Source organism: Streptomyces sp. M41(2017), from assembly GCF_002078175.1.
Taxonomy (GTDB): Bacteria; Actinomycetota; Actinomycetes; order Streptomycetales; family Streptomycetaceae; genus Streptomyces.
Window position 1 is genome coordinate 4,871,899 of sequence record NZ_MWFK01000001.1, and the last position, 461,373, is coordinate 5,333,271.

The 461,373-nt window shown below is 72.3% G+C and carries 401 protein-coding genes, 4 tRNA genes, 3 pseudogenes and 1 riboswitch (2 of these 409 cut by a window edge); of the genes and pseudogenes, 227 read left to right on the plus strand and 181 right to left on the minus strand.

The genetic code is table 11. The features are described 5' to 3' along the window. Window positions 1–540: the 5' end (the start) of a saccharopine dehydrogenase NADP-binding domain-containing protein gene (locus B0675_RS21265; RefSeq protein ID WP_081220395.1), read on the minus strand. Its footprint begins 633 nt before the window's first position; only the first 540 of its 1,173 coding nucleotides appear in the window; it begins with the start codon at window positions 538–540; the stop codon falls past the left edge of the window. A gap of 137 nt (window positions 541–677) precedes the next feature. On the opposite strand from B0675_RS21265, the gene B0675_RS21270 reads away from it, so the two are divergent. The 6 genes from B0675_RS21270 (at window position 678) to B0675_RS21295 (ending at window position 8,168) form a co-directional block, all read left to right on the plus strand. Continuing rightward, entirely contained in the window at window positions 678–1,058 is a 381-nt protein-coding gene (locus B0675_RS21270; protein ID WP_081220396.1) for an MmcQ/YjbR family DNA-binding protein, read from the plus strand. A 283-nt stretch (window positions 1,059–1,341) separates the two neighbouring features. Beyond that, on the plus strand, window positions 1,342–2,478 hold the full coding sequence (locus tag B0675_RS21275; protein WP_081220397.1) for a CaiB/BaiF CoA-transferase family protein: 1,137 nt from the start codon (window positions 1,342–1,344) through the stop codon (window positions 2,476–2,478). After that, entirely contained in the window at window positions 2,478–3,491 is a 1,014-nt protein-coding gene (locus tag B0675_RS21280; protein ID WP_081220398.1) for an LLM class F420-dependent oxidoreductase, read from the plus strand. The genes B0675_RS21275 and B0675_RS21280 overlap by 1 nt, the downstream gene beginning before the upstream one ends. Window positions 3,492–3,558: 67 nt before the next feature. Further along, entirely contained in the window at window positions 3,559–4,701 is a 1,143-nt protein-coding gene (locus B0675_RS21285; RefSeq protein ID WP_081220399.1) for an acyl-CoA dehydrogenase family protein, read from the plus strand. 21 nt (window positions 4,702–4,722) lie between these two features. Further along, the gene (locus B0675_RS21290; protein ID WP_081220400.1) at window positions 4,723–5,937 is read left to right on the plus strand and encodes an acetyl-CoA C-acetyltransferase; all 1,215 of its coding nucleotides are present in this window, start codon (window positions 4,723–4,725) and stop codon (window positions 5,935–5,937) included. Between the two features lie 38 nt (window positions 5,938–5,975). Further along, a complete protein-coding gene (locus B0675_RS21295; protein ID WP_081220401.1) occupies window positions 5,976–8,168 on the plus strand; it encodes a 3-hydroxyacyl-CoA dehydrogenase NAD-binding domain-containing protein in 2,193 nt (730 codons plus the stop codon). A 154-nt stretch (window positions 8,169–8,322) separates the two neighbouring features. Here B0675_RS21295 and B0675_RS21300 read toward each other — a convergent pair whose 3' ends face one another. Beyond that, window positions 8,323–9,021, minus strand: a complete 699-nt coding sequence (locus B0675_RS21300) for a MerR family transcriptional regulator (protein ID WP_081220402.1) — start codon at window positions 9,019–9,021, stop codon at window positions 8,323–8,325. Window positions 9,022–9,557: 536 nt separating this feature from the next. Between B0675_RS21300 and B0675_RS21305 the strand changes: the two genes are divergently transcribed. The 3 genes from B0675_RS21305 (at window position 9,558) to B0675_RS21315 (ending at window position 12,611) form a co-directional block, all read left to right on the plus strand. Then, window positions 9,558–11,024 (plus strand): amino acid permease, encoded by a 1,467-nt coding sequence (locus B0675_RS21305; RefSeq protein ID WP_081220403.1) that lies wholly within the window; start codon window positions 9,558–9,560, stop codon window positions 11,022–11,024. Window positions 11,025–11,078: 54 nt separating this feature from the next. After that, window positions 11,079–11,579 (plus strand): macro domain-containing protein, encoded by a 501-nt coding sequence (locus B0675_RS21310; protein WP_081220404.1) that lies wholly within the window; start codon window positions 11,079–11,081, stop codon window positions 11,577–11,579. A gap of 111 nt (window positions 11,580–11,690) precedes the next feature. Beyond that, window positions 11,691–12,611 carry an adenosine kinase gene (locus B0675_RS21315; protein ID WP_081220405.1) on the plus strand — a complete coding sequence of 307 codons (921 nt, stop codon included), beginning with the start codon at window positions 11,691–11,693 and terminating at the stop codon, window positions 12,609–12,611. Window positions 12,612–12,739: 128 nt separating this feature from the next. Here the strand turns inward: B0675_RS21315 and B0675_RS21320 are convergent, their stop codons facing one another. Continuing rightward, the gene (locus tag B0675_RS21320; RefSeq protein WP_081220406.1) at window positions 12,740–14,260 is read right to left on the minus strand and encodes a M1 family metallopeptidase; all 1,521 of its coding nucleotides are present in this window, start codon (window positions 14,258–14,260) and stop codon (window positions 12,740–12,742) included. Window positions 14,261–14,442: 182 nt separating this feature from the next. Between B0675_RS21320 and B0675_RS21325 the strand changes: the two genes are divergently transcribed. Beyond that, entirely contained in the window at window positions 14,443–16,401 is a 1,959-nt protein-coding gene (locus B0675_RS21325; RefSeq protein ID WP_081220407.1) for a Xaa-Pro dipeptidyl-peptidase, read from the plus strand. A gap of 24 nt (window positions 16,402–16,425) precedes the next feature. On the opposite strand, the gene B0675_RS21330 is transcribed toward B0675_RS21325, so the two are convergent. Further along, entirely contained in the window at window positions 16,426–17,388 is a 963-nt protein-coding gene (locus B0675_RS21330; protein WP_081220408.1) for an FAD-dependent oxidoreductase, read from the minus strand. A gap of 66 nt (window positions 17,389–17,454) precedes the next feature. On the opposite strand from B0675_RS21330, the gene B0675_RS21335 reads away from it, so the two are divergent. Further along, window positions 17,455–18,480, plus strand: a complete 1,026-nt coding sequence (locus tag B0675_RS21335) for an oxidoreductase (protein ID WP_081220409.1) — start codon at window positions 17,455–17,457, stop codon at window positions 18,478–18,480. Window positions 18,481–18,864: 384 nt separating this feature from the next. Next, the gene (locus B0675_RS21340) at window positions 18,865–20,505 is read left to right on the plus strand and encodes an ABC-F family ATP-binding cassette domain-containing protein (RefSeq protein WP_081220410.1); all 1,641 of its coding nucleotides are present in this window, start codon (window positions 18,865–18,867) and stop codon (window positions 20,503–20,505) included. A 167-nt stretch (window positions 20,506–20,672) separates the two neighbouring features. Here the strand turns inward: B0675_RS21340 and B0675_RS21345 are convergent, their stop codons facing one another. From B0675_RS21345 to B0675_RS21350, 3 genes are all read right to left on the minus strand, one after another. Beyond that, the gene (locus B0675_RS21345) at window positions 20,673–23,078 is read right to left on the minus strand and encodes a Tex family protein (protein ID WP_081220411.1); all 2,406 of its coding nucleotides are present in this window, start codon (window positions 23,076–23,078) and stop codon (window positions 20,673–20,675) included. A 127-nt stretch (window positions 23,079–23,205) separates the two neighbouring features. Further along, the gene (locus B0675_RS42440; RefSeq protein ID WP_266617602.1) at window positions 23,206–23,337 is read right to left on the minus strand and encodes an LPFR motif small protein; all 132 of its coding nucleotides are present in this window, start codon (window positions 23,335–23,337) and stop codon (window positions 23,206–23,208) included. 53 nt (window positions 23,338–23,390) lie between these two features. Continuing rightward, window positions 23,391–24,257, minus strand: a complete 867-nt coding sequence (locus tag B0675_RS21350) for a hypothetical protein (protein WP_081220412.1) — start codon at window positions 24,255–24,257, stop codon at window positions 23,391–23,393. 111 nt (window positions 24,258–24,368) lie between these two features. Here B0675_RS21350 and B0675_RS21355 point away from each other — a divergent pair, with 111 nt between their 5' ends. Continuing rightward, the gene (locus B0675_RS21355; protein ID WP_081220413.1) at window positions 24,369–25,322 is read left to right on the plus strand and encodes a GlxA family transcriptional regulator; all 954 of its coding nucleotides are present in this window, start codon (window positions 24,369–24,371) and stop codon (window positions 25,320–25,322) included. A 154-nt stretch (window positions 25,323–25,476) separates the two neighbouring features. Continuing rightward, window positions 25,477–26,112, plus strand: coding sequence for a DJ-1/PfpI family protein (locus B0675_RS21360; protein WP_081220414.1), 636 nt, complete (start codon window positions 25,477–25,479; stop codon window positions 26,110–26,112). A 6-nt stretch (window positions 26,113–26,118) separates the two neighbouring features. Here the strand turns inward: B0675_RS21360 and B0675_RS21365 are convergent, their stop codons facing one another. Beyond that, window positions 26,119–26,862, minus strand: coding sequence for an enoyl-CoA hydratase/isomerase family protein (locus tag B0675_RS21365; RefSeq protein ID WP_081220415.1), 744 nt, complete (start codon window positions 26,860–26,862; stop codon window positions 26,119–26,121). 311 nt (window positions 26,863–27,173) lie between these two features. Here B0675_RS21365 and B0675_RS21370 point away from each other — a divergent pair, with 311 nt between their 5' ends. After that, window positions 27,174–27,677, plus strand: coding sequence for an ATP-binding protein (locus tag B0675_RS21370; protein ID WP_081221925.1), 504 nt, complete (start codon window positions 27,174–27,176; stop codon window positions 27,675–27,677). An 8-nt stretch (window positions 27,678–27,685) separates the two neighbouring features. Here B0675_RS21370 and idi read toward each other — a convergent pair whose 3' ends face one another. The 4 genes and pseudogenes from idi to galE form a co-directional block, all read right to left on the minus strand. Further along, window positions 27,686–28,279: an isopentenyl-diphosphate Delta-isomerase gene (gene idi, locus B0675_RS21375; RefSeq protein WP_081220416.1), complete on the minus strand. Its 594-nt coding sequence runs from the start codon at window positions 28,277–28,279 to the stop codon at window positions 27,686–27,688. A gap of 123 nt (window positions 28,280–28,402) precedes the next feature. Continuing rightward, window positions 28,403–28,887: pseudogene (locus tag B0675_RS21380) on the minus strand (N-acetyltransferase); the annotation flags it as partial. A gap of 255 nt (window positions 28,888–29,142) precedes the next feature. Beyond that, window positions 29,143–30,081 (minus strand): cation diffusion facilitator family transporter, encoded by a 939-nt coding sequence (locus tag B0675_RS21385; protein ID WP_081220417.1) that lies wholly within the window; start codon window positions 30,079–30,081, stop codon window positions 29,143–29,145. A 150-nt stretch (window positions 30,082–30,231) separates the two neighbouring features. Next, entirely contained in the window at window positions 30,232–31,212 is a 981-nt protein-coding gene (gene galE / locus B0675_RS21390; RefSeq protein WP_081220418.1) for a UDP-glucose 4-epimerase GalE, read from the minus strand. A gap of 321 nt (window positions 31,213–31,533) precedes the next feature. Here galE and B0675_RS21395 point away from each other — a divergent pair, with 321 nt between their 5' ends. The 19 genes from B0675_RS21395 (at window position 31,534) to B0675_RS21485 (ending at window position 52,665) form a co-directional block, all read left to right on the plus strand. Beyond that, window positions 31,534–33,330 carry a DUF5941 domain-containing protein gene (locus B0675_RS21395; RefSeq protein ID WP_081221926.1) on the plus strand — a complete coding sequence of 599 codons (1,797 nt, stop codon included), beginning with the start codon at window positions 31,534–31,536 and terminating at the stop codon, window positions 33,328–33,330. Beyond that, window positions 33,327–34,079, plus strand: a complete 753-nt coding sequence (locus tag B0675_RS21400; protein ID WP_081220419.1) for a phosphocholine cytidylyltransferase family protein — start codon at window positions 33,327–33,329, stop codon at window positions 34,077–34,079. Before B0675_RS21395 ends, B0675_RS21400 begins: the two co-directional genes overlap by 4 nt. Next, window positions 34,067–35,128 (plus strand): iron-containing alcohol dehydrogenase family protein, encoded by a 1,062-nt coding sequence (locus B0675_RS21405; protein WP_081220420.1) that lies wholly within the window; start codon window positions 34,067–34,069, stop codon window positions 35,126–35,128. Before B0675_RS21400 ends, B0675_RS21405 begins: the two co-directional genes overlap by 13 nt. Further along, entirely contained in the window at window positions 35,106–35,885 is a 780-nt protein-coding gene (locus B0675_RS21410) for a CDP-alcohol phosphatidyltransferase family protein (protein WP_081221927.1), read from the plus strand. Before B0675_RS21405 ends, B0675_RS21410 begins: the two co-directional genes overlap by 23 nt. Next, window positions 35,882–36,766: a glycosyltransferase gene (locus B0675_RS21415; RefSeq protein WP_081220421.1), complete on the plus strand. Its 885-nt coding sequence runs from the start codon at window positions 35,882–35,884 to the stop codon at window positions 36,764–36,766. The genes B0675_RS21410 and B0675_RS21415 overlap by 4 nt, the downstream gene beginning before the upstream one ends. A gap of 99 nt (window positions 36,767–36,865) precedes the next feature. Continuing rightward, on the plus strand, window positions 36,866–37,795 hold the full coding sequence (locus tag B0675_RS21420; protein WP_081220422.1) for an ABC transporter permease: 930 nt from the start codon (window positions 36,866–36,868) through the stop codon (window positions 37,793–37,795). After that, complete coding sequence (locus B0675_RS21425) at window positions 37,788–38,567, plus strand: ABC transporter ATP-binding protein (RefSeq protein WP_081220423.1); 780 nt, start codon at window positions 37,788–37,790, stop codon at window positions 38,565–38,567. Before B0675_RS21420 ends, B0675_RS21425 begins: the two co-directional genes overlap by 8 nt. A 358-nt stretch (window positions 38,568–38,925) precedes the next feature. Continuing rightward, complete coding sequence (gene hpnC / locus B0675_RS21430; RefSeq protein ID WP_081220424.1) at window positions 38,926–39,828, plus strand: squalene synthase HpnC; 903 nt, start codon at window positions 38,926–38,928, stop codon at window positions 39,826–39,828. Continuing rightward, window positions 39,825–40,775: a presqualene diphosphate synthase HpnD gene (gene hpnD, locus B0675_RS21435; RefSeq protein WP_081220425.1), complete on the plus strand. Its 951-nt coding sequence runs from the start codon at window positions 39,825–39,827 to the stop codon at window positions 40,773–40,775. Before hpnC ends, hpnD begins: the two co-directional genes overlap by 4 nt. Before the next feature lie 136 nt (window positions 40,776–40,911). Then, complete coding sequence (gene hpnE, locus B0675_RS21440) at window positions 40,912–42,318, plus strand: hydroxysqualene dehydroxylase HpnE (protein WP_081220426.1); 1,407 nt, start codon at window positions 40,912–40,914, stop codon at window positions 42,316–42,318. After that, window positions 42,315–43,445 carry a polyprenyl synthetase family protein gene (locus B0675_RS21445; protein ID WP_081220427.1) on the plus strand — a complete coding sequence of 377 codons (1,131 nt, stop codon included), beginning with the start codon at window positions 42,315–42,317 and terminating at the stop codon, window positions 43,443–43,445. Before hpnE ends, B0675_RS21445 begins: the two co-directional genes overlap by 4 nt. 152 nt (window positions 43,446–43,597) lie before the next feature. Then, complete coding sequence (shc, locus tag B0675_RS21450; protein ID WP_081220428.1) at window positions 43,598–45,598, plus strand: squalene--hopene cyclase; 2,001 nt, start codon at window positions 43,598–43,600, stop codon at window positions 45,596–45,598. Then, complete coding sequence (locus B0675_RS21455; protein ID WP_081220429.1) at window positions 45,598–46,239, plus strand: 1-hydroxy-2-methyl-2-butenyl 4-diphosphate reductase; 642 nt, start codon at window positions 45,598–45,600, stop codon at window positions 46,237–46,239. Before shc ends, B0675_RS21455 begins: the two co-directional genes overlap by 1 nt. A 5-nt stretch (window positions 46,240–46,244) precedes the next feature. Further along, a complete protein-coding gene (gene hpnH, locus B0675_RS21460) occupies window positions 46,245–47,267 on the plus strand; it encodes an adenosyl-hopene transferase HpnH (protein ID WP_081220430.1) in 1,023 nt (340 codons plus the stop codon). A gap of 4 nt (window positions 47,268–47,271) precedes the next feature. Continuing rightward, on the plus strand, window positions 47,272–48,429 hold the full coding sequence (ispG, locus tag B0675_RS21465) for a flavodoxin-dependent (E)-4-hydroxy-3-methylbut-2-enyl-diphosphate synthase (protein WP_081220431.1): 1,158 nt from the start codon (window positions 47,272–47,274) through the stop codon (window positions 48,427–48,429). Between the two features lie 28 nt (window positions 48,430–48,457). Then, complete coding sequence (gene dxs / locus B0675_RS21470; RefSeq protein ID WP_081220432.1) at window positions 48,458–50,410, plus strand: 1-deoxy-D-xylulose-5-phosphate synthase; 1,953 nt, start codon at window positions 48,458–48,460, stop codon at window positions 50,408–50,410. Further along, entirely contained in the window at window positions 50,407–51,807 is a 1,401-nt protein-coding gene (locus B0675_RS21475; RefSeq protein ID WP_081220433.1) for an aspartate aminotransferase family protein, read from the plus strand. The genes dxs and B0675_RS21475 overlap by 4 nt, the downstream gene beginning before the upstream one ends. A gap of 61 nt (window positions 51,808–51,868) precedes the next feature. Next, window positions 51,869–52,519 carry an XRE family transcriptional regulator gene (locus B0675_RS21480; protein WP_081220434.1) on the plus strand — a complete coding sequence of 217 codons (651 nt, stop codon included), beginning with the start codon at window positions 51,869–51,871 and terminating at the stop codon, window positions 52,517–52,519. Beyond that, complete coding sequence (locus tag B0675_RS21485) at window positions 52,516–52,665, plus strand: DUF6126 family protein (protein ID WP_239155109.1); 150 nt, start codon at window positions 52,516–52,518, stop codon at window positions 52,663–52,665. The genes B0675_RS21480 and B0675_RS21485 overlap by 4 nt, the downstream gene beginning before the upstream one ends. Window positions 52,666–52,693: 28 nt before the next feature. On the opposite strand, the gene B0675_RS21490 is transcribed toward B0675_RS21485, so the two are convergent. Next, window positions 52,694–53,491, minus strand: coding sequence for a tyrosine-protein phosphatase (locus B0675_RS21490; protein WP_081220435.1), 798 nt, complete (start codon window positions 53,489–53,491; stop codon window positions 52,694–52,696). A 199-nt stretch (window positions 53,492–53,690) separates the two neighbouring features. Between B0675_RS21490 and B0675_RS21495 the strand changes: the two genes are divergently transcribed. The 3 genes from B0675_RS21495 to B0675_RS21505 all read left to right on the plus strand — a co-directional run bounded on the left by B0675_RS21495 (window position 53,691) and on the right by B0675_RS21505 (window position 58,250). Continuing rightward, window positions 53,691–55,763 carry an alpha-galactosidase gene (locus B0675_RS21495; protein ID WP_081220436.1) on the plus strand — a complete coding sequence of 691 codons (2,073 nt, stop codon included), beginning with the start codon at window positions 53,691–53,693 and terminating at the stop codon, window positions 55,761–55,763. A gap of 302 nt (window positions 55,764–56,065) precedes the next feature. Next, a riboswitch (cyclic di-AMP (ydaO/yuaA leader) is annotated at window positions 56,066–56,223 on the plus strand. 4 nt (window positions 56,224–56,227) lie between these two features. After that, window positions 56,228–57,142 (plus strand): LysM peptidoglycan-binding domain-containing M23 family metallopeptidase, encoded by a 915-nt coding sequence (locus B0675_RS21500; protein ID WP_081220437.1) that lies wholly within the window; start codon window positions 56,228–56,230, stop codon window positions 57,140–57,142. A gap of 322 nt (window positions 57,143–57,464) precedes the next feature. Next, the gene (locus B0675_RS21505) at window positions 57,465–58,250 is read left to right on the plus strand and encodes an SGNH/GDSL hydrolase family protein (protein ID WP_081220438.1); all 786 of its coding nucleotides are present in this window, start codon (window positions 57,465–57,467) and stop codon (window positions 58,248–58,250) included. Between the two features lie 15 nt (window positions 58,251–58,265). Here the strand turns inward: B0675_RS21505 and B0675_RS21510 are convergent, their stop codons facing one another. Both B0675_RS21510 and B0675_RS21515 read right to left on the minus strand, forming a co-directional pair. After that, a complete protein-coding gene (locus tag B0675_RS21510) occupies window positions 58,266–58,949 on the minus strand; it encodes a TetR family transcriptional regulator C-terminal domain-containing protein (RefSeq protein WP_241539832.1) in 684 nt (227 codons plus the stop codon). 49 nt (window positions 58,950–58,998) lie between these two features. Continuing rightward, the gene (locus B0675_RS21515; protein WP_081220440.1) at window positions 58,999–60,177 is read right to left on the minus strand and encodes a Glu/Leu/Phe/Val dehydrogenase dimerization domain-containing protein; all 1,179 of its coding nucleotides are present in this window, start codon (window positions 60,175–60,177) and stop codon (window positions 58,999–59,001) included. Window positions 60,178–60,555: 378 nt separating this feature from the next. On the opposite strand from B0675_RS21515, the gene B0675_RS21520 reads away from it, so the two are divergent. From B0675_RS21520 to B0675_RS21580, 13 genes and pseudogenes are all read left to right on the plus strand, one after another. Continuing rightward, window positions 60,556–61,773: an MBL fold metallo-hydrolase gene (locus tag B0675_RS21520; RefSeq protein ID WP_081220441.1), complete on the plus strand. Its 1,218-nt coding sequence runs from the start codon at window positions 60,556–60,558 to the stop codon at window positions 61,771–61,773. Between the two features lie 357 nt (window positions 61,774–62,130). After that, window positions 62,131–63,873, plus strand: a pseudogene (locus B0675_RS21525) (ATP-binding protein); the annotation flags it as partial. A 704-nt stretch (window positions 63,874–64,577) separates the two neighbouring features. After that, window positions 64,578–65,012, plus strand: a complete 435-nt coding sequence (locus B0675_RS21530) for a roadblock/LC7 domain-containing protein (protein WP_081220442.1) — start codon at window positions 64,578–64,580, stop codon at window positions 65,010–65,012. Between the two features lie 2 nt (window positions 65,013–65,014). Further along, window positions 65,015–65,386: a DUF742 domain-containing protein gene (locus B0675_RS21535; protein ID WP_081220443.1), complete on the plus strand. Its 372-nt coding sequence runs from the start codon at window positions 65,015–65,017 to the stop codon at window positions 65,384–65,386. Further along, complete coding sequence (locus B0675_RS21540; protein WP_081220444.1) at window positions 65,364–65,963, plus strand: ATP/GTP-binding protein; 600 nt, start codon at window positions 65,364–65,366, stop codon at window positions 65,961–65,963. Before B0675_RS21535 ends, B0675_RS21540 begins: the two co-directional genes overlap by 23 nt. Then, window positions 65,960–66,547, plus strand: coding sequence for a GAF domain-containing protein (locus B0675_RS21545; protein ID WP_081220445.1), 588 nt, complete (start codon window positions 65,960–65,962; stop codon window positions 66,545–66,547). The genes B0675_RS21540 and B0675_RS21545 overlap by 4 nt, the downstream gene beginning before the upstream one ends. A gap of 315 nt (window positions 66,548–66,862) precedes the next feature. Then, window positions 66,863–67,891, plus strand: a complete 1,029-nt coding sequence (gene tdh, locus B0675_RS21550; RefSeq protein ID WP_081220446.1) for an L-threonine 3-dehydrogenase — start codon at window positions 66,863–66,865, stop codon at window positions 67,889–67,891. Between the two features lie 19 nt (window positions 67,892–67,910). Next, window positions 67,911–69,107 carry a glycine C-acetyltransferase gene (locus B0675_RS21555; RefSeq protein ID WP_081221929.1) on the plus strand — a complete coding sequence of 399 codons (1,197 nt, stop codon included), beginning with the start codon at window positions 67,911–67,913 and terminating at the stop codon, window positions 69,105–69,107. A 142-nt stretch (window positions 69,108–69,249) separates the two neighbouring features. Then, window positions 69,250–70,155, plus strand: coding sequence for a LysR family transcriptional regulator (locus B0675_RS21560; RefSeq protein ID WP_081220447.1), 906 nt, complete (start codon window positions 69,250–69,252; stop codon window positions 70,153–70,155). 34 nt (window positions 70,156–70,189) lie between these two features. Next, window positions 70,190–70,771, plus strand: coding sequence for a helix-turn-helix domain-containing protein (locus B0675_RS21565; protein ID WP_081220448.1), 582 nt, complete (start codon window positions 70,190–70,192; stop codon window positions 70,769–70,771). Between the two features lie 11 nt (window positions 70,772–70,782). Then, a complete protein-coding gene (locus tag B0675_RS21570) occupies window positions 70,783–71,334 on the plus strand; it encodes a GNAT family N-acetyltransferase (protein ID WP_081221930.1) in 552 nt (183 codons plus the stop codon). A 68-nt stretch (window positions 71,335–71,402) separates the two neighbouring features. Beyond that, complete coding sequence (locus B0675_RS21575) at window positions 71,403–71,762, plus strand: MmcQ/YjbR family DNA-binding protein (protein WP_081220449.1); 360 nt, start codon at window positions 71,403–71,405, stop codon at window positions 71,760–71,762. 116 nt (window positions 71,763–71,878) lie between these two features. Then, window positions 71,879–73,375 (plus strand): MFS transporter, encoded by a 1,497-nt coding sequence (locus tag B0675_RS21580; RefSeq protein ID WP_241539833.1) that lies wholly within the window; start codon window positions 71,879–71,881, stop codon window positions 73,373–73,375. 41 nt (window positions 73,376–73,416) lie between these two features. Here the strand turns inward: B0675_RS21580 and B0675_RS21585 are convergent, their stop codons facing one another. Together B0675_RS21585 and B0675_RS21590 are read right to left on the minus strand one after the other, a co-directional pair. Further along, window positions 73,417–74,328 (minus strand): transketolase, encoded by a 912-nt coding sequence (locus B0675_RS21585; protein WP_081220450.1) that lies wholly within the window; start codon window positions 74,326–74,328, stop codon window positions 73,417–73,419. Window positions 74,329–74,406: 78 nt separating this feature from the next. Next, entirely contained in the window at window positions 74,407–75,108 is a 702-nt protein-coding gene (locus tag B0675_RS21590) for a transketolase (RefSeq protein WP_081220451.1), read from the minus strand. A gap of 178 nt (window positions 75,109–75,286) precedes the next feature. On the opposite strand from B0675_RS21590, the gene B0675_RS21595 reads away from it, so the two are divergent. Beyond that, window positions 75,287–75,360 (plus strand) — tRNA-Pro (locus tag B0675_RS21595). Window positions 75,361–75,654: 294 nt separating this feature from the next. Continuing rightward, on the plus strand, window positions 75,655–77,508 hold the full coding sequence (locus tag B0675_RS21600; RefSeq protein ID WP_081220452.1) for an ABC transporter ATP-binding protein: 1,854 nt from the start codon (window positions 75,655–75,657) through the stop codon (window positions 77,506–77,508). Window positions 77,509–77,565: 57 nt separating this feature from the next. Here the strand turns inward: B0675_RS21600 and B0675_RS21605 are convergent, their stop codons facing one another. Further along, window positions 77,566–78,378, minus strand: coding sequence for an SAM-dependent methyltransferase (locus tag B0675_RS21605; RefSeq protein WP_081220453.1), 813 nt, complete (start codon window positions 78,376–78,378; stop codon window positions 77,566–77,568). Between the two features lie 148 nt (window positions 78,379–78,526). After that, a complete protein-coding gene (locus tag B0675_RS21610; RefSeq protein ID WP_081220454.1) occupies window positions 78,527–78,871 on the minus strand; it encodes a DUF3140 domain-containing protein in 345 nt (114 codons plus the stop codon). A 252-nt stretch (window positions 78,872–79,123) separates the two neighbouring features. Between B0675_RS21610 and B0675_RS21615 the strand changes: the two genes are divergently transcribed. The 5 genes from B0675_RS21615 to B0675_RS21635 all read left to right on the plus strand — a co-directional run bounded on the left by B0675_RS21615 (window position 79,124) and on the right by B0675_RS21635 (window position 85,422). After that, entirely contained in the window at window positions 79,124–80,311 is a 1,188-nt protein-coding gene (locus tag B0675_RS21615) for a thiolase family protein (RefSeq protein WP_081220455.1), read from the plus strand. 123 nt (window positions 80,312–80,434) lie between these two features. Beyond that, window positions 80,435–81,943 (plus strand): long-chain fatty acid--CoA ligase, encoded by a 1,509-nt coding sequence (locus B0675_RS21620; RefSeq protein ID WP_081220456.1) that lies wholly within the window; start codon window positions 80,435–80,437, stop codon window positions 81,941–81,943. Between the two features lie 88 nt (window positions 81,944–82,031). Beyond that, window positions 82,032–82,805 (plus strand): sulfite exporter TauE/SafE family protein, encoded by a 774-nt coding sequence (locus B0675_RS21625; protein ID WP_081220457.1) that lies wholly within the window; start codon window positions 82,032–82,034, stop codon window positions 82,803–82,805. A gap of 201 nt (window positions 82,806–83,006) precedes the next feature. Continuing rightward, entirely contained in the window at window positions 83,007–84,590 is a 1,584-nt protein-coding gene (locus tag B0675_RS21630; protein ID WP_081220458.1) for an alpha-amylase family glycosyl hydrolase, read from the plus strand. A gap of 85 nt (window positions 84,591–84,675) precedes the next feature. Further along, window positions 84,676–85,422 carry a cobalt-precorrin-6A reductase gene (locus B0675_RS21635; protein ID WP_081220459.1) on the plus strand — a complete coding sequence of 249 codons (747 nt, stop codon included), beginning with the start codon at window positions 84,676–84,678 and terminating at the stop codon, window positions 85,420–85,422. A gap of 56 nt (window positions 85,423–85,478) precedes the next feature. Here the strand turns inward: B0675_RS21635 and B0675_RS21640 are convergent, their stop codons facing one another. From B0675_RS21640 to B0675_RS21650, 3 genes are all read right to left on the minus strand, one after another. Continuing rightward, a complete protein-coding gene (locus B0675_RS21640) occupies window positions 85,479–87,563 on the minus strand; it encodes an MDR family MFS transporter (RefSeq protein WP_081220460.1) in 2,085 nt (694 codons plus the stop codon). A gap of 96 nt (window positions 87,564–87,659) precedes the next feature. Next, window positions 87,660–88,430, minus strand: coding sequence for a precorrin-6A synthase (deacetylating) (gene cobF / locus B0675_RS21645; RefSeq protein WP_081221932.1), 771 nt, complete (start codon window positions 88,428–88,430; stop codon window positions 87,660–87,662). Between the two features lie 54 nt (window positions 88,431–88,484). Next, a complete protein-coding gene (locus tag B0675_RS21650) occupies window positions 88,485–89,018 on the minus strand; it encodes a DUF309 domain-containing protein (protein ID WP_081220461.1) in 534 nt (177 codons plus the stop codon). A 99-nt stretch (window positions 89,019–89,117) separates the two neighbouring features. Here B0675_RS21650 and B0675_RS21655 point away from each other — a divergent pair. Next, window positions 89,118–89,194 (plus strand) — tRNA-Pro (locus B0675_RS21655). A 92-nt stretch (window positions 89,195–89,286) separates the two neighbouring features. On the opposite strand, the gene B0675_RS21660 is transcribed toward B0675_RS21655, so the two are convergent. Beyond that, window positions 89,287–89,823 carry an NUDIX hydrolase family protein gene (locus tag B0675_RS21660; protein ID WP_107482698.1) on the minus strand — a complete coding sequence of 179 codons (537 nt, stop codon included), beginning with the start codon at window positions 89,821–89,823 and terminating at the stop codon, window positions 89,287–89,289. Between the two features lie 244 nt (window positions 89,824–90,067). Here B0675_RS21660 and B0675_RS21665 point away from each other — a divergent pair, with 244 nt between their 5' ends. The 4 genes from B0675_RS21665 to B0675_RS21680 all read left to right on the plus strand — a co-directional run bounded on the left by B0675_RS21665 (window position 90,068) and on the right by B0675_RS21680 (window position 93,324). Further along, window positions 90,068–91,003 (plus strand): dioxygenase, encoded by a 936-nt coding sequence (locus tag B0675_RS21665; RefSeq protein ID WP_081220463.1) that lies wholly within the window; start codon window positions 90,068–90,070, stop codon window positions 91,001–91,003. Beyond that, window positions 91,000–92,094 carry a maleylacetate reductase gene (locus B0675_RS21670; RefSeq protein ID WP_081220464.1) on the plus strand — a complete coding sequence of 365 codons (1,095 nt, stop codon included), beginning with the start codon at window positions 91,000–91,002 and terminating at the stop codon, window positions 92,092–92,094. The genes B0675_RS21665 and B0675_RS21670 overlap by 4 nt, the downstream gene beginning before the upstream one ends. 272 nt (window positions 92,095–92,366) lie before the next feature. Further along, entirely contained in the window at window positions 92,367–93,134 is a 768-nt protein-coding gene (locus B0675_RS21675) for an NPP1 family protein (RefSeq protein WP_081220465.1), read from the plus strand. A 116-nt stretch (window positions 93,135–93,250) separates the two neighbouring features. Beyond that, window positions 93,251–93,324, plus strand: a tRNA-Pro gene (locus tag B0675_RS21680). Window positions 93,325–93,414: 90 nt separating this feature from the next. Here B0675_RS21680 and B0675_RS21685 read toward each other — a convergent pair. Continuing rightward, window positions 93,415–95,136: an FAD-dependent monooxygenase gene (locus B0675_RS21685; protein ID WP_081220466.1), complete on the minus strand. Its 1,722-nt coding sequence runs from the start codon at window positions 95,134–95,136 to the stop codon at window positions 93,415–93,417. A gap of 235 nt (window positions 95,137–95,371) precedes the next feature. Between B0675_RS21685 and B0675_RS21690 the strand changes: the two genes are divergently transcribed. The 7 genes from B0675_RS21690 (at window position 95,372) to B0675_RS21720 (ending at window position 100,686) form a co-directional block, all read left to right on the plus strand. After that, the gene (locus B0675_RS21690) at window positions 95,372–96,496 is read left to right on the plus strand and encodes a SchA/CurD-like domain-containing protein (protein WP_081220467.1); all 1,125 of its coding nucleotides are present in this window, start codon (window positions 95,372–95,374) and stop codon (window positions 96,494–96,496) included. 67 nt (window positions 96,497–96,563) lie between these two features. Then, a complete protein-coding gene (locus tag B0675_RS21695; RefSeq protein ID WP_081220468.1) occupies window positions 96,564–97,046 on the plus strand; it encodes a cupin domain-containing protein in 483 nt (160 codons plus the stop codon). Further along, window positions 97,043–98,311: a beta-ketoacyl-[acyl-carrier-protein] synthase family protein gene (locus tag B0675_RS21700; RefSeq protein ID WP_081220469.1), complete on the plus strand. Its 1,269-nt coding sequence runs from the start codon at window positions 97,043–97,045 to the stop codon at window positions 98,309–98,311. The genes B0675_RS21695 and B0675_RS21700 overlap by 4 nt, the downstream gene beginning before the upstream one ends. Further along, a complete protein-coding gene (locus B0675_RS21705) occupies window positions 98,308–99,561 on the plus strand; it encodes a ketosynthase chain-length factor (protein WP_081220470.1) in 1,254 nt (417 codons plus the stop codon). Before B0675_RS21700 ends, B0675_RS21705 begins: the two co-directional genes overlap by 4 nt. A 29-nt stretch (window positions 99,562–99,590) precedes the next feature. After that, window positions 99,591–99,851: an acyl carrier protein gene (locus B0675_RS21710; RefSeq protein WP_081220471.1), complete on the plus strand. Its 261-nt coding sequence runs from the start codon at window positions 99,591–99,593 to the stop codon at window positions 99,849–99,851. Between the two features lies 1 nt (window position 99,852). Next, on the plus strand, window positions 99,853–100,326 hold the full coding sequence (locus tag B0675_RS21715; RefSeq protein ID WP_081220472.1) for an SRPBCC family protein: 474 nt from the start codon (window positions 99,853–99,855) through the stop codon (window positions 100,324–100,326). Between the two features lie 27 nt (window positions 100,327–100,353). Further along, window positions 100,354–100,686 (plus strand): TcmI family type II polyketide cyclase, encoded by a 333-nt coding sequence (locus B0675_RS21720; RefSeq protein ID WP_081220473.1) that lies wholly within the window; start codon window positions 100,354–100,356, stop codon window positions 100,684–100,686. 110 nt (window positions 100,687–100,796) lie between these two features. Here the strand turns inward: B0675_RS21720 and B0675_RS21725 are convergent, their stop codons facing one another. Together B0675_RS21725 and B0675_RS21730 are read right to left on the minus strand one after the other, a co-directional pair. Beyond that, entirely contained in the window at window positions 100,797–101,834 is a 1,038-nt protein-coding gene (locus tag B0675_RS21725; protein WP_081220474.1) for a methyltransferase, read from the minus strand. 68 nt (window positions 101,835–101,902) lie between these two features. Then, window positions 101,903–102,967: a right-handed parallel beta-helix repeat-containing protein gene (locus B0675_RS21730; protein ID WP_081220475.1), complete on the minus strand. Its 1,065-nt coding sequence runs from the start codon at window positions 102,965–102,967 to the stop codon at window positions 101,903–101,905. A 445-nt stretch (window positions 102,968–103,412) separates the two neighbouring features. Between B0675_RS21730 and B0675_RS21735 the strand changes: the two genes are divergently transcribed. Then, window positions 103,413–105,086, plus strand: a complete 1,674-nt coding sequence (locus B0675_RS21735) for an FAD-dependent monooxygenase (protein WP_081220476.1) — start codon at window positions 103,413–103,415, stop codon at window positions 105,084–105,086. Window positions 105,087–105,261: 175 nt separating this feature from the next. On the opposite strand, the gene B0675_RS21740 is transcribed toward B0675_RS21735, so the two are convergent. From B0675_RS21740 to B0675_RS21755, 4 genes are all read right to left on the minus strand, one after another. Beyond that, the gene (locus B0675_RS21740) at window positions 105,262–107,481 is read right to left on the minus strand and encodes an NADP-dependent isocitrate dehydrogenase (protein WP_081220477.1); all 2,220 of its coding nucleotides are present in this window, start codon (window positions 107,479–107,481) and stop codon (window positions 105,262–105,264) included. Between the two features lie 225 nt (window positions 107,482–107,706). Beyond that, window positions 107,707–108,792, minus strand: coding sequence for a mechanosensitive ion channel family protein (locus B0675_RS21745; RefSeq protein ID WP_081220478.1), 1,086 nt, complete (start codon window positions 108,790–108,792; stop codon window positions 107,707–107,709). A gap of 376 nt (window positions 108,793–109,168) precedes the next feature. Beyond that, window positions 109,169–109,933 carry a crotonase/enoyl-CoA hydratase family protein gene (locus B0675_RS21750; RefSeq protein ID WP_081220479.1) on the minus strand — a complete coding sequence of 255 codons (765 nt, stop codon included), beginning with the start codon at window positions 109,931–109,933 and terminating at the stop codon, window positions 109,169–109,171. Window positions 109,934–110,037: 104 nt separating this feature from the next. Then, window positions 110,038–110,967: a lysylphosphatidylglycerol synthase domain-containing protein gene (locus B0675_RS21755; protein ID WP_241539971.1), complete on the minus strand. Its 930-nt coding sequence runs from the start codon at window positions 110,965–110,967 to the stop codon at window positions 110,038–110,040. 246 nt (window positions 110,968–111,213) lie between these two features. Here B0675_RS21755 and B0675_RS21760 point away from each other — a divergent pair, with 246 nt between their 5' ends. Then, complete coding sequence (locus B0675_RS21760; RefSeq protein WP_179165419.1) at window positions 111,214–113,106, plus strand: ABC transporter ATP-binding protein; 1,893 nt, start codon at window positions 111,214–111,216, stop codon at window positions 113,104–113,106. An 88-nt stretch (window positions 113,107–113,194) separates the two neighbouring features. Here B0675_RS21760 and B0675_RS21765 read toward each other — a convergent pair whose 3' ends face one another. The 12 genes from B0675_RS21765 to epsC all read right to left on the minus strand — a co-directional run bounded on the left by B0675_RS21765 (window position 113,195) and on the right by epsC (window position 127,794). Then, window positions 113,195–116,395: an alpha-L-rhamnosidase gene (locus B0675_RS21765; protein ID WP_081220482.1), complete on the minus strand. Its 3,201-nt coding sequence runs from the start codon at window positions 116,393–116,395 to the stop codon at window positions 113,195–113,197. A gap of 255 nt (window positions 116,396–116,650) precedes the next feature. Further along, window positions 116,651–117,109, minus strand: a complete 459-nt coding sequence (locus B0675_RS21770) for a MarR family winged helix-turn-helix transcriptional regulator (RefSeq protein ID WP_081220483.1) — start codon at window positions 117,107–117,109, stop codon at window positions 116,651–116,653. A gap of 129 nt (window positions 117,110–117,238) precedes the next feature. After that, window positions 117,239–117,766, minus strand: coding sequence for a flavin reductase family protein (locus B0675_RS21775; RefSeq protein WP_241539834.1), 528 nt, complete (start codon window positions 117,764–117,766; stop codon window positions 117,239–117,241). Further along, complete coding sequence (locus B0675_RS21780) at window positions 117,763–119,166, minus strand: dihydroorotase family protein (protein WP_081220484.1); 1,404 nt, start codon at window positions 119,164–119,166, stop codon at window positions 117,763–117,765. The genes B0675_RS21775 and B0675_RS21780 overlap by 4 nt, the downstream gene beginning before the upstream one ends. Next, a complete protein-coding gene (locus B0675_RS21785; protein ID WP_081220485.1) occupies window positions 119,154–120,329 on the minus strand; it encodes an acyl-CoA dehydrogenase family protein in 1,176 nt (391 codons plus the stop codon). Before B0675_RS21785 ends, B0675_RS21780 begins: the two co-directional genes overlap by 13 nt. Beyond that, on the minus strand, window positions 120,308–121,342 hold the full coding sequence (locus B0675_RS21790) for a PrpF domain-containing protein (protein ID WP_081220486.1): 1,035 nt from the start codon (window positions 121,340–121,342) through the stop codon (window positions 120,308–120,310). Before B0675_RS21790 ends, B0675_RS21785 begins: the two co-directional genes overlap by 22 nt. After that, window positions 121,339–123,216 (minus strand): asparagine synthase (glutamine-hydrolyzing), encoded by a 1,878-nt coding sequence (asnB, locus tag B0675_RS21795; RefSeq protein ID WP_081220487.1) that lies wholly within the window; start codon window positions 123,214–123,216, stop codon window positions 121,339–121,341. Before asnB ends, B0675_RS21790 begins: the two co-directional genes overlap by 4 nt. A 7-nt stretch (window positions 123,217–123,223) precedes the next feature. Beyond that, a complete protein-coding gene (locus tag B0675_RS21800; RefSeq protein WP_081220488.1) occupies window positions 123,224–124,051 on the minus strand; it encodes a cupin domain-containing protein in 828 nt (275 codons plus the stop codon). A gap of 590 nt (window positions 124,052–124,641) precedes the next feature. Beyond that, window positions 124,642–125,613, minus strand: a complete 972-nt coding sequence (locus B0675_RS21805) for a DMT family transporter (protein ID WP_081220489.1) — start codon at window positions 125,611–125,613, stop codon at window positions 124,642–124,644. A 70-nt stretch (window positions 125,614–125,683) separates the two neighbouring features. Beyond that, on the minus strand, window positions 125,684–126,151 hold the full coding sequence (locus B0675_RS21810) for a cupin domain-containing protein (RefSeq protein ID WP_081220490.1): 468 nt from the start codon (window positions 126,149–126,151) through the stop codon (window positions 125,684–125,686). Beyond that, window positions 126,148–127,125, minus strand: coding sequence for a cysteine synthase family protein (locus B0675_RS21815; protein ID WP_081220491.1), 978 nt, complete (start codon window positions 127,123–127,125; stop codon window positions 126,148–126,150). The genes B0675_RS21810 and B0675_RS21815 overlap by 4 nt, the downstream gene beginning before the upstream one ends. A 99-nt stretch (window positions 127,126–127,224) precedes the next feature. Next, entirely contained in the window at window positions 127,225–127,794 is a 570-nt protein-coding gene (epsC, locus tag B0675_RS21820; protein WP_179165420.1) for a serine O-acetyltransferase EpsC, read from the minus strand. A 556-nt stretch (window positions 127,795–128,350) separates the two neighbouring features. Here epsC and B0675_RS21825 point away from each other — a divergent pair. Next, window positions 128,351–129,544, plus strand: coding sequence for a hypothetical protein (locus B0675_RS21825; RefSeq protein ID WP_081220492.1), 1,194 nt, complete (start codon window positions 128,351–128,353; stop codon window positions 129,542–129,544). 258 nt (window positions 129,545–129,802) lie between these two features. Next, window positions 129,803–130,495: a hypothetical protein gene (locus B0675_RS21830; protein ID WP_081220493.1), complete on the plus strand. Its 693-nt coding sequence runs from the start codon at window positions 129,803–129,805 to the stop codon at window positions 130,493–130,495. Between the two features lie 170 nt (window positions 130,496–130,665). On the opposite strand, the gene B0675_RS21835 is transcribed toward B0675_RS21830, so the two are convergent. From B0675_RS21835 to B0675_RS21865, 7 genes are all read right to left on the minus strand, one after another. Continuing rightward, the gene (locus B0675_RS21835; protein WP_081220494.1) at window positions 130,666–133,698 is read right to left on the minus strand and encodes a BTAD domain-containing putative transcriptional regulator; all 3,033 of its coding nucleotides are present in this window, start codon (window positions 133,696–133,698) and stop codon (window positions 130,666–130,668) included. Between the two features lie 780 nt (window positions 133,699–134,478). Further along, a complete protein-coding gene (locus B0675_RS21840; protein ID WP_107482699.1) occupies window positions 134,479–134,730 on the minus strand; it encodes a 4-oxalocrotonate tautomerase family protein in 252 nt (83 codons plus the stop codon). A 10-nt stretch (window positions 134,731–134,740) separates the two neighbouring features. Then, on the minus strand, window positions 134,741–135,202 hold the full coding sequence (locus B0675_RS21845) for a cupin domain-containing protein (RefSeq protein ID WP_179165339.1): 462 nt from the start codon (window positions 135,200–135,202) through the stop codon (window positions 134,741–134,743). An 11-nt stretch (window positions 135,203–135,213) separates the two neighbouring features. After that, complete coding sequence (locus B0675_RS21850) at window positions 135,214–136,668, minus strand: MFS transporter (RefSeq protein ID WP_107482700.1); 1,455 nt, start codon at window positions 136,666–136,668, stop codon at window positions 135,214–135,216. Then, window positions 136,665–137,381 carry an HAD family hydrolase gene (locus tag B0675_RS21855; protein ID WP_081220496.1) on the minus strand — a complete coding sequence of 239 codons (717 nt, stop codon included), beginning with the start codon at window positions 137,379–137,381 and terminating at the stop codon, window positions 136,665–136,667. Before B0675_RS21855 ends, B0675_RS21850 begins: the two co-directional genes overlap by 4 nt. Then, window positions 137,378–138,316, minus strand: coding sequence for a pseudouridine-5'-phosphate glycosidase (locus B0675_RS21860; RefSeq protein WP_081220497.1), 939 nt, complete (start codon window positions 138,314–138,316; stop codon window positions 137,378–137,380). Before B0675_RS21860 ends, B0675_RS21855 begins: the two co-directional genes overlap by 4 nt. A gap of 226 nt (window positions 138,317–138,542) precedes the next feature. Continuing rightward, window positions 138,543–138,959, minus strand: a complete 417-nt coding sequence (locus tag B0675_RS21865; protein ID WP_081220498.1) for a hypothetical protein — start codon at window positions 138,957–138,959, stop codon at window positions 138,543–138,545. Window positions 138,960–139,783: 824 nt separating this feature from the next. Between B0675_RS21865 and B0675_RS21870 the strand changes: the two genes are divergently transcribed. Further along, on the plus strand, window positions 139,784–140,548 hold the full coding sequence (locus tag B0675_RS21870) for an AfsR/SARP family transcriptional regulator (protein ID WP_081220499.1): 765 nt from the start codon (window positions 139,784–139,786) through the stop codon (window positions 140,546–140,548). A gap of 104 nt (window positions 140,549–140,652) precedes the next feature. Here B0675_RS21870 and B0675_RS21875 read toward each other — a convergent pair whose 3' ends face one another. Beyond that, complete coding sequence (locus tag B0675_RS21875; RefSeq protein ID WP_081220500.1) at window positions 140,653–141,651, minus strand: DUF2156 domain-containing protein; 999 nt, start codon at window positions 141,649–141,651, stop codon at window positions 140,653–140,655. A gap of 219 nt (window positions 141,652–141,870) precedes the next feature. Between B0675_RS21875 and B0675_RS21880 the strand changes: the two genes are divergently transcribed. The 12 genes from B0675_RS21880 (at window position 141,871) to B0675_RS21935 (ending at window position 152,907) form a co-directional block, all read left to right on the plus strand. Continuing rightward, a complete protein-coding gene (locus B0675_RS21880) occupies window positions 141,871–143,574 on the plus strand; it encodes an aldehyde dehydrogenase (protein WP_081221936.1) in 1,704 nt (567 codons plus the stop codon). A 121-nt stretch (window positions 143,575–143,695) separates the two neighbouring features. Then, window positions 143,696–144,832 carry an acyl-CoA dehydrogenase family protein gene (locus B0675_RS21885; RefSeq protein WP_081220501.1) on the plus strand — a complete coding sequence of 379 codons (1,137 nt, stop codon included), beginning with the start codon at window positions 143,696–143,698 and terminating at the stop codon, window positions 144,830–144,832. A gap of 9 nt (window positions 144,833–144,841) precedes the next feature. Then, entirely contained in the window at window positions 144,842–146,128 is a 1,287-nt protein-coding gene (locus B0675_RS21890; protein WP_241539835.1) for an aminotransferase class III-fold pyridoxal phosphate-dependent enzyme, read from the plus strand. Between the two features lie 2 nt (window positions 146,129–146,130). Then, window positions 146,131–146,691 carry an SRPBCC family protein gene (locus B0675_RS21895; protein ID WP_081220502.1) on the plus strand — a complete coding sequence of 187 codons (561 nt, stop codon included), beginning with the start codon at window positions 146,131–146,133 and terminating at the stop codon, window positions 146,689–146,691. Beyond that, entirely contained in the window at window positions 146,691–147,185 is a 495-nt protein-coding gene (locus tag B0675_RS21900; protein WP_081220503.1) for a hypothetical protein, read from the plus strand. The genes B0675_RS21895 and B0675_RS21900 overlap by 1 nt, the downstream gene beginning before the upstream one ends. Then, a complete protein-coding gene (locus B0675_RS21905) occupies window positions 147,182–147,805 on the plus strand; it encodes a flavin reductase family protein (protein WP_081220504.1) in 624 nt (207 codons plus the stop codon). The genes B0675_RS21900 and B0675_RS21905 overlap by 4 nt, the downstream gene beginning before the upstream one ends. Before the next feature lie 2 nt (window positions 147,806–147,807). After that, a complete protein-coding gene (locus tag B0675_RS21910) occupies window positions 147,808–148,791 on the plus strand; it encodes a VlmB-like protein (RefSeq protein WP_081220505.1) in 984 nt (327 codons plus the stop codon). After that, window positions 148,788–149,843 carry an acyl-CoA desaturase gene (locus B0675_RS21915; protein WP_081220506.1) on the plus strand — a complete coding sequence of 352 codons (1,056 nt, stop codon included), beginning with the start codon at window positions 148,788–148,790 and terminating at the stop codon, window positions 149,841–149,843. Before B0675_RS21910 ends, B0675_RS21915 begins: the two co-directional genes overlap by 4 nt. Next, a complete protein-coding gene (locus tag B0675_RS21920) occupies window positions 149,840–150,865 on the plus strand; it encodes a beta-ketoacyl-ACP synthase III (RefSeq protein WP_081220507.1) in 1,026 nt (341 codons plus the stop codon). The genes B0675_RS21915 and B0675_RS21920 overlap by 4 nt, the downstream gene beginning before the upstream one ends. Window positions 150,866–150,927: 62 nt before the next feature. Continuing rightward, a complete protein-coding gene (locus B0675_RS21925; RefSeq protein ID WP_081220508.1) occupies window positions 150,928–151,167 on the plus strand; it encodes a phosphopantetheine-binding protein in 240 nt (79 codons plus the stop codon). Beyond that, window positions 151,167–152,402: a beta-ketoacyl-[acyl-carrier-protein] synthase family protein gene (locus B0675_RS21930; RefSeq protein WP_081220509.1), complete on the plus strand. Its 1,236-nt coding sequence runs from the start codon at window positions 151,167–151,169 to the stop codon at window positions 152,400–152,402. The genes B0675_RS21925 and B0675_RS21930 overlap by 1 nt, the downstream gene beginning before the upstream one ends. Window positions 152,403–152,424: 22 nt before the next feature. Next, window positions 152,425–152,907, plus strand: a complete 483-nt coding sequence (locus B0675_RS21935; RefSeq protein ID WP_081220510.1) for an SRPBCC family protein — start codon at window positions 152,425–152,427, stop codon at window positions 152,905–152,907. A gap of 89 nt (window positions 152,908–152,996) precedes the next feature. On the opposite strand, the gene B0675_RS21940 is transcribed toward B0675_RS21935, so the two are convergent. From B0675_RS21940 to B0675_RS21950, 3 genes are all read right to left on the minus strand, one after another. Further along, entirely contained in the window at window positions 152,997–153,590 is a 594-nt protein-coding gene (locus tag B0675_RS21940; protein ID WP_081220511.1) for a GDSL-type esterase/lipase family protein, read from the minus strand. A 291-nt stretch (window positions 153,591–153,881) separates the two neighbouring features. Then, entirely contained in the window at window positions 153,882–156,098 is a 2,217-nt protein-coding gene (locus B0675_RS21945) for an MmgE/PrpD family protein (RefSeq protein ID WP_206602722.1), read from the minus strand. A 65-nt stretch (window positions 156,099–156,163) separates the two neighbouring features. Beyond that, window positions 156,164–157,762 (minus strand): MFS transporter, encoded by a 1,599-nt coding sequence (locus B0675_RS21950; protein WP_081220513.1) that lies wholly within the window; start codon window positions 157,760–157,762, stop codon window positions 156,164–156,166. 197 nt (window positions 157,763–157,959) lie between these two features. Between B0675_RS21950 and B0675_RS21955 the strand changes: the two genes are divergently transcribed. From B0675_RS21955 to B0675_RS21980, 7 genes are all read left to right on the plus strand, one after another. Then, window positions 157,960–158,595, plus strand: coding sequence for a TetR/AcrR family transcriptional regulator (locus B0675_RS21955; RefSeq protein ID WP_081220514.1), 636 nt, complete (start codon window positions 157,960–157,962; stop codon window positions 158,593–158,595). Between the two features lie 193 nt (window positions 158,596–158,788). Next, a tRNA-Arg gene (locus B0675_RS41410) sits at window positions 158,789–158,875 on the plus strand. Window positions 158,876–158,953: 78 nt separating this feature from the next. Further along, on the plus strand, window positions 158,954–159,895 hold the full coding sequence (locus B0675_RS21960; protein WP_081220515.1) for a diacylglycerol kinase family protein: 942 nt from the start codon (window positions 158,954–158,956) through the stop codon (window positions 159,893–159,895). 151 nt (window positions 159,896–160,046) lie between these two features. Then, window positions 160,047–160,622, plus strand: coding sequence for a hypothetical protein (locus B0675_RS21965; protein WP_081220516.1), 576 nt, complete (start codon window positions 160,047–160,049; stop codon window positions 160,620–160,622). A 207-nt stretch (window positions 160,623–160,829) separates the two neighbouring features. Beyond that, window positions 160,830–161,249 carry an aspartate 1-decarboxylase gene (gene panD, locus B0675_RS21970; RefSeq protein ID WP_081220517.1) on the plus strand — a complete coding sequence of 140 codons (420 nt, stop codon included), beginning with the start codon at window positions 160,830–160,832 and terminating at the stop codon, window positions 161,247–161,249. A 64-nt stretch (window positions 161,250–161,313) separates the two neighbouring features. Beyond that, on the plus strand, window positions 161,314–161,658 hold the full coding sequence (locus tag B0675_RS21975; protein ID WP_081221938.1) for a GNAT family N-acetyltransferase: 345 nt from the start codon (window positions 161,314–161,316) through the stop codon (window positions 161,656–161,658). Then, window positions 161,658–162,410: an aspartate/glutamate racemase family protein gene (locus tag B0675_RS21980; RefSeq protein ID WP_081220518.1), complete on the plus strand. Its 753-nt coding sequence runs from the start codon at window positions 161,658–161,660 to the stop codon at window positions 162,408–162,410. The genes B0675_RS21975 and B0675_RS21980 overlap by 1 nt, the downstream gene beginning before the upstream one ends. Window positions 162,411–163,256: 846 nt before the next feature. Here the strand turns inward: B0675_RS21980 and gndA are convergent. Continuing rightward, on the minus strand, window positions 163,257–164,696 hold the full coding sequence (gene gndA / locus B0675_RS21990) for an NADP-dependent phosphogluconate dehydrogenase (RefSeq protein ID WP_081220520.1): 1,440 nt from the start codon (window positions 164,694–164,696) through the stop codon (window positions 163,257–163,259). Window positions 164,697–165,298: 602 nt separating this feature from the next. On the opposite strand from gndA, the gene B0675_RS21995 reads away from it, so the two are divergent. After that, window positions 165,299–166,507, plus strand: a complete 1,209-nt coding sequence (locus B0675_RS21995) for a transglycosylase family protein (protein ID WP_081220521.1) — start codon at window positions 165,299–165,301, stop codon at window positions 166,505–166,507. Here B0675_RS21995 and B0675_RS22000 read toward each other — a convergent pair. Beyond that, window positions 166,497–167,855 (minus strand): DMT family transporter, encoded by a 1,359-nt coding sequence (locus B0675_RS22000; protein WP_081220522.1) that lies wholly within the window; start codon window positions 167,853–167,855, stop codon window positions 166,497–166,499. The genes B0675_RS21995 and B0675_RS22000 overlap by 11 nt on opposite strands. Window positions 167,856–168,080: 225 nt before the next feature. Here B0675_RS22000 and B0675_RS22005 point away from each other — a divergent pair, with 225 nt between their 5' ends. The 6 genes from B0675_RS22005 (at window position 168,081) to B0675_RS22030 (ending at window position 177,145) form a co-directional block, all read left to right on the plus strand. Further along, window positions 168,081–168,812, plus strand: a complete 732-nt coding sequence (locus B0675_RS22005; RefSeq protein WP_081221939.1) for a (2Fe-2S)-binding protein — start codon at window positions 168,081–168,083, stop codon at window positions 168,810–168,812. Window positions 168,813–168,940: 128 nt separating this feature from the next. Continuing rightward, window positions 168,941–170,092, plus strand: a complete 1,152-nt coding sequence (gene glgA, locus B0675_RS22010) for a glycogen synthase (protein WP_081220523.1) — start codon at window positions 168,941–168,943, stop codon at window positions 170,090–170,092. 82 nt (window positions 170,093–170,174) lie between these two features. Beyond that, complete coding sequence (glgC, locus tag B0675_RS22015) at window positions 170,175–171,395, plus strand: glucose-1-phosphate adenylyltransferase (protein ID WP_081220524.1); 1,221 nt, start codon at window positions 170,175–170,177, stop codon at window positions 171,393–171,395. Between the two features lie 316 nt (window positions 171,396–171,711). After that, window positions 171,712–174,045, plus strand: coding sequence for a GH92 family glycosyl hydrolase (locus tag B0675_RS22020; RefSeq protein ID WP_081220525.1), 2,334 nt, complete (start codon window positions 171,712–171,714; stop codon window positions 174,043–174,045). Between the two features lie 155 nt (window positions 174,046–174,200). Further along, window positions 174,201–175,529, plus strand: coding sequence for a wax ester/triacylglycerol synthase family O-acyltransferase (locus B0675_RS22025; protein WP_081220526.1), 1,329 nt, complete (start codon window positions 174,201–174,203; stop codon window positions 175,527–175,529). A gap of 101 nt (window positions 175,530–175,630) precedes the next feature. Continuing rightward, window positions 175,631–177,145 (plus strand): SDR family NAD(P)-dependent oxidoreductase, encoded by a 1,515-nt coding sequence (locus B0675_RS22030; protein WP_081220527.1) that lies wholly within the window; start codon window positions 175,631–175,633, stop codon window positions 177,143–177,145. A 276-nt stretch (window positions 177,146–177,421) separates the two neighbouring features. On the opposite strand, the gene B0675_RS22035 is transcribed toward B0675_RS22030, so the two are convergent. Beyond that, window positions 177,422–177,982 (minus strand): HD domain-containing protein, encoded by a 561-nt coding sequence (locus B0675_RS22035; RefSeq protein WP_081220528.1) that lies wholly within the window; start codon window positions 177,980–177,982, stop codon window positions 177,422–177,424. 530 nt (window positions 177,983–178,512) lie between these two features. Here B0675_RS22035 and B0675_RS41415 point away from each other — a divergent pair. Next, window positions 178,513–178,686 (plus strand): hypothetical protein, encoded by a 174-nt coding sequence (locus B0675_RS41415; RefSeq protein ID WP_179165341.1) that lies wholly within the window; start codon window positions 178,513–178,515, stop codon window positions 178,684–178,686. A 178-nt stretch (window positions 178,687–178,864) separates the two neighbouring features. Here B0675_RS41415 and B0675_RS22040 read toward each other — a convergent pair whose 3' ends face one another. Then, window positions 178,865–180,205 carry an amidase family protein gene (locus B0675_RS22040; protein ID WP_081220529.1) on the minus strand — a complete coding sequence of 447 codons (1,341 nt, stop codon included), beginning with the start codon at window positions 180,203–180,205 and terminating at the stop codon, window positions 178,865–178,867. A gap of 287 nt (window positions 180,206–180,492) precedes the next feature. Further along, window positions 180,493–181,542, minus strand: coding sequence for a LacI family DNA-binding transcriptional regulator (locus tag B0675_RS22045; RefSeq protein WP_081220530.1), 1,050 nt, complete (start codon window positions 181,540–181,542; stop codon window positions 180,493–180,495). 220 nt (window positions 181,543–181,762) lie between these two features. Between B0675_RS22045 and B0675_RS22050 the strand changes: the two genes are divergently transcribed. From B0675_RS22050 to B0675_RS22075, 6 genes are all read left to right on the plus strand, one after another. Then, a complete protein-coding gene (locus B0675_RS22050; protein WP_081220531.1) occupies window positions 181,763–183,049 on the plus strand; it encodes a sugar ABC transporter substrate-binding protein in 1,287 nt (428 codons plus the stop codon). Window positions 183,050–183,055: 6 nt separating this feature from the next. Further along, window positions 183,056–184,027 carry a sugar ABC transporter permease gene (locus tag B0675_RS22055; protein ID WP_241539836.1) on the plus strand — a complete coding sequence of 324 codons (972 nt, stop codon included), beginning with the start codon at window positions 183,056–183,058 and terminating at the stop codon, window positions 184,025–184,027. Next, window positions 184,024–184,938, plus strand: coding sequence for a carbohydrate ABC transporter permease (locus tag B0675_RS22060; RefSeq protein ID WP_081220532.1), 915 nt, complete (start codon window positions 184,024–184,026; stop codon window positions 184,936–184,938). Before B0675_RS22055 ends, B0675_RS22060 begins: the two co-directional genes overlap by 4 nt. Window positions 184,939–185,083: 145 nt before the next feature. Continuing rightward, entirely contained in the window at window positions 185,084–186,316 is a 1,233-nt protein-coding gene (locus tag B0675_RS22065; protein WP_081220533.1) for a glycosyl hydrolase, read from the plus strand. 43 nt (window positions 186,317–186,359) lie between these two features. Further along, window positions 186,360–188,360, plus strand: coding sequence for an endo-beta-N-acetylglucosaminidase (locus B0675_RS22070; protein ID WP_081220534.1), 2,001 nt, complete (start codon window positions 186,360–186,362; stop codon window positions 188,358–188,360). 33 nt (window positions 188,361–188,393) lie between these two features. Continuing rightward, window positions 188,394–191,417 carry a glycoside hydrolase family 38 C-terminal domain-containing protein gene (locus tag B0675_RS22075; RefSeq protein ID WP_081220535.1) on the plus strand — a complete coding sequence of 1,008 codons (3,024 nt, stop codon included), beginning with the start codon at window positions 188,394–188,396 and terminating at the stop codon, window positions 191,415–191,417. Between the two features lie 298 nt (window positions 191,418–191,715). Here the strand turns inward: B0675_RS22075 and B0675_RS22080 are convergent, their stop codons facing one another. Next, window positions 191,716–192,450, minus strand: coding sequence for a FadR/GntR family transcriptional regulator (locus B0675_RS22080; protein ID WP_081220536.1), 735 nt, complete (start codon window positions 192,448–192,450; stop codon window positions 191,716–191,718). A 194-nt stretch (window positions 192,451–192,644) separates the two neighbouring features. Here B0675_RS22080 and B0675_RS22085 point away from each other — a divergent pair, with 194 nt between their 5' ends. The 8 genes from B0675_RS22085 to B0675_RS22120 all read left to right on the plus strand — a co-directional run bounded on the left by B0675_RS22085 (window position 192,645) and on the right by B0675_RS22120 (window position 200,621). Then, complete coding sequence (locus tag B0675_RS22085; protein ID WP_081220537.1) at window positions 192,645–193,721, plus strand: sugar ABC transporter substrate-binding protein; 1,077 nt, start codon at window positions 192,645–192,647, stop codon at window positions 193,719–193,721. Then, window positions 193,718–195,274, plus strand: coding sequence for a sugar ABC transporter ATP-binding protein (locus B0675_RS22090; protein ID WP_081220538.1), 1,557 nt, complete (start codon window positions 193,718–193,720; stop codon window positions 195,272–195,274). Before B0675_RS22085 ends, B0675_RS22090 begins: the two co-directional genes overlap by 4 nt. Next, window positions 195,267–196,292, plus strand: a complete 1,026-nt coding sequence (locus B0675_RS22095) for an ABC transporter permease (protein WP_081220539.1) — start codon at window positions 195,267–195,269, stop codon at window positions 196,290–196,292. The genes B0675_RS22090 and B0675_RS22095 overlap by 8 nt, the downstream gene beginning before the upstream one ends. A 73-nt stretch (window positions 196,293–196,365) precedes the next feature. Then, the gene (locus tag B0675_RS22100) at window positions 196,366–197,721 is read left to right on the plus strand and encodes an L-fuconate dehydratase (RefSeq protein WP_081220540.1); all 1,356 of its coding nucleotides are present in this window, start codon (window positions 196,366–196,368) and stop codon (window positions 197,719–197,721) included. Then, window positions 197,718–198,491, plus strand: coding sequence for an SDR family oxidoreductase (locus B0675_RS22105; RefSeq protein ID WP_081220541.1), 774 nt, complete (start codon window positions 197,718–197,720; stop codon window positions 198,489–198,491). Before B0675_RS22100 ends, B0675_RS22105 begins: the two co-directional genes overlap by 4 nt. After that, complete coding sequence (locus B0675_RS22110; protein ID WP_081220542.1) at window positions 198,488–199,474, plus strand: aldo/keto reductase; 987 nt, start codon at window positions 198,488–198,490, stop codon at window positions 199,472–199,474. The genes B0675_RS22105 and B0675_RS22110 overlap by 4 nt, the downstream gene beginning before the upstream one ends. Then, window positions 199,471–199,785 carry an L-rhamnose mutarotase gene (locus B0675_RS22115; protein ID WP_081220543.1) on the plus strand — a complete coding sequence of 105 codons (315 nt, stop codon included), beginning with the start codon at window positions 199,471–199,473 and terminating at the stop codon, window positions 199,783–199,785. The genes B0675_RS22110 and B0675_RS22115 overlap by 4 nt, the downstream gene beginning before the upstream one ends. Next, window positions 199,782–200,621 carry an amidohydrolase family protein gene (locus B0675_RS22120; RefSeq protein ID WP_081220544.1) on the plus strand — a complete coding sequence of 280 codons (840 nt, stop codon included), beginning with the start codon at window positions 199,782–199,784 and terminating at the stop codon, window positions 200,619–200,621. Before B0675_RS22115 ends, B0675_RS22120 begins: the two co-directional genes overlap by 4 nt. A 28-nt stretch (window positions 200,622–200,649) precedes the next feature. Here the strand turns inward: B0675_RS22120 and B0675_RS22125 are convergent, their stop codons facing one another. Beyond that, the gene (locus B0675_RS22125) at window positions 200,650–202,077 is read right to left on the minus strand and encodes a lipase maturation factor family protein (RefSeq protein WP_081220545.1); all 1,428 of its coding nucleotides are present in this window, start codon (window positions 202,075–202,077) and stop codon (window positions 200,650–200,652) included. A 117-nt stretch (window positions 202,078–202,194) separates the two neighbouring features. Between B0675_RS22125 and B0675_RS41420 the strand changes: the two genes are divergently transcribed. The 3 genes from B0675_RS41420 to B0675_RS22140 all read left to right on the plus strand — a co-directional run bounded on the left by B0675_RS41420 (window position 202,195) and on the right by B0675_RS22140 (window position 206,646). Then, entirely contained in the window at window positions 202,195–203,535 is a 1,341-nt protein-coding gene (locus B0675_RS41420) for a DUF6777 domain-containing protein (RefSeq protein ID WP_081221941.1), read from the plus strand. Window positions 203,536–203,637: 102 nt separating this feature from the next. After that, complete coding sequence (locus B0675_RS22135) at window positions 203,638–205,713, plus strand: SpoIIE family protein phosphatase (RefSeq protein ID WP_081220546.1); 2,076 nt, start codon at window positions 203,638–203,640, stop codon at window positions 205,711–205,713. A 72-nt stretch (window positions 205,714–205,785) separates the two neighbouring features. Continuing rightward, entirely contained in the window at window positions 205,786–206,646 is an 861-nt protein-coding gene (locus B0675_RS22140) for a DNA-formamidopyrimidine glycosylase family protein (RefSeq protein ID WP_081220547.1), read from the plus strand. Window positions 206,647–206,665: 19 nt separating this feature from the next. Here the strand turns inward: B0675_RS22140 and B0675_RS22145 are convergent, their stop codons facing one another. The 3 genes from B0675_RS22145 to B0675_RS22155 form a co-directional block, all read right to left on the minus strand. After that, the gene (locus B0675_RS22145) at window positions 206,666–207,346 is read right to left on the minus strand and encodes a zf-HC2 domain-containing protein (protein ID WP_081220548.1); all 681 of its coding nucleotides are present in this window, start codon (window positions 207,344–207,346) and stop codon (window positions 206,666–206,668) included. A 200-nt stretch (window positions 207,347–207,546) separates the two neighbouring features. Beyond that, window positions 207,547–208,062: a hypothetical protein gene (locus B0675_RS22150; protein ID WP_081220549.1), complete on the minus strand. Its 516-nt coding sequence runs from the start codon at window positions 208,060–208,062 to the stop codon at window positions 207,547–207,549. Window positions 208,063–208,197: 135 nt separating this feature from the next. Then, window positions 208,198–208,746, minus strand: coding sequence for a sigma-70 family RNA polymerase sigma factor (locus B0675_RS22155; RefSeq protein WP_081220550.1), 549 nt, complete (start codon window positions 208,744–208,746; stop codon window positions 208,198–208,200). Between the two features lie 280 nt (window positions 208,747–209,026). Between B0675_RS22155 and B0675_RS22160 the strand changes: the two genes are divergently transcribed. Then, window positions 209,027–210,181, plus strand: coding sequence for a CapA family protein (locus B0675_RS22160; protein ID WP_081221942.1), 1,155 nt, complete (start codon window positions 209,027–209,029; stop codon window positions 210,179–210,181). A gap of 41 nt (window positions 210,182–210,222) precedes the next feature. Here B0675_RS22160 and B0675_RS22165 read toward each other — a convergent pair whose 3' ends face one another. Further along, window positions 210,223–210,687 (minus strand): universal stress protein, encoded by a 465-nt coding sequence (locus B0675_RS22165; RefSeq protein ID WP_081220551.1) that lies wholly within the window; start codon window positions 210,685–210,687, stop codon window positions 210,223–210,225. A gap of 101 nt (window positions 210,688–210,788) precedes the next feature. Between B0675_RS22165 and lysX the strand changes: the two genes are divergently transcribed. Together lysX and B0675_RS22175 are read left to right on the plus strand one after the other, a co-directional pair. Beyond that, on the plus strand, window positions 210,789–214,067 hold the full coding sequence (gene lysX, locus B0675_RS22170; RefSeq protein WP_081220552.1) for a bifunctional lysylphosphatidylglycerol synthetase/lysine--tRNA ligase LysX: 3,279 nt from the start codon (window positions 210,789–210,791) through the stop codon (window positions 214,065–214,067). Window positions 214,068–214,148: 81 nt separating this feature from the next. Continuing rightward, entirely contained in the window at window positions 214,149–214,991 is an 843-nt protein-coding gene (locus tag B0675_RS22175) for a polysaccharide deacetylase family protein (protein ID WP_081220553.1), read from the plus strand. A 78-nt stretch (window positions 214,992–215,069) separates the two neighbouring features. Here B0675_RS22175 and B0675_RS22180 read toward each other — a convergent pair whose 3' ends face one another. Beyond that, the gene (locus tag B0675_RS22180; protein WP_081220554.1) at window positions 215,070–215,732 is read right to left on the minus strand and encodes a class F sortase; all 663 of its coding nucleotides are present in this window, start codon (window positions 215,730–215,732) and stop codon (window positions 215,070–215,072) included. A gap of 332 nt (window positions 215,733–216,064) precedes the next feature. On the opposite strand from B0675_RS22180, the gene B0675_RS22185 reads away from it, so the two are divergent. Beyond that, window positions 216,065–216,556, plus strand: a complete 492-nt coding sequence (locus B0675_RS22185) for a hypothetical protein (protein ID WP_081220555.1) — start codon at window positions 216,065–216,067, stop codon at window positions 216,554–216,556. 149 nt (window positions 216,557–216,705) lie between these two features. Here B0675_RS22185 and B0675_RS22190 read toward each other — a convergent pair whose 3' ends face one another. The 3 genes from B0675_RS22190 to B0675_RS42030 all read right to left on the minus strand — a co-directional run bounded on the left by B0675_RS22190 (window position 216,706) and on the right by B0675_RS42030 (window position 218,464). Next, on the minus strand, window positions 216,706–217,236 hold the full coding sequence (locus B0675_RS22190; protein ID WP_081220556.1) for a hypothetical protein: 531 nt from the start codon (window positions 217,234–217,236) through the stop codon (window positions 216,706–216,708). 226 nt (window positions 217,237–217,462) lie between these two features. Next, on the minus strand, window positions 217,463–218,227 hold the full coding sequence (locus B0675_RS22195) for a DUF4239 domain-containing protein (protein WP_081220557.1): 765 nt from the start codon (window positions 218,225–218,227) through the stop codon (window positions 217,463–217,465). A gap of 15 nt (window positions 218,228–218,242) precedes the next feature. Continuing rightward, a complete protein-coding gene (locus B0675_RS42030) occupies window positions 218,243–218,464 on the minus strand; it encodes a hypothetical protein (RefSeq protein WP_241539837.1) in 222 nt (73 codons plus the stop codon). Between the two features lie 693 nt (window positions 218,465–219,157). Between B0675_RS42030 and B0675_RS22205 the strand changes: the two genes are divergently transcribed. From B0675_RS22205 to B0675_RS22220, 4 genes are all read left to right on the plus strand, one after another. Then, window positions 219,158–220,093 carry an SCO0930 family lipoprotein gene (locus B0675_RS22205; RefSeq protein WP_081220559.1) on the plus strand — a complete coding sequence of 312 codons (936 nt, stop codon included), beginning with the start codon at window positions 219,158–219,160 and terminating at the stop codon, window positions 220,091–220,093. 471 nt (window positions 220,094–220,564) lie between these two features. Then, window positions 220,565–221,377 (plus strand): SAM-dependent methyltransferase, encoded by an 813-nt coding sequence (locus tag B0675_RS22210; protein ID WP_081220560.1) that lies wholly within the window; start codon window positions 220,565–220,567, stop codon window positions 221,375–221,377. Continuing rightward, window positions 221,374–223,509, plus strand: a complete 2,136-nt coding sequence (locus B0675_RS22215; protein ID WP_081220561.1) for an EAL domain-containing protein — start codon at window positions 221,374–221,376, stop codon at window positions 223,507–223,509. The genes B0675_RS22210 and B0675_RS22215 overlap by 4 nt, the downstream gene beginning before the upstream one ends. A 98-nt stretch (window positions 223,510–223,607) precedes the next feature. Next, window positions 223,608–224,387: an oxidoreductase gene (locus tag B0675_RS22220; RefSeq protein ID WP_081220562.1), complete on the plus strand. Its 780-nt coding sequence runs from the start codon at window positions 223,608–223,610 to the stop codon at window positions 224,385–224,387. Between the two features lie 303 nt (window positions 224,388–224,690). Here B0675_RS22220 and B0675_RS22225 read toward each other — a convergent pair whose 3' ends face one another. Continuing rightward, window positions 224,691–225,581: a LysR substrate-binding domain-containing protein gene (locus B0675_RS22225; protein WP_081220563.1), complete on the minus strand. Its 891-nt coding sequence runs from the start codon at window positions 225,579–225,581 to the stop codon at window positions 224,691–224,693. A gap of 120 nt (window positions 225,582–225,701) precedes the next feature. Between B0675_RS22225 and B0675_RS22230 the strand changes: the two genes are divergently transcribed. The 5 genes from B0675_RS22230 to B0675_RS22250 all read left to right on the plus strand — a co-directional run bounded on the left by B0675_RS22230 (window position 225,702) and on the right by B0675_RS22250 (window position 231,236). Next, window positions 225,702–226,367 (plus strand): succinate dehydrogenase, encoded by a 666-nt coding sequence (locus tag B0675_RS22230; protein ID WP_081220564.1) that lies wholly within the window; start codon window positions 225,702–225,704, stop codon window positions 226,365–226,367. Window position 226,368: 1 nt separating this feature from the next. After that, window positions 226,369–228,318, plus strand: coding sequence for a fumarate reductase/succinate dehydrogenase flavoprotein subunit (locus B0675_RS22235; RefSeq protein ID WP_081220565.1), 1,950 nt, complete (start codon window positions 226,369–226,371; stop codon window positions 228,316–228,318). Next, entirely contained in the window at window positions 228,315–229,064 is a 750-nt protein-coding gene (locus B0675_RS22240) for a succinate dehydrogenase/fumarate reductase iron-sulfur subunit (protein WP_081220566.1), read from the plus strand. The genes B0675_RS22235 and B0675_RS22240 overlap by 4 nt, the downstream gene beginning before the upstream one ends. Before the next feature lie 286 nt (window positions 229,065–229,350). Continuing rightward, window positions 229,351–230,121, plus strand: coding sequence for a GNAT family N-acyltransferase (locus B0675_RS22245; RefSeq protein ID WP_081220567.1), 771 nt, complete (start codon window positions 229,351–229,353; stop codon window positions 230,119–230,121). A 311-nt stretch (window positions 230,122–230,432) separates the two neighbouring features. Beyond that, the gene (locus B0675_RS22250) at window positions 230,433–231,236 is read left to right on the plus strand and encodes a lysophospholipid acyltransferase family protein (RefSeq protein WP_241539972.1); all 804 of its coding nucleotides are present in this window, start codon (window positions 230,433–230,435) and stop codon (window positions 231,234–231,236) included. 93 nt (window positions 231,237–231,329) lie between these two features. Here the strand turns inward: B0675_RS22250 and B0675_RS22255 are convergent, their stop codons facing one another. The 3 genes from B0675_RS22255 to B0675_RS22265 form a co-directional block, all read right to left on the minus strand. After that, entirely contained in the window at window positions 231,330–233,705 is a 2,376-nt protein-coding gene (locus B0675_RS22255; protein ID WP_081220569.1) for an excinuclease ABC subunit UvrA, read from the minus strand. Window positions 233,706–233,795: 90 nt separating this feature from the next. Further along, window positions 233,796–234,845 (minus strand): LLM class flavin-dependent oxidoreductase, encoded by a 1,050-nt coding sequence (locus tag B0675_RS22260; RefSeq protein ID WP_081220570.1) that lies wholly within the window; start codon window positions 234,843–234,845, stop codon window positions 233,796–233,798. Between the two features lie 114 nt (window positions 234,846–234,959). Continuing rightward, on the minus strand, window positions 234,960–235,460 hold the full coding sequence (locus B0675_RS22265; protein WP_081220571.1) for a methylated-DNA--[protein]-cysteine S-methyltransferase: 501 nt from the start codon (window positions 235,458–235,460) through the stop codon (window positions 234,960–234,962). Between the two features lie 277 nt (window positions 235,461–235,737). Here B0675_RS22265 and B0675_RS22270 point away from each other — a divergent pair, with 277 nt between their 5' ends. From B0675_RS22270 to B0675_RS22280, 3 genes are all read left to right on the plus strand, one after another. Next, a complete protein-coding gene (locus tag B0675_RS22270; protein ID WP_081220572.1) occupies window positions 235,738–236,511 on the plus strand; it encodes a nuclear transport factor 2 family protein in 774 nt (257 codons plus the stop codon). 78 nt (window positions 236,512–236,589) lie between these two features. Further along, window positions 236,590–237,558, plus strand: coding sequence for an aldo/keto reductase (locus B0675_RS22275; RefSeq protein ID WP_081220573.1), 969 nt, complete (start codon window positions 236,590–236,592; stop codon window positions 237,556–237,558). Between the two features lie 416 nt (window positions 237,559–237,974). Continuing rightward, window positions 237,975–239,894, plus strand: a complete 1,920-nt coding sequence (locus tag B0675_RS22280) for a ricin-type beta-trefoil lectin domain protein (RefSeq protein ID WP_241539838.1) — start codon at window positions 237,975–237,977, stop codon at window positions 239,892–239,894. 51 nt (window positions 239,895–239,945) lie between these two features. Here the strand turns inward: B0675_RS22280 and B0675_RS22285 are convergent, their stop codons facing one another. Continuing rightward, complete coding sequence (locus tag B0675_RS22285; protein ID WP_081220574.1) at window positions 239,946–240,698, minus strand: DUF4232 domain-containing protein; 753 nt, start codon at window positions 240,696–240,698, stop codon at window positions 239,946–239,948. A gap of 158 nt (window positions 240,699–240,856) precedes the next feature. Further along, window positions 240,857–242,248 carry a serine/threonine-protein kinase gene (locus B0675_RS22290; protein WP_081220575.1) on the minus strand — a complete coding sequence of 464 codons (1,392 nt, stop codon included), beginning with the start codon at window positions 242,246–242,248 and terminating at the stop codon, window positions 240,857–240,859. Window positions 242,249–242,295: 47 nt separating this feature from the next. Here B0675_RS22290 and B0675_RS22295 point away from each other — a divergent pair, with 47 nt between their 5' ends. Beyond that, window positions 242,296–242,847, plus strand: a complete 552-nt coding sequence (locus B0675_RS22295) for an RNA polymerase sigma factor (RefSeq protein WP_081220576.1) — start codon at window positions 242,296–242,298, stop codon at window positions 242,845–242,847. 67 nt (window positions 242,848–242,914) lie between these two features. Further along, window positions 242,915–243,418: an HAD family acid phosphatase gene (locus B0675_RS22300; RefSeq protein ID WP_179165421.1), complete on the plus strand. Its 504-nt coding sequence runs from the start codon at window positions 242,915–242,917 to the stop codon at window positions 243,416–243,418. A 29-nt stretch (window positions 243,419–243,447) separates the two neighbouring features. On the opposite strand, the gene B0675_RS22305 is transcribed toward B0675_RS22300, so the two are convergent. Further along, window positions 243,448–243,663: a dodecin gene (locus B0675_RS22305; RefSeq protein WP_081220578.1), complete on the minus strand. Its 216-nt coding sequence runs from the start codon at window positions 243,661–243,663 to the stop codon at window positions 243,448–243,450. A gap of 220 nt (window positions 243,664–243,883) precedes the next feature. Between B0675_RS22305 and B0675_RS22310 the strand changes: the two genes are divergently transcribed. Continuing rightward, window positions 243,884–245,146 carry an extracellular solute-binding protein gene (locus B0675_RS22310; RefSeq protein WP_081220579.1) on the plus strand — a complete coding sequence of 421 codons (1,263 nt, stop codon included), beginning with the start codon at window positions 243,884–243,886 and terminating at the stop codon, window positions 245,144–245,146. A 182-nt stretch (window positions 245,147–245,328) separates the two neighbouring features. On the opposite strand, the gene egtD is transcribed toward B0675_RS22310, so the two are convergent. Genes egtD through egtA form a run of 4 tightly spaced genes read right to left on the minus strand, consistent with a single transcriptional unit; the run spans window position 245,329 to window position 249,777 of the window. Next, a complete protein-coding gene (gene egtD / locus B0675_RS22315) occupies window positions 245,329–246,291 on the minus strand; it encodes an L-histidine N(alpha)-methyltransferase (protein WP_081220580.1) in 963 nt (320 codons plus the stop codon). Continuing rightward, complete coding sequence (gene egtC, locus B0675_RS22320; protein ID WP_081220581.1) at window positions 246,288–247,079, minus strand: ergothioneine biosynthesis protein EgtC; 792 nt, start codon at window positions 247,077–247,079, stop codon at window positions 246,288–246,290. The genes egtD and egtC overlap by 4 nt, the downstream gene beginning before the upstream one ends. After that, a complete protein-coding gene (gene egtB, locus B0675_RS22325) occupies window positions 247,079–248,407 on the minus strand; it encodes an ergothioneine biosynthesis protein EgtB (protein ID WP_081220582.1) in 1,329 nt (442 codons plus the stop codon). Before egtB ends, egtC begins: the two co-directional genes overlap by 1 nt. Further along, window positions 248,404–249,777 (minus strand): ergothioneine biosynthesis glutamate--cysteine ligase EgtA, encoded by a 1,374-nt coding sequence (gene egtA, locus B0675_RS22330; protein ID WP_081220583.1) that lies wholly within the window; start codon window positions 249,775–249,777, stop codon window positions 248,404–248,406. Before egtA ends, egtB begins: the two co-directional genes overlap by 4 nt. A gap of 257 nt (window positions 249,778–250,034) precedes the next feature. Between egtA and B0675_RS22335 the strand changes: the two genes are divergently transcribed. Beyond that, window positions 250,035–250,868, plus strand: coding sequence for a TIGR02452 family protein (locus B0675_RS22335; protein ID WP_081220584.1), 834 nt, complete (start codon window positions 250,035–250,037; stop codon window positions 250,866–250,868). 48 nt (window positions 250,869–250,916) lie between these two features. Here the strand turns inward: B0675_RS22335 and B0675_RS22340 are convergent, their stop codons facing one another. From B0675_RS22340 to B0675_RS22355, 4 genes are all read right to left on the minus strand, one after another. After that, window positions 250,917–251,363: a type II toxin-antitoxin system PemK/MazF family toxin gene (locus B0675_RS22340; RefSeq protein WP_081221943.1), complete on the minus strand. Its 447-nt coding sequence runs from the start codon at window positions 251,361–251,363 to the stop codon at window positions 250,917–250,919. Between the two features lie 173 nt (window positions 251,364–251,536). Continuing rightward, complete coding sequence (locus B0675_RS22345; protein WP_081220585.1) at window positions 251,537–253,042, minus strand: flotillin family protein; 1,506 nt, start codon at window positions 253,040–253,042, stop codon at window positions 251,537–251,539. A gap of 171 nt (window positions 253,043–253,213) precedes the next feature. Next, window positions 253,214–253,432 carry a hypothetical protein gene (locus B0675_RS22350; RefSeq protein WP_081220586.1) on the minus strand — a complete coding sequence of 73 codons (219 nt, stop codon included), beginning with the start codon at window positions 253,430–253,432 and terminating at the stop codon, window positions 253,214–253,216. Window positions 253,433–253,458: 26 nt separating this feature from the next. Then, window positions 253,459–254,883 (minus strand): amidase, encoded by a 1,425-nt coding sequence (locus B0675_RS22355; RefSeq protein WP_081220587.1) that lies wholly within the window; start codon window positions 254,881–254,883, stop codon window positions 253,459–253,461. A gap of 168 nt (window positions 254,884–255,051) precedes the next feature. Here B0675_RS22355 and B0675_RS22360 point away from each other — a divergent pair, with 168 nt between their 5' ends. The 3 genes from B0675_RS22360 to B0675_RS22370 all read left to right on the plus strand — a co-directional run bounded on the left by B0675_RS22360 (window position 255,052) and on the right by B0675_RS22370 (window position 259,112). After that, window positions 255,052–256,086 (plus strand): LacI family DNA-binding transcriptional regulator, encoded by a 1,035-nt coding sequence (locus B0675_RS22360; RefSeq protein WP_081220588.1) that lies wholly within the window; start codon window positions 255,052–255,054, stop codon window positions 256,084–256,086. 97 nt (window positions 256,087–256,183) lie between these two features. Next, a complete protein-coding gene (locus tag B0675_RS22365) occupies window positions 256,184–257,362 on the plus strand; it encodes a 4-hydroxybenzoate 3-monooxygenase (protein ID WP_081220589.1) in 1,179 nt (392 codons plus the stop codon). 313 nt (window positions 257,363–257,675) lie between these two features. Next, window positions 257,676–259,112: a benzaldehyde dehydrogenase gene (locus tag B0675_RS22370; RefSeq protein WP_081220590.1), complete on the plus strand. Its 1,437-nt coding sequence runs from the start codon at window positions 257,676–257,678 to the stop codon at window positions 259,110–259,112. A 141-nt stretch (window positions 259,113–259,253) separates the two neighbouring features. On the opposite strand, the gene trxA is transcribed toward B0675_RS22370, so the two are convergent. Continuing rightward, a complete protein-coding gene (trxA, locus tag B0675_RS22375; RefSeq protein WP_081220591.1) occupies window positions 259,254–259,655 on the minus strand; it encodes a thioredoxin in 402 nt (133 codons plus the stop codon). A gap of 120 nt (window positions 259,656–259,775) precedes the next feature. Here trxA and B0675_RS22380 point away from each other — a divergent pair, with 120 nt between their 5' ends. Further along, a complete protein-coding gene (locus tag B0675_RS22380) occupies window positions 259,776–261,209 on the plus strand; it encodes an NAD(P)/FAD-dependent oxidoreductase (RefSeq protein ID WP_081220592.1) in 1,434 nt (477 codons plus the stop codon). A gap of 158 nt (window positions 261,210–261,367) precedes the next feature. Here B0675_RS22380 and B0675_RS22385 read toward each other — a convergent pair whose 3' ends face one another. The 4 genes from B0675_RS22385 to B0675_RS22400 all read right to left on the minus strand — a co-directional run bounded on the left by B0675_RS22385 (window position 261,368) and on the right by B0675_RS22400 (window position 263,661). Further along, window positions 261,368–262,024 (minus strand): peptide deformylase, encoded by a 657-nt coding sequence (locus tag B0675_RS22385; RefSeq protein WP_081220593.1) that lies wholly within the window; start codon window positions 262,022–262,024, stop codon window positions 261,368–261,370. A 244-nt stretch (window positions 262,025–262,268) separates the two neighbouring features. Beyond that, window positions 262,269–262,616 (minus strand): tetratricopeptide repeat protein, encoded by a 348-nt coding sequence (locus tag B0675_RS22390; RefSeq protein WP_081220594.1) that lies wholly within the window; start codon window positions 262,614–262,616, stop codon window positions 262,269–262,271. Window positions 262,617–262,690: 74 nt separating this feature from the next. Beyond that, window positions 262,691–263,149, minus strand: coding sequence for a MarR family transcriptional regulator (locus B0675_RS22395; protein ID WP_081220595.1), 459 nt, complete (start codon window positions 263,147–263,149; stop codon window positions 262,691–262,693). Continuing rightward, window positions 263,146–263,661, minus strand: a complete 516-nt coding sequence (locus B0675_RS22400; protein WP_081220596.1) for a MarR family transcriptional regulator — start codon at window positions 263,659–263,661, stop codon at window positions 263,146–263,148. Before B0675_RS22400 ends, B0675_RS22395 begins: the two co-directional genes overlap by 4 nt. A gap of 267 nt (window positions 263,662–263,928) precedes the next feature. On the opposite strand from B0675_RS22400, the gene B0675_RS22405 reads away from it, so the two are divergent. Continuing rightward, a complete protein-coding gene (locus B0675_RS22405; RefSeq protein WP_081220597.1) occupies window positions 263,929–264,894 on the plus strand; it encodes a pirin family protein in 966 nt (321 codons plus the stop codon). Window positions 264,895–265,095: 201 nt separating this feature from the next. Here the strand turns inward: B0675_RS22405 and B0675_RS22410 are convergent, their stop codons facing one another. After that, entirely contained in the window at window positions 265,096–266,412 is a 1,317-nt protein-coding gene (locus tag B0675_RS22410) for an ABC transporter permease (protein WP_081220598.1), read from the minus strand. 3 nt (window positions 266,413–266,415) lie between these two features. Further along, complete coding sequence (locus B0675_RS22415; RefSeq protein ID WP_081220599.1) at window positions 266,416–267,204, minus strand: ABC transporter ATP-binding protein; 789 nt, start codon at window positions 267,202–267,204, stop codon at window positions 266,416–266,418. Between the two features lie 180 nt (window positions 267,205–267,384). Between B0675_RS22415 and B0675_RS22420 the strand changes: the two genes are divergently transcribed. Genes B0675_RS22420 through B0675_RS22435 form a run of 4 tightly spaced genes read left to right on the plus strand, consistent with a single transcriptional unit; the run spans window position 267,385 to window position 270,352 of the window. After that, the gene (locus tag B0675_RS22420; protein ID WP_081220600.1) at window positions 267,385–268,065 is read left to right on the plus strand and encodes an ABC transporter permease; all 681 of its coding nucleotides are present in this window, start codon (window positions 267,385–267,387) and stop codon (window positions 268,063–268,065) included. Beyond that, window positions 268,062–268,733: an ABC transporter permease gene (locus tag B0675_RS22425; protein WP_081221944.1), complete on the plus strand. Its 672-nt coding sequence runs from the start codon at window positions 268,062–268,064 to the stop codon at window positions 268,731–268,733. Before B0675_RS22420 ends, B0675_RS22425 begins: the two co-directional genes overlap by 4 nt. Before the next feature lie 23 nt (window positions 268,734–268,756). Continuing rightward, on the plus strand, window positions 268,757–269,683 hold the full coding sequence (locus B0675_RS22430; protein WP_081221945.1) for an ABC transporter substrate-binding protein: 927 nt from the start codon (window positions 268,757–268,759) through the stop codon (window positions 269,681–269,683). A 51-nt stretch (window positions 269,684–269,734) separates the two neighbouring features. Further along, window positions 269,735–270,352 carry a hypothetical protein gene (locus B0675_RS22435; protein WP_081220601.1) on the plus strand — a complete coding sequence of 206 codons (618 nt, stop codon included), beginning with the start codon at window positions 269,735–269,737 and terminating at the stop codon, window positions 270,350–270,352. Between the two features lie 11 nt (window positions 270,353–270,363). Here the strand turns inward: B0675_RS22435 and B0675_RS22440 are convergent, their stop codons facing one another. The 7 genes from B0675_RS22440 to rhaI all read right to left on the minus strand — a co-directional run bounded on the left by B0675_RS22440 (window position 270,364) and on the right by rhaI (window position 279,538). Continuing rightward, the gene (locus B0675_RS22440) at window positions 270,364–271,518 is read right to left on the minus strand and encodes a betaine/proline/choline family ABC transporter ATP-binding protein (RefSeq protein ID WP_081220602.1); all 1,155 of its coding nucleotides are present in this window, start codon (window positions 271,516–271,518) and stop codon (window positions 270,364–270,366) included. Window positions 271,519–271,567: 49 nt separating this feature from the next. After that, complete coding sequence (locus B0675_RS22445) at window positions 271,568–272,218, minus strand: LUD domain-containing protein (protein ID WP_081220603.1); 651 nt, start codon at window positions 272,216–272,218, stop codon at window positions 271,568–271,570. Further along, window positions 272,215–273,708 carry a LutB/LldF family L-lactate oxidation iron-sulfur protein gene (locus B0675_RS22450; protein ID WP_081220604.1) on the minus strand — a complete coding sequence of 498 codons (1,494 nt, stop codon included), beginning with the start codon at window positions 273,706–273,708 and terminating at the stop codon, window positions 272,215–272,217. Before B0675_RS22450 ends, B0675_RS22445 begins: the two co-directional genes overlap by 4 nt. After that, window positions 273,705–274,460, minus strand: coding sequence for a (Fe-S)-binding protein (locus tag B0675_RS22455; RefSeq protein WP_081220605.1), 756 nt, complete (start codon window positions 274,458–274,460; stop codon window positions 273,705–273,707). Before B0675_RS22455 ends, B0675_RS22450 begins: the two co-directional genes overlap by 4 nt. A 94-nt stretch (window positions 274,461–274,554) precedes the next feature. Then, entirely contained in the window at window positions 274,555–276,000 is a 1,446-nt protein-coding gene (locus B0675_RS22460) for a rhamnulokinase family protein (protein WP_081220606.1), read from the minus strand. Window positions 276,001–276,005: 5 nt separating this feature from the next. Continuing rightward, a complete protein-coding gene (locus B0675_RS22465) occupies window positions 276,006–278,045 on the minus strand; it encodes a bifunctional rhamnulose-1-phosphate aldolase/short-chain dehydrogenase (RefSeq protein WP_081220607.1) in 2,040 nt (679 codons plus the stop codon). Between the two features lie 332 nt (window positions 278,046–278,377). Then, on the minus strand, window positions 278,378–279,538 hold the full coding sequence (rhaI, locus tag B0675_RS22470; RefSeq protein WP_081220608.1) for an L-rhamnose isomerase: 1,161 nt from the start codon (window positions 279,536–279,538) through the stop codon (window positions 278,378–278,380). A 364-nt stretch (window positions 279,539–279,902) separates the two neighbouring features. Here rhaI and B0675_RS22475 point away from each other — a divergent pair, with 364 nt between their 5' ends. From B0675_RS22475 to sigJ, 9 genes are all read left to right on the plus strand, one after another. Beyond that, window positions 279,903–281,420, plus strand: coding sequence for a sugar ABC transporter ATP-binding protein (locus B0675_RS22475; RefSeq protein WP_081220609.1), 1,518 nt, complete (start codon window positions 279,903–279,905; stop codon window positions 281,418–281,420). Next, window positions 281,417–282,457 carry an ABC transporter permease gene (locus tag B0675_RS22480; RefSeq protein ID WP_081220610.1) on the plus strand — a complete coding sequence of 347 codons (1,041 nt, stop codon included), beginning with the start codon at window positions 281,417–281,419 and terminating at the stop codon, window positions 282,455–282,457. Before B0675_RS22475 ends, B0675_RS22480 begins: the two co-directional genes overlap by 4 nt. Then, the gene (locus B0675_RS22485) at window positions 282,450–283,442 is read left to right on the plus strand and encodes an ABC transporter permease (protein WP_081220611.1); all 993 of its coding nucleotides are present in this window, start codon (window positions 282,450–282,452) and stop codon (window positions 283,440–283,442) included. The genes B0675_RS22480 and B0675_RS22485 overlap by 8 nt, the downstream gene beginning before the upstream one ends. A gap of 34 nt (window positions 283,443–283,476) precedes the next feature. Continuing rightward, a complete protein-coding gene (gene rhaS, locus B0675_RS22490; RefSeq protein WP_081220612.1) occupies window positions 283,477–284,565 on the plus strand; it encodes a rhamnose ABC transporter substrate-binding protein in 1,089 nt (362 codons plus the stop codon). Window positions 284,566–284,604: 39 nt separating this feature from the next. After that, window positions 284,605–284,928 (plus strand): L-rhamnose mutarotase, encoded by a 324-nt coding sequence (locus B0675_RS22495; protein WP_081220613.1) that lies wholly within the window; start codon window positions 284,605–284,607, stop codon window positions 284,926–284,928. Window positions 284,929–285,124: 196 nt separating this feature from the next. Next, complete coding sequence (locus tag B0675_RS22500; protein WP_081220614.1) at window positions 285,125–286,150, plus strand: LacI family DNA-binding transcriptional regulator; 1,026 nt, start codon at window positions 285,125–285,127, stop codon at window positions 286,148–286,150. Window positions 286,151–286,282: 132 nt separating this feature from the next. Further along, on the plus strand, window positions 286,283–287,584 hold the full coding sequence (locus tag B0675_RS22505) for an alpha/beta fold hydrolase (protein WP_081220615.1): 1,302 nt from the start codon (window positions 286,283–286,285) through the stop codon (window positions 287,582–287,584). Window positions 287,585–287,689: 105 nt separating this feature from the next. Next, window positions 287,690–288,523: an enoyl-CoA hydratase/isomerase family protein gene (locus B0675_RS22510; protein WP_081220616.1), complete on the plus strand. Its 834-nt coding sequence runs from the start codon at window positions 287,690–287,692 to the stop codon at window positions 288,521–288,523. 50 nt (window positions 288,524–288,573) lie between these two features. Next, on the plus strand, window positions 288,574–289,473 hold the full coding sequence (gene sigJ / locus B0675_RS22515; RefSeq protein WP_081220617.1) for an RNA polymerase sigma factor SigJ: 900 nt from the start codon (window positions 288,574–288,576) through the stop codon (window positions 289,471–289,473). A 3-nt stretch (window positions 289,474–289,476) separates the two neighbouring features. Here sigJ and B0675_RS22520 read toward each other — a convergent pair whose 3' ends face one another. Next, window positions 289,477–290,382, minus strand: coding sequence for an SDR family oxidoreductase (locus B0675_RS22520; RefSeq protein WP_081220618.1), 906 nt, complete (start codon window positions 290,380–290,382; stop codon window positions 289,477–289,479). Between the two features lie 127 nt (window positions 290,383–290,509). Between B0675_RS22520 and B0675_RS22525 the strand changes: the two genes are divergently transcribed. After that, complete coding sequence (locus B0675_RS22525; RefSeq protein ID WP_081220619.1) at window positions 290,510–291,349, plus strand: pentapeptide repeat-containing protein; 840 nt, start codon at window positions 290,510–290,512, stop codon at window positions 291,347–291,349. A gap of 284 nt (window positions 291,350–291,633) precedes the next feature. Here the strand turns inward: B0675_RS22525 and B0675_RS22530 are convergent, their stop codons facing one another. Then, complete coding sequence (locus B0675_RS22530) at window positions 291,634–293,127, minus strand: cytochrome P450 (RefSeq protein ID WP_081220620.1); 1,494 nt, start codon at window positions 293,125–293,127, stop codon at window positions 291,634–291,636. A gap of 109 nt (window positions 293,128–293,236) precedes the next feature. On the opposite strand from B0675_RS22530, the gene B0675_RS22535 reads away from it, so the two are divergent. The 3 genes from B0675_RS22535 (at window position 293,237) to B0675_RS22545 (ending at window position 295,212) form a co-directional block, all read left to right on the plus strand. Next, complete coding sequence (locus B0675_RS22535; RefSeq protein WP_081220621.1) at window positions 293,237–293,845, plus strand: TetR/AcrR family transcriptional regulator; 609 nt, start codon at window positions 293,237–293,239, stop codon at window positions 293,843–293,845. 192 nt (window positions 293,846–294,037) lie between these two features. After that, window positions 294,038–294,400 (plus strand): hypothetical protein, encoded by a 363-nt coding sequence (locus tag B0675_RS22540; protein ID WP_081220622.1) that lies wholly within the window; start codon window positions 294,038–294,040, stop codon window positions 294,398–294,400. A gap of 86 nt (window positions 294,401–294,486) precedes the next feature. Then, window positions 294,487–295,212 (plus strand): DUF2470 domain-containing protein, encoded by a 726-nt coding sequence (locus B0675_RS22545; RefSeq protein ID WP_081220623.1) that lies wholly within the window; start codon window positions 294,487–294,489, stop codon window positions 295,210–295,212. Here B0675_RS22545 and B0675_RS22550 read toward each other — a convergent pair. The 3 genes from B0675_RS22550 to B0675_RS22560 all read right to left on the minus strand — a co-directional run bounded on the left by B0675_RS22550 (window position 295,180) and on the right by B0675_RS22560 (window position 298,938). Further along, window positions 295,180–296,403, minus strand: a complete 1,224-nt coding sequence (locus tag B0675_RS22550; protein WP_179165343.1) for a lactonase family protein — start codon at window positions 296,401–296,403, stop codon at window positions 295,180–295,182. The genes B0675_RS22545 and B0675_RS22550 overlap by 33 nt on opposite strands. Before the next feature lie 115 nt (window positions 296,404–296,518). Next, window positions 296,519–297,580 (minus strand): hypothetical protein, encoded by a 1,062-nt coding sequence (locus B0675_RS22555; protein WP_081220624.1) that lies wholly within the window; start codon window positions 297,578–297,580, stop codon window positions 296,519–296,521. Window positions 297,581–297,675: 95 nt separating this feature from the next. Then, window positions 297,676–298,938, minus strand: a complete 1,263-nt coding sequence (locus B0675_RS22560) for an aromatic acid exporter family protein (protein ID WP_081220625.1) — start codon at window positions 298,936–298,938, stop codon at window positions 297,676–297,678. 119 nt (window positions 298,939–299,057) lie between these two features. Here B0675_RS22560 and B0675_RS22565 point away from each other — a divergent pair, with 119 nt between their 5' ends. Further along, window positions 299,058–299,654 carry a TIGR03086 family metal-binding protein gene (locus tag B0675_RS22565; protein ID WP_081220626.1) on the plus strand — a complete coding sequence of 199 codons (597 nt, stop codon included), beginning with the start codon at window positions 299,058–299,060 and terminating at the stop codon, window positions 299,652–299,654. Window positions 299,655–299,833: 179 nt separating this feature from the next. After that, window positions 299,834–300,835 (plus strand): DUF3626 domain-containing protein, encoded by a 1,002-nt coding sequence (locus B0675_RS22570; RefSeq protein ID WP_081220627.1) that lies wholly within the window; start codon window positions 299,834–299,836, stop codon window positions 300,833–300,835. A 59-nt stretch (window positions 300,836–300,894) separates the two neighbouring features. Here the strand turns inward: B0675_RS22570 and B0675_RS22575 are convergent, their stop codons facing one another. The 4 genes from B0675_RS22575 to B0675_RS22590 are packed head-to-tail and all read right to left on the minus strand — an operon-like array spanning window position 300,895 to window position 305,483. Then, window positions 300,895–302,253, minus strand: a complete 1,359-nt coding sequence (locus B0675_RS22575) for a GH1 family beta-glucosidase (RefSeq protein WP_081220628.1) — start codon at window positions 302,251–302,253, stop codon at window positions 300,895–300,897. Window positions 302,254–302,282: 29 nt separating this feature from the next. Beyond that, window positions 302,283–303,158, minus strand: a complete 876-nt coding sequence (locus B0675_RS22580; protein WP_081220629.1) for a carbohydrate ABC transporter permease — start codon at window positions 303,156–303,158, stop codon at window positions 302,283–302,285. Beyond that, window positions 303,151–304,152: a sugar ABC transporter permease gene (locus B0675_RS22585; RefSeq protein ID WP_081220630.1), complete on the minus strand. Its 1,002-nt coding sequence runs from the start codon at window positions 304,150–304,152 to the stop codon at window positions 303,151–303,153. The genes B0675_RS22580 and B0675_RS22585 overlap by 8 nt, the downstream gene beginning before the upstream one ends. A gap of 14 nt (window positions 304,153–304,166) precedes the next feature. Next, on the minus strand, window positions 304,167–305,483 hold the full coding sequence (locus B0675_RS22590; RefSeq protein ID WP_081220631.1) for a sugar ABC transporter substrate-binding protein: 1,317 nt from the start codon (window positions 305,481–305,483) through the stop codon (window positions 304,167–304,169). Window positions 305,484–305,650: 167 nt separating this feature from the next. On the opposite strand from B0675_RS22590, the gene B0675_RS22595 reads away from it, so the two are divergent. Together B0675_RS22595 and B0675_RS22600 are read left to right on the plus strand one after the other, a co-directional pair. Continuing rightward, entirely contained in the window at window positions 305,651–306,967 is a 1,317-nt protein-coding gene (locus tag B0675_RS22595) for an ROK family transcriptional regulator (RefSeq protein WP_081220632.1), read from the plus strand. A gap of 150 nt (window positions 306,968–307,117) precedes the next feature. Further along, entirely contained in the window at window positions 307,118–307,369 is a 252-nt protein-coding gene (locus B0675_RS22600) for a hypothetical protein (protein WP_081220633.1), read from the plus strand. Window positions 307,370–307,514: 145 nt separating this feature from the next. Here B0675_RS22600 and B0675_RS22605 read toward each other — a convergent pair whose 3' ends face one another. Next, on the minus strand, window positions 307,515–308,474 hold the full coding sequence (locus B0675_RS22605; protein WP_081220634.1) for an SDR family NAD(P)-dependent oxidoreductase: 960 nt from the start codon (window positions 308,472–308,474) through the stop codon (window positions 307,515–307,517). Window positions 308,475–308,791: 317 nt separating this feature from the next. Further along, window positions 308,792–309,820 (minus strand): PHP domain-containing protein, encoded by a 1,029-nt coding sequence (locus B0675_RS22610; RefSeq protein WP_081221947.1) that lies wholly within the window; start codon window positions 309,818–309,820, stop codon window positions 308,792–308,794. Between the two features lie 232 nt (window positions 309,821–310,052). Between B0675_RS22610 and B0675_RS22615 the strand changes: the two genes are divergently transcribed. Then, window positions 310,053–310,289: a hypothetical protein gene (locus tag B0675_RS22615; RefSeq protein ID WP_081220635.1), complete on the plus strand. Its 237-nt coding sequence runs from the start codon at window positions 310,053–310,055 to the stop codon at window positions 310,287–310,289. 73 nt (window positions 310,290–310,362) lie between these two features. Beyond that, a complete protein-coding gene (locus tag B0675_RS22620) occupies window positions 310,363–310,959 on the plus strand; it encodes an MBL fold metallo-hydrolase (RefSeq protein WP_081220636.1) in 597 nt (198 codons plus the stop codon). Window positions 310,960–311,160: 201 nt separating this feature from the next. Here the strand turns inward: B0675_RS22620 and B0675_RS22625 are convergent, their stop codons facing one another. The 3 genes from B0675_RS22625 to B0675_RS22635 all read right to left on the minus strand — a co-directional run bounded on the left by B0675_RS22625 (window position 311,161) and on the right by B0675_RS22635 (window position 314,103). Next, entirely contained in the window at window positions 311,161–312,408 is a 1,248-nt protein-coding gene (locus B0675_RS22625; protein WP_081220637.1) for a family 16 glycosylhydrolase, read from the minus strand. 136 nt (window positions 312,409–312,544) lie between these two features. After that, on the minus strand, window positions 312,545–313,000 hold the full coding sequence (locus B0675_RS22630) for a VanZ family protein (protein ID WP_107482705.1): 456 nt from the start codon (window positions 312,998–313,000) through the stop codon (window positions 312,545–312,547). 452 nt (window positions 313,001–313,452) lie between these two features. Beyond that, complete coding sequence (locus B0675_RS22635) at window positions 313,453–314,103, minus strand: DUF4230 domain-containing protein (protein ID WP_081220639.1); 651 nt, start codon at window positions 314,101–314,103, stop codon at window positions 313,453–313,455. A gap of 264 nt (window positions 314,104–314,367) precedes the next feature. Between B0675_RS22635 and B0675_RS22640 the strand changes: the two genes are divergently transcribed. Continuing rightward, window positions 314,368–315,321 carry a ribose-phosphate pyrophosphokinase gene (locus B0675_RS22640; protein ID WP_081220640.1) on the plus strand — a complete coding sequence of 318 codons (954 nt, stop codon included), beginning with the start codon at window positions 314,368–314,370 and terminating at the stop codon, window positions 315,319–315,321. 321 nt (window positions 315,322–315,642) lie between these two features. Here B0675_RS22640 and B0675_RS22645 read toward each other — a convergent pair whose 3' ends face one another. Further along, window positions 315,643–316,593 (minus strand): NADP-dependent oxidoreductase, encoded by a 951-nt coding sequence (locus tag B0675_RS22645; protein ID WP_081220641.1) that lies wholly within the window; start codon window positions 316,591–316,593, stop codon window positions 315,643–315,645. Window positions 316,594–316,682: 89 nt separating this feature from the next. Between B0675_RS22645 and B0675_RS22650 the strand changes: the two genes are divergently transcribed. Both B0675_RS22650 and B0675_RS22655 read left to right on the plus strand, forming a co-directional pair. Continuing rightward, on the plus strand, window positions 316,683–317,675 hold the full coding sequence (locus tag B0675_RS22650) for a helix-turn-helix domain-containing protein (protein WP_206602734.1): 993 nt from the start codon (window positions 316,683–316,685) through the stop codon (window positions 317,673–317,675). Between the two features lie 96 nt (window positions 317,676–317,771). Then, complete coding sequence (locus B0675_RS22655; RefSeq protein ID WP_081220642.1) at window positions 317,772–318,626, plus strand: hypothetical protein; 855 nt, start codon at window positions 317,772–317,774, stop codon at window positions 318,624–318,626. Between the two features lie 29 nt (window positions 318,627–318,655). Here the strand turns inward: B0675_RS22655 and B0675_RS22660 are convergent, their stop codons facing one another. From B0675_RS22660 to B0675_RS22675, 4 genes are all read right to left on the minus strand, one after another. Then, window positions 318,656–319,210: a TetR/AcrR family transcriptional regulator gene (locus tag B0675_RS22660; RefSeq protein ID WP_081220643.1), complete on the minus strand. Its 555-nt coding sequence runs from the start codon at window positions 319,208–319,210 to the stop codon at window positions 318,656–318,658. Then, complete coding sequence (locus B0675_RS22665) at window positions 319,207–319,569, minus strand: DUF1304 domain-containing protein (RefSeq protein WP_081220644.1); 363 nt, start codon at window positions 319,567–319,569, stop codon at window positions 319,207–319,209. The genes B0675_RS22660 and B0675_RS22665 overlap by 4 nt, the downstream gene beginning before the upstream one ends. Before the next feature lie 87 nt (window positions 319,570–319,656). Continuing rightward, window positions 319,657–321,288, minus strand: coding sequence for an amidohydrolase (locus B0675_RS22670; RefSeq protein WP_081220645.1), 1,632 nt, complete (start codon window positions 321,286–321,288; stop codon window positions 319,657–319,659). Between the two features lie 13 nt (window positions 321,289–321,301). After that, entirely contained in the window at window positions 321,302–322,795 is a 1,494-nt protein-coding gene (locus tag B0675_RS22675) for an APC family permease (protein ID WP_081220646.1), read from the minus strand. Window positions 322,796–322,914: 119 nt separating this feature from the next. Between B0675_RS22675 and B0675_RS22680 the strand changes: the two genes are divergently transcribed. The 3 genes from B0675_RS22680 (at window position 322,915) to B0675_RS22690 (ending at window position 324,706) form a co-directional block, all read left to right on the plus strand. Beyond that, window positions 322,915–323,679 carry a TetR/AcrR family transcriptional regulator gene (locus B0675_RS22680; protein WP_081220647.1) on the plus strand — a complete coding sequence of 255 codons (765 nt, stop codon included), beginning with the start codon at window positions 322,915–322,917 and terminating at the stop codon, window positions 323,677–323,679. A gap of 90 nt (window positions 323,680–323,769) precedes the next feature. Beyond that, the gene (locus B0675_RS22685) at window positions 323,770–324,231 is read left to right on the plus strand and encodes a pyridoxamine 5'-phosphate oxidase family protein (RefSeq protein WP_081220648.1); all 462 of its coding nucleotides are present in this window, start codon (window positions 323,770–323,772) and stop codon (window positions 324,229–324,231) included. An 82-nt stretch (window positions 324,232–324,313) separates the two neighbouring features. After that, a complete protein-coding gene (locus B0675_RS22690) occupies window positions 324,314–324,706 on the plus strand; it encodes a VOC family protein (protein ID WP_081220649.1) in 393 nt (130 codons plus the stop codon). 57 nt (window positions 324,707–324,763) lie between these two features. Here the strand turns inward: B0675_RS22690 and B0675_RS22695 are convergent, their stop codons facing one another. After that, complete coding sequence (locus B0675_RS22695) at window positions 324,764–325,072, minus strand: DUF4235 domain-containing protein (RefSeq protein WP_081220650.1); 309 nt, start codon at window positions 325,070–325,072, stop codon at window positions 324,764–324,766. Window positions 325,073–325,327: 255 nt separating this feature from the next. On the opposite strand from B0675_RS22695, the gene B0675_RS22700 reads away from it, so the two are divergent. Then, window positions 325,328–326,302, plus strand: a complete 975-nt coding sequence (locus B0675_RS22700; protein WP_081221949.1) for a cation diffusion facilitator family transporter — start codon at window positions 325,328–325,330, stop codon at window positions 326,300–326,302. A 137-nt stretch (window positions 326,303–326,439) separates the two neighbouring features. On the opposite strand, the gene B0675_RS22705 is transcribed toward B0675_RS22700, so the two are convergent. The 3 genes from B0675_RS22705 to B0675_RS22715 all read right to left on the minus strand — a co-directional run bounded on the left by B0675_RS22705 (window position 326,440) and on the right by B0675_RS22715 (window position 328,236). After that, complete coding sequence (locus B0675_RS22705; RefSeq protein ID WP_081220651.1) at window positions 326,440–326,883, minus strand: nitroreductase family deazaflavin-dependent oxidoreductase; 444 nt, start codon at window positions 326,881–326,883, stop codon at window positions 326,440–326,442. Between the two features lie 171 nt (window positions 326,884–327,054). Beyond that, on the minus strand, window positions 327,055–327,516 hold the full coding sequence (locus B0675_RS22710) for a carboxymuconolactone decarboxylase family protein (protein ID WP_081220652.1): 462 nt from the start codon (window positions 327,514–327,516) through the stop codon (window positions 327,055–327,057). A gap of 90 nt (window positions 327,517–327,606) precedes the next feature. Continuing rightward, window positions 327,607–328,236, minus strand: a complete 630-nt coding sequence (locus B0675_RS22715) for a LysE family transporter (RefSeq protein ID WP_081220653.1) — start codon at window positions 328,234–328,236, stop codon at window positions 327,607–327,609. Window positions 328,237–328,595: 359 nt separating this feature from the next. Between B0675_RS22715 and B0675_RS22720 the strand changes: the two genes are divergently transcribed. From B0675_RS22720 to B0675_RS22730, 3 genes are all read left to right on the plus strand, one after another. Beyond that, window positions 328,596–329,840: a cytochrome P450 gene (locus tag B0675_RS22720; RefSeq protein WP_081220654.1), complete on the plus strand. Its 1,245-nt coding sequence runs from the start codon at window positions 328,596–328,598 to the stop codon at window positions 329,838–329,840. Window positions 329,841–329,851: 11 nt separating this feature from the next. After that, a complete protein-coding gene (locus B0675_RS22725; protein WP_081220655.1) occupies window positions 329,852–330,052 on the plus strand; it encodes a ferredoxin in 201 nt (66 codons plus the stop codon). Window positions 330,053–330,271: 219 nt separating this feature from the next. Further along, a complete protein-coding gene (locus B0675_RS22730; protein WP_081220656.1) occupies window positions 330,272–330,823 on the plus strand; it encodes a flavoprotein in 552 nt (183 codons plus the stop codon). A 3-nt stretch (window positions 330,824–330,826) separates the two neighbouring features. On the opposite strand, the gene B0675_RS42035 is transcribed toward B0675_RS22730, so the two are convergent. The 4 genes from B0675_RS42035 to B0675_RS22755 form a co-directional block, all read right to left on the minus strand. Then, window positions 330,827–332,584: a phospholipid carrier-dependent glycosyltransferase gene (locus B0675_RS42035; RefSeq protein WP_241539973.1), complete on the minus strand. Its 1,758-nt coding sequence runs from the start codon at window positions 332,582–332,584 to the stop codon at window positions 330,827–330,829. 237 nt (window positions 332,585–332,821) lie between these two features. Continuing rightward, window positions 332,822–333,484 (minus strand): DUF308 domain-containing protein, encoded by a 663-nt coding sequence (locus B0675_RS22745; protein WP_081220657.1) that lies wholly within the window; start codon window positions 333,482–333,484, stop codon window positions 332,822–332,824. Window positions 333,485–333,610: 126 nt separating this feature from the next. Beyond that, complete coding sequence (locus tag B0675_RS22750) at window positions 333,611–333,808, minus strand: hypothetical protein (RefSeq protein WP_081220658.1); 198 nt, start codon at window positions 333,806–333,808, stop codon at window positions 333,611–333,613. Between the two features lie 115 nt (window positions 333,809–333,923). Further along, window positions 333,924–335,591: an MFS transporter gene (locus B0675_RS22755; RefSeq protein ID WP_081220659.1), complete on the minus strand. Its 1,668-nt coding sequence runs from the start codon at window positions 335,589–335,591 to the stop codon at window positions 333,924–333,926. A 298-nt stretch (window positions 335,592–335,889) separates the two neighbouring features. On the opposite strand from B0675_RS22755, the gene B0675_RS22760 reads away from it, so the two are divergent. Next, the gene (locus tag B0675_RS22760) at window positions 335,890–338,544 is read left to right on the plus strand and encodes a LuxR C-terminal-related transcriptional regulator (protein ID WP_081220660.1); all 2,655 of its coding nucleotides are present in this window, start codon (window positions 335,890–335,892) and stop codon (window positions 338,542–338,544) included. Window positions 338,545–338,620: 76 nt separating this feature from the next. Here the strand turns inward: B0675_RS22760 and B0675_RS22765 are convergent, their stop codons facing one another. The 10 genes from B0675_RS22765 to B0675_RS22815 all read right to left on the minus strand — a co-directional run bounded on the left by B0675_RS22765 (window position 338,621) and on the right by B0675_RS22815 (window position 351,293). Continuing rightward, complete coding sequence (locus tag B0675_RS22765; protein WP_081220661.1) at window positions 338,621–339,940, minus strand: alpha-glucosidase/alpha-galactosidase; 1,320 nt, start codon at window positions 339,938–339,940, stop codon at window positions 338,621–338,623. Further along, complete coding sequence (locus tag B0675_RS22770; protein ID WP_081220662.1) at window positions 339,937–340,950, minus strand: carbohydrate kinase family protein; 1,014 nt, start codon at window positions 340,948–340,950, stop codon at window positions 339,937–339,939. The genes B0675_RS22765 and B0675_RS22770 overlap by 4 nt, the downstream gene beginning before the upstream one ends. A gap of 3 nt (window positions 340,951–340,953) precedes the next feature. Continuing rightward, complete coding sequence (locus B0675_RS22775; RefSeq protein ID WP_081220663.1) at window positions 340,954–341,784, minus strand: carbohydrate ABC transporter permease; 831 nt, start codon at window positions 341,782–341,784, stop codon at window positions 340,954–340,956. After that, the gene (locus B0675_RS22780) at window positions 341,781–342,743 is read right to left on the minus strand and encodes a sugar ABC transporter permease (RefSeq protein ID WP_081220664.1); all 963 of its coding nucleotides are present in this window, start codon (window positions 342,741–342,743) and stop codon (window positions 341,781–341,783) included. The genes B0675_RS22775 and B0675_RS22780 overlap by 4 nt, the downstream gene beginning before the upstream one ends. Window positions 342,744–342,791: 48 nt before the next feature. Beyond that, a complete protein-coding gene (locus tag B0675_RS22785; RefSeq protein WP_081220665.1) occupies window positions 342,792–344,081 on the minus strand; it encodes an ABC transporter substrate-binding protein in 1,290 nt (429 codons plus the stop codon). Window positions 344,082–344,093: 12 nt separating this feature from the next. Then, the gene (locus B0675_RS22790) at window positions 344,094–345,062 is read right to left on the minus strand and encodes an endo alpha-1,4 polygalactosaminidase (RefSeq protein ID WP_081220666.1); all 969 of its coding nucleotides are present in this window, start codon (window positions 345,060–345,062) and stop codon (window positions 344,094–344,096) included. Window positions 345,063–345,355: 293 nt separating this feature from the next. Beyond that, complete coding sequence (locus tag B0675_RS22795) at window positions 345,356–345,898, minus strand: universal stress protein (protein WP_081221950.1); 543 nt, start codon at window positions 345,896–345,898, stop codon at window positions 345,356–345,358. Window positions 345,899–345,903: 5 nt separating this feature from the next. Further along, entirely contained in the window at window positions 345,904–347,274 is a 1,371-nt protein-coding gene (locus B0675_RS22800) for an arsenic transporter (protein WP_081220667.1), read from the minus strand. A gap of 89 nt (window positions 347,275–347,363) precedes the next feature. Further along, the gene (locus tag B0675_RS22805) at window positions 347,364–349,739 is read right to left on the minus strand and encodes a SpoIIE family protein phosphatase (RefSeq protein WP_081220668.1); all 2,376 of its coding nucleotides are present in this window, start codon (window positions 349,737–349,739) and stop codon (window positions 347,364–347,366) included. A gap of 579 nt (window positions 349,740–350,318) precedes the next feature. Then, window positions 350,319–351,293, minus strand: a complete 975-nt coding sequence (locus B0675_RS22815) for a sigma-70 family RNA polymerase sigma factor (RefSeq protein WP_081220669.1) — start codon at window positions 351,291–351,293, stop codon at window positions 350,319–350,321. A 186-nt stretch (window positions 351,294–351,479) separates the two neighbouring features. Here B0675_RS22815 and B0675_RS22820 point away from each other — a divergent pair, with 186 nt between their 5' ends. From B0675_RS22820 to B0675_RS22835, 4 genes are all read left to right on the plus strand, one after another. Continuing rightward, the gene (locus tag B0675_RS22820; RefSeq protein WP_081220670.1) at window positions 351,480–353,102 is read left to right on the plus strand and encodes a DHA2 family efflux MFS transporter permease subunit; all 1,623 of its coding nucleotides are present in this window, start codon (window positions 351,480–351,482) and stop codon (window positions 353,100–353,102) included. After that, on the plus strand, window positions 353,099–353,707 hold the full coding sequence (locus B0675_RS22825) for a hemerythrin domain-containing protein (RefSeq protein ID WP_081220671.1): 609 nt from the start codon (window positions 353,099–353,101) through the stop codon (window positions 353,705–353,707). Before B0675_RS22820 ends, B0675_RS22825 begins: the two co-directional genes overlap by 4 nt. Window positions 353,708–353,912: 205 nt before the next feature. Further along, entirely contained in the window at window positions 353,913–354,485 is a 573-nt protein-coding gene (locus B0675_RS22830; protein WP_081220672.1) for a TIGR03086 family metal-binding protein, read from the plus strand. 553 nt (window positions 354,486–355,038) lie between these two features. Then, window positions 355,039–357,141: a ricin-type beta-trefoil lectin domain protein gene (locus tag B0675_RS22835; RefSeq protein ID WP_081220673.1), complete on the plus strand. Its 2,103-nt coding sequence runs from the start codon at window positions 355,039–355,041 to the stop codon at window positions 357,139–357,141. A 128-nt stretch (window positions 357,142–357,269) separates the two neighbouring features. Here B0675_RS22835 and B0675_RS22840 read toward each other — a convergent pair whose 3' ends face one another. Next, entirely contained in the window at window positions 357,270–358,244 is a 975-nt protein-coding gene (locus tag B0675_RS22840) for an NAD(P)-dependent oxidoreductase (protein WP_081220674.1), read from the minus strand. Then, window positions 358,241–359,410, minus strand: a complete 1,170-nt coding sequence (locus tag B0675_RS22845; RefSeq protein WP_081220675.1) for a lactate 2-monooxygenase — start codon at window positions 359,408–359,410, stop codon at window positions 358,241–358,243. Before B0675_RS22845 ends, B0675_RS22840 begins: the two co-directional genes overlap by 4 nt. 113 nt (window positions 359,411–359,523) lie before the next feature. Between B0675_RS22845 and B0675_RS22850 the strand changes: the two genes are divergently transcribed. Next, the gene (locus B0675_RS22850) at window positions 359,524–360,699 is read left to right on the plus strand and encodes a PucR family transcriptional regulator (RefSeq protein ID WP_081220676.1); all 1,176 of its coding nucleotides are present in this window, start codon (window positions 359,524–359,526) and stop codon (window positions 360,697–360,699) included. 92 nt (window positions 360,700–360,791) lie between these two features. On the opposite strand, the gene B0675_RS22855 is transcribed toward B0675_RS22850, so the two are convergent. The 3 genes from B0675_RS22855 to B0675_RS22865 form a co-directional block, all read right to left on the minus strand. Then, the gene (locus B0675_RS22855) at window positions 360,792–361,217 is read right to left on the minus strand and encodes a TIGR03668 family PPOX class F420-dependent oxidoreductase (RefSeq protein ID WP_081221951.1); all 426 of its coding nucleotides are present in this window, start codon (window positions 361,215–361,217) and stop codon (window positions 360,792–360,794) included. A gap of 46 nt (window positions 361,218–361,263) precedes the next feature. After that, window positions 361,264–362,091 carry an LLM class F420-dependent oxidoreductase gene (locus B0675_RS22860; RefSeq protein WP_081220677.1) on the minus strand — a complete coding sequence of 276 codons (828 nt, stop codon included), beginning with the start codon at window positions 362,089–362,091 and terminating at the stop codon, window positions 361,264–361,266. Between the two features lie 84 nt (window positions 362,092–362,175). Then, window positions 362,176–362,727: a hypothetical protein gene (locus B0675_RS22865; protein ID WP_081220678.1), complete on the minus strand. Its 552-nt coding sequence runs from the start codon at window positions 362,725–362,727 to the stop codon at window positions 362,176–362,178. A gap of 354 nt (window positions 362,728–363,081) precedes the next feature. Here B0675_RS22865 and B0675_RS22870 point away from each other — a divergent pair, with 354 nt between their 5' ends. After that, the gene (locus B0675_RS22870) at window positions 363,082–363,516 is read left to right on the plus strand and encodes a protease inhibitor (RefSeq protein ID WP_081220679.1); all 435 of its coding nucleotides are present in this window, start codon (window positions 363,082–363,084) and stop codon (window positions 363,514–363,516) included. Window positions 363,517–363,860: 344 nt separating this feature from the next. After that, the gene (locus B0675_RS22875) at window positions 363,861–365,438 is read left to right on the plus strand and encodes a bifunctional phosphatase PAP2/diacylglycerol kinase family protein (RefSeq protein WP_081220680.1); all 1,578 of its coding nucleotides are present in this window, start codon (window positions 363,861–363,863) and stop codon (window positions 365,436–365,438) included. 22 nt (window positions 365,439–365,460) lie between these two features. On the opposite strand, the gene B0675_RS22880 is transcribed toward B0675_RS22875, so the two are convergent. Then, the gene (locus B0675_RS22880; RefSeq protein WP_081220681.1) at window positions 365,461–366,963 is read right to left on the minus strand and encodes an MFS transporter; all 1,503 of its coding nucleotides are present in this window, start codon (window positions 366,961–366,963) and stop codon (window positions 365,461–365,463) included. A 187-nt stretch (window positions 366,964–367,150) separates the two neighbouring features. Between B0675_RS22880 and B0675_RS22885 the strand changes: the two genes are divergently transcribed. Beyond that, window positions 367,151–367,603, plus strand: a complete 453-nt coding sequence (locus B0675_RS22885) for a metalloregulator ArsR/SmtB family transcription factor (protein WP_241539840.1) — start codon at window positions 367,151–367,153, stop codon at window positions 367,601–367,603. Between the two features lie 6 nt (window positions 367,604–367,609). Next, the gene (locus B0675_RS22890; RefSeq protein WP_081220682.1) at window positions 367,610–368,146 is read left to right on the plus strand and encodes an SRPBCC family protein; all 537 of its coding nucleotides are present in this window, start codon (window positions 367,610–367,612) and stop codon (window positions 368,144–368,146) included. A 4-nt stretch (window positions 368,147–368,150) separates the two neighbouring features. Here B0675_RS22890 and B0675_RS22895 read toward each other — a convergent pair whose 3' ends face one another. From B0675_RS22895 to B0675_RS22910, 4 genes are all read right to left on the minus strand, one after another. Continuing rightward, the gene (locus B0675_RS22895; protein WP_081220683.1) at window positions 368,151–370,979 is read right to left on the minus strand and encodes an NHLP bacteriocin export ABC transporter permease/ATPase subunit; all 2,829 of its coding nucleotides are present in this window, start codon (window positions 370,977–370,979) and stop codon (window positions 368,151–368,153) included. A 1-nt stretch (window position 370,980) separates the two neighbouring features. Next, on the minus strand, window positions 370,981–373,200 hold the full coding sequence (locus B0675_RS22900) for an NHLP family bacteriocin export ABC transporter peptidase/permease/ATPase subunit (protein ID WP_277625222.1): 2,220 nt from the start codon (window positions 373,198–373,200) through the stop codon (window positions 370,981–370,983). Further along, entirely contained in the window at window positions 373,197–374,006 is an 810-nt protein-coding gene (locus B0675_RS22905) for an HlyD family efflux transporter periplasmic adaptor subunit (RefSeq protein ID WP_081220684.1), read from the minus strand. The genes B0675_RS22900 and B0675_RS22905 overlap by 4 nt, the downstream gene beginning before the upstream one ends. A 103-nt stretch (window positions 374,007–374,109) precedes the next feature. Continuing rightward, the gene (locus tag B0675_RS22910; protein ID WP_081220685.1) at window positions 374,110–374,325 is read right to left on the minus strand and encodes a hypothetical protein; all 216 of its coding nucleotides are present in this window, start codon (window positions 374,323–374,325) and stop codon (window positions 374,110–374,112) included. Between the two features lie 680 nt (window positions 374,326–375,005). Here B0675_RS22910 and B0675_RS22915 point away from each other — a divergent pair. The 4 genes from B0675_RS22915 (at window position 375,006) to B0675_RS22930 (ending at window position 381,780) form a co-directional block, all read left to right on the plus strand. Then, window positions 375,006–376,358 carry a S1 family peptidase gene (locus B0675_RS22915; RefSeq protein ID WP_179165347.1) on the plus strand — a complete coding sequence of 451 codons (1,353 nt, stop codon included), beginning with the start codon at window positions 375,006–375,008 and terminating at the stop codon, window positions 376,356–376,358. 266 nt (window positions 376,359–376,624) lie between these two features. Beyond that, the gene (locus B0675_RS22920; RefSeq protein WP_081220686.1) at window positions 376,625–379,057 is read left to right on the plus strand and encodes a SpoIIE family protein phosphatase; all 2,433 of its coding nucleotides are present in this window, start codon (window positions 376,625–376,627) and stop codon (window positions 379,055–379,057) included. 24 nt (window positions 379,058–379,081) lie between these two features. Beyond that, the gene (locus B0675_RS22925; RefSeq protein WP_081220687.1) at window positions 379,082–379,591 is read left to right on the plus strand and encodes a metallophosphoesterase; all 510 of its coding nucleotides are present in this window, start codon (window positions 379,082–379,084) and stop codon (window positions 379,589–379,591) included. Window positions 379,592–379,794: 203 nt separating this feature from the next. Then, entirely contained in the window at window positions 379,795–381,780 is a 1,986-nt protein-coding gene (locus B0675_RS22930) for a TetM/TetW/TetO/TetS family tetracycline resistance ribosomal protection protein (RefSeq protein WP_081220688.1), read from the plus strand. 57 nt (window positions 381,781–381,837) lie between these two features. Here B0675_RS22930 and B0675_RS22935 read toward each other — a convergent pair whose 3' ends face one another. Continuing rightward, window positions 381,838–383,070, minus strand: coding sequence for a glycosyltransferase (locus B0675_RS22935; RefSeq protein ID WP_081220689.1), 1,233 nt, complete (start codon window positions 383,068–383,070; stop codon window positions 381,838–381,840). A gap of 245 nt (window positions 383,071–383,315) precedes the next feature. On the opposite strand from B0675_RS22935, the gene B0675_RS22940 reads away from it, so the two are divergent. After that, window positions 383,316–384,317, plus strand: coding sequence for a polyprenyl synthetase family protein (locus tag B0675_RS22940; RefSeq protein ID WP_179165422.1), 1,002 nt, complete (start codon window positions 383,316–383,318; stop codon window positions 384,315–384,317). 7 nt (window positions 384,318–384,324) lie between these two features. Here the strand turns inward: B0675_RS22940 and B0675_RS22945 are convergent, their stop codons facing one another. Together B0675_RS22945 and ctaD are read right to left on the minus strand one after the other, a co-directional pair. Further along, window positions 384,325–384,669, minus strand: a complete 345-nt coding sequence (locus B0675_RS22945; RefSeq protein ID WP_107482707.1) for a hypothetical protein — start codon at window positions 384,667–384,669, stop codon at window positions 384,325–384,327. A gap of 5 nt (window positions 384,670–384,674) precedes the next feature. Then, window positions 384,675–386,363: a cytochrome c oxidase subunit I gene (gene ctaD / locus B0675_RS22950; protein ID WP_081220692.1), complete on the minus strand. Its 1,689-nt coding sequence runs from the start codon at window positions 386,361–386,363 to the stop codon at window positions 384,675–384,677. 106 nt (window positions 386,364–386,469) lie between these two features. Here ctaD and B0675_RS22955 point away from each other — a divergent pair, with 106 nt between their 5' ends. Together B0675_RS22955 and B0675_RS22960 are read left to right on the plus strand one after the other, a co-directional pair. Then, the gene (locus tag B0675_RS22955; RefSeq protein WP_081220693.1) at window positions 386,470–387,033 is read left to right on the plus strand and encodes a sigma-70 family RNA polymerase sigma factor; all 564 of its coding nucleotides are present in this window, start codon (window positions 386,470–386,472) and stop codon (window positions 387,031–387,033) included. Continuing rightward, window positions 387,026–388,057, plus strand: coding sequence for a CU044_5270 family protein (locus tag B0675_RS22960; RefSeq protein WP_081220694.1), 1,032 nt, complete (start codon window positions 387,026–387,028; stop codon window positions 388,055–388,057). The genes B0675_RS22955 and B0675_RS22960 overlap by 8 nt, the downstream gene beginning before the upstream one ends. Window positions 388,058–388,195: 138 nt before the next feature. Here the strand turns inward: B0675_RS22960 and B0675_RS41020 are convergent, their stop codons facing one another. Then, window positions 388,196–388,435 carry a hypothetical protein gene (locus B0675_RS41020; RefSeq protein ID WP_143661081.1) on the minus strand — a complete coding sequence of 80 codons (240 nt, stop codon included), beginning with the start codon at window positions 388,433–388,435 and terminating at the stop codon, window positions 388,196–388,198. Beyond that, window positions 388,423–388,788 (minus strand): nuclear transport factor 2 family protein, encoded by a 366-nt coding sequence (locus B0675_RS22965; protein ID WP_081220695.1) that lies wholly within the window; start codon window positions 388,786–388,788, stop codon window positions 388,423–388,425. The genes B0675_RS41020 and B0675_RS22965 overlap by 13 nt, the downstream gene beginning before the upstream one ends. Window positions 388,789–388,960: 172 nt before the next feature. On the opposite strand from B0675_RS22965, the gene B0675_RS22970 reads away from it, so the two are divergent. After that, window positions 388,961–389,257 (plus strand): hypothetical protein, encoded by a 297-nt coding sequence (locus tag B0675_RS22970; protein WP_081220696.1) that lies wholly within the window; start codon window positions 388,961–388,963, stop codon window positions 389,255–389,257. 151 nt (window positions 389,258–389,408) lie between these two features. On the opposite strand, the gene B0675_RS22975 is transcribed toward B0675_RS22970, so the two are convergent. Both B0675_RS22975 and B0675_RS22985 read right to left on the minus strand, forming a co-directional pair. Next, entirely contained in the window at window positions 389,409–390,317 is a 909-nt protein-coding gene (locus tag B0675_RS22975; RefSeq protein ID WP_081220697.1) for an AraC family transcriptional regulator, read from the minus strand. 605 nt (window positions 390,318–390,922) lie between these two features. Continuing rightward, window positions 390,923–392,677: an ABC transporter ATP-binding protein gene (locus B0675_RS22985; protein ID WP_081220699.1), complete on the minus strand. Its 1,755-nt coding sequence runs from the start codon at window positions 392,675–392,677 to the stop codon at window positions 390,923–390,925. Window positions 392,678–392,822: 145 nt separating this feature from the next. Between B0675_RS22985 and B0675_RS22990 the strand changes: the two genes are divergently transcribed. The 4 genes from B0675_RS22990 to B0675_RS23005 all read left to right on the plus strand — a co-directional run bounded on the left by B0675_RS22990 (window position 392,823) and on the right by B0675_RS23005 (window position 396,572). Then, window positions 392,823–393,908 (plus strand): S-(hydroxymethyl)mycothiol dehydrogenase, encoded by a 1,086-nt coding sequence (locus tag B0675_RS22990; protein ID WP_081220700.1) that lies wholly within the window; start codon window positions 392,823–392,825, stop codon window positions 393,906–393,908. Next, window positions 393,908–394,537 (plus strand): MBL fold metallo-hydrolase, encoded by a 630-nt coding sequence (locus B0675_RS22995; protein WP_081220701.1) that lies wholly within the window; start codon window positions 393,908–393,910, stop codon window positions 394,535–394,537. The genes B0675_RS22990 and B0675_RS22995 overlap by 1 nt, the downstream gene beginning before the upstream one ends. Before the next feature lie 184 nt (window positions 394,538–394,721). Beyond that, window positions 394,722–395,648, plus strand: coding sequence for an SDR family oxidoreductase (locus B0675_RS23000; RefSeq protein WP_081220702.1), 927 nt, complete (start codon window positions 394,722–394,724; stop codon window positions 395,646–395,648). A 114-nt stretch (window positions 395,649–395,762) separates the two neighbouring features. Further along, the gene (locus B0675_RS23005) at window positions 395,763–396,572 is read left to right on the plus strand and encodes an SDR family NAD(P)-dependent oxidoreductase (protein WP_081220703.1); all 810 of its coding nucleotides are present in this window, start codon (window positions 395,763–395,765) and stop codon (window positions 396,570–396,572) included. A gap of 6 nt (window positions 396,573–396,578) precedes the next feature. On the opposite strand, the gene B0675_RS23010 is transcribed toward B0675_RS23005, so the two are convergent. After that, entirely contained in the window at window positions 396,579–397,976 is a 1,398-nt protein-coding gene (locus B0675_RS23010) for a pyridoxal-dependent decarboxylase (protein ID WP_081220704.1), read from the minus strand. A 191-nt stretch (window positions 397,977–398,167) separates the two neighbouring features. Between B0675_RS23010 and B0675_RS23015 the strand changes: the two genes are divergently transcribed. Further along, on the plus strand, window positions 398,168–398,863 hold the full coding sequence (locus tag B0675_RS23015; protein WP_081220705.1) for a L,D-transpeptidase family protein: 696 nt from the start codon (window positions 398,168–398,170) through the stop codon (window positions 398,861–398,863). A gap of 71 nt (window positions 398,864–398,934) precedes the next feature. Continuing rightward, complete coding sequence (locus B0675_RS23020; RefSeq protein ID WP_081220706.1) at window positions 398,935–399,123, plus strand: hypothetical protein; 189 nt, start codon at window positions 398,935–398,937, stop codon at window positions 399,121–399,123. 1 nt (window position 399,124) lies between these two features. Here the strand turns inward: B0675_RS23020 and B0675_RS23025 are convergent, their stop codons facing one another. Beyond that, window positions 399,125–400,519, minus strand: coding sequence for a S1 family peptidase (locus B0675_RS23025; protein ID WP_081220707.1), 1,395 nt, complete (start codon window positions 400,517–400,519; stop codon window positions 399,125–399,127). Between the two features lie 153 nt (window positions 400,520–400,672). Next, window positions 400,673–402,025: an NAD(P)/FAD-dependent oxidoreductase gene (locus tag B0675_RS23030; RefSeq protein ID WP_081220708.1), complete on the minus strand. Its 1,353-nt coding sequence runs from the start codon at window positions 402,023–402,025 to the stop codon at window positions 400,673–400,675. Between the two features lie 259 nt (window positions 402,026–402,284). Between B0675_RS23030 and B0675_RS23035 the strand changes: the two genes are divergently transcribed. Together B0675_RS23035 and B0675_RS23040 are read left to right on the plus strand one after the other, a co-directional pair. Next, a complete protein-coding gene (locus B0675_RS23035; protein WP_081220709.1) occupies window positions 402,285–402,926 on the plus strand; it encodes an HAD family acid phosphatase in 642 nt (213 codons plus the stop codon). Between the two features lie 53 nt (window positions 402,927–402,979). After that, window positions 402,980–403,366 (plus strand): PPOX class F420-dependent oxidoreductase, encoded by a 387-nt coding sequence (locus tag B0675_RS23040; protein ID WP_081220710.1) that lies wholly within the window; start codon window positions 402,980–402,982, stop codon window positions 403,364–403,366. A gap of 67 nt (window positions 403,367–403,433) precedes the next feature. On the opposite strand, the gene B0675_RS23045 is transcribed toward B0675_RS23040, so the two are convergent. The 4 genes from B0675_RS23045 to B0675_RS23060 form a co-directional block, all read right to left on the minus strand. Next, entirely contained in the window at window positions 403,434–403,799 is a 366-nt protein-coding gene (locus tag B0675_RS23045) for a hypothetical protein (RefSeq protein WP_241539974.1), read from the minus strand. Window positions 403,800–403,978: 179 nt separating this feature from the next. Beyond that, window positions 403,979–404,650, minus strand: a complete 672-nt coding sequence (locus B0675_RS23050) for a TetR family transcriptional regulator (RefSeq protein ID WP_081220712.1) — start codon at window positions 404,648–404,650, stop codon at window positions 403,979–403,981. A gap of 133 nt (window positions 404,651–404,783) precedes the next feature. Then, window positions 404,784–405,143 carry a luciferase family protein gene (locus tag B0675_RS23055; RefSeq protein WP_081220713.1) on the minus strand — a complete coding sequence of 120 codons (360 nt, stop codon included), beginning with the start codon at window positions 405,141–405,143 and terminating at the stop codon, window positions 404,784–404,786. Window positions 405,144–405,340: 197 nt separating this feature from the next. After that, the gene (locus B0675_RS23060; protein ID WP_081220714.1) at window positions 405,341–406,021 is read right to left on the minus strand and encodes a DUF6445 family protein; all 681 of its coding nucleotides are present in this window, start codon (window positions 406,019–406,021) and stop codon (window positions 405,341–405,343) included. Between the two features lie 290 nt (window positions 406,022–406,311). Between B0675_RS23060 and B0675_RS23065 the strand changes: the two genes are divergently transcribed. From B0675_RS23065 to B0675_RS23090, 6 genes and pseudogenes are all read left to right on the plus strand, one after another. Beyond that, complete coding sequence (locus B0675_RS23065) at window positions 406,312–407,403, plus strand: substrate-binding domain-containing protein (protein ID WP_081220715.1); 1,092 nt, start codon at window positions 406,312–406,314, stop codon at window positions 407,401–407,403. Window positions 407,404–407,518: 115 nt separating this feature from the next. Next, window positions 407,519–408,823, plus strand: a complete 1,305-nt coding sequence (locus tag B0675_RS23070; RefSeq protein WP_081220716.1) for a sugar ABC transporter substrate-binding protein — start codon at window positions 407,519–407,521, stop codon at window positions 408,821–408,823. A 100-nt stretch (window positions 408,824–408,923) separates the two neighbouring features. Beyond that, entirely contained in the window at window positions 408,924–409,886 is a 963-nt protein-coding gene (locus B0675_RS23075; RefSeq protein WP_179165348.1) for a sugar ABC transporter permease, read from the plus strand. Beyond that, window positions 409,883–410,809: a carbohydrate ABC transporter permease gene (locus tag B0675_RS23080; protein ID WP_081220717.1), complete on the plus strand. Its 927-nt coding sequence runs from the start codon at window positions 409,883–409,885 to the stop codon at window positions 410,807–410,809. The genes B0675_RS23075 and B0675_RS23080 overlap by 4 nt, the downstream gene beginning before the upstream one ends. A gap of 2 nt (window positions 410,810–410,811) precedes the next feature. Then, complete coding sequence (locus B0675_RS23085; protein WP_241539841.1) at window positions 410,812–411,867, plus strand: hydroxyacid dehydrogenase; 1,056 nt, start codon at window positions 410,812–410,814, stop codon at window positions 411,865–411,867. A 53-nt stretch (window positions 411,868–411,920) separates the two neighbouring features. Continuing rightward, window positions 411,921–412,751, plus strand: a pseudogene (locus B0675_RS23090) (alkaline phosphatase family protein); the annotation flags it as partial. Between the two features lie 152 nt (window positions 412,752–412,903). On the opposite strand, the gene B0675_RS23095 reads toward B0675_RS23090, so the two are convergent. After that, window positions 412,904–415,369 carry a polysaccharide lyase 8 family protein gene (locus B0675_RS23095; protein ID WP_081220719.1) on the minus strand — a complete coding sequence of 822 codons (2,466 nt, stop codon included), beginning with the start codon at window positions 415,367–415,369 and terminating at the stop codon, window positions 412,904–412,906. 170 nt (window positions 415,370–415,539) lie between these two features. On the opposite strand from B0675_RS23095, the gene B0675_RS23100 reads away from it, so the two are divergent. After that, complete coding sequence (locus B0675_RS23100; protein ID WP_081220720.1) at window positions 415,540–416,205, plus strand: peptidoglycan-binding domain-containing protein; 666 nt, start codon at window positions 415,540–415,542, stop codon at window positions 416,203–416,205. A gap of 43 nt (window positions 416,206–416,248) precedes the next feature. Here the strand turns inward: B0675_RS23100 and B0675_RS23105 are convergent, their stop codons facing one another. Further along, entirely contained in the window at window positions 416,249–416,947 is a 699-nt protein-coding gene (locus tag B0675_RS23105; protein ID WP_081220721.1) for a nucleoside/nucleotide kinase family protein, read from the minus strand. A gap of 103 nt (window positions 416,948–417,050) precedes the next feature. Here B0675_RS23105 and B0675_RS23110 point away from each other — a divergent pair, with 103 nt between their 5' ends. From B0675_RS23110 to B0675_RS23120, 3 genes are all read left to right on the plus strand, one after another. Beyond that, window positions 417,051–417,452 (plus strand): SgcJ/EcaC family oxidoreductase, encoded by a 402-nt coding sequence (locus B0675_RS23110; RefSeq protein ID WP_081220722.1) that lies wholly within the window; start codon window positions 417,051–417,053, stop codon window positions 417,450–417,452. An 88-nt stretch (window positions 417,453–417,540) separates the two neighbouring features. After that, entirely contained in the window at window positions 417,541–418,281 is a 741-nt protein-coding gene (locus B0675_RS23115; protein WP_081220723.1) for a beta-phosphoglucomutase family hydrolase, read from the plus strand. Continuing rightward, the gene (locus B0675_RS23120) at window positions 418,278–420,665 is read left to right on the plus strand and encodes a glycosyl hydrolase family 65 protein (RefSeq protein ID WP_081220724.1); all 2,388 of its coding nucleotides are present in this window, start codon (window positions 418,278–418,280) and stop codon (window positions 420,663–420,665) included. The genes B0675_RS23115 and B0675_RS23120 overlap by 4 nt, the downstream gene beginning before the upstream one ends. Here B0675_RS23120 and B0675_RS23125 read toward each other — a convergent pair. The 5 genes from B0675_RS23125 to B0675_RS23145 form a co-directional block, all read right to left on the minus strand. After that, entirely contained in the window at window positions 420,652–421,914 is a 1,263-nt protein-coding gene (locus B0675_RS23125) for a serine hydrolase domain-containing protein (protein ID WP_081220725.1), read from the minus strand. The two genes, B0675_RS23120 and B0675_RS23125, sit on opposite strands and share 14 nt — an antisense overlap. Before the next feature lie 260 nt (window positions 421,915–422,174). Beyond that, window positions 422,175–423,590 (minus strand): CAP domain-containing protein, encoded by a 1,416-nt coding sequence (locus B0675_RS23130; RefSeq protein WP_081220726.1) that lies wholly within the window; start codon window positions 423,588–423,590, stop codon window positions 422,175–422,177. Between the two features lie 69 nt (window positions 423,591–423,659). Further along, complete coding sequence (locus B0675_RS23135; RefSeq protein WP_081220727.1) at window positions 423,660–423,977, minus strand: YkvA family protein; 318 nt, start codon at window positions 423,975–423,977, stop codon at window positions 423,660–423,662. Between the two features lie 114 nt (window positions 423,978–424,091). Beyond that, complete coding sequence (locus B0675_RS23140) at window positions 424,092–424,475, minus strand: hypothetical protein (RefSeq protein WP_081220728.1); 384 nt, start codon at window positions 424,473–424,475, stop codon at window positions 424,092–424,094. A gap of 309 nt (window positions 424,476–424,784) precedes the next feature. Next, a complete protein-coding gene (locus B0675_RS23145) occupies window positions 424,785–425,708 on the minus strand; it encodes a MurR/RpiR family transcriptional regulator (RefSeq protein WP_081220729.1) in 924 nt (307 codons plus the stop codon). A 391-nt stretch (window positions 425,709–426,099) separates the two neighbouring features. Here B0675_RS23145 and B0675_RS23150 point away from each other — a divergent pair, with 391 nt between their 5' ends. Then, on the plus strand, window positions 426,100–426,933 hold the full coding sequence (locus B0675_RS23150; protein ID WP_081220730.1) for a DUF1206 domain-containing protein: 834 nt from the start codon (window positions 426,100–426,102) through the stop codon (window positions 426,931–426,933). Window positions 426,934–427,192: 259 nt separating this feature from the next. Beyond that, the gene (locus B0675_RS23155; RefSeq protein ID WP_081220731.1) at window positions 427,193–428,338 is read left to right on the plus strand and encodes a glycoside hydrolase family 88 protein; all 1,146 of its coding nucleotides are present in this window, start codon (window positions 427,193–427,195) and stop codon (window positions 428,336–428,338) included. A gap of 62 nt (window positions 428,339–428,400) precedes the next feature. Here the strand turns inward: B0675_RS23155 and B0675_RS23160 are convergent, their stop codons facing one another. The 3 genes from B0675_RS23160 to B0675_RS23170 are packed head-to-tail and all read right to left on the minus strand — an operon-like array spanning window position 428,401 to window position 433,370. Next, a complete protein-coding gene (locus tag B0675_RS23160; RefSeq protein WP_081220732.1) occupies window positions 428,401–429,693 on the minus strand; it encodes a ThuA domain-containing protein in 1,293 nt (430 codons plus the stop codon). Window positions 429,694–429,715: 22 nt separating this feature from the next. Beyond that, complete coding sequence (locus B0675_RS23165) at window positions 429,716–431,956, minus strand: RICIN domain-containing protein (RefSeq protein WP_081220733.1); 2,241 nt, start codon at window positions 431,954–431,956, stop codon at window positions 429,716–429,718. 37 nt (window positions 431,957–431,993) lie between these two features. Next, on the minus strand, window positions 431,994–433,370 hold the full coding sequence (locus tag B0675_RS23170) for an RICIN domain-containing protein (protein WP_081220734.1): 1,377 nt from the start codon (window positions 433,368–433,370) through the stop codon (window positions 431,994–431,996). Between the two features lie 490 nt (window positions 433,371–433,860). Between B0675_RS23170 and B0675_RS23175 the strand changes: the two genes are divergently transcribed. The 6 genes from B0675_RS23175 (at window position 433,861) to B0675_RS23200 (ending at window position 441,106) form a co-directional block, all read left to right on the plus strand. Further along, a complete protein-coding gene (locus B0675_RS23175) occupies window positions 433,861–434,700 on the plus strand; it encodes an SDR family oxidoreductase (protein WP_081220735.1) in 840 nt (279 codons plus the stop codon). Between the two features lie 48 nt (window positions 434,701–434,748). Further along, window positions 434,749–436,227, plus strand: coding sequence for a cytochrome ubiquinol oxidase subunit I (locus tag B0675_RS23180; protein WP_081220736.1), 1,479 nt, complete (start codon window positions 434,749–434,751; stop codon window positions 436,225–436,227). After that, a complete protein-coding gene (locus B0675_RS23185) occupies window positions 436,224–437,267 on the plus strand; it encodes a cytochrome d ubiquinol oxidase subunit II (RefSeq protein ID WP_081220737.1) in 1,044 nt (347 codons plus the stop codon). The genes B0675_RS23180 and B0675_RS23185 overlap by 4 nt, the downstream gene beginning before the upstream one ends. A gap of 57 nt (window positions 437,268–437,324) precedes the next feature. After that, the gene (locus B0675_RS23190) at window positions 437,325–439,103 is read left to right on the plus strand and encodes a cation:proton antiporter (protein WP_081220738.1); all 1,779 of its coding nucleotides are present in this window, start codon (window positions 437,325–437,327) and stop codon (window positions 439,101–439,103) included. Continuing rightward, entirely contained in the window at window positions 439,094–440,050 is a 957-nt protein-coding gene (locus B0675_RS23195) for a DUF389 domain-containing protein (RefSeq protein ID WP_081220739.1), read from the plus strand. The genes B0675_RS23190 and B0675_RS23195 overlap by 10 nt, the downstream gene beginning before the upstream one ends. Window positions 440,051–440,122: 72 nt before the next feature. After that, window positions 440,123–441,106, plus strand: a complete 984-nt coding sequence (locus B0675_RS23200) for an aldo/keto reductase (RefSeq protein ID WP_081220740.1) — start codon at window positions 440,123–440,125, stop codon at window positions 441,104–441,106. A gap of 28 nt (window positions 441,107–441,134) precedes the next feature. Here B0675_RS23200 and B0675_RS23205 read toward each other — a convergent pair whose 3' ends face one another. After that, the gene (locus tag B0675_RS23205; RefSeq protein WP_081220741.1) at window positions 441,135–441,833 is read right to left on the minus strand and encodes a DUF2238 domain-containing protein; all 699 of its coding nucleotides are present in this window, start codon (window positions 441,831–441,833) and stop codon (window positions 441,135–441,137) included. Window positions 441,834–442,014: 181 nt separating this feature from the next. Between B0675_RS23205 and B0675_RS23210 the strand changes: the two genes are divergently transcribed. Together B0675_RS23210 and B0675_RS23215 are read left to right on the plus strand one after the other, a co-directional pair. Next, complete coding sequence (locus B0675_RS23210) at window positions 442,015–442,749, plus strand: TetR/AcrR family transcriptional regulator (RefSeq protein WP_081220742.1); 735 nt, start codon at window positions 442,015–442,017, stop codon at window positions 442,747–442,749. A gap of 73 nt (window positions 442,750–442,822) precedes the next feature. Next, entirely contained in the window at window positions 442,823–443,977 is a 1,155-nt protein-coding gene (locus B0675_RS23215) for an NAD(P)/FAD-dependent oxidoreductase (protein ID WP_081220743.1), read from the plus strand. A gap of 150 nt (window positions 443,978–444,127) precedes the next feature. Here B0675_RS23215 and B0675_RS23220 read toward each other — a convergent pair whose 3' ends face one another. Then, window positions 444,128–445,144, minus strand: a complete 1,017-nt coding sequence (locus tag B0675_RS23220) for a hypothetical protein (protein ID WP_081221956.1) — start codon at window positions 445,142–445,144, stop codon at window positions 444,128–444,130. Window positions 445,145–445,408: 264 nt separating this feature from the next. Between B0675_RS23220 and tgmA the strand changes: the two genes are divergently transcribed. Both tgmA and tgmB read left to right on the plus strand, forming a co-directional pair. Next, complete coding sequence (gene tgmA / locus B0675_RS23225; protein ID WP_081220744.1) at window positions 445,409–445,600, plus strand: putative ATP-grasp-modified RiPP; 192 nt, start codon at window positions 445,409–445,411, stop codon at window positions 445,598–445,600. A 13-nt stretch (window positions 445,601–445,613) separates the two neighbouring features. Then, window positions 445,614–446,570 carry an ATP-grasp ribosomal peptide maturase gene (gene tgmB / locus B0675_RS23230; protein WP_081220745.1) on the plus strand — a complete coding sequence of 319 codons (957 nt, stop codon included), beginning with the start codon at window positions 445,614–445,616 and terminating at the stop codon, window positions 446,568–446,570. Between the two features lie 22 nt (window positions 446,571–446,592). Here tgmB and B0675_RS23235 read toward each other — a convergent pair whose 3' ends face one another. After that, the gene (locus B0675_RS23235; protein WP_347109430.1) at window positions 446,593–448,269 is read right to left on the minus strand and encodes a serine/threonine protein kinase; all 1,677 of its coding nucleotides are present in this window, start codon (window positions 448,267–448,269) and stop codon (window positions 446,593–446,595) included. Window positions 448,270–448,609: 340 nt separating this feature from the next. On the opposite strand from B0675_RS23235, the gene B0675_RS23240 reads away from it, so the two are divergent. Further along, complete coding sequence (locus B0675_RS23240; protein ID WP_081220747.1) at window positions 448,610–450,058, plus strand: serine hydrolase domain-containing protein; 1,449 nt, start codon at window positions 448,610–448,612, stop codon at window positions 450,056–450,058. A 157-nt stretch (window positions 450,059–450,215) separates the two neighbouring features. Next, on the plus strand, window positions 450,216–450,701 hold the full coding sequence (locus B0675_RS23245) for a hypothetical protein (protein WP_081220748.1): 486 nt from the start codon (window positions 450,216–450,218) through the stop codon (window positions 450,699–450,701). On the opposite strand, the gene B0675_RS23250 is transcribed toward B0675_RS23245, so the two are convergent. The 9 genes from B0675_RS23250 to B0675_RS23290 form a co-directional block, all read right to left on the minus strand. Beyond that, window positions 450,686–450,901: a hypothetical protein gene (locus B0675_RS23250; RefSeq protein WP_081220749.1), complete on the minus strand. Its 216-nt coding sequence runs from the start codon at window positions 450,899–450,901 to the stop codon at window positions 450,686–450,688. The two genes, B0675_RS23245 and B0675_RS23250, sit on opposite strands and share 16 nt — an antisense overlap. Window positions 450,902–450,963: 62 nt before the next feature. After that, window positions 450,964–451,314: a UBP-type zinc finger domain-containing protein gene (locus B0675_RS23255; protein ID WP_081220750.1), complete on the minus strand. Its 351-nt coding sequence runs from the start codon at window positions 451,312–451,314 to the stop codon at window positions 450,964–450,966. Beyond that, window positions 451,311–452,771 carry an ATP-binding protein gene (locus B0675_RS23260; protein WP_081220751.1) on the minus strand — a complete coding sequence of 487 codons (1,461 nt, stop codon included), beginning with the start codon at window positions 452,769–452,771 and terminating at the stop codon, window positions 451,311–451,313. Before B0675_RS23260 ends, B0675_RS23255 begins: the two co-directional genes overlap by 4 nt. Further along, window positions 452,768–454,444, minus strand: a complete 1,677-nt coding sequence (locus tag B0675_RS23265; RefSeq protein WP_081220752.1) for an FAD-dependent oxidoreductase — start codon at window positions 454,442–454,444, stop codon at window positions 452,768–452,770. Before B0675_RS23265 ends, B0675_RS23260 begins: the two co-directional genes overlap by 4 nt. Window positions 454,445–454,538: 94 nt before the next feature. Next, window positions 454,539–455,840 carry a DUF4032 domain-containing protein gene (locus B0675_RS23270; RefSeq protein ID WP_081220753.1) on the minus strand — a complete coding sequence of 434 codons (1,302 nt, stop codon included), beginning with the start codon at window positions 455,838–455,840 and terminating at the stop codon, window positions 454,539–454,541. Window positions 455,841–456,037: 197 nt separating this feature from the next. Further along, window positions 456,038–456,853 (minus strand): N-formylglutamate amidohydrolase, encoded by an 816-nt coding sequence (locus B0675_RS23275; protein WP_081220754.1) that lies wholly within the window; start codon window positions 456,851–456,853, stop codon window positions 456,038–456,040. A gap of 116 nt (window positions 456,854–456,969) precedes the next feature. Further along, entirely contained in the window at window positions 456,970–457,422 is a 453-nt protein-coding gene (locus tag B0675_RS23280; RefSeq protein ID WP_081220755.1) for a cyclic nucleotide-binding domain-containing protein, read from the minus strand. 195 nt (window positions 457,423–457,617) lie between these two features. Then, the gene (locus B0675_RS23285) at window positions 457,618–458,427 is read right to left on the minus strand and encodes a VOC family protein (protein WP_081220756.1); all 810 of its coding nucleotides are present in this window, start codon (window positions 458,425–458,427) and stop codon (window positions 457,618–457,620) included. 191 nt (window positions 458,428–458,618) lie between these two features. After that, complete coding sequence (locus B0675_RS23290) at window positions 458,619–458,834, minus strand: DUF4177 domain-containing protein (protein WP_081220757.1); 216 nt, start codon at window positions 458,832–458,834, stop codon at window positions 458,619–458,621. A gap of 168 nt (window positions 458,835–459,002) precedes the next feature. Here B0675_RS23290 and B0675_RS23295 point away from each other — a divergent pair, with 168 nt between their 5' ends. Continuing rightward, the gene (locus B0675_RS23295) at window positions 459,003–460,511 is read left to right on the plus strand and encodes an aminotransferase class V-fold PLP-dependent enzyme (RefSeq protein ID WP_081220758.1); all 1,509 of its coding nucleotides are present in this window, start codon (window positions 459,003–459,005) and stop codon (window positions 460,509–460,511) included. Between the two features lie 132 nt (window positions 460,512–460,643). Here the strand turns inward: B0675_RS23295 and B0675_RS23300 are convergent, their stop codons facing one another. Continuing rightward, window positions 460,644–461,373, minus strand: partial view of an ATP-binding cassette domain-containing protein gene (locus B0675_RS23300; RefSeq protein WP_081220759.1) — the 3' end only. It continues 980 nt past the right edge of the window; 730 of the gene's 1,710 nt are visible here — the last part of the coding sequence; the start codon falls outside the window, past its right edge; its stop codon occupies window positions 460,644–460,646.

A 461,373-nucleotide genomic window follows, 5' to 3' on the forward strand; every position in this document is an offset into this window, starting at 1 on the left:
GCCGCCCGAGAACATCGCCTGGGAGCGGACGAATCCGTCCACCCTCAGCGGCACATCCTCGGGAAGCTGCCGCACGGTGAAGTACGCGCCGAGGTCGTGCGGGACCGAGTCGAAACCGCAGGCGTGCACGAGCCGCGCGCCCGTCTCCCGCGCGCGTGCGTCGTGCCGCACGTACATCAGGTCCACGAACTCGGGCTCGCCGGTGAGGTCCAGGTAGTCGGTCCCGGCGTCCGCGCAGGCGGCGACCAGGTCCTCCCCGTACGTCACGTACGGCCCCACCGTGCTGGCCACCACGCGCGCGTGCCGGGCGAGTTCGCGGATTGAGTCCGGGTCCGTCACGTCCGCCCGCAGCACGCCGGGCGCGCCGCCGAGCCGCTCCCGCAGGCGTTCCAGTCTCTCCTCGCTGCGTCCGGCGATCGCCCACCGGAGGCCCTCGGGCGCATGCGCGGCGAGGTACTCCGCGGTGAGCTCTCCGACGAACCCCGTGGCTCCGAAGAGCACGACGTCGTACGCGCGGTCCGTCCCGTTCAGCCTGCTCATGACACCTTCCCCACTGTGGCCTGCGCTCGACCGTGCGGTGGCCCCACGTCGTTGCGAAGCGCCGTTGTCGGTGGCTGAGGCTAGCGTGAGGGACGAGCAGCCGGACGACGAGGTCGCCGAACAGGCCGGAGGTAGCCGTGGCCGTGCCGAAAAACGCGCTGAAAAAGTGGCAGAAGGTGCGCGAGTTCGCGCTGGGGCTGCCCGGCGCCACGGAGGAGTTCCCCTGGGGCGAGACCGTGGCCAAGGCCAACAAGAAGGTCTTCGTCTTCCTCGGCGTCGACGACGGCAGCCACCCGTTGGCCGTCACGGTGAAGCTGACGGACGAGGAGGCGCACGCCCACGCGCTCACCTCCCCGGGCGCGGAGCCCGCCGGCTACGGCCTGGGCCGGGCCGGCTGGGTGCGCATACCCCTGGAGGAGCCGGGGTCTCCCCGGGCGGAGCTGCTGTGCGACTGGGTCGAGGAGAGCTATCGGGTCGTCGCCCCCAAGCGGCTGATCGCGGAGCTGGACCAGGCCTGAGTGTGCGCCGGTTCCTGCTCCGCGTCGGGTGCGGACCGCCCTCAGGACGGCGCCGGACCTGCACCGATCGCGAAGGCGGGCCGGTTCCGGCCGATCCTGCGCCTGCCTCACCGTCGGCCCGACGCGTCCCTTTAGGGGCCCTCCGGTACGTTCCGGACCCCTTCGGTCCCCTCCACCCACCGGAATTTAACTAAGCGCTTGCTCGTCAGGGGCTTGCCGGGAGTGGAACACGTTCTTAACATCGCTGATGTCGCATCAGTGGTGTCACAGTGCTGGGAGCTTGATGGCAGTGACAGGAACGCCGGGCCACGGCCCCCTCGCCGGGGTGCGTGTCGTCGAACTGGCGGGCATCGGACCCGGACCGTTCGCCGCCATGCTCCTGGCCGACCTGGGAGCGGACGTCGTGCGGGTGGACCGCCCCGACGGCCCCGGCCTCGCGATCGATCCGGCCCACGACGTCACCAACCGCAACAAGCGATCCGTGATCATCGACCTCAAGGCCGAGAGCGGCCCGTCCCGGGTCCTCGACCTGGCCGAACGGGCCGACATCCTGATCGAGGGCTACCGGCCCGGCGTCGCGGAACGCCTCGGCGTCGGCCCCGAGGCCTGTCACGCCCGCAACCCGGGACTCGTCTACGGCCGGATGACGGGCTGGGGCCAGGACGGCCCGCTCGCCCACCGCGCAGGGCACGACGTCGCCTACATCGCGCTCACCGGCACCCTCGGCATGATCGGCAGGCCCGACGAGGCCCCCGCCGTCCCCGCGAACCTCCTCGGCGACTACGCGGGCGGCTCGCTCTACCTCGTCGTCGGCGTCCTCGCCGCCCTCCACCACGCACGCGAGAGCGGCGCCGGACAGGTCGTGGACGCGGCCATCGTCGACGGCACCGCCCACCTGTCCACGATGATCCACGGCATGATGGCCGCCGGCGGCTGGCAGGACCGGCGCGGCGCCAACCTCCTCGACGGCGGCTGCCCGTACTACGGCACCTACGAGACGGCCGACGGCGGCCACATGGCCGTGGGCCCCCTGGAGGGCCGGTTCTACGACACGTTCGTCGACCTGCTCGGCGTCCCGGAACTGCGCCCCGCCCGAAAGGACCTCGCCCGCTGGCCGGAACTGCGCGAGACGGTCGCCGCCCGCTTCAAGACCCGTACCCGCGACGAGTGGACCGCGGTGTTCGACGGATCCGACGCCTGCGTGGCGCCCGTTCTCTCCCTGCGCGAGGCACCCACCCATCCGCACCTCGCGGCCCGCGGCACCTTCGTGGACCACGGCGGCATCACCCAGCCGGCCCCCGCGCCGCGCTTCTCCACCACCCCCACCTCCGTGCGCGGCGGCCCCGCCCTGCCGGGGGCCGACACCGCGGACGTGGCCCGTGACTGGGACGTACCCCGGCTGACCGAGGACGACGACTGATGGAACTCTCCCTCCCGCTCGACTACGCGGGCGACGCGCGAGCGGCCGCCGACGAGGTCGCCGCCCTGGAGGCCGCCGGGCTGGACGCCGTCTGGGTCGCCGAGGCCTACGGCTTCGACTCGCCCACGGTCATGGGCTACCTCGCCGCGCGCACCGAGCGGATGAGGATCGGCGCCGCGATCCTGAACGTCTACTCACGCACCCCCGCCCTGATCGCCCAGACGGCGGCAGGGCTCGACGCGGTCTCCGGAGGCCGCGCGATCATCGGGCTCGGTGCCTCCGGTCCGCAGGTCGTCGAGGGCTGGCACGGGAAGGCGTACGACAGGCCGCTCGGCCGGACCCGCGAGACCATCGAGCTGACCCGCCGCATCCTGCGCCGCGAGGTCATCGACCACCACGGCATCACCGACATGCCCCGCCCCGGCGGCCTGGGCAAACCGCTGAAGATCCTCACCAGGCCCGTCCGCCCCGAAGTGCCTCTGTACGTCGCCTCGCTGGGCCCGGCCAACGTACGGATGACCGCGGAGATCGCCGACGGCTGGCTCCCCACGCTGTTCATCCCCGAGAAGGCCCACCAGGTGTGGGGCACCCCGCTGGCCGAGGGCGGGGCGCTGCGCGACCCGTCGCTCGGCCCCCTCCAGGTCGTCGCCGGCGGCCCGCTCGCGATCGGCGAGGACGCGGCGGCCCTGCGCGACCTCGTGCGCCCCCGCATCGCGCTCTACGTCGGCGGCATGGGCGCCCCGGGCAAGAACTTCTACAACGACCTCGCGGTGGCCTACGGCTACGAGAAGGAGGCCCGGCTCATCCAGGAGCTGTACCTCTCCGGACGCAAGGCCGAGGCGGAGGCGGCCGTGCCGGACGAGTTCTGCGAACTGATGTCGCTGTGCGGCCCCGAGGCCTACGTGCGCGACCGCGTCGCCGCCTTCGAGGAGGCCGGGGTGACGATGCTCAACGTGACGCCCGTGGGCCCCGATCCGGCCCGGCTCGTCGAGACCGTGAAGAACTGGCTCTGAGCGGCCGCCCGGCCGACCCGCGCCCGACCGTGGACCACCGCCCGCACACCAGGAAGGCCGTTCCCGCATGAAGCGGCAGATCTTCACCGCCGAGCACGACGCGTTCCGCGAGACCGTCCGCACCTTCCTCGCCAAGGAGGTGCTGCCCCACTACGAACAGTGGGAGAAGGACGGCATCGTCTCGCGCGAGGCCTGGCGGGCCGCCGGCCGGCAGGGCCTGCTCGGGCTCGCCGTACCCGAGGAGTACGGGGGCGGCGGCAACGCGGACTTCCGCTACAGCGCCGTCCTCGCCGAGGAGTTCACCCGCGCGGGAGCCGCCGGTCTCGCCGTCGGCCTGCACAACGACATCATCGGCCCCTATCTCACCGGCCTCGCCACCGAGGACCAGAAGCGGCGCTGGCTGCCCGGCTTCTGCGACGGCTCGCTCGTCACCGCGATCGCCATGACCGAACCCGGCGCCGGATCCGACCTCCAGGGCATCACGACCCACGCCGAGGACAGGGGCGACCACTTCCTGCTCAACGGCTCCAAGACGTTCATCTCCAACGGCATCCTCGCCGACCTGGTGATCGTCGTCGCCCGGACCACCCCCGAGGGCGGCGCGCACGGACTGTCCCTGCTCGTCGTGGAGCGCGGCGCCGAGGGCTTCGAGCGGGGCCGCAACCTCGACAAGATCGGCCAGAAGTCCCAGGACACCGCCGAGTTGTTCTTCCACGACGTGCGCGTGCCCAAGGAGAACCTCCTCGGCGAGCCGAACGGCGCGTTCGTCCACCTGATGACGAACCTCGCGCAGGAACGCATGGGGATCGCCGTCGCCGCCATCGCGGGCGCCGAACACCTGCTGGAGATCACCACCGAGTACGTGAAGGAGCGCGAGGCGTTCGGCCGGCCGCTCGCCAAGCTCCAGCACATCCGCTTCGAGATAGCCGAGATGGCCACCGAGTGCGCCGTCACCCGCACCTTCCTCGACCGCTGCATCGTCGACCACTCCGACGGCGAACTCGACGCGGTGCACGCCTCGATGGCCAAGTGGTGGGCCACCGAACTCCAGAAGCGGGTCGCCGACCGCTGCCTGCAACTGCACGGCGGCTACGGCTACATGACGGAATACCGGGTCGCCCGGGCCTTCACCGACGGACGCATCCAGACCATCTACGGCGGGACCACCGAGATCATGAAGGAGATCATCGGCCGTTCCCTGCTCGGCTAACCCTCCCCGAAAGGCTTACCAGTGAGCACCGAAGCGTACGTGTACGACGCGATCCGCACCCCGCGCGGCCGCGGCAAGCAGAACGGCGCCCTGCACGGCACCAAGCCCATCGACCTGGTCGTCGGGCTCATCCACGAGGTGCAGCGCCGCTTCCCGGACCTCGACCCGGCCGCCATCGACGACATCGTCCTCGGTGTCGTCGGCCCGGTCGGCGACCAGGGCTCCGACATCGCCCGTATCTCCGCGATCGCGGCGGGCCTGCCCGACACCGTGGCCGGCGTCCAGGAGAACCGCTTCTGCGCCTCGGGCCTGGAAGCCGTCAACCTCGCGGCGATGAAGATCCGTTCGGGCTGGGAGGACCTGGTCCTCGCGGGCGGCGTCGAGTCGATGTCGCGGGTGCCCATGGCCTCGGACGGCGGCGCCTGGTTCGCCGACCCGATGACCAACCTGGCCACCAACTTCGTGCCGCAGGGCATCGGCGCCGACCTCATCGCCACCATCGAGGGCTTCTCCCGCCGCGACGTCGACGAGTACGCGGCCCTCTCGCAGGAGCGTGCCGCCGCCGCCGTGAAGGACGGCCGGTTCGAGCGGTCCGTCGTCCCGGTCAAGGACCGCGCCGGCCTCACCGTCCTCGACCACGACGAGTTCCTGCGGCCCGGCACCACCGCCGACTCCCTCGCCAAGCTGAAGCCGTCGTTCGCCGACATCGGCGACCTGGGCGGATTCGACGCCGTGGCCCTGCAGAAGTACCACTGGGTCGAGGCGATCGACCACGTCCACCACGCGGGCAACTCCTCGGGCATCGTCGACGGCGCCTCGCTCGTCGCCATCGGCTCCCGCGAGGTCGGCGAGCGCTACGGCCTCACCCCCCGCGCGCGGATCGTCTCCGCCGCCGTCTCCGGCTCCGAGCCCACCATCATGCTCACCGGGCCCGCGCCCGCCACCCGCAAGGCGCTCGCCAAGGCCGGCCTGACCATCGACGACATCGACCTCGTCGAGATCAACGAGGCCTTCGCCGCCGTCGTCCTGCGCTTCGTGAAGGACATGGGCCTGTCGCTGGACAAGGTCAACGTCAACGGCGGCGCCATCGCGCTGGGCCACCCCCTCGGCGCCACCGGCGCGATGATCCTCGGCACCCTCGTCGACGAACTGGAACGCCAGGACAAGCGGTACGGCCTCGCCACCCTGTGCGTGGGCGGCGGCATGGGCATCGCCACGATCGTCGAGCGCGTCTGACCTTCCCAACGGATCACGGATCTACGGAGCATCCCCTGATGAGCACTGAGCCCACCACCATCCGCTGGGAACAGGACGAGACCGGCGTCGTCACCCTCGTCCTCGACGACCCCAACCAGTCCGCGAACACGATGAACCAGGCGTTCCGCGCCTCCCTCGCCGCGATCACCGACCGCCTGGAGGCCGAGAAGGACTCGATCCGGGGCGTGATCTTCACCTCCGCCAAGAAGACCTTCTTCGCGGGCGGCGACCTGCGCGACCTCATCCGCGTCACCCCGGCGACCGCCCAGGACCTCTTCGACGGCGGCCTCGCCATCAAGCGGAACCTGCGCCGCATCGAGACCCTGGGCAAGCCGGTCGTCGCCGCGATCAACGGCGCCGCCCTGGGCGGCGGCTTCGAGCTCGCCCTCGCCTGCCACCACCGGGTCGCCGTCGACACCCCCGGCACCAAGATCGGCTGCCCCGAGGTCACCCTGGGCCTGCTCCCCGGAGGCGGCGGAGTCGTGCGCACCGTACGGCTGCTGGGCATCGCCGACGCCCTGCTGAAGGTCCTCCTCCAGGGCACGCAGTACAACGCGACACGCGCCCGGGAGAACGGCCTCGTCCACGAGGTCGCCGCCGACCCCGAGGAACTGGTCGCCAAGGCGCGCGCCTTCATCGACGCCAACCCCGAGTCCCAGCAGCCCTACGACAAGCCGGGCTACCGCATCCCGGGGGGCACCCCGGCCAACCCGAAGTTCGCGGCCAACCTGCCCGCGTTCCCGGCCAACCTGCGCAAGCAGACCAATGGCGCGCCCTACCCGGCCCCGCGCAGCATCCTCGCCGCCGCCGTCGAGGGCTCCCAGGTCGACTTCGAGACGGCCCAGGTCATCGAGGCCCGCTACTTCGTGGAGCTGGCCGCGGGCCAGACCTCGAAGAACATGATCCAGGCGTTCTTCTTCGACCTCCAGGCCGTCAACTCCGGCGCGAACAGGCCCCAGGGCATCGAGTCGCGCCCGGTCCGCAAGGTCGCCGTGCTCGGCGCGGGCATGATGGGCGCGGGCATCGCCTACTCGTGCGCCCGCGCGGGCATCGACGTCGTCCTGAAGGACGTGACGGCGGAGGCCGCGGCCAAGGGTCGGGCGTACTCCGAGAAGCTGTGCGCCAAGGCGGTCTCCCGGGGACGGACGACCCAGGAGAAGGCCGACGCCCTGCTCGCCCGCATCACGCCCACCGCCGACCCGAACGACCTCGCCGGCTGCGACGCCGTCATCGAGGCCGTCTTCGAGGACACCTCGCTCAAGCACAAGGTGTTCCAGGAGATCCAGAGCGTCGTCGAACCCGACGCGCTGCTCTGCTCCAACACCTCCACCCTGCCGATCACCGCGCTCGCGGAGGGCGTCGAGCGGCAGGAGGACTTCATCGGCCTGCACTTCTTCTCGCCCGTCGACAAGATGCCGCTGGTCGAGATCATCAAGGGCGAACGCACCGGTGACGAGGCGCTCGCCCGCGCCTTCGACCTCGTACGGCAGATCAGGAAGACCCCGATCGTCGTCAACGACTCGCGCGGCTTCTTCACCTCCCGTGTCATCGGGCAGTTCATCAACGAGGGTGTGGCGATGGTCGGCGAGGGCATCGAGCCCGCCTCCGTCGAGCAGGCCGCCGCCCAGGCCGGCTATCCCGCCAAGGTCCTCTCGCTGATGGACGAGCTGACACTCACCCTGCCGCGCAAGATCCGCAAGGAGTCGCAGCAGGCCGTCGAGGAGGCGGGCGGCACCTGGGAGACGCATCCGGCGGAGGCCGTCATCGACCGCATGGTCGACGAGTTCGGCCGCCCCGGGCGCAGCGGCGGCGCCGGTTTCTACGAGTACGGGGAGGACGGCAGGCGCGGTCGGCTGTGGCCGGGTCTGCGCGAGCACTTCACCCGGCCCGGGCACGAGATCCCGTTCGAGGACATGAAGGAGCGCATGCTCTTCTCCGAGGCGCTGGACACCGTCCGGCTCCTGGAGGAAGGCGTCCTGACCTCCGTCGCCGACGCCAACATCGGATCCGTCTTCGGCATCGGTTTCCCCGGCTGGACCGGCGGCGTCCTGCAGTACGTCAACGGCTACGAGGGTGCCACCGGCACCGGACCGGCCGGATTCGTGGCCCGCGCACGGCAGTTGGCCGAGCGCTACGGCGACCGGTTCACCCCGCCGGCGCTGCTGGTCGAGAAGGCGGAGAAGGGCGAGCGCTTCACCGACGCCGGCTGACCCGGGCCCGTGCCACGGGGTGACCCGTCACCCCGTGGCACGGGGACGCGCTGCGAGGGGCGGCCCACCGGCCGCCGGTGAACCGGCGGTCCGCCTTTCCGGCCGGGCCCGCACCCTCGCGTCGCCGCGAGGGGGCGTTCCGCGCGGAGCCCGGTCAGGTCTCCTTGAGCCACTCCCGCAGCTCCTCCTTCAGCGACCGCTGGAACGTGGTGAGCAGCGCCTGCACCACCAGCGGCTGCATGTGGGCCGACAGCGATTTCACGGCCGCCACGGACTCGCGGTCGCCCACCGCTTCCCGCAGGAGGGTGGACAGCTCGTGGGCCGCCGCCCGTGAGTGCTCCAGCAGGACGGTCCGGGCGGCGAGGATCGTCTCGTGCGCGAGGGGCACGTCGAGCAACTCGACGCCGAGCCGCAGCAGCCCGGGGTCCAGCCGCACGGTGTCACCGGCCCGCTCGACGACGCCCATCGCGGTGAGCCGTTCCAGGTCCTCGTCGTCGAGGGGACGCCCGGCCCGCCGCTCCAGTTCCGCACGGGTCACCTCCTCCGTCGCGTCGGGCGCCCAGGAGGCGACCACGGCACGGTGGATGGCGAGATCGTGCGCACTGAGGCCGGGCGGCAGCTGCGTGAGGTGGCGCTCGATCGCGGCCAGCGTCATGCCCCGGTGCTGCAACTCCTCGATGAGGGCGAGCCGCGCCAGGTGCTCCTGGCTGTAGTGGCCGACACGGCGAGGTCCGATCACCGGAGGCGGCAGCAGGCCCCGGGCGCTGTAGAAGCGGACCGTGCGGACCGTGACACCCGCCCGTGCGGCCAGCTCGTCGACCGTGAGCGTGGGCTCCCCGGTGTCCGTCGTCATGGCAGGTCCTCGCCTCTCGCGTCGTACCGCGCGCTCCGGCGGACCGGTGACCGCGCGGTGCAACAGTATTGCTGTCCCACCAGTGTTGTGAAAGCGATTGCCCGGGACCGGCGGGAGGGGGATCGCTCAGGACGGGGGAGTGCGCAGGGCGAGGGACCCGCGCCGCGCGCACGGTGACGGATCCGTCATGGAGGGTGACCGAACCGGCCGGGTGGGGTGACCGGACTCGGCCGGACGTGGTGACGGCACCCGGCCGGGCCGCGGCCCGGCCGGGTGACTCGGCCGCGTGACGTGACGGCGGCCCGGCGCGGGCCGCACATGCCTGTCGGCGCGGGCCCACACGCCCGTCACAAACCGTGTGTCCTGTGATCGCCGGGTGAGAAGTTCCCTGATGTGACGCGTGCCACCGCATGGGAGGTGATCCTCCTGGGCAGGCGGCGCCTTGGTCCGCGCACGGTCGGAGACGGCACGGACCCGGCACATCCGGAAACCCGCGCACCCCGTGTGCCGGGGCGCACCAGAAGGTAGATCCACCCGTGAGCAAGGACGCCGTAGACACGGCCGGGGCCGCCTCCCGCACCGGTGCGACCCAGTCGCCCGCCGACGCGGGCGACGCCGGTTACAGCAAGGGCCTCAAGGCCCGCCACGTCAACATGATCGCCATCGGTGGCGCGATCGGCACGGGGCTCTTCCTCGGCGCCGGAGGCCGCCTGCACGACGCGGGTCCCGCCCTCGCCGTCGCCTACCTCGTATGCGGCGCCTTCGCCTTCTTCGTGGTCCGCGCCCTCGGCGAGCTCGTGCTCTACCGGCCCTCCTCCGGGTCCTTCGTCTCGTACGCCCGTGAGTTCCTCGGCGAGAAGGGCGCGTACGTCGCCGGGTGGATGTACTTCCTCAACTGGTCGACGACCGGGATCGCCGACATCACCGCGATCGCGCTCTACACCCACTACTGGAGCTTCTTCACCGACATCCCGCAGTGGGCCCTGGCGCTGATCGCCCTCGCGGTGGTGCTCGCCGTGAACCTGATCTCGGTGAAGATCTTCGGCGAGATGGAGTTCTGGTTCGCGATCATCAAGGTCGCCACCCTCGTCGGCTTCATGCTGATCGGTATCTTCCTGCTCGCCACGCAGCACGAGGTCGGCGGCCACACGCCGGGTCCGGGCCTGGTCACCGACCACGGCGGGCTCCTGCCGCACGGCATGATGCCGGTCGTCCTCGTGATGCAGGGCGTGATCTTCGCGTACGCCGCGCTGGAGCTGGTCGGCGTCGCCGCCGGTGAGACCGAGGAGCCCGAGAAGGTCGTCCCGCGGGCGGTGAACTCGATCATGTGGCGCGTCGGCGTGTTCTACGTCGGATCGGTCGTCCTGCTGGCCCTGCTGCTGCCGGGCTCGGTCTACACGGCCGACCAGAGCCCGTTCGTCACCGTCCTGTCGAAGATCGGCGTGCCGGCGGCCGGTGACGTGATGAACCTCGTCGTCCTCACGGCGGCCATGTCGTCCCTGAACTCCGGCCTGTACTCGACCGGCCGCATCCTGCGCTCCATGGCCATGGCGGGCTCGGCACCCCGGTTCACCGCGAAGATGAACCGCAGCCAGGTCCCGTACGGCGGCATCCTGCTCACCTGCGCGGTGTGCGTGCTCGGTGTCGTCCTGAACTACCTCATGCCGAGCCAGGCCTTCGAGATCGTCCTGAACGTGGCGTCGCTCGGCATCATCAGCACCTGGGTGATCATCATGATCTGCCACCTGGTGTTCGTCCGCCGGGCCAAGGAGGGTCTGGTGACCCGTCCCTCGTTCCGGCTGCGCGGCAGCCCGGTGACCGAGATCGTCACCATCGCCTTCCTGGTGGCCGTCCTCGGCCTGATGTGGAACGACCCCGAGGTCGGCCGCAAGACCCTCCTCCTCGTCCCCGTGATCGCCGTCCTGCTCGTCGCCGGCTGGTTCGGCGTCCGCCGCCGGGTCACGAAGACCCAGGACGAGGAACTGAGCGGCCTGACGAAGTAACGGACGGGAGGCGGGGCCGGGGCCACTGTCAGTGGTCGCCTCTACGGTGGCGTCATGTCGGGGATCAGCTATGTCCGGGGTGATGCCACCGCTCCGTCGGTCAAGGGCGTCAAGGTCATCGCCCATGTCTGCAACGACCTGGGGGGCTGGGGGAAGGGTTTCGTGCTGGCCCTCTCCCAGCGCTGGCCGGAGCCGGAGGCCGCGTACCGCGCGTGGCACCGCGCCCGCGCGGGCAACGACTTCGGCCTGGGCGCCGCCCAGTTCGTGCAGGTCGGACAGGACCTGTGGGTGGCGAACCTGGTCGGCCAGCGGGGGATACGCACCGGCAGCAAGGGTGTCCCCGTGCGCTACGAGGCCATCGACACCGCGCTCGGGCTGCTGGCGGACAAGGCGGTCGGGCTCGGGGCGTCCGTGCACATGCCCCGCATCGGCTGCGGCCTGGCCGGCGGCAGATGGGACCGGGTGGAACCGCTCGTCGTGGCGCGTCTGGTGAGCCGTGGGCTGGCTGTGACGGTGTACGACCACGGGGACCTGCGGGCGGCCGCGCGGGCGTGACGCGGCCGTCAAGCGCCGCACCGCCGCAAGGAGTTGCGGAACCTTGCGCAACTCCTTGCAGGGATCGTCCTGGCCTGCTTGACTCGCTGGTCGCATCCGACAGGGAGAGTCATGAGCCGCGACATCGACGTCCTCGTCCTCGGCGGTGCGGGCGTGGACACCATCGTGCACGTGCCCGAGCTGCCCCTTCCGTACGCCGACAGTCACATGATCCGCCCCGGGATCGAGACACGGGCCGGACAGACCGGGGACTTCGTGGCCCTCGGGCTGCACGAGCTGGGCCTGCGCACGCACCACCTCGACCTGCTCGGTGACGATCCGGAGGGCGACCTCGTCCGGGCCCTGCACCGCGACCGGGGCATCCCGCTCACCACGGTGCCCCAGCCCGCCGGCACCAAGCGGGCGGTCAACCTCGTCGGCCCCGACGGGCGGCGGCTGTCCCTGTACGACGACACCCGCTCACGGGAGGCCGACCGGTTCCCGGAGCCGATGGTGCGGGAGCTGGCCGGGGCGAGCCGGCACGCCCACGTGTCCATCACCCACCCCTGCGCGCACACCCTGCCGGCCCTCCGGGAGGCCGGGGTGACCCTGTCGACCGACCTGCACAACTGGGACGGCGAGAACCCGTACCACGAGCCGTTCGCGTACGCCGCCGACATCGTGTTCGTCTCCACCACCGCGCTCGCCGACCCCGAGCGGACCATGCGGCGCGTCAGGGAGCGGGGCCGGGCCGAGGTGGTCGTCGCCACGGCGGGCGCCGAGGGCGCGTACCTGCTGGCCAGGGACGAACTCGTCCACGTCCCCGCGGTACCGCCCCCGGCGCCCGTCGTCGACTCCAACGGCGCCGGGGACGCGTTCGCCGCCGGATTCCTCTTCGGCCGGCTGACCGGGGAGCCGCTCGGCCGCTGCGCCCTGTACGGCGCGCTGGCAGGCGCCCACGCCTGCACCGTGCCCTCGACCCGGGCCGAGGCCGTCAGCCACGCTGAACTGGTCTCCCGGGCGGCGGAGTGGGAGAAGGCCTACCCGGCGTGACCGCGTGAAGCGGCGGAGCGGCCGGGACTGTGCGGTCGGGTACCGGTTCGCACCGACGACGGAGTGGGCGCCCCGAACCCCTGCGCGGGGCGCCACCGCCGGTCGGTGAGTCCGTCCGGCCGGTCTCCTCAGCGCCCGCGGGCCGTGCCGGCGTGGACCGTGTCGGTCGCCGCGATCTTCTTCCAGGACCTGGGACGGGGCACCGAACCCCGGGCGGCCGTTTCCGCGGACTTGGCGAGACCCGCACCCCGCGCCGCCGGAGCCGCGGGCTTCGACGGCTGGAAGAGCCAGATGTCGAAGAGCGCGGCGAGCGACCGCCCGGAGACGCGTTCGGCGAACGTCCGGAAGTCGTCGACCGACGCGTTCCCGTACGCGTGCTCCTTCGGCCACCCCTTCAGGACGGCGAAGAAGGCGTTGTCCCCGACCTCGTTGCGCAGGGCCTGCACCGCCAGCGCGCCCCGGTCGTAGACCGCCGTGTCGAACTGGTTCTCCGCCCCGGGGTCTCCGGGCGCGACCGTCCAGAACGCGTCGTCCGCCGGGTGGGAGGCGTAGGTGTAGTCCGCGAGTTCCTGCGCGGTGCCCTCGCCCTCGTGCTCCGACCAGAGCCACTGCGCGTACCGCGCGAAGCCCTCGTTGATCCAGATGTCCTTCCAGCCCTTCAGCGACACGTCGTCGCCGTACCACTGGTGCGCCAACTCGTGCACCACCACGGAGGTGTTGGAGCCGTTCGCGAACTGGCGGGGGCTGTAGTACACCCGCGTCTGCGTCTCCAGCGCGTAGCCGGTCGTGGTGTCGGGGACGTATCCGCCCGCGGAGCCGAACGGATACGGCCCGAAGTAGCCGCTCAGCCAGTCGACGAGTTCGCCGGTCCGCTCGACACTGGCGCGCGCCGCGCCGTCGTTGTCCCCGAGGTCCTTGCTGTAGGCGTTGACGACCGGGACGCCGCCGTCGGACGTACCCGTCGTGATGTCGAACCTCCCGACCGCGAGCGTCGTCAGGTACGTCGCCTGCGGCTTGTTCGACCGCCAGTTGTAGCGGGTCCAGCCCAGCCGTGAACTCGACGACTGGAGCGTGCCGTTGGAGATCGCCTGGGTGCCGTCCGGCACCGCCACCGACACGTCGTACGTCGCCTTGTCGAGCGGGTGGTCGTTGCTCGGGTACCACCACCACGCCGACTCGGGCTCGTCCGCGGCGACCGCGCCGTCCGGCGTCCGGTGCCAGGTCGAGAAGCCGTACGCGGACTTCGTGGACGGCACCCCGCTGTACCGGACGACGACCGTCACCGGCGTGCCCTTGGCGAGCGGTTTCGCCGGGGTGATCTCCAGCTCGTGCTCACCCGACGTCTCGAACGAGGCCTTCGCGCCGTTGACCCGGACCTCGCTCACGTCGAGCAGGAAGTCCAGATCGAACCGGGACAGGTCCTGCGTGGTCGTCGCCAGCAGGGTCGCCGTGCCCTCCAGTTCGTCCGTCCGCGGCTGGTACGTGAGCCGCAGGTCGTAGTGGGAGACGTCGTATCCGCCGTTGCCGTAGGCCGGGTAGTAGGGGTCGCCGATGCCCGGTGCTCCGGGTGTGTAACCTGCCGCCGATGCCGGGATCGCCAGCAGCAGGGAGGCGGCCAGGGCGCCCGGGGCGATGAGTCTGCGGTGCACGTGGGGCTCCAAGTCGTGGGGGCATGAAGTCTGTCCGGAGCCTATTGAGTCCCTGTGGCCCCGGTCATGTCCACGGCCACCCCTGTCACACGATCGCCATTCGGCCGACATGTGACGGCCCGCCCCGCCCGTCGCTCATCTCCCCTCTTTTGCACGGGAGTTGACCGGGGTACCTTCCGCGCATGCCGATACCCGTGCGCCGCATGCGCTTCACGACCTGGAGATCGCTCGCGACGGCCGCCGTGGCCGCCCTGATGGCCGCGTTCCTCGCCCCCACCGCCGCACACGGCGCCCCGCGCGAGAGCACCCCGGTCTACTCGTACGAGAACGCGATCCGGGAGTCCGTCTGGGTCGACACCGGGCTCGACGGTGACAGCGACGGAAAGCCCGACCGGGTCGCCGTCGACATCGTCCGCCCCCGCGAACCCGCCCGGCAGGGCCGCAAAGTCCCCGTCATCATGGACGCCAGCCCCTACTACTCGTGCTGCGGGCGCGGCAACGAGAGCCAGTTGAAGACGTACGACGCGAACGGCCACGTCGTCCAGATGCCCCTGTTCTACGACAATTACTTCGTCCCGCGCGGCTACGCCTTCGTCGGGGTCGACCTCGCCGGCACCAACCGGTCCGACGGTTGCGTCGACGTGGGCGGCCGCTCCGACGTGCGGTCGGCCAAGGCGGTCGTGGACTGGCTGAACGGCCGGGCCCGCGGATACACCACCCGCACCGGCGCCGACACCGCCAAGGCGAGCTGGACGGACGGCAGTACGGGCATGATCGGCAAGAGCTGGGACGGCACCATCGCCAACGGGGTCGCCGCCACCGGCGTCAAGGGCCTGAAGACCATCGTGCCGATCAGCGCCATCTCCTCCTGGTACGACTACTACTTCGCCCAGGGCGCCCCGCTCTACGACTCCGGCCCCGACTGGCTCTCCGGCTACGTGGACAGTCCCGACGCGCGCGCCAAGTGCGCCGCGGTCCAGCAGAAGTTGGTGGACGGGGCCCCGCGCACCGGCGACTGGACGCCGCTGTGGACCGAGCGCGACTACGTCAAGGACGCCTCGAAGGTGCGCGCCAGCGTGTTCCTCGTCCACGGCATGCAGGACCTCAACGTCCGCACGAAGAACTTCGGCCAGTGGTGGGACGCCCTCGCCCGGCACGGTGTCGAGCGCAAGATCTGGCTCTCCCAGACCGGCCACGTCGACCCCTTCGACTTCCGCCGTGCCGCCTTCGTCGACACCCTCCACCGCTGGTTCGACCATGAACTCCTCGGCTACGACAACGGCATCGACGACGAGCCGATGGCCGACATCGAACGCCACCCCGACCAGTGGACCACCTCGACGCTCTGGCCGCCCCGCACCACCACGGCGACCACCCTGCGCCCGGGCACGGGCACCCGGGCGGGCGTCGGCACCCTCGCACTCCGGAAGGGGTCGGGGACGGAGACCTTCACCGACGACCCGGCGCTGAACGAGACCGACTGGGCCGCGCACATCGACCGGCCGACCCCGGAGAAGGCGGGCTTCACCACCGGGCCGCTCACCCGCGACCTGCGGCTCTCCGGCTCCTCCCGGGTCACCGTCACCGCGACCCCCACCACCTCGACGGCCCATCTCTCCGCGGTCCTGGTCGACCTCGGACCGGACACCGTCCGCGACTACGCGGGCCCGGGCGAGGGCATCACCACGCTCACCGGCCGCACCTGCTGGGGCGCGAGCACCGCGGGCGACAGCGCCTGCTACCTGGCGACCGAGGCCGCCACGGCGGACGTCGACTTCACCGTCCTGAGCCGTGGCTGGGCCGACCTCGGCCACCGCGCCCCGGGCCACGGCGTCCCGCTCACACCCGGCAAGGCCTACACGACCACTCTCGACCTCGCGGCGACCGACCACGTCGTCCCGAAGGGGCACCGCCTCGCGCTGATCGTCGCGGGCACCGACAAGGACCTCATCGACCCGCCGTCCAGCACACCGACCCTGACCCTCGACCTGACCCGTACGTCCGCGCACGTCCCGCTCGTCGGCGGCGCGGCGGCCTTCGCTCGGGCGACCGCCGGCTCCGCTCCGGCCCCCGCCGCGTCCGTCCTCGACGGCGTACGCGATCCCGGCGCCGCCCTCCGCGTCCCGGGGGAGCGACGCTGACCCACCGCGCCTGAAGGACCGCTCTCAGCGGGAGGCGGCCGCGCCCACGAGCCCGGCCGCCTCCCGCGCGCACCCCCACGCCACGGTGACCCCGGCGCCCCCGTGACCGTAGTTGTGCACCACCACCCGCCCGTCGGGGAGGACTTCACGCTCCAGCCGGACCGCCTCCCGAACCGGGCGCAGGCCCACCCGGTGGTCGAGCACCCGCGCCCCGGCGACCTCGGGCCGCAGCGCCGCGCACCGCTCGACGATCGCCGCCGCCACCTCCGGGTCGGGCTCCCGCGACCAGTCGTCCTCGTCCGTGGTGCCGCCGAGGACGAGCCGGTCCGGCTGCGGGAAGACGTACGTCGTCGTCCCGGCCGCCGGGTCCGTGGAGACGAGCCAGTCGCGTACCCGCGGGTTCTCCACGATGACGAGCTGCCCCCGCACGGGCCGGACGGCGGGGTCCGGGACGAGCGAACGGGCCCCGAGGCCCGTGCAGTTGACGACGATCGCGGCCGGTACCTCGGACAGGTCCCTGACCTCCCGTTCCTCGATCGTGCCGCCGGCCCCGAGGAGCCGGTCCTGGAGCAGACGCAGATGGACGGGCATGTCGATCAGCGGGAGCCGTGCCCACAGAGCCGTCCCCGGGTACTCCTCCGCCGTCGCCGTGCGCAGCCCGGGCACGCGTGCCGCCCAGTCGCCGAGTTCGTCCAGCCGCGTCTCGCCCATCACCCCCTCGACCACGCGTACGCCCGTCTCGGCGGGCCGGACCGCCAACTCCTCGTACACGGTGAGGGACGTGAGCGCCCACGCGCGGGCGCGGGCCTTCGGCTCGATGCGATACGGCCACCACAGCGCTCCGGCGACCGCCGAGGTGGTCCGCTCGGCGGGCTCCCGCGTCCACACCCGGACCCGCCGTCCGGCCTCGGCCAGTACCACGGCCGTCGTCAGACCGACGACCCCGCTGCCGACCACGATCACCTCGTCGTTCCCGGGCTGCTCCATGCGGGGACGCTAGCGGAATGTGTCATGCCGTGCTCGGACCGGTCCCCGTGCGGGAATACTCGGGGCATGTCCGCCGAGTACGCGACCTTCGGCCTGGCACCGGCGATGCGTGCCGGTGAAGTCCTCGCCAACGGTGACTTCCAAGTGCACCGGGACTTCGTCGACTTCGTCGTCGACGGACGCCCGCTGCTGTTCCGGCTCTCCGACCTCGACGCGGTGTCCCCGCTGGCCTCCGACGTCCCGCCCGCCATCTTCACCGCCCAGGTGCGCGGCCTGCTGCTGGAGGCCGACGCCCCGCTGTCCGACGGCCGTCACGTCATCTACGGCTGCCCCGAGTGCGAGGGCATCGAGTGCGGCGCCGTCACCGCCCTGATCGAGAGGGAGGACGACGACTACGTCTGGCGCGACTTCGCCTGGCAGACGGGGGAGCGGCCCGACCTGGAGCGCAACGGCTACCACGGGATGGGGCCGTTCCGCTTCCACGGCACGGAGTACCGCGCCGCACTGAACTCCCTCCTCGACGCCGACGCCGACGCGGGCCACCGCCCCCGCGTCCTGCTGATCGGCCCCCGGGTCGCCCTGCTCGCCAGGCTCGCCGCCGCCCTGCGCGCCATCGGCATCGGCGCCGACATCGCGCGCGACACCACCGGAGTCCCGGCCGGCGAACTGCGCGTCTACGGAGCGGTGGTGTACGGACCGTCCGTCGGCGCGGCGGAACGGGCCGCCGTACGGGAGGCCTTCGACGCCGCGGCCATCGAGGTACCGCACGTCGAGGGGCTCGCGCCCATCGTTCCGCTGCTGGTCGCCCAGGTCGAGCACGCGCTGGACCGTGGCCCCCTGGAGCTGCGCCGCCTCACCCGCCTGGTCGCCGCCGACGGCGAGGCCGGGATCGAGGTCACCTCGACCTGCCGCGTCCGGCTGACCGCGTACCGGCTCGACCGCCTCGGCCGGGGCCACGCCCACGACGTCTTCGACGGCGTCCTGGAAACCGGGCGGCACCGGATCCCGCTGGAGGCCCGGGCGGTGAAAGGCGCGTCGTTCGTCGTGGCCCGGACGTCGGGGGGCGTACTGGTCGAGGCGATGGCCCGCTGACCCCGGCCCGGCCCGGCGCGACGCAGTGCACCAGGAACGCCAAGGGCTTCCCGGAGCGAGGAAGCAGCGATCCGCCCCGGATCTCGGGACCTAGGGATCACGGGATTCCGGGGTCACGGCCGTCCCCACTCGTCGGCGTCCCCGCCCGGGATGCCGGGCCCTCGGGCCATGCCGCCGGGCCGTACCGCCAAGCCGCCGGGAGCCATGCCCCCCGGCCGGAAGGCTGACGGGCCGGGGCCGTGGGGAGGCGCTGGTGAGGCAGCGTGCCGGGGCCCTCGGGCGCCCGGAAACGCCGGTCCTGCGGGGCGGGCCGGCGTGGGCGCGGCGGCCCGTCCCGGTCGGCGGCGCGGGGCGCGACGGACGGCCGTTAAAATCGGCCCCCTGATGACTGCCACCCTCGTCGCCAAGAATCTCACCGCCGGACACGGCGACCGCGCCCTCTTCGCCGGACTCGACCTCGTCGTCGCTCCCGGTGACGTGATCGGGCTCGTCGGCGCCAACGGCGCGGGCAAGTCCACCCTGCTGCGCCTGCTCGCCGGTCTGCTCACCCCGGAGGAGGGGGAGCTGAAGCTCTCCCCGCCGACCGCGACCGTCGGACACCTGCCACAGGAACCGGAACGGCGGGAGGGCGAGACCGTCCGGGACTTCCTCGCGCGCCGCACGGGCGTGGACGAGGCCCAGCGCGTGATGGACGAGGCGACGCAGGCCCTCGTCGACGGAGCGCCCGGCGCGGACGACGCCTACGCGAACAGCCTGGAACGCTGGCTCGACCTCGGAGGCGCCGACCTCGACGAACGCGCCGCCGAGGTCGCCGACACCCTCGGCCTCGGCGTCGGCCTCGACCAGCCGATGACCTCCCTGTCCGGCGGCCAGGCGGCCCGCGCCGGACTCGCCTCGCTGCTCCTGTCCCGCTACGACGTCTTCCTGCTCGACGAGCCGACCAACGACCTCGACCTGGACGGTCTGGAGCGCCTGGAGCGCTTCGTCTCCGGACTGCGCGCGGGCACCGTCGTCGTCAGCCACGACCGCGAGTTCCTCACCCGCACCGTCACCAAGGTCCTCGAACTCGACCTCGTCCAGCAGCAGATCACCCTGTACGGCGGCGGCTACGAGGCGTACCTGGAGGAGCGCGACACCGCGCGCCGGCACGCCCGCGAGGACTTCGAGGAGTACGCCGACAAGCGCTCGGCCCTCGAAGGCCGCGCCCAGATGCAGCGCGGCTGGATGGACAAGGGCGTCAAGAACGCCCGGCGCAAGGCGGGCAACGACAACGACAAGCTCGGCCGCAAGTTCCGCAGCGAGGCCAGCGAGAAGCAGGCCGCCAAGGCCCGGCAGACCCAGCGCATGATCGAGCGTCTCGACGTGGTCGAGGAGCCGCGCAAGGAGTGGGAACTGCGCATGGAGATCGCGGCGGCACCGCGCTCGGGCGCGGTCGTGGCCACCCTGCGGGACGCCGAGGTACGGCGGGGCGGCTTCACCTTCGGGCCGGCGACCCTGCAGATCGACTGGGCGGACCGGGTCGCCGTGACCGGGGCCAACGGCGCGGGCAAGTCGACCCTGCTGGGTGCCCTGCTCGGCCGGGTGCCGCTCGACGCGGGCCACGCCACCCTCGGTTCCGGCGTGGTCGTCGGCGAGGTCGACCAGGCCCGCAAGCTCTTCCACGGCCCCGAGTCGCTGATGGACGCGTTCGGCGCGGCCGTGCCGGACACCGAACCCGCCGAGGTCCGCACCTTGCTGGCCAAGTTCGGGCTCAAGGCCGACCACGTGACGCGTCCGGCGGCGACCCTGTCCCCGGGCGAGCGCACCCGTTCCGCCCTCGCCCTCCTCCAGGGCCGGGGCGTCAACCTGCTGGTCCTGGACGAACCGACCAACCACCTCGACCTCCCGGCGATCGAGCAGCTGGAGTCGGCGATGGACTCGTACGAGGGCACGCTCCTGCTGGTCACCCACGACCGCCGGATGCTCGACGCGGTCCGCACGACCCGCCGCCTGGAAGTGGCGGACGGCAAGGTGACCGAGCGCTGAGCCGGGCGGCACACCGCCGCGCCCGGACAGGGGCGTGGAGCGGGCCGCCACCACACGCCGGAGGGGCGGCCGCCGATCACGGCAGCCGCCCCTCCGCCCGTCCCACCGAGGCCTTCACCCTCCCCGTACCCGGGACCCGGTCGCGGCCCCGGCGCCCGGAGCGCGTGTCAGCCCCGGCCGCCCTTGGGGTCGGTCAGACCCGCGCGCCGCAGGGCGTCCGCCATCGCGCTGTTCGCGGGCGGCGGAGCCTGCCGCGAGCCACCGCCGGTGCCGCCGCCACTTCCGCGGCCGCCCCCGCCCTGTCGCTGGCCACCCTGCCGCTGCCCCCGCTGCTGGGGCGGACGCCCGCCCCGCTGCGGACGGCCGCCGCCCTCGGCGGGAGCCGGTGCCGCCGCCTCGTCGTCCAGCCGCAGGGTCAGCGAGATCCGCTTGCGCGGGATGTCGACGTCCTGGACCTTCACCTTGACGATGTCGCCGGGCTTCACCACGTCACGCGGGTCCTTGACGAACGTCCTCGACATCGCGGAGACGTGCACGAGCCCGTCCTGGTGGACGCCGACGTCGACGAAGGCACCGAACGCGGCCACGTTCGTCACGACGCCCTCCAGGATCATCCCGGGGGCCAGGTCGGAGATCTTCTCGACGCCGTCCTTGAACGTGGCCGTCTTGAAGGCGGGCCGCGGGTCGCGCCCGGGCTTCTCCAGCTCCCTGAGGATGTCCGTCACCGTCGGCAGGCCGAACTTCTCGTCCACGAAGTCGGCGGGCCTCAGCGAGCGCAGCACGCCCGTGTTGCCGACCAGCGAACCGACCTCACCACCGGCCGTCTTCACCATCCGCCGCACCACGGGGTACGCCTCGGGGTGCACGCTGGAGGCGTCCAGCGGGTCATCGCCGCCCCGGATACGCAGGAAGCCGGCGCACTGCTCGTACGCCTTCGGGCCCAGCCGGGCGACGCCCTTGAGGGACGTACGCGAGGTGAAGGGGCCGTTCGCGTCGCGGTGCGCCACGATGTTCTCCGCGAGGCCCGAGGTGATGCCGGAGACGCGGGCCAGCAGCGGGGCGGAGGCGGTGTTCACGTCCACCCCCACGCCGTTGACACAGTCCTCGACCACCGCGTCCAGCGAGCGGGAGAGCTTCACCTCGGACAGGTCGTGCTGGTACTGCCCGACCCCGATCGACTTGGGGTCGATCTTCACCAGCTCGGCCAGCGGGTCCTGGAGGCGCCGTGCGATGGAGACGGCGCCGCGCAGCGACACGTCCATGTCGGGCAGCTCCTGCGAGGCGAACGCGGACGCGGAGTACACCGACGCCCCCGCCTCGGACACCATCACCTTCGTGAGGTTCAGCTCGGGGTGCTTGGTGATCAGCTCCGCGGCGAGCTTGTCGGTCTCGCGGGAGGCCGTGCCGTTGCCGATCGCGATCAGGTCGACCGTGTGCTCCTCGGCGAGCCGGGCGAGCTTGGCGACGGCCTCGTCCCACCGGTTGGCCGGAACGTGCGGGTGGATGACGTCGGTGGCGACGACCTTGCCGGTCGCGTCCACGACGGCGACCTTCACACCCGTACGGAAACCGGGGTCGAGGCCCAGCGTCGCGCGCGTGCCCGCCGGGGCGGCGAGCAGCAGGTCCCGCAGGTTCGCCGCGAAGACGTTCACCGCCTCGTCCTCGGCGGCCGTGCGCAGCCGCAGCCGCACGTCGATGCCGAGGTGCACGAGGATGCGGGTGCGCCAGGCCCAACGGGCCGTGTCCACCAGCCACTTGTCACCGGGCCGGCCGCGGTCGGCGATGCCGAAGCGGTGGGCGACGGTCCCCTCGTACGACGAAGGGCCCTCCGTCGGCTCCTCGGGCTCCAGGACGAGGTCGAGGACGTCCTCCTTCTCGCCGCGCAGCATCGCGAGGACGCGGTGCGAGGGGAGGTCCTTGAAGGGCTCCGCGAAGTCGAAGTAGTCGGCGAACTTGGCGCCCGCCTCCTCCTTGCCCTCCCGGACCTTGGCGGACAGCCGGCCGCGCACCCACATGCGCTCGCGCAGCTCGCCGATGAGGTCCGCGTCCTCCGAGAAGCGCTCGGTGAGGATCGACCGGGCGCCGTCCAGCGCGGCCTGCGCGTCGGCGACGCCCTTGTCCGCGTCGACGAAGGCCGCGGCCGCGGCGAGCGGGTCGACGGACGGGTCGCCGAGCAGGCCGTCGGCCAGCGGTCCGAGGCCCGCCTCACGGGCGATCTGCGCCTTGGTGCGCCGCTTCGGCTTGAACGGGAGGTAGATGTCCTCCAGGCGCGCCTTCGTCTCGGCGCCCCTGATCTGCGCCTCCACCTCGGGGGTGAGCTTGTCCTGCTCGCGCACCGATTCGAGGATCGCGGCGCGCCGCTCCTCCAGTTCCCGCAGATAGCGCAGCCGTTCCTCGAGGGTGCGCAGCTGCGCATCGTCGAGCATCTCGGTCGCTTCCTTGCGGTAGCGGGCGATGAAGGGCACGGTCGAGCCGCCGTCGAGCAAGTCGACGGCGGCCTTGACCTGCCGCTCCCGTACGCCGAGTTCCTCGGCGATCCTGCCTTCGATGGACCCTACGAGGGGTGTCGTCACGATCCCGTACCGCCTTCTCCACTGGGGTTGCGCGGCAATTGTGGCAGGTGACACCGACAACGGTGGATCAGGGCGGCGCACGGAGCGGTCGCGCGCCGCGGGGCGGCGCCGGGGGAGGCGCCGTCCCTCACGCCTTGCGGGTCCGTCCGGAGCCCGAGGCTCCGCCGAACAGCCGGGCCAGAGCCCGGAACGGCAGGGTGACGACGGTGGCGATGGCCCCGCCGATCTGACGCAGAACGTCGGCAATGGCACGCAGCATGGTCTTTCCCCTTTCGTCTTCCGGCACGGAGGAGCCGGTGACGAACGGGTACCTCAGTTCTTGCCGATCATGTCCGCCGGGAACGCCCCGTTGGCGAGCGCCGTCATCAGCAGCCCCTTCGCGAGCTCGGTGAGCCGCTCCACCCCGGCCGCGCCGAGGTGCTCGTAGGGGGCGCGGTCGAGGCGGTCCGTGCGGTCCTCGATGTCCTGCCGCAGGGCCACACCGGCCTCCGTCAACTCGCCCTCGGCGTCGAGCAGCCCGCGCTCGCGCAGCCGTCCGGACGCCGCCTCCCAGTCCTGCCGGTTCCAGCCACGGGTGCCGAGCGCCCACTTGGGGGCCATGCCCTTGCCGGTCGCGGTGTGGCTCACCAGGGCCTCCACCGGATCCAGCTCCGCGTCGAGCAGCGCTGCGAGGTGACCGTCACCGCGGTGTTCGCGGAGCAGGGTCGCCGCGTGCCACAGCGCCAGATGCGGCGGCCCGGGCACCGGGAGGTCCGCATGGGCGGAGTACAGAGGCCGGGCCGTCGCGTCGCAGGCCTCGGCCGCACGCAGCGCGAGCCGGGCGGCCTCGGCCACCTCCTCGGAGGCGACGACGTCCTCGCCGAGCAGCCGTGTCAGCGTCGCGTCCACGGCCCGCAGGCGCGCCGCGAGGACGGTCTCCGGGGAGGCCTTCTCCCACACCTGGGGCACGTGCTCGGCCACCAGCGCGTGCCGGAAGTTGTAGAACGTCGCCGTCACCGTGCCGGCGCCGACCGCGCCCATGGCGGCGGACCGCGCGGCGAAGTACGCGCCGCGGTCGTCCGCGATGCCGACCGCGGCCAGCTCGCGCCCCAGATCGGGGGAGAAGTAGTGCGTCGAGTGCAGCGGGTTGAGGACGTTGTGGCAGCGGCGCCCGGCGCGCTCCGGCAGTGGAGTGGTCATACCCCGCACATTACCGACTGGTCGGTACGTCGTGAACCGTGGTGCCCGTATGGCAGGAAAGGTGGGGTGCACGTCATTGCGGCTATCCCGGCACGGGTCGAGAATCGAGGCATGCGAACGGTCCTGATCGTCCTCTTCGACGGCGTCCAGAGCCTCGACGTCACCGGCCCGCTGGAGGTGTTCGCGGGCGCCGAGGCCCACCGCGCCGACTCGTACCGCATCCGCACCGCCTCCCTGGACGGCGCTCCGGTGCGCTGCTCCAGCGGACTCGTCCTCGTCCCGGACCATCCGCTCGCCGAGGCGCCCCCGCCGCACACGCTTCTGGTGCCCGGAGGCAGGGGCACGCGGAACCCCGACCCCCTCCTCGTCGACTGGTTGCGCGCGCACGGCCCGGGCGCCGAGCGTCTCGTCTCCGTGTGCACCGGCGCGATCCTGCTCGCCGCGGCGGGCCTCCTCGACGGCCGACGGGCGACGACCCACTGGGCGTACTGCGACCGGCTCGCCCGCGACCATCCGGCGGTCGAGGTGGACCCCGATCCGATCTACGTCCGCGACGGCCACGTGGCCACGTCGGCGGGGGTCACCTCCGGCATCGACCTGGCCCTCGCCCTCGTGGAGGACGACCTGGGCCGTGCCGCGGCCCTCACCATCGCCCGCCACCTCGTCGTCTTCCTCCGACGGCCCGGGAACCAGGCCCAGTTCAGCGTCCAGCTCGCCGCGCAGACCGCGCGGCGCGAACCGTTGCGCGAGGTCCAGCAGTGGATCTCCGAACACCCCGGCGGCGATCTGAGTGTCGAGTCGCTCGCCGCCCGGGCCCGCCTCTCGCCCCGTCACTTCGCGCGCGCGTTCCAGGCCGAGACCGGCACCACGCCCGGCCGCTACGTCGAGGGCGTCCGGCTCGAACACGCCCGCCGGCTCCTGGAGGACACCCCCGACGGCGTCGAGGAGATCTCCCGCGCCTGCGGCTACGGCACACCGGAGGCCATGCGCCGCGCCTTCGTGAAGACCCTCGGCTCCGCGCCGGCCGAGTACCGGCGCCGCTTCCGGCCGGCACCGGCCGGCTGACACCGCACCGGGTCCACCCTCGGCACCGATCCACCCGGCCACCGATGGACCCGCCCGGCCGAACAGGCGGATCCGTGCCCCGCCCCGCTCGCACCCGCCCGCCCCGCTCGCACCCGCCCGCCCGCGTGCCTCGCCCACCCTCGAAAGGCCTCCGATGCAGATCGCCATCGTCCTCTACGACCGTTTCACCGCCCTGGACGCCGTCGGCCCCTACGAGACGCTCGGCCGGCTCCCGGACGCCGACACCGTCTTCGTCGCCGAGCGCACCGGGCCCGTCCGCTCCGACACCGGACGCCTCGCGCTGATCGCCGACAAGAGCCTCGCCGAGGTCAGTCATCCCGACGTCGTGGTGGTTCCCGGCGGCCCGGGGCAGGGCGCCCAGATGGACAACGAGGTCCTCCTCGACTGGCTCCGCACCGCGGACGGAACCAGTGCCTGGACGACCTCGGTGTGCACGGGCTCCCTGCTGCTCGCGTCCGCCGGACTCCTCGAAGGCCGCCGGGCCACCTCGCACTGGCTCGCCCTCGACGGGCTCGAGAAGTTCGGGGCCGAGCCGACGGGGGAGCGGGTCGTGTTCGACGGCAAGTACGTGACGGCGGCCGGTGTCTCGTCCGGTATCGACATGGGACTCACCCTGCTCGGCCGGATCGCCGGGGACGAACACGCCCAGGCCGTCCAGCTGTTGACCGAGTACGACCCCCAGCCGCCGTACGACGCGGGCTCACCGGAGAAGGCGCCCGCCCACCTCGTCGACAGGTTCCGCGACGGCAGCCACGTCGTTCTGAGCTAGGCCGTGTCAGGGGGTCCAGGTGAACCGCGGCTGCCTGCGCTCCAGGAAGGCGGCGACACCCTCCGGGGCGTCGCCGCCGCCGCGCGCCTGCTCCGCCCAGTACGCGTCGCGGTCGGTGCGCCCGTTCGCGAACTCCTTCGCCGAGGCCTGCGTCAGCAGTGAGCGTGAGGCGAGGACACGGGTGAACTCCCCGACCCGCTTGTCGAGTTCACCCTCGGGCAGCACCTCGTCCACCAGGCCGGTGCGCAGCGCCCGCTCCGTGTCGATCAACTCGCCGGAGAAGAGAAGGTACTTGGCGGCGGACGGTCCGACCAGGGCCGCCAACCGCCGTGTGGAGGAGGCGGGGTAGACGATCCCGAGCTTCGCCGGGGTCACGCCGAACAGCGCTCCCTCCTGCGCGAACCGCAGATCGCAGGCCGCCGCTAGCTGGGCGCCGCCGCCCACGCAGTAGCCGCGGATCGCGGCGAGCGTCGGCTTGGGGAACGCTGCGAGGGACTCCTCGGCGAGCACGGCCAGGCCCTGGGCCTCGTCCGGGGAACCGCGCAGCGTGGAGATGTCGGCCCCGGCGCAGAAGGTCGTGCCCTCGCCGGTGAGCACCAGGGCGTGGACGTCGGGGCGGCCGGCCAGCTCCGCCAGCAGGGGAGGCAGCGCACGCCACATCTCCGTCGTCATGGCGTTCCGCTTGGCGGGATGGTCGATGACGACGGTGGCGACTCCGTCGCCGACGTGATGCGACAGCTGCGGCTCCATGAGCCGGATGCTATCCGCACCTCGGAGGGCTGCCGGAAGGCGGCCGGGGGGCCGGAGCGGAACGGGGCCGGGCGTGCCGGAGGCGAGGGGCGAGCGCGTCACGTCGGCTCCGGGACAAACCCGTACAACCTGAATACTTTCGGAAGGCGGCACCAGAGGGGCAGGAGCTGTCGTGGAACTGACCGTGTCATACGCAGACGGTCAGAAGGCGTCGATAGTCGCTGACTTCTGTTCAGTTCTCCGGTACGGACCAGCGCATTACCAACACTCGACGTGTGGTGACAATCGAGCGCAAGGGTGGCGACCGGACGATGGAGAACCTCGGGCGGGGGTCCGACCCGAGCCCAGAAGGCGGGGGCGTGACACCCGGCGTCAGATCGCCGGAGCCGCTGCCGTACGAGGGGGTGTGGCGGTTCACCGCGCCCGCCGTCGACGCCTCGGTGCCGCAGGCACGGCACGCCGTCCGTGACCTGCTGGCCCGTCAGGGGGTCCCGGTCTCGGACGACCTCGTCCAGGGACTGCTGCTGATCGTCTCCGAACTGGTCACGAACGCCGTCAAGCACGCGGCACTCCTGTCGCCGATGCTCGCGGTCGAGGTCGCCGTCGGAGCCGAGTGGGTGCGGGTGTCCGTCGAGGACAACCACCCCTACCGCCCGACCGCGCTGGAGGCCGACTACGGCCAGACCGGAGGCCGGGGCCTGCTGCTGGTGCGCGAGGTCACCAGGGAGTTCGGGGGGGTGTGCGACGTCGAGCACACCGCGAGCGGCGGCAAGGTGATCTGGGCCGCCCTGCCGCTCACCCCGGGTGCCGTGTAGCGGAGCCGCTACCAGCCCGCGGACGGGCCCGTCAGCTCACGGACGGCGGGACGGGCCGCGTCCAGAACCGTCATGAACCACGCCGAGAACGGGTCCTTCGCATGCCGCTCGGCCAGCTCGGCCGCGGTCACGAACGCCGTCGAGCCGACCTCCTCGGGATCGGGCCGCAGCGCGGACTGCACCATGCCGACGAAGAGGTGGTTGTACTCCTGCTCCACCAGGCCCGAGTCCGGGTCCGGGTGGTTGTAGCGGACCGTGCCCGCCTCGGCCAGCAGCGTCGGCGACACCCCCAGCTCCTCGTACGTCCGCCGGGCCGCGGCCGCGAAGGGCGCCTCGCCCGGGTACGGGTGGCCGCAGCAGGTGTTGGACCAGACACCGGGGGAGTGGTACTTGCCGAGGGCGCGCTGCTGGAGCAGCAGCCGGCCCTGCTCGTCGAAGAGGAACACCGAGAACGCTCTGTGCAGCTGTCCCGGCGCCTGGTGGGCGGCGAGCTTCTCCGCCGTACCGATCGTGTTGCCGTCCTCGTCGACCAGTTCCAGCAAGATCGCTTCAACGGTGCCGTTCGACGAACTGTGCGTCGCGGTGGCAGGTGTGATCGGCATACCCATCCTTCGCATCGGTCTTCAAGCCCCAAGTCTGCCGTACGAAAGCGGCACTCCCGGCACTTCGCGGCTCCCGCATGTCCCGCCCCGGGGGCCCGGAGCGGGACATGCGGACGGTGTGCGTCACACGCCGAAAGCCGCTGGATACCTGATCGTGCCCGGTGCCACCGGCCAGGAATCGCCGAGGACGAGGGCCATCAGATGTTCGGACGGCACGTCGAATCCGGGCCGGATGCCGTACGCGGCGGCGGGTCCGAAACCGAACCTCGGGTAGTACCCGGGATGCCCGAGTACGAGGACGAGCCGCTCTCCTCGCCCGCGTGCCGCGTCCAGCACCGCGCGTACGACGGCCGAACCGGCACCGCTGCGCTGGAGATCGGGCCGGACCGCCACCGGCGCGGCCGCGGGGGCGCCGTCGACGTGACAACGCGTGATCAGCGCGTACGCCGCCAGGGAGCCGTCCGGCGCCTCGGCGACGTAGGACAGGCCGGGCGCCAGGCCTCCGGGTCGGCGCGCGGCGCGTCCACCAGGTCGGCCTCCTCGGCCCGTCCGAAGGCGGCGGCGGTCAGGGCGTGCACCGCCGTGGCATCGGCGGACGTCTCCCGGCGGATGCGCCAGGCGGAGCCGTCCGGTCGGTCGGGTGCTGTTCTCTGTGCGCACGGTCGCGGTGGAAACCCTTGAACGAGGGCCCGGCCGACGCGTCGCCGAACGGCGGGTCAGCCGCGGGCCCGGGAAACGGGGACGGCGAAATCGCTGCGCGGGGCAGCGCCGGGTACGACCGTCGTCGCCCCACCTCCGGGGACCGCGGCCCCGCCAACAGCGGGCGGTACCGCGCCGCCCCAGGTTCTACGGGAGGACCGCGGTCAGTGGCAGAGCCGCGCCTCGTGCTCGGCGTGGCCGCTCGGCTCCAGCTGGAACGTGCAGTGCTCCACGTCGAAGTGGACACCCAGGCAGCCCTGGAGTTCGTGGAGCACCTTCTCGTGCCCTATGGCGTTCAGCACGTCGGAACTGACGACGACGTGTGCCGAGAGCACCGGCATGCCGGACGTGATGGTCCAGGCGTGCAGGTCGTGGATGTCCTCGACCCCGTCGAGAGCCAGGATGTGGGCGCGTACCTCCGCCATGTCGACGCCCTTGGGCGCCGCCTCCAGCAGCACGTCGAGCGTCTCGTGCAACAGCTTCCAGGTGCGCGGGACGATCATCAGCGCGATGGCGATCGAGGCGATCGGGTCCGCGGCCTGCCAGCCGGTGGTGAGGATGACCACCGCCGCGATGATGACCGCCAGCGAGCCCAGCGCGTCGGCCGCCACCTCCAGGAAGGCCCCCCGCACGTTCAGGCTGTCCTTCTGGCCGCGCATCAGCAGCGTCAGCGACACCGAGTTCGCGACCAGACCGATCGCGCCGAACACGATGGCCAGTCCGCCCTGGGTGTCGGCGGGCGTCACGAAGCGCTGGATCGCCTCGACGAGCACGTAGCCGCCGACGACGAGCAGCAGCAGACAGTTGGCGAGCGCGGCCAGGATCTCGGCCCGGGCCAGCCCGAAGGTGCGGTTGCGGCTCGGTGGCCGCGCCGCGAAATGGATCGCGAGCAGCGCCATGCCGAGCCCCAGCGCGTCGGTCGCCATGTGCGCCGCGTCCGCGACCAGCGCGAGCGAGTCGGCCAGCAGACCGCCGAAGATCTCGACCACCATGACGGTGAGCGTGATGCCCAGGGCGACGCGCAGCCTCCCGCGGTACGCGGCCGCCGCCGTGCCCGTCGGGGGAGCGCCGTGCGCGTGCCCGTGATCGTGCCCAGCCCCCATGGAAAGCCGCCTCCCGTGCATCGGTCCGGAACAACAGGTCCGGACTCACAGTGAACTACGGGCACGGGCCCCTGGGCAACGCGGCACTGAACACCGTTGTCATATGCTCTGACCTGCGGAAACGATCCGCAGGTCAGAGCGTTGACAAGATCATCCGACGGTGGTCCCCGGGTGGTGGAACTGCCAGCCGCGCCAGGCCGACTCGACCATCTCGGCGACCCCGCGCCGCGCGCTCCAGCCGAGCCGCTCGCCGGCCAGGGCGGCCGAGGCCACCGCGCGCGGCGCGTCGCCCGGACGGCGCGGCTCGACGACGGGCTGCCGGCGGTCGCCGGTCACCTCGGAGACGAGGGTCATCAGCTCCCGCACGGAGACGCCCTCGCCCCTGCCGATGTTCACCGTCAGGTCGCCGCTCGCGCCCTCGACCGGCCGCCGGGCCGCCGCGAGATGCGCCTCGGCGAGGTCGGCGACGTGGATGTAGTCCCGGACGGTGGTCCCGTCCGGCGTCGCGTAGTCGTCCCCGAAGATCCGCGGGGCCTCGCCCCGGGTGAGCCGGTCGAAGACCATCGGCACGATGTTGAAGACGCCCGTGTCGGCGAGCTCCGGCGAGGCCGCCCCCGCCACGTTGAAGTAGCGCAGGCACACGGTCGCGATCCCGTGCGCCCGGCCCGTCGCCCGCACCAGCCACTCACCGGCGAGCTTCGTCTCGCCGTACGGGCTCATCGGGGCGCAGGGGGTGTCCTCCGTGATGAGGTCCACATCGGGGTTGCCGTAGACGGCCGCCGACGAGGAGAAGACGAAGCGCTTCACACCCGCCCCGGCGACCGCCTCCAGGACGGTCGCGAGGCCGCCCACGTTCTCCTGGTAGTAGCGCGTCGGCTGGGCCACCGACTCACCGACCTGCTTGCGCGCCGCGAGGTGCACCACACCCGTGATCGCGTGCTCCGACAGCACCCGCTTGAGCAGGTCCCCGTCCAGCGAGGAGCCCTGGACCAGCGGGATGTCCTCCGGAAGCCGGTTCGGCACCCCGGACGAGAGGTCGTCGAGGACGACGAGACGCTCCCCGGCCTCCGCCATCGCCCGCGCCACATGTGCCCCGATGTATCCGGCTCCGCCGGTGATCAGCCATGTCATGGACGCCAACCCTATGCCGGTCGAAACAGGTGTCCGCCCTGCCCCGCTCCGGGGGGTGCGGGAGGGTGTCGGACGGCATGCCGAGAATGCGCCGGTCTGCGAACGCGGGTTTGTGGGCGGGGACCGCGATCCCCGATGATGATCGCGGCGCAGCCAGCGCAGAAGCGGTTGATCGGGCCGTGAACGGGCGGTGAACGCCCGCCTCCGTTCATCCGATAGCCTCTGCCGACACGCCGCCCGGGCCACCTCTGCAGGCCGGGGCTCTTCCCATCACGCACACGCCCGGCGCGAGGCCGCGCCGGCACCCAGGGAGTGAGTTCGCTGTCGACCGCCATCCTCACCGGTCAGCCGGTCCCCGGATCGTCGCTCGAAGGCGATCTGCGGTCGCTCGGCTTCGACGTGCGGCTCGCCTCCGACGCGGGTGAGACCGAGAGCCTGCTCGCCGCCGTGCCGGCGAACGAGCGGGTCGCCGTCGTCGACGCCCGCTTCGTGGGGCACGAGCACGCCCTGCGCCTCGGTCTCACCGACCCCCGCTTCGCGGCCTCCGCGCTGCCCGGCGCGGTGTCCGTGCAGCCCGAGGCCCGGCGGGCGCTGACCCGCGCGCTGGCCCGCGAGAGCTCAGCGAGCGGCGGCCTCGCCGTCGCCACCGAGAACCTCGCCGAACGCCTCACCGCCGCCCTCGACGCGGACGACGTCGCCGTGCACCGCCCGGAACTCGGCGCCCTCGTCGCCGTCGTCCCGACCGACCCGCAGGAACGCAACGAGGCCCGGCAGGCCGTCTCCTCGGTGGACGACGAGGCGATCCGGCTGCGCAGCGCCGTGAAGGCCCGCGACGGCTTCTTCACCACCTACTGCATCAGCCCGTACTCCCGCTACATCGCCCGCTGGTGCGCCCGCCGCGGCCTGACCCCGAACCAGGTCACCACCGCGTCGCTGGTCACCGCGCTGATCGCCGCGGGCTGCGCCGCCACCGGCACCCGCCCCGGCTATGTCGCCGCCGGACTGCTCCTCCTCTTCTCCTTCGTCCTGGACTGCACGGACGGACAGCTCGCCCGCTACTCCTTGCAGTACTCGACCCTCGGCGCCTGGCTGGACGCGACGTTCGACCGGGCCAAGGAGTACGCCTACTACGCGGGCCTCGCGCTCGGCGCGGCCCGCGGCGGCGACGACGTCTGGGCGCTCGCCCTCGGCGCGATGATCCTGCAGACCTGCCGGCACGTCGTGGACTTCTCCTTCAACGAGGCGAACCACGACGCAACGGCCAACACCAGCCCCACCGCCGCCCTGTCGGACAAGCTCGACAGCGTCGGCTGGACGGTGTGGGTGCGCCGGATGATCGTCCTGCCCATCGGTGAGCGCTGGGCGATGATCGCCGTGCTCACCGCGTTCACGACGCCCCGCATCACCTTCTACGCGCTGCTGGCCGGCTGCGCCTTCGCGGCGACCTACACCACGGCGGGCCGGGTGCTGCGCTCGCTCACCCGCAAGGCACACCGCACCGACCGGGCCGCCCAGGCCCTGGTGGACCTCACCGACTCCGGTCCGCTCGCGGAACTGCTGACCCGGGTCGCCCGCGGTGTCCCGCGCCTCGCGCCCGCCGCCGTCGCGTTCGTCGCCGGGGCGATCGTCGTGATCTGCGCCGCACTCGCCCCCTACGGAAGCTGGTGGCCGGTCCTCGGCGCCGCGGTCTACGTCCTGCTCTCGCCGGCCGCCCTGCTCAGGCCCCTGAAGGGCGCCCTGGACTGGCTCGTTCCGCCGTTCTACCGCGCGGCGGAGTACCTCACCGTGCTGGTTCTCGCGGCCGACGCGGACGTGAACGGAGCCCTTCCGGCAGCTTTCGGCCTGGTGGCCGCGGTCGCCTACCATCACTACGACACGGTGTACCGCATCCGCGGAAACGCCGGCGCCCCCCCGCACTGGCTGGTGCGGGCGACCGGCGGGCACGAAGGCAGGACGCTGCTGGTCACCGTCCTGGCCGCGTTGCTCACCGCCGCACAGTTCAAGGTCGCGCTCACGGTGTTCGCCGTGGCCGTGGCGCTTCTGGTGCTCATCGAGAGCATCCGTTTCTGGGTGTCCTCCGGGGCTCCCGCCGTACACGATGAAGGAGAACCCGCATGATCGGCCTCGTGCTGGCGGCCGGCGCCGGACGGCGTCTGCGTCCCTACACCGACACTCTTCCCAAGGCGCTCGTGCCGGTGGGTCCCGAGGGTGCGGAGGACTCGATCACGGTCCTGGACCTCACGCTGGGGAACTTCGCGGAGATCGGCCTGAAGGAGGTCGGCGTCATCGTCGGCTACCGCAAGGAGGCCGTGTACGACCGCAAGGCGGCGCTGGAGGAGAAGTACGGCCTCAAGATCACGCTGATCGACAACGACAAGGCCGAGGAGTGGAACAACGCCTACTCCCTGTGGTGCGGCCGGGACGCGCTGAAGGACGGCGTGATCCTCGCGAACGGTGACACCGTGCACCCGGTCTCCGTCGAGCGGACGCTGCTGGCCGCGCGTGGCGAGGGCAAGAAGATCATTCTCGCGCTCGACACGGTGAAGGAGCTCGCCGACGAGGAGATGAAGGTCGTCGTGGACCCCGACAAGGGTGTCCGCAAGATCACGAAGCTGATGGACCCGGCGGAGGCGACGGGCGAGTACATCGGCGTGACCCTCATCGAGGGCGCCGCGGCCGACGAGCTCGCCGACGCGCTGAAGACGGTCTGGGAGACGGACCCGCAGCAGTTCTACGAGCACGGCTACCAGGAGCTGGTGGACCGCGGTTTCCAGATCGACGTCGCGCCCATCGGCGACGTGGCCTGGGTGGAGATCGACAACCACGACGACCTGGCCAAGGGGCGTGTGATCGCGTGCCAGTACTGACGAGGCTCATCCCCTCGCCGGTCGTGGTCGACATCCGCGCGGGTGCCCTGGACGACCTGGCGAGCGTCCTGTACGACGAGCGGATCTCCCACTCCGGGAAGATCGCCGTCGCGGTCAGCACCGGGTCGGGCGCGAAGCTCCGCGAGCGCCTGACCCCGGCCCTGCCGGGTGCCACCTGGTACGAGGTCGGCGGTGGAACGCTCGACGACGCGATCCGGCTGGCCGACGAGATGCGGTCCGGGCACTACGACGCCGTCGTGGGCCTGGGCGGCGGCAAGATCATCGACTGCGCGAAGTTCGCCGCGGCGCGGGTCGGGCTGCCGCTCGTCGCCGTGCCGACCAACCTCGCGCACGACGGACTGTGCTCGCCCGTCGCCACCCTGGACAACGACGCGGGCCGCGGCTCCTACGGCGTGCCGAACCCCATCGCGGTCGTCATCGACCTCGACGTGATCCGTGAGGCGCCGATCCGGTTCGTCCGGTCCGGCATCGGCGACGCCGTGTCCAACATCAACGCGGTCGCGGACTGGGAGCTCTCCAACCGCGTCAACGGCGAGAAGATCGACGGTCTCGCCGCCGCGATGGCACGCCAGGCGGGCGAGGCCGTCCTGCGCCACCCCGGCGGGGTCGGCGACAACGACTTCCTCCAGGTCCTGGCCGAGGCGCTGGTCCTCACCGGCATCTCGATGTCGATCTCCGGCGACTCCCGGCCCGCCTCGGGCTCCTGCCACGAGATCAACCACGCCTTCGACCTCCTCTTCCCCCAGCGCTCGGCGAGCCACGGCGAGCAGTGCGGTCTGGGAGCGGCCTTCGCGATGTACCTGCGCGGGGCGCACGAGGAGTCGGTGTACCAGGCCGAGGTGCTGCGCCGGCACGGACTGCCGGTGCTGCCCGAGGAGATCGGCTTCACCGTGGACGAGTTCGTCCAGGTCGTCGAGTTCGCTCCGCGGACCCGGCCCGGGCGCTACACGATCCTCGAACACCTCGACCTGAAAACCCACCAGATCAAGGACTTCTACTCCGACTATGCCAAGGCCATCAGTAGCTGAACTCCGCCCGGTCGTTCACCCCGCGGGGGTCAAGGACCGGCGCAGCGGTGAGCACTGGGCGGGACGCCTGTACATGCGAGAGATCTCGCTGCGCTGCGACCGCTACCTGGTGAACACCAGGATCACGCCCAACCAGCTCACGTACCTGATGACTCTGTGCGGCGTGCTCGCGGCCCCGGCCCTGCTGGTGCCGGGGATCGCGGGCGCCGTGCTCGGACTGGTCATGGTCCAGCTCTACCTGCTGCTCGACTGCGTCGACGGCGAGGTCGCCCGCTGGAAGAAGCAGTTCTCGCTCGGCGGGGTCTACCTGGACCGCGTCGGCGCCTATCTGACCGACGCCGCGGTCCTCGTCGGCCTCGGGCTGCGCGCCGCCGACCTGTGGGGCGGCGGCCGGATCGACTGGCTGTGGGCCTTCCTCGGCACCCTGGCCGCCCTCGGCGCCATCCTGATCAAGGCGGAGACCGACCTCGTAGGTGTCGCCCGGCACCAGGGCGGACTGCCCCCGGTCCAGGAGTCCGCCGCCGAACCCCGCTCCTCCGGCATGGCGCTCGCCCGCCGGGCCGCGGCCGCGCTCAAGTTCCACCGGCTGATCCTCGGCATCGAGGCGACCATGCTGATCGTGGTCCTCGCGATCGTCGACCAGATCAGGGGCGACCTGTTCTTCACCCGGCTCGGCACCGCCGTGCTCGCCGGCATCGCCATCGTGCAGACCCTGCTGCACCTCGTGTCCATCCTCGCCTCGAGCAGGCTCAAGTGAGTACGGGCATGAAGGTCGGCGCGGTCGTCATCACCATGGGCAACCGCCCCGAGGAGCTGCGGGCCCTGCTCGACTCGGTCGCCAAGCAGGACGGCGACCGCGTCGAGGTGGTCGTCGTCGGCAACGGCTCGCCCGTGCCCGACGTCCCCGCGGGCGTCCGCACGGTCGAGCTGCCCGAGAACCTCGGCATCCCCGGGGGCCGCAACGTCGGCATCGAGGCCTTCGGCCCGGGCGGCACCGACGTCGACGTCCTTCTCTTCCTGGACGACGACGGACTGCTCGCCCACCACGACACCGCCGAGCTGTGCCGTCGTGCCTTCACCGACGACCCCCGCCTCGGGATCATCAGCTTCCGGATCGCCGACCCCGAGACGGGCGAGACCCAGCGGCGCCACGTGCCCCGGCTGCGTGCCGCCGACCCGATGCGCTCCTCGCGCGTCACCACGTTCCTGGGCGGCGCCAACGCGGTGCGCACGGAGGTCCTCGCCGAGGTGGGCGGTCTTCCGGACGCGTTCTTCTACGCCCACGAGGAGACCGACCTCGCCTGGCGGGCCCTCGACGCCGGCTGGATGATCGACTACCGGTCCGACATGGTCCTGTACCACCCGACGACCGCCCCCTCGCGGCACGCGGTGTACCACCGCATGGTGGCCCGCAACCGCGTGTGGCTCGCCCGCCGCAACCTCCCCGCGCTCCTCGTCCCGGTCTACCTCGGCGTCTGGATGCTCCTGACGCTGCTGCGCCGTCCCTCGCGAGCGGCCCTCAAGGCCTGGTTCGGGGGATTCCGGGAGGGGTGGAGCAGTCCGTGCGGACCCCGCCGTCCCATGAAGTGGCGTACGGTGTGGCGGCTGACTCGACTGGGCCGACCTCCCGTCATCTGACAAGCTCGATTCCGAGAGCGTCGGAGGCCGGCAACGGTCCCCGGCTCTCGCCTCTGCCCGATCCGGCCGTGCGCATCTTGAAGACGAAAGTTTCCACTTGTGAGTGAGACAACACATGACGGTGGAGTCGCGGTGAGCGACCGACCGTCGCCCGACGAAGGGCTCTCCGCGGCCGAGCTGGCCGCCAAGTACGGGCTCGCGGTCAGTGGCGCCCGGCCGGGCCTCGCCCAGTACGTCCGTCAGCTGTGGGGCCGGCGGCACTTCATCCTCGCCTTCTCCCAGGCGAAGCTCACCGCCCAGTACAGCCAGGCCAAGCTCGGCCAGCTCTGGCAGGTGGCGACGCCGCTGCTGAACGCGCTCGTCTACTACCTGATCTTCGGCCTGATCCTGAAGGCCAACAAGGGGCTGTCGCACGACGTCTACATCCCCTTCCTGGTGACGGGCGTCTTCGTCTTCACGTTCACACAGAGCTCGATCATGGCGGGTGTCCGGGCGATCTCCGGCAACCTCGGCCTGGTGCGCGCGCTGCACTTCCCCCGCGCCTCGCTGCCGATCTCCTTCGCCCTGCAGCAGCTCCAGCAGCTCCTGTTCTCGATGATCGTGCTGTTCCTCGTGGTGATCGCCTTCGGCAGCTACCCGGGCCTGTCCTGGCTGATGATCTTCCCCGTGCTGTTCCTGCAGTTCCTCTTCAACACCGGGCTCGCGCTGATCGTGGCGAGGATGGGTTCCAAGACCCCGGACCTCGCCCAGCTCATGCCGTTCATTCTGCGGACCTGGATGTATGCGTCCGGCGTCATGTTCTCCATCAGCGCCATGCTCGCGAGCAGCCCCGAGTGGATCGCCCGCGCGCTCCAGGCCAACCCGGCCGCCGTCTACATGGATCTGATGCGCTTCTCGCTGATCGACGGATACGGCTCCTCCAACCTGCCGCCGCACGTGTGGGCCATCGCCGTCTTCTGGGCCGTGGTCGTCTCCGTCGGCGGGTTCGTGTACTTCTGGAAGGCTGAGGAGAGGTACGGCCGTGGCTGAGCTCGAGAAGAGGTCGCACATCCCGACCGTCATCGCGGACGAGCTGCACATCGTCTACCGCGTGAACGGCGCCAAGACCGGCAAGGGCAGCGCCACCGCCGCCCTGAGCCGCATCGTCAAGCGCGGCGAGGAGCGCGGAGTGCGCAAGGTGCACGCCGTCAAGGGCGTCTCCTTCACCGCGTACCGGGGCGAGGCCATCGGCCTGATCGGTTCGAACGGCTCCGGCAAGTCGACACTGCTGCGCGCCATCGCCGGCCTGCTGCCCGCGGAGAAGGGCAAGGTCTTCACCGACGGCCAGCCCTCGCTGCTCGGCGTGAACGCGGCCCTGATGAACGACCTGACGGGCGAGCGGAACGTCATATTGGGCGGGCTCGCCATGGGGATGTCCCGCGAGCAGATCCGGGAGCGCTACCAGGACATCGTCGACTTCTCGGGGATCAACGAGAAGGGCGACTTCATCACGCTGCCGATGCGGACCTACTCGTCCGGCATGGCGGCCCGGCTGCGCTTCTCCATCGCGGCGGCCAAGGACCACGACGTCCTGATGATCGACGAGGCGCTCGCCACCGGTGACCGCTCCTTCCAGAAGCGCTCCGAGGCCCGCATCCGCGAGCTGCGCAAGAGCGCGGGCTCGGTGTTTCTGGTCAGTCACAACAACAAGTCGATCCGCGACACCTGCGACCGCGTGCTGTGGCTGGAGCGCGGCGAACTGCGCATGGACGGACCCACCGAAGAGGTCCTCAAGGAGTACGAGAAATTCACGGGCAAGTAACCCGTTTCGCCCAGGGCCCCGCCGGAACTCTCCGGCGGGGCCCTGCGTCTGCAAAGGAAAGGCCAACTCCGGTCGGCCGTAGGAATCTTGACGCCAATCGGTGTGTTGTTGTGATGTGCAGGACACCCCGGCGGAGTGTGCCGCGTTGTACAACGTAAGCTGTACCGGTGCTGAATCGCGTCAAGTAGGGCGATAATACGCGACACCCGGCACCGTCGCGCTGTGCGGATCTCCGGGCGGCGTGTCCGAAATGGGCAGGGTTGGGTCGGCAGTGTAGAACGGGAGATGTGACGGCAATGGCTACGGTGACTCTCCAGCTCCGCGATGCGTGTGCCGTCCCCGCGCCGGGCGGCCGGCGGTGACCGAAGCCGATACGGCCCGCACCGGTGACCCGGGGCGCGCCACCCTGGACAAAGCCGCGGACGAGAACTTCCCCGTGGCGCCCTTCTTCCTGCCCAGGGCCTGGCGCGACGACCTGATGGCGGTCTACGGCTTCGCGCGCCTCGTCGACGACATCGGTGACGGCGACCTCGCCCCCGGTGGCGGTGACGCCCGCCTGCTCGGCGTGTCGGCCGCCGAGTCCGAGGACACGTCGGTTCTGCTGGACGCCCTGGAATCCGATCTTCACCGCGTGTTCGACGCGACCCCGCGCCATCCCCTGCTGCTCCGTCTGCAGCCCACCGTCCGCCGCGCGGGCCTGACCCCTGAGCCGTTCCTCGGCCTGATCGCGGCCAACCGTCAGGATCAGCTTGTCAAGCGGTACGAGACCTACGACGACCTGCTCGCCTACTGCGAGCTGTCCGCGAACCCCGTCGGCCGGCTGGTCCTCTCCGTGACCGGGACGTCCACCCCCGAGCGGGTCCGCCACTCCGACGCGGTGTGCACGGCACTCCAGATCGTCGAGCACCTCCAGGACGTCGCCGAGGATCTCGGCCGCGACCGCGTCTATCTTCCCGCCGAGGACATGAAGCGCTTTCATGTCGTCGAAGCGGATCTCGCCGCCCCCACAGCAGGCGCATCGGTGCGAGCACTGGTTGCATACGAAGCAGAACGCGCCTTGAACCTCCTGAATGAAGGCACCCCCCTCGTGGGTAGCGTCCACGGCAGGCTGAAGCTGCTGCTCGCGGGGTTCGTCGCGGGGGGGAAGGCGGCGGTCCACGCGATCGTCGCCGCCGAATACGACGTACTGACAGGCCCGCCCAAGCCCGGCAAGCTCCAGTTGCTGCGCGAGGTGGGAGTGACTCTGCGAGGAAAGGGGTGATCCGGACCGTGGAGTCGGAACAGCACGTGTCCGCACCGGTACTCGCCGCGTACAGCTACTGCGAGGCAGTGACCGGTCAGCAGGCCCGCAATTTCGCGTACGGCATCAGGCTGCTGCCTACGGCCAAGCGCCGTGCGATGTCGGCGCTCTACGCGTTCTCCCGGCGTGTCGACGACATCGGCGACGGCACGCTGGCACCGGACGTGAAGGCGGTACGCCTCGAGGAGACGAAGGCGCTGCTCGCCCGCGTCCGTGCGGGCGCCGTCGACGAGGACGACACCGACCCGGTCGCCGTCGCCCTCACGCACACCGCCGAGTACTTCCCGGTCCCCCTCGGGGGCCTGGACGAACTCATCGACGGCGTGCTCATGGACGTACGCGGCGAGACCTACGAGACGTGGGACGACCTGAAGGTCTACTGCCGGTGCGTGGCCGGGGCGATCGGGCGGCTCTCGCTCGGTGTCTTCGGTACCGAGCCGGGGGCCCGCGGTGCCGAGCGCGCTCCGGAGTACGCCGACACGCTGGGGCTCGCGCTCCAGCTCACGAACATCCTGCGGGACGTCCGCGAGGACGCGGAGGGCGGGCGCACGTACCTGCCGGCCGACGATCTGGCGAAGTTCGGCTGCTCGGCCGGCTTCGACGGACCGACCCCGCCGCCGGGCTCCGACTTCGCGGGTCTGGTGCACTTCGAGGTGCGGCGTGCCCGTGCGCTGTTCGCCGAGGGCTACCGGCTGCTGCCCATGCTCGACCGGCGCAGCGGCGCCTGTGTCGCGGCGATGGCGGGCATCTACCGGCGGCTGCTCGACCGCATCGAGCGCGAGCCCGAGGCGGTACTGCGCGGCCGGGTCTCGCTTCCCGGACGCGAGAAGGCGTTCGTCGCCGTGCGCGGTCTCTCCGGACTCGACGCCCGCCACGTCTCCCGGCGCACCGTCCGGAGGCGCGCCTGATGGACAATAGGGGTCAAGGTGACACGACCGGCGAAAAGCGGCACGCAACCCTCCGGAGCCGGACGGCGTCCCTGACTGCAACGGCCCGCCGTGCGTCGTTCGATCACCATGGCGCGGCCCCAGGGGAGGGTGCACGATGAGCGAGGTCAAGGAGTCCGCGGACGACTCCGCCCGGTCCGCCGTGGTGATCGGCGGCGGACTCGCCGGCATCACCGCGGCGCTCGCGCTCGCCGATGCCGGAGTGCGCGTCACCCTGCTCGAAGGCCGGCCGCGGCTCGGCGGTCTCGCGTTCTCCTTCCAGCGCGGCGACCTCACCGTGGACAACGGCCAGCATGTCTATCTGCGCTGCTGCACCGCCTACCGCTGGTTCCTCGACCGCATCGACGCTGCCTCGCTGGCGCCTCTGCAGGATCGTCTCGACGTGCCCGTTCTCGACGCGGAGGCCGCTCCCGGGCGCAGACTCGGCAGAATCGGCCGCGACGCGCTGCCGGTGCCGTTGCACCTGGCGCGCAGCCTCGCGACCTACCCGCACCTCTCACTCGCCGAGCGCGCCAGAGTCGGCCGTGCCGCGCTCGCGCTCAAAGGACTGGATCTCACCGATCCGTCGCTCGACGCGCAGAACTTCGGCGACTGGCTCGCCGGGCACGGTCAGTCACGACGTGCCGTCGAAGCACTGTGGGACCTCGTGGGGGTCGCCACCCTCAACGCGGTGGCCGGCGACTGCTCGCTCGCCCTCGCCGCGATGGTGTTCAAGACGGGTCTGCTGTCCGACCCGGGCGCGGCCGACATCGGCTGGGCACGCGTCCCGCTGGGCGAACTGCACGACACCATGGCCCGCAAGGCGCTCGACTCCGCGGGCGTACGCACCGAGATCCGTACACGCGTCACCTCCGTCTCCCCTTACGAGAACGGGCGTTGGAGTGTTCAGGTTCCCGGCGAGCGCATCGACGCCGACGCCGTCGTGCTCGCCGTGCCCCAGCGCGAGGCCCACGATCTTCTGCCGGACGGCGCGCTCGACGCCCCGGAGCGGCTGCTGGACATCGGCACCGCGCCGATCCTGAACGTCCACGTCGTCTACGACCGCACCGTCCTCACCGCCCCGTTCTTCGCCGCGCTCGGCTCCCCGGTGCAGTGGGTCTTCGACCGCACCGAGGCGTCCGGGCTCCGCGCGGGCCAGTACCTCGCGCTGTCGCAGTCGGCCGCGCAGGACGAGATCGACGAACCCGTGTCGGCGCTGCGGGAGCGGTACCTCCCCGAGCTGGAGCGACTGCTGCCCGGCGCGCGCGGCGCCGAGGTGAAGGACTTCTTCGTGACCCGGGAGCGCACCGCGACGTTCGCTCCCGACCCGGGTGTCGGGCGGCTGCGCCCCGGTGCCCGGACCAAGGCCCCCGGCCTGTACCTGGCCGGAGCGTGGACCGCCACAGGGTGGCCCGCGACCATGGAGAGTGCGGTCCGCAGCGGCGTCGGCGCGGCGGGTGCCGCGCTGGGCGCGCTGGGACGGTCCCGCGATCATCTCCTCGGACTCTTCGAGGAGGCGGCATGACGCTCGAACAGAGCACGACAGGCCCCCGCACCCCCGGTATCGCAACAAGAGGAGAGACTGTGCCCACTGTGCCCCCGGCCGAAACGGCTGCCGACGCGGTGGACGTGACCGCGCTCCTGGAGCGCGGCCGGACCCTGTCCACACCGGTGCTGAAGGCGGCCGTGGACCGCCTGGCGGCGCCCATGGACACCGTCGCCGCCTACCACTTCGGCTGGATCGACGCCGAGGGCAACCCCGCGGACGGTGACGGCGGCAAGGCGGTCCGCCCGGCGCTCGCCGTGCTCTCCGCGCAGGCCGCGGGCGCCGAGCCCGAGGTCGGCGTCCCCGGCGCGGTCGCGGTCGAGCTGGTGCACAACTTCTCGCTGCTGCACGACGACCTGATGGACGGCGACGAACAGCGCCGGCACCGCGACACCGTCTGGAAGGTGCACGGCCCCGCCCAGGCGATCCTGGTCGGCGACGCGCTGTTCGCGCTGGCCAACGAGGTGCTGCTGGAGCTCGGCAGTGTCGAGGCCGGCCGCGCCACCCGGCGTCTGACCACCGCCACCCGCGCCCTGATCGACGGCCAGGCCCAGGACATCTCCTACGAGCACCGCGACCGGGTCAGCGTCGAGGAGTGCCTGGAGATGGAGGGCAACAAGACCGGCGCCCTGCTCGCCTGCGCCTGCTCCATCGGCGCGGTCCTCGGCGGCGCCGACGACCTGACCGCCGACACCCTGGAGCGGTACGGCTACCACCTCGGCCTGGCGTTCCAGGCCGTCGACGATCTCCTCGGCATCTGGGGCGACCCGGAGTCCACCGGCAAGCAGACCTGGAGCGATCTGCGCCAGCGCAAGAAGTCCCTGCCCGTGGTGGCGGCGCTCGCGGCGGGCGGGCCCGCCTCCGAGCGGCTCGGCGACCTGCTCGCCGAGGACGCCAAGGCCAGCGACTTCGAGAACTTCTCCGAGGAGGAGTTCGCCGCGCGGGCCGCGCTCATCGAGGAGGCGGGCGGCCGCGACTGGACCGCCCAGGAGGCGCGCCGGCAGCACGCCATCGCCATCGAGGCGCTCGACGCCGTCCCGATGCCCGACCGTGTGCGGGCCGAGCTCGTGGCACTCGCCGACTTCGTCGTCGTACGAAAGAGATGATCACTATCGGTCGAATACACCTCGCGTAGTCGCCGGCCGGTGTTTCCCCCGGGCTTCGAACCTCGTTCGAGCACGGGATCACCATCGGGAACGGAAGCACCGGCCGACGGCGGACCCACAGCAGAGTCGTACCACTGCACGAAGGGGAAGCCATGACAGCGACGACCGACGGAAGCACCGGGGCACTTCCTCCCCGCGCTGCCTCGGCCAGCGAAATCCAGCACGACACTCCCGCGGCGGCCGGGACGGTCGAGACCCGAGACGCCGCCACGCGCGCCATGGCGCGTGCCACGGACTTCCTGCTCGCGCTGCAGGACGACCAGGGCTGGTGGAAGGGCGACCTCGAGACGAACGTCACCATGGACGCCGAGGACCTCCTGCTCCGCCAGTTCCTGGGCATCCGCGACGAGCCGACCACGCGCGGCGCCGCCCTGTTCATCCGCGGTGAGCAGCGCGAGGACGGCACCTGGGCGTCGTTCTACGGCGGCCCGGGCGAGCTCTCCACCACGATCGAGGCGTACGTCGCGCTGCGGCTGGCCGGGGACGCCCCGGACGCACCGCACATGGCGCAGGCGTCCGCGTGGATCCGGGAGCGCGGAGGGATCGCCGCGGCCCGGGTCTTCACCCGGATCTGGCTCGCCCTCTTCGGCTGGTGGAAGTGGGACGACCTCCCCGAACTGCCGCCGGAGCTCATCTACTTCCCCAAGTGGATGCCGCTCAACATCTACGACTTCGGCTGCTGGGCGCGGCAGACGATCGTGCCGCTCACCGTGGTGTCGGCGAAGCGACCGGTGCGGCCCGCGCCGTTCCCGCTCGACGAGCTGCACACCGATCCCCGCCACCCCAACCCGGCCAAGCCCCTCGCGCGGGTGGCCAGTTGGGACGGGGCGTTCCAGCGTCTCGACAAGGCCCTGCACCAGTACCGCAAGGTCGCGCCGCGTGCCCTGCGAAGAGCGGCGATGAATACCGCGGGACGCTGGATCATCGAGCGGCAGGAGAACGACGGCTGCTGGGGCGGCATCCAGCCGCCCGCGGTCTACTCGGTCATCGCCCTGCACCTGCTCGGCTACGACCTCGAACACCCCGTGATGCGCGCGGGACTTGCCTCCCTCGACCGGTTCGCCGTCTGGCGCGACGACGGCTCCCGGATGATCGAGGCCTGCCAGTCACCGGTGTGGGACACCTGTCTGGCGACCATCGCGCTCGCCGACGCCGGGGTGCCGGCCGATCACCCGCAGCTCGTCAAGGCCGTGGACTGGATGCTCGGGGAGGAGATCGTCCGGCCCGGCGACTGGTCCGTCAAACGGCCCCAACTGCCTCCGGGCGGATGGGCGTTCGAGTTCCACAACGACAACTACCCGGACATCGACGACACCGCGGAGGTCGTCCTCGCGCTGCGCCGCGTCCGGCACCACGATCCGGCACGCGTCGAGAACGCCATCGGACGCGGGGTCCGCTGGAACCTCGGCATGCAGTCCAAGGACGGCGGCTGGGGCGCGTTCGACGTCGACAACACCAGCCCGTTCCCCAACCGGCTCCCGTTCTGCGACTTCGGCGAGGTGATCGACCCGCCCTCCGCGGACGTCACCGCGCACGTCGTGGAGATGCTGGCGGTCGAGGGTCTCTCGCACGATCCCCGGACCCGCCGGGGCATCGAGTGGCTGCTCGCCAACCAGGAGACCGACGGCTCCTGGTTCGGACGCTGGGGCGTCAACTACGTCTACGGCACGGGATCGGTGGTCCCGGCGCTCGTGGCGGCGGGGCTGCCCGGGTCGCACCCCGCGATCCGGCGGGCCGTGGCCTGGCTGGAGAACGTCCAGAACGAGGACGGCGGCTGGGGCGAGGACCTGCGCTCCTACGACGACGTCCCCGGGTGGAGCGGTCGCGGCGCCTCCACCGCCTCCCAGACCGGCTGGGCGCTGCTCGCCCTGCTGGCCGCGGGGGAGAACGAGTCCAAGACGGTGGAGCGCGGGGTCGGCTGGCTCGCCGAGACCCAGCTGGCCGACGGCTCCTGGGACGAGCCGTACTTCACGGGGACCGGCTTCCCGTGGGACTTCTCCATCAACTACCACCTCTACCGGCAGGTCTTCCCGCTGACCGCGCTCGGCCGCTATGTCAACGGGGAGCCCTTCTCCGCGAAGGAGGGGGGCTGATGACCGGTCGGCCCGCTCCGGCTCCGCTGCTGATCGCCTGCGCGCTCGGCATCGAGCACCTCGCGCTGCGCAGCGGCGACCGGAGCGGCGCCGGCGGACCCGTCACCGTGCTGCGTACGGGGATGGGCCCGAGGGCCGCCGAGCGGTCCGTCACCCGGGTGCTCGACGACCCGGCACTGCGTACGGCGGCCGTGCTGGCCACCGGGTTCTGCGCGGGGCTCGCCCCGGGCATGCACCCCGGTGACCTGGTCGTCGCCGAGGAGACCCGGGCCCCGGACGGCACCACGCCGTGCGTGGGCACCGACCTCCTGGTGAAGGAACTGGTGCGGGCCCTGCCCGGCCGCACCGTGCACACGGGGCCGCTCACCGGCTCCGATCATGTCGTCCGTGGTCCCGAGCGGTCGGATCTGCTCGCGACCGGAGCCATCGCCGTGGACATGGAGTCCGCGGCCACACTTCTGGCCGCGGTCCGCGCGGGCACTCGCCCGGTTGCGGCCGTACGGGTGGTCGTGGACGCTCCAGAACATGAACTCGTCCGTATCGGCACGGTCCGCGGTGGAATATCAGCTTTCCGTGTTCTTCGTGCCGTGCTTCCCGCTTTCTTTGAATGGCACCGTTCTTTGTTGCTCCCTCGGAGGTGAGCCAGATGGCCATGCCGCTCCGGCAGTCCATGAAGGTCGCTGCATACCTGTTTGAACAGAAGCTCAAGAAGCGGGACAAGTTCGCGCTGATCGTCGAGTTGGAACCCCTCTTCGCGTGCAACCTCGCGTGCGAGGGCTGCGGGAAGATCCAGCACCCGGCGGGTGTGCTCAAGCAGCGCATGCCCGTGGCGCAGGCCGTGGGCGCGGTGCTGGAGTCCGGCGCGCCGATGGTGTCCATCGCCGGCGGTGAGCCGCTGATGCACCCTCAGATCGACGAGATCGTGCGGCAGTTGGTGGCCAAGAAGAAGTTCGTCTTCCTGTGCACCAACGCCATGCTGCTGCGCAAGAAGATGGACAAGTTCAAGCCCTCGCCGTACTTCGCCTGGGCCGTGCACATCGACGGGCTGCGTGAGCGGCACGACGAGTCCGTCGCCAAGGAAGGCGTCTTCGACGAGGCGGTCGAGGCCATCAAGGAGGCCAAGCGCCGCGGCTTCCGCGTCACCACCAACTCGACGTTCTTCAACACCGACACCCCGCAGACCATCATCGAGGTCCTCAACTTCCTCAACGACGACCTGAAGGTCGACGAGATGATGCTGTCGCCCGCCTACGCCTACGAGAAGGCTCCGGACCAGGAGCACTTCCTCGGCGTCCAGCAGACCCGGGAACTGTTCAAGAAGGCCTTCGCGGGCGGCAACCGGCGCCGCTGGCGCCTCAATCACAGCCCGCTCTTCCTGGACTTCCTGGAGGGCAAGGTCGACTTCCCGTGCACGGCCTGGGCGATCCCGAGCTACTCGCTCTTCGGCTGGCAGAAACCCTGCTACCTGATGAGCGACGGGTACGTGCAGACGTACCGGCAGCTCCTGGAGGAGACCGACTGGGACTCCTACGGCCGCGGCAAGGACGACCGGTGCGCCAACTGCATGGCGCACTGCGGCTACGAGCCGACCGCCGTCCTCGCCACGCTGGGCTCCCTGAAGGAGTCCATCCGCGCCTCCCGCGAGACCTTCTCGGAAAGCCGCGTGTGACGCCATGACCGCCGTTTCCTTGGGCCTCCCCGAGGTGCCGGTCCGACCGATCGCGGAGCGCCGTGTCGCACGGCAGATCCAGGTCGGACCGGTGGCGGTCGGGGGCGGAGCGCCGGTGTCGGTGCAGTCGATGACCACGACGCGTACGTCGGACATCGGTGCCACCCTGCAGCAGATCGCGGAACTCACCGCGTCCGGCTGCCAGATCGTCCGCGTCGCCTGTCCCACGCAGGACGACGCGGACGCCCTCGCGACCATCGCCAGGAAGTCGCAGATCCCGGTGATCGCGGACATCCACTTCCAGCCGAAGTACGTGTTCGCGGCCATCGACGCCGGCTGCGCCGCGGTGCGCGTGAATCCGGGCAACATCAAGCAGTTCGACGACAAGGTGCGCGAGATCGCCCGGGCCGCGGGCGACGCCGGCATCCCGATCCGGATCGGCGTCAACGCCGGTTCGCTCGACCGGCGGCTGCTGGAGAAATACGGCAGGGCGACGCCGGAGGCGCTCGTCGAGTCGGCGCTGTGGGAGGCGTCCCTCTTCGAGGAGCACGGGTTCCGCGACATCAAGATCTCGGTCAAGCACAACGACCCGGTGATCATGGTCAACGCCTACCGGCAGCTGGCCGCCCAGTGCGACTACCCGCTGCACCTCGGCGTGACCGAGGCCGGTCCGGCGTTCCAGGGCACCATCAAGTCGGCCGTGGCGTTCGGGGCACTGCTCAGCGAGGGCATCGGGGACACCATCCGGGTCTCCCTGAGCGCGCCGCCCGCCGAGGAGTGCAAGGTCGGCATCCAGATCCTGGAGTCCCTCGGGCTGCGGCAGCGGCGTCTGGAGATCGTCTCCTGCCCGTCCTGCGGGCGGGCCCAGGTCGACGTCTACAAGCTGGCCGACGAGGTCAGCGCCGGCCTGGAAGGCATGGAGGTCCCGTTGCGCGTCGCGGTCATGGGCTGCGTCGTCAACGGCCCCGGCGAGGCCCGGGAGGCGGACCTGGGGGTCGCCTCGGGCAACGGCAAGGGGCAGATCTTCGTCAAGGGCGAGGTCATCAGGACCGTACCCGAGTCGAAGATCGTGGAGACCCTCATCGACGAGGCGATGAAGCTCGCCGAGCAGATGGAGAACGACGGCGTCGCCTCCGGCGAACCGGCCGTCACCGTGAGCTGATCGAGCACGGACCGAGAGGGGGCCCGACGTGACGATGCTGGAGAACATCCGGGGACCACGCGACCTGAAGGCGCTGTCCGAGACGGAACTCGGTGAACTGGCCGAGGAGATCAGGGAGTTCCTGGTGCACGCGGTCGCCAGGACCGGCGGACATCTCGGACCCAACCTGGGAGTGGTGGAGCTGTCCATCGCCCTCCACCGGGTCTTCGAGTCGCCCGTCGACCGCATCCTGTGGGACACCGGTCACCAGAGCTATGTGCACAAGCTGCTGACCGGCCGTCAGGACTTCTCGAAACTGCGCGGCAAGGGCGGCCTCTCCGGCTACCCCTCGCGCGAGGAGTCCGAACACGACGTCATCGAGAACAGCCACGCCTCCACGGCGCTCGGCTGGGCCGACGGGCTCGCCAAGGCCCGCCAGGTGCAGGGGGAGAAGGGGCATGTCGTCGCGGTGATCGGCGACGGCGCCCTGACCGGCGGCATGGCCTGGGAGGCGCTGAACAACATCGCCGCCGCCAAGGACCGGCCCCTGATCATCGTCGTCAACGACAACGAACGCTCGTACGCTCCGACCATCGGCGGTCTCGCGAACCACCTCGCGACCCTGCGGACGACCGACAGCTACGAGCAGGTCCTCGCCTGGGGCAAGAAGGTGCTGCTGCGCACGCCCCTGATCGGCAACACCGTCTACGAGTCACTGCACGGCGCGAAGAAGGGCTTCAAGGACGCCTTCGCGCCGCAGGGCATGTTCGAGGACCTCGGGCTCAAGTACGTGGGCCCGATCGACGGCCACGACCTCGGCGCCGTGGAGTCCGCGCTGCGCCGGGCGAAACGCTTCCACGGGCCCGTCCTGATCCACTGCCTGACGGAGAAGGGCCGCGGCTACGAGCCCGCGCTCGCCCACGAGGAGGACCACTTCCACACCGTCGGGGTGATGGACCCGCTCACCTGCGAGCCCCTCGCTCCGTCCAGCGGCCCCTCCTGGACGTCGGTGTTCGGCGAGGAGATCGCGAGGATCGGCGAGGAGCGCGCGGACGTGGTGGCGATCACCGCGGCCATGCTGCATCCGGTCGGGCTCGGGAAGTTCGCCGAGAGGTTCCCCGACCGGGTCTGGGACGTCGGCATCGCCGAGCAGCACGCCACCGTCTCCGCGGCCGGCCTCGCGACCGGCGGCCTCCACCCCGTCGTCGCCGTGTACGCGACCTTCCTCAACCGGGCGTTCGACCAGCTCCTCATGGACGTCGCCCTGCACCGCTGCGGCGTGACCTTCGTCCTCGACCGGGCCGGTGTCACCGGCGTCGACGGCGCCTCGCACAACGGCATGTGGGACATGTCGATCCTCCAGGTCGTGCCCGGCCTGCGGATCGCCGCGCCGCGCGACGCCGACCAACTGCGGGCCCAGCTGCGGGAGGCCGTCGCCGTCGACGACGCGCCCACCCTGGTCCGCTTCCCGAAGGAGTCGGTCGGACCGGCCGTCCCCGCCGTGGACCACGTGGGCGGCCTCGACGTGCTGCACCGCAGCGAACGCCCCGAGGTGCTGCTCGTCGCCGTGGGGGTGATGGCGCCGGTCTGCCTGCAGACCGCGGAGCTGCTCGACGCCCGTGGCATCGGTTGCACCGTCGTCGACCCGCGCTGGGTCAAACCCGTCGACCCGGCCCTTCCCGGGCTCGCCGCCGAGCACGGTCTGGTCGCCGTCGTCGAGGACAACAGCAGGGCGTCCGGCGTCGGCGCGGCCGTCGCGCTGGCCCTCGGAGACGCCGAGGTCGACGTTCCCGTGCGGCGGTTCGGCATTCCGGACCAGTTCCTCGCGCACGCCAAGCGGTCCGAGGTGCTGGCCGACATCGGGCTCACCCCGGTGGAGATCGCCGGGAGGATCAGCGCCGGCCTGGCCGTCAGGGACGAGCGGGCCCGGGCCGCGTACGAGATGTCGAAGGCCGCCGACGCGCCGGCCCGGAACGAGTCGTCCAAGGAGAAGAAGGAATGACCGACCCAGCGGAGAAGGGGGAGTTCGACCTCGGCGCGCTCCTCGCCGAGCGCGGAGCCGAGCGCTACGAGCTGCACACGAAGTACCTGAACCACCAGCTCCCGCGCATGCTGCACACCATCGGCTTCGACAAGGTCTACGAGCGGGCCGAGGGCGCCCACTTCTGGGACGCGGACGGCAACGACTACCTGGACATGCTCGCCGGGTTCGGCGTGATGGGCCTCGGCCGTCACCACCCCGTCGTCCGGCAGGCGCTGCACGACGTCCTCGACGCCTCGCTCGCCGACCTCACCCGCTTCGACTGCCAGCCGCTGCCGGGCCTGCTCGCGGAACGCCTGCTCACCCACAGCCCGCACCTGGACCGGGTGTTCTTCGGCAACAGCGGCACCGAGGCGGTCGAGACCGCGCTGAAGTTCGCCCGGTTCGCCACCGGCAGGCCCCGGATCCTGTACTGCTCCCACGCATTCCACGGTCTGACCACCGGCTCCCTGTCCGTGAACGGCGAGGACGGCTTCCGCGACGGTTTCGCGCCGCTGCTGCCCGACACCGCCGTCCCGCTGGGTGATCTCGACGCCCTGGCGCGGGAGTTGAAGAAGGGCGATGTCGCCGCGCTGATCGTGGAGCCGATCCAGGGCAAGGGCGTCCACGAGGCGCCGCCCGGCTATCTGCGCGCCGCCCAGGAGCTGCTGCACCGGCACAAGGCGCTGCTCATCGCCGACGAGGTGCAGACCGGCCTCGGGCGGACCGGGGACTTCTACGCCTACCAGCACGAGGAGGGCGTCGAACCGGATCTGGTGTGCGTGGCCAAGGCGCTCTCGGGCGGCTACGTGCCGGTCGGCGCGACCCTCGGCAAGGACTGGATCTTCAAGAAGGTCTACTCCTCGATGGACCGGGTCCTCGTCCACTCGGCGAGTTTCGGCTCCAACGCGCAGGCCATGGCGGCGGGGCTCGCGGTGCTCTCCGTCATGGAGAACGAGCAGATCGTCGCGGGCGTCCGCGCCACCGGCGAACTGCTCAAGACCCGGCTGACGGCGCTGATCGACCGGTACGAGCTGCTCAGCGACGTACGCGGCCGGGGTCTGATGATCGGCATCGAGTTCGGGCGGCCCAAGTCGATCAAGCTGCGCAGCCGCTGGACCATGCTCCAGGCCGCGCGCAAGGGCCTGTTCGCGCAGATGGTGGTCGTCCCGCTGCTCCAGCGGCACCGCATCCTCACCCAGGTCTCCGGCGACCACCTCGAGGTGATCAAGCTGATCCCGCCGCTCGTCGTCGACGAGGCGGACGTCGACCGGTTCGTGGAGGCCTTCACCGCGGTGATGGACGACGCGCACAGCGGCGGCGGGCTGATGTGGGACTTCGGGAAGACCCTGGTGAAGCAGGCGGTCGCGAACCGCTGAGCCTTTTTGCCTCTGGGGCAAGAAAATTGCCCCAGAGGCAATCCTCGGGCTCAATGGACCCATGAGCCCTGCCGATCCGGGGACGGCCGACGAACCGTCCGACGAGCCCTCCGTCGAGCTGCACGCCGTGGCGCCCCAGCTCCGCGCACTGCGCCGCCGCGCCTCCCTCACGCTGGAGGCCGCCGCCCGCGCCGCCGGACTCTCCCCGGCGCACCTTTCCCGGCTGGAGACCGGTCAGCGCCAGCCCTCGCTGCCGATGCTGCTCGCCGTGGCCCGTGTCTACGGTACGACGGTCTCCGAGCTGCTCGGCGAGACGGTCGCCGACCGCGACGCCGTCGTGCGCGCCGCCGACATGGAGCCGACCCCCGCCGGCGGCTGGATCTACCGGCAGGCCGGCTCCTCCGGACGCGGTATGCAGGCGCTGCGCGTGCACGTCCCCCACGGCTCGCAGGGCGACATCGTGCGGGTCCACCCGGGCGAGGAGTGGCTGTACGTCCTGGAAGGGCGGCTGCGACTGCGCCTCGGGGACACCGCCCACGTCCTCGAACCCGGGGACAGCGCTCACTTCGACTCGCTGACCCCGCACCGCATCGCCGCCGCCGGGCGCGCCGGAGCCGAGCTCCTCTTCGTCCACACCCTGCTGCAGAGCCCGACCGCCGCGCTGTGCCTCGGCCCGGCGACGGGCCACCCGACCCCGGGAGAGACGCCATGACCGAGCCCACCGAACCGCGCAAGCCGTCCATGGAGGAGAAGTTCCCGCGCGCCCTGTGGGTCCGGCTGATCATCTACGTGGCCGTCGGCCATCTCTTCGCGGCCTTCGTCTACCTGCTCTTCACGCTGGGCGCGCAGAACCAGTAGCCGGCGCCCGGCGGCGCGGGCGCGTGGCTCAGTCCAACAAGCGCTCGCGCAGGCGGTCGCGCAGCTCCGGGGTCAGTCCCAGCCCCTTCTCCAGGTAGGCGTCGACCCCGCCCCAGGTCTCCTCGATCGTCTCGAACGCCGCCGTCAGGTACTCCGCGCGGGCGTCGAAGAGCGGGCTGAGCAGCTCCATGACCTCGGTGGAGTAGGCGGAGGCGGCGGAGCTGGTGCGGCGCACCTTGTAGCGCCGGTGCGTCGCGTTCGACTCCAGGTAGTCGGCGACGATCGCGTCCCGCTCGACGCCGAGTGCGAGCAGGGTGACGGCGATGGACAGTCCCGCCCGGTCCTTGCCCGCCGCGCAGTGCATCAGCGCGGGAACGCCGTCCTCCGCCAGCGAGCGCAGCACCCGGGAGTGCTCCGCCGTGCGCTCCGTGATGATCGTGCGGTACGAGCCGATCATGCGGTCCGCCGCCTTGCCGTCGCCGAGAAGGGCACGCAGCTGGTCCAGGTCGCCGTCACGGACCATCTTCCAGAACTCGCTGCCGTCCGCCGGGTCGGACAGCGGCAGGTTCACGTTCAGCACGCCCGGCAGCTCGACGTCCGGGCCCTCCAGCTTCTGGTCCGCCGCGTTGCGGAAGTCGAAGATCGTGTGCAGGCCCAGGGAGGAGAGGAACGCGGCGTCCTCCTCGGTGGCGTGCGCGAGGTGGCCGCTGCGGAACAGCTGTCCCGGGCGCACACGCCTGCCGTCCGTGGTGGGCAGGCCGCCCACGTCGCGGAAGTTGCGAACTCCGCCGAGCTCGGGCTCGGTCGACGGGACCTGCTGCGTCACGGGGGCTCCTCGTCTTCGGCCGCGGGCCCGCCGGACAGGGCCCGGCCGGCGCCCGTCAGCTGCTGTTCATCGGTCGCGCATTCGACGATACGACATGGGTTCCTGAGGCAATGACTTGTCCACAGGCGTTGCCTCGCGACCGTCACTGCCCTGATGATGTTGATCCCTGATCGCACGTGTTCGCATCTGTGGGGGATTGATGATCGAGATCGGCGCGGACGGCCGGACCTGGCTCCTCACCGGAACGAGCAGCGGCTACGCGCTCCACCTCACGGAACGCGACGAGCTGCTCCACCTGCACTGGGGCCCGCGGATCACGCTCGCCGACGCCGAGGCCCTCGCCGCCCGGCCGGCGCCGCCCTACCGGCCCTTCGACTCCCCGCTCGACGGACGCGAGGAGTACCCCGTCGAGGGCGGCCCCCGCTTCGTCCGCCCCGCCCTCTCCGTACGGACCGACGAGCGGCGCGGCACCGAGTGGCGCTTCGAGGACGCCGCGACCGAGGGGGACGAGCTGAGGCTGCGCTTCTCCGACGCGGGGCTCGGCATCACCCTGCACTACCGGCTGCGCGGCGACGTCGTCGAACGCCGTGTCACGCTCGCCAACGTCGGAGGCGAGGACCTGGAACTGCTGCGCGCGGACTCCGCGACCTGGACCCTTCCCGAGCGGGACGGCTGGCGGCTGTCCCACCTGCACGGCCGGTGGGCCGCCGAGTCCCGGCTGGCGCGTTCACCGCTCACCTACGGCGAGCAGGTCATCGGCAGCCGCCGCGGCCACACCGGACACCAGCACCTGCCCTGGGTCGCCCTCGACGACGGGGCCACCGAGGAGAACGGTGAGGTGTACGGATGCGCGCTCGGCTGGTCCGGCTCCTGGCGGATCGCGGTCGCCCAACTGCCCGACGCGCGCGTGCAGATCACCGGCGGCGCGGGACACGACGACTCGGGCGTGCTGCTCCTCGGACCGGGGGAGACCTTCACGACGCCGGTCTTCGCCGGGCTGTGGAGCGACGCCGGGTTCGGCGGCGCGAGCCGGGCCTGGCACGCGTACCAGCGGACGTACGTCGTCCCGGACGCGGAGCGGGACCGGCCGGTGCTGTTCAACTCCTGGGAGGCCACCACCTTCGACATCTCGGAGGAGCAGCAGCGGGTCCTGGCGCGCCGCGCGGCCGCGATGGGCGTCGAGCTGTTCGTGGTCGACGACGGCTGGTTCGGGGCCCGCACCCACGACCACGCGGGGCTCGGCGACTGGACACCCAACCCCGACCGCTTCCCGGCCGGGCTCAAGCCGCTCGCCGACGACGTGCACGCCCTCGGCATGCAGTTCGGCATCTGGGTCGAGCCCGAGATGGTCAACCCCGACAGCGACCTCTACCGCGCGCATCCCGACTGGGTACAGCACCAAGTGGGACGGACCAGGACGGAATTCCGCAATCAACTCATACTGAACCTCGCCCGGCCGGACGTCCAGGAGTACCTCTGGGAGCGGCTCGACGCCCTGCTCTCCGGCGCTCCGATCGACTACGTGAAATGGGACTTCAACCGCTCCTTCACGGACGCGGGCTGGCCGGGCGAGCGCTATCCGCAAAAGCTCTGGGTGGCCCACGTCGAGGCCTTCTACGCCCTCCTCGACCGGCTGCGCGCGGCGCACCCCGGCGTCGCCTTCGAGTCGTGCTCCGGCGGCGGCGGCCGGATCGACCTCGGCGTCATGGCCCGTACCGACCAGGTGTGGACCTCCGACAACACGGACCCGCTCGACCGGCTCGCCATCCAGCACGGCTTCAGCCAGATCCACCCGGCCCGGATCATGGCCGCCTGGGTCACGGACAGTCCGAACAAGCTGCTCAACGGCCGGGTCAGCTCGTTGCGCTTCCGCTTCGTGAGCTCCATGGCCGGCGTCCTCGGGGTCGGCGGCGACCTCAGCCGGTGGAGCGACGAGGAACTGGCCGAGGCGCGGGACTGGGTCGAGCTCTACAAGGAGATCCGGCCGGTCGTGCAGCAGGGCGACCTCTACCGGCTGCGCCCCCCGGAGGGCGGGCTGAGCGCCGTGCAGTACGTGCTCGGAGGCGAGAGCGTGGTCCTCGCCTGGCTGCAGGCGCAGCACCACGGCGTGCGGCCGCCCCCGCTCAGGCTGCGCGGGCTCGACCCGGCGGGTGTCTACGAACGGGTCGAAACGGGCGAAGTGCACCGCGGTGCGGTGCTGCTGCATCACGGCCTGAGCACCGGACTGAGCGGCGATCTCGATGCGACGGTTATCCGTCTGCGTCGCATCTGACTGTTCTGTCCGAAATAGCGCCTTCATTCCAACTGGCCCTGGAATGAAGCGACGTGCGCCGGGTCGCGTGAGCAGCGTCATATTCGTGACGATGTGTTGCCGTCGGCCTTTCGTGACCGGCCTTTGTTTCCGGGCGAATTGAAAGCGCGGAAAGATCGTCATTCCACGGAGGGTGACGGTGAATTCCGCATGGATCAAGAAAGGCGAGCGCACAGAATCCGCACACAGTTGTCGGCGCGCTCGCATCTCGCTTACGTTCTGCCTCAATCCGGACGGACGCCCAATCCTGCCGCCGCCCGGAATCCGCACACTCACCCGTACACGGCAGGAGCGGGGGACCCACAGGTTCCGTGCCTGGTCCGGTCTCCGGAACAGGCTAGGGGTACAGCCGCGCAGCCGCGCGGCCGGGCATCTCCAGCCCGCACCCGACAGCTCACCTCGCAGGCGCCGGAGAGGAAATCGCCATGCCCGCGAAGGGTAAGCACCGCCGTCCCAAGTCCCTGCGTTTCACCCGCACGATCGCCGTGGCCGGAACCGGTGGCGCCGCACTCGCGCTGCCGCTGCTGGGAGCCACCGGCGCCCACGCCGCGACCCCGGCCGCCGCCGTCGCGCAGCACACCCAGAAGTCCGCGACCGTCGCCCCGGCCGCCGCGAAGGCCGGCACGTCGAAGACGTACGCGGTGAAGGCCGGCGACTATCTCGCCAAGATCGCCGACGAGCAGCACGTCAACGGCGGCTGGAAGAAGATCTACTCGGACAACCGCTCCGCCATCGGCAGCGACCCGTCGCTGATCCACCCCGGTCTCAAGCTGTCCCTCGGCGCGAAGGCCGCCGCCCCGCAGGCCTCGGCCCCGGCGAAGCCCTCGGCCGCGAAGCCCTCGGCCGCGAAGCCCGCGACCGCGAAGCCCGCGACCGCGAAGGCCGGCACGGCGAGCACGGACACCAAGACGGCCGCCGTCGGCAACAGTTCGGGCTACACCCTCCCCGTGGACGGCGCCGTCATCGGCACCAACTACAAGGTGGCGGGCAGCATGTGGTCCAGCGGCTACCACACGGGCACGGACTTCGTCGTCCCGACCGGCACCACCATCAAGTCCATCGCCGCGGGCACCGTCGTCTCCGCCGGCTGGGGCGGCGCCTACGGCAACCAGGTCGTCATCCAGCACGCCGACGGCCGGTACTCGCAGTACGCCCACATGTCGTCCCTGTCCGTCTCGGCGGGCCAGACCGTGACCGAGGGCCAGCAGATCGGCCTCTCCGGCGCGACCGGCAACGTCACCGGGCCGCACCTGCACTTCGAGATCCGCACCACGCCCGACTACGGCTCGGACATCGACCCGGTCGCGTACCTGCGCTCGCACGGTGTCGCCGTCGGCTGACGCCGCCCCGCCCGACCTGCTCCTGACGGCAGGACCGCCTCCGAAGGCCGGACCCCACGATCCCCGGGGTCCGGTCTCCGGTGTTTCCCGGCGCCTCCCGGCGGCTCCCGGCGACTTCCGGCGGCTCCCGGTGTCCGCCCGTGACTCCGTTCGCGGCGGCTGCCTCAACAGGCCTGACCAGAGCGTTATTCCGCGGTTGACCAACACTTGACGAGTGGCTTATCTCACCGGCCGTCAACCCTTCCCTACGGTCGCGTAGCTCACATCCGAAGGTGAATCATGGGCCGACGTGGCAGACGATTCGAAGAGTGACGACAGATCAGTGATCGGGTCGTACGTGGCGGTGGGGGACAGCTTCACCGAGGGCGTCGGCGACCTGGGGCCCGACGGGGCCTTCGTCGGGTGGGCGGACCGCTTCGCGGTTCTGCTCGCGGACCGGCGACCCGAGGGCGACTTCGACTACACCAACCTCGCGGTGCGCGGGAGACTGCTCGACCAGATCGTCGAGACCCAGCTCGTCCGCGCCAAGGAACTCGGCCCGGACCTGGTCTCCTTCTCCGCGGGCGGCAACGACATCATCCGGCCCGGCACCGATCCCGACGAGGTCGCGGAGCGCTTCGAGCGAGCCGTCGCCGACCTCACCTCGGCGGTCGGCACGGTCATGGTCACCACCGGCTTCGACACCCGTGGCGTGCCCGTGCTCAAGCACCTGCGCGGCAAGATCGCCACGTACAACGGGCATGTGCGGGCCATCGCGGACCGCTACGGCTGTCCGGTCCTCGACCTGTGGTCCCTCAAGACGATCCAGGACCGCCGCGCCTGGGACGGCGACCGGCTCCACCTCTCGCCCGAGGGTCACACCCGGGTGGCCCTGCGCGCCGGGCAGGTGCTCGGCCTGGAGGTGCCCGCCGACCCGGACCAGCCGTGGCCGCCCCTGCCGCCGCGCGGCACCTTCGAGGTACGACGCGACAACATCCACTGGGCCCGCGAGTACCTCGTCCCGTGGATCGGCCGACGCCTGCGCGGCGAGTCCTCCGGCGACCACGTGGCCGCCAAGGGCGCGCTCTCCCCGGGCGACATCAAGACCCGCATCGAGTCGGTCGCCTGACCGCGAGCCCCACGGTCACCGCGCCCCGGGCCCCACGGGCCCGGGGCCGACTTGTCCCTGGACCTCGCGTCCGTGCCCCTGGCGCGGCCCCGCCGCCAACGCGGCCCTGTCCAGGCCGAGTTCGCGGGCCAGGGCCTCGTCCGCCCATTGCTGGGTGCGGGCCCGGGAGACGGCGCCGCCGTAGGCGGTCATCTGGACGGCCAGGCCGTCGAGGAGGGCGGTGAGGCGCAGGGCCGCGCCGACCGGGTCGGGGCACTGGAACTCGCCCGCGGCGACGCCCTCGGCGATCACCCCGGTGAGGGCGGCCTTCCACTGGCGGTCGAGGTCGCGGGTGACCTCCAGCAGGGCCGGCTCGCGCAGTGCGGCCGCCCAGCCCTCGATCCACAGGCGCCAGCCCTTGGCCTGGCCGGTGGGGGCGTACCAGCGGACGGCGGTCCGCAGGCGTCGCAGCGCGGTCGTGCGGCGGCCGAGCAGTTTGCGCAGATGGGCGAGATCGTCCTCGGCCGCGTAGGTGAAGGCCGCCGCGACCAGCTTCTCCTTGGTGGAGAAGTGATACAGGACGAGCGCGTTGCTGACCCCGAGGGACGAGGCCACGTCGGCGATCCGTACCGCCGCCACGCCCCGCGCCTCGATCTGTTCGACGGCGGCCCGCAGCAATTCCTCGCGCCGCTCCGCCACGCTCAACCGCACTCTCGCCACGCCGCAACCCTACACAGCGCGGTCGCCCGCGGTCGGACACGAGTTCGCGTCATCCGTACCAGCCGAACCGCTCCGCGATGACCGGGAGCCGGTCGGTGACGATGGCGTGGGCGGCGGCACGCGGTGTCGTCCCGTCGGTCTCCGCGCGGGCGAGCGTCTGGTCGATCAGGGCGCGCATGGAGCGCCGGATGTGGGCGAACGCCTCGTCCGGGTCGGCGCCGATGTCGCCGAACAGGGTCCACCACCACCAGGCGTTCGTACCGGAGTTGACCACCACGTCCGGCAGGACGACGACCCCGCGGGCGGCCAGCAGCTCCTCCGCGTCCGCCAGGACCGGCATGTTGGCCGCCTCGGCCACCCAACGTGCGCTGATCCCGGCCTGGTTGACCGCGTCGACCGCGTACGAGACCGCCGCGGGCACCAGCACCTCCGCGTCGGCGGACAGCCAGGCGTCGCCGGGCAGTTCACGGTCCTCGGGGCGCAGCGCGGCGCGGTCGACGGTCCCGTACGCGTCCCGTGCCGCGAGCAGCGCCTCGACGTCGAGGCCGTCCGGGTTCGCGAGGGTCCCCTTGACGTCGGCGACGGCCACCACCTTCAGGCCCGCGCGGGTGAGGAACCGTGCCGTGGCCCCGCCCATCGTGCCGAGCCCCTGGACGGCGACCCGTGTCCCCGCGTACGGGACCCCCGCCCGGTCCAGCGCGGCGAGCACCGACTCGGCTACGCCGCAGCCGCCGGCCAGTTCGTCGAGACCGATGCCGTCGACCTCGACGGCGAAGGCGTCCGCGAGCCGTCGCCGGGCCGCCCGCTCGTCGTCGAGGAGCGGGTAGACCGCCTGGATGGACGAGACGAGCCCGGCCTCCGCGGCGGCGCGGTCGACCAGGTCCTGGGAGAGGCCGAGATCCTCGCCGGTCGTCCAGAAGGCCTCGATGTACGGACGCATCGCCCGCAGGTAGCGCACCAGCAGGTCGTACGCCCCCGGGTCCTGCGGGTCGCAGTCGATGCCGCCCTTGGCGCCGCCCAGCGGGACGTACCGGCCGGCCGGGTCGTAGTGCAGCGCCTCCTTCATGGTCATCCCCCGGGCGAGCCCGGTGACCTCTGCCAGCGTGCAGCCCGGACGCATCCGCAGGCCCCCGCTCGCCACGCCGCGGACGAGCCGGTCGACGACGAGGAAGCCCTGGCGGCCGGTCACGTGGTCCGTCCAGGTGAGCGACATGAGGGGGGTGGTCATGGGATCTCCTCGGGGACGGCTGTCACGGTGCTGCGCGGCTGAGCGGGGGCTTCCCCCCTCGAGATCTCGGACGGCATGCCGGAATCTCGGACGGGATCCCGGATCAGTACTGAATCATGGTTCAGTATCGAAACCGGTCGGCCGTCCTGTCAACGCGCGCGGGACCCCGGCGGCCGGGCGCTCGGGACGCGCGGGCGGTCCCCGATGCCCGTGGGCGACGGCGAGAACGTTGCTCCCGGGCGGAAGAAGCGGGTCCGTGCCGGGGTTGAGGAGACACAGGCCCGGACGGCCGGACATCACGTCGTGACCGGGGCGACGCGGCGCCGTCAGAGGCGACGACCATAATGAAAGCCTGACCGACTCCTTCTGGAGGTACCCGTGACCGGTTTCCGTACCCTGAGCTCCGGGCTCCGCTCGCTGCGGCCCGCCGCCTTCGGCGCGGATCCGGGCGGAGCGCGCATGGAGCGCATGCGCAGATCGCCGAACTTCGTGGACGGTGTGTTCCAGAACCCGGAGAGCGCCCGGACCCGCCCCGACGGCTCGATGCTGGAGTTCGCGAAGGTCTACTTCCGCAAGGAGGAGCGCCTCCACCGCTCCCCGGCGGGAACCGTCCCCGTGCACCCGACGACGCTCGCCGACCTGGCCAAGCCGGCCGCGACCGGCCTGCGGATCACCTGGATGGGGCATTCCAGCGTCCTCGCCGAGATCGACGGGCACCGCGTGCTCTTCGACCCCGTCTGGGGCGAGCGCTGTTCCCCCTTCGCCTTCGCCGGACCCAAGCGGCTGCACCCCGTGCCCCTGCCGCTGGCCGCGCTCGGCCCGGTCGACGTCGTGGTGATCTCGCACGACCACTACGACCACCTCGACATGCCCACGATCAAGGCGCTGGCCGGCACGGACACCGTGTTCGCCGTCCCGCTCGGCGTCGGCGCCCACCTGGAGCGCTGGGGCGTCTCCGCCGGCCGGCTGCGCGAGCTGGACTGGAACGAGTCGGCCAAGGTCGGCGGGATCACCCTCACGGCGACCCCCGCCCGGCACTTCTGCGGCCGCGGTCTGCGCAACATCCAGCAGACCCTGTGGGCCTCCTGGGTCGTCGAGGGCGACGCCCACCGGATCTACCACAGCGGTGACACGGGGTACTTCCAGGGCTTCAAGGACATCGGCGCGGCCCACGGCCCCTTCGACGTCACGATGATCCAGATCGGCGCGTACAGCGAGTACTGGCCGGACATCCACATGACGCCCGAGGAGGGCATGCGCTCCCACCTCGACCTGCAGGGCGGCCAGCCCTCGGGCGTGATGATGCCGATCCACTGGGCCACGTTCAACCTGGCGAACCACACCTGGGCCGACCCGGGCGAGGGCACCGTGGCCGCCGCCCGCGCGGTCGGCGCGACGGTCGCGCTGCCGCGCCCCGGCGAGCCCTTCGAGCCCGCCGCCGGGGCCGTCCCCTCCGAGCCGTGGTGGCGCGGCGTCGCCCGGACCCCCGAGGGCGGCTGGCCGGTCGCCGAGCAGGCGGCGGCCGACACACCGGGTGACACCGCAGGCAGCCCGACGGAGGGCACGGGCGACCCGGAAACGGTGCCCGCGGGCTGACGATCCCGTCGACGGCGAGGGCCGAGGAGCACGATGCTCCTCGGCCCTCGCCTTTTGCCTGCGACCGCTTGCGACCGGCTCTGAACAGCCCCGATCGAATCCGAAAGCGGTCCGAACGAGCGTCCGGAAGGGTTATCGGTCAGCCGTACGAGGCCTCATACCAGAGCGGGACGCTGACCGGGAGACTTTGTCAACAGCCCATCGCAGCTGATGCGTTGACGACTACTGTCAGTTGCCGTCGGGCGACACAGGGCCGAATTCTTCGGCTCTGTCGACCGGCATCGCGATGCCGCATGCCCGAGTCGCGCAGACCCGCGGGGAGCCCTGTGCCCCGACGCATCCAGTACGAGGACGCCGATGTCTCACCTTCGCGCACCGGCCGCACGCGCAGACCGCCGTGAGGGCGGGCGACACGGACGACCCGTCGCCCGCGCCGCACCCGCACCCCCCGAGACGCACCTGCGGCCCCAACTGCTGCGCCTCGCCGTCCTGCCGCCCACCGCGGTGGCTCTCAGCGCGTGCGCGGCCGTCCTGTTCACCGTCCGCTCCACGGGCGCCCGGCCCGGCCCCGCCCTGTGGGCCGTCCTCGCCGGAGCCGTGGCCGTCGCCATGGCCGGCATCCTGATCGCCGCCGTAGCCGCCGACCGCGCCGCCCTGTCCGTGGGGGAGCGCATAGGCGCCCTGCGTCGCGCCAGCGCCCGCACCGAGGCCGATCTGCACACCGTCGTCGAGGGCCTGCGGCGCGGCGAGACCCCGCCCGCCCGGAAGTCCCGCAGGCAGCCGCCGGTGGACGCCGACGACTTCGAACTGCTCGCCGCCGACATGTCCCGCGCCCACGACGGGGCCGTCGCCGCCGTCGTCGAGGCCGCGCAGCTCACCGGCCACACCGGCAGCGAACAGAAGGTCGAGGTCTTCGTCAATCTCGCCCGGCGCCTGCAGTCCCTGGTGCACCGGGAGATCTCCATCCTCGACGAGCTGGAGAACGAGATCGAGGACCCCGATCTCCTCAAGGGCCTCTTCCACGTCGACCACCTCGCCACCCGCATCAGGCGCCACGCCGAGAACCTCGCCGTGCTCGGCGGCGCCGTCTCGCGCCGCCAGTGGAGCAACCCGGTCCCCATGACCGAGGTGCTGCGCGCCGCGATCGCCGAGGTGGAGCAGTACTCGCGGGTCAAGCTCGTGCCCCCGATCGACGGCACCGTGCGCGGACACGCGGTCGCCGACGTCATCCACCTGCTCGCCGAACTCGTCGAGAACGCCACGGTGTTCTCCGCGCCGCACACCCAGGTCCTGCTGCGCGTCAACCTCGTCACCTCGGGCCTGGCCATCGAGGTCGAGGACCGCGGGCTCGGCATGCAGCCGGGTGAGCAGCACAGGATGAACACCCTGCTCGCCGACCCCGACCAGGTCAATGTCGCCAGCCTGCTGCAGGACGGGCGCATCGGTCTGTTCGTCGTCTCGCAGCTCGCCCGGCGGCACGGCATCCACGTACGGCTCCAGAGCAACATCTACGGAGGCGTCCAGGCCGTACTCGTCGTCCCGCAGGAACTGCTGGGCCCGGCACCCGGTGTCCTCGGGGACGCTACGGGGCAGCACGGCGCGGGTGGGGGACAGCCGCTGCCCGGTGGCCCCCGGCCCGCGCAGCCGGTGTCGGGACCGGTGCCGGTCGCGCCCGCGGGCCGCCAGGTGGCGCCCGTACCGCGCCAGGCGCAGCGGGAACTCACGCAGGGAGAGACATCCCCGCGGGTCCCGCCCCGCGGGCGGGCACCGGAGCGGGGGCCGGTGCCGGACGGTGCTCCCGCACCGCTCCCCACCCGCTCCACCCGTCCCGGACGTCCCAACCCGGCGGAGGCCGTCCCCGGCATCAGGCCGGCGGACCGGACCGCCGCGGAGGAGAACGCGGGGATGCCGCCGACCCCCCGTGCGGGCGCCGTACGGGGCACCATGGACAGGCCCCACCTGCCCAGGCGGCGCGCCCAGGAACATCTCGTCCCGCAACTGCGCGAGGGCCCCATCCCCCGGCAGGACACGGACGAGGTCGTCGGGCACGACCCCGGACTCATGGCCGCCTTCCAGCGCGGCATCGGACGCGCGGAGGCGGTCCACGCCCGGGCGGCGGGCGGACGCGCGCCCCTGGATCCGCTGGAGGAGACGCCGGTCCGGAGCCCCATGGATCTCCCGCGCGCGGATCTGCTGCCGCCGAACGGCGTCGGCCCGGACCTGCCCCGACGGCACAGCACCGGCCACCTGCCCGGCGGCCTCCCGGAGCGGCACCTCGGGACGCGGAGCCCGGGAGAACCGGCTCCGATGACTCCGCTGCACCCGGACGGCTTCTCCGCCGTGCACGGCGCACCCGGCGAAGTCGGCACCGCGCACGGGGATACCGGCCCAGGGGGTCTCGGCGACATCGGTCCGGGCGGCGACGCCGGGAGCGCGGCCGGCAGCGGCCCCGACCACCTGGATCCCCTCGCGCCGGGCGGGCCGCTCCCGTACCGGCCGCGTCCGGAGGCGCTCCGCACGGACGGGGCCGGCCGCGCCGACGGCACGCCCCTGCCGGGTGCCTCCTCCGCCGCCACGGACTTCGCCGGGGCACCCCCGACGAACGGAACTCCGACGCCGTACCCGGGCGACGCGCACCCGACGGACGCGCCGCCGCCGTACGAGCACCGGGACACCGCGCCCGGACACGACCGCACCGGCCGGCACGACGGGAGCGCACCGGCCGGATGACCACCCCCACCACCACCCCCACACCGCCCCCCACCGCTCCCGCGGACCTTCGTACCTCAAGGAGTCGATCCCCCATGGCGAGCGATGCGCCGACCGGCCACGTTTCCGACCTCGACTGGCTGATGAGCGGCCTCGTCCAGCGCGTACCCCACACCACGAGCGCCGTGCTGCTCTCCTGCGACGGGCTCGTGAAGTCGGTCCACGGCCTGGACCCGGACAGCGCCGACCACATGGCGGCGCTGGCGTCGGGCCTCTACTCCCTCGGGCGCAGCGCGGGCGTGCGCTTCGGGGACGGCGGCGACGTCCGGCAGGTCGTCGTCGAACTCGACTCGACCCTGCTGTTCGTCACCACGGCCGGCTCCGGCACCTGTCTCGCCGTGCTCGCCGGCCGGGAGGCGGACGCCGCGGTGCTGGGCTACGAGATGGCGATGCTGGTCAAGAGCGTGCGGCCCTACCTGGTCACCGCGCCCCGGCAGCACGCCGTCGAAACCCCGGCGATGAGGTCTTGAGCGTGGCAACGGCCGGCGACGGGCCCTGGCTCGACGACGCGGCGGGGCGCCTGGTGCGGCCCTACACCGTGAGCAACGGCCGGACCCGGCCGTCGACCGCGCTCGACCTCCTCTCGCAGGTCAGGGCCACCGGAGCCACACCCCTCGGCTATCTGGGGCCCGAGCACAGCCAGGCACTCGAACGGTGCCGGGCGCCGGTCTCCGTCGCGGAGATCGCCGCTCACCTGAAGCTGCCGGCGGCGGTCACCAAGGTGCTGCTGTCCGACCTCGTCGACTGCGGGGTCCTCACCACGAAGCCCCCGGAGTTCCACCACAACCCCACTGACCGGTCTCTTCTGGAGGCAGTGCTCGATGGACTACGACGACAGCTCTGACCTGTTCCCCACCGCACTGAAGATCTTGGTGGCGGGCGGGTTCGGAGTCGGCAAGACGACCTTCGTCGGCGCGGTGAGCGAGATCGCGCCGCTCAGCACGGAGGAACTGCTCACCACGGTCAGCGCGGCGACCGACAACCTCGACGGCATCGAGAACAAGGTCGAGACGACCGTCGCCATGGACTTCGGCCGGATAACCCTCGACCCGGAACACGTGCTCTACCTGTTCGGCACGCCCGGACAGGAGCGGTTCTGGTTCATGTGGGACGAACTCTCCGAGGGCGCGCTCGGCGCGGTGATCCTCGCGGACACGCGCCGGCTGGAGGACTGCTTCGCGGCGGTCGACTTCTTCGAGCAGCGCGGCCTCGGCTTCATCGTCGCGGTGAACGAGTTCGACGGCTCACACCGCTACAGCCCCGACGAGGTGCGCGCGGCCATCGACCTCGACCCCGGGATCCCGGTCGTGCCCTGCGACGCGCGGATCTCCAGTTCGGGTGTACAGACCCTGCTCACCCTGGTCCGCCACCTGCTGGCCCACGCGCCGGTCCGGGCGCCGGGGCAGGGAGCACGGGCATGAGCTACGACCCGCCCCGGCCGTCCGGCCGCCTGCTGCTGACCCCCGAGGACAAGGACGCCCCGGCCCGGGTGCGGCGGCTGCGCCGGCTCGGGCTCGGGGAACGGGCCGAGCCGGCCTTCGACGCGTTCGCCGACCGCCTGGCCGAGGTCGCGGCCGCCCCGTACTCGAAGGTCACCTTCATCGATGAGGAACAGCAGTTCTTCGCGGGCCTGCACACCCCGGACCGGGACGGCCGGACGGACGGCGGTGCCACGGCGGCCGACGGCGCCGCGCGGCCGGTGGGCCGCCGGATGGGCCGGGAGTACGGCTTCTGTCCGCACGTCGTGGTCCGCCGCAAGGCGCTCGTCCTGGAGGACGTCCGCGACTATCCGCGTTTCGCCGGTAATCCGCTCGTCGACGAGATCGGCGTGCGCTCGTATCTCGGCGCTCCGCTGATCGACAGCACCGGTATCGCGCTCGGCACCATCTGCGTCGAGGACGTCGAACCCCGGCCGTGGGGTAAGGCGGGCCTGGAGACCATCAAGTCGATGGCCGCGGAACTGGCCGGACAACTCGAACGGCGGGAAGGGTCCCAGGGCTTCTGACGTGCGGCCGCCCGACGGAGCACCGGCCTTCCGTCCGTCCGGCGACCGACCTCGACACAGGTGAACAGCCTTGGTGTCACCGGGCCGACCTACGGATTCCGGACGCCGGGAAGTCGGGGGAGGGAAACCCGTGAGGGCGGAAAAGGGACCGGGGAAATCCCGGGCGTGAAGGAAAGCTGGGGCCGCGCTTAAGAAATCCTCGATGGACCGGAGGTACCGTCGTAGGGCAGATTCCTCAGAGAATTCACCCCTCTCCCCGGCACGGGCTGCCTTCGGCGCGCCCTTTCCGGGACCTCACCCCACAGGAGCCGTCGCGTGAAGGCGCTGGTCAAGGAGAAGGCGGAGCCCGGGCTCTGGCTCACGGACGTCCCCGAGCCGCAAGCAGCCCCCGGTGACGTGCTGATCAAGGTCCTCAGGACCGGCATCTGCGGCACCGACCTGCACATCCGGAACTGGGACGGCTGGGCGCAGCAGGCCATCACCACGCCGCTCGTCCTCGGCCACGAGTTCGTCGGCGAGGTCGTCGAGACCGGCCGCGACGTCGCCGACATCAACGTCGGTGACCGGGTCAGCGGTGAAGGGCACCTCGTCTGCGGCAAGTGCCGCAACTGTCTCGCGGGCCGCCGTCACCTCTGCCGTGCCACGGTCGGCCTCGGCGTCGGCCGCGACGGCGCGTTCGCCGAGTACGTCGTGCTGCCCGCCGCCAACGTGTGGGTGCACCGCGTCCCGGTCGACCTCGATGTCGCCGCGATCTTCGACCCGTTCGGTAACGCCGTCCACACGGCCCTGTCGTTCCCGCTGGTCGGCGAGGACGTCCTGATCACCGGAGCCGGGCCGATCGGCCTGATGGCCGCCGCCGTGGCCCGCCACGCGGGCGCCCGCAACGTCGTCATCACCGACGTCAGCGAGGAGCGCCTCGAACTGGCCCGCAAGATAGGGGTCAGCCTGGCGCTCAACGTCGCGGGCTCGACGATCGCGGACGGCCAGCGCACCCTCGGCCTGCGTGAGGGCTTCGACATCGGCCTGGAAATGTCCGGCCGCCCCGAGGCCCTGCGCGACATGATCGCCAACATGACGCACGGCGGCCGGATCGCGATGCTGGGTCTGCCCTCCGAGGAGTTCCCGGTCGACTGGTCCCGGATCGTCACCTCCATGATCACGATCAAGGGCATCTACGGCCGCGAGATGTTCGAGACGTGGTACGCGATGTCGGTCCTGCTGGAGGGCGGCCTCGACCTCGCGCCCGTGATCACCGGCCGGTACGGATTCCGCGACTACGAGGACGCGTTCGCCGACGCCGCCAGCGGTCGTGGCGGCAAGGTCATCCTCGACTGGACCCTCTGAGGACTCTAAGGAACTGATGATGTTCGACTCCGTCCGTGACGACCTGCGCACCACCCTCGAAGAGATCACCGCAGCCGGGCTGTACAAGCCCGAGCGCGTCATCGGCAGTCCGCAGTCCGCGACCGTGAGCGTCACCGCGGGCGGCCGCCCCGGTGAGGTCCTGAACTTCTGCGCCAACAACTACCTCGGTCTCGCCGACCACCCCGAGGTCGTCGCCGCCGCCCACGAGGCCCTCGACCGCTGGGGCTACGGCATGGCCTCCGTGCGCTTCATCTGCGGGACGCAGGAGGTCCACAAGGAGCTGGAGGCGCGGCTGTCCGCGTTCCTCGGCCAGGAGGACACGATCCTCTACTCCTCCTGCTTCGACGCCAACGGCGGTGTCTTCGAGACCCTGCTCGGCGCCGAGGACGCGGTCATCTCCGACGCCCTCAACCACGCCTCGATCATCGACGGCATCCGTCTCTCCAAGGCCCGCCGCTTCCGGTACGCCAACCGCGACATGGCCGACCTGGAGGCGCAGCTCAAGGAGGCCTCCGACGCCCGCCGCCGGCTGATCGTCACCGACGGCGTCTTCTCCATGGACGGCTATGTCGCCCCCCTCAAGGAGATCTGCGACCTCGCCGACCGCTACGACGCCATGGTGATGGTCGACGACTCGCACGCCGTCGGCTTCGTCGGACCCGGTGGCCGCGGCACCCCCGAGCTGCACGGCGTCATGGACCGCGTCGACATCATCACGGGCACCCTCGGCAAGGCCCTCGGCGGCGCCTCCGGCGGCTACGTCGCCGCCCGCGCCGAGATCGTCGCCCTGCTGCGCCAGCGGTCCCGCCCGTACCTCTTCTCGAACACCCTCGCCCCGGTGATCGCCGCGGCCTCCCTGAAGGTCCTCGACCTGCTGGAGTCCGCCGACGACCTGCGGGTGCGGCTCGCCGAGAACACCGCGCTGTTCCGCTCCCGGATGACCGCGGAGGGCTTCGACATCCTCCCGGGCGACCACGCCATCGCGCCCGTGATGATCGGTGACGCCTCGGTCGCCGGCCGGATGGCCGAGCTGCTCCTGGAGCGCGGCGTGTACGTGATCGGCTTCTCGTACCCGGTCGTCCCGCAGGGCAAGGCCCGGATCCGCGTGCAGCTGTCCGCCGGACACTCCACCGAGGACGTCAACCGTGCCGTGGACGCCTTCGTGGCGGCGCGGGCGGAACTCGACGCCGCCTGACGGTCTGCCCGGCCCATGGTCCCCGGACGGCGCGAGCCGCTCCGGGGGGCATGGACGCCGGGCGGTCCGTCGCCCGGCGCACGGGCCGGGCCCGGTCCGCCTGATGACCGGAAAGCCCGTGTGACCTGAGAGAATCGGTCGCATGATCGAAGCACGGCGGCTCCACATCCTCCGTGCGGTGGCCGACCACCGCACGGTGACCGCGGCAGCCGCCGCCCTGTATCTCACCCCCTCGGCGGTCTCGCAGCAGCTGACCGCCCTGGAACAGGAGACGGGCCACCGACTCGTCGAGCGCGGCGCCAAAGGCGTACGGCTGACGCCCGCCGGCGAGATCCTGCTCGGCCACACCAACGCCGTCCTCGCCCAACTGGAGCGGGCGGAAGCCGAGTTGGCCGCCTACGGTTCGGGTTCGGCCGGTACGGTCACGGTCGCCTCCTTCGCCACCGGCATCGCCCTGGTGGTGGCCCCCGCCCTGACCCGCCTCGCCGTCGCCGCCCCCGGGATCCGCCTCCGCGTCCAGGACGCCGAGGGCGACGCCAGCCTGCCGATGGTGCTCGACCGGCAGGTCGACATCGCCGTGGCCGTCGAGTACCGCGGGGCGCCGGACGCGGACGACCCGCGTCTGACCCACGTGCCGCTCTACGCCGAACCCTTCGACGCGGTCGTCCCCGTCACCCACCGGCTGGCCGACGCCGAGGAGGTGCCGCTCGCCGAGCTGGCCAAGGATCCGTGGATCGGCCCCTACCCGGGCAACCCCTGCCATGACGTGGTTGTCCTGGCCTGTGAGAACGCGGGATTCCAGCCGCGCCTCGAACACTCCTCGGACGACTTCCGCGCCGTCGTCGCCCTCGCCTCCGCCGACGCCGGTGTCGCCCTGGTGCCCCGCTCCGCGCTGCGCGGGATGGAACTCACGGGTGTGGTCGTCCGCCCCGTCGACGGCGTCGCACCCACCCGCCGCGTCTTCGCCGCCGTCCGTCGCGGCGCCGAGGACCATCCGCTGATCCGGCCCGTACTGGAGGCGTTGACGCACGCCGCCACGGACGACTGAGATCAGTTCCCATATCTGGGATAGCATCCCGGATATGGGAAACGAGGATCTCGACGCCGTCGACGCGGTGGATGCCCGGCTCGGGGCGCGACTGACGGAGCTGAGGGCCGAACGGGGCTGGTCCCTCGGCGAGTTGGCGGAGCGGAGCGGCGTCAGCCGCTCGACCCTGTCCCGTGCCGAGCGCGCCGAGATCAGCCCCACGGCCTCGCTCCTGAACCGCCTCTGCCATGTGTACGGGCGGACCATGTCCCAGGTGCTGAGCGAGGTCGAGGCGGAACCCGCGCTGCTGGTCCGCGCCGCCGACCAGGCGGTCTGGACGGACCGGGCCTCCGGCTTCGAGCGCCGGTCGGTGTCGCCGCCGCACGCCGGACTGCGGGGCGAACTCGTCGAGGGGAGACTGGCGGCCGGCGCCGACATCGCGTACGACCGGCCTCCCGTGCCCGGCCTGGAGCAGCACATCTGGGTCCTCGACGGATCGCTCGACGTGACCGCGCAGGACGTCGAGCACCGGCTCGGACCCGGCGACTGCCTCCGGCTGCGGGTGTGGGGCCCGACGCGCTTCCGCTGCCCCGGACCCGACGGCGTGCGCTACGCGCTGGCGGTGGTGCTCCCGTGAGCGGCCCCGCGATCACCGTCTCCCGGCTCACCGCGACCGAAGTCCGCTCCTCGGTAGCCGAGTTGGCCGATCTGCTCACCGACACCGTGGCCGGCGGCGCCTCCATCGGGTTCCTCGCGCCGCTCGACCGGAGGGCCGCCGTCGCCTGGTGGGAGGAGCGGGCGACCGCCGTCGCGGCGGGACACCTCGACGTCTGGACGGTCCGTCGCGGCGGCCGGCTGCTCGGCACCGTGAGCCTCGTCCGCCCGGACAAGCCCAACAGCCGCCACCGCGCCGAACTCGTCAAACTCATGGTGCACCGGGACGGCCGCGGCCAGGGCCTCGGGCGCAGGCTCCTGACCACCGCGGAGACCGGGGCCGCCGCCGCGGGCGTCACCCTCCTCCACCTGGACACCGAGACGGACAGCCCCGCCGAGTCCCTGTACCTCTCGGCCGGCTGGACCCGCCTCGGGGCGATCCCCGACTACGCGACGACACCGACGGGCGAACTGCGTCCGACGACCATCTTCTACAAGCGGCTGGAGACGGACGCCGCCGAAGGCGACGCTCGCTCGGCGGGGTGACCCCCGAGCACCCTCTGACGTGGTGCTTCGGCCCTCCGATGTCAGTGCCGTTGGCTACCGTGCGTCTCATGCCGGATGCCGAAGACGTACGACGGATCGCCCTCTCCCTCCCGGACACGACGGAGAAGATCGCCTGGAGCATGCCCACGTTCCGGGTCGCGGGCAAGATGTTCGCCACGATGCCCGAGGCCGAGACCTCCATCGCCGTGCGCTGCCCCAAGGAGGAGCGCGACGAACTGGTCCTGGCCGAACCGGGCAAGTTCTGGATCGCCGACCACGAGGCCGGATTCGCCTGGGTCCGCGCCCGGCTCGCCGCGCTGGAGGACGAGGACGAACTCCGGGACATCCTCGCCGACTCCTGGCGCCAGGCGGCCACGCCCCGACTGATCGAGGCCCACCCCGAGTTGGGGCGTCCGTCCGCCGACTGAAACGCCTCCGGCGTTGTCGGTGCCCCGTGGCATGATCCGGAAACAGGAGTGGGGTGCGGGACGGACGACTTCGTGGGGGAGTCGTGCGGCAGGGCCAGGGGAGGGCTGCGAGCAGGATGACCAGGACGTCATCGGGTGAGGAGCCGCAGTGCGCGGGGCCGTCGATCCGCGCGGCGGAGGAGCCCGCCGGCGGGGAGCGGGGCACCCCGCCCCCGGCATCGCGAGGCGTCCACGCGCCGTCACGTGAAGGGCTGCTTCCGGCACGTGGGCCCGACGGCGGGCAGGTCGATGTCGGCCCCTCGGGCACCGGCCCGTTCCGCGCCGACATCGTTGCCGAGCGGACGCCACCGTCCGTCTGGTCGCGGGACTTCGCCCTGTTCTTCGTCGCCCGGGCCCTCGCCCGGCTCGGCGACACCATGCTGCCCGTGGCCCTGGCCGCCGGACTCCTGCAGTACGGGTACGGCGTGGGCGCCGTGGGGCTCGCCATGGCCGCGTCCGCCGCCTCCTTCGCCGGACTGGTCATCTTCGGCGGCGTGATCGCCGACCGCTTCAGCACCCGCAAGCTGATGATCGGCGCCGACCTGGTGCGGCTCGTGACCCAGTCCGTGGCCGCCGCACTCTTCTTCACCGACCACGTCGTCCTCTGGCAGATCTGTCTGATCGGCGCGGTGAACGGCGTCGCGGGCGCGGTCTTCCAGCCCGGGGTCGCCAGCACCGTGCCGCGCCTCGCCACCGACGTGCAGGGGGCGAACGGCGCCATCCGCATCGCCGAGTCCGGCGCCCAGCTCGGTGGCCCCGCCCTCGCGGGCCTGCTCGTCGCCTTCGCCTCCGCCGGCGGTGTCTTCGTCGCCCACGCGGCCACCTTCGGCCTCAGCGCCCTGTGCCTGCTGCTGCTCCGCCTGCCGCCGGCCGCTCCCGGGAGCCGGAGGCACGGCGCCACGTTCCGCGCCGATCTCGCCGAGGGATGGCGGGAGTTCAGAGCACGCACCTGGCTGTGGGGCGTGATCGTCATCTGGTGTGTCTACATGATCGCCGTCTGGGGTCCGACCGTCCCCCTGGTGGCGACCGAGGTGGTGCAGCAGCACGGCCCGCGCGCCTACGGACTGATCAACTCCGCCCTCGGCGCGGGCACGGTCGTGGGCGGGCTCGTCGCCCTGCGCCTGCGGCCGCGCCGCATGCTGCGCGCCGGTTCGTTCGCCCTCTTCGCCTTCGCCTGCTTCCCCGCCTCCGTGGGCGCCGGGCTGGGCGTGGGGGCCATCTCCGCGGGAGCGGTGATAGCCGGCGCGGGGATGTCCGTCTGGGGTGTCATGTGGGCGACCAGCGTGCAGACGCAGGTCGCCCCCGACGTCCTCAACCGCATCCATGCCTACGACGTGGCCGGCTCCCTGGCGATGATGCCCGTCGGCCAGGCGCTCGCGGGCCCCGCGGCCGCCGCACTCGGCGCCGACCGCGTCCTGCTCATCGGCGGGGTCATGAGCCTCGTCGTGGCCGCTGCCCTGCTCTCGGTCCCCGCGATACGCGAGCTGGTCCGCGTGGACGGTCCCGTGCCCCGGATCGGGGCCAACGCCGCGCTCGCCGCACCGGCCCGCGAGGACGGACGCCGGGCCGGCTGAGCGGAGCGTCCCGCCGGGCGCGGGCGGCGGACGACCGCGCCTCAGACCCCCACGCGGGCCGCGAGGAAGGCGTCGATCCGCTCCCGCAGGGACCGGGCGTCCAGACCGTGCGCCACCAGGTGCTCCTCCATGGTCCCGTAGCGCCGGAGCTCACGGCGGCCGACACCGAGACCGAGGACGCGGTGGGGCACGTCGGCGAGCGCGTCACCCGCCGCGGCCGTCGAGGTACCGGCCAAGTAGGGCTCCACCAGGACGACATCGGTGCCCGCCGTCTCGGTGGCGCCGCGCAGGGCGGCCGCGTCGAAGGGGCGCACGGTGGTCGCGTAGAGCACGGTCACGTCGCGTCCCCCGGTGGCCGCGAGCACGGCGTCGAGCATCGGCCCGACGGCGACGACCACGCCCTCGCGCCCCTCCCGGACGGTGCGGAAGCGGGACCCGTCGACACCGAGCGGGCGCGTGTTCGCCTGCACGGACAACCGGACGTACACCTTCTCGTCCCCGGCGGCGACGGCGTGCCGCAGCAGTGTCTCCGCCTCGTCGGGGTGCCCGGGAACATGCACCGTCCAGCCGTCGAGCGTGTCCAGCAGGGCCACGTCCCCCGGCGCCATGTGGGTGAAGCCGCCGGCGGGCCAGTCGAAGGAGGCCGCCGCGCTGACCAGGACCGCGCCCGCGTCCTGGTGTCCCAGGTCCAGCTTCACCTGCTCGAAGGGCCGCTCCACCAGGAAGCTCGCGAAGGTGTGCACCACGGGCCGCAGACCGGTCAGCGCCAGACCCGCGCCCGTTCCGATCAGCAGCTGCTCCCGGATGCCGACGTTGATCACCCGGTCCGGATGCCTGCGCCGGGCCTCCGCGAAGCCGTCCGCGCCGATCTCGGCGAGCACGACCGCGACGCGCGGGTCCTCGTCGAGCAGTCGTGAGACGGCGGGGGCGAAACGGTCACGCATGGTGTCCATGAGTGCGGGTCCTTTCCTGGAAGCGGTGAAGGGCGGTGAAGAGGGGGAGGAGCGAGGGGACGCGGGGAGCCCGGGCGGTCACGGGTTCTTCGGCTCGACCTGGGCCACGACCACCCGCGGGCGGCCCGGATGCGCGGCCGTGAAGGCCGCGTACAGGGCCTCGTGGTCGCGGCCGTCCACGGTGGCTGCGGACCAGCCGGCCGCCTCGAACCGGGCCGCGATCCCGCCAGGGCGGGCGTGAGTGGCCGAGGAGTTGTCGATCACGACGGTGTGCAGCCGGTCCAGCCCGGCCGGTCCCGCGTAAGCGATGGCCTCGTGGTTGCTGCCCTCGTCCAGTTCCGCGTCGCCGATCAGCACCCACACCCGCGGATCGTCGAGCCCCTGCGCGCGCAGGCCGAGTGCCGTCCCGACCCCGATCGGCAGTCCGTGGCCGAGCGACCCGCTGCCGATCTCCGCGCCCGGCACCAGCACCCGGTCCGGATGGTGCCCGAGCGGCGAGTCGTACGAGCCGAAGCCGGGGAGCCACCCCACCGGCAGGAAACCCTTCGCCGCGAGCACCGCGTAGTAGGCCATCGGACCGTGCCCCTTCGACAGGAGGAACCGGTCCCGTCCCCGGTCGTCCGTCCCCTCGGGGCGCACGCGCAGGACCCGGTCGTACAGGACCCACAGGGCGTCCAGAGTGGAGGTCGCCGCCGGGCCGTGTTTCTCGTCCCCCGTCATCAGGCCCATCAGTCGGGGCAGGTCGGCGTAGGTGTGGCTGTGCTTCGCGGTGATCGTCATGAGGACGAGCGTGCAACCTCAACCAAACTTCAGGTCAAGCGTGGGCGGTGATCCGTCGAACGTTTTCGGACGCCGCTGCGCGAGCGCCCCGCGGAAAACGGGTGCGCGACCACGGGTACGAGTGCGGTATTGTTTCCGTGCACGTCCAGCCAGGGGAAACCCCAGGTCAGACGGGCATCGGGACGTGGCGCAGCTTGGTAGCGCACTTGACTGGGGGTCAAGGGGTCGCAGGTTCAAATCCTGTCGTCCCGACTCGAGGAGTCGTGGTTCGAAGGCCGTTTTCTCAGCGATGAGGAAGCGGCCTTCGTCGTGTCCGCGCGCCGTCCACGCCGTCGCACGCTCTCCTTTCCGCCTCCCCTCCGCGCGACCCCGTGCCACCGGGCCGTGCCCCGGTGGCCGAGAAAAACGCGTGGACCGCCCGGAGGTCGTCACGGGACACTGAAGGCCGCCGGCCGGCCGTACCGCACTCCGCGCGGTCCCTTCACGCACCGGCAGCTCCCCCGCGCACGCGCCGACAGGGCTGCCCACGACGACACGGGGTTGGGGATGGCATCACCTGAATCAGGCAGCGCGTTACCCGGCAAGGGCCCGGTGGCCCTCGCGCTGCGTCACTACGGCCGGGAGCTGCGCCGGCTCCGCGGACTGACGGGGCCCGCCATGCTGCTGCCCGCGCTGGGCAACATCGGCATCAGCTACGTCGCGCCGCTCATCGTCGCCAAGCTCGTGGGCCGCATCGCCGAGGGCGAGGACGTCTCCGTCGGCGCGGCCCTGCCGTACGTGCTCGGCTTCGGCGGCGTCCTGCTGTTCGCCGAGGCCCTGTGGCGGCTCGGCCTGCACTGTCTCAACCGCCTCGACGCCCTCGGTGTCGAGCACCTCTACGTGATCGGCATGGACGAACTGCTCGCGAAGGACGCGTCGTTCTTCCACGACAACTTCGCCGGGTCGCTGACCAAGCGCGTGCTGAGTTTCGCCACCCGCTTCGAGGAGTTCGTCGACACGATGACCTTCCAGGTCGTCGGCAGCTCCGTACCGCTGGTGTTCGGTTCGGTGATCCTGTGGCGTTACGAGCCGCTGCTGGTCGTCGGACTGCTCGCGATGATCGCGGTGACGGGGCTGTGCGTGGTGCCGCTCATCCGCCGCCGGCAGGCACTCGTCGCGCAGCGGGAGGAGGCGATCGCCCGGGTGTCCGGCCATGTCGCCGACAGCCTGATGAACATGGACACCGTCCGGGCCTTCGCGGCCGAGGGACGGGAGGCGGCCGAACACCGCTCGCGGGTCGCCGTGTCCCGCCGGCTCACCCTGCGGTCCTGGGACTACGGCAACCTGCGCATCGACACACTGGTCGCGCCGATGTCGGTCCTGACCAACGCGCTCGGCCTGCTGCTCGCGGTCGCGCTCGCCGGGGGCGGGCACGGGGTGGAGGCCGTCGTCGTCGCCTTCACGTACTACGCCAACGCGACCCGCATCATGTTCGAGTTCAACCAGATCTACCGGCGTCTGGAGAGCTCGATGACGGAGGCGGCGCAGTTCACCGAGCTGCTGCTGACACCGCCGACCGTGCTCGACCCGGTCGCCCCGGAGCCGCTGCGCTCCCGGGCCGCCGACGTCCGCTTCGAACGGGTGGACTTCACGCACGGAGGGGCGAAGCCGCTGTTCGCGGGGCTCGAACTGGAGGTGCCGAGCGGCACGAAGGTCGGTCTGGTCGGCCGGTCCGGGGGCGGCAAGACCACCCTCACCCGGCTGCTGCTGCGGATGACGGACATCGACGCGGGCCGCATCCTGATCGGCGGTCAGGACATCAGCAGGCTGCGTCAGGCGGACCTGCGCAGCCTGATCGCCTATGTTCCGCAGGACCCCGCGATGTTCCACCGCACCCTGCGGGACAACATCGCCTTCGCGCGGCCGGACGCCACCGAGGCGGAGATCCGGCGCGCGGCCGAGGCGGCCCATGTCACCGAGTTCGCCGACGCGCTGCCCGAGGGCTTCGACACGATGGTGGGGGAGCGGGGCATCAAGCTGTCGGGCGGCCAGCGCCAGCGGGTCGCGCTCGCCCGGGCGATCCTGCGGGACGCGCCGATCCTGCTCCTCGACGAGGCGACCAGCGCCCTGGACTCCGAGAGCGAGATCCTCGTCCAGGAGGCGCTGTGGCGGCTCATGGAGCGGCGCACGGCGCTGGTGGTGGCACACCGGCTGAGCACGGTCGCCACCATGGACCGGCTCGTCGTCCTGGACCGAGGACGCATCGTCGAGCAGGGCACCCACCGGGAACTGCTCGCGTGCGAGGGCGCCTACGCCACGTTGTGGCGCCACCAGTCGGGCGGCTTCATCGACGACGGCCCGGTCCAGGCCGACCTGGCGGGGCCGGCCGAGGCCGACCCCGCCCCGGCCGAGCGCCGCTGAGCGCGGGTCGGCCGGGGGTAAGCGGGCCGGCGGGGTTCCGGCGGCGGGGGCGGCGCTCTAGCGCTTGAAGCCGACCCCGCCGTACAGGGACACCGGCCCGTCACCGATCGGGCTCTCGTTCTCCGCGAGGTCGGGACGCCAGTCCTTCACGGAGACGATCCCCGGCTCGACGAGGTCGAGTCCCGTGAAGAAGCGGCCCACTTCGGCGTGCGACCGGCCCACGAGCGTGACCCCGCCGCGCGCGTACGTCTCGATGCCCCGCCGTACGTTCTCCGGCTCGAAGTCGGCGGTCATCGCGGACAGCGCGAGGCAACTGCCCGGCGCCAGCGCGTCCATCAGCGTCTCCACCAGCTCGTACGCGCCGGACTCGTCGGCGACGAAGTGCATCAGCGCGATCAGGGACAGGGCCACGGGCCGGTCGAGGTCGAGCACCCGGCCGGCCTCGGCCAGGATCTTCCCCGGCTCGCGGATGTCCGCCTGGATGTACTCCGTCATCCCCTCCGGGGTGCCGCGCAGCAGTGCCTCGGCGTGGGCCAGCACGATGGGGTCGTTGTCGACATACACCACGCGGGCGTCGGGAGCGGTCCGTTGCGCGATCTGGTGGAGGTTGGGCTCGGTGGGGATGCCCGTGCCGATGTCGAGGAACTGGCCGATTCCCGCCGTGCGGACCAGGTGGCGGGTGGCCCGCTGCATGAACCGGCGATTGCTGCGCGCGGCCCGCGGGGCGCCCGGATCGAGGGACATGATGTGCTGCCCGAGCTGCTCGTCGACCGGGTAGTTGTCCTTGCCGCCCAGATACCAGTCGTACACCCGTGCCGGATGGGGCCTGCTGGTGTCGATCCGGTCCGCTGCGGACTCGGTCCCCGTCATACGACAACTCCCTGTTCCGTTCGGCCTGTTCACCCCGCCGGCGGCTGCCCGGCCGGGTGCGCGAGCAGTGTGCCATCCACGGGGTGCCCGGTCCGGGGGACCGTCGATCCCCGGCCACCCGGTCTCCGGCCGGCCGGCGGAGGGGCGCTCACCGCCGGCGCCTCAGCGGATCGTGGCCCAGGGTCATCAGCCGGTGGCGCACGCGTTCGTCGTCGGCTCCCGCGTCCTGACCGTCCGCCTCGGCCTCCACGGTGTCGATCACCTCGTACATGGCCGCGACGTCCTCGTCGGTGAGATCGGCGCGGCGCTTCTGGAGGAGCGCGAGGACCAGCAGGCCGGTCGGCGCGCCCGGCCGTCCGGGCGGCGGCTCGCTGCCCATGGCGGTCTCGCCGGTCTCACCGGCCCGCAACCAGGCCGCGAGCTCCTGGGAGGTCATGTTCACCACGCTGTGGAACTCGTCCCACAGTGCGTCGAGCTCGACGGTGTCGGTCATGTCGGTGCTCCTTCGGTGGTCCCGCCGGTCTGTCATGTGACGCGGGGCGGCGGGAGGTGTCCCGCCGGCCCGTCCCGCATCCACGCCTGCCCGCCGGTTCCCGCTCCATGCGGGACTGCCGGGGACGGACCGGCCGATACCGGCCGCCGGCGGATCTTCCCAAGGGTCGGGTGGCGGTCTATAGTCCAAAACTAGCAGTGCTAATTAATGTCGTGCCGTCGTTGCCCGCCGTTGTCTGTCAGGAGTCCTGTCGTGCGCCCCGTCCACTTCGCGGCCGCCCGCCGCACGCCCATCGGCAAGCTGCGCGGAGCCCTGTCCTCCGTGCGGCCCGACGATCTCGCCGCGGGCGTCATCCGCGGCCTCGTCGCCGAGGTGCCCACGCTCGACCCGGCCCGCGTCGACGACGTCTACTGGGGCGCCGCCAACCAGGCGGGCGAGGACAACCGCAACGTCGCCCGCATGGCCACCCTGCTCGCCGGGCTGCCGGACAGCGTGCCCGGCGCCACCGTCAACCGGCTGTGCGCCTCGGGCCTCGAAGCCGTGACGACGGCCGCCCGTGCCATCGCCTCCGGCGAGGCCGACATCGTGCTCGCCGGCGGCTCCGAGTCGATGAGCCGAGCCCCCTTCGTCCTGCCGCGCCCGGACGAGGCGCTGCCGCACCGCATCGAGACCGTCGACACCCGGCTCGGCTGGCGGCTGGTCAACCCCGCGATGAAGGACCTGCACGGGGTGCTGTCGATGGGGGAGACCGCCGAGGAGGTCGCCGATCGGTACGGCATCTCGCGCGAGCGGCAGGACACCTTCGCGCTCCGCAGCCACCAGCGCGCCGCCGACGCCCGGAAGAACGGTCACTTCGACGCCGAGCTGCTGCCCGTGGAGCGCCCCGACGGCGTGGTCGTCGACCGCGACGAATGCGTCCGCGAGGACACCTCGCTGGACAAGCTGTCCCGCCTCAAGCCGGTGTTCCGCGCGGGCGGCACGGTCACCGCGGGCAACGCCTCGCCGATGAACGACGGAGCGGCCGGTGTGCTCCTCGTCAGCGAGGAGGTCCTGAACGAACTGCATCTGGAGTCGCTCGGCCGGTACGTCGCCGGAGCCTCCGCCGGAGTCGACCCGGACGTCATGGGCATCGGCCCGGTGCCCGCGACCCGCAAGGCGCTCGCGCGCGTCGGCTGGAGCGTCGACGACCTCCAGGAGGCCGAGTTCAACGAGGCGTTCGCCGCACAGGCCCTCGCCTGCGTGGACCGCCTCGGCATCGACCCCGACCTCGTCAACCCCACCGGCGGCGCCATCGCCCTCGGCCATCCCCTCGGCTGCTCGGGCGCCCGCATCCTCACCACCCTGCTGCACCGCATGCGCCGCACCGGCGCCGGGCGCGGCCTGGCCACGATGTGTGTCGGGGTCGGGCAGGGCAGCGCGGTCCTGGTCGAGCGCCACTGACACCGGCCGCATCCACCCGCCCGGGGGCCCGGCGACGCCGTACACGCCGCAGCGCGTGCGCACCGGGCCCCTCCCGCCCTCTCCGGTCCAGAGCCGCACCCGCAAGAAACGGAGCCACCCCCCATGGCAACCCTGTCCCTCGCCGCGATCCTCGCCGAGAACGCCCGGCGCCGCCCCTCGAAGACGGCGCTCGTCGAGGGCGACCTGCGCCTCACCTTCGCCGAGGTGTGGGAGTCCGCGCTGGCCCAGGCCGGCGCGCTCACCGGCCTCGGCGTGCGGCCCGGAGACCGCGTCGCCCTCATGGCGCCCAACACGGCGGAGTTCCCGCACGCCTACTACGCGATCGCGGCGGCCGGCGGCGTGGTCGTCCCGGTGCACCTGCTCCTGTCGGCCTCCGAGGTCGAGCACGTGCTCAAGGACAGCGGAGCGACACTGCTGCTCTGTCACCCGGCCCAGGAGGCGACCGGCGCGGCCGCCGCGCGGGCCCTCGGCGTCCGCGTCGTCACGCTCGGGGCCGAGTTCGAGAAGCTCGCCCGGGCCGCCGAACCCCTCACCTCGTACGTCACCCGGGACGCCGACGACCCGGCCGTCGTCTTCTACACCAGTGGCACCACCGGCGTCCCCAAGGGCGCCGTGCTCAGCCACTTCAACCTGGTGATGAACGCGACGGTCAACGCCTTCGACGCCAACGACATCCGCCCCGACGACGTCGCCCTCGGAGCCCTGCCGCTCTTCCACGCCTTCGGGCAGACGGTCTCCCTCAACTCCACCTGGCGCGCGGGCGCCACCCTCGTCCTGCTGCCGCGGTTCGACGCCGCGCGCGCGATCGAGCTGATGGTGGCGGAGGGCGTCAACACCTTCCACGGCGTCCCGACGATGTACGTCGCCCTGGCGGCAGCGGCGGCGGGCGCCGCGGCCCTGCCCGAGCTGCGGCTCTGCATCTCGGGCGGCGCCAGCCTGCCCGTCGCCGTCCTGGAGCGGTTCGAGGCGGCGTTCGGCGCGCGGATCTACGAGGGCTACGGACTGTCGGAGACCTCGCCGACCGCCACCGTCAACCAGCCGCTGTTCGGCACCAGGGCCGGCACCATCGGCCACCCGCTGTGGGGCGTCGACGTGGAGATCGCGCGGGCCGAGGTCGAGGGGCGGATCGACCTGCTGCCTCCGGGGGAACTGGGCGAGGTCGTCATCCGGGGCCACAACGTCTTCTCCGGCTACCTCGGCCGGCCCGAGGCCACCGCGGAGGCCGTGGTCGACGGCTGGTTCCGCACCGGTGACCTCGGCACCAAGGACGACGACGGCTTCCTGCGGATCGTCGACCGCAAGAAGGACGTCATCATCCGCGGCGGCTACAACATCTATCCGCGCGAGGTCGAGGAGGTGCTGATGCGGCACCCGGCCGTCGCCCAGGTCGCGGTGATCGGCCTGCCGGACGAGCTGCACGGCGAGGAGGTGTGCGCCGTCGTGGTCCGCGCCGAGGGTGCCACGGCCGACGCGGCCGGGATCGCCGAGTGGTCCAAGGACCACCTGGGCCGTCACAAGTACCCGCGCCGACTGGAGTTCGCCGACGAGATGCCCCTCGGCCCGAGCATGAAGGTCCTCAAGCGGGAGCTGCGCACGCGCTACACGGCCTGACCGGCGCCCGCGTTCCGCCCGACCGGGAGCCGTCCGGCGAGACGCTCCTTACGCGGGCGAGTTGCGTGGGCATAGCATCGGTCCCCGCATGAACACGATGACGCTCTGGCACATATCCAGCTGGGAGTTCGCCGCCCTGGCCGCCGCGGCAATGCTCGTCGGCTTCTCCAAGACCGCCGTGAGCGGGGCCAACACGGTCAGCCTGGCGATCTTCGCCGCCGTACTGCCCGCCCGCGCCTCGACCGGCGTCCTGCTGCCCATCCTGATCGTCGGTGACGTGCTCGCCGTCCTCACCTACCGGCGCCACGCCCACTGGCCCACGCTGTGGCGGCTGTTCCCCGCAGTCGCCGCCGGAGTCGTCCTCGGCACCGTGTTCCTGGTGTGGGCGGACGACGCGGTCGTCCGGACCTCGATCGGCGCCATCCTGCTGCTCATGGCGGCGGTCACCGTGTGGCGCCGCAGGGCCGCCGTCCAGGACGACGAACCCGACGGCGTCGTCACGCGCTCGGGCCGCGTCAAGGCCCGCTCCTACGGGGTGCTCGGCGGGTTCACCACGATGGTCGCCAACGCGGGCGGCCCCGTGATGTCGATGTATCTGCTCTCGGCGGGCTTCCGCAAGCTCGGCTTCCTCGGCACCTCCGCCTTCTTCTTCCTGATCGTCAACGTGTCCAAGCTGCCCTTCAGCGCGGGACTCGGACTGATCGACGGCCACTCCCTGCTGCTGGACGCCGCGCTGGCCGTCTTCGTCGTGCCGGGCGCGTTCCTCGGGAAATGGGCCGTGAACCGGATCAACCAGCTCCTCTTCGAGCGCCTGGTGATCGCGGCGACGGTGGTGGGCGGAATCCAACTGCTCCTCCACTGAGTCGGACCGCCCGGCCGGGGCAGTCGTGACGCGTCGGAAAGATCCGTCGCGGAACACGGTGGATCTTTCCGGCACCGGCCTCGCATCTTCGCCCCAGCGCCCTTGGAAAGCGCTTACTGCACTGTTAGCTTGACGCGGCGCGCCCGCTCACCGCGGCCGTGTCCTCCTGCCCTGCCGACGTCTGAGAGAAGGGCCGCTTCCATGGCGGACATCCAACCGCCGCCCGCCTGGCTGGCGGACGCGGTGATGTACCAGATCTATCCGCAGACCTACGCCGACACCGACGGGGACGGCATCGGGGACCTGCCCGGGGTGCTGCGCCGGCTGGAGTACCTGGAGTGGCTCGGCGTCGACACGGTCTGGCTCAGCCCGCTGTTCGCCTCGCCCTTCGCGGACGCCGGATACGACGTCAGCGACTACCGGACCGTCGCCCCCCGCTACGGCACGAACCACGACCTGGCCACCCTCGTCGAGGAGGCCCGCTCGCGCGGCATCCGGGTCATGCTGGACCTGGTCGCCGGGCACACCTCCGACCAGCACGCGTGGTTCCGGGCCTCGGCCGACGATCCCGGCGACGACCGCTACATCTGGGCCGACACCACCGAGGCGCCGAGTCCCGCCTGGGTGCCCTCGCCCGGCACCCGGCCGGGGTACTACCTGCCCAACTTCTATCCCGTCCAGCCGGCCCTCAACTTCGGCTACGCGCGCCAGGACCCGGCCGAACCCTGGCGCCAACCTGTCGACGCCCCGGGACCCCTCGCCAACCGGGCGGCGCTGCGCGAGATCATGGCCTACTGGTTCGACCGCGGTGTCGCGGGGTTCCGCGTCGACATGGCGTTCTCCCTGGTGAAGGACGATCCCGACCGCTCGGCCACCGCCGCCCTGTGGCGCGAGACGCGGGCCTGGATGGACGAGACCTACCCGGACCGGGCACTGCTCTCCGAGTGGGGCGACCCCAAGACCTCCGTGCCCGCCGGGATCCACGCCGACTTCTTCCTCCACTTCGTCGGCCGCCCGCTGCGCTCGCTGTGGGGCAACGCCCAGGGGAGCCACAACCCGGTCTGGGGCGAGGACCCCTGCTTCTTCGGACCCGACGGCGACGGTTCGATGCGGGAGTTCCTCGAAGCGTGGCGCGAGGCCGACACGGCCATCGCCGGAGCGGGCTACGTCGCTCTCCCGACGGCCAACCACGACTTCTCCCGGCTCGTGTGCGGCACCCGCACCCGGGACATGGTCGCGCCCGCCTTCGCCTTCCAGCTCACCTGGCCCTCCCTGCCCGTCATCTACTACGGCGACGAGATCGGCATGCGGTATCTGCCGGGGCTGCCGAGCAAGGAGGGCAGTCAGCTCGGCGACGAGGCGCGCCAGGGTTCCCGTACACCGATGCAGTGGGACGACGGACCGAACGCGGGCTTCTCCACGGCCGCCGAGGAGGACCTGTATCTGCCGCTCGACCCGGCCGTCGACCGGCCGTCCGTGGCCGCGCAGCGGGCCGACGACCGATCGCTCCTGCACCAGGTGCGCGCCCTGATCCGGCTCCGGCGCGAACACCGGGAACTGGGCACGCACGGGCCGGTCGAGGTGCTCGACTCCGGCTATCCGCTGGTCTACACGCGCGGCGACTCCTACCTCGTGGCCGTCAACCCGAGCGGACGGCCGGAGACCTGCACCCTCCGTGACGTGACCGTCGGCCCGGCCCTGCTCGCGCGGGGCGTCGAGGCGCACCCCGACGGCACGATCACCACCGAGCCGTTCTCCTACGGCGTCTTCCGCCTGGCTCCCTGACCGAGGCCGATCGACGCTGGCTCCCCGACCGCGAGCGGCGGGGGCGTGTCCGGGACCCGCCGGCGCGCCCCCGTAGGCTCGGGCCATGTCCCCCCACGTCCTCGTCCTCGGCGGCACGACCGAGGCGCGTGAACTCGCCGCCGAACTCACCGCGCGTCCCGGCGTACGGGTGACGACCTCGCTGGCGGGGCGGGTGGCCCGGCCCGGCGCGGTCGAAGGGGACGTACGGACCGGCGGGTTCGGCGGGGCCGACGGGCTCGCGCGGTGGCTGCGGGAGCACCGGGTGGACGTTCTCGTGGACGCGACCCATCCGTTCGCTTCCGGCATCACCGCGAACGCGGCACGCGCCGCCACCGCCGCCGGCGTCCCCGCGGTGGTCCTGCGCCGCCCCGGCTGGCAGGCAGGCCCCGGCGACCGCTGGCACGAGGCCGGCTCCCTCTCGGAAGCCGCCGCACTGCTGCCCGGACTCGGCCGCCGCGTCTTCCTGACCACGGGCCGGCTCGGTCTCGCCGCGTTCGCGCACCTGTCCGGACCGCATTTCCTCGTCCGGTCGGTGGAGGCCCCCGGCCCGCCGCTGCCGCCGGACACCGAAGTGCTGCTGGCCCGCGGCCCGTTCACCCTTGACGACGAGAGAGCGCTCCTGCTCCGGCACCGTATCGACGTGCTCGTGACCAAGGACAGCGGGGGAGCCGCCACGGCCGCGAAACTGACGGCCGCCCGCGATCTCGCCCTGCCCGTGGTCGTCGTCCGCCGTCCGCCCCTGCCGGACGGGGTGAGCGCCGTGGCGGACGTGCCGTCGGCGCTCGCCCTGCTGGACCTCGCCGGGGACTGAACGGAGCGCTCGGGCCGGGATCCCGTCGGCTCCGGCGCCGCGCGACGGCGGGATGGTCAGGCCTTCGAGGCCGGCTCCAGTTCCCGGGACCGGTCGGGGATGTCCTGGGTGAGGTCCTCGACCAGCAGCCGCTTGGCGATGGTGTCGACGGCGGCGCGCAGTTCCGTGCCGGACGGCCGGCCCACGTCCTGCTCGACGCGTTCCGCGAGCCACCTGCCCCAGGCCGTGCCGATCACCCGTGCCTCGCGCTCACCGGCCGCCGTGTGGGAGAAGAGCGAGCCGTGCCGGGTGAGATAGCCCTCCTCGACCATGCGGTTGAACACCGGCACGAGGACCTCGGGCGGCAGATGGCGCCGGCCGGCGATCAGGTTGAGGTTGGCGTGGCCGACCATCCGGGTGAACAGCTCCACCTGCATCACGGCCCAGGCGCCCGCGACGTCCAGCCGGGTGTCCGACTCCGCGACGATCCGGCGGGCGGTCGCCATCTCCGTGCCCCCGATGATCTTCCCGACGGACGCCTCCAGCACCCGCTGGGAGTCGGTGCCGGCCGGTGACGCGAACCCCTCGCCCATGTCCGTCGAACCCAGCCGGGCGCTGTCCCGCAGCTCCACCTGCTTGAGGAAGAGCGCCACCACGAACCCGAGGAGGGCCACCGGCACGGTCCACAGGAACACCGTGTGGATGGTGTCGGCGTACGCCTCGATGATGGGCCGCGCCGTCCGGGCGGGCAGCCGGTGAAGGGCTTCCGGGCTCTGCGCCGCCCGGGCGACGACGGCGGGCGACACCGTGCCGGTCTCCGCGGCCGACCGCACGCCGTCGGCCAGGTTGGGCTTCAGCGCGTTGGTGTAGATCGTCCCGAAGACGGCCGTGCCGAAGGAGCTGCCGAGCGTACGGAAGAAGGTGACACCCGAGGTGGCCGTGCCGAGGTCGGTGTACTCCACGGTGTTCTGCACGACGATCGTCAGGACCTGCATGGACAGTCCGATGCCGGTGCCGAGCACGAACATGTACAGGGACTCCAGCCACGTCCCGGTGCCCGGTCCCATCAGGGACATCAGGTAGAGCCCCAGAGCCATCACCAGGGAACCGACGATGGGGAAGACGCGGTACTGCCCGGTCTTGCTGACCACGTTGCCGCTGAAGACCGAGGCGATGAGCAGTCCCACCACCAGGGGCAGCGTCCGGACACCGGAGATCGTCGCCGAGTCGCCGTCGACGTACTGCAGATACGTCGGCAGGAACGTCATCGCGCCGAGCATCGCGAAGCCCACGATGAAGCTGAGGATCGAGCACACCGTGAAGACCGGGTTGGAGAACAGGCGCATGGGCAGCATCGGCTGGGCCGCGCGGGTCTCCACCAGGCAGAACAGGCCGAGCGCGATCAGACCGCCCACGAACAGGGCGATGATGGTCGGCGATCCCCAGGCGTACTGGTTGCCGCCCCAGCTCGTCCCCAGGATCAGCGCGCTCGCGCCGACCGCGACGAGCGCGATGCCCAGATAGTCGATGACGGGCCGCGTGGCCGACTTCACCACGGGGATGGTGCGGGCCGCCGCGATCACCACGACGATCGCGATGGGCACGTTGATGTAGAAGGCCCACCGCCAGGAGAGGTGGTCCGTGAACAGCCCGCCGAGCAGCGGCCCGATGACCGTGGCCACACCGAAGACCGCGCCGATCGCGCCCTGGTACTTGCCCCGCTCGCGCAGGGGGATGACGTCCGCGATCAGCGCCATGGCGGTCACCATCAGACCGCCCGCGCCGATGCCCTGCATCGCCCGCCAGGAGATCAGCAGCGACATGTTCGTGGCGAGGCCGCACAGGAACGAACCGGTGATGAAGATGATCGCCGAGGCCTGGAAGACGATCTTGCGGCCGAACAGGTCGCCGAACTTGCCGACCAGCACCGTCGCCACGGTCTCGGCCAGCAGGTACGCCGTCACCACCCACGACATGTGCTCGGCGCCGCCCAGGTCCGACACGATCGTCGGCAGCGCGGTGCCCACGATCGTCTGGTCGAGCGCGGCGAGGAGAATGCCCAGCACGATCGTCGCGAAGACGATGTTGCGGCGCCGGCCGTCCAGCACCGGCGGTCCGGGCGCTTCCGCCGCGGGTGGCGCCGTATCCTCGGTGATCGTCACAAGCGCCACCCTCACACCCGGCGGCTCCCCGTGCATGCGGGGTCATCCGCCCGGCGTAGGGCGTCGTCGGCGCGCACCGACGTCCCGGACCGGGGGCTAATCCCGCGGATTCCTGCGCAGCAGATACGTGTCCATGATCCAGCCCTTGCGCTCCCGGGCCTCGGCGCGCAGCCGCTCGATGCGGGGTGCCGTCTCGGCCAGTGGTCCGGAGGCGAGGATCTCGTCGGGGGTCCCGATGTAGGCGCCCCAGTAGATGTCGATGTCCTGGTCCGCGTACTGGCGGAACGTCCGCTGGGCGTCGAGCATCACGACCACGTCGTCCACGCCCTCCGGGAAACCCTCCGCGAGGCGCCGCCCCGTGGTGATCTGCACGGGCCGGGCGACCCGGTTCAGACCCGTCCGGTGCCGGGCGACGAGCGCCGAGACACTGCTGATGCCGGGCACCACGTCGTACGAGAACTCCACGGTGTCCCGCTCCCGGATCTCCTCCAGGATGCCGAGCGTGCTGTCGTACAGCGCCGGGTCGCCCCACACCAGGAACGCGCCGCTCTCGTCCTCGCCCAGCTCCTCGGCGATCAGCCGTTCGTAGATGGCGCCGCGTGCGCTGCGCCAGTCCCCGACGGCCGGCGAGTACGCCGCGCCGCCCGCCGTCCGGTCGCGGTCCGGGTCACGCGCCTCGACCAGACGGTACGTCCCCTCCGGAACGTGCGCGTCGAGGATGTCGCGGCGCAGCCGGACCAGGTCGGACTTCACCTCGCCCTTGTCCAGGATGAAGAACACGTCCGTGCTCCTCAGCGCCTTGACCGCCTGCAGGGTGAGCTGCTCGGGGTCGCCCGCTCCGATGCCGATGACATGAATCTTTCGCACCCCCGGAGTCTGCCCCACGCCCGGGACGCCCGGCGCACCGCGTCCGGCTCCGCCTCAGCCGGCCCGCCCGCGCAGCCGCGGCGCCGACGCCGCCGCGTCGACCGGGACACCGCCACGCTCCACGGAATCCGCCAACTGCCTTGCCCAGTCGACCAGTTCCGCGAGCCCCAGATCGTGCGGCCGGGTCCGGCCGGTCTCCGCACCCCACTCCTCGACGGCTCCGGCGCCGCGCCGCAGCAGCCGGGCGCCGCCCGTCGTGTTCCCGCGGGCCGCGTGGGTGAGCCCCACGGCGAGCTGCGCCAGCCCGCGCCAGAGCCCCCGCTCGTCGTCCGGGCCGGACTTCCAGGCGTCCTCGAACACCTCGTGCGCGTGGAAGGGCCGTCCCGCGTCCAGCAGCGTCTGGGCCTCGGAGACCGACTCCCCGGGTGCGCGGACGACGCCCTCGGGCTGCCGCTCCACCCCGGCCGATCCGTACGGCAGGGGGCGGCCGAGGCCGTCGCGGGGCCGCGCGTTGCGCGCCCGGCCCTCGGGGTCCCGGTCACGACTCCCGCTCGACGGTGTCCGTGGTGTCCGTGGTGGTCCGCTCATGATCCGATTGTCCCGCTCTCCGCGCCCTCTGCGGGGCAGCCCCCGACGTGGGGTAAAGTTCTGTTCGCACGATCGCGCGGTCCGCCGCGCGGGACGCACCGGGACGTGGCGCAGCTTGGTAGCGCACTTGACTGGGGGTCAAGGGGTCGCAGGTTCAAATCCTGTCGTCCCGACCAGCTTTCGAGCAGGTCGGAGGCCGTTTTCTCATCCGTGAGAAAACGGCCTTCTCCGTCTCCCGGCCTGCCCGCTTCCCCGCGTCCCGTCGCCGCTAGGACAGGCGGCCGACGTGGGCCAGCGCCTGCCGCAGCAGCACTCCGTGACCGCCGGGCATCTCGTCCGCGACCATCGCCGACGAGGCCTCCTCCGGACTGAACCAGACCAGGTCGAGCGCGTCCTGCCGGGGACGGCAGTCGCCGGTCACCGGGACGATGTAGGCCAGGGACACCGCGTGCTGGCGCGGGTCGTGGAAGGGCGTGACGCCGAGTGTCGGGAAGTACTCGGCCACGGTGAAGGGCTGCAGGGAGGCGGGCACCCGGGGGAGTGCCACGGGGCCGAGGTCCTTCTCCAGGTGGCGCAGCAGCGCGTCGCGGACCCGCTCGTGGTGCAGCACCCGGCCGGAGACGAGGGTGCGGCTGACCGTCCCGTCCGGACCGATACGGAGCAGGAGCCCGATGTGGGTGACTTCGCCGTTGTCGTCGACGCGCACCGGGACCGCCTCGACGTACAGGATCGGCATGCGGGCGCGGGCCGATTCCAGTTCGTCGCGGGACAGCCAGCCGGGCGTGGTTTCGGTCAAGTCAGACATTGCTTGATCATACTTTCCGTGCGTCCGGTGCGTGCGTGTTGCTCGCGTCAACCATGCCTTACGGAAAGGGCGATCATGTATCCCCCGGCGTCTCCCGCCTGTGTCGGGACCCCGCGGGCGGCCGTCGCGGGGGCGGGCGGACGGGACACCGACGACGGGTTCGCCGGCTTGCCGGCCCCGGCGCGGGTGGCCTCGTAGCCTGGGCACCTGCCCGGCAGGACGACCTAGGGACCACGGGAGCGGCATGGCGGAGTACTTCGGCAGGGATGTCGCCACGAACGTCGGCGCGGACGTCAGTGCGAGCGTCGGTTCGGACGTCGGTACGGACTTCACGACCGAGATCACCGAAGCGGTCGTCGACAGCTTCGCCGGCACGCCCGACCCACGATTGCGCGGGCTGCTCGGCGCGCTCACCCGCCATCTCCACGACTTCGTCCGGGAGACGCAGCCGACCATGGAGGAGTGGGAACAGGCCATCGGCTTCCTGACGGCGACGGGGCACATGTGCACCGACACCCGGCAGGAGTTCATCCTCCTGTCGGACGTGCTCGGTGTCTCCATGCTCGTGGAGACCCTGAACGGCCACCGGGACCCGCGTACGACGGAGTCGACCGTCCTCGGCCCGTTCCACATGACGGCGTCGCCGCCGCGTGAACTCGGCGCGGACATCGACCTGATGGGCACCGGTGAACCGTGCGTGATCGACGGGCAGGTGCTCTCGCGCGACGGGACTCCGCTGCCCGGGGCGGTCCTCGACGTGTGGCAGGCGAACGGGGAGGGCTTCTACGACGTCCAGCAGCCGGACGTCCAGCCTCCGGGCAACGGGCGCGGACTCTTCACGGCCGACGCCGAGGGCCGCTTCCGGTTCCGCACCTGTGTGCCGAGCCCGTACCCGATCCCCACCGACGGCCCGGTCGGCGCCCTGCTGGGAGCCACCGCCCGGCACCCCTACCGCCCCGCCCACATCCACTTCATCGCCTCGGCGGCGGGCCACGCCCCCGTCACCACGCACATCTTCGTGGCGGGCGGCGCGCATCTCGAATCGGATGCCGTCTTCGCCGTCAAGAAGAGCCTCGTACAGGACTTCACCCAGACCGACGACCCCTCCCTGGCACGGGAGTTCGGCGTCGCGAACCCGTTCCGGCACGCGCACTTCGACCTCGTACTGGAGCCGGAATGAGCAACCTCCCCCAGAGCCCGCTCGACTTCTCCTACGAGACCCGGCCCGCACGGGTGGTGTTCCGGCCCGGCGCGGCGGTGAGCGCGACGCCCGGCGAGGCCGCCCGGCTCGGACTGCATCGCGTCCTGGTGATCTGCGGCAGCCGGGGCGAGGCCGTCGCGCGATCGGTGGCGGACGCCCTCGGCGACAGCTGTGCGGGGGTGCACGCGGGAGCCCGGATGCACGTCCCCGCGGAGGTGGCCGACCGCGCCGTCGAGGCGGCACGGGAGGCGGGCGCGGACGGCTGCGTCGCCGTCGGCGGCGGCTCGGCGATCGGCCTGGGCAAGGCGGTGGCGCTGCGCACCGGACTGCCGTTGATCGCCGTGCCCACCACCTACTCCGGCTCCGAGATGACGTCCGTGTGGGGCCTCACCGAGCACGGGGCCAAGCGCACCGGACGCGACCCGTCCGTGCAGCCGCGCTCCGTCGTCTACGACCCCGGACTGACCCTCGCCCTCCCGGTGCCCCTCTCGGTGACCAGCGGCGTCAACGCCCTCGCGCACGCCGTGGAGGCGCTGTACGCGCCCGACGCGTCCCCGCTCGTCTCCCTGATGGCCGAGGAAGGCGTCCGCGCGATGACGGGCGCCCTCCGGCGGGTGGCCGAGGCCCCCGGCGACCTGGAGGCGCGCGGACGCGCCCTGTACGGCGCCTGGCTCTGCGGCGCCTGCCTCGGCGCGACCACCATGGGACTGCACCACAAGCTCTGCCACGTGCTCGGCGGCACCTTCGGTCTGCCGCACGCCGAGACCCACACCGTGGTCCTGCCCTACGCCCTGGCCTACAACGCGGCCGCCGCGCCGCGGGCGATCACCGCGCTCGCGCGGGCGCTGGACACCGACGACGTGCCGCACGCCCTGCGGCAGTTCGCGGCAGACCTCGGCGCTCCGCGCACGCTCGCCGAACTCGGCCTGAAGGAGAGCGACCTGAGCCGGGCGGCGGCCGAGGTCGCCACGGAGTCGTACCCCAACCCCCGCGAGGTGACGGCCCACGGCGTCCTCGGGCTGCTGACGGCGGCGTACGAGGGCTGGGAGCCGCGGGCCGGGGGCGAGTGAGGGTTCCGGGGCCCCGGTCGCCGGTCGCGGAGCCGGTCCCGGCGGGACGGTACTTCGGCGACAACTGGGTTGCCGAGTAGGGGAGTTGTGCTGTCGGGGTGTCCGGATTACCCCAACAGTCCGTCGTGGAAAACGCATTGGCTGATCCTTCATCGCTCGGACACCCGCGGAGTCTGGCGTTTTCGCCGCACGCCCGGAAAGCTGATCTGGGCATGCCAACCTGACCGCGTGGTCTGCCCCGCCCCCACGCCGCGGTCGATCTGGAGGACGCAGTGAAGAGAAGCTCGCGGATCCGCAAGGTCTCGCTCATCCTCGGCAGCGCCGTCGCGCTGGTCGTCGCCTTCCCGGGCATGGCCCTCGCCGACCCGCCCAAGGCCTTGCCCGCGAACGCGGACGGACTGGAGCAGACGTTCCAGCCGGCCTTCGACTACGACACCGACGGCTGCTACCCGACGCCCGCCATCGGTCCCGACGGGACGGTCAACGGCGGCCTCAACCCCTCCGGCGCCCTGAACGGCCAGTGCCGCGACTCCTGGGACCTCGACAACACCAACGGCTACTCCCGCGAGAAGTGCAACAACGGCTGGTGCGCCATCATGTACGGCCTCTACTTCGAGAAGGACCAGGCGGTCGCGGGCAGCGGCCTCGGCGGACACCGCAACGACTGGGAACACGTCGTGGTGTGGGTCCAGGACAACGAGGCCAAGTACGTGTCCACCTCGGCCCACGGAAACTTCAACATCTACGGCCGGGACCAGATCCGCTGGGACGGCACGCACCCCAAGGTCGTCTACCACAAGGACGGCATCGGAACGCACTGCTTCCGGCCCGCGAACACCAACGACGAGCCGCCGGAGAACCACCAGCACACCTGGCAGTTCCCGACCCTGGTCGGCTGGAACGGCTACCCGGCCGGGCTGCGCGACAAGTTGAGCGCCTACAACTTCGGCAGCGCCGTGTTCGGCCTCAAGGACGGCAACTTCAACGCGCACCTCGTGAAGGCGAAGCCGGCCGGCATCACCTTCGACCCCAACGCCTGACGGGCGGCCCGCCGACCCCCGCTGGGCTGGGACGATGACGGTGCGTGCGGAGGCACCCACCGAGGTGCGGTAGGGTTCGGATGCGCGATCGCACGGGACACCGGGTGGCGGCGCATCGGGACGTGGCGCAGCTTGGTAGCGCACTTGACTGGGGGTCAAGGGGTCGCAGGTTCAAATCCTGTCGTCCCGACTTTACGAAGTCGTCGGCCGGAGGCCGTATCGGGTGACCGATACGGCCTCCGGCCGTTTCCAGGCCCGGCGGGGGCGGTGCGACCGGGGATCAGCCGCAGTCGAGGACCGTGGTGAGCGCCTCCCGCAGCGCCGCGGCGGGATCCGCGGACCCCTCCTCGGACCGCCAGGCGACGAACCCGTCGGGGCGGACCAGCACCGCGCCGTCCCTGGAGACGCCGTGGGCCTGCGCCCACTCCGTGTCGTCCGCGGGCGCCAGTTCGGCCTCGGGCCGGACGCCCACCCGGTAGGAGTCCAGCGGGACGTCGAGCTCCCGCGCCACGTCCTGGGCCGCGTCGTGCCAGCCGCCGCTGCCGTCCGCCGAGCTGAGCAGCACCATGGACCGCTCGTACAGGTCGAGCGTGGAGACCCGCTCGCCCGAGCGGGTCAGCCACTGGTGCGGCGCCCGCGTCCCCGGTTCACCCGTCAGCCGTACACCGTCGGGCACGACCGGGGCCGCCGGATCGGCGCCCACCACGGCACCCCGCGGGTACCGGTAGGCGAGCGCCACGTTCAGGATCCCGCCCTTCCTGCCGCCGGGACCCCCGGCACCTCCCGGACGCCCCGGGCCACCGGGTCCACCAGGGCCACCGGCACCGCCCGGGCCGGCCGCCGCGGGGGACGGCGTGTACCCCGGGTGGCTGTGCTCGACCGAACGCGACGAGGCCCGTGCGCTGGTCGCCTCCGCCACCGGCCGGCGCTCGGCGTCGTACGACGCGAGCAGCCCCGTGCCGGCCCAGCCGCCGATCACCGCGGACAGTTTCCAGGCCAGGTTGTGGGCGTCCTGGATACCGGTGTTGGAGCCGAACGCGCCGGTCGGGGACATCTCGTGCGCCGAGTCGCCCGCGAGGAACACCCGCCGGTCCGCGTACCGTTCGGCGACCCGCTCGGCCGCGTGCCAGGCGGCCCGCCCGGTGATCCGCACGTCCAGGTCCGGCACGCCCGTCGCCCGCCGGATGTGCTCCACGCACCGCTCGTCGGTGAACTCCTCGATGGTTTCGCCCCGTTCGGGATGCCAGGGGGCGTGGAAGACCCAGTGCTCCTTGTTGTCGACGGGCAGCAGCGCGCCGTCCGCCTCCGGATCGGTGAGGTAGCAGACGATGAACCGGCGGTCGCCCACGACCTCCGCGAGACCGCGGGAGGTGAACGTGACGCTCACGTTGTGGAACAGGTCGCCCGGCCCGGTCTGGCCGATGCGGAGCGCCTCACGGACGGGGCTGCGCGGTCCGTCCGCCGCGACCAGGTAGTCCGCGCGGATCGTGGTGTGCTCGCCGGTCTCGCGGCTCTTGACCATCGCGGTCACCCCGTCGGGGTCCTGCTCGAACGACATCAGCTCCGTGGAGAACCGGAGGTCGCCGCCCAGCTCCCGGGCGCTCTCCAGCAGCACCGGCTCCAGATCGTTCTGGCTGCACAGGCACCAGGCGCCGGGGCTGAAGCGGGCCAGGCCGCCGCCCGGGTCGATCTCCTTGAACAGCCACTCGCCCGCGTCGCCCACCAGGGACGGCGTCTGCAGGATGCCGTGGTTGTCCGCCAGCACCGAGGCGGCCTCCTCGATGCGCCGCTGCACTCCGGCCGTCCGGAAGAGCTCCATCGTGCGCACGTTGTTGCCGCGCCCGCGCGGATGGTGCGAGGTGCCCGAGTGACGCTCCACGAGGATGTGCGGTACGCCGAGACGGCCCAGGAAGAGCGAGGTGGAGAGTCCCACCAGCGAGCCGCCGACGATGAGGACGGGCGTGCGGTGACCGATCTCGCCGGCCCCTTCGAATCGGTTCATTGACTGCCTCCAGGCGTCGCCTGCGACGTGGTGGGAGATGACGATGCCGATTCCACGCCCTGTGGGACCGGTTCGCGCGTCGGAGGCACCCGGATGGCTCGCCGTTCACTCGTCCGACCCGGCGGGGTCGCGCAGTCGGGAGGTCCCGTCAACGATCGGCTCATGGCGGCCCCGGCCTTTTCGGACACCGCGGTCGTTCCTCGCTTTCCGTGACCAAGAGGAGAGGTGTGCCGGAATGACCATCTCGGGACGTATCTCGCAGTCGGCCTTCGACGGCTCCAGGCTTCGGGTGATTCTGCTGCTGGACCTGTACGAAGGGGCCCAGGAGCAGTTCCTCGAGGCGTACGAACTCATGCGCAACCAGGTCGCCTCGGTGCCCGGTCACATCAGTGACCAGCTGTGCCAGTCGATCGAGAACCCCTCGCAGTGGCTCATCACCAGCGAGTGGGAGAGCGCGCCCCCGTTCCTCGCCTGGGTGAACAGCGAGGAGCACGTCGAGACGGTACGGCCGATGCACAGCTGCGTCCGGGACACCCGGTCGATGCGCTACAGCATCCTCCGCGAGACCCACCCCGCCCAGGACCTCACCGGACAGCCCGCCTCGCCGGCCCCGCAGGTGGAGGCCCGCGTCGGAGACGGCGTCGCCCGCCACGCCCTCACCTTCACGGTGAAGCCCGGCTCCGAGTCCAAGGTCGCCGAGCTGCTGGCCGGCTACACGTCGCCGCAGGCCCAGGTCGACGACAACACCCGGCTGCGCCGCACCTCGCTCTTCATGCACGGCAACCGCGTCGTACGCGCCGTGGAGGTGGAGGGCGACCTCCTCGCCGCGCTGCGCCACGTGGCACGCCAGCCCGAGGTGCGGGCGGTCGAGGAGGCCATCAACCCGTACCTGGAGCAGGACCGGGACCTGAGCGACCCGGACTCCGCGCGGGTCTTCTTCACCCGGGCGGCGCTGCCCGCCGTGCACCACGTGGTCTCCGGCCGCGAGGAGCCCGCGCAGCTGCGGCGGCACGCCCTGTACTACCCGGCACGGCCGGGCTGCGGAACGGAGCTGGCGAAGTTCCTCTCCCACCAGGACGAGGCGGCGGCCGACGACCAGGGCAGCCCCGTGTACCGCAGCACCGTTTTCCAGCGTGACGACATCGTCGTCCGGCTGATCGACATCGTGGGCGAGCTCGACCTGGACCCCGTCGCCTCGCTCGGCCTCAAGGGCCCCCAGAAGGCCGCCGAGCTGGAACGCCTGCTCGACGGTGCCGCGATCGGCGTCGAAGGCGCCCTGTCGACGGAACGCAACACCAACCGTCTGCTGTCGCACGCCGACATGCTGCCCGTCACCGACCGCAGCGCGTCGGACTCCTGAGGGACTCCACAGCCAGCGTCCGCGGACGTCCCACCCGGCGTCCCCGCCCCACCCGGAGGAACCAAGCATGATCACGAATCATCCACGCATCGTGGACCTGAGCGAGACGGAACCCAACCGCAGGCGCGGCGGAGACGTCCGGGCCATGCTCACGCCCGCCACCGCGGGGTCCACCAGCGGCTTCATGGGCCTGGCCATCATGCAGCCCGGCGAGCGCATCAGCGAGCACTACCACCCGTACTCCGAGGAGTTCGTGTTCGTGGTGAACGGCGCCCTCGAAGTCGACCTGGACGGCGAGGCGTTCGCGCTCCAGCCCGACCAGGGTCTGCTCATCCCGATCAACATGCGGCACCGCTTCCGCAACGTCGGCGACACCGAGGCCCGCATGGTCTTCCACCTCGGCCCGCTCGCCCCGCGCCCGAGCCTCGGCCACGTCGACACCGAGGAGACGGACGACACCCAGCCCGCTCCGCGGTTCGCCACCACCGGGCCGGACCTGTCCGCGCCGGACCACGGACAGGCGTCCGAGCGAAGTGGGGCCATACAGTGACCCGGCGAGTGGCCGTCACCGGCATCGGTGTGGTCGCTCCGGGCGGAACCGGGACGAAGGCGTTCTGGGACCTCCTCGCAAGCGGCCGCACCGCGACCCGCGGCATCACGCTCTTCGACCCTGCGGGACTGCGCTCCCGCATAGCCGCCGAGTGCGACTTCGACCCTCTCGCGCACGGACTCGACCCGCAGCTCGTCCGCGACGCCGACCGCTACATCCAGTTCGCGGTCGTCGCCGCCGGGGAAGCCGTCCGTGACGCGGGCATCGACACCGCCGAGCAGGACCCCTGGCGCGTGGCGGTCTCCCTCGGCAGCGCCGTCGGCGGCACCACCCGCCTGGAGCACGACTACGTCAAGGTCAGCGAGGGCGGCAGCCGGTGGGACGTCGACCACCGCACCGCCGACCCCCAGCTGCACCTGGCGTTCTCGCCCAGCACGCTCGCCTCGGTCGTCGCCGAGGAGTTCGGGGCCCAGGGGCCCGTGCAGACCGTCTCCACCGGCTGCACCTCAGGACTCGACGCGGTCGGCTACGCCTTCCACACCATCGAGGAGGGCCGGGCCGACATCTGCATCGCCGGCGCGTCCGACTCCCCGATCTCCCCGATCACCATGGCCTGCTTCGACGCCATCAAGGCCACGTCGCCGGACAACGACGACCCGGAGCACGCCTCACGGCCCTTCGACGCCCACCGCAACGGGTTCGTCATGGGCGAGGGCGCCGCGGTACTGATCCTGGAGGAGTACGAACACGCCAGGGCACGCGGCGCGCACATCTACTGCGAGATCGGCGGCTACGCCACCTACGGCAACGCCTACCACATGACCGGTCTGACCAGTGAGGGACTGGAGATGTCCCGGGCGATCGACACCACGCTCGACCAGGCCCGTCTCGACCCCACACTGATCGACTACGTCAACGCGCACGGCTCCGGCACCCGGCAGAACGACCGCCACGAGACCGCAGCCGTCAAGCGCTCCCTGGGCGACCACGCCTACGGCACGCCCATGAGCTCCATCAAGTCCATGGTGGGCCACTCGCTCGGCGCGATCGGCGCCATCGAGGTCGTCGCCTGCGTCCTCGCCCTGAAGCACCAGGTCGTACCGCCCACGGCGAACTACGAGACCCCGGACCCGGAGTGCGACCTGGACTACGTGCCGCGCACCGCCCGCCCGCGGAAGCTGAGGAACGTGCTCTCCGTCGGCAGCGGATTCGGCGGGTTCCAGTCCGCGGTGCTGCTGACCGGGCCGGAAGGGAGGACACGATGAGCACGCAGCGTACGCAGCGCCCCGGGCGCGCCGCCGTCACCGGCATCGGAGTCATCGCCCCCAACGGACAGACCGCCGACGCCTACTGGAAGTCCGTCAGGGAGGGGCTCGGCGTCCTCGACCGGATCACCCGCGAGGGCTGCGGGCATCTGCCGCTGCGCGTCGCGGGCGAGGTCCGGTCGTTCGAGGCCGCCGACCTCATCGAGGAGCGGTTCCTCGTCCAGACCGACCGCTTCAGCCACTTCGCACTGGGCGCGACGGTCCTCGCCCTCGACGACGCCGGACTCGGTGACGTCGACCCCGAGGAGGCGTACGACATCGGCGTCGTCACCGCCGCGGGATCCGGCGGCGGCGAGTTCGGCCAGCGCGAACTGCAGAAGCTGTGGGGTCAGGGATCCCGGTACGTCGGCCCGTACCAGTCCATCGCCTGGTTCTACGCCGCCAGCACCGGTCAGATCTCCATCCGCGGCGGCTTCAAGGGTCCCTGCGGTGTGGTCGCGAGCGACGAGGCGGGCGGACTGGACGCCGTCGCGCACGCCGCCCGCGGTGTCCGGCGCGGTACCGGCGCGATGGTCGTCGGCGCGGCGGAGGCCCCCCTCGCCCCGTACTCGATGGTCTGCCAGCTCGCCTACCCCGAGCTCAGCACCGTCGAGGACCCCGACCGCGCCTACCGCCCCTTCACCAAGGGAGCCTGCGGCTTCGTCCCCGCCGAGGGCGGCGCCATGTTCGTCGTCGAGGACGAGCGGCGGGCCCGTGAACGCGGGGCGACCGTCCGGGCCGTCGTCGCCGGACACGCGGCGACCTTCACCGGTGCCTCGCAGTGGGAGCGGTCCAGGGAGGGACTCGCGCAGGCCATCCGCGGCGCCCTCGCCGAGGCCGACTGCGCGCCGGAGGAGATCGACGTCGTCTTCGCGGATGCCCTCGGTGTCCCCGAGGCCGACCGGGCCGAGGCCCTCGCCATCGCCGACGCCCTCGGCGCGCACGGGACCCGGGTCCCCGTCACGGCACCCAAGACGGGCATCGGACGCGCCTACTGCGGGGCGCCCCTGCTCGACACGGCGGCCGCGGTGCTCGCGATGGAGCACGGCCAGGTACCGCCCACCCCGAACGTGTTCGACATCTGCCACGACCTCGACCTGGTGACGTCGGACGCCCGTCCCGCCGAGCTGCGGACGGCCCTGATCCTCAGCCGGGGACTCATGGGCTCCAACGCGGCGCTCGTCGTGCGCCGCGGAGACTCCGCCCGCTAGTCCGGGCGGCAAGTGAGGAGAACACACGCATGATCACCACCGAAGTGACCCTCGACGAACTGGCCGCGCTGATGAAGAAGGCGGCCGGGATCACCGTCGACCCCCAGGAACTCGCGAAGGCCTCCGACGCGCCCTTCGGCACCCTCGGCCTCGACTCGCTCGCGCTGCTCGGCATCGTCGGCGAGCTGGAGAACCGGTACAGCCGGCCCCTCCCGCCGGACGCCGAACGCTGCAAGACCCCCCGCGAGTTCCTCGACCTCGTCAACGACACCCTCAAGGCTGGAGCCTGACGTGCCCGGACACACCGACAACAGCATCACCATCGACGCCCCTCTCGACCTCGTCTGGGACATGACGAACGACATCGAGAACTGGCCCCGGCTGTTCAGCGAGTACGCCTCCCTCGAAGTCCTCTCCCGGGAGGGCGACTCGACGACGTTCCGCCTCACCATGCACCCGGACGAGAACGGGAAGGTGTGGAGCTGGGTCTCGGAGCGCACCATGGACCGCGCCGCGCGGACCGTCCGGGCCCGCCGCGTGGAGACCGGCCCCTTCGCGCACATGAACATCCGGTGGGAGTACGAGGAGACGCCGGCCGGCACCCACATGCGGTGGGTGCAGGACTTCGCGATGAAGCCCGAGGCCCCGGTCGACGACGACTGGATGACGGACAACATCAACCGGAACTCCGCCACCCAGATGGGCCTCATCCGGGACAAGATCGAGCAGGCCGCCCGGGAGCGCCGCAGCGCGCCCGTCAGCTGACCCACGGCACACAGGAAGGACCGTCCGATGCACCACGCCCTGATCGTCGCCCGTATGGCGCCCGGTTCGGCGCCCGCGATCTCCGACGTGTTCGCCGCCTCCGACCGCGGCGAACTGCCGCACCTCATCGGGGTCAACCGGCGCAGCCTCTTCCAGTTCGGTGATGTGTACCTGCACCTCATCGAGTCCGAGCGGGACCCGGCGCCGGCCATCGCGAAGGTGGCGGGACACCCGGAGTTCCGGAACGTGAGTGACGAACTGGCGGCGTACGTGAGCGCCTACGACCCGCAGACGTGGCGGAGCCCCAAGGACGCCATGGCGCAGTGCTTCTACACGTGGGAGCGGAACACCGCGTCCTGACCGGGCACCCCGGAACACACCCGAGGCCGCCGGCTCCGCGAGAAGCGGAACCGGCGGCCTCGGGTTTTCCGGGTTCTTCGTGCGGCTCTGTTCGAGGTGTCCTGCCAGGATCAGGCGGGGACCGTGCACTCGAAGGCGTGCAGGTACGCGTTCACCGGGCGGACCTCGCCGATGACCAGACCGGCGTCCGTGAGCCGGTCGACCATGCTCTGCCGGGTGTGCTTGGCGCCGCCCACGTTCAGGAGGAGCAGCAGGTCCATGGCGGTCGTGAACTTCATGGAGGGCGTGTCGTCCACCAGGTTCTCGATGACGATGACCCGGGCACCGGGACGCGCGGCCCTGCGGACGTTGGCGAGCGCCCGGCGGGTGCTCTCGTCGTCCCATTCCAGGATGTTCTTGATGATGTACACGTCGGCCTGCACCGGGATGTCCTGGCGGCAGTCACCGGGCACGATCCGCACCCGCTCCGCCAGTGCCCCGCCCTCGCGCAGCCGGGCGTCGGCGTTCTCCACCACGCCCGGCAGGTCGAGCAGCGTGCCGTGCAGGGCGGGGTGCTTCTCCAGCAGGCTCGCCACGACCTGCCCCTGTCCGCCTCCGATGTCCGCGACCGAGGTGACGCCCTCCAGGTCGAGCAGCTCGGCGACGTCCCGCGCGGACTGCGCGCTGGACGTGGTCATGGCGCGGTTGAAGACGTGCGCGGACTCGGGCGCCTCCTCGTTGAGGTAGGTGAAGAACTCCCGGCCGTACACGTTCTCGAAGACGTTGTCGCCGGAGCGGACCGCCTCGTCGAGCTGCGGCCAGACCGCCCACGTCCACGGCTCGGTGCACCACAGGGCGATGTACCGGAGGCTGTGCGGGTCGTCCTCGCGCAGCAGCCGGGACATCTCCGTGTGCCCGAAGGTGCCGTCCGGGTGCTCCACGAAGACGCCCTGGCAGGACAGCGCGCGCAGCAGCCGGCGCAGCGTGTGCGGCTGGGTCTTCACCGCCGCCGCCAGGTCCTCCACCTCCATGGGGCGGTCGTCGAGCGCGTCGGCCACGCCGAGGCGGGCGGCGGCGCGTACGGCGGCGGCGCAGGCCGCTCCGAACACGAGCTCCCGCAGCCGCATGGGCGGCGGGGGAGTCTGGTCGACCTGTTCGACTGTCGTCATGGGTGCCTCGCTTCTGGTGTCGTGCTGTACGGGGGAGGGGGACCGGAGTGCTGGGGGAGCTCCCCCGATCAGCACAGCCCGGCGGGTACGGAGACCTTGCAGGAGTTGCCCCGGAACGTGTTGCCCTGGCCGGTGTCACGGTTGGCGAGGTCGGCGGGGCCGTTGCGCCGCAGGATGTTGTCGCGGACGTCGTTGTGTTCGTTGAGGGCGCCCACGAAGCTCTTGAACAGGACGATGCCGCCGGACAGCGGGGACGTGCCGACGTTGTCCTCGATCCGGTTGCGCGTCACGTGGATGTCCTCCGCGCCGGTGAGGACGATGCCGGAGCCCTGGAGGAAGGGCAGCCGCGCGGTCTTGGGGCAGAACTTGTTGTTGGCGTGGATGTGGTTCTGACGCACGGTCACGGCACCGACCCGCGGCTTGTTCTCGTCGCCGACGATGTTGATGGCGGAGCAGTTGCCGGTGGCGTCGTTGTGGCCGACGGTCAGGTTACGCAGCCGTCGTACGGTGATGCCGATGCGGTTGCCGCTGAGCAGGTTGCGGGAGACGACGGCGCCGTCGGTGTCCAGGGCGCCTTCCTCGGCGGTGACCGTGTTGGAGAGGAAGACTCCGGCGTCACCGTTGTTCCGGGCGGTGTTGCCGACGATCCGCGTGCGCGTGGAGCGCTCGGTGGCGAGCCCCCACTGACCGTTCTGCTCGGTGGTCACGGCGCGGACGGTGAGACGGTCGGTGCCGGTCGCCCAGAGGCCCTGCTTGGTGAAGCCCCGCAGGGTCAGGGCGGCCACGGTGACGTTCCGGACGGGGATGCCGCCCGTGCCGGTGACGCAGACGCCGTTGCCCGCGCCGGCGCACGCGTCGGCGGCGGTCGTCGTGCCCGGCACGATCACGGTGTTGCGGGCGCCGGAGCCTCGCAGGGTCAGGCCCGACACGGTGATGCGGACGCTCTCGTGGTAGGTGCCCGGCGAGACGACGACGGTGTCGCCCGGCTTCGCCGCGTCCACGGCCTTCTGGATGGATTCGCCGGCGCGCACGAGGTGCACCGACCGGTGGGCGGCCGAGGGGGCGGCGGCGCCCACGCCCGACGCCACGACCGCCGCCGCGCAGGCGAGGTGGGCCAACTGTCGTTTGGTCATAGGCCGAAGTTATGAAGGGGGGTTGCGGCCCGCCACCGGTGATCGCCCAGGTGGGCCCGCCCCTGTCACCGTGACGCGCCGAGGCGGAGAGGAACGCCGTGACCGCCGATGCGGACGGCCCGGGTGCCGGGAGCCGCGTCCTGGGTCGCCCCTCCCCTGCCCGCGTCTCGTGCCGGCCCGGCCGACCGCCGGCCGGCCGCCGTGCCCCTGACCGCGCCCACACCGCGCCGTCAGGAACGCCGGCCGCCGGCGCTACGGCCGCCCCGACGGGAGCGGTAGGCCGATCCAGCGTCGGCCGGACCGGTGAACCCGAGGTCCGACAACGCGCCCCTGGCCCGGATTTCGGTGATTGTCCCGTCGTGGGAGGCCTCGGCTCCTCCGGTCCGGAGCCATCCCGTGAAGCAGACTTTCCCGGTACCCAATCCGGACGACGAAGGGCCTGATCATGGCTGATGTCGACGTACTCGTGGTGGGCGCGGGCCCGGTGGGTCTGACGGCGGCGGCCGAGCTGCGACGGCACGGCGTGGACTGCCGCATCGTGGATCGGCTGGCCACCCCGGACCCCTATGCCAAGGCGATCGGTATCGTGCCCCGCACGCTGGAGGTGTGGGAGGCGATGGGCCTGGTCCACAGAGTTCTGGACGAGGCCGTACCGCACCTGGGTCAGCTGGTCTACATCGACGGCAAGCCCCGCCCGCGCGTCGAGCTCACGCTGCCGCCCGAGATCTCCTATCCCTTCGCCACGCTGCCCCAGTACGAGACCGAGCGGCTGCTCGCCGAGCACCTGGCGGGCTTCGGCACGGAAGTCGAGCGGGCGGTCGAACTGCGCTCGCTGGAGCCGCGCCCGGACGGTGTCGACGTCGTTCTCGCGCGCGCCGACGGATCGACCGAGCGTCTGCGGGCCCGCTACGTCGTGGGCTGCGACGGCGCGCACAGCCTGGTCCGCAGGTCGGCCGGGCTCACCTTCGAGGGCGACGCCCTCCCGGAGCAGTACATGATCGGCGACGTCGAGGTCGACTGGGAGCTTCCCGCCGGCTACAGCATGCGGTCCGTGAAACTGGACGCGAACGGCGAGGTGGACGACATGGTCGTCTGCATCCCGATGCCGGGCGTCCGTCGGTACTGGCTGTCGATGCTGCGCCGCGAGGCCGGAGCCGACGGCGAGGACGTCCCGGGCGCACCGGACGGGACGGCCCTCGGTGCGGGAGACGGGCGGGGCCTGGACCTCGGCCAGATCCAGGCCGTGCTCGACCGGCTGTCCCCGGAGGTGACGACCGCCTCCACGCTGCGCTGGTCCTCCACCTTCCGGACCAGTCACCGCCTGGTCGACCGCTACCGCAACGGCCGTGTCTTCGTCGCCGGGGACGCCGCGCACATCCAGCCGCCGATCGGCGGGCAGGGTCTGAACACCGGAGTGCAGGACGCCTACAACCTCGCCTGGAAGCTGGCCCTCACCGTCCGCGGCCTGGCCACGGACGACCTGCTCGACAGCTACCACGCCGAACGCCACCCGATCGCCCGGGAAGTCGTCGGCCGCACCGTCCGTCACGCTGCCAACGTCCGCCGGGCCGGCGCCGGCCCCCTCAACAACGGCAACGACACCGAGACGGCGATGCTGCGCCAGGCCCAGCTGCTGGTCGCCTACCCGGACAGCCCGCTGACCCAGCCCCGGCCGGCGGACCACGGACCCGAGGCCGGTCCGGTGCCCGGTGACCGGGCCCCGGACTGCCGCGGCCTGCTGAGCGATCTCGCCACCTACCCGCGGCGGCTGTTCGACCTGCTGCGGACCCCGCGGCACGTGCTGCTGCTCTTCGCGGGTGCGGAGCACGCGTCGGGCGAGGGGGCCGCCCGCCTCGAAGCCTGCGCCGCCGAGGCGCGTCGCGCCGCCCACGGCCTGCTCGACGCCTACGTGGTGACCGCCGCCGAGGTGCCGGAGGACGCCCGGCCGGTCGGTCTGCGTCCGCCGCGGGTGCGGGACGCCGCGGGCGAGTTCCGGGCCGCCTACGCGCCGCGTGACGGCGAGGCCGTCCTGATCCGCCCGGACGGGCACCTCTCCGGACGCTTCCACTGCGCCGTGCCGGACCATCTGACGGCACACCTGCGCCGGACGTTCGCCTGACCCCTCGCCTGACGCCGCCGTCGGGGACGAGCGCCCGAGGAACGCGGGTGTCCGTGCCGGCGTACGGCACCGGCGGAGTTCGTCACGACGCACGCCGCCCCGGCCGGGGAGTCCGGCCGGGGCGGCGTGCGTGGAGCTGCGGCCGCGGAGTCGCCTCCGCGGGCCGGCGCGTGGGTCAGGCGAGGGTCGCCAGCGCCTCGTTCCAGGTGGCCGACGGGCGCATGACCGAGGCGGCCTTGGCCGGGTCGGGCTGGTAGTAGCCGCCGATCTCGGCGGGCTTGCCCTGGACGGCGTTCAGCTCGTCGACGATCGTCTGCTCCTGGGCGGTCAGCACCTCGGCGAGCGGGGCGAACACCTTGGCGAGGTCCGCGTCGTCGGTCTGCCGGGCCAGCTCGTTCGCCCAGTACAGGGAGAGGAAGAAGTGGCTGCCGCGGTTGTCGATGCCGCCGACGCGGCGGGTCGGCGACTTGTCCTCGTTGAGGAAGGTCGCCGTCGCGCGGTCGAGGGTGTCGGCGAGCACCTGGGCGCGCGCGTTGCCCGTGGTGGTCGCGAGGTGCTCGAAGCTGGACGCCAGGGCGAGGAACTCGCCGAGGCTGTCCCAGCGGAGGTAGTCCTCCTTGACGAGCTGCTGCACGTGCTTCGGCGCGGAGCCGCCGGCGCCCGTCTCGAAGAGGCCGCCGCCCGCCATCAGCGGGACGATCGACAGCATCTTGGCGCTGGTGCCCAGCTCCAGGATCGGGAACAGGTCGGTCAGGTAGTCGCGCAGCACGTTGCCGGTGACCGAGATGGTGTTCTCGCCGCGGCGGATGCGCTCCACGGACAGCTTGGTCGCCTCGACCGGGGGCAGGACACGGATGTCCAGGCCCTCGGTGTCGTGCTCCGCCAGGTACCGCTCGACCTTCTCGATGAGCACGGCGTCGTGGGCGCGCTCGGCGTCCAGCCAGAACACGGCCGGGTCGCCGGTGGCGCGGGCGCGGGTGACGGCCAGCTTCACCCAGTCCTTGATCGGGGCGTCCTTGGTCTGGCAGGCGCGGAAGATGTCGCCGGCGGAGACGGTCTGCTCCAGGACGACGTCGCCGGCCTGGTCGACGAGGCGGACGGTGCCGGTGGTCGGCACCTCGAAGGTCTTGTCGTGGCTGCCGTACTCCTCGGCCTTCTGCGCCATGAGGCCGACGTTCGGGACGGTGCCCATGGTCGACGGGTCGAAGGCGCCGTTGGCGCGGCAGTCGTCGAGGACGACCTGGTACACGCCGGAGTAGCTGCTGTCCGGCAGCACCGCGAGGGTGTCGGCCTCCTGGCCGTCCGGGCCCCACATGTGGCCGGAGGTGCGGATCATGGCCGGCATCGAGGCGTCGACGATGACGTCGGACGGCACGTGCAGGTTGGTGATGCCCTTGTCGGAGTCGACCATCGCCAGCTCGGGGCCCTCGGCGAGCTCGGCGTCGAAGGACGCCTTGATCTCGGCGCCCTCGGGCAGGGACTCCAGGCCCTTGTAGATGCCGCCGAGCCCGTCGTTCGGGGTCAGACCGGCGGCGGCGAGCGTCTCGCCGTACCGCGCGAACGTCTTCGGGAAGAAGGCGCGCACCACGTGACCGAAGACGATCGGGTCGGAGACCTTCATCATCGTGGCCTTGAGGTGGACCGAGAACAGCACGCCCTCGGCCTTGGCGCGGGCGATCTGCGCGGTGAGGAACTCGCGCAGCGGCGCGACGTGCATGACGGACGCGTCCACGACCTCGCCGGCCAGGACGGGTACGGACTCGCGCAGCACGGTGGTGGTGCCGTCGTCGCCGACCAGCTCGATGCGCAGCGCGCCGGCCTCGGAGATCACCGCGGACTTCTCGGTGGAGCGGAAGTCGTCGACGCCCATGGTGGCGACGTTCGTCTTCGAGTCGGACGTCCACTTGCCCATGCGGTGCGGGTGGGTCTTGGCGTAGTTCTTGACCGACGCGGGGGCGCGGCGGTCGGAGTTGCCCTCGCGCAGCACCGGGTTCACGGCGCTGCCCTTGACCTTGTCGTACCGGGCGCGGATGTCGCGCTCCTCGTCCGACTTCGGGTCGTCCGGGTAGTCCGGGAGCGCGTAGCCCTGCGCCTGAAGCTCGGCCACGGCCGCCTTCAGCTGGGGGATCGACGCCGAGATGTTCGGCAGCTTGATGATGTTGGCCTCGGGCGTCTTGGCCAGCTCACCCAGCTCGGTCAGCGCGTCCGCGATGCGCTGGTCCTCCCGGAGGTACTCCGGGAAGAGGGCGACGATGCGCCCGGCAAGCGAGATGTCACGGGTCTCCACAGTGACACCCGCCTGCGAGGCGTACGCCTGGACCACCGGCAGGAACGAATACGTCGCCAGGGCCGGGGCCTCGTCAGTGTGCGTATAGATGATGGTCGAGTCAGTCACCGGGTGCTCCGCTCCACGTCTGCAACATTGCTCGACATCAAGATATCTCGTGAGCGACCCGGCCTCGACAGGGGTCCGCGCCGGGCGGGGCGGGCCCGCGGGAAACAGCCGCGGGCCCGGGGTCCGCGTCCGGCGCGGTGCGGTCACGTTCCGCGGGAGCCCGTCACGCTCCGCGCGTGAGCCGCCGAGCCGTGCCCGGACGCGGCCGGTCGGGCGGCGGGCGCCTCACGGGCGGGACGCCGCCTCGCGCTGGTGCGGGATGGCGGATTCCGGAAGGGGGATGCCGCCGCCCTGGAGGGCGACGGTGCGCGCCGGGGACGGGATGCGGATGCCCTCGTCCCGGTAGCGCCTGTGCAGGCGCTTGATGAACTCGTGCTTGATCCGGTACTGGTCGCTGAACTCGCCCACGCCGAGGATCACCGTCAGTCCGATGCGCGAGTCGCCGAAGGTGTGGAACCGCACGGCGGGTTCGTGGTCCGGGAGCGCGCCCGTGATCCCGGTCATCACCTCGGTCACGACCTCGTTCGTCACCCGCTCGACGTGGTCCAGGTCGCTGTCGTACCCGACGCCCACCTGCACGGTCAGCGTCATCTGCTGCTCGGGCCGGGTGAAGTTGGTCATGTTGGTGCCCGACAACTGGGCGTTGGGGATGATGACCAGGTTGTTGGAGAGCTGGCGGACCGTGGTGTTGCGCCAGTTGATGTCGACGACGTATCCCTCCTCGCCGCTGCTCAGCCTGATGTAGTCGCCCGGCTGGATCGTCTTCGACGCGAGGATGTGCACCCCCGCGAAGAGGTTGGCGAGGGTGTCCTGGAGGGCCAGGGCGACCGCGAGACCGCCCACGCCCAGTGCCGTGAGCAGGGGCGCTATGGAGATCCCCAGGGTCTGCAGGACGACCAGGAAGCCGATCGCCAGCACCACGACCCGGGTGATGTTCACGAAGATGGTGGCCGAGCCGGCGACACCCGACCGGGACTGGGTCACCGACCGGACCAGGCCGGCGATGAGCCGTGCCGCGGTGACCGTCGTGACCAGGATGAGCAGCACGGTCAGGGAGCGGCTGACCGTGCGGCCCACCGCCGAGGTCAGCGGCAGCACCGCGGCCGCCGACGCGAGGCCGCCCACGAACGCCACCCACGGCACCAGGGCGCGCAGCGCGTCCACGATGACGTCATCGCCGCTCCAGCGGGTGCGCTCGGCGTGCTTGCCCAGCCAGCGCAGCAGCATCCGCAGCAGGAACGCCGCCAGCAGCCCCGCGGCCACGGCTATGCCGGCGATCATCAGGTCGTCCAGGGTGACCGAACGCTTCATCGGTGACCTCCCGGGAGGCCGGGACCGGGGTGAGGCCCTGCGGGCCGTATGCGCTGTGTCGTCACTTGCCACCTGCTCGAATCCGGGGAACGCACGATCACGCCCGGACAGGTGTTCGTCGTCCGGGGCGACCGCTCATCCTGCCGCATCCGGCTGCCCCTCCGTCACCAGGCCCGCACAGTCCCGCCATTGACCGGAAACGCCCGTCAACGCCCTTGATGGGAGCGCCTGCTGACCGTTCTCCTCCCGCGCGGGGGCCCTTCTCTGTCGCGGGCCCCGTCGCCCCCGTGCCGAAATGGCCGGGACACGTCCCTCCGCCGCCGCACACGGCCGCGGTGGTCGGCCCGAGCGCCGGGCCCCGCCACCGGGCCGGCGGTCAGGCACCGTCGAACGAACCGTGCCGCCCGGCGCCCGCGGAGAAGCGGGCCGCGCCCTCCATGCTCTCGTCCAGCACGTCCATGCCGTAACGGAGTTCGGTGCGCAGGGCGGCCTTCTCGATCAGGCCCTCCTGGTCGAGGACCGAGGCGCGGTCGCTGCGCAGGCAGGCCTGCGGGAAGTCGGCGATCTCCGCGGCGAGCCGCTCGGCCTCGGCGCGGGCCCGGCCCACCGGGACCAGCCGGTTGGCGAGCCCCATCGTGTACGCCTCCGCCGCGGGGACCGCGCGGCCGGTGAGGATCATGTCCATCGCGCGGCTTGTGCCGATGAGCCGGGGGAGCCGCACGGTGCCCCCGTCGATGAGCGGGACACCCCAGCGGCGGCAGAAGACACCGAAGACGGCGTCCTCCTCGGCGACCCGCAGATCGCACCAGAGCGCCAGCTCCAGACCGCCGGCCACCGCGTGCCCCGCGACCGCCGCGATCACCGGCTTGGTCAGCCGCAGCCGGGTGGGACCCATCGGGCCGTCGCCGTCCTCGGTGACCTGGTTGCCCCGTTCGGCACCGATGGCCTTCAGGTCCGCACCCGCGCAGAAGGTGCCGCCCTCGCCCCACAGCACCGCGACGCGCGCCGTCTCGTCGGCCTCGAACTTCTTGAAGGCGTCCGCGAGTTCCGCCGCGGTCGGCCCGTCCACCGCGTTGCGCGCGGCCGGCCGGGAGAGGACAACGGTGGTGACATGACCCTGGCGTTCGATCCGGACCGGCATGGCGCTGTCCCCTTCTCCGGCCGACGCGCCTCACCGCGCGTCGTGGTCACTCCTCGGTATCACAGCTCGCGGGCGCGCGCACCGGCGCAGGGGATGCCCCCCTCTCAGATCACCTTCCAGCGCACCAGGGCCCCCAGCGTCAGCGCCCCCGGCAGCAGCGGCACCCACACCGTGATGATCCGGTAGGCCAGGACCACCGCCGTCGCCACCGCGACCGGGCCACCCGCCGCGACCAGCGCCACGGTCAGGGCCGCCTCCACCGAGCCGAGGCCGCCGGGAGTCGGCACCAGCGCGACCGCGACCGTCGCCGCGAGGTAGGCGATCACCATGTGCGCGGGGGACACCGGCAGGCCGAGCGCGCGGCCCACCGCGGCGAGACCGGCGGCCTGGAGCAGCGGGAACGCGAGCGAACCGCCCCACAGGGCGAAGGCCCGGGCCGGCCTGGTGTGCACCGAGCGGGCCTCGCCGAGCGCGGTGCGCAGGAAGGAGACGACGGGCGTGCGCAGCCGCCGGACGAGCAGCAGCGTCGCCGCGGCGAGCGCCACCAGCAGCCCGATGCCCAGCAGCAGCGGCCCGACCGCGCCGTCCGGGAGCAGGCCGCCGAGGCGCAGCGCGTCGGGGAACGCGATCAGCAGGCCGAGGAGAAGGCCGAGCCGGGCGGTCGACTCGGCGAGCAGATACAGCGCGAGCGCGGCCGACGAGCGGGCGAGCGGAACCCCGCACACCGTCATGAACCGGAGGTTGACCGCTCCGGCGCCGAGGCCGGTCGGCAGCAGGTGGTTGGCAGCCCCCGCCGCGAACTGGGTGGCGAGCAGGCGGCGTGCGGGCAGCCGTTCCATGACGGCGCCCTGGCGGGTCAGGGCCGCGGCCACCCAGGTCAGCGCGGTCGCGGTGGCCGCGGCCGCGAGCCACGGCCACTCGGCGGACCGCAGCTGGCCGAAGCCCTCGGCGAGGACGGACCGGTGGCGTACGGCCACCACCAGGACCAGCGCGAGCGGGAGCAGGCACAGGACCGGCCGGACGGCGGGGCGCAGGGCGAGGCGCCGGGGAAGCGCCGGCCTCGCTCGGGGGAGTCGTACGGTCGTCACATCGGGAGAGGTTTTCCACACCGCACCAACGTGAGGTTGCGGGCGTGGGGACGGCGGCTGACACGCCGCGCAAGCCGCGGGAGGGGTGGCCCCCGCGGGCCCCGGGTTGACGCCGTCCGGCCCGTGCGGGTGCGCTCCTGGCGAATCCTTGACCTCAACGAAGCTTGAGGTTCTACCGTCTCTCCCATGAGCATGGAGAGCACCGCCTGGACCCAGCTGTACAGCGTGATGAACGCCCAGCGGGAGCGCAGGCCCTTCGACCCCGCGACGCTGCGGCGCATCGCCGTCTTCGCCCGGCCGCACCGCCGCCGGATCGCCCAGTTCGTCGTCCTCAGCGTGGCGACCGCGCTGCTGGCCGTCGCGACGCCGGTGCTCGCGGGGCACGTCGTGAACACCATCGTGTCCCGGGGCGACGAGCGCACCGTGGTCCGCCTTGCCGTGCTCATCGCGGTCATCGCGGTCGCCGAGGCGGCGCTCGGGATCCTGAGCCGCCTCCTCTCGTCGACGCTCGGCGAGGGGCTCATCCTCGATCTTCGGACGGCTGTGTTCGATCATGTGCAGCGCATGCCGGTCGCGTTCTTCACACGTACCCGTACGGGCGCGCTCGTCAGTCGACTCAACAACGACGTCATCGGCGCCCAACGCGCCTTCAGCAACACCCTGTCCGGAGTCGTCAGCAACGTCGTGACGCTGCTGCTCACCCTGGCCGTGATGCTCACCCTCTCCTGGCAGATCACCCTGCTCGCGCTCGTCCTGCTGCCCGTGTTCGTCCTTCCCGCCCGGCGCATGGGCAGCCGGATGGCCCGGCTCCAGCGCGAGGCCGCCGACCTCAACGCCTCGATGGGCACCCGCATGACGGAGCGCTTCTCCGCCCCCGGCGCCACCCTCGTCAAGCTGTTCGGCCGGCCCGGCCAGGAGTCCGTCGAGTTCGCGGAGCGCGCCGGCCGGGTGCGGGACATCGGGGTGCGTACGGCGATGGCGCAGTCCGCGTTCATCACCGCGCTGACCCTGGTGTCGGCCCTGGCACTCGCCCTCGTCTACGGTCTCGGCGGCTGGTTCGCCCTGCGCGGCACACTGGACGCCGGCGCCGTCGTCTCCCTCGCCCTGCTCCTCACCCGCCTGTACGCGCCGCTCACCTCGCTCGCCGGGGCACGCGTCGAGGTGATGAGCGCCCTGGTCAGCTTCGAGCGCGTCTTCGAGGTGCTCGACCTGAAGCCGCTCATCGCCGAGAAGCCGGACGCCCGCGAGGTCCCCGAGGGGCCCGTCGCCGTCGAGTTCGACGACGTCCGCTTCGCCTACCCCTCCGCCGACAAGGTCTCGCTCGCCTCGCTCGAAGAGGTCGCCGCCCTCGACACCCGGGGCGGCGCCGAGGTGCTGCACGGCATCTCCTTCACCGCCGAACCCGGCCGCACCGTCGCGCTCGTCGGCTCCTCCGGCGCCGGCAAGTCGACCATCGCGCAGCTCCTGCCCCGCCTCTACGACACCGACGCGGGTGCCGTCCGGATCGGCGGCGTCGACGTCCGCGACCTCAGCGCCGCCTCGATGCGCGCGACCCTCGGCATGGTCACCCAGGACGGCCACCTCTTCCACGACTCCGTCCGCGAGAACCTCCTCCTCGCCCGGCCCGGCGCGACCGAGGAGGAACTGTGGGACGTGCTGCGCCGCGCCCGCCTCGAGGATCTCGTCGCCTCCCTGCCCGACGGCCTCGACACCGTCGTCGGCGAACGCGGCTACCGGCTCTCCGGCGGCGAGCGCCAGCGCATGACCATCGCCCGCCTGCTGCTCGCCCGCCAGCGCGTCGTCATCCTCGACGAGGCCACGGCCCACCTCGACAACACCTCGGAGGCGGCCGTCCAGGAGGCACTCGCCGAGGCACTGGAGGGACGCACCGCCGTCGTGATCGCGCACCGGCTGTCGACCGTGCGGGCCGCCGACCTGATCCTCGTCGTCGAGGCGGGCCGGATCGTCGAGCGGGGCACGCACGAGGAACTGCTCGCCGTGCGGGGCCGGTACGCGGAGCTGTACCGGACGCAGTTCAGGACCGCCCGGGAGGACACCCCGGAGCCGGCGGGGGTGGAGGCGTAGACCCTCCAGGTGGAGCCGGGGCCCGAGGGACCGGGTGGACGCGCGACGGATCCGCGTGTCCACCCGGTCCCTTCGCCCTCCGCGGCGGTCAGGCCGTGAACCGGTGGCTGCCGGAGCCGACCCGGTACACCGCGCAGCCGTCCTCCGTGCGCACGTAGGCAGCCCCGGTGTGGGTGACCGCGCCCGGGCCGGTCGCCGGGATCCACACCTCGGCCGTCGTGTTGGCGGGCACGGCGCAGGTCAGGTCGAAGGTGCCCGAGCGCAGGCTCCACCGGGTGGAGACCGGACCGTGCACCGACGTGAAGGTGGCGCGCGCCGAGGTGACGTCACCGCCCGGCCGGGGCCGCACGACGATCTCCCGGTAGCCGGGACGGCCCGCCGAGATGCCGGCGATGTTGGCGTACATCCACTCGCCGACCGAGCCGTAGGCGTAGTGGTTGAAGGAGTTCATGTCCGGTGTCTGGAAGCTGCCGTCGGGCTTGATGGAGTCCCACCGCTCCCACATCGTGGTGGAGCCCTTGTCGATCTGGTAGCCCCAGCTCGGGAAGGAACGCTGCTGGAGCAGCCGGTAGGCGACATCGGTGTGCCCGGTGTCCGTGAGCACCGGCAGCAGCCGGGGGGTGCCGAGGAAGCCGGTCGACAGGTGCCAGTCCTTGGCCCGGATCAGATCGACGAGCCGGCCGGCCGCCGCGGTGCGCAGCGCCTCGGGCAGCAGGTCCATCGACAGGGCGAGCACGTACGCCGTCTGCGTGTCGCCCTTCACCTTTCCGTCGGCGCCGACGTACGCGCCGCGGAACGCGTCGCGGACGCTCGCGAAGAGCCGGGTGAAGGGCGTGGCGTCCTTGCCCAGCTCCGTCGCCATCCGGGCGGCGAGGTCGGCGCTGTGGGCGAAGTACGCGGTGGCGATGACGTCCTTGGGGGTCTCGTCCGAGACGTTCAGCCAGTCGCCGTACCCGCCGGCGGGCCGCAGCAGCCCGTCGCTGTTGCGCTCCAGGTAGGACAGCCATGCCTGGACGGACGGCCAGGCGTCCTCCAGCACCTGCCGGTCGCCGTACGCCTGGTAGAGCGCCCAGGGGACCGTCACCCCGGCGTCGCCCCAGCCCGCGACACCGTTGCCGACCGTCCCGACCATGGGCGCGACGTCGGTGAACGCGCCGTCCGCGGTCTGGGCGTCGCGCAGGTCCACGAGCCACTTCGTCAGGAAGCGGGCCGATTCCATCGTGTAGGAGGCGGTCGGCGCGAACACGTTGATGTCACCGGTCCAGCCGAGCCGCTCGTCACGCGCGGGTGTGTCCGTCGGCACGGACAGGAAGTTGCCGCGCTGTCCCCAAGTGATGTTGCTGTGCAGCTGGTTGAGCATCGGGACATCGGTCTCGAACTCGAAGGTGAAGGGCGCCGAGGTGTGCATCACACGGCCGGTCACGGCCCGCGCGGACGGGGTGCCGGGGAAGCCGGTGATCTCGACGTAGCGGAACCCGTGGAAGGTGAACCGCGGCTCGTAGGTCTCCTCGCCACCGCCCTTCAGGGTGTACGTGTCGGTCGCGGCGGCGGAGCGGAGGTTCGCCGTGTACAGGGTGCCGTCCGGGTTGAGGACCTCCGCGTGCCTGATCCGCACGGTCGTCCCGGCCGCGCCGGACACCCGCAGGCGTACCGAGCCGACCATGTTCTGTCCGAGGTCGAACACGTGGACGCCGGGCGCCGGTTGCGTCACCTTCCGGGTCGGCAGTTCACCGGCCACCCGCACCGGGCCGTCCACCTGCGCATCGATCCGGGGCGGCGCGGCGTCCCCCGCGGCACGCCCCGGGAGCCAGCTCCGGTCGTCGAACCCCGGCGAGGTCCAGCCGGAGGTCTCCAGTCGCGCGTCGTACGTCTCGCCGCCGAGCAGGTCGGCCGCGACGATCGGGCCGGCGGCGGCCCGCCAGTCCTCGCCCGACGTGACCCGTTCGCTCGTGCCGTCGGTGTACTCGACCTCCAACTGCGCCAGCAGGGCGGGGCGTTCGCCGTACTGGTGGGGCCCGAACATGCCGACGTTGCCCGCGTACCAGCCCGGCGCCACCCAGGCGCCGAGGGCGTTGGCGCCGGACCGCACGAGCGAGGTCACGTCGTAGGTCTGGTACTGGACGCGCTCGCGGTAGTCCGTCCAGCCCGGGGCGAGCTGGTCGACGCCCACGCGGTGGCCGTTGAGGTGTGCCTCGTAGAGGCCGAGCGCCGTCGCGTACAGGCGTGCCCGGGCCACCTTCCTGCGCGGCAGCGTGAACGCGTGCCGCAGCTGGTTGGCGGCGAACGACGCCGGGACGACCCGCCCCCAGGGTCCGGATCCCCAGGCCGCGGCCACCTTCGCGGCCGGCCAGCCGCCGTCGTCGAAGCCGGTCTCCCGCCAGTCCGCCGCGGGTTCCGTGTCGGTCGCCTTCCAGGAGGTGTCGGTGACGATCCGCTGCTCGCCGGACGCCGTCCGCAGGTCCAGGACGGCGACCAGTCCCGCCGGGCTCTCCGTCGCGTTGGTGGCCGCGACGGCGAGGACGTTGCGCCCGGGACGGAGGTGCGGGAGGACCTCGACGACGGCCGGGCGGCGCCAGTCCTCGTTGTCCGTCGCCAGATCGGTGCGGGCCACTTCGGTGCCGTTGACCGCGAAGGCGTAGACGTTGTCGGCGGTGACGGCCAGCTTCGCCGAGGTGACGCCTTCGGGGACGTCGACCACCCGACGGAACCAGCGCGTGCCCTTCGGGGCCCCGCTCGCCGGATCCCCCTCGGCGAACCAGATCCACGAACTGCCGTCGAGGGACGGCGCGTCGGTGAGGGCGGGGGGAGCGGAGACCCACGTCGCCGACCAGTCCCCGGAGTCCATGAGGCCGGTCTCCCACCAGGCCGGGGCGCTCCACGGGGAGACGGCGCCGTCGGTGCCCCACACCTGGACCGACCAGAAGTACCGCTTCCGTGAGGCCAGTTGCGGCCCGGCGTACGGGACGAGGGTGGACTGGTCCGACGTCACCTTCCCGCTGTCCCAGACGTCGGGCCGGGACAGGCCGGAGGCGCTGGTGGCGACCCGGATCCGGTAGGCGCTCTGCCGCATCCCCGGGGCGTCCGAGGTCATCGGCCAGCTCAGGCGCGGGTGCTGGGCGTCGACGCCCAACGGGTTGCGCACGTATTCGACGGTCGGTTCGGTGACCCGCACCTCACCCCGTCGTCCGGCCGCCGCGGTCGCCGGTGCGGCCTGGGCCGCACCCGCTCCCGTGGCCGTCACGGCGACCGCGCCCGCGGCGCTCGCCAGGATGTTCCGCCTGCTGATCAATTGCGGCCCCTCACCTCGGAGTTGTGAATCGATTCACGTCGGTGAAGGTAGGGGCGGGAGAGGTGGGGGTCAATGAGTGTGCAGGGTTTTTCTGTGACATGGCTGTACTGGCGTGATGTATGGGGGAGGGTGGCCGGTTCGCGCCTCTGGGAAATTGAACGGTTTCAATCGAGGGCTGAGGGAGCGGCACACGGTGTCCGACCTGCGGGAGGCGCGGCGGCCCGGCCTCCGGACGGCGGGGGACGTGGGGCGCGGTCAGCCGGCCGGCGCGAGGCGCCTCTCCGGGCCCACGGAGACGCGCAACACCCGGAGGAGACGCGCGAGTTCACCGAGCTCCGGCTCGGCGAGCGGGGTGCCGACGAGGGCGTCGAGAGCGTCCGCGTACACGAGCGTCGCGTCGTCGAGCAGTCCGTGACCCGCCGGGGTGACGTCGACCAGGCTGGAGCGCCGGTCGCGCGGATTGGAGCGGCGTACGCACAGACCCCGCCGCTCCAGGCGGTCGACGGCCTGGCTCGCGCCGCCCACGCTGAGGGCGAGCGCGTCGGCGACCTCCTGGACGCGGCAGGAGGGGGCCCGGCCGGACGCTGTCAGGAGCACCCGGAAGCCGTTCAGGGACAGGTCGCACTCCTCGCGCAGGCGGGCGTCGATGTCCTGCGACAGCAGGGCGCCGAGCCGGGCGAGGTCCTCGAAGACCTGGTGCGGACGCGTGGTCACAGGGGTTCTCCGGTCTGTCGTGCGCGGGGCGCCGACGGCGCCCGCAGGCTGGGTGGGGAAGGGACGGAGCGTTCGCCGGGTCCGGGCGGGGGCCGCCGGCCGCGCTGCGGCGGCAGCCCCCGCCCCGGTTCACGGCCGGCGCGCGTGCGCGAAGCCGCGTCGGTGCCAGACCAGGCCGCCCGAGCGCGCGGGCTCGCCGCCCACCTCGGTCACCCGCCCCACCAGGATCGTGTGGTCGCCTCCCTCCAGGATGTCGTGGCGGACGCACGTCAGCGTCAGGGACGCGTCCCGCAGGACCGGGGCCCGGTGGGGTTCCGCCGCCAGCGGGAGGTCGTCGAACCGGCGCTCGGCCGGCCGCATGAACCGCTTCACGAGGTGTTCCTCGCCGGGACCGAGCAGGTGCACGGCGAAGTCCTCGGCGTCCGTCAGGGCGTCGTGCGTACGGGAGTTCCGGTCGAGGCAGACCAGGAACAGCGGCGGGCTGAGCGAGAGCGAGCTGACGGCGCTGGCCGTCAGACCGCGCGGCCTGCCCAGGTCGTCGTAGCAGGTCACGATGGTGACAGGGGCGGCCAGGGCGGACATCGCGGCGCGGAAGGCCTCGCCGAGGTCCTGGGCCGCCCCGGTCGACGGCTGCGACGCGAGCAGCGCCGGCGTCACCGTGCCACCTCCAGAGGCCGGGCCGAACCCTGGAGCCAGCGGCCCTCGGGACGGCCGGAGAAGCCCGTGCGGATGTCCCACGCGACGTGTCCCCCCTTGACCGTGGCGGTGAACCGCCCGGTGAACGTCCAGCCCTCGTACGCGGACCAGCCGCACAGGGCCTGCACGTCGTGCGCGGAGAACTGCCAGCGTGTGTTCGGGTCGAGCAGCGTCAGGTCGGCGTCCGCTCCCGGTTCGAGCCGGCCCTTGCCGGGCAGGTCGAACAGCCGGGCCGGTCCCGAGCCCATGAGCCGGGCCAGATGCGTGGCCGCCTCGTCCGGGTCGATCCCCCGGGTCCGCAGCCCGGTCCACACGCCCGTGGCCAGTTCCTGGACGCCGGGGAGACCGGGTGGCGCGTCGGCCGGCGGACGGTTCTTCTCCTCCACGGTGTGCGGGGCGTGGTCGCTGCCGAGGGAGACGGCCTCGCCGTGCAGCACCGCGTGCCACAGGCGCTTCTGGTCGCGGCACTCGCGGATGGCGGGGGAGAGCCGGGTCCGCGGGCCGCGCCGGGTGGTGTCGTCGTGGGTGAACGACAGGTGGTGGCCGGTCACTTCGAAGGTGAGGGGCAGGCCCTCGGCGGCGGCGGCCGACAGCAGGTCGGCCTCCTCCGCCGACGACACATGGAGGATGTGCGCCTTCGTGCCGTACTCCCGCACCAGGTGCACCACCTGGGCGACCGCGACGATGCCGCCCGAGCGCGGCCGGTGCGGCTCGTACTCGCCGTACGAGTCCGGGGCGCTCGAACTCGCGTCGAGCAGATCGAAGACGTGCTGGTCCTCGGCGTGCAGCACCAGCCTGATGCCGCCCCGGGCCGCCGCGGCGAAGGCCCGCCGCAACTGCTCGCCGTCCCGGAAGACGACCGGTGCCGTGTGGTGGCCCGCCATGAACACCTTCGCCGAGGTCGCTATCCGCGGGTCGATGTCGGCCAGCAGCTCGGGGTGGTCGGGGTCGGCGCCCAGGTGGAAGCGGTAGTCGGCCCACGAAGTGCCGCGGATCACCGCGTCCTTGGCGATCAGCCCCGCCTCGTCCAGGGACGGCGGACGGGTGTTGGGCATGTCGACCACCGTCGTCACGCCCCCGACGAGAGCGGCCCTGCTGCCGTGCTCCCAGTCCTCCTTGTACTCCAGGCCCGGGGTGCGGAAGTGGACGTGCGAGTCGATCAGACCCGGCAGCACATACCGGCCACGGGCGTCGAGGCGACGGCCGGCGGGCAGCGGCTCGTCCGGACCGAGCAGGGCCGCGACCCGGCCGTCCCGGACGACCACCGTGCCGTCACGGACACCGTCGGGGGTGACGAGCCGGCCGCCCTCGACGACCAGTTCGGCGGGAAGGTCCTCGGATGCGGGATTCAACGGTTCCACGTCAGACTCACCAGTTCCTTGCAGAGGTCGTTGGTCGGTCCCATCAGGGCGACGGCGCGCGCGTCGCGGCCGTAGCGGTTGATCTCGTTCGAGGCGACATAGCCGGCCGAACCCAGCAGCCGTTCCACCGCGTTGACGACGCGCTCGGCGGCCGAGGAGGCGAACAGCTTGGAGTGCAGCGTGGCGATCCCGGGGTCCGGGGCCGAACGACGGCCCGTGCGCTCGACGACCGCACGCGCGGCCTCGACCTCACCCGCGATGTCCACCAGCCGGTGCCGTACGGCCTGTTGGGCCGTCAGGCCGCGCCGCTCGGCATGCTCGTGGGCCAGGTCGAGGGCCGCCTGCGCCAGACCGACGGACACCGCGCCCAGCGTGGCGCCGCTGTCCCGGACACCGGCGATGATCGAGGCCGCGGCGCCCACCGCGCCCAGGCGCGCCGTGTCCGGCACATGGCAGTCGTGGACGGAGACGAAGCCGGTCGCCGAGCCGCGCATACCGGTCAGCCGCATCGAGGTGTCCGGCTCCAGTCCCGGCGTGTCCGCCGGTATCAGGAAGAACGTCTGGCCCGCGGAGCCGTAACCGGTGTCGGGCGAGGAGCCGGGCACCGGCTCCTCGGTCTGCGCCAGCACCAGATAGATGTCCGCCAGGCCCGCGCTGGTGGTGAAGGACTTGGCGCCGTCCAGGACCCAGCCGCCGTCGGGTGTGCTGCGGGCGGTGGTGGACAGGTTCTTCTTGTTCGCTCCGGCACCCGTCTCGCTCCAGGCGGACGCGGCCAGCCAGTCGCCGCGGGCGAGTCGGGGCAGCAGCCGGCGGCGCAGCGCGGGACTGCCGTGTTCGAGGATGCGGGTGCTGACCGCGTAGTGCTGGAAGAGCATGATCGAGGCGGACGCGTTGACCTGCGCCACCTGTTCGACGGCCGTGTTCAGCCCGTGCGCGTCGGCACCCGTCCCGCCGTACTCGTACGGCAGGGCCAGCCCGAGCAGTCCGCCCTCGCGCAGCAGAGTCAGGGCGCGCCGGTCCGGTTCGCCGCTCAGGTCGGCGTCCCGCGCGCAGGCGGCGAGGCGCTCGCGGATCGACGCGGTCAGACCGGTGGCCGGCGGCGGGAGCGGTGCGTCGGCGAGGTCCGGCGCGTCGGACACGGTCAGGCTGTCTGCGGAAGCCATGACAACTCCTGGGAGGTGGGGGCGGGCAGGAAGTGGCCGCGGTAGTCGACCTGCTTCTCCGCGACGGAGATCCAGGCGAGCCGGCGGTCGTGGGGACCGCCCGTGGTGCGGGCCGAGGCGCGGACGGTGGCGCCCGGCGTGCGCAGGGCGAGCATGCCGTTCTCCGGCTGGTCGGCCGCGCCGGACAGCAGGTGCGGGATGGTGCCTTCCACGGCGGCGCCCGCCGCGAGGCAGGTCGCGCCGGTGAGGGCGACGGTGGGGTGCCAGGACGGTACGGAGATGGCGCGCACCGCGAGGGCGCCGGGACCGTCGGGGAGCAGCGCGGCCACCTTGGGGAAGGCGCCCGTGGTGTCCCAGCCCTGTGCCTCGCAGACGGCGCGGCGCAGCCGGGTCATCCGGTCGAACAGCAGCGGGTCGTCGGCGAAGAGCTCCTCCACGGTGCGCACGCCCAGCTCGACGGCGTGCACGAAGAGGTACGGATTTCCCATCGACACCAGGGACACCGGCACCGTACGGCCCTCGAAGCGGATACCGGTGACCGGTTCGCCCGTGATGAGGAGCTCGTCGACCGGGCGCGGCGGTGAGCACAGGAAGTGCGCCGTGAAGCGGGTGCCTCCGTCGGAGGTCTCCTCCGCCTCGCACACCACGTTGTCCCCGTTGTTGAGCACGTTGACCCGGACCCGGCAGCCCGCCACCAGGGGCTGGATCATGCCGGTGCGGGCCGCCGCCTCGACCGCGGCGAGGATGGAGTGACCGCAGGAGCCCCGCAGGTCGAAGCTGTCGAGCCGGTCCGGCATCGACTGGACGAAGCGGTAGTCCAGGTCGAACAAGGGGTGCCGGGAGGGCTGGACGAGCGCGTTCTTCAGGACGTCCGCGGCACCGTGGTCGGCGAGCGCGGACCTCAACTCGGTCAGCCGGGCGAGCAGTTCGGGTTCCGAGGCGGGCAGGGTCCGCGCGTCCATCACGGCGGTGGGGCACGGCGTGCCGTGCGCTCGGGCGAGGCTGACGGTCATGCCGCCGCCTCCTGCAGGACCCGCGCCGGCGTGTGCAGCGTCAGCGGGGCGGACGAGGTCGCTCCGGCCGTCGCGAAGAACTCCTGGCGCCAGAGCTGGTGCGACATCAGGGACCACAGCGCGAGGGAGGCCGCGTCGCTGGGCCGGGTCGCCTGCTCGTCGAAGAGCGCGTCCACCCGCTCGGGGCGGATCCGTCCGTCGGCGCGCAGCGTCTGCGGGGACAGCACGTCGCGGGCGAGGGTCCACAGCCGCTGGCCGGGCGCGAGCATCGCCGTCACCGGGAGGGTGAAGGGCTGCTTGGGGCGTTCCAGCACACTGCGCGGGATCAGGCCCTGGGCCGACCGGTAGAGCGCACGCTTCACACCCTGGCCGGGCACGAGCCGCTGCGCGTCGGTGAGGGTGGAGGCGAACCGGACGACGGAGGGCTGGCAGAACGGCAGCCGCACCTCGACCGAGCTGGCCATCGACAGGTGGTCGACACGGCGGAGGTGGTAGGCCGGCAGCCGGTAGCGCTGCTCCACCGCGCCGATGCGCTGAAGGCGGGTGCCGGGGCTGCTGTGCAGCACGCGCCGTATCTCGGCGGGCAGCGAGGAGCCGACCGCGTTCACGGCGAAGGCGTACTCATCGGTGTACAGGCTCTCGCGCAGGGAGCGCGGGACGGCGGCGAGGTGGTCGAGGTAGTCGTCGATCCAGTCGGAACCGTGGTGCGCGGCGACCGCCTGGGTCATACGGGAGTACCCGCTGAAGAGTTCGTCGGCCGCGTCGCCGGTGAGGGCGACCTTGAAGCCCGCGTCGCGGACCGCGCGGAAGAGGGAGAACGTGGACAGGGTGATCGGATCGGCGTTGGGCTGCCCGAGGTGGCGCACCACGTCGGTCATCAGGTCGGGGAAGGTGGCCGGATCGACCTCGACCTGGTGGTGCCGGGTGCCGGCGGCACGGGCGACCTCGGCGGCGTAGGCGCGTTCGTCGCTGGGCCAGGTGCCGGTGTAGGCGATGTTGAAGGTGTGCAGGCTCCCGAGGCCTCCGGCGGCGCGCAGCGCCTCGGCGGCGAGCGCCGTGACGAGGCTTGAGTCGAGCCCGCCCGAGGTGACGGCGGCGACCGGCGCGTCGGCCACGAGGAGGCGCGAGACTTCCTCGAAGAGCAGGGCGCGCAGCTGCTCGCCGGCCTCGTCCAGGGTGCGGTCCTTGTCGGGGCGCAGACCCCGTTCATGGGCCATGGGCCGCTGCCTGATCCGCAGTCCGTCACGGTGGCTGAGGACGGCGGTGGCGGCCGGCGGCATGACCTGGACGCCGCGGAACATGGTGCGGTCGCCGAACGGGGTCTTGGAGGTCAGATAGGCGTCGAGTCCCGCCTCGTCCTCCTCCGCCCGTACCCCCGAGAAGCCGAGGAGCGCGGGCAGTTCCGAGGCGAAGTGGAAGCGTCCCGCGGCCTGTTCCCACTGGTAGTAGAGCGGCTTCATGCCCGAGTCGTCGGTGGCCAGCACCATGCGGGGCGTGCTGCGCAGATCCATGACGGCGACGGAGTACATGCCGTCCAGGTGCTCGGCGAACCGGTCCCCGTACGTCAGGTACAGCGCGGGCAGGATGGAGCCGTCGCACTGGTCGTCGAAGTGGAATCCGAGGCCGGTGAGGCGTTCGCGCAGGTCACGGTGGTTGTAGATCTCACCGTTGAAGACGACGGTGACCCGGCCGAGATGGTACGGCTGCGCGCCGCCCTCGGGATCCATGATGGACAGCCGGTTGTTGCCGAGCGCCCAGTCGGAGCGGTGCGCGACACCCTGGGCGTCGGGCCCGCCGTGGTGCATCAGGTCGGCGACACGGCGCAGTTCGGCCTCGTCGGAGTGGATGTTGAAGGTTCCGTATATGCGGCACACGCTGCGTTCACCTGACCTGTGAGGAGTGACCGGCGGCGGAGTAGAGCGCCGGGTCGTAGGGGCTGGGGCCGCCGCAGGTGACGAAGCGGCGGGCGGTGGGACCGGTGTGGGGGTTGCGGGCGCCGTGCAGGACCCCGGGGGACGCGTAGAGCACGTCTCCGGCGCTGACGTCGATCCACCGGTCGCGCAGGTACATCTGGCCGACGCCCTCGAAGGCGATGAACGCCTCGTCGCTGTCGGGGTGGAGGTGCACGCTGAAGGTCTCGCCCGGCTGCTGGATGCCGCAGTGCAGACACAGCCGGCTGCTGCCGTTGCCGGGCCAGAAGACGAAGTTCATGGTCGCCCGGCGTTCGGTGGCCTCGATCTGGCCCGTCCCCCCGAAGCCGCGCAGCTGCGTGGTGTCGTCCCAGAGGGAGGAGTGCAGGACGGGCGCGCCGCCGACGGGGGCTCCCGCGAGCGGGGTGCGCCACACGTAGGCGGTCATTCCGGCGCCGTCGGCGCTCAGGACGAGCGCCTGGCCGGTGGGGGCGTAGGCGGCCGAACCGCGTTCCACGGGACGGGAGTTGCCGCCGACCGCGGCGGTTCCGGTGCCGGCGTACACCACGACGGTGTTCTCCTCGGCCGCACTGTGCTCGGGGGTGTACGACTCACCGGCGGCGATACGGACGATGTGGAGGGTGACGTGGGTGGCGCCGGCGGCCGGGCTGACCGGGGTCGCCACCGTGGTGCGGGCGGTGGGGTCGGCCCCGGCGACGGGGAGGAACACGAACTCCGCAGCGGTGATGATGCGGGCGTCGCCGAGGGCGGTGGTGGGAGCTTCGGTGGATGGGGGCATGCCGGTGGCTGCTTCCTGTGGTCGAGGGCCGCGCGGTGGCGTCGGCCTGCCGGTGCTGTGGGGGAGCGCGGCGGTGGGCGGTGCCCGTTGGGGCCTCGCCGGCCGCCGGCGGCGGGAGCTGACCGTGCGTCCCGTCGCACGAGAGCGGAGCGGTGCCGGATGACCGGGGTGTCACCGCTGCGGGGTCGTGGACCGGTTGCTCGGCGGAGACGGTGCGGCGGCCGGTGCGGTCGCCGCGGTCCTTCTTCCTTCTCCTGACGAAGGTTCGCGCGAGGGGTTCCCGGTCGTGTCCCACGTCGCTCCCGGCCCCGGGAGCGGTCACGGGAAGAGCACGGTGGGCCCGGGTACCTCGGCGAACGCCCCTCACCGGCAGGCGCGCCGACCTGCCGGCCTCCCGACTGACAGAACACGGAGCCGGTGCCGGTAACGGTGTCGGTGACGGTCAGGCCCTCGCCCCGGCCCCGGTGGAGGTGCGGACACGTGAACGCCGCACGGCGCGCCCCCGGGTCGGGAGCGCGCCGTGCGGCGTTTCTTGCAATGCGGTGCGGTGCGGTGGGGTGAGGTGTGGTGCGGGCCGGCGGTCGGCCCGGTCAGCAGGCCTCCTGGGTCACCGCCGTCTGCGACCGGTCGGCGACGGGGGCGGGAGCCGTGGCGGCCACGGGCGGGCCGGCGGTACGGCGGGACGGCAGCGGCAGCCGCCCCTCGGCGAGGGCGAGCGCGACGATGACCACGGCGCCGCCCACCGGAACGTTCCACGTCACGGACTCGCCGAGAGCCGACGCTCCGACGATCACGGAGAACACCGGGACCAGGTAGTTGACGCCGGAGGCCGTGGTGGGACCGGCGTCCGCGATGAGCCGGTTCATCAGCACGAAGGCGATACCGGTGGACGCGCCGCCGAGGACCAGGAGCGACAGCAGCGGGCCGGTCGTCAGCTCGCCCGGCAGGTCCCAGCCGATGGTGAACGTGGTGATCAGACCGGTGATGACCATGGCGGAGGTGAGCTGCGCGGCGGTCACGGCGAGGGCCGGGATCTTGTGCGGGGCGATGAAGCGGCGCAGGTAGACGAAGCTCACCGCGTAGCTGACCGCCGCCCCGACACAGGCCAGTTGGCCGCCGAGGGAACCGAAGCCGTGGGTGCGCCACGGCCCGACGACGACGATCAGTCCGACGAAGCCGATGACGAGACCGGTCACCTTGCGGGCCGTGGGCTTCTCCGTGCGGATGGCGAGGGCCGCGAGGCCGAGGGTGACCAGCGGTGTGGCGCCCTGGATGACGCCGGCGATGGTCGCGGTGGTGTGCTGCTCGCCGACGGCGAAGAGGGTGAACGGCACGACGTTGCCGAACACCGAGGCGACGACGATGTGTCCCCAGACCTTCCGGTCCGGGAAGGCGCCCTTGGTCACGGCGAGGATCACCGACACGACGAGGGCGCCCACGAGGAGCCGCCCGAAAGCGAGTTGGAGGGGCTCGAAGGCGTCGAGCGACACCTTGATGAAGGCGAAGCTGCACCCCCAGAGGGCGGCGAGGAGGCCGAAACGGGCCCAGTTGACGGGGTTCATCTGATGACTCCTGGAAGTTGTCGAACGGTTGGGGACGGGGGCGAGGGACGGGGGACGGGGAAGAGGGAGGTCAGGGCTCGTCGATCTCGAACTGGTCGTACTTCTCCATGAGCGCCACCATCTCGGCGCGCGTGGGGACGTTGCCGTCGGCCAGGAGCTCCGCCAGGCCGGTGAAGTAGCCCTCGCGGTTCTCCGCCGGCGTGAAGATGATCAGCATCTCCGCCGGGGCGTCGCTGTCGTTGCGGAAGCCGTGCACCGCGTGCTCGGGCACATGCAGGAGATCGCCGGCGTGCGCCGTGTGCCAGCTCGTGCCGTCGTGGACGGTGACCTCGCCGGAAAGGACGTAGAAGGTCTCCGATATACGGGTGTGGTAGTGCGGGGCCGCTCCGGCGGCACCGGGGAGCATGTGGTGGTGGAAGATACCGAGGCGGCCGTCGGTGGTCTCGGCGAGCGCGATGTAGCGGGTCGTCGTCGTCTCCCCGATGCGGACCTTCACCGCGTCGCCGAACCGCCTGAGCGTGGAGACCAAGAGGGTCACGAGACGTCCTCCCACATGCTCAGGTAGCGCTCGCCCGTGTCCGGCAGGACGGTGACCACGGTCCGGTCGCGGTACTCGGCGCGGGCGGCCACCAGGTGGGCGGCGTGCACGGCCGCTCCGGACGAGACACCGACGAACAGGCCCTGCCCTGAGGCGAGTTCACGAGCAGTGCGCAGCGCGTCCGTGTCGCTGACCGTGATCACCTCGTCGATCAGGGAGACGTCGGTGGTGGGAGCGACGAACCCGCCGTTGAGGCCGGGGATCCGGTGCCGTCCGGGCTGTCCGCCCGACAGCAGCGGGGATCCCAGCGGCTCGACCGCGACGATCCGCACGGCCGGGTCCTGCTCGCGCAGGTGGCGGGCGATGCCGGTGAGGGTCCCGCCGGTGCCGACCGCGCAGACGAGCGTGTCGATACGGCGGCCGGTCGCGGTGAGGGCGGCGGTGATCTCGGGTCCGGTGGTGGCGTAGTGCGCCTCGACGTTGTCCGCGTTCTCGTGCTGGCAGGGGAACCAGGAGCCGGGTGTGGCCGCGTGGATCTCCTCGGCCTTCTCGATGGCGCCGGGGTAGCCGCGGTCGGCGGGGGTCTGGACGACCTCGGCGCCCAGCGCCGCGAGCAGCCGGACCCGCTCGGTCGTCGCGTTGTCGGGCAGGACGATCACACAGCGGTGGCCGCGGGCGGCCGCCAGGGCCGCGAGCGAGATGCCGGTGTTCCCGGAGGTGGCCTCGACGATCGTGCCGCCCGGCGCGAGATCGCCCCGGGCCTCGGCCGCCTTCAGCATGTACAGCGCCGCCCGGTCCTTGCTGCTGGACATCGGGTTGGCCGCCTCCAGCTTGGCCAGTATCTCCGCGCCCGCCGCCAGTCCGTCGAGCCGCAGGCGGACCAGTGGGGTGGCGCCCACCAGGTCGTCGATGCCGTCGGCGACGGCGGGCCGGTCAAGGGGCCGTCGGGAGGTGTGCGGTGCGAGAGTACGCATGATGTGATTCCTCGTCAGTTACGGTCCGGTGCGGGGTGGTTGGACCTGTGGTCACGATGGAGGTGCCGGCGGCGTCGGGGGGGCGCGGGAGGTACGGGGCTACCAGGAGCCGGCCGAGGCGATGCTCGCGATGACGTCCTCGGACGGGCGGCCCCGCTTGCCCGTCGTCGCGGTGGCGGCCAGCATCCGTGTCCCCTCCGGGACGTCCTTGTTGACCAGTGCCTGCGCGCCGATGACGGCGTCGTCGCCGACGGTCACCGGGCCCAGCACGGTGGCGTTCGTGCCGAGGACGACGTTGCGGCCGACCACCGGATGCCGGCGGGCGCCCTCGGGCCGGTTGTTGTCGCTCCACCAGCCGACCGCGCCGAGCGTCACCTGGTGGTAGATCGTCACGTCGTCGCCGACCGTGCACGTCTCGCCGATGACCACGGCGGCTCCGTGGTCGATGAACACGCGGCGGCCCAGGACCGCCCCGGGGTGGATCTCGACGGCGGTCAGCCGCCGCGCCCAGCGGGCCAGCAGCCGTGCCGCCATCCGGTGTCCCCGGGTGTGCAGCCGGTGGGCGACCCGGTGCGTCCACAGCGCGGTCAGCGCGGGATGCAGCGCCGCCTCCAGCCGGCCCCGTACGGAGGGGTCGCGCTCGACGACGACGTGCAGGTCCTCGCGCATCAGACGCAGCAGACCGGTACCGGTGAGGTCGGGAGGCGTGGCGGTCGGCACGGCACGGCCGGCGTCCGCACCGGCCCGTCGGAAGGGCAGTACAGAGGCGGGCTCCTGGGAAGTGGCGCTCACGGGGGGCTCCAGTCGGGGGAAGGGAGGCGGCCGCGGAGGGGTCCGGGACGGTGGGGGTGCATCTGCTCCCGGTGGAGCGAGGGGGGATCCTGGCGGTCGCCGTGGTAGGTCGAGGTCCCGGACAGAGCCTGCCGCGCCCCGTTCCCGATCCCTTCCCGGCCGGTTCCCCGGTCGGCGGTCCACGGGAGCCGCGATCCGTGCCGGGCCGGGAACGCACGGGGAGGGATCCGGGAACGGCCCCCGGGACACTCCCGTCGAGCGCCACTCCGTGCCGGGACGCGCGGAGCACGACCAGGAGATCCGGTCCGGCGCCTTTACGCGCAAGGAAGCAACCACCTATGTACGAACCATCAGTTGTCCGGGGCACGTGGGACATCGGCGGGCGACCCACCCGTCCGGTCCCGCCCGCCGTCGAGGAGACGAGGAGCCAGCCATGAGTGCGACGGCCGACCGCCACCGAGAGCCCGACCCCCCGGAGAGTGCTCCGCAGCGTCTGCTGCTGCTCTGTCCCTCACCCCGCCTGGTGCGCGCGGCCGTCGCCGCCGGCTTCGCCGTACGGGTGCTCACGGACACGCTCCCGCCCCACGACGCCTGCCTTCCGCCCGAAGTGCCGGTGGACCAGGTCGACTTCGCGGACGAGGACGCCCTCGCCGGGTCGATCGAGGCGTCGGCCCGCGTGCACGGGAGCCAGCGGCTGCTGGCCTGCGCGGGCACGGCCGAACTCCCCGCCGTCGCCGGGACCGCGGCCCGCCTGGGACTGACCCCCAACCCGCCGGACGCGGCCCGGCTGCTGGGCGAACCCGCGGCGATGCGGGCCCTGCTCAACGGCAGCCGGCACTCGTACGTCCCCGCCGCCCGCGCCCGCACGGCGGAGGAACTGCCCGCCGCGGTCGAGGAGATCGGCGCGCAGGTGACCGTCCGCACCCTTCCCGTCTGCCCGGGGACCGCCGGCGCCCGGGACGCGACGGCCGGCGAGCGCTCGTATCTGGTGGAGCAGTATCTGGAGGGCCCCGAGTACGGCGTCGTGACCCTCACCGTCGACGGCATGCACCGCGTCGTGGGTGTCGTGGCCCTGCACGGCGCCTGGCATCCGAGCAGTCACCTCTTCCCGGCGCCCCTGGGGGAACGGGACGAGGCCGAGGCGCGCGCGATCGTGACCGAGCTGCTCGACCTCGCCGGTTACGAGTTCGGCTACGCCTACACCGTGGTCGTCCTGACCGCCGACGGGCCCCGCGTGGTGCGCTCCCGCGCGACCTGGCCCGACGAGCCACTGGCCTCACTGATCGAGCTCGCGACGGGCTTCGACGCCGACGACGAACTCGTCCAGGTGCTCGCCGGGAAACCCGTGAACGTACCGACCGCCGACCGGTACGCGGCCGTCGCGTCCTACCGGCTGCCGACGGGACGGCTGCTGTCGGTGTCCGGCCTGGAGGCGGTCTCCGAGCTGCCCGGCGTCCACCGGGTGCACTTCCCGTACGCGTCCGGGGACGACATCCCGGGCCACGGCGCGGGCGCGGACGGCCACGTGATGCTGAGCGCGGAGTCGACGCAGCAGGCCGCCGAGACGGTCACCGCCGTCGGGCGTCTCCTGCGTGCGGAGGTGAGCCGGCGCCCCGACCACCTCTGAGGCCCCCGCGCTCCCCGCGCGATCGGCCGCACCCCGTTCCCGACGACCGCCCGTACGGCCCGACAGGGGCCGTACGGGCGGTCGTCTTCGGCACCCCGAGAGGCGGCGAAGACGGTGGCCGGAGCCCCGCCGATGCCGTTCCCGGGCGCTTCCCCGTCGTGCCCGGGAGGGCGGTAACGGACGCGGAACGGGCCGGGAGCGCCGGACGCGACCTTTCTTTCTGTCAGCACCGCACCGCGACGACAGAAGGCGGACATCATGATCAGCAAGGGCTTCGGAACCTCGGCGGGCTTCTTCGCCCACGCGGCGATCACCCTGGCCCTCGGCGCCGGCATCGCCGCCGGCGCGACGGCCGCGGGCCCGGTCTCGGACGAGGGCCCGAACGCCGTCCTCGGCATCACGTTCTCCGGGTACGCGGCCTCGAACAGCAGCCTGTTCCTGGCGCCCGCCTCCGACGAGGGCCCGAACGTGATCACGGCCGGTACGAACGGTGACGAGGGTCCGAACGTCGTCGCCTCGGGCGCCGACGGTGACGAGGGTCCGAACGTGATCGCCGCGGGCGCCGACGGTGACGAGGGTCCGAACGTGATCGCCGCGGGCGCCGACGGTGACGAGGGTCCGAACGTGATCGCCGCGGCCGTCCTGGGCGACGAGGGCCCGAACGTGGTGGCCGCCCGTGTCCTCGGCGATGAGCGTCCCGACGTCGTCGCGGCCGGTGCTGACGGCGATGAGGGTCCCAACGTGGTGGCTGCCGGTGCCGACGGTGACGAGGGTCCCAACGTGATCGCCGCGGCCGTCCTGGGCGATGAGGGTCCCAACGTGATCGCCGCGGGCGCGCTGGGCGACGAGGGTCCGAACGTGGTCACCGCCGGTACCGAGGGTGATGAGGGTCCGAACGGGGTGGCCCTCGGCGCCGACGGTGACGAAGGCCCCGACGCCATCGCCGCCTGAGCACCGCTCCACCGGGCGCGGCGCCTCAACCGCCGACCCGCGCGCCTCATGCCGATGCCCGCCGTGAACAACGGCGGGCATCGGCATGAGGCATTCGGACGGCAGGCGGTACGGGGCGTGCGCGGCGCGAGCGTCGACGGAACCGCCGTTCTCCCGAACGTCGGGGGACGTCAGTCCCCTCGGCGCACGCGTCCGGGGATGGCCATCGACTGAAAGGCCTCCTCCGCGGCGGCGCCCTGTTCGGCCGCCCCCGCCGCGTCCCCCAGCGCCGCGAGGGCCTGGGCGGCGCCGTCCAGGGCGTAGGCCTCCTCCACCCGGTGACCCAGCTTGGCCGCGGAGGCGTGGGCCTGCCGGTGCAGGTCCAGCGCCCGCCGGTGATCACCCCCCTGCCGGAAGAACCGGCCGGCGGTGTTCCACACGGTCGCCTCCCGCACGGGAGCGTCCTCCAGCCCCTTGGTGGCGAGTGCCTCCTCCACCCAGTGCAGCACCTGCCGCCGTCGACCGAGTCGCCCCTCGGCCTCCGCGGAGAGGACGAGCTGCAACGCCCGTTCCGCCGGGGCCAGTACACCGGGTGCGCGTTCGCGGGCCGTCGCGAGCGTACGGGCCGCCGTCTCGACGTCACCCATCGCGAGCTGGATCTGCGCGAGGTCGTTCAATCCCACGAGTTCCTTCTCCGACGCCCCGATCTTGCGGGCGAGTTCGATCGAGCGGGACGCCGCCTGCACCGCCTGGGCGAAGTGACCGCGCTCCATGTAGACGCCGCTGACGTTCGACAGGGACTCCGCCTCGGCGCGTTCGGCGCCCAGTTCGCGCTTGAGGGCGATCGACTGTTCCAGCCGGGGCAGCGCCTCCTCGAAGCGGCCGGTGGTGGCGAGCAACAGGCCGAGCACACCGGTGTCCTTGGCCTGTCCCCGCCGGTCGCCGAGGTCGACCGCGAGCCGATGGGCCTCGACCGCCGCCGCTATCCCGTCCTCGAACCTGCCGCGCTTCCAGCAGGCGACCGCCAGGTTGGACAGGCTCAGCCGCAGGAGATCGGCTTCGCCCAGCCGGCGGGCCGCGGCGAGCGCGGTGTGGCACAGCGCGAGGAAGTCGTCGAGCCTGCCCCGCAGATCGAGGTGGAAGACGACGTTCGCCGCGAGCAGGGCGACCTCGCGGTCCAGCCCCCGGCGGAAGGCCAGGGCGATCGCCGCGAGGAGACTGTCCTGTTCGCGCTCGAACCAGTCGCGGGCGGCCTCCGGTGTGCCGAGCGGGGCCAGTTCGGGACGGAACGAGGGCGTCGGGCGGGCCATCCGCACCCGGCCGGGGAACAGCAGGTCGCAGGCGGCGTCCGACGCGGTGATCGAGAACTCCAGCAGCCGGCGGACCGCCCCGGCCGCCTCCTCGCTGAACTCGCCGGTGCCGCCGGAGCTCCGGGCCCGCGACAGCATGTGGGCGAAACTGCGCACGAGGTCGTGGAACGCGTAGCGGCCGGGTTCGTGCTGCTGCACGAGGTGCATGTCGAGGAGGTATTCGAGGATGTCCTCCGCGTCCCGGACCCCGAGGTCGAGCAGTGCGGCCGCCGTGTAGACGTCGAGGTCGGCGCCCGGATGCTGGCCCAACAGGCGGAACGACTTGCGGTAGTCGGCGTCCAGGCCCTCGTACGACAGCCGCAGGGTGACCTCCACGCTGCGCTCGCCCGCGCTCAGCTCCGCGAGGCGGTGGGTGTCGTCGCGGAGCCGGTCCACGAGATAGCGCACGGTCCAGCGGGGCCGTTTGCGCAGCCGGGCCGCCGCGATGCGCAGGGCGAGGGGTAAGTGCCCGCTGAGGTCGGCGAGTTCGGCGACGGCGGCGGCCTCGGCGTGCGCCCGGCGCTCCCCGATGATGCCGACGATCAGGGCGACGCTGTCCGGGGGTGCCATGGTGCCGAGGGAGACGGAGTGGGCCGCGTCCAGGTCCACGAGCAGCGCGCGGCTGGTGACGAGGACGACGGTGCCGGTGGGGGAGGCCAGCAGGGGTTTCACCTGGGCCTCGTCGACCACGTTGTCGAGCAGCAGGATCATCCGGTGCCTGGTCATCGTGGACCGCCACAGGGCGATGCGGCCCTGCGGGTCGTCCGGGATGCGCTCGCCCGGAACACCGAGCATGCGCAGCAGCGCCTCGGCCGCCGCGGCCGGCGCGAGCGGTTCCTCGCCGGGGGTGTAGCCGCGCAGGTCCAGGTGGAGCTGCGCGTCGGGGTAGCGCTCGGCGAGACGGTGGGCGGCGCGGACGGCCAGCGAGGTCTTGCCGCTGCCGCCCATGCCGTCGATCGCGACGATCAGTGGTCCGGAGCCGGTGGCGTCCTCGACGAACCCGAGGAGCTTGTGCAGTTCCTCCTCGCGGCCGGTGAAGTCGCGCAGGTCGTAGGGGAGCGTGGAGCGGCTGCCGGTGACCGTCGGAGCCGCCGTGGCGGCGGCCGCGGCGGGAGCGGACAGCGCCGGGTCGTTGCGCAGGATGGCCTGGTGCAGCTCGCGCAGGGCGTCGCCGGGCTGGATGCCGAGCTCCTCGTCGAGGACGGCGCGGATCGTGCCGTACTCCTCCAGCGCCTCGGCCTGCCGGCCAGAGCGGTAGAGGGCGAGCATCAGCTGGCCGCGCAGCGTCTCGCGCAGCGGGTTCCCGCCGATCGCGTCACGGATCTCGGCGATGAGTTCGGCGCTCTCGCCGGCGTCGAGCCTGAGGTCGAAGAGCTGCTCCACGGCGGTCATCCGCCGTTCCTCCAGCGACGCGGAGGCCGCGTCGACGACCGCGCCGCCGCTGCCGGACAGGACGGGGCCGCGCCACAGGGCGACGGCCTCCCGCAGCAGCGCCGTGGCCTCCGCGGGAAGACCGGCGGCCGCGTGGTCGCGGGCCCGGCGCAGGGCGTCGGTGAACTGGAGCAGGTCGAGCTGGTCGGGTGTGACGGCCGCGCGGTATCCGGGACCGTCGGTGGCGATGAGGGTCCGTCCGTCCGGGATGCGCTGGCGCAGCTCGGCGACGGCCTTGCGGACCTGGTGCGCGGCGGTGGCGGGTGCGTCCTCGTCCCACACGGCCTCGACCAGCCGGTGCACGGGCAGCACACGCTGCGGTTCGAGGAGCAGCGTCACCAGGACCCGTTCGCTGACGGGACCTCCGACGTGGACGCGTTCGTCCCCGTCCCAACATTCCAGCGATCCGAGGATGCGAAAGCGAATCGGCGCTGGCTGGCGCATGGCGCGGGTCCTCTCCTCGGTCCGGGTGCGGCCGCCGCACCACCGTTCGCCTGCGGAGGGACCGCGTGGCAGGACCGGAGACGGCGTCCCGTTCCTTCACGTTCTGCAGGGAACGGCACAGGGCGGCCGTCGTCGACGTTCACATTCTGACGCACGATGTGTACCGACGGTCGCGGCTTCATGGCTCTTACCTGCGGAGCAGGAGGCGCGCTGGCGCGTATCGGACAAGTTTTCGCAAGGGTCCGGACCGGGCGCCGGCCTCGGGCGCCGGGGCGGACCGCTCACACCATCCGCTCCGTGGCGCCTCGTCGCGGGGCCGGGGCGACCGGCACCCAGGGAGCCGGTCCGCGAGAGGTCGGCGAAGCGGAGACGCGGCGGGGCCCCGTACAGGCGTTGTCACGGCACGTAGCGGTGCGCATGGTGCCGGCGTGGTGCGGCGACGGGCCGCGGAAGCGAGTCTCCGCGTGTCTGTTCACGGCCGGAGTGTGCCCGTTTCGTGCCCGATCGGCGATCGAGCGGCGCGATCAAGTCGCCCCGCGGAAAGGGTTCATGGGACCGGCGGGCCGCTCCCCGGGCGTACGGCCAGTGCGGGGCGCCCGCCGTGCCGCCGCGGCCGGCGCCCTCGTCCGGCACATCACCGATCGGGCTCGCGGGCGGGACGACGGACCAGGTTGTGAACGCGGGAGAGGCCCGGAGTGTGTCCGCGCGGACCCGCCCCGCACCTGGCGAACGGCCGGCAGCGTCCCGCTGCCGGCCACCCACCGTGTCCACGCGAACCCGTCAACGGCGCCTCGCCGGAACGGGTTCGGCGCCGTCCGGCACCGGCGGCAGGTCCGCCTGCTCCTCGGCGGGCGCGTCCGCAAGGACGCCTCCGCGGCCCCAGTGATCCTGCTCGACGTCCCGCACGAGCACGGTCACGGCCTCTCTCGGGCATCCGGCGACCCGGGCCAGCGTCGTGGTCAGTTCGTCCACGAGATCGGCTCGTTTCTGTCGGTCGTTGCCCTTCCACCAGTCCACGGTCACCACAGGCACGGTTCTCTCCTCACTTCTCGGGGGCCACGAGGCCCTCGGTCGCGGGGAACTGGTCGAATCTGCGCGCCAGTTCCTCCAACATCTCGGGGGTCGGTTCGGGCGAGGAGTCCAACAGCTCGCCCAGTTCGCGGAAGTACTTCTCCCGGCCGCCGTCCGGGGTGAACATCACCAGCAGGGTGGCGGGGTCGGCGCCGGGGTTGCCGAACGCGTGGGTGGTCCCGGGCGGCACCATCATGAACGTGCCCGGCCCCGCCACGCGCCGCTCCCCGCCCAGCGTGAGCAGCACGTCGCCGCTCGCCACGTAGAACATCTCCGTCAGCTCGTTGTGGAAGTGGAGCGGCGCTCCCGGGGCGCGGGGCGGCAGCCGGTGCTCGGTGAGGCCGAACCGGCCGGCCGTGTCGTCCCCGGTCACGAGGAAGGAGACCGGGGTGCCGCCGACGACCGTGGTGGGGCCCGCACCCGGATCGATCACGCGGGGCAGCGTCACCGCTCACCCCCGGCATCCGCCCCGGTGGACGCCGCACGCGGTGTGAGCGCCCGCAGGGCCACCGCCGCGGCGACCAGGGCGAGTACGGCGGTCAGCGCGTAGGCCCGGCCGAACGCCCCGCTCCCGGGCGCGTCGCCGAGCACCAGGACCAGCACGGCCAGCCCCATGGCGCCGCCCGTGTACTGCGTCGTCGTCAGCACCGCCGAGGCGGTTCCCTGGTCGCTGTCCGGCACATCCTTGGTCCCCGCGATGTACATGCCCGCGAAGGCCATGCCCTGTCCCAGCCCGCTGACCAGGAGACCCGGCAGGACGGCCGTCCAGTAGTCCGAGCCGCTCGTGCCGAGGCCGAGCAGGGCCAGCCCCGCCGCGCCGACCGCGAACCCGGTGGCGAGCGTGGGACGGATTCCCCAGGACCCGGCGAGCCGGCCGGTGACGAGGTTGCCCGCCACCACGCTGAGCGCCAGCGGCAGGAAGGCGATGCCGGCGCCGAGCGGCCCGTAGCCCCACACGTTCTGGAGGAACAGCGTGATCAGGAAGAACTCCGCGCCGACGCTCGCCATGTAGAGCGCCGACATCGTGCTCGCGCCCGCCAGCGAGCGGATCCGCAGCAGCGCCGGCGGGATGAGCGCAGTGGCGGCGGGGCGCCGGTCGTACGCCGTCCAGGCCGTGCCCAGCGCGACGGCGGCGGCGAGGCAGCCGAGGCAGGAGGCGGAGGTCCAGCCGTCGACCGCGGCCTGCGTGAGCGCCGCCACCAGGAACAGAACGGCGCCGGTGAACAGGGCCGCTCCGGGGATGTTGAGCCGCCGTACCGACGCGTGCGTGCGCTCACCGGCCGGCAGCACCCGCAGGGCGAGGGCGACGGTGACCAGGATGAGCGGCACGTTCACGAAGAACACCCACCGCCAGGAGAGCGCCGCGGTCAGGACACCGCCGATCAGCACCCCGGCCGCGAGTCCCACCGCACCGATCGCGCCCCAGATCGCGAGCGCCCGGGAACGGACGGGACCGGCCGGGAACGCGGCCCCGATGAGGGCCAGCATGGCCGGGGTCAGGGCGGCGGCACCGATGCCCTGGGCGGCGCGGGAGGCGACCAGCAGCCACTGGTCCCCGGCCAGCCCGGCCGCCAGCGAGCCCGCGCCGAACAGGCCGAGCGCGCCGAGGAAGAGCCGGCGCGGGCCGGTCAGGTCCGCCGCCCGGCCGCCGACGACGAGGAAGCTGGCGAAGAAGACGGCGTAGGCGGAGACCACCCACTGGAGCCGTTCGGGCGGCAGACCGAGTCCCGAGCCGATGCTCGGCAGGGCCACGTAGATGATCGAGTAGTCGAGCGCCACCAGGAACTGGGCGATGGAGAGGGCGAGCAGCGCGGCCTTCATCCGCCCGCTGAACCCGCCGGCCTCGGGGGCCGAGGTGGGCGAGGTGGCGGCGGAGGCGGGGGAGGTCTGGACGGTCATGTCAGGGCTCCGGTCGGTTCCGGGCGTGTCCCGGGGAGGTCGTGGGGGGTATCGGCGGTCCCGTGCAGCAGCACGCGGATCACGGAGGGGAAGTCGTCGACGACGTGGTCGGCCCCCGCGGCGGTGAGGGCCGCGGCGGAGTCGACTCCGTAGGAGACGCCCACGGTGCGCAGGGCGGCGGCCCGGGCCATCGTCATGTCGGTGACGGTGTCGCCGACGTACCAGGACCGCGGAGCCGTCGCGCCGAGGTCGGCGAGGGCCCGCAGCGCCATGTCGGGGTGGGGCTTGCCGCGTTCGACCATGTCGTGGCAGACGACGGTGTCGAACCGGTCGATGATGCCGGTCGCCTCCAGCAGCGCGATCGCGCTGGAGGAGATCTTGGAGGTGGCGATCCCGAGCAGGTGGCCCGCCGACCGCAGCCGGTCCAGGCCCTCGGTAACGCCCGGCAGCAGGAGCGCCGGGCCCTGGCTCAGGACGTCCGTCGCGAAGCGGCCGCGGTAACGGGCGGCGGCCTCGGCGGTCGCCCCGTCGTCGACGGACACGCCCAACAGCCCGGCGAGGGAGGCCTCCAGAGGCTTTCCGACCGTCGCCAGCACCTGGGCGCGGCTGGGGGACGCGCCGAGGCCGCGCACCACGTCCCCGATCAACTCGGCTATCGCGGAGGGGGTGTCGGCGAGGGTGCCGTCGATGTCGAAGACCGTCGCGGAGGTCATGCCGCTGCCTCCCCGTGCGGTTCGGCGGTGGCGGCGTAGGCGACGGCGAGGTGTCCGGCGAGCCGGGCGGTGCTGATGAGTACCTCGCGGTTGGCGGCGGCGGAACGGCCCTCGGTGGCCCGCGAGACGGCCTTCATCAGGTACGGGGTGGCGCCCGGACCACTGACCCCGTCCTCCTCGGCGGCACGCAGCGCCTCCTGGATCACCCCCTCCATGAGGGCGCTGTCCAGGGCGTGTTCCTCGTCGATGGGCGCCGTGACGAGGGGGCCGCCCGGCAGGCCGGCCGCCCAGTGCATCCGCACCGCGCGCGCCACGTCGCCCGGGTCGTCGATCCGCTTCGGGACGCGCAGTCCGCTGGAGCGGCAGTAGAAGGCGGGGAAGTCGTCGAAGCGGTAGCCGATGACCGGCACGCCGAGGGTCTCCAGGTACTCCAGCGTCAGAGCGAGGTCGAGGATGCTCTTGGCGCCGGCGCAGACGACGGCCACCTTGCTGCGGGTGAACTGCACGAGGTCCGCGGAGATGTCGAAGCTCTCACCGGCCCCCCGGTGGACGCCTCCGATGCCCGCGGTGGAGAAGAAGGGGATTCCGGCGAGGTCGGCGGCCACGAGGGAGGACGCCACCGTGGTGGCTCCCATGCCGCCGCCGGCCAGGACGACACCGACGTCCCTGCTGGACACCTTGGGCACCCCGGTGCCGACCGCGAAGCGCTCCATGTCGTCGGGGGACATGCCTACCGTGAACCGGCCGCCGTCCAGCCCGACGGTCGCCGGTACGGCACCCGACTCCCGTACGGCCTTCTCGATGGCGAGCGCGGTCTCCACGTTGCCCGGGTAGGGCAGACCGTGCGCGATCACCGTTGATTCCAGGGCGACGACGGGCCGGTTCTCGGCCAGCGCGTCACCGACTTCCTCACTGATGCGCAGCAGTGGGTGCATGAGCGTGTCTCCTGAACGGTCGCTGGGGACGGAGGGAAGGAGCGCGCCAGGCGCGGACATCCAAGTCACCCGGACTGTCCCGAACCCCGTTCCCGTTCCGTTCCCGGCGGGGGACCGGCACCCCGCGCCGCCACGCACCCGGGGCGGTCGCGGCGCCGGGGTGTCGAGCCCGCCGCCACAACCGCCCCTCACGATCCGCTGCGGGTGGCCCGCTCGGCGCTCCCGGCTAGTACCAACCGGTGCAGCGGATGGGCGTGTTGTAGCCCGAGTCGCCGCACGCGCGGGCCACCTGGCCGTTGCGGTCGGCGAAGGCCTCCGTCCACACGCTGCCGCCGCTCGTGATGGTGGCCTCGCCGAGGTGGCCCTGCCAGGTCCGGCCGCCGTCGTTGCTGCGGTCCACCCAGATGTGCATACCGGGGCTGCCGCCCACGATCCGGCCCCACACACAGGTGTTGTTGCCGGACCCGTTGCGACGCAGCTCGAAGCCCTGGCCCTGTGTGCCGAACGCCGTGTACTGCGTCAGCCCGTTGTTGTTGGTGCACCCGTCCGCGGCACCGGCGGTGGTGGCACCGGCCGCCGTGAAGAGCCCCGAGATCAGGGCCACCGCGGACACGGCACCGGCGATGCGCTTCTTCGTCTGCATATTGGCTGTCCTCTTCCGAACGAAGGAGTGAAGCGAGTCCGACGGCGCCGCCGTCACCCGTCACTCCGGGTGCCTGACGGCTCGTCGACCCCCATCGTGGATCGCCGGCCCCGGCCAGGACCATCCTTTCCAGCAGCATGGAAACCTGCAGCTCGAACGGGTGAAGGAGGTTTGGGACGGCAGGAACGGTCGGCGGGAGCCCGAGGGTGACGCGGCAGCCTGCCCGACGGCTTCGCTACGCTCCGCACACGAAGGCGGAGTTCATCCCGGCCGGGCCGCGCCCGTCCTCGCTCCCCTCCACTCCGCGTGACGCGCGTCACGCGCCCTGGGACGGGTGTGCTGTTCTCGACATCCCGTTCGAATGGGTCGAGTCGATGCCCGCCAGCGGTCTTTACCACTCATTGACCTGTTGTGGAATCGGGAAATCCGTGGACGCGGCGGTTTGGCCGACTCGCCGACGCGTCCCGAACGTGTTGACCCCTCCCGGGCGCGAGAATTACTGTTCAGGCCATGGTTGCCACGGGGGAAGTCGCTACCACTCACGGTGTTGTCGAATGTGCCTCACGGGGCAAGGCGAGAGTCATTGATCCGGATGCCCGTCGAGGCTGTCCGCTGTGACGGACGCCGTTCCTTTCTCTTCTTCGCATCGAATGCCCCGCACCTGATCTCCGACTGAAGATCCCGGGGCCGGTGCGGCAGTTCGGTCGATACGTCGATGCCGCCGGTGCGGCGCCGATTTTCCCCTGCATTCCTTGGTGTGACGGGACCGCGCTGTCCCGTCGCTGTGGTGTGTCCGCCCTGAGTGGTCAGACGTGGGAGCGAAAATGGAGATCCATCTGCTGGGCTCGTTGGAGATGGCCGACGAGCATATATCGGTCAAGATTCCGGGGGAAAAACTGCGCGCCATTGTCGCGACCCTCGCCCTGACGCCGAACCGTCCCGTCTCACGCAACGACCTCATCGACGAACTGTGGGGAGAGAACCCGCCGCGTGACGCCGACAATTCACTGCACGGCCACATGGCGCGATTACGGCGCATTATCGCGGCGCGAACCGGGATGGGCAGTCAGCGGGATCTGATCGGAACCTCGAACTTCGGCTATGTCCTCTCGATACCCGACCGCCGGGTCGACGCCCTGCATTTCTGCGACCTGGTCCGCCGGGCGGCGCTGCTGCAGGACTCCGACCCCGGGGGCGCGGTCCGACTGCTCACCGAGGGGCTCGCACTGTGGCGCGGCCCCGCCCTGCTCGACGCCGGCCACGGCATGCTGTGCCGGATGGCCTCCACCCGCTTCACCGAGACCCGGCTGACGGCCTACGAGCAGCTCTTCGAAGCCCAGTTCACGCTGGGCATGCACCGCGACGTGGTCACCGAGCTGGAGCAGCTGCACGCCCAGTACCCGCTGCGCGAGCGCTTCTGCGAACAGCTGATCACCGCCCTGTACAGCACGGGCCGGCAGGCCGAGGCGCTCGACGCCTACCACCGGACCCGTCAGCGGCTGTCCCAGGGGCTCGGCCTGGAACCGGGGCACGCCCTGCGTGCCAGGTTCCAGGAGATCCTCCGTCAGGAACCCCTCAGGACCCGGTAGGCCTCGGCGGGGCGGCCGCCGCCCGCGACGCAGGAGACGTGCCCATGGCCCGGCGTCGGGCCGTGGGCGTCGGTTCTCCTGGACCCCCGGCCCGACGGGCGGGCTCAGATCGACTTGGTCACCCGCAGGATCTGCCAGATCGCCCCGAACCGCGCCCGCCCGTGGAAGGCCAGGTACTCGGGAAGCACCAGCTGCGGTGCCCACTTCTCCTTGTACGCGAGCTGGCTGGCCGACGGGTAGACCTTCTCGCCGTGGTCGGCGAGGAACCGCATGAACTTCCCCGTCACCGGGCTGGCGGCGGACACCTCGACACCCGGGTCGAGGCGGGTGAACGGAGTGAAGCCGAAGTGCAGCCACTCGGCGCCCTCGGTGCGGAAGGTGTCGATGGCGTGGGCGTTCACCGCCTCCATCACTCCCGGGGACACGTCGTTGTCGCGGCGGCTGAGGTCGTGCAGCCAGCCGGCCCGGGAGCCGTACGCGGGGGAGTAGGAGATGTACGCGACGACGGCACCCTCGACGCGGCCGACGAACAGACGGCGCTCGCGCTGCGCGGGCCCGCCGCACTGGCCCACGAGGAACTCGATCTCCTTGACGTGCCTGCCCTTGCCGCGCAGCCACCGCTGGTCGAGAGCGTCGATCTCACCGGCCACCTCGTCGTACGCGACCTCGTCGATCCGCAGACCGCTGCGCTTCGCGCGGGAGATCTTGTTGCGCAACTTCATGAACCTGGAACCCTTGAGCGTGAACGCGGGCAGGTGCAAAGAGAATGAGGAACCCACCTGGTTCACGGTGAATCCGCAGCGGGCGTAGAGATCGGCGTCCGAGCGCTGGAGCTGGATCGCACAGACTTTGCGGCGCTTGGCACGCGCAAATTCCAGGAAGGCCTTCAGGAGCTTCTCCTGTTCGCCTTCGGGACCGAACACCCCGCCGAACTGGACCAGATAGCCGCCCGCCGTGCGGTAGGCGACGAAGCCCTCCGTGCCGGGGGCGAGGAAATACTCGGTCCCGCTGTTGAGCGCCAGGAAAGCGCTCGGGTTCTCGGCGTACTTCCGCAGCGGTTGCGCGACGGAGTCGAAGGCTACCGATTCCTCAGTCGTTGACATCTCGTTCCCCTGTCGCCCGGCCGTACGCCGACTCACCTTCACATTCCTTGCCCGCAGATACTCGGACCGCCGCCTTCGATGCTCCTGAAACGGTCGTCTCAGCTCCGTCTCAGAGCCTTCTCAGCCCCCGCTGCGAGATTACTGAACGCAGCCGGAAGAGGAATGATCCGACTGTTCGAAGCGGATGAAGAAAGCGGGGACCGCGTGAACGGCACGCACATGGCGGGGGGAGCGCCGCTCACCCAGGAGGATGTCGTCCTCGCTCCTGGGGCCTCGACGTATCTCTCCTATGTCGACGGAAAGAACATTCCGAGTACGGAATGGGTCTACGTCCTGGACGCGGCGGCACTGCTCGACGACGCCTTCACCAATCTGACCCTGAAGCGGAAGCTGGAGCGCGGTCAGTGGCACGGCGGTCCGGCGGGAGGTGAACTGCCGCCCACCATCGTCGGCCGGGTCGCGAAGGCGGACCGCGAGACGGTCGAGCAGGCCCTCGGGGCCGCTGCCCGGGCCGCCCGCGAATGGTCCGCGGCCCCCCTGGACGTGCGCCTCGAACAGCTCGGCACCCTCCTCCACGACCGGCTCGCCGACCGGGCCGGCGAGATCATCGACATCCTGGTCAAGGAGGGCCATCCGCTGGCGCTCGCCCGCTGGCAGGTCTCCGGCATGCTGGAGTGCTTCGGACCCGAGTCGCTCGGGTTCTACCGCACCCAGATGCTCCAGGAGTTCCGGCACGGGGCCCGCGAGATCTCCGTACGCCGGCAGCCCGACGGGGTCGTCTGTCTCAACCCGCCGCAGAACGCGCCGCTTTCGAGCGCGCTCCTCGGCGTGACCTCGCTCTTCGCGGGCAACGCCCTGGTCGTCCGGGCCCCGCGCAGCGCACCGCTCGGCGTGATGTACGTCCTGCACGAGGTGGTGGTCCCCGCGCTGGAGGAGGTCGGAGCCCCGCCCGGCACCCTCGGCGTGGTGTGCGGCGACCCGGCGCCGATGCTGAACGCCTGGCTGCAGAGCCCGCACGTCGACGACATCATGTACTTCGGCAGCAGCGAGAACGGCATCCGGTTCCAGGAGCGCTGTGTCGCCGCGGGCAAGAAGCCGATCCTCGAACTCGCCGGCAACGACGTGGTGGTGGTCTGGAAGGACGCCGACGTCCGGCTGGCCGCGGAGGCCCTCACCGAGAGCTTCTACGGCTCCGGACAACTGTGCATGATCCCCAACCAGGTGCTCGCCCACCCCGACATCGCCGAGTCGCTCACCGCCGAACTCGCCCGCCAGAGCGCCCTGGTGAAGCCGGGGCACGCCGGTGACGAGGACGTCCTGCTCACTCCGGTGCTGCGGAACGAGAAGTTCTTCTCCTGCCTCCAGGACGCCCTCGACTCGGGCGCCGAACTGGTCTGCGGCGGCCACGCCATGCAGCTCGACGGCGCCCGCGATTCCTCCGGCATCTTCCTCGAACCCACCGTCGTCCTGGTCCGCGGCCTCGACGGGGCACGCGGCGTACGGGCGGTGGCGCACGAGACCTTCTTCCCGCTGCTCCCCGTGGTCGTCGCGTCGCGTGCCGACGGCGACGACGAGGAACTGCTGGAGAAGTTCATCGACTGGGTCAACAGCAACGAGTACGGGCTGCGCAACTCCCTCTGGGCCGACGACCGTTCGGTGATCGACCGGTTCACCGCACGGGTCACCAAGGGCGGGCTGCTGAAGGTCAACGACTCACACATCGGCTTCCTGCCCTACCTGCCCACCCACGGCGGCACGGGCCTGACCGGCGGCGTGTTCGGCGAGGCCAACTACCCGATCCTGCGCACCTCCCACGTACAGGGAGTCAGCGTCAGCGTGCAGGGTCTGCGCCCCCGCGAGGCGGTGTTCGGCGGTGGCCGGCCGGCCCCGGCAGCACCGGCCCCGGCGGACCACCGCGGCTGACTCCCCGTATCGCCGTATCCCCGGAGATCCGGAGACCCGGCCCCGTCCGCGTCGCGTACCCCTGCATCCCCGTATTCCTGCATCCCCCGCGTTCCGAACATCCACCGACCCTGAGGAAGCCATGCGTTCCCTGGACGCGGCTCGGGAGATCTGCGAGAGCTATCTGCCCGGCCTGCTCAAGAACCTCGATGACATTCCGCTCGCCGATCTGGAGAAGCCGGACAGCCCCGGCCTCACCCACTTCCGCACCGCCAAGGGCCCGGGGCTGGTGATCCCCAAGGAGTACCAGGGTGCCGGCGCGGACCCGCTGCAGGCGCTCGCCGTCGTACGGGCCATCGGCGCCGTCTCGCCCTCGCTGGCCGTCGCCACCACGATGCACCACTTCTCCGTGGCCACCCTCTTCACCCTGGCCGACTCCATCAAGAGCAGCGGCATGGAGTGGGCGCTGCTCGAAGGCATCGCCGAGCAGAACCTCCTGGTCGCCTCCGGGTTCGCCGAGGGGAAACCCTCCCAGGGCATCCTCACGCCGACCATGCGGGCGGAGCGGGCGGAGGGCGGGTTCGTCATCAACGGCTCGAAGAAGCCGTGCAGTTTATCGCGGTCGATGGACCTCCTGACGGCGAGCGTGGCGCTGCCGACGCCCGACGGGGGTTCCGAGATGGCGGTACTGCTCGTGCCGCGCCAGACCGACGGCATCACCAGCCATCCCTTCTGGCAGAGCTGGGCGCTGGCGGGCGCCGAGAGCAACGAGGTACGCCTGACGGACGTGTTCGTCGACGAACAGCTGATCATGCGGACCGAACTCGGCGAGGCCGGCGAGCTCGACGAACTGCAGACCGTCGGATTCATCTGGTTCGAACTGCTCATCTCCGCCGCGTACGTGGGGATGGTCTCCGCGCTGGTGGAGCGCCTGTACGGGTCGGGCCGCGGCGGCGAGTCCGACCGGGCGAGCCTGATCGCCAAGCTGGAGACCGCGAACCTGCTCCTCGAAGGCGTCGCCCGGATGGTGATGGACGGCGAGCGGGGCAACGAGGCCCTCGCGAAGACCCTGGTGGCGCGCTACGCGGTCCAGGACGCGCTCGGCGAGACGGTGAACCGCGCCGTGGAACTGCTGGGCGGCATGGCCTTCATCACCTCCTCCGACGTCGCCTACCTCGCCGCCGTCTCGCACGGGCTGACCTTCCACCCGCCGTCCCGCACGAGCTTCCAGGGCCCGTTCCTCGAACACGTGGCGGGCAAGCCGCTTCGGCTGGCCTGAGGAGGCACCGTGACGATCACCTCACTCGCGCCGGACGTTCTGCCGGACCGCCACGAACTCGGGCGGCTCTACCGCAGCCGGCTCAGCAAGGGCCGCGCCACCCTCGGCGAGATGTTCGGCGGCCACGTCGAGGTCGCCTCCGAAGGAGCTTGGGTCACCACCAGTGACGAACGCCGCTTTCTCAACTGCGGCGGCTACGGGGTCTTCCTGACCGGGGCGCGGCATCCCGCCGTCATCCGCCGGGTCGCCGAGCAACTGCACACCCACCCCGTCGCCACCCGCATCTTCCTGGAGCCGCAGGCCGCGCTGGCCGCCGACGCCCTGGTGTCCGTCGTACCGGAGGGCCTGAGCCGCGTCCACTTCGCCGGCTCCGGCGCCGAGGCGGTGGAGACGGCGATCAAACTGGCCCGCACCCGCGGCCGGACGCGGCTCGTCGCCACCCACGGCGGATACCACGGCAAGACGATGGGCGCGCTGTCACTCACCGGGAAGAGCCTCTTCCAAGACCCGTTCCGCCCCCTGCTGCCCGACACGACCCACGTGCCGTACGGGGACGCGGAAGCCCTGCGCGCCGTGCTCGCCCGCATCCCGGGCGAGGGCTGCGTCTTCGTGGAACCGGTGCAGGGCGAGGCCGGAGTGGTCATACCGCCGGCCGGATACCTGACCCAGGTCGCCGCGCTCTGCGAGGAGTTCGACGCCCTGCTGGTGCTGGACGAGATCCAGACGGGCCTCGGACGGCTCGGCACCTGGTGGGGCGCGGACGCCGAGGGAGTGGTGCCGGACATCCTGCTCGTCGGCAAGGGGCTCAGCGGCGGCGTCGTCCCCGTGTCGGCGGTCGTGGCCACCCCGGCGGTGTTCAAGGCCTTCGACCAGGACCCGTACCTGCACACCTCCACCTTCTCCGGGGCGCCGCTCGCCATGGCCGCCGCCCGCGGGGCCATCGAGGCGATCAAGGACAACGACCTCGTCACCCGCTCCCGGACGCTCGGCGAGGAGATCCTCACCCGGCTGCGCTCCATCGTCACCGGCCACTTCGGCGAGGTGGTCCGCGAGGTGCGCGGACGCGGGCTGATGCTCGGCATCGAGTTCGCCGAGCCCGGCCCGGCCGGAGACCTGCTCATCGAGCTGATCCAGCACGGAGTCATCGCCAACCACTCGCTCAACTCCCATCTGGTCCTGCGCCTCACCCCGCCCGCCGTGCTCGACAGCACGGACCTGGAGTTCCTCTACGAGGCGTTGGACCGCGCCTGCCGGACCCAGGCCGCCCGCTACACACCGACCTCAGGAGGTGCCTGACCATGCGCAGCGCACAGGTCACGATCCGCGCGGTCGCCGTCGCACCCGCCGATGCGTTCGACCGCGTGAAGGACTTCGCCGGCTATCCCGAACTCTCCCCGGTCGTACGGTCGGTGACGGTCGACCGGGCAGCCTCCGGGACGCCGGGCGGCGCGGCCGAGGAACACAGCGACTGGGAGGTGTACTTCCGCAACGGCATCCTGCGCTGGAGCGAGACCGACACCTTCGACCGCGCCGGCCTGACCATCGCCTTCACCCAGACCGACGGGGACTTCGCCGAGTTCACCGGCACCTGGCGGGTGCGCGCCGACGGTGAGGACAGCCTGATCGACTTCTTCACCGAGTTCGACTTCGGCATCCCGAGCCTCGCGGGCATTCTCGACCCGGTGGCGGAACGGGTGTTCCGCGAGACGATCGGCGTGGTCGTCACCAGCCTGTTCGCGAAGGCCGAGGTCGTCGGCGACGAGGCACTCGTGCGGGCCGTCGAACTGGCCCGCGAGCGCGCCGCGGAGCTGCGGACCGGCGACGCCGCACCCACCGCGATCCCCGCGGGAGCCGTGTGATGGATGCCAAGAACGCTTTCGACACCCCCGTCACCTACCGGCTGATCCGCGTCGAGTACGCGGTGGGCCTCGCCGTCGCGGTCGGCTTCTTCTTCGCGCACATCACCGAGGTGCGCTGGCTGCCGGCCGTGGCCCTCTTCCTCTACATCGACCTCATCGGGTACATCCCCGGCGCGATCGCCTACCACCGCAGCGAGGACAAGGCGATCTCCAAGGTCTACTACGTCCTCTACAACACGATGCACAGCCTGGCCACGCAGACGATCGTCGCGCTCGCCTGGATCTGGCTGGCCGGTCCCGAGTGGGCGCTGCTCGTCCTGCCCATCCATCTCTTCGGTGACCGCGCCCTGTTCGGCAACTTCCTCAAGCCCTTCGGCGTGGACTTCGAGCCGGTGGCCGACCCGGCGTTCCAGCGCTTCCGGTCCGAGTTCGCCGCCTCCGCCGCCGACGGCACCCGCCTCATCGAGCAGCTCGACGCGAAGCCGACGCCATGACGTCCCCGAGCACGACCTCGCAGAGCGCGGCCTCCGCGCGTACGCACACGGCGGCCGCCCACTGGCCGGCCGGGAGCCGCACCGCCTCCGTCCGCTCCACCACCCGGAAGTTCGCCACCGGGGTGACCGTCCTGACGTGCAGCCGCGACGAGGGCACCCACGGGGTCACCGTCAGCACCCTGACGCTCGCCTCGATGAAGCCGCCCATGGTCTCGGTCGCCCTGCGCCGGGACAGCCAGGGCCTCGCCGCCCTGCTGGCGGCCGGCACCTTCGCCGTCAACGTCCTGGGCAGCCAACAGGACCCCCTCGCGCGGCACTTCGCCCGCTCCGACCGGGGCGAGGGGCTCACCCGCCCCGGCCGCGGCGTCTGGGCCGGGCACACCGCGGACGGGGTGCCGCTGCTCGGTGGCGCCGTCGGCTGGCTGCAGTGCCGGGTGACACGCACCGTGCCGACCGGTGACCACGAGCTGGTCCTCGGCCTGGTGACCGACGCCCGGCTCGGTTCCGCGGAGGTCCCGCTGGTCAATTTCGCCGGAGCCCTGCACCGGCTCCCGGCCCCCGCCGCCCCGGCCTCCACCGCCCTGGCCGCCGCCCCGCCCGACGACACGACCCGGAGCTGACCATGACCGACACCACCACGGGGACGGCCCCCGATTCCGCGATCCCCTCGGAAGCCGACTGGGACCACGCACCGACACTGGTCGACGGCGCCAACTCCCTCGAACTGACCGCCGCCGAATGCGACTTGAAGTACTGGTTGCGCGCCGTGCCGCAGGGCACCCTGCGTGGCAAGGTCCTCGGCCACGACGAGAACGTACGACCGCACGAGGTGACCCGGCGTCCCGGTCCGCTGAACGAGGCGCTCACCCAGGAACTGGCGTTCCGCTCCATCGCCGAGGACAAGGCGACGCGCGCGCTGGGCTACATGGTGGCCCTCGCGCCCGACACCGCGACGATGGAGTTCTACACCACCCAGCTGATGGACGAGGCCCGGCACTCGATGGTGTTCCGCGACCATCTGCTGAGTCTCGGCGTCGCCCGGCAGGACCTGTTCACCACCATCGACAGGCTCGCCGCCGCCGACCGCGACGCCGTGCTCGTGCCGCTGGAGAACCTCGGCCTCGAAGTCCTGCGCGACCAGGAGGACTTCATCGGGGGAGTGGTCGTCCTGACGATCCTCGTCGAGGGCGTCCTCGCTCCCGCCGCACAGCTCTCCGAGCTCAAGTGGCGCGTCTTCGACCCGGCCGCCGCCGACGTCGAGCGCGGCGCGGGCATCGACGAGATCCGCCACCTCACCGTCGGCAGCTCGGTCGCCCGCGAGCACCTCCTCGAGCACCCCGAGGACAAGGAACGCATCCTCGAACTGATCACCCGGGGACGCGCGTTGTGGGGGAACCTGCCCGCCACGGAGATGACGCTGCGCCGCGAGACCCTCTTCCAGAAGGGCCTGGACGCGCACCGCGACCTCGCCGGCGACTACGAGATCTGGCCGGGCCGCCGTCTCGTCGACACCACCGTCGAGGAACGGGTGGGGACGGCTCACGAGTGGTCCGAGTCCATGCAGCGCAAGCGCCTCCTCTACATGGGCCTGGAGGAAGCGATATGACCACCGTCAACGAGCGGGGACTACGGGACGCCGAGGGCTCCGGCACGCTGGAGGAGATCACCCGGCTCGTCAAGGACGCCGGCCTGATGGACACCCGCCCCAGCTGGTACGTCTACAAGATCGCGTTCAACTTCCTTCTCCTCGCCGCCGGCTGGACGGCGTTCGCGCTGCTCGGCGACTCCTGGTGGCAGCTGGCCGTGGCCGTCTTCCTCGGCCTGATGTTCGGCCAGACCGACCTGGTCGGCCATGACGCGGGCCACCGGCAGATCGTCCGGACCCGCAAGGCCAGCAACATCATCGGCTATGTGCACGGCAACCTGCTCACCGGCGTCAGCTTCGGCTGGTGGGTCAAGCACCACACGGCCCACCACAACTTCCCCAACCACCTCTCGATGGACCCCGACATCCTGCGCCGGCAGGTCATCTTCGAGGCCGGGGACCGGGTCAAACGCACCACACCGTTCCAGCGGTTCGTGGTCCGCCACCAGTCCTGGATGTTCTTCGTCCTGATCACACTGGAAGGCCTGCGCCTGCACATGTCGGGCTACGTGGCCGCGAGCAGGGGCGCGCTCACCAAGTACAAGAAGTCCGAACTCACCGTCATCACCCTGCACCTGGTGCTCTACGTCGCCGCGCTGTTCTCCGTCCTGCCGCCCGGCAAGGCGATCGCGTTCCTCGCCCTCCACCAAGCCGTGTTCGGCTTCTACATGGGCCTGATGTTCGCGCCGAACCACAAGGGCATGCCGGTCCGCGACGGGGAGAAGGAGGACCTGGACTGGCTCACCCGCCAGGTCGTCACCTCCCGCAACCTCAAGCCCAGCCGGTTCAGCGACTTCTTCTACGGCGGCCTCAACTACCAGATCGAGCACCACCTGTTCCCGTCGATGCCACGCACCAACCTGCGCAAGGCCCAGCCCATCGTCAAGGAGTTCTGCCTGCGCAGCGGACTGCCGTACGTGGAGGTGTCGATCATCGAGTCCTACGCGGAGGTGGCCGACTACCTCGACGAGGTCAGCGACGAGGTGGCGCGGCTGGAGAGCGGGGTCTCATGAACACCCCGCGCGCCGGCCGGGCGGCGGTCGTGTGCGGACTCGGCACCTGTGTCCCCCCGTACGCGCTGACCAACGAGGAACTGTCGACGCTCATCGACACCTCCGACGCGTGGATCCGCAGTCGCACCGGCATCGGCCGGCGGCACATCGCCGACGCCTCCACCGCCACGAGCGACCTCGCGATCGAGGCAGGCGGCCGGGCGCTGAAATCGGCCTCGGCGGAAGGGAATGCGGCGGTCGACGCGGTCATCGTGGCGACGACCACCCCGGACCACCCCTGCCCCGCGACCGCTCCTCTGGTGGCCACACGACTCGGACTGGGCACGGTCCCGGCGTTCGACGTGGCGGCGGTGTGCACCGGCTTCCTCTACGGACTCGCCGCCGGTGCCGGCCTCATCGCCGCCGGCACCGCCGAACGTGTCCTCGTGATCGGCGCCGAGACCTTCTCGCGCATCCTCGACCCCGAGGACCGTTCCGGCCGCGCCATCTTCGGCGACGGTGCCGGAGCGGTGGTGCTGCGGGCCGGGGAACCGGACGAGCCGGGTGCGCTCGGACCCTTCGACCTGGGGAGCGACGGAACGGGCAGCGACCTGATCACCGTACGCACCGGGGGGTCACGGGACCCGTATCCCACCGCAGGGGACGCGGCGGACCCGTACTTCCGGATGAACGGCAAGGCGGTCTTCCGCAACGCCGTCGAGCGGATGACCGAGTCCTCGCGCCGGGTACTGGCGGCCCGCACGGACTGGACCGGGGGCCTGCCGGACCTCGTCGTGGCACACCAGGCCAACCTGCGGATCCTGCACGCCGTCGCCGACCGGATCGGCGTCGACCGCGCGGACTGCTTCGTCAACATCGACCGCGTCGGCAACACCGCCGCCGCGTCCATCCCGCTCGCCCTCGGCGACGCGGACCGCTCCGGGGCCCTGAGCGCGGGCCGACGCGTCCTGCTGACCGCCTTCGGCGGCGGACTGACCTGGGGCGCCTGCACGTTGACCTGGCCGGACATCCAACCGGCCTGAACGTCGCCGCCAATTACCGGCGACGGACCACACACCCATCACGAACAACAGGAGACGCAGTCATGAGCGACGTCTACAACCGCATGGTCAAGCTGCTGCAGGCCGGCTTCGGTCTGGAGGCCGACGAGATCAGCCCCGAACAGACCTTCAACGACCTGGAGCTGGACTCGCTGGCCATGGTCGAACTGTCCCTGGCCGCGCAGGAGGAGTTCGGTGTGCCCGTGAACGACGAGGACATCAGCTCGCGGGACACCATCTCCCGCGCCGCGGAGGTCATAGAGGCGAAGGGCGTGGCCGTCTGATGGCGGGCACCTCCCGCTTCGACGCCGCCGTCACCGGGGTCGGGATGGTGAGCTGCGCCGGGATCGGAGTCCCCGCGTCCTGGAAGCGCATCCGCGAGGGAGAGGGCACGGCCGCGGGCCCCGTCCCCGCACTCGACGGAACGCCCGCCGACTTCGGCTGCGCCGTACCGGACTTCGACCCGGCCGCGGCGGTCGGCAGGCGCAAGGCCTGGCGCCTCGACCGCTGCAACCAGTTCGCCATCGCCGCCGCCGCGGAGGCCATCGCGGACGCCGGTCTCGACCCGTCCACCTGGGACGGCACCCGCGTCGGCGTCGTCCTCGGGAACGGCATCGGCGGCGCCGCCGCCTGGGAGAAGCAGCACAACGTCCTGCGCGACGAGGGCCCCCAGAAGGTCTCGCCGCTGCTCATCCCGATGCTGTCCATCAACATGTCAGCCGGCTACGTGGCGATGGAGTGCGGGGCACGCGGCCCCAACTTCGTGACCGCCACCGCCTGTGCCTCCGGGACCACCGCGATCGGCATGGCACGCGAACTGCTCCGCAGCGGGCTGTGCGACATCGTGGTGACCGGCGGAACCGAGGCTCCCCTCGTCCCGTCGATCGTCTCCGGCTTCAGCCAGATGGGCGCCCTGTCCAAGCGCCGCACGGCACAGTCCACCGCCTCCCGGCCCTTCGACGCCGACCGCGACGGCTTCGTACCGGCCGAGGGCGCCGCCGTCCTCGTCCTCGAACGCGCCGAGCACGCGAAGGCCCGCGGCGCCCGGATACGGGCCATGGTCAGCGGCTACGGAGCCTCGGCCGACGCCCACCACGCCACGGCACCCGACCCGCAGGGCGCCGGTGCCGAACTCGCCGTCCGCAGCGCCCTGTCGGACGCGGGGGTCGACGGGGCGGACGTGACGCACGTCAACGCGCACGGCACCTCCACACCGCTCAACGACGTGTCCGAGGCACGCATGATCCGCCGGGTCGTCGGACAGCACCCGGCGGTAACCTCCATCAAGGGGGTGGTCGGTCACGCACTCGGCGCCGCGGGGGCGATCGAGGCCGTGGCCACGGTGCTCACGATCGAGAACGCTTTCGTCCCGCCCACCGCGAACCTGGAGAGCCTCGATCCGGAGGTCGACCTGGACGTGGTGGCGAAGGCGGGCCGCGAGCTGCCGGTCGAGGTCGCGGTGAGCAACTCCTTCGGGTTCGGCGGCCAGAACGCCGTACTCGTGTTCAGCAGGGCCTGACAGCGAACGGGAGCCGTGGGACGTGTCCGAGGAACGCAGATGGCAGGTCGAGGAGAGCGTGCTGGTGCACGCCACCCCCGAGCGGGCCTACCGCGCGATCAGCGACGTACGGACGATGGCCACGTTCTCCCCGGAGTGCGTCGGGGTCTGGGTGCACGGCCGTGGGCCGGTCACCCGGGGCACCAGGTTCACCGGCTTCAACCGCAAGGGCCCGTGGCTCTGGTTCACCGACTGCCGTGTCGTCCGCGCCGAGGAGGGCCGCGACTTCGCCTTCCGCGTCACCAGCTTCGGCCTGCCGGTCGCCCTCTGGGGCTACCGGTTCGCGCCCGAGGAGGACGGCACCCGGGTCACCGAGTACTGGGAGGACCTGCGCACGGGACGCACCGGCCGGCCGGCCGAACTGCTCGGATTCTTCACGGGCACCAAGCCGGCGGTACGGCACCGGGCGAACACCGCGGGGATGCGGGCCACCCTGGGGCGGCTGAAAGCGGCACTGGAGCGGTAGGGAGCGCAGCGCGACATCGAAGGGGCACCGCGGTGCCCCGCCGGTCACCCCCGGCGGGGCACCGCGGTGCCCCTTGCCCCTGCCCTTCCTCACGTCGCGAGCAGACGCCCCAGCGTCCGGACCACAGTGGCCGCCGCCACCGCGTGACCCCGGCTGCTCAGCCGCCCCGGGCGCGCGCCCCACAGATCCCCGGCGGGCGGACCCGCGTGCGCGGCGAGGTCGACATGGACGCAGCCGTGGCGCAGGACCACCGCCTCGATACGTTCGGAGAGCAGGCGCTGCCGGGCCCGGAGACCGGCGACCTGGTCCGCGGACACCTCGCCTGCCTGCGTCAGGTCGAACGGGCTGATCACCAGCACCACTTGGCAGGTCGCTCCGCGCAACGCGGCCAGAATCCTGCTCAACTCGAACTCCATGGCGTCCGGATCGAAGGAGCGTGCCCTCAACTCCGGCCCGCCGCAGGCCAGCAGCGCGAGGTCACCGTTGAAGTCCAGCGCGTCCCCGAGCTGGGTCGACCGTACGTGGGAGAGCGGAAGCTCCCGCCTGCCTCGGGGATGGAGACAGGCGAACCGCGGATGCGCCTCGCGCAGCGCGGCGATGACGCTATCGGTCCACGGAGCGCGCGCCCAGCCCGGTACGACGGTCATCCCGGCGGAGTCGACGCTGCTGTCGCCCAGCACCACGGCGCGCCGCCACCTGGCGTCGGCGAGGAGTGCGGCGCCTTCGCCGGGCCCGAGGCACCGCGGATCCGCGTGCTCATCCGCGGGAGCCGCGGCGACGTCCCCCGCGGGCCTCCGCGGTGTGCCGCCCGGCGCCCGGACGCCCGGCCGGACGATCCGGTCCTCGTTCCGTGTCCGGTCTCTTCCACGCCTTGGTCCAGGCATCGGCCGTCCCCCCTTGGTCGACGGCCCCCACTCTCCCCGTGAGCGGGAGGGCCGCGGTGCTGCGCGCGCGTCCACCGGACGCGCCCCTTCTCAGCACTCCCGCGGTGCGTCCGCGATCCGCCGGAGCCGGCCCGTGTGCCCGGGGATGTGGTCCTCGGCGCGCAGGCGCACGATCTCGCCCCACGGCACGGCCCCGCTGAAGAGCTCCTCGCCCTTGTCGCCGACGAGGCGCACGGAGACCGGCGTCGCCCGCTGATTGTGGGGGGTCTGGGCGAGCAGGCCGACCAGTTCGGCGGCGTTGCGGCGGACGAGTTCGACCAGGACGTCCCGGCCGGCCGAGGAGGTCAGTTCCCCGATGGCCTTCGGGTCCATGGCCGGTCCGTTGTCCAGCCCCGCCGCGTCTCCGGCCAGCACCTGCCGGGCCGTCGACGCCAACAGCCGGTCGCTCAGGGCGACATGGGCGAGGGTCCAGTCCGCGTCGCGCTCGCCGGACGGTGGGGCGGACGTCTCGTCGACGGGGGCCGCGGCGGTCGCGGCGGCGATCAGGCCCGTGTAGGCCTCTTCCAGAGCGGCGGTCTCCATTGCTGTGTCCTTTCGCATGTCGCGGACGTCGCGGGCGACAGGGGTGTCGGCGGTCGGGCGCGAGGTGGGGGCGTCGTCGGGCCCGGCGAGCGCCAGCCGCACCAGGCGCCGGACGTCGTCGGGACCCAGGTGTTCGAGACGGGCGACGAGGTCGGCGGCTTCCGGATCGCCGCCGCACGCGAGGAACTTGGCGCGTGCGAGCGCCGCGTGGTGGGTGCCGTCGGCGCCGCTCGCGGCACCCACCGCGGCACGCCGCTCGACGTGCAGTTCGCGGCCGTCGCGCAGCCGGACCGTGACACGGGCGCCGAGGTTCTTGGTGGCCCACCGGAAGTCGGTCTCCGGCTCCAGCCAGACGGGCGGCAGGGTCTCGGCGGCCCGGGCGTCGATGGCCCGTACCCAGGCCTCGGCCCGCTCGCCCGCCCGGCGCAGCGCCTGGCCGAGCGGGGCGGTGGCCAGCAGCGCGTGCCGGCTGAACGCCGGGTCGTGCTCGGTACGGACGCGGGCGGCGAGTTCCCAGCGGTCGGGGAGGTCCACCGCAGGGTGCGCGAGGTCCGCGGGGAGCAGGGAGCCGGTGAGGAGGGCCGTGGCGACGTTGTAGGGGAGGGAGAAGTTGAGGGCGGCCACGCTGGAGTCGGGGCCGATCCGGTGCTGCCGGGCGATGCGGTCGAGCCCGGCGGTGAAGATCGAGCCCCGCACGACCACTTCGGCGATGTCCCGGTGGTCGACCCCCGCCAGCGCGTGGTGGAGTTCGACCGCGCAGTCGACGGCTGCGCTCGTGTAGGCGCTGCCCGGATGGATCTTGTACGAGAAGGTCTCCGTGTGCCACAGGGTGCCGAGTCCGGCGACTGCCTCCTCGGGCAGGGGGATGTCCGCGAACCGGTGCAGGAACCCTTGCGGATGCTCCAGTACGTCCTCGGGCCCGGTGAGCCCGAACCGGGCGCCGTCGCAAGCGCTCAGGCCGGTCCGCACCGGCGCGGCGGCCACCAGCAGCTTGGCGTCCGTGCTGAAGAACCCGCGTGACAGGCTCCACGTCGGCACCGAGAACGCCATGCCCAGTGCGTGCGCCCAGACGTCGGCGGAGGCGCTCTCCGCGCGAAGCCGCCCGGCGACCGCCCCCGCCAGATGGGTGTGCCCCGCGGTCTGGCCGCGGAACGGGCCGAGGGTCGCGGCGGCGGTGATCCGGGCCGCCGTCTCGTTGGCCGCGAGGACCGAGGTCAGCAGCTGTCGCCCGTCGAGTCCGAGTGAACTCGCGTAGACCAGCGGGACGTTGACCGTGGAGTGCGAGAGATGGCCCGCGTAGGCGGTGTCGTCGAAGTCCAGGCAGACGGTCGCCATGGAGAGCGACTGCACGGCGTGCTGGGGATCGTCCTGCAGGGGGCTGCCGTAGGCCTGGCGGACACGTCTGCCCAGCGGGTGTCCGTACCCCGCGCGGGCGGCGCCGAGCTGGCTGAGGATCTGGCTCTTGAGGTGCGCGACGACCCGCTCGGGTGCGTCGTCGAGGACAAGTCGGCTGCCCCAGCCGGAGAGTCGGCGGATGATGCTCCCGCCGCTGCCGCTGCCGCTGCCGCTGCCGCTGCCGCTGCCGCTGCCGCTGCCGCTGCCGCTGCCGCGTCCGCCGTGCCTGCCGGCCTCGCCCGACGCGCCGCGAGGCTCCGCCGAACCGGGCGAGCCCTGTGCCGGAGCTGTCCGGTGCTGCGCCCGGAGCGGGTCGGGACCCTTCGCCACGCCCTGCCCGTGGGGCGCGGCGCCGGAAGCGTCCCGCCCCACGGGAGTCGTACCGGAGCCGGACATCAGGAGTGCTGTCCCGCGGTCTCGACCGGGAGGTCGTCCTGCCCGTGGTCATGGTCCACCGCGGGAGCCTCGGCCGGGTCGGCCGGCCGCCTCCCCTTGAGGAAGATCAGCGCGAACAGTCCGCCGATCAGGGCGCCGGCGCCGGCGATCTCCATGGCGATGTGCATGCCCTCCACGTAGACCGGGCTGACCGCCTCCATCACCGTCCCCCGGATGTTCGGGGGGAGGGCGGCGACACGGGACAGGTCGCCGTCACCGAGCAGGTCGACGGCCTTGGCCTGCGCCTGGGCGGGCAGGTCGGTCCCGGCCAGCGCGTCGGGCATCCCGTCCCGCAGGTGCCGCAGGAGCAGAGCGCCGGCGAGGGCGACCCCGAAGACGGTGCCGACCTGGCGGAACGTGTTGGAGACGCCGGACGCGGTACCGGCCTGTTCCGCTGGCACGGACCCGAGGAGCGCGACCGTGGCGGGCGCGCCGGTGAACGAGACACCCACGCCGAGGAGGGCGAGTGACCACCAGTAGTTGCCGAATCCGGACCCGACCTCCAGGACCGTGAGCCCGAAGAGGCCGCCGGCGGACAGCGCGGAACCGATGGCGATCGGCAGCCGCGGTCCGACCTTCGCGGCCACGATGCTGGCGGCGAACGAGGCGATCATGATCGGTACCGTGAGCGCGAGGAACCGCACCCCGGTCTCGATGGAACTGAGCTGGTTGATGCTCTGCAGATACAGCGTGAGCAGGAAGATCGCAGCGAACAGGCCGAACAGGCTGAGGAAGTTGACGATGCCGGCGACGACCACGATCGGGCTGCGGAAGAAGCCCATCGGCAGCATGGGATCGGGGTGCCGCAGCTCCCACAGCACGAAGAGCAGCAGCGTGACGACCGACCCGGCGAACGACCCGAGGATGATCCCGGACGTCCAGCCCCTGCTGTTGCCCTCGATCAGCCCGTACGCCAACGCCGCGATGGTCGTGATGAACAGCAGCTGTCCGACGAGGTCGAGCCGGCGCTTCCGCGGGGAGCGGTTCTCGGTGAGGAGCTTCGCGAGGACGACGGTCGCGATGACCCCGACGGGCGCGTTCACCCAGAAGATGCTCTGCCAGCCGTAGTGGTCGACGAGCACGCCGCCAAGCACGGGACCGGTCGACAGCGCGATGCCGCCGACGCCGGCCCAGATGCCGATGGCCTTGGCGCGGTCGGCGGGAGCGGTGTAGGCGGCGGAGACCAGCGCGAGCGACACCGGGATCATGATCGAGCCGCAGACCCCCTGGAGGGTACGGCCGAGGAGCAGCACTCCGATCGAATCGGACAGCGCGCAGACCACGGAGCTGAGGGTGAAGCCGATCAGGCCCGCGAGGAAGATCTTCTTACGGCCGAGGATGTCGCCCAGGGTGCCGGAGGTCAGCAGCAGACACGCGAAGGTCAGCGTGTAGGCGTCGATGATCCACTGGAGCTGGGTGATGTCCGTGGACAGGTCTTCCTGGATGTCGGGCAGCGCCACGTTCACGATCGTGGCGTCGAGATAGACCATGAACACGCCGAAGCAGAGGAAGGCGAGCAGAAGCCCCTTCCGCTGGCCCGGGGCGGTGGTGTCGCTCATCGCGGTTCCCTCGTATCAAGGTTTGGGGGACGGGTCTCAGGGACGGTGAGGGGCTGGTCCGGCTGTCCGCCAGGACGCTTCGAGGCTAATGACCGACGGTCAGTCAGTCAACTGGCCGACGGTCAGTCATTGAGGGAAGGTAGATTGGAGGTGATCCCCGCGAGCCCGGCGGAGGATCCCGGACAGGAGGCGAGCCCATGGCGACGGCAGCAGAGACCCACCCCGGGAAGCCCGCGCGCCGCAAGCGTCGGACCATGAGCCCCGACGACCGCCGCTCGGCGCTGATCAGGGGTGCTTCCGAGGTCTTCCGGGAGAAGGGCTTCGCGGCGGCCACGGTCGCCGAGCTGGCCGAGGCGGGCGAGGTGGCCAAGGGCACCTTCTACCTCTACTTCGACTCCAAGGACCACCTGCTCGGGGCGATGTGGGAGGAGTACGTCGACGGCTTCCTGCGGGACACCCGCGCGATGCTCGACGAGGGCGGCGCCTGGTGGCCGAGCCTGGACCGGCTGATCCGCACGATGGTCGAGCACGCCGTCCACAACGCCGACCTGCACCGCATCGTCTACCGCTCCGCCAACGCCAAGGCGCTGGAGCTCTGCCACGCCTCCAACCAGCGCGTCGTGGACCTGATGTGCGACTTCGTCGCCCGCGGCTCGTTGGTCGGAGCCTTCCGCGCCCGCGACACCGGCCTCGCCTGCCGCCTGGTCTTCCACGCCGCGGACGGCCTCCTCGACGACCTGATCAGCCGCGACGAGCCCATCGACCTCGAAGAGGTGACCGCGTCGATCCTGGAACTGGCGCACCGAGGACTCGGCGACCCGGACCTCGACTGAACCAGGCGATCGTCCGGAACGAAACGGAGCGCGTCCCGCCGGGGCGCGCTCTCGCGCGTCTTCCACCACGCCGACGATCCAAGGGCGCCGTCCTGTGAGCGTCCTGAGGCGCCCGTCTCAGGCGAATGTCAGGCGCATGCGGAAGTGTCTGCGGTGCACCGGGAAACGGACGAGAGCCCGCCGACCGGAGCGAGGAGAGGTACCCGAAGCGGCCCAACGGGGTACCGAGGCGACTTGGTTCGGGTTTCGGCCCGCGCAGGTTCGAATCCTGCCCTCTCCGCAGCGTGTTCCCGAGCGGCGCCGCCGGACTCCGGCGGCGCCGCCGTGCTGTCCACCCCGGCTTGGAGTGCCCGTCGTCATGAGCGCCCCGTTCGCATCGGTCCTGGTGATCGCCAACCCCGCCTCGGGAACGTACCTGCCCGAGACCGCCGAGACGGTACGCCGCCGGTTCGCCGACGCCGGCCGGGCCGTCACCCTCGTGGTCACCGAACAGGCGGGTCACGCACGCAAGTCGGCCGCCGAGGCGCTGGCTCACGACGGACCCGGGATCGTGGTCGCACTGGGCGGCGACGGAACGGCGCACGACGTGGCCGCGGGCCTGGCGGGCGCCGACACCTCCGCGTCCCCCCACGCGGCACGGACTCCCGCCCTGCTGACGCTGCCCACCGGCACCGGCAACTCCTTCTACCGGGAGATCTGGGCCGACCGGCCCTGGCGTGACGCCCTCGAACTCGCCGTGACGGCACCGCACTTCCGTGCGATCGACCTGGCGCGCGTCGCGGAGAACGGGGCGTCGGCCCTGCTCGGCGCCTCCACCGGCGTCGTCGCCCAGTCCCTCATCACGGCCCGCGACATCACCGACGCCGGCCGCGAACGGTACGAGAAGGCGGTCGCCACCTCCCTGCGTACGTTCACCCCGTACCCGGGCCGGGTCCTGGTCGACGGCGAGGTGGTGCAGGAGGGCCCGACCGTCTTCGCGAACGTCGGCGGCGGCCGGCACCGCGGCGGCCGCTTCGAACTGCTCCCGCACTCCGTCCTGGACGACGGCCTCCTCGACGTATGCGTCGTCGGCACCGCCCTCCCGTTGCGGGAACTCCCGGCACTCTCCCGCGACGGCGGCCACGTCGGCCGTGAGGGAGTGGTCTACGCCCGCGGCCGCTCCGTCGTCGTGGAACGCACGGACGGACATCCTCTCGTCTTCGAGTACGACGGCGACGTACTGGACACACCGGGCGAGCGCTTCACCCTGGACGTGATGCCGGGGGCGCTGCGCGTCGTGGCGCCTTTGCCGGGGCGGTAGTCGAGGGCTCAGCCCCGGCGCGCGAGGACGCGTGGTGGTTCCTGAAGTGAGTCACCCTGCACGAGAATCAACACGACTGTCTCCCGGGTGAGGAGACGGCCCGTTCGCTGCTCCTCGTGGCCCGGGCACCCACCGCATCGAGGATGAACCTTTGACCCCGTACTCCCTGGCGTTCTACGTGGACGTCGTCACCACGGCCGGCGTGCTCGGCGTCGGGCCGGCGGACTCGCCCGAGCGCGTCACCGAGGTCCTGGGGCCGGACTTCGCCGAGAACATCTCCGGCAACCTCTCCATGTGGCGTGACTACGGCCTCGCCGAGTTCTTCTGGGGCCGCGCGTCCTCGGCCCTTCCCTGGTCGGGCAGCCACTTCTCCCTCCAGGTGCACAGGCTCGCGTATCGCGCCCCGGAGGTCGTGAACGAGGCGATCCGTGCCCGGTACGGGCGGTTCACTCCCCGGCTGCGGTTCGAGAAGCTGCGCCGTCTGCTGGAGCACCGCGGCGTTCCACTGCTCGAAGTCCCCGAACTTCCCGCGAACTCGCCGTACTTCCGCACCTATTGGCAGCCGTCCTCCCGGGTCGCGGTCTCGGTCATAGGGGTCTGCGGCGAGTACAGCACGCCACGCAACCTGCGGGTCGGGGACGTGTACAAGATCCAGTCCTCGGTCTCGGCCGACGAGGTCGAGTGGAGGAGAGCGCGCGCCGGCGCGGACCGGCGCCGGCCCGGGTGAGCCGCACCGGATCACGTGGTCGGCTCGCGCACGGAAGCGGTCCGGATCCCTGCCCGGTGACGGGGGAGACCATGGTCGGTCGCCAGGCCCCGCTCGACGTCGTAGGAGTTCCCCGGAACTCCTCGGGTCGAAGGCGTGCCGATGTAGAGTGTCGGCAGCCCTTGACCTGCAGAAAGCAGGCAGGGAGCCGTCCTTCAGGAGTCCGACATGCTGCGCACCATGTTCAAATCCAAGATCCACCGCGCCACCGTCACCCAGGCCGACCTGCACTACGTCGGCTCCGTGACCATCGACGCCGATCTGCTCGACGCCGCCGATCTGCTGCCCGGTGAGCTGGTCCACATCGTCGACATCACCAACGGCGCCCGACTGGAGACGTACGTCATCGAGGGGGAGCGCGGGTCCGGGGTCATCGGGATCAACGGCGCCGCCGCCCATCTCGTGCAGCCCGGTGATCTGGTGATCATCATCAGTTACGCTCAGGTCGATGACGCCGAGGCGCGGGCGCTGCGGCCGCGGGTCGTGCATGTGGACCGCGACAACCGGATCGTCTCCCTCGGTGCCGATCCGTCCGAGCCGGTCCCGGGCTCGGACCAGCGGCGCAGCCCCCAGGCCGTCACCGTCTGAACCACGGCGTCCGTGCCACGCGGCGGCGCCGCGGCACCTGGAACCGAGGACCCGAGGAGTGGCCGTGAGTGACATCGAGATCCGTGACGACCGGCCGGCCGGTCGGCTTGAGGCGTTCGCCGGCGACGAGGTGGTCGGGCACATCGAGTACTTCGTCCTGGAGGAGCCCGCCCGCGCCCTCGTCCCCGTCCACACCATCGTGGAACCCGAGCACGAGGGTCACGGCATCGCGGGCTCCCTCGCCCGTGAGCTGTACGGCATCGCCGCGCGCGAGGGCATCGTCGTCGCGCCGCTCTGCCCGTACGTCGTGAAGTGGGCGGAGCGTCACCCCGAGGAGGCTCCCGCGGCCGACCCCGCGCTGCGGCGTGCCGCACTGGAGTGGCTCAAGGCGCACCCCGGGCGCTTCTGATGGCCGGGGCACCGTCCCCGGCGGCGCCCCGAGCACCTCTTCCCGCGTCGCCCGGACCGCTCGCGCTGCTGCACACCTCACCGGCCCACATCCCCGTCTTCGACGCCCTGCGCGACGAGGACCACCCGGGCCTGGACCTGCGGCACTTCGTCGCCGAGGACCTGCTGGCGCGCGCCCGGCGCGAGGGCCCCGACGCGGTCGCCGACGACGTCCGGGCCCTGCTCGGCCAAGCCGTCGCCGACGGTGCCCGGGCCGTGCTCTGCACCTGTTCGACCATCGGCGCCGTGGCCGAACGGACCGACGCCGGGGTGCCCGTGCTGCGCGTGGACCGGCCCATGGCCGCCGCGGCGGTCGCCGCCGGCCCGCGGGTCGTCGTCCTCGCGACGGTGGCCAGCACGCTGGAGCCGACGGTCGCCCTCGTCGAGGAGGAGGCCCGTCGCGCCGGACATCGCGTCGAGGTCCGTACGGTGCTCGTCGACGGCGCCTGGGCCCTGTTCGAAGCGGGCGACACGGACGGCTGCGCCCGCGCGGTGGCCGAGGCCGCCGACGCGGTCACCGGCGCCGACGCGATCGTCCTCGCCCAGGCGTCCATGACACCGGCACAGACCTTGACCGCCACCGCGATCCCGGTCCTGTCGAGTCCCCGCCCGGGCCTGGCGGCCGCGGCCTCCGCAGCCGCGTGCCGGCCACGGCCCGGCTGGACCGGCACCGGCGACCCCGGCTCGCCCCGGGACTCTCGCCCCCTGCGCTGAGCGACCGGCACCGCCGGGCACCCTGATGCCCGTAACCAGCGCCGGAGTGCCGCTCACCCGGCGGTGGCCCTGTGCGACGGCCCGGGCCACCGCGCACGGACACGGCGCACGGACACGGCGCACGGACACGGCGCACGGACACCGCGACCTCCGCGCCCTCGTCGACCTGGTTCGAGTGTCCACCAGCCGAGGCCTCTGAACCGCCCTCCGACCTTCAGCCCCCGCCGGGCCTCCAGCCACCCCACCGCACAGCCGCCCCGCCGGGCCTACAGCCGCCACCGCCCAGCCGCATCCCCACCCGTCATCCCCGCTCCCCGCAGCCCCCATTGCCCCACCTGGCCCGCATCCCTCGCGCGACGGGGTGAGTGCATGGTCGGCTGCTGGGTACGCGGGGAACAGTCCAGGGCCGACGTACCGAATGGCTGGAGGACCGCCATGACACAGCCGTATCCCGACCCCGTACCGCCGGGGCCCACTCCCGGGCCGAGCCCCGAGCCGCCGGGACCTTCACCCTTCCCGGACCCGGTGCCGAACCCCGGTGGCCCCGATCCCTCGCCCGGGCCCCCGAGGCCCGACCCGACCCCCGGGCCGGGCGGCCCCGAGCCCGTACCCGGGCCGGAGCCCGTCCCCTCACCGTCCCCGGTGCCCAAGCCGCCGGGCCCGGACCCCGTGCCGGAGCCGCAACCGCAGCCCGGGCCGTTGTCCTGAGGGACGTCCGGCCCGCCGGGTGCGGGCCGCGTCCCAGGGGGCGCCGACCCCGCAGCACGTCCGAACCCGCCACAACCCCCGTCGGGGTGTGGCGGCTTCGGCCGTTCCGGAACGTCCCTGCCGTCCGCTCGGGTGCGGCTACGCGTCGACCTCCGACCGGTCCCCGCCCCACAGCGTGTGGAACGAGCCCTCGCGGTCCGTCCTGCGGTACGTGTGCGCTCCGAAGAAGTCGCGCTGCCCCTGTGTGAGGGCCGCGGGCAGGCGTTCGGCGCGCAGGGCGTCGTAGTAGGCGAGGGCCGCGGAGAAGCCGGGCGTGGGGACGCCCTGGCGGGTCGCCGCGACGACCACCTCGCGCCAGTCGTCCTGAGCCGCGGCGATCTCCTGGGCGAACGTGTCGTCCGACAGCAGGCTCGGAAGGTCGGGGCGGGCGTCGTAGGCGGCGCGGATACGGTCGAGGAAGGCCGCCCGGATGATGCAGCCGCCGCGCCAGATGGACGCCACGGCACCGAGGTCGATGTCCCAGTCGTACTCGTCGCTGCCCGCGGTGATCTCGTGGAAGCCCTGCGTGTACGAGACGATCTTCGACGCGTACAGCGCCTGCTCCACCCGGTCCGCGAAGGCCGCCGCCTCCGCCTCGCCGAGCTGCTGGGCCGTCGGGCCCGCGAGGCCGCGCGAGGCCTCACGCAGGTCGGCGTGCCCGGACAGGGAGCGGGCGAAGACCGCCTCGGCGATGCCCGAGACCGGCACCCCCAGATCCAGCGCGATCTGCACGGTCCAGCGTCCGGTGCCCTTCTGCTCGGCCCGGTCCTGGACCACGTCGACGAACGGCTTGCCCGTCGCCGCGTCCACGTGCGAGAGCACCTCCGCGGTGATCTCGATCAGGTAGGAGTCGAGGCGGCCGGTGTTCCAGGTGCGGAAGATGTCGGCGATCTGCGCGGGGGAGTAGCCGGCGACGTCACGGAGCAGCTGGTAGGCCTCGCCGATGAGCTGCATGTCGGCGTACTCGATGCCGTTGTGGACCATCTTCACGAAGTGTCCGGCGCCGTCGGGGCCCAGGTGCGTGACGCACGGGGAACCGTCGTCGGCCTTGGCGGAGATCTTCTCCAGCATCGGGCCGAGCGAGGCGTACGACTCGGTCGAGCCGCCCGGCATGATGCTCGGCCCGTGCAGCGCGCCCTCCTCGCCGCCGGAGACGCCCGTGCCCACGAAGTGGATGCCCTGCTCGCGCAGCGCGTGTTCACGGCGACGGGTGTCCGCGAAGTGGGCGTTGCCACCGTCGATGATCATGTCGCCGGGCTCCAGCAGCGGCGCGAACTCCTGGATCACCGCGTCCGTCGGGTCGCCCGCCTTCACCATGATCACCAGGCGTCGGGGCCGCTCCAGCGCCTCCACGAACTCCTTCGCCGTCTCGGCCGGGACGAACGTGCCCTCGTCGCCGAACTCCTCCACCAACGCGTTCGTCTTGGCGGCGGTGCGGTTGTGCACGGCGACGGTGTAGCCGTTGCGCGCGAAGTTGCGGGCGAGGTTGCGCCCCATGACCGCGAGACCCGTGACGCCGATCTGGGCTGAAGTGCTCATACGGTTTGGCTCCTAAGAATTCCGCTGGGTGGGCCGGGAGGAAGGGTAGGAAGCAGGGGAAGCGACCGGTACGGGTAGCGGTGGGGCCAGTCCCGACAGGGCCCCGTGTCGTACCGGTATCGGTGGGTCCCGTGTCGGCAGGTCCCCGTGTCGGTCGTGTGCGTCCTCGCCGTCCGTCCCGCTCTTCAGTAGTGCCCCCAGAGCCATCCTGACGCGTCGGCGGAGTCCACGCAGAGGCACGCGGAAGAACCGGGTGCTTCCGTGAGGGCGGGTTTCGGCCAGGGCCGCGGTCCTCGACCGCCCGTCGCACGGGACGCGCACGCACCGGAACGCCTCCCCCGGATCGCGGATCCCATGCCCGGGACCCCGTCCCCGGCCCCTCGTCCGACCGGGGCATCCGATCCCCACCGGCCACGGACGGCCAGGAGACCCCGCCCCGACCGGAGCCGGGACGGTCACCGAGCGTGCCGGGCGGGGACGGGCGACCGGTGCCCTCCCGGCCCGTCAACCACCGTTCGGGAGCGACCGATTGCCGTCTTGTCCTGTCCTGTTCCCCACGCTTACTTTTGCCGCTCCTGACGCATGTCTAGGGGGGCTCCCTCATGGCCGTACGCGGTCGGCACCGCCGGTACCAGCCGAACAGGATCAACCGCGCCTCACTCACCGTCACGGTGGGCGGCGCGGGGATCGCGCTCCCGCTCGTCGGAACCGGAGTCGCCCACGCGGCCGATGTCGGCACCTGGAACAAGGTCGCCGCCTGCGAGTCCGGCGGGAACTGGAGCATCAACACCGGCAACGGCTACTACGGCGGGCTGCAGTTCAGCCAGTCCACCTGGGCCGCGTACGGCGGGACGGCCTACGCCCACCGCGCGGACCAGGCCGGCAAGGACCAGCAGATAGCCATCGCCGAGAAGGTGCTCAAGGGCCAGGGGCCCGGCGCCTGGCCGGTGTGCTCGGTGCGCGGTGGGCTGACCAGGGGCGGCGGCACCCCCGACGTCCACCCGGCGGCCCCCACCCCGCGGAGCACCCCGCAGACCGCCCAGCGCTCGAAGCAGGCGCCCCAGCGCTCCGTACGGGACGTGAAACCGCAGAACACCCCGCAGTCGCAGGCAGGCACCGCCGAGATGTACACGGTCGTCCACGGCGACACGCTGTCCGGCATCGCCGGCTCGCGGCACGTCCAGGGCGGCTGGCAGGGGCTGTACGCCGCGAACCGCACGACCGTCGGCTCCGACCCCGACCTGATCCTGCCGGGCCAGCGCCTCGCCCTGCACGGCACGGCGCCCGCTCCCGCGCACCCGCACAACGCCCCGGCTCCGGCGAAGAAGAAGGCCGCCGAGGCACCCGCGAAGAAGGCCTCGGCGGACAAGGCCTCCACCCACACGGCGACCACCCCCCGGAAGTCGCACTCCCTGGTCGCCCCGGTGCAGGCGGCGACCGGCACGCCGTACCGCGCGGCCGGGTCGTCCTGGTCGAAGGGCTACCACACGGGTGTCGACTTCCCGGTCGCGACCGGGACCTCCGTCGCGGCGGTGGCCGCCGGGCACGTGGTCACCGCGGGCTGGGGCGGTTCGTTCGGCTACCAGGTGGTGATCCGGCACGCCGACGGCCGCTACACGCAGTACGCCCATCTCTCGGCGATCTCCGTGAAGGCGGGCCAGAGCGTGGTGGCCGGCCAGCGCCTCGGCCGGTCCGGGTCCACGGGCAACAGCACGGGCCCGCATCTGCACTTCGAGGTGCGGACGGGGCCCGGCTTCGGTTCGGACATCGACCCGGTGGCGTACCTCCGGGCGGGCGGCGTCAGGATCTGACGCGGGTGCGGTGGTGGTTCACGAACGGCATCGGCACGTAGGGCACCCCGAGCATGGCGGTCAGATACGGCAACTCGTCCCTGGCCGAGGGTTCCCCCGGGGCGGCGGCGTCCACCCCGGGGGCGGGCGCCTTCAGCGGAGTCGGAACCAGCACCGTTCCGCCACCGGGCTGCGCCTCCGGTACCAGCACGGTCCCACCGGTCGGCCCGGCCGTGGGCACCGGCACGATCCCCGCGGCGCCGTGCGGCGCGGGGTGGTACAGGGCGTCGTCGCCGGTCCGGTCCGGCAGCCCCGCGAGCAGCTCCCGCACGCTGGCCTCGGAGGCCGTGAGCGACGTGAGGGCGCCCAGGTCCGAAGGGACCACCGGGGCGACGGGGCCGACGGCTGACGGGCCGGACACGGGCGCGGCCTCCGGCGTCGGCCCGTCGGCCGGGCTCACCACCAGCTCGACCTCGTCCCGTGGCACGGTCCCCGTCTCCGTGGCCGGCTGCTTCGCGTCGCTTCCCGAGCGTGCGGCGCCGCTGCTGATGCGTTCCGACGTGAGCAGGATCAGACCGCCCGCCGCGACCACACCACAGCCGAGGGCGAGCGCGGTGCCGGTCGTGCCGTAGCGGAAGGTTTCTCCGAACATCGTGATGCCGACCGCGGCCGCCACGACGGGGTTCACCACCGTCAGCGTGGCCAGCGGCGCCTCCAGGCCGGCGCCTCGGTAGGAGGCCTGCGAGAGCAGCATGCCCGCGGTCGCGAACACGCCGATCGCGGCGAGGCTCGACAGGTCCGCGAGCGAGACATGCCGCGACCAGTCCACGGCGACGGTCTTGGTGTACACCGACGACATGCTGAACGCGATGCCCGCGCCGACCGCCAGCAGGATGCTCCGCACGGCCGGGTGACGGTGCGCCGCGCGCCCCGCCACCATGAGGGCCACGACCGAGCCGCCCGCCACCACGCCCAGCGCCAGACGCTGGGCACTGTTCAGGGAGTTCGCGTCGGACGAGCCGACCAGCGACAGCAGGCCCGCGAGCCCGACCGTCGCCATGATCGCGCCGCGCCAGGCCGCCGCTCCGGCCTTGCGGCCGACGAACAGGGCCGCCATCGGAAGGGCGAAGACGATCGTCAGCGCGCCGAGCGGCTGGACCAGGGAGAGGGGGCCGAAGGCGAGGGCGACCACGTGCAGCAGCCCGCCCAGGCCGGTCAGCGCGACGGCCGCCCACCAGCCGGGACGGCGCACCGGCGCGTAGGCCTGGCCGGGAGAGGTCAGCGCGACCTGCTCCTGGATGATGGCGCCGCCCGCGTACGCGACGGCCGAGACGAACGAGAGCACCACGGACAGAGCGAGGGCACTCATGAGTCCCTCCTCTGCGAACGGCGCGGGCTGACCCGGCGCGACGAACGGTCGGCTTCCATGGAAACAACGATGCCTCGCGTTTTAGTTCTCGTCGTCGTCCCTGAGACTCCATCGGGTCCTACTGCCGATGGAGTACAGATCGGGCCTTGTCCTCCCCAGGGTGGGCGACACCACGGAGCGATCCACTGGTGGTACCCCCTAGGGGACTTGGTACTACTGCTCTTCGTGGACCTCGACCCCCGACTGACGGCGCTCGGCGCGCTCGGCGGTTTCTTCGTACTACGCACCGGAGTACCCCGGCGCGGCCCCCTGACGACCCTCGCGCGGGCCTACGCGCGACCGCGAGGCGACTTCACCGGGGAGGTTTACGAGGATCCGATGATTTTCCGTGTCGAGAAGGTCGCGAGGAGTATCGGTGCGCCGGAGGCGCGCGTGGCGGCGTCCGTCGCACAGCAGGGACTCGCGGCCCGCCTCTGGTCGATCGCCCTGGGGTCCGCCGTCGTCCACGGTCACCTGCCCGACCTCGATCCGGAACTGCTCCGCTGGGACCCGGACGCCGCCGCCCCGGACGACCTGTGGCTGACCGAGGTCCACCCCCGGCCCGTGACCGACCTCGACGAGATCGTGCGCGCGGGGCATCTCGTCCCGCTGAGTGCGGCGCTGCGCGACCGGTACCGCGTCTCACCGGGTCTGCTGTGGGGCAACGCCGGATCCGCCCTGGTCGGAGCCGTGCGCCAGCTCGACCGCTGGGCGATCGCCCACGGGCGTCCGGAGGCGGGGGAGCGGGCCCGGACACTGGCCGCCGGTCTCCTCGCGCACCCGGACCTCGCCGGCACGCTCGACCCGAGGACGCTGCGCCGCCGCAGCTGCTGCCTCTACTACCGGGTGCCCGGCGGCGGCGTGTGCGGCGACTGCTGCTTCGACCGCCCGCCACGGCCGGCTCCCGGCCGCAGCTGACGGGATCCGGGCCCCCGCGGGCACCCGGCCCGCCCGAAGCCGGCGGAACCACTTTCCGCACGCTCTTCCGCATCGGCCCCAACTGAGTGACCATGAAGGGCATCTGCCGACTACGACAGGGGTTCTGTGTGCGCGTGGGCCTGCTGACCCGGGAGTACCCGCCGGACGTGTACGGCGGCGCCGGCGTCCATGTCGAGTTCCTGGCGCGGGAGTTGCGCGCCCTGACGGACCTCGACGTGCACTGCTGGGGCGAGGGCGGTGCCGGCGGAGTGGTCCGCCACCGGCCGTGGCCCACGCTCGACGGTGCCAATGACGCGCTGCGCACCTTCTCCGTGGACCTCTCCATCGCCGCCTCCCTCGAAGGCCGCGAACTCGTCCACTCGCACACCTGGTACGCCAACCTCGCGGGTCATTTCGGCAAACTCCTGCACGGCATCCCGCACGTCATGACCGCACACAGCCTGGAACCGCTGCGTCCCTGGAAGGCCGAGCAACTCGGCGGCGGATACGCCCTGTCGAGCTGGGCCGAGCGCACCGCCATCGAGGCCGCGGACGCCGTGATCGCGGTCTCCGGGGCCATGCGGGACGACATCCTGGGCTGCTACCCGGACCTCGACCCCGCCCGGGTGCGCGTCGTGCACAACGGCATCGACACCTCCCTGTACCGCCCCGACCACGGCACGGACGTCCTGGAGCGCATCGGCCTGGACACCGCCCGCCCGTACGTCCTGTTCGTCGGACGCATCACCCGGCAGAAGGGCGTGCCCCATCTCCTGCGCGCGGTACGGGACATCGACCCGGCCGCTCAGGTGGTGCTCTGCGCCGGCGCCCCCGACACCCTGGAGATCGACCGCGAGTTCCGTGAGCTGTACCAGGAGCTGAGCGCCGTACGGGACGGTGTGCACTGGATCCCGCAGATGCTGCCCCGCCCGGACGTGATCCAGCTCCTCACCCACGCGGCCGTGTTCGCCTGCCCGTCGGTGTACGAGCCGCTCGGTATCGTCAACCTGGAGGCCATGGCCTGCGGGACGGCCGTGGTGGCCTCGCGCGTCGGCGGCATCCCCGAGGTCGTCGAGGACGGCGGGACGGGTCTTCTCGTGCCCCTGGACGACGACTTCGAGGCGGGCCTCACGACCGCCCTGGACTCCGTGCTCGCCGAGCCCGAGACGGCCCGGCGCATGGGCGAGGCGGGACGGCGGCGCGCCGTGGAGGAGTTCGGCTGGGACGCCGTCGCCCGAAGGACCGTCCAGTTGTACGAGGAAGTCCTCAAAGCGGGGTAGTGGTCGGGCAGGCGCATTTTTCGAACCAACGGCCGGACCCGCACAGCCGGGACGGCCGGACCGGGCTTAGAGGGGCGGCGGCATGCGGCGCGGTGGACCTTCGGTGCTGGGAATCGTACTGGCGGGCGGTGAGGGCAAGCGGTTGATGCCTCTCACGGCGGACCGGGCGAAACCAGCGGTGACCTTCGGCGGTACGTACCGCCTCGTGGACTTCGTACTCTCCAACCTCGTCAACGCCGACATTCTGCGCATCTGCGTCCTCACGCAGTACAAGTCGCACTCGCTGGACCGGCACATCACCACCACCTGGCGGATGTCGAGCCTGCTCGGCAACTACGTGACGCCCGTTCCCGCGCAGCAGCGCCTCGGACCCCGCTGGTACCTCGGCAGCGCGGACGCGATCCTCCAGTCGCTCAATCTCATCCACGACGAACAGCCCGAGTACGTCGCGGTGTTCGGCGCCGACCACGTCTACCGGATGGACCCCCGGCAGATGCTGGAGCAGCACATCGAGGGCGGCGCGGGGGTGACGGTGGCCGGGATACGGGTGCCCCGCGCCGAGTCGTCGTCCTTCGGCGTCATCAGCCCCGGTTCCGACGGCCAGACCGTGCGGGGTTTCCTGGAGAAGCCGGCCGACCCGCCCGGCCTCGCGGACGATCCCGAGTGCGTCTTCGCGTCGATGGGCAACTACATCTTCACCACGAAGGCCCTCATCGAGGCGCTCCAGCGGGACGCCGAGGACGAGAACTCCGTGCACGACATGGGCGGTTCGATCCTCCCGGCGCTCACCGAGCGGGGCGAGGCGCAGCTGTACGACTTCAGCGACAACCACGTGCCCGGGGAGACCACACGCGACCAGGGCTACTGGCGTGACGTCGGGACGCTCGACGCCTACTACGACGCCCACATGGACCTCATCGCCGAGCGGCCCGCCTTCAACCTGTTCAACCGCAACTGGCCCATCTACACCAGCTCCGGCCAGCTCTCGCCCGCCCGCTTCAACGCCGGGGGCATCGCGAGCGAGTCCATCATCAGCGCGGGCTCCCTGATCCGCGGTCAGGTGACGCGCTCGGTGCTCTCGCCGGGCGTGCTCGTCGACCCGGGGGCGGTGGTGCAGGGCTCGATCCTGCACGACAACGTGAAGATAGGGCGCGGCGCTGTGGTCCGCGGGGCCGTGCTCGACAAGAACGTCGAGGTGCCGCCGGGCGCGACGATCGGCGTCAACCCCGAGCGGGACGCCGACCTCTACACGGTCTCCAAGGGCGGGGTGATCGCGCTGGGCAAGGGCCAGCGCGTGCCGTAGGCCCGTCGATCGCGGCAGCCCAGGACCCCGGCCGCCGCTGTGGACGAACGGCCGCGGGGTCCCGACGCACCGCGTCGGGACCCCGCGGCCGTTCTGTGCATGTCTTGTCATGTCCCTGGACAGGCGGCGGAATCGCGTGCTGTCATGCCAACGGCCGCGGATGACGCCGTTGTGCCTGCTGACAACGATGTCATCCCGTCCGGACGCGACGCGTCCCGGGGGATCCCCGCCGGTTGCCGGGAAAGCCGGCCCCCCGACCCGACCATGCAAGAAGACAACGACAACGATGTCGCCCACCCCACCGGAGGTCTCCCGCATGAGATGGACCCGGCGCCTGCGCCTGTGCACGGCCGGGCTGGTGACAGCGTCCGCGCTGCTCGCCCTGCCCACCGCACAGGCCGCCGAGCCACGCGACGGCCAACTCACCGATCTGGTCAACCCGTTCATCGGAACGGAGAACGAGGGCAATACCTATCCCGGCGCCGCCGTGCCGTTCGGCATGGTGCAGTTCTCGCCGGACACCGGGCACAACACCGGCTACGACCACTCGCAGAACCACATCCGCGGCTTCTCGCTCGTCCACCTGTCCGGCGTCGGCTGCGGGCTCGGCGGCGACCTGCCCGTGCTGCCCACGACCGGCGACGTCACCCGGACGGACTACGCGCAGTACGCGGCCGAGTTCGACCACGACACCGAGTCCGCGAGCCCCGGTTCCTACAAGGTCGGCCTGAAGAGCGGCATCGAGGCCGAGCTGACCGCCACCGCGCGCACCGGCGTGCAGCGCTATACGTTCCCGGCCACCGACAAGGCCAACGTGCTGCTGAACGCCGGCCAGTCGCTGCACAAGACGGTCTCCACCAAGGTCGAGATCCTCGACGACCGGACCGTGCGCACGGCGATCACCGGCAGCGGCTTCTGCCAGGGCACGAAGCCGTACACGGTCTACACGGTCACCCGCTTCGACCGGCCGTTCACCACCTCGGGCACCTGGAACGGCGACACCGTCACGCAGGGCTCCGCGAAGACCGCCGGCACCACCGGGCGCACCGGCGCCTTCGTGCGCTTCGACACCACCGAGGACCGCACCGTCGAGGCGACCACGGCGCTCTCCTATGTGGACGCCTCCGGTGCGGCCGTCAACCTCCGCGCGGAGGGGGGTCGTTCCTTCGACGCGGTCCGCGGTGCCGCCCGGCGGGCCTGGGAGGACCGGCTCGACGACGTACGGGTGAAGGGCGGCACGGACACCCTGCGCCGCACGTTCTACTCCTCGCTCTACCGTTCCTTCCTGGCGCCGAACGTCGGCAGCGACGCGGACGGCCGCTACACCGGCTGGGACCAGCGGATCCACCGCGCGAAGGGCTTCACGTACTACCAGAACTGGTCGCTGTGGGACACCTACCGCACCCAGTCGCAGCTGCTGTCGCTGCTCGCGCCGCGCGAGGCACGTGACATGGCGATCTCCGTCATCAGGATCGACGAGGAGAGCGGCTGGCTGCCCAAGTGGGGCTACGGCACGGCCGAGACGAACATCATGACCGGTGACCCGGTCACGCCGTTCCTCACCAACGCCTACCAGCAGGGCCTGCTCAAGGGATACGAGGACCGGGCCTACCGGGCGCTGAAGAAGAACGCGGACGGCGTGCCGCCCGCCGACTCCCCGGCGCTGGGCCGCGAGGCCAACCGGGAGTACATCGCGAACGGCTTCGCCCCGTACGTCAAGGGCCGCCCGCACGCGAAGCCCGGCGACTCGGACTACGACCACGGTGCCTCCGTCACCCTGGAGTACGCCCTGTCCGACGCCATGCTCGGGGAGATGGCCCGGGACCTGGGCCACGACGAGGACGCCGCGCGCTACCTGGCGCGGTCCCAGAGCTACCGGAACATCCACGACCCCTCGACCGGTTTCTTCCGCGCCCGGGACGCCGCGGGTGCCTTCACCGGACCCGCCGACCCCGCCCAGAGTGAGGGCTTCCACGAGGGCACGTCCTGGCAGTACCAGTGGCTCGTGCCGCAGGACCTGCCGGGCATGGTGGACCTGATCGGCGGCAAGCAGGCGGCCAACGACCGTCTCGACTCGTTCTTCGCCTACGACCAGCTCCTGAAGGACCCCGCGAAGACCGCCCGCGAGGTCTGGGTGAACGGGCCGTACGCGTACTACAACGCGGACAAGTACAACCCGCAGAACGAGCCCGACCTCATCGCCCCGTACACCTATCTGTCCACCGGCCAGCCGTGGAAGACGACCGACGTCGTGCACGCGGCGCTGACGCTCTTCACGGACGCGCCGACCGGGATGACGGGCAACGACGACCTCGGCACGATGTCCGCCTGGAACGTGCTGTCCTCGATCGGGATCTTCCCGGTGCAGCCCGGTTTCGACACGTGGGGTCTGTCCACGCCCGTCTTCGACCGGGTCGACCTCACCCTCGACCGGCGGTACTACCCGCGCGGCGCCCTCACGGTCACGGCGCCGGGCACCTCGGACACCGACCGGTACATCCAGGCGGCCCGCGTCGACGGGTCGTCGTACGGCCGTACGTATCTGACGACCGACAAGCTGAGGAGCGTCCGTTCCCTCGGATTCACGGTCGGCTCCGAGCCGTCCGAGTGGGGAACGTCGGCCTCGGCCGCGCCCCCGGTCCTGAAGTGACACCCGGCATGTCCTGATGCGACCGAGTCCCGCCCCTCCCACGAGGGGCGGGACTTAACTTGGTGTTAACTGTGCGTAGCTTGATCGTACTTGACCGTAATCACCGGTCCGGGTTTGACTGCAGGTTCACCCGTCGTCGACGCGAGAGCAAGCCTTTGACCTCCGATTTGCTCGCACCACTCGACCTGGCCTTCTGGAACATCGAGTCCGCCCGGCATCCGATGCACCTGGGCGCCCTCGGCGTCTTCGCCGCGCACTCGCCGACGGCCGGCGCCCACGCGGCGGACCTGCTGGCCGCCCGCGCCGCCGCCGTGCCCGGGCTGCGCATGCGCATCCGCGACGTGTGGCAGCCGCTCGCCCCCCTCGCCTTCGGCAGCGCGACCCGCGAGCCCGCGTCCGACTTCGAACCCCTCGACCACGTCCTGCTGCACGCGCCGACCGCCGACTTCCAGGCCGAGGCCGGCCGGCTGATGGAGAGCCCGCTGGAACGCGGCCGCCCGCCCTGGGAGGCGCACGTGCTGCCCGGCGAGGACGGGGTGTCCTTCGCGGTGCTCTTCAAGTTCCACCACGCGCTCGCCGACGGGCTCAGGGCCCTCATGCTCGCCGCGGCCATCATGGACCCGATGGACCTGCCGGAGCCCCGCCCCCATCCCGCCGAGCCGCCCCGCGGACTCCTCCCGGACGTCCGCAAGCTCCCCGACTTCCTGCGCGGCACCCTCTCCGACGTGGGCCGCGCCCTCGACATCGGTGCCTCCGTCGCCCGCGCCACCCTCGCCGTGCAGTCCTCGCCCGCCCTCACCTCCGCGCCCACCGGCACCCGGCGCACGGCCGGTGTCGTGATCGACCTCGACGACGTCCACCGGGTCCGCAAGACCGTCGGCGGCACCGTGAACGACGTCCTCATCGCCGTCGTCGCCGGCGCCCTGCGCCGGTGGCTCGACGAACGCGGCGACGGGAGCGAGGGCGTCGCCCCGCGCGCCCTCATCCCCGTCTCCCGGCGCCGCCCGCGCACCGCCCAGCCGCAGGGCAACCGGCTCTCCGGCTACCTGATACGGCTTCCTGTCGACGATCCCGACCCGCTCGGCCGGCTGCGCGCCGTGCGGACCGAGATGGACCGGAACAAGGACGCCGGGCCCAACCGGGGCGCCGGCGCCGTCGCGCTGCTCGCCGACCACGTACCGCCCCTCGGGCACCGGCTCGGCGGCCCGGTCGTCGGGCAGGCCGCCCGGCTGCTCTTCGACATCCTCGTCACCAGCGTCCCGCTGCCCAGCCTCGGCCTGAAGCTGGGCGGCTGCCCGCTCACCGAGGTCTACCCCTTCGCTCCGCTGGCCCGCGGCCAGGCCCTCGCCGTGGCCGTCTCGACCTACCGGGGGAGCGTCCACTACGGCCTGGTCGCCGACGCGGAGGCCGTCCCGGACCTCGATCTGCTGGCCCGCTCGCTCACCGAGGAGGTGCGCGCGCTGATCGCCGCCTGCACGCCATGATCACCACGGGTTTGGTGCGCGCACGATTGCTCCGTAAAATTCCGCCTTCGACAGCGAGCGCGGTTCGAACGCGGCGCACAACCCGAGGAACGGCAGCAGCGATGACGGTGACAGACGACGGCCGGGCGACCCCCGCCGTGGACACGACAGAGGTGGCCGACGTCGCGTTCGGTCCCGGTATCGACCCCGAGCGGCTGGCCGTCTGCCTCAGTGTGCTCGACGAACTCGACAAGATCGACGTCGACCACCCCGACGCCATCGCCGTGCGCCGCGCCACCGCGGGCGTCTACCGCACCGTGAAGCAGCGCCGCCGCCAGGAGCGCCGTGCCGCCAAGACGGCCCACGACAAGCAGGTCACCGAGTCCACGGCGACCGGCTCGGCCCAGCGCATCGACGACGAGACCGAGGGCATCCTCCCGTCGTCGGCGACGGAGGAGGGCCGGATCGCCGGGATACTCCAGCGCCCGCGCTCCTGCTACACCTGCAAGACCCGCTACGTCGAGGTCGACTACTTCTACCACCAGCTCTGCCAGGACTGCGCCGCCCTCAACCGCTCCCGCCGCGACGCCCGCGCCGACCTCACCGGCAAGCGCGCCCTGCTCACCGGTGGCCGCGCCAAGATCGGCATGTACATCGCGCTGCGCCTGCTGCGGGACGGTGCCCACACCACCATCACCACCCGCTTCCCGAGCGACGCGGTCCGCCGCTTCAAGGCCATGGACGACTCGGCGGACTGGATCCACCGCCTGGAGGTCGTCGGCATCGACCTGCGCGACCCCGCGCAGGCCGTGTCCCTCGCCGAGCGGATCGCCGCGCAGGGCCCGCTCGACATCCTGATCAACAACGCGACCCAGACCGTACGGCGGCTGCCCTCCGCCTACGCCGCGCTCGTCGAGGGCGAGAGCGCCCCGCTGCCGGCCGGTGAGCTGCCCGCCCGCCATGTCATCGGCGCCTTCAACTCCGGCGCCGTCGACGGACTGACCGCGCTGCCCGCCGGGGTGTCCGGACTCGACGCGCAGAAGGTGGCCGACCTCGCCCTGGTCGCCGGCAACGCCAGCGTGGTCCGGCACCGCGACGGCACCGCCATCGACGCGGGCGGTCTGCTGCCGGACGTCGTCGACAGCAACACCTGGGTGCAGACCATCGAGCAGATCTCCCCGGTAGAGCTGCTGGAGACCCAGCTGTGCAACTACACGGCGCCGTTCATCCTGATCAGCGCCCTGCGCCCGCAGATGGCCGAGGCCGCCCGCAAGGCGTCCGCCGGGCGCTCCTACATCGTCAACGTCTCGGCGATGGAAGGCGTGTTCGGCCGCGGCTACAAGGGCGCGGGCCACCCGAACACGAACGCCGCCAAGGCCGCCATGAACATGGTGACGCGCACCAGCGCCCAGGAGATGTTCCAGACCGACGGCATCCTGATGACCTCGGTCGACACCGGCTGGATCACCGACGAGCGCCCGCACTACGACAAGCTCCGTCTCGCCGACGAGGGCTTCCACGCCCCGCTCGACCTGGTCGACGGCGCGGCCCGCGTCTACGACCCGATCGTCCGCGGTGAGCTGGGCGAGGACCTGTACGGCGTCTTCCTCAAGGACTACGCGCCCGGCAAGTGGTGAAACGGGCGGCGCGTCGGACGATGTGCTCCCGGTGAGGTGTCCCGGTGGCGTCCGTCGGCAGGTCCGGCGGACGCCACCGGTATGCCGGGCGGCTCCTTCGACGCGCGGAAGCGGCCGGCATGTCCTTGCGTCGACGCACGGCGGCGCCGTCCTCCGACGGGTTCGCGCGGACCGCTCCCGCACCGGGCCACCGGTCCGGACGGTCCGCGCCGCGTGCGGGTCGGGCCCAGGCGGTGGTGCGTCCCGGCCGGGCTCCGCGCGGCGTCCGGGCGCGCGTCAGTCGACCGAGTCGAGGCGGGCCGCGCGGGACGCCACCAGTTCCAGCACCGTGCGCCAGTCCTCCATGACGCCCGCGTCCAGGCCGACGACCTTTCCCGCGTCGTCCGCCTGCCGCAGGGTCACCGCGTCCTCGGCCAGCGGGTCCCGCTCGAACGCGGCCACCTCCCGCGGGCTCATGGCGCCGCCCTGGGCTGTCAGCGTCAGCGCGCTCTGCGGGGACAGCCCGCGGCCCGGCGACGTGGTCGCCAGATAGCGTTTCGCCGCCACGTGCAGCCGGACGAGGCGGGCGACCCGGTCGCCGAGCAGCGGCCGTACCGCCTCGGCGGCGTGGTCGGCGTGCCCGGCGTCGTCGCCCGGCCTGAGCAGATGCCCGATGTCGTGCACGAGTCCGGCGACCTGGAGCTCCTTGTCGCTGGGGCGTTCCCGGCGCAGCAGCGCGGCGGTCTGCAGGCCGTGATCGTGCAGATCGACCGGGTCGCCGCTCCGGTCCGGGGTGTCCCACGCGCCCCGGCAGGCGTGCAGCAGATCCATCAGATCGTCGACGCCGCGCAGTTCCATGCGACGGTCCTCCCGCGAGAAAGCCTGTGCCGGGCGTCAGCTCACCATGCCCTCCTTGCGAACCGGCCAACGGGATCTGAACTGCGCACCGCCTCCGGAGAGGCCCGGTCGGAGCGACACCCGTCGGTCGCCGATGACTTCAGGCTGACCCCTGACACGTCCTGATGCCCTCCCTTGTGGTCGGTATTGAGCCGAATGGGTGGCGGCGAAGAGGGCATCGTGTTTCAAATCGCCGCAGATCGGGGCCTGATGGGACCAGGGCGACCCGCGACGGTAACGCGAAGTTTTCGGCCCCATCGAGCAGCCACCTGCTCATTTGGTTACCCTGTAGCCGACGGGCAGCCTTACTGGGGTCCACCCACACCCACGGTCCGTCCCGGGACAAGCCGGTCACCACGGCCTGCTCTCACCCGAGTTACCGGCGCCACCGCGTCCCTAACTGCCTTCGACTCATACCCGAGCGGACGTCAGGAGACCGGGCAGACCGGACCGCACGTCCCGAGGGTGACCCGACACATAAGGAGTGCGCGGTGACACCAGAGAAGACGAATCGCGATCAGCGCCCCAAGGAACGCACGGAGCGCGCCGGCGGTGCCGACACCAAGCTCGGCAGCCTGGACGTGTGGGCCAGGTCCGCCCCGATCCGCCTCGCGGGCTACGAGGACGACCTCGCCGAGCCCCACATCCTCCCCAGCGTCGACTGACCGACGCCGGGATCGGTCCATCGCGATCGCCGGCTGCATGGGCGTGCACGGTTCACGCCCATGCCCGTCGGAACAGCCGCGGCCGGCCACCGGCCGCGGCTCCCGTGTGCTCCGGCGCGGCCGACTCCCCCGGGAGACGCGGCGACGCCGGGTTCCCCCTCGCCGGACGCCTCCCGCGCTAATCCAGCGGCGCCGTGCGTCGCCACGGGTTCAGCACCTCCAGCTGTCCCGCCACGTCCAGCAGCGCCGCCTCGGAGCCGGGACGGCCGACGAGCTGCACGGCGCAGGGGGCGCCGTTCGGCAGGGTGCCGAACGGGACCGCCATCGCGGGCCAGCCGGTGAGGTTCCACGGCGGAGTCATCGGTGAATAGGCCGTGTTGGCGAGGATGTTGCGCAGCCAGCCCCGCTCGTGCCAGGCCACGGAGGCGGGGCTGCGGCGGGCCAGTGCCGGGGTGAGGAGTACGTCGTGCTCCGCGAAGAACGGCGCCAGCCGTGCGCGCAGCTGCTCGCGCCGGACTCCCGTGCGGACCCCGGTCACGAAGCGGCGTCCCACGGCCGCGTGCACCCGGGTGCGCCGGGCCAGCCGCCGCGGGTCGAGGTCCTCGGCGTCCACCGCCGTGCCCGCCGTCCAGTGCGCGAGCGAGGTCGTGCTCAGCCAGACCGGGTACGGCGGGTTCGCGGGCCGTACCCGGTGCCCCGCCTCGGACAGCAGTGCGGCCGCCTGGCGGGCGGCGGTCGTATACGGTCGCGTGATCCGCACGCCGGCCAGCGGGCTGCGCACCGAGACGGCGATGCCGCGGGTGACGGGCTCCGCGGGCGGCGGCTGCTCGGTGTCGGCCAGAACGGAGAACATCAGCCGGGCGTCCTCGACCGTCGTGGCCAGCGGTCCGTTCTCCGACATGCCGAACCAGTCGCCGTGGCCGATCCCGGCCGGGACCACGCCGTGGCCGGGTTTGAGGGCGACGAGGCCGCAGTTCGCCGCCGGGATCCGCAGGGAGCCCATCCCGTCGTTGCCGAGCGCGACGGGCACCATCCCGGCGGCCACCGCCGCGGCGCTCCCGCCGGACGAACCGCCCGCCGTCCGGGACAGGTCCCACGGGTTCCGCGCGGTGCCGTGCACCCCCTCCGTGGTGCCGAACACGCACAGCTCGGGCACGTTCGTCAGTCCCACCACCACGGCGCCGGCCGCGCGCAGCCGGGCCACCGTGACGTGGTCCTCGCCCGCGGGGGTGTCCGGGGTCGCGGCGGAACCGTTGCGGTTCGCCTCGCCGCGCACCGCGAGGTTGTCCTTCACCGCCACCGGCACGCCCGCGAGGGGGAGTTGCCCGAGATCCCGGGAGAGCAGTTCGTCCGCCTCCGCGAGCGCCGCCTCGGCGCGGACGGTGCGGAAGGCGCCGACCCTGCCGTCGAACCGCTCGATCCGCGCGAGGTGTTCGGCCACCACCTCGCGGGGTGCGACCCGCTGTTCGCGGACGGCGGTGGCGATCTCGGTGGCGGTGCGGCCGACCCAGGTGGTCACGGGTGCTCCTCGCTCCATGGCGTACTGGTGAGTAGTACGTGTACGGGTGCACTCTGCCCGGCGGGGGCCGCCGCGTCGAGAGCTGTCCGCCTCGGACGTCCGGTGCGGTCCCGTCGGACTTCCGCGCGGACCGCGGCCGACGCTCCCGCGGCCCGCCGGGTCATCCGATCACTTGCGCAACGCCGTTCAGGAAAGGCTCCATTGACAGTTCCCTGCGGCCCCTCGATCATCAGACCTCCGACGAATGAGGGCCGCCTCGGCCGATCTCCGTGAACGACGGCGGCCCGTCACGCCTCCGCCGTGCAGGGGCCCGTGCTCTCCCGCTCGATCAGCCGCGGGACCGGGACCCGAACCGTGCGCGCCGGACCGCCGTCCAGCAGCGCCGTCAGCTCCTGGGCCGCCGTCCGGCCGAACTCGACCGTGTCCCGGGACAGCGCGGACAGCCACGGCTTGACCATGCGGCAGAGCGGCGAGTCCTCCCAGGCGACCACCGACACCGCGCCCGGCACGGAGAAGCCCAGCTCGCTCGCGGCGGCGACACCGGCCAGGGCCATCACGTCGTTGTCGTAGATCAGCGCGCTCGGCGGTTCGGCGCCCTCCAGCAGACGCCGGGTGACCGCCGCGCCCTGCGCGTCCGAGTAGTCGGTGGTCAGCGAGCGGACCTCGGGCAGACCGCGCCGCCCGGCCTCGGCCCGCAGGGTGCGGATGCGCCGCTCGGTGTGCGCGAGTCCCGGCAGGCCCGCGATGTGCACGATCCTGCGGTGCCCCAGGGCGTACAGGGCGTCGACCACGGCCGCCATCGCGCCCGCGTCGTCCGCCCACACGGTGGACATCCCCGGGTGCGGGGCGTCCGGAGCCCCGCCGATGACCACGGCGGGCAGGCCGAGTTCGTCGAGGAGTCCCGGACGCGGATCGTCGACGCGCGGGTCCACCACCAGCACGCCGTCCACCCGGTGCTCGGCCCACCAGCGCCGGTAGACCGCGCACTCGGCGTCCACGTCCTCGACGACCTGGAAGAGCAGGCCGAGATGACGCTCCGCCAGCACCTCCTGGATGCCCGAGATCAGCTGGAGGAAGAACGAGTCCACGCCCAGTGCGTCGGCGGGCCGCGCCACCACCAGGCCGACGGTGGCCGCGCCCTCGCCGGACAGCTGGCGCGCGGCGGTGCTCGGCCGCCAGCCGAGCTGCTCGGCGACCCGGCGCACCCGGTCGCGGGTGACCTCGGAGACGCCGGGCCGGTCGTTCAGCGCGAAGGAGACCGCGCTCTCGGAGACCCCGGCGCGCCGCGCGATGTCCTTCATCGTCGGCCGGCGTGCCGGAGACCGTTTGGCTGGCACGGGACTCCCCATTTCTTGAGGTCATGCACTAAAGCGCTTGAGTACATCCAGCCTAAAGCGCATTAGCGATCTCGCGCAAGAGAGCCATGAGATCGCTCTGACCTGCACTAATGTCATCCGGATTCATTTAGTGGATGCCAATCCATTGACTTCGCCGACGGCCGCCGGGCATGGTCGCTGGCGCCACCACCCGCAGACGCCGCAAGGGAGCCGTGTCACCGTGCCCATACCCCGCAGAGCACTTGTCGCCGCCGCCGTCGCCCTCGTCCTGCCGCTGAGCGCCTGCGGTTCCGGCGACAGCGGCGGCTCGACGGACGCCTCCGGCAGGATCGAGGGCGACATCACCTTCCAGACCTGGAATCTGAGGGCCAACTTCAAGCCCTACTTCGAGGGCGTCGTCGCCGACTTCGAGAAGAAGTACCCCGGCACCCACGTGAAGTGGATCGACCAGCCGGCCGAGGGCTACGCCGACAAGATCAGCGCCGACGCGGCGGGCGGCACGCTGCCCGACGTCGTGAACGTCTCTCCCGACCTCGTCGCCCCGCTCGCCAAGGCCGGACTCGCCCTCGACCTCGACAAGTCGGCCGCCCGGTACAAGAAGGAGTACCTCGCGGGTGCCTGGGCCGGCCACCAGGTCCCGGGCATGACGGGCACCTACGCCTTCCCCTGGTACCTCAACACCGGGCCGCTGTTCTACAACAAGTCGCTGTTCGAGAAGGCGGGCCTCGACGCGGCCCAGCCGCCGGCCACGTACGACGAACTCTTCACCGACGCCCTCCGGCTGGCCGACAAGAGCGACGGCAAGGTCGCCACCCTCGCCAACGTGCCCACCATCGAGGACTTCGGGCGCTACGGAGTCGAGCTGATGAACAAGGAGGGCACCGCGTTCTCCTTCAACGACGCCAAGGGCGTACAACTCCTCACCAAGTACAAGGAGTTGTACGACGCCAAGGCACTGGACCCGCAGGCGCTCACCGCCACCCCCGAGTCGTCCGGCAAGAAGTTCCTGACCGGCGCCGTCGCGATGAACCCCGGCAGCGCCCTCGACCTCGGCAACTTCAAGAAGCAGGCCCCGAACCTGTACAAGAACATCGGCATCACGGACCAGATCACCAGCACCGGCAAGGTGAACATGTACGTGATGGGCGTGATGGTCAACGCGCGCACCAAGCACACCCCGGCCGCGGTCGCCTTCGCGCACTTCGTCACCGACGCCCAGAACCAGATGTCCTTCGCCAAGAAGGTCGCGATCTTCCCGAGCACCGCGGGCTCCCTGGACGACCCGTACTTCACCAAGGAGGACGGCACCGACGAGACGCGTGTACGGGTCGCCGCCGCCAAGTCCCTGAAGAACGCGGTCAACTACACGCCGGTCCTGTTCAGCGAGCAGATGAAGACCGCGCTGCGCAACGAGGTCGCCAAGGCGCTGCAGGGCAAGCAGAGTCCCAGGGCGGCACTCGACAACGCTGTCAAGGCCTGTGACACGTTGCTGCGGCAGCAGGGCTGAGCGATCATGGCGAGTTCCTCCAGCACCGCGCGGGAGCCCCGCACGCTGTCCCGGGAGCCGCGGGCCGGCTCCCGGGGGGCCCACCCGGAGCCCCGGCCCGGCACCCGGGTGCGCCGTCAACTGGGCACCAGCCCCTGGCTGTTCGCCGCTCCGGGCCTCCTGGTCGTGGGCGTGTTCATCCTCTACCCGTTCGCCTCGACGGTGATCAACTCCTTCACCGACCGCCGCACCCTGATCCCCGGCGAGTTCGTGGGCCTGGCCAACTTCCGGGAGCTGCTGCACGACGAGATGTTCTGGACCGCGCTGCGCAACAGCACGCTGTACGTCCTCGGGGTCGTCCCGGCGCTCGTCCTGCTGCCGCTGCTGCTCGCCCTCCTCGTCCAGAAGAACATCCCCGGCATCGCCTTCTTCCGGTCCGCCTTCTACACCCCGGTCGTCGCGTCGATCGTCGTGGTCGGCCTCATCTGGGTGTGGCTCCTCGACGAGCGCGGCCTGGTGAACGCGCTGCTGGAGGCGGTCGGGGCCGGCAAGGTCGGCTTCCTGAGCGACCAGTGGCTGCTGCTGCTCAGCGCCATGGCCGTCACGGTCTGGAAGGGCCTCGGCTACTACATGATCATCTACCTGGCCGCGCTCGCCAACGTGCCCCGGGAACTGCACGAGGCCGCCGCGGTGGACGGAGCGGGGGCGGTACGCCGCTTCCTCACCGTCACCGTGCCCGCCGTCCGGTCCACCATGGTCCTGGTCGGTGCGCTCTCCTCGGTCGCCGCCTTCAAGGTGTTCTCCGAGGTGTACCTGATGGCCGGCCCCGACGGCGGCCCGGCCGGTGAGGACACCACCCTCGTCATGCTCGTCCAGCGCACCGGCACCGGACTGAGCGGCCGCGTCGGCTACGCGTCCGCCCTCTCCGTGGTCGTCTTCGTCGTCACCGTCGCGCTGATGCTGCTCGTGCTGCGCGCCGACCGGAAGGAGGACGCATGAGCACCACGGTGGAGACCCGCACCGCGGCACCGCGCCCGGAGGCGGAGCGCCCGCGCCGTCGCCGGGTCACCGACGAACACGGCCGACGCGTCCCGCTCTGGGAACTCGCTCTGCGCTACCTGCTGCTGCTGGCGGTCCTCGCCCTGACCGTCGGCCCCTTCCTGTGGCAGCTGTCCACCTCGCTCAAGGGGCCCACCGAGGACATCTTCAGCTCGCCGCCCCGCTTCCTGCCCGGCGACCCGACCCTGCACAACTACCAGCGCGTCGCCGACACCATCCCGGTGTGGGACTACGCCCTCAACTCCCTCAAGGTGGCCGGCGCGAACGTCGTCACCAACTGCGTGGGTTCGGCCCTCGCGGGATACGCCCTGGCCCGGCTGCGCTACCGCGGCCGGCGGGTGGCCACCCTGGTCTTCATCCTGGCCATGCTGGTGCCCGTCGAGGGCATCATCATCGCCCAGTTCACGACCATGCGCGAACTCGGCCTGAACAACACGCTCATCGGGGTCGTGCTGCCCGGCTGCGTCGGCGCGATGAACGTCCTGCTGATGCGCAACGCCTTCCTCAACCTCCCCTACGAGATCGAGGAGGCCGCCTTCGTCGACGGCGCCAACGTGTGGCAGCGGTTCCTGCGGATCGCGCTGCCCTCGGTCAAGGGCACCCTCGCCGTCGTCGCGATCTTCGCCTTCATGGGGGCCTGGGACGACTTCCTGTGGCCGCTCATCGTGCTCAGCGACCCCTCGAAGTTCACCCTCACCATCGGACTCAACTACCTGCACGGCACCTTCGCCAACGACGAACGCCTCGTCGCCGCCGGCACGGTCATCGCCGTGGCACCGCTCATCGCCCTCTTCGCCTGCCTCCAGCGGTACTTCTTCCGCGGCGTCGGCGAGGGGGCCGTCAAGGGCTGACGGCCGTCGCGGACGAGCCGTCGGCTCGCCCCCGCCGACCGGTGCCTCCGTCCAACCACCCCGTACCCGTCGGCCCCCGCACCGTCCTACAGCCTCACCCGCCGGCCTCCACCGCTCCGTCGTTCCGATTCGCAAGGATCCCCGCATGCCTCCTGCCGTGCGCTTCGGCGTCAACTACACACCCAGCCAAGGGTGGTTCCACCACTGGCTCGACTTCGACCTGGACGCGGTCCGCGCCGATCTCGACTCCATCGCCGCGCTCGGCCTCGACCACATCCGGGTCTTCCCGCTCTGGCCCTACTTCCAGCCCAACCGCACACTGATCCGCCCGCGCGCCGTCGAGCAGCTCGTCGCGCTCGCCGACGCGGCCGGCGAACGCGGGCTCGACGTCAACGTGGACGGCCTGCAGGGACATCTGTCCAGCTTCGACTTCCTGCCCGCGTGGACCCGGACCTGGCACCGCCGGAACATCTTCACCGACCCGGACGTCGTCGCGGGGGAGGCGGCCTACCTGCGGACCCTGGCCGCGGCTCTCGCCGACCGGCCCAACTTCATCGGGATGACCATCGGCAACGAGGTCAACCAGTTCGCAGCCGGACCCCACCCCGACCCCGACCGCGTGACCGAGGACCAGGCCGGTGCGTGGCTGCGGCGGCTGCTCGACGCCTGCGAGGAGGGCGCCCCCGGCAAGCCGCACCTGCACGCTTCGTACGACGCCGCCTGGTACCAGGACGACCAGCCCTTCACCCCCGGCCACTCGGCCCGGCTCGGAGCCATGACCGCCGTGCACTCCTGGGTGTTCAACGGCACGGCACAGCGCCACGGCCGGACCGGTGTCGCCACCGAGCACCACGCCGCCTATCTGATCGAGCTGTCCAAGGCCTGGGCGGACGACCCGCACCGCCCGGTCTGGCTCCAGGAGGTCGGCGCGCCCGCCCCGCTGATCCCCGCCGAGCACGCGGCCGCCTTCACCGAGGCCACCGTCACGAACGCCCTCGACTGCCCCGACCTGTGGGGCGTGACCTGGTGGTGCTCGCACGACGTCAGCCGCGACCTCGCCGACTTCCCCGAACTCGAATACAGCCTGGGTCTGTTGACCAGCGACCGGCGGACGAAACCCGCCGGGGACACCATCGCCGGCCTCGTCGGGCGGGACCGTCCGGCCGCGCCCGCCCTGCGCACCACGGCCCTGGTCGTCGACACCGCGCCGGGCCGCTCCGTGTGCGCGCCGGGAGGCCCCGTCTTCGAGGCCTTCGCCCGGCTGACCGCCGACGGGGTCCGTCCCACCACCGTCCTCGCGAGCCGCGTCACCGACCGTGAACACCTGGCCGCGCGCGGGATCACCGAGGTCGTCACACCGGCTCAGGCGACCGCCTGAGCCGAGCACCGTAATCCGTTCCCCACACGCTACGGAGCACATCGTGAACCTCAGCAGACGAACCGTCCTGCTCGCCGGAGCGGGAGCCGCCGCCGGGCTCGTGCCCGGCCTGTCCGGTACGGCCGCCGCCGCGGCCCGGGACCTCCAGCCGTACGCCTCCTACTGGTACCCCGACTCGCTGCCCGCGGGCAGCCCCGGCGCCGGCATCACCTGGCGCAGCCTGGCGTCGTGGCGTGCCGACACCGACGCCGACCTGGCGTTCAACGCCTCCGCCGTGCCGATCGCGGACCGCTTCACCCCCGTCCCGGCCAACACCACGGCACGCTCCGGGCAGGCCCGCGTCCAGTCGCTCGTCTCCTTCGGCCCGACGGCCCGGAACCCGTCGCAGGGCGCCGCCACCGCCGACTACTACGCGCTGACCCACTGGTCCTACCTCGACGAACTCGTCTTCTGGGGCGGCTCGTCGGGCGAGGGGCTGATCCTCGCGCCGAACGCGCCGGTCGTGGACGCCGCGCACCGGCACGGCGTCCCCGTCCTCGGCAACGTGTTCCTGCCGCCCGCCGCGTACGGCGGTCAACTGCGGTGGACCCGCGACCTCGTGCGGAAGGACGCCGAGGGACGGTACCCGCTCGCGGCGCAACTCGTCGCCGTCGCCGAGGCCTACGGCTTCGACGGCTGGTTCGTCAACGCCGAGACGGGCGGCGGCGACCCGGCCCTCGCCACCGACATGCTCGGCTTCCTCGGCGAGCTGAAGGCGCTCGGCGCGGCCAAGGGGCAGCGCGTCACCTGGTACGGCGCGATGACCGTGAACGGCTCGGTCAGCTGGCAGGGCGCGCTGAACGACCGGAACAAGGCGTTCTTCCAGGCGGCCGACTCCCTGTTCCTCGACTTCCGCTGGACCTCCGGCGCTCTGGCCACGTCCGGGACGACGGCCGAACAACTCGGGCGCGACCGCTACGCGTTGTGGGCGGGCATCGACGTCGAGGCGAACGGCACCGACGCCTCCGTGAACTGGGACGCCGTCGTCCCCGCCACGAAAGCGCACGTCACCTCCATCGGCTACTACCGGCCCGAGTGGACGCGCAACCACCTGCCCGCCGGCCGGGGCCCCGGCGACTTCCACGCGGCCGACGACGCCTTCTGGACCGGCGCCTCCCTCGACCCCGCGCGGCCCGACACCACGGCCCGCTGGCGTGCGCCCGCGCTCTTCGTCGCCGACCGCTCCACCGTCACCTCCCTCCCGTTCGCGACCGTCTTCAACACCGGCCACGGACTGAAGTGGTACGAGGACGGCGAGGTGACCGGAGACACCGCCTGGAACCATCTCGGCCTCCAGGACCGGCTGCCCTCCCGCCGCTGGGTGGTCCGCACCGGCGGCCGACGCCCCTCGGTGACCTTCGACTTCGCGGACGCCTGGCGCGGCGGCAGCAGCCTCCTCGTCGCCGGTGACCTGGACGCACCGGCCACCCTGGACCTCTACGCCACCCGGCTCCCGCTCGGCGAGGACACCGTCGTCGAACTGACGCACCGCACGGACGCGGGCGAGGTCTCCCTGGAACTGGCGGTCGCCACGGACGACCCCGCGGCGGCCGGTGCGGCACCCCCGTACACCCATCTCCCGGTCTCCTCGGGCAGCGGCTGGCAGACCTCGACCGTGTCCCTTTCCGGGCTGACGGGGACCGTCCGGGCCCTCGGTGTCCGGCTGACCGGGACCGGGGGGCCGGTGCGCTGGCGGCTCGGCGGACTCACGGTCCGGGACGCCGCAGAGACCCCGCAGGCGCCCACCGGCCTCCGTGTCACCGACGCCGAAGGCGGCGACCTGCGCCTCGGGTGGCAGCCCGCTCCCGGACCCGTGCGCCACTACGAGCTGCACCGGATCCTCCCCGACGGCACGCGCCGCTTCCTGGGCGGTACCTGCCAGCGTGCCTTCCACGTCGCGGGGCTCGGCCCCGAACAGGGAGAAGCGGCCGCACGATTCGAACTGCGCTCAGTGGGGGAACTGTTCAGCGTCTCCACACCCGCCACGACCACGCACACCTGGTAACAACCCGCATCCCACACCCCACGGAGCACTCACATGCATGACGACCGCACCCTGGTCGAGTCCCGCCTCAAGCGCGTCCTGGACGAACGCATCCGTCCGGCCGTGTACCCCGAGTCCGTTCCGCTGGAGGTGGCGGTCTGGAACGCGCCCGGTGAACCCGTGCCCGTCGAGGAGGGCCTCGCCGCCCCGACGGAACCGATCGAGGTCGGCGCGCGCTGGGGTGCTCCGTGGGGCACCAGCTGGTTCCGGGTCACCGGGACCGTGCCCGAGGCGTGGGCCGGCCGGACCGTCGAGGCCCTCCTCGACCTCGGGTTCGACGAGAACATGCCCGGCTTCCAGTGCGAGGGGCTCGTGTACCGGCCCGACGGCAGCCCCGTGAAGGGCCTCAACCCGCGCAACCAGTGGGTGCGGGTCGCCGCCCCGGCCGGGGGCGGCGAGCACGTCGACCTGCGCATCGAGGCGGCCTCCAACCCGGTCATCCTCGACTACCACCCCTTCCGGCCCACCCGGCTCGGCGACAAGGAGACGGCCGGCGACGAGCCGCAGTACACGCTCGCCCGCATGGACCTCGCGGTCCTCGACGAGGAGGTGTGGAACCTCGTCATCGACCTGGAGGTCCTCGGGGAGCTGATGGCCGAGCTGCCCGTGGAGTCCCCGCGCCGCTGGGACATCCTGCGCGCCGTGGAGCGCGCCCTGGACGCCGTGGACCTCCAAGACGTCAACGGGACCGCGGAACAGGCCCGTTCGCGGCTCCAGGACGTCCTGGCCGCCCCCGCCGTGCCGTCCGCCCACCGGATCAGTGCCGTCGGACACGCGCACATCGACTCGGCGTGGCTGTGGCCGCTGCGCGAGACCGTGCGCAAGGTGGCCCGCACGACCTCCAACATGACCGCGCTCATCGAGGACGAACCCGATTTCGTCTTCGCCATGTCGCAGGCCCAGCAGTGGGCCTGGGTGAAGGAGCACCGGCCCGAGGTGTGGGCCCGTGTGAAGAAGGCCGTCGCCGACGGACGGTTCGTGCCCGCGGGCGGCATGTGGGTCGAGTCCGACACCAACATGCCGGGCTCCGAGGCGATGGCCCGTCAGTTCGTGCACGGCAAGCGGTTCTTCCTCGACGAGTTCGGCGTCGAGAACGACGAGGCGTGGCTGCCCGACACCTTCGGCTTCGCCGCCGGACTGCCGCAGATCATCAAGGCGGCCGGGTCCAAGTGGCTGCTCACGCAGAAGATCTCCTGGTCGCAGACCAACAAGTTCCCGCACCACACCTTCCGCTGGGAGGGCATCGACGGCACCCGGATCTTCACCCACTTCCCGCCCGTCGACACCTACAACTGCTCCATGAACGGCCGGGAGATCGCCCACGCGGCGAGCAACTTCAAGGACAAGGGCGCCGCCCGGCACTCCCTCGCCCCGACCGGCTGGGGCGACGGCGGCGGGGGCACCACCCGCGAGATGATCGCCAAGGCGGGCCGCCTGCGCGACCTGGAAGGCTCCGCGACCGTCACCTGGGAGACCCCCGAGGACTTCTTCCGCAAGGCCGAGGCGGAGTACCCCGACGCACCCGTCTGGGTCGGCGAGCTGTACCTCGAACTGCACCGGGCCACCCTCACCAGCCAGGCGAAGACCAAGCAGGGCAACCGGCGCAGCGAACACCTCCTGCGCGAGGCCGAACTCTGGGCCGCCACCGCCGCCGTCCGCACCGGGTTCAGCTACCCGTACGAGGAGTTGGACCGCATCTGGAAGACGGTCCTGCTCCACCAGTTCCACGACATCCTGCCCGGCTCGTCCATCGCCTGGGTCCACCGCGAGGCCCGCCGCACCTACGAGCGGGTCGCGGCCGAGCTGGAGGCCGTCATCGGCGCGGCCCAGCGGGCGCTGGCGGGCGAGGGCTCGGCGCCCCTGGTCTTCAACTCGGCGCCGCACGCCCGCGACGGGGTCCCGGCCGGTGGCGCGCGGACACCGGCGGTGCTCGGCGAGACGGCTCTGGCACCGCGCGTGGACGGCGGCTACGTCCTGGACAACGGCGTGCTGCGCGTGGAGATCGACGCGCAGGGACTCGTCGTGTCGGCGTTCGACCTGTCCGCCGACCGGGAGACCGTCGCACCGGGGCGGGCGGCGAACCTGCTGCAACTCCACCCCGACTTCCCGAACATGTGGGACGCCTGGGACGTCGACGAGTTCTACCGGAACACGGTCACCGATCTGGTGGACGCCGACGAGGTCGCCCCGGGCGAGGACGGCGTCTCGGTGCGGATCGTCCGCTCCTTCGGCTCATCGAAGGTCACGCAGGTGCTCTCGCTGTCCCCGGGTGAACAGCGCCTGGACATCGACACCGAGGTCGACTGGCACGAGACGGAGAAGTTCCTCAAGCTCGCCTTCCCGCTCGACGTGCACGCCGAACGGTACGCGTCGGAGACCCAGTTCGGGCACTTCTACCGGCCCACCCACACCAACACCTCATGGGAGGCGGCCAAGTTCGAGGCCTGCAACCACCGCTTCGTGCACATCGAGGAACCGGGGTGGGGCGTCGCCCTGGTCAACGACTCGACGTACGGCCACGACGTCACCCGCGCCGTCCGGGACAGCGACTCGGGTACGACGACCACCGTCCGGCTCTCGCTGCTGCGCGCCCCGCGCTTCCCCGACCCGGAGACCGACCAGGGCATCCACCGGTTCCGGCACGCCCTCGTCCCGGGCGCGGCGATCGGTGACGCGGTGCGCGAGGGCTGGCGGATCAACCTGCCGGAGCGGCGGCTGGCGGGCTCCGGCTCCCAGGAGGTCCTGCCGCTGGTCGGTGTCGGACAGGACGCGGTCGTGGTGACGGCGGTCAAGCTGGCCGACGACGAGAGCGGTGACGTGATCGTGCGGTTCCACGAGTCGCGGGGTGGCCGGTCGCGGGCCACCCTCACCGTGGGCTTCGCGTTCGACGACGTCACGGTCACGGACCTGCTGGAGCGGCCGCTCGCCGACGCGACGGAACCCGAGCGGGACGGGACACGTCTGCGGGTGTCCCTGCGGCCGTTCGAGCTGGTGACGCTCCGGCTGAAGCGGGCCTGAGACCCGACGCCGCGGACCGGCCCCACCCGGGGCCGGTCCGCGCGGCCCGCCGCCCCGGCCCGTGCGGAGGCTCGCCGGGCGGCTCCGCAGGCACCCGGGACGGGCGCCCGGCGATCCGGTCCTGCCGGTGGGGCGCGCGGTCGTGTTCCTCGCGGCACGACCCGTCGGACGGTGGTCGGGCCCGCAGGGCCGGCACCCTCACGTGCCGGCGGCTTCACGCGGTGTCCGCTGCGGGTGGAACCGGCGGAACCCACCGAACCGGCGGGACCCACGGAACGTCATTCGTGGTGGGCCGGAGCTACGGAGCGAGCTGCGACCGGAGCCACTGCTCCACCTCGCCGACGTGTGCGGCGGCCGCCGCCCGTGCCGCGTCGGGATCGCGTGCCGTCAGCGCGCGCAGGATCGCCGCGTGCTCGCGCCGGGTGCGGTCGAAGGCGCCCTCCTCCTGGTAGCCGCGCCAGACACGGGCGCGGAACGTGCGGGAGGAGAGCCCGTCCAGGATGGCGGTCATCGTCTCGTTGCCCGCGGCGGCGACGATCTCGCGGTGGAAGGCGAGATCGTGGGCGAGGATCTGCTCCGGATCGTCCGTCGCGTTCATCGCCGTCAGCTGTTTCCCGACCTCGGCGAGTTGGTCCGGGGTGATCCGCGCGGCGGCCATCGCCGTGGCCGTCGACTCCAGGATGCGGCGCAGTTCCAGCAGTTCGACGAGCTGGTGACCGCGGGAGAGATCGGCCACCACGCCGAACGTCTCCAGCAGGTCTCCCGCCTCCAACTGCGTGACGTAGATGCCCGATCCGTGCCGGGCCTCCAGTACGCCGAGGACCGTCAGCGCCCGGATCGCCTCGCGCATCGAACTGCGGGAGATGCCCAGCTGGGACGCCAGGTCCCGTTCGGTCGGCAGCCGCTGCCCCGGCTCCAGTCGGCCCTCCCGGATCAACGCCTTGATCTGCTCGATGGCGCGCTGCGTCACGGTGCCCTTCGGCGGGGCGGGGTCCTTGCCGGGGTCCGCCCCGCCGGGCTGGCTCTCGTCCACGCCACTTCCTCCTGTTGCCGGGTGCGCCGCAGTCTAACGAGCGAAGTGGTCGGACCACCATGGCCGGAAACTGTGAATAGTTGGCTCCAGAGGGTGTCGGAGGCTCGAAGTGGTCTGATAAATATTCGTCCCGGTCGGTAGAGGGACCTCCGGCCACCCGTCCTGCTCGATCACGCTCAATGAGGAGCCGTCAGATGGCCGGCAGAACTGTGCGGAACAGGCGAATCCCGTCGCGGACGGTGTGCGCGGCGGCGGTGGCCGCCTGCGCGACCCTCGCTCTCGCGGCGTGCGGCAGCACGAAGGACGACGTCGCCTCGGGCGGCGGGAAGGGCGACGGAGGCGGCAAGGTGGGGGTGATCCTGCCCCTGCTCACGTCACCGTTCTGGCAGTCGTACAACGACTACGTGCCGAAGATGGCGACGTCGGAGGGAGTGGACGCGCTCAAGACCGTCAACTCCAACAGCGACCCCTCGCAGCAGATCACCGACATCAACAACCAGCTCAACCAGGGCATCAAGGGTCTGGTGGTCGCGCCCCTCGACAGCGCCGCGATCGCCGCGGGCCTGGACCAGGCCGAGCGCAAGGGCGTCCCCGTGGTCGCCGTCGACGTGGCGCCCGAGAAGGGCAAGGTCGCCATGGTCGTACGGGCCGACAACGTGGCGTACGGCGAGAAGGCCTGCCAGTACCTCGGCAAGCAGATCGGCTCCGGCAAGGTCGTGCAGATCATGGGCGACCTCGCGTCCGTCAACGGCCGTGACCGCTCCGAGGCGTTCCGTGCCTGCGTCCGGAAGGACTTCCCGAAGCTGAAGGTCCTGGAGATCCCCGCCAAGTGGGAGTCGGACACCGCGGCCTCCAAGCTCGACACGCTGCTGAACGCCAACCCCGACATCAAGGGCATCTACATGCAGGCGGGCGGTGTCTACCTCGCGCCCACCCTGCAGACCCTCAAGTCCAAGGGCATGCTGAAGAAGGCGGGCGCCGCCGGGCACATCACCATCGTCTCGAACGACGGCATCCCGCAGGAGTTCGACGCCATCCGCAAGGGTGAGATCGACGCCACCGTCTCCCAGCCGGCCGACGCCTACGCCAAGTACGGCATGTACTACATCAAGGCCGCGATGCAGGGGAAGACGTTCAAGCCCGGTCCGACCGACCACGACTCCGAGATCGTGAAGCTGCCCGGCGGCATCCTGGAGGACCAGCTGCCCGCGCCGCTCGTCACCAAGGAGAACGTGGACGATCCGGGGCTCTGGGGCAACACGGTCAAATGAGCACTCCACTGGTCGAGGCGCGGGGGATCACCAAGCGGTACGGCCCCACCGTCGCTCTCCGAGACGGTCGACTCGCCGTGTTCCCCGGCGAGTCCCATGCCCTGGTCGGCCGCAACGGCGCCGGCAAGTCCACCCTCGTCACCCTGCTCACCGGCCTTCAGGCACCCGACGAGGGGACGATCAGCTTCGACGGCCGGCCCGCACCCGCGCTCGCCGACCGTGACGCCTGGCGGCGCAAGGTCGCCTGCGTCTACCAGAAACCCACCGTCGTACCGGAGTTGACGGTCGCCGAGAACCTCTTCATCAACCGGCAGCCGGCGGGCCGGGGTGGCTTCATCAGCTGGCGCCGGCTCCGGTCCGAGGCGGCGCGGCTGCTGGAGACCTGGGACGTGCGCGTCGACCCGGACGCACGCACCGCGGACCTCAAGGTCGAGGACCGGCAGATGGTCGAGATCGCGCGGGCGCTCTCCTTCGGCGCCCGGTTCATCGTGCTGGACGAACCCACCGCTCAGCTCGACAGCCGGGAGATAGAGCGGCTCTTCACCCGGATGCGGGGGCTCCAGGAATCCGGCGTCACCTTCCTGTTCATTTCGCACCACCTCCAGGAGGTGTACGAGGTCTGCCAGACGGTCACGGTCCTGCGGGACGCCCGCTGGATCACCACCGCGCCGGTCGCCGACCTCCCGCGCCCCGCCCTGATCGAGGCCATGGCGGGGGAGTCGATCGCCGAACCGGCCGTCGAAGCGCGGGAGTCGGACGGGGACGCACCCGTGGTCCTGGACAGCACGGGACTCACCTCCCCGGCGTACGAGCGGATCGACCTGACCGTCCGCCGGGGTGAGGTCGTCGGGCTCGCCGGCTCCAGCGGCAGCGGCAAGACCGAGCTCGCCGAGTCCTTCGCGGGACTGCACACCCCCACCGGCGGCAGCGCCCGGCTGGACGGCGAGCGGCTCCCGTTCGGTGACGTGGCCGCCGCGCTGAAGGCCGGCGTCGGCTGCGTTCCGCGGGACCGGCACGAGCAGGGCCTGGTGCCCGGGATGAGCGTCGGTGACAACGTCACCCTGAGCGTCCTGGACCGGCTGGGCCGTCGCGGGTTCATCGGCACCGGCCGCAGACGCGGTTTCGCCGCCGGGCTCATCGAACGCCTCGGCATCCACACCGAGGGGCCCGAGCAGCCGGTCTCCGACCTCTCGGGCGGCAACGCGCAGAAGGTCGTCATGGCCCGCGCGCTCGCCTCGGACCCGCGCCTGCTCGTCCTGATCAACCCGACCGCGGGCGTCGACGTGAAGTCCAAGGAGTCCCTGCTGTCCCGGATGGACAGCGCCCGTGAGGACGGCACCGCCGTGCTGGTCGTCTCCGACGAACTCGACGACCTGCGCCGCTGCGACCGCGTCCTCGTCCTCTTCCACGGCCGTGTCGTCGCCGAGCATCCGGCGGGCTGGCGCGACCACGAGCTGATCGCCTCCATCGAAGGAGTGGACCATGGCAACGGCACCGCCGCGGGGGACACCCCCCAGGCCCCCGGGAGCGGCGGGGGAGGCCGGGATGACTGAGACGAAGACCCCGGCGCTCACCCCCGCCCGCACCCCCGACCCACGCGCCGCCAAGGCCGTCCTCCTGCGCAGGGCCCGCGAACTCGCCCTCGTGCCGGCCCTGTTGCTCCTGGTCGTGCTCGGCGCGTTCGTCAACGACTCCTTCCTCACCGAACGCAACATCATCTCCATCCTCGGAGCCTCCGCCGCCCTCGCGATGGTCGTGCTCGCCGAGTCCCTCGTCCTCATCACCGGCAAGTTCGACCTGTCGCTGGAGTCCGTCGTCGGCATCGCGCCCGCTGTCGGCGCGCTGCTCGTCCTGCCCGCCGCCCGGTCCGGCTGGGGCACGGAGTTCCCGGCGGCGCTCGCCCTCCTCGCGATCCTCGTCGTGGGCGCCGCCATCGGAGCCTTCAACGGCGTCCTCGTCGTGAAGTTCAAGCTGAACGCCTTCATCGTCACGCTCGCCATGCTGATCGTCCTGCGGGGCCTTCTGGTCGGAGCGACCAAGGGCAAGACCCTGTTCGGCATGCCCGACGCGTTCTTCTCCCTCGCCACCACGACGTTCCTGCGGGTCCCGCTGTCGGTGTGGCTGGCCGCCGTCGCCTTCGCGGTCGCCGGTCTGGTCCTCAAGTACCACCGCGTCGGACGCGCGTTGTACGCCATCGGCGGCAACGCCGACGCGGCCCGCGCCGCCGGCATCCGGGTCGAGCGGGTGATGCTCGGGGTGTTCGTGGTCGCGGGCGTGCTCGCGTCGGTCGGCGGCGTCATGCAGACCGGCTACGTCGGCGCGATCAGCGCCAACCAGGGCAACAACATGATCTTCACGGTGTTCGCCGCCGCGGTCATCGGCGGGATCAGCCTCGACGGCGGCAAGGGCACCATGTTCGGCGCCCTCACCGGTGTCCTCCTCCTCGGCGTGGTGCAGAACCTGCTCACGCTCGCCCAGGTGCCGTCCTTCTGGATCCAGGCCATCTACGGCGGGATCATCCTCGTCGCCCTCATGATCGCCCGGGTGACCACGGGCCGCGCGCAGGACTGAGCGACCGAGCACCGGGGCCCGGACCGGCGGACGCCCCACCGAGGACCCCCTGTCACCGACCGAAAGGCCTTCCGTGTCCCCGACCCCCGCCCGCATCACCGCGGTCGACACCTACGACGTCCGTTTCCCCACCTCGCGCGAGCTCGACGGCTCGGACGCGATGAACCCGGACCCCGACTACTCGGCGGCGTACGTCGTCCTGCGCAGCGACGCGCCGGACGGGGCCGAGGGGCACGGCTTCACCTTCACCATCGGGCGGGGCAATGATGTCCAGGTCGCCGCGATCGACGCGCTGCGTGGTCATGTCCTCGGCCGGCCGGTGGACGAGCTGTGCGACGACCCGGGCTCCCTCTCCCGGGACCTGGTCGGCGACAGCCAACTGCGCTGGCTCGGACCGGAGAAGGGCGTGATGCACATGGCGATCGGCGCCGTGGTCAACGCCGTGTGGGACCTGGCGGCCAAGCGCGCCCGCAAACCCCTGTGGCAGCTTCTCGCGGAGGCCGACCCCGCCTGGCTCGTCGGCCAGGTCGACTTCCGCTACATCACGGACGCGCTGACCCCGGACGAGGCGCTCCACCTGCTGCGCCGGGGGAGGGAAGGGGCGACGGAGCGCACCGCCACCCTGCGCGCCGAGGGCTTCCCGGCCTACACCACCTCACCGGGCTGGCTCGGCTACAGCGACGAGAAGCTCACCCGGCTCGCCGCGGAGGCGGTCGCCGGGGGATTCCGTCAGATCAAACTGAAGGTGGGGGCGGACCTGGCGGACGACGTACGCCGCTGCCGGGTCGCCCGCGCCGTGGTGGGCCCGGACATCCGCATCGCGATCGACGCCAACCAGCGCTGGAACGTCGACGAGGCGATCGACTGGACACGGGCCCTCGCCGAGTTCGAGCCGTACTGGATCGAGGAGCCGACGAGCCCGGACGACATCCTCGGCCACGCCGCCGTCCGCTCGGCCGTCGCCCCCGTCAAGGTCGCCACCGGTGAACACGTCCAGAACCGCATCGTGTTCAAGCAGCTCCTCCAGGCGGGTTCCGTCGATGTCCTGCAGATCGACGCGGCCCGGGTCGGCGGGGTCAACGAGAACCTCGCCATCCTGCTCCTCGCGGCCAAGTTCGGCATTCCCGTCTGCCCGCACGCGGGAGGCGTCGGACTGTGCGAACTCGTCCAGCACCTCTCGATGTTCGACTTCGTCGCCCTGGCCGGCACCACCGACGACCGGGTCATCGAGTACGTCGACCACCTGCACGACCACTTCACCGAACCGGTGGTGATCCGCGACGGCCGCTACACGGCACCCACCGCTCCGGGCTTCTCCGCCACGATGCGCCCCGAGTCCATCGCGGAGTTCACCTATCCGGACGGCTCCTTCTGGACCGCCGACCTCGCCCGGCGGGACGCCGACGAACGCAAAGGGAAGGCAGCATGACGGACCCTCAGGACCTCCGTGACTTCGACGGGCTCACGGCGCTGGTGACGGGCGGCGCCTCCGGCATCGGCCGGGCCACCGCCGACCTCCTCGCCGCCCGCGGTGCCCGCGTCGCCGTCCTCGACCTCGACCCGTCGTCGGTCGGCAAGCCGCTCACCGGCCACCGCGCCGACGTCACCGACGACGCCTCGGTGCGGGCGGCGACGGCCGCCGCGGTCGCCGGACTGGGCGGCCTCGACGTGCTCGTCAACAACGCGGGCATCGGCGCCCGCGGCACCGTCGAGGACAACGACGACGAGGAATGGAGCCGCGTGCTGGACGTCAACGTCCTCGGCATCGTGCGGACCACCCGAGCGGCGCTGCCCCACCTGCGGGCCTCCTCGCACGCGGCGATCGTGAACACCTGCTCCATCGCGGCCACCGCCGGACTGCCCCAGCGCGCCCTGTACTCGGCCTCCAAGGGCGCCGTCCTCGCCCTCACCCTCGCGATGGCCGCCGACCACGTCCGCCAGGGCATCCGCGTGAACTGCGTCAACCCCGGCACGGTCGACACCCCGTGGGTCGGCCGGCTCCTCGACGCCGCCCCCGACCCGGCCGCCGAACGCGCCGCCCTGGAGGCCCGCCAGCCCACCGGCCGGCTGGTGTCCGCGCCCGAGGTCGCCGGGGCCATCGCCTACCTGGCGAGCCCCCTGTCCGGCGCCACCACCGGCACCGCGCTCGCCGTCGACGGCGGCATGCAGGGCCTGCGACTGCGCCCGGCGGGCCGGTGAACACCCTCGGCGCGAGCGGGGTCCCCGTCGGCGCCCTCTCCTTCGGCGCCGCCGGCATCGGCAACCTGTACACGAAGGTGACCGACGAGCAGGCCCGCGCGGCCGTCGACGTCGCCTGGACCTGCGGCATCCGCACCTTCGACACCGCCCCGCACTACGGCATCGGCCTCTCCGAGCGGCGGCTCGGCGCCGCCCTGCGCGACCGGCCCCGCGCCGCGTACACCCTCTCGACCAAGGTCGGCCGCCTGCTGGAACCCGCGGACGCGGGCGGCGACGACCTCGCCCACGGCTTCGCGGTGCCGGCCACCCACCGCCGTGTCTGGGACTTCAGCGCCGACGGGGTGCGCCGGAGCCTGGACGCCAGCCTCGAACGGCTCGGCCTCGACCGGGTGGACGTCGTCTACCTGCACGACCCCGACGACCACGCCGAGCAGGCCTTCCACGAGGCGTACCCGGCGCTGGAGAGGCTCCGCGCACAGGGCGTCGTCGGCGCGATCGGCGCGGGTATGAACCAGACCGCGATGCTCACACGCTTCGTCCAGGACACGGACGTCGACGTGGTCCTCTGCGCCGGCCGCTACACCCTCCTCGACCACGACGCCCTCACCGCCCTGCTGCCCGCCGCCCGCCGGCGCGGCACCTCCGTCGTGGTGGGCGGCGCCTTCAACTCCGGTCTGCTGGCCGACCCGGGCCCCGGGTCGACCTACGACTACGCCCCCGCACCGTCCGCGTTGCTCGACCGGGCGCTCCGCCTGAAGGAGATCGCCGAGCGCCACGGGACCACGCTGCGGGCCGCGGCCCTCGCCCTGCCCGCGGCGCACCCCGCCGTCGCGAGCGTCCTCGTTGGCCCCCGCTCCGCAGCCGAAGTCCGCGACTGCGCGGCGCAGTTCGCCACCCCCGTACCGGCGTCCTTCTGGCGGGAGCTGCGCGCCGGCGGCCTGCTGCCGGACTCCGCCCCCCTCCCCGTACCGGAGCCGTCATGAGAGTCGCCCTGCACACCAAGGTCCGCCCGGAGCGCGTCGCAGCCTACGAGGCGGCGCACCGACAGGTGCCCGCCGAACTCACCGCGGCGATCCGGGCCGCCGGAGCCACCGCCTGGACCATCTGGCGCAGCGGCACCGACCTCTTCCACCTCCTGGAGTGCGAGGACTACGGGCGCATGCTCGCGGAACTGGACAAGCTCCCCGTGAACATCGCCTGGCAGGCCCGCATGGCCGAACTCCTCGACGTCGTGCACGACTACTCCGGCGCGGGCGCCGAGGCGGGACTGCCCGTGGTCTGGGAACTGCCGTGACGGTCGACGCGCACCACCACGTGTGGGACCTCGCCGTCCGGGACCAGGACTGGATCACCGGACCCGAACTCCGGCCGCTGCGCCGGAACTTCGGGATGCCGGACCTCGAACCCGAGGCCGCGGCGGCGGGTGTGGACCGTACCGTCCTCGTGCAGACGGTCACCGTCGCCGAGGAGACTCCGGAGCTGCTCGCCCTCACGCGGGAGAACCCCCTGGTGGCCGGCGTCGTCGGCTGGACCGACCTGACCTGCCCCGACGTCGCCGACGAACTGGCGCGGCTGCGGGAACTGCCCGGCGGCCACCGCCTCAAGGGCGTCCGCCACCAGGTCCAGGGCGAGCGCGACCCCGGATGGCTGCTGCGCCCGGACGTGCGGCGCGGACTCGAAGCCGTCGCCGATGCGGGACTGGTGTACGACCTCGTGGTCCTGCCGCACCAGTTGCCCGCGTGCGTCCGGGCCGCGGCCGACCGGCCCGGGCTCACGTTCGTCCTCGACCACCTGGGCAAGCCCCCCGTCGCCTCCGGTGCCCTCGAACCCTGGGCGAGTGCCGTCCGCGCGCTGGCCGCGCTGCCCAACACCGTCTGCAAGCTCTCCGGGCTGGTCACCGAGGCCGACCCGGCCCGGCGGACCCCGGACGCCCTGCGGCCGTACGCGGACACCGTCCTCACCGTCTTCGGGCCCGACCGGATCATGTTCGGCTCGGACTGGCCGGTGTGCACGCTGGCCGCCACCTACGGCGAAGTCATGGGGATCGCCCAGGAGTTGACGACGACGCTCGGCCCGGGCGAGCGGGAGGCGGTGTTCGCCGGGACCGCCACGCGCGTGTACGGGCTCTGACCCGCGGGCTCCGCCCGGCCGCGGCGGCTCAGGGCGCCCGCCGCGCTGCACCGCCTTCTAGCCGGGTCGGCGGGAGGAAGTCGCGTACGTACGTCCGGTGCCAGCAGGCGCCCGTCTCGCGCAGTTCTGACCACGTCGTGTAGCGGTAGCGGAAGAGGCGGGCGCGGACGAAGCGAGGCGGCGCGTCCGCGGGGAACGGCGAGCGGCGCAGCAGCCGCAGCGTGTCCCGGTCGTTCACCAGCAGCCGTTCCACCAGCCCGCCGAACCACGCGTCGGCGTAGCCGGGGGAGAGCGCGGCGAACCACATCAGCCAGTCGAGGCGCAGATGGTACGGAGCGAACTGGCGCGGCCAGTACCGGGGATCACCGGGCTTGCCCCGGAACGCGTACTCCCGCCAGCCGGTGTCCTCGTGCGGGACCTCGTCGGCGGTGCCCTCGACCACCACCTCGTGGCGCACCCGGCTGACGCTGCCGAACGCCCCGTAGGTGTTGACGAGCCGGAGCGGGTCGAAGGAGCGGTTCATGACCTGCCGCCGCGAGAGCATGTTGCGCACCGGGCGGACGCCGAGCGCCAGCAGCCCGGCGGACACCGCGAGGACGACGATCTCGTACCAGAGCGGGGGCGCCGCGGTGTGCGGCGCGTCTCCGGGGATCCGTACGGCACTCACGGCGATCACGATCGTCGTCCAGTTCAGCCAGGAGAAGTTGCCGGACAGCACCAGCCACAGCTGGGTCAGGATCATCAGGCAGGCCGCGGCGGTCGCGACCGGCTGCGGGGTGAACAGCAGCACCGGCACGACGAGTTGGGTGACGTGGTTCGCGGCCACCTCGACGCGGTGCAGCGGTTTCGGGAGGTGGTGGAAGAACCAGCTCAGCGGCCCCGGCATCGGCTGGGTCTCGTGGTGGTGGTCGAGACAGGTCAGGTCGCGCCAGCAGGGGTCGCCCCGCATCTTGATCAGGCCCGCCCCGAACTCGACGCGGAACAGCAGCCAGCGCAGCAGGAACAGGACCACGACGGGCGGCGCCACCTCGTCGTTGCCCAGGAACACCGCCAGGAACCCCGCCTCCAGGAGCAGGGACTCCCAGCCGAACGCGTACCAGGTCTGGCCCACGTTGACGACGGACAGGTACATCGCCCACGGGAGCAGCCACAGCAGCATCGAGCCCCACAGCGGCAGATACGCGTCGGCGCCCGCGATCAGTGCCACCGACACGGCGCAGCCCGTCCAGGACCAGAGGGCGAAGAAACGGTCCGAGTAGCGCAGATGGAACACGCTCGGGGCGTCCCGGAAGCGGACCCGCCGCAGGAAACGCGGCACCGGCAGCATCCCGCGCTCCCCGATCAGCGCGCGGAACTGCAGCGCCGCGCCGAGGAACGCGACGAGATACAGGACGGCCAGCCCCCGCTGGAGGACCAGCCGGCTCAGCCAGTAGTCGGGTGCCGCGAACCACTCCACGTCGAGCGCTCCTCTCCCGTCCATTGTGACGCTGGGTGACCGTACTCCGCTTGCGTGCGCCAAGAGGGTGACGCAGAGAATGATCCACGACTGGCCCGCGATGAACGGGAGAACGTGGTGCGCATACCCACCAGGCCCCTCGTCACCGGCGGCGCCCTTGCGGCGGTTCTCCTCTTTGCTGCGTGCGGTGGCGGCCACGACCGGGACACGGCGGCGAGCGGAGCGGCCGACGGCGAGGTCCTCCTCCAGCCGCTCTCGGACCGAGGTCCGGACCCCTTCACCGAGTCGACCGCCACCTCCGGCACCACCCCGCCGCCCGTCACCCGAACGCCGCAACCGACGGCCACCGGGGACCAGGGCCTGCGCTCCTTCTCGGGCGCCACACCCGGCCTCTACGGAGGGACCCGGAACACCGGCAGCTGCGACGTGGAGCGACAGGTCGGGGCCCTCGCCGCCGACCCGGCCAGGACCCGCGCCTTCGCCCTGTCCTCCGGCATCGCGCCCGAATCCGTCCCCGGCTATCTGCGCGGACTGACCTCGGTCGTGCTGCGCGCGGACACCCGCGTCACCGACCACGGGTTCCGTGACGGGCAGGCGACCGGGTTCCCGGCCGTGCTCCAGGCCGGTACGGCCGTCCTCGTCGACGACCGGGGCGTGCCCCGGGTGCGCTGCGCCTGCGGCAACCCGCTCGGCCGGCCCCTCGCGACGGACGCAGGCCCGGCCACCCGCGGCCGGCCCTGGAGCGGGTACCGGCCCGCCCGGGTCGTCGTCGTGACTCCGGCGCCCGCCGTGATCACCGGCCTCACGATCATCGACGTCACGGCGGACAGCTGGATCGAGCGGCCCGTCGGACAGGACGGCCACCGTCACGACCGCCCGGTCCCGCGGCCCGGCGGGACGACCCCGCCCGGCCACCCGGACACCTCCCCGAGCCCGCACGGCTCCGCCTCCGGGACCGCTCCCGGCGACGAGGACGGCGTGAGCCCGTCGCCGGACGGCTCCGCCGGGGACTGCGTCACGCCGGACGCGCCACGCACCGAGCCGCCGGAGACCGCCGGGACCACCCCGGCGGAGTCCGCCGGATCCGGCACCGGGCCCTCCGTCGCGCCGACCGACGAGAGCGTCATGGGCGTCTCCCGCCACGACCGCCCCTCAGCGTCGGGCGAGCCGGCCGACTGCGCCACGGCCACCCGCGGCGCGCCTCCTCCGACGCGGCCCGGCACGACCCCGGCCCCCTCCCACTCCGACGGGGAGGTCCCGCGGCCCCGCGGGACGGCCACGCCCGGCCATCCGGCCACCCGGACGCCCTCGGCACCCCCCACCGGGCCGCCGGGCACACCCCCCGAGGGCACTGCCCCGGGCCTCCCCGACGCCCCCGGCGGCGGCGGGCTGGTCCCGGACGACCCGGATCCCGGCGAGAGCGTCTTCGGCGTCTCCACCGGAGTGTTCGACGGCTGAGCGAACGCTCGGTGAGGGGGAGCCCGGCCAAGGGCTCCCCCGGAAGCCGGAGCACGGGCCCCAGAAGTCGAATAATCGGGCAAATGCTGGCAAGGTGGCCCCATGGTTGATCGGGGAGCGAGCGCCCTGTCACTCCCGGACGACTGGCCCGCCCACCCGGATCCGATCCTGGCGCTCAATCGCATGGGCAGCTTCGACTGGGACCTGGACACCGGTCTGATGCACATGGACGCCCAGGCCCACGAGGTCTTCGACGTGCGCCCGGACGAGTACGACGGGCTGCCCGCAACCCTCGCCGTGCGTGTCCCGCCGGCCGAGTCGGCACGCCTGGACACGATGGTGTCCCACGCGCTCAAGGACGGCAGCGAGAACTACGGCGCCTACTTCCGCATCCGCCGCCGCGACGGCGCCCTGCGGTGGACGCACACCCAGGGCTACATCCGCCGCGACGACAACGGCCGGCCGCGCCGGATCGTCGGCATCGTCCGCGACGCGACCGACGAGCTCAGCGAGGCCGCGGCACGCCGTGAGCAGGCCGCCCAGGAGGAGGCCCGGCGCCACCAGACGAACGTCGTCCAGCTCACCACGGCGGCGCTGGCCCACGCCGTCACCGTCCAGGACGTCATCGACGTCCTGGAGGACACCCACGGCCTCACCCACCTGGGCGCGACCAGCCTGGTCATGGGCCTCGTCGAGGCGGGCCGCATCCGCATGGTCGCCACCGGTCCCGTGGACAGCTACGTCCCCGGCACCCGGGTCACCCGCCTGGACGCGCAGTACCCGATGAACGAGGTCGTCCGGAACCTCGCGCCGCACTTCATCGAGTCGCCCGAGGAGTTCGCCGCCTCCTACCCGCTGCTGTGGCCCAACATCACCGGCCTGAACATCACCTCGGCCGCCTATCTGCCGCTCATCGTGCAGGCCCGCCCCATCGGCGCGATCGGCCTGCTCTACAACGACCGGCGCGGCTTCTCGGAGGACGAGCGCAACGTCCTCGTCGCCCTCGGCAGCAGCATCGCCCAGAGCCTCCAGCGGGCCATGTTCTTCGAGCAGGAGAAGGACCTCGCCCAGGGCCTCCAGCAGGCCATGCTGCCGCGCTCCATCCCCAGCGTGCCGGGCGCCGACATCGCCGTCCGCTACCGCTCCGCATCGCTCGGCCGCGACATCGGCGGCGACTGGTACGACCTCATCCCGCTGCCCGGCGGCCGCGTCGGCGCCGTCATCGGCGACGTCCAGGGACACGACACGCACGCAGCGGCCGTCATGGGCCAACTGCGCATCGTGCTGCGCGCGTACGCCGCGGAGGGCCACACCCCGGCCACCGTGATGGCCCGGGCCTCGGTCTTCCTCGACGAACTCGACACCGACCGCTTCGCGACGTGCCTGTACGCCGAGGTCGACCTGTCCACCGGAGTGGCCCAGCTCGTCCGGGCCGGTCACATCGATCCGCTGGTCCGGCACACCGACGGAACGTGCAGGCGGCTGCCGGTGGAGGGCGGCCTGCCGCTCGGCCTGTCCGCCGAGTTCGGGCGCCTCGAATACCCGGTCGCCACCATCGAACTCGACCCCGGCCAGACCCTGCTGCTCTGCACCGACGGACTCGTCGAAGTACCGGGCGCCGACCTCGACGACGGCATGCACACGCTCAGGGAGGTGATCCGTGTCGGCCCGCCGGACGTCGACGATCTCGCCGACCGGCTCATCGACATGGCGGAGGACCGGGGCGGCGACGACGACGTCGCCCTGCTGCTCCTGCGCCGTCGCGGCCTGAGCGACCAGCGCTCCGGCGGGCGGCTCCAGCAGCACGTGGCACCGGGCGACCCCGAGGCGCTCGTCGAGGCCCGGCACATGATCCGGGCCGCGGTCCGCGCCTGGGGTGCCGGCGAGCTCGCCGACGAGATCGAACTGGTCGCCGACGAACTCATCACCAACGCCCTCATGCACACCGAGGGCTCGGCCGTCGTCACCCTGCGGGTGCTGACCGGATCCGACCGCAGACTGCGGGCCGAGGTCGAGGACTCCTCCAGCGCCCTGCCGCGGCGCCGCGAGGCCGGGGAGAACGGTGTGTCCGGCCGCGGACTGCTCCTCGTCGACCGGCTCACCGACGTCTGGGGCGTGGAGGCCCGGGGCGGCGGCAAGGCCGTCTGGTGCGAGTTCGTCGTCCGGGAACGGGACTGAACCGTCCGGAGCCGCGCGTTCCGGCCGGAGGTGTTCGGTAGCGCTGTCGGTGCCGGATGGCACTCTGGACGTATGCCGGAACTGCCCGAGGTCGACGCGCTCAAGGACTTCCTGGCCGACCGTCTCGTCGGCCGCGAGATCGTGCGCGTGCTGCCCGTCGCCATCAGCGTCCTGAAGACCTACGACCCTCCCGTCTCGGCCCTGGAAGGGCGCGAGGTCACCGCCGTCCGCCGGTTCGGCAAGTTCCTCGACATCGACGCGGACGGCCTGCATCTCGTCACCCACCTGGCCCGCGCGGGCTGGCTGCACTGGCGCGACACCCTGCCGGACGGCCCGCCCAGGCCGGGCAAGGGGCCGCTCGCGCTGCGCGTCGCGCTGGAGACCGGCGAGGGCTTCGACCTCACCGAGGCCGGCACCCAGAAGCGCCTCGCGGTGTACGTCGTCGCGGACCCGGAGCAGATCCCCGGTGTCGCCCGCCTCGGCCCCGACCCGCTCGCCGACGACTTCGACGAGGAGCGCTTCGCTGGCCTGCTCCGGGGGGAGCGGCGTCAGCTCAAGGGCGCGCTGCGCGACCAGAGCCTGATCGCGGGTGTGGGCAACGCGTACAGCGACGAGATCCTGCACGCCGCGAAGATGTCCCCGTTCAAGCTCGCCTCCTCCCTGACCCCGCAGGAGACCAGCCGGTTGTACGAGGCGCTGCGCGTCACCCTCGCCGAGGCGGTGGAGCGCTCCCACGGGCTGGCCGCCGGCCGGCTCAAGTCCGAGAAGAAGAGCGGCCTGCGGGTGCACGGGAGAGCGGGGGAGGCCTGCCCGGTGTGCGGCGACACCATCCGGGAGGTGTCCTTCAGCGACTCCGCCCTCCAGTACTGCCCGACCTGCCAGACCGGTGGCAAGCCGCTGGCGGACCGCCGCATGTCCCGCCTGCTCAAGTAGCGGAGCGGACGGGCGCCGGTCAGGGAGCTTCGAGGGTCACCAGGTGCTTGCCGTCCGCCGTGCGCACCTCGAACCGGCCGATGTCGGCGCTCCGCAGGGCCGCGCCGCCCCGCATCCGGGTGGCCTCGCCGTGGTGGGGCGGGACCATCCAGCTGGTCACGGTCTCCTCCGTGCCGTCCTTGCCGACGGCGACGAGCTGGCAGGAGCGGGGACCGCCCGGGTCCTTGACCCGGACGTCGACGTCGGTGCCCCAGGTCCGGTCCGCGGTCGTCACCTGGGCCCAGACCCCGGTGCCCGCGTCGGTGGCGGCGACCCGGTGCTCCTGGGGGGCCGCCGCCGCGACCCGGTTGGCGGGGGTGTCGTGCGCGGTGGCGACCGCGATCGCGGGGCCGCCGGCCGCCAGGACCACGGAGGCCGCCACGACGTAGAGCAGGCGCCTGCGCCCCGCCCGGTTGCGCGCGGCCACCTCGCCGAGGAGCCGGTCGAGCAGCCGCGGCCCGGGGGCGGCGAACGGGTGCACCGTGCGCGGCGTCGAGCGGCGGTACAGCATCAACTGCCGTGTGGCGGGGCGAAACTCGCTCACGTGCGCCGTACACCGAGGGCACTCCATGAGGTGGTCCTCGAAGCGGAAGGCTTCCGCCTCGTCGAGCACGCCGAGTGCGTAGGCGCCGACGTCGCCATGCCGTTCCAGGGACCTCATACCGAATACCGAATCCTCGTGGCGATGGTGCGGACTGTGAGTGGTGCTGCTGTTGCCCACGGGTACGCACCAGACCGCCGAATCACTCAAGACCCGTCCGGAATCGCGGTTCAGACATTCGGAGCGCCGGTGCCCGCGGATTGGTGCGGGTCCGAGGAAATCTCGCGGCGCGGTGGAGGAGGCGGTGGCGGGGGACGTTCTCAGAAGAGGTGGATGGCGAGATGCCCGAGCGGAAGCCCCAGCCGCCAGGCGGGCGTCCACACCTTGGGTCCGTCGTCCTCGCCCGGTACGGGACCGCCCCCGGGCACCGCGTCCAGGTCCGGAGCGAGCAGCTCGGTCTCCTCCAGCCAGCGCCAGGCCGTCGACGCCAGCTCCAGGTCGGGGTCGGGCGCGGCCGACCCGGCGGCCTCGGCGGCGCGCAGCGCCATGCGTTCGCGCACCCACTCCTGCCAGGGCTGGTCGTAGGCGGTCAGGGAGAGCCAGGTCTCCAGCTGCGTGATGACCCGGATCCCGGAGAGTTCGCCGCTGCTGTCGGACAGGAAGATGGTCAGCGCGAGGGCGTCACGCCCGGCGCGGAACTCGAAGGATGTCGGCGGCATCAGATCGCCGGTCCGCAGCAGTTCGTCGGCGATGTACTCGGCGTACAACCAGGCCATGGGAACGGTGAGTTCGCCACCCCCGGTGCCGTCCGTGCTCTCTTGCCCTCTGTGCAGCATCCCTTCCTGCCCTCCTCCGGTGCGTGCGCGTCGCCCGATCCCGGGCCCCGGTCCGGAACACGGATGAGGCAAGCTGAGTGCTCAACCATGGTCGTCGGCAAGGCGCTTTACGGAGGCTTGACCAAGCCTTCGGTTTCACCGCAGGTCGGCCGCATATCCCGGGAGTACCCGGCGCAGGGCGCGCAGCGCGTAGTACGCGCGGGACTTCACGGTACCGGGCGGAATGCCCAGGGCCTCCGCGGCCTCCGCCACACTCGCCCCCTGGAAGTACACGAGCACCAGGACTTCACGGTGCTCGGGAGTGAGTGTCTTCACAGCCTCCCGCACATCGAGGGCCGCCGCCGACCGTTCGGCGTGATCCGCGCAGATGCGCGCGTGGTCGAGGACGGCGTCCCCGACCTCCGGCGGGCGGGCCTGCCGGGCCCGCCGCGCGTCGATGGCGAGCCGCCGCCCCACGGTGAGCAGCCAGGGGCGGACGGAGTCGAAGGCGTCCGCCCGGAGCGCCTCTGGGTGCTGCCAGGCGCGGACGAGCGTCTCCTGCACCAGGTCCTCGGCCCGCTGCCGGTCGCCGTCCGACAGGCGCAGCAGCAGGGCGAAGAGGGGCCGGCCGTGCTCGCGCTGCAGCGCGGCCAGCTCGTGCTCGGCGGTCGTCCCGCTCGTGATGGTGGTGGTTCCGGCCGTCATGGCGTGTATGGCAGCGCGATGCGCTCCGCGCGGACAGGCCGCCGACACGCCCGTGCGGTGGGCGGTCGATGCCGTCGGTGAACGGTGCGCCGAACGGTCCCGCCGAGGTGGAAGCCGGGATTCCGGCGGTCCCGCACGGCCGTTCGGCGCCGGTCACTCCAACGGGCGGGCGCGCGGGCGCCGAATGGGCGAGCCGCGGTGGTGCCTCCTTGACCGCCGGCCGCCCGTGTACCTGGAATCGCCTCAATTAGTAATCAAATACGACCAGATGGGGCCGGGCATGATCACACGCGCGCGACAGATCAATCTGGCCATCGCGGCCGTCCTCATCGCCACGGCCGCGGCCTGCCAGGCGCAGGACTCGTCCGGACACCGCCGGGACGGGCAGCCCGCCCCCGGTGCCACCCGTCCCTTCACGCTGGTCGCCTCGGGGGACGTCCTGCCGCACAGCTCGATCATCGACCGCGCGGCCTCGGACGCCGGAGGCGACGGATACGACTTCCGGCCGATGCTCGCGGGCGTCCGGCCGATCGTGTCCGGTGCCGATCTGGCGATCTGTCACATGGAGACCGTCTACGGCGCCGACGGCGACTACTCGGGGTACCCCACCTTCAAGTCCCCGCCCCAGGTGGCCGAGGGCCTCGCCGCGACGGGCTACGACGCCTGTTCCACCGCCTCGAACCACAGTCTGGACGACGGCGCCGCGGGCATCGGCCGCACCCTGGACGCGCTCGACCGCGCGGGCGTGCGGCACGCCGGATCCGCCCGCACGGCTCGGGAGGCGAGCGGAGCCACCATGCTGCGAGCGGGCGGCGCCCGGGTCGCCCAGCTCGCCTACACCTACGACACGAACGGGATCCCGCTCCCGCAGGGGCAGCCCTGGGCGGTCCGGACGATCGACCCGGACCGGATCGTCGCGGACGCCCGCGCCGCCCGGAAGGCCGGCGCCGACGTCGTGGTCGTCTCCCTGCACTGGGGTACCGAGTGGCAGGACGAACCCGACGAACAGCAACTGGACCTGAGCCGCCGGCTGACTGCGTCCGCCACCGCCGGGCGGGCGGACATCGACCTGATCCTCGGCACCCACGCGCACGTCCCGCAGGCGTACGAGAAGGTCAACGGCACCTGGGTCGTCTACGGGATGGGCGACCAGATCGCGGGCGAGATGTACAACGGCGAGGGCGTGCAGGACCCGCGCGGCAACGAGAGCACCATCGGACGGTTCACCTTCGCGCCCCCGGCACGGGCGGGCGAACGCTGGAGGGTCACGAAGGCCGAGTTCATCCCGCAGGGCTTCGACCTCGACGCCGGCCGGGTCCTCGACCTCAACGCCGCACTGGACCAGGGGGCCGCGGTCGGCGCCGTCCGTGACCGTGTCCGCGACGTCGTCCTGAGCCGGGGCGCGGGCGAGGACGGCCTGGTGATGGGGAAGTAGGGGACGTCGGCGACGTCCGGCGGGGGATCCTCGGAGGCGGGCTACGGGACGACGGTGACGGGCCAGCGGCCCGCCTTCACCAGCCGGATCGCCACCGACCCCACGATCCGGTGGCCGGCCTGCTCGGAGGCGCCCACCACCACCGCGTCGGCCTTCAGCTCGTCGGCCGCGGTGACCAGGCCGTTGTACGGATCGCCGCGGAAGGTGTGGAACTCCCAGCGCACATCGAATATGTCCTTCACCCGCTCGGCCGCGTCGCGGATGTACCGGATCAGATCCTCGGCGATCTCGTCGGTCGTCTCCGCCACCGGCACTCCGAGCGCGGCCCCCGCCGCCATCACCGGCTGGATGTAGACCACCGCGAGCAGCGCCCGCTGCCGCCGTGCCAGACCCCCCGCGTACGCCGCAGCGCGCAGCGAGGACTCGGAGCCGTCCACCCCGACCACGATGACCTTGGGACCGTCCGTCCCGCGCTCGAACCCCTGTGCGTGCTGCTCATCCGTCACGGCTGTGAGGTTAGCGGAACCCGCAGGTCCCACGGCCGCGGGGGAGCCGGGAGGAATCGCTCGACGGGCGGGGCGGCCTCCCCCTTCCTACAGTCGGAACCATGAGTTCCACCGTGGAGGCCCGCCCGCCCAAGGACAGAGCCGCTCCGGCACGGCCGTCCCCGCGCGGATTCCTCAGCAAGGTGCCCGAGGGATTCGCGACCTTCTTCGGCATCATCGGACTGCTCTGCGCCGTACTGGCCTTCATCGCCCCGCTGCGCCGGGTGCTGCGCCCCGTCACGCGCTTCCTCGACCTGCTGATCATCCCGGTCAGCGCCAACCTCGCGTACGCCGTCTTCCTCTTCCTGCTCGCCGCCGCCACGGCCGCCCGCAAGAAGATCGCCTGGTGGCTGGTGGTCGTCTACCTCGGTCTGCTGGTCCTCACCGACATCCTCGGCGTCGCCGTCGGCCTGTACGCGCAGTCCGTGCCCTCCCTGGTCGTCTGCGGGCTCCTGCTGGCCCTGCTGATCGTGGCCCGCCGCGAGTTCTACGCCGACTCGCGCCGCGGCGCCGTACGGCGGGCCCTGCTCGTCCTGATCGCCGGACTCGTCGTCGCGATCCTGGTCGGCTGGGGCCTGGTGGAGCTGTTCCCGGGAACCCTGCCGCACAGCCAGCGACTCCTGTGGGCCGCCAACCGGGTCTGCGGCGGACTGGTGTCGGGCGGCTCCTTCGACGGCCGGCCACCACGCTGGCTGTTCTTCGTCCTCGGTCTGTTCGGCGCCCTCGCCCTCCTGAACGCCGCCGCCACGCTGTTCCGTTCCCAGCGCATGGTGGCCGCCCTGCACGGCGACGAGGAGGCCCGCATCCGTGCCCTCCTCCAGGCCTACGGCGCCGACGACTCCCTCGGCTACTTCGCCACCCGCCGCGACAAGGCCGTCGTCTTCTCGCCCAGCGGCAAGGCCGCCGTCACCTACCGCGTCGAGGCGGGAGTCTGCCTCGCCAGCGGCGACCCCGTCGGCGACCGGGAGGCATGGCCGCACGCGATCGACGCCTGGCTCGACGCGGCCCGCCGCTACGCCTGGGCGCCCGCCGCGATGGGCGCCTCCGAGGAGGGGGCCAAGGCCTACGCGCGCGCCGGGCTCGGCGCCCTCCAGCTCGGCGACGAGGCGATCCTGCACGTCGCCCGCTTCGACCTCGGCGGCCGTGACATGCGCGTCACCCGACAGGCCGTCAACCGCGTCAAGCGCTCCGGCGCCACCTGCCGGGTGCGCCGCCACTCCACCCTCACCGAGACGGAGATGGAGGAGATCGTCCGCCGGGCCGACGCCTGGCGCGACACCGAGACCGAGCGGGGATTCTCGATGGCCCTGGACCGCCTCGGCGACCCCGAGGACGGCGACTGTCTGCTCGCCGAGGCGATGGACTCCGACGGCAAGCTCCTCGCCCTGCTCTCCTTCGTGCCCTGGGGCCGCGACGGCATCTCCCTCGACCTGATGCGCCGCGACCGCAGCGCACCCAACGGCGTCACCGAGTTCATGGTCGCGGAGGTGTGCGCCGCGGCCGGGAAGTTCGGCGTACGGCGGATCTCCCTCAACTTCGCGGTGTTCCGCTCCGTCTTCGAGGAGGGCGCCCGCATCGGCGCGGGCCCCGTGCTGCGGCTCTGGCGCCGGCTGCTGCTGTTCTTCTCCCGGTGGTGGCAGCTGGAGGCGCTGTACCGCTCCAACGCCAAGTACCACCCCGAGTGGTACCCGCGCTTCATCTGTTACGGCGAGACCGGCTCCCTCGCCCGCATCGGCATGGCGTCCGCCATCGCCGAGGGGTTCGTCTCCGTCCCCTCGATGCGCTCGCTGTGGGGCAAGGGGCACTCCCGAGGCGGACCCCAGCCCGCCACCACGGCCGGACTGCCCTCGCTGTCCGCCCTCGGCCTGGCCACCGGCGAGGGGAGCGCGGCCGAGGAGACCACCGCGGGCCTCCCCGACCAGGTCCGGGTGCGGCACCGCAAGCTCGACCGGCTGCGCGCCGACGGCACCGACCCCTACCCGGTCGGCATCCCGCCGCGCACCCATCTGCTGTCCGAGGTCCGCGGCGGCGAGGACGTCACCGTCGCCGGGCGCGTGATGCTCGTCCGCGACTTCGGCGGCATCCTCTTCGCCGTGCTGCGCGACTGGTCCGGCGACCTCCAGCTCGCCCTCACCCGCCAGGAGTCCGGAGCGGCGCTCGACCGCTTCCGCCAGGTCGTCGACATCGGCGACCACATCACCGCCGACGGCCTCGCGGGCGCCAGCGACCGGGGCGAACCGACCGTCTTCGTCAGCGCCTGGCAGCTCACCGCCAAGTGCCTGCGCCCGCTGCCCGACAAACGCAAGGGCCTCGCCGACCCCGAGGCCAAGGTGCGCCGCCGCTATCTCGACCTGGTGTCCAGCCCCGGCGCCCGCGACGTCGTACGGGCCCGTTCCACGGCCGTCCAGGCGCTGCGCCAGGGCCTGCTGGAGCGCGGCTACCTGGAGGTCGAGACCCCGATGCTCCAGCAGATCCACGGAGGCGCGAACGCCCGGCCGTTCACCACCCACATCAACGCCTACGACCTGAACCTCTATCTGCGCATCGCCCCCGAGCTGTACCTCAAACGGCTGTGCGTCGGCGGACTGGAGAAGGTCTTCGAGATGGGCCGCACCTTCCGCAACGAGGGCGTCTCCTACAAGCACAACCCCGAGTTCACGATGCTGGAGGCCTACCAGGCCTTCGCCGACTACGACGTGATGCTCGACCTGGCCCGCGAGCTGATCCAGGGCGCCGCCACCGCCGCCTTCGGCTCACCGATCGCCCGCAAGGGCGGTACGGAGTACGACATCTCCGGGGAGTGGCCCGTCAAGACGGTCTACGGCGCGATCTCCGAGGCCCTCGGGGACGAGGTCGACGCCGACACCTCCGTCGAGGCGCTCCAGCGGCTCTGCGACCGCGCGGGCGTGCCGTACGTGGACGACGACGGGCGCGGCGACATCGTCCTGGAGATGTACGAACGTCTGGTCGAGGAGAAGACGCAGCTGCCCACCTTCTACAAGGACTTCCCGACCGACGTCTCCCCGCTCACCCGGCAGCACCGCACCGACCCGCGCCTCGCCGAACGCTGGGACCTCGTCGCCTTCGGCACGGAACTGGGCACCGCCTACTCCGAGTTGACCGATCCGGTGGAGCAGCGCCGGCGGCTCACCGCGCAGTCGCTGCTGGCCGCCGGGGGAGACCCCGAGGCGATGGAGCTCGACGAGGACTTCCTCGACGCGCTCGAGTACGCCATGCCGCCCACCGGCGGGCTCGGGATCGGCGTCGACCGGCTCGTCATGTTCCTGACCGGGCTGACGATCCGCGAGACCCTGCCGTTCCCGCTGGTGCGCCGCCGCTGAAATGGTCCAGGCGGGTGCTTTCGGGACCCTCCCTCGGTGTTGCTCAGTCGGGCCGGCCCTCCGCCGGGTGACTGATTGGTCATGAAAAAGGATCAGCTGATCACCCGACGTAAGGCGCTGGCCGCCGGCGCCGCCGTCCTGGGGGCGGCCGGAGTCGCGGGCACCGCCCAGGTCCTGACCGCCGACCCGGCCGCGCAACCGGTGCGGGTCCCGCCCCGCTCCGGCCCGCAGGCCACCCGCGCCGTCAAACCGTCCGCGTACCGCCTCCAGCCGATCACCGGCTACGGCCCGCCGCTCGGTGCCCCCGGCAGGACCGTCGTCCGGCACGAGCCCTTCCTGCGCATGTCCGGGCGCGGCCGCACCATGGTGCTGACCTTCGACGACGGCCCCGACCCGCTCTACACCCCCGACGTCCTGCGCATCCTGCGCGAGTACGACGTGCGCGCGACGTTCTTCGTGTGCGGCGAGATGGCCGACGACAACAAGGACCTGCTCGGAAAGATGGCCGACGACGGGCACATCGTCGGCAACCACACCTGGACGCACCCGCTGCTGACCTCGCTCTCCCGTTCCAGGATCCGCTCCGAGATCGAGCGCACCAGCAAGGTCATCAAGAACGCCTACGGCGAGTCCCCGGCCTGGTTCCGCGCGCCCTACGGGGCGTGGAACAGGGCGACGTTCCAGATCCAGGCCGACCTCGGCATGGAGCCGCTGGCCTGGACGATCGACACGAACGACTGGGCGACACCGGGCGTCCGCTCGATCGTCGGCACCGTGGAGAAGGAGGCCGCCCCCGGCGTCGTCGTCCTCTCGCACGACGCGGGCGGCAACCGCTCCCAGAGCGTGCAGGCGCTGCGCGAGTACCTGCCGCATCTGCTGGATTCCGGCTACCACCTCACGGTTCCGCGCAGGAACGGCGTCTAGGCGGAAAAGGAGAGGCCGGCCGGCGGGAGGAGGAACACATCCCGCCGGCCGGCTCTCGCACACCGGGTCGCAAAGCGTTCAGCGCGTTGCGACCATCTTCGCGAACACGACCACGTTCCCGTCGTATCCGTGCTGCTTCGAGAAACCGCCGCCGCACGTGATCACACGCAATTCCGGAGTTCCCTTGCTGTTGTACACGCGGTCACCGGGGAAGTCCTCCTTCGAGAACACCTCGATGCCGTAGATCTCGAACACGGCCGTCTTTCCGTCCTTGCGCAGGACCTCGACCTTGTTCCCCTTCTTGAGCGCCCCGAGCCCGTAGAAGACGGCGGGACCCTGCATGTTGTCGACATGGCCGACGATCACGGAGGTGCCCTTCTCGCCGGGGGCGACCGCGCCGGTGAACCAGCCGGCGAGATTCGGGTCCTCGGGCGGCGGCGCCGCGACCCAGCCGTCGGCGTCCAGGCCCACCGGCATCACCGGGGTGTCGACCCGGATGGCCGGGATCCGCACCCGGTCGACGACGGAGTAGGGCAGCGGGTCCGGCGTCTTGGCGAAGGTGCCGCCGGAGGTGCGGCTGTCGGCGGCGGCCGCGGAGGCGGGCTGCGGCGGACCCACGTCGAACTCACCGGAACCATTCCGGATGAGGGCGAGGCCGGTCAGCAGAACAAGCGCTATCACGCCCCAAGGGGCGCGCTTCCTCTGCCGCTCCTCCTCTTCGGCCAGCTCGGACGCAGACATTCGCCATCCCCTCTCGACGTGGCCGTCGCCGCGTCAGTCGCGCATATGAGCACGCTAATCGCAGCGGAGCCGCCGGGCGACGGGGCGCGGGCGAACGGGTGGCGGCACGGCTGCCTCCTGCGCCATCCGAGTTGCCATGACCAGGAATTTTCTGACGGTCCGTGACCTGCGGCAATATCCGATTGTGTGGAATTCTCTCGGCGTGTCCTCTCACCAGGACGGACCATTCTCGAAATGCGGGCGTGTGCACGGCATCTGAGGGTCTGTCTGGGAGGCGCTTTCTCGCCGATCCACCGGGGACGGTTCCCGGGGGCGTCTCCGCGGAGGATCACATGCGTACTACTCGTGCCCTGGCGGTGTCTGCCGCCGCGGTCGCCGCCGTGGGGCTCGCCGCCCCGATGGCCGCGGCGTGGAACAGTCCGAGCAACATCGTCGCCATGCCCAGCGTCATCGCCCGCGGCGGTCAGCTGACGGTGACGGTCGACGGGTGCTCGCGAGGGGGCACCATGACCTCGCCGGCGTTCCGTCAGGCCCGGCTCAGGCCCCTCGTCGGCGCCCACAACGAGACGTCCAGTGGAACGGCCACCATCAACCAGGACGCCCGCCCCGGCTCGTACGACATCACCGTCAACTGCGAGGGGACGGGCCCGCTCACCCGCCCGGCGGCCTTCACCGTCATCGGCGGCACCCGCGGTGGTCTCGGTGGCAGCAGCTCCACCGGCGCCACGCCGACCGACATGGCGATCGGCGGTGGCCTGGTGGCCGCGGCGGTCGTCGGCGGCGGGGTGTTCTGGATGCGCCGCCGGTCCGAGAAGCACATCTGACCGCTCGGTCGCGTTCCACCACAGGGACGGCCGGCGCACCCCCTCGGGGGCCGGCGGTCCGCCCCGGAGACGGCGCGCACGTGACAGCGCTTCACCCCGGACCCTCCCGACGGGTCCGGGGTGAAGCGCTGTGCCGCCCGGGCTCCGGGTCAGGACTCGTCGGACGTCGAGCGGCGCCGCACCATGTACCAGGCCGCGCCCACGGAACCGGTGATGAGGGCCGCGCCCATGCCGATCTCCTTGAGGTCGAAGCCGCCGACGCTGCCGCCGACACCCGCCCGCACCCCGCGCTGCAGGGGGACGGGGGTGGGGCTGCTGGAACGACCGCTCGCGATGGTGAGACCGGTGCTGCCGCTCGCCCCGCCGCAGGAGAACGTCACGTCGTACACCGCCCCGGGCCTGGCGTCCCAGTCGACCATGGCGGTGGCCGAGGACTGGCCCGGCGGGATCGTGACGGTGTCGAAGACACCCGAGGTGACCGTCGCGTTCCCGCGGCAGCCGCCGTCCCGCTTCAGCAGCAGCGACACCTGACCGCCGGCGGCGATGGTGGACGGCTGCACGCTGAAGGCGAACGGAGTGATGTTGTGGTCGTCCCGGTCGCCGGCGAAGGCGGCGGGCGCGGTGAAGGTCAGGGCGGTCACGCCCAGCAGTGCGGCCGAAGCGACGCGTATCGCGCGCATGGTGAGCCTCCAGGTCCCCGAGGAGCCTTGCTGCGGACCTTTTCCGCATTGCGTCAGAAATGCACCTCGATGATCGGAACGCTAGGAAAGGGCGCGTCCGTCCGCGATCCCTGTAGTGCGAACGGGTCACGTCTGTGGGCCGCACGGGGGACACGGTGCGTACGGCCGGGGGACGGACACGGCGTGTCGTCCGTCCCCCGGTGTGTGGTTCTGTCCGGCTGCCGCGTCAGCCGGGAAGGTGCGGGAACAGCGCCGTGAAGGGTTCCACGGACGCCGCGATCCCCCGGCTGTAGGGCGCGTCGAAGTCCCAGATGAGGAACAGCAGGAACGCGATCAGCGCGGAGAACAGCCCGGCGAGGATCAGCTCGCGGGGGGTACGCCTGATCTGCAGCGCGAAGATCATGCCGACGGTGACCACGGCACCGATGATCAGCCCGAACCACACCACCCCGGGCATGGTCGCCCCGGTGGAGTCGGCCCGGGCGCTGCGTGCGGCGTCGGCCGCCGTCACCTGGTCCAGGAGCGGCTGGTACGCCTGGGCCTCGAAGTCCGACTTCGGTTCGTAGTCGGTGACGTCGTGCCGGATCTGTTCGAGCAGCCGGCCGCCCTCGGCGGTCACCCGGCCGTGGTCCGTCATGGACTTCCACTCCTTGGTGACCACGTAGTCGACGTAGGCGTCGACGTCACCGCGGATGCGGTCGCGCACGTCGGGCGGGTAGACCCGGACCCGCTCGGAGATCTCGTGCAGCGCCTGGGCCTCCGCCTGCACATGGTCCTGGGCGGCCCCGCGGGCCTCCCACACGCCGGCGATCGCCAGACCCAGGACGATGGCGTACACCACGCCGATCATCATCGTCATGTACTCGATGACGTCCGGGGTCTCGCTGGGGTCCTCGTCCTCGCGCGCCCGGCGGTGCCGGACGAGCGTCACGATGAGGACCACGATGCACGCGGCCGCCATCGCGAGGGCGAGAACAAGCCAATCCGACAAGGTTTGCCTCCAGGGTCAGCGCGGGCGCAGCGCCGCGACGGCGAGCACCGCGGGCGCGGTGATGAGCAGGGTGAACGAGACCAGCGACGGGCCGCTGCGGGGCTGGTGCTTGTGCGGCGCGGGGCGGTACGCCGGATAGCTGACGGGTACGGGCGCGGGTGCGGGGCGCGCGCTCGGCGTCGGCTCGGGTTTCGGCGTGGGTCTCGGCGGCGGCACCGGGGCCGGCCGGGGCGGCACGGGCTTCGGTTTCGGCGCGGGGGGCGGTGGAGGCGGCGGGGGTGGCGGCGGCTTCGGTTTCGGCGCCGGCGCGTGGGTGGGCGGAGGGGGTGTCGGTTTGGGCGTCGGTTTCGGCTTGGGCGGGGGAGGCGGCTTCGGCGGTGGGGGCGGTGTCGGGGTGGGCGTGGGCGTCGGCGTCGGCGTCGGGGGGCACGGCGGCGGTGGGGTCGGGCACCAGGTGGTGTTCCCGACGACCGCGACCGCTCCGTCGCCCGCCACGGCCACCGCGGTCACGCCGTCTCCGCCCGAGCCGGTCGAGGCGTACGCGCACGCGTCCGCCGACGCCGTTCCGCTCGGCGCGCCGACGAGCAGCCAGCTGAGCGCCGTCACCGCCAAGACGCGTATGACGAGGGCGGATCGGGTTCGTTGGGGTCCTTGCACGACGAAGATCATGGGGTGCGTGCGACGGGGCCACGCCGGAGTGCGGGCGAATGCCCCCGAAGGAAGGACGTCCGGCATGCCACGGTTTGACGCTCCGTACGGTAAGCGGGGCCGGTGATCGCACGTACGCGCGAAGAAAGCGTCATCCGGGACACAGGCTTCCGAAAGAAAGTTCCGCCCCCCTTGAACACTCCCGCCCCTTCCGCCCGTACCTAGGGCCATGCGCGGCGCAGCAGGGCGCTGCACCACTTATGCGAACAGCGGGAGTTACCCATGAAGACCTCCTGGCGGAGCGCCTCACTCGTAGCGGCAGCTGCGGCCGTGCTGGCGCTCACGACGGCGTGCGGTCAGGAACAGGGCACCCCTACGGGCAGCCAGAACGTCGGGGCGACCGCCGCCGCTGGTGGCTACGGAACGAGCACCACGGCGGGCAACGGCTACGGCGCCGACTCCAAGGACCAGGCCGCCGCCAAGGCGGAGCCCGCGGGTCAGCTCGCCGTCACGGAGAGCACGAAGCTGGGCAAGGTGCTGACGGACGGCGCCGGAATGACGCTCTACCGCTTCGACAAGGACACCGCGGAGCCCCCGAAGTCCAGCTGTGACGGCGCCTGCGCGACCGCGTGGCCGCCGGTGCCCGCCGACGGCGCCGAGGCCGCCGCCGGTGTGGACAAGTCGCTGCTCGGCGAGGTGACGCGCGCCGACGGTACGAAGCAGCTGACGGTCGCCGGCTGGCCGATGTACCGCTTCGCCAAGGACACCAAGGCCGGGGACACCAACGGCCAGGGCGTGGGCGGCACTTGGTACGCCTCGGCCCCCAATGGCAAGAAGGCGACGCTCGCCGACCTGCCCGGCCTGTCGGTCCGCAAGGACGCGAAGCTCGGTGACGTCGTGGTCGACAAGAACGGGATGACCGTCTACCGCTTCATGAAGGACCAGGCCTGGCCCGTCTCGAAGTCGGCGTGCACGGGCGCCTGCCTGGAGAAGTGGCCGGCCGTGGCGCCGGTCGCCTCGAAGGACACCAAGGGTGTCCAGAAGAAGGGCCTGATGGGCTTCACCCGCCCGGACGGCGTGAAGCAGATGACCGTCAACTGCTGGCCGATCTACACCTTCTCCGGTGACACCGCTCCCGGCGACACCAACGGCCAGGGCGTGGGTGGCACGTGGTACGCCGTCGCCCCCGACGGCAAGCCGGTCGGCGCGGCGAAGTAACGGATCGTCCCCCGAGCGCGGGTCACCCCGCTCCGGAACGCCGCGCGACCCCGGGTCCGCCCCCTCCGCACCGCAGGGAGGGGGCGGACCCTTGCCATGACCGCGTCGCCGCGTAGGGGGAACGGCCGGACGGTGAACTGGCTTACGGTGAGCGCGAGTCGGCGTGCCGCCGCGGAACGTGAAAGGTCCGGCCGGCGGTCCGGATGTGAAAGAGTGCGGCGGCTCCTTCGGCGGGCGTGGCCACGCTTCGTGATCTCCCGGAGTCATTTGGAACGCTTCGGAGGGATTTCGCAACGGCGGTGCGTGGTGTGTTCGCGTGACGTTCGCGGACGCCAATTCGGCACTTGCCCGAGGCAGTGACCGGGAACGGACGGTCAATTTCCGTTTTGGCTCGCCCCTTTGGCGGGCGATCAGTAGCCTCTGCTCGAACACCGGATCGCCTACGCCGTCGACTACGCCTTGGAGAGATAGATGGAGCGTCCCGCCTGGGCCCCCCGCAGCATTGACATCTCAGTGCCGAGCGTGTCCCGAATGTACGACTTCTACCTGGGCGGTTCGCACAACTTCGAGGTCGACAGGGAAGCGGCCCGCAAGGCGATGGAGTTCATGCCGGGCCTCCCCAAGGTCATGCAGGCCAACCGCGCGTTCATGCGCCGCGCCGTCCGGTTCGCCGCCGGCGAGGGCATCGACCAGTTCCTCGACATCGGCTCGGGCATCCCGACGTTCGGCAACGTCCACGAGGTCGCGCAGGCCGCCCGCCCCGGCGCGCACGTCGTCTACGTCGACCACGATCCCGTTGCCGTCGCACACAGCCAGGCCGTTCTCGAGGACATCGCGAACGCGGACGTCGTCGCCGCCGACCTCCTCAAGCCGCAGGAGATCCTGGCCAGCGCGCCCGTCCAGCAGTTGATCGACCTGAAGCGGCCTGTCGCGCTGCTCCTCGTAGCCATACTTCACTTCGTGGAGGACGCGGACGACCCGTACAGTGCGGTGGCCGAACTGCGTGACGCCCTCGCGCCGGGCAGCATGCTGGTCGTCACCCACGCGGCGTTCGAGGGGATTCCGCTCCCGCAGGAGCAGGCCGAGGGCGCGGTCGGCGTCTACAAGAACATCCGCAATCCGCTGATCATGCGCACGCGCGAGGAGATCGCGCGGTTCTTCGAGGGGTACGACATGGTGGAACCCGGCCTGGTGCCGATGCCGGACTGGCGGCCGGACACGGCACCCGAGGACGAGGATCCTTACTCCTTCTCCGGGTTCGGCGGCGTGGGACGCACGGCGTGACCGCCGAGCCGGACGGACCGGAGGACAGACTGCGCCGGTTCGCGACGATCTGGAGCCGCGCGGTCTTCCCGGTCACCTCCACGTCGCTGACCCGCCCCGAGTTCGAGGTACAACTCCTGCCCCTCGCCCGCCGGTTGAGTGATGCGCTGCGGGCCAGGACCTTCGAGGCGGAGGCCGGACAGACGGTCGGCGCCGCGCTCGTCGCCGCACACTGCACCGACCCGGAGGCGCTCAGCCGGGCCCTCGACTGCGTCGACGCCTATCTGGTGCTCTACTGCGGCGAGGGCGGCCACCAGGAGACGCTGCGGAACCGGTCCGCGCGACTCCAGCACGCCATGGCCGCCGGCTACGCGCGAGCGCTGCGGGAGCGCACACTCACCGAGCAGCAGGCCATCTCCCAGGCGGCGTTGACCGCCCGCAGCGCCGTCGCCGAGGCGCTGCACGACAGCGAGGCGCGCTTCCGCGCGGTGTTCGAGGGCGCGGCGATAGGGATCGGCATCGCCGACCTCGACGGCAACATGCTCCAGGCCAACGGCGCGCTGCTGCGCATGTTCGGCGGGTCCGAGCAGACGATGCGGGGGCGCCGGGTCACCGAGTGGACGCACGCCGAGGACGCTCCCCAAGTCTGGCGTCTGTACGAAGAGCTGGTGCGCGGCGAGCGCGACCACTACCACGTCGAGAAGGCGTTCTACCGCCCCGACGGCACCGCCCTGTGGACCAACCTGACGGTTTCGCTGCTGCGGGACGCGGACGGCGAGCCGCAGTATCAGCTCGCGCTGATGGAGGACACCACCGAGCGCCGGCTGCTCAACCTGCGGCTGCGTTACGAGGCGACGCACGACGCGCTCACCGGACTCCCCAACCGCACGCTGTTCTTCGAGCGGCTGGAGAAGGCGCTGGCCGCGGGGGAGGGGCAGCGCTTCGGGCTCTGCTACCTCGACCTCGACGGCTTCAAGACCATCAACGACAGCCTCGGCCACGCGGCCGGCGACCGGCTGCTCGTCGAGGTCGCCGACCGCCTGCAGTCCTGCGCGACCGCCTCGGGCGAGATGGTCGCCCGGCTCGGCGGCGACGAGTTCGTGGCCCTGACGACGGGCCCGGACACCGAGCGCGAGGTCGAGGAGCTGGCCGGGCGCATCATGAACGCGCTCGTCACGCCGATCAGCATCGACGGCCGTGAGCTGACCGTGCGCGGCAGCATCGGCGTCGTGGAGGGCCCGGCCGGCGTGCGCGGCGCCGCCGACGTGCTGCGCAGCGCCGACATCACGATGTACCGGGCCAAGTCCGCGGGCGGCAACCGCTTCGAACTGGCCGATCCGGAGGCGGACGCCCGGGCCATCACCCGGCACGGGCTCACCACGGCGCTGCCGGCGGCCCTGGACCGGGGCGAGTTCTTCATCGAGTACCAGCCGCTGGTGCACCTCGGTGACGGCAGCGTGCGCGGCGCCGAGGCGCTGGTGCGCTGGCTGCATCCGCAGCACGGAGTGCTGAGCCCCGACCGCTTCATCCCGCTGGCCGAACACACCGGACTGATCGTGCCGCTCGGGCGCTGGGTCCTGGAGCAGTCGGTCCGCCAGGCCCGCACCTGGCAGCAGCGGCACCCCGGCGGCGGCCCGCTGCGGGTCAACGTGAACCTCTCGCCGTGCCAGTTGACCCATCCCGGCCTGGTCCAGGACACCGTCGACATCCTGGAGCGCGAGGGCCTGGACGCGCAGGCGCTCTGCCTGGAGGTCACCGAGTCCGCCCTGATCGGTGCCGACGACGATCTGCTGAAGCCACTGCGCCGGCTCGCCGAGATGGGCGTCGACATCGCGCTGGACGACTTCGGCACGGGCTACTCGAACCTGGCCAACCTGCGGCGTCTGCCGGTCAGCATCCTGAAGCTGGACCGGTCCTTCACACAGGGCATGCAGCAGTTCCCGGCCGACCCCGTCGACCTGAAGATCGTCGAAGGCATCGTGTCGCTGGCCCACAGCCTGGATCTCGCCGTCACGGTCGAGGGCGTGGAGACCGGTGCCCAGGCCGAGCAACTGCGGATACTCGGCTGCGACACGGCCCAGGGCTGGTACTACGCCCGGCCGGGCCCGCCGGAGCGGCTGCACGATCTGGCGCTGGTCGACGCGACCGGCTGAAGGCCGGGGCGCGGCGTGGTCTCCTGGAACGGAGGCCGCGCCGCGTCGCCGTGTCGGGTGTCGGCAGGACGCGTGTCCCAGGGATGGAGCTGAGAGCCATGAGCACGGAACTTCAGGGCAGGACGGCGGTCGTCACCGGGGCCAGCAAGGGCATCGGGCTCGCCGTCGCCGAGGCGCTGGCCGGAGCGGGCGCGAAGGTGGTCGCGGGGTCGCGGGGCAGATCGCCCGGCCTGGACGCGCTGGCCAAGGAGGGCGACGTCACCTGGGTGGGCGTCGACCTCGCCGAGCCCGACGCGGCCGCGCGGCTCATCGACGCCGCGGGCGGGCGGATCGACGTCCTGGTCAACAACGTGGGCTCGGCCCCGGCGCGGACCGGCGGCTTCCTGTCGGTGACCGACGACGAGTGGGCCCGTACGGTCGACCTGAACCTGCTGACCGCCGTACGGGTCACCCGTGCCGCCCTGCCGGTGATGCTCGCCGCGGGCCGGGGTTCCATCGTGACGGTCGGCTCGGTGAACGCGACCCTGCCCGACCCGCTGGTGATCGACTACAGCGCGGGCAAGGCCGCCCTGGTCGCGTTCTCCAAGGCGCTCTCCAAGGAGGTCGGTCCCCGGGGCATCCGGGTCAACACGGTGAGCCCGGGCCCGGTGGAGACCGAGCTGTGGCTGGGCGGCGGCGGAGTGGCCGCGACGGTGTCGGCCGCCGCGGGGCTCACCCCCGAGGAGGTGGTCGCCCAGGCGTCCGGCGCCACCGTGACAGGCCGCTTCTCCAAGCCGTCCGAGGTCGCCGACCTGGTGCTCTTCCTCGCCGGTGACCGCGCGGGGAACATCACCGGCAGCGACTTCCTGATCGACGGCGGGTTCATCCCGACCTGGTGACACCGGCCGCCGGTCCCGGTGACGCCGGGGCCGGAGGGTGAGGGCGTGAGGCGGTCGGGTGCGAAGACCTGGTCGCGACCCGACCGGGTGACCCGGGGGCGTGACGGCCCTCCTCCGCGGCTTCGTGCTCCGGCGCACCGCCTTCGGCCCCACCGGCTTCGTCGAGGACGTCCGCGGAGTCCTCGGCGGCCCGGGGCGCGCACACCCCGCCCGCCGACCCGGAGCGGTCAGCGCTCCAGCAGCATCCGCTGGAGTTCCCGCGCCGCCCGGGGCGCGCACACCCCGCCCGCCGACCCGGAGCGGTCAGCGCTCCAGCAGCATCCGCTGGAGTTCCCGCGCCGCCCGGGGCGGCGCCACGTCGCTGCGGTGGGCCAGCGCGATCGTCCGGTGCAGCCCCGGCCTGGCCAGCGGCGTCACCCGCAGTCCCCGTCCCGACCGGGTGGCGACCATCCGCGGCACGACGGCCACGCCGAGGCCCGCCCGGACGAAACCCAGCACGGCGTCCATCTCACCGCCCTCGACCGCGAAGTCCGGCTCGAAGCCCTCGGCGCGGCAGGCGGCGACCGTCAGGTCGCGCAGGTCGTAGCCGTGCCGGAACATCACCAGGCGCTCGCTCTCCAGATCGGCCACGCGCACCGTCCGGCGACCGTCCCCACGCCCCGGTGCCGGTGCCTCCGGCGACGACACCACCACCAGGTCCTCCCGCAGCAGCTCGACCGTGGTCAGCGCGGGGGACGGCGTCGGGAGCGGCAGCACGACCAGAGCCAGGTCCAGCGCGCCGCGCGCCAGATCCCGTACGAGGTCGTGCGAGCCGCTCTCCTCGATCTGCAGGCTGATGCCGGGATAGCGGTCGTGGAAGGCGCGCAGCACGTCCGGCAGGAGCCCCGTGCACAGGCTCGGCGTCGCGCCGAGCCGCACCCGCCCGCCGCGCAACTGGGCCAGCTCCTGCACCTCGTGCCGCGCCGTGTCCGCGTCCGCGAGGATCCGTCGGGCCAGTGGCAGCAGCGCCTCGCCCGCGTCGGTGAGCGTGATGTTGCCGCGCGCCCGCAGGAACAGGTCCGCGCCCAACTCCCGCTCCAGCGACTTGATCTGCTGCGACAGGGAAGGCTGCGCGACGTGCATCAGCTCGGCGGCCCGGGTGAAGTGCCGGGTCTCCGCGACGGCCACGAAGTACTGGAGCTGCTGGAACTGCATACCCTCACGATAGCTCGTGCCTATGGAAACGAGCTGTTCCATGTCTTGGACTGATCGGTTCCGTGCGGCCTACCGTCTTGACCCATGGCTCTGGCAACGCGGACGGACCGACGGCCGTCCATGGCGCGCACCGTGTGGGACAGCTCCGTCGGCAAGAAGACCGTGATGGCCGTCAGCGGCCTGATCATGCTGCTCTACCTGGTCGCCCACATGATCGGGAATCTCAAGATCTACTTCGGCGCGGGCGAGTTCAACCACTACGCCCACTGGCTGCGCACGATCGGCGAGCCGGTCATGCATTACGAGTGGACGCTCTGGCTCGTCCGCGTGGTGCTGGTCGTCGCCGTGGTCGCGCACGCGGTCTCCGCCTACCAGCTCAGCCGCCGTGACATCAGAGCCCGCCCCGACCGGTACGTCCACCGCAAGCCCCGGACGAGCTACGCGACCCGCACCATGCGCTGGGGCGGAATCATCCTCGGCCTGTTCATCGTCTGGCACCTGCTCGATCTGACGACCGGCACGGTGCACTCCGGCGGCTTCCAGGAGGGCCACCCGTACCAGAACGTCGTGGACACCTTCTCCACCTGGTACGGCGACGTCGTCTACATCGTCGCCATGCTCGCGCTCGGCCTGCACATCCGGCACGGCTTCTGGAGCGCCGCACAGACCCTCGGCGCCGGCAGCCGCGGCCGCGCCCTCAAAACCGTCGCCAACGTCCTCGCGCTGGTGCTCACGGCGGGTTTCCTCTCCGTACCCGTCGGTGTCATGACCGGAGTGGTGAGCTGACATGACCGCATACGCCGACTACCCGACCGGTGCGCCCCTCGCCGACATCCAGGCGCCGAAGGGGCCTGTCAACGAGCGCTGGGACACCCGCCGCTTCGAGGCGAAGCTGGTCAACCCGGCCAACCGCCGCAAGCACACCGTGATCGTCGTCGGGACCGGCCTCGCGGGCGGCTCCGCCGGCGCCACCCTCGCCGAACAGGGCTACCACGTCGTCCAGTTCTGCTACCAGGACTCCCCGCGCCGTGCCCACTCGATCGCCGCCCAGGGCGGCATCAACGCGGCGAAGAACTACCGCAACGACGGCGACTCCGTCCACCGGCTCTTCTACGACACCGTCAAGGGCGGCGACTTCAGGGCCCGCGAGTCCAACGTCCACCGCCTGGCGCAGATCTCGGTCGAGATCATCGACCAGTGCGTCGCCCAGGGCGTGCCCTTCGCGCGCGAGTACGGCGGCCTCCTCGACACCCGCTCCTTCGGCGGCGTCCAGGTCTCCCGCACCTTCTACGCCCGCGGCCAGACCGGCCAGCAACTCCTGCTCGGCGCCTACCAGGCGCTGTCCCGGCAGATCGCCGCCGGGAACATCGAGATGCACGCGCGGACCGAGATGCTCGACCTGATCGTGGTCGACGGCAAGGCCCGCGGCATCGTCGCGCGCGACCTGATCACCGGCCGGATCGACACGTACTACGCGGACGCCGTCGTCCTCGCCAGCGGCGGTTACGGCAACGTCTTCTACCTGTCGACGAACGCCATGAACTCCAACGCCACCGCCGTCTGGCGGGCCCACCGGCGCGGCGCGTACTTCGCCAACCCCTGCTTCACCCAGATCCACCCCACCTGCATCCCGCGCACCGGCGACCACCAGTCGAAGCTGACGCTGATGAGCGAGTCACTGCGCAACGACGGCCGCATCTGGGTACCGAAGGCGCACGGCGACACCCGGCCGCCCGACGAGATCCCCGAGGACGAGCGCGACTACTACCTGGAGCGGATCTACCCCGCCTTCGGCAACCTCGTGCCCCGCGACATCGCCTCCCGCGCCGCGAAGAACGTGTGCGACGAGGGCAGGGGAGTGGGCCCCGGCGGCCAGGGCGTCTACCTGGACTTCGCCGACGCCATCGAGCGGATGGGCCGGGCCCAGGTCGAGGAGAAGTACGGCAACCTCTTCGACATGTACGCCCGGATCACCGCCGAGGACCCGTACAGCGTGCCCATGCGGATCTACCCCGCCGTGCACTACACGATGGGCGGACTGTGGGTCGACTACGACCTCCGGACCACCGTCCCGGGCCTGTTCGCCATCGGCGAGGCCAACTTCTCCGACCACGGCGCCAACCGCCTCGGTGCCTCCGCCCTCATGCAGGGGCTCGCCGACGGCTACTTCGTGCTCCCCTCGACGATCAACGACTACCTCGCGCGCAACCCCCACCGTGAGGCGGTCACCGACGAACACCCCGCCGTCCAGGAGGTGCTGGCCGACACCGAGGACCGGCTGCGGCTCCTTCTCGCCGTGGACGGCGACCGCACACCCGACTCCTTCCACCGTGAACTCGGCGAACTCATGTGGGAGTTCTGCGGCATGGCCCGCACCGAGACGGGACTGCGCAAGGCCCTGGAACGCATCCCGCAGATCCGTGAGGAGTTCTGGCGGCGCATCAAGGTCCCCGGCGTCGGCGAGGAGTTCAACCAGTCGCTGGAGAAGGCCAACCGGATCGTCGACTACCTGGAACTCGCCGAGCTGATGTGCCTCGACGCACTGCACCGCGCCGAGTCCTGCGGCGGCCACTTCCGCGAGGAGTCCCAGACCCCGGACGGCGAAGCGGCCCGCAGGGACGAGGAGTTCTCCTACGTCGCCGCCTGGGAGTTCACCGACACCGGCACCCCGCCCGTCCTGCACAAGGAAGACCTCGTCTTCGAGTACGTCCACCCCACCCAGCGGAGCTACGCATGAAGCTCACCCTGCGCGTCTGGCGGCAGCAGAACGCCGACGCCGACGGAGCGATGTCCACGTACGAGGTGGACGGCATCTCGGCCGACATGTCCTTCCTGGAGATGCTCGACACCCTCAACGAAGAACTCATCCTCACCGGCGACGACCCCGTCGCCTTCGACCACGACTGCCGCGAGGGCATCTGCGGCGCGTGCAGCCTCGTCATCAACGGCGACGCGCACGGACCCGAGCGCACCACCACCTGCCAGCTCCACATGCGGTCCTTCCGGGACGGCGACACCATCGACATCGAGCCCTGGCGGGCCGCCGCGTTCCCCGTCGTGAAGGACCTCGTGGTCGACCGGTCCGCCTTCGACCGCATCATCCAGGCCGGCGGCTACGTCACCGCCCCGACCGGTGCCGCACCGGAGGCCCATGCCACGGCGGTGCCCAAGCCCGACGCCGACTTCGCCTTCGAGCACGCCGAGTGCATCGGCTGCGGCGCCTGCGTCGCCGCCTGCCCCAACGGCGCCGCGATGCTGTTCACCTCCGCCAAGGTCAACCACCTGAACGTGCTGCCGCAGGGCGCCCCCGAACGCGAGACCCGGGTGCTCGACATGGTGGCGCAGATGGACGAGGAGGGGTTCGGCGGCTGCACCCTGGCCGGTGAGTGCGCGACCGCGTGCCCCAAGGGCATCCCGCTGTTCTCCATCACCGGAATGAACAAGGAGTGGCTGCGGGCCACCCGCAGGACAGGCAGGCGTTAGCCACACAGTCGTTCGCCGTAGGGTGCGGACGGGCGGGACCGGGGGTGGTGCTCACACCCCGGTCCCGTCTCGCTCTCCCGGACGACCAGGGCCCGCCGCGAAGGGCACCCCTGCCATTCAGCATCCTCACATCCGCCCTCCTGGCACAGGTCACGCGCACGCCAACCGGCATCGGAAGAACAGGAGCGCGCAGGCCGTACGGATCCGGTCTGCCTCCCCCGAACGCTCGGCTCCGCCCGGGAACGGGGGATCCCTCCGCCGAACGGCCCGTGACCAGGAGAGTGCCATGACCGGCGTTTCCACCCTCGACAGCCCCGCCCAGCCCGTCACCCCCACCCGCTACACCGTCACCCTCGCCCGCGACGAGGCCGACGTCCGGGCCGCGCAGCGGCTGCGCCACGACGTCTTCGCCGGGGAGATGGGCGCTCTCCTGAACACCCCGCAGCCCGGCCTCGACATCGACGCCTTCGACGCGTACTGCGACCACCTGCTGGTCCGCGACACGGTGACCGGGCAGGTCGTCGGCACCTACCGGCTGCTGCCGCCCGAGCGCGCCGCGATCGCCGGACGCCTCTACTCCGAGAGCGAGTTCGACCTCGGACCGCTGGCCGCGATCCGACCCGGCCTCGTCGAGGTCGGGCGCTCCTGTGTCCACCCCGACCACCGCGACGGCGCCGTCATCGGCCTGATCTGGGCCGGCATGGCGCGCTACATGGCCGAGGGCGGCCACGAGTGGCTCGCGGGCTGCTGCTCCGTCCCGCTCGCCGACGGCGGCGCCCTCGCCGCCGGCACCTGGGACCGGGTGCGGCACAAGCACCTCGCCCCCGAGGAGCTCCGGGTCCGCCCGCTGCGGCCCTGGAACCCCGAGGGCGTCGCCCGGCCCACCCGCACCGAACTGCCGCAGCTGCTGCGCGGCTATCTGCGCCTCGGCGCCTGGGTGTGCGGCGAGCCCGCCCTCGACGCGGACTTCGGGGTCGCCGATCTGTACGTCCTGCTGTCGATGCGCCGGGTCAACCCGCGCTACCTCCGCCACTTCCTCTCCCTCGTCCCCGCGTGATGAGCACACCCCGCGCGACCGCGACGCCCGCCCGCACGACGGAGCCGGGCACCGCTGAGCACACCGCGGCGCCCGGCTCCCGGGGCGACGGTTCGCCGTGGCCCCGGGAGCCGGACCCGGTGACGACGTCCGGCACCGAGCCGCCCGCCGTGCCGACGCCGGCGACCGGCCGGGTCGCGTCCCGCACCCGTACGCCGGGCACCGTGGTGTCGCGTGTCGCCGCGCCCCGCGTCCCGTCGCCGTGGCTCGACGCCGTCCCCGCGCCCCGGGGGCCGGTCGGGCGCCGGCCCGCTCCTGCGGGCAGCGCCTGGCTGCCCGGCGCGCCCTGCACCCCGCGCGGCTGCGTGGAGTCAGCACGACCCTGGACCGGCGCCCCGCGGTCCGCCCTGCGGCTCGGCGGACTCCTGTCGGTGGTCCTCCTCGGGGTGCTCCTGACCCCGCTCGCCGGGCGTCTGCGGGCTGCCCGGCGCGACCGGTGGATCCGCCGCTGGTGCCTCGCCGTGGTGCGCGCGGCCGGAGTCCGTCCGCGGATCACCGGAGCGGCTCCTCCCACCGGGGGCCTGCTGATCGTGGCCAACCACATCTCGTGGCTCGACATCCCGCTGCTCGCCGCCGTCCGCCCGGCCCGGATGCTGGCCAAGACCGAGGTGCGCGGCTGGCCCCTCGTGGGCGCGCTCGCGGCACGGGGCGGCACCCTCTTCATCGACCGCGACCGGCTGCGCGCGCTGCCGGGCACGGTGGAGCGGATCGCCGGGGCGCTGCGCGACGGCGCCGCGGTCGTGGTGTTCCCCGAGGGCAGCACGTGGTGCGGCCGCGCCCAGGGCCGCTACCGCAGGGCCGTCTTCCAGGCCGCGCTGGACGCAGGAACACCGGTCCAGCCGGTGCGCGTGCGCTACCGGTTCGCCGACGGCACGGCCGGCACGGCGCCCGCGTTCGTCGGCGATGACGCGCTGCTCACCTCGCTCTGGCGGGTGGTGTCGGCCCGCGGACTGGTTGCGGAGATCGACCTGAGGCCCACCCTCGCCCCCGTCGACCACACGGACCGGCGCACGCTCGCCGCGGCGGCACAGGGAAGCCCACGAGCCGCAGGGGCACCGCCCGGGACCCACCCCTGAGGCCGGGCACTCCGTCGACCCCGGCTCCGTCCGAGGGCCGTCGGCGTCGGGTCGTTCGCCTGGGTCGTGCCCCGGGCCGGGAGACGATGGCAGTCAGTGCCCCTGCGTGTCCTGGGCGTCCTGCCCGAGCGCCCGGGCGAGGTACGGCGCCGTCCTGCTGTCCGGGGCGTGGGCCACCTGGGTGGGGGGTCCGGCGGACACGATCCGGCCGCCCTCCTCGCCTCCGCCCGGGCCCAGGTCGATCACCCAGTCCGCGCCCGCCACGACGGCCATGTCGTGTTCGACCACCACCACGGTGTGCCCCGCGTCCACCAGCCCGTGCAACTGCCGCATCAGCACCTCGACGTCGGCGGGGTGCAGTCCCGTCGTCGGCTCGTCGAGGAGATAGAAGGTGTGCCCCCGGCGCATCCGCTGCAACTCGCTCGCCAGCTTGATGCGTTGCGCCTCGCCGCCCGACAACTCCGTCGCGGGCTGCCCGAGTCGCAGATACCCGAGTCCCACGTCCAGCAGGGTTTCGAGGCTGCGCGACACGGCCGGGGTGCCGGCGTCGGCGAAGAACGCGGCGGCGGCCTCGACGGTGAGGTCGAGGATCTGCGCGATGTTCCGTCCCCGGTAGGTCACTTCGAGGGTCTCGGGGTTGTAGCGCGCCCCGCCGCAGTCCGGGCAGGGAGCGTAGGTGCTGGGCAGGAAGAGCAGCTCCACGCTGACGAAGCCCTCGCCCTGGCAGGTCTCGCAGCGGCCGCCGGCCACGTTGAAGGAGAAGCGCCCCACGCCGTAGCCCCGTTCGCGAGCGTCGGGGGTGGCGGCGAACACCTTGCGGACGACGTCGAACAGCCCGGTGTACGTGGCCAGGTTGGAGCGGGGTGTCCGGCCGATGGGCCTCTGGTCGACGCCGACGAGCCGGCCGACACCCGCCAGCTCCTCCGTCACCTCGCCGATCAGCGTCGACTTGCCCGAGCCGGAGACGCCGGTGACGGCGGTGAGCACCCCGAGCGGGAACTCCGCCGTGACGTCCCGCAGATTGTGCCGGGTGACGGGTCCCACCCTCACCTGGCCGCGGGGTGCCCGCACGGTACGGGCCGGGACGGGGGAGCGGTCGAAGAGGAAACGGCCCGTCGCCGACTCCGTGACGGTCTCCAGCCCGGCCGGCGGGCCGCTGTGCAGCACGCGCCCACCGTGCTCACCCGCCTGCGGTCCCACGTCGACCAGCCAGTCCGCGCCCCGCACCACGTCGAGGTTGTGCTCCACGACGAACACCGAGTTGCCCGCGGCCTTCAGCCGCTCCAGCACGGTGAGCAACGCCTCCGTGTCCGCCGGGTGCAGACCGGCGGACGGCTCGTCGAGCACGTACACCACACCGAACAGCCCGGACCGCAACTGTGTCGCCAGGCGCAGCCGTTGGAGTTCACCGGCCGAGAGGGTCGGGGTGGACCGGTCCAGGCTGAGGTAGCCGAGGCCGAGTTCGACCACCGGTTCGATCCGGGAGACGAGGTCCTCGGTCAGGACCCGGGCGGTCTCCGATTCGGCCGTGAGGGACTGCGCGAGTTCGGTCAGCGGCAGCGCGGCCAGATCGGCGATCGTCCGCCCCGCGACCGTCACCGCCAGCGACTCGGCGCGCAGCCTCCTGCCCCCGCACACGGGACAGGGCGCGGCGGCCAGGAAGCGCTCGGCCTTGGCCCGGAGCGTGGGGCTCTTCGTGTCGGAGAAGGTCTTCAGGACGTAGCGCCGGGCGCTCATGTACGTGCCCTGGTAGGGGCGTTGGATGCGCTCAGCGTCCCGCACCGGATGCACGGTGACGACCGGCTGCTCGTCGGTGAAGAGGATCCACTCCCGATCCGCGGCGGGAAGTTCGCGCCAGGGCCGGTCCACGTCGTACCCGAGGGCGTCGAGGACGTCCCGCAGGTTCTTGCCCTGCCAGGCACCCGGCCAGGCCGCGACGGCGCCCTCGCGGATCGACAGCGCCGGATCGGGGACAAGCAACTCCTCGCTCGTCCGGTGCACTTGGCCCAGGCCGTGACATTCGGGGCAGGCGCCGGCGGCCGTGTTCGGTGAGAACGCGTCCGAGTCGAGCCGTTCCGCGCCCGCCGGGTAGTCGCCGGCCCGGGAGAACAGCATCCGCAGCGAGTTCGACAGGTTGGTGACCGTGCCCACCGACGAACGGGAGGTCGGCGCCGACCTGCGCTGCTGGAGCGACACCGCGGGCGGCAGCCCCGTGATCTCCCCGACCTTGGGCGCCCCGACCTGGTGGATCAGCCGCCGCGCGTACGGCGCCACCGACTCGAAGTACCGGCGCTGCGCCTCCGCGTACACCGTCCCGAACGCGAGCGACGACTTCCCGGACCCGGACACACCGGTGAACACCGCGAGCACGTCCCGCGGGATGTCGACGTCCACCCCCCGCAGGTTGTGCTCCCGGGCGCCGCGGACGCGGACGTACGGGTCGTGCGGGCTGCCGTCGGGAAGGGGCATCGGCGGAACTCCTGGAGCTGCCCGGTACCGGGGACCTGAGGACCTTCGGTACGGGGCGTCGATCGGGGCGGGCGGGCAAACCCCACGATTCTAGGCGGGGGCCAGTCCCGCGACCCGGGCCAGCCGGCGGTATGAGTCCAGGAGGGCCGCCCGGTCGTACGTGCTCGTGGTGACCAGTACCTCCTGGGCGCCGGTCTCCTTCAGGACCGTACGCAGTTCGTCGGCCACCTGGTCCTCGGTGCCGGCGATGTGGCCGGTCAGACCGGACTCGTAGAAGCCGCGTTCCTTCTCCGTCATCGTGAGCGTCTCGACCCGCTCAGCGGGCGGCAGCGGCGGGAACGTGCCGTGGGTCCGGGCGTGCGCCATCGACCAGGCCTCCGGGAGCAGCAGCCGCCGGGCCTCCTCCGGGCTCGCGGCCACGGCGACCGTGCCGGAGATCACGACATAGGGTCGCTCCGCCCATACGGAGGGGCGGAAGGCCGCGCGGTACTCGTCGATACCGCGCCGCATCCTGTCCCGGTTCCGCAGGTCCCCGATGACCAGGGGGAGGCCGGCACGGGCGGCGACGGAGGCGCCCTCGCCGAGGGCCAGCACGAACGGCGGGACGGTCAGTCCCTCCGCGGGGCGGGCGTGCACCCCGGTGGCCGAGGTGCCGCGGAACCAGCCGAGGAGTTCGTCGAGCTGGGCCGTGTAGTCCTCGGACCCGGCGGCGTCCTTGTCGCGGCCGAGCGCCTTGCGCACCCCGTCGGTGAAGCCGACGGAACGGCCGACGCCCATGTCGATCCGCCCCGGGAACAGCGACTCCAGAACCCCGAACTGTTCCGCGACGACCAGCGGCCGGTGGTTGGGGAGCATCACGCCTCCGGTGCCGACCCGCAGGGTGCGGGTGGCGGCGGCGACGGCGGCGGCCAGTACGGTCGGCGCGGACCCGGCGACACCCGGGACACCGTGATGCTCGGCGACCCAGAACCGGTGGTACCCGAGCCGCTCCAGCTCACGTGCCAGACGCACACTGTCCCGCAGGGCCTCGGCCGGTTCGTGCCCCTCGCGGACACGGGAGCGGTCGAGCACGGAGAAGCGCACCTCGTCGCCGGGCGGCTCCGCCGCCGAGGGGGAGTCGTGGTGTCGCTCGCTGCTCATGGCCGCTCCGGTCGCTCGTCACCCGTCGTTCCGGCGTCGTTTCGCCGGTTCCCGGCGCCGTCCATGATCCGCCCCGGCTCACGGGCCGGGCAAGGCGGCCCCGGGAGCCGCGGATCACACCGGCACGTTCTCCAGGTCCAGCAGCAGCCGCTTGCGCTCCAGCCCCGCCGCGTATCCGGTGAGCGCCCCGTTCGCGCCGATCACCCGGTGGCAGGGGCGGACGACCAGCAGGGGGTTCGCGCCGATCGCCGTACCGACGGCCCGGACGGCGGCCCGGGACGCGCCGATCCGCGCGGTGATCTCCCCGTAGCTGAGCGTCGTGCCGTACGGGATGTCCTCCAGGGCCTTCCAGACGCGCTGCCGGAAGTCGGTGCCACCGGGCACGTACTCGATGTCGAACGAGGTCAGCCCGCCTTCGAAGTACGAACGGAGCTGTGCGCCGATCTCCCGGAAGGCGTCCGGGTCCTCGCGCCAGCCGTCCTGGACGACCGCGCCGTTCTTCTGGCCGGGGAGCGACAGCGCGGCGAGCGCGGTCCCGCCCTTGGCCGTCGGGGACTCCCGGCCCACCAGCAGCAGCCGGCCGAGCGGGCTGTCCATCGTCGTGTAGACCGTCATCGGTCCGGTTCCTTTCCCAGGTCCCAAGCTGTGTGCACTCTCAACAGTGCGCCTCGTCCGGCCCCACGTCCGGCGGTATTCGGACATGGCGCTGCGGAGAAGGACGGCCCGCGTACGGGGGCACACCCGGGGCGGGCCACCGATTCCACGCGCTGAGGTCGCGCCCCGGCCCGTACGGGCCCACGATCGAAGACGACCGGCCCCACGATCGAGGACGACCGCGGGGACGATCACCGCAGGACCACCGCACGACCACTCGGCACCGCCAGGAGTCCCCATGGTCTGGATCCCGCAGATCGCCGATCTCGTCGACCGGATCGGCGCCGCCGACCTCGCCGACGCGCTGCGCGACCCCGCGTCGGCCACCGTACCCGTCGCCCTCGACGACCCGGAGGCGGGCCGGATCAGCGGTGTGGCGGTCCTCGCCGCCTGGCTGGAGGTGCAGGACACCTGGCGGGCCGAGCACAAGGTCGACATCGAGGAGGTCGCCACCACGATCGGCGCGCGCCGGGCCGTGGGCGAGTGGATCGTGCACCTGGAGGGTCCCGACGGCGAGCGCGCCGGAGTGCCCGTGGCGGTCGCCGTCGACCCCGCCTCCAAACTCCCCGTGCGCATCCACCACTCCCGCCGGCCCCTGCTCGGCCGGCACGTCGTGCGCCGCCCGATGCTCGAACCCGACCCCGCCGTCCACGCCTCCGACGTCGTGGGCGCCTACACGGCGGCCCTCGACGCGGGCGACACCGCGGCCGTCGTCGCCGCGTTCGGCCCGGACGGCACCTTCCGCGGGCCCTCCGAGGAGACGTACCGCCACGCCGGGCCCGAGGAACTGACCGAGCTGTACGACGCCCTCTTCGCCGCCGGCGGCGGAATCCCGCTCAAACTGTGCACCGTGACCGAGGACGGCACCCGCAGCGCCTTCGAGTACATCTGCGACCGCTGGGGCGACGCCGACCTGCCGCCGCAGCCGGGGCTGGCGGTCTGCACGCGGGGCGGCGACGGGCTGATCCTGTCGGCCCGGATGTACGACGACGTGGAAGGGCCCGTCGAGTAGGCCTGCGGTGCGCCTTCGGCGGGCAGGGAACAGTCCTCGGCTCTCCCCACCCCACCGCCAGTGAAAGCAGGAATGAGCATGCAGTACGTGAAGCTCGGCTCGACGGGTCTCGACGTGTCCCGGATCTGCCTGGGCTGCATGAGTTTCGGTCTCCCCGATCGCGGCACGCACGCGTGGACCCTGGACGAGGAGGCCTCACGGCCGTTGATCCGCCGGGCGCTGGAGGCCGGGGTCACCTTCTTCGACACCGCGAACGTGTACTCGGACGGCACCAGCGAGGAGATCGTCGGCCGGGCGCTCGCCGCGTACGCGCGCCGCGACGAGATCGTCCTCGCCAGCAAGGTGAACGGCGCGATGCACGAAGGACCCAACGGCCGTGGCCTGTCCCGCAAGGCGATCATGACCGAGATCGACAACAGTCTGCGCCGCCTCGGCACCGACCACCTCGACCTCTACCAGATCCACCGCTTCGACCACGCGACCCCCGTCGAGGAGACGATGGAAGCCCTGCACGACGTGGTGAAGGCGGGCAAGGCCCGTTACATCGGGGCGAGTTCGATGTACGCCTGGGAGTTCTCCAAGATGCAGTACACCGCCGCCCTGCACGGCTGGACGAAGTTCGTCTCCATGCAGAACCACTACAACCTCCTGTACCGCGAGGAGGAACGCGAGATGCTGCCGCTCTGCGCCGACCAGGGCGTCGGGGTCCTGCCGTGGAGCCCGCTCGCCCGCGGCCGTCTCACCCGTGACTGGGACTCCGCCACCGAACGCAGCCGCAACGACGACTTCGGCAGGAAGCTGTACCGGGAGGGCGACCGCGAGATCGTGGACGCCGTCGCACGCATCGCCGCGGACCGCGGGGTGCCGCGCGCCCGGGTCGCACTCGCCTGGCTGCTCGGCCGGAGCACCGTCACCGCGCCCATCGTCGGAGCGACCAAACCGTCGCACATCGACGACGCGGTCGCCGCCCTGGACGTGGAACTCACCGACAAGGAGACCGAGCAGCTCGAACAGCCCTACGCCCCGCGGGAGATCAGCGGCCACTGATCCGGCGCTCCGCCGCGGACATCGTCGGAAATGACGCGCGCTCGAACGAGCGCGTGAGAGCGCTCCCATTGTGGTGAGACCGGGGCGATTCGCGAGCCCGCGGGATTCCGAATTGCATTTCGCGCGGGCCGGGCTGACATTTGGTCAATATCCCGGCCCCGCGCGCCATTAGGAGAATTCCGGGTTCACTTGTTCCGGGTCCCCGGCCTGTGCAAAGGTGGGGCTTGTCGGCGTGCGGACAATATTCGCCTGCCTCTGCGCGCGTACGGCGCGCCCGTTCCCCCTCGCCCCAGGGCCGCCCGAGGTGGTCGTTCGCGGCGCGGCCCCTCCAGGGCGGATCGTCCGGCCTCGCCGGAGGGTCCGCATTTGTGTGAGCGGGAACTTGGTGACGCGTTGTCTCGGAAGGAAATGCGGACGTGAATGACTCAGTGCCGCCCCCTTCTCCCGGCCGGGGCCGGCTGCCCGAGGTCGTCCCGGACGCACGGCTCGCCGCCGAGTTGAGGCAGAGTCCGGGCGGGACGCCCGCGACCCGGCCCGTCGGAGAACTGCTCGACCGCCACTGGGAATCGGTCTTCGCCTATGCGCGGCTGTGCACGGACGGCGTGGGCCCGGCCGGAATGCTCACCACCGCCTCCTTCACGCGCCTGTTCGGCGATTCACTGCACCAGGGCGGCCCCACCGCCGCATGGCGTCCCCACCTGCTCGTCACCGTACGGCGGATGGCCGGCGAGTGGCTCGCGGACGAGCGGCGCGAACTGCTCTCGCCCGACCTCCTCGCCGACGTGGACCGCGCCGACCCGCAGACCGACCCGCTGCTTCCGCCGGAGGGCAGACGGCTGCTGGCCCGGGCCTTCCAGCGACTGCCGGAAGCGGCCCGCTGTCTGCTGTGGCACGGCGAGACCGAGGGCGAGCGGCTGGCCGTCCCGGCGGCCCTGCTCGGGTTGCCCGTGGCGGACGCCCCCGCGGAACTCCGGCGCGCCCGCGAGCGGCTGCGAGAGGCCTGCCTGGAGATCCACCGCGAACTCGCCCCCGAGGGAGAGTGCCGCGGCTACCACCGCATGCTGGACGTCTCACTGCGGCGCGGCGGGGCCGAGCTCGATCCCGACCTGCGCCTGCACATGAACCGGTGCGGCCACTGCCGGTACGCGGCCGACCAGTTGAACCAGTTCAACGGCTCGCTCGCCGTCCCGCTCGCCGAGGCGGTCCTCGGCTGGGGCGCCGTCCCGTACGCGGCGTCGCGCCGCACGCGAGCCCCCGCCGCCCCCGCCATGGACGCACCGGGGACCGGCCGGGGCGCCGAGGACCCGGCGCGCCGGTACGGGCCCACGCCGGGCACGCCCGGTACCGGTCCCGGCTGGGAGACGCCGCCCCACGGAGCGGACCCCATCGTCGAGTTCCATCCGCGGGCCGACGTGACGCTCCCGCCCGGAGCGCCCCCGCTCCCGCCCTTCCCGCCGCAGGCCGCGCCCGTCCGCCCCGCGACGGTCCGCGCCGAGCCCGTCGACCCGTCGCCGTCGCGCGCCGCCGGCCCCCGGTCCCGTCGGCGCGCACCGGCGCGGCCCGGAAGGGGGCGTCCGTCCCGCCGGGGCGTGTCGCCCTCCGGCACCCGCGCGAAGCCGTCCCGCGGGGCCACGCCGCACAAGGGGGCCCGCCGGGCCCCGAGCCGCCGGAACGTGACGCTCGCCGTGCTGACGGTGGGCGCGCTGATCCTGGTTCCGCTGGTTCTCTGGGCCGCCGGTGCGGGCTCCGACGAGCCGAACGGGAAGGCCGACGGCAGCGGTTCCTCGGGCGCACCCCGTCCGCACACCGGTTCGACACCGTCCTGGACGGGCGCGGGCGGCCGGGCGGACGGCGCCTCGGGCGCCCTGCTGCGCAACACCACGACCGGGCTCTGCGTCGGCATCGCCGGCGCACAGCCCGCGGCCGGCGCGGAGACCCGGCTCACCTCGTGCGACGACGAGTCGGTACGCACCTGGTCGTACGGCCGCGACGGACTGCTGCGCGACGCCGAGCCCGGTCTCTGTCTCGACTCCCGACTGAGCTACTCGGTCCGCCTGGCCCCCTGCGCGGGCGCGTCGGAGCCGGGCGCGAAGAACGTCCGCTACGACCTCACCGCCCAGGGCAGGCTGGTGGCGCGCTGGAACAAGGACCTGGTCCTCGTGCCCGCGGCCGTCGAAGGGGAGTCGGCGCTGGTCCTGAAGACCCGCGACGACGACGATCCGGCCCAGCGCTGGACACTGGACACCGCCTCGCCCTCGCCCCGGACGCAACTCGTCAACTGGGGGGCCTCGGCGGAGCCGGCGCCCCCGTCCACCACCCCGGGGCCGGGGAACTGAGGAGACCCGGGGGCACCGTGGGCCCGAGGCGGGCCCGAGGCGAGGCGGCGGTCAGGCGCCGCTGCCGACCCGCACCACCGTGAGGCGGACCGACGAGGAGTTGCCGGACACCGGCACCTTGCCCTGCGTCCACTTCACCGTCAGGGAGTCCTTCTCGTCGGGCGGCGTGACCACCAGCGAGGCCGGGGTCGCCGTGTGGGCGCCGCTGATCTCCGGGTTGGAGAAGGACAGCCCCGCCCAGGCGCTCTGTCCGGGGGCCAGCTTCACGGTCGTCACCGAGTCCGTGGACCGCTGCGGGTCCGGGCCGAGCTGCTTGCCGGACGCGTCGACGAACGCCGCGCCCGGGTAGCCGCGCACGGTGCAGGTGCGCCCGGACCGGTTGGTCAGCACGATCGGGAAGTTCTCCTGGCCGGCACCCGGGTCGTTGCCGCCGACCGAGGCGCGCAGCTCGGAGGTGTGGCACCGGCTGCTCGCGGTGGAGGCGTTGCCCGAGGAGGCGGTGGCGGAGGCCGAGGCCGCATCGGTCGGGGTGCCCGCCGTGCCGCTGTCCGTGGTGGGGCTCGCGCTCCGGTCGGACGAGCCGGCGGAGCCGGTGTTCGTACCGGTGTCCCCGGACGCCGGTTCGGCCGTACCGGACAGGCTCTTCGGGGAACCGCTCGGGGTGTCGTTGCCGCAGGCGGTGAGCACGCTCAGCAGCGCCACACCCGCGAGCAGCGCGGCCCGCCGGGCGGCGGGGGAAAGGCGGCGTGCGGACACCGCGTCGGGCCGGTCCGTGTCCGCCACCGCGCGCCGGAAGGTCGACATGTCACCACTCCTTGGTCTCTCTTCGTACGGGCCTCTCGCCCGTACGCACGGCGCGTTGTGCCCCGTCACCCTTCTCCGATGCACCCGCGGAGCGAAAAGTTCGCGGGATCGGCCGACGAATTTCCCGAGGGCGGCCGAACGGTGCCGTCCGACGCCGGTCAGGCCGTCACCCGTACGGAGCCGATCACGCCGTCGACCGCGTTCCGGTCGCCGCTCTCCTGCCGGATCTGCACGTACACCTGGGGCCGGGCCGCTCCGTCCGCCGGGGTGAGCGCCGCCTCGGTGAGGGACCCGGCGTCGCCCCGGCAGCCGTCCCAGGTCCGTATCAGCCCGTGCCAGCGGGGGCCGGCGTAGGAGCGGCTGCCGGCGTAGTGGCAGCCGCTGTGCGCGAGCCCGCGGACCTCGGTGGTCACGTCGCCGTGCTCGCTCAGTCCGACGAAGGCGCCGTCGACACCGCCCGCGCCGAGGTCCTGCCAGCGGGTGAGGTGGTTCGCGACGGCGAGCCCGGGTTCCGTGCCGTCCCGCAGTCCCAGCGTCCGCGGATTCCAGCCCGAGTCGCGCACCTGGCCGCCCCACGACGCCGGTACCTGTGCGGAGACCCGGCCCGTACGGTCCTCGACCCGGACGGTCCCCGGCCCGGGATCCCGCGTCAGCAGGACGGCGCCGGCGCCGACCGCGCCGGCCACGACGACCCCCGTCAGCGCCAGGAGCGCGATGCGCCGGCGGGGCCGGGTCCGTCGGGAGGTGTCCGCGGCCGCCACCGCGTCGGCCAGCCGGTCGAGTTCCGCGGCGAACTCCGCCGCGGTGGGCCAGCGCCGCTCCCGGTCGGGTTCCATGGCGCGCAGCAGTGCCCGTCGCACGTCCGCCGGGACGTCGGCGCGGAGCCGGTCCGGCCGCTCCACCTTCCCCGGCGGGCCCGGCACCGAACCGGTGACCAGGTGGTAGCCGAGGGCCCCCAGGCTGTACACGTCGGCCCGTGCGTCGATCCCGGAACCGGGCTGGGCCTGCTCGGGCGGGGTGTAGCCCGCGGAGCCCGCCGCCATGGTGAGTCCGGAGGCCTGGGCGAGGCTCTTCGCCAGCCCGAGGTCGGCCAGCAGCACCCGGTCGGAGCCGTCGGGGGCGGTGCGCAACAGGACGTTGGACGGCTTGATGTCGCGGTGCACGATGCCGGCCTCGTGCAGGGCCGCCGCCCCGCGCGCCGCCAGCGCGGTCAGCCGCAGGGCCCGGGCGACGGGCAGCGGTCCGTCCGCCAGCCGGTCGGCGAGGGTGCCCCCGTCGGCGTACTCCATGACGAAGTAGGGCCTGCCGTCCGGGAGTTCACCGATGTCGTAGACCTGCACGACCCGGTTGGAGTCGGCCTTGCGCAGCAGGCGTGCCTCGGCGAGGAATCGCTCCCGGACATCCAGCCGGTCCACCCAGTTGTCGGACAGCACTTTCAGGGCCACGGTGGCGTCCAGGTCGTCGTCGTGGGCGAGCCAGACCACGCCGAAACCGCCGGCGCCCAGGCGCCGGTCCAGACGGTAGCGGCCGATCCGTTCCAGGGAGTGCATGCGACTATCATGCCTGGCCTCTGATCGACTCCGAAGGGGAGCATCCAGTGCAGGACGCGGCGGGGACCGAGGAACTCGCGCTGCGGGCGGCCGCCGGCGACCGGGCGGCCCTCGACGTGCTGCTCCAGCAGGTCCGGCCCGAGGTCGTGCGGCGCTGCGGACGCTTTCTGCCCTGCCGCGAGGACGCCGAGGAGGCGGCCCAGGACGTGCTCCTCCAGGTGTCCCGGAAGATCACCACGTTCGAGGGCCGCAGCCGCTTCAGCACCTGGCTCCACACGGTGGTCTCCAACTGTGCCCGGCAGAAGTACCGCGAGCTGAAGCGCCGGGCCGCCGAGCGGCCCGAGGAGATCGACGCCGCCCAGCACGTCGATCCCCGGACCACGAGCGTGATCGCCGGCTCGCGGATCGACCTGCTGGAGGCGCTGGACCGGCTGGAGCGCGAACACCCCCACCTGGTGGCGCCGTTGGTGTACCGCGACATCTGTCAGCTGGAGTACGCGGAGGTCGCCGAGCGCGTCGGCATTCCGCTCGGCACGCTCAAGTCCCGCCTCCACGAGGCGCGCAAGCAGGTCCGGCCCTGGCTGGCCGACGCTTCCTGAAGCCGGCTCCGCCCCGGGGGCGCGGTCGTCGCGCCGGGGCGCGTGCTGTGCCGGGACAGTCCCTAGGCTGCTCCCTGTGAAGGAGCAGAGCAGCAGACCGCCACTCGCCGTGTTCGACCTGGACGGCACCCTCGCGGACACTGCGCACCGCCAGCGGTTCCTGGAGCGCTCGCCGCGGGACTGGGACGCGTTCTTCGCGGCGGCGGCCCAGGACCCACCGCTCGCCGAGGGGGTCGCGCTGGCGCTGAGCAGCGCGCGCGAGTGCGAGGTCGTCTACCTGACCGGCCGTCCGGAGCGGTGCCGCCGGGACACGGTGGCCTGGCTGGCCGCCCAGGGCCTGCCCGAGGGGCGCATCTGGATGCGGCGCAACGACGACCGCAGGCCCGCCCGCCGTACCAAACTGGAGATCCTGCGCCGACTCGCGCGGGGCCGGGAGATCCGCGTCCTCGTCGACGACGACGAACTCGTCTGCGAGGACGCGGAACGGGCCGGCTTCACGGTCGTACGGGCGCGCTGGGCCGACGCGTCACCTGCGCTGCGGGACGCGCAGGAGGGGGAGGGGCGCACCTGACCCGGGCCGGGCGGAGTCCCGGCGACGCGTCAGTCCGCGTCCTCCAGCCGGAATCCGAGCTTCAGGCCGACCTGGTAGTGCTCGACCCGCCCGTTCTCGATCTGGCCCCTGACCTGCGTGACCTCGAACCAGTCGAGGTTGCGCAGGGTCTGCGAGGCGCGGGTGACGCCGTTGCGGATCGCCTGGTCGATGCCTTCGTGCGAGGTCCCGACGATCTCGGTGACCCGGTAGGTGTGGTCGGACATGCGGGTGCTCCTCTCCGCCGTGGCGGTGGTGCCACGCGTCATTCCACGGTGCCCCACCCGGTGACGCTGCGCGAGACGGCGGGCCGCCCCGGGTGACGGTGGGCCCTTGACGGACCTCATTGGTCCATACCAAAATCCACACACCCGTACGAGCACCCCAAGCTCGTCCCCCCCACGCCGGGCCCCTCCCCCCTGTCCGCAAGACAGAACTGGACCCCTCGTGAAACGTCGCCTCCTCGCCGTCGCCTGCGTCAGCGCCTCCCTGCTCACCGCGTGCGGCTCCCTGCCGGGAAGCGGCACGTCACGACACACCGTCACGGTGTGGCTGATGAAGGACAGCGCCTCCAAGGATTTCCTCAAGCGCTTCACCGAGGACTTCGAGAGCAAGCACGGCGACATCCGGCTCGACATCCGCATCCAGGAGTGGACCGGGATCGGCGACAAGGTCCAGGCGGCCCTGAAACAGGGTGACGCCGACGCGCCCGACGTCATCGAGGTCGGCAACACCCAGGTGGCGCAGTACGTCGACGTCGGCGGCCTCAGTGACCTGACCCTGGAATCGATGCGCGACTGGGGCATGAACGACTGGCTGCCCGGCCTCGCCGAGCCCGGCCGGTTCGGCACCCGCCAGTTCGGCGTCCCCTGGTACGCCGCCAACCGTGTCGTCATCTACCGCAAGGACCTGTTCCGGGCCGCCGGCGTCGAGCAGCCGCCCAAGACGCGCGAGCAGTGGCTCACCGACACCGAACGCCTCAACACCGCCGGGAACCAGGGCATCTACCTGGCCGGCCAGGACTGGTACACCCTCTCCGGGTTCATCTGGGACGAGGGCGGCGACCTCGCCGAGGAGTCGCGCTCCGGCAGTTGGACGGGCACGCTCGACACGCCGGCCGCGCTGCGCGGCATCGAGTTCTACCGGCGCCTCCAGGCGCTCGGTGACGGACCGGTGGACGCCGACGAGGAACACCCGCCGCAGTCCGGGGTGTTCGCGAAGGGGCGGGTGGCGCAGATCGTGGCGGTGCCCGGACTCGTCCAGGCCATCGAGCGCACGAACCCCGATCTGAAGGGCAAGTTGGGCTTCTTCCCCGTGCCCGGCAAGACCGCCGAGAAGCCCGGCGCGGTCTTCACCGGTGGCTCCGACCTCGTCGTGCCCGAGAACACCGACGACCGCACCGGTGCCACCGCCGTCATCGCGGCGCTCGCGGGCGCCAAGTGGCAGACGGAACTGGCCAGGACGATGAACTACGTCCCCAACAAGTCCAAGCTCGCCGGCGCCGTGTCCGGCGAACCGGGTGTGGCCGCCATGGCGGCGGGGGCCGCGCAGGGCCGGGCGACTCCGTCCTCGCCGCAGTGGGCCGCCGTCGAGGCGGACAACCCGATCAAGAAGTCCATGACGAAGATCCTCGGCGGAGCCGACCCGGCGACGGAGGCCCGCAAGGCCTCCGAGAGCATCACGCGCGCGCTGTCCGTGGACGGGGAATGAGCTGACGCCCGCTCCGGGGACGGGGGTGACCGGACGAGGGACGGCCGGGGCGGAGAGCGGAGCCGGCGGGGCCTCCCGGACCGTCTCGGTCCGGGAGGCCCCGCGCGCCGATCGGCGGCCGGCCCACGGGTGGTCCGTGCAGGACCCGCGGGCCGCCGGTCGTCGTCCTCGCCGCCCGGGGGTCAGACCGCCGAGCTCAGCGACAGCGCGAAGCGGCCCTCGGTGTCCGTCCACCAGTGCGTCAGGTCGAAGCTCGCCTCCGCCAGTTCGGCGCGGACGCCCTCCGCGCGGAACTTGGCCGAGATCTCGGTCCGCACCTCCTCGCCCTCGGCGAAGTCGACGGCCAGACCGAGGGCGCTGATCTTCACGGTCTGCGCGACACGGGACCGCAGCCGCATCTCGATCCACTCGTGCCCGGCGTCCCAGAGCGCGACGTGCTCGAACGCGTCGAGGTCGAAGTCCGCGCCGAGTTCACGGTCCACGACGCTCAGCACGTTCTTGTTGAACGCCGCCGTCACCCCGGCCGCGTCGTCGTAGGCCGCGATCAGCACCGACGGTTCCTTCACCAGGTCCGTGCCGAGCAGCAGGGTGTCCCCGGGCGACAGCAGGGATCGTACGGACGTCAGGAACGAGGCACGCTCGGCGGGCAGGAGATTGCCGATGGTGCCCCCCAGGAACGCCACCAGACGCGGTCCCGGTGTGTCCGGGAGTGTGAGACCGGCAGTGAAGTCGGCGATCAGGGCGTGCACGTTCAGCTCGGGACGCTCCGCGATCAGCGCGTGCCCGGCCTGCGTGAGCGCGCTCTCACTCACGTCCACGGGGACGTAGGTGTGCAGGTCCGGCAGCGCGTCGAGCAGATGGCGCGTCTTCTCCGACGAGCCGGAACCCAGCTCGACGAGCGTGCGCGCACCGCTCGCCTCCGCGATCGCGCCCGCCCGCGCGAGCAGGATCTCCCGCTCGGCGCGCGTCGGGTAGTACTCCGGCAGTTCGGTGATCTTCTCGAACAGCTCGCTGCCGTGCGCGTCGTAGAACCACTTCGGCGGCAGCGTCTTCGGTGTGTGCCCGAGGCCGTGCAGGACGTCGGCACGCAGGGCCGCCTCGGTGGCGTCCTCGGGAAGGGTGCGGGTCAGCAGGAACGGGCTCACGTACGGGGCTCCTTGCGCTGTGCGGATGCCATGTCGTCGCTCATGTCCTTGAGCGGGGTGAGCAGCACCTCGGTGCGGCTCGCCGTGAGGAGGGTGCGGTCGGGGACCTCCCGCCATCCCGGGTCGTCGTCGTGCGGCTCGGAGGCCACCACGAGGCGACGGCCCGGCTCCGCGAGGTACCAGAGGGTGTCGCCCCAGGCGGTCGCGGCGATGGTCCCGCCGTCGGTCAGCAGCAGGTTGAGGCGTGATCCGGGGGCCGCCTCCGCGACCTCCACGACCGTGTCGGCCAGCGCCTGCCCCTCCGTGTCCCCGGAGCGCAGCCGGCGCAGTACCAGCGCCCACACGAACGCGGAGTCGCAGCGGGCCTCCAGGGACAGCAGCTCGGCCGCGGGCAGGCCCGACACGAGCGGGGCGAGGGAGCCGGGCCACCCGAGGACGGCGCCGTTGTGGCTGAACAGCCAGGTGTCCGCGGCGAACGGCGCCGCCGCGGCCTCCCCGTCCGAGCCCGCCACGGTCGCGTCCCGCACCGCGGCGAGCACCGCCCGCGACCTGACCACGCGGGCCAGGTCGGCGAACGACGCGTCACCCCAGACGGGCCCGGTGCGCCGGTACCGGGCGGGCACCGGATCGCCCTCGGCGTACCAGCCCACGCCGAAACCGTCGGCGTTGACCGTCCCGTGCCGTTGCCTGCGGGGCGCCCAGGACTGCCGGAACAGGCTGTGCTCCGGCGCGACGAGGAGCGCCCCGAGCGGCTCCTCGTCGCCGAGGAACGCCAGATGACGGCACATCAGGAGGATCCGTCGCGGGCCGTGCGGAACCCGGCGAAGATCTGCCGCCTGATCGGGTAGTCCCAGTTGCGGAACGTGCCCCGGCAGGCCACCTGGTCCACCGCGAACGAACCACCGCGCAGCACCTTGTGGTCGGGCCCGAAGAAGACCTCCGAGTACTCCCTGTACGGGAAGGCGGCGAACCCCGGATACGGCTCCAGGTCGCTCGACGTCCACTCCCACACGTCACCGATCAACTGCCGTACGCCGAGCGGTGAGGCACCCGCCGGGTAGCTGCCCGCCGGCGCCGGACGCAGATGACGCTGACCCAGATTGGCGTGCTCCGGTGTGGGGTCGGCGTCGCCCCACGGGTAGCGGGTGGAACGGCCGGAGACCGGGTCGTGGCGGGCCGCCTTCTCCCACTCCGCCTCCGTGGGCAGCCGCCGGCCCGCCCAGCGGGCGTACGCGTCGGCCTCGTACCAGCACACGTGCAGAACGGGCTCGTCGGGCGGCACGACCTCGGTGACGCCGAAGCGCCGCCGCAGCCACTGGCCGCCCTCACGCCGCCAGAACAGCGGCGCCTCGATGCCGTGCGACCGGATGTGGTCCCAGCCCTCCGGCGTCCACCAGCGCGGGTCGCCGTAGCCGCCGTCGGCCATGAAGGCCTGGTAGGCGCCGTTGGTGACCGGCGTCGTGTCGATGTGGAACGACGGGACCGTACGCCGGTGCGCGGGACGCTCGTTGTCGAGCGCCCAGGGTTCGGTGGAGGTACCCATCACGAACGGGCCGCCGGGCACCAGGACTTCGGCCGGGCCCGTGAACGGCGCGACCGGACCGGGATCCGGAGCGGTCAGGGCGGCGGGGCCCCTCCGGAGCTGATGGGTGATCAGCATGGTCTCGTCGTGCTGCTGTTCGTGCTGCGCGATCATGCCGAAGGCGAATCCGGACTCGGTGAGCCGGCTGCCCCGGAACGCGGCGCTCTCCAGGACGTCGAGCGCCCGGCCGCGCACCTCCGCCGCGTACGTGCGGGCCTCGGCGGGCGGCAGCAGCGGCAGTTTCGGCCGCTCGGAACGCGCGTGCTCGAACGCGTCGTAGAGCCCGTCGATCTCGGGCCGCAGCGCCTCGCGTCCCGCGACCGCCCGCAGCAGCCACAGCTCCTCCTGGTTGCCGATGTGCGCGAGGTCCCACACCAGCGGGGACATCAGCGGCGAGTGCTGTGCGGTCAGGTCCGGGTCCTCCACGCACGAGGTGAGGAGGGCGGTGCGGTCCCGGGCGGTGACGAGCGCGTCGAGGGCGCGCTCCCTGAGCGACTCCGGATCCGTCAGCGAATCGGGGGCGGGGGCGGTCATGAGCTGATGTCCTTCCCATCGAACCGGCCGGTCGAGCGGCCGTCGGACCGGGTCTCGGACCGGCCGTCGGAACGGGTGCCTGACCGGTCGCCGGACCGGCCCTCGTGCTGGGCCCGGTCCGCGCCGAGCAGGTCGTCGGCGGGGCAGCGGCCCCGCGCCACGTAGCGGTCGGTGAACTCGGCCACCGCGTCCAGGACCTCGCGGGAGGCACCGAGTCGCGGCAGCGCCTCCTGGGCCGCGGCGAAGCAGATCGCCGCGGCCTCGCGCAGTTCCGGATCGGCGAGGCCGTGCCGGGCCGCGTCCCGCCACAGCGGGTTGCGGGGCGCCCGGTCCGGGCCCGCCCGCTCCGCGAGCGGCTTCACGGTCCGGTAGGCCACCTCGGCCGCGTCCGGGTCGTCGAAGAGGGCCGCCGTCACCGCGAGGGGCACGATCCAGCCGTCCTCACCCGGCTGCGCGTCGATCATGCGGAGTTCGAGATGACCGCGCGGCCGTACCGGCGGGAACAGCGTCGTCATGTGGTAGTCGAGGTCCTCCCGGACCGGCGGGGTGCCGGACCGGGTCCAGTCGCGGAAGGTCATGCCCTCCGGCACGTCCCAGGGGCCCTCGGGCGCCCGGACGCACATCACCGGGGCGTCCAGCACGTGCCGGGCCCAGGAGGCCCGGGGATCGCCGCCCAGGGGCGGCGCGTCGGTGCGCCCGGGGTCCATCGCGGTCCACAGCGACTGCCGCGTGGAGCGCCAGCCCGTGGTCCGTCCCCGGGCCATGGGGGAGTGGGCGAACGCGGCCACCAGGACCGCGCCGAGCTGGTGCGCGAGCCACCAGCGCCGCCCGTGCCCCAGCGGACCCGGCTCCTCGTAACCGGCGTCCACGCACACCTGCACGGACGCCGACGTGCACATCATGGCGCGGCCCTCGGGCCCCGCACGGTCGAGATAGCGCTCCATGGCGTCGTACCGGGGCTCATGGAGGTAGCGGGTCGGGGTGTTCCAGGGGTCCTGGCCGTAACCGCTGAGGCCGAGGCCCGCCTCGCGCAGCTTCGCGCGGACGGCGTCCAGGTCGGCCGACACGGACCGTACGCACTCCATCAGGGAGGCGGCGGGAGCGGAACTCAGCTCCAGCTGCCCACCGGGTTCGACGGTCAGCGCCGAACTCAGGGGCACGGCCCGCAGAGCGGCGTACGCCGCTTCGAGACGTTCTGGCGGTACGGGGAGCCACGGCGCGCGCAGCTCGTGGACGAGCCATTCGACTTCCACACCGAGGAGGCGGGGCGGGCCCGTCTTGAAGCAGATGCCATGGACCAGCGCCTCCACCTCGGCCTCGGTGACGGTGGAGCGGCGTCGCTCCGTACAGTCACTCACCGAATCGGACATGTGGGGATCCTCCTGAGATTCCACCATGCCGCCGGCCCGGGGTCTGGTGGGCCGGACCGGCATTCACCCGTCCACCCAAGACCCTCTCGGCGGTTCGCACAAGGGTGCAAATTTGTCGCTTGCGGGACCGGAGTACACCGTTTGCGGGGCCCCGAAACTCTGTTGCGCCGCGGGACCAGCATCGCTCACGATGCGTTCATGGGCACGACGGGGGAGAACACACGGGCCGTGCTCGTGGCGCGTACGGGGGTCACGCCATGAGCGCGCGCCTGCGAGCGATCGCCCGGGAGACGGAGGAGATCGTGGCGGCCGGCGGCTACCACGGCCCCTCCGGCGTCCGGGTGACCATCGCCGACGCCGTCGAGTCGGCCCGGTCCGGGACGCGGCTGCACGGACCCGGGCCGGTGGAGACGCCCTCGGTGCCCCACCGCGGCACGTCGTTCGAGGTCACGGGCGAGAGCAGCCTGGAGGCGGCCCGCCGACTCACCGCTCTGGGCGGTGACCCCGTCGCGGTGCTGAACTTCTCCTCGGCGCGCAATCCGGGCGGCGGCTATCTGAACGGAGCCCAGGCCCAGGAGGAGGCCCTGTGCCGCGCCTCCGCGCTGTACACCTGCCTGCTGCGGGCCCGGGGGTTCTACGACCATCACCGCGCCCACCGCGACACGTTCTACACGGACCGTGTCATCCACTCACCCGGCGTACCCGTCTTCCGCGACGACCGGGGCCGGCTCCTCGACGAGCCGTTTCCGGCCGGGTTCCTGACCGCGGCGGCTCCGAACGCGGGCGTCGTGCTGCGCACCGCCCCGGAGCGCGCCGGCGAGCTGCCCCGCGCGCTCGCGGTCCGTGCCGAGCGCGTCCTGGAGACCGCCGCCGCCCACGGATACCGCCGTCTGGTGCTCGGCGCCTGGGGCTGCGGGGTCTTCCGGAACGATCCGGCCCAGGTGGCCGGCGCCTTCCGCGGGCTGCTGGTGCGGGGCCGCTTCGACGGGTACTTCGACCACGTGGTGTTCGGCGTCCTCGACCGCACGCCGGACCGCGCGACCCACCGTGCTTTCGAGCAGGCGTTCGCTCACGAACTCCGGGGAGTGTGACGGGGCGCCGGCGGTCACCGGTCGCCCGCCACCGTCACTCGGTACGGTTCAGCGCCAGCCGTACCGCTCGCGCAGCCGGTGCACGACGGAGTTGAACCGCATCCGGTCCAGCGCGCACGCCTCGCGGCGCATCCCCTCCTCGTGCAGCCGGAGCACCCGGTCGACCGCGATCCAGGAGTCCCGTCCCGTCCGGTCCCAGGGGCCGCTCCCGATCGCGACCCACTCGCGCTCGCCGTCGTGCCGCTTGCTGGAGAGCTGTACCGCCAGCAGGGTGCCCGCGGGTTCACGGGCCACGACCAGTACCGGGCGGTCCTTGCCCCGGCCGTCGTTCTCCTCGAACGGCACCCAGGTCCAGACGATCTCGCCCGGATCGGGGTCGCCGTCGTGGGCGGGGGAGTACTCGGTCTTCACGGGGCCGACGTCGCGGGGTTCGGCCTCGGTGGTCGCGGTGGGACCGTAGCGGCCGGGGACGTCTTCATCGGTAGAGGCAGTCACGCGGGCCACGGTAGAGCCTGGGCGCGGCAGTCCGGCAGGCGGGTCGAGCACCGCCGCGCCGGGTGACGCGCCCGACGGGACGGCGCGGGCGCACCGGAGTCGTCGCTCAACTCCCGTACGCCCGCGCCTCACCCGCGTGACCCCGGTGTCCCGCGCCCCTCAGCCCGTCCGGGTCACCCCTCGTCCTTCTCCACGGGAACCCTCTCCACGGGAACCTTCTCGGTGAGCGGCGGTGCGAAGCCGTTGAGGCCCGTCGCCCCGCTCTTGGCCGGTGCGCCCTCCGGACTCATCGAGGCGAGCAACTGGCGGGCCAGGCCGAGGCCCGTGCCGCCCATGGTGAGCGCCTTGGCGAACAGGTCCGACATGCCGTCGGCCCCGTTGAGCAGCACCATGTGGTCGACGTTGCCGAAGGCGCTCGCACCCGCCTGGACGATCTCGGGCCAGTTCTCGGCGAGTTGCTGGGCGACCACCGCCTCCTGGTTCTCGGCGAGCGCGGCGGCCCGTGCCTGGATGGCCGCCGCCTCCGCGAGGCCCTGCGCGCGGGTGGCCTCGGCGGCGGCGAGCCCCTTGGCCTGGGACGCCGCCGCCTCCGCCTCACCGGTGGCCTTGGTCGCCAGCGCGGCGGCCGCACCCCGGGCCTTCGTCGCCTCGGCCTCGGCGTTGGCGGCGGTCTTGACCCGGTTCGCCTCGGCCGCGGCGGCCAGTTCGGTCTCCTGGGCCTTGGCCTGCGCCGCCGAGATCCGCGCGTCACGCTCGGCCTCGGCGCGGGCCCGCGTCTCGTAGGCCTGGGCGTCCGCCGGCTTGCGGACGTCCGCCTGGAGCTGCTGCTCGCGGCGGAGTGCGTCGAGTTCCGCGATCCGGGTCTCCTGCACGACCACGTCCTGCCGGGCCGCGGCGTCCGCGAGCGGTCCCGCCTGCCGGGCCTTCGCCGCCGCCTTGTCGCGCTCGGCCTGGTAGCCGGCCTGGAGGATCTCGCTGTCCCGGGTCGCCTCCGACATCCGGGCCGCGGCCTTCTGCTCGGCCTCGGTGGCGAGGCGGTTCGCCTCGGCCTGCGCGATGCGCGCGTCCCGCTGGACGGCGGCGGCGTGCGGCATCGCGAGGTTCTTGATGTATCCGGTCGGGTCCTCGATCTCGTGGATCTGCAGCGAGTCGACGATCAGACCGAGCTTCTCCATCTCCGTCCCGCACGCCGCCCGCGTCTGACCGGTCAGCTTCTCCCGGTCCCGGATCATGTCCTCGACGGTCAACCCGCCGACGATGGACCGCAGATGACCGGCGAACACGTTGTGCACCCGCTCGGCCATCATCTTCTGCTGGTCGAGGAAACGGCGGCCCGCGTTCGCGATCGACACGAAGTCGTCGCCCACCTTGAAGATGACCACGCCCCGCACCTTGAGCGGAATGCCCTGGGTGGTCACGCAGTCCACGTGCAGCTCGGTCTCGTTGAGGTCGAGCGATATCTTCCGCACCGCCTGCACGCCCGGCATCACCAGCGTGCCGCGTCCCGTGACGATGCGGAAACCCATGCCTTCCTCGAGGCCCTCCGTCCGATGCTTCGAACCGGAGATGATGAGAGCCTCGTTGGGCTCCGCGACCCGCCACATGAGCTTGAAGACCACCACGACGAAGATCACTGCGAGGACAACCGCCCCCGCCACGACGCCGACGACCATCGGCATACGCCCCCTTTGAATGGTGCCCTTTCGGCACCGAACGAACGGAGTGTGCTCCTCGCCGACGCCGGGGTACAGACACCGGCGAATCCTTGTCGCGTTCTTGACGCCCCGGCCTCTCACCTGGGGCGGGGCGGGCTCAACTGTCGTGTGTGCGACGGGAGACGGGCGGCTTCGTCAGGCGTCGTAGGCGGGCGACACGTACACGGTGCGGGGCGGCAGGTACTCCACGACCATCACCACCGTGCCCCGCTCGATACGGTCCTTCGCGGCGGCCGGATAGGCGAGGAAGTGCTCGGCGCCGCCGCGCACCCGGACGATCACCTCGCCGACGAGTCCGGGGCCGACCGTGCCGGTCACCCGTCCCATCAAACCGACCATCGGCGCGTCGTCCATGACGCCAGGGTAAGGCCGCAACTGCCTCATGCCGCCGGGGAGTCGGCGACGGACCCGTGCGCGGGCCAGTGGTCCTGCCAGCGCAGGTCGTCCTCCAGCTGCGCCGCCAGGGAGACGAGCAGCGGCTCGCTGTCCGCCGGGCCGAGCAGTTGCGCGCCGACCGGGAGCCCGTCGCCGACGAAACCCGCGGGTACGTTCACGCCCGGCCAGCCGAGGACGTTCCACGGCCAGGCGTACGGGCATGCGGCGATCATCGCCCGGTCGGTGCCGAAGCCGCCCAGGCCGAGCAGGGCGCCGATCCGCGGCGGGGGAGCGGCGGTCGTGGGCGCGAGCAGCACGTCGTACCTCTCGAAGAGCGCGCCGACGCGGCGGTGCAGCAGGGCCTCGGCCCGCCGAGCCGCCCGCAGCGGTGCCCCGCCCAGCAGCCTGCCCAGTCGCGCGGCGTCGCGGGTGCGCCGGTCGAGGAGTTCGGGGAAGGGCGCCTCGCGCACGTGCTCGGCGATACCGGCCGTGGCGCGCGGCACGAATGTGAGCCCGATCCGTCCGTAGCGCGGCTCCGCCTCCTCCACCGTGTGCCCGAGCCGGGCGAGCCGCTCCGCCAGCGCGACGACCCTCGCCCTTACGGCGGGATCGAGCCGCGCGGGCACGGCCGTGAACGGCGGCTTCAGCGACAGCGCGATCCGCAGCCGGCCCGGGTCGCGGCCCACCGCGTCGTGGACGCGCAGCGCGGCCGGACGGTGCAGATCCCCGTGATGGCTGCCGCTCGCCGCGTCCAGCAGCAGGGCGGCGTCCGCGACGGTCCGGGCGAGCGTGCCGTTGACCGTGATGCCCTGGAAGGACTCGGGGCGGGGCCAGGTCGAGATCCGGCCGCGCTGCGGCTTGATGCCGACGAGATGGGTCCAGGCGGCCGGAATGCGCACGGAGCCCGCGCCGTCCGAGCCGAGCGCCGCCGGGACAAGCCCCGCGGCGACCGCGGCAGCGGAGCCGCCCGACGAACCGCCGGGCGTGTGCCCGGTGTGCCAGGGATTGCGGGTCGCGCCGAAGGCCGGACCCTCGGTGAACGGCCACTGCCCCAGCTCGCAGGTGTTCGTCTTGCCGATCACGACGGCCCCGGCGGCGCGCAGCCGCCGTACCGCCTCGCCGTCCTCGGCGGCCCGGGGGTGGGTGCCGGGGCAGCCGAACGCGGTCGGCTCGCCCGCCACGTCCATGTCGTCCTTGACCGCCACCGGCACCCCGAGCAGGGGGCGCCGTCCGCCCGCCGCCCGTTCACGGTCCGCCGCGTCGGCCTCGGCGAGCGCCGCCTCCGCGCGCACCAGCCGGAACGCGTTGAGCGTGGAACGGCTCGCCTCGATCCGGATGAGCGCCCGCTCGACCAACGCGCGCGAGGTGACCTCGCCGTCGGCGAGGGCGCGCGCGCTCTCCGTCAGGCCTGGGGTGCGGTCGGGAGCCATGCGGACACCTCCGGAGGACGTCGTCTACCGAACGGTAACCTGCGGGCGGTCCCAGCGGTACGCGGCCTCCAACCCGCCGTGCGGAAGCGGGAGTTCCGCGCTGCGGGCGATGTCGGGGTGCCCCGGCCCGAGGCGCCGTTCCGGGCTTCTGGAAGGATGCCGTACGTCATGGTGCACATACCGAAGCAGCCCGCCCCGTCGGCGCCCGCGCAGCGACCCGTGCCGACCAGTGCCGACGTGGCGCGCCTCGCGGGAGTCTCGCGCGCGACCGTCTCGTACGTCCTGAACAACACCAGCGCCGTCCGCATCAGCGAACCCACCCGCCGCCGGGTGCGCGAGGCCGCCGAGGAACTCGGCTACGTCCCGCACGCGGCCGCCCGCAGCCTGCGCGCCGGTCACAGCCGCATGGTCCTGATGCCCGCCCCCTCCGTCCCCGTGGGGCCCCTCTACAACCAGTTCTTCAGCGAGCTCCAGTGGGCGCTCGGCCGGCTCGACTACACCGTCGTGCAGTACGGCAGCGTGGGCCTCCGCGGTGACGAGGCCGCCCGCGCCTGGGCCGAGCTGCGGCCCGTCGCCGTCCTGGTCCCCGGCAGCGGGCTCGGCCCCCAGGGCGTGGCCGTCCTCAAGCGTGCCGGAGCCCGTGCCGTCGTCACGCTCGGCCCCGAGCGCGTCGAGGGCGCCCACGCGCTCCTCATGGACCACGACCGGGTCGGACACGCGGCGGGGGAGCACCTGCTGGCCCGCGGCCGGCGCCGCGTCGGCGTGGTGATCCCCGCCGAGGCCGGCCTGGAGATCTTCTCCACCCCGCGCCTCGCCGGAGTCCGCCGGGCGCTGCGCGGCGCCGACGCGACGGTGACCGAGCTGCCCCTTCCGTACGAGGAGGAGGCCGCGGCCGGACTCGCGGCGCGCTGGCGTTCGCTCGGCCTCGACGCCGTCTTCGCCTACAACGACGAGTACGCGATGCTCCTGATGCGGGCCCTGAAGGACGAGGGCGTCGCGATCCCGGACGAGACCGCCGTCGTCGGCGCCGACGACCTCATGCTCGGCCGGCTGCTCCGGCCCCGGCTGAGCACCGTCCACATCGAGCTGCCCTCCGGCCGCGACCTCGCCGAACTGGTCGACCGGGTCGTCCGCGAACCCGGCGGCCGGCCCGAGACGCACGAGGTGCTGGGCGCACGGGTCGTGCACCGCGCGTCGAGCTGAGAGAGGCTGGGCCTGTTCGCCCGGTGCCCCCGCGCCGGGACTGGTCCCCTCGAATCCACCGGGCCCCGACCCGGCGGCACCGGACAGCGGAGGCGTCATGCGGACCTCGGTCGGCATCATCGGCGGCGGCCCGGCCGGGCTCCTGCTGGCCCGCCTGCTGCACCGGACGGGGATCGACTGTGTCGTCCTGGAGGGCAGGACACGGGCCTACGTCCAGGAGCGCCAGCGGGCCGGGATGCTGGAGCAGGGCACCGTCGACGCGCTGCGCGCCTGCGGTGCGGGTGACCGGCTGAACGCCGAAGGCATGGTCCACCGCAGCATCGAGCTGCGCTTCGACGGTGAGCGCCACCACATCGACTTCCCCGGCCTGACGGGCGGCCGCACCGTCACCATCTACGCCCAGACGGAGATCGTGAAGGACCTCGTCGCCCTCCAACTCGACGGCGGGCCGCCGCTGTTGTTCGAGGCGCAGGCGCTCGCGGTGGACGGGGCGGAGGGTGGCGAACCGGTCGTGCGGTTCCTGCACGAGGGGCGCGAGCGGACCCTGAGCTGCGACTACGTGGTCGGCTGCGACGGCTCCCACGGCATCGCGAGCACCGCGTTCCCGGCCGGCACGAGCCGCGCGTACGCGCACGACTACCCGTACTCATGGCTGGGGATCCTCGCCGATGTGCCGCCGTCCTGCGAGGAGTTGATCTATGCCCGGGGCGAACGCGGCTTCGCGCTGCACAGCATGCGCTCCCCGTCCGTGTCGCGCCTCTACCTCCAGGTCCCCAACGGCACCGACCCCGCCGACTGGCCCGACGAGCGGATCTGGGACGAACTGGCCGCGCGCTTCGCCGTCGACGGGGACTGGCGCCTGGAGCGCGGCCCCGTCACCGCCAAGTCGGTCACGCCGATGCGCAGTCTGGTCCGTGAACCGATGCGTCACGGGCGGCTGTTCCTCGCGGGCGACGCCGCCCACATCGTGCCGCCGACCGGTGCCAAGGGGCTCAACCTCGCGGTGTCCGACGTACGGGTCCTCGCGCAGGGCTTCGCCGAGCTGCACCGCTCGGGATCCTCCCGGCTGCTCGACCGCTACTCCGAGGTGGCGCTCACCCGGGTGTGGCAGGCCACCCGTTTCTCGTACGACATGACTAAGATGTTGCACGCTCAACCAGATGGCGACGCCTTCGAAGCCCGGATGCAGCTCGCGCGGCTGCGCCGGATCACGGCGTCCCGCACCGCGGCCGCCGAACTGGCCGCGCACTACACGGGACTTCCGCTCGGCTTATGAGCCGTCCGACGACCCGGCGCCGAGCCCCGTGCCCGACGCGGCCCGCAGGCCGGAACGACGGCCCGCCGGACCCGACGAGCCGTACCACCGCCGAGCACCCGCATCACCCGCGACACCCGACGAGCCGTACCACCGCCGAGCACCCGCATCACCCGCGACACCCGACGAGCCGTACCACCGCCGAGCACCCGCATCACCCGCGACACCCGACGAGCCGTACCACCGCCGAGCACCCGCATCACCCGACGAGCCGTATCACCGACGGACCACCCGCAGCACCCGTGTGAGATCAGGGAACGATCGGAGAGCCGACATGCCGCTGCTCGACCCCACGACCTGGCAGACCCGCCCGCTCTCGGGCGGTGAGCACCCCGTCACCGAGCCCGCCACCGGAGAACGTCTCGGCGCCGTCACGCTCGCCGCGGCCGACGATGTCGCCGAAGCCGCCCGGGCCGCCCACGCGGCCCGCACCGAGTGGGCCGCGGCCCCGCATTTCGTGCGGGCCGCGGTGCTGCGCAAGGCCGGAGACCTCTTCGCCGAGCACGCCGACGAACTGCGCGACTGGATCGTGCGCGAGTCCGGCTCCATCCCCGGCAAGGCGGACTTCGAACTGCACGTCGCCGCCCAGGAGTGCTACGAGGCGGCCGCCCTCGCCTCCCGGCCGACGGGCCAGGTCCTGCCCTCGGAGGCCCCGCGTCTGTCGTACACGCGCCGCGTCCCGGTCGGTGTGGTGGGCGTGATCGCGCCCTTCAACGCGCCGCTGATCCTCTCGATCCGCTCGGTGGCCCCGGCGCTCGCGCTCGGCAACGGCGTGGTCCTCAAGCCGGATCCGCGGACCGCGGTGTGCGGCGGCCTCGCGCAGGCCGCCGTCTTCGCCGAGGCCGGGCTTCCCGACGGGCTGCTGCACGTCCTGCCCGGTGGCGCCGAGGTCGGTCAGGCGCTCGTCGTCGACCCGCTCGTCCCGGTCATCTCCTTCACCGGCTCGACCGGTGCGGGGCGCGCGGTCGGGGAGACGGCGGGCCGTCACCTCAAGCGCGCCCACCTCGAACTGGGCGGCAACTCCGCTCTGGTCGTCCTCGCGGACGCGGACCTCGACGCCGTCATCTCCACGGCCGCGTGGGGCTCGTTCTTCCACCAGGGCCAGATCTGCATGACGACCGGTCGCCACCTGGTCCACGCCTCGCTGTACGAGGAGTACGTCGAACGGCTCGCGGCGAAGGCCGACTCGCTGGCCGTCGGTGACCCCCACCGCGAGCAGGTGCATCTCGGGCCCATCATCGACGACGCCCAACTCGCCAAGATCCGGGGGCTGGTGGAGGCCAGCACGGCCCGCGGCGCGAAGCTGGCGGCGGGCGGGGAACACGACCGGCTCTTCTACCGGCCGACCGTGCTGGCGGGGGTCGACGACACGACCCCGGCGTACACGGAGGAGGTCTTCGGACCGGTCGCGCCGGTCCGCTCCTTCGACACCCTCGACGAGGTCGCGGCCCTGGCCTCCGCGGGACCGTACGGTCTCTCGCTGGGCATCGTGACCCGCGACACCGGGCGAGGTCTCGAACTCGCCGACCGCATCCCGACCGGGATCGTCCACATCAACGACCAGACCGTCAACGACGAGGCCGTCGCGCCCTTCGGCGGGACCGCCGCCTCCGGGACCGGCGCGCGCTTCGGCGGAGACGCCAACCTGGACGCGTTCACCGACATCCGCTGGACGACGGTGCGCGGGGACGTGGCCGGATACCCGTTCTAGACACCGCCGGGCGCCGCGCGGGCACGCCTCGTGGCCGGGACTCGCCACGCCCTCGCCACGTCCTCGCCGCGGGACACGGCGCGTCACCCGGTGCCGCCGCCAGTGCGGCGGGCCGCCGGGTGACGCCGTGCCCGCTTCAGGTCACTCGCCGCCCGGGGCCTGCTGACCCTCGGCCGCCGCGGCCTGCTGGGCCGCGACCGACTTGCGGACCTCGTCCATGTCGAGCTTCCGCGCCTGCCCGATCACGTCCTCCAGGGCCTCCGCGGGGAGCGCCCCGGGCTGCGCGAAGATCGCGACCTGGTCGCGCACGATCATCAGGGTCGGGATGGACTGGATGTCGAAGGCGGCCGCGAGCTCCGGCTGCGCCTCGGTGTCGACCTTGGCGAAGACCAGGTCCGGGTTCGCGTCGGCGGCCTTCTCGTAGACCGGTGCGAACTGACGGCACGGCCCGCACCAGGACGCCCAGAAGTCGATCAGGACGAACTCGTTGTCCGTGACCGTCTGGTCGAAGTTCTCCTTGGTGAGCTCCACGGTGCTGCTCATGCGATATTCCCTCTTCCTGACGTCCGGCTCATGCCGGTTTGCACAACGCCACCCACCGGGGGCGTATTCCGCGCCCGTACCCGTGTGGCCACGACGCACACCAGCAACCAGACTGGCCCCATGACGGAAACGGAATCCATCGCCTACGACGTCGTGGTGCTCGGTGCCGGGCCCGTGGGGGAGAACGTGGCCGACCGCGCTCGCGCGGCCGGCCTCTCCACCGCGGTCGTGGAGAGCGAACTGGTCGGCGGCGAGTGCTCGTACTGGGCGTGCATGCCCAGCAAGGCCCTGCTGCGCCCTGCCATCGCCCGCGCCGACGCCCGCCGCGTACCCGGCCTCGCCCAGGCCGTACAGGGCCCCCTCGACGCCCCCGCGGTGCTCGCCCGCCGCGACTGGTTCACCTCGGACTGGAAGGACGACGGCCAGATCGGCTGGCTGGACGGCATCGGAGCGGTGCTGTACCGCGGTCACGGCCGCCTGGCCGGCCCCCGCACGGTGACGGTCGAGGGCCCCGACGGCACCCGGACCACGCTCACGGCGCGGCACGCGGTCGCCGTCTGCACCGGCACCCGCGCCCTCCTGCCCGACCTGCCCGGACTCGACCAGGTCAAGCCGTGGACGAGCCGCGAGGCCACCAGCGCGCACGCCGTGCCGGGGCGCCTGATCGTGGTCGGCGGCGGCGTGGTCGCCGCCGAGATGGCCACGGCCTGGCAGGCCCTCGGATCCCAGGTCACCCTGCTCGTCCGTGGCAAGGGCCTGCTGCCCCGCATGGAGCCCTTCGCCGGTGAACTGGTCGCCGAGGCGCTGACCGAGGCCGGAGCGGATGTGCGCACCGGCGTCTCGGTGACCGCCGTGTCCCGCGAGGGCTCGACGGTGGTCGCGCTCACGGACACCGGCGACCGCATCGAGGCCGACGAGATCCTCTTCGCCACCGGCCGGGCACCCCGCACCGACGACCTCGGCCTCGGCACCGTGGGCCTGGGGGACGGCACCTGGCTGGAGGTCGACGACAGCCTCCGCGTCGTCGGCAGCGAGTGGCTGTACGCCGTCGGGGACGTCAACCACCGCGCCCTGCTGACCCACCAGGGCAAGTACCAGGCCCGGATCGCGGGGGCCGCCATCGCCGCGCGCGCCGCCGGGGTGCCGCTGCTGGAGACGGACCCGTGGGGCGCGCACGCCGCGACCGCAGACCACGCCGGCGTCCCGCAGGTCGTCTTCACCGACCCGGAGGCGGCGGCCGTCGGCCTCTCCCTCGCGGAGGCGGAACAGGCGGGCCACCGGGTACGGGCCGTCGACGTCGACATGTCCTCGGTCGCCGGCGCGGGCCTCTACGCCGACGGCTATCGCGGCAAGGCCCGCATGATCGTCGACATCAACCGCGAGGTCGTCCTCGGTCTCACCCTGGTCGGCCCCGGCGTCGGCGAACTGATCCACTCCGCGACCGTCGCCGTAGTCGGCGAGGTCCCGATCAGCCGCCTCTGGCACGCCGTCCCGTCCTACCCGACGGTCAGCGAGGTCTGGCTGCGGCTCCTGGAGGCTTACCGGGACGCGTGAGCGGGCCGGCCGGGGATACCCCGGCCACGGACCGACAGGCCGGGCGACGCAGGGTGCGCCGCCCGGCCTGCCCCTTCCCCGATGACCGAACGTCAGGCGAGGGCGACCAACTCCCGGTACTCCTCGCTCCACAGGTCCTCGTCCGCGTCCCGCCGCCGCTATCCCGGGAGCGTGAACCCCAGTTCCTGGGCGGCCCGTTCCGGTGTCGGCTGGCCCCAGAGTTCGGCCGCTGCCCAGTTCGAGGACAGGCTGCGCGGTTCCGCGCGGTCGAGGTAGAGCGTTCCGTCCAGGTGGTCCGTCTCGTGCTGGACGATGCGGGCCGGCCAGCCTCGGAACACCTCGTCGACCGGCAGCCCGTTCTCGTCCCACGCGGTCAGCCGCACCTCCTCGGGGCGGGCCACCACCGCCTGGTAGCCGGGGACGCTCAGGCAGCCCTCGAAGAACGCGGCGCGGGCCTGGCCGACTGCCTCGTACGACGGATTCACCAGGACGCGGAACGGCTGCGGAACCCGTCCGCGGGCCAGGCGGATCTCCTCGGGGACCGGTGCCGGGTCCTCGATGACGGCGAGCCGCAGCGGCACCCCCACCTGCGGGGCCGCGAGGCCGACGCCCGGTGCCGCGTGCATCGTGGCCCGCAGGGCGGCCACGAACCGCGTCAGCAGACCCGGCTCCAGCTGTCCGTCGAACGGCTCGGCCGCCATCCGCAGCACGGGGTCGCCGGCTCCGAAGATCGGCAACGGACCTTCGTGTTCGAGGAGTTCCTCGACCAGGTCGCTGAGGGTGCGGGAGGCGCTGGAGTCACGTTCGGATGCCATCGGGCCAGGATGCCAAGCCGGCTCGCTCGGATCGAGGCGGCGCCGGGCGAGTCCCGCGACTTCTCGGGACACCCGGCGCTTTCGGACTGAGCGCGGCCCTTTCGGGAGGCGCGGGCGTCCGGTGCCCGTGCACGCCGGAGGGCCGGTCACCGAGGTGACCGGCCCTCCGGCGTGGGAACCGCGGCGGGACGGGCGACGGACACCCGCCCGATGGTGCGGCGGAACGCAGCAGGCCTGCTGAGGATCAGGCCTGCTGGAAGTCGCCCGCGAGCGCCGACGCGATCCGCAGGTGCGACGCCGCCTCCGCGTGCCGCCCCTGGCGCTCCAGCGTCCGCCCCAGCATGAGGCGGGCGTAGTGCTCGACCGGGTCGATCTCCACCAGTGCCCGCAACTCGGTCTCGGCGCGGCCCAGTTGGGCCGAGTGGTAGTACGAACGGGCCAGCAGCAGCCGGGGCCCCACCTGCTCCGGGGTCTCCTCGACCAGCCCGTCCAGCACCCGCGCCGCCGCGGCGTAGTCCTTGGCGTCGAAGAACAGCTGCGCCCGCTCCCAGCGCTCCGCGGCCGTTCCGTGGTCGTAGTACGTCGTGTCCACTGCGGACCTCCTTCGACGTCCACAACCGACCGGGTTGGTTGAATATTCCACGACCTGACGGTGGTCAGGCCGGTTCACGCCTCGGCGAGCTCCGCGTCCGCCCGCTCGGTGACGAGGGTGAGGACCCGCCCGGCGGCCGCGAGGTCCTCGGCCGGGATCCCCGCGTAGAGCCGCGCCGCGATCGCGTTGCCCGCGGTGCGGATCGAGTCGAAGAGCTCGCGCCCGGCATCGGTCAGGGACACCTGCCCGGCGCCGGGCTCCGCCAGGAGTTCGTCCGCCGTCATCTCCTCGACGGTCGCGCGGGCCACCGACTCCTCGATCTTCAGTGCGCCGGTCAGCCGGCCCACCAGCCATGCGCGCTCGGCCGTCCCGCCGTTGTCGGAGACGGCCCGCAGGGCCACGGACCGGTTGAAGCTGGTGCCGCTGCGCGCCAGCACCCGCTCCAGGGCGGCACGGCTCGCGTAGTGGGCCAGGCCGATGACCTGGCCGTTGACGGGGAGGGCGGTGGGGGTTGACGGAACGGAGGTGCTCATGACTGCTCCTTGGAAGAGGTCGCGTCCGGAACCGCTCCGGCTCCGGCGTGCGGATCGAGCGGTACGTCGAGCAGGGTGGCCAGTTCAAGGCTGAACGCCCGTGTACGGTCGCCCGCGAGGCCGCCCAGGGGGCCGAGAAGCTGTTCGAGCAGGCCCTGGACCACGGTGATCGCGCGGCCGGTGATCTCGCGCCCCTCCTCGGTGAGGGACAACTGCACCGCGCGGGGGTCCGCCGGGTCGCGGGTGCGGTCGACGATGCCGGCGGCCTCCAGGGACCGGGCCAGCTTCGAGACGTAGAGCGGTTCGAGTCCCGTGTGGTCGGCGAGCCGGCGCTGGCTGGGGCGCACGCCGTCCCGGTGCATGCCGTACAGCGACGCGACCAGCGAATACTGCGCGTGCGTCAGGCCCAGCGGACCCACCGCCCGGTCGACCGAGACCCGCCACTTCATGGACAGGCGCCAGACGAGGAAACCGGGCGTCGCGTTCTCGGGGACCGACTGCGCAGAACTCATGAAAGAAACAGTACATGGCTACTATGTACATGGCTACTATACGACGGACCGGTGCCGGCGCCGGTGCCGGCGCCGGTGATCGCGAGCGGTGGCTGCCGCGTCGCCGGGAGCGGGGCCGGAACCCCGATGGGACAGGACAGCTCCGTCCAATGGCGTACGGACCCGCTCGGAACTCCCGACCCATCGCGCCTGTTCTGAGCCAAGTGCCCCTGGATGGGCGGTTCGACGACCTGACGCGGGGTCCCCGACAGGTCTAGGTTGTGGGCCATGAGCAATCTTGATCAGGAGGCGGTTCCCGCTCTCTGCGGTGGCCGCGGGTTCGTGGTGGCCGAGCCGGTGCGCGAACTCCTCAGCCCTCGCCGGGTCAAGCTCGGCGAGTCCACCGAAGTCCGCCGCCTGCTCCCCAACCTGGGTCGGCGCATGGTCGGCGCCTGGTGCTTCGTCGACCACTACGGGCCCGACGACATCGCCGACGAACCCGGCATGCAGGTCCCGCCGCACCCGCACATGGGCCTGCAGACCGTGAGCTGGCTGCACGAGGGCGAGGTCCTGCACCGCGACTCCACGGGCAGCCTCCAGACGATCCGCCCGCGCGAACTGGGCCTGATGACCTCCGGTCGCGCGATCAGCCACTCCGAGGAGAGCCCCCGGCCGCACGCCCGCCTGCTGCACGGCGCGCAGCTCTGGGTCGCCCTGCCGGACAGCCACCGGCACACCGACCCGCACTTCGAGCATCACGGCGAACTGCCCGTCGTCACCGCCCCCGGCCTGCGCGCCACGCTCCTGCTGGGCACGGTCGACGGCACCACCTCGCCCGGCACGACGTACACCCCGATCGTCGGAGCCGACCTGGCCCTCGCGAGCGGGGCGGACCTGCGCCTGCCGCTGGAGCCCGACTTCGAGTACGCCGTCCTCGCCATGTCGGGCGAGACCCATGTCGACGGGGTGCCGATGCTCCCCGGCTCCATGCTGTACCTCGGCTGCGGCCGGACCGAACTCCCGCTGCGCGCCGCGACGGACGCGGGCCTCATGCTCCTGGGCGGTGAACCGTTCGAGGAGGAGCTGATCATGTGGTGGAACTTCATCGGACGCACCCAGGCGGAGATCGAACAGGCCCGCCAGGACTGGGCGAAGGGCTCCCGCTTCGGTGAGGTGAAGGGCTACGACGGCGCGCCGCTGCATGCCCCTGACCTGCCGCCGGTGCCCCTGAAGCCCCGCGGCCGGGTGCGCTGACCGGAGTGCCCCGCCCGCACGGCCGGGGACCGGACGCCCCACGCGGCGGAGTGTGAGGCGGACGCCCCAAGTGGTCGTGCTGGAGGTCTTGCTGTACCGGCAGTTCAAGCGGGGAGCGCGAGGTCGCACGCACGGGACCCGGACATGCGAGAGGGGCAGCCGCTCGCCGGCCGCCCCCCGTCGGGATCCCGTGCCGCGAACTCACGCGCCCGGCGCCACCGCCTCGACCGCCGGAGTGCGCAGCGCCGCCCGTGCCGTCAGCAGGCCGGTCCCCAGCGTCACCGCCGTCGCGACCGCGACGACGGCGAGCCAGATGCCCGGACCCCGGCCCGGCCACGCGGCGTCCGTGCGGACCAGCGTGAACGGGACGATCCCGGCGAGCGCCGCACCGGTGCCGAGCAGGACGCCCGTCACCGTGAGGATCACGCCCTCCGTGCCGACCGTGCCGAGCACCTGGCCCGGGGTCGCGCCGGCCAGCCGCTGACCGCCGAACTCCCTGCTCCGGTACGTCGTCGCCGCGTACAGGGAGTTCACGAGCATGACGCAGGAGAACACCACGATGATGCCGACGACGACCAGGTTCAGGGTCTCCAGGTTCTTCGAGTCGACGGACTTCACCAGCCCCGAGGCATCGATCGCGTCGTTCTCGACGGCCTGCATGTACAGCGTCGCCGTCGCCATGCAGGTGAACAGGATCAGCGGCATCAGGACACCGGACAGCTCGTCCGCGCGGCGCCGCAGATTGCGTACCGCGAGATAGCCGCTCGGACCCGACAGGGGCAGCCGGTCGAGCAGCGCCGTCAGGAGCCGCGGCGAGAGCGACGCGCAGCCCATCGACAGCAGGATCGCTCCGTAGGCCGGCGGTGCCATCAGCGCCGCGTCGTCCGCCGAGAAGGCGAACGTCGAACACACGGCGGCGGCACCGACGGCCGTCGCCGCGTACGCCAGAACCTTCCGTGTCCGGCCGACCGGCCGCTGTCCGCGGGTCGCGCGCCGCACCGCGAGGAACGCGGCGCCCGCCGACGCGAGCAGCGTGATGCCGAGGCCCGACATGAGGGCGACGGGACCGAAGACGTAGTCCACGGACCGCCGCACCTGGCCGCTGTCCTCGAACACGCCCAGCAGGGCCCGCCCGCCGAGCATCGCCGGTCCGACGGCCAGCAGTACCCCCACCAGTGCGACCGCCACCGCCTCACCGACCACCATCCGCCGGATCTGCCCCGGGGTGGCGCCCGAGCGGCGCAACAGCTCGGTCTCGGCGCCGCGTTGCCGCACGTTCACCGTGAGCGTCGAGGCGACCGCGAAGAACACCAGCAGGGTGCCGTACCCGCCGACCACGCTCGCCGCGGTGGACAGCGACTCGGCGCTCACCGGGTCCACGCCGGGCTGCCCGGCCGTGTCGTGCAGCGAGTCGAAGGTCATGACGACCACGGCACCCAGGAACGCCGACAGCAGGGTCGCGGTGAAGCGGCCGGGACGCTTGCGGAGGGAGCGCAGGGCAAGGGAGAGGGTGACCATGACTCACGCTCCCAGCGGTGCGTCGTCGCCGAGGTGCGCCAGACGTTCGGCGACCGCGTCCACGGTCGGCGCCCGCAGTTCGCCCGCGAGCCGTCCGTCCGCCAGGAACACGACCGCGTCCGCGTGGGACGCCGCGAGCGGATCGTGCGTCACCATCACCACCGTGGTGCCGTGTTCGGTCACCGCTCGGCGCAGCAGCGCCAGCACCTCCCGGGCGCTGCGGGTGTCCAGGGCGCCGGTCGGCTCGTCCGCGAAGATCACCCGCGGCTGGGTGATCAGCGCCCGGGCGATCGCCGCCCGCTGCCGCTGCCCGCCCGAGAGCTGCTCGGGCAGATGCCCCAGCCGGTCGCCCAGACCGAGCGACGTGAGGACCTGCCGGGCCCGGGCCCTGTCCACGCGACGCCGGGCCAGCCGGAGCGGCAGCACCGTGTTCTGCGCGACCGTCAGCGTCGGCAGCAGGTTGTACTGCTGGAACACGAAGCCGATCCGCTCCCGCCGGAACCGGGTCCGCTCCGCCTCACCGCCGCTCGTCATCTCCGTGCCGTCGACCATCACGATGCCGCTGTCGGGCCGGTCGAGACCGGCGGCGCACTGCAGCAACGTGGACTTCCCCGACCCCGACGGGCCCATGACCGCGGTGAACGTACCCCGCGCCAGACCGAGCGTCACCCCGTCGAGCGCCGTCACGGCGCTCTCCGCCTCCCCGTACGTCCTCGTGACCTTGACCAGCCGCAGAGCCTCCGGGGCAGGGCCCGTGTCCTGGGTGCGGCGCGCTGAGCGGAACATCGTCATCGCCCTCCGTCCGGCACGTCCTGTGCCTCGTCCACGACGCTACGGAGACGGCGTCGCGACCACACGGGGCGCAGAACCCGTATCGCGCGGTGTACTCAGCGCCACCCCCGCGCACCGGGCCACCCCCGTACGGGCCACCACAACGCGCGCACCCTGCCGACCACCCGGTGCAATGGACGCGTGACCGCGCCCCCGGACGACTGCCTCGCGCGCAACGAGTGGATCTGCGGCGAGTACCTGAGCACGCGTCGCCACATCCTCGTCGACGCGACGGTCCAGCACCTCCAGCTCACGGCGGTCGCCGTCGCGATCGCCCTCGTCCTCGCCGTGCCGCTCGCCGTCCTCGCCCGGCGCTGGCGCTGGGCGGCCGGACCGGTCCTCGCGGTGACGACGATCCTCTACACGGTCCCCTCGCTCGCGATGTTCTCGCTCCTGCTGCCCGTGTACGGCCTGTCCGCCTCGCTGGTCGCCGCCGGGCTCGTCCTGTACTCGCTGACGCTCCTCGTGCGGAACATCCTCGCCGGGCTGCGCGCCGTCCCCGAGGAGACCCGGCAGGCCGCACGGGGCATGGGATACGGGCCGATCCGGCTGCTCCTCACCGTCGAACTCCCGCTCGCCGTCCCCGCCGCGATGGCCGGCCTGCGGATCGCCACCGTGTCGGCCGTCTCGCTCGTCACCGTCGGCGCGATCGTCGGCTTCGGGGGACTCGGCAACCTCATCTACGCGGGCATGAACACCTACTTCAAGGCCCAGGTGCTCACCGCGTCCGTGCTGTGCGTCGTCATCGCCGTCGCGGCCGACCTGCTGCTGCTCGGCGTGCAGTGGCTCATCACGCCCTGGACGCGGGCGGCCCGCCGGTGAACACACTGACCGGGGCCTGGGACTGGCTCACCGACCCCGCCCACTGGTCGGGCGACGACGGCGTCTGGCACCGCCTCGCCCAGCATCTCGTCCTCACGGTCGTCTGCCTGGTCATCAGCTGTCTGATCGCGCTGCCCGTCGCCCTCGTCCTCGGCCATCTCGGCAAGGGCGGCGCGCTCGCCGTGAACATCTCCAACGTGGGCCGCGCGATCCCCACGTTCGCGGTGCTGGTGATCCTGCTGCTCACGCCGATCGGCCGGTGGGGCGAGGGCCCCACCGTCGTCGCGCTGGTCCTCTTCGCCGTACCGCCGCTGCTCACCAACGCCTACGTCGGGATGCGCGAGGTCGACCGTGACGTCGTACGGGCGGCGCGCGGGATGGGCATGACCGGACGCCAGATGCTCTTCGGCGTGGAAGTGCCGCTCGCCCTCCCGATGATCATGAACGGGGTGCGGATCGCCGCCGTCCAGCTCGTCGCGACCGCCACCATCGCGGCCCTCGCGGGCGGCGGCGGCCTCGGCCGGATCATCACCGCGGGGTTCAACCTGGCGAGCACCCCGCAGGTCGTCGCGGGAGCCGTCCTGGTGGCCGTGTTCGCCCTGATCGTCGAAGCCGTCTTCGAGATCGCGGAGCGGCTGTCCCCGCGGTGGGCGCGGGGCACCCGGTGAGGCGCGGCGCCGCCACCCTCGCGGTGCCGGCCCTGGCGATCGCGCTCCTGGCCGGGGGCTGCGGCACGGGGCCCTCGCTGGAGACGCAGGGCGACGTCACCGCCCCGCCGGGCGACAGCAAGAACCTGACCGTGGGCTCGGCCGGTTTCACCGAGAGCGACCTGCTCGCCCAGATGTACTCCCTGCTGCTCGAGCAGGCCGGCTACAAGACGTCGATGCTCACCGTCGCCAACCGCGAACTGTACGAACCCGCGCTCGAATCGGGCCAGATCGACGTGGTCGCCGAGTACGCCGCCACCTTCGCCGACTGGCTGAACGCGAAGACCAACGGAGCCGACGCGCCGCCGGTCGGCTCACCCGACCTCGACGCCACCATGACCGCCCTGCGCAAGCTCGCGACACCCCGCGGCCTCACCGTCCTCGACCCGGGCAGGGCGGTCGACCAGAACGCCTTCGCGGTGACCAAGGAGTACGCCCGCGAGCACCACCTCAAGACCCTCAGCGATCTCGGCAGATCCGGTCTGAAGGTCCGCCTCGCCGCGGGCGACGAATGCGTCGAGCGGCCGTACTGCGAACCCGGTCTGAGGAAGACGTACGGGATCGACATCACCGGCGTCGACCCGAAGGGCGTCGGCACCACCCAGGCCAAGAAGGCCGTGCAGAACGGCCAGGACCAGATGGTGCTGACCACCACCACCGACGCCACCCTGGACGAGTTCGGCCTGGTTCTGCTCGCCGACGACAAGCACCTCCAGAACGCCGACTACCTCGTCCCCGTCGTCAACCGCGCCCGCGCCGGCGGCGAGGGACCCGCCAAGGCGCTCGACCGGCTCAACCAGGTCCTCACCACCGCCGACCTGGCCACCATGAACGAGCAGGTGGACAGCTGGCGCCGCCTCCCGGAGGACGTGGCCCGCACCTATCTGAAGGACAAGGGCCTGCTGAAGTGAGGGGCGGGCGTCCTCGCGGGGACTGTCAGTGGCACGCGGTAGCTTCCGGGCATGGGGATCTACCTGGTCAGTATCAGCGCGGGCGAATGGTCCGGCGAGGACGACGACGAGGACGAGGACGAGGAAGAGGAGGGGACCGGATACGGGCCGCGTGCCGCCGCGTTGAACGACGCCTTGCGCGCCCGTGGCCTGCCGCCGTTCACCTCCCTGCCCGAAGAGGCGCCCTTCGTCCGGGGTTCCGGGCTCGCCTTCGAGGAGAAGCTCGTCCCGCCGATGGACGGCTTCGTCGCGCTGTGCGAGGCCCACTTGTCCCCGGCGGAGACCGAGGTGCTCTGCGGCTGGACGCTGCTGGTGCCGATATCGCTCGACGAGGAGATCTCGCTGCCGGTCGCCTCCGCCTACACGGACGAGACGATGGTCGCCGGCGCACCCCAGGTGCTGGCGCTCGCGGAGCGTCTCGCCGAGGCGGTCGGGCTGCCGTCCGCCGTCCCCGCGACGTCCGACAACCTGGAATTGACGACGTGGTTCCGGGACGGGGCGGCGAAGGACCTGGCGGCCACCCGCCCGGGGCCCTGGGCCGACGACCTGGACACGGCCTTCTACGTCGCGCTGTACCTGCGCGCGGCCCAGTTCGTGCTGCGCCGCGGCAGCCCGGTCGCCTATTCCTGACGATCCCTCCCTCAGGCGTCCGCCACCGAGTCGAAGTCGACCTGGCCGCGCGGGACCCCCCGGGCGTCGGCGTCGACCGAGCGGCGCAGGGCCTCGTGGAGTTTGGCGGGGGTGAGGACGCCGAGGAAGCGGGCGCCGTCGAGGACGGCGACCCAGCCGGCGTCGTGCTGCAGCATCACACCGAACGCCTGCTTCAGCGGGGCTCCCACCGGGACCCAGGAGTTCATCCGGTGGGCGTACGCACCGACCAGGCCGCCCGCGCCGAGTTCGTCGACGCCGACCCAGCCGTGCAGGTCGCCGTCCGTGTCGAGGACCACGGCCCAGCGGGAGCCGTCCCCGCGCAGCCGCGCCGCGGCCCCGGCGGCACTCTCGTCGAGCCGTGCGACCGGCGGCTGTTCCAGGTCGTCGGCCTCGATCTCGGTGACCGACAGCCGCTTCAGCCCGCGGTCGGCGCCGACGAACTCGGCGACGTACGGCGTGGCAGGGGTTCCCAGGACCGCTCCCGGGGTGTCGAACTGCTCGATGCGCCCCTGCCCGTACACCGCGATCCGGTCGCCGAGGCGGACGGCCTCCTCGATGTCGTGGGTGACCAGCAGCACCGTCTTGCGGACGGATCGCTGCATGCTCAGGAACTCGTCCTGCAACTGCTCCCGCACCACCGGGTCCACGGCGCCGAACGGCTCGTCCATCAGCAGTACCGGCGGATCGGCGGCCAGCGCCCGCGCCACCCCGACCCGCTGGCGCTGACCACCCGACAACTGCTCGGGGTAGCGCGACCCGTAGGTGGCGGGGTCGAGGCCGACCAGGTCGAGGAGTTCGGCTGCTCGTGCGCGGGCCTTGGCCTTCTTCCAGCCGACCAGGGTCGGCACGGTCGCCGTGTTGTCCAGGATCGTCCGGTGCGGGAACAGGCCGACCTGCTGGATGACGTACCCGATCCGGGGCCGCAGCCGCACGGGGTCGACCTCGGCGATGTCCTCGCCGTTCACGAGGATCCGGCCCGACGTCGGCTCGATCAGCCGGTTCACCATCATCATGGTCGTCGTCTTGCCGCAGCCCGACGGGCCGACGAGCGTGACGAGTTCACCCTCGTCCACCTCGAAGGAGAGGTCGTCCACGGCCTTCGTACCGTCCGGGTAGACCTTGCTGACCTGCTCGAACCGGATCATGTCCTCACGCTAACCGCGCGACGTGCTCCCCGCTCGACGGCGGGACGCCCTAGGAAGCGTCGTCGACCAGCACCACCTCCAGGGTGCGCGGGCCGTGCACCCCCTCCACCCGGTCCAGTTCGATGTCGCTGGTCGCGGAGGGGCCGGAGATCCAGGTCAGCGGGCGTGCCGGGTCCAGACGTTCCAGGGCCTGCGGCACGGAGGAGACGACCTGACCGGGGACCCGGACGACACAGATGTGGTGGTCCGGCACGAGGGTGATGCGGCGCCGGCCCTGGTCGGGGGAGGCGTCCAGGACGATGGTGCCGGTCTCGGCGACGGCCACCGCGCATGCGGTGACCACGCTGTCGACCGCGTCCAGCTCGTGGGCCGTGCCCGTGGCGCGGTCCGCGACGAGCGTCACCGCGCTCTCCGCGAGCCAGGCCCCGTCGAGGCCCTCCGGTACGACGACCGTGCCGGAACCCCGGGCGGCCAGCAGACCGGCGATGGTCGCCGGCAGCGCGTCGGCCGCGCAGCGGTGCACGACCGCCCGGTAGTCCGCCAGGTTCTCCGCGAGCAACGCGACCGTCCGGTCTGTGGACCGTTCTCCGTGCTCGCGCAGATAACTCCGGTCCACGGCCCGCTCGTACGGGGTGTCGTCGTCGCGGATGTCGGCGGTCGCCCGCCGCACCCGGCCGAGGATGAGATCCCTGCTGCTCACTTCGTCACGTCCTTTCCGCCCCGCGTCCGCTGCCACCAGTCGCGGAACGACTCCGCCGGTACCTCCGGCAGATCGCGGGTGGCGCTCCATGCCCGGCCCGGCCCCGGCAGGGTGCGCGGGTGGAAGCGCCGGGTCCGCGACGCCAGCCGCTGGCCGCCGCGCAGCGCGCCGGGATGGCTGAAGGCCCACCGTGCCGCTCGCATCGCCGCCCGCTCCGCCGCGTGCCCCTTGGCGGGCTTGAGGAGGACCCGGTTCCCGTCGCGTGTGGCGGGTCCTCCCTCGGCGATCCGCTCGCGCAGATGCACGAGGACCTCCGGGATGTCGATGGCGACGGGGCACACCTCGTAGCAGGCGCCGCACAGTGATGAGGCGTACGGCAGGGAGGCGTCGATCTCACTGCCGGTGCCCCGCAGCTGCGGGCTCAGGATGGCGCCGATCGGCCCCGGGTAGACCGAGCCGTAGGCGTGTCCGCCCGCCCGCTCGTACACCGGGCAGACGTTGAGGCAGGCCGAACAGCGGATGCAGCGCAGGGCCTGGCGGCCGACCTCGTCGGCGAGCGTGTCGGTACGGCCGTTGTCCAGCAGCACCAGATGGAAGGTCCCCGGCCCGTCGCCCTCCCCAGCGCGACCGTCCTTGGTTCCCGTCCACATCGACGTGTACGGGTTCATGCGCTCGGCCGTGGAGGAGCGCGGGAGGGTCTGCAGGAACACCTCCAGGTCCCGCCAGCTCGGCACGATCTTCTCGATGCCGACCACCGAGATCAGGGTCTCGGGGAGCGTCAGACACATTCGCCCGTTGCCCTCGGACTCCACGACGACGAGCGTGCCGGTCTCGGCGACCATGAAGTTGGCGCCGGAGATGCCGACCTTGGCGCGCAGGAACTTCTCGCGCAGGTGCAGACGTGCGGCCTCCGCCAGTTCGGCGGGCGTGTCGGTGAGTCCCTCGGGCGCGGGCCGGCCCCACTCGCCCATCTCGCGGGCGAAGATGTCGCGGATCTCGCCGCGGTTGCGGTGGATCGCGGGGACGAGGATGTGCGACGGCCGGTCCTTGCCCAACTGCACGATCAGCTCGGCGAGATCGGTCTCGTAGGCGTGGATGCCCGCGGCCTCCAGCGCCTCGTTCAGCCCGATCTCCTGGGTGGCCATCGACTTGACCTTGACGACCTCGGTCTCGCCGGTCATCCTCACCAGCGCGGTGACGATCCGGTTGGCCTCGTCGGCGTCGGCGGCCCAGTGCACGACGCCGCCCGCCGCGGTGACCGCCTCCTCCAACTGGACGAGATAGCGGTCGAGATGCCGGAGCGTGTGGTCCTTGATCTGCTTCCCTGCCTCGCGCAGCGCCGCCCAGTCGGAGACCTCCGCGACGGCCTTCTCGCGCTTGGCGCGGATGGTGTGGGTGGCGTGGCGCAGATTGTCCCGCAGGGTGCTGTCGTGGACGGCCTCGTGCGCGGCCGCGGGAAAGGCCGGCATTCCGACGAACGTTCCGCTCATGCGCTCGGCTCCTCTTCCGTGCTCGCCAGGATCTCCGCGATGTGCACGGGCCGCATGTCCGTGCTGAGGCGGCCCATCGTGCCGCCGATGTGCATCAGACACGAGTTGTCGGCCGCGCACAGCACGTCGGCCCCGGTCGACTCGGCGTTGCGCACCTTGTCGGCACCCATCGCAGCGGACACGTCGGGGTTCTTCACGGCGAAGGTGCCGCCGAAGCCGCAGCACTCGTCCGCGCCGGGCAGCTCCCGCAGTTCGAGCCCCTTGACCGCCTGGAGCAGCCGGTGCGGCCGGTCCCCGAGGCCCAGGCTGCGCAGGCCGTGACAGGTGGGGTGATAGGTCACCGTGTGCGGGTAGTACGCGCCGACGTCCGTCACCCCGAGAACGTCGATGAGGAACTCCGTCAGCTCGTACGTCTTCGGCACGACCGGCGCCAGTGTCCGGGCCAGGCTGTCGCCCCGCCCCTCGGCGCGCGCCCGCTCGCCCATCCGCGGATACAGCTCCCGCACCATCGCCCCGCACGACCCCGACGGCGTCACGATCGCGTCGTACGCGCCGAAGACATCGGAGAAGTGACGGGCCAACGGCTCGGCCTCGTGGCGGTAGCCGGTGTTGTAGTGGGCCTGTCCGCAGCAGGTCTGCCCCATCGGGAAATCGACGTCGACACCCAGTCTGGTCAGCAGTTTCACCACGGCGCGGCCGGTGTCCGGATACAGCGTGTCGTTGACACAGGTCAGGAACAGGGCGACTCGCATCGCAGCTCCTTGGTCTCGATCATCGGATGGGTGCAGCGTACGCGGCGGGCACGTGGTGCGGGAGGCACCGCGCGCCCGCCGGACGACGGACGGGTCACGGAGTGCCGAGCCGGGCCTCGGCCGCGCGCCAGGCGGCCGTGTCACCGCGCGGCTCGTAGCGGCGCGGCGGCTGGCTGCGGGCCACCAGCCGGCGCATCCCGGCGCGGTCGCCGACCAGCCCGTGGGCCCGGGCCTGGACGAGGACGTTGCCGAGCGCGGCCGCTTCCGTCGGGCCCGCCACGACGGGCAACCCGCAGGCGTCGGCGGTGAGTTGGCAGAGCAGTTCGTTGCGGGTGCCACCGCCCACGATGTGCACGACGTCGACGGGACGGTCGGCGAGAGCCTGCGCCTCCCGGACCGCGCGGCGGTGGGCGAGCGCGAGGGAGTCGAGGATGCACCGGGTGATCTCGGCGCGGGAGGCCGGCACCGGCTGCCCGGACTCCCGGCACGCCTCCGCGATCCGTGCCGGCATCCGGGCGGGCGCGAGGAACGCCGCGTCGCCCGCGTCCACCACCGACCGCAGCGGCGCCACCTCGGCGGCGGACGACAGGAGTTCGCCGAGATCGGGGTCGCCCCACTCCCGTACGCACTCCTGGAGCAGCCACAGCCCCATGATGTTGCGCAGGTAGCGGACCGTGCCGTCGAGGCCCAGTTCGTTGGTGAAGTTGGCGGCCCGGCTCGCCTCGGTGAGCACCGGCGCGTCCAGTTCCAGACCCGCGAGCGACCAGGTGCCGGTGCAGATGTACGCGAACCGCTCCCCGGTGGCCGGGACGGCGGCCACCGCCGACGCCGTGTCGTGCGAACCGACCGTCGTCACCGGCACCGGCCCGGTCAGCCCGGTCTCCTCCAGGACGCGCGGCAGCAGCGTCCCGGCCGGATCGCCGGGCCGGCGCAGCGGCGCGAACAGCGTGAGGTCGATGCCGAGACGCTCCGCGAGACCGTACGCCCAGTCGCGCGTGCCGGGATCGATCAGCTGCGTGGTGGAGGCGTTCGTGAGCTCGGTGCCGGCCTCGCCCGTGAGCCAGTACGCCAAGAGGTCGGGTACGAGCAACAGCCGTTTCGCGAAGCCGAGTTGAGCGGTGGAGCGGGCCGCCGTCAACTGGTACAGGGTGTTGAACGGCGCGTACTGCAGGCCGGTCGCCGCGTACAGCTCGGCGGCGGGCACGGTCGCCCAGACCTTCTCCGCGACGCCCTCCGTGCGGGTGTCGCGGTAGTGCACCGGGTTGCCGAGCAGCGCCCCGTCCGCGTCCAGCAGGCCGTAGTCCACGGCCCAGCTGTCGATGCCGACGGAGTCGACCTGCCCGGCGGCGCGGAGCCCGTCGAGGACTCCCGCGTACAGCGCGAGGATGTCCCAGCGCAGCCCCTCGGGGCCCCGGACCGGACGGTTCGGGAAGCGGTGCGCCTCCGCCAGGTGCAGGGTGTCCGGGCCGACCCGGCCGACCATGACGCGTCCGCTGGACGCGCCGAGGTCGACCGCGGCGTAGGTGTGCGGGGTGTGCATCGACGTCATCGCAGGAACGCGGCGGCGACGCCGGCGTCGACCGGGACGTGCAGCCCCGTGGTGTGCGTCAGGTCCCCGCCGGTCAGCGCGAACACGGCGTTCGCGACATGCTCCGGCAGCACCTCCCGCTTGAGGATGGTCCGTTGGGCGTAGAACTCGCCGAGCTTCTCCTCCTCGATGCCGTACGTCGCGGCCCGCTGGGCACCCCAGCCGCCCGCGAAGATGCCCGAGCCGCGCACCACCCCGTCCGGGTTGACGCCGTTGACGCGGATGCCGTGTGCGCCCAACTCGGCTGCGAGGAGTCGTACTTGATGAGCCTGGTCGGCCTTGGTGGCGGAGTAGGCGATGTTGTTGGGTCCGGCGAACACCGCGTTCTTGGAGGCGATGTAGACGATGTCCCCGCCCAGTTCCTGCGCGATCATCACCCGGGCCGCCTCGCGCGAGACGAGGAAGGAGCCGCGCGCCATGATGTCGTGCTGGAGGTCCCAGTCCTTCGCCGTGGTCTCCAGCAGCGGCTTGGAGATCGAGATGCCCGCGTTGTTGACCACCAGGTCGACCCCGCCGAATGCCAGCACCGCCGCCTTGAACGCCTCGGCGATCTGCTCCTCGGAGGTGACGTCCACCCGCACCGCGACGGCCTTGTCGGGACCGCCGAGACCGGCGGCGACCTCCTCGGCGCCCTCGGCGTTGAGGTCCGCGACCACCACGCACGCGCCCTCGGCCGCCAGCCGCTCCGCGATGGCCCTGCCGATGCCGCTGCCCGCACCCGTCACCAGTGCCACCCGGGTGGCGAGCGGCTTGGGCTTCGGCATCCGCTGGAGCTTGGCCTCCTCCAGGGCCCAGTACTCGATGCGGAACTTCTCCGACTCCTCGATCGGCGCGTACGTCGAGACGGCCTCGGCGCCGCGCATCACGTTGACGGCGTTCACGTAGAACTCGCCCGCCACCCGTGCCGTCTGCTTGTCCTTGCCGAAGGAGAACATGCCGACCCCGGGAACCAGCACGATCGCCGGGTCGGCGCCGCGCATCGCGGGGGAGCCGGGCTCCGCGTGCCGCTCGTAGTAGGCGGCGTACTCCACGCGGTACTCGGCGTGCAGTTCCTTCAGGCGGGCGACCGCGTCGTCGAGGGAGGCGGCCGGCGACAGGTCGAGGACGAGCGGCCTGACCTTGGTGCGCAGGAAGTGGTCGGGGCACGAGGTGCCGAGCGCCGCGAGCCGGGGGTGTTCGGCGCGGGCGAGGAAGTCCAGCACCTCGTCGGAGTCGGTGAAGTGCCCGACCTGCGGCCGGTCCTGCGAGGCCAGGGCGCGGACATGCGGGGCCAGCGCGGCGGCGCGCTCACGGCGGTCGGCCGGGGCGAGGGGTTCGAACCCCTCGACGACGGGCCCGAACGGCTCGGCCCTGCCGCGGTCGGCGAGGAAGGCCTCGGCGGTGCGGATGATGTGCAGCGAGTTGCGCTCGCACTCCTCGGCCGTGGCGCCCCACGCGGTGATGCCGTGCCCGCCCAGGACACAGCCGATCGCCCCGGGGTTGGCCTCCTTGACCGCCGCGATGTCGAGGCCCAGCTGGAAGCCGGGCCGGCGCCACGGCACCCACACCACGCTGTCGCCGAAGCACTCGGAGGTCAGCTTCTCCCCGTCGGCCGCGCAGGCCAGCGCGATCCCGGAGTCGGGGTGCAGATGGTCGACGTGCGGCGCGTCGACGAGTCCGTGCATCGCGGTGTCGATGGAGGGGGCGGCACCGCCCTTGCCGTGCAGGCAGTAGTCGAAGGCGGCGACCATCTCGTCCTCGCGCTCCACGCCCGGGTACACCTCGGTCATCGCCCGCAGGCGGTCCAGGCGCAGTACCGCGAGCCCGCCCTCGGTGAGCGTGCCGAGGTCGCCGCCCGACCCCTTCACCCACATCAGCTCCACGTCCCCACCGGTCACGGGGTCGGTGTCGGTGCCCTTCGCGGAGGTGTTGCCGCCCGCGTAGTTGGTGTTGCGGGGATCTGCGCCGAGCCGGCGGGACCGGGCCAGCAGAGCGGCGGCTTCGGGATGGGGTGCCATGTTCCGGATCCTTTGGAAGAGGAGGGGAGGAAGGGGGGAGAGGAAGAGGTGCACTAGGGAGGAACCCGAGCGGGAGCGCCCCGTCAGGGGCGCGGGGAACGGCGCGACCGGCCAGAACGGTCCCGCGCCCCGGCGACCGGCCCGCGGGCCGGACGCGACCCGGCGGCCGGCCCCCGCTCCGCCCGGCCGCGGACCTCCGGAGCGGAGGACGGCCCCTCCTCAGGGAGGGCGAGCCCTCGGAAGGAGTGGGAGAGCGGGACCTCGGACCGCGTGAGTCCTCAGAGGGAACGGCCCTCAGAGAGAGCCGGCGCCGATGCGGAACCGGCGCCTCCCTACGCGCCCCACCCCGCCTGCTGTCCCCCCACCCGCTCGGCGGCGATCCGCTCGGCCCACCCCGAGCGGTGGTACGCGGCCACCGGGTCGGGGTCGAGTCCCAGCTCGGTGCGCACCTCGGCGAGCAGCGGCCGCACGTCCGTGTTGTAGGCGTCCATGACGACCGCGTTGGCGGCCAGGACGTCCCCGGAGCGCTGGGCCGCGGCGAGCGCGTCACGGTCGACGAGGAGCGCCTTGGCCGTGGCCTCCTGGACGTTCATCACCGACCGGATGATCGCCGGGATCTTCGCCTCGATGTTGTGGCACTGGTCGAGCATGAAGGCGACGTCCGGGGTGAAGCCGCCGCCGCGGATCACCTCGTACATGATCCGGAACAGCTGGAAGGGGTCGGCCGCGCCGACCATGAGGTCGTCGTCGGCGTAGAAGCGGGAGTTGAAGTCGAAGGCGCCGAGCTTCCCCTCGCGCAGCAGGGTGGCGACGATGAACTCGATGTTGGTGCCGGGCGCGTGGTGCCCGGTGTCGACGACGACCTGTGCCTTGGGGCCGAGCTTGAGGCAGTGCGCGTAGGCCGTGCCCCAGTCGGGGACGTCGGTGGCGTAGAAGGCGGGCTCGAAGAACTTGTACTCCAGCAGCATGCGCTGGTCGTCGCCGAGCCGGTCGTGGACCTGGGCGAGGGCTTCGGTCAGCCGGTCCTGGCGCTCGCGCAGGTCGTCCTGGCCGGGGTAGTTGGTTCCGTCCGCGAACCACAGCTTGAGGTCCCGGGAGCCCGTCGCGTCCATGATGTCGACGCATTCGAGCAGGTGGCCCACGGCCTTGCGGCGCACCGCGGCGTCCGGGTGGCAGACGGACCCGAGCCGGTAGTCGTCGTCCTGGAAGGTGTTGGAGTTGATCGCGCCCAGCTTCAGGCCGCGCTCCTCGGCGTGCTTGGCGAGCGCGGCGAAGTCGTCGACCCGGTCCCAGGGGATGTGCAGGGCGACGGTCGGGGCGGCGCCGGTGAACTCGTGGACCTTGGCGGCGTCGTCGATCTTCTCCTCGGGGGTCCGGGGCACGCCCGGTTGCGCGAAGACCTTGAACCGGGTTCCCGAGTTCCCGTACGCCCATGACGGCGTCTCGACGGCCTGGGTCTTGAGCGCGGCCTTCACCGCGGCGAACTCGGTCACTTCGGGGCTCCTACGACTTCGAGTGGGAACGGCTGTCCGACGGCTTCCTGAACCGCTGCGGTGCCGGCTTCCCGGACGCTTCCCGGGGCCCTGCCACGCGGGCTTCCCCCGAGGCTGATCACCGGCTTGCTGAACACAACGGCTGAAACGATTCAGGAGCGAAGCTATGAGCACCCCGAAGGGCTGTCAACCCCTGCGGCGCCAGCCTTTGTTCGTGACTCTGCTGTGAACTTTGGCCCTCGAAGAATTTCGCCACGAACCCATTGACGTGACCTGGGTGACCTGCCTAACGTCCCGGCAACCCAATTGAAACCTTTCACGACGTCGTGGGGGCCGTCCCGCAGGCGTCGTCGAGGAGCCCCTCATGACCCACCCGTCCGACACGGGACCGACCCCGGTGCTGGCGCTGAAGGACCTGTCGAAGTCCTTCGGCGCCGTGCGCGCCCTGCGGGACGTGTCCCTGGAACTGTTCCCCGGCGAGGTGCACGCGCTCGCCGGAGAGAACGGCGCGGGCAAGTCGACCCTCATCAAGGCGCTCGCCGGCGTGCACCGACCGGACGCCGGCCAGGTGATCCTGGACGGCGAGCCCGTCGTCTTCCACGGCCCCGCCGACGCCCGTGACGCGGGCATCGCGGTGATCTACCAGGAGCCCACCCTCTTCCCCGACCTCTCGATCGCCGAGAACATCTTCATGGGCCGCCGGCCGCGGCGGGCCCTCGGCCGCATCGACCACAAGGCGACCCACGCGGCGACCGCCGCCCTGATGAAGCGCCTCGGCGTCGAACTCGACCCCGAGCGCCCGGCACGCGGACTGTCCATCGCCGACCAGCAGATCGTCGAGATCGCCAAGGCGCTCTCCTTCGACGCCCGGGTCCTGATCATGGACGAGCCCACCGCCGCCCTCACCGGCAGCGAGGTGTCCCGCCTGTTCGGCGTGGTGCGCACCCTGCGCGACCAGGGCTCCGCGGTGCTGTTCATCTCGCACCGGCTGGAGGAGATCTTCCAGATCTGCCGGCGCGTCACGACCCTGCGCGACGGGGCGCTCATCTCCAGCGAACCGCTGGAGGGCATGACCGAGGACGACCTGGTCCGGCGCATGGTCGGCCGCGACCTCGACGAGCTCTATCCCAAGCAGGACGTCGAGGCCGGCGAAGTCGCCCTGAGCGTGCGCCGGCTGACCCGGGAGGGCGTCTTCACCGACATCTCCTTCGACGTCCGGCGCGGCGAGATCGTCGGCCTCGCCGGTCTCGTCGGCGCCGGACGCACCGAGGTGGCCCGCTCCGTGTTCGGGGTGGACCGCTGGGACGCCGGCGAGGTGCAGATCGACGGGAAGGCGCTGACGAACGGCGCCCCGTCGACCGCCATGGCCGCCGGCCTCGCGCTCGTCCCCGAGGACCGCCGCGCCCAGGGCCTGGTGATGGACATGTCCATCGAGCGCAACATCGGCCTGACCGGGCTGCGGACGACGGTCCGGGCGGGCCTGATGGACCGCGGCGCCGAGCGCAGCCGCTCCCTCGACTGGGCCGTCAGGCTCCAGGTGAAGTACGCGCGGATCGCCGACACCGTCGCCACGCTCTCCGGCGGCAACCAGCAGAAGGTCGTCCTCGCCAAGTGGCTCGCCACCGGCCCCAAGGTGCTCATCGTCGACGAGCCGACGCGTGGCATCGACGTCGGTACGAAGGCCGAGGTCCACCGGTTGCTGAGCGAGCTGGCCGCCGACGGGGTGGCCGTCCTGATGATCTCCTCCGATCTGCCCGAGATCCTCGGCATGGCCGACCGCGTGCTCGTGATGCACGAGGGCCGCCTCACCGCCGAGATCCCACGCTCCGAAGCCACCGAGGAAACCGTGATGGCCGCAGCCACCGGGAGGGCCGCCGCATGACGGTCACCGCGCCCACCCCCGCACCCGCCACCGAGGTGCCCAAGTCCAGCGGCACCCGGCTGGTGGACCGCGTCTTCAAGATGCGCGAACTCGCCATCCTGGCCGTCTTCCTGGTGATGATCGCCATCACCCAGATGGGCAACAGCGAGTTCCTGTCCGAACAGGGCATCAAGGACCTCCTGCTGAACGCGACCATCCTCGTGCTGGTCGCCACCGGCCAGTCCCTCGTCGTGATCACCCGCAACGTCGACCTCTCGGTCGGCTCGACCCTCGGCATCAGCGCCTTCGCGGCCGGCACCTACCTCCAGGGCGGCGGCAACGGCGTCGTCGCGATCGTCCTCGCCGTGCTCCTCGGCATCGGCTGCGGGCTCGTCAACGGACTCCTCGTCAGCCTCGGCCAGGTGCCCGCCCTCGTCGTCACCCTGGGCACGCTCTACATCATCCGCGGCATCGACTCCATCTGGGTCGGCTCCCGGCAGATCACCGCGGCCGACCTGTCCGGCGGTTTCGTCGACTTCGGCTCCGGCGGCATCTCCGCCGTCCCGTACCTCGCGCTCATCGCCCTGGCCGTCCTCGTGGTCACCGCGTACTACCTGAAGCACTTCGGGAGCGGCCGCGAGCTGTACGCCCTCGGCTCCAACCCCGAGGCGGCCCGCCTCGCCGGCATCCCGGTCCGCAAGCGCATCCTCACCGCGTACATCGTCTGCGGCGGACTCGCCGGACTCGCCGGCGCCCTGTACCTCGCCCGGTTCGGCAACGTCGACTCGGGCACCGGCAACGGCTACGAACTCACCGTCGTCAGCGCGGTCGTGGTCGGCGGCGTCGTCTTCACCGGCGGCTCCGGCAGCGTCTACGGCGCGGCCCTCGGCGCCCTCCTGCTGACCTCCGTCAACAGCGTGCTGCCCGCCCTCGGCGTCAGCTCCGTCTGGGTGCTCGCCATCAACGGCATCCTGCTCATCCTCGCCATCGCGGTCGACCGGGTCGTCGCGCTGCGCGTGGCCTCCGCCCTGAAGAAGAGGAACGCCCGCCATGGCTGACTCCGCTCTCGCGCGCGCCGTCCGCTGGGACACGGTCGTCGGCGCCCTCCTCATCGTCCTGCTGCTGTTCTCCTTCTCCTTCGTGGACGGCTTCGGCAACGCCCTCAACCTGTCGTTCCTGATCGGCAACACCCTGCCGATCGCGCTGATCGCCCTGCCGATGACCCTGCTCGTGGTCGCCGGCGAGATCGACCTGTCGGTCGCCTCCACGGCGGGACTCTCCGGCTCGGTGATGGGCGTCCTGTGGAACCAGGGCATGTCGATCGAGACGATCATCCCGCTGTGCCTGCTGCTCGGCGTGGCGTGCGGACTGGTCAACGGCCTGCTGGTGACCCGGCTCGGGCTGCCGTCCCTCGCCGTCACCATCGGTACGCTGGCCGCCTACCGGGGCATCGCGCAGATCGTGCTCGGCTCCGACGCGGTCACCGACTTCCCCACCCCGTACCTGAACTTCGCCGCCGGGCGCATCGGTGACACGTTCGTCCCGCAGGCCTTCCTGCCCTTCCTGGTCCTCCTCGCCGTCGCCGTCGTCGTGCTGCACGCCACCCCCTTCGGGCGGTCGTCGTTCGCCATCGGCGCCAACGAGGAGGCCGCCCGCTTCGCCGGCATCCGCGTCAAGCGGCAGAAGCTGCTCCTGTTCGTCGCGACCGGTCTGATGGCCTCCCTGACCGGCGTCTTCTGGGCCCTGCACTACGCCAGCGCCCGCTACGACAACGCCAACGGGCTCGAACTGTCCGTCGTGGCCGCCGTCCTGCTCGGCGGCATCGACTTCGACGGCGGCAAGGGCACGCTCGGCGGCGCCGTCGCGGGAGTCTTCCTGCTCGGCGCACTCCAGAACGTGATGAGCCTCCTCAACGTCTCCGCGCAGTCGCAGATCGTCGTCACCGGCGTTCTGCTCGTCGTCTCCGTGCTCGGCCCCCGGGTCGCACGGCAGATCTCCGTAGCGAGGGCGGGCCGCAGAGCCGCCTCGACTCCGATCTCGTAACCGCTCCGCTCACCCCCGTAAAGGACCGTCAGCCATGCGCAAGTCTTCGATCCGCCGTACCTGCGCGGCGCTCGCCGCCGTCACCTCCCTCGCCCTGGCCGTCACCGCGTGCGGCGGCACCACCAAGAACGACGTCAAGGACTCGGGCGGCTCCAACTCCGCGGCCGGCGGCGCCAAGGCCGACCCGAACGCGGCCACCAAGAAGGGGCTGACCGTCGGCTTCCTGCCCAAGCAGGTCAACAACCCCTACTTCACCTCCGCCGACAAGGGCGGCGAGAAGGCGCTCAAGGAGCTCGGCTCCACCTACAAGGAGGTCGGCCCGAGCAGCGCCACCGACACCAGCGGCCAGGTCAGTTACGTCAACACGCTCACCCAGCAGCAGGTGAACGCCATGGCCGTGTCCGCGCAGGACCCGGGCGCGCTGTGCACCGCCCTCAAGCAGGCCATGACGAACAAGATCAAGGTCGTCACCTACGACTCCGACACCAAGGCCGACTGCCGCAACGCCTTCGTCTCGCAGGCCAGCGCCGAGGACCTCGGCCGCACCGAGGTGCAGCTCCTCGCCAAGCAGATCGGCTACAAGGGCGAGATCGCGATCCTGTCCGCCGCGCAGACCGCGACGAACCAGAACACCTGGATCGACTTCATGAAGGACGAGCTGAAGGACCCCAAGTACAAGAACATCAAGCTGGTCAAGGTCGCCTACGGCAACGACGACGCCCAGCAGTCCTTCCAGCAGACCCAGGGCCTCCTCCAGGAGCACCCCAAGCTCGCCGGGATCATCTCGCCGACCACCGTCGGCATCAAGGCGGCAGCGCAGTACCTGTCCGGCTCCAAGTACAAGGGCAAGGTCAAGCTCTCCGGCCTCGGCACCCCGAACGACATGCGCAAGTACGTCAAGAACGGCACCGTCGAGGGCTTCGAGCTGTGGGACCCGGCGAAGCTCGGCGAGCTGGCCGCCCGCACCGCCGTGGCGCTCGCCTCGGGCCAGATCACCGGCAAGGAGGGCGAGACGTTCAAGGCCGGTGACATGGGCTCCTTCACCATCGGCAAGGACGGCGTGATCAACCTCGGCAAGCCGACCGTCTTCGACGCGAAGAACATCGACCAGTTCGACTTCTGACCGTCCCGGCCGGCTCGACTTCCGGACCCGGGAGGGTCGTTGACGCACCGCGTGTGTTTCCTGCTGAAGGTCCGTGCGGACCGCCTCGACGAGTACCGCGAGCGGCACGCCGCCGTGTGGCCCGAGATGCTCGACGCGCTCTCGGCCACCGGCTGGCACAACTACTCGCTCTTCCTGCGCGAGGACGGCCTGCTGGTCGGTTACCTGGAGACCGAGGACTTCGCCGCGGCCCGGGCGGCCATGGAGGCCACCGACGTCAACGCCCGCTGGCAGGCGGAGATGGCGCCGTTCTTCACCGCACTGGACGGCGCCCGGCCCGACGAGGCCATGAAACCCCTCACCGAGGTGTTCCACCTCGCCTGACCCGGCGCCACGACGCGCGCGTCCCGCCGGCCGCGACCCACCCCGTGACCTGCGGGGTGACGTCCGGCGGGACCGCCCGTCCGCCCCGTGTCCCGTCCCTTCCCGGGCTTCCCTCATGACCACCGGTTCCGGCCCGCTCGCGGGTACTGTGAGGGCCCTGCCCGCCGCTTCGAGTTCTTCTGGAGGTTCCCGCCCGATGGCCCAGTCGGTGGGTATCAAGGACGTCGCCCGTGCAGCCGGAGTCTCCGTCGGCACGGTCTCGAACGTCATCAACCGCCCCGACTCGGTGGCCTCCGAGACGCGGGCCCGCGTCCTGTCCGCCATCGACCGGCTCGGCTATGTGCGCAGCGAGTCGGCCCGCCAACTCCGGGCCGGTCGCAGCCGGATCATGGGACTGCTCGTCCTCGACATGGGCAACCCCTTCTTCGTGGACGTCGCGCGGGGCGCCGAGCGCGCCGCGCGGGACGCCGGGCTAGGCGTGATGGTCTGCAACAGCGCGCAGAGCCCCAGCGAGGAGGCCGACTACCTGTCGCTCTTCGCGGAGCAGCGGGTGCGCGGCGTGCTGCTGACACCGAGCGACGCGAGCGGCCGCAACATCGAGGCGTTCCGCCGCAACGGCATCCCCTTCGTCCTGGTCGACCGGGTCGCCGTGGGCACCACCGAGTGCTCCGTCTCGGTGGACGACGTGGCGGGCGGCGCCCTGGCCGTCCGGCACCTCGTGGACGCGGGACACCGTTCGATCGCCTATGTCAGCGGACCGCCCGGGCTGAACCAGGTCCGGGACCGCCGCACCGGCGCGCTGAACGCGCTGGCCGAGGCCGGCCTCGGCCCCGGCAACCTCCGAGAGCTGCCCACCGAGCGGCTCGACGTCGCCGCCGGACGGGACGCGGGAGCACGCCTCCTCGGCCTCGCCGAGCGCCCCACCGCCGTCTTCTGCGCCAACGACCTGCTCGCGCTCGGCGTCCTGCAGGCCATGTACGCGGCCGGTGTCGGTGTCCCCGGCGACCTCGCCATCGTCGGCTACGACGACATCGAGTTCGCCGCGGCGGCGGCCGTCCCGCTCACCTCCGTCCGCCAGCCCGCCATGACCATGGGCGCCCTCGCCGCCGAGCTGCTCCTGGAGGAGATCGAGGCGGAGACCGCGCCCACGCCGCACGAACACCGGCGTGTCGTCCTCCAGCCCGAGCTGGTCGTACGCCACTCCAGCCTGGCCGCGCGCTGAGCGGCCGTTCAGTTCCCCGTCACCGGGCTGCTGAGTCACTGTTCAGCCCGTTGTCCTGATCCCGGGCTCCGCGGGCGGGGGCACATGTGCTCAACTGGGACAGCCTGAAATCCGTACGTCTCGGGAGTCCCGTTGACCCTCAGCTACCGCCAGCCCGGTGTCGTCCTCACCGACCACCGCTTCACCGTGCCCCTCGACCACGACCGCCCGGACGGGGAGACCATCGAGCTCTTCGCCCGCGAGGTCGTCGCGAGCGACAAGGCGGGGCAGGAGCTGCCCTGGCTGGTCTACCTCCAGGGCGGCCCCGGCTTCGGGGCGAATCGTTTCGTCGGACGGCAGGCCTGGCTCGGCCGGGCCCTGGAGGAGTTCCGCGTCCTGCTGCTCGACCAGCGCGGCACCGGTCACTCCACGCCCGCCAACCGGCAGACCCTCCCGCTGCGCGGCGGTCCCCGCGAGCAGGCCGCCTACCTCGCGCTCTTCCGTGCCGACTCCATCGTCCGCGACTGCGAGACCATCCGGCGCCGGCTCACCGGCGGCGCGCCCTGGACGGTCCTCGGCCAGAGCTTCGGCGGCTTCTGCACGGTGCACTACCTGTCCAGCGCCCCCGAGGGGTTGAGCGCCGCCCTCGTCACCGGCGGGCTGCCCACCCTCGACGGGCACGCCGACGACGTCTACCGCGCCGCCTACCCGCGCATCGAGCGCAAGGTCGCCGCACACTACGCGCGCTACCCGCAGGACGTCGAGCGCGCCCGCCGGATCGCCGAGCACGTGCTCCAGCACGAGCCGGTCCTCAGCGGCGGCTACCGCCTGACCGTCGAGGCCTTCCAGTCGCTGGGCATCCTCCTCGGTGGCAGCGAGGGCAGCCACCGCCTGCACTACCTGCTGGAGGACGCCTTCGTGCGCACCCCGCAGGGCCCGGCGCTCTCCGACGCCTTCCAGGAAGAGGTCCAGGGGCTCCTGTCGTACGCCGGGCACCCCCTGTACGCGCTGGTCCACGAGGTCATCTATGCCCAGGACGGCCGCCCCACCGCCTGGTCCGCCGAGCGGGTGCGCGCCGAGTTCCCGCAGTTCGACGCCGCCAAGACCCTCGCGAACGACGGTCCGCTGCTGTTCACCGGCGAGTCCGTGCACCCCTGGATGTTCGAGACCGACCCGGCGCTGCGCCCCCTGCGGGAGACCGCCGAGGAACTGGCGGCCCGCACCGACTGGGCGCCGCTGTACGACCGGGCCCGGCTCGCCGCCAACGAGGTGCCGGTCGCGGCGGCGGTCTACCACGACGACATGTACGTGGACACCGGGCACGCGCTCGAGACCGCGCGGTCCGTGCGCGGACTGCGCACCTGGGTGACCGACGAGTTCGAGCACGACGGCGTCCGGGCCGGCGGCCCGCGTGTCCTGGACCGGCTGCTCGCACTCAGCCGCGACGACGTCTGACGGGTCGCGGCCCACCGTTTCCGTGCCCCGCGACGTCCCCTGACGTCCGGGACCTCCCACCCCCTTAGAATTCTGACGACCTGTCAGAACACTGAGGGGGCACGGATGATCGACACCACGCGCACGGACATCTCGCAGGGCGAGGAACGGCTGCGGCTGGACGTCGAGGACGGCGTCGGCGTCCTCACCCTGTGCCGGCCCGCGAAGCTCAACGCGTGGAGCTGGGAGTCCACCCGCCAACTCGGCCTGTTCGCCGACCGGATCCGCTTCGACCCGGCGATCCGGGTCGTCCTGCTCCGGGCCGAGGGCCGGTCCTTCTGCGCGGGCATCGACGTGACGGCACCGGGCGGCGCGATCACCGGCCGCTCGGGCGCCGAGCGCACCCGCGCCTACTACGAGGGCATCCGCTGGGCCCACGAACGCTTCGCCGCCTTCGCGTCGCTCCCGCAGCCCGTCGTCGCCGCCGTACAGGGCCACTGCCTCGGCTTCGGCTTCGAGCTGGCCCTGATGGCGGACGTCCGCGTCGCCTGCGCCGACGCCGCGTTCGCGCTGCCCGAGGCCCGGTTGGGCCTCGCCGTCGACGCGGGCGGCGACCTGCGGATCGCGCGCGAGGCGGGCGCCGGCTGGGCGAAGTTCCTGGCGCTGACCGGGCGGCGTCTCGACGCGCGCACGGCCGAACGCCTCCACCTCGTTCAACTCGTCGTTGAAAAGGGCGAGTTGGATACCGCGTCCCGCGCCCTGGCCGCCGAGATCGCGGCCAACGGGCCCCTCGCCGTGCAGGCCGTCAAGCGGGACATCGACGCCTTCGCCGACGCCGGCCTGGCGGCGGCCCTCGACCGTACGGCCCTCTCGGCCGCGCTCACCCTGACCTCCGAGGACGCGACAGAGGGCTACGCCGCCAAGGGGGCCCGCCGCGCGCCCCGCTTCGAGGGGAAGTGACCGGCATGTTTTGATCGGTCACCGGCACGTACGACGAGTCAGGGGGACCGATGGCCGACAGCGACCTTCTCGCGGACCGGTTCGAGGAACAGCGCGGGCATCTGAGAGCGGTGGCCTACCGGATGCTCGGATCGCTGAGCGAGGCCGACGACGCCGTCCAGGAGGCCTGGCTCAGACTCGGCCGCACCGACCCGGACGAGATCAGGAACCTGGGCGGCTGGCTGACCACCGTCGTCGGCCGGATCTGCCTCGACATGCTGCGCTCCCGCACCGCCCGCCGCGAGGAACCGCTGGAGTACGCCGGCACGTTCGTGCCCGACCCGGTGATCGGCTCCCTGGAGCGGATCGACCCCGAGCAGGAGGTGCTCCTCGCCGACTCCGTCGGACTCGCCCTCCTCGTCGTCCTGGAGGCGCTGGAACCCGCGGAACGGCTCGCGTTCGTGCTGCACGACCTGTTCGCGGTGCCCTTCGACGACATCGCGCCGATCGTGGGCCGGTCGACCGCGGCCACCCGCCAGCTCGCGAGCCGGGCCCGCCGCCGCGTCAAGGCGGACGCCCCCGAACCCGAACGCGACGTCACCCGGCAGAAGAAGGTCCTCGACGCCTTCCTCGCCGCCTCCCGCGCCGGGGACTTCGAGGCGCTGCTCGCCGTCCTCGACCCCGACGTCGTGCTGCGTGCCGACTCCGGACCGCACGTCGGCGGCGCGGCCGCCTCCAAGCTCGTCCGCGGGGCGGCGGCCGTGGCCCGGCAGGCCCTCACCTTCTCCCGGTTCGCGGCGAGTTCGCAGCCGGTGCTGGTCAACGGGGAGGCCGGCGTCGTCGCCCGCGTCGACGGGCGGCCGCTGTCGGTCATGGGGATCACCGTCGTCGACGGCAGGATCGTCGCTCTGCACATCCTCGCCGACCCCGAGCGGCTCGCCCGGCTCGGTCTCGCCGGGCCGGGGGAGTGACGGTCAGCCGGTGAAGGGGCCACGCCCCAGCTGTTCCCGCACCGGTGTCACCGGAGGGCTGACGAGCCCCCTGCGCTGCCAGTTGGCGCCGTCCACCACGAGGGTGTGGCCGGTGATGAAACGGGCGTAGGGGGAGGCCAGGAAGGTCGCCGCCCAGCCGAGTTCGCGGGGGGCGCCGACCCGCAGCGCGGGCTGGCGCCGGTCGTGCCCGTCCGGCCCGGCGGGCTCCGCGGCGTCCTCGGCCCGGGCGAGGTTGCCGCGGATGTCGTCGCTCATGTCGGTGTGCGGCATCAGCCCGGGCACCAGCCCGTTGACCTGGATGCCGTACGGGCCCCACTCCACGGCCAGCGTCCGCACCAGGCTCTCCACCCCCGCCTTCGCCGCCGCGCTGTGCGCGAACCCCGGTCCGCCCGTCCAGGCGTACGAGGCGCCGACGTCGATGACCGACCCCGGCGTCCCCGCCGCGAGGTGCCGGCGCCCGAACTCACGGGTCATCAGGAACGTTCCCGTCAGGGTGATGTCGACGACCGCCTGCCAGGCGTTCGGCGACATGTCCTCGGTGGGCACGGGGAAGTTGGCGGCCGCGTTGTTCACCAGCACGTCGGGCAGCGCGTGCGCGTCGAAGACCTCGGCGATCCGTCGCGGGTCCCGGATGTCGCACACCGCGGACGACACCCGGGTGCCCAGCATCGCCAACTCCGCTCGCGCCGGGCCGAGATGGCGCTCGCGTCGGCTCACGATCAGCAGGTCGGCGCCGAGCCGGGCGAACTCCGCGGCGACGGCCCGCCCGAGCCCGGTGCCACCCCCGGTGACGAGCACCAGCGAGCCGTCGAACGTCCCGGCCGGCAGGGCACTCGCGCCCAGCGGGGGAGGGGCGGGGAGACCGGGCAGCCCGGCGGTGGGATCCATGGCCCCCTCGATACCCGGTGTGCCGCCAAACATCCAGACAGTCACCGCGGCGATCGGCGCGGGAGACGCGCGTCCAGGACGTCGACGCAGTCCAGGGCATGAGGCCGTGCTCAGTAGGCTGGACCGTATGCGAGACGACGGAACCACGGCCCAGGACCCACGCCCGGCACTGCGGGCCGACTGCGGCCAGTGCTTCGGGCTCTGCTGCGTCGCCCTGCCCTTCTCCCGGTCGGCGGACTTCGCGATCGACAAGGACGCCGGGAAGCCCTGTCCCAACCTGGCGGACGACTTCCGCTGCGGCATCCACACCCGCCTGCGGGAGACCGGCTTCACCGGCTGCACGGTGTACGACTGCTTCGGCGCCGGGCAGCGGGTCTCCCAGGAGACCTACGGCGGCGTCGACTGGCGCTCCGGTTCCCCGGAGCGCGCCCGTCAGATGTTCGACGTCTTCCCCGTCGTCCGTCAGCTCCACGAACTGCTCTGGTACCTGAACGAGGCCCTGGCCCTGCCCGCCGCCCGCCCGGTGCACGCCGACGTCCGCCGGCTCCTCGACCGGACCGAGGAACTGGCGCGGCTGACCCCCGACGAACTGGGCGCCCTGGACGTGCGCGCGCACCGGCAGAAGGTCAACGAGCTGCTGCTGCGCACGAGCGACCTGGTGCGCGCGGGGACCGGGCGCGGCAGGAAGAAGGACCGCCGGGGCGCCGACCTGATGGGCGCCCGCCTCAAGGGCGCCGACCTGCGGGGCGTCAGCCTGCGCGGCGCCTACCTCATCGCCGCCGACCTGACGGGCGCGGATCTGCGCGGAGCCGACCTGATCGGCGCGGACCTCCGCGACACGGATCTCACCGACGCCGATCTGACCGGGGCCTTCTTCCTCACCCAGCCGCAGTTGAACGCGGCCCGCGGCAGCGCGGGCACCCGGCTCCCGGAGTCCCTCGCCCGCCCCGGCCACTGGACCGGGTGAGGGGACACGTCGGCCCGGTCGGTCGACCGCGCCGGCGGGCCGGATCGCCGAGGCGTCGGGTCCCGGCGCCGGCGCCGTGCCCTGCTCGGTGAGGTGGGCGTCCGTCGCGGTGCTCAGATCGGTCAGGAACGACCGGCAACGTTCGAGACTTGGGGCGGGCAACTCGACGTCGTGCTGTCGAGTCGCCGGGTGAGGGGGCCGAACGCGGCCGATCGGCCGTGCCGGGCGGGCGGTGGTCGGACGCCGGCCCCGATGCCCTCACGGACGACGGCCGAGCGGGCCCCTCACTCGGCGCCCCGCGCCGCCGGTGTCCGCGGCACCGCCGCCACCGGGGCGCGGCGGTCGAGACGCAGGCGCAGTCCTTCCGGCATCAGGGTCAGACGCTCGGCCACCCGCAGCCGGTAGTCAGGCTCGGGCCGCACCTCGTAGCGGCGCAGCAGCAGGCCGAGGACCAGGGTCGCCTCGTGCAGCGCGAACTGGCGGCCGATGCAGGCCCGCGCCCCGGTGCCGAACGGCTTGAAGGTGTGCGCGGGACGGGCCCGTACGGCCTTGGCGTCGAAGCGGTCCGGGTCGAACGCCTCGGCGTCGGCCCCCCACACCGCCGGGTCCCGGTGCAGCATCGCCGTCAGGACGAGCGCCCACGCCCCCTGACGCATCGGGTGGACGCCGCCCAGCACGGTGTCCTGACGGGCCTCCCGGGCGAACGCGGGGGCGGTCGGCCACAGCCGCAGCGACTCGTCGAGGACCCGTCGTACGTACCGGAGGCGGGCGACCTGGTCGTAGGCCGGCCGGTCGGTGCCGCCCCAGACGCGGTCGACCTCGGCACGGGCGCGGGCGGCGATGTCCGGGTTCTGGGCGAGGTAGTGCAGCGCGAAGGACAGGGCGCCCGAGGTGGTCTCGTGGCCGGCGATCAGGAAGGTGATGACCTGACGGCGGATGTTCTCCGCCGTCAGCCGCTCCCCGGTCTCCGGGTGCGCGGTCTCCAGCATGCGGTCGAGGAGGTCCCCCTGGCCGCTGCCGCCGGAGCGGCGGGCGGCGACCACGGCGTCGACCGTGCGGTTGAGGTGGGCCATGTCGGCGGTGTTGCGCCGGGAGGCCTCGCGCAGCAGGACCGGGGCCAGCGGCACCGGCACGACGTTGCGGCGCTGGGCGTAGGTCAGGGTGCCCACCATCGCCGTCACGAAGGGGTGCGGCCGGGAGCGCTCGAACGAGGCGAAGTCGTGGCCGAAGCCGGTCCGCGCGATCGTCTCCAGGGTCAGCTTCGTCATGTCGCCGGGTACGTCCACCGTGCGCCCGGCCGCCTGTTCGCGGTCCCAGCGGTCCGTGAGCCGCTCGGTCACCGCCAGCATCATGGGGTGGTAGCCCTCCATGGCCTCGCGGCTGAAGCCGGGGGCGAGGACGTCGTGCGCCAACTGCCAGTTGGGCTCGTGGTTGTAGGCGGTGAACAGTCCGTCCCCGGCCACCGGACGGAGGTTGGCGATCCCGAGGCCCACGTGCTTCGCGAACCGCGACTCGTCCGCCAGCTCGGCGGCCAGGTCCGCGCCCCACACGAAGACGATCTCGTTGCTGAAGGCCTTGCGCCGGAAGATCGGTCCGAGCTGCCGCCCGAACTTCAGTGAATCCTGCAGCGGGGAACGGACGTTGGCGCCGATCACGTCGCCGACCAGGGGGACGCGGCGGGGCGGGTGCGGGATGCGGCGCAGTTCCGGCCAGCCCAGCTCCGCACTGCGGAACCCCTTCGGCAGCGCGGCCGGTGCGGCTTCCCTGGTCTCCGCCATCACGCCATCTCCCTTGTGGGTACCACTGGTTGGGACCTGTTGTACGCGGGTTCAATAACGCCGTCCAGTGTCGTCCCGTTGTTGAACCGACGTCAAGTACAGTGCGGGCATGGCCGGGACACAGGGGGAGCGCGCGCGTCGGCGGCTCAGCACCGAGGAGCGCCGCGAGCAACTCCTGACGGTCGGGGCCCGCCTCTTCTCGGAGAGCCCGTACGACGACGTGTGGATCGAGCAGGTCGCCGAGATCGCCGGGGTCTCCCGCGGTCTGCTGTACCACTACTTCCCGACGAAGCGGGACTTCTTCGCGGCCGTGGTCGAGCGGGAGAGCGGGCGCATGCTGCGGATGACCGCGGCCGTGCCGGGCGTCCCGGTGCGTGAGCAGCTCTCGGCCGGCCTCGACACCTTCCTCGGCTACGTCGAGGAGCACGCGCACGGCTTCCGCGCCTTCCACCGCGCGGACGCGGCCGGCGACCAGGCGGTGCGCAAGGTCTACCGACAGGCGCTGGCGGCGCAGGAGCGGCAGATCCTCGCCGCGCTCGCCGCCGATCCCGAACTGGGCTGGGCCCCCGAGGGCCGTCCCGAGCTGCGGATCGCCGTCCGCGGCTGGCTGGCCTTCACCACCGCCGTCTGCCTGGAGTGGCTCCGCGGTGCCGAGCTGAGCCGCGCCCAGGTGCGCGACCTGTGCGCGCGGGCGCTGCTCGGGGCCATCGCCCCCTGAACGACGGTCTGTTCGGAGCCGTCGGTCCGCGCGTGGATCACCTCCTCTCCGCGCAGGGCGGGGCGGGGCGTGAGAAGTGTTCGGACAGGTTGATCTTGGAGGGGCCTACTTCGGGGCTCGCCGAGCAGGTGGACATCGTGACGAGCCGTGCGGCTGAGGTGCCTGCCGGAGCCGACGACAATGGGACGACGCATGGGGAACCGACGAGTGCACGGCTGTCTCGGCCTGGTGGTGGGCGTGGCGCTCGCGCTGCTCACGACGATGCTGCTGGGCCGGGCGACGAACGCCTGTGACGCCGGAGTGCACAACGCCGCGAACAGCTTCTTCCTGCTCTACTTCTTCATCCCCGCCCTCTCCGCCCTCCTCCTCATGGGCTGGGTGCTGGTGGGCGCCGTCCTGGGAGGTCACCCCCTCCTCCACGCCGTCGCCCTCGCGGTGACGCTCCTCGGCCTGTGCTGGTGCGCCCTCTCCTTCTTCTGGAGCGGTGTCACCCCCGCCTGTCCCGACGGCGTGCCCCTGTGGTGGCCGGGCTCCCTTCCCGCTCCCGGGTTCTGAATCGGTCCGGAACTCTCGGCGAGGCGTGGTTGGCGTACGCCCGGAACTTCGCTAAGTTAGGCAAGCCTTACCTTAGGAGGAAGCTGATGGGTGACCGTGACACCTGGACGGCCGCGCCCGCCGCGGCGGAGCACGCCCGTTCGGTGCTCGCCGCGGCCTGGTCCTGCGCGGTCAGCGCCGAGGGCGGCCGGGAGGAGTTCGTCGGCGCGCACTCCGTCGCCGCCGACGGCCGGGTGCTCCTGTACGTGCCCGAGGACAGCGCGCTGCTCGCCAACGCCATCTGCGCGCCGCGCGGAGAGCCCTCCGCCGTCCTGGAGTTCGCCGACGTCGCGCCGGTGCCCGTACGGAACCGGATCCGCGCCCGGTTGTGGCTCGCCGGCTGGTTCGCCGTCGAAGAGGGTCACCTGGCCTTCCGGCCGACCCGCGCCGTGCTCCGCCGGCCCTCCGGCACCGTGGTGGTCGACCTGGACGAACTGGCCGCCGCCGAGCCCGACCCGCTCGCCGTCGCCGAGGCCCCGTTGCTCACCCACCTCGCCGACGCCCACCCGGACGCCATCGAGCGGCTCACCCGCCTCGTCGAACCGGACAGCCTGCACGGCGCGGTGCGTGTCCAGCCCCTGGCCGTCGACCGCCACGGACTGACCCTGCGCATCGAGCGGGCGCGCGGCAACGGCGACGTGCGCCTGCCCTTCCACGCACCCGCCGACGACGTGTCCCAGCTCACCGAGCGCATGCACGTCCTGCTCACGCAGGCGAGTGCCGCGTCCTGTCCCCGGGCCCTACAGCGGCAGCGCACAGACCGCGACGGGTGAGGCGAACGGCTCGCCCACGCGCCGCAGTCCACCCGTCGTGTCGTCGACCTTGAAGACGGTGACCGTGCCGGACCGCTGGTTCGCCGCGAAGAGCAACCGCCCGTCCGGGGAGAGCGCGATGTGGCGCGGGAAGTCGCCGCCGACCGGCACGGTGTCCAGCAGGCGCAGCCGGGCGCCGTCCTCCTCGATCGCGTACCGCGTCAGGCTGTTGTGGCCCCGGTTGGCGAGGAAGGCGTACGAGCCGTTCGCCGTGACCACGAACTGCGCCGGGTAACTGGTGCCGCTCCCGGTCCCCGTGGACCGGGGCGCGCCGATCGTGAGGCGGCCGTCCGCCGGGTCGTAGCCGCAGACCGCCACGGTGTTGTCGACCTCGTCGGCGAGGTAGGCGTACCGCCCGCCGGGGTGGAACGTCAGATGACGCGGGCCGGCGCCCGGTGTCGCGGCCGCCCGTGACACCTCGGTGAGCGTGCCCGCGGACTCGTCGAGCCGGTAGGTGTAGACGGTGTCGGTTCCCAGATCGACGGCGAGCAGATGGCCGCCGTCGGGGGTGGCGGCGAACTGGTGCGCGTGCGGGCCCTGTTGGCCGGGACCCGGTGCCGGGCTGGAGTGCGTGACCAGATCGGTGCGCTCGCCGATCGCGCCCGAGGCGTCGAGCGGGTGGACCGCCACGCTGCCCGAGGTGTAGTTCGCGCTCAGCAGCCAACGCCCGCCCGGATGAACGGACAGGTGACAGGGGCCCGCACCGCCGGTGGGCCGCGAGCCGAGCACCTCGTGCCCCGGGAGCCGCACGGCCGTCACGGCGCCCGCGTCCTGCTCGTCGACCGCGTAGAGCGTGTGCCCGTCGGGATGCACCGCGAGGAAGGACGGGTTCGCGACGCCCGTCACGACACCGCCACCGGTCACCGCGCCCGACTCCGCGTCGTACGTGGCCAGGCCGATCCCCTTCCCCGCCCCCTCGCCCGAGGTGTACGTGCCGAGATACAGCGGACGGGGGCCGGAACGCTGCGCCCGGGGCGTGGACGGGGAAGCGGCCGGGGCCTTCGGCGTCGCTTCTTCCGCGGAGGCACCGGACCGCGGCCGGGCCGGTGCCGGGACCGCCGTGATCGCGGCGGCCCCGGCCAGGGCGCCCACGAAACGACGCCTGCTCCAGCCGCCGCCCGGGCCGCGTGACGGCTCTGCACCACTGCTCATGCCTGCACCTCGGGGTGTCGGTTGCCTCAGCTGTGACACCCACCTTGGCGTGCGGCGCGCCGCGAGTGCAAGAACGGCAACCCGCGTTGCGTGGAACGCAACGCGGGTCGGGTGTCTACCAGTCCCCGTCCCCGACCGGCTTGCCGGGCGCGTCGCCGAGCGGTTCGACCTGGTGGGGCGACGGCTGCTGCCAGGGCTCGTGGTCGTCCCCCAGCCAGTCGCCGACCGGCTTGACCGAGCCCAGCCCGTCCGCCGGCGCGAGGTCCGAGGCGTCCTCGTCGTAGTAGTCGAACCAGGGGAGTCCCGCACGGGTGTACGCGGCACGGTCCACCGGGGACGGCGGCGGGGCCTCGCCGGTGATGCGGCGCCACTCCGGCGGCGTCACGAGATGCACGAACACCCGCCCGGCGGGCTCCTCGGCCCAGGCCTTCAGCGGCCGGTCGTCCTCATAGACCTCCTGGCGCATCGAACCGCCGACGCCGAGGCCCATCGCCGGTGCGCTGCGCGCCCGCAGCGGTGCCGCGCCCGCGGCAGCGGGTGCCGCTCCCGGCGCGGGTGGCGCGGCCATCGGCATCGCCGCGCCGCCGTACGCCCCGGGCGCCATCGGCATCCGCGGGAGCTGCCGAACCCTGCGGCGCTCCGCCTCGCGCCACGCGGCCAGCTCCCGTTCTTCCAGCGGGAACGACTGGAGCTGGACGCCGCCCCAGACCTCCTCGCCCGTGACCTGGCCCTCGACGGTCGCCCCGAGGCCCAGCGGGACGGCCACGAACTGGCGGACCGTGCCCTTGCCGGAGTTGATCCCGTCCAGCCATGGCTGCCGCGGCAGTACGACGTAGTTCTGCGGGTCGCGGTGCAGCCGGGAGCTCCACGGCCTGCCCGACACGGCGCACACCTTGCCCACGCCGACCTGCAACGCGGCAGGCTCCGCCGTGCCCGCGAAACTGAGCCACATCGCCTCGCGCAGATACACCGGCAGCATCACGCCGCCCCGGGCGCGCCACGCGGCCGGCACCCGGTCGCCGTAGTCCTCGACCCGCCTTACGGGGAACTCCCCGAGCCCCGGCGGCAGCGCGTGGGTGCCCGACTCGGGCAGCCGCAGGGTGCGGATGAACCGCACCTGCACCCCGCCCGGCAGCCGCAGCACGTTCCCGTCGATCCGTACGGTGTCCTCGGTCATCCGCCCGCCCCCTCGTCGTGTCGCTCCGCACCCGGCGCCGGCCGAGCGGCGGCGCACCACTCCACGCCGTCACCCCCGCCCGAACGCCGGACCTCTCACGTAGAACGACCGGAGGCGCCGGAACGGTTCCGGTTGCGGCGCAGCCGCGACGGCAGCCGCAGCCGGCGCCGCAACCGCGCGAGATGCGGACGGTTCTCGCGCTCCTCGCGGCCGCTGCGGTCCAGCTCCTCCAGGAGCCGGCGGGTGCGGTGCTCGGTGTCGAGCTCGTCGATGATGCGGTTGACCTCGGTGAGGACCGATCCGTGCAACTGCCACTGACTCGCGTCCCGCTGGATCTCATCGAGGAACAGCTGGGCGAGTTTGTCCCGTGTCCCGGCCGCCGTGGCGAGTTCGGCGCTGAGCCGTTCCTCGGCGTTCTCCGCACTGCGGCTGACGTCCGTCGTCACCAGGACCGCGAAGCTGACGATCGCGTCGGCCATCTCGGACAGCAACTCCTCCAGGACGGCACCCGCCTGCGGATCGAACAGTCGTTCCGGCTCCCGCTCCTTCGCCAGGTCGGTGAGGCTGCGCGCCAGGACCCGCAGGACCACGGTGCAGATCTCCAGGGTGTCCAGGCCGGTGCGCAGGACGACCCTGTGCAGCAGCCCCTCGCGAACGCGCGGGTTCAGTTTCAGGCTGTCCTCGGCCTGTCGCAGGGCCGCGTCCACCGAGGCGATGTCGTGGTCGAGACGGCGCGCCTCGTGCAGCCGCTCGGCGGCCAGCTGGTAGGGCGTGCGGCCGGCGGCCTCCTCCCCGATCCGCAACATCAACTGCCGCACCCGGCGTGCCAGATCCTCGATGGACTCGCCGGCCACCCCCACCCACACGGGAGGCGCGAGCACGAGGTTGCAGGCGAGGCCCACGACCGCGCCGATCAGCGTCTCCAGGACACGGGCCCACGCCGTGTCACCTACCCGGGTGACCCCGAGGACCAGCATCGCGCTGATCGCCACCTCGGGGACGAACTCGCTGACCCGGACCAGATGTCCCACCCCCAGCGAGGCGAGGATGATCAGACCCAGACTCCACCACGTCAGACCCACCAGACTGCTGAACCCGATGGCGATGACCACGCCCACCACCACGGAGTTCACCCGTCGGATGGCGGTGGTGATCGTCGAGTACAGGGTGACCTGGACGACCAGGAGAGCGGTCAGCGGGGCGGTCAGGGGCGCAGCCTCGGGACTGAGATGCACGGCCACCACGTAGGCGAGGGTCGCCGCGAACGTGGAGCGGAGCGTCTGGACGACCACCGGCTCCCGTCGCCGCTCGACGATCTTCGCGACGGACGCCGCCCACTCACCACGTGCCTCTTGCATCTCTTGGGCCTTCCCCTTTCACAGCTGTACGAACGTTCCCCTTGCGGACCGTATCTGTCCGCAAGGGCGTCTACGTTGATGTCATCAGCCCGGCAGGACCGCGTCTGGAGGACTTCAGGATGAGTGACGTCGAAGGCATCGAACTGCTGACACGCGCCCACACCCGGCTGCGTGACGTGGCGGCAGGCGTTCCCGAGGGTGCGTGGGGAGCACCGACGCCGTGCGGCGAGTGGACGGTGCGGCAGGTACTCAACCACGCGCGACTCGACCAGCAGGCGTACGGCGCGGCGGTCACCGGCACCGGCTGGCCGGACTCGGACGCCTTCCAGCCCTCCGACGAGCCCGTGGCCGACGCCGCCGCGGCGCTCGACAAGGTGCTCACGGACGTCGCCGGCGTCTACGCGGGGCTGCCCGCCGACATGGAGGCGGTACCGACACCGCTCGGGCCGCTGCCGTTCCGGGTGGCCGCCGCGGCGGGTGCCATGGACGCCGGGGTGCACGCCTGGGACATCGCCGTCGCGACGGGCCAGAGGTCGCCTCTCGACGACGACCTGGCCGGAGGCATCCGCCTCGCGGCGGACCTCCTGGCCGATCATCTCCGCGACGCCTTCGGAGTGTTCGCCGCCCCGCGCGAGACACCCGCGGACGCGGGCCCGGCGGCGTCCCTGCTGGCGTTCCTCGGCCGTGACCCGTACTGGACGCCGCGGTCGGCCTGAACCGGATGACCTGAACCGGGGGCCCGGGGGAGGGCGGCCCGGCGCGGTCGCGCCGTCAATCGAGTTGCGGCCGACCCGTGCCATGCGAGATCACTGGGGGAGTGCTCCCGAGGTCACCGGCCCGGAACCCGGGAGCGGCGGGTTCCGGGCCGGGCGGCGTGCTCCACGGGGAGGAACCGATGGATGTCGGGGACAGCCGGACGACGCGGCCAGGGAGCGCCCCGGGGGAGCGGGCGCTGCGCCATGTCGAGGCGCTCTCCTCGGGTCCCGCACTCGATCCCACCCTGCGGCTGACCGTGAACTTCCACCCCGACCGGTCGGCGCACGGCGTCCCGGTCCTCGACGCGCTGGCCCGGGACGGCGTCTACCGGTCACAGTTCGTCACGGGCACCAGCAACGGCGGACTCACCGCGCACCCCGGCGGCGACCGCTGGCGCTGGGAGAGCCGGATCTTCGGCGCGGCCTACGACACGGCCCGCTCCGTCGAGCGGCCCGTCTACGGTGGTCTCGACTTCCGGCGTCAAGCGGTGGGCGCCGCGCCCCGGTTCGGGTCCTCGCACTTCCGCCTCACCGGCGCGGCACTGCGCCGGGCCACCTTCTGCTACCCCGACAGCGCGGCCGAACCGTCCGCGTTCGGGGTGGCGTCCCGCATGTCCCTCGTGGAACTGGCCGAGGCGGACGACCGGGACGCCCTCGACGACTACATCGAGGCACAGATCCACGGACCGGTCGTCCTGGCCAGGGACGTGGAGGCCCTGGTTCTCGACCCGTCCTACCGCGGCACTCCCGTCGAGGCCGCTGCCGGCCGCCTGCCCTGCGCGGTCGCCTGGCATCCCGGCTACCGCCTCGACGTCGCCGAACTGCGCAGACACCCCGGCTTCCGGGGTCCCGAATTCGTCGCACTCGGCGCGGAGATCGCCGAGAACGGCCGGCTGGACCCCCGCGTCATCGGCGACGCCGTGCGAACGGGACGCCACGACCCGCAGGACCTCAAGAAGGTCTGGCACTGCCTCGCCCGCTTCGGGGCCCCGCCGGGAGCGGGGACGGCGAGGGGCGGTCGCACGTCGGAGTACGGGGTGTCCGGCGCGTGGACCGCGCGTGAGCCGGCCGCCCCGCGGCGCGCCGCCACTGGCGACGAGAGCGGCCGGAGCGCGAACGCCCCGGCCGGCAACGGCCGCTGAACCCGGCGATGGCGCGGCCCCTCGACGAGGGACCGCGCCACCATCGGATGCTCCTGCGGTCAGGCCGCGTTGCGCCCCCGTCCGAGGTGCTCGCGGACGATCTCCGCGTAGCGGTGACCACTGCCCTTGATCGTGCGCTTCTGGGTCTTGTAGTCGACGTGCACCAGACCGAACCGCTTGTCGTAGCCGTACGCCCACTCGAAGTTGTCCAGCAGCGACCAGGCGAAGTAGCCGGCCAGCGGGACACCCTTGCGCACCGCGGAGGCACAGGCCGCCAGGTGCTGCTCCAGGTAGGCGGCGCGCTCCGGGTCGTCGACGACGCCGTCGGGGCGCACGACGTCGGGATACGCGGAGCCGTTCTCCGTGATGTACAGCTTGCGGGCGCCGTAGTCGTGCGTCAGACGGAGCAGCAGGCGCTCGATGCCCGCGGCCTCGACCTCCCAGTCCATGGCGGTACGGGGTACGCCGGGCCGGCTGATCGAGCGGACGTGCGGGGCCGGTCCCGTCGGGTCGTCGGCGACCGTGGACGGGAAGTAGTAGTTCAGGCCCAGCCAGTCCAGCGGGGCGGCGATCGTCTCCAGGTCGCCCGCCACCTCGGGGAGTTCGACCCCGTACACCTCGACCATGTCGGCGGGGAAGCCGCGGCCGTGCACCGGGTCGAGCCACCAGCGGTTGGTGTGTCCGTCGAGCCGTTTCGCCGCGGCGACGTCCTCGGGACGGTCGGTGGCCGGCTGGATGTCGGACAGGTTGTTGACGATGCCGACCTGGGCGCCGGGCACGGCGGCACGGATCGCCTGGGTGGCGAGACCGTGTCCGAGGAGCAGGTGGTACGAGGTGCGGACCGCGGCCGTGAGGTCGGTGAAGCCCGGGGCCATCCGGCCCTCGAGGTGACCGATCCACGCCGAGCACAGCGGCTCGTTGAGCGTGGTCCAGTGCTTGACGCGGTCGCCGAGCCGCTCCGCCACCACCGACGCGTACGCGGCGAAGTGCTCCGCGGTGTCACGGGCCGGCCAGCCGCCGCGGTCCTGGAGCACCTGCGGCAGGTCCCAGTGGTACAGGGTCACGGAGGGCGTGATGCCCGCCTCCAGCAGCCCGTCGATCAACTCGTCGTAGAACGCGAGCCCCTTCGGGTTGACCGGTCCGTCGCCCCCCGGCACCACGCGCGGCCAGGCGACGGACAACCGGTAGGCGTTGGTGCCCAGTTGACGCATGAGGTCGATGTCCTCGCGCCAACGGTGGTAGTGATCGCAGGCCGCGTCCCCGTCGTCGCCGTTGTCGATCTTGCCCGGGGTGTGCGAGAAGGTGTCCCAGATCGAGGGGGAGCGGCCGTCCTCGCTGACGGCACCCTCGATCTGGTAGGCCGACGTGGCCGTACCCCACAGGAAGTCCTCGGGGAGGGCGGCAAGGTCGATGGTCACTGAAGTCCCTTCGTCATCAATGGAATCGGTCACTTCACGGCTCCCGCGGTCAGCCCGGCGACGAGATAGCGCTGGAGCAGCAGGAAGCCGGCGACCACAGGAACGCTGACGACCAGCGAGGCGGCCATGATCTGGTTCCAGTACACGTCGTTGAGCGTGGAGTAGCCCTGAAGCCCGACGGCGAGCGTTCGGGTGGCGTCGTTGGTCATCACGGACGCGAACAGCACCTCGCCCCACGCGGTCATGAAGGCGTAGACGGCGACCGCGACGATGCCGGGGATCGCGGCCGGCACGACCACCCGGAACAGCGCCCCGAGCGGCCCGCAGCCGTCCACCAGCGCCGCCTCGTCGAGATCGCGCGGCACCGAGTCGAAGTACCCGATCAGCATCCAGATCGAGAACGGCAGCGAGAAGGTCAGATACGTGAGGATCAGACCGCCGCGCGAGCCGAACAGGGCGATGCCCGTCGCGTTCCCGATGTTGACGTAGAGGAGGAACAGCGGCAGCAGGAAGAGGATGCCGGGGAACATCTGCGTCGACAGCACGGTGACCGTGAAGACGCGCTTGCCGCGGAAGTTGTAGCGGCTCACGGCGTACGCGGAGAAGACCGCGATCACGACGGAGAGGGCCGTGGCCGCCCCCGCCACGATCAGCGAGTTCACGAAGTACCGCGCCAGCGGCACCGTCGACCAGATGTCGATGTACGGCCGGATCGTCAGCCCGCTCGGCAGCCAGCGGAACTTGCCCGTGACGTCCGCGAGCGGCTTCAGCGAGCTGGAGACCATGACGTACACCGGCACCAGGACGAACACGGTGAGCAGCGTCAGGAAGACCGCGCGGCCCGCCTGGAAGGACCGCGGGGGCGCCATCGGCGAGCGCGGCCGGGTGCTGGAGGTGCTAGACATCGGACGTCTTCCTTCCCCGGGAGGTCAGCAGCAGGTAGACGCCCGTGACGACGAGCAGGAAGAGCAGCAGCAGCACGGACATCGCCGAGCCGGTGCCGAAGTTCCAGGTCACGAAGGACGCCTGGTAGATGTGGACCGAGATGAGGTCCGCCGCTTCCGGGGCCGTCTTGCCGAACAGGACGAACGGCGTGTTGAAGTCGTTGAACGTCCACAGGAACAGCACCAGGACGAGCACCTGGTTGACCGGCCGCAGCGACGGGAGCGTGATGCGGCGCAGTTGCTGCCACAGGCCGGCCCCGTCGAGAGCGGCCGCCTCGTACAGCTCGCCCGGGATGTTCTGCAGGCCCGCCATGACGATCAGGAAGGCGAACGGCCAGCCCTTCCAGACGGACACGGTGAGCAGGGCGTAGAAGCTGTTGTCGCCGATCAGCCAGAAGGACGGCTCGTCGGTGAGGTGCAGCTGGTCGTGCAGGACGTGGTTCACCAGGCCGTTGTCGTGCTGGAACATGAAGACCCAGGTGATGACGGCCGCGTACACGGGCAGCGCGTACGGCACGAGGAACAGGGCCCTCAGGATGCCGCGCCCGCGGAAGGTGTCCTGCATGTAGATCGCGGCGGCGGTGCCGATGAGCCAGCACAGCCCGACCGAGAGCAGGGTGAAGACGACGGTGACGAAGAACGAGTGCAGCAGCGCCTTGCCGACGGGTGCGTCGAAGTCCACCGACACCGAGTAGTTGTCGAAGCCGGACCAGGGCGCGGTGCCCCAGTTGCTGATGTAGACCTGGGTGAGCTCCTTGAAGCTCATCACGATGCCGATCACCATCGGCACCAGGTGGACGAGGAGTTCGAGGACCAGGGCGGGCAGGAGCAGGAGGTAGGGAAGTCCGATGCGCTTGATCCGCCCGGGGCGGCGCGGGCCTCGCGCCGCCCCGGGGGAGCTCTCGCGCACCGTCGTCTCGCCGGGTTCGGCGGAGGCGGCGGTCGTGGTGGTCATCGTGGTTCCCGCACTCACTTCTTGGGCATCTGCTGCTGGGCCTTCTCGAGCGCCGCCTTCACCGAGGCCGTGGTCACCGCTTTGCCGCCGGCCGCGTCGGCGAACAGCTCCTTGACGGCGGTGCCGACCGCGGTCTCGAACTGGGACTCGTCCGCCACCTGCGGAAGGGCCGCCGCGCTCTTCGCCAGGGTGTCCTTGAGGACCGCGTTCGCCGGGTCGGTGAACGGCGCGACCTCCTGCGCGGTCTTGACCGGCGGGATCGAGGTGTACGCCGTGTTGAGGATCTTCTGCTCGGCGTCACTGGTCATGAACTTGACGAACTTGGTCGATCCGTCGAGGTTCTTGGTGTTCTTGAACACCGCGAGGTTGATGCCCGCGACCATGGAGTTGGTGTTCGTGCCCGTGCCGGGGGTGCCGGACTGCACGGGCACCGGGGCGATGCCGTACGCGTCGGGGCTCATGCCCTGCGACTTGAGGTTGGCCGCCGCGGACTGCCACAGCAGCATGGCGTTCTTGCCCTTGGCGAAGTCGCTGATGGACTGGTTCTGGGCGTACTCGGCGTTGCCCGGGGCGATGATCTTGTCCTTCGCCATCAGGTCGACGTACTGCTTGACCGCGGCCACCACCCCGTCGTTGGTGAAGTCGGCGGTTCCGTCGGCCTTGAAGAAGTCCGCGCCGTGCTGCTTGGCGAAGACGAACGCGTGGTGGATGTTCTCCGACACGTTCGCGCCCTCGGCGCCGATGCCCCACTTGCCGCCCTTGGACAGCTTCTTGCCGTCGGCGACGAGCTCGTCCCAGGTGGCCGGCGGCTTGGAGATGCCCGCGTCGGCGAACATCGCCTTGTTGTAGTACAGCGCGTACGCCATCGAGTACAGCGGGACCGCGGCCGGGTCCTTGCCCTCGGCGCCGGTCGAGCCGAGCGCGGAGTCGACGAAGCGGTCCTTGCCGCCGATCTTGTCGAAGTTCTTCGCGTCCCACGGCAGCAGCGCACCGGTGGCCTGCAGCGAGGCGCTCCAGGTGTTGCCGATGTTGAGCACGTCGGGGCCCTGACCCGAGGTGGTGGCCGTGAGGATCCGGTTCAGCAGGTCGGACCAGGGGACGACCTCCAGCTTGACCTTGATGCCGGTCTGCTTCTCGAACTTGGCGAGCTCGGGTGCGAGCACCTTCTTGTCGATCGAGATGCTGGCGCCCTGGTTGGACGCCCAGTACGTGAGCGTCTTGGGCGAGTCGTTGGACCCGCCACCGTTCGACGAGCCGCCGCCACAGGCGGTCGCGGCGGTCAGCAGGGTGATGGTGACCGCACCGGCGGCCGCGGCTCGGATTCTGCGCATGGCTGCGTATGTCCCTTTCCCGGAGGGAGCCAAGAGGAGCGCCCGCGTTCACTTCCCGAACGATCCTCATGGCTTAATTTAGGACGTGAGTTAAGACCCGGAAGAAAGTCGCGTCAAGGGATCGCGCAGGGGTATCTTGCAGGTCGGGCAGGCCGGAAGGGAATCACATGGCGGCGCGGAACGGTCGGACAGTGCGTGACCTGCGACGGGGCAACCGCACCGCCGTACTGCAACGGTTGTATTTCGATGGGCCGATGAGCCGCTACGAGCTCGGTCCCGCGACCGGACTCAGCTCCGGATCCATCAGCAACGTCGTCGCCGAACTCGTCGCGGACGGACTCGTGGAGGAGGCCGGCAGCGTCGACTCCGACGGCGGGCGCCCCCGCACCCTGCTGCGCGTGGTCCCCGGCAGCGGCCACATGATCGGCGTCGACGTCGGCGAAACCCGGGTCCGCGTCGAGCTGTTCGACCTGACCCTCACCGAACTCGCCAGGGTGGAAAGGCCGTTGGAGCGGCACAGCATCGACCGCCCGCTCCGCAGCCAGGGTTACGACGTCGACGTGATCGTCGGCCACATCCGCGACGGCATCGCCGAGGTGCTCGCCGAGGCGGGCATCGCCCCGCACCAGCTCCTCGGGGTCGGCCTCGGCGTGCCCGGCATCGTCGCCCGCACCCCCGAGCGCGGCGCGGTCGTGCACGGCCAGACCATCGGCTGGGACGCCGTCCCGCTGGAGTCCCTGCTCCGTTCCGCCTGCGAACTCCCCGACACCGTCCCGTACTTCGCGGACAACGGCGCCCGCACCCTCGGCCAGGCCGAGATGTGGTTCGGCGCCGGACGCGGCGCGCGCAACGCGGTCGTCGTCCTCTTCGGCTCCGGCGTCGGCGCCTGCCTGGTCACCGACGAGGTGGAGAACGGCCGGTCCGTCGAATGGGGCCATCTGACGGTACGGGTCAGGGGACGCCGCTGCCGCTGCGGCTCCCTCGGCTGCCTGGAGGCGTACGCGGGAGCGGAGGCGCTGCTCGACCGCTGGCGCGAGGAGGGCGGACACCCCCCCGAGGGCACCGACGAGGAGACGGCGCTGACCGCGATGCTGGCCGCCGCCTACCCGCCCGAGGGCACCGCCTCCGACCCCATCGCCCTCGCCGTCCTGGAGGAGACCGCCGAGTACCTCGGCGCCGGACTCTCCGACCTGATCAACCTCTTCCAGCCCGAGCGCATCCTCATCGGCGGCTGGGCGGGCCTCCAGCTCGGCTCGCGCTTCCTGCCCGCCGTGCGCCGCTACGCGATCTCGTACTCCCTGCGCTATCCCGCCCAGCGGGTCACCGTGGACCTCGGCCGACTCGGCCCGGACGCGGTCACCGTGGGCGCCGCGATCCTGCCGCTCGCCGACTTCTTCGCGCGCGGCGGCCGGCGCGCGGAACCGGCGCCCACCGGTCCCTCGCCCGCCTGGCGCACGGCCCTGGAGGAGCGGGCGCCCCACTGACGTCCGTACGGGCGAGAACGCGAGGTCAGCGGGCGCGCGGGGGTTTCACCGGCGGGTGTCGAGGTACCCGGACGGCGTCCGGAGGTGGTCCGCCGACGATGTGCGGGCCGCCCCGGCACGCCCCGATCCGCCCCACGAACGGAGTGCGCCGTGAGCGACGAGCTTCCGCAGGCCCCCGGTGAGACCCCTCACCCGGTACCGCGGGACATGCCCGACCAGCAGGCCCACGGGGGCGACGACCCCTGGGACGTCGTCTCGGGGCAGGACGGGCCCGAGACCGGCGAGGACGAACCGGCGACGGACGTCCCCGACACCGACGAGGCGGGCACCGCCCGGCAGGGCGCTCCACGCTCGGACACCGCGCACCCCGAGCACCCGGGGCCGGAGGAGTCCCCGGCCTGAGCGGCCGGGCTGAGTACCGCGGCCCGAGCGGCCGGAGGACGGGTGGCCGCCTGGAGGCGGCCACGCGCGCGAGCCACCGCCAACGCGACGGGGGGCCGCGGGAGTTGCTCCCGCGGCCCCCCGTCGCGGACGAGGTCCGGGCGGCTCAGGCGAAGGCGTTCACCCCGGTCAGCTCCGCCGACAGGGCCCACAGCCGGGTGGCCTGCTCGGGGTCGGTGGCGTACGCCTTCACTCCGGTCCGGGAGTCGTCCTCCGGGGCCGGCTCGGCGATGTCGCAGTCCTCGCAGTACACCCCGCCGAGGCCCGCCAACTGCGGCGACGTCGCGGCCCAGACCTGGGTGGCCGCGCCCTGCTCCGGCGTCTTGAACAGGTCGGGGTGCAGGAGGTCGCCGCTCTCGTCGATCCACCCGCGCTCGACCATCTCCTCCTTGGGCAGATGCCGCTGGAGGGGCGTGAGGATGCCGCCCGGGTGCAGGGCGAACGCCCGTACGCCCGAGTCCCGGCCGAGCCGGTCGAGCTCCACGGCGAACAGCACGTTCGCCGTCTTCGCCTGCCCGTACGCCTCCCACTTGTCGTAACCGGTGCGCCAGTGCACGTCGTCCCAGCGGATGCCGGAGGCGTGGTGGCCGGTGGAGGAGACCGACACGACGCGCGCCCCGCCCGGTGCGATCGCCGGCCACAGCCGGTTGACCAGGGCGAAGTGGCCGAGGTGGTTGGTCGCGAACTGAGCCTCCCAGCCGGGGCCGACCCGCGTCTCGGGGCAGGCCATGATGCCCGCGCTGTCGATGACGATGTCGATGGTGCGTCCGGAGGCGAGGAACCGCTCGGCGAAGGCCCGCACGCTCTCCAGGTCACCGAGGTCCAGCTCGTCCGTCTCGACGCCGTCGATGCCCTCCAGGGCGTCGCGGGCGGCCTCAGGACGCCGCGCCGGGACCACCACGTGGGCGCCCGCGCGGGCCAGTGCCCGGGTCGTCTCCAGGCCGATGCCCGAATAGCCGCCGGTGACGATCGCGAGCTTGCCGGAGAGGTCGATCCCCTCCAGGACCTCGTCTGCGGTGCTCTTGGCGCCGAAACCCGAACCGATCTTGTGCTGTGCAGTGCTCATGTCCTGAACGCTACGAATTGGAGCGGACTCCAAGTCAAGCGGACACGGCGTCCGTGGCCCGCGGCCGCCGGCGAGGGGCGGGGAGGGCAAGGGAAAGGCCCCGACCGGACGGGGGAATCGCGGTCGGGGCCGTCTGTGGGTGGGCACGGATGGCGGTCGCCTCTCGGCGAAACGCTCCACAGGGCTTCAGCCGAACGATCGTCCCTGTGGGCAAAAGGTGAGGCCCGGGGACACAGTCCCATCCGCACCCACGAGTCGTTCAACGGGAAACTACCGGTCGGTGTTCCCCGGGGCGTCCGAACCGACGGTGACGTGCGTCACGCCCCGGCGGGCGTCCGGCGCGTCCTGGCCCAGGCGAGCAGATCGTCCACGCCCCAGGTGGTGATCACCCGCGCGGCGGGCACCCCGCACTCCTCGGCCCGCGCGCAGCCGTAGATCTGCCAGTCCAGTTGCCCCGGCGCGTGCGCGTCGGTGTCCAGCGAGAACAGGACGCCCGCCTCGACCGCGCGGCGCAGCAGCCGGCGCGGCGGGTCGAGGCGCTCGGGACGGCTGTTGATCTCGACGGCCGTGCCCGTCTCGGCGCACGCCGCGAAGACGGCGTCCGCGTCGAACGCCGACTCGGGCCGGCCGCGCTCGCCGATGAGGCGGCCGGTGCAGTGCCCGAGCACGTCCGAGAGCGGATTGCGTACGGCGGCGATCATCCGGCGGGTCATCGACGGACCGTCCATGCGCAGTTTGGAGTGCACCGACACGACCACCACGTCGAGTCGTTCCAGCAGCTCCGGCTCCTGGTCGAGCGAGCCGTCGTCGAGGATGTCGCACTCGATGCCGGTCAGCAGCCGGAAGGGCGCCCAGCGCTCGTTCAGGTCCGCGACGACCGCCAGTTGTTCCCGCAGCCGCTCGGGGGACAGCCCGCGTGCCACGGTCAGCCGCGGCGAGTGGTCGGTGAGCACCGCCCAGTCGTGGCCGAGCCGGGCGGCGGCCCGCCCCATGTCCTCGATCGGACTGCCGCCGTCCGACCAGTCGGAGTGCAGATGGCAGTCCCCGCGCACCAGCTCCCGCAGAGCCGTACCGCCCTCGGTGAGCGGCCCTCCGACGTCCCGCTCCACCTTCTCCAGATAGCCGGGGACCTCACCGGCCAGCGCCTCCCGGACCACCTGGGCGGTCTTCGGGCCGACGCCCTTGAGCTTCTCCAGCGAGCCGTTGCCCGCTCGCTCCCGCACCTCGTCCGCGGGGAGCGCCGCGAGGACCGCCTCCGCCGTGCGGAAGGCCCGTACGCGATAGGTGGGGGAGAGGCTCCGCTCCAGCAGGAACGCGATGCGGTCCAGGGCCTCCACGGGGTCCATCGCCACCTCCTCGCCGCGGTCGCGCAGGCCGCCGCCCGCTCCTCCCAGGGTTGCCCAGCCGTCCCCCGGCCGCACCACGGAAGCGGCGGGCCGGCCCGCGGACGGCAGCCGCAGCCGGCTCACCCGGCTGGGTGAACACCGGATTCCCGCAGCTCCGCGACCTTCCGGGCGCGAGGCGACCGCGGCTCCCGGGCGCCGCGCTGACCGGCGACAACCGCTTTACGATCTAGCCATGACCGAAAGCTCGAGCCCTTACATCTCCCGCCCGCGGATCCTGGTGCTCGGGGTGCAGCCGGGCACGCCGCCGTTCCGGATCATGGAGATCGACGGCGAGATGGTCGGCGAGGCGAGGGCGATCACGGACGTCCTGGAGTACGCCGCCGCGTACGGCATCACCGTGCACGACCTCGACGACCCGGACGTGGTCCGCTGGGTGGGCGGCGACAAGCTCACCTGGGTGCCGCGCTGACACCGGGTCCGTCGGGGCGGGAGGCGACCTCGCCGGTCAGGGAGCCGTCCGCGGACGAGTACGTTGGGCCGGCATGCGGATCACGAAGTACACCCACGCTTGTGTACGGCTCGAACATGCTGGCCGCGTGCTGGTCATCGATCCCGGGACGTGGAGCGAGCCGGCCGCCTTGACCGGCGCGGACGCCGTGCTGGTGACGCACGAACACGCCGATCACATCGACGTCCTCCGCCTGGCCGGGCTCGGCGTGCCGGTCTACGCCCCGGTCGAGGCGAACATCCCGCGGGTGGAGGTGATCGGGGTGTCCTCCGGCATGGGATTCACCGCCGCCGGCTTCCGCGTACGGGCGGTCGGCGGTCGTCATGCGACCGTCTACGCGGGCCGGCCCGACTGTGCGAACCTCGGCTACATCATCGATGAGGCGGTCTACCACCCCGGAGACTCGCTGCACGTACCGGATGAGCCGATCGAGACGCTCCTGGTCCCGGTCCACGGGTCGTGGATGAAGACGGCGGAAGCCATCGACTTCGTCAAGGCCGTCGAGCCCGGGCGGGCGTTCGGCCTGCATGACGCCCAGATCAACGATCGCGGCCTCAGCGGCGTCAACGGCTGGCTCGCCCAGGAGACGAACGGCTGCTACCGGTACCCGAGGCCCGGCGAATCGGCCTGAGCCGTGCCGAGGACCGTGCCGAACTCCCCGTCCCCCTCCGCTTGGCCGGCGTCCGAGGTGATCGAGTGGGCCGTGAACTCCGTTGTGGCGGAAGCCGGTTCCGATCGCCGGGGAGTGGAAGGCTCGCCGACCTTCGCAGGTCATGGGCGATGGCGGCGAGCGGGCGGCGCCGGTGACCCGCGCCGCCGCCCGAGCCGTTCGTCAGCCCACGGTCCACTTCTGGTTGGCTCCGCCGGAGCAGGTCCAGATCTGCAGCCGGGTGCTGTTGGCCGAGTTGTTCCCCGTGACGTCCAGGCACTTGTTGGCCGCGGGGTTCACGATGTCGTGCGCCGCGCTGACGGCCCACTTCTGGCCCGTGCCGCCCGTGCAGTCCCACAGCTGGATCGGTGTGCCGTCCGCCGTGCCGTTGTTGGTGACGTCCAGGCACTTGCCGAGGGCGCGGATCGTGCCGTCGGAGCCGACCGTCCACTGCTGCGCGGCCGTCCCGTTGCAGTCGTAGAGCTGTACGGGCGTTCCGTTGGCCGTACCGGCCGCCGCGACGTCCACGCACTTGCCCGCGAGGCCCTTGATCGGGGCCGCGGTGCCGCTCGGGCTGTCGCTCGTCGTCACCTTCACCTCGTCGACGACGAGTTGCTGCGGGAAGGACGTGGAACCGTCCGGGTCGCCGGGCCAGTAGCCGCCCACCGCGAGGTTGAGGATCAGGAAGAACGGCTTGTTGAACACCCAGGTGTTGCCGCCGAGGTCGGCGGGCGTGCGTCGCTGGTAGACCGTGCCGTCCACCGACCAGGTGATCGAGTTCGGGGCCCAGTCCACCGCGAAGGTGTGGAAGGCGTCCGCGAAGGCCTGCCCGTTCGGCAGGGAGTAGCCCGCGCCGATACCGGCGGACCCGGAGTAGCCGGGGCCGTGGATCGTGCCGTGCACGGTCGACGGCTCGAAGCCGACGTTCTCCATCACGTCGATCTCACCGGAGTTCGGCCAGCCGACCTGCCCGATGTCGCTGCCCAGCATCCAGAACGCCGGCCACATGCCCTGCCCGCGCGGGATCTTCATGCGCGCCTCGACATGGCCGTACGTCGAGCTGAACTTCCCGGAGGTGTTCAGCCGGGCCGAGGTGTACTGACATGTGCCGTACCAGCACTGGTAGTTGGACGGGCTCTCCTTGCGGGCCGTGATGACCAGGTGCCCCTGGCCGTCGAGCGCCGCGTTCTTGTTGCCCGACGTGTAGTACTGCCGCTCGTGGTTGTTGACGTTGTCGCCGGTCTCGATCTGCCACTTGGACGAGTCGACGGCCGAACCGGCGGCACCGTCGAAGGTGTCCTGGAACGTGACCGCGGCAGCGGCCGCCGCCGGACCCGCGTGGGCGGGAGCGGCGACGGCCGAGGCGGAGGCGACGAGCGCGGCGGACAGCGCGGCGAAGAGGCATCTGCGCAGCAGGCGTGGGGAGTCCATGACTCTCCCTTCCTACGGCTGCCCGCGGGGCGGGCGAGCCGACTGTGGTGGGGGGTGCATGCTTCGCCTCTTGATTTAAGAAGTGAGGTAAGGGAGTGTCAAGACTCTGGTCCGTACCATCACTTGGGGTGACGCGTCAGGCGCGAAGGCGCTTGCGGGGGTGCACCGCCCGGCCGAGCCGACGGCCCAGCAGCAGGTAACCGATCAGCGCTCCGCTGGTGTTGAGGATGACGTCGTCGATGTCGAAGGAGCGTCCGGTGATGAGGGCTCCCTGGACCAGTTCGACGAGCAGCATGACGACCGCGGTCAGGAGGAGCACGCGCAGGATGCCCCTGGTCCGCGGGAAGATCACGGGCAGCAGCACTCCGAAGGGGATCCCCAGCAGGATGTTGCCGCCGATCTGCTTGACGGCGTCGCGCAGCTCCGGCTGGTCGAGATAGGCCTTCAGGGACCGTCCGGGGTGGAGGTTGTTGTGGATCAGAGCCGTGGACGCCGGTGAGGGCTCCAGCGTCAGATGGGCCAGCGCGACCGCGAAGGCGACCATCGCGACGAACCCGATCAGCATGGCCACGGCCCGCAGCGGCCAGGCCATCGTCTCGCGCTGGGGTGCCGGTTCAGGGGCCCTGCGGCCGAAGAAGGACCGCGACGTCCCGGCCTTGACCCGGTCGGCCTTCGAAGTGTCCCTGCCCCGCTCCGACTTCGACGTCCTGCTTCGGTCTGATCCGGACTTCGGTGCCGATTTCCGGCGACCTGCCTTCGCGACCCGTGTGCCCAACGCCGTGCGGACCATGCGGCCCTCCCCTAATGTCACGCTGCCCTCTGGTGCAGCCCGCATACCCCCTAAAGGCCTGTCGATGCGCGCGTTCGGCGACCGGTCCTGAGGACGTTCGAGGCCTCCACCGCCCTCCGCGGAGAGGTGGACGGGACCTGCCGGGAACGCGCTCCGTGAGTGCGCACGAGAGGCTCGGACGACCCCGGAGACAGCGGCGGCGCCCGGTGCGACCACAAGGCCGCACCGGGCGCCGCTCTCCGGCCCTCCCGGGCTCAGCTGCCGTAGGTGATCTTCACCTCCTCGAAGCCGAGTGAACGCAACAGGCCTTCGAGCATGCCCGTGGTGTTCTTCTCGGCCCGCGAGGTGAGTTCGCTGTCCTTCGCCGCGTCGCTGATGTGCTTGACCGCGAGCTTCTGTACGGCCTGCTCGTTGTTCGGGTTGCCGGAGAAGACGTCCCCGAGCCGGTCGAGGAGGCCGCGCTGCTTCGAGACCGCGTACGAGTGGTCGGGGTCGAGGGCGGCCTTGCCCAGCGCCGCGTGCGGCAGGTGCAGCGTGGCGGACGTCCGGTCCTTGTTGACCTTCACGTCCTCCTTGGCGAGGTGCCCCAGGTCGACGTAGGCGTCGACCGTGCCGGCCCCCACGTACAGCGTGCGGGTGCCACGGATCGCGTCGGGCAGGTACTTGGCGTCCTTCTCCAGGTCCACGACCACCTGGAAGTTGCCCGAGGCCGCGTCGTAACGGCTCATGTCCTGGATCGACTTGAGGAGTGTGGGCCCCGACCTGTCGTGACTCTCCGTCCCGAACAGGTCACGCAGACCCGGCAGAACGGCCAGCCGCAACCCGGCGAAGAGCACCACGAGCACCAGTACGAAGGCGCAGACCACCTTCGCCCAACCGGGCATGCGCTTGATGGACGTCGTCATGTCGACGGCCCTCCTTTCAGCGCCCGTATACCCGGCAAGTCCCGTGACAGGCCAACGGGTTGGACCGGAGCCGGGGCGGCGGCGCCCCGCCGGGCCCGGCCGGACGGCGACCGGAGCCCGCGACGTCCACGGCCGAAACGCCCGCCGCGGCGGGCATTCCCCCCGGTCGAAGGCCCGAGGGGTGCCCAGTAGCATGAGGTACGCACTCCGGGACGATCTTGCCAACCGGCGACGCAACCCGGTTCGATCATGCGAGGAGCGGTCGTGCGTGACATCGCCGTGTTCAGCGGTAGTGCCCATCCCGAGCTGGCGGCCGAGCTCTGTGCCCACCTCGGTGTGCCCCTCAGTCCCACCCGGGTCAGCCGGTTCGCCAACGACTGCCTGGAGGTCCAGCTCCAGGCGAACTGTCGCGAACGGGACGTCTTCCTGGTGCAGCCCCTGGTCGCGCCGGTGCAGGAGCACCTCGTCGAACTGCTGATGATGTGCGACGCGGCGCGCGGCGCCTCGGCCGGACGCATCACCGTCGTGATGCCGCACTATTCATATGCGCGTTCGGACAAAAAGGACATGCCGCGGATCTCCATGGGCGGTCGGCTCGTCGCGGACCTGCTCGTGGCGGCCGGCGCCAGCAGGGTCCTGGCGGTGACCCTGCACTCCCCGCAGGTGCACGGCTTCTTCTCGGTGCCGGTGGACCATCTCCACGCGCTGCGGGAGCTGGCCGCGCACTTCCGGGGCAACGACCTGTCGCGTACGACGGTCGTCTCGCCCGACCTCGGCAACGCCAAGGAGGCGGCGGCGTTCGCGCGGCTGATCGGGGCCCAGGTGGCCGCGGGCGCCAAGCAGCGCTTCGCGGACGACCGGGTGAGCATCAGCAGCGTGATCGGTGAGGTCGCCGGGCGGGACGTGATCGTCCTGGACGACGAGATCGCCAAGGGCAGCACCGTCCTCGAACTCCTGGACCGGCTGCGGGAGATGGGGCCCCGTTCGATCCGGGTCGCCTGTACGCACGGACTGTTCGCGGCGGGGGCCTTGAAGCGGCTCAGTGAGCAGCCCGACGTGCTGGAGATCGTGTGCACCAATACCGTGCCGGTGCCGGTCGAGGAGTACACCGAGAAGCTCAGTGTGTTGTCCGTCGCGCCGGCGCTGGCGGAGGCGGTGCGGCGGATCCACAACGGGGAGTCCGTGAGCGCCCTCTTCGACGCCCCTCGCAACGAGTAGCCCCCCGCGTCGCGGGCTCGCTCTCTCCCCCTCCGGCGACAACCTTCTTTCGCCCCCTCCGCCCCTACCCTTCCCGTACCTGGGGCTCCGCCCCAGACCCCGCTCCTCAATCGCCGGAGGGGCTGAATTTCCCGCCCGCACCCGGCGTCCGGCGTGAGGGGCCGTGCCGGTACATCAGATGCCCGTCGCTTACGCCCGGATCGAGCAGCGTTCCGCTTCTCCACTCACGCCTGATTCAGCGGCGACGGGCGGATGTACCGGCACGGCCCCGACCCACCCACCGGACCGGAGCCGTGCCCGGGCCGGCAGCCCGGCAGACCGTCAGTCGACGGTCAGGACCAGCTTGCCCGCCGTGCGGCCCGTCTCGCCCAGCGCATGGGCCTTCGCCGCGTCGCTCAGCGGGAACGTCTCCGCGACCGTCGCCCGCAGCGCCCCCTCCTCGACGAGTCCGGCGATCGCCCGCATCCCCGCCTGGTCGGCGTCGACGAGCATCCGGATCGCGCGCACCCCGAGCCGCTCGGCCTCCTCGTAGAACTCGTCCGAACCGACCGGAATGATCGAGACGACCACGCCGCCGGGGCGCAGCACGCGCAGGGACCGGAGCCCCGTCTCCCCGCCGATCGGGTCGAGCACGACGTCGACGTCCCGTACGGCCTCGGCGAAGTCGACGCTCGTGTAGTCGATCGGCTCGTCCACGCCGATGGACCGCAGGAAGTCGTGCTTGCCGGCGCTCGCCGTACCGATCACGTACGCGCCGCGCGCCTTGGCGATCTGCACGGCCACGTGTCCGACCCCGCCCGCCGCCGCGTGGATCAGCACGCGCTGGCCGGGCTGCACGTCCGCCCGTTCCGTGAGGGCCTGCCACGCGGTGAGGGAGACCAGCGGGAGGGCGGCCGCCTGGGTGTGGTCGATGGAGGACGGCTTCAGCGTGAAGGCGCGGGCGGGCGCGGTCACGTACTCGGCGTGCGAGCCGTGGCCGAACGGGTAAGACAGCATCCCGAAGACCTCGTCCCCGGGCTGGAAGAGGGCGACGCCGATCCCGGTCGCCTCGACCACGCCGGACACGTCCCAGCCGAGGACGAACGGCGGCTCACCGAGGAAGCCGCCGTTCGCGCGGTGCTTCCAGTCGGTCGGGTTGACCCCGGCCGCCCGTACCCGGACGAGGATCTCGTTGGGGCGCGGAGCGGGTCGTTCCACGGTCACTTCTTCAAGGACCTCGGGGCCGCCGAGGACGTTCTGGCTGATGGCTCGCATGGTGTTCACAGTGCTCATGGTGAACCAGCCTGCCGTGCCCCGCCCGATCGGGAAATGGCATGATTGCCAACCTTCGATACGATCGTGCCATGGAGCGGACGGACCAGATGGACCCGGTGGACCGGATGAAACAGGCGAGGCCCGTCAGGGCGGCAGGCCACGTGGAGCGGGTCGTCGTGCTGGCGCTCGACGGCGTCTACCCCTTCGAGCTGGGCATCCCCAGCAGGATCTTCGGCGCGGCCGAGGGCCGGTACGAGGTGCTGACCTGCACGGTCGACGGGGGCCCGGTCCGCACGGAGACGGACTTCTCCGTCACCGTCGACCACGGCCCAGAGATCATGGGCACCGCCGACACGGTGGTGATCGCGGCGGTCACCCCGTCCAAGGTGAGCTCCGAGATCTCCGACGAGGTGGCGGCCGCCCTCGCGCACATCCGCCCCGGCACCCGCATCGTCTCCATCTGCACGGGCGCGTTCGTGCTGGCCGCCGCCGGGCTGCTGGACGGACGCCGGGCCACCACGCACTGGTTCGTCGCGGAGCAGTTCCGGCGCATGTTCCCGCGCGTCGACCTCGACCCGGACGTCCTGTTCGTCGACGACGGCGAGATCCTCACGTCGGCCGGTGCGGCGTCGGGCATCGACATCTGTCTGCACATCCTGCGCGAGGACCACGGCAGCGAGCTGGCCAACAGGGTGGCCCGCCGCTGTGTGGTGCCACCCCTGCGCGAGGGCGGCCAGGCCCAGTACATCGAGCTGCCGGTGCCGGAGTTCTCCGCGGCGAGCACCGCGGCGACCCGTGCCTGGGCGCTGGCCCGTCTCGGGGACCCGCTCGGCCTGAGCGACCTCGCGGGCCACGCGCGGATGAGCCTGCGGACCTTCGCCCGCCGCTTCAACGACGAGGTGGGCATGAGCCCGGGCCGCTGGCTCATCCAGCAGCGGGTGGCGCGGGCCCGCCATCTGCTGGAGGCCAGCGACCTGTCGGTGGACCAGATCGCCGGGGAGGTCGGCTTCGCGACGGGTGCCTCCCTGCGGCAGCACCTGCACGCGACGATCGGCGTCTCGCCGCAGGCGTATCGCCGGACGTTCCAGGCGACACGCTGAGTCCGGCCCGTCCTCGATCCGCCGGTCATCGAACGATCCCCGTGCCTTCCGCGTCGTAGGAGCACGAACACGGAACGGTGTGACGGGGGGTCGGGTATGCGCAGAGGGATCGCGGCCGGAGTGGTGCTGGCCGGACTGGCGTTGGCGGGGTGCGGCGGTGCGGACGTGCGGGACGGCCTGGTGGTGAAGGGCACCCCGCCGGCCAGGCCCTACACGGGGCCGCTCCATCTGCCCTCGGAGAAGAGCTCGGGGGAGGGCGAGCCGGAGCCGGGGGAGGGCTCGGGCGCGGCGGGCAAGGCGCTGGAATGCGACGGCGCGATCTTCTCGGGCGGTGGCTCGGACCGTTGGAGCAAGGGGGACGGCGGTTCCACCCCCGAGGAGGGGCTGAACGCGTACTTCGACATCTACGTGCCCGAGGAGCCGGACTACGGCTACCGCGTGGAGCGCCGGGAGGGCGATCGCGTCCTGTTCTCCTTCGACGTGAAGGGCAGGACCAAGGTGGCCGTCGTCGTCGCCAAGGACCAGCCGCACCGCCCGGGTTGGGGTCCGGAGACCAGCGCGTCCTGTGACCCGTCGGAATGGCCGGCGAGCTATGCCAGGTCCAAGGGCTACGAGATCTGGACGGACCGCGAGGGCCACCGCGTGCCGACCACGAAGGTGATCAGCTCGCCCGGCGCCGAACACTGCGACTGGCAGAGCGCGCACTTCATCGATCTGGGCAGCGGCCCGAACTCCCGCATGTACGTGCGCGATCCCGAGGGGCTCTTCGACACCGAGCTGAACGGCACCTACGACGCGGATGCCCGCATGCCCGCGGACGCGCGCGACACCGGCTACCACTACCGCGACTGGTCCCTCTGGCTCGCCGCGGACAGGTCGACGGCCTACGTCCGTACCTCCGACGGCGTGGAGGCCTGGCCCGCTGCGGCCCGTCCGATCGGCTGCGACTAGGGCGTCGGCACCGGCCGTCGCCGGCGGCCTCACCGGCTCATGTGCAGCGCGACGAGCAACTGCCAGACCTGGTCGGCGACGTCGTCCGGGGTCCCGTCGAGCAGGCCGTGCAGCCAGTCCGCGAGGACGCCGGTGAACGTGGCGGCGACCGCGGAGGCCACGAGCGGGGCGTCCGGCGCGCCGGCGAGCGTGCGCTCAGCGAGGCTGCGGGCCCGCAGGTCGTGGTGGAGCACCCGGCCCAGTGGGCCACCGCCGCCCGGGCTCAGCAGCGCGCGGTACAGGCCGGTGTGCGGGGCGAGTTGGGTGAAGAAGGCGCGCAGCGCGGGCGGCGCGGACACCGGGTCGGGCCGCCCGCGCCACGCGTGCAGCGCCTCCACGGCCTCCCGCACGACATCGGCGCAGGCGTCGACGGCCAGCGCCTCCCGGTCCGCGTAGTGCACGTAGAAGGTGGCCCGGCCCACGCCGGCCCGCCGGGCGAGCGCGGCGACGCCGGTCTCCTCCAGGGGGTGTTCGGCGCATTCGTCGAGCAGTGCCTGCCGCAGCTTGGCGCGGGTCCGTGCGGCGCGCGGGTCGTCGGGTGTCACCGGGCGAGGAGGACGGCGGCGAGGGCGACCGCGCCGGGCAGCGCCTGGGCGAACAGGATGCGGCGGTTGGCCGTAGCCGCTCCGTACACACCGGCCACCACGACGCAGCACAGGAAGAAGACCTGGACGCGGAACCCGGTCGGGTCCGCGGCGATCAGTCCCCACACCAGCCCCGCGGCCAGAAAGCCGTTGTACAGCCCCTGGTTGGCCGCGAGCGGAGCGGTCGCGCGTGCCATCTCGGGGTCGAATCCGTGCAGCCCCCGCCCCGGCTTCTTCTCCCAGAGGAACATCTCCAGCACCAGGATGTAGACGTGCAGTGCGGCCACCAGGCCCACCAGCACGTTCGCGGCCGTCTGCATCGTCTGCGCTCCGTTCACGGACCCACTTCTTGGACAGGTGTCCAATATAGCTGGACACCTGTCCAAGAAGCTACCGTGTCGTGGGCGTCAGGCGTCCGGGGCCGCGTACACCCGTTCCCCGCCGACGTAGGTGAGCGCCACCCCGGTGTCCTTGATCGCCTCCGGGGGTCCGGCGAAGGGGTCGCGGTCCAGGACGACGAGGTCCGCGAGCGCGCCCGGCCGCACGACGCCGGTGTCGTCGAGGTGGTTCACGTACGCCGTCCCCGCGGTGTAGGCCGTCAACGCGGCGGCGAGACCGAGGCGTTCGTCCGGCAGGAACACCGGGCCGGGCTCGTCGGGGCTCACCCGGTTCACCGCGACGTGGACGCCCTGGAGCGGATCGGGGCTGCTGACCGGCCAGTCGCTGCCCGCCGCGAGGCGCGCGCCGGAGCGCAGCAGCGCTCCGAACGGGTACTGCCAGGCGGCCCGTTCGGGGCCGAGGAAGGGGATGGTGAGCTCGTCCATCTGCGGTTCGTGCGCGGCCCACAGCGGCTGGATGTTCGCCGTGGCGCCGAGGTGCGCGAACCGGGCCACATCGTCGGGGTGGACGACCTGGAGGTGCGCCAGATGGGGGCGGGTGTCGCTCGGGCCGTTCGCCTTGCGGGCCGCCTCCACCGCGTCCAGGGCGTGCCGCACGGCCCCGTCGCCCAGTGCGTGGAAGTGGCACTGGAAGCCGAGCGCGTCCAACTCGCTGACGTAGGAGGGGAGATGAGCCGGGTCGATGAAGCTCTTGCCCCGGTTGGCCGTGGCGCAGCCACACGTGTCGAGGTAGGGGTCGATGAGTGAGGCGGTGCCGTTCTCGGCGACCCCGTCCAGCATCAGCTTGACGCTGGTCGCGCGGAACCGGCCGTGCTGCAACGCGGCCCGCCGTTCGACGAGTTCGGGGATCTGCTCGGCGCCCCGCGCCCGGTCCCACCACAGCGCACCGACCACGCGCGCGGTGAGGGAGCCGTCGCGTGCCGCCGTCATGTACGCCTCGGACGGGTCCTCCATGCCGAGGAAGGTGCCGACGATCGCGTCCTGCCAGGCGGTGATGCCGAGCGCGTGCAGATGCCGCTGGGCGTGCAGCAGGGCGGCGAGCCGGTCGGCGGCCGTGGCCGGGGGAGTGAGCCGGCCGACGTACTGCATGGCTCCTTCCTGGAGCATGCCGGTGGGTTCGCCCGACGCGTCCCGCTCGAACCGCCCGTCGGCGGGATCCGGTGTGTCGCGGTCGACCCCCGCCAGCTCCAGCGCGCGGCTGTTGACCCAGGCCCCGTGATGGTCCCGGTTGGGCAGGTACACGGGCCGGTCCGGTACGACCGCGTCCAGCAGCTCCTTCGTCGGTGTGCCGCCGGCGAAGGCCTCCATGGACCAGCCGCCGCCCAGGATCCACTCCCGTCCGGGGTGGGCGTCGGCGTACGCCCGGACGGCGGCGACGGTGTCCTCGGCCGTCTTCGCGCCGGTCAGGTCGCACTGGGCCAGTTCCAGGCCGGCCGGGACCGGATGGACGTGCGCGTCCTGGAACCCGGGCAGCAGGAGCCGCCCGGCCAGGTCGACGACCTCGGTGTCCGGACCTCTCAGGTCGAGGACCTCGGAGGCGCCGACGGCGGTGATCCGGTCGCCGGTGACCGCGACAGTGGTCGCGGCGGGGCCCTCGGGCGTGAACACCGGGCCGCCGGTGAGGATGAGGTCAGCGTGCATGCTCTTCTGTTCCTTAGTTGGGGGTGGCGAGGAGCTGGGGCGCGTCGGCGTCGGTGCCCCGTCCGGTGGTGAAGTAGGGGGACTTGCGGACCCACTTGGCCCACGCGGCGGCGGCGAAACCGGAGACGACCATGACGGTCGGCGTCAGCAGCAGGAACCAGCCGTTGTCCGCGCTCACCTCGAAGTGGTCGGTCGAGGTGTAGAAGGACCAGGCCAGATAGCCGCCGAGCCCGAGCAGCGCGCAGGCGCTCAGCGCCGGGAGGACGACCGCGCGGACGCCCACCCGCCAGTCCTCCCGGAGCAGCCCGCGGAAACGGACGGCGGCCGCCAGGGCGGTGAGGGCGTAGGAGAGCGCGACGACGATCCCGACCGCGTTGACCGTCGCCATGATCATGTCGGCGAGCCGGGGGATCACCAGGGCGAGTCCCGCCACGACGACGGCCAGCGCGCCGATCAGCAGCGTTCCGGTCGCCGGGGTGCCGTACCGGGTGCTCACCCGGGACCACACGGGCCCGAGCGTACGGTCGCGGCTCATCGCGAACATCCCGCGCGCCGTCGGGATCACGCCCGCCTGGAGCGAGGCGACCGCCGAGAACATCAGGGCGACCAGGGGCAGCGCGGCCAGCGGCTGATCGGCGAGCCGGTTCCCCAGGAAGGCCAGTCCCTCCGCACCGTGCCCGGCCAGCTCGTCCTCGGACAGCACCCGTTGGAAGGCCACCGAGCCGAGCAGGAACAGCCCCAGCATGGTCACCAGCGTGATCGTCCCGGCCCGGGAGGCGTCCCGCGGATCGCGCACCTCCTCGTTCACCGTGAAGGCCGCCTCGAAGCCCCAGTAACAGAACACCGACAGCAGCAGTCCCTGCGCCAGCGCCGTCGTCGAGGGGATCTGGAAGGGGTCGAACCAGCTCAGGCTGAAGGGGTGCGGGCCGGTCACGATGCCGTAGCCGCAGAAGCCGAGGAGCACCACGTACTCGAAGACCAGCAGCCCGCTCTGCAGCCGCGCCGCCGTCTTCACCCCGGTCACCGCCGTGAGGGTGACGGCGACGAGGACCAGGATGCCCACGGCCGTCGTCTGGGCCGTCGAGCCCGGATCGAGCGTCAGGCCCGCCACCTTGTGCACGCCCGCCTCACCGGCGAGCTGGATCATCGCCGAACCGGTCACCGCCGTGGTGTAGGCGAGGAACGCGACCGTGGCGACGATGCTCACCCAGCCGACCAGGAACCCCAGCCAGGGGCTGAGCGAACGCCCCACCCACACGTAGCCGTTGCCCGCGTTCGGCTCCACCTTGTTCAGCCGGGAGTAGGCGCCCGCGATCCCGAGGATCGGCAGGAAGGCCAGCAGCATGATCGCCGGCAGATGAAGCCCGACCACCCCGGCCGTCACCCCCAGCCCGATGCCGATGCTCGTCGTCGCCGCGGTGCTGGACGCGGCGATGGCGACGCCGTCCGCCACACCGAGGGTCCTGCGCAAGGACGGGGGATCCACACCGTACGGCTTCTGCGTCATGGCCTGCTCCGATCGCACCCGGGGCCTGATTCCGGCCCGATGACCGGAAATGAAACTGCGCGGGGCCTTAACAGGTCAACGCTGTTGTCATAAGGTGCCGGGACCGGAGGGAGAACGCCATGACGTCCGCGAACGACCGTGTCGTCCCCGCCGCCGCCCGGCGGCGCAGACGCCCCACCAAGACAGGCGTGGTCCTCTCCGAGGAACTGATCGTCCAGACCGCGCTGCGGCTGCTCAGGGAGCACGGCGCCGACGCGCTCACCGTCCGCCGCCTCGGGCTGGCCCTGGGCGCCGACCCGAGCGCCCTGTACCGCTACTTCCGTGACACCGACGACCTGCTCCTCGCCATCGCCGACGAGCTGATCGGACGTACGCTGCGCGACTGGCGGGCCACCGGTGCCTGGCGCGCCGACCTGCGCGATCTCGGCCTGCGCATCCACGCCGGAGCCCTCGCCCATCCACAGGCCGCGGTGCTCAGCTCCTACCGGGTGACCGGCCGCGTCCACGAGATCGAGGCGGTGGAGACGATCATCGGAGTGCTGCGCGGCGCCGGCTTCCCCGATCCCGACGCCGTACGGATCTACCACGCGTTCGTCGACCAGGCCTTGGCGTTCGCCGCCCTCGACGCCGCGAGCGTCGCCCTGCCCCGCGCCGCACGCGAGGCGGAGGCCGGTGTCTGGCGGGCGCTGTACGCGCGGCTGCCCGCCGACAGCCACCCGAACATCGCCGCGACCGCCCACCACCTGGTGCGCGACATGGGGCGCAGCGCCTACCCGAGCGCCCTCGACCTGCTGCTGAGCGCCGCCGCGGCCCGGCTCACCGAGGTCGGGGCCGGCCCGGGGGCGTCCGGAGGGGGATCACGGCCTCCCGGCGCGTCACACTGAGGGCCGCTCCACCGTCATCGAGGCAGACCGACGCGCGCGCCCTTCCGCGGGCGCGTCGCCCCCGCACGCCGACCAGGAGGCAGTCCCCAGATGAACGCGCCCGCCCGCACCCCCAAGCAGCGCAAGCAGGACACGCTCGCCCGGCTGGAGTCCGACGTCGACACCTGGGTGTCCACCGCCGACGGCACCGGCGGCACGCCCTACCTCGTCCCCCTGTCCTACCGCTGGGACGGGACGACCCTGCTGCTGGCGACCCTCGCAGGCAGCCCCACCGGGCTCAACCTGCGGTCGAGCGGCACCGTGCGGCTCGGTATCGGGCCGACCCGCGACGTCGTCATGATCGACGGCACCGTGGAGACCCTGGAGGCCGACGAGCTGCCGGACGGGGCGGGGGACGCCTTCGCGGCGGGGACCGGCTTCGACCCCCGCGAACTCACCGCGCACTACCAGTACTTCCGGGTCACACCGCAGCGGGTGCAGGCCTGGCGCGAGGCGAACGAGATCGCCGGACGCGACCTCATGCGCGACGGTGAGTGGCTCGTGGCCGACTGAATCGGCCGGACGGGGTAACCCGGGACGACAGGGCAGTGGCGGCCGGACGCCGGCCGTCGTCCCGGAACCCTACGGAGGACACATGGCACTCGTCACGGCAGCGGTCGTGGTGCTGGACTGCGCCGAGCCCGAGAAGCTCGCCGCGTTCTACAAGGAGATGCTGGGCGCGGAGGAGACGGACGCGAGCGGCAACCGCGTCGAGATCAAGGGCGCCGACGGCATGCGGATGGCCTTCCGACGGGACGTGACCGCCACCCCGCCGAGCTGGCCGCGCCCCGAGAACTCGTTCCAGGCCCACATCGACTTCCACGTCGAGGATCTCGACGCGGCGGAGCGCCAGGTGATCGGCCTCGGCGGGCGCCCGCTGGAGACCAAGGACATGGCGGGACCGTACGAGGAGCGCGGATACGCGGACCCGTCCGGGCACTCCTTCACGCTGCGGTGCGTCCGTTCCACCGCGCCCAAGCAGGGCTGATCCGGCGGGCCCCGCCACGGTGGACGGGGCCCGCCGGACCGGTTCGGTCGCGCCGGTTCAGTCGCGGCCGCCGCTCTTGGCGGTGGAGGGCCACACGCCCGTCGAACGCTCGATGGCCTTCGCGCCCGACCGGTCCACCGCGCTGCGCACGACGGCGAAGATCGCACCCTGGATGGCGGCCGCGAGGAGTACCTCGCCCCAGCCGCGGTCGCGGTCGAGGGCGTCGGGCGCGTTCTCCTCGTGCCGGATGGCCATCCAGGTCTTCTGGAAGGCGAGCCCGGCCAGGGAGCCTCCGGCCCAGCTCAGCGCGAAGCCGACGGGCTTGTAGGCCAGGGACAGCTTCTGCTTCTTCTGCTTCTTGGACACTGGGGCTCCTTCTCGCTCTCGGTGCAGAGGCGGCCGTGGGCGTACACCGCCCCGTCCGACGCGGTACGAGTGCCCGAAGTATGCCCACCGATTCCCTCCGTCCGCATGGTTGAGGAGCGGGGGCAGGGGAAACCGGCCGGGGTGACCAGTGAAGACACGAAGGAACAGCCGGAGACCACCCCAGCCGACACGGGCGAGAGCGAGGGCGAAGACAAGGGCAGGAGCAGCGGATCCGACAGCAGTACGCGGGTCACCGTGTTCGTGGCGCTGGGCGCCAACCTGGTGATCGCCGTGGCCAAGGCCGTCGGCGGCCTGCTCTCGGGTTCGCCCGCGCTGCTGTCCGAGGCCGCGCACTCCGTGGCGGACAGCCTCAACGAGGTCTTCCTGCTCGCCGCGCTCCGCCGCAGCAAGCGCCCCGCCGACCGCAAGCACCCCTTCGGCTACGGCAAGGAACGGTTCTTCTGGTCCCTTCTCGCGGCCGTCGGCATCTTCGTCATGGGTGGCTGCTTCTCCTTCTTCCAGGGCTTCGAAGCCCTGCGCAACGGCGCCGAGGAGTCCTTCAGCGGCTACATGGTCGGCATCGCGGTCCTCGTCGTCTCGCTGCTCGCCGAGGGTGCCTCCCTGCTGCGGGCCCTCCTTCAGGTGCGCCGCCAGGGCGGTGCGGCGGGGATGAAGGACCCGGCCCTGCGCACCGTCGTCGCCGAGGACGGCACCGCGGTGCTCGGCGTCACCCTCGCGATCATCGGCATGGTGCTGCACATGGTCACCGGCCAGGTCGTCTGGGAGGCGTCGGCCTCGTTCGCCATCGGTCTGCTGCTCGTGTTCGTCGCCTTCTGGCTCGGCCGGGACGCCCGTGACCAGCTGATCGGGCGGGCCGTCGACGAGGAGGAGAGCGACCGGATCCGTGAGCTGCTGACGGCGCAGCCCGAGATCGACAGTGTCGAGACGCTGCTGACCATGGAGCTGGGTCTCGACTCGACGCTGGTGGCCGCACGGATCGACCTCGTGCCGGGACTCGACAGCGAGGAGGTCGAGGACGTCGCCGTCCGCATCAAGCGTTCCGTCGCGCGCACCTTCCCGGCGGCCGACCAGATCTTCCTCGACGTGACCGACGCGAAGACCGCGCGGGCTGCCGCACGGCGCGGCGAGACCGGGGTGAGCGACTGGGGGCACGTCGACGACACGGCAGCGGAAAGCCCCGCCGCGACGGGGGAGCGCGGCGGGGCCTGACGGCCGGGTGCCCGGTGCCCGCGGGTTCATGCGCACCCGTTCCCGCGGCCGTCCCCACCGGGCGACCCCCACACGCGTGGCCCGGGCCGGCATCGTCGCCGGCCCGGGCCACGGACGTGTGTGCGGGCGGACGCCGGTCAGCCGGTCGGCTCCAGCACGAAGACGGGGATCTCCCGGTCGGTCTTCTTCTGGTAGTCGGTGTACGGGGGGTACGCGGCGACCGCGCGCTCCCACCACTGGGCCTTCTCGTCGCCGGTGATCTCCCGCGCCGTGTACTCCTTGCGGACGGCTCCGTCCTGGAGCTCCACGTGCGGGTCGGACTTGATGTTGAAGTACCAGACCGGGTGCTTGGGGGCTCCACCGAGCGAGGCGACCACCGCGTAGCGTCCGTCGTTCTCGACGCGCATCAGCGGGGTCTTGCGGATCTTCCCGCTCTTGGCTCCGCGTGTCGTGAGGATGATGACGGGCAGGCCGGTGTCCGCCAGCGTCGTCCCCTTGGTCCCGCCGGACCCCTCGTACAACTCCACCTGGTCCCGCACCCACTGGGTCGGGCTGGGTTCGTACTCGCCCTCGAGTGGCATGACTTCCGTCCCATCGTCGCGTCGGACTGGTCGTGTCTCGGCACGATTCAACACCAGAGCGGACGCGAATCTTCCGCACCGGCGGCCCGAGTTGCGGCTCGCGTCGGTGTCCGCCCTGCCGGGGGCGGACACCGCGCGTCCGACGCCTGCGGGCCGGGCCGGCGACCGCGTTCAGCCCCAGGTCGCTCCCGCGGGCTCCTTGATGGTCGCGTTGAGACGGTTGAAGAAGTTGGTCGTGGCGATCCACAGGATCAGCGCGGCCACCTGCTGCTCGTCGTAGTGGTCGGCCACCTCGTCCCACAGTTCGTCGGGGACCGCGTCCCCGCCGCGGTCGTTCAGCCGCGTCATCTCCTCGGCCAGGGCCAGCGCGGCCCGCTCGGCGTCCGAGTAGTACGGCGCCTCGCGCCACGCCGCGACCGACCACAGCCGCTCGTCCGTCAGGCCGGCCTTCCGGCCGCCCCTGCCGCCCGCGTCGACACAGGCGCTGCACCCGTTGATCTGACTGGCCCGCAGATGGACGAGTTCCAGGGTCTGCTGGGGGACACCGCCCTTGTTCGTCGCCTTGTACAGCCCCTGGATCGCCTCCATGGCGCCGGGAAGGATCATCGCCGGGTTCTTCATCCGTGCCTGCATCGCGCTCTCCTCGACCGTTCGCGGCGCCCGTCGCGCCGTCATCGCACTGACGGATCCCGGCGCGGACTTGTGACAGGTGAAGGGACCACGTCACGGCGCCACGAACACGCGCACCGCGAGCAGCATGATCACGACACTCGACAGCAGCCCCGTGAGCAGCCGTCCGCGGTGACCGGTCAGGGCGCGGCCCAGCAGGGCGCCGCCCCCGGCGAGGAAGAGCTGCCAGCCGGCGGAGGCGGCGAACGCGGCGAGCACGAACACCCCCTGCTCCAGCGGACGGACGGCCTCGGCGGTCCGGCTGCCGAGTACCAGCGCGGCGAAGTAGACGACCGTGGTGGGGTTGAGCAGGGTGATGCCCAGCAGGGCCAGATAGGCGCGGGCCGGACGCGGTGGATCCTGCACGGAGCGAGTGGTGAGCCGGCGCCCGCGGTACTGCCGCAGCGCGCCGACCGCGCCCCGGACCGCCAGGACCGCGAGGACCAGGGCCGAGGCCCAGCGCAGCGGCACCAGGACCGGCTGGAGGGCGGCGGCGAGTGCCGTACCGCCGAGCGTGGCGACGAGGGCGTACAGGCCGTCGGCCGTGGCGACACCGAGCGCCGCGCAGGCACCGGTCCGCAGGGTCGTCCGGGCGGTGAGGGAGACGAGGTAGGTCGAGACCGCTCCGACGGGCACGGCGATGCCGTAGCCCGCGAGGAGGCCCGCGACCAGCGCGGCGGTCACGACGCGGAACGGTCGGGCCTCCGGGGGCGGCCGGGCTGCTGCTGGACCCGCACCGGACGAACGGCGGCGGAGGTCGGCGGCAGGAAGGCTTCGATCGTGGACATGGGCTGATGTTCGGGGCACCGGATCTGCCCACGCAACCGAATTTCGGAAGGTGTGTCGAGGTGCGGATCAGGCCATGGACGCGGCGCAGGGAAAAGGGCGTGCCCCGCAATCCCGCGGAAAACCGGAATGCGTCCCGCCGCACTTCGGCCAGATCGGGCGAACGGCGCATCTGGCCGAACTTCGCGTGGCCACATAGATGCCTGGGGCATCTAATGAAGATCGGTAAGAGGGAACCATCGCTTGCGAGGTCACTCATGACAGAAGCCCCCCTGACCCACCGACCCCCCACGTCACAGGCCCCCGCGTCGCAGCACGCCGACCCGGTCGCGTTTCCGCAGGACCGCACGTGCCCGTACCACCCGCCCACCGGCTACCGGCAGCTGCGCGAGGAACGCCCTCTCTCGCGGATCTCCCTGTTCGACGGGCGCGCGGTGTGGGTGGTCACCGGTCATGCCGCCGCCCGGGACCTCCTCTCCGACCAGCGGCTGTCCTCGGACCGTACGCGGCCCGCCTTCCCGGCGACCACCGAGCGGCTGGCGGCCTCCCGCGACCGCCGGGTCGCGCTGCTCGGCGTCGACGATCCCGAACACCACGTCCAGCGCCGCATGCTGGTGCCGAGTTTCACGCTCCGGCGGATCGGTGCCCTGCGCCCCCGTATCCAGGAGACCGTGGACCGGCTACTGGACCGGATGGCCGAACAGGGGCCGCCCGCCGAGCTGGTGAACGACTTCGCGCTGCCCGTGCCCTCCACGGTGATCTGCGCGCTCCTCGGAGTCCCGTACGCCGACCACGACTTCTTCGAGGCGCAGTCCCGCCGGCTGCTGCGCGGTCCCGGCGGAGCGGACGTCGACGCCGCCCGGAGTGAGCTGGACGACTACTTCGGCTCGTTGATCGACCGCAAGCAGGCGGACCCCGGGGACGGGCTGCTCGACGAACTCATCCACGACCGGATGCGGGAGGGGAAGGTCGACCGGCAGGAGCTGATCCGGCTCGCGACCATCCTGCTCGTGGCCGGGCACGAGACGACGGCCAACATGATCTCGCTGGGCACCTTCACGCTGCTCAGGCACCCGGAACAGCTCGCCGAACTGCGCGCCGACCCGGGGCTGATGCCCGCCGCGGTCGAGGAACTGCTGCGGTTCCTGTCCATCGCGGACGGCCTGCTGCGGGTCGCGACCGAGGACATCGAGGTGGCCGGCACGACGATCCGCGCCGACGACGGCGTGGTCTTCTCCACCTCCGTCATCAACCGTGACGCCGGGACCTTCCCCGACCCCGACGACCTGGACTGGCACCGTCCGGCCCGGCACCATGTCGCGTTCGGCTTCGGCATCCACCAGTGCCTCGGACAGAACCTGGCCCGGGCCGAGATGGAGATCGCGCTGCTGTCGCTCTTCGACCGTTTCCCCGGTCTGCGGCTGGCGACCCCCGCCGACACCGTCCCCTTCAAGCCCGGGGACACGATCCAGGGGATGCTCGAACTCCCCGTGACCTGGTAACGGAGGGCCGGATGAGCGTCGACATCGCCATCGACAAGGACGTCTGCATCGGTGCGGGTCAGTGCGCCCTCGCCGCGCCACGGGTCTTCACCCAGGACGACGACGGGTTCAGCGAACTGCTGCCGGGCGGCACGGACGGCGGGGGCGACCCGATGGTCCGGGAGGCCGCCCGGGCCTGCCCCGTCGCCGCCATCACCGTCAAGGAGGCCTGAGGGCAGCCTCGTCGGCGACGGGCCGACGGGCCGACGGGCCGACGGGCCGACGGGCCGACGAGCCGACGGGCCGATGGGCCCACGGGCATCGAGGCCGGGCCGCGCCGCGCCGGGCCGGGCGCGGCCCGGCCGGCGGACGGCCACCGGCCGCGGGCTCCGGGACAGGGCCCGAGGGAGACCGGTGGGGCACACGTCGGTGTTCCCCTTAGTGTTCCCCGTGTGAGTGAACCGACCGAGAAGCCCTTCCTCTACGTCGTGGTCTGCGCGGCGGGCGTCGCCGAGGACATCGACACGCTGATCACCGCGGCCCAGCGGCGGAACTGGGAGGTCGGCGTCATCGCCACTCCCCAGGGTCTCGGTTTCTTCGACGCGGCCGCCGTCGAGGCGCGGACCGGCCGCCCGCTCCGCTCCGCCTGGCGAACCCCCGGCGAGCCGCGCCCCTTCCCCGCCCCGGACGCGGTGGCCGTCGCGCCCGCCACCTTCAACACCGTCAACAAGTGGGCGGCCGGCATATCGGACACACTCGCCCTCGGAACACTGAACGAGGCGTACGGACTCGGTGTCCCGATCGCCGTACTGCCGTGCGTGAACGAGGCGTTGGCGGTCCACCCCGCCTACCGCGCGAGCGTCGAACGGCTGACCGGGATGGGCGTGCGCTTCGGCGACCCGTACGCCGGCGAGGACCAACGAGGCGGCGGGCTGGGGGACTTCCGGTGGGAGCGGGTCCTTGACCTGCTCGGCGGCCCGGAGGGAGAGGACGGGCGCGCCTGACGGTCAGGGCCGCCGGAACACGGTGATCGAGTGCCCGACGTCGTCGATCCGACGGCTGCCGGCCAGGAGCGCCTTCAGCCGGGCGTCGGCCTTGGCGATCGCCGAGTCGGACACGGCGAGCAGTCCGTGCACCCGCCCCGGCGGCACCGTGCGCGGATCGGCCGCGTCGATCCGGTACGCGGCGGGCACACCGGCACCCTTGTACACGAGCCACACCCTCTCGTGCGGATGGTCCTCGCGGAGCCGGTCCGCCAGGCGCCCGAGGTCCTGGCCCCAGTCGACGTTCGAGTCGTGCAGCCGCAGCCGGGTCTCGGCCGGCCCGCCGAACGCCTCGTTGGAGTAGGGCAGGTAGTACGGGTACGCCAGCGAGGAGCTGACCGCGACGGACAGGACGAGCGCCGCCGCGCCGATCCCCGCCCAGCGCCGCCGCACGACGATGGCACAGCCCGCCACGACCGCGAGGAACACCGGCACGAACAGCGCGTAGCGCACGCCGAGATCACGGGAGCCGGTCATCGCCGCGGCCAGCAGCACCACGGGGGGAAGCAGGAGGTACGGGACGGCGGGCCGCAGACGCCGCACGGCCGTCAGGGCGGCGGTGCCGGCCGCCCACAGGGCGGCCATGCCGAGCGGGGTCTTCACCAGCAGCGCGGCCGGCAGGTAGTACCAGAGGGAACCCCGGTAGAGCCGGCCGAAGAGGAAGCCCTGCCAGACCGTGTTCTCGAAGCCGAACTGGATCCGCATGCCGTCCCGGTAGGGCTGGGGCAGGGGCAGCAGGTCGACGGCCGTCGCGCGCAGTCCGTGCACGGCGGGCAGGTCCGGGGGTGCCGTCCAGTGCAGCCGGGGATCGACCGCGAGATAGGCCGCCCAGACCGTGGTGACGGCCACCAGAGCCATCCCGGCCGCCGCCACCGCACCGCTCCCGAGCAGCCGGAGGGCGCCACCGGCGCGGTGGGGCACCGCACCGACCGACGGTGGCGGCCCGGCCTCCACCGGCTCGGCGCCTCGCGGCACGAGGGGACGGGCGGGCGGCCGCTTGCCCACGTCCTCGCCCCCCACGTCCTCGCCCTCCTCGTCGCCTCGTGCCGCGACGCCGGTGCCGGAGAGCCGGGGCGCGGCCCTTCCGCCGTCGCGCGGTGCGGCGTCGGGGGCCGGGCGGCCCGCGTGCCGTACGGACAGGACCGCGAGGAGCAGCAGCACCGGGACCGCCGGCAGCGTGCTCATCTTCGTGGCGAGGGCCGCGCCGAGGGCCACACCGGCGAGCGGCACGTACAGCCGGGGCCGCCGCCGGGCCCGCCACACCAGCCAGACCGACGTCAGCAGGAACCCGGACGCGGGGACGTCCAGTGTGGCCAGGGAGCCGTGGGCGATCACGTCCGGTGAGAACGCGTACAGCGCGAGCGCCGTCAACGCCCCGAGCCGGCCGACGAGTTCACGGGTGAACGCGAGGACGACCAGACCGAACGACAGCGTCAGGACGATCACCGGCAGCCGCGCCCACAGCATCACCCGCCACGGGTCGTTGCCGGACTCGTACAGCAGATGCCGGCCCAGCTCCGTCTGGTCGCCCCGGAACGCGGGGTCGAGGTGCGGACGGGCGAACAGCATGCCGCCGCCGATGATCAGTTTCCCCAGCGGCGGATGCTCCGGGTTGTAGCGCAGGCTGTGCTGCTGGACGTAGACCACGGCCGTGCCCGCGTAGACGGGTTCGTCGATCGTCGGCGTCTGCTCCACGGCCGAGGTCACCATCGCGACCGTCATCTGCGCCAGCAGCAGGAACACGGCCACCGCGAACAGCGCCCGACGGTGCCGCCGCAGGCCTCCCCACCGCCCGGTGGCGGACGTCGCGTCGCCGCCCACCGGCACGCGGCCGTCGTGCCTGCTGGCCATGAAAGTCGGCATGCCCCTTGGTACGTGCGCGACTCCCCGGCCTGCTCACCCGCCGCCACCCGAATTCGTCGGGGAGTTCCCGCACGGACGGGGCGGCGGCGGGCCCGCTCAGATCGGCGAGGCCGGATCGCGCGGCGTCACCGCCAGCGCCCTGCGCAGGGCGGACCGCCAGGCGAAGGCCACGGCCAGCTCCACCAGGCCGATCAGGATCATCCACAGGCCGAGCAGCCGGGTCAGGGCGCGCGCCGACTCGGTCGGCAGGGCGAGGACCACGATGCCCGCGATGACACCGATCGCAGCCGCGCACAGCACGAACCCGCGGTGCGGCAGATCCCTGGCGGCCAGGGCGGTGTACGCGGTGAGCACACCGGAGACCAGCCAGACGATGCCGATGATCACGGACAGCGCGGCGATGGTCTGCAAGGGATTGCGCAGGCACAGGACCCCGGCGAGCACGTACAGCACCGCGATCAGCAGGCCGGCGATGCGGTCGCCCTGCTCCCGGTGGCCGAAGACCGACACGAAGCGGAAGCCGCCGATCACCAGCAGATAGAGACCGAGGAGAACGGCCAGCACATGCAGCGTCTCCTCGGGCCAGACCAGGACCAGAACGCCGGGGATCAGGGTCGCGAGCGCCGAGCCGAGGAGCCAGGTCCACGAGGCCCCCACTCCGGCAAGCAGCTCCGCCGGGTCACCCGGGGACGCCGAAGCCGTGCCGCCGGGCCCCGACTCCGACCCGGTGTGCGGCGTCGGACCACGCGATTCCGTCATGGCTCCTCCTCACGCGGCCGAGCGGAGCACCGCCGGACCGCCGACGGGACGGCGGGTGGGTTCCCGCACTCCAGCGTCCCGTCCGCCACCCGTCGGCGGGTCACCCCCGACGGGTGATCCTCCTGGTCACTCGGGCAGTTGGCGCATCTCCACGACGCGCAGCCCCAGCGACCGGCAACGGGCCAGCAGCCCGTACAGGTGCGCCTCGTCGACGACGGGACCGAACAGGATCGTCTGTCCGGAGACCACCACGTGCTCCATCTCCGGGAACGACTCGGCGAGCGTCTCCGACAGATGGCCCTCGACGCGGATCTCGTAACGCATGCTGTGCTCCCCCCGGCGAGCGGCCTGGGGCAGGCGGACGGCCCTTCCCTGCGATCATCCGACGCGGGGGCCCGTCCGCCCTCACCCGCGGCAGGTGAACGTGGGCCCGGCGCGTTCACGCCGCTCCGGGCGGGTCGGCGGACGCGTCGGGGTCGGTGTCGGTCCCGGCGCCCGTGCCCGTGGCCCGTGCCTTCGTGCCGGCCTTCCCGCGTCCGGTGCGGCCGGACGGCAGATGCCCGGTGACCAGGAAACTGACGAGCGTGATGCCGCCGGCTGCGAGCACGGCCGCCTTCAGACCGTTCAACTGCGCCGTCGCGTACGAGTCCGTGACGGCGTCCACCTCGCGCGGCGGGAGTCCGGCCTGCTCGGCCCCGGCACGGACCTGGTCCGTGGGGACGAAGCTGATCCCCGCCTCAAGGGCCACACCCGTCTGCTGCCGTGCCTCCTCGGACACGCTCGGGTTCTTCTCCACCTGGGTGGTGAACGCCTGCGCCAGGGCGCCGATCAGGATCGACCCGATGAGCGCGGTGCCCAGCGCGGAGCCCAGGTTCTGCGCGGTGAACTGGAGCCCGCCGACCTCGCTGCGCTCCCTCTCCCCGACGCTGGACTGCACCACGTTGCCCAACTGCGAGGCGAGCAGCCCCATGCCGACACCGAGCAGGGCCATGGCACCCGCGAACTGGGCGTCGTCGATGACCGGGTCGATGGTGGCCAGCAGCCACACGATGGCGCCGAGCAGGGTCAGCAGGGCGAGCCGCACCACCCTGCGCGGCCCCATCACCCGCCCCAGCCGGGAGGCCAGCACGGAGGCGACCAGCATGGTGACGGACACCGGGAGCAGCCGCAGCCCGGTCTGGAACGCGTCGAAGCCCTGCACCACCTGGAGGTACAGCGGGATGGCGAAGAACAGGCCGAGCAGGATGAGGTTCTGGCTGACCAGGGTCAGCAGCCCCGAGCGCAGGGGCGGGACGCGCAGCAGGGAGAGGTGGACCAGCGGATCGGCGCCCTGCGCCTCGCGGTGGCGTTCCCACCGGGCGAAAAGAGCGAGGACGACGACTCCGGCGGCGACGACGAACAGGGTCGGGGCGAAGCCGAGCACGGTGAACGGCGGGTTGCGGGGCTGCACCCAGCCCCAGGAGCTGCTCTGGAGCACGCCGAGGACACCCAGTCCCAGGCCGGCAGCGGAGAGCGCGGCGCCGACACCGTCCAGCCGGGGGCGCGGCCCGGAGCGGGTCGACTCGGTGATCACCCCTCGGAAGCAGAGCATCAGGACGACGACCACGACCTCCCCGGCGAACACCAGACGCCAGGTCAGATACGTCGTCACCCAGCCGCCGAGGAGCGGCCCGACGGCGATGCCCGCGCCGGCGAGACCGCCGATGACGCCGTAGGCGACCGCCCGGTCCTTTCCGGTGTACGACTCGGCCACCAGGGCCGCCATGGCCGGCAGCACCATCGCCGCGCCCAGCCCCTCCACGACCGACCAGCCGAGGGCCAGGACCCACAGGGTCGGGGCCACCGCGGTCAGGGCCGACCCCGCGCCGTAGACGACGAGTCCGAGCAGGAACAGACGCCGGCGCCCGAGGATGTCCCCGAGCCGGCCGCCGGTGGCCATGAAGGCCGCCATGACCAGTGCGTAGAGCGTGATGACGGCCTGGATGGAAGTGACCTCGGTGTCGAAGTCCTCGACCAGCTGACTGATCGAGACGTTCATGACCGAGGTGTCCAGGACCATCAGGAACTGGGCCGTCCCGAGCACCATCAGCGCGTGCCAGTGCTTCACCGGTCACCACCTCACCGGGCCTTCCGTCGCCGCCGGTCCCTCGGACCCACCGCGTCCGGCTCCTGCCCTGACCCCATGGCAACGGATTGCGGCCGCCCGCGCCTCACCCGCCGCGGGCGACCGGAGCCTGCCTTGCGCCTTCGGGTGCACGGGGTGACGATCAGTGGGCGGGACCGCTCCGGACAGTGGGCTGTGGCGCCCGGACCGCTCCGGGCAGGACGGGACAGGACCGCGCCGGAGCCGATCGCTCCGGAACGAGACGCCGCGCCGCAGCCGAGAGATCGCGGAGGCCGACCCCATGGCAGGGCTTCTGACACCGGGCGGCGATCCCCTGCTCGCCGTGCGGTTCGCCGTCCCGGACCTCACCGAGACCTTCGTCCGCAGACCGCGCCTGGTCGACCGGCTGGCGCATGGCGTCCAGGGGCCACTGACCCTGGTCAACGGACCGGCGGGCGCCGGCAAGACCCTCCTCGTGGCCCACTGGGCCGCCACACGGGAACACCCCGGGGACCTCGCCTGGCTGACGGTCGAGCACGAGGACGCGGGACCCGGCATCTTCTGGACGTACGTGCTGGAGTCCCTGCGCCGGCACGGCGTGACCGTGCCGGACGGCGTCGGCAGCCCGGCCGGGCCCGGCGACGTGGACCACTCCCTGCTCACCCGGCTCGCCGCCTGGCTGAGCGAGCGGGCCGATCCCGTGGTGCTGGTGCTCGACGACTTCGACCGGGCGGGAGCCTCACCCGCGGTCGCGGAGGAGGTCCAGTTCGTCCTGAGCCACGCGGGCGGCGGACTGCGCCTGGTGCTCGTCAGCCGTACGGAGCCGCAGCTGCCGCTGCACCGCTACCGCGCCGCCGGAGCGGTGACCGAGGTGCGCGGCGCCGACCTGGCGTTCGCCGTGGACGAGACGGTCGACCTGCTGCGCCACCACGACCTGAGCCTGTCGGACGACGGGACGCGGGCGCTGACCGAGTGGACCGGCGGCTGGGCGGCGGGTCTGCGCCTGTGCATCCTCGCCGCGCGCGGCGCGGACGACCCGGACACCTTCATCAAGAACTTCGAGGCGGGGCAGAGCACCCTCGCCGACTTCCTGCTGGCCGAGGTGCTGGAGGCGCAGTCCGACGAGACGCAGGACCTGCTGCTGCGGACGAGTGTCCTCGACCAGATCCACCCGGACCTCGCCGACGTCCTGACGGGCCGGGACGACGCACAGGCCATCCTGGCCGGACTGCAGCACGCCAACGCGTTCGTCGAGGCCATCGGACACGGCTGGTACCGGCTGCACCCCCTCTTCGCGGAGATCCTCCGCGTCCATCTGCACGTCAGGAACCCCGGGCTCGAACCCGAGCTGCACCGGCGGGCGGCCCGCTGGCTGAGCGACGCGGGGCTCCTCGCGGAGGCGCTGCCGCACGCCGCGGGGGCGGGCGAGTGGGATCTCGCGGCGGGCCGGCTCGTCGACGAGCTGGCCATCGGCCGCCTGCTGACGGGACTGGACGCCGAACGCCTGGACGGACTCTTCGCCGGGATGCCCCCGGACACGACCGGGCCGGCCGCCTGTCTGGTGCGCGCCGCCCGCGAACTCGCCCGCCACGACGTCGACCGCGGCCTCGACCACCTCCGTCGCGCCGCGGAGGGCCTCTCCGGCGAGGACGAGGACACGGCGGCCCTGCGGCTGAGCCACGCCCTGCTCCGGGTCCTCGCCGCACGGCTGACGGGCGCCGCGGGCCCGGCCCGGGCGGCGGCGCGGGACATGAGGACCGCGGAGCGCCTGCTGCCCGCCGAACGTCTCGGACGCCACCCGGAGCTGTCCGCGCTGATGCTCACCGACCTCGGCTCGGCGCAGCTGTGGGCGGGGCACTTCGACGACGCCGTGGCCGCCCTGACCGCCGCCGCACGCACGGACGACGGTCCTGCCACCGCGTACCCGCGCCACGAGTCGCTCAGCAGACTCGCCCTGATCGACTTCCTGCACGGCCGGCCGGGCCGCGCCGAGTCGCACGCCCGGGCCGCGGTCGCCGAGGCGGAACGCTCCGGCCTGCCGCCCGGCGCCCGGACGGGCGTGGCCCAGCTGGTCCTCGCGGCGGTCGCCGTCGACCACGACGACCTCGCCGCGGCGCAGACCCACCTGGACCGGGCGACCACCTCCTCGACGGCATCGCGCGATCCCGTCGCGACCGCCGAACTGGGTCTCGTACGCGCACGGACGCTGCTCGCCAAGGGACATCCGAAGGAGGCGGTGCGGGTCCTGGAGGAACTGAGGCGCCCCCGCGGGGTGGAACCCTCCCCGTGGGCCGGCGAGCGGGCCACCCTGTTGCTGTCCGCCGCACATCTGGCGATGGGGGATCCGGCCGCGGCTCTGGAGGCCCTCGCCGGGGACGCACCCGGGCGAGCCGGTCCGGAGACCACCGCGGCGGCGGCCCGCGCGCGCTTGGCCACGGGTGACGCGGCGGGTGCGCTGGCCCTGCTGGACGCGCTCCCCGCCGAGCGGGACGAGGGGCCGGGCACGACGGTCCGGGTGCTGCTGGCCCGGGCACAGGCCGTGGCGGCCCTGGGCGACGACCTCACCGCCCAGCGGCTGGTGGCGCGTGCTCTGCGGGGCGCCCGCCCGGAGCATCTGAGGCGGCCGTTCGTGGAGGCGGGCCCCTGGCTGCCGGCGCTCGTGCGGCGCCGGCCCGCCCTGGCCCAGGGACACGACTGGCTCCCGGTGGTGGCCGCGGCGGGAAGCCGGCGGCCCGGGCCGGCCGAGGACCTGGTCGCGGTGGTCGAGCCGCTCAGCGAACGCGAGCGCGAAGTGCTGGAGCGCCTCGCGCAGATGATGTCGCGGGACGAGATCGCCGCCGACCTCCAGCTGTCCGTCAACACGGTCAAGACCCACCTCAAGAGCGTCTACCGCAAGCTCGCGGCGACCCGTCGCGGCGAGGCGGTACGACGCGCCCGCGACCTCAACCTCCTGTGAACGCCCGCGTCGGCCGGGCCCGTCGCCCGTCCGACGCCGCACCGTCCGTCCTCCGGCCGGCCCGCGTTCCCACGGGTCAGTGACCGAGTTCCCCCCGCAACCCGGGCTGCAGCAGGTCCCCGTGGGCCCGTACGAGGTCGTCGCACAGGTCCCAGATGCGCTCGACCGGGAGCGCCGCCGCGGTCGCCGGGTCGGCCATCGCGGCGTGCCGGATGTGACGCGGCTCGTTGTCGGTCGCGGCGCGGACCACCAGGTCGTTGACGGCGACGTACGCGCTGTTCAGCGCCGCGCACTGCGGCGGCAGCGCGCCGACCCGGGTGGGCTGCACCCCCAACGCGTCCACCAGGCACGGCACTTCGACGACGCTGTCGGCGGGAAGGTTGTCGATCAGCCCGCGGTTGGGCACGTTGCCGTAGACCGTGCGCGGGGTGCCGGTGAGGACGCTGTGGATGATCTGCGGGGCGTACTCCAGGGTTCCCTCGACCGGCAGGGGCGTCCCCGACGCGAGGGCCTCACGGGTGCGCGCGTAACTCTGCGCGTTCTCCTCGATGATGTCGAGGTAGGCGCCGACCGGCAGCCTGAGCCGCTCGATCTCGCTGTCGTGGTGCAGGTACCACGGCACGTACTCCGAGGAGTGCTCGCTCGTCTCGGTCGGGTAGTGGCCGAGCCTGCGGTACATGTCCACGCGGACCCTGCGCAGCAGCTCCGGGTCCCGGGCGATCACCTCGTCCAGGAGGGGGTGGAGGTCCTGGCCCGCGCGCTCGAACCGCAGCACCCAGGCCTGGTGGTTGACCCCGGCCGCCAGGTAGGTGACCTCCTCGAAGGGCACTCCGACGAGCTGGGAGAGGTCGTGCATCGTCCAGTAGACCGAGTGGCACAGCCCCGTCACCCGCAGGGCGGGTGCGACGCGGCTCAGGTAGAGGGCGTTCATCGCCATCGGGTTGGTGTAGTTCAACAGCAGTGCGTCCGGGCAGAGTTCACTCATGTCGGCGGCGAGGGAACGCAGCACCGGGAAGGTGCGCAGCGCGCGGAAGATGCCGCCGATGCCGAGCGTGTCCCCGATGGTCTGGCGCAGCCCGTAGCGGGCGGGGACGTCGAAGTCCGTCCGGGTGGCGCGGTCCATGCCGACCTGGATGATGTTGACGACGAAGTCCGCGTCGGCGAGGGCCGCCCGCCGGTCCAGATGGGTGGTGATCACGGGCTTGGCGCCCCGGACCCCCGCGATGTACCGGGCCGCGCCCTCGGCGGTGTCCAGCCGTTCCGCGTCGATGTCGTGCAACGCGATCCGCGCGTGCGCGAGTTCGGGGAAGGAGAACAGGTCGGCCAGTAGTCCCTGGGTGAACACCACGCTCCCGGCTCCGACGAAGGCGATCTTCGGGGCGGTGACGTCGTTCATGTACGGCTCCAGATGTCGGGGGTGCCGGCGTCCTGCGAAGTGCTGTGGCTCGGGGCGGTGTTCAGGTCGGGGGAGACGTGCCGGGCCGCGGCGATCGCCTCGTCCCACGTGGGCTGGGCGGCGGTCCCGCCGTGGGCGCGGGTCGACAGCGAGCCGCAGGCCGCGGCCACCGCGAGCGACGAGGGCAGGTCGAGACCGCGCAGCCTCGCGGCGACGAACCCGGCGTCGAAGCTGTCGCCGGCACCGACCGTGTCCACCGGGTCGGCCGGCGCCGCGGGGACCCGCGTCAGCCGGGTCGCCACGCACGCGAGGGCGCCGTCGGCACCGTCCTTGACGACGACCGCCGGTCCCCGTCCGGCCAGGAAGGCGGCGGCCAGGACCAGGTGGGGCTCACCGGCCAGTGCGCACGCCTCCGCGGCGTTGGGCAGCAGGACGTCGGTGACCTCGATCACCGGGTCCACGAGTTTCCTGTCCCAGTGTCCGGCGGGGTCGTCGTTGGTGTCGAGCGAGGTGGTCGCGCCCAGGTCGTGGGCGAGGGCGAACAGCGCCGCGAGGGAACGTGCCAGACGGGGCATCAGGAAGAAGGAGGCCGCGTGTACGTGCCGGGACGCCGCGACAAGGTCCCGGGGTACGTCCTCGGGCCCGGTCGACGTGAGGCAGCCGGGCGCGGTGAGGATGGCCCGGTCGCCGTCCCCGGCCGTGACGACCGTGGTGAGCGGGGTGGGCAGGCCGGGGTCCGTCACGAGGGAGCCGACGTCGACGCCGCGTGCGGCGAGCGCGGCGCGGACGAAGGCGCCCGCCGGATCGTCGCCGACCCGGCCCGCGAACGCGACCCGCAGTCCGAGGCGGGCCGCCCCGCACGCCATGATCGCCGCGGAGCCGCCGAGCACCAGACCCCCGTGCTCGACGAGTTGTTCACGCTGGCCGAACCGCAGGGGGCCGCGCAGCGGACCCACCACGACGTCGGGGTTGGCGTCGCCGACGACCAGCAGATCGAAGGGTTTCGTCATGGACTAGCCTTTCAGGCCGCTGGACGTGAGCGACTGGACGAAGGTCTTCTGCGCGAGCAGGAACGCCACGAGCACGGGCAGCACCGTGATCACGTTGCCCGCCATCACCGCGGACCACCGTGTGTGGTGCTGTCCCTGAAACGTCGTCAGGCCGAGCTGCAGGGTGTACTGGGTGTCGTGGTTGATCGCGATCAGCGGCCACGACAGGTCGTTCCAGGTGCTCAGGAAGGTGAGCACGGCCACCGTGGCGAGCGCCGGCCGGGCGAGCGGCAGCACGATCGAGAAGAGGACCCGAAGCCGCGAACACCCGTCGATCCAGGCCGCCTCCTCCATCTCTCTGGGCAGGGCGAGGAAGAACTGCCGGAACAGGAACACCGCGAACGGCGTGACGAGCGACGGCACGATCAGCGCGCCGAGCGTGTCGATGAGCCCCAGCTCCTTCATCACCAGGAACGTGGGGATCATCGTGAGCTGGAAGGGGATCACCATCGTCGCCAGCATCAGCCCGAGCAGCAGCCGTGACCCGGCGAACCGCATCCGGGCGAACGCGTACCCGCCGAGCGCCCCGAGCAGCAGGTTCGACAGGACGGCCACCGACGCGACGATCAGTGAATTGGCGAACCAGCGGGGGAACATGGCGTTCCCGAGCACATAGCGGTAGCCGCCCAGGTCGATGCCCTTCGGCCACAGCGCGGGCGGGAACCGGTTGATCTCGGCGTCGGACATCACCGAGCTGAGCACCAGCCACAGCAGCGGCAACGCGAAGGCCAGCGCCAGCGGTGCCAGCGCCAGATGCCAGCCGCTCGGCCGCCGTGAGGTCCCGGGTGAGCTCATCGCACCGCTCCTTCCGTACGACCCTGCCGGCGCCGGGCCAGCCGCAGGGCGCCGCCCGCCGCCAGCAGGGCCACCGCGAGGACGTACGCCGCCGCGGCCCCGTAGCCCGCCGTGAACATCTGGAACGCCTGCTGCCAGACGAAGTAGACGACCACGGCGGTCGAGCCCAGCGGCCCGCCCTTCGTGGTCACGTAGATCAGGTCGAAGACCTGGAGCGCCATGATCAGCTGCCACAGCAGCAGGAACACGGTGACCGGCGTGAGAGTCGGCAGGGTGATGTGGCGCAGCACCCGCCAGCGGCCGGCGCCGTCGATGCGCGCCGACTCCACGAGTTCGGGCGGCACGTCCTGGAGCGCGGCCAGGTAGACCACGACGCAGAAGCCGACGCCGCTCCACAGCGAGATGAGCACCAGCAGATAGATCGCCTGGTCCGGGTCGGTGAGGAACCCCTGCGAGGACACACCGAGCTGGTGGAGCAGGGCGTTCGCGACGCCGAACTCGGGGTCGAGGATGAAGGAGAACAGCACGCCCTGCGCGGTGGCGGACACCACGAACGGGACGAAGACGAGGGTGCGGTAGAGGCCGATGAGACGGATACGGCGGTTCAGCGCGAGCGCGAGGACGAGCCCGCCGACCAGGCTGAGCGGTACGTACAGCGCGGTGTACACCAGCGTGTTGCCCACCGCCGTACGGAAGTTGGGGTCCTGTGCGAGTGCGCGGTAGTTGTCGAGCCCGACCCAGCGGCCCGGGGTGACCAGGTCGTCGGCGCGGAAGGAGAGCAGCAGCGACCAGACGACGGGCACGATGCCGAGCCCGAGGATCACGACGACGGCCGGGCCGATGAAGCCCCAGGCCGTGGCGGTCTCGCGGCGGGACCGGCGGCGGGCGGCGCGGCGTGCGGCGGCGGGGTTCACGGTGGCGCCCGGGGGGAGCGTGAGGGCGCGGGGAAGAGTGGACATGACGGCCTCCTTCACCTGGAAGTCAGCAGGGAGCGTCTCGGGGAGACGTCACCGGGGGATGAGCAGGGCCGCGTCGGCCCGGTCCGCGCACCGGCGGATGGCCTGCGCGGGGGAGTCCTTGCCGAGCAGGACCGAGACGACGGCCTCACCGAGGGCCTGGGAGATCTGCGGGTAGGCCGCGTGCACGGGCCGGACCCGGGCGGAGTCCAGCGCGGCGGTGAACACGTCGAGACCCTCGGTGGTCTCCGCGTGCCGGCGCCACTCGGCCCGGCGGGCCGTGGCCGAGGTCAGCGGCAGTCCGCCGGCGGAGATGTCCCAGCGGGCGTCCTGCGACGGCTGGACCATCCACCGCACGAACTCGACGGCCGCCCGGGAACGGGCCGAGCCGTTGTCGAACACGGTCCACGTGTCCGGTCCGGAGATGGTCACCGGCCTGCCGCTGTACGACGGGAGCGGGACGACGCCGTAGTCGACCTTCGCGGCGCGGACGTCCGGCAGTTGCCAGGGCCCCGTCGCCACCATGCCCATGCGGCCGCCCAGGAACACCTGGTACATCTGCTCGCTGCCGGTCTTCGGGTCGATGTAGACGCTCTTGTCGTGGGCCAGCCGGGCGAGGGTCGAGAGGGCCCGGGCGCCCTGTGCGGCGAAGCCGACGCCCTTGCCGTCGGCGGCGACCACGTCGCCGCCGAGGTCCCAGATCATGGGCCACAGCCGCCAGACGGTGTCCTCGTCGCCCGTGCCCGGCCAGCCCGTGCCGAACACGCCCCGGCCGGACGCGGTGAGCCGGCGCGCGGTGTCGACGAACGCGTCCCAGGTCCAGCCGGCTTGCGGGAACGGGATCCCGACCTGCCGGAACAGCTTCTTGTTGTAGACGACGGCCAGTGAGTCGAGGGCCGCCGGAGCGGCGCGCACGGCGCCGTTGACGGTGACGGCGTCCCGTACCGGCGGCCAGAACGAGTTCCACGGCGGGCTGCCGCCGCGCAGCGCCGACGTCAGGTCGACGACCCGGGGACTGCGGGCGACGCTCGCCAGGTCGGAGCCGAAGACGTAGGCGATGTCGGGGTAGGAGCCGGCGGCGAGCGCGGCCGTCACCTTCTGGAGCATCGCGTCGGCGAGCACCCCGCCGCCCGAACTGTCCACGCGGATGCGCGGATGCGTGCGGTTGAACTCGGCCACCAGAGCCTCCACGGCCTTGCGGGCCGTGTCGTTCTGTCCGTGCCACAGCTCGACGGTCACCGTGCCGTCCGAGCCGACGCCGTCCGACGGGCCGGCGCAGCCGGCGAGCGCTCCGGCCGCCGCCGCGCCGAGGACCAGGCGCCGCGGTATCGCGCGGGTCATCCCGGCCCCCTGTCAGCGGGTCCGGCGGACGTAGTCCGCGTTGCCGGGCGTCGAGACCAGCACGTCCCGGCGCACGATGCTCAGCCGGTTCCCGTAGGCCGCCCGGGCCTTGCGCAGACCGCTGTCGGTGTACTCGATGACGACCACCCGGTCGTGGAACGCCTTCGCGTACTCGCCGCACTCGTCGTACTCGCCGCACTCCTCCGCCACCGCGAAGTCGAGCCCGGCCCGGGACCTGGCCCCGGACAGTTCGACGGTGTTCTTCTGCCCGATCGCCAGATGCCGGGCGTGCGCGCGCGCCGACAGCAGGGAGATGAAGGCCGTCGCGTCGTCCGCCGTCAGCAGCTTCCGGGAGCGCGTGTAGCTGTCGTAGTTGTCCGGCTCGATCGCGTCGAAGCCCTTGTCGGCGCACGCGTCGATCCAGCGGTCGACGCGCGCCGCCACCCGGCGGCGCTTGTCCGGCGTGCTGATGTCCAGCAGCGCCTCGTCCCAGTCCTTGTCGACGACGACCTTGCCGTCCGCGTCCCGCAGCAGCAGGTCGGCGGGCCACTGGCCGCGCTCCTCCGGCTGCGCCTGGAAGGCGTTGACGTAGCAGATGTTGTACAGGCCGGGCGCGGGCGACGAGGAACGGTCGCGGCTGACGATGCGGACCCCCGGTGCCGGGGGGTAGGCGCCGCCGATCTGGTAGTCGAAGCCCGCGTGCAGCGGCGGGAGTTCGACGGCGGTCGGTTTCCGGTCGGTGCCACGGGTCGGTTCCGCCGAGCCGGACGAGCGCTTGTCCGCGTCCGCCGAGGGTTCGGCCGCGGTCCGGGACGGCTTCGGCTTCGACGACGGGGCCGGCGCACCGGTGGTCCCGCGCGGGGTCTTCGGCGAGGCGTCGGTGTCCTTCCCCGAGCCGCAGCCGGCGAGGGCGAGAAGGCCGGCCAGAGCTGTGGCGGTACCCAGGACTCCGGCGCGGAGAGCACGTTTGACGGGGGGCATGTCCGCTCCATCAATCGCGAGTACGTCCCCGCCTCGGACGCTGCGAGCGATCCTGGCGACTTTGGCCGGACTTGAACCGAGTCCGCTACCGGCTGGGCGTACCTCTGCGTGCCGGGTCGCACCACGGCACGCCAGGATCAAAGCGCGTGGGCCCCTGATCCGTCAAGGCGGGCCCTCCGCCACAGGGTCGCCCTTCAGCCACGTACGCCCTGAGCACGGTGCGGACGGCCCAGGACCCGGTCTCATCCGGTGGGGCCGGCTCCTGGGTGCCCGGGAGCCCGTCGGGCGGCGGCCTACGGACGCGGGGGGTGCGGCGGCCCGGGCGGGTGCGGGGGCTCCGGAGGGTGCGGAGGGTGTGGCGGCGGGGGAGGCATCGTCGTGACGTCCGGGGCGGGTTCGGGCCAGACGAGGAGCACAGGGCAGGGCGCGTGGTCGACGACGAAGCGTCCGGCGGGTCCCAGACTGTGCGGACCGAGTCGCGCCCGGTCCCCGTCACGGGCGACCACGAGCAGGTCGGCGCCCTCGGCCGCGGCGACCACCTCGCGCTCGGCACGGCCCGCGCGCTCCACCCGCGTCGCCGGGCCGCCCAGACGTTCGGCCGCGGCGTCGAGGAGTTCCGCGCCGGACGCCGTCCCGAGGGTCTCCAGGAGGTCGCCCGGGTCGGCCTCGGAGCGTCCGCGGCCGAGCAGCCCCGCGAACGCCCCGTGCGCGAGCCCGGGCACACCCGGGTCGGCGACGTGCAGCAGCACCACGTCGGTGGCGCCGGGGGCGTGTGTGCGGACGGCGTCCACGCACGCGTGCCACGTTCCCTCGACCAGCCAGACGACCACCCGCATGTCCATCAACCTCCGATGACCTGGAGCGAGACCCACAGGGCCAGTACGGCGGGCACGAGCGCCGCCGGCACGGCGATCAGGCCCAGCCGGGTGAACTCCTTCAGGTCGACGCCGTGTTCGTGCTGATGGACGATACGCCGCCACAGCAGTGTCGCCAGGGAACCCGCGTACGTCAGGTTGGGTCCGATGTTGACGCCGAGCAGGACGGCCAGCACCGCGCCCGTGCCCGATCCGGCGGCCAGCGGCAGCAGGACGAGCACCGCCGGCAGGTTGTTGATCAGGTTGGCCAGGACGGCGGCGATCGCCGCGATGCCCAGCAGTGACGCCAGCGAGGAGCCGCCCGGGAGGAGGTCGCCGAGCGCGTCGGCCAGCCCGTTGTCGACGACCGCGCGCACCACGATGCCGAGCGCGAGGACGAAGGCCAGGAACGACGGCCCGGCGGCCCGCACCACGGCGAGCGGGGTGGTGCGGCGCCGGACGAGCGCGCGTGTCGCGAGGACGAGCGCCCCCGCGGTCGCGGACCAGGCGGGATCGATCCCGACCGCCGAGGCGACGACGAACCCGGCGAGGGTGCAGCCCACGGTGACGAGCGCGAACAGCGGCAGCTCCGGCGGCTCCCCGACCGTCCGGGAGGAGGCGCCCGCCGCGATGTCGCGGGCGAAGAAGCGCCGGAACACCAGGTACTCGGCGCCGATCGCGACCAGCCAGGGCAGCACCATCAGCGCGGCGAACCGGGTGAAGCTCAGCCCGCTGGTGGTGAACGCGAGCAGGTTGGTGAGGTTGGAGACCGGCAGCAGGAGGGAGGCGGTGTTGGAGAGGTGCGTGCACGCGTAGACGTGCGGTTTGGGCCGGGCGCCCATGCGCGCGGCGGTCGCGAACACGACGGGGGTGAGCAGCACGATCGTGGCGTCCAGGCTGAGCACCGCCGTGATCGCCGAGGCGAGCACGAAGACCGCGGTCAGCAGTCGGCCGGGCTGCCCGGCGGCCCAGCGGGCCATCCACGCGCCGCAGGCCCGGAAGAGCCCTTCGTCGTCGCAGTACTTGGCCAGGACGAGCACCGCCGCCAGGAAGCCGATGACGGGCCCCAGGTGGCCGGCCTCGTCCCGCGCGTGGTCCCAGGAGATGGCCCCCGTCAGCAGGACCAGACCCGCGGCGGGCACGGCCACGACCGCCTCGGGCCAGTTGAAGGGCCGGACCACCGCGCAGACGAGGACGGCCACGAGCAGGACGACGGACAGCGCCTCGGCGAACGGACTGCCGAGGGCGCCGGCGAGCGGCGCGGCGAGGTGCGCTCCCGGACCCGCCGAGAGGGCGTCGGCGACGGGGGTGGCCCTCGCGCCGGTGCCGCCGGGGAACGGCGGGACGACGCTGGGCATGAGCGGGCTGTTCAGGGTTCGGTCCTCCGGGCGGTGATGGCGGCGCGGCCCATCACATCAGACGTGACACCCGTTCCCTCCGAGCGCCCTCACTCCTCGCCGAGAAGGGACAACTCCGCCCAGATGGTCTTGCCCTCCGGTGTGTGCCGGCTGCCCCAGCGCTGCGTGAGCTGCGCGACGAGGAGCAGCCCGCGTCCGCCCTCGTCGAAGGTCTTCGCCCGGCGCAGATGCGGCGCGGTGTGACTGCTGTCGGATACCTCGCAGATCAGGGTCTCGTCGTCGTGGATGAGCCGGAGCCGGATGGGCGATTCGCCGTAGCGGATGGCGTTCGTGACGAGTTCGCTCACCACCAGTTCCGCCGTGAACGTGGCCGCCGTCAGCCCCCAGTGGTCCAGCCGGTCGGCGACCTGCTTGCGGACCGGCGCCACGAGCGCGGGGTCGGCCGGGATGTCCCAGGTCGTCACGTTCGACGCGGCGAGTCCGTGCGTACGGGCGAGGAGCAGCGCCACGTCGTCCGGCGCGCCGCCCGCCGGGAGCAGCGCCCGCAGGATCGCGTGGGCCGCCCCCTCCAGCGACTGCGCGGACTCCTTCAGGGCCCCGCACAGCAACCGGTGGCTGGCGTCGACGTCCCGTTCGCGGCTCTCGATCAGACCGTCGGTGTACAGCGCGAGCACGGTGCCCTCGGCCAGCTCCAGCTCGACGGACTCGAAGGGCAGTCCGCCGAGGCCGAGCGCAGGTCCCGGGGGTACGTCGATCTGGCGGGGCGGCCCGTCCGGCGGCAGCACGAAGGGCGGCGGATGGCCGGCCCGGGCGAGGGTGCAGCGGCGCGAGACCGGGTCGTACACCGCGTACAGACAGGTGGCGCCGACCTCGCCGGTGGTTCCCTCGGCGCCGGCTTCGGTGGACAGCCGGACGACGAGGTCGTCGAGGTGGGTGAGCAGTTCGTCCGGGGCGAGGTCGATGTCCGCGAGGGTGCGGACGGCGGTGCGCAGCCGGCCCATGGTCGCGGACGCCTGGATGCCCTGGCCGATGACGTCGCCGACGACCATGGCGACCCGCAGCCCGGACAGCGGGATGACGTCGAACCAGTCGCCTCCGATCCCGGCACGCGCCGCGGGCAGATAGCGGGAGGCCGCCTCCAGGGCGGCGGTCCGGGGCAGGGACTGGGGGAGCAGGCTGCGCTGCAGGGCCAGCGCGGTCTCCCGCTCGCGGGAGAAGCGGCGGGCGTTGTCGATGCAGACGGCGGCCCGGGCCGTGACCTCCTCGGCGAGCAGGACGTCGTCGGCCGTGAACGGCTCGGGCCGGGAGAACCGGCTGAGCACGGCGACGCCGAGGGTCTTGCCGCGGGCCGCGATGGGCACCGACATGGTGGTGTGGACGCCGTACTCGGCGACGCGCTTGCCGCGGCGTTCGTCCCAGGCGAGCCACTGCTCCAGCGTGCCGTCGGCGTTCGGCGCGACGAGCGGGCGGCCGGCGACCAGGGAGTCGGCCTGCGGCGAGGACGCCGGGTAGACGTCGAGGGTGCCGGGCGGCACGACCGCCTCGGGGGAGCCCGGGTTCACCGACCGGTGGGCGGCGCGGCGCAGCGTGACCGGGGTGGTCGGCGGCCCGGAGCGGTACTCGCCGCCGTTCTCCGGGGGGTCCAGGAGATCGACGCTGACGAAGTCGGCGAGGGCCGGCACGCAGACGTCGGCGAGTTCCTCGGCCGTCCGGGTGACGTCCAGGGTGGTGCCGATCCGTACGCTCGCCTCGTTGACCAGCTGGAGCCGCTCGCGGGCCCGGTACTGCTCGCTGACGTCGTGCACCGCCACGCACACCCCGCGCACCCGCCCGGCGGTGTCGGTCAGCGGGGCGATCCGGGCGAGCCAGGCGTGCGCCCTGTCCTCACCGCCGGCACGGGCGTACGTCTCCACGTCGCGTCCACGGCCGGAGGCGAGGACGTCGGCCATCTCGCGTTCGATCTCCCTGCTGGCCGGTCTGCCGCCGATCTCCGCGACGGTCAGGCCCCTGATCCGGTCCTCGGGGAGGCCGATCACCTGGGACATCGCGTCGTTGAGCCCGTAGAGCCGCAGGCGCTCGTCGTAGACGGCCATGGCGCAGGGCGACTGGGTGAGCACGGCACGGATCAGGGAGTCGTCCTGGGCGCGGGGCTGCCGGCCGTCCAGCGGGGTGACCAGCAGCCAGTCGTCGGTGCCGTCGAGGTGGTGGGCGAGCAGCCAGACCTCGACGACCTGTCCGTCGCGGTGACGCAGAGCGAGCACGCCGTCCCAGCGGCGGCCCGCGGGTCCGGGCGGTTCGACCTCCGTGCCCGGGGCCAGCAGGTCGGCGGCCGGGCGGCCCTCGACCTCCTCCGGGGCGTGCCCCAGCAGCCGCCGGGCGCCTTCGCTCCAGCGGATCAGGATGCCGTTCCCGTCGATGACCGCCCGTGCCGTGGCGGCTTCGTCGAGAGGATGGACCGGGCTCATCGTCGCCACTTTCCCTTGCGCACACCCACAGTGAACAAGCGCGTCATTCCGCTTCCAGCCTAGGGCCTGTACGGCGCGGGCACCCCCGAACGGGGATGCTCCCGACAGCCATTCGTACGGAGGTTTTCGGCCGATGTGAAGGCAGGGACGGAAGTGGTGTCAAGACCCTTGACGGTCCCGTGTTGCCTCCCGTCAGAATCTGTTTGCTCACGATCAATAGTGATGACTTATGCGCCCTGACGGGGGAGAGTCGCCATGACACTCACTCGACGGTCGGTCCTGCTGGCGGGAACGGCCGTCCCCGCCGCCGGTGCTCTCGCGGGAGCGGACGGAGCCGTGGCGGCGGTTCCCGGCGGTGGTCCGGGCCGGCGGACGATCGCGCTGCGGGACGGCTCGCGCTTCGCGCTGGTCGACCCGGGCGGCACCACCGCTTCCTCGGGCGCCTACGCGGGGCCGAGCGGCCCGGCGACGACGACTCGGCGTCGACGAGCGGGCACCCGGGCGCGGACGACGGCGCACTGGGGATCAGCCGCCTGGAGGTCCCGGCCGCCTGAGGGGCCGGGTTCCCGGCGGAGCCGCTCACGTGCGGCGCTCCTCCGCCGTCCCCTCGGGCCCGTCCACGCCGGCCGTGTCGTCACGGCGTACGTGCGCGAGCTTCTCGGGATTCGTGACGATGTAGACGTCGGAGACCTGTTCACCGTCCGGGGTGAGGTCCATGACCATCACCGCGTACGGCGAGCCGCCCTCGAAGACCACCGCGGAGTCGTCGCCGTTCACCCGCCGGTAGCGGATGTCGAGACCGGAACTGCGGCGCGTGGCGTAGCCGGCGAGCAGCCGGGCCGCCTTGTCCCGCCCCTGCACCGGCCGCAGCCCCGCCGCCCCACGGCCCTTGCCGCCGGCGTCCGTCCACACCGTGACGTCCGGCGCGAGGATCTCCATCAGCGCCGCGATGTCACCGCCGAGCGCCGCCGCCACGAAGCGCTCCGTCGCCTGCCGGCGCACCCGCGGATGGGCCCGGTACAGCGGACGGCGCGCGTGCACGTGGCCGCGGGCCCGGTGCGCCAGCTGCCGGACCGCCGCCGGGCTGCGGTCGATGACCTGCGCGATCTCGGTGTGCGCGTAACCGAACACCTCGTTGAGGACGAACACCGCGCGCTCCAGCGGGGTCAGTGACTCCAGGACGACGAGCATCGCCAGGGAGACGGACTCGGAGCGCAGGGTGAGGTCGTCGGCCCGCTCGCCCTCGCCGGGTTCGTCCAGGAGCGGCTCCGGGAGCCAGGGACCCACATACGTCTCTCGGCGCCGGCTGATGGCGGCGCGGCGCGCCAGCGCGTGGTTGACCGCGATGCGCACGAGATAGGCGCGCGGATTCACGATGTCGTCCAGCGGTGCGCGCTGCGCGCGGCCCGCCCACGACAACCAGGTCTCCTGGAGCACGTCCTCGGTGTCGGCGACGCTGCCGAGGATGTTGTAGACGATCGCGAACAGCAGCTCGCGGTGCTCGACGAAGACCCGCGTCGCGGCCTGCGCGTCGGGCTCGGGACTCTCGGACATGGCTCGCCTCCCTCGGCTCTCACCACAGCGAGGGAATCGACGGGCCGAGTGTGACAGCGGACGGCCCGATGGTGACGTACGTCTCATGGCCCGTCCTGGGTGTCACACCGCCCGCGCCGGTCGCCCTCTTGACCGCGAGTCCGGTCTCCCCGCACTCGGCTGTTCCGGCACAAGGAGACACACATCGTGTTCAAGAAATGGCACGGCAACCCCTGGGCGATCCTCGTCACGCTCTCCCTGGGCTTCTTCATGACGCTCCTCGACCTGACGATCGTCAACATCGCCATCCCCGACATGGGCCAGGACCTGGACGCCTCCCTCGACGAGATCCTGTGGGTCGTCAACGCCTACACCCTGGCCCTCGCCGTCCTGCTCATCACCGCGGGACGCCTCGGCGACCTGCGCGGCAAACGCACCCTGTTCCTCGCCGGGGTCACCGTCTTCACGCTCGCCAGCCTGGCCTGCGGCCTCGCGCAGAACCCGCCCCAGCTGATCGCCTTCCGCGCGGTCCAGGGCCTCGGCGCCGCGCTGCTCGTGCCGCAGACCCTGTCGATCATCGCCGAGGTGTTCCCCGCCGACCGCAGGGGCGCCGCGATGGGCGTCTGGGGCGCCGTCGCGGGCATCTCGGGCGCCCTCGGCCCGATCGTCGGGGGCACGCTCATCACGCACCTCGACTGGCGCTGGATCTTCTACGTCAATCTCCCGCTCGGCGCCGTGGTGCTGCTCCTCGCCGTCGCGATCATCCCCGGTTCGCGCCGTTCGGTACGGCACCGATTCGACGCCGTCGGCGTACTGCTCGCCTCAAGTGCCCTCTTCTGCCTGGCCTTCGCCCTGACCGAGGGACAGCGCTACGACTGGAACGGCTGGATCAGGGCGCTGCTCGGCGCGGCCGCGGTGCTCTTCGCGTGGTTCCTCCTCCACGAACGCGGCCGGCAGGAGGGTGATCCGCTCGTGCCCTTCTCCCTCTTCCGCGACCGCGGCTTCACCCTGATCAACTTCGTCGGCGTCACCGTGTCGTTCGGGGTCGTCGGGATGTTCCTGCCGCTCACGATCTACCTCCAGTCCGTCCTCGGGTTCAGCGCCCTGAAGTCCGGACTCGTGCTGCTGCCGCTCGCCCTCGGCTCGTTCGTCATGGCGGGGCCCGCCGGGGTCCTCGCGGACCGGATCGGCGGCAAGTACATCCTCATGACCGGGCTGCTCGCCTGGAGCGGCGCCCTGGTCTGGATCGTCACCGCCGCCGACGTCGGTTCCGGCTGGACGGCGGTCGCCTTCCCCCTCTTCCTCGCCGGTCTCGGCGCCGGATGCACGTTCGCGCCGATGGCCACCGAGGTCATGCGCAACGTGCCGGCGCGGCTCTCCGGAGCGGCCTCGGGTGTGAACAACGCACTGCGGCAGGTCGGTTCGGTCCTCGCGGGCGCCGTCGTCGGAGCGGTGCTCCAGACGCAGTTGGCCCAGTCGCTGACCGACCAGGCGCACCGGCGCGCCGGCGCGCTCCCGGCCGGCTACCGCGACGGCTTCGTCGCCGCGTTCTCCCGGGCCGAGACCGACGTGTCCGCCGGGCAGACGGCCCCCGCGCCGGCCGGGGTGCCGCACGACGTCGCCGACCGCATGCGCGTGCTCGGCGGCCAGGTGTACGGGCACGGCTTCGTGGACGCCATGGGCCCCGCGGTGCTGGTCTCCGCGGCGGTCCTGCTGACGGGCGCCCTCGCCTGCCTCGCCGTGGCCCGGCACCGCGGCCCGTCCGCCAACCCGCACGCCCTGCCCGTGTACGAGCCCGAACCGACCGAACTGGAGGAAGCGAGCTCATGAGCATCGACCTCACCGTGATGTACGCCGCCCACGACGCCTTCCGGCGCGACCTGGAACGCCTCGGCAAGGCCGCCGCCGACGGCACCGCCGGTACCTCCGGGGTCCGCGCCGGCTGGGCCAACTTCACGCGTCAGCTGCACATCCACCACACCGCGGAGGACAGTGACCTCTGGCCGCGGGTCGAGCGCCGGGTCGAGGGCAGGCCCCGCGACATCGCCCTGCTGGCGGAGATGGCCGCCGAACACGCCGAACTCGAACCCCGGTTGACGGCCGTGGAGCGGGCGCTGGGGGAGCCGTCCGACGAACTGCCGGCCCTGGTCCACGCGTTGGCGACGACACTCGACGACCACCTCGCACACGAGGAGCGGAGCGCCCTGCCGCTCATCCAGGAGGTGCTCACCCCCGACGACTGGGCCGCCTTCACCGGCCGGATCCGCAGGACGCAGGGGCTGAGGGGAGCGGCGGTGTTCGTGCCGTGGACCGTCGACGGGGCGGCGCCCGCCGACCGCGCCAGGTTCCTCGGCGCGCTGCCCCCGCCGGTCCGCGCCCTCAACCGCCTCTTCTGGGAGCCGGGCTACCGCAGGACGGGCCTCTGGCGGAGCTGACACGCGGGGCGTGACCCGGAGCCCCCCGTCTCGGACAGCCGTCGGCCGGGCTCCGGGACCCCGGCCGTTCCGGGCCGGCGCGCGCCTCTCGGCGCGGCCCGCACCTCCGGAAGGCCGGACCGATTCCTTCCCGGGCCGGGCCGGGTCTGTCCCTGGTGAGCGGTCCGTCCTTCCTCGGTCCGCCCGCCGAACAGGAGAGACCGCCATGAACACCCACGCCGCGGACCTCGCCGGCCAACTGGCCCGCGCGGCCCGCACCCTCCAGGACCACGCGGGGCAGGAAGCCCTCAACGGGAAACGCGAACTCCCCACACCCTGTGCCGACTTCGATGTCCACCGGCTCAGCGAGCACCTGCTCGCCACCCTGGTCGCCGGCCTGCACGCCGCAGCGAAGGAACCATTGCCGGCAGGTGCCCCCGGCCCCCTGACCGAAGCGCCCTGGGTGGTCTTCCCGCCGCTCGTCGGCCGGCTCGTCGACGCCTGGGCCGATCCGGCGGCGTGGGAGGGCGCGACACCGTTCTTCGGGAGCACGCGGCCCGCGGTCCTCGCCGGGACGATCACCATCATGGAACTGACCGTGCACGGCTGGGACCTGGCCGTCGCCACCGGCACCGCCTTCACGGCGGACGACGACGTCGTCGCCACCGCGACGGCCGTCGCGGAACGGATCGCGGAGGCCGCCCGGGCCTCGGGAGCCTTCGGGCCCGCGGCCGAACCCGCTCCCGACGCCACACCGCTGGAACGGCTGCTCGCCCTGACCGGCAGGAAGACCGCCTGACGCGCGGAGCGCACCCGGTCGCCGACGCGCGCCGCGCGAGGCTCTCTCGGGCCGCCGACCGAGGGCGGGAGGAACGGGGTCGGCGGCCGTTTCGCGCGGGAGAGCCGCCGTTCCGCGCGGGGCCTCCGAGAAGGGCCGGTCCCCAGTGGACTACGGGGCCGTGCGCGCCGGAAGCGTGCGAGATGCACCGGCCGGTGCATACGGTTCACACGGGGCGCATGCATATCGAATGCCGGTGCGATCCGGGTGGGTTGCGACCTGCCTTTTGACATTCTTTCAATAAGGCCGCCGTGGCCCATGTGTCTTGTTGGTCGCGAGCGTGTTGTGCGAGGGTGATCCCCCTGCGCCTGGTCAATGCCCGGGGCTGAATCGCTGTTCGTCATCCCCGGCTGTCGACGGGCTCGAAAGACTCCTGTCCGACGGTCGCCGTACGGCCTTCGTCCCCGGCCGTTTTCCCGGCGCTCCGTCAAAAAGGTACACACCAATCAGGACTCCTTTTCGGCGGGCCAGTATTTTCCGCGTGCCTCCACGCGCCTCGGAAGGAACCCGCTCCGTGCACACCCCCCGCCCACCGCTTCCCCCGTATCCGCCCAGTGGCGTTCCCGGCGAGTCCGACGAGGACCTCGCCGGGCTGCTGAGGGGCCGCCCGCACGGCGAGGCGACCCGCCCCGTCGCCCTGCTGACCGCCCGCCACTGGCAGCCGACGTACGACTACGCGGTGATCTGCCTCGCCACGCAGACCGACGTCGCCGCCATGGTCGCCGCGACCGCTTTCCACCAGGTGCTGGGGCGGCTCGGGGAGGGCGAGTCCGGCCTCGCGCTGCGGCCCCGGTTCCTCGTGACCGTACGGGACACGGTCAGGGACTGGGCGGGCGACGGGCGGATATCCGGCGTTCTTCCGGATCTGCGGAAACCCGCGGGCGGCCGCGGTATGCGCACGGCCAAGACCCTCACCGCCGAAAACCGGAGGCTCACCGAACGGGCATTCCTGGGGCTTCCCGGACTCGCCCGCTGCCTGCTCTGGCACACCGAGGTGGAAGCCGAGCCGCTGTCCCTCCCGGCCGGCCTGTCGGGCATGGACATGGACACCGCGTCGGCCGCTCTGGAACAGGCCCGCGACCAATTCCGGGAAGGTCTGGTGCGCGCCCACCGGGAACTCGCTCCGAGCAGAGAATGCGGTTTCTACAACAGGCTGCTCGATGTGCAGATTCGCCGCGGCGGCACCTTGTTGCCGGATGTCCGGCTGCATCTCGGGGAGTGCGCCTACTGCCGGCACGCGGCCGAGCAACTCGGCGATTTCGAGGAGGCTTTGGGATTCCTCCTCGCGGAGGCGGTACTGGGGTGGGGTGCACGGCGCTATCTCGAGTCCCGGCCGAGCCGCGTCGGGCAAGCGCTACGCCCCCGGACCGTTTCCCCGTTCGGTGTGCGACGGCAGAGCGCCGCGGGACGCCCTGCGAGAAGCGGCCGTCCGGGCCGGCGAGCGCGTCCCGTGACGGCGCCGGGGGCGGAGCCGGGATCCGGCGGACGGCATCGCCTGCCGGCGCAGATCGCGCCGCCCGGGCGCCGAGCGGCCCGTCCGGAGGAACAGCGGCCCTCGCAGGCGCTGCTCGCCGGGGCCGGGGTCTCCGCCGCCCTGCTGGCGACGGTGCTCGCCGTCAGCCTGTGGTCGAACGACGACGGCGGAGCCGACCCCGCGGCGACCACCGGCGCGAGCAGCAGCCGCACCCTGGCGCCCAGCCCCGGCTCCCCGGTTCCGCCGGTGCGGTCCGGCCCTTCCGCCCCGGCCGGTGTGCCGGGGACCGCGGAGCACACCCGTCTGCGGAACCTGGCCGCCGACCTGTGCCTCGACATCCGGGGCACGACGATCGAGGCGGGCGTCGGGACCAGGCTCGCGGTCTGTTCCTCCGCCTGGACCCAGCAGTGGTCGTACGAGCAGGACGGGCTGCTGCGCAGCGTCGCCGACCCCGGCCTGTGCCTCGACTCGCACGCCGACAACGGTGTCGTCCTCCTCGTCCGCTGCGTCGCCGAGGACGCGAAGCGCGGCAAGGACATGCGCTACGACCTCACGGTGCAGGGGGAGTTGCTGCCCCGTTGGCACGAAGGGCTGGCCGTCGCTCCGGAGTCCACGGACCCGGACGGCGACGTGCTCGTCAAGGTCCGTGACGGATCCGAGGCCCAGCGGTGGCGGACCGACGGCTCGTCGCCCCGCCCCGACTCCCTGTCCGTCGTGGGGACGAACCCCCTGCCCGGGGCCACCGGCCGGGGCCCGTCGGCGGACGGCGGCTCCGAGGCACCGGACGAGCCCACTCGGGCGCCCGCGACCGGCGTCTCCGCCGGCCCGCGGACCACCGGGCCGCGGACGACGCCGGAGCGGACCGGGCCACAGGTGTCCGGGGGAGAGCCGAAGACGGTGACCGTCGACGACGGCCACCGTTCCGCACCGCCACCGCGGCCCCTCGCACCGGGTCCCGCCACGCCCGGTCCGGCCGGACCGGGCGTCCTGCCGATCCGGCTCCCGGACACCCGGCAACTCACCGATCCCTTGGTGGACGTGGATCCGACGGGAACGGTCTCGGCCGCCGGTGTCACGGGCGCTCCCGGCGAGCCCGACGGCGCCGCCGTCTCCGCCGACGCCGTGGTCGGAGCGGGCTCGTAGGACGACCGAACCCCTTCGGGCCGGTTTCGCCGCGGCGGACCGGCCCGGTGCGCGGGGTAGGGGGCCTGCGGGACGGCGGGGTCTCGGACGCGCCCGTCGCCGGGCAGCCGGGACCTTGTGGAACAGACCTAGGAGACGACGTCCCGCGGCGTCCTGCCCGCCACGAAGTCCGCGGCGTTCTGCACGGCGGCCAGCGCGATCCGTACCAGCGTCTCCCGGGTGACACCCGCGACGTGCGGCGAGAGCACCACGTTCGGCGCCCTGAGCAACCGCAGGGCGGGAGTGGGCGGTTCGGGGTCGAAGACGTCGAGTCCGGCACCGGCCAGGGCGCCCGCGTGCAGCGCGTCCGCGAGGGCGTCCTGGTCGATCAGGGCGCCCCGCGCGGTGTTGACGACGAACGCGGTCGGCTTGAGGAGCGCGAGCCGCTCCGCGTTCAGCAGATGCCGGGTCGCGTCGGTGAGCGGCGCGTGCAGGCTCACGTAGTCCGACGTGCGCAGCAGTTCGTCGAGTTCGACGTGGCGGGCGCCGAGCCGGGCCTCCGTCTCGGCGGGGACCGGCTTCGGACCGGCGTAGACCACGCTCATGTCGAAGGCGACGGCCCGCCGGGCGACCTCCTCGCCGATGTGGCCGAGTCCGATGATGCCGAGCGTCTTCCCGGAAAGCTCGGTGATCGACTGCTGGAGCCGCGGCAGCGCCCAGTCCGCCTCGGTCAACGCCGTGTGGGCGGGCACCAGTTGCTTGGCGAGAGCGAGCATGAGGGCGAAGGTCTGCTCGGCCACGTTCTGCTTCTCGGCCCCGCTGGAGCCGATGTTGCACACCGGCACGCCCCGTCCGCGCGCGGCGTCGAGGTCGACGTAGTCGAAGCCGTGACTCGCGCACTGCACCAGTTCCAGGTCCGGTGCGGCGGCGATGTGCTCGGCGGTCACCGGACCCAGGCCCGTGATGATGACGTGTGCCGCGCGCAGCGCCGCCGGGTCCTCGTCCGTCGACTCCACGACGGTGACCCGCACCTCGCCGGGGAAGAGGGTGGCGAGCGCGGCCCCCGCCGTACGGCCGCCGACGTGCGGGGAGACGACGGCCAGGACGTTCTTCGTGACGGTCATGCGGTTTCCTCGATCAGGTCGTCGGGGCCGAGGGTGCCGGGGCGGGCGTGCCCGGACAGGGCGAGGGTGAGGTCGAACTCGGCGAGCAGGCAGCGGACCACGTGCTCGACACCGGCCTGCCCGTCGAGGCCCAGTCCGTACGCGTACGGCCGTCCGACGAGCACCGCCCGGGCGCCGAGCGCCAGCGCCTTGAAGATGTCGTCGCCCGTGCGGATCCCGCTGTCGAAGAGGACGGTCATCCGCTTGCCCACCGCGTCCACCACGCGGGGCAGGGCGTCGGCGGCCGCCACCGACCCGGCCACCTGCCGGCCGCCGTGGTTGGAGACCACCACGCCGTCCATCCCGGCCTCGGCGGCACGCCGGGCGTCGTTCGGGTGCAGGACGCCCTTGAGGACGATCGGCCCGTCCCAGTTCTCCCGGAGGAACGCGAGGTCGGGCCAGGTCTTCCCGGGGTCCGCGAACATGCTCACGAAGTGCATCACGGCCGCGTTCGGGTCCTCGTGCACCGGCTTGGCCAGACCGGCCTGGAACGCGGGGTCCGAGAAGTAGTTGGCGGTACCCACGCCGTGCAGGAACGGCAGATACGCCTGGTCCAGATCGCGTGGCCGCCACGCCAGCAGCGGGGTGTCGAGCGTGACGAACAGGGCGGTGAACCCGGCCGCCTTCGCCCGCTCCAGGAAACTGCGGGTGACCTCGCGGTCCTTCGCCCAGTACAGCTGGAACCAGCGCTCGGCGTCCCCCATCGCCTCGGCGACCTGCTCCATGGGGGTGCTGGACGCGGAGGACAGGATGTAGGGCACGCCCTGCGCGGCCGCCGCCCGGGCCGCGGCGGTCTCCGCGTCCGGGTGCATGATCGACAGCACGCCGACCGGGGCGAGCGCCATCGGGGCGGGCAGCGCACGCCCCAACACCTCGACGGCCAGGTCGCGTTCATGGACGTCACGCAGCATGCGCGGCACGATCCGGCGCCGGTCGAGCGCCTCCCGGTTGGCCCGCGCCGTGCTGCCGTTGCCGGCACTGCCCGCCACGTAGCCGACCGGGCCCGGTCCGAGCCGTTGCTCGGTGAGCTCCTCCAGCCGCGTCAGATCGGTCGGCAGCCGCGGTACGGCCCCCGTCATCCCGTTCAGATAGATCTCGTACTGGAAATCGGCCCAGTGCTTCGCCATCCGTACGTCCCGCCTCTCGTCCCTGAGACCGCGCTGTACGACGTCGATCCTGGCGACTGTGACAAGTCCCGTCCACCGTGGTGCGCACATCACACGCCTGGAATCATCACCCTGTGACAAACAAACCGTCCGAGGCCCGCGAGCGGGTCCGGCAGGACATGGTCGCCGACCCGCGCGTCGTGGAGGCGATCGTCGCGGCGATCCACGAGCAGGTCCCGGTGTACGCGGCGCTCGACGACACGCGCCTTCCCGAGGTGCGGGCCATCGCCGCCTGGGGCCTGGAGCGGCTCCTCCATCTCTGGGCCACCGACGGCGCCCTGGACCCGGCCGATCTGCGGCGCTTCCGCGGCATCGCGTCGGCCAGGGCGGCGGACGGGCGGCCCGTCCAGGCGGTGCTGCGTGCCTACCGGGTCGCGGGCACCGTGCTCACCGCGGAGGTGGCGGCGCGTGCCCCTCTCCTCGCCGCATCCGACGCCTTCGCGCTCGCCCGCATGCTGCTCGCCACCCTGGACACCCTCTCCGAGGAGATGGCCACCGCGTACGCCGCGACCAGCGACGACCTGTCCGGTGACCGGGACCGTGCGCTGCGGCTGCTGCTCGACGACCTGATCGCGGGACGGCACGCCTCGGTGGGCGCGCTCACCGACCGCTCCGCCCGGCTCGGCATCCATCTCCCCGACCCCTGCTGCCTGCTGGTGGCCGAGCCCGTCGCACCGGACCGGCCCGACCTGGCCCAGGACACGGCGTCGGCACTGCTCGACGCGCTGGTTCCGGTCGCCGGCGAGGTGACCTCCCTCGCGACGGTGCGGGGGCCGAGGGCCGTCCTGCTGCTGCCGGTCGCGGCGGCCGGCCGGGCGGGGGCGGTGCTGGGGGAGCGGGCCTGGCGCGGGTGCGCCGTCACCGGTGAGAGCCTCGACCGGGTCGCCGTCGCGCACCGGCTCGCCGCCGACGCGCTCGACACCGCACCGGCCCACGCCCACCGGCCCGGGCACGTCCTCAGCGACGCCGACGCGCATGTCCTCGCGTTGCTGGCCGGGCGGCCCGCGGCGTCGCCGGACCACATCGCCCGGCTGGTGCTCGGGCCGCTCACCGATGCCGGTCGCGGGCATCTGCTGGAGGCGTTGACGGCGTACCTCGACGCCGGGTCCGCGAGTGCGGCGGCCCGCGTGCTGCACCTGCATCCGCAGTCCCTCCGGTACCGGCTGCGCCGCATCCACGACCTCACGGGCCGCGACCCGCGCACCCCCTGGCACCGCCTCACCCTGGACATCGCCCGAACGGCCGGCTGAGAATCCGCCCCTCCGGCGATCGAGGAGCGGGGGGCGGGGACAGCGCCTCCGGGAACGGGACGGGCAGGGGCGGAGGGGCGGAAAACCCGTGGTCAGGCGGCTCCCGTCGCCTGCCAGCCGCGCCACCGGTGGACGGTGATCGCGATGACCGGACCGTCGGGAGGACGGTCCCGGTACTGGGGGTACTTCTCCCGCAGCGCGCCCACCGCTGCGGGACGGATCCCCGCATCCTCGGGCGCCACCACCCGCGCATCCCCCTCCACCCGCACCCACCACAGCCGCTCCCACTCCTCGTCGTAGCGGTCGACGAGGAGACACACACCGGGATGCACGGCGATGTTGCGCAGCCGCCGCAGCAGCGGCGACCGCTTGGGTTTGTGGTCGACGGCGCTCACCAGGCCGCCGCCGCACCCCGCGAACACGAGCGGCACCAGATGGGGCCGCCCGTGCGCGTCGACGGTCGCGAGCCGGGCCACCCGCGCCGCCAGGAAGCGGCGGCGCGCCTCGTCCTCGTCCATGTCCGGCACGGTCGGCTCCTGTCGTCCGGCGGCGGGCCCGGCGTCGTCAGCGGTGCGCGGACACGGCGGCGGCCAGGTCGTCGAGGGTGCGCAAAGTCTCGTCCCCGGGCAGGGTCGGGAGGTACAACAGGACGCGGTCGACGCCGAGTTCCGCGTACCGGTCGAGGGTCTCGCGGTCGTGCCGGCCCGCGTACACCACCACGTCCGGTCCGTCTCCCGCCGCCTTCCTCAACTGTTCGATCCGGTCGCCCAGTTGATCGGCCGGAACTCCGGTCGGCATCCAGGCCGCGCCGTACTCGGCGACCCGGCGGAAGGCGTGCTCCCCGTCGCCCCCGACCCAGATCGGCGGATACGGCCGCTGGACGGGCTCGGGCCACTGGAAGACCGGGTCGAAATCGACGAACTCGCCGTGGAACTCGGCCTGTTCCTTCGTCCACAGTTCGATCATGGCCCGGATTCGCTCGTCCATGAGGCGGCCGCGGCGGGTCGGATCCGTTCCGTGGTTGCGCATCTCCTCACGGTTCCAGCCCGCGCCGACCCCGAACACGGCGCGTCCGCCGGAGACGAGGTCCAGGGAGGCGACCTCCTTGGCCGTGCTGATCGGGTCGCGCTGGACCACGAGCGCGATACCCGTGCCCAGCAGCAGCTCACTCGTCACGGCCGCGACGGCGCCCAGCGCCACGAAGGGGTCCAGCGTCCGGTAGTACACGCGCGGCAGTTCACCGCCGGCCGGGTAGGGGGTCTCCCGGCTGACCGGAATGTGCGAGTGCTCCGCCAGCAGCAGCGCGTCGAACCCGCGCTCCTCCAGGGCCGGGCCCAGCGCGGCGGGTCCGATCCCCTCGTCCGTGAGAAACGTCGACACTCCGAACTTCATGGGCGACCACCTCGTCTCGTCGGCATCCCTTGCCAGTGTGACGCGGTACCCCGCGGCAGGCCGTTCAAGGCCGGGGCGGACGGCTCACTCCTCGTCGCCGGAGGTCCCCTCCGATGCCGTGTCCGGGCCCTGGGAGCGGACCCGCCGCACGTGCTCCAGGGAGGTCCGCAGGTCGGCGAGCCAGTCGTCGGTGTTCCGCTGCACGAGCCGCACGCACCAGGCGAGGGCGTCGCTGCGGCTGCGGGCCACCCCGGCCTCGACGAGGGTGTCGAGCACCTCGCGCTCCGGCTGGCGCAGCCGGGTCATCACCGGCGCGGCCACGTGCGTGAACAGAGCCCGTTCGGTACCGCACTCCACACCCCAGGAGACCTTCCGGCGGAAGCGGTGCTCCGCCTCCCGGGCCACGGCCACGCGTGCCTCGCGGGTGCGCTCGCGGAACTCCTCGACACGGGACGTCAGTGCCGCCGACTTCTCCGCGTCCGAGGCGCCTTCGACGAGCTTCGGCTCGGGGATACGGCCGACGACCGTGATCTCCTCCCGGTCGACCGTCACCGCGGAGAGGCTCTCGAAGAGATCGTCGGGCAGCCGGCCGGCGAACCAGCCGCGCACCTTCTCATTCTGCTCAGTTGTAATCATGTAATCAGCCTTACGCGCTTGCGTACGAGGGGCAAGCGCGGGCGCGGAAGTCCGCTGTGGGCGGAAGCGGCGGGGCGAAGTCGAGGCGCCTCGCGGGCTGAACCGGAATGTTTCAGGCCTATTGCCGAGCCGTGCCAATCAGGCCAGGGGGTGGTCGCCGACGATCAACAACCGCACAGGCATGGGCTTCACGCGTTCGAATTCCGTAACTTCACGCCACTACTTCAATACTCAAAGTTACCGAAACGCATGGGGTCGATGTGTGTTTCCGGTGTGGACTCGGCAGACTCGCGCTCGCCGAACCGGCACCGACCGAGCCGGTATCGCATTCGATCGAGCGGAAGGATGCACACAATGCCGAACACCGCGCGTTGGGCAGCGACTCTCACTCTGACGGCCACCGCCGTCTGCGGACCCCTCATGGGGTCCGCCACCGCGGCCCCCGGCCTCGCGCCGTCCGGGCTCTACGCCCCCTCCGCCCTGGTGCTCACCACGGGCCACGGCCAGAGCGCGACCGACGCCACGCCGGAACGCGCCGTCACCCTCAACTGCGCGCCCACGGCCTCCGGGACGCACCCGGCCGCCGTCGACGCCTGTGCCGAACTCCGGGGAATCAAGGGGGATCTGGAAGGACTGACCGCCAGACACGACGTCTTCTGTACCAGGCAGTACGACCCTGTCGTGGTGACCGTGGCCGGCGTCTGGCAGGGCAAGCGCGTGGCCTACGAGCACACCTTCGCCAACGAGTGCGTGAAGAGCTCCTACGGGATGACGGTCTTCGCGTTCTGAGACCGGGATCGCGTGGCCCCCGTGGACGACGACCGGGGTCCGTAGCTGGGGAGTGCGGACCCCGTCGCGGGGGTGCCATGTGATTTCGCACCGAGGGTCGGCCGACGGAGTGGGGCTGTCGGCCGGCCTTCGGCATGTCCGGACACCGACGCCCGCCGCTCCTCGCAGCCCGTCCGCCGCCGCTCGTGGCTTCCGCCGCCCGCGGCGCCCGCCCCTCGCGGCGCTCGGCGGGCGGGGACGTTCCGCCGCACCGCGGCAGCCGTGCACCGCCGCACGGCGCAAGGCCCTCACCGGTCCGAGTCACCCGGCATGCCGACCGCGACCGGACGGCGTACCCGTGGACCATGGGTGCACTCGGCGAACTGGACCAGCGGCTGTTCACACGGGTCGCCGCGGCGGGGGTCCCCGGCGCCGATCCGGCGTTGCGGCGGCTCAGTCACGCGGCCGACCACGGGCGGCTGTGGATCGGGACCGCGGCCGGACTCGCCGTCGTCGGAGGGCATACCGCGCGCCGTGCGGCGGTGCGGGGCCTCGGTTCCCTGGCGCTCGCCTCGCTGACCGTGAACACGCTGGTGAAATGGAGCGCCCGACGGCCCCGCCCGCTCCTGGACGGCGTCCCCCGGGTCCGCCTCCTCGAACGTCAGCCGCACACCACCTCCTTCCCCTCCGGGCACTCCGCCTCCGCCGCGGCCTTCGCCACCGGCGTCGCCCTGGAGGCCACGCGGTACGGCGCCGTGGTCGCGCCGGTGGCCGCGGCCGTCGCCTTCTCCCGTGTCTACGTGGGGGTGCACTTTCCCGGCGACGTGCTCGCCGGCGTGGCCATCGGGGCGGGTGCCGCCTTCCTCACCTGCCGCTGGTGGCCGCCACGCGCCGCCGTGCCGGAGCGGGAACGGCCCGTCGCGCCCGCACCCGCCCTGCCGCTGGGCCGGGGGCTCGTCGTGTTCGTCAACGGCCACACCGGTGCCGGGGCGCCCGCGCCGGCGATGCCGCCCGCCGACCGGCTGCGTGACCTCCTGCCCGAGGCGGACCTGGTCGAGCGCGGTGCCGACGGAGACTTCGCGGCACTGCTCACCGAGGCCGCCGACCGGGCCGCCGAGGCCGGTGGCGCCCTGGGCGTCTGCGGCGGCGACGGCAGTGTGAACGCCGCGGCCCGCGCGGCGGCCGAACGCGGCCTGCCGCTGGCCGTTTTCCCCGGCGGCACCCTCAACCACTTCGCCCTCGACGTGGGTGTGCCCGACTTCGAGTCCACCGCCGTCGCGGTGGGCGGGGGAGAGGCGGTGGCGGTCGACCTCGGCGCGGCCCGCCCGGGCACCGGAGGGGACCTGCGGTTCCTCAACACCTTCAGCATCGGGCTCTACCCCGAACTCGTGCGCATCCGGGAGCACTTGGAGCCACGGTGGGGCAAGTGGCCGGCCGCCGCGATGGCCCTGGCCCGGGTGCTGCGCACCGCGCGACCGATCGAGCTGGAGCTCAACGGCCGGCCCCGCCGCCTGTGGCTGCTCTTCGCGGGCAACGGACGGTACGTCCCCGAGGGCTTCGCCCCCTCGTACCGGCCCCGTCTGGACGACGGACTCCTCGACCTGCGTCTGGTCGCCGCGGAACGCCGCCTCGCGCGGACCCGGGTCGTCGCCTCCGCGCTCGTGGGGGCGCTGCGTCACTCACGGGTCTACGACGCCGAGCACGTTCCCTGGGTGGAGCTGTCCGGGATCTCCGGTACGGACACACTCGCGTACGACGGTGAAGTCGCCCCCGGCGCGGCCGCGTTGCGACTGGAGAAGGAACCCCGGGCCCTGGTGGTGTACCGGCCCACCCGGCCCCTGGACGAGGTCCGCGCGCAGGCGCGCCGAGCCGCCGCCGCGGCGCGCCACCGGCGGACGATGAGGGGCCGCCGTCTCCCTGCAGACGGCGGCCCCTCGGCCTGACGGTGATCGGCTCAGGGCGCGATCACATGTGGACGACCGGTGCGGCCTCCGGGTCCTGGGCGGGCTTGCCGCGGGTGTAGAGCACCAGCGCGATGAGCGCTCCGGCGGCGAAGAAGCCGGCCGACCACCAGAACGCGGTGGTGTAGCTCTCGATCGTCGACTGGGCCTGGACCAGCTTGTCCGTCGCGTCCTTGCCGACCAGGTAGCTGGTCGCGGCACTCGCGGCGAGCGTGTTCAGCAGCGCGGTGCCGATCGAACCGCCCACCTGCTGCATGGTGTTGACGGTGGCGGACGCGACACCCGCGTCCTCGGCGGCGATGCCGCTGGTGGCCAGCGACATGGCGGGCGGCATCACCATGCCGAGTCCGGCGCCGATCAGGAGCACCTGCGGCAGGACGTCGGTCGAGAAGGACGAGCCGATGCCGATCCCGGTCAGCCAGGCCATACCGACCGCGGCCACCGCGAAGCCGGCGGGGATGACGGCCTTCGGCCCGATCCGGGGCACCAGGATCGTCGTGGAGACCTGCGCCATGACCATCAGCGTCGCCATCATCGGCAGGAAGGCCACACCCGTCTTGGTGGGGCTGAAGCCGAGGTTCAGCTGGAGGTAGTAGGTGAGGAAGAGGAAGACACCGAACATGCCCGCGCCGGTGATGAGCACGGCGAGGAACGAGGCGGCCCGGTTGCGGTCGAGCAGGACGCGCATCGGCAGCAGCGGGTGCTTGGCGCGGGTCTGCCACCAGACGAACGCGGTCAGCAGCAGCGCGCCGGCGAGGAGGAAGCCCCAGGTGGCGGGCGAACTCCAGTCGTGCGTCTCGGCGTTGGAGAAACCGAAGACGACGGCGAACAGACCGGTGGAGACCAGCAGCGTGCCCGGCAGGTCGAGCTTGGAGCCCGCCGCGTCACGGTGGTTGCTCAGCAGGACCCAGCCGCCGGCGAAGGCGACGACCGCGAAGACGAGGTTGACGAACAGGGTCCAGCGCCAGTCGAGCGCGTCGGTCAGCACACCGCCGAGCAGCAGACCCACGGCGCCACCGGCACCGGCGATCGCGCCGTAGACGCTGAACGCCTTGGCGCGCTCCTTGGCGTCGGTGAACGTCGTGTTCAGCAGGGACAGGGCGGCGGGCGCGAGGAGCGCTCCGAACACACCCTGCAGGGCGCGGGCGGTGACCAGCATCCCGAAGCTGGTGGAGGCGCCGCCCAGCACGGAGGCACCGGCGAACCCGGCGACACCGACGAGGAAGGCGGGCTTGCGTCCGAACAGGTCCGCGATGCGCCCGCCGAGCAGCAGCAGGGAGGCGAAGGCCAGGGAGTAGGCGGTGACGATCCACTGCCGGTTGCCGTCGGAGAAGCCGAGGTCCGCCTGGGCGGAGGGAAGAGCGATGTTCACGATGGTGGCGTCGAGCACCACCATCAGCTGGGCGATCCCGATGATCGAGAGGATCCACCACCGCCGCTTCGACGTGGCTGCGGACGTCGCGTCCGCGGCACCCGTGCCGGTGCCTTCGGTCAGGGTCTGAGACATGGGAGAAGCACTCCAGGGAAGTTGCTCGACGTTGTGTGCACGTAAACGAAACGGTTTCGTACACATCGACGTTTCGACATTAGACCGCGTCGAGCGAAACGGCAACGTTTCGCTAGTCCGGTCCGTGTGACGTCCGTCGCCCCTTCATTCCTTGACGGGCATATAACGACAGAGGCATATTGTGAGCATGTCCGACGCCTCCCTCTGGGCCGCGCTCGCCGACCCCCACCGGCGGGCCATCGTCGCCCTGCTGCTGGAGCGGCCACGGGCCGTCGGCGAACTGGTCGAGGCCTGCGGCCTGAGTCAGCCGAGCACCTCGAAGCACCTGCGGGTGCTGCGCGACGCGGGGCTGGTCCGGGTACGGCAGGACGCGCAACGCCGGGTCTACGCCCTCGACCCCGCCCCGATCGCCGCCCTCGACGCCTGGCTCGCCCCGTACCGCGCGCTGTGGAACGAGAGCCTGGACACGCTCGGCCGCCGCCTGGACGAGGCGCAGCCCGAGGACACGTCCCCGTCGGCCCCGCCCGGAGCGCCGGCGGATCCGGCACCGCCGGGCGAGGCGACACCACCGACCGGGACCCCACCGACCGGGACCCCACGCGAACCGACACCGCCCCCAGCCCCCTCTCCGAAGGACTGAGCCGTCATGTCCGCAGAACCCGCCGCCCCCACCGGGACGTTCCTCACCCTCGACGACGGCCGCCCCGCCGTCCGGTTCACCCGCACCTACGACCACCCCGCCGAGCGGGTCTGGCGCTTCGTCACCGACCCCGACGAACTGGCCGCATGGTTCCCCTCGCGCGCCGACATGGACCTGCGCCCCGGCGGCACCGTCACGTTCAGCGGCGATCCCCACATGCCGGAGGCGACGGGCCACGTCCTCGCCGTCGAACCCCACCGCCACCTCTCCTTCGCGTGGGGCGACGACGAACTGCACTTCGACCTCGAAGCCCTCGACGGCGGGCGCACCCGCTTCACGCTCACCAACGTGCTGGCCGCCCGGGACACGGCCGCCCGCAACGGCGCCGGCTGGGACGTCTGCCTCGCCGCCCTCGACGCGCTGACGCGCGACGAGCCCTCCGGCGGACCGCACGCCGGAGGGCTCGCACGCTGGCAGGAGATCTACCGCGGGTACCTCGCCGAAGGCGTCCCCTCGGGTGCCCCGGTACCCGGAACGGACTGATCGCTCAGGCGAGTTGGCGGCGCACGAGCTCGTGCAGCCGCCCGCCCGTGTCCGCCAGCAGCTCCGCGGGCGTGCCCTGCTGGGCGACCCTGCCGTCCTCCATCACGACGACCCGGTCCGCGTCCAGCACCGTCGACAGCCGGTGCGCGATCACGACCCGGGTGGCGTTGAGCGCCTTGGTGCTCTCGATCACCGTGCGCTGCGTCTCGTTGTCGAGGGCGCTGGTCGCCTCGTCGAAGAAGAGGATGCGCGGCCGGCGGATCAACGCCTGCGCGATCATGAGGCGCTGGCGCTGGCCGCCGGAGATCGCGCCGCTGCCCGACACGAGCGTGTGCAGGCCCATCGGCATCCGCCGGATGTCCTCGGCGAGACCCGCCATCTCCGCGGCGGCCATCGCCTCCTCCGGCGTGTACGGCTCGGTACCGCAGATGCAGTCCAGGATCGACCCGGTGAACGGCTGGGCGTGCTGGAGCACCACACCGCACTGGCGCCGCACCGCGGACTGGTCGAGCGCCGCCAGGTCCTGGCCGTCGTACAGGACGCTGCCCGACACCGGCCTGTCGAAGCCGATCAGCAGGCGCAGCAGCGTGGACTTGCCGCAGCCGCTCGGGCCCACCACCGCCACGAACTCGCCGGGGCGGACGGCGAACGACACGTCGTCGAGGACGAGCGGCCCGTCGTCGGCGTACCGGAACGACAGCCTGCGGGCCTCGATACCGCCGGACAGCAGGCCCGGCCGGGTGCTCGCCACCCTGACCTCGGGTGTCGCGTCGAGCACGGGCCTGATCTCCTCGAACATCGGCAGCGCGGCGGCCGCCGAGACGAACGCGCCGGTGATCTGCGTGACCGAGGTCAGCAGCATCGTCACCGACGTGTTGAAGGTGAGGAACTCGGCCGCGGACAGCGAACCGTGCGCGGGGCCCGCGAGCAGCATGAACATCAGCAGCGAGCACAGGGGCAGGTACACCGCGCCCATCACCGTGGTGAGGTTCTTGATCCGGCCGACCCGCTGCTGCAACTCGCGGCTGCGGGCGAACTCGCCCGCCCAGGCCGCGTACGCGTAGTTCTCGGCCGCCGCCACCCGCAGCTTGGGCAGGCCGCGCAAGGTCTGGAACGCCTGGTTGTTGAGCTTGTTGCTCAACACCACCAGGCGGCGCTGCCAGCGCACCTGCCAGAGACCGAGCCCCAGGAACACCGCCGCGATGACCACGAGCATGCCGATCGCGGCGAGCGCCATCGGCACGCTGTACCAGAACAGCAGCCCCAGGTTCATCGCACCGACGGTGCCCGCCTGCGCGAGGGTCGGACCGACGCCCGCGAGGAGCCGGCGGATGGCGCTGATGCCCATCGCGGCACTGGCGAGTTCACCGGTCGAGCGGGAGGTGAAGAACGTCGTCGGCAGCCGCAACAGCCGGTCCCAGACGGCCGGTTGCAGGCTCGCCTCGATGCGGCCCTCCATCCGCAGCAGGGTGAGGTTCTGCAGCAGCATGAACGCCGCCGACACCACACTGGTGATCATGAGCGCGAGACACACCTGCACGATGAGGCCGTGCTGCGCCTTCGGCACGTACTCGCCGAGCACCCTGCCGGTGGCGATCGGGACCAGCGCGCCGATCGCGACGGTCACCAGCCCGCTGATCGCGAGGTTGCGCAGGTCGCCCGCGGTGCCCCCGAGGCAGAAACGCAGCAGTCGCAGCGGGCTCAGCCTCCGCTCGGGCAGCGGACGGTAGAACATCACGGCCCGCGGCTCGAACTCGGCCGCGTTGGCCTTCTCGACCGGCGTCTCCCGTCCGGACGACGGATGGACGGCGATGTACCCGCCGCGCCGCCACAGCAGCGCGACCGGGGCGCCGGACACGGCGCGACGGCCGACCAGCGGGCCGATGTCGTCCCGCCACCAGCGCCCGTCGAGGCGTACGGCGCGGGTGCGGACCCGTGAGGCGAGCGCGATCCGCTCGACCGGGTCGAGGCGGTCGCTCTCCGCGCCGCCCTGCGCCGGCCCGGCCAGGGTGATCCCCGCCGCGCGGGCGACCAGCTTGCAGGCGGCGTGGGTGGCGTCCGCGTCGGCCGCGGTCGGGCGCTTGTCGGAGGCCCTGCCGATCGAGGCGAGCAGTGTGCGGTCGGCCTGCACGCGGACGGCCTCACCGGCCCTGATGCCGGCCGCCGTACGGTCCTCGTGACCGGCCTCCACCTGCTCGATCCAGCGGTCGAGGGTGGACAGCAGCCGGTACTGCTGGTCGACCATGCCCTGCCAGACGGCCGGGTCCATCAGCAGGTCGGCCGCCGCCTCGGCCCCGTACAGCGAGCCGTACTGCACACTGCCCGGCGGCACCCGCATCCAGAACACGTCGTCGTCGGTGAGCGCGGCCGCGTTCTCCGTGGCCATCGGCGCCTGGAAGAGGATGGACAGACTGCGCCCGGCCCCGAGAGCCAGGGCGTACTCCAACGGGCTCTCCGTCGGCGGCACGTACTGCGCGTTGCCGTACGCGTCGTAGGACCAGGTCGCCGTGTCGGCCTGCTGATACAGCTCCCGCAGCGCGATGCGACGCACCACGCAGTCCCGCAACGGGCGCCCGACCAGGGTGTGCTGCGGGCCGGCGACCGGACCGAGCAGCAGCGAGCCCGCCTCCAGCCGGCCGAGGTGGTGCCAGTGCCCCTGCTGCGCGGCGTCCACCGCGAACAGGTCCATCGCTCCCGCGGCGACCAGCCACAGGACCTGCGGGCCTTCCAGATCGAGGCGGTTGAGCCCGGCGCAGTCCACCGGTGCGCCCATGCCGCCGAGCGCGCCGAGGACGAGGTCCCCTTCGTGCACACCCTCGTGAACCGTGGTCATCTCATCGCTCCTTGACCAGCGTGGCGTAGGGCCCGCCGGCGGCCACCAGCGCGTCGTGCCGGCCGCGTTCCACGACCGTTCCGTGTTCGAGCACGACGATCTCGTCGCTGTCCCGCACGGTGCTGAGCCGATGGGCGATCACCACGCAGGCGCAGCCGCGCCGCCGCAGGTTGTCCATGACCGTCTGCTCGGTCTCCGCGTCGAGGGCGCTCGTCACCTCGTCGAGGACGAGGATGCTCGGCCTGCGGACCAACGCCCGCGCGATCTCCAGGCGTTGACGCTGCCCGCCGGAGAAGTTGCGGCCGTCCTGCTCGACCCTGCTGTGGATGCCGCCGGGGCGCCGCGTCACCACGTCGTGGAGCGCCGCGTCCCGCAGCGCGGTGACCACCGCGTCGTCCGGGATGGAGGGGTCCCACAGCGCGACGTTGTCCCGCACGGTCCCCTCGAAGAGGAAGACGTCCTGGTCGACGAAGGACACGGACGACGCCAGCGCGCCGCGCGGGATGTCCTCCAGGAGCCGTCCGTCGATGCGGATCGTGCCCTCCCACGGCGCGTACAGGCCCGAGATCAGCCGGGAGACGGTCGACTTGCCGCTGCCCGACCCGCCGACCAGCGCGACCTGCCGGCCGGGGCCCACGGTCAGCGAGAAGCCGCTGAGCAGCGGCTTGTCGAGCGGGCTGTAGCCGAACGTGATGTTCTCCAGCTCGACATGGCCCTGCAGGCGCCGGGTGGACTCCCCGTCGCCGGGCCGGGCGTACAGCGGGTCCGTCTGGAAGTTCTCGACGTCCTTCAGCCGGGCCACGTCGGCGGCGAAGTCCTGGATGCGGCCCGCGACCCCGTTCAGCCGGGTGAGCGGCGCGGTGAAGCGGGTGACGAGCGCCTGGAAGGCGACCAGCAGCCCCACGGAGATGTGCCCCTCGACCGCGCGCAGACCGCCGATCCACAGGATCAGCGCGCTGTTGAGCGTCGCGAGGGTCGGGGCGACGACACCCAGCCATGCGCTCGGCACCCCGAGGCGCTGCTGCTCCTCCAGGGTGGTGGCGTGCTGTCCGGCCCACTTGCGGAAGTAGCCGTCCTCGCCGCCCGTCGCCTTCATCGTCTCGATCAGCTGCAGCCCGGTGTAGGCGGTGTTGGTCAGCCGGGCGGTGTCGGCACGCAGCTTGGCGGTGCGGGTCGCGCGCAGCCGGATCACCACGCGCATGGCGACCACGTTCAGCAGGGCCACGCCGATCCCGACGGCCGTGAGCTGCGGGTCGTAGGAGTAGAGCAGCACGGCGTACAGGACGACGACGATCGCGTCGACGCCGGCGGCCGCGAGGTCGCGGGCCAGCGTCTCGGCCACCGCGTCGTTCGACTGGAGGCGCTGCACCAGGTCCGCGGGGCTGCGCTGGGAGAAGAACGTGACGGGCAGGCGCAGCAGATGGCGCAGGAACCGGGCGCTGGAGAGCGTCGAGGAGATGATGCGCCCCCGCAGCAGGTTCGCCTGCTGCAGCCAGGTGAGCACGACGGTGAGCAGCACGGAGGCACCCATCGACGCGAACAGCACGCCGAGCAGCGAACTCTGACCGCCGATCAGATACTGGTCGATGTACGTCCGGCTGAGCGCCGGTACGGCCGCGCCGACGGCCACCAGCAGCAGACTCGCGAGGACGGCCGCGGGCATCGTGCCGGAGGTTCCGCGCAGGCGGGCCGGCATCGCGCCCAGGATGCCCGGCCTGCGGCCTCCGGTGCGGAACTCCGGGCCCGGCTCCATGACCAGGACGACTCCGGTGAAGCTGGTGTCGAAGTCCTCCATGGGCACGAACCGGCGGCCCTTGCCCGGGTCGTTGATGTGCACGCCGCGCCGTCCGAACCGGCGGCCCATGCCGTCGTACACGACGTAGTGGTTGAACTCCCAGAACAAAATCGCGGGCGCCCGCACCTCGGCGAGCGCGGCGGTGTCCATCTGCATGCCCTTGGCGGTGAGGCCGTAACCGCGCGCCGCCTTCAGCAGGTTGCTGGCCCGGGAGCCGTCCCGCGAGACACCGCACGCGATGCGCAGTTCTTCGAGCGGGATGTGCCGGCCGTGGTGCCCGAGCACCATGGCGAGGGAGGCCGCGCCGCATTCGACCGCCTCCATCTGGAGCACCGTGGGCGTGCGCACGGCCCGGACGCGGCTCTTGGGCACCGCGCGGCGGGGCGGCGCGGCACGGCGTCTGCCGCGGGTGTCGGTGGTGGTCACGGCAGGAGCCAATCGACGGGGCGCTGGTCGGCCAGCCGGATCGAACCCGTGGCGAGGGACATCGAGGTGAGCGGGAAGGGGGGTCCGTCGGACGAGGACCACTTCAGTCCGCTCCTGGTGCCGGACGACCGGTCGAGCCGTACCAGGACGGCGACGGGTCTGCCCTTCTTGCTGAACTGCTCGCCGAGTTGGTCGTCACCGAGGTAGGCGGCGATCTGCTGCCGGGTCTGCACACTGCGTCCGACGGTCGCGACACGGCCGCGCAGCACGCCGTACCGCTGGGCGGGCACGGACTGGACGGAGAGGTCGACGGAGGCGTTCGCGGGAAGGGCCGCGGCGCTCTCGGCGGGGACGTAGACCGTCGCGTACAGCGGGTCGTCGGCGTGCGCGACCTTCTCCACGGACGCCACGTTCGCGCCGGTCGAGATGATCGCGCCGATGGTGGCGGCGAGCGCGGTGACGCGGCCCGCGGCGACCGTGCGCACCACGGTCGTGGTGCCCCGCGCGGTGCGGACCTCGACCACCGGGGCGTTCGCGGGGAGCCGCTCACCCTCCTTCGCGACGACGGAGGTGACCTGGCCGGCGACGGGGCTCTGCAGGAGGTAACTGCCCTGGCCGTGCGTCAGGACGGCGGGCGCGCTCACGGTGGAGGAGACGGTGCCGGTCACGGCCCACACGGAGGCGGCGGCCATGACGACGACGGTCACGGACAGCACGAGCCAGCCCTGCGGGCGGGCGAAGCGCACCGGGAGGTCGAGTTCCTCGGGCGACTGGAGCTTGGCGAGGGCCTGTTGACGGAACTGCACGGAGCTTCCCTCACCTGTTTGGAGAGACGTACGGCACCCGGAAGTCCCGGAACCGGGGGGCGGTTCCGGGACTCCGCGGTGTGAAGCGCGATCCAGCGACCGGTCAGAGACCGGCGACCAGGCCGGTGACCGCGCCGGTGTTCAGGCCGGTCGCACCCTCGACGGTGCCGACGACCGTGCCCACGACGCCCGAGACCGGGACGACGCCGTCGACCAGGTCGGTGACGGTGCCCACGGCGTTCAGCGCGAGGCCGCCCGAGACGTTGTCGAGGTCGGCGTCGGAGATCTCGGCGGTCTGGAAACGGGGGGTGGAGTTCATGATGGAACTTCCCTTCATATGGATATTCACAAGGGGGAGAGCGGCCCCCTCTGGGGACAGACGCGGCCGCCACCGCAGGAGTGCGGATCCCGTTGCCGGGAGCATTGCTGCGACCTCCGCGGTGCAACGGATCAAAGCACGGGCGCGCCGCGCGCTTCCAATCAACCAGGGCTCCCACCTGGGAACTTGAGTGCCGAGTGCGGGGAAGCGTGCAGGTCTCCACACCACGTTGCGGCGAGTTCTTCACACCGTGCGCGGTATCGGCGCACACCTCGGGTTGCCGCGCGCGCACCGAAGGGGACAGTCCGGCCCAATGACGCGGAGGGGGGCGTGCGCGTGTGCAGATCCCCCGGACGCCGTGACTCCGGTGGGTGCGGGATGTGCAGATTCGCTGAATCCGGGATTCCGCTCCAGATCGTCGACGGAGGGTCACCGCCCCGACGCGGTGCGTCGCGGGGGGCGTCGCGCGGGGCGGAAGGTGGCCGGCGCTCCCGCTCGACGGTGGCCGCGCGGCGGAAAGGTCCGTTTGTCGCGCAATCCGTCCCTATGGGCCCGCCAACTCCGGCTCTTTGCAATGGCAGTTGAACACCCCGCCCGACACTCGCGTATCAACGGGCAACCAGGCGCCCCCAGTCAGCCGCCGGACGGTGGCATCGGCCCCGTCCCCAGGAGGTCAAGAGTTGAGTCACAAACGGATACCCAAGCGCAAGGCCGCGATCGCGGTGGGCAGCGTGGCAGCGCTCGGAGCAGCGGCTCTCCTGCTCCCCAACGCCAATGCCTCGCAGTCGAACGGGGACGACGCCACACCCAGAACGTTCAAGGCGACCGACGTCTCCGACGTCGCCGCGCAGCTCGCCTCCCAGCTGGGCGACGCCTTCGCGGGGTCGTACTACGACGCCGCGAACAAGCAGCTCGTCGTCAACGTCGTCGGTAACAACAGCAACGTCGTCAACCGGATCGAGCAGGCCGGCGCCGTCGCCCACCAGGTGCAGAACAGCACGTCCGACCTGCGGGCCGCCGCCAAGACGCTGCGGACGGACGCGACGATCCCCGGCACGGCGTGGTCCGTCGACCCGAAGACCAACGAGATCCGCGTGACCGCGGACTCCACCGTCACGGGCTCCAAGTGGAACACGCTCACCTCGACGGTCAAGGACCTCGGTTCCGGGGTGGCGACCGTCAAGAGGTCGGCGGGCACCTTCAAGACCTTCGTCGACGGCGGCGACGCCATCTTCGGCGGGGGCGCGCGCTGCTCCCTCGGCTTCAACGTCACCGCGAGCGACGGCAGCCCCGCCTTCCTCACCGCGGGGCACTGCGGGGTTGCCGCCAAGCAGTGGTCGGACGCGCAGGACGGCGCGCCGATCGCCACCGTCGACCAGGCGACCTTCCCCGGTGACGGCGACTTCGCCCTCGTCAAGTACGACGACCCCGCGACGCAGGCCAACAGCGCGGTCGACGTCGGCAACGGGCAGAGCGTCCAGATCAACCAGGCGGCCGACGCGGCCGTGGGCCAGCAGGTCTTCCGGATGGGCAGCACCACCGGTCTGAACGACGGCAACGTCACCGGCCTCGACGCCACCGTGAACTACCCCGAGGGCACGGTCACCGGTCTCATCCAGACCGACGTGTGCGCCGAGCCCGGCGACAGCGGCGGCTCCCTGTTCACCCAGGACGGCAGCGCGATCGGCCTCACCTCGGGCGGCAGCGGTGACTGCACCGTCGGCGGCGAGACCTTCTTCCAGCCGGTGACCACCGCCCTCCAGGCGGTCGGCGCGACGCTGGGAGCGGGTGACGCCGGCGCCGGCGGCGCGGCGGACCCGAGCGCGGGCGCCGGTGACCAGGCCGGAGCCGGTGACCAGGCGGGCGGCGCGGACGACCAGGCCGGCGGAGCGGCGGACGACCAGGCCGGCGGCGCTGCCGACGACCAGGGCGCGGCCGACGACCAAGGGAACGCCGACGATCAGGGCGGCGCGGCCTACGGCCAGTCCGGTTCCGGCATGGACGACGGTTCGGGCATGGTGACCACTCCCTGACCCGGCTGAACCCCCTGCCGCCGGTGCCCCCGGTGACGCGGGGCCACTGATCCGGCCAAGGGAACAGGGATTCCGGCCGGTGGTGGACGGTCCGGCCCTCCGGCGGGAGGGCCGGACCACTCCGCCGTACGCCCGCGCAGGGCACCCCCGATGCCGTCCGGCACGTGTTCGACCAGGCCGGCGGGTGAGGCCCCCTCGCAGGCCCGACGCGTTCGGAACGGTCACAGGGGCTGCGCGGGAGCCCCGGAAGCGCTGTAATTGCGGACGTGGTCAGTGAGGGCGCTACGGAACGCGAAACGCGAACCTCGCGCGCCGAAATCGCCCTGAAGACGCTCACCGCGGACCTCGACCCCCGCGAACGGCTGCACCGGCTGCTCGAACAGGCACTCGTCTTCTGCGGTGCCTCCGTCGCCGCCGCCTACGCCCCGAGCGCGGACGGCGACGAACTCCATCTCGCCGAGTCCGCGGGCGTTCCCCGGACGCTGTACGGCCTGCGGGACAGCTACCCCCTGTCGGGCACGTCCCCCGCCGCCGAGGTGCTGCGCACCGGGAACCCGAGCTGGCTCGGACCGGACGAGGTGGCCCGCTGCGCCGACGCCCGGCGGCTGCCCTCCCAGGACTTCTCCCTGGCCGTGCTGCCCCTGCGGGACAACGGCTGCATGGTCGCCGTCACCGAGCGCCCCGGCGGCTTCGGCCCCGAGGAGCGGGCCTGCCTGGCGATGCTCGCCGAGGCCGTGGTCTGCCCGCCCACCCCGCTGCCCGACGACGCGGACGACCTGCCCGCCAGCTCGTTCACGCTCTCCATGGACAGCGGACACGTCGACGTCGACGACGAGGTCCTCGACCTGTTCGGACTGGACCCGGCGGACTTCGACGGCAAGGTCGAGACGCTCCTGTCGATGACCGTGCCCGAGGACCTGCCCTCGCTGATGTCCGCGGTCGAACCGGACCACATGTCCCTCGGCGAGCGCGAGCTGGAGTTCCGCATCCTCCAGCCCTCCGGCGGACACCAATGGCTCCGGCTGCGCGCCCGACTGCTTCCCTCGGGAGAGGGCCGCCCCGCCCGGCTCGTCGGCACGGTCTCCGACGCCTCCAAGCTGCGCTCCGGCCTGAACGACGTGGCCCGCGTCCAGCGGCTCGCCTCGGCCCTCGCCACCGCCGGCACCGTCCGTGACGTCGGCCAGGCGGTCGTCGACGCCCTGCGAGGGCCCCTCCAGGCCGACCGGATCGCCCTCGCCGAGCTGGAGGGCGACCGCCTCGTCGTCACCGTCCTCGACCCGCCCGAGCCGGATTCCTGGCCGGAACTGTGGCGCACCGAATGGCGCTCGGAATGGCCCGACGCCCCCGTCCGCTCGATGCCCACCCTCGAGGCCGCCCTCATCGAGGGACGCCCGGCGATCTGGCCCGCGGGCGCCCCCCTGGAACCGGCGCTCGCCGGCGTCGGCCCCGGCGGGCTGGCCGTCCTGCCGCTGCCCGCCGCCGGCCGTATGGCGGGCGCCTGTCTCATCGGCTGGGACGCGCCGCACGACTTCGGCCCCGACGAGCGCGCCCTGCTCACCGCCTCCGCCGGCCTCGCCGGACAGGCGCTGGTGCGCGCCCACGCCTTCGACGCCGAGCACGAACTCATCGGCATGCTCCAGCGGACCCTGCTCCCGCGCCGGCTGCCCAAGCTGCCCGGAGCGGTCGCCGTGGCCCGCTATCTGCCGACCACCTCCGGCCTCGACGTCGGCGGCGACTGGTACGACGTCATCCCGCTGCCGGACAACCACGTCGCCCTCGTCATCGGCGACGTCCAGGGACACAACGCCTCGGCCGCCACGCTCATGGGCCAGATGCGCACCGCCTTGCGCGCCTACGCCGTCGAGGGGCACCCGCCGGACGTGGTGGTCTCACTGGCCAACCGGCTCCTGCTGGATCTGGAGACCGACCTCTTCGCCACCTGCTGCTACGTCGACGTCGACATGGAGGAGGGCTCCGCCTGGTACGTGCGCGCCGGACACCTCCCGCCCGTGCTCCGTCACCCGGACGGCAGAACCGAGGTCCCCCTGTCCGAACCGGGCCCACCGCTCGGTGTCGTCCGGCAGACCGACTTCCCCATGAGCCCGCTCCGGCTGCAGCCCGGCACCATCCTGGCGCTGACCACGGACGGCCTGGTCGAGTCCGTCGAGATCGACATCGAGGACGGCCTGAACCGGCTCGCGGCGGGTCTGGCCGGTTCCGACCCCTCCCACCTCGGTCTGGTGGCGGACGAACTGCTCACGGAGGCCAACCGCTCCGACGACGTGGCCCTCCTCCTGATGCGCTTCGACGGCATGGACGTCCTGCCGCTGCGGGAGAGCTGGACCGTCTGGCGGGTCCCCGAGGCGGTCCGGCACGCCCGCCGCTACACCCGGCGGGCGCTGCGCAGCTGGGGCGTCGCCGACCACACGGACGCCGCCCTGCTGATCGTGTCGGAACTCGTCACCAACGCCCTGGTCCACACCGACGGGCAGGTCAGGCTCGACCTCACCCTCATCCACCGCCGGCTGCGCATCGCCGTCGCGGACAACTCGGCGCGCACCCCGATCAAACCGACGAGCATCGGCTGGGAGGCCACCGGCGGGCGCGGCATCCTCCTCGTCGAGGCGATGTCGGACACCTGGGGCACGGTCCCGGTGAGCGGCGGCAAGCAGGTCTGGAGCGAACTCTCGCTGGACTGACGGCCCGGGTGACACGCTGGGAGGGTGCGCCTTCTGCTGCTGTCCGACACCCACCTGCCGAAGCGGGCCCGCGAACTCCCCGACCCGCTGCTCGCCGACCTTCCGCTCGCCGACGTCGTGATCCACGCGGGGGACTGGGTCGACACCGCCACCCTCGACCTGCTGGAGGCCCGCTCCCGCCGGGTGATCGGGGTGTACGGCAACAACGACGGCCCCGAGCTGCGGGCCCGCCTCCCGGAGATCGCCCGCGCCGACCTGGGCGGCCTGCGCTTCGGCGTCGTCCACGAGACCGGCGCCGCCCAGGGCCGCGAACGGCGCTGCGCGGAGCGCTTCCCCGACCTCGACGTCCTGGTGTTCGGCCACAGCCACATCCCCTGGGACACCACCGCGCCGGCGGGCCTGCGGCTGCTGAACCCCGGTTCGCCGACCGACCGGCGCCGGCAGCCGCACTGCACGTACATGACCGCGACGGTGACCGACGACAGCCGGCTCACCGACGTGACCCTGCACCGGCTGCCCCCGCGCACCGGCTGACTCCCGGCCGGCCGCCTGCCTCGTCCCCGGCCGGCCGCCGACCACCGCGGGGCGGGCGTTAAATCCGTTGCTGTCGGTCGGTGCCGCCTGCTGGAGTGGGAGGGAAGCGTTCACCGGCACCGAATCGAGGAGCACACCCATGCGCGCACCGTTCATGTCCCCCCAGGAAGGAATCACTCCCATTTCGAAGGACATGACACGCGGTGCACTTGCTGAACCTGGGAATTCTCGCGCACGTAGACGCCGGTAAGACGAGCCTGACCGAGCGCCTCCTGCACACGGTCGGCGTCATCGACGAGATCGGCAGCGTCGACGACGGCAGCACACAGACCGACTCGTCCGCACTGGAGCGGCAGCGCGGCATCACCATCAAATCCGCCGTCGTCTCCTTCGCGGTCGACGACACCACCGTCAACCTCATCGACACGCCCGGACACCCCGACTTCATCGCCGAGGTGGAGCGGGTCCTCGGTGTGCTCGACGGCGCCGTCCTCGTCGTCTCGGCCGTGGAGGGCGTACAGGCCCAGACCCGCGTCCTCATGCGCACCCTGCAGCGGCTGCGCATCCCGACCCTGATCTTCGTGAACAAGATCGACCGCCGTGGCGCGCGCTGTGCGGAAGTCCTGGCGCGGATCGCCGAGCGGCTCACCCCGGCGGTCGTCCCGATGGGCGAGGTCGGGGAACAGGGCACCCGCGCCGCGTACTTCACCCCGTACCCGGCCGCCCGGCTGCGCCCCCACCTCCTCGACCCGCTCGCCGACCACGACGAGGAGCTCCTCGCCGCGTACGTCGAGGACCGCATGTCGCACGGCCGGCTGCGCTCCGCCCTCGTCGCGCAGACCGGGGCGGCCCAGGTCCACCCGGTCTTCTTCGGCTCTGCGACGACCGGCGCCGGCGTCCCCGAACTGATCGCCGGTGTGCGGGAGTTGCTCCCGGGGGCCACGGTGGACGCCGATGGCCCCGTCTCGGGAACCGTGTTCAAGGTGGAGCGCGGAGCCGCCGGGGAGAAGATCGCGTACGCGCGCCTGTTCTCCGGCACCCTGCGCACCCGCGACCGGCTCGCGCTCCACGGCGGCGAGGAGGGGAAGGTCACCGGGATCAGCGTCTTCGACGGAGGGTCGGACGTCCGGGCGGAGTCCGTGACAGCCGGGCGCATCGCCCGGCTGTGGGGGCTCGGCGCGGTGCGGATCGGTGACACCCTCGGCGCGCCACGGACCTCGTCGGCCGACGGACACCACTTCGCGCCGCCGACCCTGGAGACGGTGGTCTCACCCTGCCGTCCGGGTGACAGGGGAGCACTGCATCTCGCGCTCACCCAACTCGCCGAACAGGACCCGCTGATCGACCTCCGTCAGGACGACGTGCGGGGGGAGGTCTCCGTCTCCCTCTACGGCGAGGTGCAGAAGGAGGTCATCCAGGCGACGCTGGAGGACGAGTTCGGCATCGACGTGGTGTTCCGCGAGACGACCCCGCTCTGCGTCGAACGGCCGGTCGGCACGGGCGCGGCGGTCGAGTTCAACAAGAAGGACGCCAACCCCTTCCTCGCGACCGTCGGGCTGCGCGTCGACGCGGCGCCCGTCGGATCGGGTGTCTCGTTCCGGCTGGAGGTCGAACTCGGCTCGATGCCCTACGCGTTCTTCAAGGCGGTCGAGGACACCGTCCAGGAGACGCTGGGGCAGGGTGTGCACGGCTGGCAGGTCACCGACTGCACGGTCACCATGACGCACTCGGGGTACTCACCGCGCCAGAGCCACGCCCACCAGCGCTTCGACAAGAGCATGTCCAGCACGGGCGCCGACTTCCGTGGGCTCACCCCGCTGGTGCTGATGGACGCCCTGCGGGCGGCCGGCAGCAGGGTGAACGAGCCGATGAACCGCTTCCGGCTGGAGGCTCCCGCGGACACGCTGGCCGCCGTGCTGCCGGTGCTGGCCCGGCAGCGTGCCGTGCCGCAGACCACGCGGATGCTCGGTGCCACCTGTGTTCTGGAGGGGGTCCTGCCCGTCATGGAGACACATGGCCTGGAGCAGCTCCTCCCCGGACTGACGCGGGGCGAGGGCGAGTTGGAATGCGCCTTCGACCACTACGCGCCCGTCGCGAACGGCGCGATCCCGGACCGCCCGCGGACGGACATGAACCCGCTGGACCGGAAGGAGTATCTGCTGCACGTGACGCGCAGGACGAGTGGCTGACCAGCGGGGGAGCAGAGCGGTCCGGCCGCCCGGGCCCGTGAGGGCCCGGCGGTCCGCTCATCTCCCCAGCCGGCCCAGGGCCCGGGCGACCGGGGCGACGCCTTCCTCGGCGCGCAACCGTTCCGCCAGGGCCTGGGCGCGCCGACGGTACGCGGGTTCCGTGGTCGCCCGCACCAGGGCCGCCGCCAACCGGTCGGCGCGCAGCCCCCGCACCGTGAATCCACCCGGCGAGACGCCGAGGGACACGAGCCGGGCGGCCCAGAAGCCTTCGTCGAACTGGACCGGCACCGGCACGGCGGGAACGCCGGCCCGCAGCCCGGCGGCCGTCGTGCCCGCTCCGGCGTGGTGGACCACGGCGGCGACGCGGGGGAAGAGCAGCGCGTGCGGCACCTCGCCGACCGTGATCATGTCGTCGCCGGTGGCGTGCAGTCCGCCCCACCCCCGCTGGATCACACCGCGCAGCCCGGCGGCCCGCAGGGCCCGCACGACCTCGGCGCTCAGCCGCCCGGGATCGGGGACGGTGGCACTGCCCAGTCCGACGAAGACCGGCGGTGGTCCGGCGTTCAGGAAATCCCGCAGGGCGTCCGGGAGTCGGGCGTCCGGAGGGTCGTGGGGCCACCAGTAGCCGGACACGTCGAGACCGGGCCGCCAGTCGCGCGGCCGCGGCACGACCAGCGGGCTGAAGCCGTGCTGGACGGGCCAGTTGCTCCCCTCACGGGAACGGTGCGCCGCGAGGGGGCCGAGCGGCGGCAGCCCGAGCCGTGCGCGCAGGGTCCGTACGGTGTCCGCGTAGACCCGCTCCACGGCCAGGCTCACCCCGGTCCCGGCCGCCCGGTTGACGGTCGGCCCCCAGGACCGGACGCCCATGACCGGGGGCGCGAACTCGCGTGTGGAGGAGAGCGGTTGGAGATGTACGCCGATGCTCGGCAGGGACAGACCTTCCGCGACGGCGAGCCCGAGCGGCCCCAGCGAGCCGGACAGCAGGAGGACGTCGCTTTGGCGGGCGGCCGCGATCAGGTCCTCGGTCAGGGTGCCGACGAGGGCCCGGGCCATCTCGACGAGCCGCACGATCTTGCCGACCCCGGTGACGCTGCGGTGCAGCCGCTGCCCGCGCGCCGACTCCAGCTCGGCGCGGGGATCGACGGGGAGCGCGTGGAAGCCGACCCCCGATCCGGCGACCAGCGGTTCGAAACATCCGTGCGTCACCAGGGTGACGTCGTGCCCGGCCCGCACCAGGCCGTGGCCGAGCCCGGTGAACGGTGCCACGTCGCCCCGCGAACCCGCGGTCATGATCGCTACTCGCACGACGGTCAGTATGCCGGTCGCACGGCCGTCACGACCCCGGGCGGGCCCCCCGTGCGTCGCGGATCGACGGCGGATCGCCCGAAACAAGGGCGGGATCAGCCACCGGCCGCACGGTGGACCGGGAATCAGAAGTCGGCCATGGCCCAAATTCGCCCTAGCTCCCGATGATGCCGAATGATCGAATCAGTGCTCGATTAATCTCAGCGCTGGGGGGTGGGCCCGTGCAGGTGATGTCGTACGTGGATCTGCATCGTGAGATGTCCTCGGACATCCGGGCGGAGCGGGAGGCCGTGCTCGGTCTGCTGGGTGCGTCCGCCGGGTCGGTCCGGGCGGTGGTGGCCGAACTCCTGGAGAACCGGACGTTCACCTACCCCCTCGGCGTACTGCCGCTGATCGTCCACGGCGTGGAGACGGGCGCACCCGGGCCGGCCGTCCCGCTCGCCGTCGTCAGCGACCTGTGGTGGACCGCCGCGTGCTACCTGGACGACCTCGCGGACGGCCAGGCGGCCTCCGCCGCCGGCAGTCTGGACGAGAGCGAGGCGCTGCTCGCCACCGTCATCGGCGGAACCATGCTGCCCCTGCTCGTCGTTCAGTCCCCGCGCATCCCCGAGGCGGCCCGCGGCCCGTTGTCCGCCGAGGTGGTGCGGTGCTGGATCAGCGCGAGCGAGGGGCAGTTGAGGGACCTGCGCGCGGACGTCGGGGCCGCCACGCGCGAGGCGGTGATCGCGGCCTATCTCGGGAAGTCCGGGGCACCGTTCAGCATGGTCACCGCCATGGCCGCCGAGCTGGCGGGCCGGACCGACGAACGAGTCGAACTGTGGCGGGAGTTCGGCAACGCCTTCGGCATCCTGTGGCAGCTGTTCAACGACCAGCACGACATCCTGACCGGACGCAACGAGGACCTGGCCAACGGCACGGTGACCTACCTGCTGGCGTGCGCCCTGGACAACGCCGCGCCCGACGGCGTCGACGAGGTCCTGCGTCTGCACGCCGACGCACGGCACTCACCCGAGGCCCGTGCCGCACTCACCACGGTCCTGCTCGCCCCGGACGTGCTCCGCCCGTACGAGGAGGACCTCATCCGCTTCCGGGACGGAGCGCACGGACTCCTCGACAAACTCGGCGGGGACACCGCCCATCTCGCCCTCCTGCACGACCTGGTGGACCTCGCCTCCCCGATGCTGCTGCGCCCCGAGGAGTCCGTCGCGGGCGCGGCCCCGGCCCGCGACTGAGCCCGGGTCACCCGACCCGGGCGGTCGTCAGCGCCAGCGCCGCCGACGCGAGGGCGGCGCCCAGAAGGACTGCCGCGCACCAGCGTCCGCGCAGGGCGCGGTACCGCTCCTCGTACTCCGCCCGCAGCTCGATACCCCGGCGGGCGGTTCGCTCCCAGGCCAGCCGGGCGAGCGCGAGGTGGGCCTCCTCGAACCGGGTCTCCACCTCGTCGCGCTGGCTGTCCGTGAGCCACGCCAGCGAGCCGGCGAAGCGCACCGCCTCGGCGCGGCCCTCCGCCCGTGCGGCCGCGACGAGGAGATGACCCTCCAGTTCCCTGATCAGGGCGTCCGCCGTCGCCGGACGGTCGTCCATGGCCGTCACCGCAGCTGCCCGGTCGCCGCCTCCGAGCGGACGGCCCGAGCGGCGTCGATCCCGGGATGGTGCAGGTCGAACGCCGGGGACTCCGACCGGATGCGCGGCAGGACGCGGAAGTTGTGGCGGGGCGGCGGACAGGAGGTGGCCCACTCCAGGGAACGGCCGTACCCCCACGGGTCGTCCACCTCGACCTTCGCCCCGTACCGGGCGGTCCTCCAGACGTTGTAGAGGAACGGCAGGAACGAGATGCCGAGCAGGAACGACGAGATGGTCGACACCGTGTTGAGCGTGGTGAGCCCCTCCACCGCCAGGTAGTCCGGGATCCGGCGCTGCATGCCGTTGGCGCCCAGCCAGTGCTGGACGAGGAAGGTGCCGTGGAAGCCGATGAACAGCGTCCAGAAGGTGATCTTCCCGAGGCGCTCGTCCAGCATCCGGCCGGTGAACTTGGGCCACCAGAAGTGGAATCCGGAGAACATCGCGAACACGACCGTCCCGAAGATCACGTAGTGGAAGTGCGCCACCACGAAGTAGCTGTCCGAGACGGGAAGGTCCATCGGCGGAGAGGCGAGCATCACCCCCGTCAGGCCGCCGAACACGAAGGTCACCAGGAAGCCGACCGCCCACAGCATCGGCGTCTCGAAGGACAGCGAACCCTGCCACATCGTGCCGATCCAGTTGAAGAACTTCACGCCCGTCGGCACCGCGATCAGGAACGTCATGAACGAGAAGAAGGGCAGCAGGACACCGCCCGTGACGTACATGTGGTGCGCCCACACGGTCACCGACAGACCGGCGATCGCGATGGTCGCCCCGATCAGTCCCATGTACCCGAACATCGGCTTGCGGGAGAACACCGGGATCACCTCGCTGATGATCCCGAAGAAGGGCAGCGCGATGATGTACACCTCCGGATGACCGAAGAACCAGAAGAGGTGCTGCCAGAGCAGCGCCCCGCCGTTCGCCGCGTCGAACACGTGGGCACCGAACTTCCGGTCCGCCTCCAGGGCGAACAGCGCCGCCGCGAGGACGGGGAAGGCGAGCAGCACCAGGACACCCGTGAGCAGCACGTTCCACACGAAGATCGGCATCCGGAACATCGTCATGCCGGGGGCCCGCATACAGATGATCGTCGTGATGAAGTTGACCGAACCGAGGATCGTGCCGAAGCCGGAGAAGGCCAGCCCCATGATCCACATGTCGGCTCCGACACCCGGAGAGTGCACCGCGTCCGACAGCGGGGCGTACGCGAACCAGCCGAAGTCGGCCGCGCCCTGCGGGGTGAGGAACCCGCCGACCGCGATGAGCGAACCGAGCAGATAGAGCCAGTAGGCCAGCATGTTCAACCGGGGGAACGCCACATCGGGCGCACCGATCTGCAACGGCATGATCCAGTTCGCGAACCCGGCGAACAGCGGGGTCGCGAACATCAACAGCATGACCGTGCCGTGCATCGTGAACGCCTGGTTGAACTGCTCGTTCGACATGATCTGCAGCCCGGGGCGCGCCAGTTCGGCGCGCATCAGCAGCGCCATCACCCCGGCAAGGCAGAAGAACCCGAACGCCGTGACCAGATAGAGCGTTCCGATCGTCTTGTGGTCCGTGGTGGTCAGCCATCGCACCGCGGCGGTTCCCCGGCGGCGTACGCGCACCGGAGGGGGCGCGGGCAGCGCCGTGTCAGTGTTGCTCTCCATGCCCCGCCTGTGTCCGGCGCCCGCACCGCCGTCACACTGAAGTCCTGCGACGAGCGTCACACCACACGGGTGTGACCACGGAGGACGTGCCGGACACCTACCGATCATGAGCGACGACGAGAGCTTCGCCGCTGCCTATCGCGAGCACTACTGGGCGGTCAGCCGCTATGTTGCGCGGCGACTGGACGGCCGCAGCAGTGATGTCGAGGAGGTGGTGGCCGAGGTCTTCACCGTCGCCTGGCGACGGCGGAACGACCTGCCGGCCACCCCTCTTCCCTGGCTGTACGGCGTGGCCCGCCACTGCCTGGCCAACGCGGTACGCGGCTACGGGCGCCGCCGCAGGCTCCTCGACCGGATCGGCAACGACGAGAGCGCGCACGGCAAGCACGTCGTCCAGGGCCCCGACGCCGGTTCCCCCGCCGACTGGGTGCACGAGGCGCTGGCCCGGCTCGCCCCGTCCGACCAGGAAGTCCTGCGCCTGACGGCCTGGGAGGAACTCGGTGTCGACGAGATCGCCGTCGCGCTCGGCTGCGGCAGCCGCGCCGCGGCGATGCGCCTGCACCGGGCCCGCCGCCGGCTCGCCGCCGAGATAGACGGCCTGCGGATCAGCGTGGCCGCCGGCTCCGCGACGCCCCGCCGCGACACCCCGAAGGAAGACGGCCATGGCTGACGAACTCGACCTGCTGCGCCGCGCCAACCCGGTGCCCGCCGACGACCCCCGCTTCCACGACCGTCCGCTCGACCCGGGGGCCGAACGCCGCCTCCAGGTCCTCACCCGCACCGGCCGTGCGCGGCCCAGGACCGGCCGCCGTCCCGGCCTCGGCCCGCTGTTCGACGCCCTCCGGCCGAGCCGCCCCCGCGACTGGGCCTGGACCGTCACGGCGGCGGCCGCCGTCGGCGCCGTCGTCCTGGCCCTCACCCTGTCCGGTCCCGGCACCGTCCCCGCGGTCGCCGCCCCGCGCCCCCTGGTCGTCGAGACGGGCTCGGCCCCGCTGCCCCTGGACGTGCTCGCCGACCGGGCCGCCGCTCAGGGTGCGCGACTCGGGCTCCGCCAGGGAACCCATGTGCAGACCTGGAGCCTGAGCATGACCTCGGGGCCCGGTGCCCGCCCGCCCGTCACCCTGCCCGAGGAACGCGTCGTGCGCTGGGCGGCGGACGACAGCCGCACGGAACTGGTCGTGGCGACCGACCCGAGCCACCCCGGCAAGCCCGTCGTCACCGACGCCGATCCCGTCCCCCGCACGGTCGAGGACGGCCATGTCATCAGCCGTCGGACGTACCCGCCGAGCTGGAGCGACGCCCCGCCGAGCGCCCGGCCCCCGCACGACACACGGCGGTTGCGTGCCTACCTGGAGGAGATCGACCGCCTCGACGCCATGGACACCGGTGGCCTCCTCGACGCCGTCGGCACGTTGCTAGACAACTGGACGCTCGGCAGCCGGGAGACCGCCGCCCTCACCCGCGTCCTCGCCGACGCCCCGGACCTGCGCCCGGTCGGAGCCGTCACCGACCGGCTGGGCCGCCCCGGACAGGCGTACGTCTACGCGGACAGGGCCCACTCGGTCCGCCGGATGCTCATCCTGGACCCGGCGACCGGAACGGTCCTCGGCCTGGAGGACACCGTCACCCGGGGCGACCCCGAGTGGGGCGTGAAGAAGGGCGACGTGATGTCCTACTCCGCCTGGCTGCGCTGACTTCCCGCGCCGACTCCTCGGGCGGACGGGCCTTCGCGACGGTCCGCTTCGAGGGCACGGCGGTGGCCGTCGGGTCCTCGGGGCACCGGACCGACCGGCGCACCCCGGCGTCCCCGTCCGCGGGCGCCGAGTCCGGGCTCACCGCCGTCGGATGCGCAGCCGGCGGACGGCCCGCGGGTTGCCGGGCGGCTGCTGCGAACGCGCCGCCCTGAGGAGGGAGTCCAGCAGGGAGGCGGACACCCGCAGGCCCGCCGCGGAGACCGGCCGGCGCCGCGTCCGGGTCGGCCTGGAACGGCCCATCCCCGCGCTCGCCGAGAAGGTCCAGTTCAGACTCGACCTGATCTGGACCTTCGGCCAGTTCCTTCCTACTCGTCCCATGCCTGTACCAGCGTCTGGTCGACGATCTTGCCGTCGCGGAGCGACATCATCGACGTGCTCATCACCCGGACCCCGTCGGGGTACTCGCAGGACTCGGTGAAGGCGACATGGTCGCCCTGGACGACGCACTGGTCCATCGTGTGCGTCATGTCCCGGCTGTACACGTCGTCGAGCATGGCGCCGATCTCGGCGCGACCGTGTTTGACCATCGGATGGCTGGGCTGGGTGTTCCGGTCGACGACCCGCAGTTCCGCGTCGTCGGCGTAGAGCGACAGCAGATCTGCCGCCCTGTGTCCCTCAATGCCCCGGCGCAGTGCTTCGGTGTCGAAGACGGGGGCTGCCGCTGTGCCCATGGTGACCTCCTCGGGAAGTCCGCGACCGGCCAGGAGCCGGCGCGAAGGGCCTCTCTACCGAGCGTCCTCCGCCCCGGGGCGGACGGCAAACGCGGGCCCCCGTGATGCGCCTCTCGGGTGAGCCCGGCGGGCGGGCCGTGTCCGCGCGGGGTCCGTGGCCGTTGCTGAAGGCATGATCTCAACACGACGTATCGCCGCCGCCGTCGGTCTCGCCATCGGCGTCACGGGACTCGCCGCCCCGATGGCGGCCGCGGCGGGCTCCGAGGCCCACGACGCCGGGAAGCTGAACCCCATCGCCACGCTCGACTCGCTCGCCCTGAGCGACATCCCGGCCGAGCACCAGGCCGAGCTCCCGAGGCCCTCCGCGCAGCTCAAGGGCCTCAACGGGCTGAACGACCTGAATCAGCTCCACCAGGTCACCGACCTCGCCGCGCCCGTCACCGGGCTGCTCGGCGGCATCGAGAGCTAGCGGAGCGAGCGTGCGCCGGCTCCGGCGCGACGACGGTGGGCCCCGCGGAACGACGACGTTCCGCGGGGCCCACCGTCGTCGCGGCTGTCCGTGTCCACCGGGGGAGCGCGCCGCGCCGGAGTCGTCGAGTTCAGGGGGTCCGGTCCGGGACTCACGCCCCGGGCGGCCCCTCACCCCGGACCGCCGTGCGGAACGCGATCGGGGCCTGCCCGGCCCGCTGGTGGAAGTACTTCGCGAAGTTCGTGGCGCTGGAGAAGCCCAGGAGGCCGGCTATACGGGCGGCCGCCAGATCGGTGTGGGCGAGCAGCCGCTTCGCCTCCAGGACGACCCGGCGGTCGACGAACTCCTTGGCGCCGACCCCCACCGCGTCCAGGGTCGCCCGGGACAGCGTCCGCGTCGAGTAGCCGAGAGCGACGGCGTAGTCGTCGACGCGGCGGGTGCGCGCGAAGTCCCGTTCGACCGCGGCACGGAACCGCAGAAAGGTTTCGCCTGGTTCCTGGTGCGGGTCGCCCGGCGTGTCGAGATGGGCCACCCGCAGGATCAGCACGTCCAGCAGATGACGCAGTACGGCGGCGTGCGCGTCGGCCGGCAGTCCGCCGCGGCCCAGGAACTCGTGCCGCAGATGGTCGCCCGCCGCCCGCAGGGACACGGCGTCCCCGGCCTCCGGGGTGCGCAGCACGCGCGCGTGCGGATCGTCGAGCCCCGTCGCGCGCGCGGTGGCCGGGTCGGGGACGTCGCGCTCGAAGACGATCACCGTCCCCTCGGCGTGCGTGAGGTCTCCCCACTGGAGGACCTGGCCGGGGCGGGCCCACAGCCAGGCGCCGGGCCCGACGTCGTAGACGGTGAAGTCCACGGTCGGCCGCAGGGTGCCCGAGGAGAGCGTCAGCAGGTGGTGACAGGCGGGGCGCTGGGGCCTGTCGGGACCGGTCCCGCCGCTGCGGGACGCGGCGCGCAGGGCGGCCAGCGGGATCACTTCCAGTCCGGCGGCGGTGCCGACGGAGGCCGCGGAGGTGTCCTCGGGGGTGGCCTGCCCGGCCGGGTGTCCGTATCTGACCGTCATGAGTCGCCTGTGTATCCGGGTGGGACGTGCCCTGCCGCGCGGTGAGGGGCGCACGCCGAGCGGACGGCGCCCCGAGTGGCGGAAGGAGGCATCACCCTAAAGGAGAGGCGGTCCCCGGCCAAGGAATTCCAGGACATCGCTCACCGTGAGCGAACGGTGGCGGTTCGGGAGGTGTCGTGTGGATCACCGCTGATTCGCGACGATCCGCACGGCAATCCCCTGTTCCGCGGCCGTGGGACGCTCCGGAACGATCACTCGATCCGGTCCGGCGTGACGGCCGCCCCGACCCGGCCCGCGGCGATGACCGCGGCCTCCTCGGCGGGGACGCCTTCGGCCGGTTTCAGCCGGCTCGGGCGGTCGACCCGGACCGCCCCCCTTCCGGCACCGGCCGTGACTCCCCGGCCGGGGTCGCTCTCCTGCTCGGGTCCTGTCGAGTTCCTCGGCCGGGGTCGTTCCCCTGCCCGGGGTTCGGCCGCTCCTCGGCCCGGGGGGCTCCTCTTCTCGGCCGCCGGCACCGGTTCCTCGGCCCCGGCCCGTTCCCCCTGCCCCGGCCGCGCTTCCTCTGGTCCGCGGACCTGTTCGGCGTCGGCCGGGCCCGCCCCGGCTCAGCCGGTCGTCGCGAGGAACTGGGTGGTGGCGAGTTCTGCGTAGAGCGGGTCGGCGGCCACCAGCTCCCGGTGTGTGCCGACGGCGCGGACCCGGCCCGCGTCCATGACCACGATGCGGTCGGCCGTCGTCACGGTGGACAGCCGGTGCGCGACCACCAGCACCGTCGTCGTCCGCGCCACGTCGGCGACCGTGTCCCGCAGCGCGGCCTCGTTCACGGCGTCCAATTGCGACGTGGCCTCGTCGAGAAGCAGCAGCCGGGGGCGGCGCAGCAGAGCCCGGGCGATCGCGACGCGCTGGCGTTCCCCGCCCGACAGCTTCGTGCCGCGATGGCCGACGAGCGTCTCCAGCCCACGCGGCAGCCGCGAGACCAGACCGTCCAGCCGCGTCGTCCTGAGCACCCGGGCCAGCTCGCCCTCCTCGGCTTCGGGATTGCCCATCAGGAGGTTGTCCCGCAGCGAACCCGACAGCACCGGGGCGTCCTGCTCCACGTAGCCGATGGCGGACCGCAGCAGCGGCAGGTCCCAGTCCTCCAGCGGCCGGCCGTCCACCGTGATCAGGCCGGCCTCGGGGTCGTAGAACCGCTCGATGAGCGAGAACACCGTGGTCTTGCCCGCGCCGGACGGGCCGACGAACGCGGTGAGTCCGCGGGCCGGGACGGTGAACGTCACCCCGTGGTGGACGTACGGCAGATCGTCCGCGTACCGGAAGCGGACGTCGTCGAACGCGAGGGCGGCCGGCTCGGTGCCCGGGGTGGGCAGCGGCGCGGGCCGGGCGGCCGGTTCCGCGGGCAGCCGCAGGGCCTCCTCGATACGGGAGAGGGCGGCGGCGCCGGACTGGTACTGCGTCACCGCTCCCACCACCTGCTGGATCGGGGACATCAGGTAGAAGACGTAGAGCAGGAAGGCGACCAGGGTGCCCACGTCGATGGCGCCGGTCGCGACGCGGGCGCCGCCGACCGCGAGGACCGTGATGAACGCGGTCTGCATGGCCAGACCGGCCGTGTTGCCCGCCGCAGCCGACCACTTGGCGGCCCGGACGCTCTGCCGCCAGGACTCCTCGGCCGCCGCGTGGACGGTCGCCTCCTCACGGTGCTCCGCACCGGACGCCTTGACCGTGCGCAGGGCGCCGAGGGTCCGCTCCAGCGCGGCCCCCATCGCCCCGACCGCGTCCTGCGCCCGCCGGCTGGCCCGGTTGATGCGCGGCACGATCAGTCCGAGCACCGTTCCCGCGCACAGCACCACGCCCACCGTGACGCCCAGGAGCACCACGTCGACCAGACCCATCATCACGACCGTCGCCACCAGCGTGAGACCACCGGTGCCGAGGCCGACCAGCGAATCGGTGGTGACCTCGCGCAGCAGTGTCGTGTCCGAGGTGATGCGGGCCATCAGGTCACCGGGCTCGCTGCGGTCCACCGCGGGTATCCGAAGCCGCAGCAGGTACGACGACAGCGCCCGCCGCGCGCCGAGCACCACCGACTCGGCGGTGCGCCGGAGCACGAACGAACCCAGCGCCCCCACGGCCGTGTTGGTCACCACCAGCGCCGCCATCCCGAGCAGCGCGCCGCCGATCGCCCGGTCGTGCGACAGGTCGTCGATCAGCCCGCGCGCCACCAGCGGAAGCACCAGCCCGGTCGCCCCGGTGCCGAGCGCGAGCAGGGCGCCCGCGAACAGCGCCCAGCGGTGCGGTCGTACGTACCCGAGCAGCAGGCGCCACGGGGGCACCCGCCCCGCGGTGTCGGTCAGGCTCACGGCGCTCCTCGCGGGAGTTGAGACGGGACACTCAGGCTACGTCGGCGACCGGACCCCGGACGCCGGGGCCACCTGGCCTTCTACCGGCCGGTCACACCGTAGGGTCGGTCGACGGAACGTCCACTACGAAAAGGGGCTCAGTCACATGGCGCAGGAAGTACGGGGCGTGATCGCACCGGGCAAGAACGAGCCGGTGCGTGTCGAGACCATCGTCGTGCCGGATCCGGGACCCGGCGAGGCCGTGGTGAAGATCCAGGCCTGCGGGGTCTGTCACACCGACCTGCACTACAAGCAGGGCGGAATCAACGACGACTTCCCGTTCCTGCTCGGTCACGAGGCGGCCGGGATCGTGGAGTCGGTCGGCGACGGGGTCACGGACGTGGCGCCCGGCGACTTCGTCGTCCTCAACTGGCGCGCGGTGTGCGGGCAGTGTCGTGCCTGTCTGCGCGGGCGGCCCTGGTACTGCTTCGACACCCACAACGCGAAGCAGAGGATGACGCTGACGGACGGCACCGAGCTGTCCCCGGCGCTCGGCATCGGCGCCTTCGCGGAGAAGACGCTCGTCGCCGCCGGCCAGTGCACCAAGGTCGACCCCTCCGTCTCCCCGGCGGTGGCCGGTCTCCTCGGCTGCGGAGTGATGGCCGGCATCGGCGCCGCCATCAACACGGGGAACGTCGGCCGGGGCGACACGGTCGCCGTGATCGGCTGCGGCGGAGTCGGCGACGCGGCGATCGCGGGCGCACGCCTCGCCGGCGCCGCGAAGATCATCGCGGTGGACATCGACGACCGCAAGCTCACGACCGCCGAGAAGCTCGGCGCGACCCACACCGTCAACTCCCGTGAGAACGACGCCGTCGAGGCGATCCGGGCCCTCACCGGCGGCTTCGGCGCCGACGTCGTCATCGACGCCGTGGGCCGCCCGGAGACGTACCAGCAGGCCTTCTACGCCCGCGACCTCGCCGGCACGGTCGTCCTCGTCGGTGTCCCCACCCCGGAGATGAAGCTCGAACTCCCGCTGCTCGACGTCTTCGGCCGCGGCGGCTCCCTCAAGTCGTCCTGGTACGGCGACTGCCTGCCCTCCCGCGACTTCCCGATGCTGATCGACCTCCACCTCCAGGGCCGCCTGGACCTCGGCGCGTTCGTCAGCGAGACGATCGCGCTGGACGACATCGAGGCGGCGTTCGAGCGGATGCACCACGGCGACGTGCTGCGCTCGGTGGTGATGTTCTGATGGCCGCCCGCATCGAACACCTCGTCACCTCGGGCACGTTCTCGCTCGACGGCGGCACCTGGGACGTCGACAACAACGTGTGGATCGTGGGCGACGACCACGAGGCGATCGTCATCGACGCCGCGCACGACGCCGACGCCATCGCCGAGGCCGTCGGCGACCGGCGGCTGACCGCGATCATCTGTACGCACGCCCACAACGACCACATCGACGCCGCCCCCGCCCTGGCCGAGCGCACGGGCGCCACCATCTGGCTGCACCCCGACGACCTGCCGCTGTGGAAGGTCACCCACCCCGACCGGCTGCCCGACGCCTGGCTCCAGGACGGGCAGGTCATCGAGGCGGCGGGCGCGGACCTCACCGTGCTGCACACCCCGGGCCACGCACCGGGCGCGGTCTGCCTCTACGACCCGGGCCTCGGCACGCTGTTCTCCGGTGACACCCTCTTCCAGGGCGGCCCGGGAGCGACCGGCCGGTCCTACTCCCACTTCCCGACGATCATCGACTCGATCCGTGACCGGCTGCTCGCCCTGCCGGCCGACACCGTCGTGCGGACGGGACACGGCGACACGACGACGATCGGCGCGGAGGCCCCGCACCTGGAGGAGTGGATCGCCCGCGGGCACTGACGGCCGCACGGGCCGCCCGCACGAGCCGGACCCGGCGGCCCCTCGGAGGGACCGCCGGGAAGGCATCCCGAGGCACAGCCGCAACGCTCCGAAATACCTGACAGAAGATGTCCGGCTTCCGGGAGAAGCTCGGAGTGACACACGGGCGGGGACAGCCCGGGTGCGCCACGGCAGGAGGTCGGACATGTCAGGGCCGTCGGAAGGCACACTGCGGGACAAGGTCGCGCTGGTCGCGGGCGGGACCAGGGGAGCGGGCCGCGGGATCGCGGTGGAACTGGGTGCCGCGGGCGCCACCGTCTACGTGACGGGGCGGAGCACCCGCGCCCGGCGCTCCGAGTACGACCGCCCCGAGACCATCGAGGACACCGCCGACCTGGTCACCGCTGCGGGCGGCCGGGGCGTCGCCGTCCCCACCGACCACCTCGTACCGGCCGAGGTCGAGGCGCTCGTCGCCCGCATCGCCGACGAACAGGGGCGCCTGGACGTCCTGGTGAACGACATCTGGGGCTCCGAGAAGCTCTTCGAGTGGGACACCCCCGTCTGGGAGCACGACCTCGACAACGGCCTCCGCCTCCTGCGGCTCGCCGTCGAGACGCACGCCGTCACCAGCCACCACGCCCTTCCCCTGCTGCTGCGCCGGCCCGGCGGCCTGGTCGTCGAGATGACGGACGGCACGGCGGAGTACAACCGCGACACCTACAGGGTGTCCTTCTTCTACGACATCGCCAAGGCCGCCGTCCTGCGCATGGCGTTCGCCCTCGGACACGAACTGGGCCCCCGCGGCGCCACGGCCGTCGCGCTCACGCCCGGCTGGATGCGCTCGGAGATCATGCTCGAAGCCTTCGGCGTGACCGAGGAGAACTGGCACGACGCCGAGGAACGCGTCCCGCACTTCGCCATCTCCGAGACACCGTTCTACGTGGGGCGCGCGGTCGCCGCCCTGGCCGCCGACCCGGACGTCGCCCGCTGGAACGGGCAGTCGCTCTCCGGCGGCCGGCTCGCCCGGGAGTACGGCTTCACCGACCGGGACGGCAGCCGTCCCGACGCCTGGCGCTACATGGTCGAGGTCCAGGACAAGGGGAAGCCCGCGGACGTGACCGGGTACCGCTGAGGCGGTGACGCCGGGGGCGCCCGCATCCGCGGTCCGGAGGTCCGCGGGTCCGGACGAGATCGCGGGCGTACGACGTCTGTTCGCGGCGCCGATCATGGCAGTACGTTCCCTGCCATGACTGCGATGAGGCGATTCGAGGGACACGGGGTTCTGATCACGGGCGCGGCCCGGGGCATCGGCGCGGCGACCGCCCGCCGCTTCGTCGAGGAAGGCGCCCGGGTCCTGGTCACCGACGTCGACCTGGCGGCGGCCGAGAGGACGGCCGCCGCGCTGCGTGAACTCGGCGGGCGCGCCGAGGCGTTCACCTGTGACGTGGGCGACCGGTCCCAGGTGGAGGCCGCGATGGTGTACGCGGTGGACACCTTCGGCTCCCTGGACGTGCTGGTCAACAACGCCTACCGCTGCACCCCGGACACCCCGCTCTTCGAGGACGAGGGCGACGAGGACTGGGCCAGGGACCTCGACATCACACTGAGCGGCGCCTTCCGCTGCTCCCGCGCGGCCCTCCCGTACCTGGTGGCCTCCGGCCGCGGAGCCATCGTCACCATCGGCTCCGTCAACGGCATCCAGGACTTCGGCAACCACGCCTACAGCGCCGCCAAGGCGGGACTGATGTCGCTCACCCGCACGCTGGCCGGGCACGCGGGCCGGCGGGGCGTCCGCGTCAACCTGGTGGCGCCGGGCACCGTCCGCACGACGGCCTGGGAGGGGCGGGAGGACGATCTCGCCGTCGCGTCCGAGCTGTATCCGCTGGGCAGGGTCGGCGAACCGGAGGACATCGCCGCCGCCGTCGCCTTCCTCGCCTCCGCCGACGCCGCCTGGATCACCGGCACGACCCTGCGCGTCGACGGCGGGGTGCTGGCCGTCAACACCGGCTTCCGGCAGGCTCTCGGGCGCGCCGGGGAGGACGACGAGGAAGGCTGAGCCGTCTCAGGGGCGCGCATCCGCGCCGACGCGCACGAGTGCCTCGAACACCCGGTCCGTGTCCTCCTCCGTCGTACGCCAGTTGCTGAAGGCCGCCCGCAGCCCGTGCGTCCCCGCGTAGAACGTCGGGGTCACGAACGCCTCGCCCGACTCCGCGATCGCGGCGGCCAGCGCGCGCACCCGCCGCTCACTCGGATCGTCGGTGAGTGTGAAGCAGACGACGTTCAGGCGGACCGGCGCGAGAAGGCGCAGTCCCGGCACGCCGGCGATCCGTTCACCGAGACGCCGGGCGAGCGCCACGTTCCGCTCGACGATCTCGCGATGCCCCGACCTGCCGTACGCCGCCAGGGAGAACCAGGCCGGGAGCGCCCGCAGCCGACGGGAGTTCTCCGGCGTCAGGTGCAGGAAGTCCGGTTCGCCGGTGGGGAGTCCGAGGTACGGCGAGGCGTTGTGGAAGACCCGCACCTGGAGATCCTGGCGGCGGGTGAACTGCACGGCCGCGTCATAGGGGACGTTCAGCCACTTGTGCAGGTCGACGCAGACGGAGTCGGCCGCGTCCAGGCCCGCGACCAGCGGGGCGTACGCGGGGGACAGGGCGGCGAAGCCGCCGAACGCGGCGTCGACGTGCAGCCAGAAGTCGTGACGCTCCCGGAGCGCGGCGATCGCCCGCAGATCGTCGAAGTCGACGGTGTTCACCGTTCCCGCGTTCGCCACGACCACGGCCGGTCCGTCGACCGCGCCGAGCGCGGCGTCCAGCGCCGCGACGTCCACGGCCTCACGGTTGCCGGGCAGCAGCGGCACCGGACGCAGGCTGTCCCGTCCGAGGCCGAGCACGGACAGCGCCTTGGAGACGCTGGAGTGCGGACTGCCCGACAGCACGGTCACGGCGCCCAGCGCCGCCGCGCCCTCACGCTCGACGGACACCCCCCGGCGCTCGCCGAGCCACTCCCGCGCGACGGCCAGCCCCACCGTGTTGGAGACCGTCGCCCCGCTCACGAACGCCCCGCGGTGCTCCTCGCCCAGCCCGAACATCTCGCGCAGCCACCCGAGCGTCTCGTGCTCCAGGGCGCTCGCGACGGAACCGGCGGTGCCGGACACGTTCTGGTCGAAGACGCCGGTCAGCCAGTCCCCCGTGAGGGAGGCGGGGGTCGCGCCACCCGTGACGAAGCCGAGGTAGCGCGGTCCGGCGGAACCGGAGAACCCCGGTGCCCACCGGCCCGCGAACCGGGCGAGGGCACCCGTCGCACCCTCGCCCTCGACGGGCAGGGGCTCGGGGTGGGGCGCGCCGCCGGGACGGGCGACCGGGCGGCCGTCCAGACCGCTCACCTCACGGGCGGCGACGTCGCGGGCGGCCTGGAGGAGTTCGGGGAAACGCGCGAGGTCCTCGGCGAGAGCGGGATGCATGAGCGCAGCGTAGGCGCGTCAGCCTGTCCGGTCCTCGGTCCAATCCGCGGGAACTGGACCGGTGCCGGGCGACGCCGATCGGAGAGGAATGTCACCGTTCGGTCCCGGCTCGCGTCGCCGCACAACGAAATGCCGTCAAGAGCTGTCTAGGCAGGCAGACAACACGATGGACACGACACGGAGGGCCCGCCATGGGGGACATACGCAGACGAGGAGCCGTCGCGCTCGGGATCACCGGACTGGTCGCACCGCTCACCCTCGCCCTGGGCGCCACGCCCGCACAGGCGGCGAGCTGCACCACATCCACCGGCCCGAACCAGAAGCAGGTGGAGAAGTTCCTCGGGCGTCCGGTCGACGGCCGGCAGTCGAGCGCCGACTGCAAGGCGATCAAGGCCTTCCAGACCAAGCACGGCATCACGCCGAACATCGGCTACGCGGGACCCGTCACGTGGGGCGTGATGGATCTCATGAACAAGCAGAAGGCCGTGGGCAACAAGCCCAACAAGGACGGCAAGTGCCCGGTGAACAAGGGCCGGATCGCCTGTGTGAACCTCACCCTGCAGATCAGCTGGATCCAGGACGGCAGCCGCCTGGTCTACGGCCCGGTCCCGGTCCGCACCGGGCGCAACGGCTACGAGACCCGCACCGGCCTGAAGAAGATCTACTGGCGGCACATCGACCACGTGTCGAGCATCTACCACGTGGCCATGCCCTACAGCCAGTTCTTCGACGGCGGCCAGGCCTTCCACTCCGTGGGGGTCAGCATGTGGAACCCGCCCGGCTCGCACGGCTGCGTCAACATGACGTCCACCACGGCCAAGAAGTACTGGTCGCTGCTGAAGAACGGCGACGACGTCTACGTGTATGGACGCAAGCCCGGCACCTGAGTGATGAGCTTCACGGTCCGTAATGTCGTCCGGTGTACCTTTACTCACATCGTCTTCACGGCAAGGACCGTATGCTTCACACCATGTCCACCACTCCTGACACCGAGACCCGGCGCTCTGCCGACCAGGTCAACGAGGAGATCAGGGCCCTGTGGTTCCGGGCGGGCGGGACACTGAGCATGGAAGAGCGGCGGGAGTACCAGCGGCTCGTGCTCGAGTGGGCACAAGCCGACTCGCCCTCGGCCACACAAGCCGCCTGACTCACCCCCAACTCTGGGAATACTGCCTCCGATAGGCCTTGCGGTCCTGCTCGGACCGGACGAAGCGTGTCGCCACCAGCGCGATGATGCTTCCCGCGATCACGAGCAGGCCCGGGCCGACGTTCCGCGGGTCCGTGATCCGTGACACGAACGTCTGCGCCGTCCCCGTGCCACCCACCGCCTCCACCGCGCCGGGTGCCGCGGACCCCGGCGCCCCGGCCGCGCCCTGCGGGGCCGCCGAAGCCTGCGCCGACGGCGCTGACGACGAGGTCGCCGCCGTACCGCCGGCACCCTGCGCCTGACCGGCGAGCTGCACTCCCAGCGCCGTGAGCGCCTTCGTCACCGGCTGGAAGAACGTCGTACCGCCGCTCGTGCAGTCGCCGTTGCCGCCCGAGGTCACCCCGAGCGCGATGCCCTCGGAGAACAACGGGCCGCCGCTGTCGCCCGGTTCGGCACACACCGTGGTCTCGATCAGACCGGTCACCGTCCCCTCCGGGTAGTTGACCGTCGCGCCGAGCGCGGTCACCTTCCCGTCGCGCAGACCGCTGGTGCTGCCGCTGCGGAAGACCCGCTGTCCGACCGCCGGATCGGCGGCGCCGTTGATCCGCACGCCGTTGCCACCGCCGATCGCGACGATGTTGCTCCCCGTGGCAGGCGCCTGCCCGGCGTCGTACTGCACGAGGGAGAAGTCGCTGCCGGGAAAGGCCGTCGTGACGGTCCGGCCCACCTGCCGGCGCGCGGAGTTGTCGGCGAACCACACGGAACCGGCCGGACCGCAGTGCCCGGCCGTCAGGATGAACTCACCGCTCGCGTTGGTGACGTTGAAGCCCGCCGAGCAACGCCCTCCCGTGGAGAAGATCGCCGAGGCGCCGTTCACCCGCGTGGTGAAGGTGCCCTGGGTGCGCCGCATCCGCACCTCGTCCCCGATGCCGTCGGCCAGCTTCGTCATCCGCGACCAGTCCGACGCCGAGACGGTGCTGTCCGCCTGCACGACGACCTCGTTCTTCGTGTAGTCCACCGCCCACGCGGTTCCGGGCACCCGCGGCGCCGAACTCAGCTCCCGCGTCGCCGACTTGAGGTCGTGCATGCTGTGCGGCACGACCTTCGGACGCGCACCGGCCCGCTTGACCTCGGCCGCCGCGTCCGCGTCGGTGACCGCGACGACGGGGCGGCCGTCGTCGGCGACCCAGCTGCCGGCGGTGCGCGCGGTGCCCAGCCGGGACACCAGCCCCGCCCCCGTCGTGACGGCCGACCGCACCGAACTCCCGGTGGCACGCGACGAGTCGGACGGTTCGCTCGCCATCGCGTGCGTGACCATCAGGCCTCCGCAGAGCAGGCCGCCGACAGCCGCGAACCGCGCCCCCCGTCGGACGATCCGTCGTCGTGCGTGCCTCATGCGGGGGCTCCCGAAGCCGAGCGGAGGCGGCGTCACAGCCGCCGGGAGCTCCGGTCGAGAGCCCTCCCCTCATACGTGCGCCCCCGCCCGCGCGTTCACCGCCACCGTGAAGGGGAGGTGGTGCGCGGGCGGAGGCGAGAACACGGTGCTCCGCTACGAGTGGGCGCGCGTCCGGGCGGCCACTTCCTCCGGCGTCAGGTACACGTCCGTACGCTCGAAGTCCCGCAGGGTGCCCTTGCGGCCCGCGAGGAAGCCGGTACGCACGAAGTCGTCGCCCGCGACGGCGTTGAGCAGCCAGTTGGCGCTCGTACGGAACCGGGCCGACCCGGTGGGCAGCGCGTACAGGTGGTAGCCGCGGGCCACGACCTGCGCGGGCACCCCCTTGAGGCCGATGCCGAGCGGCTTGGAGACGGCGTCGTGGCCGCCGAGGTCCACGACCAGGCCGAGGTCCTTGTGCCGGTACGGCAGGGTGGGCTGCCCGCGCAGCTTCGCCGCCAGGACCTTGGCCGCGTGCCGGCCCTGCCGGGCCGCGTGCTGCGCGGTGGGCGGACACGGGGAGCCGTCGCCCTTGGCCAGGTCGGGCACCGCCGCCGCGTCGCCGAGAGCGAACACCCCGTCCAGCCCCGGCACCCTGAAGTCGGGCTCGGTGACGATCCTGCCGCGCACGGTCTCCGCGCCCAGCGAGTCCACCAGCGGGCTCGCCGCCACGCCGGCCGTCCACACGAGCGTCCGCGAGGGGAGGACCCGTCCGTCGGTGAGGGTGATCTCGTCCGGGGTGACGGAGGCGACGGTCGTCCCCAGCGAGATGTGCAGGCCCCGGTCGCTCAGCATCCGCATCGCGCTCGCACCCAGCTTGTCGCCCAGTTCCGGCAGCAGCTTCGGCGCCACGTCCACGAGGTGCCACTTGATGAGACGGGGGTCGATGCGGGGGTGATAGCGCTTCGCGGCCGCCGTGGTCAGCCGCTGCAGACAGGCCGCCGTCTCGGTGCCCGCGTATCCGCCGCCGACCACCACGAACTGGAGCCGCGCCGCCTGCTCGGTGTCGTCGGTGGTGGCCGCCGCCAGGTCGAGCTGGGCGATCACGTGGTCGCGCAGGTACACCGCCTGCGAGAGCGTCTTCATGCCGCGCGCCTCGTCGGCGAGGCCGGGGATGTCGAAGGTGCGGGTCACGCTGCCCGGAGTCAGCACCAGATAGTCGTAGGGCAGATCGACCAGATCTCCGGTGATCTTGCGGATGACGCACACCTTCGCCTGCGTGTCGACGCCGATCACCCCGCCCGGCACCAGAGCGGTGCGGCGCAGGATCCGGCGGAGCGAGGGGGCGACGGACTGCGGCGTCAGGACTCCGGCCGCGACATGGGGCAGGAGAGGCAGATACAGCTGGTAGTCCGTGGGGCTGACCAGGGTGATCCGCGCCTCGCCCTGGGCGAGCGTCCGCTCCAGACCTCGGGCGGCCTCGACCCCGGCGAAACCGCCGCCGACGATGACGATGTTCGGTGCGTGCATCCGAGCAGCCCTCTCTCCGCTGTTGCCCCGCCGCGAGCCCAGGCTCACACGGGACGCGGACGTCTGCCACCGCACCGGGGACCACCGGGCCGCCCCCACGTTTCTCTACCGATCAGTAACTGTCTCTTCCCTCTCCGTACACGCGCTGCCAGGATCATGTCAGCCGCGGCGACGGGCGGACACCGTCGCCGCAGCGCTGTGCGCGCACTCCACAGACAGACCTGAGACGTGAGTCATGAGACGTGAAAAGGGGACTGGCATGACGGGACGCGGTGTGGGACGCCGGCTGGGCGCGGTGTCGGCGGTCGTGGCGCTGGGCATCGGAGGGACGGTCACGGCGGCGGGGTCCGCCGCGGCGGCACCGGCGCCGGTGAGCGCGGTCGTGAGCACGGCGGCGACGGCCGACGTCGACTACGCCACCTGGCAGCGTGACGTCCAGGGGGTCGTCGACCAGGCGACGCCGTACATCGCCCAGCGCACGGCGAACGCCGGCGGCCGGAAGCTGGCGCTCGTCTTCGACATCGACAACACCACGCTGGAGACCGACTTCCACCCCTGGTACCAGCTCCCCACCCCCGCGGTGAAGGCGTCCCTGGAGCTCGCCCGGTACGCGCACGCCCGCGGTGTCGCCGTCTTCTTCGTCACCGCGCGCCCCGGCATCATCGCCTCGGAGACGAAATGGAACCTGCGGAGCGTCGGCTACCCGGTGGACGGCCTCTACGTCCGTGACCTGCCCGACCTCTTCGACGAGGTGAGCGCCTACAAGACCGGCAAGCGAGCCCACATCGAGTCCCTCGGCTACACGATCGTCGCCAACGTCGGCAACAACACGACGGACCTGGTGGGCGGCCACGCCGAGCGCACCTTCAAGCTGCCGGACTACGACGGCCAGTTGTCCTAGGACGGCACCGGGCCCCCGGGTGCCGGGCGGTGGTACGCGCTTACACTGCCGCCATGGACGAGGTCTCGCTGGACACCCTGGGCTCGGGCAAGTACCTGCTGATCACCAGTTACCGCAAGAACGGCACCGGTGTCGCCACGCCGGTCTGGGTGGTGCGGGACGGGCCCGCGCTCGGCGCGTGGACGACCACCGACAGCTGGAAGGTGAAGCGGATCCGCAACCGAGCCGACGTACTGGTCGGCCCCTGCGATGTCCGCGGCAGGCCCACCGGAGAGCCGGTCCCCGCCACGGCGGAGATCGTCGGCGCGGAGGACACCGCCCGCTACCGGAAGCTCATCGCCCGCAAGTACGGACTGATGGGCCGGCTGACCCTGTTCGGCAGCCGCCTGCGCCGCGGCGAGAGCGGAACGGTCGGCCTCCGGATCACGCCCACCTCGTGAACCGCGCACGCCGAGGGGGACCCCGGTCCGGGGTCCCCCTCGGCGTGCGAGCGGGTCGCCGCCCGGCTCAGCTCCAGGCGCTGAACGGGCCGTCGACGAGCTGGAAGACCGGCTGACGGCGCACCGGGTCCTGGGCGGTGGAGAGCTGGACCCGGTCACCGCTGTGGATCGTCGCGGGCGAACCCATCACGCGGCCGCGGACGGTGAACCCCTCCGTCATCTCGATGAGGGACACGTTGCGCGCCGCCGGGGTGTTGCGGTAGATCACGGTGGAGTGCCGCACGATGCCCATGCCCGCGCTCGCCTCCGTCCGCAGCTCACTGCCCGCGCACACGGGGCAGATCAGGCGGCTGTACATGGCGGTGGCGCACCAGCGGCACCGCTGGAAGAGGAGACGGTCTCCGGGGTGTTCGTCGGCGGCGACGTCCAGCACGTCGGTCGCGTGGCCGAGGCCCGGGGGGAGGGCGCTTCCTGGGTGGTACACGAGGTCAACTCCCTGCGCTCGGCCGGAATCTGAGGTGCGCGGCTCACCGTGCACACCGACAGCGTATGGCACTGAGTGTCACCCGTAAAGGCACTCCGTACCCTCAGGATGTGAGGATACGGAGAGGGTCAGTCCCGCCCGAACGCCGACTCGATCTCCTGCACCACGCGCCACATCGGTGCCCCGCGCCGGGAGACCACCACGACCACGTCCTCCGGCGCCTCGGCGACGGCTGCTCCCGGCGAGCCGCCGAACGTCTCCTGCACGTACCCGAGCGACTGGTCGACGGCGGCCTCGGCGTCGCCCTTGCCGTCCGAACGCAGCCACGACCGCAGCCCGTTGTTGTGCGCGGCGACCACGGCGGCCGCGACCACGTCGGCGTGCAGTGTGCCGCCGGGCCGCCCCGCGGAGCGGCCGCGGAGGTACTCGGCGAGGGCGCGCTCGTAGCGCCAGACGACCGACAGTTCGTAGGCGCGCAGCCCCGGCACCTCCTTGGTGAGGCGGTAGCGCTGGACGGAGAACGTCGGGTTCTCCGCGTACATGCGCAGCACGAGCCGCGCGGCGTCGCAGACCCGCCGCACCGGGTCGTCGGCGGTGTCCTCACCCTCGTCCAGGAACGCCTTCATGTCGGCCAGGCAGCGTTCGTGGTCGGGGAAGACCACGTCCTCCTTGGAGGGGAAGTAGCGGAAGAACGACCGGCGTCCGACGCCGGCGAGCGCCACGATGTCGTCGACGGTGGTCCCCTCGTAGCCCCGCTCCAGGAAGAGCTGGAAGGCGGCCCCGACCAAGGCGTCCCGCATCGGGGGGCGGACGGCGGACGGGTCGGCGCAAACGGCGGGCCCAGGTGCGTCGTTCATGGTCGGAAACTAGCACCGAACCGGACACCGTGGCACTCGGTACCCATCACGGAGGGAACTGAGTGCCCCCGGGATGTCAGCGGTCGTTGCAGGCGGTCGACAGGGTGTCGTCGCCCGTGAGGTGGCCGTTCATGTGGGCCTGCAGGGCGACGCTCACGAGGGTGAGCAGCAGGTCGATGTCGGAGTCGACCTCCAGGTGGATGGTCACCCAGCGGGAGCCGGGCACCATGCGGACGGCGGTCGTGTCCTTGAGGTGGTCCTCGTACCGGCGGATCGCCCGGTCGGTGAGGTGCAGGTCCACGTCCTGGTCGGAGTGGAAGTGGAGGATCTCGCAGCGGGCCGCGCCCAGCGCCCGTCCCGTGCCGCAGCTGGGCCGGGTCTCCGCGAGGTCGGGCCATACGGCCAGTCGCGTCATGGCTCTGGAGGCCAAGGTCATATGCCCATCATGACCAGATCACCGCTCGGCCACCAGAACTTGAGCACGACGTAACCCAGTCGTAGCGCGGAAATGTCCCGTCTGCACCGGCTGCTTGAGTCCCTGTCCCGTCCGCTGTCCGTTCCGGGCGGCCCCGGGGGGCGGACGACGGCCCGGACCGTCCGGTCCGGGCCGCTCTGCCGGGGAGCGCCCCGCGTTCACGCCATCCAGAAGAAGACGGCGGTCATCCGCTTGTCCTCCATGGTGGTCCCGCAGTAGTCGGTGGCGGTGTGCATCAGGTTGGCGTTGTAGAGGAGCAGCCGGTTGTAGCGGTGCGGCACCCGTATGTCCTCGACGAAGGAGTCCGGAGCGACGAACCGGGTCCCGAGCGCCTCGACCAGGTTGTTGTGCGGCGCCGCGACGACGTTGCCGCCCAGCCGTCCGCCGGGCAGGTTCTGCCGGAAGAAGCTCGTCCCGCAGTCCTTGGGGACGTTCGGGTTCAGATAGAGCACGGCGGCGTACCGGCACAGGGCGCGGGAGTCGGTGTGCGGGCGCGGCTCCCCCTCGTCCTTGCCGACGACCTGGACGCAGTTGTGGTTGAGGGTGGCACCGGAGGGTGTCGCCTGCTGCCACAGCTCACGGGCGCCGGTCGCCTTCTTCACGAGCCGTTCCACGCGCCCCAGTTCGGCCGGCTCCAGACCGGGCATGGTGCGCAGCCCGGGCCAGCTCTCCGACGTGTAGGGATGGCCCTTGACCCAGTCGTCCTTGGCGACGCACCGGGCCCGAACGGCGTCGGGGTCGGGCAGGACGTCGTCGAAGACCCAGTAGTCCCTGTCGCGCGTGGGTTTCCGGTAGGGGAGGACCGGGAGCGCGGGTGTTCTCGGAGGTTGTGGGGGCATGCGGCCGACGATATTGATGCATGCGTCAGCGATCTCCAGGGAATTGGTCAACCTTCCGTGGGGTTGGTCAACCTTCCGTCAACTCGGCCGTCCCCGCGCGACCGTGCCGCGCTGCGTCGCCCAGCGGTGGGCGGCAGGCGTCCGCGTCCGCCCGCGGAGGGGTGCGCGGGCAGTGATCGATCGTATTGAGCGAAAGCGATCGATACGATGGTGGGCGTACAGTGACCTCACGGGATCACGCTCCGCGTTCGCCCGTAGATCGTCCGTCCGGCCTTGCCCCAGGGGGAGCCATGCGACTGCACGTCGACCAGCGTCATGAGCGGGTGCTCGCACTCGTCCGGGAGCGCGGCAGTCTCCGGGTCGCCGACCTCGCGAACGAACTCGGCGTCTCCGCCGTGACCTTGCGGCGCGACGTGGAGACCCTGGCGGCGCAGGGCCGGGTGCAGCGGCTGCACGGGGCGGTGGTGTGGCCGGGGGACACCGCGGCGGAGGAGCGGCCGCGTCCGGTGTCCGCCGAGGGCACGGTGATCGGAATGATCGTGCCGACCACCAACTACATCTTCGCCGACATCGTCCGCGGGGCCCGCGAGGCCGTCGGGGCCCAGGGCGGCCGGCTCGTCCTCGGCATGACCGGGTACGTCGACTCCGAGGACGCCGTGCAGGCGGAACACCTGGTGGCGGGTGGTGCGGAGGGGCTCCTCGTCGCGCCCAGCTGGTTCGGCGGCGTCCCTGTGGACGGGCAGGAGAAGTGGCTCCTGGACTGCCCGGTGCCGGCCGTCCTGGTCGAGCGGTCCGCGCCCGCCGGGAACCCCGCGGCCGGTCTGGACCGGGTCCGCACCGACCGGGCGCACGGCGCCGCCGTGGCGGTGGGGCACTTCGCGTCCCTGGGGCACCGGCGGATCACCGCGGTGCTCCAGGAGGGCCCGCACGCGGCGCAGATCTCCTCCGGTTTCCTGGCCGCCGTGACCTCCCTGGGTCTCGATGTCGACGCGGGGGCGCCGTCGGTCCGTGAACACGGGGACTACGAGGCGAGCATCGACTACCTCGTGGAGGCGGTGGAGCGGCGAGGCGTCACCGCGGCGCTCGTGCACAGCGACGAGGACGCCATCGTGCTGGTGCCCAAGCTCCAGGCCCGCGGCATCGCCGTGCCCGGGGACCTCGCGCTGATCGCCTACGACGACGAGGTCGCCGGTCTCGCGGACGTCCCGCTCACGGCCGTCGCGCCGCCGAAGCGGTCCGTGGGGGAGCTGGCCGCCGGGCTGCTGCTCCAGCGGCTCGCCGAACGCACGGGCGGTCAGCGCCCGACGCCCCGGCAACACCTCGAACTTCTCCCCGAGTTGAGGGTCCGCTCGTCCTGCGGCGGCACGCCGACCGAGAGCTGATCGTTCGGCGATCGTTTTGATTGTCTTGGTCGAACGCTCTTGACTCTGATCGTGTGCGCACAAATGATGTCCTGCATCCGCCTCTTCCCGTACGAGGTCTCGTAGGAGCCGTGCAATGTCGCGCACTTCACGTTCGTTCCGTATAGCCGCCACCGCCACCGTCGCCGCCCTCGGCCTGATCGCCACCGCGTGCGGCGGCGACGGCGGTTCCACCGCCGCGTCGGACGGCAAGCCGGTCACCCTGACCTACTGGACCTGGACGCTCGGGGCCAAGTCGACCGTCGAGGCGTTCAACAGGACGCACAAGGACATCCAGGTCAAGCTGACCGAGATCCCGAGCGGCACCGAGGGATACAGCAAGATGTCCAACGCGGTGAAGGGCGGCAACGCGCCCGACGTGGCGACCATCGAGTACCAGATGGTCCCGGAGTTCGCGAGCCAGGGAAACCTGATCGATCTGACCAAGTACGCCGGTGAAACGGTCAAGTCGAAGTTCCCCGACGCGGTGCAGAGCCTGGTCACCTTCGGCGGCAGAACCTGGACCGTCCCCTACGACGTCGCGCCGCAGCTCTACTACTACCGGAGCGACCTGTTCAAGAAGTACGGCATCGACGTCCCCAAGACCTGGGCCGACTTCAAGACCGCGGCGGCCAAGGTGAAGAAGCAGGACAAGAACGTCCGGCTCGCCTCCATGCCCAAGTCCGACTCCGCGCTCCTCGCGGCCCTCGCCTGGCAGGCCGGCGGCAAGTGGTTCACCACCGAGGGCGACGCCTGGAAGCCCGCCGTGAACGACGCGCCCAGCAAGAAGGTCGCGGCGTACTGGGACGGCCTCCTCCAGGACGGCCTCGTCCAGTCGTACACCGCGTACAGCCCCGAGGAGACGAAGGCCCGTACGGCCGGGAGGACGCTCTCCTTCCTCGGTGCCTCCTGGTCGGCCGGAGGTCTGAAGACGGCCATGCCGGACCTCTCCGGCAAGTGGGCCGCCGCCCCCCTGCCGAACTGGGGCACCCCCGCCACCGGCAACTACGGCGGCACCTCCTACGGCGTCCTCAAGGGCAGTGAACACCCCGAGCAGGCAGCCGAGTTCATCAAGTGGCTCACCACGGACAAGGCCGGCGTCGAGGCCCGGCTCGCCGACCTGGAGTCCCCCAGCAGCGCCGTGCCGGCCGACCCCGCGATGCGCGCGGTGGCCGCGGCCAAGTTCGACACCGCCTACCTGAACGGCCAGGACCTCTACAAGCTCGCCTCCGAGCAGGTCGACGCGATCGTCCCCGGCTGGACCTGGGGACCGAACCAGCTCGACGTCTACACCGCCGTCCAGGACGCCACGGCCAAGTCCGGTTTCGCCGGCGGCATCGAGGCGGGCCAGAAGAAGGCCGAGGCGGGGATCACCGAGCGCGGCCTGAAGCTCGCCAAGTGACCCGACGGGTCCGGTCGTTCGCTCCCGCGTCCCGGCCGGACCCGGTCACCGCCCGCCCTCCCGTACCCCCGAAGCGTCCAGCCCGCCAAGGAGCCCCACCGTGGCAGCACCTCTCGCCCCGGCCGTGAAGGCCCGGCACACCTCCCCGGCGAACCCCCCGGGCCCCTCGAAGCTCCGGCGCGGCCGGCGCCGGGCGGCGGCCCTCTTCGTCACCCCGTTCTTCGTCCTGTTCGCCGCGGTCATGGCGGCACCCATCGGCTACGCCGTGTGGATGAGCCTCTTCCAGGAACGCTCCTCGGGACTCGGCTTCGGAGGCACCGAACGCGTCTTCTCCGGGCTCGGCAACTACACCAAGGCCCTGTCCGACACCGGGTTCCGCGCCTCCTTCGCGCACATCGCGCTCTACTGCGCCCTGTACATCCCGGTGATGATCGGCAGCTCACTCGTCCTCGCGCTGCTGGTCGACTCCGCGATGGCCCGCGCCAAACGGTTCTTCCAGCTCGCCCTGTTCCTGCCGCACGCGATCCCCGGACTGATCGCCTCGATCATCTGGATCTACCTGTACACCCCGGGACTCAGCCCCGTGCTCGACGGGATCGGCGCCCTCGGCGGGTCGTGGGACTTCTACAGCAACGACCATGTGCTCTCCTCCATGGTCAACCTGTGCGCCTGGCAGTGGCTCGGCTACAACACGGTCATCTTCTACGCCGCGCTGCAGGCCGTACCGCGCGAGACGATCGAGGCGGCCGTCGTGGACGGCGCGGGCGCCATCCGCACCGCCCTGCAGATCAAGGTCCCGCTGATCGCCTCCGCGGTCGTCATGACCGTCCTGTTCACCTGCGTCGGTGCCATCCAGATCTTCACCGAGCCCAAGCTGCTCAACCAGCGCGGAGCGCCCTCCGTCGACACCGAGTGGTCACCGACCCTGTTCATCTGGAAGGCCGGTTTCGTGCAGCACGACTACGGACTCGCCGCCGCCGCGTCCCTGTTGCTGGCCCTCCTCGGCGTGATCCTCTCCTACATCGTCACCCGGCTCGGCAACCGGTGGAAGGCCGCCTCATGAGCACCCTCACGCACACCACGAGCCCGGCCCGGCCCCGGACCGACCCGGAGCCCGCGGCCGCCCCCGAACGCCGGCGCCGCACCTCACCCGGCGCGCTGCTCTCCAGGGGCGTGGTCAACGGCCTGCTGATCGTCGCGGCCTTCTACACCCTGATGCCGGTGAGTTGGCTCCTGCTGGCGGCCACGAAGAACCCCCGGGACCTCTTCGGCACCTCCGGCTTCGCCCTCGGCGACTTCAACCTGTTCACCAACCTGCATCACGTCTTCACCTTCAACGACGGCATCTATCTGCGCTGGTTCGGCAACAGCGTCCTGTACTCGGTCATCGGCTCGGCGGCCTCCACGTTCCTGTCCGTCGCCACCGGCTACGCCTTCGACAAGTACGACTTCAAGGGCAAGGAGAAGCTGTTCGCGGCGGTCCTCGCCGGCGTCCTCGTCCCCACCACCGTGATCCAGCTCCCGATGTACCTGCTCGCCACGAAGGTCGGCGTCGTCAACACGTACTGGGCCCTGCTGCTCCCCGCGCTGGTGAACCCCTTCGGCGTCTATCTGGCCCGCGTCTTCTCCGAGGGGTACGTCCCGAACGAGGTCCTGGAGGCCGCTCGTGTCGACGGCGCGGGAGAGGTCCGCGCCTTCGCCGGGATCGCGCTGCCGATGCTCGCCCCCGCCTTCATGACGATCTTCCTGTTCTCGTTCACCGCGAGCTGGAACAACTTCTTCGGCGCCCTCGTCATGCTGAACGACGAGAAGCTCTACCCCGTCAACCTCGGCCTGTTCATGTGGAACAGCGTCACGCAGCAACAGCCCGAGTACTACTCGCTGGTGATCACCGGATCGCTCGTCGCCGTCGTCCCGCTGATCGTCGCCTTCGTCTGCCTCCAGCGCTTCTGGCGCTCGGGCCTGACCGCGGGCGCGGTGAAGTGACCATGCTCGCACAGGAAGGCACCCTCCCGAACGGCTCGGACCTGCCGGCCGCGGCCCGCAGCCCGCGGACCGCCCTCGCGATGGGATCCGAGATCCACCGCTCGCTCGTCGCCGAGGGCGCCCTGGACCGTCTGGCCCGGATCGCCACCCTCGACGCGACCGCTCCCATCACCGACTTCGCAGCCGTGGACCCCGCCGAACTGGCCGCCTTGGAGGTCCTGTTCACCCACTGGGGCGCGCCGCTGCTGACCGACGACGCGCTCGCCCGCATGCCGCGGCTGCGGGCCGTCGTCCACGCTGCCGGCTCCGTCAAGCACCACGTCACCGCGTCGGTCTGGAAGCAGGGCATCACCGTGTCCTCCGCCGCCGACGCGAACGCGGTGCCGGTCGCCGAGTTCACGCTGGCCGCCATCCTGTTCGCGAACAAACGCGTCCTCGACATCGCCCACGACTACGCCGTCTCCCGCGAACAGCCCGCGCTGCTCCCGTACTTCAGCGGCTACGGCAACCACCGCCGCACCGTCGGCATCGTCGGCGCCTCCCGCGTCGGCCGGCGCGTCATCGACCTGCTGCGCCCCTTCGACCTGAACGTGCTGCTGCACGACCCCTACGTGGATCCGGCCGACGCCAGGGCCCTCGGAGTCGAGCCCGTCGAGCTGGACGACCTGGTCCGGCGCAGCCACGTGGTGAGCATCCACGCACCCCAACTCCCCGAGACCCGGCACATGTTCGACGCCAGACGGCTCGGCCTGATGCGGGACGGCGCGACCCTCGTCAACACCGCGCGCGGCTCGCTCGTCGACACCGAGGCGCTCACCGAGTGTCTCGTCACCGGACGCCTGCACGCCGTCCTCGACGTGACGGAACCCGAGGTGCTGCCCGCCTCGTCCCCGCTCTACACGCTGCCCAACGTGCTGCTCACCCCGCACATCGCGGGTTCCCTCGGCAACGAGCTGGGCCGCATGACCGACTGGGCCGTCGACGAGGTGCAGCGCTACGCCCACGGGCTGCCGTTCGCGTACGGGGTGGGCCCCGACGAGCTGACCCGCTCGGCCTGAACGGCGACGGCCGCATCCGCGTCCCGCCCCCGACCACCCCCGAAGGGAGCTCCATGCCCGCCCCCGCTGACCGCCGTGTCCTCGTCGTCGGCATCGACGGCGTCCGCCTGGACACGCTGCGCCGGCTGCCCACGCCCCACCTGGACGCCCTCGCCGCCGAGGGTTTCCTCGCGCCCGTCGAGGTCGACGACCGCACCCCCACCATGTCCGGCCCCTGCTGGGCGACCGTCGTCACCGGCGTCGGCGTCGACAAGCACGGGGTGTGGAGCAATGACTTCTCAGGCCACCGGCTCGACGTCTTCCCGGACTTCGCGACCCGCCTGGCGCGGCAGTACGGCCGCCGCACGTTCGTCGCGGCCGGCTGGCAGCCGCTCCTCCAGGTGGGCGACGGCGGCCCGCTCTTCCGCGCCCCCTCCAGGAGCGTCCACGTCGCCCCGACCGAGGACACCCCCGAGGCCTGGGACCGCTGCGACGAACAGATCACCGGAGAGGCGGCGCGCGTCCTCGCCGACGCGGGCGACGACATCGACGCGTCCTTCGTCTACCTGGGCGCACCCGACGAGACGGCCCACCACCTGGGCTGCGGTGAGGCGTACGAGGAGTCGGTGCGGCGGGCGGACGCGCGGGTCGGCCGGCTGTTCGACGCGGTGCGCGGCAGGCCCACGTACGACCGGGAACACTGGACGGTCCTCGTCGTGACCGACCACGGGCATGCCGACGCCGGTGGCCACGGCGGCCGTTCGGCGCAGGAACGCACCGCGTGGGTGATCGCCGCCGGCCCGGAGATCGGCGCGGCGCCCGCGGTCGTGCGCCATGTCGACGTCGCCGCCCAGGTGTTCGCCTCGCTGGGCCGCGAAGCCGACCGGCACTGGACGCTCGACGGCCGGCCGTTCACGCCCGTCGGGACGTCGGGGCTCCGGGTGTCGGAGGGGACGTCCGGAGTCCTGGACGCGCGGCCCTCGGAGATGGCGGCCCCCTGAGGGGAGCGGTCGAGGGAGCCCCGGGTCCGCCGAGCGCGGCCCGGGGCTCCTGGTGCTCAGCCCAGCTTCACGGTGATCTTCTGGGTGACGCCCGCGGTCGCGCCGAGGTCGCCGAAGGTGAGCGTGAGCGCGGACCCGGTGGTCGCCGAGGTGACGGTCGAGGGCTTCGATGTCACCGAGGCGACCGCCCTGCTCCAGGTGAGGGTGAGACCGCTCTGCGCGCGCATCGGGTCGCTGACGCAGACGACCGCGGTGCCGTCGCTCTTCTCGCTGATCATCACCGAACACGGCTTGCTCGCCGTGAGGGTGCCCACCGTGCCCGCGAACCAGAAGTTCACCCCGGTGAAGCCCAGCGAAGGGACGCTGACGCCCTGCTGGTCGTCGGTGTTGGCGAGCACGGTCAGCCATGTCGTGGCGGCCGCCCTGGCCTGCGTCTGCGCGACGGACGCCCCCGGCATGAGCGTGTAGGCGTAGGTGGCGGCCGAGGGAGCGGTGCCGTGATCCACGTACATCGTCAGGTACTTGCGGTTCAGGACGGTCGTGGAGCCGCCCTTGTTGATGTCGCTCCACCTGCCGTCCCGCGCCTCGCGCAGTGCCTTGACCGTGGCGCCGCCGGGAAAGACGTAGCCGCCGTGGCCGGCGATGTGGGCCCACGAGGTGCCGGACAGTGTCGCCGACCAGGGGTAAGTGGCGGGCTTGACCGCGCCGTTGACGGTGAAGGCGGAGTTGCCGGTGGGCCCCAGGTTGCGGTTGTCGACCGTCGACTCCACCGCCGTACCGTCCGTGCAGGTGATGCCGGCGCCCAGGCAGACGATCGCGTCGTCGAGGCAGAACCACGACTTCTTCGCCAGCAGCGTGCTCTGCAGTCCCTTCAGGTACTGGCCGATCGCGGCCCGCTGCCCGTCCGTCGCCCCGCCCACCCAGTTCACGTCCGGCAGGGACGCGCCCCAGTCCCCGCCGGCCCCGTCCGCGAGCGCCTTGCGGGAGGCCGTGACACCGGGCAGCCGGTACGGGTCCACGGTGGGCCAGAAGGCGTCGCTGTACTGGCCGTTGGCGTACGTGTCGCCCCACCAGTAGAGCATTCCGGAACCGGTGTGCCAGCCGCGCAGGTTCTCGCCGTTGCCCGTCTCGTAGTAGGTGATGCGGCGGTCCGCCATGCTGATCGACGCGGCCCAGCCGGGGCGGCGGTGGGTGGCCCGGGCCATGTTGGTGAACAGGCGGTGCCCGGTCGGCTCGGCGATCGCCGACACCGAGGTGTCGTCCTGAACGCCCTTGAGCCGGGACAGACTTGTCAGTCCCAGGGAGGGGTCGCTCAGGGGCGGGCTGTAGTAGTCGCGCTGCATCCACCCCTTGACCAGCCCGCGCCAGCGCGCGTTCTCCGTGCTGCTCGCGCCCTGCCCGAGCAGCACGATCGAGGCGAGGATCGGGTGGCCGCGCAGATGGTCGTCCTGCTGGACGTGCCGCGGGTCCGAGGCGGACACCCCGCGGCTGACGGCCCGGCCGGAGACGCCGTCCATCACCAGGCCGTTGTAGAGGAAGGGCGCCCATGCCTTCTCCACCGCGTCGAAGACGATCTGCCGGCCCGCGTCGGTGACCGCCCACGTGGATCCGGCGAGCAGGGCGAACAGTATGCCGAGCCCGCCGAGCATCACCGACCCGTACGACCCGGTGTAGGGGACGGTGGTGTGCTGGATGAACGAACCGTCCGTGTACAGCCCGTCCCCGGAACTCACGTACGGGAAGACGGGGGAGAGGGCGTCCCGGGCCAGTGCGATCTTCGCGGCGTTCGCGCCGACGACCCCGCGCAGGGCCAGCACCCGGCACAGGTCGACCCGGTTGGCGCCGGTGCTCGTCCCCGTGTAGGCGGCGACCGCGGAGTCCGGCACGAAGTGGTCGACCGCGGCGAGGTATCCGCTGATCCGCGCGGCGGACAACTGGTCGTACATCAGCACGCACACGTCGAGCAGCGCCTGCGGTGCGCCGATCTGCCAGCTGTACCAGTTGCCGTAGCGGGTCTGGGCCGCGTTGTAGACCTCGTCGTGGAGGTGGTCGAGGCCGGTGACGATCGCGTCGCGCAGGGCGCTGTCGCCGGTCAGCCCGGTGCCCTGCTGGGAGTAGGCCTGCGCGAGCGTGGCGAGCCGGGTGTAGCTGGTGTTCAGGTTGCCGGAGAAGCCGTAGGACTCCTGGTCGGTGTCGGGGTCCGGGTCGGCGTAGACCAGGTCGGGCCAGAGCGAGCCGGTGGCCGGTGCCATCGTGGACCGCAGACCGCTCGCGGTGGTCCCGAGGTCGGCGAGCCGGCTCTTGAACGGTTCGGCCGTCGGGCTGAACCCCTCGCCCAGGATCAGGGTGCGCCACGTGGCGCGCAGCGTCGCGAACTCGTCCACGGCCTCGGTGGTCGCCGCGGGACCGGGTCTCACCGAGGGAGCGGCGGGTGCTGCATCGGCGGCGCCGTGCGCCCCGAGCGCGAGAGCGGTGCCGCTGCTTGCGGCGAGAAAACCACGGCGTGACCAACGAGTCGTCATGACGGCGGTTTCTAGCACGCCTTCGTTCAAACGCTCAACAACCCTTACCAAATTGACCGTATCGATCGTTTGGTGGGGTGGACGGTTCCGGCGGCCTGAACGCCGCGGGCCGCGCTCGCGTATCACTCCCCGCAGACGGCCCCAGACCACGCGCACGGAAGGGGAACAGTGTGCCGCCACCACCCGAACGCGGGCGATCCACCGGCCGCTCCGCCATCGAACCCACCCACATCCAGCGTCGCCGCCGCACCGAGGCCCTGGCGGAACTCGTCCGGCAGGTACGTGAGGACGACGAGGGGCGCGACGCCGACGAGGGCTACGAGTCGGTCCCGCTGCCGACGCGCCGCACCCTGCCGCCCTCCGACGACGACACCGAGGAACTGACACCGGTCCCTGCGACACGGAAACCACCCCGGATCCGGACGCGGACCCGGCGCCGCACCGCGCTCGCGGTCGGCGTCGCCGCCGCGGCCCTCACCGGAATCGCCCTCGCGCTCCTGTTGTCGGGCGCGTACCAGAACCAAGCGTCCCGGGCGGGTAGCGGCGCCCGGACCCCGGCGGCACCCGTCGGCCGTGCCTCCTCCGGCGCACCGGACCCGGACGGTGCGGGCACACTCCGACAGGGCGACAGCGGCCCGGAGGTGACGGCCCTCCAGCAACGCCTGCTCCGGATCCCGAACGTGTACGAGGACGGCGCCACCGACGGCACCTTCGACGCGCCGCTCGCCGACGCGGTGGCCCGCTTCCAGCTCTGGTACGGCATCCGCGGCGACGAGTCCGGCGTCTACGGAGACGACACGCGGGCCGACCTGGAGTCCCGGACGACGCTGCCGTGACCGCCCGCACGCCGCGTGGTCGACGGTGCCCGCGGGGAGTCCGTCACCGGGTGACGTCGCCACCCTCCCGCGCCCGCGAGGCCGGCCCGTCCTCCGTGCGCGACCGTCCGAGGGCCCCGGTGTCCACGATCAGGTCCGCCCGCTCCCGTGTCGCGGCGATCAGTTCGGCGTTGCGCTGATCGGGACCGAGCACCCACGCCACCGCCGTGTCGTGGTCCTTGCCGAACTCCTCGTGGCGCGCCACGAGCCGCCGGACGCGCTCGGCGTCCTCCAGGTCGCAGAACCACACCTCGTCGAGCTGCTCGCGCGCCCGGACCCAGGCCGGGTCCCGGAGCAGCAGGTAGTTGCCCTCGGTGACGATCAACCGGGCGGACCGGGGGACCGGAACGGCACCGGCCAGGGGCTGTTCGAGGACACGCTCGAATCCGGGCGCGTACACGAGGCCCTCCTCCTCGTCCGCGCGCAGCCGGCGCAGCAGCGCCGCGTACCCGGCCGCGTCGAAGGTGTCCGGAGCGCCCTTGCGGTCGCGCCGGCCGAGCCGGTCCAGCTCGGCGTCCGCGAGATGGAACCCGTCCATCGGCACATGGGCGACCCCGCAGGCCCCCGTCGCGTCGAGCCGCCGGACCAGCCGTTCCGCCAGCGTCGACTTGCCCGAGCCGGGACCGCCCGCGATGCCGAGGAGGGCGCGCCGGCCGGGCCGTACCAGCGAAGCCGCCCGCTCCACCAGGTCGTCGAAGGTCATGCGCGCCCCGCGAGGGGCCGGAGGGAGGCGATGTCCATGCCCTCCAGTATCGGCCTCGGGGGAATCCGGGGACGTCCTGTGCCGGACGGGGCAGGGATGCACCATGAACCAGGACGAACAGCAGATCCGCGCCCTCGTCGAACGCTGGGCCGCCGCCGTCCACGAGGGCGACCTCGACGGTGTCCTCGCCGACCACACGCCGGACATCGTCATGTACGACGTGCCGCCGCCCTACGAAGGCGTCCGCGGCATCGACGCCTACCGGGAGACCTGGCCTCCGTTCTTCGCCTGGCAGGCCCAGGGGGCGTCGTTCACCGTCGAGTCGCTCGACGTCGTCGCCGGCGACGACGTGGCGTACGCGCACGCCCTGCTGCGCTGCGGCACACCGGAGGAGTTCGCGAAGAACCCCGACATGAGGCTGCGTCTGACCCTCGGACTCCGCAAGGAGGGCGGGCGTTGGAGCGTCGCGCACGAACACCACTCGTTCCCGGACGACACTCCGTGACGCCGTCGCGGACGCGCCGCGGAGCCGACGGCGACGCGTGTGGCGCTCGACACCCGCTGGACCCGGCAAGCGGGGGAACACTGTGGGTATGACTGAGCTCGGCCTGCCGAAACAGATCCTGGCGTGCCTCTTCGACCTCGACGGCGTCATCACCAGGACCGCCGTGGTCCACGCGGCCGCCTGGAAGCGGACGTTCGACGACTTCCTGCGCGACCGCGACGGAGAGGGCTTCCGGCCCTTCGACAAGGACCACGACTACGCGGAGTACGTGGACGGGCTGCAGCGCGCCGACGGCGTGCGCACCTTCCTCTCCTCGCGCGGCATCGAGATCCCCGAGGGCACCCCGGACGACCCGCCGGACCGCGTCACCGTCCACGGGCTGGGCAACCGCAAGAACGACCTGCTGCTCGAGATGATCCGCACCGACGGCGTCGAGGCCTACGACGGCACGCTGCGCTACGTCGAGGCCGTCCGGGCCCGCGGCCTGCGCACCGCGGTCGTCTCCTCCAGCGCCAACTGCCGGGACATCCTGCGCTCGGTGGGCGCCGAGGACCTCTTCGACGTACGGATCGACGGTGTCGTGGCCGCCGAACGACGGCTGCCGGGCAAACCGCGCCCGGACACCTTCCTGGCCGCGGCCCACGACCTCGGCACCGACCCCTCCGCCGCCGCCGTCTTCGAGGACGCGCTGGCCGGCATGGACGCCGGCCGCTCGGGCCACTTCGGGTACGTCGTCGGTGTCGACCGGGTCGGCCAGGGCGACGCACTGCGCGACCACGGCGCCGACATCGTCGTACAGGACCTGTCCGAGCTGACGGAGGAGGCGTGATCACCCACACGTCGTACGGCGTCGAGCCCTGGACCCTGCGCGAGAGCGACCTGCACCTGCGGCTGCTGCCGCAGAGCGAGTCCGTGTTCGCCCTCGCCAACGGCCACGTCGGCTGGCGCGGCAACCTCGACGAGGGCGAACCCCACGGCCTGCCCGGGTCCTACCTCAACGGCGTCCACGAAGTGCACCCGCTGCCCTACGCCGAGGCGGGCTACGGCTACCCGGAGTCCGGGCAGACCGTCATCAACGTCACCAACGGCAAGCTGATCCGGCTGCTCGTGGACGACGAGCCGTTCGACCTGCGGTACGGACAGCTGCGGTCCCACGAGCGGGTCCTCGACCTGCGCAGCGGTCTGCTCACCCGCACCTGCGAGTGGACGTCGCCGGCCGGTTCCACGGTCCGCGTGCGCTCCACCCGGCTCGTGTCCTTCACCCAGCGGGCGATCGCCGCCGTCGCCTACGAGGTGGAACCCCTCGACGACCGGACCCGGGTGGTCGTGCAGTCGGAGCTGGTGGCCAACGAGCAGCTGCCCGGCCGCTCCGGGGACCCCCGCGCCGCGGTCGCCCTGGAGTCGCCGCTGGAGTCCGAGGAGCACTTCGCCACCGGCCGCAGGCTGCGGCTCGTGCACCGCACCCGGCACAGCGCCCTGCGCGTCGCCGCGGCGGCCGACCACGCCGTCAAGGGACCCGACCGCACCACCATGACCAGCGAGAGCAGCGACGACCTCGCCCGCCTCACGGTCACCTCCGTCCTGGAACCGGGCCAGACCCTGCGCGTCGAGAAGCTCGTCGCGCACGGCTGGTCGGGCAACCGCTCCCTGCCCGCCGTGAGCGACCAGGTCGACGCCGCGCTCGCCGCCGCCCAGCACGGCGGTTGGCAGGGACTCGTCGACGAACAGCGCGCCTACCTGGACGATTTCTGGGCGCGCTCCGACGTGGAGGTGGACGGCGACGAGGAGATCCAGCAGGCCGTCCGCTTCGCCCTCTTCCACGTCCTGCAGGCGGGCGCCCGCGCCGAGCGGCGCGCCATCCCCGCGAAGGGCCTGACCGGGTCCGGGTACGACGGTCACGCCTTCTGGGACACCGAGACGTTCGTGCTGCCGCTGCTCACCTACACCTCGCCCGACGCCGTCGCCGAGGCGCTGCGCTGGCGCCAGAGCACCCTGTCCGCCGCCCGGGAGCGGGCGGCCCAACTCGGCCTGCGGGGCGCCGCGTTCCCCTGGCGGACCATAGCGGGCCCGGAGGGTTCCGCGTACTGGCCGGCCGGGACCGCCGCGTTCCACGTGAACGCCGACATCGCCGACGCCGTCGTCCGCTACACCGCCACCACCGGCGACACGGACTTCGAGCGCGAGACCGGTGTCGAGCTGCTGACCGAGACGGCACGGCTGTGGCGCTCACTGGGCCACCACGACCACCAGGGGCATTTCCACATCGACGGGGTGACGGGCCCCGACGAGTACAGCGCGGTCGCGAACGACAACACGTACACCAACCTGATGGCCCGCGCGAACCTCCTCGCCGCCGCGGACGTCGTCGAGCGGCACCCGCGGCGCGCCGCCGAACTCGGCGTGGACGAGGAGGAGAGCGCGGCCTGGCGCGACGCGGCCGACGCGATGCACATCCCGTACAACGACGAACTCGGTGTCCACGAGCAGAACGCGGGCTTCACCCGCTACCAGCGCTGGGACTTCGCCGCCACGCGCCCCGACCAGTACCCGCTGATGCTGCACTTCCCGTACTTCGACATCTACCGCAAGCAGGTCGTCAAGCAGGCCGACCTCGTGCTCGCCATGTACAAGTGCAGCCCGTTCTTCGACGACGAGCACAAGGCACGCAACTTCGCCTACTACGAGCCCCTCACCGTCCGGGACTCCTCTTTGTCCGCCTGCTGCCAGGCGGTGATGGCCGCCGAGACGGGTCACCCGGGGCTCGCCTACGACTACCTGGTCGAGGCCGCGCTGATGGATCTGGAGGACCTGGAGCACAACACCCGCGACGGACTGCACATCGCCTCGCTCGCCGGGACCTGGATGGCGCTCGTCGCCGGATTCGGCGGACTGCGGCACCACGGCGACACCCTGGAGTTCGCACCCCGGCTGCCCGAGCGGTTCAGCCGTCTCGCGTTCTCCCTGGAACTCCTCGGCCGCCGGCTGCGCGTGGAGATCCACCAGGACGTCGCGACGTACACGCTCGCGAGCGGAGAGCCCCTGGAGATCCACCACTACCGGGAGCCGTTCACCGTCGACGCCGACAAACCCCACAGCCTGCCGATCCCGGCGCAACGGTCACGCCCCGCCCCGGACCAGCCCGCCCACCGGCGGCCGAACAGCCAGGGGCGGGACGAGGCCGGGGAGGGTTCCGCCGCGCTCAGTCGCGGGTGATGCCGGGCGCGATGTCCTCGTGCCGCTCCGGCGGAGCCGTGGCGGGTCCGCCGGACCGCGTGGCGCCGCGGACCGCGGACGCGGCGGACCTGCCGCAGAACGCCGGCTCCAGGGTGCGGTACATGGTGTTGAGCACCTTGGTGTTGTTGGAGGTGTTGGCGAGCGCGGTGAGGCTGCGCTTGCCGTCCTTCGTGGTGAACGCGTACGAGTAGTAGCCCTGCACGGTGCCGGTGTGGCCGTACACGGAGATCCCGCACGACAGGTCACGGCGGCGCAGACCGAGGCCGTAGGCCGTGTTGCTGTTGACCTGTGTCCACTTCTTCATCTGGGTGAGCTGCGCGGCGGACATGAGCTTGCCGCGCGCGAGGGCGGAGAGGAACACGTCCAGGTCGTGCGGGGTGGAGATGATCGCGCCCGCGCTCTGCGCCCAGGAGGCGGTCTGCCGGGTGGAGTCGACCAGCGCCGTGCCGGCCGCGTCGGGCGTGAGGTAGCCGTTGGCGTGGCGGCCCGGGATCGTCGCGTCGGGATGGACGTAGACGGTGTCGGCCAGGCTCAGCGGCGTGAAGATGCGCTTCTTGTACTCGGCGGCGACACCGTGCCCGGTGAGCTTCTCGATCAGCAGGCCGGCGACGACGAAGTTGGTGTTCGAGTACGAGTAGGCGGCACCGGGCGCGTTCGTGCGCGCCTTCCTGAGGGACAGCTTCACCAGGTCCCGGTAGCTGAACACCTTGGTGCGCACGGCCTCGAAACCGGGGACGGTCCGGGCGAACAGGTCGTTCGTGTAGTCGTACAGACCGCTGCGGTGGCTCAGGATGTGCCGCACGGTGATGCGGTTGTCGGGCAGCAGCCCCGGCAGGTAGCTGTTGACCGACGTGTCGAGCTTCAGTTTGCCCTCGTCGACCAGCTGGAGGAGGACGACGGCGGAGAACGTCTTGGTGATGCTGCCGACGCGGAAGCGGTCGTTCGTGCTGATCGTCCGCCGGGTGGCCCGGTCGGCGAGTCCCTCGACCAGTCGGTGCACCGTGCCGTTGTCGTCGATTCTCGCCATCGCTCCCGGAGCGCCCTGCGTGCGGGCCGTGCGCAGGATGGCGCGCAGCCCCGCGTCGTCGGGCGCCGCAGCGACCGCCGCGGCCGGCCGGGCACCCGGACCGTCCGGGTCCGCCGGGGTCACGGCCTGGGCCGGGGCCGCCAGCAGCGACACCAGAACCGCGCCCAACGCCGTGCCCGTACCCACCGTTCCTGAGACCATCTGATTCTTCTCCCCTGTGCCGTCTGCCGGTTCGCCGTGCCGGCCCGGACCGCGCCGCGGATGCGGGCGTCGCCCCCATCTGTACGCGCTGAAGACGCGCGGGGGTCGCATTGCCCGCCGGTGAACCGGAATCCGTGGACGGGAATCGGTGGATTGGCGGAAAGCGGCCGTCGGGGGACGCGTGACCGAGGGGCGACGGTGCCCGGCGCCGTGCTGACGGACCGCCGGGTGGTGCGGGGCGCGATCCGGTTGACGGCCGGTCAGCCGCCGAAGAGCTGCGTCCAGTACGTCCCCGCCCGGCCGCCGCCGGCGAGGCCGACGCCTATGTGGGTGAAGTCGCGCTTGAGGATGTTGGCGCGATGGCCGGGGCTGTTCATCCAGCCGAGGACCACCTCGGCGGGGGAGCGCTGACCGCAGGCGATGTTCTCCCCTATGGTGCGCCGCCCGGAGCCCGCGGCGGCGGCCCGGTCCCAGGGCCGGCGGCCCTCCGGAGAGGTGTGCGCGTAGAAGTCGCGGGCCACCATGTCGGCGCTGTGGCCCTGGGCCGCGGCCGTGAGCGGGGAGTCGGGGGCGAGGGGCGGCAGCCCGTGCGCGGTGCGCTCGGTGTTGGTGAGCGCGATGACCTCCCGGGCCGTGCGCTCCAGGCCCGCGGGGCTGAACGGCCGTGCCCACAGCGCGGTCCAGTACAGGTCGCCGGAGCGGGCGTCGGCGACCTGGCCCAGTCCGGCCTGCTCGAACCCGGGGTCGCACACGGTGCTCCGGGACCGCTCCGAGGACAGGCAGTACTCCACGAACTCGCGCGGGGTGCGCGGCCCGGAGACCAGGTGCTCGCCGATGGTCAGGTAGGCGTACCCGGAGGAGACGACGCGCTGGTAGACGGAGACCCCGTCCGGGCTCTCCGCGCTGAGCAGGCCTCCGGCCGCCATACCGGCGGCGTGGGCCCGCGCCGCCGTCATGAGCCGCGCGTCCAGGGCGACGGGCGGGGAACCGGCCGCCGCACGCGCGGAGTTCGCGGCCTCGAGGAATCCGTGCGTGGCCGTGCCGTCACCGGACGTCGGACCGGAACCGGCGCCCGCGCCGATCGGTCCGAGGTCCAGCAACGTCGGGGTCCGGACGACCGGAGCCACCCCCCGCCCCGGGTGCGGTCGCGTGGCCGGCGAAGGGCTCGGCGGTGCGGCGGAGGGCGCGGAGTCGGAGTCCTCGGTCACTTCGATGCCGAAGTCTCTTGCCACACCGGCGAGTCCGTCCGCGTACCCCTGGCCGAGGGCGCGGAGCTTCCATGACGTGCCGCGTCGGTACAGCTCGGCGAGCAGCAGTACCGTCTCCGCCTGGGGCCGGGGAGGGGTGAAGCGGGCGATCGTGCGGCCGTCCGGCGCGCTGACCAGCAGGGCGGGGGAGGGGAGACGTCCGAGGGGTGTCCCGGGATCGGCGGGGCTGACGACGACGGTGACCCGGTCCGCTCCCGGCCGCAGCCGCGCCGGGTCCACGGTGAGACGGTCGCCGTCGAGCCGGACACCGGGCGCCGACGTCTGGTTGTAGAACACGAAGTCCCCGTCGCCGCGCACCTGGCCGTCGGTGTCCGTGACGAGCGCGGACACGTCGAAGGGGCCCGGCACCCTGAGGGTCAGGGCACCGCCCGGCAGTGGGGTGTTGCCCCCGGGAACCAGCTCGCTCATGCCACCGCCCGTCGGTCGGATGATCCGCGCCGCACGCCGGCAGGAGGCGCGGCACGGGCCGTCAGACGCTCAACGGACCGCCCGATCCTTCGGGTTCCCGCGCTCGGCGAGAGGGTCGGCGGGTGCGGCGGCCGAGCGCATCGAGCGCAGGGCCAGCAGCATGACACCGATGTCGTCCAGGTAGACGGGGTCGGGTACGAGGTCCGTCGGCAGCACCAGGTAGAGGACGGCGCCCCAGAACACCCACTTGGATCCCGTGGGCAGTCCGGCCCGCCGCAGATCGCGTCGGGTGCGCACGAGACGGCCCAGCAGGACCAGTGCGACGCCGAGCAGGGCGGCCGCGAGGACCGCGACGATGATGACCACGGTCCATGAGGTCGTATCCATGCGTCCGTCCAGGGCTCTCGTCGGGATGTGACTGCCTTCCGTGTGCCCGCTCGCGCCCCGGCTATCGCACCCGGTTCGGCCATCCGTACGACGCTCCCGCTTCTCGCCGAGGGGTCAGTGCCGCGGGTGGGGGTGGTCCACCAGGGCCTGGGACACCGTGCGGATGCTCCGGGCGATGTGCTGGAGCTGCATCAGCTCGGCGGCGTAGAGCTTGATGGTGTGCTCGATGACGCCCTCGTGCAGGCCGAGGCCGGGCAGTTCGGAACGGGCGGTCTGCAGGGCGGTGCGGGCGACCCGTATCTCCTGCTGCACCTGGAGCTGTGCGTGGCGGGCGAGCAGCACGGGGTGCTTGTGCAGCACGGGATAGCTCGCGTACCGGCTCGGCACCAGCTCGCGCAGCCATTTCACCGCCGAACGCTCCCAGTCGAAACTGCCGGGTGTCTTGACCTGGCACGGCCAGTCCGAGGTGATCGGGGAATACGTCAGGGCCATGTTCATCGCTTCCGGGTTACGTCGGCGGGGGACTCTGGGGCGGCCCCGGCATAGGGGATGACCGGGGCCGCCACCACGGGTCTCGCCGAGGCGAGTCCCGCTCGATCACCCGGGACCCGTTGCGGGTAGGAGCGGACGGCCCCGGGTGGTCAGGGTCGTGACCTGGAGGCCTCCGGGTCGCGATCCGCAAGAAGTATTTATATATACCGCCAGATGCGCAAGGACATGAAAACATTCATGCGTGCTTTGATGTGATTGATCCCGTGATGCCGTGGTGACAGCCGGTACGGGAAGGGCGGCCGAGGGCCGGTGCGGTCAGTCCTTCAGGAAGAACTGGTGCTGCTCGGCGACCTGCTCGTACTCCTCGAGTCGCCCCTGGGTCCGCTCCGGATCGGCGTCGGTCATGGCCTGCAGGAGGGCCGCCGACAGCACCACGGGCGCCGCGTAGGAGTCGAAGACGAGCCGGGAACCGGTTCCGGTGGCGAAGGTGACGTCCGCCTCGTCCGCCAGCGGGCCGAGCCCCAGGTCGGTGATCAGGGCCACCTGGAGACCGGCGCTGCGCGCGACCCGCATGGCCGTGAGCGTCTCGTGCGCGTGCCGGGGCATCCCGAAGGCCAGCACCCAGGTGCCGCCGGCCTCCCGTGACTGGAGCAGCGCGTCGTAGGCGACCGAGCCACCGCGCGTCACCATCCGGACGTCCGGATGGATACGACGGGCGGCGTACGTGAAGTACTCGGCGAGGGACACGGAGATGCGCAGCCCGAGGACCGTCAGGGGGGTCGACTCCGACAGGGCCCGGCCGACGCGGATCACCTCGTCGGGGTCGGCGAAGTCCCGCCGCAGGTTCTCCAGGTTCTCGATCTCGGCGTCCACCGCGGCCTGCAGCTCGTTGCTGGTGACCTCGGCCGGTGTGCCCGGTGTGCTGCCCAGGGCGCTGAGCGCGATCGCCTGGAGCCGTTCCCGTAGCGCCGGGTAACCGCTGAAGCCCACCGCCGCCGCGAAACGGGTCACCGAGGGCTGGCTGACACCCACCCGCTCGGCGAGGTCGGTGATCGAGAGGAACGCCGCCTCGGTGATGTGCTCGATCAGGTACTGGGCGATCCTGCGCTGGCCCGGAGAGAGCCGGGGACCGTCGAACAGCTCCCTGAGCTGGGACATGGGAGCGGCGCCCGCCTCGGGTGCCGTGCGGCCCGAGGTGATCGCGGATGCCTGTGCGCGTGCCTGCTGCGGCGATGGCACCGGTGCGCCTCCTTCGTCTCCCACGAGAACTCAACATAGCTCACGGACCGTGTTGACCTGGGCGGGCGGCGCTGCGAACGGGGCCTGCGACGATCCCCGGCGGCCCGGCGGCAAAGCCGGTCACCGGATCGCGCGGGCCGCGTCCGTCACCGCGCCGACGTGGACCGACGGTTTCGGCCCGGCGGTGATCCCGGACGGAATTCGGCGTCTGCCGGGCAACTTTCGGGGCAACCGACCGTGGAGGCACGGGGAGGCCTGCTCGCGACGCGACGTCGGCGGGAAGCCCCCGGTGCCGCCTTCGCCCCGCAGGAGTCGGCGCGGCGACCGGTGACATGGAGGGTGTGATGATGGTGCTGCTGGACACGAGCGCGACGCACGAGGCGGTGTCCGCGTGAACGCCGGAGCGGTGGCCCGAGAGGGCCAGGTCGGCGCCCGCCGGGCGGCCACCGGAACGGCACGCGAAGGCGCGGCCCGGGCGGGACTGACCGCGCGTGGCGTGATCTACGCCCTGGTCGGCGTCCTCGCCCTGCGCATCGCCTTCGGCGGCAGCGGGCAGCAGGCGGACCGCGGCGGTGCCCTGCAGGAGATCGCCTCCAAGCCCTTCGGCGCCGTCCTGTTGTGGGCGCTCGGCATCGGCGTCGTCGGCATGGCGCTGTGGCGGCTGTCCGAGGCGGTGTTCGGCTCCGCCGGCGAGGACGGCGGCAAGCCGACCAAGCGCCTGATGGCGGCCGGGCGATGTGTCTTCTACGGATTCGTCGCCTACTCCGTGCTCTCCTTCGCCGCCGGATCGCGCGGCAGCGGAGCCGGTGACAAGAAGTCCCGCGACGTGACGGCCAAGGCGCTCGGCATACCCGGCGGCCAGTGGATCGTCGGCGCCGTGGGTGTGGGACTCGTCGCGGCCGGCGTGTGGATCGCGGTGCGGGCCATCATGCGCAAGTACCACAAGCACCTGAAGCTCGGCGAGATGTCGAAGCGGGTCCGCCAGGTCGTCGACGTGACGGGTGTGGGAGGCGGAACGGCGCGCGGCGCCGTGTTCGCCGCGGCCGGTGTGTTCGCCGTGCGGGCCGCGATCGACTACGAGCCCGACAAGGCCAAGGGGATGGACGACACGCTCCGGTCCTTCGCGGGTACCCCGATGGGTCCGTGGCTGCTGGCGCTCGTCGCCGTGGGCCTGATCCTGTTCGGTGTGTTCTCGTTCGCGATGGCGCGGTGGCGCAAGGTGTGACGCGACTCGGCGGCCTCGGGCCGCCGTCCCGCGGCGGCGATACGGGCGGTGCCCCCAGGAGGGGCACCGCCCGCCGTGCTGTGGCCGGTCGTGCATGCCGGGACATCCGCGTGGACCGCACGGGGGACCTGATTTCCGGAAGCGAACCGCGTCCACCATTCTGAACAACCGCCACTTCGCGACAAGTTGACGCACAGTCATGGACAGTCGCTGTGACGGGAGTTGAGGATGGGAGTCCCCATCCGTAGGAGTTGTTCACATGGACAGACGACGCCTGCTCTCCGGCGCGGCCGCTCTCACGGCCTCCGCGGCTCTCCTCCCCACCCTCTCCGGCACCGTTCAGGCCTCCCCACGGGCCGCCGCACCGGCCCTGCCGTCACGGGCCGCGATCACCGCCGTCCTGCGCCGCGTGGCCGACCAGTGGATCGGCGCCCACCCGGACCCCGGCGACAACGGCTGGGCCAACGCCACCTTCTTCAGCGGACTGCTCGCCCTCCAGGGGATGACGGGCAGCTCCCGCTACCTCACCTACGCCCGGAACTGGGCGGAGAAGCACGCGTACGGCCTCAGCGGCGGTGTGACCACCCGGCACGCCGACAACCACTGCGCCGGACAGGCCTACCTCGACCTCTACGAGCGCGAGCCCGAGGAGCGGAAACTCGCCGCGATCGAGACGTCGCTGCACCGGATGGTCCACGAGGACCAGCCGGACAAGAACGACGACTGGTGGTGGGACGACGCCCTGCACATGGCGATGCCGCCCTTCGCCCGCCTCGGCGCCCTGCGCGCTGACCCGGCGTACTGGCAGAAGCTCTACTCCCTGTACGACCACACCAAACGGGCCGAGGGCGGCCCCGGTCTGTACGACGCCGCGAGCGGCCTCTGGTACCGCGACAAACGGTTCCTGCCCGGCGGCATCGTCTCCCCCTCGGGCAGGCCCGTCGTCTGGTCCCGCGGCAACGGCTGGGTGGCCGGCGGCCACGTGAAGACGCTGAAGGCGCTGCCCGCCACCGAGGCACACACCGCCGAGTACCGCGACACGCTCACCCGTCTGGTGCGGGCCGTCGCCGGGGTGCAGCGCGCCGACGGCTTCTGGAACGTCGACCTCGCCGACCCGGCGCACCTGCCCGGCCCCGAGACCAGCGGCACGTCCTTCTTCCTGTACGGCACCGCGTACGCGGTCACCGCCGGTCTGGTCGACCGCTCGGTCCACCTCCCGGTCGCCGCCCGTGCCTGGAACGGCCTGGTGGCCACCGTCGTGCACCCCGACGGCTTCCTCGGCTACGTGCAGGGCGTCGGCGACCGCCCGGAGTCCAGTCAGCCCGTCACGTACGGCAGCACCGCGGACTTCGGCGTCGGCGCCTTCCTGCTCGCCGGGACCGAACTGGCCCGGCTGGCCCGCTGACCGACGGCACAAGGGTGCCCCCGCCGCGCACGCGACGGGGGCACCCGGGGACCGGCGGCCGGTCAGGGCTGTGCGGTGAGGGCGAAGCTCTGCGCCGCCGAGCCGTCACAGGCACGCTGGGTCAGCTGCACACTGTTCGCCGCCGACCCCGCGGCGGTCAGACACTTGCCGCTGTGCCGGGCGGCGAAGTGGTAGCGGCCGCCGCTCTCCTGCACCGGCTGCCACTGCTGGTTCTGTCCGCTCGACCAACTCCACAGCTGGAGTGCCGCGTTGTCGGCCGTCGACCGGTCGGTCACGTCGACGACCTGCTGCGGATTCGGACGGATCGTGATGCGGGTGTAACCGCTGTCGGTCGAACGGAACTGGAACTGCTGCGCCTGCGTGCCGTTGCAGGCGTACTGCTGGATCGCGGTCCCGTTGGCCGTGGCGGCCGCCCGGGCGTCCACGCAGGTGCCGTTGCCCGAGTTGGCCAGGGAGTACCAGGCGGTCTCGGAGACCGGACCGGCCGGCGGCACCGACCCGCCCGCTCCGCCGAGCCACTTCAGCCCGTCCAGCAGGAACCGGTTCTGGGTCGAGCTCGCGAAGGTCGACGACAGGGTGGTGTTCGTCGCGTAGTCCATCGCGTTGTGGCCGAAGTTGGCGTACAGCATCCTGTACTTCGTGTTGGTCCACAGGACCGGGTAGTAGCCGCTGTACCAGGTCTGGTTCGGGTCCGTGCCCAGCGGGAAGCTGCTGGGGTCGATCGAGGCGAGGATGCGGATGTCCGGGTTCTGCCGCAGGTCGTTGGACCAGCTGTACCACTCGCTGACCGACGAGGTGAACGTCGCCGGAAGGTTCGCGGTGGAGGGGTGCGTCCGGTCCTCCACCTTGAGGACGGCCGTGGTCGGGCCCCAGGTGTTGGACCGGAAGTCGCCCGTGCCGAGGAACTGGTTGTGGTACCACGGCCAGCTCTGCGCGTCGGTGGTGAAGGCCGAGACGTGGAAGCCCATCCAGGCGCCGCCCCCGCGCATGTACTGCTCGAAACCGGAGCGTTGGGCCGTGGTCTGCGGCAGGTCGTCGAGGAACAGGACGACCTGGTAGGCGTTCACGCCCCCGTTGCTGAGCAGGTCCCAGTTGTTGCTGGCCGTGTAGGTGAAGCCGTTCGCCGCGGCCTGCTTCGGGAACCAGTCGTTGGCCTCGTGGACGAAGCTGATGTGGGCCGCGTCCCAGGTGCCGTTGTAGAGGGCGAGCACCTTGAAGGGCGCCGCCGTGGTGTTCGCCTGCGCGGCCGGCGGTGAGGCCAGGCCGAGCAGGGTCGCCAGCAGGACGAGGAATCCGAGGACTCCGCGTGCCGGACCGGATCTGCTGATGTGCATCGGACGGTCCTTCCCGGAGGGGTCAGGGGTAGCTGACGAGGTTGGCGACATTGGTCGAGGAGTTGGAGGGCCCGCCCCGGTCGTTGACCACGTGCCGGATGGTGCCGGTGCCTCCCAGCGAGACCGTCACCATGTCCTTGAAGCGCACGTTGGCGTTGTTCGGCGCCTCGATGGCGTGCTCGGCGGCGACGGACGCGTTGACGTTGAAGTAGCAGTAGCTGCCGAACCCGTACACCTGATGGCTCGTCACGGACGGCGCGACCTTGTAGGCGGCGTAGCCCTGCGTCGAGCCGTTCATCCAGGCGGCCTGGTTGGGCGGGTCGTACGGCATCTCGTTCTGGTAGAAGTACGTGCGGCCGCCGTTGCCGTTCCAGACGGTCTGGTACTTCTGGTAGTGCTCGACGAACAGGCCGTACATGGTCACGTCGTCGCCGTTCACGACGAGCCCGGTGTCGGCCGTGTTGCTCGTCCAGCCGACTCCGCTGCCGTGGTCCGCCCGCCACAGCCACAAGTGGTCGCCGATGACGTCGTCGCTGTTGATCGTCAGGCTGGTGGTGGCCTTGCCCACGCCCGCGCCGCCGATGCGGAAGAACACGTCGTGCAGCGAACTGGGGTCGCCGGCGTGGTCCGCGGAGGAACCGCTCGGCCCCATCTCCAGCAATTGCGCGGAGTTGGTGGTGCCGGCGTCGATCAGCAGTCCGGCGAGCTGGACGCCGTCCACGTCGGCGACCGTCATGGCGGTGACGCCGTTGTCGGGGATGAGGGTGGCGAGGCCGAGGCCCAGCACCACGGTGTCGGGCCGGGTGACCTTGAGCGTCTGGTCGAGGTGATAGACGCCGGGGGTGACCAGCAGGTTCTTGCCCTGCGCCAGCGCGTCGTTCAGCTGCGCGGCCGTCGCGCCCGGCTTCACGACGAAGAAGTCCGAGAACGGCAGGGACGTCCCGGCCGGCGTCCCCGAACCCCACGAGACCCCGGTCGAGTTGGTGCGGACGCCGGGCACGAAGACCTTCCAGGCGCCCGCGGAGTCGACGTACAGGAACGGCTTCTCGCGGGAGACGGGGGTCTGGTTCACCGTGGTGTACGGCGGGCTGGGGAAGCTGTTCGCGGGAGCGTTCTTCGCGCCGACGAACACCATGTTCCAGTTCGAGCCGGTCCAGTTGGACCATTCGGTGTTCCGCGACAGCCACTGCTGCTGAGAGCCGGAGTTGACCTGGCCGTCGATCCGGGTGTCGGCCATGTAGCCGCCGCTGGACCAGCCGCCGTCGTCGAGGGCGAGGTTGCCCCGCAGGTGCATCCGCCGGTACGGCGCCGCCTGCGACACCGCCCACCGGTCGGAACCCGAGGCCGGGGTCACCGACAGGTTCTCCGCCGAACGCCAGAAGTTCTGGGTCGCGTTGCCCTGGAACCAGTCGGCCTCGGCGTGCACCGCGCCCCGGATCGTCACGTCGTCGGGAGACAGCCCGAGACCCGCCACCTGGGTGTAGAAGCCGACGTTGGCGTTGGCGTCGTAGGTGCCGGGCTTGAAGAGGAAGGCCTTGCGCGCGGTGCCGAACTGATTGGTCTGCTGCTGCTGGAACGCCGCGTCGAGGCTGCTCTGGATGGTGGCCGCGGGCGTCGACGGGTCGAAGACGGTGACGTTCGGGCCGAGGTCCGGTGTGCCGGGCGGCTGTTGGACGTCGACAGGGTTGACGGAGAAGGACTGCGCCGCCGAGCCGTTGCATGTGTACTGCTGGAACTGCACGCTGTCGGCCGTCGACGCGCTCGGCACGTCGAGGCACTTGCCGCTGTTGCGGTTCACGAAGTGGTAGGCGCCGCCGGACTCCGCCACAGCCTGCCACTGCTGGTTGGCGCCGCCGCCGTAGGTCCACAGCTGGACCGGCGCGGCGTCCGCGGCCGAGACACCGGTGACGTCCCAGGCCTTGGTCGCGTCGGCGCGGTTGTCGACCCGGTAGTAGCCGCCCGACGTGGCCGTGAGGCGCCACTGCTGTGCCTGGCTGCTGTTGCACGCGTACTGCTGGACGGCCGTTCCGTCGGCCGTACCGGCGGCCCGGGCGTCGACGCACTTGCCGCTGCCCGCGTTGACGACGGTGGCCCAGCCGGTCGGCAGGGCGGCGGCCGCGCCGGTGGCGGCCACCGCGTCGCCCTGCGCGGCGACGGACAGACCCGACAGGGTCGTCGCCACGAGCGCGGTCACCGTGAGCAGTCTCGGTATCCGGTGCCGGCCGGACGTTCTTCTGTTTCTGGACAGGGTGGAACGGGACATGGGAGCACTCCTGCGCTGGTGGGGGGTGTGACGAAGGTCAGCCGGTGTACTTCGCGAGGACGCGGGTGTAGTCCCAGTCCGACTGGCCCACGCCGGAGCAGCTGTCGGCGACCCCGCTCGTGCAGGGGCGGTCCCGGTTGACCGACCAGAAGGTCAGGCGTGCCAGATGGTGCTGCTGCGCGTAGCCGAGGATCGTCTGGAAGTCGGCGACCGTCACCGTCTCGTTCTGGTCGGTGATCCCGTTCATGGAGGAGATGCCCATGTCCCGGTACGCCTGGTCGTCGCTGTAGCCGTAGGCGTTCTTGAGGGCCGTCTTGAGGCCCTCGGCCGCACGGGTGGTCAGCGTCCCCATGTTCTGGCCCGCGCCGCCGAAGTCGAACGGCATGATCGTCCAGCTGTCCACGCTCAGGCCGGAGTTCGCGGCCCGGTTGATGAGGCTGGTGTCGGGGCCGCTCGTGCCCGTGCCGATGGTGACGTACACCTTCAGGCCGGGGTTGTTGGCCTTCACCGTCTTGAGGGCGTCGACCGTGCGCTGCTGGACGGTTCCGTTGCTGTAGGCGTCCGCCTCGATGTCGATGTCGATGGCCTTGAGCCCGTAGGCGTTGATGACCTTCTGGTAGGCGGCGGCGAGTTCGCCCGCGCTGGAGCAGGAGCTCTCCAGCTTGTTGCCGCTGTAGCCGCCGAACGACGGGATGATGTCGCCGCCGTTCGCGCGGACGGTGTTGACGGTCTGCTGGTCGACACCGCCGGTCAGCGCGCGGCTGCCGTCCCACTGCGGATTGCAGTAGCCGTTGCTGAGCACGAAGGCCAGGGTGAACCACTTCACGCCGGTCGCGTTCATCACCGTCGCCGGGTTCGGCGGGCTGCCCCAGCCGTTGTACAGGTACGGGGCGACGGCCATCGGCGCGCTCGGTGCGGTGCCGCCGCCGCCGGGCGCGGTCCACTTCTGGTTGGCGGCGCCCGTGCACGTCCATATCTGGACCGGGGTCGCGTTGGCCGAGGTGTTGCCGGTGACGTCTGCGCACTTGTTCGACTGCGGATTGACGAGGTCGTGGGCGGCGGTGACCGTCCACTTCTGGTTCGCGCCGCCGCCGCAGTCCCACAGCTGGAGGCGTGCGCCGTTGGCCGTCGAGTTGCCGGTGATGTCGAGGCACTTGCCGAGCGCGCGGACCGTGCCGTCCGAGCCGACCGTCCACTGCTGGGCGGCGGTTCCGTTGCAGTCGTAGAGCTGGACGGCGGTGCCGTTCGCCGAGCTCGCGGAGGCGACGTCGAGACACTTGCCGCCGAGGCCGGTGATCGTGCCGGTGGCGGCCGCCGCCGGGGTGGCGCTCAGGGCGCCGACGGAGAGGGTGAGCGCGGCGGTGGAGAGGGTGATACGGAGCGCGGTGGAGCGCGCGAGGGATGAATGGATCATCTGGGGGATTCACAGCCCTTCGCAGATGGCTGACGGTGGGGGGTGTTCATGTCCATGAACGGCAACTGCATTCATGGAGTCGTGGTGATCGGTGAACCTAAAGGTCTGCACCAGGGGCGTCAAGAGATGAAACAAAGAACCGTTCGAAATTGAAGGACCGCATGAGGAGTTGAAGGAGTGTGAGGGTCGCTGTTCGGCCAACTCGACCCGGTTCAACGGGTATTCGTCCGTCGCGCACGGTGTGGTCGTGGCCCGCGGTTCACTTCTTGAAGCGCGTCCGGACCGGCGGTCACGACTGGACCGACGCCTCGGTCACCTCGGGCGGTCGGGGCGTGTTCCGCTCCCGGCGGGCGGTGGCCCGCTGTGGCGCTCCGTTGCTCCGCCGGAGGGACCCCGTTCCCCCCAACGGCCGAGCCGGGCGAGTCCGCCCTCCCCGGCCCCCCTGCGGAGTGGTTCCCTGCCACGGCGAACCGACGAACGGGAGACGGCAGTGACCTCAGGTGTGGACAGTGGTCGGCAGCTCGCGGCGTTGCCGCTCCTGCGGGGCCAGAAGGCCCTGGTGACCGGGGCGAACTCCGGCATCGGACTGGCCACCGCGATCGCGCTGGGCCGCGCGGGCGCCGACGTGGTCGTCAACTACGTGTCCGGACAGGACGCGGCCGAGGACGTCGTCCGGCAGATCCAGGCCTTCGGCGTACGGGCCTTCGCGCACGAGGCGGACGTCTCCGACGAGGGCCAGGTCGTCGGCATGTTCGCGCGCATGCTGGAGGAGTTCGGCACCATCGACCTCCTCGTCGCCAACGCCGGACTGCAACGGGACGCCCCGGTCACGGAGATGACCATGGCGCAGTGGCGCAAGGTCATCGACGTGAACCTCACCGGCCAGTTCCTGTGCGCCAGGGAGGCCGCCAAGGAGTTCCTGCGGCGCGGTGTCGTACCGGACGTCTCCCGCTCCGTCGGGAAGATCGTATGCATGAGTTCGGTGCACCAGATCATCCCGTGGTCCGGCCACCTGAACTACGCCGCCTCCAAGGGCGGTGTCCTGATGCTGATGCAGACCCTCGCCCAGGAACTCGGCCCCCAGGGCATCCGCGTCAACGCGGTCGCGCCCGGCGCCATCAAGACCCCGATCAATCGCAGCGCCTGGGACACTCCCGAGGCCGAGCAGGAACTCCTCCGGCTGATCCCCTACCGGCGGGTCGGTGACCCCGAGGACATCGCCACCGCGGTGACGGTACTGGCCTCCGACCTCATGGACTACGTCGTCGGCACCACCCTGTTCGTGGACGGCGGGATGACGCTCTTCCCCGGCTTCGCCACCGGCGGCTGAGACGGCGGACCGGCACCTCCCACCGTCGTCACCAGCCGATAGGCCAGCATGAACAAGGCATTGACCCTCCTGGCCGACGCTCCCGCGCAGATGCTCCCCGCGCGCGAGCTGATGGCCTTCACCCTGGCCACCCACATCATCATCGTGCCGCTCGGTGTGGCCCTGCCGTTCATCACGCTCGTCATGCACCACCGGGCGCTGCGCAGGAAGGACCCCGTCGCGCTCCTGCTCGCCCGGCGCTGGTCCGCCGTCATGGCCGTGCAGTTCGCCGTGGGCATCGTCACCGGCACCGTGCTGTCCTTCGAGTTCGGGCTGCTGTGGCCGAAGATGATGGGCACCTGGGGTGACGTCTTCGGCCTCGGATTCGGCGTGGAGGCCTGGGCGTTCTTCCTGGAGGCCGTCCTCATCGCCGTCTACCTCTACGGCTGGCGGCGTCTGAAGCCATGGCCCCACTTCTGGCTCGCCACCCCGCTGCCGCTCGCGGCGCTGCTCGGGGCCTTCGGCATCATCGGCGCGAACGCGTGGATGAACACCCCGCAGGGCTTCCGGCTCGACTCCCGGGGCAGACCGACCGACGTCGACATCCGTTCGGCCGTGTTCACCCCGATGTTCGGCCCCCAGTACTGGCACTTCGTCGTCGCGATGTTCCTGACGGCGGGCTATGTGGTGGCCGGCGTGTACGCGGTCGGGTGGCTGCGGGGGCGCCGGGACCGGTACCACCGGCTCGGGTTCTGCGTGCCGTTCACCGTCGCGGCGATCCTCACCCCGGTGCAGTTCTTCCTCGGCGACAACATCACCCGGCAGGTCTACCAGAAGCAGCCGGTGAAGTTCGCCGCCGCGGAGCTGGTCTGGAAGACGGACACGCACGTCCCCGAGTACCTCTTCGGCCGGCTGCACCCCGACGGCAGCGTCACCGGGGGCATCAAGGTCCCGCAGCTGGACTCGATCCTGGCGGGCGGAAGCCCCGGCACCAAGGTCAACGGGCTGACGTCCGTGCCCGCGGCGGACCGGCCCACCCCCACCCAGGCCACCATCGTGCACTGGACGTTCGACATCATGGCCGGCATCGGCAGCGTGCTGATCCTCCTCGCGCTCTGGTACGGCTGGTGCTGGTTCCGCCGCCGCGACCTGCCCCGCTCCGTCTGGTTCTTCCGCTGCGCGGCACTCGCGGGCGTGGCCAGCGTCGTGACCGTCGAGTGCGGATGGATCACCACCGAGGTGGGCCGCCAGCCCTGGATCGTCTACCAGCACATGCGGGTCTCGGACGCGGTGACGTCCACCCCCGCCACCTCCCTGTGGATCATGTTCGGGATCGTGGTGGTCGTCTACGTGCTCATGTTCGGCGCGTTCCTCGGAATCGTCCTCCGGATGAGCCGGCGGTGGCGGGTCGCGGGCACGGAGCCGCACGGCGGGGACGAGCACGACCCGGAACTCGACACGCCGTACGGACCCCGCCGGGAGACGGTCGAGGCCACCGGGGGCGCCGGTCCACCGGAGTCCCGCTCCGAGCCGGGGGACACCCGATGACCGCCACGGTGGCTGCCTGGATCCTGCTCCTCGCGACAGCGGCCTACGCCTGTGGCGGCGGCGTCGACTACGGTGCCGGGTTCTGGGACCTGACCGCGGGCGGCACCCGGCGCGGGAGACGGCCGCGCGACCTGATCGACCACGCCATGGAGCCGGTCTGGGAGGTCAACAACGTCTGGCTGATCTTCGTCCTCGTCCTCATGTGGACCGGCTTCCCGGTCTTCTTCGAGGCGGTGTTCAGCTCGATGTGGCTGCCGCTCGCCCTCGCCGCCGTCGGCCTCGTGCTGCGCGGAGCGGGGTTCGCCCTGCGCAAGCCCAGCCGACGGCTCGCCCAACGCCGTTTCTTCGGGGCCGTGTTCGCCGTCGCCTCCCTGCTCACCCCGTTCTTCCTGGGCGCGGCGGTCGGCGGAGTCGCCTCCGGCCGGGCGGCCCCCGGAACCACGGCCACCGCGCACGTCTGGGCCAGCACGACCTCCGTCGTCGCCGGACTCCTCGCCGTCGCGGCCACCGCGTTCCTCGGAGCCGTGTTCCTGACCGCGGACGCTCATCGCTTCGACGCCCCCGACATGGTCCTGTACTTCCGGCGCCGCGCCTGGTGCAGCCTCGCCGCCGTGGCCGTCCTCGCCCTGATCGGCCTCGCCGAGACCCGCGACCACACGTCGTACGTGTACGACCGGCTCACCCACGGCCTGGGGCTGCTGCTGGTCGTCCTCGCCGCGGTCGCCGCGGCGGCCACCGCCTGGCTGGTCGCCGGAAGGGCCGCGGGCTGGGCCCGCTTCACCTCGGTGGCCGCCGTGGCCCTGGTGATCGCCGGCTGGGGAGCGGCCCAGCGGCCCTACCTGGTGCCGACGTCCCTCACGGTGCAGCAGGCCGCCGGCGCGCCGGCGTCGTTGCACTGGCTGCTGATCGTCACCGGCGTCGCGGTCGTCCTGGTGGGGCCCGCCCTCGTGGTGCTCTACCGCCTGGACACCCACGGCCTGCTGGAGGCCCAGACCGACGCGGACGTCGAGGGCGGCGCCCGACCGTCCGGCGAGAGCTGACCGGCCCCCGACCCAAGGAATCGACCGCCGGTCCAGCCGACCGGCCAGGAGGCTGCCGTGACGGACAATCAGGTGCTCGAAGGACTGGGACTGATCGTCGTCCTGGCCGTCGGCTCCCAACTGCTGGCGAGCCGGCTCCGTATTCCGGCCCTGATCGTCCTGCTGCCGGTCGGCTTCGCCGCGGGCGCCCTCACCGACGTCGTCCACCCGGACAACCTGCTGGGCGACGCCTTCTCACCGATGGTGTCGCTCGCCGTCGCGGTGATCCTCTACGAGGCCGGGCTCGGCCTGGACATCCGCAGGCTGCACGGTCACATGCGGCGGGTGGTCGTCCGGCTGATCTGGCTCGGGGCACTGATCACCTGGGCCGGCGCCACCGTGCTCGCCGTGCCGCTGCTCGGGATGTCGAAGAGCGCGGCCGTCATGCTCGGCGTGATCCTGATCGTCTCGGGCCCCACCGTCGTCGGCCCGCTGCTCGACTTCGTGCGCCCGACCGAGCGGCTGCAGCGGATCCTGATCTGGGAGGGCTCCCTCATCGACGCCGTCGGGGGCATCCTCGGGGCGCTCGTCTTCCACGCGGTCGTCGCGAACGACGGCCGGGGCCCGGCCGGCAAGATCGGTCAGTTCGCGGCGAGTTCGGCCATCGGACTCGTCGGGGGAGCCGTCGGGGCCGCCGTGCTGTGGCTGCTCCTGCGCCGGCTGAACCTCGGCGAGGTGCTCGGCACCACCGTGCAGCTGGCCGCCGCGGTGGGAGTGGCCGCCGCCTGCGACGCGATCCGGGACGACACAGGTCTCATCGCCGCCGTGGTGATGGGCATGGCCCTGGCCAACCTGCCGGGCATGAACCTCCCCGCGCGCCGCCCGTTCCTGGAGACCCTGGTGTCCCTGATCATCGGGCTGCTGTTCATCTCCATCTCCGCGACGGTCACACCGTCCTCCCTGCGGCACGTCGCCCTGCCCACCCTCGTCCTCGTCGCCGCGCTCGTCCTGGTGGTCCGCCCGCTCGTCGCGTTCGTGTCCACGCTCGGCACCGATGTCCCGCGCGGCGAACGGGCCTTCATCGGCTGGATGGCCCCGCGCGGCATCGTCGCCGCGGCCACCGCGTCGACCTTCTCCGCCACCCTGGTCGCCGGCCACGTCGGCGGAGCCCAGAAGATCCTGCCCGCCACGTTCCTGGTCATCGTCACCACGGTCACGCTGTACGGCCTGACCGCCCACCCCGTCGCCCGGCGGCTCGGCGTGCTCCGGCCGGCGCGCGCCCGTCCGCTGCTCGTCGGCGGGGACCCGTGGGCCGTGGACCTCGGCCTTGCCCTGCGGACCGCGGGACTCGACGTGCTGATGTGGGCGGGACAGGAACGGCAACGCGACCTGATCCGCGCCGCCGGGCTGCCGCTCGCGCCGGGCGAACTGCTCGCCGCCGCCACCGGCGAGGGCGCCGAACTCGAAGGGATCACCGGCGTGCTGCTGCTCACCGAGGAGGACGACTTCAACGCGCTGGCCTCCGCGCATCTGAGCGGCACGGTCGACGGGTTCGTGCACCGGCTCGGGCCCCCCGGTTCGAGTCACGGCGTCGTCGCGCCGTACACCCCCGGTGACACGCTCTTCGGAGGGGAGCTGAGCAGACCGGAACTGGCCCGCCGCTACGAGGAGGGTGCCCGGATCGTCTGCCGCCCGGCCGGCGAGGGCCTCCCGGACGGCCACGCGCTGCTGTTCCTCGTACGGCCCGACGGGCGGCTCGACCCGGTCACCCGGACCCGCACCCCCGAACCGGGGGCGGGCGACACCGCTGTCGTGCTCGGCCCGCCCGGGTCCGGAAAGGCCCCCGCATGGACATGATCCACGTCCGGATGGTGAGCCCCGCCGAGCTGACCGACGCGGTGGTCGCGCTCCTCGCCGCCGACCCGTGCGTCCTCAACCTCGTGGTGCAGCCCGGCATCGCCCGGCACCCCGACGGTGACGCCCTCGCCTGCGACGTGCTGACCGGGGGCGCGAACGCTCTGCTGCGCGGGCTGCGGGACCTGCGCCTGGACGAGCGCGGCTCGATCGTCATCGAACCGGTCGACATGGCCCTGTCGGGACGGGCCGCACGAGAGGTCGGGACCCACCGGCTCGGGGCGCTCTCCCGGGCACCCGTCTGGGAGGAGGTGGAGGCGCGCATCCGGGCGCAGGGCACCTACGCGCCGAGCTTCTATCTCTATCTGGTGGTCGCCGGACTCATCGGCGCCGTCGGGATCGTCACCAACTCGCAGATCCTCATCGTCGCGGCGATGGTGGTCGGACCCGAGTACGGGGCCATCGTCAGTGTCGCGCTGGGCATCGACCGGCGCTCGGGCCCGAGGATCCGGCAAGGGCTGACGGCGTTGCTGGCCGGGTTCCTGATGGCGATCGTGGCGACCTTCCTCTTCGCGCTGGTGATCCGCGGATTCGGCCTGGAGTCCCCGGCGTTCGGCAAGGGGGTGCGGCCCGTCTCCAGCCTGATCGACACACCCGACTTCTTCTCGATCGCCGTCGCCACCCTGGCCGGCGTGGTGGGGGTCGTGTCGCTGACCGAGGCGCGGACGAGCGCACTCCTCGGTGTCTTCATCTCCGTGACCACCATCCCCGCGGCCGCCGACTTCAGTGTCTCCGCCGCCTTCGGCAGTTGGACCGAGGCACGCGGATCGATCATCCAACTCCTCATCAACGTGTCGGTGTTGATCGTGGTCGGCGCGCTCACCCTGCGGAGCCAGCGCGCCATCTGGCGCCGGGTGGGCCGGCGGGACGCGCGCGCGGCCACCGGGTGACGGCGCGGCGGGCGGGGGACGCGCGGAGCGGGGGCGTCCGGTCCGGCCGGGGGGAAGTGTCAGACTGACGCCATGGACGAGCGCGAATTCCACAGGTCGGGTCAGCATGCGTCGGTCATCGGTCTCGGCACCTGGCAGCTGGGTGCCGACTGGGGCGAGGTGAGCGAGAAGGACGCCCTCACCGTTCTGGAGGCGGCGGCGGAGTCGGGGGTGACGTTCTTCGACACCGCCGACGTGTACGGCGACGGGCGCAGCGAGGAGACCATCGCGACGTTCCTGAGCGCGAGGCCGGACCTGCACGTCGAGGTCGCCACCAAGATGGGCCGCCGCGTCGACCAGATCCCGGAGAACTACGTCCTCGACAACTTCCGTGCCTGGAACGACCGTTCGCGCCGCAACCTGGGCGTCGACCGGATCGACCTGGTGCAGCTGCACTGCCCGCCGACCCCCGTGTACTCCTCGGACGCGGTGTACGACGCGCTCGACACCCTGGTCGAGGAGGAGCGGATCGCGGCGTACGGCGTGAGCGTCGAGACGTGCGCCGAGGCGCTGACCGCGATCGCCCGCCCGAACGTGGCGAGCGTGCAGATCATCCTCAACGCCTTCCGCATGAAGCCGCTGCGGGAGGTGCTGCCGGCCGCCAGGGAGGCGGGCGTCGGGATCATCGCCCGGGTTCCGCTGGCCTCCGGCCTGCTGTCCGGCAAGTACACCAAGGACACCGTGTTCGCGGCCGACGACCACCGGACCTACAACCGCCACGGTGAGGCCTTCGACCAGGGCGAGACCTTCTCCGGCATCGACTTCGCCACGGGGGTGGAGGCGGCGGCCGAGTTCTCCGCGCTCGCACCCGAGGGGTACACGCCGGCCCAGCTGGCGCTGCGCTGGATCGTGCAGCAGCCGGGGGTGACCACGGTGATCCCCGGGGCGCGCTCTCCGGAGCAGGCGCGTCTCAACGCGACGGCGGCGAAGCTCCCGGAGCTGTCGCGCGCGACGCTGGACGCCGTCGAGGAGCTGTACGAGCGGCGGATCAAGGAGCAGGTCGAGGGCCGCTGGTAGAAGGCGGTCCGGTACCCGGCGGTGGACGTCAGGCACTTGAGGCGCTTGAGGGCCTGACGTCCGCCGCCGGGAGCGCGCCGAGCTGCCGGTCGTGCAGCCGGCTGAGCACCAGCACCGATACGACCGCGCCGATCAGGGCGCAGAACATGTCCCACTGGGTGTCCCAGACATCGCCCTGGGTCGCCAGGAAGTCGTCCGCCGCGTGTCCGCCGATCACCGCCGCCGCCCACTCGAACAGCTCGAAGAGGGCGCTGAAGGCGAGGCAGGCGCACACCGTCAGCGGCGCGAGCCACCGACTGCCCCGCAGCGGTGACGTCCGGCTGAGCACCTCCCGTACCAGGACCGCCGGCACGAAGCCCTGCATGAGGTGCCCGAACCGGTCGTACGGATTGCGGTCGAGGCCGAGGCCGTCGCGCACCCAGTCGCCCAGCGGCACCTGCGCGTAGGTCCAGTGGCCGCCCGCCGCGAGCACCAGCGCGTGCGCGGCGAGCAGACAGCAGAGCAGGTTCGTCAGCGGGAATCGACGCCAGGTCAGCAGCACCAGCGGCAGCCCGACGAGCACCCACACCGTCTCCAGCAGCCAGGTCGTCAGGTCGTGCGGACGCCAGGCGGAGGCCGCCATGCCCAGCACCACCACGCCGGCGAGGACGGCGGGCAGGTGCCGGCGCCGGTCCCGCCGCGGGGAGAGCGAGTGGCGGGAGGACGGGGCGAGAGCTGATCCGGGCATGAGCGGGCTCCTTGGGATTGAGGTGCCCCCATGGTCGGGGAGGGCCGGGGCGACGACATGAGTACGGCTACTCACCGGCGCGCTGTGTATGCGGGCAGGCCCCCGCGGCAACGGCGCCCGCTGTGACGAACATGTTCGTGCCGTACTTGTTCGTAACGAACATGTTCGTTAGCCTGGAGAAGTGACAGACCATCCCGCCCCCCGCCCCAGTCGTCGTGAACGCCCCGCGAAACCGGCCCTGACCAGGGACGGCATCGTCCGGGCCGCCGTCGCGGTGATGCGGGCCGAGGGCCTTCAGCGCGTGACCATGCGCCGCCTGGCGCAGGAACTCGACACCGGCCCGGCCTCGCTCTACGTCTACGTGCGCAACACCGCGGAACTGCACGCCGCCGTGCTCGACGACCTCCTCGGCGGGGTCGACCTGAGTCCGGTCCGCGGCGACGGCGACTGGCGCGACCGGCTCGTACGGGTCCTCACCTCCTACACCGATGTCCTGTTCGAGCACCCGGGGCTCGCCCGGTCCGCCCTGGTGGCACGCCCCTCCGGCGAGCGCTATCTCGACCTGGTCGAGGCGCTGCTCGCCCTGCTCGACGAGGGCGGGGTCCCCGGGCCCCGAGCGGCCTGGGGCATCGACGCGCTGCTGCAGTTCGCCACCGCCACCGCGGCGGAGCACGCGGCGGGGGAGAAGGACGCGGCCGACAGCGCGGGCGAGTGGGCGGCGCTCTCCACGGCCGTGCGCGGCGCCTCCGGCGAACGGCATCCGCACATCGCCGAACTGGGAAGCGACCTGCTCTCCGGACCGGGCGAGGCCCGCCTCCACTGGGGCCTCCAGGTCCTGATCAACGGCGTCGTGCACACCCCCCGCCCGGACACGCCCGACGTGCCCGGCACCCCGCCCCCGACCGACACCCCGTGACCGGCGGCCTCCGGCCGTGACCCCGCGTGGCGCCGCCCCTCGGTGACGCCGGCCTCAGCGCAAGGAGACAGTCATGACGACCACCCCCCACCACCCCATCGCCGTGATCGGCGCCGGACTCGGCGGCCTCATGCTGGCCCGTGTCCTGCACAGCAAGGGAGTCGAGGCCGCCGTGTACGACCTCGACGCCTCACCCACCGCCCGTCCCCAGGGCGGCATGCTCGACATGCACGAGGAGTCCGGACAGGCCGCGCTGCGTGCCGCGGGGCTCTACGACGCCTTCCGCGCCATCATCCACGCCGACGGTGAGGCCACCCGGATCATCGACAAGGACGGCACGCTCCTGCGCGAGGATTCGGGCGAGGACGGGCAGCGCCCGGAGGTCTCCCGCGGCGCCCTGCGCGACGTCCTGCTCGGCTCGCTGCCCGAGGGCACCGTCCGCTGGGGCGCCAAGGCCACCGCCGTACGGACCCTCGTCGGAGGCCGTCACGAGGTGACGCTCGCCGACGGGAGCACCTTCACCGCCGACCTCCTGATCGGCGCCGACGGAGCGTGGTCCAGGGTGCGGCCGTTGCTCACCGACGCCACCCCGGCGTACACCGGACTGTCCTTCGTCGAGATGCACCTCGCGGACGCGGACACCCGGCACCCGAAGGGCGCGGGCGTGGTCGGCGGCGGTCTCCTGTTCGCGCTCGCGGACCGCAAGGGGTTCCTCGGCCACCGTGACCCGGACGGCTCGCTGCACGTCTACGCCGCTCTGCGGACCTCCGCGGACTGGGCGGTCTCCGGCCCCGTCGACTTCTCCGACACCGAGGCGGCGAAGCGGGGCGTGCTGGAGTACTTCGAGGGCTGGGACGACAGTCTGCGCTCCCTGGTCGCCGAGGCGGACGGCGCGCTCGTCGCCCGGCCGATCCACGCGCTGCCGGTCGACGTGCGCTGGGACCGTGTCCCCGGGGTCACGCTTCTCGGGGACGCCGCCCACCTGATGTCCCCGTTCGCCGGCGAGGGCGCCAACCTCGCGATGCTCGACGGCGCCGAACTCGCCCTGGCCCTCGCCGCCCACCCGGACGACACCGAGAAGGCCCTGACCGTCTACGAGGAGGCGCTGTTCCCGCGTTCGGAGCGGGCGGCGGCCGAGTCGGCGGCGAACCTGGAGGTCTGCTTCGGCCCGGGCACCCCGCAGAGCCTGCTCGACCTCATGGACTCCTACGGTCCCGACGCGGACTGACGTACGCGGCGCGGCGGGTGACGGGCCGCCATTCCTGCGGGCACGGCAACTCATCGCCCCGCGACCGCGGTCCCGCGACTCGCCCCCGGGCCGGCCGAGACGAGCGCACGGCCGCACGGGAGTCCCTCCCGTGCGGCCGTGCGCGCCGGTTCAGTCCCGGGCCGCCGCCCCGCGCAGCGCCGTGATGGCGGTGCCGATCGCCTCCTGGAGTTCCTCCAGCCGCTGCACCATGTCGTCCTCGTAGATGTCGTCGGCGTCGTCGAAGGTCAGTTCCTCGAAGACCTTCGTCGCCTTCTGCAGGCTGTTGTAGAACTTCGTCCGCCGCTCCTGGACGCGCAGTTCGGGGTCGGCCTCCACCGTCTCGACGACCAGGTTCTTCATCGTGTCGTACGCCTCCGACGCCCACTCGCCCGAGTCCTCGCCCTCGTCGAGCTCGTCGAGGAGGGACAGGTGGCGTTCGGCCTCGGAGCGCAGTTCCGCCGGGGCGTCGAGCGTCTGCCCGGCCGCCGTCCTGATCTGCCCCTTCTCCGCGATCTGGCGCACATAGCCGATGCGGTCGGCGGCCCTGTTCTCGGTGGCGACCGCCTTCTTCAGCTCGTCCGTGCGGGCGATGTCACGGGCCAGCTCGGTCTGGAGGGCGGGGTCCTCCTTCACCCGGTCCAGGAGCGCGGCCCGGGCCGCCTGGGCCGTCGACGGATCGGCGAGGATCGCCGCGCGCAGCGCGGTCGGGTTCTCCGCCACCTCCAGCGCCTTGGTCGGACGGATGCCCTCGGCCTCCGCGGCCTCGGCGATCGCGGTGCCCCGCTCGGAGGCGGCACTGGAGCGGGACACGTAGTACGAGGACCAGACCTCGGCGTCCGGCAGCTCGATGTCCTCACCCGGCAGCAGGATCTCGAAGTGCGGCACCAGACCGTCGTCGGCGGCCCTGTCCCACGCCTTGTAGTAGCGCATGACCCGCTCCGGGGAGCATCCGGCGAGTTCGGCGAAGTCCTTCGCGGACACCTTGGGCGTCTCGTCGGCCGACTGGCCGCCGGGGCGGACGCTGCGCGCGACCTTGAGCCCGAAGGCCCAGCCGCCGGTCCGCGCGTAGGCGCCGAAGTCGCGGGCGTCCCGCTCGACGGGGTTCGGAACCTCGGGGCGCACGACGAAGTCTTCGGTCGAGGCGATGGCAACGGTCACCGGGAACTCTCCTGGGATGGTGGGGCGTTGATGTCACGGAGAATGAAGCATTGGCCCAAGCTCTGCGTGAAAACCAAGTAACCACGCGTGGAGCGGAACCAAGCGGACACCCAAGTAAATCCGAAACAAGTAAGCCAGAAACGACGCGATGTGATGGCCTTCACCCCGATGTGGCGGAAAGTGATGAATTCCTTACGGCCGTGTCACGTACGGGTGGGTGCCGACCATCGTACGACCGCGGGAGGATTTTTCGTGCGACCGTTCACTCTCAACTACGCCCTGCCCTCAGGGCAGTCGGCCGCAATACCCCCGTACCACTTCGATACGGCCCTGCAACTGAACGTGCTGCCCGACGGCCGCCCGGCCGTCACCGATCGCGCGCTGCTGCTGGCGACCGGCACCACGACGTCGACGGCCGGTTCCCAGACGCACTTCGACGACTGACGGAAACGCGCGCATGACGGTTCTCATTCTCACGGCCGAGCAGGACGTCACCGCCGACATGGTGGTGGCCAAACTGCATGAGCGGGGCGTGCCCATGGTGCGCCTCGACCCTGCCGACCTGCCCGGCAAGGCGGTGCTCTCCGCCGACTACGCCCACGGTGACTTCGACGGCTACCTGTCGGTCAACGGCCATGTGCTCAGCATGGGAGGCCTGCGCTCCGTGTGGGTGCGCAGGCCGGGCGAGCCGGCGGCGCACGCCGCCGAACCCTCCGCGTGGCTCACCGCCGAGACGCGGCAGGCCCTGTTCGGCATGCTCTACTCCGCTTCGACCCGCTGGATGAACCACCCGCGCCGTGCCGAACAGGCGCGGCACAAGCCGTGGCAGCTGCGGGTGGCGCACAGCAGCGGATTCGCGGTGCCGCCCACGGTCATCACGACCGCTCCCCGGGTGGCGCAGCAGTTCGTCCAGGAGTACCGGGACGTCGTGGTGAAGTCCGCCTCGGGGCCGCCGCCCGGCGAACCCCGGGTGGCCCTGCCGACCACGCTCGTCGGACCGGACACGGACTTCTCCGGCGTCGCGGCCGGTCCCGCGCTGCTCCAGCGCTACATCCCCAAGCGGGCCGACATCCGGCTCACCGCGATCGGCAACCGGATGTTCGCGGCCCGCAAGGCCGCCGAGCCCGGTCAGGTGGACGGCCGGTTCGGCGAGACGGAGAACGGCTGGGAGCCGCTGGCGGCGGTGCCCGAGCGCATCGGGCGCGCGGTCCACGACTACCTCGTCTTCACCGGACTCGCCTACGCGGCCTTCGACTTCGCCGAGGACGCGGACGGCGTGTGGTGGTTCCTGGAGTGCAACCAGGGCGGTCAGTTCGGGTTCGTCGAACTGGAGACCGGTCAGCCCATCGCGGAGGAGGTCGCCCTGTGGCTGGCGCTGCGAAGACCCGGCTTCCGGATTCCGGAAGGACATTGACGTGAACCCCTGATGACGTGACTCAGCCCACCGGGGGCCGGAAGGACGCGAGCACGGCGTCCAGGGCCCGCCGGTCCGTTGTCGTGCCCCGGTCCACCGCGGGGGTCGTCCAGCGCAGCGAGAAGCCCCGGTGACCGCCGACGAGGAATCCCCGCCCGAACGTACGCAGCCGCTCCTTCCCGGAACCCGAGAACCACTCCATGTCGGCGCCCTTCATGCCGCGGTAGGTCACGGCCCGGATGGCGCCCACCCGCCGGTATCCGGCGGTGTCGGCGCGCAGCGCGGGCTCCAGGTCGCTCCACACGGCGACCGGATCCGGCCCGAGCTGTGTGCTGTACGTGACGGCCAGGGTGCGCGGGTCGCCGCTCGCGCCGAAGGTGACCCGGTACGAGAGATCGTCCGACGCCTGCGTGTCCACGGGCTTCCACGCTCGCGGAAGGGCGACGGAGAAGCCCTGGGCCGCCCGATAGGTGACGAAACCGTCCGGCAGGTTCCCGCCGGCGCCGCCGGACGGCGACGGCGAGCCCGAAGGAGTGCGGCCGGAGGGTGCGACGGGGGCCGTGGGGACCGGACCCGGCGGCAGCACGCCGGCGGACCGCGACGGCGCGGACGTGGCGGCGGACGCGCCGGTCTTGTCCCCGCCCGGCAGGCCGCCCGTCACCGCGAGGACCGCGAGGACCGCGACCGTGGCGACGAGCGCGCCGCCGAGCAGCACGGGCCGGCCGGTGAGCCGCCCTCCCGGCGCGTGTCCCTCGGGACGCGCACCCGCCTGCCGTTCCGTGACGTCGGTGCCGGGACCGAGGAACCCGTTGGGCTGCCCGGGCGCTTCGGCCTCCTCGAGGTCCTGCCGGAGAATGCGGGTCAAGGACTCGCGCACGACGGTTTCCGGAATCCGTTCCGCTGGGTCCCAGCGCAGCAGGCCCTGGACGGCCGGCGCGAGCGGTCCGGCGCGCAGCGGTGCCCTGATCGGCAGCCGGTCGACCGCCCGGAGCGTCGCGTCGAGCCTGCCCCGGTCCCGGACGGCGGGCCGTCCCTCGGTCATCGCGTACATCAGGGCGCCCAGCGCCCACAGGTCGGCCGCCGCTGCGCCGCCCTCACCGCGGGCCTGTTCGGGAGAGGCGTACGCGGGAGCCGTGAGGCGCGGGGCGTCCTTCGACTCCGCCTGGCCGAAGCCGGTCACCGTGACCGTGCCGAACTCGTCCGTCCAGACCTGTCCCGGACCGAGCTCCCCGTGCGGCAGTCCCTCGGCGTGGGCGGCGGCGAGGACGTCGAGGACACCGAGTCCGACGCGGGCCGCCCGGACGTGCCCGACGGGGCCGCCCGAGAGGAGATCGGTCAGCGGGGTGCCGGGGGGCCGCTCCGTGACCGTCCACACGGAACCGGGCTCCTCGATCACGTCGAGGACGGCGGCCACCCGGCCGGGGCAGGCCGCCCCGAGGACCCGGGCCGCCCGCAGGATGCGGTCGGCGGCCCGCCCTTCGGTCTCCCCGCGTAGAGCGTCCCCGGACGCCGACGCCTCGCTTCCCGCGGCGGACGCCTCGGCCGCCGCGGCCGGAGCCGCCACGCGCGACCGGGTCAGGACGACCGGCCGGCGCAGGGCGGAGTCCTGGCCGAGCCAGCAGGTCCGGCCCTCCTCGCGCAGGACGACGTCGAGCAGCAGGTATCTCCCGGCGACCAGCTCGCCCACTGAGTCGTGCACCGTGACCACCATCGCCATCCCTCGTTGCTCACCCGGCCCCCACCTTTCCCGGAAGTACGCGAGAGGTGACGAAGAGTGTTCAACGCGGAGCGCGCCGAGATGCCTGTCTTTTCGTGGCATCTCCGAAGTCGCGTGCACGTACGAACAGTTCAGGCCGCGGTTCGGGGACCGCCCGCCGCGCGATCCGCGGGTTCGTACGGGAGCACGCGAAGGCCTTCGTGCCGGCCGGCCATGGACACGCGTGGGACGCCCCGGAAAGATGCCATCTGCACACAGTGCCTCCTCTGAAGCACCGTGCCGCGCAGCCGTCCACCGCCCGAGCCGCCCGGAGGCCGTCCGTATGAGTGCCCGTCCGCTGCCCGTCAGCACGCCCGCCGAGCAGGGAGTCGACGCCGCCGGGATCACCGCGTTCCTCGACGCCGTGGAGTCCGCCCCGGACATCGAGCCGCACAGCCTGATGATCCTGCGCCACGGGCACCTCGTCGCCTCCGGCTGGTGGGCCCCGTACACACCCGAGCGCCTGCAACTGCTCTACTCGCTCAGCAAGAGCTTCACGTCCACGGCGGCCGGACTCGCCTCCGCCGAGGGCCTGTTGGACCTCGACGAGCCGGTGCTCTCCTACTTCCCCGAGTTCGACGCGGACATCACCGATCCCCGCAGCCGTGCCCTGCTCGTCCGGCACGTCGCCGCCATGGCCTCCGGGCATCTCGTCGACACCTGGGGCGACGCGGTCCTGCTCGACCCGAAGGAGACCGTCCGGGGCTTCCTGCTGATCCCGCCGGACCGCGAACCGGGGACGGTGTTCGCCTACAACCAGTCCGCCACCTACGCACTCGCGAGCATCGTCCAGAAGGTGACCGGCCAGACGCTGACCGGCTGGCTGCGGACGCGGCTGTTCGACCCGCTGGGCATCGGCGAGACGGCCTGGACGCGGAACAGGGCGGGCCGGGAGATCGGCTTCAGCGGGATGCACGCGGCGACCGACGCGGTCGCCCGGCTCGGACAGCTGTATCTCGGCCGAGGCGTCTGGGAGGGGCGGCGGATCCTGCCCGCCTCGTGGATCACCGAGGCGACCCGCGCACACGTCTCCACCGCGGACGGCAGCCCCGAGGGCGCCCGCTCGGACTGGCAGCAGGGGTACGGGCTCCAGTTCTGGCGGTCGCGGCACGGCTACCGGGGCGACGGCGCGTACGGGCAGTTCTGCGTCGTCCTGCCCGAGCACGACGCGGTGATCGCCACGACCGCGGCGACCGAGCAGCTGCAGGAGCTGCTGAACCTGATGTGGCGGCATCTGCTGCCCGCCTTCGGACCGGCGCCGCTGCCGGCCCAGGACCACGGCGGAGCCGACGAGGCTCTGGGGCGGCGCCTCGCCCGGCTCGCCCTCCCGGCGGTCGCCGCGACCCCCGAACCGGCCGGACGGACCCACGGGTGGTCGGACACGGCCTTCACTCCGGCGGGCGGACACTGCGACGCGGTGCCGACCCTCACGCGGGTGCTCGTGGCCGACGGCGACCAGGGGCGGCGCGTCACGCTCGTGGAGGGCGACACGCGGCTCGACCTGCGGCTGGGAACCGGCTGGACCCTCGACGAGGGGCCGGCGCCCACGGCGGTCAGCGGCGGCTGGACCGACCCGGACACCCTGAGCGTCGACGTGCTGTTCGTGGAGACCCCGCACCGCCTCACCGTGACCTGCTCGCTCCCCGACGGGACGTTCACCGCGCGCTGGCACACCGCCCCGCTGCACGCGCGTTCCCTGCACTCTCTGCGAGCACCCTCGTACCCGGCGTGAACCGGCCATAGCGGAACGCCATGCCGCGCCACCCCTTCCGCCACAGGGCGAAGTCCACCACCATGCATATGCCGAGGGACTGAGGCACGACCGCGGGCCCCCGGTCCGTGCCCGACTCCGCGTCCGCAGGACGGAGCGGACGACCCCGGGGTGAGCCATGACGAACGCGACGTGGACCCAGAGTGTGGAGTGGCTCGCCGCCGCCGCGACGGACCCGAAGGTGTGCAAACGGGAATGGGACCGGGGGAGCGGCGGTGTGCTCCTGGAGGCGGGGCGCTACTGGGACGTGCTCAGCGTCCCCGAGCCGTTGGGCCTGATCGCCCTCGACATCCTCTGGTGCGATCCGGCCATGCCCCCGGGCCCCACCCTGCTCGACGCCGCGGCCCACCGTGTCGGCTTCTTCCTGCCGCCCGACCCGGCCAGCAGGTGGGTGGGCGCGGGGCTCCGTCACCTCGGCAGGGGGTCCTGGGTGGCCGTACCGCCGCCCTACCGGTCCGCCGGGTCGCTGGAGTGGGTCATTCCGCCGGACGGAACCGGCGCTCTTCATCCCGCCCTGCCCCTGGAACTCGCGCTGCGCCAGGCCAACGGCACCCTCGCCGTGCTGCCGCCCCGACCCGGCTCCGGCCGCTATCCGGCTCCGTAGAAGTGCGCCTGACCGCCACGCCACTTGACCCACGCCGGATCGTCCAGCAGATCCTCGGCGTCCGGCAGTCCGGCCCGGCCGAGGAATTCCAGCAGATCCTCGTCGGAGAACGCCACGCCGAGGCTCTCGCCACGCGCGGTCACCTGGCGGCCGCTGGTGTTCAGGGCCGGATGCACGACCAAAGGAGCCCGTCCGGACATGTCTCCAGGATCGTCCTCCCCGGCGCGTCGCGCATCCGGACGGGCGAAACCGGCCGCGGGACTCAGCGCAGGGTCTCGGCCCAGTTCGCCGGGACGCGTCCCGCCGGCCCCGGAGTGGGCTGGTCCAGCGGGTGGCTTCCCGGCGGAGCGAGCTCGGGCCCCGAGTCGTACAGCTGTGAGGTGTCGTAGTCCCAGAACCAGTTCTCGCCGGGCTCGAAGCTCTGGATGACCGGGTGTCCGGTGCTCTGCGCGTGCGAGGTGGCGTGCTTCGACGGGGAGTCGTCGCAGCAGCCGACATGGCCGCACTGGGCGCAGCGCCGAAGGTGGAACCACCAGCCGCCGGAGGCGTCGCACTCGGTGCAGCCGGTGCCGCTCGGCGGGACGGAGGGATCGATTCCGTTCGGCGTGGTCATGTCGACTCCTCAGAGGTGTCAGGGGTGGCAGGGGTGTCCGAACCGGTCAGGGGGAGGCGGACCTGGAAGCGGGTGTCCCCGGGTGTGGACCGCACCGCCAGGCTGCCGTGGTGCTTGTTGGCGACGATCCGCCAGGAGATGTCCAGGCCGAGGCCGGTGCCCTCACCCACCGGTTTGGTCGTGAAGAAGGGGTCGAAGATGCGGTCACGGATCTCGTCGGGCACCCCGGAGCCGGTGTCGTGGAACTCGACGAGCACATTGTCGCCGTCGAGGGCGGTGCGCACCGTCAGCTTCCCCTCGCCGTCCATCGCCGAGACGGCGTTGTCGATGAGGTTCGTCCACACCTGGTTCAACTCGCCGGGATAGGCGGGGATCCGGGGCAGCGACCGGTCGTACTCCTTGGCGACCTTGATGCCGGGACCCATCTTGCCGGCGAGCATCATCAGGGTGCTGTCGAGCAGTTCGTGCACGTCGGCGACCTGGTAGGGCGCGCGGTCCATCTGCGAGTACTGCTTGGCCGCGTCCACCAGATGCGAGATTCGGGTGGTCGAGTCCTCGATCTCGTTCATGAGCAGCTCGGTCTCGACCGTGTAGTTCAGCCAGCGGACCGCGCCTTCGAGGGTCGGCCCGTCCACCGCCGCCGCGACCTGGTCCAGCCAGTCGGTGTCGAGCCCCGCCTGCACGAACGTCGGCGCCAGCTGCCAGCCGCCGGCGATGCCGTGGTCGTCGAGCCAGTCGCCGAGCGCGTCCTCCCGGTCGGACGCCTCCATGGGGGTCAGCGGCGTGGCCTTGGCGACCTGTTCCGCGGTCCGTTCCTGGATCTCGACGAGCGTCTCCAGCGTGTCGCGCGCGTAGGGACCGGACGCGATGACGCCGAGCTTCTGCCGCATGTGCGCCACCCGGTCACGCAGCGCCGAGGTGGCCCGCACCGCCGCGGCGGCCGGGTTGTTCAGCTCGTGCGTGAGACCCGCGGACAGCGAGCCGAGCGCCAGGAGCCGCTCGCGCTGCCCGATGGTGCGCTGGGTGTTCTGGCTGCCGAAGAACATGCCCTCCAGCAGGTGCACGGCCATCGGGAACCAGTCGCGCAGGACGGCGGCGAACTTCTCCGCCGGCAGTACGAAGAAGCGGGAAGGCTCGGTGACCCGTACGGACCCCTTGTAGACCTCCTCGTTCCGGCCGTTCAGATAGGCCTGCATCGCCCCGGCGTACACCCCGCGCTGCGAGGTCCGGCTGATCTCCACGTCGTCGCCGCCGACCCGCCGGGACATCACCACGGTGCCTTCGAGCAGCACGTAGAAGCAGGTGGCCGGGTCGCCCTCGGCGTAGACCGGTCCGGGGTCGAACAGCTCGACGCGGCCTTCCCGGCACAGCCGGTCGAGCTGGTCGTCGTCGAGCTTCTCGAACAGGAAGAGCGTGCCGAGTTCCGCGACGTCGCACGGCGTCTGTCGCCCGCTCACGACTGCTCCAGATAACGGTGGACGAGCATGACGGCCATGGCTCCCTCTCCGACCGCGGACGCGACCCGCTTCGCCGACTCCGCGCGGGCGTCGCCGGCCACGAAGACGCCGGGCACGTTGGTCTCCAGGTGGTACGGCGGCCGGTCCAGTTCCCAGCCGCGCGGTGGCTGGCCGTCGGGCGTCATGTCCGGTCCCGCCATGATGAACCCGCGGCCGTCCCGCAGCACCGTGCCGTCCAGCCAGCCGGTCAGCGGCGCCGCTCCGATGAACACGAACAGCCATTGCGCGTCGACGAGTTCGGTGTGGCCGCTCTCCACGTCGCGCAGCGTCAGCTGCTCCAGGTGGTCGCCGCCGTGCGCCGACTCGACGACCGTGCCGGGGCGGACCGTGATGTTGGGCGCGTTCTCGATCTGCTCGATCAGGTAGTGCGACATCGACGCGGCCAGCGACGGACCGCGCACCAGGATGGTCACGGACTTCGCGCCGCGCGCCAGGTACATCGCTGCCTGGCCGGCGGAGTTCGCGCCGCCCACGATGTACACGTCGTGGCCCTGGCAGGCGGCCGCCTCGGTGAGCGCCGAGCCGTAGAACACTCCGCAGCCCGTGAGGTCGTCCAGGCCGGGCGCGTCCAGTTGCCGGTACGACACGCCGGTCGCGAGGATCACGGCGTGCGCCGAGATCGAGGAGCCGTCGGAGAAGCGGATGGTCCGCGACGCGCCGGTCACCTCCAGTCCGGTCACCTCGCGCGCGGTGAGGATCTCGGCGCCGAACTTGGCGGCCTGCCGCCGCGCCCGGTCGGTGAGCTGTGCCCCCGAGACGCCGTCGGGGAAGCCGAGGTAGTTCTCGATCCGGGAGCTCTGGCCCGCCTGCCCGCCGGTCGCGGACCGCTCCACGAGCACGGTCCGCAGGCCCTCCGACGCCCCGTACACGGCGGAGCCGAGTCCCGCCGGACCGCCGCCGATGACGACGAGGTCGTAGAACTCCGAGGTGGGTGTCGTGGCCAGCCCGACGTGCGCCGCGATGTCGTGGTCGTCCGGCTCGACGAGCGGTGTGCCCTCCGGGGTGATCACCAGGGGCAGCCGCTGGCCGTCCTGTCCGGCGGCCCTGAGCAGGCGCTCGCCCTCCGGTGTGTCGGAGGAGTACCAGCGGTACGGCACCTGGTTCCGGGCCAGGAACTCCCGCACTCCCGAGGAGCGGGCCGACCAGCGGTGCCCGACGACCTTGCAGGCCCCCACGGGCTTGTAGTCGCTGGCCCGCCATGCGTCCAGGAGGTCGTCGACCACCGGGTAGAGCTTCTCCTCCGGCGGGTCCCAGGGCTTGAGCAGGTAGTGGTCGAGGTCGATGACGTTGATCGCGTCGATCGCCGCGTTCGTGTCCGCGTACGCGGTCAGCAGCACCCGACGGGCTCCCGGAAAGACGTCGATCGCCTGTTCGAGAAACTCGATGCCGTCCATCTGCGGCATCCGGTAGTCGGCGAGGATCACGGCCACCTGGTCCCCGCGCAGCTTCAGCTCGCGCAGGGCGTCGAGGGCGGCGTCCCCGGACTCGGCGCGCACGATGCGGTGCTCCTCGCCGTAGCGCCGCCTGAGGTCACGGGCGACGGCGCGCGACACCCCGGGATCGTCATCGACGGTCAGAATGACGGTCCGCGCTGGACTGGCGGCCTGGGTCATTGGTCTCCCACCCCGAGAGGTCAGTTGCGTCGCCGTCCGACGGACGCCGCGAGGCACGCCGGGCGGACACAGCCCCAATCGTATGTACGATCGGTCACCTTTGCTCAGGAACGGGGTGGGCGCCGGGCTGCTCGGGGTCGTCCACCTGGGGCGACAGGGGCTCCCGGGCCTTCGGGAGGATGGTGCCGACGTAGTCCTCGACCGCCGTGTCCAGGCCGATGTCGTGCTGGGCGCGCTCGGACAGGAACCAGCGGTGTTCGAGGATCTCGTGGTACAGCTCGGCCGGGTCCATGGATCCCCGCAGTCCGGTCGGCACGGCACGGACCGTCGGCCGGAAGACGTCCCGGACCCAGCGGTGCGCGAGGACCTCCGGCCGGGCGGACCCGGCGGGCGCCCCGCCCGTGCGGTGACCGGAGCCCGCGGGCGCGTAGTCGTCCTGGGTGGCCATCCAGCTCTCCAGGTCGTTCAGGAGCCGCCGGGCCTGGTTCTCCTCGGTGTCGAGGCCGGTCAGCCGCAGCAACTGGCGCTGGTGATGTCCGGCGTCGACGACCTTGGGAACGAACGTGACCGTGTCGCCGCCGGAGGAGTGCGCGATCTGCATCTCGGCGACGTCGAACCCGAGATCGTTCAGCCGGCGGATACGGCGGTCGATGTAGTGGTACTTGCCCGCCGGATAGACGGAGGTGCGGGTCAGTTCCTCCCACAGGCCCCGGTAGCGGGCGCAGATCTCCGTGCCGAACTCGATCGGGTCCACCGAGGGGTGCAGCGCGCCGGCCGCCTCCAGGTCGAGCAGTTCGCCGCTGATGTTCACCCGGGCGAGATCGAGGTCGTACTCCCGCTGCCCGCTGCTGAGCTGGGGATGCAGATCTCCGGTCTCGGCGTCCACGAGATACGCGGCGTAGGCGCCGGCGTCGCGCCGGAACAGGGTGTTCGACAGCGAACAGTCGCCCCAGGCGAAGCCGGCCAGGTGCAGCCGCACCAGCAGGACGGCCAGCGCGTCCATCAGCCGGTGCATGGTGGCGGGCCGCATGGTCGTCTCGAACATCGAGCGGTACGGCAGCGAGCCGCCCAGGTGCCGGGTGATCAGCACGGACTCCAGCGGCTCACCGGCGGCGTCGGTACGCCCGGTGACCACGGCGAGCGGGTCGACGGCGGGGATCCTCAACCGGTCCAGACCGAGGAGCAGTTCGTACTCGCGCACCGCGGGCCGCTCGGCGAGTTCCTTGACGGCCACCACCTCGTCACCGGCCCGCGCGTAGCGCACCACGTGCCGGGAGATGCCGCGCGGCAGCGGCACCAGATGGTGTTCGGGCCACTCCTCCAGGGGCAGCTGCCACGGCAGTTCGAGCAGGAGCGCGGGGTGCTCCGGGTTGGTGGCGCTGATCTGCAGAGCCATGACTGGGCCGCCCTCACCTCATGATCGAACGCTGTTGCGGCTCCAGCATCCACGAATGATCGCCGGGGCGGAAGACGCGCCGGGCGTCGCCCGGCGGGAACAGCGCGGCGGTCTCTCCGTCCAGGTCCAGCCGGCAACACGCTCCGGTGCCCGACGCGGCGTGAACATCGGGTGGTTGGACCCGGAGATGCCTTCGGCTACCCGCCCGCGGTGTCGACGAGCATGGTCAGTGCCGCGACCAGCCGCGCGAATCCGGGGCGCAGCCTGCCGCCCGGCTCGGTCATGTACGTGTCCCTGCGGATCTCCACCATCAGGGCCGTCACCGCCGGTTCCCGTTCGTAGTACCGCAGGGGCACGTAGGCGCCCGAGAAGGGGCTGTCGATCCCGACCCCGCCCAGGCCCGCGAACGCCTTCTCCGCGAGGGCGACCAGCTCGGGCGGGGTGTGGAAGGGGTCGGTCCCGAGGCAGACCGCCGGCCGCGGCCCGTCGCCGTGCAGCTCGTAGGGCAGCCGGGCCGTCGGGTAGGAGTGGATGTCGACGACCACGGCCCGCCCGGTGGCGGCGAGCCGGCCGGCGACCGCGTCGGTCATCGCCCGCGCGTACGGGTGGAAGTAGCGGTCGACCAGGGGACCCGGATCGGTGTCGGCCGGTCGCAGCGGCGCCCGGTGTGTGGTCCGGGTGTAGACGGCTCCCATCCCGGCCGCCAGCATCTCCTCCCGGTCGTCCGGGAACCGTTCGGGGTCGACCACGAGCCGGGAGAGCCGGTTCACGAAACGCCAGGGGGTGAGCCCGGCCCCCTCGGCCACGGCCGCCGCCAGCTCGTCGGTGTGCGCGTCCGTGATGTGGTCGAGCTCGCCCTCCAGCGCCGCGTCGCCGAGGACGATGCCGGCGCGGACCGGCGTCGGGATCTCCCGGGCGGAGTGCGGAACGTGCAGGATCACGGGCGAGTGGACCGCGCCGGGCAGCAGCTCGAAGGAGTCGGGGGAGGCCGCGGAGTCGAGAGTGTCGTCCATACGGACTTCCTATCCCAGCCCGGCCGCTCCGTCGCGTGGAGGCGGGGCAGGTGCTCCGGTCGCGGGCGGCCGACGGACACCTCGGGGGAGCCCCGGCCGGCCGGCCCGCGGGTCTCCTAGCCGCTGCCGCCGTGGCGAGCGTAGTGCTCGATGAGGGCCGCCCGGGTGGTCTCCAGGCGGTTCGCCAGGATGGCGCCGATGGTCCGGGTCAGCGACAGCTCCAGCGTCGGGTCCTGGTCGCACAGGGCCCGTACCTCGGTGGCGTCGAACTCGTAGGCGCGGACCGGGCTGAACGCCTCCGCTCCGAAGTCCCAGGTGTGCGGGCGGAACAACCAGGACCAGCCCAGCAGGTCACCGGGGCCCAGCTGCGCCACGGTGATGCGGCGTTCGGCGATGACCCGCTGGTACAGGGACACCGTCCCGGAGCGGACCACCCAGAAGCGGTCGGCGGTGCCGCCCGCCTCGAAGATCGGCCCGTCGGCGGGGAAGGAGACCTCGCGCGCCACCCCCATGAGCCGTTCGCGGTGCTCGGGGGAGAGGGCGGGCAGGAGCCGGAGAGCAGTGGGCATCGCGGACCTCCATCGGGCCGCCGCGAAACCGCGGGGGTCGGCGGCGCCTGTCGTTCCGGTGGTATCCCGTCACCTTCCATTGGAGCCCGAACGGAGTAATCCGTCGCGTCGTAGGGGGTGCGGATTCTCGGGAGGGGGCGGGCGCCCGGCAGGGAGGCGGCCCGTCACGTCAGGCGGCGTCGGCGTCCGGCCGGGTCATCCGGCGGCCCGGTCCCGGGAGGTCACGGTGAAGCGCGCCCCGTCCGGGTCGGTGAGGATCGCCTCCATCGAGCCGAAGCCCTGCTGGTGGGCGGTGCCGCCGTGGTCGCGGGCCGCGCGGACGCAGGCCTCGACGTCGTCCACCGCGAAGTGGACCTGCCAGTGCGGCCGGACCGTCGGATCGGGGCCGGACTCGACCGCTCCGGAGTAGATCCGGGCCACCACGTCGTCGCCGCTGCGCAGCACGACCTCGTTGCCCTCGTAGTGCACCTCGCAGCCGCCGGGGGCCGCGGACGCCCACCGCAGGACCTCCCCGTAGAAGATGGCCGCGTCGAAGGCGTCCCGGGTGTGCAGCCGTACGTACGACGGTGCCGCCTCCCGCCAGCGCTCCCAGCCGGTGACGAGCTGGCCCTCCCAGATGCCGAAGACCGCGCCGTCGCGGTCCGCCAGCAGCGCGGCCCGGCCCGGCGGGAGCGAGATCGGTCCCACGGCGGTGGTGCCGCCGCGCTCCTGGCTGCGGGCCACCGTCTCGTCCGCCGAGGCCACGGCGAAGTACGGGATCCAGGCGACCGCGGTCCGCGCCACGAAGTCGACCTCCGAGACACCGGCGACCGGGATGCCGTTCGCCCGGGCGACCCGGTACCCGTCCCCCATCCTGGTGGCCGAGGACCAGTGCCAGCCGAGGACCGCGGTGTAGAAGCCCTGGGCTTCCTTCAGGTCGCGGGTGGTCAGGCTGACCCAGCACGGTGCTCCGGACACCGAACTGCTGGTGACGACATCGGGGGTGAGTGTTCCATCGCTCTGCATCGAGTGACCGTCCTGACGTCTGGCCGGCAGCGGTCGCGGGGGGTGCCGGGCCCTCGCCCGGAACCGGACGTCGCCCAGCCGTCGGGGGCCCTCCGTGCCGGAAGGCCTCCGACGGCTCAGTAGCACCTGCGGATCCGCTGTCCCATCGGCTCCAGCATCTCCCGGCTCGGCGCTCCCCGCACGGCGCGGAGTCAGCCGCGCGGCCGCTCCAGGGTGAGCAGCAGACCCTCGACGGCGCCGGGACCTATGCGCCCCTTGACGTCGGCGGAGGTGATCGCCTTGAGCGCCCAGCCGTCCTCGGCGTGCTTGTTCAGGACCTTCTCCAGCTTGCCGCTGTCCAGCGCGTCGCCGATCAGCGACTCACGGAAGGTGACGACCTTGTACTCGTAGGTATAGGGGTTGCTCATGGCTGCGGGGCTCTCCTGCGTGTTGGATGGCATGGCCGGGACCACCCAACCACCGATCGCGGGCCCGGCACAGGGACGAACCGGACCGTACACAGAGCTTTGTTGAAACTTCATGAAGTGCCGGTCGGTGGCCCGCGTCCCCGTCCGGCCGGGCGGAGGGGGACAGCGATGGACAAGGCACCCGCGGAAGGTTCCGTACCGGGAACGGTGGACCGGCCCGCGAGCTTCGCGGACCTGCGCGCGCGTGAGTTCGGCTACCTCGACGAGGGTGGCCACACCTACCTCGACCACACGGGCGCCGGACTGCCGCCGCGCTCCCTCGTCACCGGCAGCGCGGAGCGGATCACCGGCGGCCTGTTCGGCAACCCGCACTCCGGGAGCCCGGCATCCCGCGCCTCGGGCCTCCTGCTCTCGGAGGCGCGCCGAGCCGTCCTGCGCCACTTCGACGCCGACCCCGCCGAGTACGCGGTCGTCTTCACACCCAACGCGACGGGGGCCCTGCGCCTGGTCGGCGAGGCCTACCCGTTCACCCGCGGCAACCGCCTCGTCATGTCGCTCGACAACCACAACTCCGTCAACGGACTGCGCGAGTACGCGCGGGCGCGCGGCGCCACCACGGCCTACGTGCCGGTGAGCGGAAGCGGCCTCCAGATGGATCAGGAGCGGCTGCTCGCGGCCCTGTCCGCACCGGGCCGGGGGATCCTGGCGCGCGCCGGAAGCGGCCTGTTACGCGGGCGCCTCGGCCCGTGCCGCGCGGCGAGCGGCGCCACCGGCCGCCGGGGACTGCTGGCCTACCCGGCCCAGAGCAACTTCACCGGCGTCCAGCACTCCCTGGACTGGATCGAGCGCGCGCAGCAGCAGGGGTACGACGTCCTGCTCGACGCGGCCGCCTTCGTACCGGCCAACCGCCTCGATCTCTCCACGTACCACCCGGACTTCACGGTGGTCAGCTGGTACAAGGTGTTCGGGCACCCGACGGGGATCGGCAGCCTGATAGCGCGCCGCGAGGCGCTCTCCCGGCTCCGTCGGCCCTGGTTCTCGGGCGGCACCATCTACGCGGTCAGCGCCCAGGCGCAGTGGCACGTCCTCGCCGACGACGAGGCGGCCTTCGAGGACGGCACGGTCAACTTCCTCTCCGTGCCCGACGTGACGGCGGGACTGCGCTGGATCGCGGACGTCGGGATGGACCGGGTGCACGCCCACGTCACCGCCTTGACCGGCCAACTCCTCAACGGACTGCGGGCGTTGCGGCACAGTGACGGATCCCCGATGGTCCGGGTGTACGGGCCCGACGACACCGCCGCCACCGACCGCGGCGGCACGGTCGCCCTGAACCTGCTCGGAGCGGACGGCGCCGTCGTCGACGAGCGGGTCGTCACCCGGGACAGCGCCGCGCGGGGCATCTCCCTGCGCACCGGCTGCTTCTGCAACCCGGGCGCCGGCGAGGCGGCGTTCGCCCTGCCGCTGCGCCGGCTCCACACGGCGGCACGCGGACGGCCCCGCTCCCTGGAGGAGTACCTGGATCTCCTCCAACTCCCCTCCGCCGGAGCCGTCCGCGTGTCGGTCGGGGTGTCCTCCCAGCCCGCCGACATCGCGACCTTCCTGGCCTTCGTCGTGGAGACCTACCGCGACCGCGTGCCGGGCAGCACGGGCCTGGCGGCGCGGACGGGGTGCTGACTCCGGAGGGCGCGCCGGTCGGGCTCGGGACGGTGGAGACGCAACTCCCCTCCGGAACGAGCCCCGTTGGTGGTTGTCCCAGGTGTTCGCGGCCGCCCGGGTGTCCGCGCCGGGCCGCTGCCCGGCGCGCGTTCACCGGCCGTCCCGGCTGCGGACGGCTCCCTCGCGGCACCGGCGGACCAGAACGGCCCACGCCAGGGTCGTGAACAGCAGCGCGAACCCGGCCAGGATCAGCCAGCCGCGGGCCGCCGGATGGCCGAACGAGCCGCCGTAGGAGGCCAGCAGCGGAGGTCCGAGCGGGGAGTCGCCGGTGCGCCAGAGCCTCTCCAGCCCCACGCCGCCGCCCAGCGCCTCGAACGCCCAGCGGTTCGTCATGGCCCAGCTGACGGCCTGCCCCGCACCGGTCATCCGGGGGACCGGCACGAACGCCCCCGAGAACAGCACCTGGGGAAAACACAGCAGGGGCAGCATGAGGGTCGCCTGACCGGGCTCCGACACCGCCGCGGACGCGAGAAGCCCGAGGGCCAGAGCGGCGGCCGAGGCCAGCACACTCGTCACGAACAGCGAGCCGTACGTGTCCCAGCCCGCCGGAGGCAGCCGGTCCACGGCGCGCAGGACGACCAGCAGCAACGCGTCCGCGACCGCTAGCGCGGGCAGCATGGTGGTCAGTTTCGAGGCGATGTACGGGCCGATCCGCAGCCCGGCCAGCCATTCCCTGCGCAGCACCGGCAGTTCGGTGCAGATCTGGAGCAGCCCGTAGGTCAGCCCGAAGAAGAAGGCGCCGAACGCGATCCAGAACATGATCATCGCGGTCGAACCCGGATCCGGCGACGCCGGATCGAAGGCACCGGCCCGGAACAGC

Coding starts and splice junctions, on each gene's coding strand:
- tgmB (WP_081220745.1), top strand. CDS start 445,614: ATGACGGTTCTCATTCTCACGGCCGAGCAGGACGTCACCGCCGACATG.
- egtA (WP_081220583.1), bottom strand. CDS start 249,777: ATGTCCGATTCGGTGAGTGACTGTACGGAGCGACGCCGCTCCACCGTC.
- B0675_RS22455 (WP_081220605.1), bottom strand. CDS start 274,460: ATGCGAGTCGCCCTGTTCCTGACCTGTGTCAACGACACGCTGTATCCG.
- B0675_RS22530 (WP_081220620.1), bottom strand. CDS start 293,127: ATGGCGGAGACCAGGGAAGCCGCACCGGCCGCGCTGCCGAAGGGGTTC.
- B0675_RS21735 (WP_081220476.1), top strand. CDS start 103,413: ATGGCTGATGTCGACGTACTCGTGGTGGGCGCGGGCCCGGTGGGTCTG.
- B0675_RS21705 (WP_081220470.1), top strand. CDS start 98,308: ATGAGCACGCAGCGTACGCAGCGCCCCGGGCGCGCCGCCGTCACCGGC.
- B0675_RS22220 (WP_081220562.1), top strand. CDS start 223,608: ATGAGCACGGAACTTCAGGGCAGGACGGCGGTCGTCACCGGGGCCAGC.
- B0675_RS23080 (WP_081220717.1), top strand. CDS start 409,883: ATGAGCACCCTCACGCACACCACGAGCCCGGCCCGGCCCCGGACCGAC.
- epsC (WP_179165420.1), bottom strand. CDS start 127,794: ATGCGCGAGGACCTGCACGTCGTCGTCGAGCGCGACCCCTCCGTACGG.
- B0675_RS22380 (WP_081220592.1), top strand. CDS start 259,776: ATGACGGAAACGGAATCCATCGCCTACGACGTCGTGGTGCTCGGTGCC.
- B0675_RS21875 (WP_081220500.1), bottom strand. CDS start 141,651: ATGTCAACGACTGAGGAATCGGTAGCCTTCGACTCCGTCGCGCAACCG.
- B0675_RS21555 (WP_081221929.1), top strand. CDS start 67,911: ATGTTCGACTCCGTCCGTGACGACCTGCGCACCACCCTCGAAGAGATC.
- B0675_RS22955 (WP_081220693.1), top strand. CDS start 386,470: ATGAGCGACGACGAGAGCTTCGCCGCTGCCTATCGCGAGCACTACTGG.
- B0675_RS22485 (WP_081220611.1), top strand. CDS start 282,450: ATGGCTGACTCCGCTCTCGCGCGCGCCGTCCGCTGGGACACGGTCGTC.
- B0675_RS22780 (WP_081220664.1), bottom strand. CDS start 342,743: ATGTCCACTCTTCCCCGCGCCCTCACGCTCCCCCCGGGCGCCACCGTG.
- B0675_RS23125 (WP_081220725.1), bottom strand. CDS start 421,914: ATGGTCTCAGGAACGGTGGGTACGGGCACGGCGTTGGGCGCGGTTCTG.
- B0675_RS21670 (WP_081220464.1), top strand. CDS start 91,000: ATGAGCAACCTCCCCCAGAGCCCGCTCGACTTCTCCTACGAGACCCGG.
- B0675_RS22510 (WP_081220616.1), top strand. CDS start 287,690: ATGATCGACACCACGCGCACGGACATCTCGCAGGGCGAGGAACGGCTG.
- B0675_RS23085 (WP_241539841.1), top strand. CDS start 410,812: ATGCTCGCACAGGAAGGCACCCTCCCGAACGGCTCGGACCTGCCGGCC.
- B0675_RS22935 (WP_081220689.1), bottom strand. CDS start 383,070: ATGACCGCGGGTTCGCGGGGCGACGTGGCACCGTTCACCGGGCTCGGC.
- B0675_RS22650 (WP_206602734.1), top strand. CDS start 316,683: ATGGACCCGGTGGACCGGATGAAACAGGCGAGGCCCGTCAGGGCGGCA.
- B0675_RS23155 (WP_081220731.1), top strand. CDS start 427,193: ATGGACAGACGACGCCTGCTCTCCGGCGCGGCCGCTCTCACGGCCTCC.
- B0675_RS23240 (WP_081220747.1), top strand. CDS start 448,610: ATGAGTGCCCGTCCGCTGCCCGTCAGCACGCCCGCCGAGCAGGGAGTC.
- B0675_RS23180 (WP_081220736.1), top strand. CDS start 434,749: ATGAACAAGGCATTGACCCTCCTGGCCGACGCTCCCGCGCAGATGCTC.
- B0675_RS21910 (WP_081220505.1), top strand. CDS start 147,808: ATGACCGACACCACCACGGGGACGGCCCCCGATTCCGCGATCCCCTCG.
- B0675_RS22095 (WP_081220539.1), top strand. CDS start 195,267: ATGACTGAGACGAAGACCCCGGCGCTCACCCCCGCCCGCACCCCCGAC.
- B0675_RS21365 (WP_081220415.1), bottom strand. CDS start 26,862: ATGGAGCCGCAGCTGTCGCATCACGTCGGCGACGGAGTCGCCACCGTC.
- B0675_RS22615 (WP_081220635.1), top strand. CDS start 310,053: ATGACCGAAAGCTCGAGCCCTTACATCTCCCGCCCGCGGATCCTGGTG.
- B0675_RS22745 (WP_081220657.1), bottom strand. CDS start 333,484: ATGACGGAATCGCGTGGTCCGACGCCGCACACCGGGTCGGAGTCGGGG.
- B0675_RS21880 (WP_081221936.1), top strand. CDS start 141,871: ATGGCGGGGGGAGCGCCGCTCACCCAGGAGGATGTCGTCCTCGCTCCT.
- B0675_RS21870 (WP_081220499.1), top strand. CDS start 139,784: ATGGAGATCCATCTGCTGGGCTCGTTGGAGATGGCCGACGAGCATATA.
- B0675_RS21750 (WP_081220479.1), bottom strand. CDS start 109,933: ATGCCGGTCCGGATCGAACGCCAGGGTCATGTCACCACCGTTGTCCTC.
- B0675_RS21315 (WP_081220405.1), top strand. CDS start 11,691: ATGAGCCGCGACATCGACGTCCTCGTCCTCGGCGGTGCGGGCGTGGAC.
- B0675_RS22365 (WP_081220589.1), top strand. CDS start 256,184: ATGCGGACCTCGGTCGGCATCATCGGCGGCGGCCCGGCCGGGCTCCTG.
- B0675_RS21625 (WP_081220457.1), top strand. CDS start 82,032: ATGAACACGATGACGCTCTGGCACATATCCAGCTGGGAGTTCGCCGCC.
- B0675_RS23170 (WP_081220734.1), bottom strand. CDS start 433,370: ATGATCCATTCATCCCTCGCGCGCTCCACCGCGCTCCGTATCACCCTC.
- B0675_RS22760 (WP_081220660.1), top strand. CDS start 335,890: ATGGCAGGGCTTCTGACACCGGGCGGCGATCCCCTGCTCGCCGTGCGG.
- galE (WP_081220418.1), bottom strand. CDS start 31,212: ATGACATGGCTGATCACCGGCGGAGCCGGATACATCGGGGCACATGTG.
- B0675_RS21650 (WP_081220461.1), bottom strand. CDS start 89,018: ATGAGCGGACCACCACGGACACCACGGACACCGTCGAGCGGGAGTCGT.
- B0675_RS22630 (WP_107482705.1), bottom strand. CDS start 313,000: ATGGCCTGGCCGCTGCGGGCCGTGGCCATGCTGATCGGGTTCGTCGCG.
- hpnE (WP_081220426.1), top strand. CDS start 40,912: ATGAGCGAGGTCAAGGAGTCCGCGGACGACTCCGCCCGGTCCGCCGTG.
- lysX (WP_081220552.1), top strand. CDS start 210,789: ATGAGTTCCACCGTGGAGGCCCGCCCGCCCAAGGACAGAGCCGCTCCG.
- B0675_RS22245 (WP_081220567.1), top strand. CDS start 229,351: ATGACCGGCGTTTCCACCCTCGACAGCCCCGCCCAGCCCGTCACCCCC.
- ispG (WP_081220431.1), top strand. CDS start 47,272: ATGACCGCCGTTTCCTTGGGCCTCCCCGAGGTGCCGGTCCGACCGATC.
- B0675_RS22410 (WP_081220598.1), bottom strand. CDS start 266,412: ATGGTCACCCTCTCCCTTGCCCTGCGCTCCCTCCGCAAGCGTCCCGGC.
- egtB (WP_081220582.1), bottom strand. CDS start 248,407: ATGACCGCCCCCGCCCCCGATTCGCTGACGGATCCGGAGTCGCTCAGG.
- B0675_RS22570 (WP_081220627.1), top strand. CDS start 299,834: ATGGATGTCGGGGACAGCCGGACGACGCGGCCAGGGAGCGCCCCGGGG.
- B0675_RS22075 (WP_081220535.1), top strand. CDS start 188,394: ATGCATGACGACCGCACCCTGGTCGAGTCCCGCCTCAAGCGCGTCCTG.
- B0675_RS22705 (WP_081220651.1), bottom strand. CDS start 326,883: ATGCCACTCGAGGGCGAGTACGAACCCAGCCCGACCCAGTGGGTGCGG.
- B0675_RS21285 (WP_081220399.1), top strand. CDS start 3,559: ATGAAGCGGCAGATCTTCACCGCCGAGCACGACGCGTTCCGCGAGACC.
- B0675_RS21725 (WP_081220474.1), bottom strand. CDS start 101,834: ATGACGACAGTCGAACAGGTCGACCAGACTCCCCCGCCGCCCATGCGG.
- B0675_RS21695 (WP_081220468.1), top strand. CDS start 96,564: ATGATCACGAATCATCCACGCATCGTGGACCTGAGCGAGACGGAACCC.
- B0675_RS22540 (WP_081220622.1), top strand. CDS start 294,038: ATGGGGAACCGACGAGTGCACGGCTGTCTCGGCCTGGTGGTGGGCGTG.
- B0675_RS22255 (WP_081220569.1), bottom strand. CDS start 233,705: ATGCCCCTTCCCGACGGCAGCCCGCACGACCCGTACGTCCGCGTCCGC.
- B0675_RS23160 (WP_081220732.1), bottom strand. CDS start 429,693: ATGCACATCAGCAGATCCGGTCCGGCACGCGGAGTCCTCGGATTCCTC.
- B0675_RS23000 (WP_081220702.1), top strand. CDS start 394,722: ATGTCAGGGCCGTCGGAAGGCACACTGCGGGACAAGGTCGCGCTGGTC.
- B0675_RS23070 (WP_081220716.1), top strand. CDS start 407,519: ATGTCGCGCACTTCACGTTCGTTCCGTATAGCCGCCACCGCCACCGTC.
- B0675_RS22855 (WP_081221951.1), bottom strand. CDS start 361,217: ATGGACGAGGACGAGGCGCGCCGCCGCTTCCTGGCGGCGCGGGTGGCC.
- B0675_RS22500 (WP_081220614.1), top strand. CDS start 285,125: ATGGCCCAGTCGGTGGGTATCAAGGACGTCGCCCGTGCAGCCGGAGTC.
- B0675_RS21915 (WP_081220506.1), top strand. CDS start 148,788: ATGACCACCGTCAACGAGCGGGGACTACGGGACGCCGAGGGCTCCGGC.
- B0675_RS22265 (WP_081220571.1), bottom strand. CDS start 235,460: ATGACGGTCTACACGACGATGGACAGCCCGCTCGGCCGGCTGCTGCTG.
- B0675_RS22140 (WP_081220547.1), top strand. CDS start 205,786: ATGCCGGAACTGCCCGAGGTCGACGCGCTCAAGGACTTCCTGGCCGAC.
- B0675_RS21920 (WP_081220507.1), top strand. CDS start 149,840: ATGAACACCCCGCGCGCCGGCCGGGCGGCGGTCGTGTGCGGACTCGGC.
- B0675_RS21930 (WP_081220509.1), top strand. CDS start 151,167: ATGGCGGGCACCTCCCGCTTCGACGCCGCCGTCACCGGGGTCGGGATG.
- B0675_RS21340 (WP_081220410.1), top strand. CDS start 18,865: ATGACTGCCACCCTCGTCGCCAAGAATCTCACCGCCGGACACGGCGAC.
- B0675_RS22585 (WP_081220630.1), bottom strand. CDS start 304,152: ATGACCACCACGACCGCCGCCTCCGCCGAACCCGGCGAGACGACGGTG.
- B0675_RS22840 (WP_081220674.1), bottom strand. CDS start 358,244: ATGACCGTCACGAAGAACGTCCTGGCCGTCGTCTCCCCGCACGTCGGC.
- B0675_RS21400 (WP_081220419.1), top strand. CDS start 33,327: ATGATCGGCCTCGTGCTGGCGGCCGGCGCCGGACGGCGTCTGCGTCCC.
- gndA (WP_081220520.1), bottom strand. CDS start 164,696: ATGAGCACTTCAGCCCAGATCGGCGTCACGGGTCTCGCGGTCATGGGG.
- B0675_RS21385 (WP_081220417.1), bottom strand. CDS start 30,081: ATGGGGGCTGGGCACGATCACGGGCACGCGCACGGCGCTCCCCCGACG.
- B0675_RS22880 (WP_081220681.1), bottom strand. CDS start 366,963: ATGTCTCAGACCCTGACCGAAGGCACCGGCACGGGTGCCGCGGACGCG.
- B0675_RS22305 (WP_081220578.1), bottom strand. CDS start 243,663: ATGTCCGACCACACCTACCGGGTCACCGAGATCGTCGGGACCTCGCAC.
- B0675_RS22465 (WP_081220607.1), bottom strand. CDS start 278,045: ATGGCACCCCATCCCGAAGCCGCCGCTCTGCTGGCCCGGTCCCGCCGG.
- B0675_RS22035 (WP_081220528.1), bottom strand. CDS start 177,982: ATGGAACTGCGCGGCGTCGACGATCTGATGGATCTGCTGCACGCCTGC.
- trxA (WP_081220591.1), bottom strand. CDS start 259,655: ATGAGCAGCACCGTGGAGCTCACCAAGGAGAACTTCGACCAGACGGTC.
- B0675_RS21835 (WP_081220494.1), bottom strand. CDS start 133,698: ATGCGCCAGCCAGCGCCGATTCGCTTTCGCATCCTCGGATCGCTGGAA.
- B0675_RS21370 (WP_081221925.1), top strand. CDS start 27,174: ATGGAGAACCTCGGGCGGGGGTCCGACCCGAGCCCAGAAGGCGGGGGC.
- B0675_RS23255 (WP_081220750.1), bottom strand. CDS start 451,314: ATGACCACGCCGAACGGAATCGATCCCTCCGTCCCGCCGAGCGGCACC.
- B0675_RS23185 (WP_081220737.1), top strand. CDS start 436,224: ATGACCGCCACGGTGGCTGCCTGGATCCTGCTCCTCGCGACAGCGGCC.
- panD (WP_081220517.1), top strand. CDS start 160,830: ATGCTGCGCACCATGTTCAAATCCAAGATCCACCGCGCCACCGTCACC.
- B0675_RS22085 (WP_081220537.1), top strand. CDS start 192,645: ATGGCCGGCAGAACTGTGCGGAACAGGCGAATCCCGTCGCGGACGGTG.
- B0675_RS21585 (WP_081220450.1), bottom strand. CDS start 74,328: ATGGACACCATGCGTGACCGTTTCGCCCCCGCCGTCTCACGACTGCTC.
- B0675_RS22060 (WP_081220532.1), top strand. CDS start 184,024: ATGAGCACCACGGTGGAGACCCGCACCGCGGCACCGCGCCCGGAGGCG.
- B0675_RS21515 (WP_081220440.1), bottom strand. CDS start 60,177: ATGACCACCCCCCTCATGTCGCTCACCTGGACGGACCACGTGACCGGC.
- B0675_RS21325 (WP_081220407.1), top strand. CDS start 14,443: ATGCCGATACCCGTGCGCCGCATGCGCTTCACGACCTGGAGATCGCTC.
- B0675_RS21300 (WP_081220402.1), bottom strand. CDS start 9,021: ATGACGACGGACACCGGGGAGCCCACGCTCACGGTCGACGAGCTGGCC.
- B0675_RS23205 (WP_081220741.1), bottom strand. CDS start 441,833: ATGCCCGGATCAGCTCTCGCCCCGTCCTCCCGCCACTCGCTCTCCCCG.
- B0675_RS21955 (WP_081220514.1), top strand. CDS start 157,960: ATGGCGACGGCAGCAGAGACCCACCCCGGGAAGCCCGCGCGCCGCAAG.
- B0675_RS22785 (WP_081220665.1), bottom strand. CDS start 344,081: ATGACCCGCGCGATACCGCGGCGCCTGGTCCTCGGCGCGGCGGCGGCC.
- B0675_RS23055 (WP_081220713.1), bottom strand. CDS start 405,143: ATGACCTTGGCCTCCAGAGCCATGACGCGACTGGCCGTATGGCCCGAC.
- B0675_RS22765 (WP_081220661.1), bottom strand. CDS start 339,940: ATGAACGACGTCACCGCCCCGAAGATCGCCTTCGTCGGAGCCGGGAGC.
- B0675_RS21545 (WP_081220445.1), top strand. CDS start 65,960: ATGAGCTACGACCCGCCCCGGCCGTCCGGCCGCCTGCTGCTGACCCCC.
- glgC (WP_081220524.1), top strand. CDS start 170,175: ATGCGGCGCGGTGGACCTTCGGTGCTGGGAATCGTACTGGCGGGCGGT.
- B0675_RS22450 (WP_081220604.1), bottom strand. CDS start 273,708: ATGAGCGGAACGTTCGTCGGAATGCCGGCCTTTCCCGCGGCCGCGCAC.
- B0675_RS21565 (WP_081220448.1), top strand. CDS start 70,190: ATGGGAAACGAGGATCTCGACGCCGTCGACGCGGTGGATGCCCGGCTC.
- B0675_RS23030 (WP_081220708.1), bottom strand. CDS start 402,025: ATGCACGCACCGAACATCGTCATCGTCGGCGGCGGTTTCGCCGGGGTC.
- B0675_RS23140 (WP_081220728.1), bottom strand. CDS start 424,475: ATGAACATGGCCCTGACGTATTCCCCGATCACCTCGGACTGGCCGTGC.
- B0675_RS22910 (WP_081220685.1), bottom strand. CDS start 374,325: ATGAACTCCACCCCCCGTTTCCAGACCGCCGAGATCTCCGACGCCGAC.
- B0675_RS22655 (WP_081220642.1), top strand. CDS start 317,772: ATGCGCAGAGGGATCGCGGCCGGAGTGGTGCTGGCCGGACTGGCGTTG.
- B0675_RS22805 (WP_081220668.1), bottom strand. CDS start 349,739: ATGAGCCCGGTCCATCCTCTCGACGAAGCCGCCACGGCACGGGCGGTC.
- B0675_RS21950 (WP_081220513.1), bottom strand. CDS start 157,762: ATGAGCGACACCACCGCCCCGGGCCAGCGGAAGGGGCTTCTGCTCGCC.
- B0675_RS21855 (WP_081220496.1), bottom strand. CDS start 137,381: ATGACCTCCGCGACGGTCTTCGACATCGACGGCACCCTCGCCGACACC.
- B0675_RS22580 (WP_081220629.1), bottom strand. CDS start 303,158: ATGTCTAGCACCTCCAGCACCCGGCCGCGCTCGCCGATGGCGCCCCCG.
- B0675_RS22860 (WP_081220677.1), bottom strand. CDS start 362,091: ATGAAGTTCGGAGTGTCGACGTTTCTCACGGACGAGGGGATCGGACCC.
- B0675_RS21590 (WP_081220451.1), bottom strand. CDS start 75,108: ATGACGATCACCGCGAAGCACAGCCACACCTACGCCGACCTGCCCCGA.
- B0675_RS22535 (WP_081220621.1), top strand. CDS start 293,237: ATGGCCGGGACACAGGGGGAGCGCGCGCGTCGGCGGCTCAGCACCGAG.
- B0675_RS21665 (WP_081220463.1), top strand. CDS start 90,068: ATGGCGGAGTACTTCGGCAGGGATGTCGCCACGAACGTCGGCGCGGAC.
- B0675_RS22385 (WP_081220593.1), bottom strand. CDS start 262,024: ATGGCATCCGAACGTGACTCCAGCGCCTCCCGCACCCTCAGCGACCTG.
- B0675_RS23215 (WP_081220743.1), top strand. CDS start 442,823: ATGACGACCACCCCCCACCACCCCATCGCCGTGATCGGCGCCGGACTC.
- B0675_RS21620 (WP_081220456.1), top strand. CDS start 80,435: ATGGCAACCCTGTCCCTCGCCGCGATCCTCGCCGAGAACGCCCGGCGC.
- B0675_RS22270 (WP_081220572.1), top strand. CDS start 235,738: ATGGTCTGGATCCCGCAGATCGCCGATCTCGTCGACCGGATCGGCGCC.
- B0675_RS22825 (WP_081220671.1), top strand. CDS start 353,099: ATGAGCATCGACCTCACCGTGATGTACGCCGCCCACGACGCCTTCCGG.
- B0675_RS22145 (WP_081220548.1), bottom strand. CDS start 207,346: ATGAGGTCCCTGGAACGGCATGGCGACGTCGGCGCCTACGCACTCGGC.
- B0675_RS22720 (WP_081220654.1), top strand. CDS start 328,596: ATGACAGAAGCCCCCCTGACCCACCGACCCCCCACGTCACAGGCCCCC.
- B0675_RS22115 (WP_081220543.1), top strand. CDS start 199,471: ATGAGAGTCGCCCTGCACACCAAGGTCCGCCCGGAGCGCGTCGCAGCC.
- B0675_RS22055 (WP_241539836.1), top strand. CDS start 183,056: ATGGCGAGTTCCTCCAGCACCGCGCGGGAGCCCCGCACGCTGTCCCGG.
- shc (WP_081220428.1), top strand. CDS start 43,598: ATGACAGCGACGACCGACGGAAGCACCGGGGCACTTCCTCCCCGCGCT.
- B0675_RS22595 (WP_081220632.1), top strand. CDS start 305,651: ATGGCGGCGCGGAACGGTCGGACAGTGCGTGACCTGCGACGGGGCAAC.
- sigJ (WP_081220617.1), top strand. CDS start 288,574: ATGGCCGACAGCGACCTTCTCGCGGACCGGTTCGAGGAACAGCGCGGG.
- B0675_RS22520 (WP_081220618.1), bottom strand. CDS start 290,382: ATGGATCCCACCGCCGGGCTGCCCGGTCTCCCCGCCCCTCCCCCGCTG.
- B0675_RS22525 (WP_081220619.1), top strand. CDS start 290,510: ATGCGAGACGACGGAACCACGGCCCAGGACCCACGCCCGGCACTGCGG.
- B0675_RS21745 (WP_081220478.1), bottom strand. CDS start 108,792: ATGAAGCGTTCGGTCACCCTGGACGACCTGATGATCGCCGGCATAGCC.
- B0675_RS23005 (WP_081220703.1), top strand. CDS start 395,763: ATGACTGCGATGAGGCGATTCGAGGGACACGGGGTTCTGATCACGGGC.
- B0675_RS22105 (WP_081220541.1), top strand. CDS start 197,718: ATGACGGACCCTCAGGACCTCCGTGACTTCGACGGGCTCACGGCGCTG.
- B0675_RS22205 (WP_081220559.1), top strand. CDS start 219,158: ATGAAGACCTCCTGGCGGAGCGCCTCACTCGTAGCGGCAGCTGCGGCC.
- B0675_RS22000 (WP_081220522.1), bottom strand. CDS start 167,855: ATGAGTGCCCTCGCTCTGTCCGTGGTGCTCTCGTTCGTCTCGGCCGTC.
- B0675_RS22550 (WP_179165343.1), bottom strand. CDS start 296,403: ATGAGCAGTGGTGCAGAGCCGTCACGCGGCCCGGGCGGCGGCTGGAGC.
- B0675_RS22725 (WP_081220655.1), top strand. CDS start 329,852: ATGAGCGTCGACATCGCCATCGACAAGGACGTCTGCATCGGTGCGGGT.
- B0675_RS22870 (WP_081220679.1), top strand. CDS start 363,082: ATGCCGAACACCGCGCGTTGGGCAGCGACTCTCACTCTGACGGCCACC.
- ctaD (WP_081220692.1), bottom strand. CDS start 386,363: ATGGAGAGCAACACTGACACGGCGCTGCCCGCGCCCCCTCCGGTGCGC.
- B0675_RS23285 (WP_081220756.1), bottom strand. CDS start 458,427: ATGCAGAGCGATGGAACACTCACCCCCGATGTCGTCACCAGCAGTTCG.
- B0675_RS22970 (WP_081220696.1), top strand. CDS start 388,961: ATGATCTCAACACGACGTATCGCCGCCGCCGTCGGTCTCGCCATCGGC.
- B0675_RS22175 (WP_081220553.1), top strand. CDS start 214,149: ATGAAAAAGGATCAGCTGATCACCCGACGTAAGGCGCTGGCCGCCGGC.
- B0675_RS22645 (WP_081220641.1), bottom strand. CDS start 316,593: ATGAGCACTGTGAACACCATGCGAGCCATCAGCCAGAACGTCCTCGGC.
- B0675_RS21335 (WP_081220409.1), top strand. CDS start 17,455: ATGTCCGCCGAGTACGCGACCTTCGGCCTGGCACCGGCGATGCGTGCC.
- B0675_RS22210 (WP_081220560.1), top strand. CDS start 220,565: ATGGAGCGTCCCGCCTGGGCCCCCCGCAGCATTGACATCTCAGTGCCG.
- B0675_RS21485 (WP_239155109.1), top strand. CDS start 52,516: ATGACCGAGCCCACCGAACCGCGCAAGCCGTCCATGGAGGAGAAGTTC.
- B0675_RS22475 (WP_081220609.1), top strand. CDS start 279,903: ATGACCCACCCGTCCGACACGGGACCGACCCCGGTGCTGGCGCTGAAG.
- B0675_RS22795 (WP_081221950.1), bottom strand. CDS start 345,898: ATGCGGGTGGTCGTCTGGCTGGTCGAGGGAACGTGGCACGCGTGCGTG.
- B0675_RS22685 (WP_081220648.1), top strand. CDS start 323,770: ATGAACGCGCCCGCCCGCACCCCCAAGCAGCGCAAGCAGGACACGCTC.
- B0675_RS21355 (WP_081220413.1), top strand. CDS start 24,369: ATGCGAACGGTCCTGATCGTCCTCTTCGACGGCGTCCAGAGCCTCGAC.
- B0675_RS21685 (WP_081220466.1), bottom strand. CDS start 95,136: ATGAACCGATTCGAAGGGGCCGGCGAGATCGGTCACCGCACGCCCGTC.
- B0675_RS22395 (WP_081220595.1), bottom strand. CDS start 263,149: ATGAGCACCTCCGTTCCGTCAACCCCCACCGCCCTCCCCGTCAACGGC.
- B0675_RS22670 (WP_081220645.1), bottom strand. CDS start 321,288: ATGCACGCTGACCTCATCCTCACCGGCGGCCCGGTGTTCACGCCCGAG.
- B0675_RS22890 (WP_081220682.1), top strand. CDS start 367,610: ATGTCCGCAGAACCCGCCGCCCCCACCGGGACGTTCCTCACCCTCGAC.
- B0675_RS22975 (WP_081220697.1), bottom strand. CDS start 390,317: ATGACGGTCAGATACGGACACCCGGCCGGGCAGGCCACCCCCGAGGAC.
- B0675_RS21495 (WP_081220436.1), top strand. CDS start 53,691: ATGATCGAGATCGGCGCGGACGGCCGGACCTGGCTCCTCACCGGAACG.
- B0675_RS23010 (WP_081220704.1), bottom strand. CDS start 397,976: ATGCATCCCGCTCTCGCCGAGGACCTCGCGCGTTTCCCCGAACTCCTC.
- B0675_RS22790 (WP_081220666.1), bottom strand. CDS start 345,062: ATGCCCCCCGTCAAACGTGCTCTCCGCGCCGGAGTCCTGGGTACCGCC.
- B0675_RS22560 (WP_081220625.1), bottom strand. CDS start 298,938: ATGCAAGAGGCACGTGGTGAGTGGGCGGCGTCCGTCGCGAAGATCGTC.
- B0675_RS21610 (WP_081220454.1), bottom strand. CDS start 78,871: ATGACCGACACCGTCGAGCTCGACGCACTGTGGGACGAGTTCCACAGC.
- B0675_RS22160 (WP_081221942.1), top strand. CDS start 209,027: ATGATCACACGCGCGCGACAGATCAATCTGGCCATCGCGGCCGTCCTC.
- B0675_RS21330 (WP_081220408.1), bottom strand. CDS start 17,388: ATGGAGCAGCCCGGGAACGACGAGGTGATCGTGGTCGGCAGCGGGGTC.
- B0675_RS22770 (WP_081220662.1), bottom strand. CDS start 340,950: ATGACGAAACCCTTCGATCTGCTGGTCGTCGGCGACGCCAACCCCGAC.
- B0675_RS41020 (WP_143661081.1), bottom strand. CDS start 388,435: ATGGGACGAGTAGGAAGGAACTGGCCGAAGGTCCAGATCAGGTCGAGT.
- B0675_RS21980 (WP_081220518.1), top strand. CDS start 161,658: ATGGCCGGGGCACCGTCCCCGGCGGCGCCCCGAGCACCTCTTCCCGCG.
- B0675_RS22800 (WP_081220667.1), bottom strand. CDS start 347,274: ATGCCCAGCGTCGTCCCGCCGTTCCCCGGCGGCACCGGCGCGAGGGCC.
- B0675_RS22180 (WP_081220554.1), bottom strand. CDS start 215,732: ATGTCTGCGTCCGAGCTGGCCGAAGAGGAGGAGCGGCAGAGGAAGCGC.
- B0675_RS23065 (WP_081220715.1), top strand. CDS start 406,312: ATGCGACTGCACGTCGACCAGCGTCATGAGCGGGTGCTCGCACTCGTC.
- B0675_RS21760 (WP_179165419.1), top strand. CDS start 111,214: ATGGAGAGCACCGCCTGGACCCAGCTGTACAGCGTGATGAACGCCCAG.
- B0675_RS22065 (WP_081220533.1), top strand. CDS start 185,084: ATGCCTCCTGCCGTGCGCTTCGGCGTCAACTACACACCCAGCCAAGGG.
- B0675_RS23290 (WP_081220757.1), bottom strand. CDS start 458,834: ATGAGCAACCCCTATACCTACGAGTACAAGGTCGTCACCTTCCGTGAG.
- B0675_RS21960 (WP_081220515.1), top strand. CDS start 158,954: ATGAGCGCCCCGTTCGCATCGGTCCTGGTGATCGCCAACCCCGCCTCG.
- B0675_RS22190 (WP_081220556.1), bottom strand. CDS start 217,236: ATGCGCGCGATACGCGTCGCTTCGGCCGCACTGCTGGGCGTGACCGCC.
- B0675_RS22230 (WP_081220564.1), top strand. CDS start 225,702: ATGGCGCGCACCGTGTGGGACAGCTCCGTCGGCAAGAAGACCGTGATG.
- B0675_RS22360 (WP_081220588.1), top strand. CDS start 255,052: ATGGTGCACATACCGAAGCAGCCCGCCCCGTCGGCGCCCGCGCAGCGA.
- B0675_RS22590 (WP_081220631.1), bottom strand. CDS start 305,483: ATGCGCAGAATCCGAGCCGCGGCCGCCGGTGCGGTCACCATCACCCTG.
- B0675_RS21830 (WP_081220493.1), top strand. CDS start 129,803: ATGATCAGCAAGGGCTTCGGAACCTCGGCGGGCTTCTTCGCCCACGCG.
- B0675_RS21410 (WP_081221927.1), top strand. CDS start 35,106: ATGCCAAGGCCATCAGTAGCTGAACTCCGCCCGGTCGTTCACCCCGCG.
- B0675_RS22815 (WP_081220669.1), bottom strand. CDS start 351,293: ATGTCCGAGAGTCCCGAGCCCGACGCGCAGGCCGCGACGCGGGTCTTC.
- B0675_RS21895 (WP_081220502.1), top strand. CDS start 146,131: ATGCGCAGCGCACAGGTCACGATCCGCGCGGTCGCCGTCGCACCCGCC.
- B0675_RS22845 (WP_081220675.1), bottom strand. CDS start 359,410: ATGGCGAAGCACTGGGCCGATTTCCAGTACGAGATCTATCTGAACGGG.
- B0675_RS21475 (WP_081220433.1), top strand. CDS start 50,407: ATGACCGACCCAGCGGAGAAGGGGGAGTTCGACCTCGGCGCGCTCCTC.
- B0675_RS22335 (WP_081220584.1), top strand. CDS start 250,035: ATGAGCGCGCGCCTGCGAGCGATCGCCCGGGAGACGGAGGAGATCGTG.
- B0675_RS23275 (WP_081220754.1), bottom strand. CDS start 456,853: ATGGACGACACTCTCGACTCCGCGGCCTCCCCCGACTCCTTCGAGCTG.
- B0675_RS23270 (WP_081220753.1), bottom strand. CDS start 455,840: ATGGCTCTGCAGATCAGCGCCACCAACCCGGAGCACCCCGCGCTCCTG.
- B0675_RS22675 (WP_081220646.1), bottom strand. CDS start 322,795: ATGACGCAGAAGCCGTACGGTGTGGATCCCCCGTCCTTGCGCAGGACC.
- B0675_RS22875 (WP_081220680.1), top strand. CDS start 363,861: ATGGGTGCACTCGGCGAACTGGACCAGCGGCTGTTCACACGGGTCGCC.
- idi (WP_081220416.1), bottom strand. CDS start 28,279: ATGCCGATCACACCTGCCACCGCGACGCACAGTTCGTCGAACGGCACC.
- B0675_RS22830 (WP_081220672.1), top strand. CDS start 353,913: ATGAACACCCACGCCGCGGACCTCGCCGGCCAACTGGCCCGCGCGGCC.
- B0675_RS22605 (WP_081220634.1), bottom strand. CDS start 308,474: ATGAGCACTGCACAGCACAAGATCGGTTCGGGTTTCGGCGCCAAGAGC.
- B0675_RS22440 (WP_081220602.1), bottom strand. CDS start 271,518: ATGATCCGGTTCGAGCAGGTCAGCAAGGTCTACCCGGACGGTACGAAG.
- B0675_RS22965 (WP_081220695.1), bottom strand. CDS start 388,788: ATGGGCACAGCGGCAGCCCCCGTCTTCGACACCGAAGCACTGCGCCGG.
- B0675_RS23195 (WP_081220739.1), top strand. CDS start 439,094: ATGGACATGATCCACGTCCGGATGGTGAGCCCCGCCGAGCTGACCGAC.
- B0675_RS22405 (WP_081220597.1), top strand. CDS start 263,929: ATGAGCAATCTTGATCAGGAGGCGGTTCCCGCTCTCTGCGGTGGCCGC.
- B0675_RS22030 (WP_081220527.1), top strand. CDS start 175,631: ATGACGGTGACAGACGACGGCCGGGCGACCCCCGCCGTGGACACGACA.
- B0675_RS22150 (WP_081220549.1), bottom strand. CDS start 208,062: ATGCTGCACAGAGGGCAAGAGAGCACGGACGGCACCGGGGGTGGCGAA.
- B0675_RS23295 (WP_081220758.1), top strand. CDS start 459,003: ATGGACAAGGCACCCGCGGAAGGTTCCGTACCGGGAACGGTGGACCGG.
- B0675_RS23050 (WP_081220712.1), bottom strand. CDS start 404,650: ATGCGGGACGCCTTGGTCGGGGCCGCCTTCCAGCTCTTCCTGGAGCGG.
- B0675_RS21540 (WP_081220444.1), top strand. CDS start 65,364: ATGGACTACGACGACAGCTCTGACCTGTTCCCCACCGCACTGAAGATC.
- B0675_RS23020 (WP_081220706.1), top strand. CDS start 398,935: ATGCTTCACACCATGTCCACCACTCCTGACACCGAGACCCGGCGCTCT.
- B0675_RS21690 (WP_081220467.1), top strand. CDS start 95,372: ATGACCATCTCGGGACGTATCTCGCAGTCGGCCTTCGACGGCTCCAGG.
- B0675_RS22895 (WP_081220683.1), bottom strand. CDS start 370,979: ATGACCACGGTTCACGAGGGTGTGCACGAAGGGGACCTCGTCCTCGGC.
- B0675_RS21445 (WP_081220427.1), top strand. CDS start 42,315: ATGACGCTCGAACAGAGCACGACAGGCCCCCGCACCCCCGGTATCGCA.
- B0675_RS22680 (WP_081220647.1), top strand. CDS start 322,915: ATGACGTCCGCGAACGACCGTGTCGTCCCCGCCGCCGCCCGGCGGCGC.
- B0675_RS23245 (WP_081220748.1), top strand. CDS start 450,216: ATGACGAACGCGACGTGGACCCAGAGTGTGGAGTGGCTCGCCGCCGCC.
- B0675_RS22775 (WP_081220663.1), bottom strand. CDS start 341,784: ATGAGCTCACCCGGGACCTCACGGCGGCCGAGCGGCTGGCATCTGGCG.
- B0675_RS21660 (WP_107482698.1), bottom strand. CDS start 89,823: ATGTCTGACTTGACCGAAACCACGCCCGGCTGGCTGTCCCGCGACGAA.
- B0675_RS22610 (WP_081221947.1), bottom strand. CDS start 309,820: ATGGACCCCGTGGAGGCCCTGGACCGCATCGCGTTCCTGCTGGAGCGG.
- B0675_RS23015 (WP_081220705.1), top strand. CDS start 398,168: ATGGGGGACATACGCAGACGAGGAGCCGTCGCGCTCGGGATCACCGGA.
- B0675_RS23035 (WP_081220709.1), top strand. CDS start 402,285: ATGACGGGACGCGGTGTGGGACGCCGGCTGGGCGCGGTGTCGGCGGTC.
- B0675_RS22945 (WP_107482707.1), bottom strand. CDS start 384,669: ATGGACGACCGTCCGGCGACGGCGGACGCCCTGATCAGGGAACTGGAG.
- B0675_RS21530 (WP_081220442.1), top strand. CDS start 64,578: ATGGCGAGCGATGCGCCGACCGGCCACGTTTCCGACCTCGACTGGCTG.
- B0675_RS21860 (WP_081220497.1), bottom strand. CDS start 138,316: ATGCACCCACTGCTGCGCATCAGTGAGGAAGTCGGTGACGCGCTGGCC.
- B0675_RS22260 (WP_081220570.1), bottom strand. CDS start 234,845: ATGAGCAGCGAGCGACACCACGACTCCCCCTCGGCGGCGGAGCCGCCC.
- B0675_RS23110 (WP_081220722.1), top strand. CDS start 417,051: ATGAACCAGGACGAACAGCAGATCCGCGCCCTCGTCGAACGCTGGGCC.
- B0675_RS23095 (WP_081220719.1), bottom strand. CDS start 415,369: ATGACGACTCGTTGGTCACGCCGTGGTTTTCTCGCCGCAAGCAGCGGC.
- B0675_RS21800 (WP_081220488.1), bottom strand. CDS start 124,051: ATGCCCCCATCCACCGAAGCTCCCACCACCGCCCTCGGCGACGCCCGC.
- B0675_RS23025 (WP_081220707.1), bottom strand. CDS start 400,519: ATGAGGCACGCACGACGACGGATCGTCCGACGGGGGGCGCGGTTCGCG.
- B0675_RS22865 (WP_081220678.1), bottom strand. CDS start 362,727: ATGATTACAACTGAGCAGAATGAGAAGGTGCGCGGCTGGTTCGCCGGC.
- B0675_RS22480 (WP_081220610.1), top strand. CDS start 281,417: ATGACGGTCACCGCGCCCACCCCCGCACCCGCCACCGAGGTGCCCAAG.
- B0675_RS21710 (WP_081220471.1), top strand. CDS start 99,591: ATGATCACCACCGAAGTGACCCTCGACGAACTGGCCGCGCTGATGAAG.
- B0675_RS22020 (WP_081220525.1), top strand. CDS start 171,712: ATGAGATGGACCCGGCGCCTGCGCCTGTGCACGGCCGGGCTGGTGACA.
- B0675_RS21925 (WP_081220508.1), top strand. CDS start 150,928: ATGAGCGACGTCTACAACCGCATGGTCAAGCTGCTGCAGGCCGGCTTC.
- B0675_RS21295 (WP_081220401.1), top strand. CDS start 5,976: ATGAGCACTGAGCCCACCACCATCCGCTGGGAACAGGACGAGACCGGC.
- B0675_RS21825 (WP_081220492.1), top strand. CDS start 128,351: ATGAGTGCGACGGCCGACCGCCACCGAGAGCCCGACCCCCCGGAGAGT.
- B0675_RS21815 (WP_081220491.1), bottom strand. CDS start 127,125: ATGCGTACTCTCGCACCGCACACCTCCCGACGGCCCCTTGACCGGCCC.
- B0675_RS22990 (WP_081220700.1), top strand. CDS start 392,823: ATGGCGCAGGAAGTACGGGGCGTGATCGCACCGGGCAAGAACGAGCCG.
- B0675_RS21850 (WP_107482700.1), bottom strand. CDS start 136,668: ATGACCGTCCAGACCTCCCCCGCCTCCGCCGCCACCTCGCCCACCTCG.
- B0675_RS23165 (WP_081220733.1), bottom strand. CDS start 431,956: ATGTCCCGTTCCACCCTGTCCAGAAACAGAAGAACGTCCGGCCGGCAC.
- B0675_RS22370 (WP_081220590.1), top strand. CDS start 257,676: ATGCCGCTGCTCGACCCCACGACCTGGCAGACCCGCCCGCTCTCGGGC.
- B0675_RS21805 (WP_081220489.1), bottom strand. CDS start 125,613: ATGAACCCCGTCAACTGGGCCCGTTTCGGCCTCCTCGCCGCCCTCTGG.
- B0675_RS21785 (WP_081220485.1), bottom strand. CDS start 120,329: ATGGCTTCCGCAGACAGCCTGACCGTGTCCGACGCGCCGGACCTCGCC.
- B0675_RS22225 (WP_081220563.1), bottom strand. CDS start 225,581: ATGCAGTTCCAGCAGCTCCAGTACTTCGTGGCCGTCGCGGAGACCCGG.
- B0675_RS22435 (WP_081220601.1), top strand. CDS start 269,735: ATGGGGATCTACCTGGTCAGTATCAGCGCGGGCGAATGGTCCGGCGAG.
- B0675_RS22750 (WP_081220658.1), bottom strand. CDS start 333,808: ATGCGTTACGAGATCCGCGTCGAGGGCCATCTGTCGGAGACGCTCGCC.
- B0675_RS23135 (WP_081220727.1), bottom strand. CDS start 423,977: ATGGATACGACCTCATGGACCGTGGTCATCATCGTCGCGGTCCTCGCG.
- B0675_RS21480 (WP_081220434.1), top strand. CDS start 51,869: ATGAGCCCTGCCGATCCGGGGACGGCCGACGAACCGTCCGACGAGCCC.
- B0675_RS22135 (WP_081220546.1), top strand. CDS start 203,638: ATGGTTGATCGGGGAGCGAGCGCCCTGTCACTCCCGGACGACTGGCCC.
- B0675_RS22665 (WP_081220644.1), bottom strand. CDS start 319,569: ATGCAGACGGCCGCGAACGTGCTGGTGGGCCTGGTGGCCGCACTGCAC.
- B0675_RS23265 (WP_081220752.1), bottom strand. CDS start 454,444: ATGACCCAGGCCGCCAGTCCAGCGCGGACCGTCATTCTGACCGTCGAT.
- B0675_RS22545 (WP_081220623.1), top strand. CDS start 294,487: ATGGGTGACCGTGACACCTGGACGGCCGCGCCCGCCGCGGCGGAGCAC.
- B0675_RS22885 (WP_241539840.1), top strand. CDS start 367,151: ATGTCCGACGCCTCCCTCTGGGCCGCGCTCGCCGACCCCCACCGGCGG.
- B0675_RS23115 (WP_081220723.1), top strand. CDS start 417,541: ATGACTGAGCTCGGCCTGCCGAAACAGATCCTGGCGTGCCTCTTCGAC.
- egtC (WP_081220581.1), bottom strand. CDS start 247,079: ATGTGCCGTCATCTGGCGTTCCTCGGCGACGAGGAGCCGCTCGGGGCG.
- B0675_RS22940 (WP_179165422.1), top strand. CDS start 383,316: ATGTCGTACGTGGATCTGCATCGTGAGATGTCCTCGGACATCCGGGCG.
- B0675_RS21275 (WP_081220397.1), top strand. CDS start 1,342: ATGGCAGTGACAGGAACGCCGGGCCACGGCCCCCTCGCCGGGGTGCGT.
- B0675_RS22690 (WP_081220649.1), top strand. CDS start 324,314: ATGGCACTCGTCACGGCAGCGGTCGTGGTGCTGGACTGCGCCGAGCCC.
- B0675_RS21790 (WP_081220486.1), bottom strand. CDS start 121,342: ATGACCGTCAGCCTCGCCCGAGCGCACGGCACGCCGTGCCCCACCGCC.
- B0675_RS21900 (WP_081220503.1), top strand. CDS start 146,691: ATGGATGCCAAGAACGCTTTCGACACCCCCGTCACCTACCGGCTGATC.
- B0675_RS21995 (WP_081220521.1), top strand. CDS start 165,299: ATGGCCGTACGCGGTCGGCACCGCCGGTACCAGCCGAACAGGATCAAC.
- B0675_RS22290 (WP_081220575.1), bottom strand. CDS start 242,248: ATGCACTCCCTGGAACGGATCGGCCGCTACCGTCTGGACCGGCGCCTG.
- B0675_RS22625 (WP_081220637.1), bottom strand. CDS start 312,408: ATGGACTCCCCACGCCTGCTGCGCAGATGCCTCTTCGCCGCGCTGTCC.
- B0675_RS22185 (WP_081220555.1), top strand. CDS start 216,065: ATGCGTACTACTCGTGCCCTGGCGGTGTCTGCCGCCGCGGTCGCCGCC.
- B0675_RS42440 (WP_266617602.1), bottom strand. CDS start 23,337: ATGCTGCGTGCCATTGCCGACGTTCTGCGTCAGATCGGCGGGGCCATC.
- B0675_RS23280 (WP_081220755.1), bottom strand. CDS start 457,422: ATGCCCACTGCTCTCCGGCTCCTGCCCGCCCTCTCCCCCGAGCACCGC.
- B0675_RS21280 (WP_081220398.1), top strand. CDS start 2,478: ATGGAACTCTCCCTCCCGCTCGACTACGCGGGCGACGCGCGAGCGGCC.
- B0675_RS21500 (WP_081220437.1), top strand. CDS start 56,228: ATGCCCGCGAAGGGTAAGCACCGCCGTCCCAAGTCCCTGCGTTTCACC.
- B0675_RS23060 (WP_081220714.1), bottom strand. CDS start 406,021: ATGCCCCCACAACCTCCGAGAACACCCGCGCTCCCGGTCCTCCCCTAC.
- B0675_RS22235 (WP_081220565.1), top strand. CDS start 226,369: ATGACCGCATACGCCGACTACCCGACCGGTGCGCCCCTCGCCGACATC.
- B0675_RS22995 (WP_081220701.1), top strand. CDS start 393,908: ATGGCCGCCCGCATCGAACACCTCGTCACCTCGGGCACGTTCTCGCTC.
- B0675_RS22345 (WP_081220585.1), bottom strand. CDS start 253,042: ATGCCGATGGTCGTCGGCGTCGTGGCGGGGGCGGTTGTCCTCGCAGTG.
- B0675_RS21635 (WP_081220459.1), top strand. CDS start 84,676: ATGTCCCCCCACGTCCTCGTCCTCGGCGGCACGACCGAGGCGCGTGAA.
- B0675_RS21720 (WP_081220473.1), top strand. CDS start 100,354: ATGCACCACGCCCTGATCGTCGCCCGTATGGCGCCCGGTTCGGCGCCC.
- B0675_RS42035 (WP_241539973.1), bottom strand. CDS start 332,584: ATGACGGTCGCGATGGTGACCTCGGCCGTGGAGCAGACGCCGACGATC.
- hpnH (WP_081220430.1), top strand. CDS start 46,245: ATGGCCATGCCGCTCCGGCAGTCCATGAAGGTCGCTGCATACCTGTTT.
- B0675_RS21580 (WP_241539833.1), top strand. CDS start 71,879: ATGACCAGGACGTCATCGGGTGAGGAGCCGCAGTGCGCGGGGCCGTCG.
- B0675_RS22710 (WP_081220652.1), bottom strand. CDS start 327,516: ATGCAGGCACGGATGAAGAACCCGGCGATGATCCTTCCCGGCGCCATG.
- B0675_RS22285 (WP_081220574.1), bottom strand. CDS start 240,698: ATGTCGACCTTCCGGCGCGCGGTGGCGGACACGGACCGGCCCGACGCG.
- B0675_RS22960 (WP_081220694.1), top strand. CDS start 387,026: ATGGCTGACGAACTCGACCTGCTGCGCCGCGCCAACCCGGTGCCCGCC.
- B0675_RS23250 (WP_081220749.1), bottom strand. CDS start 450,901: ATGTCCGGACGGGCTCCTTTGGTCGTGCATCCGGCCCTGAACACCAGC.
- B0675_RS21865 (WP_081220498.1), bottom strand. CDS start 138,959: ATGCAGACGAAGAAGCGCATCGCCGGTGCCGTGTCCGCGGTGGCCCTG.
- B0675_RS22275 (WP_081220573.1), top strand. CDS start 236,590: ATGCAGTACGTGAAGCTCGGCTCGACGGGTCTCGACGTGTCCCGGATC.
- rhaS (WP_081220612.1), top strand. CDS start 283,477: ATGCGCAAGTCTTCGATCCGCCGTACCTGCGCGGCGCTCGCCGCCGTC.
- B0675_RS22400 (WP_081220596.1), bottom strand. CDS start 263,661: ATGAGTTCTGCGCAGTCGGTCCCCGAGAACGCGACGCCCGGTTTCCTC.
- B0675_RS21605 (WP_081220453.1), bottom strand. CDS start 78,378: ATGACGGGGACCGAGTCCGCAGCGGACCGGATCGACACCAGCAGGCCC.
- B0675_RS21905 (WP_081220504.1), top strand. CDS start 147,182: ATGACGTCCCCGAGCACGACCTCGCAGAGCGCGGCCTCCGCGCGTACG.
- B0675_RS21630 (WP_081220458.1), top strand. CDS start 83,007: ATGGCGGACATCCAACCGCCGCCCGCCTGGCTGGCGGACGCGGTGATG.
- B0675_RS21310 (WP_081220404.1), top strand. CDS start 11,079: ATGTCGGGGATCAGCTATGTCCGGGGTGATGCCACCGCTCCGTCGGTC.
- B0675_RS21455 (WP_081220429.1), top strand. CDS start 45,598: ATGACCGGTCGGCCCGCTCCGGCTCCGCTGCTGATCGCCTGCGCGCTC.
- B0675_RS21350 (WP_081220412.1), bottom strand. CDS start 24,257: ATGACCACTCCACTGCCGGAGCGCGCCGGGCGCCGCTGCCACAACGTC.
- B0675_RS23130 (WP_081220726.1), bottom strand. CDS start 423,590: ATGAGCGAGCTGGTTCCCGGGGGCAACACCCCACTGCCGGGCGGTGCC.
- B0675_RS23040 (WP_081220710.1), top strand. CDS start 402,980: ATGGACGAGGTCTCGCTGGACACCCTGGGCTCGGGCAAGTACCTGCTG.
- B0675_RS23200 (WP_081220740.1), top strand. CDS start 440,123: ATGGACGAGCGCGAATTCCACAGGTCGGGTCAGCATGCGTCGGTCATC.
- B0675_RS22240 (WP_081220566.1), top strand. CDS start 228,315: ATGAAGCTCACCCTGCGCGTCTGGCGGCAGCAGAACGCCGACGCCGAC.
- B0675_RS22415 (WP_081220599.1), bottom strand. CDS start 267,204: ATGACGATGTTCCGCTCAGCGCGCCGCACCCAGGACACGGGCCCTGCC.
- B0675_RS22090 (WP_081220538.1), top strand. CDS start 193,718: ATGAGCACTCCACTGGTCGAGGCGCGGGGGATCACCAAGCGGTACGGC.
- B0675_RS21885 (WP_081220501.1), top strand. CDS start 143,696: ATGCGTTCCCTGGACGCGGCTCGGGAGATCTGCGAGAGCTATCTGCCC.
- B0675_RS21600 (WP_081220452.1), top strand. CDS start 75,655: ATGGCATCACCTGAATCAGGCAGCGCGTTACCCGGCAAGGGCCCGGTG.
- B0675_RS23105 (WP_081220721.1), bottom strand. CDS start 416,947: ATGACCTTCGACGACCTGGTGGAGCGGGCGGCTTCGCTGGTACGGCCC.
- B0675_RS22555 (WP_081220624.1), bottom strand. CDS start 297,580: ATGACCGAGGACACCGTACGGATCGACGGGAACGTGCTGCGGCTGCCG.
- B0675_RS22350 (WP_081220586.1), bottom strand. CDS start 253,432: ATGGACGACGCGCCGATGGTCGGTTTGATGGGACGGGTGACCGGCACG.
- B0675_RS22565 (WP_081220626.1), top strand. CDS start 299,058: ATGAGTGACGTCGAAGGCATCGAACTGCTGACACGCGCCCACACCCGG.
- B0675_RS21360 (WP_081220414.1), top strand. CDS start 25,477: ATGCAGATCGCCATCGTCCTCTACGACCGTTTCACCGCCCTGGACGCC.
- B0675_RS21575 (WP_081220449.1), top strand. CDS start 71,403: ATGCCGGATGCCGAAGACGTACGACGGATCGCCCTCTCCCTCCCGGAC.
- B0675_RS21560 (WP_081220447.1), top strand. CDS start 69,250: ATGATCGAAGCACGGCGGCTCCACATCCTCCGTGCGGTGGCCGACCAC.
- B0675_RS22620 (WP_081220636.1), top strand. CDS start 310,363: ATGCGGATCACGAAGTACACCCACGCTTGTGTACGGCTCGAACATGCT.
- B0675_RS21730 (WP_081220475.1), bottom strand. CDS start 102,967: ATGACCAAACGACAGTTGGCCCACCTCGCCTGCGCGGCGGCGGTCGTG.
- B0675_RS22355 (WP_081220587.1), bottom strand. CDS start 254,883: ATGGCTCCCGACCGCACCCCAGGCCTGACGGAGAGCGCGCGCGCCCTC.
- B0675_RS22635 (WP_081220639.1), bottom strand. CDS start 314,103: ATGACGACGTCCATCAAGCGCATGCCCGGTTGGGCGAAGGTGGTCTGC.
- B0675_RS22460 (WP_081220606.1), bottom strand. CDS start 276,000: ATGCACACCCCGCACACCTACGCCGCGGTCGACCTCGGCGCGTCCAGC.
- B0675_RS22155 (WP_081220550.1), bottom strand. CDS start 208,746: ATGACGGCCGGAACCACCACCATCACGAGCGGGACGACCGCCGAGCAC.